Genomic DNA, 457,529 nt, shown 5'->3' on the forward strand with positions numbered 1-457,529 from the left:
TCGCGATGCTGAACGGTGTGATGACCTGGTACCGTGCAGGCGGACGCTTGTCGCTGGACGAAGTAGAGCAGGTTTATTGGGATATGGTCAGACGCGCCGTAACCGCCTGACCAACTTTGTTTAATCAGTGCGCGGCGCGGATGAATGTGCCATTGCGGAGTTCTTTGAACGCCAGTTCCAGTTCGGCACGCGTGTTCATGACAATTGGACCATGCCATGCGACAGGCTCATCAATGGGCGCGCCCGAGATCAACAGAAACCGGACACCTTCCGGACCAGCTTGAACCGTGACCTCATCACCGGTGCCAAACCGAACCAGAGTGCGGTCACCGGACAGATCACGGATGTTAACCTCTTGTCCCGCGACTTCTTTTTCCAAAAGCACGCCGTTAGGTTGTGATGCATCGGCAAAGGCCGCCTGTCCTTGGAACACATAGGCAAACGCCCGGCGGTAGGTGTCGATGCGAAAGGTCTTTCTCACACCGGCCGGAACCTGAATATCCAAGTACTGCGGGTCGGCGGCAATACCGTCTACCGGGCCGGTTTTGCCCCAGAACTCACCAACAATAACGCGCACAGTGGTGCCGTCATCATCAATGACCTCGGGGATCTCTTTGCTTTGGACATCCTGATAGCGGGGGGCTGTCATCTTTTGATCTGACGGCAGATTGCCCCACAGCTGGAAACCGTGCATTTGGCCCGCACCGTTTCCCTTGGGCATTTCCTGATGCAGGATTCCGGACCCAGCGGTCATCCACTGAACGTCGCCTGCGCCCAAAGTGCCGGTGTTGCCCAGCGAATCCGAATGCTCGACCGAGCCGGACAGGACATAAGTTATGGTTTCGATGCCGCGATGCGGATGCCAAGGGAAGCCTGCCTGATAATCCTTGGGGTGATCATTGCGGAAGTCGTCGAACAACAGGAACGGGTCAAGCTCGGACGGGTCCTGAAAGCCAAACGCCCGGTGCAATTTGACGCCTGCGCCTTCCATGGTTGGCATGGCTTTGCGGGTTTCCAATGTTGGTCTAAGGGACATGATGGCCTCCTGAATTTGTGGGGATCATGTATGCTGTTGGCGATATGCGTCAATTTGCGTGCAAACACGGGTGCTGTGCGCAATTCCATAGTCGGCTTCCCTCTGTTTTTCGGCAGACAAAGCGGATAAACCCGGACCGAGCAGAGCAGGGGACGTCAATGCAACAAGAAATTCTGGCCACGGTCCGACCTTCATCATCCAGACGTTGGATAGGGGTGGGGATGCTGTCGACCGTGGGTGTGCTGGTCATCTATGTCGCTTTGACCACGCCACCGGAACCGGCCTGGCTGGTCTTTTTACTTGTCGTTGGTGTGGCGGCGTTCTGGCTGGCCTATCGCATGTGGCAAGCCACCAGTGACTGGATCGAGCTGACCGAGACTGAATTGCGGACCGGTTCAGGGCAAGTGATTGCGCGTGTCGAAGATATCGAGTCGATCGATCAGGGGGTGTTTGCGTTCAAGCCGTCAAATGGATTTTTGTTGAAGACTACGGAAAGCGCAGGAAACAGCTGGGCACCGGGACTGTGGTGGCGATTGGGGCGCCGTGTTGGCATCGGCGGCCTGACCACAGCCGCCGAAACCAAATTTATGCTCCAGGTGCTACACCCACTACATCCTGCTGACAGAACCGATCAGAAACGTTTGCCTTAATTGTCGGTACAAATCGTGGACGCGTGAAAACCACGTTGTCAAACTTATGCGGACTGGCCAACCAATCAGTGTTAATCGGCGGATCATAGTCTTTGGATGTTTCCACAACGATCAAAGTGTCCAAGTCCGCCATCGCTGGCAGGGTGTCAGCCAATGGTTTGACGTTTCCATTGTTCCAAGTACCCGTAAACCCGCAATGTGTCGACCACTCAACAATATGAAGATCGTCTTCGGCGTTGTACCTGACCAGTGACAAACGCATCTTCAGCGGCGTGTTATCGCGCACCATTCGATTGAATATCACATACATGGAGCTCGCGTAGGTGTCGGTAATTTCGTTCTCAGCTTCTCGCGAGATCAAGTCGCTGACCGTGAACGCAGCTTTCAGGTTGGCGGTGCTTTCGCGAAATCCGTCAAAATACCCGTAAGTCATCACTACGGACCATACGAGCATCGGAGCTAACAGAGCCGATTCCACCGTCAGGCTACCACTTTCGCGACGCACAAAAGTCCCGAGAGCGCGTCGGAGGCATGAATAAAGACGCGTCATATCAAGGCTCCTGAACAAAGGTTGTCGTTGACGTAAGTGTGATCAGGCCATCATCGTCTGACAAAGCCCGGCTCATGTCTGTTCCACCCCGTCCTAATGCCGTCGTCGGGAAAAGCGGGTCGACCCTCGCGCAAGCGCGCAAGATCATCAGTGCATTCGCCCCGCCACTTGAAAACTCTCGGACCGGTTTGGCCTCTTCCGCCCTATCCGCACAGTCCGCTTCGACAGGGAGGTTCACCCCCCCATATGGGTCTTGAACAATCATCTCCAACTGCAGGTTTTTGGAGCAATCTTGCATGATGACCATTTCATTGCAGATCGCGTCTTTGATCGTATCGTGCTGCGTGTCCTCCAAGCCGATCCCAAGTCGAATGTTACGCACAACTAGGTCCATGGAACGATCCAGCATCGCCTGCTGAATTGTAACCAGCGAATATTCGATGACGCCCAGAATGAAGAACATGTAGACGGGGAACCAAATGACGAACTCAATGGTCAAGCCACCGTCCTCAGTGCGTTTGAACCGAAGAACTTTTCCCAGAGCTTTGCGGATCATTGCGTCAACCTCAGGCGTTTGATTGCCGTAGCAATTGAGTCAAAGACCTCTGTAATCGTACGTTGGTCATCGCCCAGGCCGCCACTCGCTTTGACTTCGTAAAAGAACCCTGCGCCGCTGGAACAATTTCTAATCGCAGTAACACCTACGTCGGGCGCTTCAAATGCAATGCCATAGACATCAACATTCTTACCCTTGACTTGGGTACAGATATCGCTCAACCGGGTGTCTTTCTTGGTCCGGTAAATCTCGGTGAATGCGTTGTCATACCAAGTTTGATTGTGGTTGGACTGCCAAGCGTAGTTGTACTCGGCGTTCCAGTCCAAAGTGACGCGATTCCACAGTTGCGGGTAGGTCAGGCGCACTGATTGATCTGCCGCTTCACCGCCAAAGGGTTCGGTCTGGCCCTCCAACTCCTGTCTGGTCCAATAGTACGCAGGCGGCTCGTCAGGGGCAGATGTGCGGACGCTATATTCGCCGCCGTACCTGTCGGTTCTACAGCGGAGTTGACCATACCTATTATACCAACAACTTCTGACCTCATGCTCATAATTTGGGTTGTACCAAACATCCGAAGGCCCATCGCGGTATGCCTCGTTCAAAACCCAGTTTTCAGTGTTCTCGCCGTCGGTCATGACGATCAAGATTTTTTTGACGTCTGATTCATACTTCATCGGACGGTTGTCAAACACCGCCGGAACAATCTTCTTAGGATCAAGGCCCGTGGTGACATCCAGACCCGTATCCGGATCTACAGAATCAGGATCGGCGTTTTGTCGGGAAAGCTTGTTAATTACAGGCTGAAATTGAGGGTCCAGCAGCGCGGCCCCCCATTTCACTCCGATATCAATCGAAGTGTTTCCGCCTGGAGTCATCGCCGCGATCTGATCGTGCAATTCGGAAACAACGTTCGTCACTGCTGTAATATCGCTGCCCGCACGGGTGGTGCAAACCGAGCGCGAGATTTGGTGTCTTTCGTCATTGTAATCGTCATAATAGTTTCTGCGGTCGAAATGCGCCGTACGATTGAGACTTTTGTCCGGGTCAATCCAGTGTTCTCTGAAATCGCTATCCACAAAGTCAACGCAGTGCGAATAGTCGTGCTCGGTCGTTACACCGGGCATGTTGCCCAGGATATTTGCACCGGCGTTTACTTGGTTGTTGTACGGTATGATCGAGATCGAAATCTTGTCCGGATTCTCTTTCTGATACATCGTCGTCACAAACTGTGTAGCGGCGTCCTTAAGAGCTTCCATTTTTGTTTTGTTTTCCGTCGCGGAATCCCAGCTCATCGATCCGGAGATATCGAGAACCATCGCGATTTCGATCGAGCCGATAGACTCTTCCGCGACACTTGTGACCGCGGCTGTAAGCGTTCCGTATCCAAAAAACGTCAGGAAGTGTGTTTTAACGTCTACTTCAGCGTTGGCCGTGACCTTCCTTGATCCACCGCGAGGATCATCGACCACCACAGGTTCTCCGGTTAGTTTGCCCCGGACCTCAGACTTCTCGATATAGGATTTAACCACTTCCACCGGTGGGAGTTCCTGTTTGACGTTCGCTGCAGCAAGAACCGCACGATCGAGCGTACCTTGGAGGCTGGCCCTGTCACGCTCAAAGTTCATTATGTCCACACCGATTCCGGCTGTCGCCATGATGAGGATAAATCCGACGGCAACAAAGATCGTAAAGACCCCGCCATCCTCGTCGCGGGAAAAACGATCAGCAGACGCAGCTGCTTTCTTAAAATTCTTGGTGTTGCACTTAAATATGCGCATTTTCATCTGGCCGACCTCGCTGAGCAGACATCCGGCGCTGCTAAGGAAAAGTTAACGTTTGAAAACTAACGGCGAATCGTGGCGTGAATTGGGCGGAAGTGCCGAAGATATGGCAACTTTGGGCGCGAACCGTAGATAATTGAACGGCTTTTTTGCCTCTGTTTTCGGTCAGGCGACAATTCTTCCAAAGTTAAGCGCCGTGCGCGACTCAGCCCGGTCCGAGAGCTTTCGTGACGATTTCGGGTTTTATTGTTGCTTAATTATTGATCGTTTAGGCAATGGGTGCGACAAAACGTCAGAACGCTCGTCGTTCGTCGGCACGGAGGATTACATGACGGCCATTAATGAACCCAGCTTTCGCGAAAGTGTAGATTTGATGTTTAACAGGGCGGCGTCCCTTATGGACCTGCCGCCGGGGTTGGAGGAAAAGATTCGTGTCTGCAACGCCACCTACACTGTTCGGTTCGGCGTCCGCCTGCGCGGCGATATTCATACGTTCACCGGTTACCGCTCGGTTCATTCCGAGCATATGGAGCCTGTAAAGGGCGGTATTCGTTACGCCCTTGCTGTGAACCAGGACGAGGTCGAGGCGCTTGCCGCCCTGATGACTTATAAATGTGCTCTGGTTGAAACGCCCTTTGGCGGATCGAAAGGGGGGTTGTGCATCGATCCCCGAAAATACGAAGAGCACGAGTTGGAGCAGATCACCCGCCGCTTTGCCTATGAGCTGGCCAAGCGCGATCTGATCAACCCGTCGCAAAACGTGCCAGCCCCCGACATGGGAACGGGTGAGCGTGAGATGGCCTGGATGGCGGATCAATACGCCAGGATGAACACGACGGACATCAATGCACGCGCCTGTGTTACAGGAAAGCCGCTGAACGCGGGCGGTATCGCAGGCCGGGTTGAAGCAACAGGTCGCGGCATCCAATACGCCCTGCGTGAATTCTTCCGCCACCCGGAAGACATGCAAAAGGCGGGGCTGACCGGCAAGCTGGATGGAAAACGTGTCATCGTTCAGGGGCTGGGCAATGTGGGTTATCACGCCGCGAAGTTCCTGAGCGAAGAGGATGGATCCAGAATTGTCGGCATCATCGAATGGGATGGTGCGCTTTATAATCCCGACGGCATCGACGTGGAATCCGTACGCCAGTGGATCGTCAAGCATGGCGGTGTCAGTGATTATCCCGATGCGACACACTCGGCCGAGGGTGGGGCAGTTCTTGAAGAAGACTGCGATATCCTAATTCCTGCTGCGCTGGAGGCGGTCATCAACCTGTCTAATGCAGACCGGATCAAGGCACCTTTGATCATTGAGGCCGCGAATGGCCCGGTGACTGCAGGTGCGGATGAGATTCTGCGCAAGAAGGGCACGGTGATCATTCCGGACATGTATGCAAACGCGGGCGGTGTGACCGTTTCCTATTTCGAATGGGTCAAGAACCTGAGCCATATTCGTTTCGGTCGCATGCAGCGCCGTCAGGAAGAGGCGCGGCACGAGCTGATCGTGAGTGAGCTGCAGCGGCTGGATCGTTATCTTGGCGATGCCTGGTCGATGTCTCCGGACTTTAAGGCCAAGTACCTTCGCGGCGCGGACGAGCTGGAACTGGTGCGCTCGGGCCTCGATGACACGATGCGCATTGCCTATCAATCCATGCGCGAAGTCTGGCACAGCCGCGATGATGTCGAGGATCTGCGTACGGCGGCCTATATCGTGGCCATTGACCGCGTCTCGAAAAGCTATCGCGCCAAAGGGCTGTGATGTTTTGAAATCAGGGGCAGCCTGGCTTTGTCAGGCTGCCCCAACGGTAAGGGCTGGCCGACTTAACCACGGTAGACACGCCAAAAACGGCAATGGCAGGCCGTGCCTGCGACAGGTAAGCTGCAGCGACAGAATCGATTACCGGAGTTCCCTATGTTGCGTATCGCCATTACAGCCGCTTTGCTGGCCACCCCATTAGTTGCGGAAGAAACCAAAGAGCAAAGCTGCCAATACCAGGCTGAAGTTGTTGCGGCGATCCAGAAGGCACGGCTGGACCGTGTAAAAGAGCGCAACGTGCCCCAGGCAGTTGCCGAAACCAGCCCGACATGGCCCGAAAATTACAATGCTGCCATCCCGTTGATCGCGCCTTGGGTCTACGAACAAAAGATGCGCGATGTACGCAAAAAGGATCTGGGCGCCGCGTGGCTTGAGCTGTGTTTGCTGCAATAATCCACAGCCCCATCATTTCCCTGTGGACAAACGCGCGTCATACCCTTGGCGCGCGTTCTTGTTTCTGTCAGGTTTGACCCATGTCTCTGCCCCCCGGATTTCTGGATGAACTACGCACCCGCCTGAGCCTGTCTCAGGTTGTCGGGCGTAAAGTGATGTGGGATCCGCGCAAGTCCAACCAAGGCAAGGGGGACATGTGGGCGCCATGCCCGTTTCACCACGAAAAGACCGCGTCCTTCCACGTCGATGACCAAAAGGGGTTCTACTACTGCTTCGGGTGCCATGCCAAAGGCGATGCGATCAGCTTTGTGAAAGAGACTGAGAATGTCTCATTCATCGAAGCGGTTGAAATTTTGGCGCGCGAGGCAGGCATGCCCATGCCAGCACGCGATCCAAAGGCACAGGAAAAACAGGACCGCCGGTCGCAACTGGCCGACGTCATGGAGCAGGCCGCGCAATTCTTCCGCTTGCAACTCAAGACCGGGGCAGGGGGCGCCGCGCGCGATTACCTGATCCGTCGAGGATTGGATGCACAGGCGTTGGACCGGTGGGAGATCGGGTTTGCGCCGGATGGCTGGCAAGGGTTGTGGGATCACCTGCGCGGAAAGAACGTGGCCGAGGACCTGATCCTTGGGGCCGGGCTGGCCAAACCTTCGAACAAGGGCAAAAAGCCTTATGATACGTTCCGCAATCGGATCATGTACCCTATCCGCGATCCGCGCGGGCGGTGCATCGCGTTTGGCGGTCGGGCAATGGACCCCAATGACAATGCGAAATACCTGAACTCGCCCGAAACGGAATTGTTCGACAAGGGGCGCAGTCTTTATAACCACGGTCCTGCACGACAAGCCTCCGGCAAGGGGCAGCCCTTGATTGTAGCCGAAGGGTATATGGATGTAATTGCCCTAGCCGAAGCCGGGTTCGGAGCGTCGGTCGCGCCGCTGGGCACGGCTATTACCGAACACCAGTTGCAGCTCCTGTGGCGCGTCTCGGACGAACCGATCATTGCGCTGGACGGCGACACGGCGGGTTTGCGCGCCGCGATGCGCGCGGTTGATCTGGCCTTGCCGCTGCTGGAGGCGGGTAAATCCCTGCGGTTTGCCCTGATGCCCGAGGGCAAGGATCCCGATGATCTGCTGCGGGCTGAGGGTCCGGCAGCGGTGAAATCAGTGCTTGAAGGCGCGATCCCGATGGTCAAACTGCTGTGGCAGCGTGAGACAGAGGGCAAGGTGTTCGACAGTCCGGAACGCAAAGCTGCGTTGGATAAGTCACTGAGGGACAAGATCAAACTGATCCGCGACGCCTCGATCCGGGCGCATTACGGGCAAGAGATCAAAGACCTGCGCTGGCAACTGTTCCGCCCGCAACGTCAGCCGCAAAATCGCCAATGGCAGCCACGCGGCAAATGGCAACCTCCGAAACAACCAGCAACCCCAGGTGCGCGTTCATCTTTTCTGGCGTCTTCAGAAACCGCGGATATCCAGATGCGCGAGGCTGCAATTCTGGCAATCGCCATCCTGAATCCCACCGTTGTGGTTCAATTCGAACATCAGCTTGAAGAAATGGAGTGCCATGATCCCGATCATGCCGCCTTGCGCGCCGCCATCCTTCGGCATGCGATCGACGACCCAGAGCATCTGAAAGACCACATTTTTGAAACTTTGGGCGGCGAAATCCTTGAAAACCTGCTGGCCCTTCGCCATGTCGCAGTAATCCCTTGTGTGTTCAAACCAGGCGACGTCGAAAAGGCCGAGATGACTCTGGCCGAGGAACTCGCGAAAATCAAAGCGCTCCGGGGATTGGATGCCGAGATTGCCGAAGCTGCAGAGGAACTGTCTGATCTGGCTGATGAAGCGCTGACATACCGGCTGGCCCAGGCCGCCGAAGAGCGTAACCGCACAAGCCGCAGTCAGAACGAGGATAGGGCGGTTTTTGACATCGCCGATAACGGCGCACGAATCAACCGCGACGAGAAAGACGCGTTTCAGGCGATCATGTCTGGCATCAATTTTGAACGGAAACGTCGCTAAAGTGGTGTTTTCGTAAGGCACTGGAAAAGAAAAACGGGTAAACGGGTGGCCGAATCACTTCTACGCGCTAATGATTCGGTACAAACGAATCACCCATCCCTGCAGGAGCATTGAATGGCCGCCAAGGATACAAACGAAGACCGCAAATCCGACGAGCAGGAACAGGAAATCTCGCTGGACATGAGCCAGGCCAACGTCAAGAAAATGATCGCCGAGGCCCGCGAGAAAGGTTACATCACCTACGACCAGCTCAATCAGGTTCTGCCGCCTGATCAGGTCAGCTCGGAACAGATCGAAGACGTTATGTCGATGCTGTCCGAGATGGGCATCAACATCATCGAAGATGAAGAGGCCGAGGAAGAAGAGAACAAAGGCTCGACCGAACTGGTTGCCGCAGAAAGTAACCGAGAGGTTGCGCTGGCAGGTGCTGGTGCTGAAAAGCTGGATCGCACAGATGACCCGGTCCGCATGTATTTGCGTGAGATGGGCAGCGTCGAATTGCTGAGCCGCGAAGGCGAGATTGCCATCGCCAAGCGGATCGAAGCCGGGCGCAACACCATGATTGCCGGTCTGTGCGAAAGCCCGCTGACCTTCCAGGCGATCACCATCTGGCACGACGAATTGTTGTCCGAAGACATTCTGTTGCGCGACGTCATCGATCTGGAGGCCACGTTTGGCAACCAGTTAGACGAAGACGGGGATGTAGAAGAGCCGGTTGTCGATACTTCTGCGGTTCCGGCGGCAAAACCCGCCAAGGACACCGGCCCCGAGCTGGACGCCGACGGCAACCCGCTGAACAATGATGACGACGACGACGACGACGAGCAGGCCAACATGTCGTTGGCCGCGATGGAAGCCGCGCTGAAAGATCAGGTTCTGACCACGCTGGAACGGATCTCGACCGACTTCTCGATGCTGTCGGAAATGCAGGATAGCCGGATCTCGGCGACCCTGAACGAAGACGACACCTTCTCGGAAAAACAAGAGGCGACCTATCAACAGCTGCGGTCTGAGATCGTAGAACTGGTGAACGGTCTGCATCTGCACAACAACCGTATTGAAGCGCTTATTGACCAGCTGTACGGCATCAACCGTCGTATCATGTCGTTGGACAGCTCGATGGTGAAACTGGCGGATCAGGCGCGCATCAACCGTCGCGAATTCATCGACGCGTACCGCGGGCGCGAACTGGACCCGAACTGGCTGACCGAGATGGCAGAAAAACCGGGCCGGGGTTGGCAGATGTTCATCGAACGCTCGACCGCCAAGGTCGAGGAACTGCGCAACGATATGGCTCAGGTCGGTCAGTATGTCGGTCTCGACATCCCCGAATTCCGCCGCATCGTGCAGCAGGTCCAGAAGGGTGAAAAAGAGGCGCGTCAGGCCAAGAAGGAAATGGTCGAAGCCAACCTGCGCCTGGTGATCTCGATTGCCAAAAAGTACACGAACCGTGGCCTGCAATTCCTTGATCTTATTCAGGAAGGCAACATCGGCCTGATGAAGGCGGTCGACAAGTTTGAATACCGTCGCGGGTACAAGTTCTCGACCTATGCGACCTGGTGGATCCGTCAGGCGATCACGCGGTCAATCGCGGATCAGGCCCGTACGATCCGTATTCCGGTGCACATGATCGAAACGATCAACAAATTGGTCCGGACCGGTCGCCAGATGCTGCATGAAATCGGCCGCGAGCCGACGCCGGAAGAACTGGCCGAAAAGCTGCAGATGCCGCTTGAGAAGGTTCGCAAGGTGATGAAAATCGCCAAGGAGCCGATCAGCCTCGAAACACCAATTGGCGACGAGGAAGACAGCCAACTGGGCGATTTCATCGAGGACAAGAATGCCGTGCTGCCTTTGGACAGCGCCATTCAGGAAAACCTCAAGGAAACGACCACACGGGTTCTGGCCTCGCTCACACCGCGTGAGGAACGTGTTCTGCGGATGCGTTTTGGCATCGGCATGAACACCGACCATACGCTGGAAGAAGTAGGCCAGCAGTTCAGCGTGACCCGCGAACGTATTCGTCAGATCGAGGCGAAAGCACTGCGGAAACTGAAGCATCCCAGCCGATCGCGCAAATTGCGGTCTTTCCTGGATCAGTAATCAAAAAGGCGCCTCAAACGAGGCGCCTTTTTCTTATCCGTTCACGCGGTGATCACGGTGACCGGTTCAAACCTCAAATTGGCGAGAACTCACAAGGCAAGCGACGTTGCGGCCCCTATTTCTGCCTTGTCCACTCATGGGACAGGCCGGGGCGAGGCTGTGCCGCTGACGACCCCCGGCCACCCTTTCCGTGTTACGGTTCCAACCGAGTGCGGAATGTGCTGGGTGCCTGACCGGTCCAGCGTTTGAAAGCCGTAGAAAACGCAGGTTGATCCGCATAACCCAGCGAATAGGCGATTTCCGATAAGGGCATCCCGTTGGTGATAAAGGTCTGCGCCAGATCGCACCTCAAGTCTTCGACAATCTCACGATAGCTTGTGCCTTCATTGTTCAGCCGTCTGGCAAACGTGCGCGGGCTCATCCCAAGGTTCGAGGCTGCGTCGTCCGCCTGAATGATCGCGCCGGGCATCGACCGGGTGATCAGCCCCTCGACTTGCGCCCTGAGTTTTTGCGCGGGCTGGTCACTTTCGGCCTGAACCCTGTCGCCATATGACAGAAGATGCTCGCGCAGGGAGGGGTCATATGTCGGCACCGGCAGATCCAATGAAGACAGCGTCAGTATTATTTCCAACCGTTCTGCACCAAAGGACACAGGAAAGCCCGCTAGTTTCTGAAACTCTTTTCCGGCTTCGCCGACCTCGTGCTGAAAGCGGATTTCGATAGGAAAAAAACTTGTCTGCGTTAACGAGCGTATGCGGGCGAGTGCCGCGAAAATCAAAAATTCGGTACGACGGTGATATCGGGCAAAACTGGCATCCTTCCAGTCGGCTTCGATTGAAGCAAAATTTCCGGAAACGCGCAGACTGAAGAATAACGCCGGGTCTATCATCCCGTGAAACCGCGACGAGTTTTCGATCACCTGCTTCAGATCACGCGAGTATTTACTGATATACGCCGTCAGGCTGGAGGACGACATGAAGCCAAGCCCAGCACTGGCCGAAAAGGTGATGTCATTGAGCGCGTCGCAGGCGTAGCGGACAAACAACGCCTCTTTGTGCGCGCTATAGGCTGTTGCAGGTGGCGCAATGTCGCTGCGGCTCAGACCGGATTTGGCCAGCACGCGATCACCAATCGAAGGATCTTCTGCCCTTTGATCTAGTGTTTTGGACAACACTTGAATGCGGGCAATATCGACGTCCATGTTCAAACCCGAGTTAGCAGCGTATTTCAATTCGCGGCATTTGTTCCGGCCGCTGTCATCTATTCAAATAACAATGGCAGAATTTCGCAAGACTACATTGGGTGTCATACGTATTTTCCGCGTGCTGTCGGGTTAAGCCTTGTGGGGATGAGGTCAGAGCCCAGGAAACTTGTCGCGCAGATGACCCGAGGCTCCCCGACACATATCAATTCGCAAAAATGGCCCAGTGTCGCATTGCCCGGAATGCGCAGTGATGCGAATGTGCGTCAAAACGGGTTAACGAGCGTAACTGGCATGACCAGACTGGCAACAGATGCGGCGGATGGTCAGGATTTCATCGTCTTTGACGGCGAATGCGTTCTATGTTCTGGGTTTTTTCGTTTCATGGCCGCCCGGGACAAGGCGCAGCGGTTCAAATTTGCCACCGCGCAGTCGCCATTGGGGCAAAGGCTGTATTCTCACCTCGGACTACCGACGCGGGACTTTGAAACCAATCTCGTCGTTACCGATGGCGTGGTTCATCAACGGTTGGATGCTTTCGCAGCAGCGATGCGCAAGTTGCCGGGGTTTTGGTGGGTTCTTTCGGTCTGCAGGTTTCTTCCTCGCACCATCAAAGACCCGCTGTACTATGTAATCGCCAGAAACCGGTATGCAATCTTCGGACGTTCGCCGACCTGCATGATCCCGGACAAAACGCTGCAAGCTCGCTTTCTGCCAGAGGGGTTCTGAGTGCACCCTGATCCCTTTTTGCAAGCCTTGCCCGTGGGCACGAACCTGCCCAAGGCGCTGCAGGCCTTGCACAGCACGGGCGGATTTTATTCCGGGCGATGCTCGGTCACGCCGGGCAAGAGGTGGCTGGCCAAACTCGCGTTGCGCTTTGCCGGCATGCCGTCCGGGGGTGACGACATCCCGGTGGGTCTCAGGGTCGAGCAAGAGGGGAACGCTTGGATATGGACGCGCGATTTCGATGGTCACATCACCCGATCGCGGCTGACTTTGGACCAGGACCAGAGATGCGTCTGCGAGCAGTTTGGGCAGGTCTCCGTATGGTTAAAGCCGGTATTTGTACCCGAGAGGTTAGAGATCCAGATCAAGCGCCTCAGCTTGTTGCGAGTTCCTTTCCCGAAGGTGCTTCTGCCGCAATCAAAGACCGAGGAATGGCAGGATGATGAAGGACGGTTCCGGTTTGACGTGTCGGCCCGGATGCCGCTTGTTGGGGCTTTAATCCGGTATCAGGGCTGGCTAACGTTCGATCACGCGGGGACCCGCTTTGCCTGAATTGATTGTGAACCAGCTTTGCCCGGTAAGAATGTATACTATTTGAGAAATTACCTCGAAATGAATGAGAGTATGATTATGAAACAGGTTATGACATTGGCGGTTTCTGCCGCGATCTTGCTGTCTGTGCCCCTATCGTCGGCCTCGGCTGCGCGAAACGGATTTCAGACGGTTGCCGTCAACAGCAATATGTTCGAAGTGATCCCGCGGGCCCGTCAGGACGTGGACGGGTATTGGTGCGCGGCTGCAGACTTTGCGCGCCGGACTTTGGGTGCAGGTTGGCAGCAACGTATTTATGTGGTGCGCGGCTATGGTCCCAGCGAAGCAACGGGTCGCCGCACGGCCGTTCAATTCTCGCTGCAGCAACCTACAAACGTTGCCCAGCAAAGCAGTTCGATCTCAGTCGGTTTCAAGGCTGGCGAAAGCATGTCGGTTCAGGGGGCAAACGGACGTTGCAACATCCGCCCATTCCGCGACTGATCGAGGACTGATCGCCATATGCAGACCGAGTTTATTATTTCGACGAACGGACCAGGGTTGTACGAATTCACCCGGGACGTGCGCAACTGGCTTAACTCGGTCTCAGGCGATGGTTTGCTGACATTGTTCGTGCGGCATACGTCGTGTTCGCTGACCATTCAGGAAAACGCTGATCCTGAGGTGCAAACAGATCTGCACGCCTTTTTTGAACGTTTGGTGCCGCCGTCTGATAACCCAGTTATGGCCTATCTGCGCCATACGTACGAAGGCCCCGACGACATGCCCGCCCATATCAAGGCGGCACTTTTACCTGTATCGCTTTCTGTTCCCGTGTCTGCGGGGCAAACGGTGCTGGGAACATGGCAGGGTATTTACCTGTTTGAACACCGCACCGCAGCGCATGTGCGAAAGGTCGCGGCGCATTTCGCCTGACCCCTTTATCTTGCGGTGGAAATTTCCGACTACCCAAATCCTAGCGGCTACCCTATAGTTGTGGATAAGTAAGTCATAGTGCTTACAAAAAGAGGCGGAACCAGGGACGAGGAGACGGTGGATGCGCTGCCCGTTTTGCGGAAATATCGATACTCAAGTCAAAGATTCACGCCCGGCAGAGGACCATGCGGCCATTCGTCGGCGTCGGTTCTGTCCCGCGTGTGGGGGGCGGTTTACGACCTACGAACGTGTCCAGTTGCGCGATCTGGTGGTAATCAAAACCAACGGCAAACGCGAAGATTTTGATCGGGACAAGTTGGAGCGTTCGATCCGCATTTCGATGCAGAAACGCCCGATTGATCCGGAACGTATTGACCAGATGATTTCTGGTATCGTGCGTCGCCTGGAAAGCATGGGCGAGACCGACATCCCGTCCAGCAAAATTGGCGAGATCGTCATGGAAGCTCTGGCGCGGATCGACACCGTCGCTTATGTTCGCTTTGCGAGCGTATACAAGAATTTCCAGGCGGCCGATGACTTCGAGGAGTTTGTCCACGAACTGCGCCCGCCGCAGCCTTCGACGGACGAGTGAGCGAACCAGATAAGCGATACATGGCGCTTGCCCTGTCTTTGGGGCGGCGCGGTCAAGGGACGTGCTGGCCGAACCCAGCCGTCGGTTGCGTGATTGTGCGTGATGGGCGCATTGTGGGACGCGGCTGGACCCAGCCGGGTGGCCGCCCGCACGCCGAACCCCAAGCGCTGGCTCAAGCCGGAGACGCGGCGCGGGGTGCCACGGTCTATGTCACGCTTGAACCCTGCGCCCATCACGGTAAAACACCCCCATGCGCCGAGGGCCTGATCGCGGCGGGTGTGGCCCGCGTTGTCGCGGCTATCGAAGACAGCGATCCGCGTGTTGCAGGGCAGGGCTTTGCCATGCTGCGCGAGGCGGGGATCGAAGTTGTCACCGGTGTTCTGGCCGACCAAGCAGCCCAGGATCTTGCGGGGTTCTTCCTGAAAACCGAACAGGGGCGTCCTTTCGTAACCCTGAAACTGGCCAGCAGTTTTGATGGGCGCATCGCCACCGCCTCGGGGCATAGCCAATGGATCACTGGCCCAAAAGCGCGGCGTGCGGTGCATGCCATGCGTGCGCGTCATGATGCGGTGATGGTCGGGGCGGGCACCGCGCGCGCCGATGACCCATCCCTGACCGTTCGGGATATAGGGGTCGACGCTCAGCCTGTGCGAATTGTGGTCTCGCGCCATTTGGACATTCCCTTGTTGGGGCAGCTGGCGCGCACGGCTGCTGAGATACCCGTATGGCTATGTCACGGCCCATCCCCGGATGCCGAGCGAGCCCGCGCGTGGGACGGGCTTGGGGCGCAACTGCTGCCTTGTGCGCTGGACGATCACCAGATCGATGCAGCGGACTTGTTGCAGCAGTTGGGTAAAGCAGGTCTGACCCGCGTATTCTGCGAGGGCGGGGCGGCATTGGCGGCGTCGCTGCTTGCTGCGGATTTGGTCGATGAATTGGTCGGGTTCACCGCCGGGCTTGCGATCGGTGCCGAAGGGTTGTCAGCCATCGGCACGCTTGGGCTGGACAAGTTGGACAATGCCCCGCGTTTTGAATTGATCGAGACCCAGGTCATCGGGCCGGACATCCTGCACCGTTGGGCGCGGGCGCTGCGTTAACGACGCCAGATATGTGCATGGGTCGCGAATGCGCCTTGTAGTTTTGACAAAACTCGAAGCAGTGGACCGCCTGCGGGCGCCGCACCTTGTGACAGCCGTTCAACCGCAACTTCTACGGGGCAGGGCTCACCTGTCACAGGGTCCATATACCGGGGATAATCGATCAGCGTCGCGTGAACCAAACCTAAGACCGTTGGTCGTGCGCCCCTGCGGACTGGGACGGTTCCCAAATCGTTCGTCAGCCCCCAACCCGCATAAAAAGGCGCGCCCAGGGTGGTCACACTGACACCGCGCATCAAAGCCTCGAACCCTAGCAATGAGGTCATGGTCCAGACCTCCTGGACCTGCGACAGCAGAGCTGCCGGGTCGCAATGGGTGGCGATGACATCGGCGAGGTCTGCGGCCTCTACTGCCCCATCGCGCAAGCCCGCTTCGACATCGGGGTGCGGTTTGTAGATCAGGATGGCGTTTGGGTTTGCCTCGCGCACGGCGTGCAAAAGATCGGTATTTGTGCGAACAGTACTGGTGCCCAACTGGATTGAAGCATCGTCTTCGACCTGACCGGGGACGAGTATGCGATGCCCCTCAGGCAAATCCGGTGCGCCGACCCCTGTGTTGTACTTGGTGATTTGGGCGGACACGATTTGAGCGATCAGCCTTTCGGCACGCAATTCCTGATCTGGCCGCAGAGTTTCCCGTGCGGCAATAAACCCTTCCAGTTGGCTGGGATGCGTCGGGTCGTAATAGATCCCCTGATTGTCCGTTGCCAATGACAGGGGCGGTACAAGTTTTGCGCCCAGCCCGCGCGAGCGTAGAAAGCCATCCTCGACCCGGACGGCACTTTCCGTGCCCTTGGCTTTACTTGCCCAGACCATGTGAGGGCGATCTGACTGCGCTGGTTGATCGTCGGTGAAGCGGACCGTTTTCTCACGCCCAAACATCCGTTGCAGATGTTTGCGTTTCCACAGGCGCATACCCGAGGCGGTCCATCCCTTGTGATCCTGACGCCAGGCGCGGGTTCTCGCCTCAAGCGTGTCCAGAACAGTTTCCAACTCGCACAGCTGGTCCCGGTATGGATCGTACCAGGTTGGATAGAGGATCATCGCTGCAGCGAACAATTGCGCGCGCGTCAGGTTGCGTTGGCGGCGTGGCAGGTGTGCTTCATCCTGCGTCAGTCCCCAACCTGCATAGAAGGGCTGGCCAAAAACACGCGGCTTATGTCCGGCCAAAATCGCCTCGAACCCCATCTGTGAGGACAGGGTGTAAACGCCAACCGCACCTTCCAACAAAGCCCACGGACTAACCGGTGTGCTGATGACCGAGACGCGATCGGTTTGGTCAGCGGTGGTGAAATAGCCTGAACGATGCCCGGCGATGGTTTCGGGATGTGTCTTGATCAGAACTTTGGCGCCAGGATTCTCTTCCTGCGCCATGACCAGCATTTCGCGAAACCGGGCCTCATCCCCGGCGCTGGCCGTCACAGCCGCATCGTCGCGGACCTGATCCACCACCAGTACATAGCCGGGGTCAGGGGGCGGAGCGGTCAGATCAAAGGCCGAGTATTTGCTAAGATGCAGGTCGCGCATCCGTTCAATCCCGCCCCGTGCGCGGTTCAGCAGGGCGGTGTCGTCCAAGGGATCGGTGGCCAACAGCGTTTCCAGATCGGACGCCTGAGCCGCATCGAAATGTAAGCCGGATCGATCAAGCAACAGGCCAAGAGGCGGCTCTCCGCTGCGGCCATGATGCAAAGACCGAAGAAAGGCATCTTCGACGCGCAGCACTGGGGCATTATGCCGAGCCGCAACAGCAAGGCCGCGATGGGCCGTCGGGCTGTTGCCCCAAACTCCGACGGCATCACCGTCTTTGTGCAAGCCAATCCGGATGTCGTAACCGGACAGGGACAATATTCGGCGAATTCGGTGGGATGTCAGGAAACCACCATTGTAGACAAGCAGCCGGGTACGTTCAGACCCGGCTGTTGTTTCAGGCGACATCAGTTGCCTGTCAGCGTGGCGACATTGGCCAGGGGGGTAAGGCCACCGGAGATCAGGGAAATAGACTTGGTCCACTGCGCATATGGTGCTTCGGTCACGTAAATAGTGTCATCATCGCGAATGACGAAATCCCGTGCAATGAACAGACCGTTTGGTGCCGTCAGGTTTAGCAGGTAAATCATACGCTGATCGCCCTGCAGGTCCGGACGGCCCATCACCGAGCGTGCGATATCCTGACGTTCGTCACGCAAGATAAATATCCCCGTTGGATCGGAAGACAGCGACAGCAGGCCACCGACTTGCGCCAAAGCCTCAAGCGCCGAAAGGTCCTGCGTGTCAAACGCCACGCGCGACTGGCCGCCAGTTGCACCAAGGGCAATGTACGACCGGCTGTCCGCTTCGACCAGAATGCGGTCACCGCCGCGAAGGGCCACATCCAGCTTGGAATTGCTGAACAGGTCATCGTACCAGATGGTCCCTTTTTGGTTTCCGCGGATCAATGTCACGAGCGAAATGTCAGTACCACCTGATGCACCTACACCAGTTGATACACCTCCGGCCTCTGACAGCATGCCGGTCAACGTGCGGGTCGGGAGTTCGATTGGATAAATTCCCGGCGCCGCGACGCTTCCAGACACCGCGACAGTTGCGCCATCCCCGGCGGACCGGCGGACCTCGACCTGAGGGTCTGGCGTTTGATCCTGTAGTTTTGCAGTGATCACCTGACGCAGCTGCTCGGGTGTGTTTCCAGACGCACGCACACGTCCGGCATATGGCACAAAGATAAATCCGTCGGCGTCTACCTGAACTTCACTCAGCGTGGTCGAGGATCCGACTTCACCTGAAAGCAGGCCATCATCGACGTTTTCCCAGATCGTCAATCCCAACACGTCGCCAGGGCGAACGGTATCCGCCGTCAGGCTCTGCGCGCTGGTGAAGGAAGACGAAAAACCGAATTGGGGGATTTTGGATGTCGCTCGTGCGACCCTGTCATCCACCTCGACGACAAAGGCATTGCCACCATTTTCAACTGAACCCGCCAAAATCTCGGACTTGTTGGGGCCAGATTTAGGGAGCTGGCACGCGGCCAGCACGCCACATACAGCCACAAGGGCGGCCCCTCGCACCCAGCGAATTGGAAAGCACTGCACTGCCGATTATCCTCAGTCGTCTTTTGTTTGCGTCAACTTAGCTTGTTCGGGGTTCAACATCCAGCACCAACCAACCCAGCTTATTCGACGAGTTTCAACTGTGGCGTCGACGCCTCGTTGTCGGACAAAACGGACTGGTAGGGATCATGCGACTGCAACAGCATGTCGGCGGCGCGGCGCAGCAGTTGCCGTCGCCCACGCAGTGAATAAAAGCCGCCGGGTAACTGACTGGTTTTCAATAGAAATTGCCGGTAAGCCCGATAGGCCTCGTAGTCCGGTACGTCCGGATCGGTAAAGAACTGGGCAATGGGTTGCTGTGAAACAAACTCAGGTTTGTCGTAGACGGATTTTCCAAAACTGCGCAACGGGATTCCGCGCCACAGAACTTGTTGACCAGCCGTAGAGTTGATCGTCACTGCTGTGTTCGCGTCATCCAGCAATCCAGCCAGTTTGCCGCCGGGAACGTAGTGTACGCGATCCGCCACTTGGTGCGCGCGAGCTATTTCGCGCGCCCTGCGGCGCAGTGGCTCGCGATGGTTTTCCAGCGGATGTTCCTTCAGAACCAGAAGGTGATGGGCCGGAGCGCCTTTGGCAAAACCCGATATTACATGCTCCAGAAAATCCGACATGCAGGTATAATCTGAATGGGCCTGCACCGAGCTGTCATGACCCAGTTGCAACAAGGCCAGGTGATAGGGTGCGCCGTTTTGACGAACGCGCATGGTGGCCCAGCGACGCCTAATTCTGTGGAAAGGCATCAGCGCAAGCCGTTTGAAGTACAGGCGAAACTCTGTTGATACCGGCAATTCCCGGTGCGTCTTGAAGTTGGAGTACCTCCGGTTCAGGAACAGGACAAACCAGTGGTAAAGCGCACCGTAGAATATGTGTTGCCGCATATCGCCCCAATGGGACGGTGGCGGTGGAACTGGTGCCTCGGACTGGTCAAGCGCATCTTGCATCTGGGCGACGTCCAAAGACATCAACCGTGAGTGTCCATTTGATCCGTTCCGTTCGTAAGTGACCCACCACGGGCGCAGATACCCCTCTTCGAAGACATGGACAGTCACACCCACTTCGCGCGTAACATCCGCAGCTTTGGCATGAACCGGGCGGGTGTCGCCGTATAGAACGATATCTGTGACCGATCGTGACCGGATCAGTTCCCTAAGGGTTTCGGGCCATTGCTCGGAATTGTCCAAAAACGGGATGTAGGTGCTGCGATCAAACCAGAACGCTTCATCGCCCGCGTTAAACCCCACGCGCAAAACATCAGCCCCGGCGGCGCGCAAAGCGCGTGCCAGTGCGCTAAAGAAAGGGCCATGCGGTCCCTGCAAAAACAGGAATACACGGCGATGCGAGCGCGAGGCGAGTGGATGCATCCGGGACTGCTCTTTATCGTTTGGTACCAAAATTATGCCTGTATACATCAATCCAGGCAAGGCAGGGCTTGCCCGCAGCGTTTCTTGGGCTTACCTCGACGGTTACACATATGCACAGGTTATAAGCTAAGGGTGAAAGCAATGTTCACAGGGATCGTCACCGATATCGGAATTGTTACCGAGTTGGACCAGCAAGGGGATCTGCGTGCTCGGATCAAAACCGGCTATGACACTGCGGGTATTGATATTGGCGCATCCATCGCCAGTGACGGTGTCTGTCTGACTGTGATTGCCCTTGGGGATGATTGGTACGATGTGCAGATCAGCGCCGAGACGGTGTCGAAAACCAATCTGAACACATGGCAAGTTGGCAAACGCGTGAACCTTGAACGCGCCCTCAAGGTTGGGGACGAACTGGGTGGGCACATCGTTTCCGGCCATATCGACGGCGTGGCCGAGGTTGTTGCCCTGCAGGACGAAGGCGACAGCACCCGAGTAACGTTGCGCGCGCCCAAGGAATTGGCCCGCTTTGTCGCACCCAAGGGATCAGTTGCGCTGAACGGAACCTCGCTGACGGTCAATGACGTGGACGGTTGCGATTTCGGGATCAATTTCATCCCCCACACCAAAGAAGTGACAACCTGGGGCGATGTCTCGGTCGGTGATCAGGTGAACCTCGAGATTGACACGTTGGCGCGGTACGTCGCCCGTTTGGCCGAGATGTCCTGACCCAACGGTTTCGACGCCGCGTTTTGACGATCCGTGGCCGCAAGCGCTCTGGTATTTGAGCGCTTGGTGGTCTATCCAGCCGTCCAGACACGCTCTTGTGAAAGGCTGCCCCATGAGCTTTGAAACCCCCGGTCCCGTCGAGGCCCAGCTGCGCGACGCGATCAGTCCGATCGAAGATATCATCGAAGAGGCGCGCAAGGGCCGGATGTATATCCTAGTCGATCATGAAGATCGCGAGAACGAGGGTGATCTGGTCATCGCGGCCGAGTTTGCGGATGCTGAGGCGATCAACTTTATGGCCACCCATGGGCGCGGGTTGATCTGCCTGCCGATGACGGCAGAGCGCGTCGACGCCCTTGGCCTGCCGATGATGGCCGTGAACAACTCATCCCGTCACGAAACCGCTTTCACCGTGTCCATTGAGGCGCGCGAAGGCGTGTCAACCGGCATCTCGGCAGCAGATCGCGCGCTGACCGTTGAAACGGCGATCAACGAACAGAACACGATGGCGCACATCGCGACACCGGGTCATATCTTTCCGCTGCGCGCCAAGCGGGGCGGGGTGCTGGTGCGCGCCGGTCATACAGAGGCGGCGGTCGATATCTCTCGGCTTGCCGGGTTGAACCCCTCAGGGGTGATTTGCGAGATCATGAAGCCCGACGGCACCATGGCGCGCCTGCCTGATCTGGTCGCGTTCGCCAAAGAACATGACATGAAGATCGGCACGATCAGCGACCTGATCACGTATCGCTCGCGCAACGACAATCTGGTCGTCGAAACCTCGCGCAGGACTGTGACGTCAGAATACGGCGGCGAATGGGAAATGCGTCTGTTCACGGATCAGACACATGGCATCGAACATGTCGTCATGATCAAGGGTGACATCACCACGCCCGAGCCGGTTTTGACCCGAACCCATGCACTGCATGAAGCGCCTGATGTTCTGGGCCTGGGTCCAAAATCGCCGCAGGAACTGCCGCGTGCTATGGAAAAGATCGCCGCCGAGGGGCGTGGCGTGGTTTGCCTGTTTCGTGAACCGCGCAACGCGCTGTACGCAACCGATGACGAAGGCCCGCGCACCATCAAGCAAACCGGTCTTGGGGCGCAGATCCTGTCCAAGCTGGGCATCCAGGAACTGGTGTTGCTGACCGATACACCGGAAACGAAATATCTGGGTCTCGACGCGTTTGGAATCTCCATCGTCGGAACCCGTTCCATTCTCAAGGATGATTGATCGTGGCTGAACAAGACAAACATGGCGTACTGCCAACGCCGACATTCGACAAGCCTGTGAAACTATTGATCGTGGTGGCCCCGTTCTATCGCGCCATTGCCGACAATCTGGTTACTGGTGCCATGGCCGAGATCGAAGCCGCTGGCGGTACCTGCGAAGTTGTTGAGGTTCCGGGCGCGCTTGAAATCCCGACTGCCATCGCCATGGCAGATCGCCAGTGCAACTATGATGGCTACGTGGCGCTGGGCTGTGTCATTCGTGGCGAGACCACGCACTATGAAACGGTGTGCAACGACTCGAGCCGGGCGATCCAGTTGATGGGTCTGCAGGGTCTTCTTATTGGGAATGGTATCCTGACGGTCGAAAATGACGATCAGGCCGAAGTCCGCGCAAATCCTAAAAAGATGAATAAAGGTGGCGGCGCTGCAGCTGCGGCCTTGCATCTGATTGCACTCAGCCGTAAGTGGGGCTCTTCCAAAAAGGGCGTCGGGTTCAAGCCGCCGTCCGAGTCCATCCTTGTGGCGGGCGACAACAACGGACCCACGACAGCATGACCCAGACAGACGCGCCGAAACCGGCCAACCAGAAACGCCTGATGAAATCCGCCGCCCGGCTTTATGCCGTGCAGGCGCTGTTCCAGATGGAGCAATCGGGCCAAACGACGGAAGCAGTCGTGAACGAGTTTTTGGATCATCGGTTTGGCGCTGTCTATGAGGGTGAGGAAATGCTGGACGGCGATATCCGCGTGTTCCGCAAGTTGGTTGAAGACGCAGTGAATTTTCAGGCATCGATTGACCAGATGACCGACCGCGCTTTGGTCGCCAAATGGCCCATCGCGCGCATTGACCCGACCCTGCGCGCCACCTTCCGTGCAGCCGGGGCCGAACTGACCCAAGGCGATACGCCACCAAAGGTCGTCATCACCGAGTTCGTTGATGTGGCGCGCGCGTTCTTCCCGGAAGGTAAAGAACCGAAATTCGTCAACGCAGTTTTGGATCACATGGCCCGCGAAGCACAGCCAGAGGCGTTTTGAGTTAAGCCTTAGTCCAGATGAATAAGGCGCAGCCACACAAAGCGCTGCGCCTGAAATCTAACAATACGCTTGTTCAAACAAGTCTTCGGCCTCCACCACTCACAGTTTTTCCCAACGACACCAACATTTTACCGGAACGTAGCCGGCGTGCCACCTATCGATTCCGATAGCCCGACGGATTGATCAGGCCAAGTTGCATCGCACGGACCAGTGCGGATTCTCGGGTCGGGGCTCTCAATTTTTCGCGCGCATTCTTCAAATGGGTTCGTACCGTTATTTCCGAAAGGTTCAACAGTTCGGCGATTCTGTCGTTCCGGTGCCCAAGAGCCAAAAGGTTCAGGACCTGCAGCTCTCGTGGCGTCAGGTCCGGAGCGGTTGGAGCAATGCTGGCGATGTCGTACACACGACCGTGATTGCTGGGGATATCCGATCCCAGATTGGTGGCCAAGACGGTTGCCAGGACACGCATTTCGCGCTGCCGTTCAGTCATCTGAACCTGGGCGTCCGCTCTGTCCGATGACAGAACCACGAGCTTGGCCTCGTTGTCGGGGCAGGGAACCACCAGAGAGTAAAGGTGGATATATCCGGCCTTTTCCAGATCGTGATTCAGACCCAGCGCCTTGATGGAATGGCCGTCCGCGGGCCGGAGGCTTGCGGCCTGCACGTAGAGGCTTTCCTTGCCATTTTGAACCTGCGCCAGCATCGGATCTGCTTCGGCGTAACCTTGGCTGTCATAGCGGTTCAGCCAACCTTTGGACATTGAACTTCGAACCCAATGAATTGCGCCAGTCTCGGGTGTAAAACAAAGCATGTTCAGGGCGTTAAACCCGATCTCATTCAGACGGTCTAACGTGAACTCCCAACGTTCCTGATCATCATGGCGCAATGACAGCTCTTCGAGAAGATCAAGCGTGAACAGGCTGAGGGCATTCATAGAGACTCCGAATATAGTGTCGCACCCGTTGAGGCTGCAGTTTACTCAGCACGACCATGCGCTATCATCACGGTATCAGACAAGGAGCTTTGTCGTGCCCAAACTGATCCGCCTTTACATCACGCAAGTTGCATGGGGATTTGTCATCTCAGCCCTGTTTGTCGGGGTGCTGCTGGCGCTGAACGTGGCCAACTTGCGCGGCCTGATTTTCGGATCCGAGATCGGGTTAATCGCTCTGGCAATGATCTGGTTCATGAATGGCATTGTTTTCGCCGGTGTTCAGTTCGCTTACGCGATCATGAGTATGGCGGAAAAGCCGCAGGGCCCTAGACGCGGTACACCTATTGCGGCCAAATTCGAACCCGCCCGCGTGGCGGTGGACAAGGGCTAAGCCGACCTATTTCGGAAAATGAAGACTCTCCCAGACCGGGCGAGGGATAAGTTCATGTGGCGGGACCGCCAGTCAACCGTGCGGTGTGATTCCCGAGGACCTGTATGTACAGGTGGGCGCCAGGTAATCAGGCCAGGACCTGAACAGAGCCAGCCCCCTCGGAATTGCTTAAGGCCACCAGAATGCTACCAATCACAAGAAGGGCAGAACCCGCCACGGGCCTAAGTAGGGGTTGCGGCGGGTTTGCACAAGGGGTCAGGCGTCAACAGTTTCGTGCAGCGCATTGCGCATCTTGCCCAAATGTTCGTCCCAACCGTCATCGAGTGCAAGGATCAGGCCAAATGCCTCTGCGCCTTGCGGCAGCCCTTCGTGAACCAAACCCAGCCGGGTACCGCCCGGTACCGGGTCCAGCGTCCATTTTACGACACTAACAGCGTCTCCCATGGGTTTGATGGTAAATGTATATTCGAGATATTCGGGCGGACGGGCAGCGCGTACCTCACCCCAGATCAGAAGATCGCCACTGGATGTACCGAACATCTCAAGCTTCTGACCGGCGGCCAACGGACGCTCTGGTTTGTGAAACCACTCTGCCAAGCGGGCGGGTTCGGTCAAATAGGCCCATACGGTTTCCGGCGTGGCCCTCAGGAAAATCTGTTTTTGCAGAACTGCATTCGTCATTTTTTATTCCTTTCAATAGCTTCCTTCAGACTATTCAGGCGATCATCCCAGAACTGGTCAAAATAGCTGAACCAGTCGAGGATGGGGGCCAATCCGTTCGGCTCCAGCCGGTTAATGCGCTCGCGTCCACGCGCCTCGACGGTGATGAGGCCACCGTCGGAAAGAACGTTCAGGTGCTTTTTGACCGCTGCACGGGTCATATCGAACTGATCGGTCAGCTGAGCGATCGTCATGTCGCCAGAGGCAAGGATTTGGACAATCTCCCGTCGGGTTGGGTCCGCAAGGGCGCGGAACGCGTTTTGAATTTGCGTCTGCATTGGTCACCTCAATAGTGATACCATTTGGTATTGCAATTTATGAGATACCATATGGTATCATGTCAAGGGTCTTTCAGGCGCTTGATTTTTGTTCACCAATTGTTCACATTTCAGGAATGACACTGGATTTACAGCCCGGACAAAAACTGGCCCGTGGGGTTTCGCGCCACTTGTTGGCGCATGGCTTTGTATCTGTTGAGGAATTTGTCCCCACCCGCGGTTTGCGCGTCGACGTCATGGGATTGGGCCCCAAGGGGGAACTGTGGGTGATCGAGTGCAAATCTAGCCGCGCAGATTATCTGACGGATTCCAAATGGCAGGGGTATCTGGATTGGTGTGATCGCTTTTTCTGGGCCGTCGATACCGATTTCCCAACCGATCTGTTGCCCGAGGAAACCGGGCTGATCATCGCAGATGCATATGACGCCGAAATTATCCGAATGGCACCGGAAGATAAGCTGGCACCTGCGCGGCGCAAGAAGATGATTCAGAAGTTTGCAACAGATACAGCCCGCAGATTGCAGGCATTGCGTGATCCAAGAATTTGAACTGTCAGTCTTTTACGATCCGGGCAGCTTGCACAGCGGCGAGGATTTCGTCCGCGATTTCTTCCGCTTCTTCAGGTTCGAAATCCATCGGAATTTCGACGCCGTCGGCCTCGATGAACAGGCGCACCATGCCGTGGTCGGTCGGGCCGATCTGAAGGTTTGCCTGAATGTCACGTTCGGTGTTGATGCCCATTTGCGCCTCCGGGACTGAGCGTTCCTGCTAGCGCGCAAAGGGTTGAGAATCAAGCCGCCTTTGAGGTCAGGTAAGGTATGAATGATATTCTGATCAGACCATTTCGGCCAGATGATGCGCCCTGGTTGGTCGAACAGCACGGTCGCCTCTATCAGCTAGACGAGGGGTTTGATGACACTTTCGCGCCCCTCGTTGAACGGATTCTGGCGGAATTCGTTGACGCGCACGATCCGACACGAGAGCGGGGCTGGATCGCGGAGCAGGGTGGCGCGCGCCTTGGCAGTATCTTTTGTGTCGCGCTGAACGACCACACCGCAAAATTGAGGTTGTTTCTGTTGATGCCAGAGGCCCGTGGACAGGGCTTGGGTAAACGCATGCTCAACACATGCACGGGGTTCGCCCGCGATTCTGGTTATCGTGATATGGCCTTATGGACCCATGAAAGCCATCGGGCAGCTTGTGCACTTTACAGGGCTTCCGGATGGCAATTAACCGGCAGCAAAAAGGTTCATTCCTTTGGCTGTGATCTTGTCGAACAAAGCTGGGAAATTCGTCTTTAATTCTCTTGCATTCCCTGCGCGTGTTCGGTACATCGCCCCTCACGAGTGCCGCCTTAGCTCAGTTGGTTAGAGCGCTGGATTGTGGATCCAGAGGTCGCCGGTTCGAATCCAGCAGGCGGTACCATTTTCCCTTATTCATAACGCTTTCTCAGTACTTTCCTGAGATTCGCGGCAAGAAAAAACCGGGCCAAAAACAAGCCCGGCTGCCGAATTGTGTGGTTGCCTGACTTAGCGCGCCAGGTTCAGACGGAACCTCATCTTGGCCTTTCTGGCCGCTGGCAAGTGGCGGTTCAGTCGTTTGTTGATCAGCCCGAACACCCCGACCACCACCAGCGTCAGCAGGATGAAGTAGAAGGCCAAGATCGGGTAGGGGATGAACGGATTGAACGTCTTGTCGGCGAAATAGCTGGCGTAGTACAGCGCGTCGCCACGTTGCTGCCAGGCGGGGAAGGCCGAGAAGAAGACCAGCGTGGTGGCGTGAAACAGGAAGATTGCTTCGTTCGTATAGGCAGGCCAGGCCAGACGCAGCATGGTGGGCCAAATGATCCGGCGGAATCGCGACCAACCGGACATGCCATAGGCATCAGCGGCCTCGATATCACCCTTGGGGATCGAGCGAAGCGCGCCATAGAAGATCTCGCCGGTATAGGCGGCGGTGTTCAGGAACAGAACGATCAACGCCCCCAGCCATGCCGATGTCAGGGCGTCGAACATCGGGTAAGATTTCTTCAGCGACAGGAAGAAGAAGTAGGCAAAGAAGAACTGGATGAACAGCGGCGAGCCGCGGAAGATAAAGATGAACCACTCGGACGGCTTGCGCAGCCATTTGTTGGTGGATGCTTTGCCCATTGCCACGGCGGTTGCCAGAAAGAACCCGGTGACCAGTGCCATGATGCCGAAATAGATATTCCAGATCATGCCTGAACCAATCAGGGTGAATTGCTCGCACAGGGTAAAGTCGTTGCGCGGCAGTAGCCGCTCACCAAGGCCCAGGGAACGCAGGCCATAATCCTGAATTGTCTGGATGCAGCTCATGCGGTGGTCTCCTTGCGCAGAAGCTCTCCACCTGATGTGGCCTGTCCATGGGACAGGCGGCGCATCAGCTTTTCAAGCCCGATTTCCGAGACGCGGGTCATGCCGAGGTAGAAGATCAGCAGAGCCAGGAAGTACCACATGCGCCAGTCGCCATGGGGGTATTGGGTGAATTTCGTGGTTTTCGTGCCGCCCAATTCGCGGGCCCAATAGACGATGTCTTCGATGCCCAGCAGGAACAGCAGTGGCGTGGCTTTGATCAGCACCATCCACAGGTTCGACAGACCGGGCAGGGCGTAAACCCACATTTGCGGCACGAGGATGCGCCAGAATGTCTGGCCGGGGGACAGGCCATATGCGGCTGCTGTTTCCAGCTGGGCATGGGGAACCGCCCGCATGCCGCCGAACAACACGTTGGCCGCAAAAGCGCCGAAAACGATCGAGAATGTGATGACTGCGAGGAAGAAACCATAGGTCTCATGCACAAATTCCGGCGCGGTGCTGAGCGGAAGTTTTGCCGACTGGCAAACGATGAAGTCGTTGCCCTGGCGGATCGGGTCCGGCCAATCGGGGCAAAGGATCTTATGGCGCGTCCATTCAAAAGCCTGATCCAGCGCGATCACAAAGAACATGAAGAAGGCGATGTCCGGCACACCCCGTACAATCGCGATATAGCCTTTGCCCAGCCAGCTGACGGGGGGGATATGCGAGCGGGCGGCCATGGCACCAACGAACCCGAAACTCAACGCCACGGGCGCCGTGACGGCCAGCAACAGCAGAACCTTCAGGAACGAAAGGTAGAACGACCAGTGTACGCCGTTGGTGAGGTAGCAGGAAAACCAGCGGAACGTGCCCAGCGTATCGGGATCAGTGCAAAACGAGAAAATGGCGGGCCTCTTGAGGTGCTAAGGCTCAGGGGCGGCGCGCCCCGGTATTGGGGCGCGCAACCTGATTCAGATCAGAAGGTCGAGGACACTTCCCATTTGGTGATCAGCTCGTTCAGGCTGCCGTCGTCCTTCATGGACTGGATGGCAGTGTTGAGCTTCTCTTTCAGATCACCGTCCGACTCGCGCACACCGATGCCGACACCACCGCCCAGCGGGACATCTTCGGCGACAAAGCGCAGGTCCGCGTCTTCATCTGCAATCGGCGCAAGGAAAGACTTATCGGCCAGAACGGCGTCAGCTTCGCCATTGCGCACGGCTGCGATGGTTTCTTCGGGGCTGGCGAACTCGACCAGAGTTGCACCGGATTCAGCAATGTAACCGGCCTGAATGGTGCCGGTCTGTGCCGCAACAACGCCGTTCGCGACATCTACGTCGTCGGAGGTTGCAACATAAGCCGACGGATCTGGCGGCGTGTAGTTCTGAGTGAAATCAATCACTTCGTCGCGCTCGTCAGTGATCGACATGCCCGCGATGATGACGTCATAGTTGCCCGACACCAGGTTCGGAATGATCGAATCCCAGTCGTTCTTGACCCATTCGCATTCCAGGTTTGCGCGCTTGCACAGCTCGTCACCCAGCTCACGCTCAAAACCGTCGATCTCGCCGGCGTCATTGATGAAGTTCCACGGAGGGTAGGCGCCCTCGGTGCCCATGCGGACCGTATCGGCCATGGCCATACCGGCGCTCAGCGCCAGTGCTGCTGTGGTCAGAATCAGGTTTTTCATTGTTACTCCCCTTTTTGGTTCTGTCCTGAATTTATGCCGCCATGGTGGCGGAGAGAAAACCCTGAAGTCGCGTGGATTCAGGGGTCGTAAAGATGTCTTCCGGCAGGCCTTCTTCTTCGATGAGGCCTTGATGCAAAAACACCACATGGCTTGAGATATCGGCAGCCATTTTCATATCGTGTGTCACGATGATCATGGTGCGGCCCTCGGCGGCCAGATCCTTGATCACTTTGATTACTTCCTGTTCCAGTTCGGGGTCCAGCGCCGAAGTCGGTTCGTCGAACAGCAGGGCCTGAGGCTCCATGCACAGGCCGCGCGCAATCGCGGCGCGTTGCTGCTGACCGCCTGACAGTTGCGCGGGATACGCGTCGCATTTGTCGCCGATGCCGACCTTTTCCAGATACCTACGGGCGCTGTCTTCAGCCTCGGCCTTGTCGCGGCCCATGACGGTCACGGGGGCCTCCATCACGTTTTGCAGGATGGTCATATGGGCCCACAGATTGAACTGCTGAAACACCATCGACAGGTTTGTGCGAATACGCAGGACCTGTTTGGGATCGGCCGGACGGCGGTTATGTGCGTTACCAGTCCAGCGGACAGGTTCGCCCTTGAACAGAATCTCGCCCTCTTGGCTGTCTTCCAACAGGTTGCAGCAGCGCAGAAGCGTCGATTTGCCAGAACCGGACGAACCGATGAGTGAGACGACATCACCGCGTCTGGCGGTGATATCCACCCCTTTCAATACCTCAAGATTGCCAAAGCTCTTGTGTAGGTTCTTGATCTCGATGACCGGAGTGGAATCTGTCACGGGTGGTCCAGCTGCTATTGGTGTTGGTGCGGTACTAGGGCTGAAATTTCAGAGCAATGCAATGCGCAAATGACACGGAACGGGCCACAAACTGTCAAAATGACCAGACGTTCTGACCAAAGTGGTCACGGATCGATCAATTTGGCAGCCTCAGGGGTCGGGTCGGGAACGGCAAGGTAATGCTCGGCTGGAATGTCGATCAGACCACGCAAGTGCAGCATCTTTTGGTCGGCAGGGGAAAGATCGTTGATGGCTGCACGAACCGCCTTTGCAATCTGGGGCGCATCCTGACTATTGGCCGTGATGTAGGGCAGGGCGGGCGAAGGTTCCGTTGCTGCGACCTCGCGAAGCTCAGTCCCCAAATTCGAGTGTTCCTTGAGTAATTCCCACGTAAGCGCATCCAGCGCGGCATAATCCGCGCGGCCTTCCGCAACAGCGGCTGCCGAAAGCGCATGACCGCCGGTTTCCAACACTGAACTTGGAAGGCGGCTGTGACGTGACAGATGAACCATGGGCGCAGCCCAACCGGACTGAGAAAGCGATTCATTGTAAGCAAAGGTGCCGTCGGCAAGCTGGTCCAGATCGCGGGTATCGTCTCTTCGGGCCACGATAACAGACCGGTAGTACCCGGGCGGACAGCCTGCCAGACCGTAGTCCGGCGTGCCGACAAGCTGAACCATCCCATACAATCGGGTGCGGTAAGGCATGCCACACGTCTGAGAAAAAACTAGGTCGGGGCTATGCCAGACATCCCAAACGTCAGCGCCACGTGTCAGATGCGCGGGGCCAAATCCAAGATGCGCCCGAATCGACGACCAGAACCGATCATTGGCTGGTTGCAGCGCGGGCATGTCATACATGCCCAGCATTGCAATCACGATTTGGCTGCCTTTTGCCGGGCCAGGGCAGAATCGACATCGCTGACACCCATCAGGCTGACTACGAGACGCAGCAGCGAATCTTCTTCGCCGGTCCGATGCCCATCGGCCAGTGCGACCGACCACATCGCCTGAACCACGGCCAATCGGTCATCATAAGCGACAGCCTCTTTGATCGCGCGGGTAAAGCGGACGGTATCGGGGGCTTCGGCTTCTAGATCTTCGGCGCTGGCGCGAAGGGCTGCGGCCTCAAAAGGGGACAGGCCATAGCGTTCCGCCGATATCCGGTCGATTCGTGCCATTTCCGTGTCGGCATAGTCGTTGTCGGATCTGGCGATGCGTACCAGAAGGGCCGTAAGGGCCAAACGGGCGTCGTTATCGGCAAGTGGGTCGGGCTGCGGCTGCGTGAGCCGGGACAGAAAATCGCTGAACATGAATTGGTTATAGAAGCGGACTACTTCTGTTCCAAGCGCGTTTGTACCCGTTCATGCGCTTCTTGGCTGTCTTTAAAGCTCAGGCCCATGGCGATGCGGGCTTCTTCGACGATCTTCATTTCGCCTTCGTCCGAATTGCCATCGGCCAGAACGACCTCCCACAAAGCGTCCAGCGCGGCCAGACGTTCCTGCAGGTCGGTTGTTTCGCGGATCAACTTGCCGAATGTATCGGTGTCTGGCGCGGCGGCGTGCAATTTTTCGCAGGTGGCGCGGACTTTGGCGGCCTCGATCGCGTTGTGCTGATAGAGCCGCGCAAGAATACGGTCGATCAGGCTGATTTCTTCCAGCTTGTAATCCCGATCCGCCTGCGCCACGCGCACCATCAAAGCACCCAAGGCCAGTTCGGCGTCAGGATCGGGCAAATGGTCGTGCTGTGGCGGGCGAAACGCCTGAAGGAATTTTTTCAACATGTCGCGAGGTTATTCCATATTTTGTGGCCCGCCAAGCGCTGACTACCCGTCATAGCCGTGAATGGTCACAACTTTGCCGGTATCCGCTTGTATCGGTATCTACCCGCTGGCTAGGCGCCTGACTGCAGCGCCTGTTTCGCTTGTTCCTGCAGCCAGCCCAGCATCTTCCGGTACGGCACAGGCCCATAACTGATCCGGGCGACGCCCAGTGACGCAAGTGTCGCGGTATCCGGCGTCCCGGGCAGGGCAATGATATTCACAGGTAGATCAGTCGATTCGCAAAGCCGGGCGATCATGTCCTCATCCTTGAGGCCGGGTGCAAAGAATCCGTTGGCACCCGCGTCGGCATAGGCTTTGGCGCGTGCCATCGCATCGTCGAGCATCGCCTCGTCATGCGTTTCCGGAGCAGCCTTCAGGAAGATGTCCGTTCTGGCGTTGATAAAAGCAGGGACGCCAGCGACGTCGCACCCTTCGCGCATCGCACCAACGCGAGCCGCCTGGGTTTCGATGTCGTACAGGTCTTTGGTGCCGACAATCTGGTCTTCGAAGTTGAAGCCGACGACACCTGTTTCAAGTGCACTTTGGACATTGGCGATGATTCCCACCGCGTCCTCGGCATAGGCCCCCTCGAAATCCAAAGAAACAGGAAGGTCTACGGCGCTGACGATTCGGCCGGCGTTGTCCAAAGCGACATCCAGCGGGATGTTCTGGCCGTCGCCAAACCCCTGCGCCATTGCAACGGGTGCGCTGCCGGTCGCCAATGCCATGGCGCCTGCATCCCGCACGGCACCGGCGCTGCCAGCGTCCCAGATGTTAAAAAGGATGACCGGATCGCCCTTTTTGTGCAGGGCCGCAAAGGTTTCCGCGTTTTGGATTTGATCGGTCATTTGGGCCTCTCCTGTCATCATTTACCCAACAGTAACCACGTGGAACTGTGCCCGAGTAGTGTTTTTTGGCCGCACACCGTCACTTTGCGGTGACGAAAGAAAATGGGCCAACATTTGTTGGCCCGAATTCTGCGACATGGTGAGATCAGTTGAAGATGATTTAGTCTTGGCCGGCAGTGCCAGATACGTATCTGGCGCTGAACGCCGACTCGCCTAGCCGCTTGAGAAGTGACAACTCGGTCTCCAGCCATGCTTTGTGGCCTTCTTCCTCCAGCAAAATTCGTTCAAACAATGTTCGGGTTCCAACGTCGCCAGCCTCGGCCGCTTGTGCTGCGGCTTGGGTGTAGAAATCGATGGCTTCCATTTCATCCTTCAGGTCTGCGGTAAACATCTCTTCCAGGTCGTCCGCCGCCTTTGGGTTTTTCTGAAGCTCAAGCTCTGGCTTTGCGCCCAGGAAAAGAATGCGTTCGATATAGGCATCAGAATGCCCCAGTTCTTCCTGCATCTCGCCGCGCATCTTCTCGGCCAGGATGTCCAAGCCCCAGTCATTCAGCACATGCGCATGCAACTGGTACTGATGCGCTGCTGTCATTTCCATGTGAAGCGCTTGTTGGAGGTTTGTGATCGTTGTCGAATTGCTCATCGGAATACTCCTGAATCTTTGAACTGCATCAAATTACGCGGCACGCGGGCATGCTTGTTCAAATAGTTAGGAGGTTACACCCCACAAAACAATGCGGGGTGACAGTCCGACACAGATAGCTCTTAAACGAGGCGAGAGGTGTCTTTCGCTGCGCGCACAAAGTCGCGGAACAGTGGATGCGGTTCAAATGGTTTGGATTTCAGTTCCGGATGGTACTGGACGCCGATGAACCAAGGGTGGTCCGACCATTCGACGATTTCGGGCAGACGGCCATCGGGCGACATGCCCGAGAAGTTCAGACCAGCCTTTTCCAGCTTGTCGCGATACTTGATATCCACCTCATAGCGGTGGCGGTGGCGCTCTTCGATATTGGTGCCGCCGTATACCTCTGCCACTTTCGAGCCATCGGCCAGTACCGCGTCATAGGCGCCCAAACGCATGGTACCGCCTTTATCGTCACCGACCTTGCGTTCGACCTTGTGGTTGCCCTGCACCCATTCTTTCAGGTGGTAAACAACAGGCTCAAAACGTTTTTTGCCCGCTTCGTGGTCAAACTCTTCTGAGCCCGCCTCTGTAATGCCAGCGGCATTGCGGGCTGCTTCGATCACAGCCATCTGCATACCAAGGCAGATTCCCAGGTAGGGCACTTTGTGTTCGCGTGCGTATTGCGCGGCTTTGATCTTGCCTTCAGTGCCGCGTTCGCCAAATCCACCGGGAACGAGGATCGCGTGGAATCCTTCCAGATGCGGGGCTGCGTCTTCGGTATCAAACACCTCGGCATCGACCCATTCGACTTTTACGCGAACCCGGTTGGCCATACCGCCATGGGTCAGGGCCTCGGCAATCGATTTATAGGCGTCTTCAAGCTGCGTGTATTTGCCGACGATGGCGACTTTGACTTCGCCTTCAGCATTGTGGATGCGGTCGCTGACATCTTCCCATTTTGTGAGATCAGGCTTGGGGGCAGGGCTGATCTGGAACGCATCCAGAACCGCCTGATCAAGACCTTCGCGGTGATAGGCCAGCGGGGCGTCATAAATGGTCGACAGATCCTGTGCCGCGATCACGCTGTCCGGGCGTACGTTGCAGAACAACGCCAGCTTTTCGCGCTCTTTGACCGGGATGGGACCCTCGGAGCGACAGACTAGAATGTCAGGCGCCAGACCGATCGAGCGCAGCTCTTTCACCGAGTGCTGGGTCGGCTTGGTTTTCAATTCGCCCGAGGCTTTGATGTAGGGCAGCAGTGTCAGGTGCATGAACAGGCATTGGCCGCGCGGCTTGTCCTGGCTGAACTGACGGATAGCTTCAAAGAAGGGCAGGCCTTCGATATCGCCGACGGTGCCTCCAATCTCGCACAGCATAAAATCGACCTCATCCTCACCGATCGAGATAAAGTCTTTGATCTCGTTGGTGACGTGCGGAATCACCTGAATGGTCTTGCCCAGGTAGTCACCGCGGCGCTCTTTCTCGAGCACGTTGGAGTAAATCCGGCCCGAGCTGACCGAGTCGGTCTTGCGTGCGGCCACGCCCGTAAACCGCTCATAGTGGCCAAGGTCCAGATCGGTCTCGGCCCCGTCATCGGTCACGAACACTTCGCCATGTTCAAATGGCGACATGGTGCCGGGGTCGACGTTCAGATAGGGGTCCAGCTTGCGCAGACGCACCGAATATCCTCGGGCCTGCAACAGCGCGCCCAAAGCCGCCGAAGCCAGTCCTTTACCCAAAGACGAAACCACACCACCAGTGATGAAAATAAAACGCGCCATGTTTTCGGCTGCTCCCGTGAGACGTCAAAATCAGCTGCCCGACGGTTCCGAAAAACCGCTGCACCACGGGACTTCACATATAAAGGATTCGCGCCAATAGCGCAAGAGAACCGCAAGATGCTGTTGCAGTTCTCTTTCAGGTTTCTAGGTTTTGTGGATCAGTTGGCTTGTGGGATCAGCGGCGCGTTGTCGCCATCTGCCGGAGGCAGCAGATCGTCAGCCGACGGAACCGCAGGTGTGCTTTCCTCGGTCGGTGCCGGGGCCGGAACGCCCAAACGGTCGATCACCGAACTGCCCGAGGATTTCTGAGCGGCCAGAATTGTCAGCGTGATTGATGTCACGATGAAACAAGCGGCCAGAATCCACGTCACTTTGCCCAAAGCAGTCGCTGCGGCGCGTCCGGTCATGGCGCCGCCACCCCCGCCGCCCATGCCAAGGCCACCGCCTTCGGACCGCTGCATCAGAACGACGGCGATCAGGCCCAGAGCCAAGAGGAGGTGGATAATGAGAACGACGTTTTCCATGGTGTTCCTGTACAGCGTGGCGTGTATCGCGTGGTACTTATGCAAGTTTTCCAGCGGGGGCAAGGGAGGAGTTGGGATCAAGAACGGTGATGTTTCAGATCACGGCAAAGGGACTGGACAGCATGGCCGCACCTCGCGCAGGCTGCGGCCATGCCACATGATGATCACGACCACCCGCACACCCTTTTGCCACCTGATCCTGCGCTGCGGGTAAAGGCGCTGGAAACGATTCTGACTCGCAAGGGCCTGATCGATCCGGCGGCGCTGGATGAAATTATTGATACCTATCAGAACAAGATCGGCCCGCAGAACGGCGCGCGGGTCGTCGCCAAAGCCTGGACTGACCCGGACTTCAAAGCCGCGTTGCTGAAAGATGCCACATCGGTTGTCGCCGATCTGGGTTACTACGGGCGTCAGGGCGAACACATGGTTGTCGTCGCAAACACACCTGAACAGCACAACATGGTCGTGTGCACCCTGTGCAGTTGTTACCCGTGGCCGCTGCTTGGTATTCCGCCGGGTTGGTACAAATCCGATGCCTATCGGGCGCGGGCTGTGCGTGAGCCGCGCAAGGTTTTGGCTGAGTTCGGGGTGACCCTGCCCGAGACGTCCTCGGTTCGCGTTTGGGATTCGACGGCCGAGGTGCGGTACCTTGTGCTTCCGATGCGGCCAGAAGACACGGATGGCTTAACCGAAGACGAGTTGGCGGCACTTGTCACACGCGACAGCATGATCGGAACCGGCCTGCCAAAGGTGCCGTCATGACCAGAGTTCACGATATGGGGGGGCGGTTCGGCGATGGACCTGTGCACCCCGAACCCGATGATGCCCCGGTTTTTGCTGAAGACTGGCATGCGCGGGCATTGGCAGTCACGCTGGCTGCTGGATCGCTAGGCCAATGGAATATTGATATCTCACGTCACGCCCGCGAGAGGCTCTCACCCAAGGATTACACGAGATTTTCTTATTATGAGAAATGGATTTCAGCCCTGACGGACCTGCTGGTCGAAAGCGGCGTGCTGACCGAAGAAGACCTACGTGGCGAGGCAGACAAAGAAGAACACCCGCTGGCGGGCCGCAAGATGAAGGCCGAAGCGGTTGCTGGTGTGCTGGCCAGCGGCGGTCCTGCGGATCGGCCCTCGAGCGTGCCGGCGGAATATGCGGTAGGGCAGGAGGTCGTAACAACACGTCCAACTGCCAACCGCTTGGTCGACGGCGGTCATACTCGGTTGCCCCACTATGCCGCCGGAGCGAAGGGGCGCATTCTAATGATGCACGGGACGCACGTGCTGCCGGATTCCAGCGCTCACAGATTGGGAGACGCGCCTGAGCCACTATATGCTGTTGTATTCCCGGCATCCGAACTTTGGACCAACCCGGAACATCCCAATGACGAGGTGGTTTTGGATCTTTGGCAAAGCTATCTGGGCCCGGCATGAGCAATTGCGTTGCCCATTCCGCCCCTGAGCCTGTTTTTGCTGAACCCTGGCATGCGCAGGTGTTTGCCGTGACGGTCGCACTGAATGAGACGGGCCGGTTTGATTGGCCCGATTGGGCTGCGCGGTTCTCGGACACCCTGAAGCGCCATGGGCTGGATCGGGAACTGAACGGCGGGAACGACTACTTTTTCGCGTGGCTGGAAACGCTTGAGGCATTGTTGACCGAGCAAGGCACAGCCATGCCCGACGACGTAAACCGGCTGCGCGACGCCTGGGAAGACGCGTATCTGACAACCCCACACGGCGATCCGGTGCAGCTAACGGACAAGTAGTCCCCGGAACTGCTCAACTGCGTCGAATTACCGGTTTCCCTGTCGCGTTACCCCCGTTATACGAGCCGAGTTTGATATCTCAGCGCAAAAGGACCGGATATGGCCAATGTGGTTGTTGTCGGCGCCCAGTGGGGTGACGAAGGAAAAGGCAAGATCGTCGACTGGCTCAGCGAGCGTGCAGACGTAATTGCACGCTTTCAGGGCGGACATAACGCCGGTCACACGCTGGTCATCGATGGTGAAGTCTACAAGCTGCATGCGCTGCCGTCCGGTGTTGTTCGCGGCGGAAAACTGAGTGTCATCGGAAACGGTGTTGTGCTGGATCCTTGGCACCTGATCAAAGAGATAGGAACCATTCAGGCTCAGGGCGTCGAAATCACCCCTGAAAATCTAATGATTGCTGAAAATACGCCGTTGATCCTGCCGTTCCATGGTGAACTGGATCGGGCGCGTGAAAGTCAAAACTCCGTTGCGAAAATCGGGACAACCGGCCGCGGCATAGGTCCTTGCTACGAAGACAAGGTTGGCCGACGTGTGATCCGAGTGGCTGATCTTGCAGACGATGCAACGCTGGCATTGCGAGTTGATCGCGCCTTGGTTCACCACAACGCGCTGAGAAACGGCCTTGGGCTGGAGCCGATTGATCGTAATGCTCTGATCGCTCAGCTTAAAGAGATCGCGCCGCAAATTCTGCCGTTTGCTGCACCCGTCTGGAAAGTGTTGAACGAAAAGCGCAAGGCCGGCAAGCGTATCCTGTTCGAAGGCGCGCAAGGTGCGCTTCTGGATATTGATTTCGGAACTTACCCGTTTGTGACGTCGTCCAATGTTATCGCCGGTCAAGCTTCCACAGGCGTAGGAATCGGTCCGGGTTCTATCGATTTCGTTCTGGGCATCGTCAAAGCCTACACAACCCGTGTAGGCGAGGGGCCGTTCCCAACCGAGCTGGACGACGACGATGGTCAGCGGCTTGGTGAGCGTGGGCACGAGTTCGGGACGACCACAGGCCGCAAACGTCGTTGTGGTTGGTTCGATGCCTGCCTGGTGCGCCAAACATGCGCGACCAGCGGTGTGAACGGTATATCGCTGACCAAGCTGGACGTTCTGGACGGATTCGAAACCCTGAAAATCTGCGTTGGCTATGAGCTGGACGGAGAACGTCTGGATTATCTTCCGACCGCCGCCGACCAACAGGCGCGCTGCAAGCCGATTTATGAAGAGATGCCGGGTTGGAGCGAATCCACCGAAGGGGCGCGCAGCTGGGCGGATCTGCCGGCCAATGCCATCAAATATGTGCGCCGGGTCGAAGAGCTGATCGATTGTCCCGTCGCCCTTTTGTCCACCAGCCCGGAGCGGGATGACACCATTCTGGTGACAGACCCGTTTGCAGACTGATGGCAGAGGAACAGAAACAAGGCCTCAGCTATAAGGCGCGCCGCCGCTGGTCTCTGGCGCTTTTGCTGATTGGATTGCCGCTTTATATCGTGGCTGTGGTGACGGTTGTGAACTGGCTTGATCGCCCGCCGATCTGGCTTGAACTGCTGGTCTATGTCGGTCTGGGCATCGTGTGGGCCTTGCCCTTCAAGTTCGTGTTCAAAGGCGTTGGGCAAGCAGACCCGGATCAGTCGGAAGATTGAGAGAGCACTTCTTTTACCTTACAAAAAAGGGGCCGATGATTGCATCGGCCCCTTTTTCTTTTGATTATTTAAGTTCAGCCTGCGGCGCGCTCATCGTCAGGACGGAACCCGATCTGCGTTGATGCAGCGAAGCGACCTCCACCGGCTTTTTCGATCTTGCCGTCCCGAAGCAATTGACCGAACGAGCGCAGGCTTTCTTCACGGTTGAAGTCATCCTGCTTGAGCGAACGAATCTTGTTCATCAACTGCGGGCGCGAGAATTGTTCCTGACCTTCGATGAACGACAAGTAGGCGGCTGCAGCTTCCAACAGGTCGGGCAGCGATTGTGCGCCTTGTTCCTGTGCAAACAGGGCAAAACCACCTTCTTCGTTGGAGTCGCCTGCTTCGTCTTCTGACTTGGACGTAACGCGGCGCGGGGTCACCGGACCGGAGTCCTGTTCCCTTGCGTCGACACGCTGTTCCGCAACCAGTTTCAGCGGCGACGAGGTGTCCGACTGAGGGCGCATGCTGGTGACTTGAATCTCGGGGCGGCGCGGGCTGACGACCGAGGTCAGATCGCCGCGATATCCGCTTTCCTCGGACTCTTCTTGCTGGGGCCGGTCCTCGCGCTCAGCTTCGGTTGCGGCGACGGCCGTGCGCAGATGCGAATAGGTTTCGCGCTGCGTGCTGGTCGCCGGGTCATCCATCTGGCTGTCGGCCTTGTCCATCAGGCGGGACAAATCCTGATCCAGGGCAGTTTCGTTCGATGATTGACCGTCCATTGCGGCCTCGACCTTCGAAATCTCGCTTAGAACATTGGCCTCATCCTCGGCGGTCAGATAACCCTCTTGGGTCTCTGCGACCTCTTCGATCTGATCCTCTTCGGTCTCTTCACTCAGGATATTGCCGGGCTCATCGGTTTCGGCCGTTTCTTCAAGATCGGTGAACAGTGCCGATGGCGTGGGCGCCTCTTCCTCGTCTTCATAGTCGGCGTCCTGCTGCATAGAGAACGGCTGTACGGGTTCTACCGGTTCTTCCGTTGTTTCGGCTTCTGCCACTGGCTCTGCCACGGCAGGGGTGTCCTCGATTTCTTCTGCCTCAAAAGCTGGTGCCATAGGTTCAGCGGCTGCTTCGGGCTTGTCCGATTCCGAAAGGTCCGACGCCTCGAGCGAACCCGCCTCAAACGCGGCGGCGACCGCATCCTTCGGGGCAGCTGGCTGATTACCCAGACTTGTGTCTTCGTCTTCCGTATAAATCACCGAGTTTTCTTCGGAATGCGAAACGACGGCGCGGATGCGCTGCAGTTTTGCGGCAATGCTGTCGGCAGCTGGGGCAGGCGCGCTTTCAACCGGCTCGGCATCAGCAAAGAACGACTCGGCCCCTTGTGCAGGGGGGGTGGCACTGGGGCTCATTACTTGGGGGTCTGCTTGCGCCGCGGTTGGAACCACAGCTGGGGCTGGCTTTGCAGCCTGCTGGGTCGCGCGCAGCAACAGGCCGGAATCGCTCTGGCTGGCTTCTACATGTTTTGCGGCGTCACGCTGTGCGATCCGGGTCAGCATTTCTGCGTCAGGCTGTGGGGGTTCAGAACCAAAATACCGATCGTCGGCAGAAAGATCACGGAAGTATTCTGCGATTGCCTTCATCGTTTCGAATGAATCGTCGAATCCTTCCAAAGTGCAGGAGAAGGTTCCATAAGAAACGGTCAATACCTTGTTGTTCTGTACCATCAGACGCACGTCCTCTACAAACTACGAGAGCCAACCACCTTATGCAGGCACACCTATTGGCTCGGAACTCTCTGCATGAACCTATCATTTTGTGGTCTCAATGTGTCCAAATCCGGGAAAAATGATCAATCTAAGTAAAAAACGCCCAATTGTACGGTCATTTGAGCCAATTGCACTGGTCGGAGGTGGGGAAATCGGCCCTTACGACCTGGAGGTGATGCTGATTCGCGCCAATACGGTCGTGGCGGCCGATGGTGGTGCCGCCCCATTGGTAGAATCGGGTCGCCTCCCTGATGCCGTGATTGGTGATTTCGATTCGCTGGACAGCCGACACAAAGACCAAATTCCAGTGGACCGGTTGTATCCCATACGGGAACAAAACAGCACGGATTTTGACAAGGCCCTGCGCAGCATCGACGCGCCTGTTGTGTTGGGGGCAGGGTTCTTGGGCGGGAGGTTGGACCATCAGCTTGCTGTTCTTAACACGTTGGTTCAGAGACAGGATCGCCCCTGTGTCCTGTTGGGCGAGACCGAGGTCGTCTTCCACGCGCCTCCACAGATTTCCCTGTGTATCACCGTTGGCGATGTCGTTTCATTTTTTCCGTTTCAGCGGGTAACCGGTACCAGCAGAGGGCTGGAGTGGCCCATCGACGATTTGGTGATGGAACCAGGCGGGCAGGTAGGCACATCCAACCGCGCGCTGGCGGATGTTGAACTGACGGTGGATGCGCCGGGATTGCTGGTGATGGTGCCGCGATACGCTCTGGATCAGGTTATGCAGGCGTTTCTGTCGGGGCAGACCGGGCGCTGGCCCGCTCGCGCAGAATGACATACAGGCCTGCGGCGACGGTGATACCAATGCCGACAGCGGCCATGCCATCCGGAAGGTCATGGAAGATCAACCAGCCAAAGAACGTCGCCACCGGGATCTCAAGATACTGCATGGGGGCCAGCGTGGCGGACGGCGCATAGCGCAACGACCACGTCATGAATAGATGCGCGACAGTGCCCAGGACACCGATTCCGATCAGCAGCAGGTGACTTTCACGCTCGGGAACAATGAAAGACAGCTCCCAAACATTGCCGAGTGTTCCCAGCGCCAGAACCGGCAGCAGCAGAACCGTCGCCATCACTCCGGATACGGCCTGCAAGGCTATTGGGTCGGTTTCCTTGGCAATCTGTCGTGTCACCAACATGAAAAGGGAAAAGACAATCGCAACGACCAAGGGTAACAGAGCGGCGGCACCGACCTGAACAAAGCTGGGCTGGATGACCAGCAGAGTGCCCACGAACCCGACAACACAGGCGATCAGGCGGCGCATACCGACCTCTTCACCCAGCACGTACTTGCCCAGCAACAACATTATGAAGGGCATGACAAAGGCGATGGCGACTGCATCCGCCAGCGGCAAGTATTGCAGTGCGCTGAACATTGCCGCGATAGCGACGATATGCAGAACCGTTCGGATGAACGCCAGCCACACAAGACGTCCACGCATGCGCCAGTGCCGCCTGGTCAGGGCCACCAAAGGTATCAGGATCAACGCCTGAACGGCAAAGCGAATAAACACCAGAACGCCGACCGGTGTCGTCTCACCCAGCAGCTTGGCGATGGAATCGCCCATCGGTGCAAGCACGCAAAAACACAGCATCAAGAAGATGCCAAAGACGGGACGATCCTGGGTCATGCGGCGACGCTACGGGTTTTGGCACCCGGTTGAAAGCTTCTATGAAATCGGCTGCACCTTCGTGTAGTCGGGTCCGATGCAGACGGGCAGGTCGTCGTCCAGTTTCAGCCAATCCAGCCGTTCTTCATGGGCCACGTGCAGCGTGGGCTGCAATTGGTTGGGATCCTCTAATGTGGCGACATACAGATGCAGCACGTCCGACATGGCTTGGGATCGAAACGAGATCGGCGTGCCGCAATTGGGACAAAAGCTGCGCTCGACACCGGGCGAGGAGTTAAAGTTTTTCGGAGACTCGCCAATCCAGCGCCATTGCCCGTCGCGCACGCCAAAATAGGTCGTCATCGGGGCCGCACATTGCCTGCGGCAACTATCGCAATGGCAGCTCACGCAGGACAGGACCGGAGGAACAACCTCGTACCGAATCGTTCCGCACAGGCAATGTCCTTGCATCGTTGACCTCCATTGCTGTCACTGTCAGCAGTTTGGCACGTTTACGGCCAACCCGCCCAGAGACGTTTCCTTGTACTTCTCGTGCATATCATGCCCGGTTTGGCGCATGGTTTCGATCACTGAATCCAGCGGCACGAAGTGTTTCCCATCGCCACGCAGCGCAAGTGAAGCAGCCGAGACGGCTTTGATGGCCGCCAACCCGTTGCGTTCGATGCAAGGAACTTGCACCAGACCAGCGACCGGGTCGCAGGTCATGCCTAGATGATGCTCCAATGCAATTTCGGCGGCGTTTTCGACCTGCTCGGGCGTACCACCCATCACGGCGCAGAGGCCCGCTGCAGCCATTGCCGAGGCGCTTCCAACTTCAGCCTGACAACCGGCTTCTGCACCCGAGATCGAGGCGTTGTATTTGACCAGCCCGCCAATGGCCGCTGCCGTAAGGAGGAAGTCCTCGATATGGCTTTCCGAGGCACCGGGAACGTGGTCGAGGTAATAGCGCAGTACGGCAGGCATCGTACCAGCTGCCCCGTTAGTGGGCGCAGTGACGACTTGCCCGCCAGCCGCGTTTTCCTCGTTTATCGCCATCGCATAGACGCTCATCCAGTCATTTATGGTGTGCGGTGCGTTTAGGTTCATGCCTCGCTCGGCCAGCAGTGCGTCGTAAATGCCCTTGGCGCGGCGGCGCACTTTCAGGCCGCCGGGTAGAATGCCATCCGTCTTCAGTCCACGTTCGATACAGTTGTTCATGACTTCCCAAAGGCGCGCGGTGCCTTTGGCGAAACTGTCCGCACAGCCCCGCGCGATTTCGTTCTCGCGCTTCATCTGGGCGATGCTTTTGCCGCTAGCGTTTGCCATCTCAAGCATTTCGGCCGCCGAGTGAAACGGGAAAGGCACGGCAGGGCCGTCATTGGTGGCTTTGCCATCGGCCAGTTCTTCCTCGGTCAGGACAAAACCGCCGCCTACGGAATAATAGACCTGCCGCAGGATCACGTCGCCTTGCGCGTCTGTCGCCATCAAGATCATGCCGTTGGCATGACCGGGTAGGTTGTGGTCGTAGTCAAAGATCAGATCGGCCTTTGGATCGAATTGCAGGGTCGGCAACCCCTCGGGCGTGACTGAGTGCGTTTCAGCAATAGCGGCCAACGCGGCCTCGGCCTTGTCGTTGTCATAGGTGTCAGGAACAAACCCGGCCAGTCCAAGGATCGTAGCTCGGTCTGTTGCGTGACCTACGCCAGTAAAAGCCAGCGATCCGTGCAGCGATCCGCGAAGACCGGCGAATTCAAACGGCGAGGCGCGCATCAGGTCCAGAAACCGTGCGGCGGCAACCATCGGCCCCATTGTGTGTGACGAGGACGGGCCGATGCCCACTTTGAACATATCAAAAACAGACAAGAACATATCAGGTAGCAGAGCCTTCTGGAGGGTGAGCATAAGATGGACTGGTGAAGGGGGTAACCCCCAACCCCTCGGCCGCGATGGCAGCCCGGGTTGCGGGACGGCTTTCCAGGCGCATCAGAATGGATTGTAGGTAAGGCGTATCCGCCAATTGATACCAACTGCGATCAGCGCGCTCCGGGTAAAGGGACATCCACCGCATCTGGCAGGCAAGGTAGTATGTAAGGACCGAGGGTTGATCGGCGTGCAACCAACTGGGCGCAGTTTTAGCAACGTCATCCAGAACCCGAAGATGTTGGCGTAGGCGCGGGCGGATACCGTTGCGCAAGGTTTCGGCCTGTGCCGCGTCGGTGTATTTTTCGGCATAGAACAGGATGCGCAGATCGGCATGTAAAGTGTTCGATGCGAAAAAGAGCCATTTCAGGAACGCAGCCCGATCCGGGTTGTCAGAGGCGGGAGCCAGTTGCGCATGTGTATCTGCCAGCCACAAAAGGATGGCGGCTGTTTCAAAGATCGGACCTTGTGGCGTTTCAAGAACCGGGATCAGGCCGTTCGGATTCAACCCTCTGTAAGCCGCGCCATCCTGTGCGTTTTGCCGTCGATCCACCAAAGCCGTCTCATAAGGCAGGCCCATCTCTTCCAGCACCAGTCTGATCACCAGAGAGGCATTGTCGGGGGCAAAGTGCAATCTATAGGGCGCGTTCATAGGCTGTATTTATACACCAGCAGGGATGTCGAACGTCTCGATTGCGACGTTTCCAATAGGAAACGCGTAGTTTCGCGACAAGTTGGCCTGTTGGATCGGCCAATTGGCGCTCGCAGTTGCGTCGGACATTCCGTATAAATTCCGCAATACCAAGGGGGAATGCAACAATGACCGGAGATTTGTCACCCATAGACAAAGCCAAATATGCCGCGGCGCTTCGGGCCGCTGACATGGTTCAGGACGGGATGCGCGTTGGGCTGGGCACCGGATCAACGGCCGCCTGGATGGTCCGCCGTCTGGGGGAGCGGGTGCAGGAGGAAGGTTTGCGGATCAAGGCTGTTCCGACCTCAACCCGCACCGCGCAACTGGCCCGTGAGTTGGGGATCGAGGTCGTCTCGCTGGATCAGGCGGGTTGGCTGGATCTGACCATCGACGGCGCGGATGAATTTGACGGCGATCTGAACCTAATCAAAGGCGGCGGCGGCGCGCATCTGCAGGAAAAGATCGTTGCCACGGCAAGCGATCAGATGATCGTTATTGCAGATGCCGGTAAAGAGGTCGAAACGCTAGGCGCGTTCCCGTTACCGGTCGAGGTTATCCCTTTTGGCTGGCAGACAACGCGAACGCTGATCCAAGAGGCGCTGGATACGATGGACGTTCTGGGCACTTCTGCCGCGCTGCGCATGAACGGAGAGGCGCCGTTTGTCACGGATGAGGGCAATCACATTCTGGACCTCCACCTTCAGCGCATCGGAAATGCCAGGCAACTGGCGCTGGTGCTTAATCAGGTCCCGGGTGTGGTCGAGAATGGTTTGTTCATCGACATCTGTGACAAAGTTGTGATCGGCCACGGCGATGGTCGGGTCGAGCTGCGCGATATCAACGATGGAACGATCGAACTTGATCAGGCGGTGGAGGCAGGCGAGAACTTGTTCTCGGATCTGGCGGATTAAGCGGAGCAGACACAGATCGCTTTTCTTCACTCGTTTTATTCGGACGCTACATTGCTTTGAGTGAAGTCGTGACCGCGAACGATTTGGGACACGTACAATTTGGCACTTGGTTTGACCAATCCAAGACGCGGAGGCCGCCGTTGAATAAAACAAATGCAACCATATCTGGGCGTTTGTTCACAACGCTGCAGCGGTTCCCTGCGCAAGTTCGAGCAACCGAAGAGGCCGGAGCCCCGGCGATCACTCTGGACAGCAGCGCGAGATAGAGTACACCCCATGCAAGGCCTGCGGGCGCTTGCGGAAATTTGGAAGAGGCAGGACAAATGAGCTTTGACTATGATCTGTTCGTTATCGGCGGAGGCTCAGGTGGGGTCCGGGCCGCACGTGTGGCAGCTGGTGAGAACGGTGCCAAAGTGGGGCTGGCCGAAGAAGACCGCTACGGCGGCACCTGTGTCATCCGAGGCTGTGTGCCCAAGAAGCTGATGGTCTTCGCCAGCGAATTCTCGGGTATGGTCGGTGATGCGCAAGCCTATGGCTGGGACATTCAGGCCGGTGCTTTGAACTGGGATACTTTTCACGGCAAGCTGGTGACTGAACTGGACCGGCTTGAAGGCATCTACCGCAATATCCTGAAAAACAACGGCGTTGAAAGTTTTGACCAGCGGGCGACCGTTGTGGATCCACATACGGTCGAATTGGCGGATGGGACACGCAAGACAGCCAAGCACATCCTGATCGCTACAGGCGGTCGTCCGGTCGTGCCCGAGTTCCCGGGATCGGACCTGGCGATCACGTCGAACGAGATCTTCCACCTTGAGAAGCTGCCCCAAAGCATTCTGATTGTCGGTGGCGGCTACATCGCCAGCGAGTTTGCCGGAATCATGAACGGGATGGGCGTCAAAACCACTCAATTCTATCGCGGTGCGCAAATTCTGCGAGGATTCGACGAAGAAGCACGTGGCCTGATCTGCGAAGAGATGCGCCAGAACGGCATCGATGTTCGTTTGGGCACCAATGTGCTGGAAATGACCAAAGAAGGCGACAAGATCCGCGTCAAGGCCACCGATGGCACCGAGGATCAGTTCGACGTGGTCATGTACGCCACCGGGCGTGCCCCGAATGCGGATAATCTGGGCCTCGAGGCGCTGGGCGTGGAAAGTGGCCGCAAAGGTGAGATCGTGGTGGATGAGTACAGCCAGACTGGCGTACCCTCGATCTATGCCATCGGCGACGTGACCGACCGCGTGAACCTGACACCCGTCGCGATCCGCGAGGGGATGGCCTTTGTCGAAACCGTGTTCAAAGGCAACCCGACGCCTGTGGATCATGAACTGATCCCGACCGCGATCTTCACCCAACCAGAATTCGGCACCGTGGGCCTGAGCGAAGAAGAAGGCGCGGCACAGGAACCGATTGAGGTTTACGCGACATCGTTCAAGCCAATGCAAAAAGCCTTTGCCGGTGGAACGCAGCGCGTGTTGATGAAGCTGATCGTCAGCCAGGCGACTCGTAAAGTTTTGGGCTGCCACATCGTCGCGCCGGGCGCGGGTGAGATGATCCAGCTGGCTGGCATTGCCGTCAAAATGGGCGCAACCAAGGAAGATTTCGACCGCACGGTTGCCGTTCATCCGGTGATGGCAGAGGAATTGGTAACAATGCGGCAACCTGTGCGCACTGCTTGATTTGCAACCGCGCGCACACAAGTTACAAGGGAACCCGTGATCACACGGTCCAACACAAGGGAATAGATACATATGGCGGGCAATAGCGGCGGCCCCTGGGGGGGCGGAGGCTCCTCGGGCGGCGGAGGAAATCGGGGTGACAACGGTGATGGGCGCAAGCCCCCCGAAGGCGATGGTCCGCAGATCCCCGAGATTGATGAGCTGATGAAGAAAGGCCAGGAACAGCTGCGCGTCCTTATGGGCGGCCGCGGCGGTTCAGGCCGAGGTGGCAACGGTCAGGGCTCTGGCGGCGGTGGCCCCATCTTCACAAAAGGTACGGTTCTTATTGGTGTCGTCGTCGCGGCGGTATTGTGGGGGGCGGCCAGTTTTTACACGGTCAAGCCCGAAGAACAGTCGGTTGAGTTGTTCCTCGGCGAATTCTCGGCCGTCGGAAATCCGGGTCTAAACTTTGCGCCCTGGCCTTTCGTTACCGCCGAAGTCATCCCGGTCACCCGTGAACAGAACGAAGATATGGGCGGCGCGCGCGGCAGCGATGATGGCTTGATGCTGACCGGCGACGAAAACGTGGTCGATATCGACTATCAAGTCGTCTGGAACATCAATGACCCTGCGAAGTTCCTGTTCAACTTGCGGGATCCGCGCCAAACGATCCGGGCGGTATCGGAATCAGCGATGCGCGAGATTATCGCTCAAAGCGAGCTTGCACCGATTCTGAACCGGGATCGTGGTGTCATCGCGGATCGCTTGCAGGAACTGATCCAATCCACGATGGACAGTTACGATTCAGGGATCAATATCGTCCGCGTCAACTTTGACAAAGCCGACCCGCCGCAGGACGTGATCGCCGCCTTCCGCGACGTTCAGGCTGCTGCGCAGGAACGGGACCGGTTGCAGAACGTAGCCGATGCCTATGCGAACAAGGTGTTGGCAGAAGCGCGCGGCGAAGCTGCGCAGGTTCTGGAAGAGGCCGAAGGATATCGTGCCCAACAGATCAACAGTGCGCGGGGTGAAGCCAGCCGCTTTAGCGCAGTTCTGGAAGAATATTCCAAAGCACCCGATGTGACGCGGAAACGTCTGTATCTGGAACGTATGGAGCAGATTTTGGGCGACGTTGACAAAATCATTCTGGACCAGAATTCATCCGGGCAAGGGCAGGGTGTTGTGCCCTATCTGCCGCTGAACGAGCTGCGTCGTAGCCCAGCCGGGGAGAGCAACTGATGCGTAAATCACCCATTATCCTCATTCTAGTCGTGATCCTTGGTGTCGTTGGCCTGTCTTCGATCTTTATCGTGGATGAACGTGAACGCGCGCTGGTCTTGCAATTTGGTCGTGTCGTCGCGGTCAAGGAAGACCCCGGTTTGGCGTTCAAAATCCCGGTGATTCAAGAAGTTGTCCGCTATGACGACCGTATCCTGTCGATTGACGTACAGCCCCTTGAGGTGACCCCTCTGGACGATCGGCGTCTGGTTGTCGATGCATTCGCACGTTACCGGATTTCAGATTTGAATCAGTTCCGTCAGGCCGTTGGTGTCGGTGGTATCCCGGTTGCCGAGGATCGCCTGGATCGTATTTTGCGGGCCGAAACCCGCGAAGTGCTGGGTTCGGTTTCGTCCCGTGACATCCTGAGCTCGGACCGTGCGGCGCTGATGCTGCGCATCCGAAACAGCGCGATTGCCGAAGCACAGGCGCTGGGCGTGACTGTAATCGACGTGCGATTGAAGGCGACCGACTTGCCGCAGGCCAACCTTGAGGCGACCTTCGACCGTATGAAGGCCGAGCGGGAACGTGAAGCAACAGACGAACGTGCCCGTGGTAACGAGGCGGCGCAGCGTGTGCGTGCGCAAGCTGACCGGACCGTGGTCGAACTGGTGTCAGATGCCCGTCGTGAGGCGGAAATTACCCGTGGTGTAGCGGACGCCGAACGTAACGCGATCTTTGCCGAAGCTTACGGCGCGGACCCGGAGTTCTTTGAATTCTACCGTTCGCTGACTGCGTATGAGAACGCGTTGCAGGGCGGCAATAGCTCGTTGGTTCTGAGCCCGGATTCCGAGTTCTTCAACTACCTCGCTTCGCCGACCGGACGACCAGCTCCGGCTGCTGCGGCCTCCGAATAATGGGACTGATCCTTCTGGCTTTCGGGCTGGTATTGATTGTAGAGGGGCTGGCCTATGCGCTAGCCCCTTCGCTTATTGAGCGCATGTTAGAGGCATTGCGGTCACTGCCCGAGCAGGCGCGGCGGCTGGCCGGTCTGCTGAGCGTAGTTAGTGGGTTTGTCCTGCTATGGGGGGCTTATCAGGTTGGGTTTTGATGCGGTGACCTCACTTGCAGGTGATTTCCCCGCGATCCCGAGTTGCGGGCAAGGACAAACCGACTACATTGGTTCCTGAGAAGATTTGCCCGAGGGCAGTTTTACAAGACTTGTTGACAAGGAGTTCCCAAGTGCAGGCACAAGCACGCAGTATTTCAGTCCGGCAGGACGAGGGTGTTGGTTTCATGCGGCTGATGTGGCTGGCCATTGCGGGGATGATTCTTGTTCTGGCCCAAACCGTCGCAGCACAGGCGCGGAGCGAAAGCCTGGCGCCGCTGGCAGAAAAGATCAGCCCGGCCGTGGTCAACATTACCACCTCAACGTTGATTGAAGGCCAGACCGGCCCGCAGGGCATTGTGCCCGAAGGGTCGCCCTTCGAGGATTTCTTCCGCGATTTTCAGGACCGGAACGGTGATGATGAAAATCGCCCGCGCCGCAGCAACGCGCTGGGTTCGGGGTTCGTGATTTCCGAGGACGGCTACATCGTCACAAACAATCACGTGATTGCCGAGGCTGATGAAATCCTGGTGGAATTCTTCCCCGGTGATGGACAGCCACCGGAGGAACTGCCTGCCAAGGTGATCGGCACGGACGAGAAAACCGATATTGCGCTGCTGAAGGTCGAGGCCCCGGGACCGCTACAATACGTGCAGTTTGGCGACAGTGACGTCGCTCGTGTCGGTGATTGGGTTATTGCCATGGGCAACCCGTTGGGGCAGGGCTTCTCGGTTTCGGCCGGGATCGTTTCGGCCCGCAACAGGGCGCTGAGCGGTTCGTATGACGACTACATCCAGACCGACGCTGCGATCAACCGGGGTAACTCGGGCGGCCCGCTGTTCAACATGAATGGCGAAGTAATTGGTGTGAACACAGCGATTTTGTCGCCCAACGGCGGTTCGATCGGGATCGGCTTTTCAATGGCGTCCAACGTCGTGGTCAAGGTGGTCGATCAACTGCGCGAATTCGGTGAAACCCGCCGCGGTTGGCTAGGCGTTCGCATTCAGGATGTTACCGAGGACATGGCCGAGGCAATGGGGTTAGCCAAGCCGGGCGGTGCGCTGATCAGCGATGTTCCGGATGGGCCGGCCAAGGATGCCGGACTGCTGGCTGGTGACGTGATCCTCAGCTTTGATGGGGTCGAGGTCGAAGATACACGCGGTCTTGTGCGTCAGGTCGGTGAGACGACCGTAGGCAAAGCCGTGCGTGTTGTCGTGCATCGCGATGGCGGCACACAGACCGTCCTGGTTACTCTGGGACGTCGTGAGGATGCCGAACGGGCCGAGCAGGGCGATGAGGAAACGTCTGAGGCTCCAACGGAAGAGAACGCTGCTATTCTGGGCCTGACCATTTCGCCACTGACGGACACGCTACGTACGGATCTTGGTCTTGAAGAGGACGCCGAGGGACTGGTTGTAACCGAAGTGGATGAGGCCTCTGAGGCGTTTTCCAAAGGGTTGCGCGCCGGTGATCTGATCACCGAGGCTGGACAGCAAAAGGTAACGTCGATTGGAGATTTGGAAGCACGCATGGAAGAGGCGCGTGAGGCCGGGCGTAAATCGCTGTTGTTGCTTGTACGTCGCGGTGGCGACCCCCGCTTTGTGGCGCTGAGCCTGGGCGAGTAACGCAATACACCAAACTTTGTGACAAGGCCGGGGCAATGCCTCGGCCTTTTCCGTTCCACGTGGCGCTGAAAGTAAGTGAGCCACACGCCGGGGAGGCGCATGGCTCTGGTACAGGGAGAGGCCAGTGGACAGATATCGGGGATGATTCTCTGGCCCCCTACGGTAACAACTAAGACATTAGCTATTTTGGCATGTGCCGTATGTGAAGGAGGTCACAAGGTCAGATTAAGTCGGATTCGGCCAGTTCTTTCAGGGCGTTGAAGTCCTGGATCATCAGTCCGCCGCGGGATGCCTCGACGACATTGTCGCGTTTCCAGGTGGAAATCGTCTTGGATACAGCCTCGCGCGTGGCACCGACGAACTCGGCCAATTCGCTTTGGGACAGGGTGATGCGCATTGCGGGGTCGTCCTGAAGGGCAGACAGATGCAGCAATTTGCGCGCCAGACGAATGGGCATCGGCAAGAACACTTGTTCGTTTAGCTGTGACCCCATCCAGCGCATGCGCAGCCCCGCCAGACGGATCATGTCGACGGCAAGATCGGGATGCTGGCGGATCTGGTCCATGACGTCGCTGCGGCGCACGCGCAGCACACTCGATGGCTCGGCCGCTGCGATTGTGGCGGTACGCGGCCCGCTGTCAAACAACGCGATTTCGCCAAACACTTCGCCCGGCTTCATAAGTGTCAAAGACAGCTTGCGCCCGCTCATCGCAAGGAATGAAACCTCAAGCGTACCTTCAGAAATCACATACAGCGCATCGCCTTCGTCCCCCTGCTCAAACAGCACCTGGCCCTGATCCAAGGAAATCTCGGTCGCGAGTGCCGAAAGCATAGCCCTGAGTCGGTCTGATGCCTCGGACAGGAATCCGCTGTTTGGGAGTGCCTTCATGTGGTTGAGGGGTCTCCGGCTGCTGGTATTGAGTGGTGCCCCAATGTTCCACAGCCGGGCTATTATTCCAAGGTTTTTATTGGTTTGCCTGATTGCGCGCTGTGTGACGGCTCAATATGAAAGCAAACGCATAAGCTGCGCACCGATTATCAGTGTTCGCCTATTGGTGGTCTGGATCATCCATGTAGCGTTGCAACAGACTGAACTGAAGCATCAGGAACGCCATCAGCGCGATCGGAAAGGCGAAAGTTTCAATTTTGACCCACAGGTCCGTCGACATGGTTCGCCAGACAAATTCATTGGCAGCGGCCAGAACCGCAAAGCAGCCGCACAACCGGCGGGTCAGGATCATCCAGCCCTCGTGGCGCATCGGCAGCATATCTTCGAGGACATAGGCCAGGTAGGATTTCCCTTGCAGAAGGCCAATTCCAAGGATGACCGAGAAAAAACCGTAAACCAGCGTGGTTTTCATCTTGAAGAACCGCTCATCATTGAACCAAGCGGTCAGGCCCCCAAAGAAGATGACCATGAAGGCGGTGAATATCTGCATCCGGCTCAGTTTGCCGGTCAGGACCCAGAGGATGCCCATGGCGGCCAGCATCAGCGGGACGAAGATGATCGTCGCAATGATAAAGCCTGAATATTCAATGCCTCCGATCAGAAAACTGTCGTCACGCAGGCGTAGGTAGATGAAGAAAAAGGCCAGTGGCGGCCCAAGCTCTAACGCTTGTTTCAGAAATGGATTGATTTCTTTTTTGCCTGGCATGTCGGTTTCCTGATTTTTACCCGCCCATTTCAACTATTACGGCGCCCAATGCAATCAATGCCATCAGCGCGACCCGTCTTGGCCCCACAGTTTCTTTTAACACCAGCCACCCGATCAGCGCCGCGAAGACTGTCGAGGTTTCTCGCAGAACGGCAGCTTCGCCGACCTTGTCCAGACGGGTCGCCAGCATGATTGCTCCGAAGGACATAGGGGCGATGATGCCTCCGGCCAAGCCCCGCAACATTAGTGGGCCAACGGCAGGGCGGTTGATCATGGCGCGCCATCTGAAGAAGGCGTAAATCGGCATCGCAAAACCGTCGATCATGAAAAACCACGCCAGAAAGGTGAACGGGTCGGCGGTGGCCCGGATACCATAGGCGTCATAAGTGGTGTAGAGCGCGACGAACAGGCCGGTTGCGATGGCCAGTACCAGCGCTATGCCCAGCGTTTCCCGGTTGGTTTCCAGAAAACGCAAATTATAGGCGGCCAGGCCGAAGATACCGGCCAGCAGAACCAAAACGCCAAACCATTGAATCCCGGTAAAGGTCTCGCCGAAGAGAAGGTAGGCGCCAATGACCGTGACAAGGGGGCCAGTGCCGCGTACGACCGGGTAGACGACAGTGTATGAACCCTTTGTATATGCCATCGCCTGAAGGACCTTGTAGGCGATGTGGATCACCCAGACCACGGCGAAGATGGACCACATGTAGGGTTCAGGCCACGGCACCACGAAAAAGGCAAAAGGGGCGGCCATCAGGCAATAGCAGGCGTCGATTGCCCCACGGGACAGCCAGGGATCGTGGCGGCCCTTCTGCAGCGCGCCAAATACAGCATGCAGGAAGGCGGCCATCAGAGCGAGGCCAAGAGCCAGCTGATGACCCGCTTCGGTGCCTTCGAGAGAAATCAGCCAGTCGCTCAAATGTCAGTCTTTTCGCTGGGTGGAGAGGCCGGGGGTTTTCCACCCTCAGACCCCCGGAGGATATTTAGGGCCAGATGAATGGGGGATCAGGTTCGGTCCAGGCCAGTGAGGGCGGCGGCGAACTCTTCAGGGTCGAAGGGGGCGAGGTCGTCGATCTGTTCTCCAACGCCGATGGCATGGATTGGCAGGCCGAATTTGTCGGCCAGTGCAACCAATACGCCACCTTTGGCGGTGCCGTCGAGTTTGGTCATCACCAGGCCTGACACGTCAGCGAGATCGCGGAATGTCCGGACCTGGCTCAGCGCGTTCTGGCCCGTGGTGGCATCCAGCACCAGCAGCGTGTTGTGCGGGGCGGTCTCGTCGATTTTGCGGATTACGCGGACGATCTTGGCCAGTTCCTCCATCAGGTCCGCACGGTTTTGCAGGCGACCGGCCGTGTCGATCATCAGCAGGTCTGCGCCGTCTTGCTGCGCGCGGGTCAGGGCGTCGAAAGCCAAGGAGGCCGGGTCTGACCCCTCTGGTGCGGTCAGCACCGGCACGCCGGCGCGGTCGCCCCAGACCTGGAGCTGTTCGACGGCGGCAGCGCGGAATGTGTCCCCGGCGGCGATAACGACCTTTTTGCCCGCAGCTTTGAACTGGCTAGCGAGCTTGCCGATGGTCGTGGTTTTGCCGGACCCGTTGACGCCAACGACCAGCACGACCTGCGGACGCTTGGGGTAGATGGGCAGAGGCTTGGCAACCGGTTCCATCACACGGGCGACTTCCTGGGCGAGCAATTGCTTGATCTCTTGCGTGGAGAGTTTCCGGCCCAATCGCCCCTCGGCCATGTTGGATGTGACCCGCAAAGCGGTGTCGACGCCCATATCCGAGGCGATCAGCAGTTCCTCTAGCTGCTCAAGCATATCGTCGTCCAACGTACGACGGATGACGGCCTTGGCTTCGTTCCGGCCAAACAGGCGTCCCAACACCCCTTTGGATGGCGCGGCCTCAGGCGGGGGCGGAGCAGGGGTTGGGTCGACCGGCGCGGGTTCAGGTGTTTCGACCGGCTGTGGCACAGGGGCGGGTTCAGGTGTCTCTGGCACGGGCTGCGGAATTTCGGGAACCGGTTCCGGCTGCGGCTCAGGCTCGGGGATAACTGGATCGGGGGCGGTCGTTTCCTCGCCACCGTCTTCGACGATGGCATCCAGCCCCTGTTCGAGGCGGGACGAGGATTTGAACAGCTTGTCCTTGAGCTTTGAGAAAAACGCCATTTTTAGTCTCCGCAGGTGTTCCTCTCACCTAATGCGGATTTGCGGCAGTTGCAAAGGGTCACAAAAGCGCAATCAACAGCCCCGCTTGCGCGCCCCAGTAGAGGATCCAGATCATATAGGGCGTGATGCGTAGCGCCGGATGGCCGTCAGGCAGCAGAAACTTTTCAGTCGCCAGAATCAGGTCCGACGCGATGAAGGCCAGTGCGGCGGGCAGGGCCCAGCGTAACGCGCCCGCCTCGGGCAAGGCGAGGACCGTAATGCCCATGCCAAGGATGATCGGGATATAGCCCAGAACCGGTATCTTGAGGTCACCGGCACGGGGGGCGAGCAGGGTTGCAGCAACGATCCCGAGGATGATCAGCGACCAAAAGATGCCGGGCTTGTCGAAGATCAGAGCGGTGTCGCTGGATGGGTGGCTGAGGAACAGAGCGATATAGGCCAGGTGGCCTGCTGCAAATGCACCAATCCCTGCCATGAAGGTCGAGTCCGTCTCGCGTGATAACAGCGCGTCGCCCAAGGCGCACAGGACTAGCGCAAGGGTCAGTAGCATGGGGGCGCCACTTAAGACAGCAACCAGCGCCAGTAGCGCGACAGAGGCCGTCTTGAAGAGGGATCGCAGGGGGCTGGCCGGGCGCGGTGACATCGGCAAATAGGCCAGCGCGCTGGCGGCAGCGATCCAGAAAAAAGCGGTTGTCATCAAATGTCCCCCATTTGGCTTTTTTGGCAGCATCACCGGGATCGCCATTACAACTCAAGCGGTGACGTTAAGGCAGCCGGTTTTAGGGGATTGTCTGTTGGCGATGCTGACCGGCATCTGTCAGAATGTTCCCATGCTCAGGCGTATTGCGATTCTTCTGACACTTTCTGCGCAGACGGCAGCGGCTCAGTCAGCTTTGTCTGGGGCTGAATTCGACAGTTATACGCGCGGAAAAACCATGTTCTATGGGTTTCAGGGAACGGTTTACGGCGTCGAACGCTATTTGCCCAATCGCCGCGTGATCTGGTCTTTTCTGGACGGCAATTGCAAAGAGGGTGTCTGGTACGAACAAGCGGGCCAGATCTGCTTTGTCTACGAAGACCGGATTGACCCGCAATGCTGGGTCTTTACCAAGTCTGACGGGGGCCTGATCGCCTTGTTCGAGGGCAACTCGGACGCCACCGAACTGTACGAGGCCGAGGACATCAATGAAGAAATGGTTTGTCTCGGCCCTGAAGTCGGGGTCTGAAGGCGCATTCGGCTAGAACAGCGAGCCCTGGTCCGGTGCATCTTTCTTTGCTGACTTCTTAGGGGCCGCCGGTGAAGTCGTGGGCTGGCCCGTATTCAGCAGACCATCTGCGAATTCGATCTCGAATGCGCTGTGTTTTGACGCCTGTTTCTTGGTTGTCAGAACCTCGCCTTCAGCTCGGACCACAGCGTAGCCACGCTGTAACGTCGCCTTGTAGCTAAGTGTTTCACGCAAGCGATCAGCGGCGTCCAGCTGTTGCCGCATCCGATCCAGGCGCGTGGCCTGTGCCGCGTTCATACGGTCGGCCAACCTGTTGATATTCTGCTTTTGTTGTTCGATCTCTCTGTGGATTGGGCGCAGAGACAGACGGGATGACAGGTTGCGTAAGGCCTCGTTTCTGGTCGAAACGAGATTGCGCAACGTCGAAGGGCGCAGATGTGCAGACAGCTCGACAACTTGCAGACGTCGGTTCTGCACGCCGCGATTTAGTGCGGGTGCCAGCCGATCCGCAATTAAGTCAAGGCGTTGGCGTGGGGTGTTCAACAAGCTATCCGGGCGCGGCAACGCGCGTGACAGGTCGCGAAGCCGTTGAGAGCGTCTTTGAACCGCGTCCGTCGCTGCACGAGAAAGGCGTGCACCTTGCTCACCCGTCCAGGCCAGAAGTTCCATCCGAACCGGCACGGCAAGTTCAGCCGCGGCGGTCGGGGTTGGCGCGCGTCGATCCGAGACGAAGTCGATCAGCGTTGTATCCGTTTCGTGACCCACGGCAGAAATCAGCGGAATGTCCGACGCGGCAATCGCGCGTGCAACGATTTCTTCGTTGAACCCCCAAAGGTCTTCGATCGATCCGCCACCCCGGGCGACAATGATCAGGTCGGGCCGGGGCAGCGAGCCGCCCGGCGTCAGTTTGTTGAAGCCGTCGATGGCCCGCGCAACCTCGGGTGCGCAGTTGGAACCTTGTACAGCGACAGGCCAGATCAGCACCTTGCGCGGGAAGCGATCCCGCAGGCGGTGCAGGATGTCCCGGATCACAGCGCCAGATGGTGAGGTCACCACGCCAATGATCTGCGGCAGGTACGGCAGAGGCTTTTTCCGTTCGGGCGCAAACAGACCTTCAGCCTCGAGCTGTTTCTTGCGCTTTTCCAGCAAGGCCATAAGTGCGCCTTGCCCGGCGACCGCGACCTCATCGACGTTCAGGTTGTATTTCGATTGCGCGCCAAAGGCCGTCAGACGACCGGTGACGACAACCTCAAGACCTTCTTCCGGCACCACGGATAGGCCCGAAACCTGACCTTTCCAGGTGGTGCAGGCCAAAACGTTCCGGTCGTCCTTGATGTCATAGTACAGATGCCCCGAACGCGCCGTAAACACGCGTCCGACTTCACCGCGCACACGGATTCGCCCAAACGTGCCTTCGAGCGTGCGTTTCACCTCACCCGAGATGTCCGAAACGGTATATTCTGGTGTGTTTTGGCCCGGGATCGGGTCATCAAGCAGGTCGGACATTTCAGCGCCTTGTGTCAAATGCCCGGCCAGCTTAGAACGCCCGGAAGGCGAGGCCAAGCAGATCGGAGACCTTAATGAACATCCTTATTCTCGGCAGCGGCGGGCGCGAACACAGCCTAGCCTGGGCGGTGATGCAGAATCCCAAATGTGACCGACTGATCGTGGCACCGGGAAATGCCGGGATTGCCCAAATCGCTGAGTGCGCGGCACTGGATGTCGAAAACGGCGGTGCGGTTGTCAGCTTTGCCGAAGAGAATGCGATTGATTTCGTGATTGTCGGCCCCGAGGCGCCCCTTGCCGCTGGCGTCGCGGATCGTCTGCGTGAAGCGGGTGTGCTGGTCTTTGGCCCGTCGGCAGATGCGGCGCAGCTGGAGGCCTCAAAGAGTTTCACCAAGGAAATCTGTGACGCATCTAACGCACCGACTGCGGCCTATGCGCGGTTTACCGAGGCCGAGCCTGCCAAGGCTTACGTCCGCAAACAGGGCACGCCGATCGTGGTCAAAGCCGATGGTTTGGCGGCAGGCAAGGGTGTGATCGTCGCCATGGACGACCAAACCGCGCTGGAGGGCATCGACGACATGTTCGGCGGCGCTTTTGGCGGCGCGGGGGCCGAGGTGGTGATCGAAGAGTTCATGGAGGGCGAAGAGGCCTCTCTCTTCGTCTTGTGTGATGGCGAGGACATTCTGTCCATTGGCACGGCTCAGGACCACAAGCGCGTGGGAGAAGGTGATACGGGCCTGAATACCGGCGGTATGGGGGCGTATTCCCCAGCACCGGTCCTGAGCGCCGAGATCGAGGCGCGCGCGATGGAAGAGATCGTGCGCCCGACCATGGCCGAGATGAAGCGCCGGGGCATGCCGTTTCAGGGCATTTTGTACGCGGGACTGATGATAAAGGACGGCCAACCGAGGTTGGTCGAATACAACGTCCGCTTTGGTGACCCGGAATGCCAGGTTCTGATGATGCGGCTTGGTGCCCAGGTTCTGGACCTGCTTCATGCCGCAGCCGAAGGTCGTTTGAGCGAGACGCAGGTGAACTGGGCCGACGATCATGCGATCACCGTTGTGATGGCGGCACAGGGGTATCCGGGTTCCTACGTAAAAGGATCTGCGATCAAGGGCTTGGATGCGCTACCAGAAGACAGCAGCAACATGATCTTTCACGCCGGCACCAAGGCTGTTGATGGGCAGGTTCAAGCCGCAGGCGGGCGCGTTCTGAATGTGACTGCGCGTGGGGATACATTGCAAGAGGCGCGCGACCGGGCATATGCGATGGTTGAAGGTGTGGATTGGCCCGAAGGCTTTTACCGCCGCGATATCGGCTGGCGAGCTCTTTGAGTGGTTGGTAGGACAGGGGGCTTTGCCCCCTCGGCCTGCGGCCTCACCCCCAGGATATTTTTGGCCAGATGAAGAGGCGGATCAGCACTTGAGTGCGTTGTTCAGGCTTTTGTGGCCGGTAAACGCGCCGAGGTCGCGGGTGGTCCAGTCGTTTTCGTAAGTGACGCTGATGACGCGTGTCCAGTTGCCGTTGGCGAGGATCAGTTCCGGAGTGCCGCCGCAATCGCGTAGACCGCCGGAGATGAAATCTTCTCCAATGCGGTGATTGGTGAGATTGGGCAGCGATGCGATTTCGGTCAGTTTGCCGTCTGCAAACCGCCAGATGCGCAGGGTTTTGGCCAAGTGAGGGCGATCGACATAGGCGATCTCGACGTTGCCATCGCCATCCATGTCGGCCGCTCCGACCGGAGCGAGCCAGCGAAAGCGGGTTCCGATGTAGGGCGTAGCGGCGATCAGGCCGCCGCCATTGTAGATTGCAAGCCGTGCACCTTTATCACGATGGCTTTCAACCACCAGAGCTTCGCGACGCCCATCGTTGTCAAAATCAATCAGGCGCGGTCGGATATCTTCGAAAACGCGATCTTTTGGCAGCCGGATTGTGTATTTCGCCCATTCCGGCGCGTATTGCAGGATCAGAGCGCCGTATTCGATCTGATCACCAAGTACCCCGTGCGGGTATCGCGCAGTGGGTTCCGAGTACTCCGCCGAACCCAACGGTTCATACTGCCATGGCTGCTGAGATCTTGTCTGGCTCGGACAGATTCCAATTGCGATCGCGGCAGCCGCGATCGCTTTGAAAAGCATCAGATCTGCTTTTCGGGCATTTGAACAACCAGCCCGTCCAACTCATCAGTGACCTTGATCTGGCAGGTCAGGCGCGAGCGGGCCGGGTCGGGTTCAAAGGCGAAATCCAGCATGTCCTCTTCCATGTCGTCCTTGGCCGGAACCTTCTCGACCCAGTCGGGGTGGATATAGACATGGCAGGTCGAACAGGCGCAGGCGCCGCCGCAATCGGCCTCGATGCCGGGGATATTGTTGTCACGGGCCCCTTCCATGACGGTCAGGCCGCTGGCGACTTCGACTGTATGTTCGGTACCGCCGTGCTCGACATAGGTAATCTTTGCCATTGCGTGCGTCTTCCTCTTTCGCTTGTCGAATTCTTCCATAGTGAAGGCATTTAGGTCTTTCCAGCCTCATTTGCGACTCGTCACGCCGCCTATGGACTTTCCTTGCGTTTGTTCTATTTTTGTTCTCATGATTGCGTTACCTACCCGCCCTGTGTCTTCGGACCGGAACTGGCCGCGCCCGCCCGCGTGTCTGCCCGCCAACCGGTTGAACGACCCGCCCGAGGGCGCGCTGGTGGCGGTCGCGGGGCTGGTGATCCTGCGGCAGAGGCCCGGGACGGCCAAGGGGGTGATCTTTGTCACGCTCGAGGATGAGACCGGTATCGTGAACGTGGTGGTCTGGCGCAAAATTTACGAAACCTTCCGCCGGGCGGTGATCTCGGGGCGGCTGCTGCGGGTCACGGGCCGGATGCAGCGGGCGCATTCGGTGACCCATGTGATCGCGGAAGAGGTTGAGGATATCTCGGGCATGCTGGATGTGCTGGTGCGGGGGGAGGGATAGGTCCGCTATGCGGGACATGGCAGCCACTTGGTTTTCGAAATCAAATGGCCGCTATGATCTCACCTATGCAGCTGCGGTTGCTTCTATCTCAAACAGCAATCCGGGGATAGCGAGGCGTGTGACACCCAGCAAGGTCATGGGCGGGGCGACCCGATGCGGGCCAAAGCGCATCCCCAGCAGATCGAAGTTCTTCAATGCCTCATCCACATCAGTGGCATAGACGCCCAGCTTGATGACATTACTCAGATCCATGCCAGCTTCTTTGATTAAGGCTTCCAGATTGTCCAGGGCCAAATTGATCTGCGCACGCATATCGCTAGGGTGCTGGGGCGCGCCGTTCTCGTCCACCGCTGTCTGCCCTGCGCAAATGACCAGACGTGTCGTGCCTTTGATCACCTCGGCCTGATTGTAGCCAAGTTTGAGCGACCACTCCCAGGGATTCACTGCTGTCCGTTCCATGTCGAATTCTCCATTTTTTGCTTTTCTGGAAACGGTTTAAATCAAAACAGTGACAAAAGTTGTCACCGTTTGTGCTATCGTGTCAGAATGAATGTTCGACTCAGACATGAAAAGATTGTGCGGACCCTCCGCCGAAACGGTACATCCACTATTGATGCCCTTGCTGATGAGGTGGGCGTGTCCCGCCGCACTGTCCTTCGTGATATCAGCGCGCTTCGGGATGAAGGCTATGTGATCCATTCCGACGTGGGGCGGGGTGGCGGCTTGCAGCTTGATCCGCAATCCATGCAGACAACTGCCAAGTTATCGGTGCCAGAGGTCTTTGCACTGCTCATCAGCGTGGCAGCCATGCGGGCGGCGGGAAACCTTCCTTTCTCGGAGCTGGCAGATGCCGGACTAGCCAAGATCGAAAAGGCCCTGCCCGCAGACAAAGTGCGCGACCTGCGCGCTTTCTTGGACTGCTTACACATTGGTCAATTGTCCCCGCTGCAAGACCTTTCGGATTTGGATAAAATGGATGCTGAGTTGCTTCCCGCCGTTGAAGCGGCATTCTTTGGACGCAGGCTCATCTCGTTTGAGTATCGCGATGCAAAAGGACGGCGGACCCGCCGCAAAGTGGAGCCACAGGCAATGCTGATCCTGCCCCCTTTATGGTACCTCGTGGGCTGGGACCCGGTAAGGGAGGATTTTCGGCATTTCAGGATGGATAGGATCAGTCTTCCAGCAGCCGTGGAAGGTACTAGCTTTCGCCGCCGCTATGTTCCATTTGAAGAAGACGTCTGCCCTTACAGTGAGCTGCAAAATGACCGGCAAAGCAGTCATCCATCGAACGCGCAGTATTGATTAAAATGGGCTCGGACCAGACGTTCTAAGTCAACAATAAGGAGAATTGACTTGTTTGTTGAAGTGTTGAAATGGGCCGTGGTGATATTCGGCGGATTCTCAGCCTTCAACTGGTATACCGCCTCTTACCATCTACCTAAGCAGGTGACGAACCGTGAAGAGGTGATCAGTGGCCGGGGTAAGCTTGCAGCGGCATTTGCGTTCTTAGCAGTTGGGTCACAAGCCCTCCTGAATTTTTTGAGCTAGTTCACAATGTGGAGGCGTAGGGCTTTGAAATGGTTGGCTTTGGTTTTTGTTCTTTCATATCTGGGACTCGTATTTTTCGGTAACTTTTTTGAAAAGACGGATGAGCTATCGGCAATAACTTGGGTGTTTATCTGTGCCCAGACAATATCGTTATTTTTGCTGTTTGTGGGAACGCTCCTCCGCGTGGTCCATTGGTTTAGTTCACAATAAGGAGGGTGGAGGCGTTATGATTAATCAAAAGGTCGCCCTGAAGGTTTGCTATATTCTCAGCGCAGTAGCTTACCTAGTAGCGGTCAGGTACACGTTACCAATAGAGTTCTTCGGCATTGAAATCCCCGACGTCGACTTCCTCCCAAAGCCATACGCCTCCCACGAGAAACCAGTATTTTACGTGGCCTTGATCCTGGTTGCTGCCTTCTTACTGATGCGTAACAAGTTTTTAGCCGACATCAAGAACTCAAAAACTGGGTAGGAGTGCTGATGAAACGGTTGTTTTGTCGGATATTTGGTTACAAGTGACGTGCACGTTGGATTACTGACGCTCCTTTTCTTAAATGTCAGCGTTGCGGAGTCGGTGGGGATACTTAAGGCAACGAAGTTCACAATAAGGAGCAGTCATGAATAGGCGATCGATCGAGTTCGCGGTTTTGTGCGTGATGGTTGCGGCCATGGTTGTAGTCAGGTTGGCAACTGGTGCTTCTTATCTCGGTGTCGACTTAGCTTTTTCATTGGTGTTCATAGCTTTGGCTTACCTCTACTACTTCAGAACAAATGGTGGGACGTAGAGAGCGATAGAAACCCATGGACAGTTTACAATAAGGAGCGCCGATGTTTGCTGTGCGGACTAAGCGGACCTTGGTCGGTTTAACATCAACACCCCCTGGGTTCGCTTCACAACACCCCTAAGACTTGACCAGCGCCTTCCGCGTCACTGGGTTATGATTTCCGGTCCCATGAACGAATTGGGCAGGAATGTAGATAGGAACGGAACATAGGTAACGATGATCAGGAACACGAACAGCACGGCCAGGAGCGGCAGGGCTGCTTTGACCACGCTCATCATCGGCATTCCGGCAACGCCCGAGGTGACGAAGAGGTTCAGGCCGACCGGCGGGGTGATCATGCCGATCTCCATGTTGACCACCATGATGATACCCAGATGGATCGGGTCGATGCCTAACTCGATGGCAATCGGTAACACCAGAGGCGCCACGATGACCAAGAGGCCCGAGGGTTCCATGAACTGACCACCGATAAGCAGGACGATGTTTACGACGACCAGGAACATCACAGGCCCAAAGCCCGCCGACAGCATCGCATTGGCGACCTGTTGCGGGATTTGCTCATCCATCAACACGTGTTTCAGGATCAGCGCGTTGGCGATCACAAACAGCGGTGTGATCGTCAGTTTGCCGGCATCAAACAAGGTCTTTTGAGTGTCCGGATGCACAATCGCGGTGAAAACTGCCCAAGGCTTGCTCTTCAGGGGAATGCGTGGGCCAGCAGGCGCGTCTTCGATCACAGCGGCAGCGAACAGGCTACGGGTTTTGGGGGCGGCGAGCGGCCCCATTTCTTTGTAGACAAAGGTGGCGATGAAGAAGGCATAGATTGCGGCCACAGCGGCGGCTTCGGTGGGGTGAAACGTGTTTACCAGAAACCCATGTGGTGAAGCGAATTTGCTTATTGCGACCTGGCGAGTTTGGGTCGTTCGTCAAGTTTGGTTTGGATTTCCCATCCGGTCACGAATAACAGTAATCCGGGGACTTTTGCCTTTCGTGCGCACTGCAGTCTAAAGAAAAAGGGGTCAAAACGGCCCGATGCCGCACAGACGAAAAAGAACCGTTCCGGATTGGCTAACGGCGGAGTGAGCGCGCGCCGTAAGAACCGTTCCAAACCTGATCCAGGTGGGGCAGTCGAAATGATGCCGCGATTGCTCCCACATCAGCATCGAGCCCAGACTTTTTGATGCTGCGGCATACGCGAGTGGCCGGGCAAGGTATCAAAGCGGATCCACGTGCGCAGATATTTTCCCGTACTCGATTGCGAAGATCGGGAGGCACCATTGGATGCCTCCCGAGTATTGTTTTTTTACTGTGACATCCCGCCTTCGGTCGAGATTTGTTCTTCCACGTGAGTTTGATTGGTTATGTCCGATCCCCGCGGAGGATAGTCCTTGAACGTAGACAGGTGGTTCTGAACGATCTTAGCTGCAGGACCGAAGGCCCACATTTTGTTGCCCATCCACCGGGTATACATCCCCGACTCCTCGGCCGCCTTTTCATAAGGATCACGGCGCAAGTTGAATAGAAGCGGAGCATTCAGTTCCTCTTTGGGTCCAGCCCACCCTTCGGTTTGAATTGTGAAATGCGCTTTCCAGTCACCGTGACGTACGGCCTGCAGGTCCGGCCCCTCGTAGTAGACGATTTCTTCGCGACTGCTGTCGCTTGCGCCGGTCAAGAACGACAACTGATTGTAACCATCAAGATGCACCTGATAGCCTTCGTGACCCTCTAACAAAGCACCCGGCAAGTCATCCGGCCCACCTGCAGCCGCGACCAGGGTTGGCATCCAGTCGAGACCGGCAAAGATGCCATTACTCACGGTTCCGGCGGGAACTTTCCCGGGCCAGCGAATAATGGCAGGCACGCGGAAACCGCCTTCCCAGGTCGTGCCCTTTTCGCCGTGGAACGGCGTTGTTCCCCCGTCGGGCCAAGTCATGGTTTCGGGGCCGTTGTCGGACGTGAATACAACAATCGTATTGTCGGAAACGCCCAGTTCTTCCAGCCGAGCCATGACTTTTCCAACGTTGTCGTCAAGTTCCTTCATCACCACATCTTGCAATCCACGCCCATCGCCGAGCATGTCTTCGTATTCAGGGCTCAGGTGTGTCCAGACATGCGCACGCGCTGGTGCCATCCAGACAAAGAACGGAGTGTTACTTTCAACCGCGCGGTTGATGAAGCCCAGTGTATGGGCCGTCACTTCGTCATCCAGCGTCTTTTGCCGTTCAGGCGGAGCGGGGCCATCGTCGATGATGCGTTGCTTGCCGACCAGACCCCAGCGCGGGTCTACCGTTTCATCAACCGTATCTGTCGCATAGGCGTGGATGATATTCCGAGGACCAAAAGTGTCGTTGAATTTCTGATCTTTGGGCCAGTCCGGATCAGACGTGTATTCCATCGCGTTCAAGTGATAGAGCCAACCCCAATATTCGTCAAAGCCTTTCACTGTTGGCAGAAACTTGTTCATATCGCCCAAATGGTTCTTACCGAATTGGCCGGTCGTGTAACCCAAGGATTTCAGCATGTTGGCCAAGGTGGGATCGTCATCACTCAGACCCTTTTCGGGGTCTCCGGGTAGGCCGACGGTATGCATCCCGGTACGAACCGGCAACTGCCCGGTGATAAAAGCCGAACGCCCCGCCGTGCAGCTTGGCTGAGCATAATAATCCGTCAGGCGCATGCCATCCGCTGCCAGTTGATCGAGATTGGGGGTTTTGATGCTTTTAACCCCCTGATGATAGCTGCCAAGACTGGCCCAACCCACGTCGTCGGCCATGATGACAAGGATATTGGGTTGGTCGGTTTCGGCTAAAACAGGCGTAGCACAGACCGAAGCTGTGGCCACCGTTGCCGAAAACGCAATGGATCGAAGGTTGAACATTTTGACCTCTGTGGAAGTGGAAGGCGATACCGATGCTGGGAATATCGGAAGGTTCATCAGGGATAACGGTCGAAACTTTAATGCTGCAACATAGCTTTACTAGGATTTCACATTATGAAAGTTAAAAACCGATAACTGAGATGATATTGACCGCACGATGAATGAAAACGCATTAACTGCCTTTCTTACTTTGGCTGAAACTGGCAGCTTCCAACACGCGGCCCGCGTGATGGGTGTCTCCAACGCGTCGTTTTCCCGCTATATCGGGCAAGCCGAGGACCATGCCGGGCTCGTGCTGTTTCATCGAAGGCGCAACAGCAGTACGCTGACGCGGGCGGGGCAGGAGTTTTTGCCTATCGCTAAGGCTCTGCGGCAAGACCTGGATCGCTATGCGACGCGTGTCGCCAGTTTGCGTGACGCCGGACCTGGCACTTTTCTGATCGGTTGCGGGCCTCTGACCACAAGATCTCTGATCGTGCCCGTCCTGCGATCTGTGCGGCAGGTAATGCCCGACCTTCGATTCAGAATACTGGTGAGCGCCTACGCGCGTCCGCTCGACTTGTTGCAAGCGGGGCAGTTCGATGTGTTTCTGGGCGATCTGACCTACACACCGGATGCCGACAATGTCGAAATCATGGTGATGGAAAAACGGCAAATTCAGTTTGTTGCGCACCCCGATCATGAAATTCACCAACGCGGCCCACAAACAATGGCAGGTGTTTTCGACTTTCCCTTTGCATCACCGCATCTTCATAAACACTGGAGAGCGACCCTGATAAAGTCACTTGGCGGCAACACCGAGGCGGTCAATAAGGTCAATGCCCAGCCGAATATTGAATGCGACGACTACAACTTTTTGACCGGATTATTGGCAGAGCCAGACTATATCGTAGGAGGGATGCCAGACACTTTTTCAGAACTGATCAGCACAAAGAAAGTCAAACCTGTTTCGATGAAGCAGAGCCTTTCATGGAACATCTGCGCGGCGCGCAAGTCCCAAAACACGTCGACTGCTCTTGAACTGTGTTGGAGTGAACTGGCCAAACACCGGGCGTGACCAGTGATGTGAAGAACAATAAAAGACGCCCAACTGGGACGTATCGTGGTTCGACTAAGACGTTTTCGCGAGCTCAGCTAGCTTGCCAAAGTTTCGCATTACACCGCAGAGCGGCTTTTGATTGAAAATGGCCAATGGCGGCATTGCTGCGTACTGCGCGAATTCGCAGTCCTACAATCGCTGCAGGCCGACCGAACGGCTGACTTCTCCGCCGCATGGCGGGACCAGGAACTACACAGTTGCAGAATATTTGATGCGGCCTGCGCTCACAGCATAAAATCGAATGAACACATTGATCTCAAACCAGCCATTGAAGCCAATCGCCAATATCTGACTTTCTATTGATTGGACCCGCCCATTGCCCCATAGAGGTGGGGCGCAGGGTGCTTGTCGGGCCACGCGCTCAAAGGGCAGGCAGCGAAAGCCAAGCGAAGGGTCCTAGTGAACTTCCCCCGGCAGACAGCATGCGCAACGGGGACCCATGTCACTCCAACCTCCGAACTTACGGGCCGCTCCAGCGGCCACAGACCAGGCAGGCCTGCGCGCCATAAAGCGCGCCGCGTTGTTCCTGATGGGTCCCTTCTATTTCTTCTTCATCGCCTTTGTTCCCCTGCTTTGCGGTAAACGGCGAGGCTTTCGCGGTTGGTACTGGCGGCAAGTCAAACGCGCATGTTCGCGACTCTTATGGCTGTTGAGCATCCGGACAGACATTACAGAGGCCGACAGGGCCACGCTGGCCGTCGACACCGGCAGCATCATCGTGATCAATCACCGCAGCCACCTAGATGGCTTTGTTCTGATGGACGTGGTGCCCGACGCCAAGTGGATCACCTTCGCTGCCAAAAAGGAACTGTGCGACGCAGCCCTCCTGCGCCGAGGATTTAAAGGCGCGGGCCTGGTGGAGATTGACCGCAAAAGCGGCACGGTGGCGCTCGAAACACTCACGGCTGCCGTGCACGCAATGCCCGCGCGCTGCTCAGTCGTGCTTTTCCCTGAGGGCACGCGCACTAAGTCTGAAAGTCTTGGGGCGTTTAAGGCGGGTGCGGTGATGGCTGCGCGCGCTACTGGCCGTACAATACGGCCCATCGTCATCCACGCCTCGGACCGCCTGCTGCCCCGCGGCAAACACTTACCCAAAAGCGGAACGATCCGCGTCGAGGTCTTGCCCTCATTCGAATGCGATCTTTCCGCATCAGTGGACGAGGATGTCGCACGCCTGAGAAGCGACATGATGGCAGTTTTTGATGATTGGGTAGGTCGGTAGTTCTTGAAGGCTCATTTTGCGCAGCGCCAGACGAAGGACTGGAATGATACTGCTCATTGTCAGCTTTGCGCGCATACTAGTCACCCTGACGCATTGTAGCATTTGGAAAAACGGGCTCTGAGAGGACCTCGGAGCAATCGCGGCATCCTGTGATATTGGACCGCGTCAAAGTCGGGTTGTCGTTGTGGTTGGGCATGGCGGATCGGAGGATCAGTCACGGGAACACCAATCTTACCTGTCATTCGGGCACTTCACCCAGCCTGGAACGAAGGCCGTATCGTTGGTCAAAAGCACCCGCTCAAACCAAAACACGCCTGGGCAATCCGAATTCGCCTCGAGCTTGTCGGCAACAATCGCGATCTTGCACTCTTCAACATGGCAATCGACAGCAAGATTCGCGGCAGTGATCTGGTGAAGATGGTCGATGTTATGTCATCGGGGCAGATCAAGGCACGCACTTTCGTACTGCAAAGCAAGACGCAGAAACCTGTGCGCTTTGAGATGCCGAGGGCACCCGTGCCTCTGTCCAGAAATGGATGGAAGATGAACTCATGGCCGATTCAGAATACCTTTGGCCTGGCGGATTCCACGAAAGATCACACATCTCGACGCGTCAAATATGCGCGGATTGTTCGAGGAAAGTTTACATCGATCGGCCTGGAAGCAAGCGCAAACGGAACCCATTCAATGAGGCGCAAGAAAGTCACCCAAATCTAGGAGAAAACCGGCAACCTCAAAGCGGTCCAGCTCTTGCTAGGCCATACCAAGATGAACGGTACAGTCCGGTCTCCCTTGTCCCAAGAAGTTACTGCAATTGCATTTCTTAGTCTGGTCGTCATTTTGTGGATCAGTGTCGGAATTAGTGAACTCTCTCCTCGTACTTCCCAAGTAGCATAACTTTGACAGCAAACGTCGTCAGTCACAGAAGGCGGCAAACGGGCCCGACCCGGGGCTATGTGTGGTTACCGAAGGGAGTTGATCATGGCGAAACTACTTGATCCGTTTCAGCTCAAGCACCTGACGCTGCGCAACCGCATCGTCAGTACATCTCATGCACCCAACTATGTCGAAGACGGTCACCCTCGAGACCGATACAGGCTGTATCACGAAGAGAAGGCTAAGGGGGGTGTAGCCCTGACCATGATCGGCGGGTCAACCAATATTGCCCCCGACAGCCCTTCGGTTTTTGGCCAGCTCTATGCTGGCAATGACAGTATCATTCCGTGGTTCCGGAAGCTTACGGATGGCGTTCACACGCACGGGGCCGCGGTCATGTGCCAGATCACCCATATGGGGCGTCGAACCGCTTGGGATGACGGTCATTGGCTGCCGGTTTTGGCGCCATCCGGCGTGCGCGAGCGCGCGCACCGTGCCTTTCCCAAAGCAATGGAACAAGAGGACATTGAACGAGTGGTCTGCGATTTTGCCGCTGCGGCGCGACGTTGTCAGCAGGGCGGGTTCGACGGAATCGAGCTTCTGTCCCATTCGCATTTGCTGGGCCAGTTTCTTTCTCCGCTTACCAACCAACGCGACGATGCCTTTGGTGGAACGTTGAAAAACCGCATGCGCCTGACCCTGCAGGTTTTGGATGCGGTGCGCGCAGAGGTTGGTCCAAAGTTCATACTGTCCATGCGTATCACCGGCGATGAGTTGATAGAGGGCGGGCTTAGCGCGGCGGATTGCGTTGCCGCCGCCCGGATGCTGGAAGACAGTGGCCATGTCGACCTGCTCAACATCCTGGTCGGGGCGCCCTACGATGACCTTGGTCTTGCTGAATGGGTGCGCCCAATGGGTCTGCCAGCTGCCCCGCATATTACTGTGGCCGGGCGCATCCGCGAAGCCGTCAACTTGCCGATCCTGCATGCAGGCGGCATCGCGGACATTGCAACGGCCCGACACGCGGTTACCGGCGGTCATGTCGATCTTGTGGGCATGACGCGCGCCCAAATGGCTGATCCTTATCTGGTCGCAAAACTGGCGCGCGGGGAAGAGAAACGTATCCGCACCTGTGTTGGTCTCGGGTATTGCGTAGACCGCGTCAATCAGGGCAAGCCTGCCGTGTGCGGACACAATGCCGCCACCGGGCGGGAGCAAACTTTACCCCATGTTATTCCTGCCAGCCGCACCCGAAAGAAGGTGGTTGTCGTCGGTGGCGGGCCTGGTGGGCTGGAGGCGGCGCGGGTCAGTGCCTTGCGCGGTCACGATGTGGTTTTGTTCGAGGCATCAGATCGACTGGGCGGGCAGCTTGTTTTGGCAGCCAAGGGGGGGACACGTAGGCAGGTATGGGGTGTTGCCGATTGGTTGATTTCCGAGGTGACCGCCCTCAATGTTGATCTCCGCATGAATACCTATGTCGAGGCCAGTGACGTGCTAAGAGAACTCCCGGAGTTGGTCATAGTTGCTACCGGCGGATGGCCCGAGCCATTATCCATTCCGGGCGGCGATCTGGCGCTCTCCAGCTGGGAGGTTCTGTCCGGAGAAGCACGTGTCTCGGGCGAAGTTCTGTTGTTCGACGAGGTTGGAGACCATCCCGCGGCAGTCACGGCCGACACGTTGGCAAGGGCCGGCCACAGCGTCGAACTTGTGACCCCCGACCGTGCGCTTCTGCATGACCTTGGCCCAACAACCTCCGCCGTTGCTTTGCGCGATCTGGCAGCAAACGGGGTGACCTTTACCTGCCTCCACGAACTCGGTGCTCTAAGCCAAGAGGGAAACCGGGTGTGCGCCAGCCTGCGCAATATCTTGACCGGTGATATCACCAAGCGTCTTGTCGACCACGTGGTTGTCGAACATGGTCTAATCCCGACGGACGCGCTCTATCACGATCTAAAGCCAGGTTCGCGAAACCTTGGGCAGGTCGATCACAAGGCGCTGATCAATGGCTCATTCCCGTTCAGTGACGAAGAGCCGGATGGCCAGTTCTATCTGGCTCGAATTGGTGACGCGATCGCAGGCCGCAATATGCACGCCGCGATTCTAGACGCTTTGCGTATTTGCTGTTTAGCCTGAACTGCGCTCGGAGTATCTTTCATCAGTTGCTGCGAAAGCGGACGTTCAGACGGAACGCAGCGAATTTCCGCTCTCGGCTGGTGGTGTTTTTTTCAGCGGCTGCGAAGAGCAAATAGTTGACCTAAGTGCCAGAAGATCGAAGGGCGGATTCATCCGCATAGCGGACTTTGCATCGCTCCTTAAGGGCTCAACGCAGCCGTTCTCTGCGGTGAGACATAACAGGTCCTATAAGCCCAAAGCAGACCTATTATTCCGCGGCATTATCCAACATACCGGTTGCGAAACTGTTAGTCCCTGCCTCTACAAAATCTACCATTGAGTGGATAGGGCGATCCATATGCCCGCAAACATCAGCGCTCCGCCAATATTCACCCATGTGTGCCAAACAGCATACCGATAAGGCATAGTTTTTTGGGCGTAAAAAACCGTTCCAATGACGTAGGCGGAGGACCCAGCCAAAATGCACCACAATGTTGTGATGGGTACATTCGTGAGGTCTGGAAGGGCGCTCAACCCAATTGCGCCCAGTCCAAGGTAGGATGCAGTTGACCATCGTGACTTGACCGCTTCGTTCGTGATCTTGTTCCAGATGGCCACGGCTGTCAGCCCCCAACAAATCCACAGCAAGGCCATCGTCCATGTCGTGCCTGCCAAGACGAAAAACGGTGTGAAGGTGCCCGAGATGCTGGGGTAGATCGCTGCGTGATCAATGCGCCGCATCAGCTTGCGCCCGTGGTGCCACGTGGAAAAGTGATAGGCGACGGATGCTAAGTTGGATGACAGCGCACAAAGAACGTAAACCACAACCGCGAGAACCAGTTTAGGTTCGAGGCCGAGGATTGATTTTGAAAGAAGTACTCCCCCGGCCGTCAGGATCGCTACCAGCCCGAACGCATGGACGGCAATGTCGGCATGGCGGTGCGATCGGATAGGGCTAGGATATGTCGTTTCCGTCATTTTGGTTCCGGGCAAAGGTTTGTCTCGCGCTACATCCAGACGCGTGGAGTGTCTATGCTTCCGGCGCGTCAGTTCTCGGCTCTACGACAGATGACTGCCCCGTCCTCTATCTCGCCTTTGTTCTTCAATATGTCCAACGTCCAGTTTGTGTTGTTCGCGAGTGCTGCACGAGCCAAGTAAAAAGCATCGGTCAAGGTCGGCGCTGGGCTCATAGAGGACATTGGAACAACGTGCCTTAACGCTTAAACAACACTCCCTGCGCCTGCTTGTCCCTGTGATCGCCGCGCAGCTCGGCGTGTAACGCGCGCCCGGATTGAACGCCCGGACGGGCACTTACTGTCTCAAGCCACCGGGCAAAGTGCGGTTTGTCCTCCAACACCTGTTGTTGCCCTTCCCACAGGCTTGCCCAGCCCCAGATCGACATATCCGCGATGGAATAGAAATCGCCCGCGACATATTCGTTTTCGGCCAACCGCCGGTCCAATACTCCGTACAGCCGCCCGACTTCGGCGCGGTAGCGGTCCTTGGCATAGGGCAGGTCCTGCGGTGGCTCGAGGTTTGGCGCGTATTTCAGGAAGTGATGCGCCTGACCTGCCATTGGACCGACGCCGCCCATTTGCCACATCAGCCATTCCTCGACCGCGATCCGGTCACGTTCGGTTTTGCCATAAAAGCGCCCTGTCTTGCGGGCGAGATACATCAGGATCGCGCCGCTTTCGAACACCGAGATAGGTGCGCCATCCGGGCCGTCCGGGTCAACGATGGCAGGCATCCGGTTGTTGGGCGCAATTTTCAGGAACTCGGGGTCGAACTGATCACCCTTGCCGATATTGATCAGGTGAGTGGTGTAGGGAAGGTCCATCTCTTCCAAAGCGATGGACGCCTTCCAGCCATTCGGCGTGGGCCAGAAATACAGATCGATCATGGTGCCTCCTCAGGTTGAGGCGATCATGCGGTATTCTGCGCAATCGGCAAGAGGCGGTTACGAAAGCGTGACACAGGGCAACCGGGCTTGACGGCCATGTACACGCGGCGTATTTGCATCGCAGAAGCTACGTGGCGATTTGTTACCGGATTGCGGGCCACGCTAAACAACACCGCTAAAAGGTCAGGATGAAAGGCCCCTTTCGCTTGACCGCGTCTGGGGTTTTTTTGATGCCCTTGCCAGACAAGGGTCGAGAGGAATGAGATGAGCGAGAGCTGGAACAAACGCACCCAAGCCGTCCATGGCGGCATCCGTCGCAGCCAATACAACGAAGTCAGCGAAGCAATTTTTCTGACACAGGGCTTTGTCTATGAGACAGCCGAACAAGCCGAGGCGCGGTTCATCGAATCCGGCCCGGATGAGTTCATCTATGCCCGCTATGGCAACCCGACCGTTTCGATGTTCGAACAGCGCATCGCGGCGCTGGAAGGTGGCGAGGACGCATTTGCCACAGCATCCGGCATGGCTGCGGTGAACGCGGCGCTGACCTCGATGCTACAGGCGGGCGACCATGTGGTGTCGGCCAAGGCATTGTTCGGGTCCTGTCTGTATATCCTCGAAAACATCCTTTCCCGTTATGGTGTGAACGTCACCTTTGTTGACGGCACCGATCTGGACGCTTGGAAAGCGGCGATCCGCCCTGAGACCAAGGCGGTTTTCTTCGAATCCATGTCAAACCCGACGCTTGAGGTCATTGATATCGAGGCGGTTGCCAAACTGGCCCATGCGGTTGGCGCGCTTGTCATCGTGGATAACGTCTTTTCCACGCCCGTCTTCTCGCGCGCGATCGAACAGGGGGCGGATGTCGTGGTCTATTCCGCGACCAAACATATCGACGGGCAGGGGCGTGCTTTGGGCGGCGTCATCATTGGCACCAAGGATTTCATCCGGGGTACGGTTGAGCCCTATCTGAAACACACCGGTGGTGCGCTGAGCCCGTTCAACGCTTGGGTCATGCTGAAAGGTCTGGAAACGATGGCGCTGCGCGTTAACGCTCAGGCAGAGACGGCACAGACCATTGCCGAAGCGCTTGAGGGGCATCCGGTGCTGGAACGGACGCTTTATCCGGGTCTGAAAACCCATGCGCAAAATGCATTGGTCCAAGCCCAATTGGGCGGCAAAGGCGGAACAGTTCTGTCGCTGGACATCAAGGGCGGCAAGGACGCGGCGTTTGCGTTCCTGAACGCGCTGACGATCCCTGTCATCTCGAACAATCTGGGCGATGCCAAGTCAATCGCAACACACCCCGCAACGACGACGCACCAGCGTTTGAGCGACGATCAGAAGGACGAATTGGGCATTACACCGGGCCTGATCCGCTTTTCCGTAGGATTGGAGGATGCGGGCGATCTGCTTGCAGACATCAAGCATGCGCTGGACGTGTCGCAACGTTAACTAACGGCAGCGGTTTACTGACAACCGGGTCGAAACTAGGTGAAAATGACGTAAGTCGTGCGATTTTCGCCGAATTTCGATCCGGGCTGTGTTTTTCAGCGTATAAAGCTACACTGGAAAGCAAGCCGAATACAAACAAGGTTCGGCGACCAACCGAGGAACCCGATCGATGAACGTGCACCCCCGCGACATTGAGGACACGCCCGACAATGACGAAGCCGCAGCCGCGCTGAAGACGCTGCGCAAATGGGCCGAGTCCGCAACCGAGGCCGAGATCAGCCAGCTCGACCCGGCGATTGCGCGCCTTGTGCCTGGTCTGGTGCCCGTGAATTATCCGTCCCTGTCGCGCGAATATCCTGATGGGTTCACGGTCGACAGCGCGTATCGCGCGACCTTGCCGGATCTGCAGAATGGCCCGTCCAGTCTGATCCGGGGTGCAAAACAGCAAATCCAGCATGTTGGTATCTCGAACTTTCGCCTGCCGATCCGCTTTCATCGCAAGCGCGGCGATGACCTGACGCTGGAGACCTCGGTGACCGGGACTGTCAGTCTGGAAGCCGAAAAGAAGGGCATCAACATGTCCCGGATCATGCGCTCGTTTTACAAACACGCCGAGCGTACGTTCAGCTTTGAAGTCATGGAGGCCGCGCTGGATGACTATATGACCGATCTGGACAGCTTTGACGCCCGTATCCAGATGCGGTTTTCCTATCCCGACCGTGTGCAAAGCCTGCGGTCCGGTTTGGAAGGGTACCAGTATTACGACATCGCACTTGAGCTGGTTGAACAGGGCGGAGTGCGCCAGAAGATCATGCATCTGGACTATGTCTATTCCTCAACATGTCCCTGTTCGCTGGAACTTAGCGAGCACGCACGCGCAACACGTGGACAGCTGGCCACACCGCATTCGCAACGTTCAGTGGCGCGGATATCTGTTGTGGTCGACTGCGACACGGATTGCCTGTGGTTCGAGGATCTGATTGCCTTGTGCCGCCGTGCCGTTCCGACAGAAACGCAGGTGATGGTCAAACGCGAGGATGAACAGGCATTTGCCGAGCTTAACGCGGCCAATCCGATCTTTGTCGAAGACGCTGCCCGTTTGTTCTGTGCCGAATTGCTGGCCGATCACCATATCGGCGATTTCCGCGTGGTCGCAAGCCACCAGGAAAGCCTGCACAGCCACGATGCGGTGTCGGTTCTGACCGAAGGTCCGACCTTTGTGTCACCCAGCCTGGACCCGCGGCTGTTCACCACCCTGTTCCACGTCGGGTGACGGGGCAGGGTGGATCAATAAAGTATCATTTTTAGACTAAGAGCGGTTTTCCGCCGCAGCGCGGCAATTCATGCTGCATTTGCACGGTCGTTCAAGTAACACTGGTGTGGAATGCAGCCGTGGCAGGCGAATTCCTGTTCGTACGTCTGCCACTCTGAAAGGAAGCTGAGACGTGCGACGCTCAGGACTTCGTGACTGCTTGATCCGCCCGAAAAATCGGGACGGGCAGCTCAATTCACTCTTTTGCAGGCTGCATCGCTTTCAGAGGAGAACTAAAGTATGAATCCAATTTCCCAACCGCTGGAATTTCAGGCTGCGGCCATCCGAATGGCCGGCTATGCGGTTAGCAACCAAATGAAAATTATGCAGATTTTGACCCGTTCGGCGATGGAGCTGCCGTTTGTGTCGGTTAGTGCCTTGCACGCGTCGGCTGCTGCTCCGGCCCCGGCTGCACCCTCGGCAAAACCCGCGCCCAAGGCCAAACCGGTCGCCAAGGCAAAACCTGCGTTGGTGGCCAAGCCCAAGCCTGTTGCCCGCAAGAAAGCCGCCGCAAAACCCAAGGTCGAATCACCCAAGCCGACCGCGCCCAAAACGGTGGCTGCTGTAACCAAACCCACTCTGGTTGCAGCCAAATCGACCGAAGTTGCAGAAAAGCCTACCGCCAATCCTGCCGTCGCCAAAGGGCAGCCAGCGGCCAAACCCGCAGCGGCAGCCAAATCAAAGCCTGCCGTTGCTAGAAAAACACCTGCGCCAAAACCGGCAGCGGTTGCCAAGCCGAAACCTGTGGCAGTAAACACCACTGCGCCGAAGACCCCGGCCAAACCGGCCGCACCCAAGCCGGTCGCGGCGAAACCAGCACCCGGCAAGCCGGTCGCGGCGCAGCCGGCGCCTGCAAAAGCCGTTGCCGCAAAGCCCGAGGTGGCACAGGCAACTCCGGCGCGTCGCCCGCGCGCCCCGTCTAATCCGCCCGCGATGCCAACAACGGCACGCAAAACGGACGGGTAAAACCCGACACCGGCTTGACACAGTCGTGCAGGCGCGCCAACGCTGCGCCTCATGACGGATATGCGCCCGGTTGGATATGTGATTGGCCTATTGGTCGCCATTCTTGGGGCGACCATGCTGTTGCCTATGCTTGCGGACTTCATCGAAGGCCGAGGCGAGTGGCACGTTTTTCTCGAAAGCGGCGTCATCACGATTCTGACCGGCGTCGTTCTGGCGATGAGTTGCTCGAACGGAGTCGGCGAAGGTCTGACGATCCGTCAGACCTTTTTACTGACCACAGGGGTCTGGGTCGCATTGCCATTTTTTGGCGCCATTCCGTTTCTTTTGGGCGAGACCGAACTGCGCTTTGTCGATGCGTATTTCGAGGCGATGTCGGGCCTGACGACGACAGGCTCGACTGTGATTTCCGGCCTCGATAACCTGCCACAGGGGTTGCTGCTTTGGCGTGGCCTGTTGCAATGGCTGGGCGGCATCGGCATCATCGTCGTGGCCATGGTGTTCCTGCCCGAGCTTCGCGTCGGGGGCATGCAAATCTTCCGCTCGGAAGGGTTTGAAACTATGGGGAAAATTCTTCCGCGGGCGCAAGAGATCGCGGGCCAGATTTCCCTGATCTATGTCTTTCTGACGATTGTTTGCGCGTTGGTCTATGCAGGTCTGGGGATGGGCTTTTTTGATGCCGTGGTGCACGCCCTGACGACGATCTCAACGGGCGGGTTTTCAAATTATGACGCGTCCTTTGGCACGTTTTCCGGCCCAGCAGAATATGCGGCCGCTGTCTTCATGATCCTCGCTGCACTGCCTTTCGTGCGCTACGTCCAATTCGCCAATGGCAATACGAGGTCCATTTTCCGCGACAGCCAGATACGGACCTTTCTGGCGACCATTCTGGTGCTAGTGGTCATTATGGCGGTCTTTCTGACCTCCGTTTTCCCGCATCACTGGGAACAGGCTGTTCGGGAATCCCTGTTCAACATCACCTCGATCATTTCGGGTACCGGATATGCCAGCGTCGATTACATGGGCTGGGGCAGTTTCCCGATCATGATGTTCTTCCTGATCGGTCTGATTGGCGGCTGCGCGGGTTCAACCGCCTGTTCCATCAAGATCTTCCGGTATCAATTACTGTTTGCTTCGATCAAGACCCAGATCCGCCGCATCCGCTCACCTCATGGTGTTTTCAAGCCGCAATATGATGGCCGTTCGATTGGTCCAGACGTCCTGACCTCGGTTATGAGCTTCTTCATGTTTTTTGTGCTCTCGTTGGGCGTGCTGGCCTGGGCGCTGGCACTGACAGGATTGGATTTCATAACTGCCGTCTCCGGGGCAGCCACAGCGCTGGCCAATGTAGGTCCGGGGTTGGGGGATCAAATCGGACCGGCTGGCAACTTTGCAGGGCTCAGCGACACCGCGAAATGGTTGCTTTCAATCGGAATGCTGGTAGGGCGGCTTGAGCTTTTGGCCGTTTATGCACTCTTCACTGTCCAGTTCTGGAGGAATTGATGAAAAGACCCCTTGGTGCGCAGATTTCGCATATGCTGCGGGATCGCGGAGTGGATGTGATCTTTGGTATTCCCGGCGTGCACAATCAGGAAATGTATCGCGGGATCGAAGAGGCCGGAATCACCCATGTGCTGGCCCGGCACGAGCAGGGGGCAGGGTTCATGGCCGACGGCTATGCCCGTGCGACCGGCAAGCCGGGTGTTGCATATGTCATCACCGGACCGGGGTTGTGCAATATCATGACACCGATGGGGCAGGCCTATACGGATTCTGTCCCGATGCTGGTGATGTCCTCGTGCCTTGATGAAACGCAAGGCGTGCACGGGCAGTTGCACCAGATGAAAAACCAACGCGCTGCGGCTGAAACCGTGACTGACTGGTCGCATCAGGCGAATACGGCGCAGGCAGCCTACAATCTGGTCGAGCGTGCTTTTGAGGAGTTCGAACTCAACCGTCCACGTCCAAAGCACATTCAGGTGCCGATTGCACAGCTTGAGGCCGATGCTGATCCCGCACTGTTTCCCAACCAACCTGGTTTGCGCTCAAAAGTTCTGCCGCCGGACTTGGCTCCGGTAATGTCCATGCTGAACATCGCACGGCGCCCGTTGTTTATTCTGGGTGGTGGTGCGCGGTCGAATCTGTGGCGGCAAATCCTGACGCAGTTGGGTGCGGCCTGTTTTACCACGTATGCCGGGCGCGGAATGGCGGGGTTGGGCTATGCCTTGGACTACGGAGCCATGTTGCCACGACCGGGCAGCGCCGATGTTATCGCTTCCGCCGACCTTGTGGTCGTCGTGGGCGCGGAATTGGGCGAGGTCGACCTGTGGCGAAATGCATTGGGCCACACGGGCAATCTGGTGCGTATAGATGTGGACCCGAAGGTTCTGTCCGATCACCATCGCGCCGCAGTGAAATTACAGGCTGACGGGGAAAGCTTTGCCCATGCACTTTGGGCGGCTATAGACCATGTTAAACCTTCGACGGGCTGGACAGCGGAGGAAGTCGCTGACACGCGCCGCCGTTGGCGGGCCGAAGTGGATGCGGAACGACCGGGTATCGTCCCGGTGCTGGATGCCCTTCGCGCGGCGATGCCCGGCGACACCATGATCTATTCTGACATGACCCAGTTCGCTTATGTCGCCAAAGAGGTTTGGGATATGGGCTATCCCTATCACTGGCACCATCCGACCGGATTCGGCACGCTTGGCTATGCGCTGCCGGCCGGAATTGGCGGGGCTGTGGCGCGCCGAGGTAAGCCTACAGCGGTGATCGCCGGGGACTACGGTTTTCACTATACGATGCAAGAGCTTGGTGCAGCAGTCGAACTGGGCCTGTCTCTGCCGATTATCCTTTGGGACAACGGAAAGCTCAAAGAGATCGAGGACAGCATGGTCCGAGGTCAGATCGCCCCAAATGCGGTTGTCGCGCGGAACCCGGATTTCTGCAAACTCGCCGAGGCCTTTGGCGCGTTGTCGTCTGCGCCATCAAGTTTGCCAGAGATGCAAGAGGCGGTTCGGTCGGCCTTTGCCGCACCCGTTCCGACGCTGATACGCATCACGCCGGATATCCTTTAGCCAACAAAAAAGCGCCGCTCAGACGAGCGGCGCTTTGTGCGATTTGGCGCAGAGATCAATCCCAGCAATGAACCAATACGGTCATTCCGGTCGCCCGGCGGCTGAGTTCATTGGGCGAGATTTGCGCCGTCGGCTGACCCGATTGACCGGACACACCCGCCTTGGCCAGAACTTCGTTCAGACTGGTGGCCGTTGCAGCAAGGCTGACGGACGCGGGCAGGGTGCGTCCTTCGGTCGGGGTCGGCAGCAGCATGCCAACAACCTGGCCATTGCCGTCAAAAACCGGTCCGCCCGCATCGCCGGGCTGGGCCGCCAATGCCAGACGTTTCACGCCGTCTTCCCCGTTCAGGCCGCGCACATCAGCGATCTGACCAAAGGTGAGTGTCGGTGCGCCCAAGGCGCCTTCATACGAGAAGCCCGACACCGCGATCTGAGATTGAATACGCGGCGCATCTGCGCTGAATTCTGCCACGTTGACCGGAACCAGATTGCGGCTGGGGCGCAGAACCGCCACGCCCAGATCTGCATCTGACAAGGCGACCTGGAACTCCTGATCGTCATCAAGCGTGATGCGTGTGCAGCTGTCCGCTGCCTCAAATACGGTCAGGACCGTGCCGCTGGTATCAGCAAAGAAGCCCGAACGGGACAGGCGCGGTGTGCGTACCTGCAGTCCGGACACCAGATCAATCCGCTGCTCGGCATTGGCACCCGCTGCGGCGTCCAGCACGGTGCCAGTTGCGGTAAAGCTGGCCGTCATTGCGGCCAGCACTCTGGCGCGCCGGGCATCGTCACCCTCGGGCCAAACCAGTGCAAAGCCTTTGATCTGGCCATCGTCCAGCCGTGCTTCGCTATAGGTCACGATCCCCTTACCGCGCCCTTCCAGCGTAAAGCTGTCGCCGCGCAGCTGCCGTGGGCCATCGAGCGGAACGATTTCCAGCGATTGCAGCACCTCATAAAGGGCGCGCAGCGTGGCTTTGTCGCCTTTCTGACTGATCAACAGGGCCTTGGCGTCCAGATCGGTTGTGCTTTTGAAGTGAACAAACGGGGCCTCATAACGGTCGAATGCGATGACACCCAGCGGCAGATCCAAATCGATACCGGCCTGCGGGTCGGAGTAACGCTCCATCCCAACGCTCAGAAGGGGGGCGTTAAAGTCGTCAATCAACGCCTTGCGCTGTGCGGTCGTCAGAACGCCGGTTGCTTCAAAGCCGTTGAACCGTTGCCAGTCGCCCATGGAGCGCCGCGTGCCTTGGCCAAATGCGCCATCGATCGTTGAATTGTAAAAACCTGCGGCCTGCAGGGCGGTTTGCAAATTCATGCGTTCCTGCGTGCTTAAAAGGCGCTCGCTTTGCAGCGCTTGTGAACGTGTCTCGTCCGAGGCCTGCGGTGTTACGCCAACAACCGGCTGTTCCGGCTGAGGTTCAACTGGTGGCGTCACGACACCCCGGTCCAATATGTTCTCTCCGACCGGCCAGAATTGCTGACCCAGTGCACTAGAAAACGCGATATAGCTGTCCGCAGGGATTTGCCCCTCGGCGCGGTAAACGCTTAGAACCTGTTCCGCGTCGTTGCGCAAATAAGGCCCGATAACAATGGCATACCAGCCAGAGTTCAATCGAAACCCGTTTACGTCCGGCAGGGTGCCGGCATAGGCCCGCGCACGTTCCTGCGCTTCGCGCAGCGAGGGCTGCGCTTCGACCTGCACCCAGACGCCTGCGTCCTGCTGTGCAAAAACAGCGCGCGCGCCGATGAGAAAAAGAAACAAAATTGCCGTAAATATGCGAGTCATTGTCTGCCCGTGTCTGCAGTGTTTTATCTTTGCCGGACCCTACGCGAAACAACGTACCGAAAGCCATGCCCGGAATACGGGGAATTTCCAGTGTGGCTGCGCAGTGACAGCATAGGCTTTGCCGCCCGTTGACGCCCAACGGCCCCTTGCATAGGAAGGACAAAACCCAACGGAACCGGGCGCAGTGGCGTCCAAAGGGAATGTCATGACCGACCAGTCCAGCGCACCACGTTCTTTTCAAGAGATTATCTTGCGGCTTCAGACCTATTGGGCCTCAAAAGGCTGCGCCATTCTGCAGCCCTATGACATGGAGGTTGGTGCAGGTACATTCCACCCGGCGACCACCTTGCGCGCGCTAGGGTCGAAAACCTGGGCCGCAGCTTATGTGCAGCCTTCGCGCCGCCCGACGGATGGGCGCTATGGTGAGAACCCCAACCGGTTGCAGCATTATTATCAGTATCAAGTGCTGATCAAACCCAGCCCGCCGGATTTGCAGGACCTGTATCTGGGCTCGCTTGAGGCGATTGGCATCGACATGAACCTGCATGACATCCGGTTTGTCGAGGATGATTGGGAAAGCCCCACCCTTGGCGCATGGGGTCTGGGTTGGGAAGTTTGGTGCGACGGCATGGAAGTCAGCCAGTTCACTTATTTCCAGCAGGTCGGCGGCCATGATTGCGCACCGGTCTCGGGCGAGCTGACCTATGGTCTGGAACGTCTGGCGATGTATGTATTGGGCATCGACCACGTGATGGACATGCCGTTCAACGATCCGCAGTCACCAAGCCCGCTTTCCTATGGCGATATCTTCAAGCAGACCGAAGAAGAATACGCCCGCTGGAACTTTGACGTGGCCAACACCGAAGTGTTGTTGCGCCACTTCGAAGAAGCCGAGGCTGAGTGCGCCGCCATTCTGGCACAAGAGCATGACGACCCGAAAACCGGCAAGCGCATCATCATGGCCCACCCGGCCTATGATCAGTGCATCAAGGCCAGTCACGTGTTCAACCTGCTGGACGCGCGGGGCGTGATCTCGGTAACCGAGCGTCAGGCCTATATCGGCCGCGTGCGGGCTTTGGCGAAGCAATGCGCAGACGCATTCCTGCTGACCGAGGCCGCCGGGTTCCTGGCCTAATGCGCCGCTCAGGCCAGTCCGGGCAGCAAGACCTTAAGGCCAGCCGCGATCATGCTGATTGCGATGGCCGACAGGATCATGCCCATGAACCGGCTCATGATAACACGAGCATTGTCAGACAGACGTTTGGCAATGGCTGCGGCGTTCCAGAATGTCACGAACAGCAACAGCAAGACGGCCAGGAAAACGCCAGCGTAAACAATGGCATCTACCGGTTTATGGATGTGACTTGCATACAGGATCAACGTGGTAATTGTGCCCGGTCCGACAAGGATCGGAAAGGCCAGCGGATAAAAGGCAACCGTATCAGGTTCAGGATAGGATTGCCGTTCCCCCTCGGTTCCGTGATGCGACGTGCTGGGCTTTCCGTTCAGCATATTCAGGCCAATCATCAGAACAACCAGACCACCCGCGACGCGCAGGTCATCGACGCTGATGCCGAACAGGCTGAGCGTTTGACTTCCCACAGCCGCAAACGATGCGCCGAGGATCAGGCAGTAGAGCGCCGTCTTTGTAGCCACTTTGCGTTGCTCAGCCGGGGCAAGGCCGTCGGTGACGCTAAGAAACACTGGCAGGTTCGTGATTGGATTCATGATCGCAAAAAGCGCTCCGAAGAATCCTACGGCAAGGGTGCTGTCCATTTCAAAAGTCTCTTTTCGGCCTGTAATCAATTGGAACCTGTCCTATTTTTACCGATCGTGAAAGAGGCATCGTGAGCAAAAGGAAAAGACAATGACAGGAAAAGTGCTTGCGATCATAGTGCTGATCTCGGCGGCAGTAGCCGGTTTTGGGATGTATTACCTGCAGATCTACGGATTTTATTATGACGTGGAATCCAAGCCCGGGCAGGATGTCATGTTGATGACGGAAGGGGCCGAGGCGCCCACGCCTATATCCTACAGTGCGTTTCAGGCGATTGACGCGGACAGCTCACCCATCCGCTACCGTGCCTGTTTCGAAACGGATATGACGCTTGCGCAGATTGAGGAAAACTATGTCGCGGTCGAGAATGCAGAGCCGCTGACCGCGCCCGGATGGTTCGATTGCTTTGACGCCGTGGCGGTGGCGGATGCCCTGAAATCAGGCGAGGCCAAAGCCTTTCTGGGCGCAAAAAACATCCACTTTGGCGTTGACCGAATTGTTGCCGTTACAAATGGCGGCAAAGGCTATGTCTGGCACGCGCTGAACAATTGCGGCGAAAAGGCCTATGACGGCACCGTGATTGGCGAAGAATGCCCGGACCGGCCACAGAATTGAGGATAAGATGACCGCCGAGACCCTGCAGATACCTGATTTCCTGACCGCTACGTTGGGTTTTGCGGTGTATCTTTTGGGGGTAGAGATCAATGCGCGCGTCGCCGCATTGCGCCAGTTTAACATTCCCGAACCTGTCACGGGTGGCCTGCTGGCCTCACTGGTCGTGCTGATATTGTATCTGGCCTTCGATCTTGAGCTATCCTTTGACCTTGCCACACGGGATTTTCTGTTAGTGGTGTTCTTTGCGGGCATCGGGTTAAACGCGCGACTCTCTGACCTGATATCAGGCGGCAAGCCTCTGTTTTTACTTCTGATCCTGACTTTGGCGATGATTGTTGCGCAAAACGGGATCGGGGCAATTGGGGCGTCTATGTTCGGGTATCCGGCGCAGGCTGGGGTTCTGTTCGGCTCGGCATCTCTGATCGGCGGGCACGGAACTGCGATTGCCTGGGCCCCCGAGGTTGCCGAGGCCACCGGCCTGGACGGCGCAACTGAGCTAGGCGTTGCCGTTGCAACACTTGGGCTTGTTCTGGCTGCTTTGGTTGGTGGACCGATAGCGCGGCTTCTGGTCGAAGGGCGCAACCTCAGCCCTGCACGCCCCGACGAGGATCACACAGTGGGGCTTCCCACTGACGGCGATGACGTGTCCAGCAAAATCGATCATCTGTCGATCATGCGCGTTCTCCTGTTCCTCAACCTGGCGATCATTGCGGGGTATTCGCTGGGCGAGGCGATCAGCGCTGCCGGTTTGAAGCTGCCGCTGTTCGTGCCTTGTCTCATCATGGGCATCGTCATCGCGAACCTGCGCGCATGGCTTGCACCCAGCCGCCCACCAATTGAACGCACCCCCTCGCTGGCGTTGATTTCGGAATTCTCGCTGGGTGCGTTTTTGGCCATGTCATTAATGAGCCTGCAGCTTTGGACCATCGCGGAACTCGGCCTTGCCATTGTGGTCATCATGTCGGCCCAGACCTTGTTCGCAGTGGCATTTGTGATCTGGGTTCTGTTTCCTGTCATGGGCAGCAATTACCGCGCCGCCGTTCTGGCCGCCGGTTTCGGAGGCTTTGCCCTAGGGGCCACCCCGACTGCTATTGCAAATATGACCGCTGTCACCAAACGATATGGCCCATCGCCTATTGCTTTTATCGTATTGCCCCTTGTATCCGCATTCTTTGTGGATATCGCTAATGCCATCGTCATTCAGACGATCGTTAATTTCTAAGGACCGAATATGCCCGACCTGCTGATCGAATTGTTTTCCGAGGAAATCCCCGCGCGCATGCAGACCCGTGCCGGCGAAGACCTGAAAAAGCGGATCACCGATGGTTTGGTCGAGGCCGGTTTGACCTACGCATCTGCTGCTACGCTGACAACGCCGCGCCGCCTGACGCTGGCGGTCGAAGGGTTGCTTTCGGAAAGCCCCATGATCCGCGAGGAACGCAAGGGTCCGAAAGTCGGCGCGCCGGACAAAGCCATCGAAGGTTTCCTGCGGGGCGCAGGTCTGACCCGCGATCAACTGGAAGAGCGTGAAACGCCCAAAGGCGCGGTTTATTTCGCCACCGTCGAAAAACCGGGCCGTCCCGCTGCCGAGATCATCGCCGAGGTACTCGAGGCGACGATCCGCAACTTCCCCTGGCCGAAATCCATGCGATGGGGCAATGGCGGTCTGCGCTGGGTGCGTCCGTTGCACTCGATCCTGTGTATTCTGACCGATGAGGCTGGCGCGCAGGTCGTTCCGATGGAGATCGAAGGCATCAAGTCCGGCGATACCACGGAGGGTCATCGTTTCATGGCCCCGGGTCGGTTCGCCGTGTCGTCCTTTGAGGATTACGCTGCCAAGCTGAAACGCGCGTTTGTGGTGCTGTCGCCTGCGGAACGCGCAGAGCACATCTGGAACGACGCCCAGAACCTTGCCTTTGCGGCGGGTCTGGAAGTAGTCGATGACAAAGGCCTGCTGGCCGAGGTCGCGGGTCTGGTCGAATGGCCAGTTGTTCTGATGGGGCAGATCGACGATGAGTTTCTGGAACTGCCTCCCGAGGTTCTGCAGACCTCGATGAAAGAGCATCAGAAATTCTTTTCCGTGAAGAACCCCAAAACGGGCCGGATTGAGCGGTTCATCACTGTTGCGAACCGTGAAACCACCGACAATGGCGCGACCATTCTGGCAGGGAACCAAAAGGTTCTGTCGGCTCGTCTGGCGGATGCCAAGTTCTTTTGGGAGAACGATCTGCGCGTTGCCAAATCGGACATCGCCCAATGGACCCGCGCGCTGGAGAATGTGACCTTCCACAACAAGCTGGGAACTCAAGTCGAGCGGATCGACCGCATCGCGGCGCTTGCCCGCGAATTGGCCCCGGTGACGGGCGCGGATGCCGATCAGGCCGAGAAAGCCGCTCGTCTGGCCAAGGCCGATTTAAGCTCCGAGATGGTCTATGAATTCCCGGAACTTCAGGGGCTTATGGGTCGTTATTACGTCGAAGCCGCCGGCGAGGACGCCGCCGTGGCCGCCGTGGCGCAGGAACATTACTCGCCGTTGGGGCCGTCGGATGATGTGCCCACCGCGCCGTTGTCAGTAACTGTGGCGCTGGCCGACAAGTTGGACACGCTGACCGGGTTCTGGGCGATTGAGGAAAAGCCCACGGGATCGAAAGACCCGTTTGCCCTACGCCGCGCGGCGTTGGGCGTGACGCGATTGATACTCGAAAACGATTTGCGTCTAAGATTGGATCGGTTCTTTGATAGCCAGTTGGTTCGGGCAGAGGGTGCCATCAATGACGCGTTGCCGAAATCAGATGTCGAGGACCTGCTGGAAGAAATCGCGGATCACGGCGTCTTCGGTGCAGCCTTCAAAGCGGTCAAAGACAATCTCGGCGACAAGCCGACCGCTGAATTTCTGGGGTTGGAGAAGAAAGTCCCGGACGCGTCCGACGATCTCCTCTCCTTCTTCCACGACCGACTCAAAACCTTCCTCCGCGACGAGGGCATTCGCCACGACATCATCGACGCCTGCATCGCGATGGACGGCAATGATGACCTCAACCTGCTGGTCAAGCGCGCCCGCGCGCTGAATGCCGTGATCGCGACCGAGGATGGCGAAAACCTCGTGCAGGGGTTCAAGCGCGCCAACAATATTCTGACCCAGGCCGAGGAAAAAGACGGGGTCGAGTATTCCTATGGCGCTGATATCAAATTTGCGGAGACTGACAGTGAAAAGGCTCTGTTCGGCGCGTTAGAAGCTGCACAGGCCAAGATCGACCCGGCGCTGAAAGCCGAGGATTTCCCAAGTGCGATGTCGGCCATGGCCGACCTGCGCGGCCCGGTGGATGCGTTTTTTGAGGATGTTCAGGTCAATACCGACAATGACATCCTGCGCCGTAACCGCCTGAACCTGCTAAGCCAGATCCGTCAGGTCTGCTCCAGTGTTGCTGATCTGAGCCGCATCGAAGGCTGATCCAGAACGCCCTTGCGCCATTGGTGCAGGGGCTTATGCTGCGGTGAAATCAAAAGGTGCCGCAGTGCAGAATAATCCGCATACTACGCTTATCACGTCCGAAGCGCCCGTTGCCGCCAACACGCATGGCGGGCGGGCGAAATGTCTGCAACGTCTGGTTCGTCTGGAACTGCCGGTTCCACGAACGGTCGCGTTGTCGTTTGATGCGGTGCATCAGATATCGGATGGGCAGGTGCCGGATTTGGCCGCTGTTCTTGAGCAGTTTGAACAGACCGCGCTGCTGTGTGTCCGGCCCAGTTCCGAAGATCCCGATTGGGGCGGCCCGGGTGCCATCCTGAACATCGGCATGAATGACGCGCGCTATGTTGACCTGTCGGATTCGATGGGGGTCGAGGCCGCGGCTGCGCTGTATCTGCGCTTTGTCCAAAGCTACGCGGTTCATGTTGCGCGGCTGGACCCGGATGTGTTTGACGAGATCGATGCAGATGGCCGTGAAGGGCTGCAGGAATCTCTGCGGGCTTACGAAGACGAGACGGACGAAGCCTTTCCACAGGATCGCGGAGAGCAGCTGATTGCCGTGCTGCGTTCGATGGCACGCGCATGGGAGGGCACCTCAGCCCGATTGTTGCGTCAGGCCAAGGGTGCGCCAGCGGATGCCGGTCTGGGGCTGGTGATCCAAGAGATGATCCCCGGCGTCGGGCAAGGGGAATGCGGATCGGGCGTGCTGCAACTGATTGATCCGACCACTGGATTGCCTCAGATAACCGGCCGGTATCTGAGCCAAAGTCAGGGGCGGGATGCGCTGGGGGAAGGCGTCGCGGCGCTGTACCTGGAAAAGGATCCGCGCGGAAAGTCCCTGGAGGAGGTCGCGCCCAAGGCATTTGCGGACCTCAAAACCCATGCGGCGCTGATGCGGGTCAAGCTGCGCGAGGAAATGCAGGTCGAGTTCGTGATTGAAAATGGCCACGTTCACATTTTGGATGGTGTCCGGGTTCAACGCAGCGCACGCGCGGCGATGCGGATCGCTGTGCGCCTGGCCGAAGACGGGATCATTCCGCCGCAAGAGGCTGTAATGCGGGTTGATCCACATTCCCTGAACGAGCTGTTGCACCGGCAGGTTCACCCTGATGCGGAACGCGACACCCTGACCACCGGAATTGCCGCCAGTCCGGGTGCTGCGACCGGCAAGATCGTTTTCACCTCGGCGGAGGCTCAGGCAAGCGCCGCGCGGGGAGAGCCGTGCATTTTGGTGCGCCGCGAAACCTCCCCGGAAGATGTGCGCGGTATGCATGCCGCCGTGGCGGTCCTGACGGAAAAGGGCGGCATGACCAGCCACGCGGCCGTGATTGGCCGGGGTTTGGGCTTGCCGTGCATCGTCGGCGCGTCCGAGATGCGGTTTCAGACAAAGAAAAAACAGCTGATGGCTCCCGACGGGCGGGTTTTCAAAACAGGCGACACATTGACCATCGACGGTAGCTCGGGTCAGGTGTTGGCGGGTAGGCCGACGATGCTCGAGGCCGCGCTGGATGATTGTTTTCAGACCCTGATGGGTTGGGCGGACGCAGAGCGAGACATTGCAATTCGCGCCAACGCCGACACACCCGCAGACGCACAAACAGCGCGGAACTTCATGGCGCAAGGGATCGGGTTGTGTCGGACTGAGCACATGTTCTTTGACCCCGGTCGTCTGATCGTAATGCGCGAAATGATCTTTGCGCAGACCTCATCCGGTCGCGAAGCGGTGTTGGAACGCTTGTTGCCGATGCAGCGCGATGACTTCGCGCAGCTTTTCAGGATCATGGAGGGACAGCCTGTCTGTATCCGTCTGTTCGATCCACCGTTGCACGAGTTTCTTCCGACGACGCGCACCGGCCAACGCGAACTTGCCGAAGCGCTGGACCTGCCAGTCTCGGATGTCGAACGCAGGGTCGACGCCATGACCGAATATAACCCGATGCTGGGCCTGCGCGGCGTACGTCTGGGTGTGACGGTTCCCGAAATCTACGACATGCAGGCGCGTGCGATTTTCGAGGCGACGCTTGAAGCCAGCAAAGACGGCGCACCGGTGGTGCCCGAGGTGATGATCCCGCTGGTATCCGCCAAGCGCGAGGTCGAACTGGTCAAGGCGCGCATCGATTCTGTGGCAGCAGCCGTCGCCGGTGAACGCGGGCAGGAATTTGAGTATCGGCTAGGCGTGATGGTCGAAACCCCTCGGGCCTGTTTACGGGCAGCCGAGATCGCGCCGCAAACCGCGTTTTTAAGTTTCGGAACCAACGACCTGACGCAGATGACCTATGGCCTGTCCCGCGATGACGCTGGTCGGTTCATGTCGGCCTACGTCCGGCAGGGTGTCTTTGTCGAAGATCCGTTTCATGTGTTGGATGCGGACGGAGTTGGAGAATTGCTTAAACTGGGGGCTGAACGCGGCAGGCAAGCACAGCCAGAAGTGACATTGTCAGTCTGCGGCGAACATGGCGGTAACCCCGAATCAATCGCCATTTGCCGGGAATTGGGCTTTGACTATGTGTCCTGTTCGCCGTTCCGGGTGCCCGTCGCTCGGCTGGCTGCCGCTCAACTGGCGATTTCGTCCAGACTTGGGGGTTGACAGAAGGGCGGCACTCTAGAATTAGTAGGTAACAGAAAGCGCCGTCGTCAAATATTGTTGACGAAACGGCGATTTTCCACTTGCTTTTCCGTCAGAACTGGACGTCGCCGTTTGAATTCGGTAAGAGCCTCATCGCGCCCGCCGGGGGAGGGTCTGGCGCTGAATGTGCCTGTGCGAGGTTATCTGATGCTACGATACATATTGGCTGTTGCCACATTGGCAGCAACCGTGCTGCCGAGTGTTTCCATCGCCGAGAGGGAAGCCACCGAATCTGCCAAACGCGAACTTGTGACCCGAAGCGAATTGCCCGGGCAAAAGTTCCGCGATTATTTGGGCCTGTTCAAGCCGCGTAAATCGCCTGTGCTTGAAAAAGTATCCTATTCAAAGAATTGGCTAGACCAATTGCCAACCGCCACTGGGGACGAGAACTTCAAATGTCTGGCCGAGGCGCTGTACTTTGAAGCGCGCGGCGAAAGCGTTCGCGGTCAGTTCGCCGTGGCCGAGGTGATCCTGAATCGGGTCAAAAGTAGCCGCTTTCCAAGTTCGCTGTGCGGGGTGATCAAGCAGGGAACCGGTAAGAAGTACCAATGCCAGTTCACCTACACCTGCGATGGTCAGAAAGAAGTTATCCGCGAGAAAAGAGCCTATGAGCGTGTGTCCAAGGTTGCCCGCGCGGCAATCGACGGCGTTGGCGTCGGGCTGACCGAAGGGGCGACCCACTACCACACCAAAGCGGTGCGCCCGTCATGGTCACGTGTCTACAAAGAAACGGCCCGGATCGGCGTTCACATTTTCTACCGCCACAACTATCGGACCGCGAGCAACTGATTGACGCACCCGCGCTGGAACCTTGATTGCGCGGGGCGTTTTCTGCCTTATGTAGCGGGCCAGGAGGTCCGCCATGATGTTATCCCGCAGACGGTTTCTGCAAACTTCGACCGCGCTTGCTCTGCTGCCAAAGGTAGCACATGCGGTCAGCTCTGATCTGGTCGCGCAAGAAGCGGTGCAACAGATTGCGCCTGACGGATATCCAGCTACGCCGGTTTGGACCTATGGCGGCCGCGTTCCCGGAGTCGACATCCGATTGCCTCAGGGCGGGCGCGTCAGTCGCAAGCTGATAAACAACCTGTCTCAACCGACGGCAGTGCATTGGCACGGAATTCGGATCGACAACGCAATGGATGGCGTGCCCGGGTTGACGCAGGACGCGGTCGAGATGGACCAATCCTTCGACTATGACTTTGTTGCGCCAGATGCAGGAACCTATTGGTATCACTCGCATAACCGGTCTACCGAACAGGTTGCCCGAGGTCTCTATGGATCCCTGATCGTTGAAGAATCTAACCCGCCGGATGTTGATCAGGATCTGACGCTGATGTTGGATGATTGGCGGCTGGACCCTGAAAGCGCGCATATCGTGGATGATTTTGACAATGGACACGACCTTAGCCATGCGGGGCGGCTGGGTAATCTGGTGTCCGTCAATGGCGGCTTTGATCCGGCTTATCCTGTTGGATCGGGGGAACGATTGCGATTGCGTCTGATCAATGCATCGAACGCTCGGATATTTGATTTGGCGTTGGACGGGCTGGCGGGTTGGATCGTGGCACTGGATGGCATGCCGCTGGCAGTTCCATTGCCTGTAGAGGACAGCTTTCCACTTGCGCCCGCACAACGGGCGGACCTTGTCGTGGATGTGACGTCCGCGTCCGGGGATGTCGCGGGTCTTGCCAGTATCGAGCGGGATGGCGGCTATGGCTTGGTACGCTTTCAAGTTTCCGAAGCGTCCACATCGCAAAGGCAGGGTATTGAACCATTGCCTGCGAACAATATGCCTGAATTTCAGTATGATCAGGCACCGCTGCATCGTATGTCCCTGCAGGGCGGTGCGATGCGATGGCTGGAAGGGGCCAAGCTTGGCGATCAGGACCTGACAGGCCGTGAGCTGGCTCAACTGGGCCGGTTCTGGGCGTTGAACGGATACGCGGAACGACCCAAGGATCCGTTTCTGGATGCGCGTCTGGGTCAGGTGCACCGGATCGAGTTTGTGAACGAAACCGCTTTCCCTCATGCCATGCACCTGCATGGTCACCACTTCCGGCTCATCCTGCCGGATGGCAGTTTGGGGCCTTGGCGCGACACCGTGCTGGTGGACCGGGGCCAGACCCGTCAGATCGCGTTGGTCGCGGACAATCCGGGAGACTGGCTGCTGCATTGCCATATGCTGGGACACGCTGCTTCGGGTATGATGAGCTGGTTCCGCGTAACCTGACGCCGCATTCGATGGCTGGAAAGACGCATGTTGCGGTGTTATACGCCCGCGCATCGTTTATTTTGGGCAAACACGTCCACAAAGCCCGAAAAGGTCCGCCTGTATGAGCTCTGAAATCCGTCTTGCCTTTGCGCACCCGTCCGAGCGGTCCGAAGCGACCGCTGCCCGGGGGCCGTTGGATCGTATTTCTCTGCGTGATCATATCGTCGAGGTTGAAATCGGCGCGTTTCAGGCCGAGCGTGGAACGACCCAGCGGATTTGCTTTAACATCGTGGTCGAGGTTCGCCCCTTGAGTGATCCCATCGACGATGACGTGGATCGCATCCTGTCTTATGACCGGGTGACTGAGGCGATCGCGTATGAGCTTGCGGCGGAACGTCTTAACCTGCTTGAGACTTTGGCAGACCGGGTGGCCGAGCGAATTTTACTTGAACCGCAGGCCGTAAGAGCTTTTGTCAGAATAGAAAAACTGGATCGTGGTCCTGGCGCTTTGGGTGTCGAGATCGTGCGCGGAAAAGACAAGACTCACCACGACGTCGTCGAAGAGGAACGCCCGCATCCCCGTCTGGCTTTCCTGTCGAATGAGGCCATTGCCTCGCCCAATCTGACCGGGTGGATCGATCAGCTGGAAAATCGTGAACGCCCGTTGATCCTATGTGTCGGCGCGGCGGATATGCCTGTTTCACAGACTGGCCACGCGATGACACAACGCCGAATTGATCTGTTGGCGATTGAACAGAATGCCTGGGTTTTAGCTGCCCGCGATCACCGCTGTGTCGTCGTTTCAACGCGGACTGAGCTGGATTGGGCCATGAAAAATGGTCAGATTTGCGTCTGGGCGCCCTCGAAAATCGTGCTGGATGCTGTTGACGGCCAATCGGCGGCACCTTCGGATGCGGTCGCGCTGGCGGCATGGTTTGCTGCCACTTTTGAGGCGAGTGAGATGATGGTGATCGGCGGCGCGCTGCCCGACGCCCCTGAAACCCCTTTGCGTGCGATCTCGGTGGATCAGGCACAACTGTGACCGCTTATTTTCGACCTCTGGTTCAGCATGGTCCGAACCGTCCGCCGGGTTCAGTGCCGCTAGCTGGCCAGCCGCTTTGGTTTACCCATGTTGAACGGTTAAGCCGAAAAGAACGTCCAATGATCATTGCCGTGCAGGATGTACCAGGTGATGCGCTGGACCGACTGACGCGTCCGCGTGCCGATGTTGCGGGCCTTGCCATGGATCGCCCGCACATTATGGGCATTCTGAATGCGACCCCAGATAGTTTCTCGGATGGCGGTGTGCACAATTCGGTCAGCGCGGCCCAATCTGCGGCTGAACAGATGGTTTCACAAGACGCAACCATTCTGGATATCGGCGGCGAATCGACCCGACCCGGCGCAACCTTCGTGCCCGAAGATGAAGAGATCGCCCGGACCCGCCCCCTGATCGAAGCCATCAAATCCCGCACTGATGCGTTGATATCCATCGATACGCGCAAATTCGCCGTCGCCAAAGCCGCGTGGGAGGCCGGAGCAGGGCTGATCAACGATGTAACAGGATTTACCTTCGACCCACAGCTTGGGCCGTTTTGCGCGCAAGTTGGCGCTCCGGTCTGTGTGATGCACATGCAGGGCGATCCGGGCACGATGCAAGACAATCCGACCTATGACGACGTTCTGCTGGACGTCTACGATTTCCTTGAAGGTCAGGTGGATCGTCTCGAAAACCTCGGGTTGGATCGGGATCAGATTATCATTGATCCGGGCATAGGGTTTGGCAAGACCGAGGCACATAACCTGGCCTTGCTGCAGGGGATCAGCCTGTTTCATGGTTTAGGTTGTCCGATCCTGTTGGGCGTGTCCCGCAAAGGTATTATCGGACAAATAGGCAAAGAGCCGCGCAAGGACGCCCGCGCGCCGGGATCAATCGCCGTCGGGCTGGCTGGATTGTCACAAGGCGTTCAAATTTTGCGCGTGCACGATGTTGCTGAAACCGCTCAGGCCTTGCGCCTTTGGGTCGCCGTCCGGTAAGGCGGAGGCAGGCAAGAAATGACGGAGTGACATTATGCGCAAGCTGTTCGGAACCGATGGGGTGCGGGGTACCGCCAATACCCATCCAATCACGGCCGAAATGGCATTGCGCATCGGGGCCGCCGCTGGCCGTTACTTTCGCCGTGACCAATCAGACGTTCACCGTGTGGTGATCGGTAAGGATACGCGCCTGTCCGGTTATATGGTGGAAAACGCCCTGACGGCCGGATTGACCTCGACCGGGATGAACGTGTTGCTGCTTGGGCCGGTTCCGACGCCCGCTGTCGGTCTGATGACACGGTCGATGCGCGCAGATCTGGGGGTCATGATTTCGGCCAGCCATAACCCGGCCGAAGATAATGGTATCAAGTTCTTTGGCCCTGACGGATACAAGCTGTCTGATCAGGCGGAGCTCGAGATTGAAAGGCTGATCGAAGAAGGTGTCAAACCTGCGCAGGCCCAGAATATCGGCCGTGCCAGACGGGTGGATGATGCGCGGTTCCGATATGGTGAACGCGTCAAATCTTCGCTGTCGCGTGACTTGCGTTTGGATGGGCTAAAAGTTGTAGTCGATTGCGCCAATGGGGCCGCGCACCGCACGGCGCCCGAGGTTTTGTGGGAACTGGGTGCCGAGGTGATCCCGGTCGGCATCACGCCGAATGGTAAGAATATCAACCTCAACTGTGGCTCGACCAAACCGCAGCTGGCTGCCGAAACCGTCGTGGCCCATGGTGCAGATGTCGGGATTTGTTTGGATGGTGACGCCGATCGCGTCGTCATGATCGACGAGAATGGTCAGGTCGCGGATGGCGATCAGTTGATGGCGCTTTTGGCGACCAGTTGGGCCGAGGCAGACCGCCTGAAAGGCGGTGCGTTGGTTGCAACGGTGATGTCGAACCTAGGTCTGGAACGTCATCTTGAAAACCATGGTCTGCGTCTGGAGCGCACCGGCGTCGGGGACCGCTATGTCGTTGAACGTATGCGCGAAGGCGGGTTCAATCTGGGCGGCGAACAATCAGGCCACATCGTCATGAGCGATTACGCGACCACAGGTGACGGCCTGATGGCGGGCCTCCATTTCCTGGCGGAGATGGTTCATACGGGTCGCAAAGCATCGGAATTGGCGGTGCAGTTCGAAACCGTACCGCAAATGCTGAAGAACGTGCGCTATGGCGAAGGACAAGCCCCACTTGAGGCCGCCAGTGTGCAGGCTGCAATTTCTGACGCCGAGGCGCGGCTGAACGGGCAGGGGCGGTTGCTGATCCGCAAATCGGGTACGGAACCTCTGATCCGCGTCATGGCGGAATGTGAAGATGATGCGCTGCTGACCCAGGTTGTCGACGGCATCGTTGCCGAAGTCGAGGCCGTCACAGGCTAGCGCCCGGTCAGCATCTTTCGCAGGCTGAACCACTGACTGATGGCCAGCCCGGTCAGGATCATAGCCAGCGCCACGAAAAAGCGCACCGGCAACGCCTCGGACAGAACCCATGCGCCGAACACCATCGACCAGATTGGCACTTGGTAGTTAACGAGTGTCATGAACACCGATCCTGCGCTGCGAATGACGGATACGCGCAGCAGTGTTGCGAATGCCGTAGGGACCAACCCCAAAACGATGATGGCAATGCTTGGGCGGGTACCTTCCCATGTCGGGACGCCTTCAGTCACGAACATGATCGGCAGCAGGATTACTGCGCCGACCAGCAGGGTCAGGGCGGCCAGAACCACAGGATCAATGGGCGGACATTGACGGGTGAAGATCGACGCCAGAGAATAACACAAGGCGGCCCCGATGCAGGCTAGCTGCGCCAAAGGTTCCGACCCGTGGCCGAGTTGCGCCAAACCGGGGCCAATCAGCACCAACGCACCGCAGAATCCAAGGGTCACGCCCACCAGTTTTCTCAGGTTCAAAGGCTCGTCTGAAAAGAAATGTGCCAGCGGCAGAACCATCAGCGGAATCGCGGCCATCGACAGGCCGGCAAAGGCCGAAGGCACATATTGCTGCCCCCAGCTTAGCAAAACAAAGGGCAGGGCAGACGACAAGATACCGATCACAATGACCGAGGTCCAAAGGGCGGCGGATCCGGAAGGTAGCTTGCGGTTTGTGACCGCCATCAACCCCAGCAACATCATGGCACCCAACGTAGTGCGCGCGGTGGCGACGGTGATAGGTCCGTACCCTTCTAGTGCCATGGCAACGACCATGAACGTCCCGCCCCAGATCAGGCCAAGGGTGATAACACCGCTCCAATCGCGGGATGTGGGGTGCTGGACCATCTTCGTTTCGCTTAGAGGCTTGGACAAAAAAGGGCGGCCAGATGGGCCGCCCCTTCGCATTCGCTTGGCAGGATCAGTTCTTTTCCTGATCGACCAGCTTGCCGGCGGAAATCCACGGCATCATGTCGCGCAGTTTCTTACCAACCTGCTCGATCTGATGCTCATCGTTGTGACGGCGTGCTGCTTTGATGGTCGGCTGACCAACAGCGTTTTCCAGCATGAAGTCACGCACGAATTTGCCGGTTTGGATGTCCGACAGCGTCTCTTTCATCGCTTTCTTGGTCTGCTCATAGGGCAGAATGCGCGGGCCGGTGACGTATTGGCCGTACTCGGCAGTGTTCGAGATCGAATAATCCATGTTCGCGATGCCGCCTTCATAGATCAGGTCAACGATCAGCTTGGTCTCGTGTAGACACTCGAAATAGGCCATTTCGGGTGCATAACCTGCCTCAACCAGAGTTTCGAAACCACAACGGATCAGTTCGACGATACCGCCGCACAGAACGGCCTGCTCACCGAACAGGTCGGTTTCGCATTCTTCGCGGAAGTTGGTTTCGATGATGCCCGAGCGGCCGCCACCGATGGCCGAGCAGTAGGACAGACCGATTTCCAGCGCCTTGCCGGTTGCGTCGCTATCGACCGCAACAAGGCAGGGCACGCCGCCGCCTTTGACGTATTCGCCGCGCACGGTGTGGCCGGGGCCTTTTGGGGCCATCATGATGACGTCGATGCCTTCTTTCGGCTCAATCAGACCAAAGTGGACATTCAGGCCATGGGCAAAAGCAATGGCCGAGCCGGGCTTGATGTTGTCATGCACGTATTTCTTGTAGGTCTCGGCCTGCAGTTCGTCGGGCATGGTGAACATGATGACGTCGCACCAGGCTGCCGCTTCGGCGATGCCCATGACTTCCAGGCCTTCGGCTTCAGCTTTCTTGGCCGATGCGGAGCCTTCGCGCAGAGCGACGACAAGGTTCTTCGCGCCCGAGTCGCGCAGGTTCAGTGCGTGGGCGTGGCCTTGCGAGCCGTAGCCCAGGATCGCCACTTTCTTGTCTTTGATCAGGTTGATGTCGCAATCGCGATCGTAATAGACGCGCATGTCGCCGGTCCTTTCTGGTTAGATTGCCGAGGGTTTTACCTGCCGGATGTTGTATTGGCGATAGGGTTGCACTTGAGTATTTGTGAAAAAGATGAAGAATAATTCGTGTAACACCAGAAATGCGAAAAATTCATGCTTGATGACATAGACCGCCGAATCCTGCGCCACTTTCAGGCCGATCCCAGCCTGACTGCTGCGGAACTGGCCGAGCGTTGCCGTATCAGCCAGGGTGTCTGCTGGCGCCGGGTCGAAAAGATGCAGGCCGCCGGGATCATTCAGGGGCACGAGGCCGTGATCGACTGGGCAGCGCTTGGGTATGCAGTCGAGGTTTCTCTGCGCGTAACGCTGGACAAGACTCAATCGCGCGCGTTTGACGAATTTACTGCCGCCGCCCGGCAAGTGCCCGAGGTGATCGAATTGCAAACATTTCTGGGCAGGGTGGATGTGCGGCTGTCCGTGATTGCCAGAGACATGTCACACTACCAACAACTCTACCGTGACCGCATTCTGACCCTGCCGCATATCGCGGATATTGAGGCCTTGATGCATATCGCGAGGGTCAAGAGCGAAGAGGTCTTGCCGGTATGACCGAATTGGATGAGCTGGACCGAAAAATACTGTGTGCGTTGGCTCAGGACGCCTCCCAGAGCGCCGGGGCGTTGGGGCGTAAGCTGGGTCTGTCACAACCGGCGACATGGCGCCGCATCCGCCGGCTGGAAACCTCGGGCGTTATCAAAGGTCGCCGGCTGCGCCTGAATGCCGAGGCGTTGGGATTTGGCGTGACGGTATTCCTTGGCGTGAAACTGGCGCGCAAGGGGCAGGTCAGTCTGGAGGATTTTGAGCGTGCCGTCAGTGCTATTCCAGAAGTTCAGACCGTCGAGCATGTGCTGGGTCTGTACGATTATCGCCTGCGAGTGGTTGCCCGCGACCTGTCCGATTTTGAGCGGGTCCTGCGCCGGCGGATCATGACCTTACCCGGCGCAGGGGATGTCGAAGCTAACGTCCTGCTAAGTGAGGAACGTTTGCCGGGACCGATCGGATAAGCCCGTTCAGTACCGCGTGCGGATGCAATATCCGGGATGGTGCGTCATCCGGGCAAATGCCATCGGATTTCCGTTCTTCCAGGTCGTGCGCTCTAGCTGGATCATCGACGTTCCGGGGGTTGTTCCCATGAATTCCGCCAATCGTCCGTCCGCGGATATCGCGCAAAAGGAGACCTCAGCCTCGGTAAACGGAGAGGCGTTCAGTAGCCATTCATGAGGGCCGTGGTTGGTCAGATCGGCATGTTCGATTTCGGGCACCGCATCTATGTTGATCCAGCGTTCTTCCAATTGGAAGGGACGGTTATCTGCATAGTGCATACAGATGACTTGCAGGACGCGAATGTCCGCCGATACACCGATCTGTGAAGCCAGCCAACCGGGGCTTGCGACCACGTTGCGTTCGACCAGCGAGTACCGATAGGTTGCATTTTGGTTTTCAACCGTTTGACGAGCCAAAGAAAATTCCAGCTTGGCATGCTTGCTGGGTTCCTTTTTGACCCGGGTCCCGCTTTTGCGTTTGCGCTCGACAAAGCCCTGATCGGACAGTTCGCGCAGGGCACGGTTCACTGTAGCGCGTGCGCAATTGAATTCCTCGGCAAGTTGCGTTTCGGTTGGCAGAAGCGATCCCTGCGGCCAAATGCGGCTTTCAATCCGCCGTTTGACTTCGTCCCTTACAACTTGAAAACTGATCCGCTTATGCGCATTCACCTGTCGAAATACCTTTCTTCTGTAAAGTGAGTGCATCTGGTCAGAAACACGTCAGAGTGTAAAGGGCAGCTGACACTAATTGGCGTCATTTCTTGCCAAATTCGACCAACAAAATATCATTTGAGTGTTTTGTTTTTAGTTCCCTTAGGTCAGATATTCGGGTTCAGTACGGGTCTCGGCAAATTAACCCGGGTCGCGAGGCCGCTGACGACAATTTGAAAGGACAAACCATGCCAGCGCTATTGGACACCGTCGATCCCTCTGGGCTCGAAGAGTTCTCGGTCGTGTTTACGGATAGGTCGCTGAACCACATGTCGGTTCAGTTTCAGCAGGTGATGCGCGACATCTCGGGCTTGCTGAAGGATGTGTATAATGCGGATGGTGTGGCGATTATCCCTGGTGGTGGCACCTATGGCATGGAGGCCGTCGCCCGGCAATTTGCGCGCAACGCCAATGTATTGGTCGTTCGGAATGGGTGGTTTTCCTACCGCTGGAGCCAGATTATCGAATCCGGTGATCTGACGGCGTCAGCGACGGTTCTCAAAGCCCGTGAAACCGGCAATTCCAGCCCGTCTCCCTTTGCCCCCGCACCGATTGACGAGGTTGTTTCAACAATCCGTGAACAGCGTCCGGATGTTGTATTTGCCCCACATGTAGAGACCTCGGCCGGTGTCATTCTGCCCGATGATTACGTGACCGCCATGGCCGCCGCGGCGCACGAGGTGGGGGCCTTAATGGTGCTGGACTGCATCGCGTCGGGTTGTGCCTGGGTCGATATGAAGGCCACCGGTGTGGACGTCCTGATCTCGGCGCCCCAGAAAGGGTGGAGTGCATCGCCCTGCGCTGGCCTTGTCATGCTATCTGAGCGTGCCGAAGCGCGGTTGGAGGAGACGACGTCCGACAGTTTTGCCGTTGATCTGAAAAAATGGCGACAGATCATGCAAGCCTATGAAAATGGTGGGCATGCGTATCACGCGACCATGCCAACGGATGCGTTGAAGGCGTTCCGCGATACGATGGTCGAGACCCGCGATTATGGGTTCGACAAGCTGCGGGACGCCCAATGGGCGTTGGGCGATGGAGTGCGGGCGATGCTGCGGGACAAGGGCATCGTCTCGGTAGCAGCGGACGGATTTGGCGCGCCGGGTGTCGTGGTCAGCTATACCTCGGACCCGGATGTTCAGAATGGTAAGAAGTTTGCGACGTTGGGCATGCAGATCGCAGCAGGTGTGCCGCTGCAATGTGATGAGCCTGAAGGGTTCAGCACCTTCCGCCTTGGTCTGTTTGGTCTGGACAAACTGTACGACGTCGACGGCACCATCGGGCGGCTCAAGCGCGTGCTGGATCAGGTTCTGTGAAACCATTCGGGCCTTAGCGTACGCCGAGGCCCATTTGCATCAAGGTCTTGCGAACAGCCGGTAGAGAATAGAGCGCATTTAGCCCCATTGCCCGGACGTCCCTTAACGGTCGCGCCTCGATCATCGAGGCGCGGTTTAACAGATCAATTCCTTTGACCCGCATCTCGATCTCGGTGTGGCGGGCTTTGTGATAGGCATCGAGCATCTGCGCGTCGCCCAGACCTTCGGGGCGGGCCTTAGCCAGTTCCAGCAGACTGCTCAGATCGCCCAGCGACATGTTCAATCCCTGTGCACCAATTGGTGGCACCACATGGGCGGCCTCGGCCATTAGTGCAACTCGCTCGCCTGATAAACGTTCTGCTGACTGGCTGATGATCGGCCAGATGGTCCGGCGCGAAGCCAGTTTTAACGGTCCGAACAACCCACAGGACCGTTCGGTCATCAACGCTTCAAACGCCTCGGGCTCGGTGTTGAGCAACTCAACCGCGCGGGGTCCGCGCTCCATCCACACAATCGCCGAAGACGGTTGCCCCTGCCAATCGGGCAGGGGGACCAGGGTGAACGGCCCGCCCGAGCGGTGAATTTCGGTCGAAACATTGTCGTGCGGGATGGGATGTGTGACTGCAAAGGCCAATGCTTTCTGGCCATAGCGCGTGGTATGGACGTTGATCCCAGCCGCCTCGCGCATGGGAGAGTTGCGCCCGTCAGCGGCGACCACCAGTTTGCAACGAATGCGGCTGCCGTCACTCAGGCCGACACGCGCTTCGGCAGTGCGGGTGAACAGACTGACAGTGCCAGTACCGGGGCGGAAATCGACGTTGGGCAGTTCGGCCAGTCGTGCCACCATCTCGCGTCGCAACAGCCAGTTGGGCAGGTTCCAGCCGAAGGGCAGATCCGAAATATCTGCGGCGTTGAAATCGCGTACCACGCGGGGTTCAGGAACATCTCCACCTGCGTCCACAATCCGCATGATCTGCAAGGGGGCCGCGTGTGCGTCCAGCCGTTGCCACAACCCACATTGCTCTAACAAGCCGTGCGCCGGTTGCAAAAAGGCGGTGGTCCGCAAATCAGAGCCGTCCACGTCGCGCTCGGTTATCGGGAGCGTCGGGTCGACACAAATAACGTCGAACCCGGCGGTTCCAAAGGCTGCCGCAGCGGTCAGACCGGCGATTCCGCCGCCTGAAATCAGGATGTCACAGCTGTCTTTCATGACCTTGGCCTCCGAGTGTTGGGCAGAACCTAGTTCGGTTCTGCATCGGGTGCCAAGTGACATCCTGTCCCGCGTGTCAGCCGCGTGAAATCAGGATGAGGATCAGGAACATCACCGGCACCATCATCACGGCTGGGATGTATAGGCCCGGCAGACCGAACAACAGGGCAGAACAGCCCCACATGCTGAAAATCGCGGCCGCTGTATAACCCCACTCTTCGCCCTTTGCATGAGCGGCATCTTTGACTAACCAGCCAAACAGGGGAACTGCAAATAACAGGCGCTGCCAGATGGGCAGGCGTCCGGGCATCTCGATCGCGCTCATGGGGTCTCCGATTCTGTTCGTCGCTGAGGCGCATATAGGGTCGATCATGCACCTGCAGAATGTGCAGATCGTCGCAGTGTGACAGCCTATCGCAGGCGGGACAGAAACGCAGTCAGGTCGTCGGTGTGATGGTGGATATGATCGGCCTTATGCGGCTCGGGCGCGACGTGAACTGTGCGCATTCCCATCGCGTGCGGAGCAGCCAGATTGCGCGGATCATCTTCAAACATGGCCGCCTTGTCGGCGTCGATGCCATCCTGTGCAAAGATCGCCTCGAACGCGGCCTGTTTAGGTTTTGGAAGATAGCCCGCGTGTTCTACGCCATAAACCGCATCGAACAAACCGCTGAGACCGCGTGCTTTTAGCACACGTTCGGCATAAGGCGCGCTGCCGTTGGTGTAAACGATGCGACGGCCAGGCAGGCACCGGATGTTGTCGGCCAACTCGGCGTCGGGGTCCATGTGGCTCATGTCCACCTGATGCACGGCGTACAGATAGGGTTCGGGGTCCAGGTCATGCTCGGCCATCAAGCCGGCCAGCGTGGTGCCGTATTCCCGCCAATAGTGCGAGCGCAGACGATCCGCCTCGGCTCGGTCGACGCCAATGGCCTGCACCACGTAGTCCGTCATCAGAACCTCGATCTGGTCGAATAGTTGCATATGAGGCGGGTACAGCGTGTTGTCGAGGTCGAACACCCATTGGGTGACGTGCGAAAAAGAAGGTTTGACCATGAGTTGGGTTTAGGCCGCCATGCACAGGTTTTCAATGCTACACTTGATTGCACGGGCCTGAGGCGGATAGACATGTCCGAACGAGGAGAAAAAACACCCCATGCCGCAATCCCGTCAGCCCAACAAAGACGCCTATAGCCTTATTCTCGAAGCGATTGATGTGGGCGTTTACAAGCCCGGCGACCGATTGGTCGAAAGTGAGCTGGCAGAACGATTTGGCGTGTCTCGTACACCTATCCGCGAAGCGTTGCAGCGACTTGAGACGCAGTCCCTGCTAGAGCGTGACGGACGATCACTGATCGTGGCCTCATTGGATCACAACCAAATGGCCGAACTTTATGTGGTTCGGCGCGAATTGGAAGGGTTGGCCGCAAAGCTGGCCGCGAAACACGCCACCGAAGAAGAGATCAAAGTGCTACAGGACATGGTCGCCGCTGACGATGCGCTGGTGAATGATCCAACGGCACTGTCGCGGGCCAACCGGCGGTTTCATGAACAGATCCATCTGGCTTCGCACAACCGGTATCTGGTGCAGCAGTTGAATCTTGTGCACCGCACAATGGCTCTGATGGCTACGACCTCGCTTGCCGTTCAGGGCCGTGGCGAGATTGCGCAAAGTGAGCATAAGGGCATTGTCGAGGCGATCACCGCCCGTGATGAAGAGGCGGCAGAGCGCGCGCTGAAAGAACATATCTCGGTGGCCTTCATGACCCGGCTGAAACAGGATGCGGTGTTGCGCGAGAAATGACCGTCAGTGCGGCTGTACTTCTTCGCGGGCCTGCCCATGCTGAGTTTTGTCCCAGAAGAACGGGTTGCTGGCTAGCTCCCACAGGGCTTTGTAGGCGGCTAATACGCCTAGCGGAAAATACAGCGGCATTGTCGGAACCCACGGCATAAGGAATCGTCTTTCCTGTGCTGCTACGGCCAGCATTCCAACGATCAGATTGGTAATTTCGGCCACCAGAAACAGGCTGATGAGTGCGTAGAAGGCCCAATCAGACAAAAGCGGATCGAACGGGCCAGGCAAGCCCAATGTCGCCAACCAGAACAGCCATAGGACTGGTGCCAGTAGAAACTGGCCAATAGTCCCCAAGAAGAACGCCTGAACACCAAGAAATCGCTTGAGCCCGATGTCGCTTATCAGACGCCGCGGCGCACGCATGTGCACCAAATAGGTCACCATGAACCCCTTCAGCCAGCGCGAGCGCTGCTTGACCCACGGCCAGGCACGAAAGTTTGCCTCTTCATAGGTGGTGGTATCGACCATCTCGGTTCGATACCCCGCACGGCTGAGGCGCACGCCCAGATCTGCATCCTCGGTTACGTTGTGGGCATCCCAGCCGCCAAGCTCCAGCAATTTATCCCTGCGAAAATAGAATGTTGTGCCCCCAAGGGGGACGACCAGACCCAGATTCGCAATGCCTTGCAGGATGATCCGAAACCAGCTGTTGTATTCGATGGTAAAGCAGCGTGACCGCCAATTTGTGCGCGGGTTGTAATAATCCAGAACACCTTGCAGGCAGACGACATCTTCGCCAGCCCGCGCAAAATGCCGGACCACGCGTTCGATCTGATCCGGTTGCGGGGCGTCCTCGGCATCCCACACACCCAGAATGTCCCCACGACAAAAATCCAGCGCGTAGTTCATCGCTCGGGGCTTTGTCGTCAGTCCGTTCAGTTCCGGGACTTCCACCGTTCTGATCCAGCTAGGCAGATCCACTCGGCTTAATGTGGTGCGCGTGACCTCATCTGAGGCTTCCAGTACCAGAATGACGTCCAACAACGCTTTTGGGTAGGTCAGGCGTTGCAGCCGCCTTATCAAAGCGCCTGCAATCTCTCGTTCTTTGTAAAGGGGCACCATCATCGATACGCGCGGCAATCGCAGTGGAACAGGCTCGGGGGTTGGGCACACTTGGCGGCATCTCATAAGGTATGAGACCAAGCCCACAATGCGCAAAACCATGAACAAGAGCAGTGAAACGGTGGCCGTGGTCAAAAGAGCAGCCAGACCAACCAGAGGAAAGGCTGTAAAAAAGAAAAGAAGTCCCGCAAGGGCCGCGATGGGACCCGCGCGCTTTGTCGGCGTCCATGATCGACAGCTCTGATCCTTGTCGACCCGGGTTTCCGCGCCTTTTGCCAAAGTGTCGGAAAACGCGCTGGCAATTGCATGATCAATCTGACTGACCGATGCAAGTACCGGGGCAATCGTGTGTTCAGTGTCGAACAGGGCGGCGCGGACCGCGGCAAAGCGGTTCGGATCAGCGGTCGCGATCAGCAGGATCGGGCCGATGCGTTGCCATGGGATCACATTATGCTTCAGCCAGAACTCGACCGGTTTGATGTCACATAAGCTCGGGGAAGGGGGCGTGTCTTTCAGATCGGCGATTTGCAGGTTGGTTTGCTCGGACAGGGCATCCATGACCTCCTGACGGCTGATCCAACCCTCACCTACAAGGATCTCGCCCAGTGGGGCCTGTTGTCTGGACTGCAGATGCAGAGCCATTTCCAGTTGCGCGGTGGTGATACATCCACGTTCGACCAAACAGGTGCCTAGGGGTTTCCGCGACCGATTGGAAATCGGCGCGGCGCGCGCGAATTGCTGCAGGCTATGTTCAACCATAAAAAAACCCTGACACGGTGACCCGCGTCAGGGTTGCTCAATCAAGGTTAACAGCGCGTTAACACTAAACGATGAAGTGGTTAAGCCTGTTCTTTCTTGTCTGCCATAGCTTCGGCAAAGCGTTCAAACAGATAGTAGCTGTCCTGTGGGCCAGGCGAGGCCTCGGGGTGGTGCTGCACTGAATAGACAGGGCGATCGGTCATGCGGATGCCGCAGTTGGACCCGTCAAACAACGAGCGGTGGGTTTCCACAACGCCGTCGGGCAGGGACTGGGCGTCCACCGCGAAGCCATGGTTCATCGAGGTGATCTCGACCTTGCCGGTATCCAGGTCTTTGACCGGGTGGTTGGCCCCGTGGTGGCCGTGGTTCATTTTGACGGTATGGCCGCCCAAAGCCAGCGCCAGCATCTGATGTCCCAGACAGATGCCAAAGACGGGCAGGTCGGTGGTGCCCAAAACGTCTTTGATCATCGGCACGGCGTATTCACCGGTGGCTGCCGGGTCTCCGGGGCCGTTCGACAGGAACACGCCATCGGGATTATGGGCCAGCACCTCGGCGGCCGTCGCTGTTGCAGGCAGAACCGTGACGTCGCATCCGGCCGAGGCGAGGCAGCGCAGGATATTGCGCTTTGCGCCAAAGTCCACGGCGACAACTTTATGAACCGGAGCTTCCTGACGTTTGTACCCGTCTGGCCAGGCCCACCGCATTTCATCCCAGCGATAGCTTTGGGCGCAGGTGACCTCTTTGGCCAGATCCATACCTTCCAGACCGGCAAAGCCACGCGCGGCAGCAACCAGGGCCTCGATATCAAAGTTTCCGTCGGGATCATGTGACAACGCGACATGTGGTGCGCCTTGCTGACGGATGGCACGGGTCAGGCGACGCGTGTCCACACCACCGATGGCGATGCGGCCACGGCGGGCCAGCCAGGTTTTCAATTCTTCGGCCGAGCGCCAGTTCGAGGGCTCGGTCGGGTCCCATTTGACCACCATCCCGGCGGCAACCGGATCGCCGGTCTCGTCATCCTCGGGGTTCACGCCGACATTGCCGATATGAGGGAAGGTGAAGGTCACGATCTGTCCCGCATAAGAGGGGTCAGTCATGATTTCCTGATATCCGGTCATGGCGGTGTTAAAGCACAGTTCAGCCACGGTTTGGCCGGTGGCGCCGAAGCCCATACCGTAGAACAATGTACCGTCGGCCAATGCCAGACATGCGGTGGGCTTGGACGGGGCGTTCTGGGCCATGGCGCGACTCTCCTGCAAGGTAAACCGGCGCATACCTAAGGGGGTTGTACGCTCGGGTCAAGTCTGTTCAATTTTTGGGCTATTGTTTAAAATCAACAAGTTAACCATATGCACCCCCTGTTGTATCGCGCTTTTTGTTTCGATATGGTCGGGGTTCCTTTGCCATGGGGATGGACAGAACATATGGATATGCGATCACGGGTGAACACTGCCCTGAAGCAAGCAATGAAAGACAAGGATGCCGAGCGCTTGTCGACGCTGCGCCTGATTAATGCTGCGATCAAGGACCGTGACATCGCCTCGCGCGCGTCTGACAACGAAGAAGCCAAAGGCTGCGGCGACACAGAGGTGCTTGAAATTCTTGGTAAAATGACCAAGCAGCGCAAGGAAAGCGCCCGCGCTTATGAAGAGGGCAGCCGATTGGATCTGGCCGAACGGGAACTGCGCGAGGTCGAGGTCATCGAGGAATTCTTGCCCAAGCAATTGGACGATGACGAGGTGAGCAAGGCCATTCAGACCGCAATCACGGCCACCGGCGCCGGGTCGATCCGCGACATGGGCAAAGTGATGGGTGAGCTGAAAACCCGCTACACCGGCCAGATGGATTTCGGCAAGGTTGGCCCGATGGTCAAAGATCAGCTCTGCGCTGCGCCAGGCGGCAGCTGCTAAGCAATATTGTTTGCGAAGATGCTAAAGCTGCGCGACAGGCTCGCGCAGTTTTTTTGTGAGCTCATCAAACAGCGAAATCCGCTCTTCCTCAGACAGAAACGCGCCGATTTCAACTTCGCGGCCGTCACCGGTCAGTGTGACATAATTCGGGACCGGGCCGCCGCGCTCATGCATTTCGGGACGCGCCCAATAGCGGTTGCAGGACCACTCCTGCTGCCCCCGTTGGGGGTGATGCTGTACCAGACGGGCTTGCGTGCGGGTCAGGGTCAACACCTCAAATACGCTGCGTGCACGGTAATTGGACTGGATCGCGAACCACAGTCCCAGAACGGTCAACAGCATGAATGGCAGCAAACCCCACAGCAAAACCGACCCAAGAACAGCCATCAGGGGAATCAAGCCAAACAGGAAGACCGCCAACACCACACGCATCGCCCAGCGTGGGGGCAGAGAGTTGTGCGGCCACAGGCGCAACTCTTGCTCGGAACTTGAGGTTTGATTCCATCGATACGGCATGGTGCAAAAATAGCGCAACACCTGCCGGTGTCTAACAGGAAAGATCAGATGACGTGCCCAACTCTGGCCCACGACAACGCGTCGTCCAGCCGGTCATCGCCCCAGAAAACCTCGCCGCGAACGACCAGGCTGGGGGCGCCAAAAACGCCCAGTTTTGTGGCCTGTTCTGTTTCGGTTTCAAGCGCCGAGATCGTGTCCGGGCTGCGGGCGCGTGCAAGGGTCAGGCGCGGGTCCTGCTGACACCGGTGCAGTGCTTCTGACAGCGCTGTTTCGCTGCCCGCCTCAATCCCTTCTTCGAACCAGATGCGGTACAGGTTTTGGGTAAAGGACTTGCCCCAGCCATCCGACATACCCAGCACAGCGACCTGATTGGCCAGCGCAAGATCCGAGATCGGGTAGGGTGCAGGAAGCGTTGCGTGCAGGTGGTACTTTGCGGCGCGCCGCTCGATATCACGCCACATATATGCGGATTTGGCCGGTTTGCCCGCAAAGGGAATGTTCTGTTGTTCGGACATTATGGTGCGCACGTTGAACGGGCGCCAATTGACGGTCGCGTCATGCTCATCACACCAATCATCCAGGCGCATGATTGTCAGGAAGCTGTATGTGCTGCCGATGGAAAACCAAAAGTCAATTTCGGGCATCTGATGGCTCCGATCCCAGGGTTTCTGGATACATGATACCCTAATTTGGGCAGATTATCGAACGCACCCTGAAATGGCGTTGCGCACGCGCCAACTCGGGTCGCTCTAAAACAGAACTTTTTCGATGGGTTGCGCGGGTTGAGGCGCAACCCCGCAGTCGGTCATCTGCCGCAAGTCAATCTCGATGCTGCGACAAAGGGCCGAGATCGGAACATCGGTCACATCCCCTTCGAACGGATCCTCCATCGAGGCGCTGACGCGTTCGGTGACAAAGAAGATCCAGCAGACCAGCGCCCCAACCGGCGCAAATGTCAGCCAGTCGAAGATAACAAGCTGCAATACGGAGATATCTGTTTCGGGGATGATCGATCGCTCGTCGTTGAACGCCAGCGGCAGCATGAAGATGAAGATCCAACTGAAGACGCGACCGACTTCGGCAACCTGTCTTGGGAACGGTGTGTTTTTGATGCGCTCACATTGCCCCTGCGTCGTCGTAAACCGCGCGAGGCGGTCCATCAGGGCGACGTGCCAATAGGGGTCAATGCCACGGCTGCGCGCCAACTCAGCAAGCTTTTCGCCCTGAAGAAACATCAGATAGGCGGCGCGATTGCTCTTGCCTTCAAGCCTGGGCAAGTCGCTTTCCAATTGGCGTTCACGCCAGCATTCGGGCTTTTGATGCAGCTCGGTGCGGTCTGAAATAGGTTTGTGTCCAAACATCCATGGACGTCGGCTGCGTCCTGTTGGTGAGGGTTGGCGCAGCTGAAAGGCAAGCATATTGAGCCATGCGATGTGACGTTCGATGAGTTCGTCGCGCAGCGCGGGATCAATCGGTGTGCCGTCGGGCAGTACCAGATTGCTAATAGTGTTGCCCCAGTCCCTGCTGGCATTGACGATCTCGCCCCAGATGCTGCGCGCTTCGGACCAGCGCGCAAAGGCCGATGTGTTTTTGAAGCCCAGAAAGAATGCCACTGCCAGCCCGAGCATGGTGACGGGCGGGCTGGGGTTCGAGATCAGCTCGATTGTCGTGAGTTCATCCGCCAGTACAACCAGCAGCGTCCATGTCAGCACGATGCAGATAAAGCCAAAGGAGCCTTTGACCATCTGTCGTACAGTTATTCCGTCGTGAAGGATCATGACCGACCGGATCCTGCGCAATTGGCGATTGCAGATCAGTCTAACGGCTTATTCTCGGGCAAGTCTATGCCAGCGTTGTTTAATTCTCGAGGTCTGAAAAATGAAAAGCCCCGCATCTGCGGGGCTTTGTCAGTCTTTCTTGCCGGGATTAGTGGGCGTGGCCTTTATCCCAGTCTTCCTGCTTTGGCAGCTGCTCGAACGTGTGCTCGGGCGGCGGGGTCGGCAGGGTCCATTCCAGCGTATCCGCGTATTCGTTCCAGGGGTTCGGCCGGGTCTCACGCTTGCCACGCAGCAGGGCGTAGATCACGATGCCGAAGAACAGCAGGAACGAGGCGAACGAGATGAACGCGCCAATCGACGATACATAGTTCCACTGGGCGAATGCCTCAGGGTAGTCGATGTAGCGGCGCGGCATGCCCTGACGGCCCAGGAAGTGCTGCGGGAAGAAGGTCAGGTTGGCGCCAATGAAGAACATCCAGAAGTGAACCTTGCCCCAGAATTCCGAGTACTGGCGACCTGTCATCTTGGAGAAGTAGAAGTACATTCCCGCAAAGATCGCAAACACGGCACCCAAGCTCATCACGTAGTGGAAGTGCGCAACCACGTAATAGGTGTCGTGATACGCACGGTCCACACCGGCCTGCGACAGAACCACACCGGTCACACCGCCAACGGTGAACAGGAACAGGAAGCCGAAGGCGAACAGCATCGGTGTCTTGAACTCGATCGAACCGCCCCACATGGTCGCGATCCACGAGAAGACCTTAACCCCGGTCGGCACCGCAATTACCATCGTGGCCAGCATGAAGTACGCCTGCTGACGCAGTGACAGGCCAACGGTGTACATGTGGTGCGCCCACACGACAAAGCCCAGCACACCAATCGCGATGATCGCCCAGACCATCGGCAGGTAACCGAAGACCGGCTTGCGCGAGAAGGTCGCGATGACGTGGCTGATGATGCCGAACCCAGGCAGGATCACGATGTACACTTCCGGGTGGCCAAAGAACCACAGGATGTGCTGGTACAGGATCGGATCGCCGCCACCGGCGGGATCAAAGAAGGTGAAGCCAAAGTTGCGATCCATCAGCAACATGGTGATCGCACCTGCCAGAACCGGCAGGGACAACAGAATCAGCCACGAGGTGACAAAGATCGACCAGCTGAACAGCGGCACCTTGAACAGGGTCATGCCCGGGGCACGCATGTTCAGGAAGGTGGTGATCATGTTGATCGCGCCGAGGATCGAGGAGGCGCCCGATACGTGCACGGCAAAGATCGCAAGGTCCATGGACATGCCGCCTTCGGTTGTCGATAGCGGCGGGTACAGAACCCAGCCTACACCCGAACCGAGCTGATCGTTACCACCGGGGCTCAGCAATGAGGCCACACCCAGCGACGTACCAGCGACATAAAGCCAGAAAGACAGGTTGTTCATCCGCGGGAAGGCCATGTCCGGTGCACCGATCTGCAACGGCATGAAATAGTTGCCAAATCCGCCGAAAAGCGCAGGGATGACCACGAAGAACATCATCAGAACACCGTGGTAGGTGATCATAACGTTCCACAGGTGTCCGTTAGGGGTGCAGAGCTCGGCTCCGCTACCGAACAGTCGGAAGCCTTCCAGGCACATATGCTGCACCCCGGGTTCCATCAATTCGATCCGCATGACAACAGTCATCAGAACTGAAATCAGACCGGCAAGTGCCGAGACGACCAGGTATAGAATCCCGATGTCCTTGTGGTTGGTCGACATGAACCAGCGCTGGAAAAATGTGCGCTGGTCTTCATGGTCGTGACCATGAATGGCTGCGTCTGCCATTATAGGTGCCTCCTGTTGCAACTGCACCGCGCAGTTGGACCTCTCCAACGCGCGGGATTCCTGCTGGTTTTAGATTGCGGGGGGACGACCTTCAATGGTCGAGTTTGATCTGGATCAAGATTAATTGTCGCGGGCAGGAGGGCGACCCGCGAAATTTTCACCAAATTCCGCATTCATCTGGGTATCAGCGCCCCGAATTCAAGGGGGCGGCTGGGAATTGCGTTCCCCGCTTGACCCGGGGCGGGGTGCGCCGCAGAACTGTCGGCAACGCGTCAATCGGAGAATTGAAATGACCGCCTATGATCCCGAGAATATTTTCGCCAAGATTTTGCGCGCAGAGATCCCTTCGAGCCGAGTATACGAAGATGACGATACGGTGGCCTTCATGGATATCATGCCGCGCGCGGACGGGCATCTGCTGGTGATCCCCAAAACCCCTTGCCGCAACATTCTGGATGCAACGCCTGCACAACTGGCGGCTGTGACCGCAACGGTCCAGAAAATGGCCAAGGCTGTCGTCGCAGCGTTCGATGCGGACGGGGTCACGATTCAGCAATTCAACGAGGCCGCCGGAGGGCAGGAGGTGTTCCACCTGCATTTCCATATTCTGCCGCGCCATGATGGTGTTGCTGTGCGGGCACCCGGAACGATGGGCGATTTCGACCTGATCGCGCAGCATGCCGAAAAGATCAAAGCTGCGCTGAGCTGACTGGGAGGCAGTTACTTCAAGTGCGTGTGTGGCCCCGCGCACTCACTATGATCGCCAAATGCGTGAAGCACGGCGCAGACATGGTCGTGCTTGCCATCGCAGGCTTTGGAAATTCGAGACAGTTCCGCCTCGAGGCTGCGCAGGCGGGAAATACGGTCCCGTAGGTCGGCCAGTTGTCTTTCGGCAATTTCATGCGCTTGGTTAAGGTCGCCGCCAGATGCGCCTTCCAGAGACAGCAAACCTTCGATGTCGGTCAGCGGTAAACCCAGATCGCGGCAATGGCGAACAAAAAGCAGTCGTTTTAAGGCAGTGTCGTCGTACCGGCGCTGATTACCCGCTGTTCGATCCGGGCGCGGCAACAGCCCCTTGTCTTCGTAAAACCGGATGGTCGGAATCTTGACCTGCGTGTGACGCGACAGATACCCAATTGAATACATCTTTTTTCCTCAGGGCTCTTGAACCTCTAGTCACTAGAGGAATTACATGCAATGTGCAGCCGTAACAAGGGACACACATTTTAGATGGCACATGATCACTCTCATAAGGGGCACAGCCACGCGCACCACCACATAGACCCGGAGGCAGGGGACGCGCGCGTTGCTTGGGCCATTGCCGTCAACATGTTCTTGACGCTGGCACAGGTCATTGGGGGCATTTTTTCAGGGTCGCTGGCGTTGATCGCCGACGCCCTGCATAATTTCTCTGACGCCATCGCGCTGGTCATCGCGTTTTTCGCCCGCAAAATCGCCCGCCGACCTGCCGATCCACGCATGAGCTTCGGCTATGGCCGGGCCGAGGTCGTCGCAGCGCTGGTCAACTACACCACTCTGGTCGTGCTGTCGGTGTACTTGTTCTACGAAGGCGTGATGCGGTTTTTTGAGCCTGAGCCGGTTAACGGCTGGATGGTCGTCTGGATCGCGGCACTGGCTTTGATTGTGGACCTTGTCACGGCTGCGCTAACTTACTCGATGGCCAAGGACAGCATGAACATCCGGGCGGCCTTTCTGCACAACGTGGCGGACGCCTTGGGATCGGTGGCCGTTATCATTGCCGGCACCGCGGTGATCCTGTTCAACTGGACATGGGTAGACCCCGCCGTCACGATCCTGATTTCGGTCTACATACTGTGGCATGTCAAAAGTGAAATTGGCGAAACGATCCGCGTTCTGATGATGGCAGCGCCCCCAGAACTGGAACCGGAAGAGGTCGCCTCGGCCATCGAGGACGTACCGGGTGTGTCCGAGGTTCACCATGTCCACCTGTGGAGCATGCAGGAGCGAGAGCCAGCGTTAACGGCCCATCTGGTCGTGGACGCGGCGGCCTGGGCCGATGCGGAAGGGGTGAGGGCTAGCGTCAGACAATCGCTCCGTGACCGGTTTGCCATTGGTCACGCCACGCTTGAGCTTGAGCAGATCGACCGCGCGTGTGTCGGGTCGTCTCGTTTTGGGCATACAGAAGAGAAACTATAGAGTGGGATGTGAATTGCCGCTCCGATTTGGGGTCGGAACGGCAGACTCGTTAACAAAAAATTTTCCGATTACTCAGGATGACCCAAGATCACCGGTTAACACACCACTCACTCTAAGAACGGTAAATCTATACTACCCGCAAACACGCGGGATGTATCCATTTGAGTGAGTTTTTCACCCATTTGCCCTATTTGTACTGTAGCCATTGGGAAATTTTGGCTCAGTATGGAAACAGCGGGGTTAAAAATTGCGGGATTGTTAACAGCGCATTGATTCTGAACGATTCGCAGGTATCGATTTAGCCCCCATTGGGGGCAAAAACCTCTGAGAAGGTTTTCCGTAGGGCGGTGTCCACGTCCACCAAAGTGACCGGCAACCCCAGATCGACAAGCGACGTAACCCCATGTTCGGTGATGCCGCAGGGGACGATGCCAGAAAAATGTTCGAGGTCAGGCTCGACATTGATCGAGATGCCGTGGAAGCTGACCCATTTGCGCAGGCGCAATCCGATCGCCGCCACTTTATCCTCGGCAGGTTGGCCTGAAGCGGTCAGTGGTTTGTCATTGCGCCGCACCCAAACACCAACGCGACCGTCACGGATTTCACCATGCACGTTGAACTCGGCAAGCGCTGCAATCACCCATTCTTCCAGTTGCTTGACGAAACGACGCACATCCTTGCCGCGTTTGTTCAGGTCCAGCATCACATAGGCCACGCGCTGGCCGGGGCCATGATAAGTGTATTCACCGCCGCGCTTGGCCTCAAAGACCGGAAAGCGATCCGGGTCGGTCAGGTCTTCGATCCGGGCCGAGGTGCCGGCGGTGTAAAGCGGCGGATGCTCCAGCAGCCACACACATTCATCTGCTTCACCGGCCGCAATTGCGGCCACGCGCGCCTCCATGAAGGCGACGGCGTCGTTGTAATCGGTCAGCCCGTCAGTGATCTTCCATTCCATGGGGGCTCCTTACCGCCGGGGCGGGGCGAAGAAAAGAGGTCACGCAGCCTCGGTCAGGCACCGCTGCAACAGGTCCGAATAGGTTTCGGCCCCTTGCGCACCGGTCACCAGGTACTTGCCAGCGAACACCATCGACGGGACACCTGAAACAGCACGGCTGGTCCAGAACTGTTGCTTTTCGCGAACCGGCGCACTGTGATCGCCCGAAGTCAGAGCCGCATGGGCAGCGTCCCGGTCCAGACCCGCCACTTGGGCCGCATCAAGCAGGACCTCGGATTGGGATACGTCCTGTTGATTGGTAAAGTAAGCCTCGAACAGGGCCATCTTCAACGGATGCTGGCGGCCTTGCGTTTCGGCCCAGTTCAGCAGTTGATGTGCTGCAAAAGTATTCACCATCCTGCTGTCGTCATTGAAGTTGAACGTAAAGCCAAGCTCGGCGCCGATCTGGGTCAGCCGATCGCGAGCCTGCTGGCTCTGCTCAACCGTAGAGCCATACTTCTCCATAATATGTTCGCGCAGGTTCTGGCCCTCTGGCGGCATATTGGGGTTCAGCTCAAAAGGATGCCATCTGAGATTAGCCAGCACGTTTTGTTCTTTCAAAGCCAGGTCCAGCTGGCGAAACCCCACGATGCACCAGGGGCACACAATGTCTGAGACGATATCAATCTGGACAATTGGGCGGGGATCTTGCGCGGTCATTGGCGGGCTCCGGGGAAGGGGGAAATAAACTCTGTCTGCAGTACAGATAAGGATGGCAACACGGAATTCAAATCGGCTTGTTTTTTGCCTCTTCACATCCTGTTCGCCACCGTCTATACGCCCCTCTACCAAGTCATTGGCAGTGCGGTCGTGGCGGAATTGGTAGACGCGCAGCGTTGAGGTCGCTGTGGGGTAACACCCGTGGAAGTTCGAGTCTTCTCGACCGCACCAGCATTTCAACTATGAAAATAAAGAGCTTAGTGAAAATAGGGCGTTAGCCTTGCAAAACGTCACATTGATCGTCACATTTTATAATGTGACGATTGAAGGATTGGCGGATGAAAAAGGTTGCTGACACTATTCAGTTGCGTGGGCGGTATCATGTGAAAATCGCGATACCCGAGTCGATTAGGGGGCATTGGGCTGGAAAAGATGTTTATCAAAAATCCACCAGATCGACGGACCCGGTTGCTGCCGCAAAGGAGGCGCGGCGCATTCGTGCAATCATGGATGCGCAGCTTGAACAGGCCAAGGCCGAAGAGGGTTGGCGGGCATTGGCCCGACACTTGCCGCCAGATCAAAGGGCGCTGCTGGACAAGGCGGGTGGATTGTCCGGGCTTTTGGATGAGTTCGAGCGAAGCAAGAAAGCACTGGCTTTCTTAGAGGCCGGTAAGCCTGCTGACGCGGGCACTTTCGACGTCGAGGTCGGTCGAAGAGGCGCGCCCACTAAGGTGCTAGTTGGCGAGTTGGCCGACCCAGAAGAGCTACAGGTACAGCAAGCAGAGCACAGCGCCGCCTTAGCGGCTATTTGCGCCCAGACAAACGCGCGGGGCAGGGTGTTGCGCCAGATCGGGCAAGACGTCGATCTTGTCGGTGACGTGTTCAGCTTGCGCGATCTGGTCGAAGATTGGGCACCGTCCGTTGATGCACATACCGCAGAAAACGGGCGTACATACGTCAGACGGTTCACTGAACAGCATGGCGAGATTGGACTACAAGACATTACTGGTGCTCACCTGCGAAAGTTTACCGACGCGCTTAAAGGGCTTCCTAAGGTCCAGAGTGGTAAACGCCGCGATATGACCATTCAGCAGCTTGTCGCGGATGCCAAGAAGACCGGGGCAGATACCATCGGCTATGCCACCCAGAAGAAATACTTCGACATGCTAAAGGGTCTCATGTCTCACGCTGTAGGGCGTCGGTTTGTCGAGGCCGACCCTTGGGCAGGCATGAAGCTGGTTAAGCCCAAGGTAAAGCACAGCGCCGAAAAAGCCCGCCGCGCCTTCACTGGTGAGGAAGTCGCTAAGATATTGGAGTTCGTCAAAGGATCGAACGCGGACCAATATGGAAATACGACAGTGGACCGCTGGGCACCATGGATTGCCGCCTACCACGGGTTAAGACTTCAAGAGGCCTGTCAGCTTCGGACAAATGACTTCGAGGAAATCGGCGGCGTTTGGTCAATGAAAATCACCGATGAAGGCGAAGACCAAAAAACCAAAAATGCGGCGTCCGTTCGTTGGGTGCCCATCCACCCCGCTCTGATTGCAGCCGGTTTGCGGGGCGTGGTTGAAGCCCGACCGGCTGACGCCTTCGCATTCAACCAGTTTGGGCGCTATGCAAAGAAGCTTGAAGAGATGACGCCCGACACTCGTGGGCGCGTCAGCGCCGACTATGGCAAGCGGTTCTCATACCTTCTGCGTTCCAAGCTGGGCATCAAGGACCCCAAGGCGGTCTTTCACAGCTTCCGACATCGCTTTCAGGACGCCTGCGACAATGCCAATATTTCTGACGCGCACCGCCGCTACCTGACGGGTCGCGCCAATAGGGATGCTGTTGAGGGTGGTTATGGTGACGGTGCAGGTATGCAGTACTTGTATCACAGCTTGAAGCAGGTTGATCCACTTGCGGGTTAGGCTGGTTCAGCGCAGAGATGATTTTGCCCGGTTTGTTCTGGGCACGTTTCAGGACAGGGGCATCTGAGGAACTACAAGACACGTTTTAACGATGCGCCCGAAGGTTTGTCGATCCTTCGGGAAGCAATGGATACTGTGGAGTATTGGTAGTGCCCTCGTTAGCGGGTTAACTGGTCACCGGCTTATATTGATAATAGTCGAGTTGCTCTCGTCGAATACCGGGATTTCGGCAGAATACCCTGAAGCGCGAGCCATCTCTTCGAGAAGCTTCATCATGAACAAGTAATGACGTCGGACAACAATAAGCAGTTCATGCTTCTTGCCCCCGTCACCAACCAAACACTGCTCATACAGATGCACTGACAGATTTTCACCGCCATGCGCATTTACCAATCGCCCCCATTGCTCATCCTCGAACGAACCGTATGGTTTTCCGTGAACCATCCGCTTACGGAACAATCGGATTTCATCTAGAATACCATCTGCAACCCATGCGTCACGGACCTGCTTTAGGTGATTTCCTGCAAAGAGAACGCCCATCATTCGGTCTGAAAAAGGTCGCTGCTCTTTGAATCCAGCCATCAATTTAGTGAAGTCATTCACTTTCTTAGACATGTCATTTCGCGCCGCGATGAGCGCGGCCAAATAATCTCGAAGCGAACCGACTGACGAATAAAAGTCGTGCACGCTGGCTGATATCTCAAGGCTGGGCCCCATCGAGAAGCGATGCCCCACAGTCTTTCCGCTAGTGATCGCTCCAAGAAGTTGCATGCTGTAGAAGCTTGATATTCTCCCCATGTGCACTTCAACACTGCGTATCCCAAGCGCAATGTGACGGGCAAGTTCGATCTCTTTTCCGTTTTCGGCATTCATGTTTTTTACTATGGACGACCAAAGATCACCGGCACTTTGTTCCCTTGTGAGCAGTTCGGTAGACCAAGGACGAAAGAACCGGTGGTTTACGCCATTACTAAAACCTTGCTGCTCATAACAGATCGGCTTCACGCCAAGGTTTTTGATCACAGTTTTGATCTGTTGATCGGAGAAAAAACCGATAATGTGTGGTTTTCCCTCAATCGGAACCGGCTCTAAAGCCCAACCCTTGGTTGTTCGGCGCGTGGTTACTCCGCCAGTGTGGTGCAAAGTGAAGGTGTGGTGATCCTCTGGAGGGACCAATTCCTCTTTTAGTTCCAAGTTAATGATCATCCATGTGACTCTGTTTTCATTTCTTTCAACATCGTTGAATTTCTGCCTTCAGCGATCTACCAAAAGATGCATTGAGAAATCGAAATACTCCATGGGGTTTAGGCATGATGTTTACGAAACTTGGTCGAATTCTGGCCGTTCTTTCTATCGCGTTTGGCATCTTGCGTATCGTAATGGCTATCACTGTTCTGTCTTCGGAAGACCCCAGCAGTGCTGCGCGCTATCTCGGCTCCAAGACCACTGGACAGGCAATTGACCAAGGCCTCTACACAATCGTATTCGGTATCTTGGTGGGTGTGTTGACTGACATCAGCAGATCAGTTGCGAAACTGCGGTCTAGCCCATCTGGTAAAGCTGCCGACTAACAGCGCTTTCAACTAGCTGAGTTGTTCGAAGGCCCGCGTCAGCGGGCCTTTTCTTTGCCCCCAATTCGTGACCCGTTTTTTTGCGGTAACTTTGACAAAACGGCAAAAATCGAGTACAAATTTAATACAAAGGCAAAAATGCCAGAAGAAAATAATTCTTATATGTGAGTAGGTTAAAAAGTGCTGGCTGTATGTCAATCCGACGTGGTCAATGCGCTCGGGCGGTCTCAAAACACTATCACTACCCGAGTGCGTGGACTCGAATATTCCAACGGACAAAATGGTGCGCGTCGTTATCGGCTGGCGGACGTTTTTGCCGACAATCAAACCAAAGGAACGGCAACACGTTCCAGCCCTCTTTGAGTTGGCTCACGACGACAGTGAACAGCTTTGGACTGGAGATATTGCCGTACCACGCGCACGCCGCCTCGAAGGCTGGTTGAGAGGTGAACAGGTTGAACGCCTGTTTGGCGCGCGTGTGGCGTTCACCAATGCTCTGGCGGCGTCTGTGCAGTCTTCAGTGCTCTTTGAGCACCTTGAGGCTTTGCGCTTGAAATTGATCCTGACGGACCCGGTTTTGAGATGGACCGTACTGGGTGACGCGGACGCGTTGCCGCCCTTCGAACACTGGGCTGTTCCGTATGCAATTACGAATGCCCGACATGAAAATCTGTATAAAAAAGAGGCAGCATAATGGATAACGGCGAGCAGTTCCGGAACATCGTGTCCGGAGATGAAAAATTGAAAGCGCGTTGGGAAGCAGTCAGCGACAAGATAATGTCAGATGCGTCGCGCCTGTTGGGCGTTGAACTGTCACGTGAGGAAATCGTTGCTATGCCATCGGCGCGACTGGCGGTGCTCACCGATGAAGGACTGTCCGCGCGCTACTTGGATGAGATCAAGCAGCTTGAGGCTGTTCAGGAACAAGTCCGCAAGAACGAGCAACGGGAAGCTGTGGAGGCTGGTGAAGAAGAGGCCCTTGCCAAGTTGAGCCAACTCTCCCCCACGGAAAAAATGACGCGTGCCCGTGAGTTGGGGCTGACTGGTGCAGCACCTGCAGCAGAACCTTCCAGCGTAGCGGATGAAGCGACGTTGCTCCGCAGGGTGCTCACCCTCAACCCGTCGGAGAGGTTGGCAAAGGCCCGTGCTTGGGGCCTGGCATGACCGAATTCGAAAACACCATAAACGCAGTTCGCAAAGCTGGAGGGGCAGTTGCCTCGCATTTCGTGAAAGTGGGCAGCAACTATTACTGCCATCTCAGTGGCGCAACGATCAGCTCAGCGCAGTACAACAGTTTGGTGGCCTGCTTGTCAGCAAGTGGTCATAGCCAGCCGTTGAGCGAAAAAGAACGATCAAGGCGACGCCTTTTGGCCGCAGTAGATCGTGCAGAAGAGCGCGCCGAGAAGAGGCGGGGACGATGATCCCGCTGAACGACAGCGCGTTTCGTAGAGCACGCGCGCGCTACTTTAGACGTCTGGCCCTCTGGAACGCTGCGCGTTTGGCCTGTCACTCATACGAACAGTTTCGAGCAAACACTAGTTCAATCGAACGGGCGATTAGCGTTCAACTCGAAACCGAGTTTCCCCGAGGCACGTAGCCGCTCCTAGCTACGTGCACGTTGCCCCCGCCGTGATCGGGACGGCGGGGGCACAAATAGCCCCACACAAAAAGAGACACCAAAATGAAATATGTCGAGCGTACAAAGTTTCGGCGTGAATGCAGCCGCCTCATCCGAGCATTCACACATGCGCAGGATCACGACGAAGGTCGTTCAGTCTACAAAATACCGTCGGCCATTGCGAAACGGATCGAGTCTATTGTCGGTGCGGACTTTTCTGAGATTATGCAGGACGCGGGGTTTTACCGCCCGCCCGGAAAGCGGCAATGGGCGACGGGTGGACGGACGGAGCATGGCGGTGAAGCAGTCGCATACCTTCGGCTCAACAATAGATTTTGGACTCTCCTGACTGCCATTCTGGCGACCTACGGGGCAGGTAATTCTAACATGGTTCCAGCTTAACTGGCGGTCGCGCATCTTTATTGTTCCTGAAGCGGAAAATGACCGTTTCGAAATCTAAGTGTAATAACCCAAAAAACTCGTTCAATCTTAAACTTGAAGTAGGATTTGTCCCCCGTCGCAGGGGTCGAAGTTTCACTTGAAGTCAATATTTCTGACCGTGAGGGGTGAAATATAACTTGAAGTAACATTTTGAAAATAAACAATAAAATTGAGAATCGTTTCTGACTGTGTTACATATTCATCGTGCCAGTTTGGCGCGCCATGCAATCAGAAAAGGAACGATATGAACGAAACAGAAGACAAGCTTGTGAACGTGACGGATCAAATCGCGCAAGTTGGTCTGATGTCTCTCACACAAGGCAACCGGTCGACGCTGGTCCGTTTGCGCGACGAGCTGACTGAAATTCTGCAACAGGCAGAGCAGTAAATTTGGCAGGCCCGCGTTAGCGGGCCAGACCAACGGCAACTGAATAGGAGTTACAGGCAACATGAAAGATAGTCTGTCCGCTAAGGACAATATGAACGACAGCAACCCGTTTTGTGTTGCCGGTCTGGCCGAAGATGAATTTGAGCAAACACTGCAAGAATACTCGGAAGACCTTGGATGCACCGATAAGGTAGTTTCGATCAAGTCGAGGCTTGGCGGAAAGCCATTCGACCGTTTGCCCGCCAAGGGCGTTTTCAATCAGCCTCCTTCAAAGAGCCTTTATCACACCAAACGAGCGGAGGCCGCGCGTCAGCGTGCGCAGGACGAAGTGCCGGAAGAGCTTGTAGAAGCTAGTCAAACGCTGTTCGACGCCGGGTTGAAGCGCTCCAATTCCGACTATGCAGATGTAGCAGACCACAACGCAATGACGCTCGCATATGCGCTTCGATACCAGACCTGCGGCCTGCACATGGTTGATAGCCACGCCATTGATCCCGGAACCGGCGAAGGTACTGGTTTGCAGGATGGAAAGCAGACGGCGAAGATTCCGCGCGGGGCAGGTTGGCAACTCCGCGCAAGCAATGACCGCGAAAAGATTGTTCAGTTTTGGACGGGCGACGGTCAGTACCCACCGAACAAGAAGGGCAAGATTTACCCCTACGCGCGTGTGAACGCTCCGAGAAATGTTTCGATCACCTTTCCCGAAGGGTGTGGTCTCTTTGTTCTCGACATCGACGGTGAAGAAGGTAAGGCCGCGCTAGCTGCACTTGAGGCTGAACACGGTGAATTGCCGCGTACTGCGAAGAGCGTTAGCGGTTCCGGTGGCTGGCATTTTATCTTCAAGACTGAGCGCCCCATTTTCAACACGGCGTCAGCGATTAGCACTGGTGTTGATATTCGTGGAGAGGGTGGGCAAATCATCGCCGCGCCATCGATCCACAAGAGCGGCAACATCTACCAGTGGGAAGTAACCCCGTGGGATTGCATCGCGGACGCGCCGGAATGGCTCGATAAGCTGGCATTCAATGCAACCAAGTCGCGTCACGATAGTTCGAAAGACAAAGCCGCTGCCAAGACCAAGTCAGAACGGGATAGAACGCAGCCCAAATCCCGCGTCATCGGTAATAGCGCTGTCACCGGGTTCGAAAACATTCTTGATACTATCGGTGATCATGAGGGTGGAGGGGGGTTTGACTCTCCGATCTATTGCGCGGCTTGTTCGTGGTTCGCCGCTCATGGGCCTGACGGTGATTCTTCAGAACTGTTCGATACACTGCGCACCCAGATTGAAGACGCGGAGCGTAACCCCGAACGTGACCGGGCTAAGTACGACACTGACGATTACCTTAGACGTCGAATTGAACAGGCTCGCCAGTTTATCGCCGAACAAAACGTTGGGGAGGACCTCGCTGACGCGAGCCAGGACTTCGAAGCTCAGGCCGGAAAACTTGGAATGAAGGCTACAGACCGGCAGGTAAAAAAGTTGTTCGCTGATGCCATCAGCGCGGGAGTCGACAAGTCGTCGCGCGCGCGCATCACGAAATCAGTTGTAGCGAATACGTCTCTGGGGAAACGCGACCTGAATAAGTTCTGGGACGATCTGGAAAAGTCGCAGGCGCGGAACGAACGTGAGAGAAACAGGAAAGAGCGCCAGTCGATCTGCATTGACGCAGATGAACCAAAGCAGACGAGTTATGCCAAGGATTGTGTGAAAACGGCTAACGCGCGCGATCCGTTCTTGTTCCACTACCTGGAAGAGGCCGCAATCGTTCGGAATGGACGGTTGAAGGTGCTGAACTTCGATGGTCGCAAACACGAACTGGGTAAGGTAACCGTGTTCGAGAGGCCGAAGGGTGAAATGGACTTTCAGCACATCTTTCCACCCGGTGGTGTGGTCAGTGACTTGTTCGCCCAAGACTTGTCTGAGTTTTTGCTGCCGCTTCGTGGTGTGGTGGATACACCTTTCTTTGCGGCAGATGGAACGCTGGTGACTGAGAACGGGTATCATGCCGGTTCAGAGATGTACTTGGATAGCGATTTGGTATTGGACCGCGTTAGCGGTGTCCCGACTGAGGAAGAGGTGAAGAACGCTGCTAAGTTCATCATTGAAGAAGTGCTTGCTGACTTTCCGTTGGGGGGGCTGACCCGCAAGGAGATCATGGAAAAGGCTTTCTCCGATGAGGGTGTTCCTGCCGTCGCAAATGCGTTGGCAATGATCCTGATGCCCTTTGCCCGGAACATGATCCACGGCCCCACGCCGGGGCATATCGTCAACAAGCCTGCGCCGGGTACTGGTGCCGGTTTTTTGGTTGATGTGTGCACCACCATCGCAAGCGGTGCGCCAGCACCTGCGCTTGCTATGCCAAAGGATAAAGCCGAACTGAGCAAGACACTTTCTTCCGCTCTTCTGGATGGTGAACTGGCCATATTCTTCGACAACATCAACCATGAGATGGACTCGGGCGATTTGGCATCAGCGATGACCGCGCCTGAAACGGGGTTCAAATTCCGTATTCTTGGTAAGACGCAGACGGTCATTGTGCATATCCGCAACACGTGGATATTCGCGGCCAATACTCTGACCATGAGTTCTGAACTTCTGCGCCGGTGCATCTTGATTGATCTTGATCGTAAGGACTCAGAACCGGAGAGTTGGACGCCTGCGGATGGATGGCGTCATGCAGATGTGCGAGCGTGGACACGAGAGAACCGGAACGGTCTCGTGCATGCCTGCCTGACTATCATTCAGAAATGGGTCGCAGAGGGCATGAACAAGAGTGATGCCACGCTTGCCAGTTTTGAAAACTGGGCGGGGGTCATGGGTGGAATCCTCAAGTCGTGCGGTGTCGCTGGCCTCATGAGAAATCAATCTGAATTGAAGGGGCTGTCGGACGGTACCGACGATGAACTTGCGGGCGTTGTTCGAGCTATTGCCAAGGCTATGCACGGCGCAAAAGATGCGCGACTCTATGTCGGATCAAAGACCGCAGATGAAGTAAGACAGGGCAAATTCGGCTTGTTCGATATTCTGCACGCGATGCCGGACATTCCACGTCTGGATGGCTGGGGATACCGGGAAGTGCCTACCGGCGACGATCTGGACGTTCAGTATCACAACACCCGCAAGGCAGGTACGCGCTTCAAAGCAGCAGCGAATAGAACCTATCGCGTCACACTCGACGGTAAGGAATATGATGCCCGGTTTGAACGCGAAACCGATACCTCTACCAATTCGAACTGCTACGCATTGGCGCTTGTACCCCGCTAACGCGGGCGAATCCGATATCTGCCGGGAGTTGAAAAATCTCCCGGTCGGATTCCGGGAAGCACCCGGCAACAAAATATTTAATAAATCAATGTGTTGAGGATAACTCACGGGAGACCGGGAGTTCCGGGGGGGGGCGGCGCTCTCGCCCTTTTATTTTGTTTTTTCTTTCATTGCGAAGTTTGTGGTGGCTGCTTCAAAAAAGATTCTACCAGACCTTAAGATAAGAAAAAACTCCCGGACTCCCGTAGAATTTACGTAAGTATCGGTAAAATATAGTAAAAACTGGTCCGGGGGGGGTGATTTCAACTCCCGGCAACTCCCGGAACTCCCGGTGGTTCGTTTCTAGTGCCCCACGTTAGACTATTGAGGCCTTGCGCAACAACTTCCTTCGTCGAGCGCGTTCGCCGGGTTGCTTTAGGTATTCCAAATCCCGTCTGCACTCCTCTTCATGCCATTCGTCACCCATGCTTCTTTGTGGCTCCCTTCCTCCGATATCATGGATAATCCCTCTATACTCAGGACCGTGGACGGATGCCCATTCAGCTTTGAATTTCTGCATTGATAGCCATTCACGATCTTCTCGCCCTTGATCTTTGTAACCTCGCTGCCACGGCTTATGCCCATAGGCACCAAAAGCATCACTTCTGCCTCCATCATACCCAATGATTACTTCACCCCCTCCGTGAACATGGCGAGGATCAGGCATCAACAAATAGCCGTCTCCAAGCTTTCTCCAATGGGTCGAAGTGAGATGCCGTTCCGGATAAAGCCAGTCCTTTTCTGAGGCGGCAATATATCGAAATGCGCGTTTCTTTGTGATGTAGTTGATTTCAATAACTTCTTCTTCCGTGAGGAAGCGCTCCAATTGAATGTCAGTCGCTTTGAAAATGGTGTCACGAAAGAACTCTGGGTTTGGTCTGGTTTTCAGAGGGTTTTGGAACGGATCACGTACCCATGACAGATTTGTTAAGATCAAAACCTTGTCGGGCGACAGGGGAAAATACGTATGCGAAGCTGCGTATCGGATGTCTGGATCGTTATGACCGCGACAGTGCCTCGAAGCCGGAAAACACTCACGGTTATAGACTGTGACAGGGTGATCAGAAATGATCAGCTTAGTGGAAGATTTTGACGCATCGGCAATCTGCCATACACACTCCGTCCAGATCGCACAGAAGATGTTTTGGATTTCCTGCAATCTGATTAGTGTTTCGTTCTCAGTGTGCCCCCCCGTCACTTGACGCAGCCAGCCCAATCCTTTTGGTGTGCGTAGCTTTTGGATGCTCATGTAGGTCATAAGCGACTGAAGTGCGTCCTGCATACCCTCGCGGATACTGAAGTCAGCAAAGTACTCCACTGCCTTTTTGCCATCTAAGTCGACCTTGCCAAAAAAGAAACGCTCGATGTCTCTTATTTCAAGACCGCCCCATTTAATCGTGTACAAATCGTCCTGAGCAAAACAGCGTTTTGGCCCCCATCTTAGGAGGTCTCGTCGGGTATAGGTGCGACCGCTTTGCGTGTGTGTTTCTGGTGAAAGGTCTAAGTAGAAGTGCTGGCTCTGCCCTTCAGGCAAAAATCGTTTCTGATACCATTCGGGGACATAGTGGTTGTGCTTATACTTGGACATGTGTGGAAATATGGTGGGTCAAGCGACTTCCATCAAGTGAGAATTTAGACCAATAATGTCCCCAAATAGAAAGCGAAGTCACAGCAGTATGGCGTCAAGTAAACCGCTTAAAGGAGAATGCATGCCACCCAATTACAGAGCAAGGGCACGAGGTCTACTGCAATCGGCTAGGGCGCTGCTTGACTCAGATGACGAGAAAGACTTGTTACTTGCCTGCTTGTATTTGCGGATGTGTATGGAAGGCGTCACATACGAAAGGGCTCAGCCCTTTGCTGATGACCTTGGGCCAGATGCTATGAAAACTTGGCAGCCAAGACGACTGATGGAACGAATGTTGGAAGTAGACCCGCAAGCGGACAGCACGTCGGACATCAGTTTTGCAAAAAATGGACCAGACGCTGAACCTTCAGAGCCCATGCGGTATCTGGGCACTGACAATGTATTGAATTTGGCCACCTTGAAGAAGCATTACGATGCTTTGGGTTCATTTCTACATATGCCAACACAAAAACAGATCGAAGCAGGTAAGGAGCCAAACAGAGAGAAGATATTTGCGCGTTGTGAGGTGATCTACACTGCTTTGAAGGTAGTTTTGGATTCGTCGCTCTGGAACTTCAACATGACCCAAAAGGGTACGCTAGACTGTTTGAATTGCGGGAAGGAAATTAGTCGTCGGATCGCATCGGATGCAGCAGTGAGGTCGGTAAAGTGTTGGAATTGTGGCGTCACATACGACATGAAATCTATGGATAATAACCAAGTAAATATAGAGCCAAGGCAAATCGGCGTGGAGTGTCCAAATGACGGTTGCAATACAATGACATGGCTTTGGGAAAAAGACGCACACGCCGGTACAAGCTGGTCGTGCCGGGATTGTGGAACCAACCTTCAATTAGCTCTAGGTGTAGCCATACTCCCTCCCAAGGAACCGTGAAGGAATTGATTTGCTTGATCAGTCGCCGCTGACGCGGCTCTGTACAACTCGCGAGTGTTGCATAGTTAATGTATATACATATCTAACGTGATCGGCGCGTTTCCCACCGCCGCTAAACGGACATACCAAGCCAACAACGAGAATCCACGAATTTAGCAAAAGTTTAGCAATTACAGCGAGTTACGGGAGGCTTGGCTGGGTAATAATATTGCGCGGAATCCGAGGAACTCGGCGAAGAATCGCGCTCTAGATTTTATTTAACAAATACAGATGCTTACATAATGTATCGCAAAGTATGAATTTAACATAATGGCTGTTATGGTGCGTTAATACTCGCGCTATGTAAGGCTAGCATAGCTTGGTCAGCAGGGGGCAATACAAACCCGCTAACGCGGGTCATGCCTACATGCAGAATCTCCACCAAATCAAGTCGGAATCCACCCAATACGACCACCTCGAGGGCCTTGAATGGTAAACTTAATGTCTCGTCTGACGATGCGACATAGAGATCGTCCTCGTCAGCGGTAGTTTAATGTAATAAATACAAGTAAAAACAGTTACTTAAAAGGTTCCTGCGGGGGTATGGGTTACCCCCTTCAGATCGGGCCCGTACCTGTTCACAAGTCGGAGTGCAACTTCGTTAAGTCCATTTCATGCAACCTCATAACGATTAGAGACTCATACCCGGAAAAGACCCCCCCCACCTTCAGTTTTGCAATGCGCGACTTTTGAGTCACAAATTTCTTAGAATTGGGTTGCAGTGCCCGCAGCATCACCTGCTTTCAAGACCGCACAGCGTGCCGTTTGCGATCTAGACCGAGACACCAGCGGTGCGCCTCCGACCTTCGCTGCACACGCTTATTCTGTTTGCAATCGGCCACCCAGCTGCCCTTCGATGTACGGGCAGCTCCGAAAGCGACGCGCAGCGGCCATGCACAAGGAACGGACCTCGTTAAGTCGGTGGCATACCTTACGTCCGTTCGGTGCAGTTGGTTCTAATGCTACCCTTGGAAGCAGTAACTGCAGATTGTGCCCATTTTGCGAAAAAAAGCGATCGTGACTACTCCCGATAAAGAACCATAGCCCTTCTCGCTCGCTCTGAATTGATCCGGGACGAGTCCCGGATTCGACTTAATTTGTCGGTGGCGCTTGCTCAACGACTCACGCTAAAGATGTGTTTCCCAACAAATAGATCAGTGGCGGAGAAACTCATGTTAGACGCGTCAAAGCACTGTTGCCCGCAGTTTTTGAACCACTTAAGAACGAGGGAAGCTGACCGCAGACGAAATGCTCGTTGTCTATCGCTCTGCGATCAGCCTAGTTAGGTTAGAATCGAATAGGTAGACTAAACCATGTTCTGGTTAAACAGTCATTAACCCCCAGCACGCCAAGGTCGAAATGAATAAAAATTTGAACGACATCTGCCAAAATCTGATTGATGGGAGTGCGAACGAAGCTCAAACCCGCCACGAAGTCATTGACCATATTCTTCATGATATATTTGCTTGGCCAAGGGCCATAACTAAAGTCGAAGAATATATCGCGCCCGGCTTCGCGGACTACGTTCTGACAAAGCAGAATGGTGATTTTCTATTCTTCATCGAGGCGAAGAAAATCGGCAAGTCATTCACTCTCCCTTTCCCCCACAAGAAAGACGAGACTCATTGCTATATCGACATCAAGACTCTCCTTACAGACGAAAACATAAACCCCGCGATGAAACAGGTTCGTGAGTACTGTATGGACACAGGTTGCGAGTACGGAGCGATCACCAATGGAGTCGAATGGGTAGCTTTCAAGTGCTTTGAGAAGGGCAAGCGCTGGGATCAACTTAAGGCCTTTGTAATCAGAGGGCCGGAGTTTTTTACTAACGATGAGATCAAGGCGAAGAACATTTTTTCCTACCTCGCAATCACTGAACACTCCTCTCTTCCAGGTGCATTGTCCAGCGCCCCACCAAAGGACAGACAAGTGTTTGTTGCGAAGGATAGAATTGCCGCATACTCCCATCCCATCTCAGCAAACCGCCTAGCTACTGCTCTGCGTCCGATCGCAAACAGACACTTCGGTGTGATCAACGATGACCAAATAGAGCTCATGGATCGATGCTATGTTGCCGATCGAGGGTTTGCTCAAGTCCTAAAAGGTATGCGCTCCCTAATTAAAGACTCACTTACTCCCTATTTCGAGGAGTATGGCGTCGAGCAGTTAGAAGATACTGGAAAAGGAGGCGCGATTGGGGGGCGTATAACAAAGAACATCAAGAACTCTAGAGGGGGTGAGGTACTTGTTCTATTCGGAGGTAAAGGAGCGGGAAAATCTACTTTCATAAGACGGCTTTTAAAGCACAACCCTCCTAGATGGTTGAAGGAGAATTCGGTCTCTGCTGTAGTCGATATGTTGGATGTGCCCGAAGACAAGGAGAAAGTACATTCTGAAATATGGCGGCGTCTTGTTTCCGACCTCGATGCCGATAATATTCTTTCCTCACCTAGGGATGTCCTGCTGGATGAGTTGTTCTATGAGAAGTTTTCCATTGCTTCGAAGCAAGAACTCGCGGGCCTCCCAAAGGGAGGAGAGCTTTACAATGACCGCCTTAACAAGCTGGTTGCCGATTGGAAGAATGATCTAGAGTACTGTGCAAAATGCTTGGCAAACCGATGCAGCGCAAATAGCAAAGGCGTCGTCGTAGTTATTGACAACACAGACCAATACAGCGGGCCGATTCAGGATTATTGTTTTACTACAGCTCAAGAAATTTCCCGAAGCCTTTCGTGCGTCACGTTAATATCAATGCGCGAGGAAAGGTTTCACAACTCCAAAATTCACGGTGTTCTCGATGCATTTCAAAATTCTGGCTTCCATTTGAGTTCACCTAAGCCATCGACGGTGTTTTTGAAAAGGCTTGAATACACAATAGAGATGCTACGTGATGCAAATCGTAGAAGTGAAATTACTTATGTCAAGAATGACAACCTCATTCATGATATATGCACATATTTGGAAATTGTAGCAGACGGAATTCGCGCGGCAGACTCTCCCTTGAATAACTTCCTGACTGCATGTGGGCACGGTGACATACGTCTCACTTTAGATCTTTTTAGATCTTTTCTACTGTCCGGTTACACCAATGTTCAAGAAATGCTGGACGTAGGTCGTTGGTATTTTCAGATCCACCAAGTACTCAAGCCTGTCATGGTTCCTACAAGGTATTTCTATGATGAGCAATTGAGTGATATTCCAAATATTTTTCAGGCAAGAGATAGTCGTTTATCGTCCCATTTTACTAGCCTTCGTATCTTGCGAAAACTGTCCAAGAATATTGGTTCGGGATCCTCCGAATATGTCCCTCTAGCTGAGTTGAGGGCATATTTTTCGGAGAGGTTTCGAATGGTTCCTGATTTTAATCTTTGTGTTGATGTGTTGCTTCGCCACGGGTTTATTGAGGCGAACAACAGGCTTGACTACTTTGATGACTCCGTAGATCGAATTAGAATTACAAACTATGGGGTGTATATGCTGACTGATCTTGCGTTTACGTTCACGTACCTTGATCTTATTTGCACCGATTGCAACTATTTCGATGAGCAATCCTGTAACAGCATTACTGAGCTCGCAAATGAGGAGTACAGGCTTTTCTCAGCGCGTAAAAGAACCGACAGAGTAAAGGTGAGATTAGATCGAACCGAAGCATTTTTAAATTACCTTACCAATGAGGAACAGAGAGAGATTGAAATTTTCAATCTGGATATTCCTCACGGTGAAAGCTTTAGTGAGAAACTCTCGACTGCGTTTGAAGCGGAAAAGCTTCGTGTGTTAGCAAGCGCTGAGAGGCAGCAATATAACCGCCGAAGTTAAAGAACTTGTTATGAGCTGCAAGGTTGGTCGATCTATGAGTCAGTCATAACCACGGTCGGCTTTACAGCTCTCCCTGTTAGAAGGCTGGAAAAAGAACGCAGATCGGACGCGTCCGATCTGGGTTGCGAACTGCCGAATGTATCCGCAGCATCCAGTTGATACGGCAATGACGGCTCTGGGTTCATAGCAGCCACAGACAGGCATTCTTACATTCGGGCTCTTAGCTTTGAATGCACCGACGAAGGCTGGAAATTGCGTCTGCCAAAGCCGAATTTTAACAGCCGCTGACGCAAGCGCTTTATATCAACGGGCAATTCAGAAACTCCACTAAGTAAGAAGCTAACATGACCTACGTACCAAAAACGGCACCGCCGCACCCGGTGGGATTCCACAAGCCTCTGACTGACGAAATCCGCAGGCGGCGGGGATTGGATGAAGATGGAAGGCTAATAAATTGCAGCACCAATGAAGAGCAAGTGGAAGAAAATCGACTAAGATTAACGTCACACGGGAATGAACGATTGGCCGTGTGACGGTTGATAAAAAACCTTTATTTATCAATGGTTACGAAAAAATTTCGAGTATCGAGTCTTCTCGACCGCACCATATCTTGTAAGTTATTGAAAATAAAAGATAAAAACAATACCTTTCGGAGTGAAGCTCAAAAAAAATCACTGTAATTTCAACTGTTTCGTAGACCTTTACGCAATATTTTCGCATCGATTACGCATAAATTGAACGGCATCGTTTGCTTACGTACAGGCGGCAACCTGAGGTTGCCACTAGATCTGCCACTCAGAAGTTCATCGACGCCCAGCAACTTGCAAAGCATTAAATGGCGGGTGTTCAAGGGTTGGACCCCGACGATAGCTGGACCCGTCGGCTAGTGGGGGAAAGCCTAGAAGCCCGTGGAGTGGCCCGCGAAGTTGTAGCCGCTATCCTGAACCTTGATCAGGAACCCCCGAAGCCGATGTTGTTCGACATGCTGGATATTTACGCGCGGGACAACGAGTGAATTAGTTCAAATTGAGAGTGCCGAATCGATGAATAAGCTGAAAAACGTTAACAGTTTGGTGGCCATTGGCTTCTTTGTTTCCAGTTCCTATCATTTGGAACAGCGGAAACGAACAAAACACGAGAAATTCTCAGTGCTTGGATACTTCATACCTTAATATAATTCTTGTGATATCGCGGCCTGCAAGTAGGAGGCCTTTTTGCCGAAAGTTGTGAATCTATCGCATCTTAGGAAATGTACTTAGTAACGAGTTTGCTGTTCCGATCGCATGATCGGAACAGCATTTTCTTTTTGGGGTTGCATTGGCATTACGCAGACTCCCTCTTTTCACCACAGGCGGTTTCGAGTGTGCCACGAGGTCTTATGATTTTAGGGTTAACTATACCACGGAAAATCCGCTCTGGAACCATGGGATTGCTTCGAAGTAGTACGGTGATGTGCCATCGAAATTGCTCAGTAGGATTCCGCTAATGTTGCTTGGATTGCATGGCGCAGGGTAGTGAGGTCTGCTCGTCTCCGGCGGCACCTACTTCATGCCCGCTTATGGCGGGAAGCATAATAAAAAACTCTGTGCCTTCACCAAGTTCGCTTCTGTAGTCTATTTCTCCTCCAAAATGCTCCACAATTTCCTTTGAAATGTGCATCCCGAGCCCTGTACCGCCTGCGTGACGTTCATCGGAAGAGTCAATCTGTGAAAAGCGATCGAAGACTTTGTCCTGGCACCCCTCGGGTATCCCTATGCCGTGGTCTTTGACGAAGAGGCGAATCTTCCCACGGACTTTTTCGCATCCGACGGTTATCTCGCCTCCATCAAGGGAAAATTTGGCTGCGTTGGAGATCATGTTGGCCAACACTTGAAGCAGGCGGGACGCATCACCTTTAACGAACAGATCTTTGTTTCCCCTTATGTCCTCCACAATTCCTACGTTGTGAGCACTGGTGTACCCGGTGTTAACGGAAATCGCTTCCTGAACCAGCGTATGTACATCAATAGTTCCTTCACGGTAGTTCATTTCACCGGCCTCCATTTTTTGTATGTCCAGCACATCATTGATAAGTGATGCTAGCCGTTCGCTGTTTTTGCACGCTAAGTGTATGAGGCTTTGCATTGAATCTGGAACTTCACCCAATGCGCCTGTGTTGATTAGGTCAAGTGACCCCTTGATCGATGTAAGAGGCGTACGCAGCTCATGGCTGACTGTCGATATGAACTGAGTCTTTGCAATGTAGGCCGCTTTTGTTCTTTCGTGCTCTGCTTTGAGCTTTTCGAGTTGCTCCAAATTCCTGCGGTAGAGCTTCAGAAACACCATCGAACAGTCGATCAGAAAATACATTACAAAGATAACGGTGAAGAAGTGCAGCCAGAGTTCAGAAGAAAGCTCGGGGCGTTCGATCCAGATATCCTTGACGACAATCAACATGAACGAAACGCCGTACATGGCCAAACGGACAATCATCGCCCACAGAAACTGATGGTTGTTCATTGCTGCAAACAACGCCGCAGCAAACAAGAAGAACATTGGCGTAAAGTGACCACCGGCGGGCTGTGCGAAAGCAACTGAAACTGCGTACAGGCAGATTGCGGCTGAGCTCAGGACCGTGTTCAACAGAATCCAAACAACCATCATACCTATTGCTTTGTGCTGGTCTGGCTTTAAGCGCGGTACGCGTTTGGCCAGCAATAAATCTTGCACTTCACAAATGAGGATCGTCCCATAGAACAGCATGGCGTTAAAGGGATCGAAGAAGAACGCAGTCAAAATGGTCGTGGCCAGATAAATAGCCTGCCGCTGCCACAGAAGCGCAAAGCTCATGGCAGTATAATCTATGATGTTTTGCAGAAGCCGGTTTTCCGTTTCACCGGAATCCCGGTCCGGCAGATTAGCGTCGGTGGCTGTCATCCAAATGTCTTCGTTTTTCGCGCTTGGAAAGTACCAATACCGGCATAATGAGGACTTAGTTGGTCCAAATTGGGTTCACAGTTTGGCGCCAATCCTTTGAAGCCTACCGCGATTGTTGGGCGATTCACGCAAGTTTTTGGTATAGGAGGCCGCAAATTTTTTGCACAATTGCAGAGCAGGGTACCCAAAATCGAGGATCTCGTTGCTAAGTGGGAATTTTTTCACCTTAATGTGTCCGAAAGAAGGAATAATTCTAAAAGGGTTGGGGCTTGACTGCAGTTGAAATTACGAAGTTGAGGCAGGGTACTGTCGCTCCTGTTACCGCTAGGCTTGCGACAAAGCCGGTGACACTGCTTCAGTTTGCAAGGTCAGCTGGCCGCAACATGTTTGAAGTCATCCCGGCAGAAACTCTGCGTGAAACTTATGTTCGTGGACCTTTGAACATACACTATATCTGCGATCCTGAAATGGTAACCGAATTACTCGTCGGCCAGGGCCGTTCGTTTCCCAAAGCCAAGTTCACCAAAGACATTATTGGATCGGCTGTAGGCAACGGTTTAATACTCTCAGAAGGGGAAAAATGGCGTCAGCAGAGGCGAAGGTATTCTCCATTGTTCGCCGCCAGAAACCTCCCGGTTCTGGCTCGGCATTTTGCAGAGACTGGTGTCGAGATTGCAGACTCATTGGCGGATCACGAAGGCCCAGTGGATATTGCACAAATTGCGCCTGCATCAACATTGACGAATATTTCTAGAGTGATTTTTTCAGGTAATAAGGAAGTCAGTTCAGAGCAGGTACGAGTGGGGCTGATCAAGTATTTCGAGTACATTTCTGATCTGTCCCTTTTCGATTTAATGGGTTTGCCAAAGTGGTTGCCGCGGAAAAATTGGCTACGCAGCTTGGCCCCGGTTACCAATATGCGAGACCTCGCCAGACGGGTAATAGATCAGCGTCGGGCCGAAGGCCGTAGCGAGCCATTGGACTTCCTCGATTTCATGATTGAGGCGTTGAAAACCGATTTCGAAGATGAAGCGACAACTGTTGACAACCTTTTGACCTTTGTCGTCGCTGGTCATGAAACTTCCGCTAACGCATTGGCCTGGGGATATTATCTGCTTGCCTTGCACCAAGATATGCAAGCAAGAGTTAGACAAGAAATTCGATCTGTTCGCCCGGAAGGCCTATTGGAATTCTCGGACCTGGAGGCAATGCCACTCTTGCGCGCGCATGTTAAAGAGACGCTGCGGCTTTATCCCTCCGCCGCGTTTTTTGCCAGAGACGCAGCTGCGGACCTTGAAATTAAAGGGGTAAAGATTGAAAATGGCGATGCTTTGTTTTTTCCAGTTTACTCTTTGCACAGAAATGAAAAATTATGGGATGCTCCCAACAACTATCGGCCGGAACGGTTCCTGGGATCTACACTGCCTCGAGGTCAATACATTCCCTTCGGAGATGGTCCCAGAATCTGCATTGGCGCTCAGTACGCTGAAACTGAGATCATGGTGCTTATGGCTTCGGTGCTCCGTAGAATAAATTTTTCGACTACTGAGTCAGAAATACCGGAACCAGTTTTGACGTTCACCATGCGTACCAGTGGCCCACTCATCCTCAATGCCGAACGGGTTCGCGACTAAAGTTAATATCTAAACCCTAGTGCTCGACTTCTGTTCGAGGTCGACGTTTGCCAAAGACAAAGCTTGCTACCGGCGAGTGAGGTAAGTGTCATCGCCGTACATTTCACGCAGGACGGTATCAAACAATCTATTGTTGGCCATTTCTTTTCGATGCGGCGTGTGCTTTGAAATCGAGGGGCAGGTCGCAACAAGGCCCTTTCTGAGATTGGTCTCACGAAGATTCACCATTTTAACAGCCGTGTCCAAAGATGCGAATGCTCCAACCTTTGTAATTGAACGAAGCGACACCGGTGTACTCTTCACCACCTTAAGATGGACAGAGGCGCATCGGTTACTGAGAACGGTCCTTAGTTCCTGGTTTAGAAAAGCTTCGGTTGGAATATTCAGGGTGCGTTCCCGTCCATGTGTAATAACGAGAAAAACGCCACTCCCTCGATAGGAATAGATTCCTCCGGCGGCCTGTGTTGTCTTTTGAATGCAAAATCCAATGTCGGAAACAGCGCGCCGAAAATCTCCAAATTCCCTCAGATCAAAGTGGTACCCCGCATCGCGAAATTTGATTGCTGTAACCCAGGAGTCAAATCGGCGCCCCCGTGAAAGCTGCTCCACATAGTTGTCGAACTCGACATACCCCAAGCATTGTTCCTGCTCGTCGATAGACAGGGGGTCTTCAAAACTGAATTTCTGATTAAAATCCAGTTCACTACGAAGACTTTCTATCGACGCTGAAGAGGATTGTGTTTTCTTTCTCTCCATCATTAGAAGATGGGCGGCGTTCATACGGCTGCGCAATTCGAAGAAGTCGAAGGGCTTAGTTATGTAATCAAATGCGCCTTCTAAAAATGCCCTCTCGATGTTCTGCCTGTCATCTAGAGCAGTTAACATTATAACAGGTGTTTCCAGATTGTCCGGCAAGTTTCGGATTTGCGAAAGCAACTCTATCCCAGAGGTTCCGGGCATCTGAATGTCAACAAGCAGACAGTCGAATGGGGATTCCGCTGCTTCTATCTGCCGAAGCGCTTCATCAGCTGAACTGGCGGCAACCACTTTGCAGTTTTCGAGTTCAGGAAGTGCTGATTGGAGCAATTTCAGAATGTCAGGATCATCATCAACCGCCAGAACAGCAAGCGCGGTCTTTCTTTGTGCTCGAAGCTCCAACTTTTTTTGGAACCGATCACTTACGAATGTGGAATGTCTCATAACTGGTGAACCACCGATATCCTCATAACGGGTTAAACTTATGAGGCGAGTGGGTCGAAACAGCGGCAAAAATGGAGAAAATCGTCGTAGAAAGGGGTTTTTTCTTGACCTTTATTTGGCGCCAGCGGCTTCAACGACGAGTTGCCAGTTATTGTTGTGAACTACCGTCGCATTCTCTTAACATTTTTTTTTGGCAATGTGTTCGTGCCTAAGAGCAGTCTAAGATCGCAAAACTACGGAATTGAACAACGGTTGGAAGTCCAAACATCAATTCTGGAAACCCCACTAACATGCAAAACAGCCGCGGTTTCCCAATAGTCTGAAAATCAATCATAGTTGCTAAGAAATCTGCGCCGAGCGTCCAAGAGTACAAAAGACGCTCTAGTGGCTGAGTGGTTCCATTTACTTATGGATGTTGAACAAAACTGACTGACTGACGGTGCCATCGATGGAAAACTTTGCGCCGACAGGCGAGGCATTGATGCCCAGTCGCCGTGACCACCGTGCCCAGACTGAGGGGACGATGCCCAGTATGCTGGTCGCACCACCTTCCATCGCGACAGTAGTCATCTGGTGAAACAACTCCTGTTGAACCAGCAGCCTGCGTGACGATGCAACATCCTTTGCCACGAAGAAACGGGATGCTTCCCAAACAGAGTGCTTTACCGGGGCGTCCATAAATAAAACGTCAGATGGTATTCCTTTAAGGATACCTCTTTGCGCGTCGCGCAGCATATAACTATATACGCCGCATTCTGCAGTCGTGGGTAGAAGTCGCACACCTCCTAAAACTTCACCGAATTCATGCAACACAATCCATCGACAGGCTGGCGTGTCGTATTGGTCGAATTCCATCCCGTCAGCTTCACCGACTTGCCACTTTAACTGGTCAATGAAAATTGACTTTCTGGTTTCAAGGTATTTTGCCAGCAGGGTGCCATACTCGTAAATATTGCGAAAATTAAGTGTAGTCGCGCGAATATTGCCAATGTCACCACGTGACGTTGGCGGAATGTTTTTGACAGCAAAAATTTCTAGTCGCGCTAAAGCATTTGGTGCGCCTGAAGTCCCGTTAGCGGGTGTCAGTTCCGGAAACCCCTCCGGGAGCGGGTATGTCTGCTTATACCTGAGTGGTCTGTCCATATTTTACTCATATTTTTGACACACTTATGGCAAGATTCAGCTCAGCAAGTCCACAACCCTATGCGGTAGTTGTCCGAATAGATGGATAGGTGTGTCTAAATCTCCTCCCTCCCTTTGGTTGAGTTTACTGACTGACCAAAAACTTTAGATAGTTCTTGGCTGTTATTTTCTCCCGCAGGCTTCATTTATTCCCTCGCGTCTGGCAACATTTTGAAAAAAGACAGCTTCTTTTGCGTATTCCTTTCGAATTCACGATGGATCAGGCGCCGTCTCGCTTTCCGATAATGTTTCGAGGTAGCCGTGACGGCTGATAGGAGTAAAATCAAAATGGCATCAAGAATTGGAGGGATTTACTTTTCAATATGCGCACTTGCGCGGAAAATATTGTGCAAATTAAAAAAAATGCGCAGACATAAGGAAGCCCGCCTTATGTCACCGTTTTGCCGCCTTCGTAAGAGAGGATGAAGAAACCCTGAGTGTTTTATGCGCCAGCCAAACGTTGCCTTAAGTCTGCAATGCCCAACGTTTGGTGAGGTGCAAAAGGTTGGTGAAAAGTTATGCGTATACTTGCTGTAGACGACGATCCGAGCATCCTGGAGTTGCTAGATAAAGTTCTGGACGCGTTCGGTTATAAAGATGTCGTCACCGCCAGAAGTGGGCGGGAGGCCATTGAAATACTGTCGAGACCTAACGAAGCGTTCGACTGCTTGCTACTGGATGTGCAGATGCCGCAAATGAACGGCATTACTCTTTGCGAAGAAGTGCGAAAACTACCGGAACACACGTACACGCCCATTATCATGGTGACCGCCATGGTACAAAAAGAGTACATCGACGAGGCATTCGGAGTTGGGGCCACAGACTACGTTACAAAGCCTTTTGAGTTCTCTGATCTGAAGCAGAGGTTGTCCGACGCGTATAGGATGGCAGCGGAACGCAGAGCCGCAATCGAGGTGCTCGAAGCTGAAGCGGATTTTGAGTTGTGTTTTGACAATAGTCCGGACGTTCGCTTAAGTGATCCGCAATGTTTCGGAGAATTGCCCGGATTCATTGGGTTAGCTGAATTTGAGAACTACGTAATTCAGCTTTCAACGATGCACTCCATGGCTGCAAAACTTGTGGCGGTTAAATGCACAGGCGCTGAACAAATCTATAAGACGAGCACGGTCAGTGAATTCCGTAATGCCATGACTTTAGCTGGCACAGCAGTTCTGTCAGCTAATCAGGAAGGGCGTAAAGTGGCGACCTATTGGGGGAATGGCGTGTTCTTGGTGATCTACGACAATCAAATTGACTTGAGAGTGGACCAGTTGGGTGCTCCGCTTCCGGAAGCATTGAAAGATATTTCCGGTGATGCCACTTCAGGCCGGCCAATTGGCTTCCAGGTGAGCGAAGAAGTTATGCTAAAAGCCAAAACCAAGATGGAGGCGTTGTTCTTGATAGACAAGGCCGTCGAAATGGCTGAAATGTCGGAAGGTCGAGCGGCGAATATCGGTTGAAAAACTGCACACATGGATGGTGATTATGACCAGATACTGGTGGAAAGAGCACGTTAAAACGCCCTAAGTTTTTTGGGGGGGGAAGTAAAGCTACGCGCTCATTCATAGGGCGGTCAAACTGTGTGCATTTGCCCTACTTTGTTCGATCCTAGCGCCCATCCGGCGGCAACAATTCGGAGAAAGAACCCGTCAGCCTTTTCTCGGGGTCCGACTTGATGCGAGATCTGGTATCCCCGCCTTTCTTTCATTCCCTGAATAGTAAACTCTTATCTTTCTATGGCTTCACACCCAAGATGCGCTCATTTGTTTCTGCGCCTTGCTCTGTAAACCCAAGCGAAGTGGGTTGGGCCGCTGACGGCAATTCCTCCAATTTGGTCCTTCGGTTTGCCGCGTGACCACTACCAATATTTGGGCCCCCCTCAGGTTCTCAAATAATCCCAAGAGTTCTGCGGAATTTTCGAACTCTCCAACTTCTTGGCACAGTTTTGTATGAGGGTTCAGTTTTGAGTGCAGCAGTTAAGGTATTGAAAAATAGGAAATTAGTAAACGGCATTGGTATAGTAATTGCCCTGTTGATCGGGTCAGTATTTTTGGCTGTCGTATCGCCTGAGTTAGGTTTCGTCACGGGCTTATTGCTGTTGCTTGTGCCGGGGTTTGCGCTGATCAAGCTGCTGCCTAAGCTCAAGCTGGGCCATAGAGGTTTTAGCTTCGCTGTATTGTCCTTCGTCGGGATGCCAGCCACGTTCAGGTCACTTAGCATGGTAAACAAACAAGAGGAAGTTGAACCAGCGTTACTTAAACAAGACAACCCAGAGGCATACCTTCCCTCGCTAAAAGACAAGGACCAAGAACTCTGGATTTCCGAAATGGCGGATATCGGCCCGGAACGGTATGCTGCCGAATTAGTTCGAATTGATAAAGAGCAGGAACTTCGCCATGCGGAGGCAGCGGCACGGCGTGAAGCAGAAAACCCTCTGCATGCGCAAAGCGTGTGCCATAACTATCTGGACGAAAAAACCGGAGCCGATTGACAGCCTCCACAACACACAATACCTCCTTGCACAGCACACATTTGGGGAAACCTGATGGCTAAAGAACGGCGTTTTGCTCATAAAAATATTGGGTCTGAGAAGCTAGTTCGAAATCGCCAGATGCTTCTCGACCGCACCAACTTTTCGAGAAAAAGCATAATATATACAATTTGTTGTATCTGTAATGATTTTTGTGGCCCACCGTCGCGAGCTTCATTGGAACCTTCTAAGAGTTGGTCGACTTAGTTGAACTTTTTTGGAAGCTTCTTCATTCCGGTACCGTGCGATAGTTGATCATCGAAATATGAGATGTACCAATTGTGTATCGAAGACACTTAAGGCGTTAGAGCGCCTGCATGCCCAAAGAAGAAAAGCCGGAACCCTTAGGCTGGTTCCGGCTTTCTGCTTTTTTTCAGTCAGCACTTGCCTGAGTTGGCCCTAGAAAGACCACCTCAGGCCGGCCTGGAAGAAAGGTCCCTGAGCGTCGTCGCCGACTTCCTGTTCCGCAGTAACTTCCAGATGGATACCATTATGCAGTTCATGCTCGTACCCCACCAAAACACTTGCGCCGGTGAAATCTGTCGAGGCGAAAACAAGATCTTGCGTCGACGAGAACACTGTGACTGTTGCATCGTTATCGCCCAGGTCCCGGCGAAGAACACCGCTCAATTGACCGATCAACAAACCACCATTGGCAAGCGACATTTCTGCCTCGGCACCCAATCGGGTCTCGATCACTTCGGTAGTAGTGTCACCTACAGTGGCATTAGCGGTTGAACCAGTTTCAGTGTAGCTGTCGTTGTCCTGCCGGGTGTAACGGACATCGGCAAACCCTAGTACATCGACTGTGTCACTGACCTCAAACCGACGGTCGACACCCACATAGGCGGTCAACAAAGTGCTGTCATAGTCAGCCTGTGCGTTTGAGCTTCCGGTGATCTCGCGCGTGCTGTCCGTGTTCAACCAGCCATAACCTAGGCCTGCTTCGAGCGTATAGGCTCCGAATTGACGGCCAACCGCGGCATCCAGATAGAAGCCGGTGGTGTCAAAATCGGCATCATTGCTGCCGTCAGCGTCGAACACGCCCATTCCAACCGCAATAGCCAGGCCACTCTCGGTCTGTCCCGAGAAGCCTGCACTGCCGTTGAATATGGTGACATCCGTTGTGAAATTCGGGTCGGCATCAAACCGTCGAGACGCTGCATCGACCTGAACGAACGGGCGGAACGCTCCGAAGGTGATACCGCGTCCGGCATCAAAAGTTCCTGACCGGGTCACTTCATCTTGAAGATTGAAGTTGAGCGATCCACCGGAACCGCCAACGATATTGCCGTAGAATGCGACAAGGTCTCCGGTGGCGGCAAGTTGGTCGCTGACGACAGCCGCATAGACAGGAGCCTCTCCGCCTTCATCCTTTACAAACCAAGCTGAATTTGGAGCGGAAACCGTGGTGGTGAATGCACCAGCATTCGGCGCTGCATCCTCAAAGCTGAACACAGCGCTGTCGCCTTGCGCATCCAGGTTCACGTTGTGATCCTGAACCCTGATCAGGCCGGTCACCTGATCCTCGGTATCCACATTCAGTGTCCCAGAGCCAGTGCCCAGATAGATTGCATAGGCTTCACCGCCGGACGACGAGGCGGAAACCTCACCGACATCCGTGATTACGCCGTCAAAGTTTTCGAACCGGACACCGTAGGCATTGGCTTCGGCACCGCCAGACGCAGAAGCAGAAATCACACCGGTGTTCGAAAAGTCACCTTGCATATCAACTGCCCAGACACCCGCTGCGTTGGCCGAGGCGCTCGCGGTACCATTTGCAATGACCGCCGAACCCGTCAAAGTCCCTGTGTTGGAAATATCCGCGGTGGTTACCCCGCTGGTGTAGATGCCATACGCTTCCGCGTCTGTTGCTCCGGTCGCAGAGGCCGAAATCTCAGCCGAGTTCGCAACGGTACCTTCCATACCGTCGCGCAGGTAAAGGCCGCGGGCGTCCGCTTCCTCCGTATCGGAGAAGGCGGTTGCCGAAATCACCCCCGAATTCGTCAGCTCACCGTCAAATCCGCGGGTGGTGTAGACCCCGTAAGCGGTCGCGTCGGCGCTGGTGCCACCATCAGATTTTATTGTGATAGAGCCACTGTTTGACAAGTTGCCGGTCAAACCACTGCTGACATACACACCGAAAGCTTCGGCCGAACTGGTGTTGTCGATGGCGTCCACGGTGATAGAGCCGGAGTTCGCAAGATCACCCGTCAGGCCACCGGAGATGTAGATACCGGCCACGGTCGCTTCTGAGTACCCGTCACCCGAGGCCGAGATGGTCCCGGTGTTCAAGACGTTACCCATCATTCCACCACGGACGTAAAGCCCATAAGCTTCGGCCTCTTCGGTCTGATCGGTTGCGACTGCAGAGATCGAGCCGGAGTTCTGGAAATCACCCGTTAGGCCGCCGGAGATGTAGAAGCCGGCTACCGTCGCCGAGGAATACCCGTCCCCACGCGCGGAAACAGTCCCGGTGTTTGTAATATTTCCGGTGAGGCCTCTCCGAACATAAAGACCATACGCCTCAGCCTCTTCTGTTTGGTCGGTTGCAACAGCTGAAATTGAACCGGAGTTCTGGAAGTCACCCGTTAGGCCGCCAGAGATGTAGAATCCGGCTACCGTCGCCGAGGAATACCCGTCCCCACGCGCAGAAACGGTTCCGGTGTTTGTAACGTTGCCGGTCATCCTACCGCTAGAGTATAGGCCATAGGCATATGCTTCATCGGTTTGGTCCGTCGCCACAGCCGTGATGGTACCAGAATTGTGGAAGTCGCCTGTTAGTCCGCCGGTAATGTAGAAACCTGCCGCGGTTGCCGACGAATAACCGTCGCCGCGCACGTCGATTACCCCTGTGTTGATAATGTTGCCGTTCATATCATTTCTGACATACAGGCCAAGTGCTTCCACCTCATCATCAGCATTCGCGCTGGCGTGAGCGGATATCGTTCCAGTATTTACGAAATTCCCTTCCAGACCATCACGGATCTCGAACGCGACTGCGTCAGCAGATGAGGCCGCGTTTGCAGCTATACTTATGGTCCCCGAATTGACCACATCACCCGTTACATGACCGTCAACATACAAGCCAAGGGCGCTGGCATCGTCGCCGCTTGACGAAGCTGTGACGTCAATCGAACCAGAATTTACAAAATCGCCAGATAAATCTCCTTCGATGTAAATCGACGCAGCTTCAACCTCTTCCGAGGTGTTGTTGGAATTGGCCGAGACTATTACTGTCCCCGACGTTGCGACGCCTCCGGTCACGGTTCCATCAACATGAAGGCCAATTGCATCTGGTGTATCGCTCGCAAACGGCGGTCGCGGAGGGCGAGGCGGGCCGACGGGCGCAGAAGCCGAAGTCGTTACAGTGGTGCTAATTGTAATGTTGCCCGTATTCAACAATTGCCCGTCGAGATTTCCGTTAATCTCAAGTCCACGTGCTTCTGCGGTGTCTTCCGCCACTGCAGTGGCCGAAATCGTTCCGGTGTTGACCACATTGCTGGACATGGAATTTCCAGAGTAAAAGCCAGCCACAGTTGCGTCACTATCAGTCGAAGTCGCCTGGACGGCAATTGTGCCGGTATTTTGGAAAGAACCTGTCACACCTCCTGAAGCGTAGATACCATAAGCATACGCGGATGACTCGCGCGCAAATCCTTGCGCCGTGATAGTGCCGCTGTTTTGCACATTGCCATCCAGCGTGCTTGAAACATAAAGGCCGTATGCCTCAGCCGTATCTGTTTCATCCGTCGCAACGGCCGTAATCGAACCTGAGTTGACAAAATTACCGGTCAGACCGCTGCTGACATAGAAACCGGCCACCGTGGCCGAGGAATACCCTTCACCTCGAACGTTGACAGTGCCCGAGTTGACGATGTTCCCTGTCATCCCACTGCTGACGTAAAAGCCATAGGCTTCGGCCTCACTGTCGGTGGTGCTACGAGCATCGACGGTGATTGATCCGGTATTCGTGAAATTGCCAGTCAAACCGCGGCTAATGTAGAAGCCGGCTGCGGTGACAGAAGAAGCAACTTCTGCCTTAACGTTGACTGCGCCTGAATTGACAATGTCCCCCGTCATACCGCGGCTGACATAGACGCCGTAGGCTTCAGCATCGTCATTGGCCGAAGACGCGGTCACGTCGATTGTACCAGAGTTGTTGACGTCGCCTGTCAGACCACCGCTGATGTAGAAACCCGCTGCAGTTGCACTTGCATCACCAAAGCTTGTTGTCGTTGCGGTGGCGCTGACGGTTCCAGAGTTCGTTAGATTCCCTGTCATACCGTTTTGGACATAGAGCCCCGCGGCATCCGCAAAAGAGGACTCGGCTTTCGCTGTGGCAGTCAGCGTTCCACTGTTGGTAAAGTTGCCGTTAAGACCACCCTCAAGGTGATAAGCCCAGGCTGCCGCCGAGGTGTATGCGTTCGCATTGACGGTCACAGAACCAGAATTGTTCACGTTTCCCGTCATCAACCCTTGGACACTAACGCCGATCGCATCGGCCGAAGTTCCGTTCTCGGTGGCAGTGGCCTGCAGCGTGCCCGAGTTATTGACGTCTCCGTTCAATTGCCCCTGTACCAAAACCCCAAGGGCAGAGACTAGTGTTCCATTCTTTGCTACGGCCCGGATCGTTCCACTATTTAGAATATTAGTGTTAACGTCGGAACTGAATACAACGCCAGCTGCCGCCGCCAGGGTCGAAGACAAATCTTCCGCCGAGGCCGAGATCGTGCCCGAATTTTGCACGGTTGCGGTGGCTTCAACGGTGTCTGTAAATAAGATTCCTGCGGCCGCTGCCGTACTGCCCGCAAGCGAGGCCGTGTTTACGGTGATCGTGCCCGTATTCTGGACGGTTCCAGCGACGCTGCCATCAAGGATCACGCCGGCGCCAAAAGCGCTAGTGGAAGCATTAACATCGATTGCGATCGTGTTGTTGTTGATGATCTGTCCGGTTTCCTCCAGGTCCCCATCTACGAGAAGACCGATACCGGGCGCGCTGGTCGGGGCTGGTCCGCTGATGGAACCATTATTCGTGAACGTGCTGGAATAGTCGGTTCCGACAATAACACTGGGCCCGCTACCGGTTGTATAGTCCACCGCCCCCGTTTCGGTTATCGTATGATCCACGTCATCGGATAACACGGCTTGGGTATTCTGCGGTGTGGAGATGACATCAGCTGATGCGCTCCCTACTGAAATTGCCGCAATCGACACCGAAGCAAGGAACACCGACGGCGCAATACTCGCGACCTGTCCTTTGAACTTAACAACCCGACCGCCACGCGACACACTGGACAGTGTGCGCTTTGTTGCGCATCCACTCATTTTCCGAAGACCCCCCTGCGGACATTTCTTTTGTTTTTTCAAAACTCGTAGCTAGGAGTGAAATTGGGCGCAAATGTGAATTTTAGTTAAATACACCAAATATAGTGATCTATTGCTTAAAAAGCACAGCATATATCTCTTTGAGACTTCATGATCCGCTTGTTTCAAAGGATAGACTGCGCTCTCGTAATGCACTACGAAATGCACAATTGTTGGCAACAGCAATCGCCAAAGATTTAGAAATTCTAAACTCGTGATGGGTAGAACGAATGGTCAAGCAGCAGCAGATGTCGGTGCAGGACGCCTTTGCCCAAGGCATGGCCCACTACGAAAATGGTCGCCTAAAACAGGCTGCTGGGTTGTTTTCGCGGATCATCCAAGCTGCGCCAAAATTTGCCCCGGCGCATCATGTGCTCGGTTTAATCGCCTTTCAGACCGGACAATTGGAGCCGGCAGTAAATGCCGTGTCACAAGCAGTGCGACTGCAACCTGAGAATGCAAATTTCCTGACTAATTTCACGGAAGTTTTGCGGAGCGCAGGGCAGTTGGACCAAGCCCGCAAAGCAGGTGAACGAGCCGTTCGTCTGGCCCCCGGCCATGCTGCCGCGCACTCAAATCTGGGGCTCGTGTACTACGACGTGAAAGAGTTGGACCTGGCGCAAGCCGCGCAGGAACGAGCCTTGGCCCTAGCGCCGGATTTCGATCGCGCGCTGAATAACCTGGGCAGTATCGCGCGGGACAACTCGAACCGCGACCTTGCGATCAAGTTTTATCAAAAGGCGCTGCGCATAAACCCGGTGTCGTTGGAAACGGCCAACAATCTGATTTCAGTCTTAATCGAAGCCGAAAAGGTGGACGAAGCCCACCGCGCCGCTGAAATGCATCTTAAACATGCTCCCAAGGATGCCGAGTTGCACCGGAACTTTGGACGGATTTTCTTGTTGCAAAACGATTTGGATAAGGCGGAAAACGCCTGCCGAAATGCCATCGCTCTCAACCCGCAAAAGGCCGAAAGCTACGTCGGGTTGTCACAGGTGCTGTTTGAGAAAAATCACCCCAAACTGGCTTTGGTTGAAGCCGATCAAGCCTTGCGTTTAGACCCTGAAAGCGCTGCGGCGTGCCATCAGACCGCCATCGTCAAAGCACATCTTGGCGATGTCGAGACAGCCAAGGCACTTTACGTGAAAGCGATGGAACTGAAGCCCGATTTGGCTGCAAGCCGTCTTGCCCTAGGTCATTTAGCTTTGGAGCAGGGTGACTTCGACAAAGCACGCGGTCATTTTGAAACCGCCGCGGAGTCGTCTGATGATGCGCTTAGCGCGCATATTGCACTGGCCCGATTGGAAAAAATCACCGAAGACAGCCCGGTTTTTCAAACGCTTGAGGCCGCATTACCGGACGTGCAGTCCATGCTGCCTCAAAAGGCCACGGCTTTTCACTACGCTCTGGGCGATTGCTACGAAAAACTCAAACGCTACGACGCGGCGTTTGCTCAGTTTGATGCTGGCGCGCGGATCAAAAGGTCGATGGTGTCCTATGATGCTGCAGATACCGACCGTTTGACGGACGATCTGATTGCGACCTTTGACGCTGAAATGATCGCGAGGCTGCGCGACGCCTCTGTGTCCAGCCGGAAGCCGATCTTTGTGCTCGGCATGCCACGGTCGGGCACTACATTGACCGAGTCAATTCTGGACGCACATCCAGAAATTACCGGTGCCGGAGAACTCAACGATCTGCAGAACCTGTTCGGCCGTCTCGAGGACGGGCGGTCGAATGTTCCTCTTTCTGTTCAGTCGGTTTCAAACGACATTCTGACGCGGCGTGCGGAAGATTATCTGCGTATTTTAGATGACCATGCACCGGGCGATATACGCGTTGTTGACAAGATGCCCGCGAATTTTCAGCTGATTGGATTGATCCACGGCCTGATGTCAAACGCGCGGATCATTCATATCTCACGCGATCCGTTAGATATCTGTTTGTCCTGCTATACCCGTTTGTTTGAGCGCAGTCAGTTGCACAGCTATGATCAGATTGAACTGGGGCGGTACTATAATAATTATGTAAGGCTCATGACCTATTGGCACACGGCCTTGCCTCCTGGATCATTTCACAGCATTCGGTACGAAGACTTGGTGGACGATATCGAATCCGTGGCCCGCGGAATGATCGACTATTGTGGATTGGAGTGGAACCCGAGCTGTCTGGAGTTTCACTCTGGCCAACGGCGGGTCCGAACCGCCAGTGTTCAACAAGTGCGCCAACCTCTATACAAGACATCGAAGAAAAAGTGGCGCAGGTTCGAACAACATTTGCAGCCGTTAATTGAGACGATTGGCGATAACCGCATCACTTTCTGATTAAGAACCTTTTACGTGGTCAGCCGGATTTTCCGACTGTTATCCTTCATAAGTTCGTTTCTTTCTTTCGTTCCTTCACGGAAGGTGTCGGACCAATGATCGTTGGGCGTTTCGATTATAAAAATAAGGGGTGATAGGCGCTAGTTTGATTATTCTAGATGCTTCTAGACCGCACCATTATACTCCCGAAGCACACGAATTTCAGCGCCGTTGTCGTGTAGAGTTGCACCAGTTTACGTTGGAATGACCCCTTCACTATTTCCTGTCTCGCCCACGCGGATCGGGATGTGTATGAGTGGGCAAGACTTTTTGGGAAGGATAATATGTCTCAGTCCATCACCGTGTTCACAACGATGAAGAACGAAGGCCCGTATATGTTGGAATGGGTTGCGTTCCACAAAACACTGGGCGTCGACCATTTTGTGATTTTCACCAACGACTGTGATGACGGAACGGACAAAATTGCTGCAAGGTTGCAAGAGCTTGGCCTGGCCACGCATGTCAGCAATGAAGTGAAAGAAGGAGGCAATCCCCAGCACCAGATGCTGCGCCGCGCGCGCCGCCAACCCAAGGTCAAAGAGGCCGACTGGCTGCTGTGTCTGGATGTAGATGAGTTTTGGAATATCCGCTGCGGCGACAACGGATTTCATGACCTTATTGCCGAGGTCGAGCAAAAAGCAGGGCAGCCGGTCGATGCGATATCTTTTGCGTGGAAGTTGTTTGGAAGTTCGGGAAACATCAGTTTCGAAGACAGACCGGTGACCGAGGTTTTCTCGATGGGGGATCAAGAGTTCTCCTATCATTCAAGCCGCGCTTTTGGGCTGAAAACGCTGTTCCGAAATAATGGCAAATTCACCCGGTTTGGCCCGCATCGCCCAAAGGGCTTTGACGAGGAAGTAGCGCCTGACATCGCTTGGTCAGATGCTGGCGGAAAGCTGTTTCCAGCCGATAAAGTCGGTTGGCGGGCGTGGCGCGGGTTCGACCATTCCTTGGGACGCATCCACCACTATTCAGTCCGGTCCATGGACGGGTTTCTGGTCAAGCGCGACCGGGGGCGCACAAACCACATCAAGGTGGATCAGGGACAAGCCTATTGGCAGGACATGAATGCCAACAAAGAGGCCGACCAATCCATCTTGCCTGCCGCGCGCCGCGCCGCACCTCTGCTCGCCGAGCTGAAGGCGGATGAAGAGTTGAACGAATTGCACGTGCAGGCCTGCGACTGGCACCGAGCCAAAGTGTCCGAAATCAAGATGCGCCCGGAATGGGTAGAGTTTCGCGTCTGGCTCGCCGATAACCTGATTTGATCACTATGGCCGAAGACCTATCGAAAGAGCAGCTGAAACCGGAACACCCTGATCGCAAGACAGGGTATGAGCGTATCCTGACGGATCCCGCTCCGCCTTGGTTTGTCGAGCTGTACCCCGGCGGCGACGGCACTGGGTACTTTCAAAAGCTGGAACGCCACTCGATCCTGTTCCATCAGCGCTACCCGAAGCGTCTGGTAGTCAGCTTCGACAATATCGCCAACGCCAATGACCTGTCCTTCGCGCGCGAGCCGTGGGGCTGGAAATTCTTTCGCGACGAAGGGTGGTCCCACATGGGCGTCTTCGCGCGCACCAAGGCATGGTATCGCGACCCCGAGATCATTTCCTATTTTGAAAACAAGGTCGCCGAGGGGTTCTTTGACCGGTTCGATCAGGTGGTTTTTGCAGGCGCATCGATGGGCGGCTTTGGGGCACTGACCTTTTCGGCGCATGTACCCGGCGCGCATGTGATCGCGTTCAACCCTCAGACAACATTGGATGAACGGCTGGTGCCTTGGGAAACCCGCTATAGGTTCGGCCGCGTACAGGATTGGGATTTGCCGATGAGCGATGCGGCTCAAACTGTTCAGACAGCTGGTAAGGCCTACGTCTTTTACGACCCATTCTTTGATTTGGACCGGCAGCAGGTTCAGCGTCTGCAGGGCGACAACGTGATGTTGCTCAAGACCTGGTTTTCAAACCATTTCGCGGCGCCCATGCTGCGCAAGCTGGATATCCTCAAGCCCGTGATGCTGGGGGCGATGGACGGCTCACTGGATACGGTTGGGTATTACAAGATGATGCGCGCCCGACGTCGCCTGCCTATGTATATTCGGGGGATTGAGGCAATAGGCGCCGAGCGGCACCCTGACTTGGCGGCAAAAGCCCGGCAGCGGTTCCGCCGACTGCGCCGGCAGGCCATGGCCGAGAAGGAAAGGGACGCCTCGTGAGCGCCGCCAAAGGTGTGTTTGTCGGTCAGCGCAAGGACCGCATGGGCGCGCGGTTGCTGATGATGCTGACTTGCATCCGGCTGGCCGAAGATTTCGGCACGACCTACCGGGTGAATTGGTTCCCGCAGGGCGCGGACGCACCCGAGCTTGACCACCCACAAGAGTTGTTCGCGCAGGACTGGATGGATGAACATTTCCTTAGTCCTAAGGAGTTCGGAGCTCTTTCGCAGAATGCCTTGCCGATCTGGTCCTTCCAAAGCGACACCTCGTCCGACCGCCTGATTGCGCATCTCAACGCCGGACGGTCGGTGTTGGTCGAGGAAGGTTTCGAGGTGCTGGCCTTCCCGTGGGAGGACGTCGAGACCATCCGGCCAAGGTATCGCGACTTCATCCACCGGGTCGGGTTCACGGAAGAAATACGCGAAATTATGGATTGCGCGGATGCCAGACTGTCAGGGCAGGGTGTATCTGCCTATCACATCCGCCGTGGTGATATTTTGAATGGGTTGCCGTGGAAGCACACGACCTGGCCCGCAAAGATCGAACCCGAAGAACTGTATGAGGCACATCTGGCGAAGAACACCGATAAAGGGGCCATTATGTTCTCGGACCAGCCGGAACTGATTGCCCGGTTTCAGAAACAGTTTCCGCATCTATTGCAGATGTCAGACATTGCTGATGTCTCAGGCATGACGCGAGCAAAGCGGGATTTTCTTGAACTCTACACAATGTCGCGGGCGGATCTGGTAATTGCGCCTGCAGTTTCGGCATTTTCGATGGCGGCCTCACGGATTGCAGGACATCAAAGCAAGATGTTTCGGGACGTTCTCTCAGAAGACGAACTCAATGCCGCTAACGAGAAAGTCGTTCAGAGACTGTCCAAAGGAGATACGGGGTTTCTAAATCCGTCCGAAGCTGCACACATTTACGCAAAAGCGACGTTTCATCTGTTTGATTTTCGCGCTGAGGATCGCACTGCATTGGCAACGGAGATTGGAAACCAGATCCTTGAGGCCGGAGCGGACAATGCGTTCCTGCCAGTGTTACAGGCAATTAACTTTTTCTATTTGCGGCGAGGCGACGAAGCATTGCAGATGGCCGATCGGGCGTTGGGAGATATTAACCTCTGGCCCGAGGACCACGCGGTAGCGCGCGCGTTGAGGGCTGCGGTTCTGGGCTCTCAGAAAAAAAGGTGGATGGCGGCACGAGAATTCAGCTTGGCGTTTTGGGCCAAACCTCTGCGGCCGGATGTTACAATTTTTGGGTCGCGCCTGTTGTTCCGTGATCAACTTGCTTTCAGGGCACTGCCACCAATCGACTGGGCTGTTCAGAAATCAATTCGTAGATCTTGGTTCAATTTCAATGCACATGTTGCGCAACGGAAGGTTATTGCCCGCCGTCCGTGTAACTTTGATCTCATTCTTCTGGATTGGTCCGTTCTGTCTCTGGATGAACGCGCGCGGCGTTTGAAAGGCAACAGAGAACGTCTTTTGGCGCTGCAAGATGGTCTTAAGACCATGAAGAACTTGTCACCAGATGCCCAGTTTTCCGAGGATAGCCCCGAGCACAAAAGTTTGACATCCGTGCTGCAGGTTCGTCTGGGCCGGATGCCAAATGAAAAGGCCATTGATGTTGCGCAATGGGTTTGTACACAACGTCCGGACAATCCTCTTTATCAGAAACGTCTGTCAGAACTATATGAAGCGGAAGGCGACAATTCGCGGGCGCGTTTGGCGATGGCGGATGCATTGGCCTGTGATCCCGGTAATCCGTTTCTGATTTTCGCGATGGGGTGTTTTCTGGACCGGATTGGCGCAGAAGAGCAGGCACATCAACAAATTATGGAAGCAGCCGACATCGATGACAACACAGCGGCAATACAGGGTGCTGCAGGGCAATTATTGCTTCGACAGGGAGAAAAGGCCAAAGCCCGAAAATACCTGTCCCGGGCGCGTGACCTTTGCCCCAAACTCAAGCGGTTCTCGAACCAACTTAAACGGGCAGGTGGGTAATTGACCGGATTTCCCCTTGGTAGTTCCACTAATTCAACGTAATTTACCGGCAAATTCAGAATGATCCCGATTAGTTCCGGGCAAAAACAACGAACAGGGCAGTCAATCATGACCGATCAGGACCCTCGATATATCAGTGTCACTCCGATGAAGAACGAAGGCCCGTTCGTGCTAGAGTGGGTGGCCCATAACCGTGCGATTGGTATCGACCAGATGGTCGTGATGACCAATGACTGCACCGATGGTACCGATGCCTTGCTGCAACGGTTGGATGAAAAGGGCATTCTGATCCACGTCGACAACAACTCGCGTCGCAAGACCAGTCCTCAAAAACGGGCCTATAGGACTTTTCTGAAGATGGAAGTCGCACGCCCGCAGGATTGGGTCGTGGTGATCGACGCCGACGAACATATCAACGTAAAGACCGGTGATCATACGCTGCGGGCTTTGTCCGATGCCATTCCGGACGCCAAGACGATCTCAATGACGTGGCGGTTGTTCGGAAACGCAGGCGTTGTGCGGTATGAAGACCGGTTTTTGTCGGATCAGTTCCGACAGGCTGCCCGTGAACAGACTTACCGGCCGCCGCAGGCATGGGGCTTCAAGACCATGTTTCAGCGGGAGATTTGGGATGGGTTGGGTGTTCACCGCCCCAAAAAGCCGACCGTTGAAACCATCGAAGAATGTCATTGGTACAACGGATCAGGCCAACTGATGCCTGAACGATACTATGAAAAAAGCTGGCGATCGGCCCGTGACTCGGTCGGGTATGAGTTCGTGCAGGTCAACCATTACGCACTGAAGTCCTGTGAAAGCTATCTGGTCAAAAAGATGCGCGGTCGGGCCCACCATTTGGGGGAAAGCCTTGGTCTGGAATACTGGAACATGATGAACCAGAACGCCGAGACGAATACCTCGATAGACGTGGTTTTGGATCGCAAACGTGGTTTCTATTACGAAATGCTCTCTGACCCCGAGGTTGCGCGTCTTCATCATGCGTCTTGCGATCTTCACCGCCAACAGATCGCGCAATTGCGTGACCTGCCCGAGATGCAGGACCTCATGCAGCAGATGACCGCAGGTTTCACGGCCAATCAGCAGGCGTAATACGAAACGGTTCGGGGACAGGAGCTGAGAAATGCTTTGGCTGCATATGGGGATGCCCAAAACGGGCACAACTGCCTTGCAGGGGTTTTTGCGCCGAAACCATGCGGTGATGGACGAAATCGACCTGCACTATATGGAAACAGGCCGGCGCAGGCTGGAAGGTAGTAGTCGGCTCGCCATAAGTCACAACATTGTCGCCTTTCACATCAACCAAAGCGCTGATCCGATGGATCCGTTTCGGTCCGCGATGACCACCGAATATGACACCCATGCGGATAAGACCTGTGTTGTCTCTTCCGAGATGTTCTATGGCTGCAATCTGAATCGGCTGGCCGAGGTTTTTGCTGATATCCCCTCGCGTGCGTTGACGATCACTTATTATTGCCGCCGGTATTCCGATTTCTTCGAGGCTGATTACAAACAGCGGGCCAAGGCAGGGCGGCTTTCCAACGGCGGGACAGAGTACATCCGCCAGCAACTTGATCTTATCCGCAATCACCCGGAACGGTTGAGCTTTTCTGCCAAGCTGGCCGAAATCCGCGCTGCCTTTCCCGGCGTCACCGTTGCTCCGCTTTTATACGAACGCGCGGGCATGGTGCGGGGGAATGTCGTCGATGACTTCCTGTCTCGGATCGGTACGCCATTGGCTGAGGAAGTTTCAGCAGGAGCCGTGTCCAACCCGTCGCAATCCCGCGCGGCGAGCGAAGCTTTTGGTGTCATCTCCCGTGCGCTGGGGCGTAAGAAGAGCCGCCAGTTACGCCGGATATTTGTCGATGATCCTGTCATGGTGCGCCGGAATGATGTGCTGGAACCCGATGAGCGCGCTTGGCTAGACGAATTCGTGGCCAAGCAGGATACCGCCTTTCAGCAAGAGTTCTTTCCCGACCGGCCCGAACTGTTCACCCCGACAAAACTAAGCGATGAGGACAAGATGTTTCGCCGGGATACGCCCGAAGAGTATGAGGCTTTGCGTAGAGCCTCTGAGATTGTGTTTCGGTTGGCTTTGGACGTCTGATCGTTATTCCTGAACGGCGATTTCCTGACGCTGTTTTCCGGTCGTCTTGTCAAAAATTAGGATGCGGTTGTCATCGGTCACGACCGCGTACCAGTTGCTGCCGATGGTCACGGCCTGAGCTTTGGCCCCGTCCGGCAGTTCGATTTGATCGGGCAGGGTAGGGGTTCTGTCCGATAGTCGGATGACAATCAGTGCGAATGTCACTAGAACCCCGCCAATCATCACCGCGGTCAGCAGCATGACCATGCGCCGCAGCAAGCGAAGCTGCGGTGTTTCCTGCGGTTCTTGGGGTTCGGAAGGGACAGTCATGGGCACCCGCCAGATTGAATTTCAGATCGCGGCCGATCCGCCGCCACGCCTTGATAAGGCGCTTTCACGGGATGTACCAGCGGATGAAAACCTGTCGCGCACCCGCCTGACCCGTCTGATCGAAAACGGCGAGGTGACCATTGACGGTGTCGAAGTTCGGGACCCAAAGGCCAAGGTGGCCGAAGGTGCCTCCGTGTCAATCTCCGTCGCCGAAGCCGAAGAAAGCCACATCGGTCCAGAAGATATCCCGCTGAACGTCGTCTATGAGGACGCGGACCTGATCGTCATCAACAAACCGGCAGGCATGGTCGTTCACCCTGCGCCGGGCTCGCCCAACGGAACGCTGGTCAATGCGTTGCTGCATCATTGTGGCGAGGACCTGTCAGGTGTGGGGGGCGTCAAACGCCCTGGCATCGTGCACCGCATCGACAAAGAAACCAGTGGCTTGCTGGTGGTCGCCAAGTCTGACGCGGCCCATCACGGTCTGGCGGCGCAGTTCGAGGCGCATAGCGTCGAACGCTATTACCGCGCGATTTGCTACGGCGTACCGGATGCGAATGACCCACGTTTGCGCGGCATCAAGGGTGTCAGCTTTGAACCGGGCAATATCATGCGCCTGACCACGCAATTGGCGCGGCACAAAACCGACCGGCAGAAACAAGCGGTTCTTTTCCACGGTGGTCGGCATGCAGTGACGCGGGCGCGGTTGGTCGAGACATTTGGCAACCCGGCAGGCATCGCGCTGATTGAATGTTGGCTGGAAACCGGCCGAACGCACCAGATCCGTGTCCATATGGCCCATGCCGGGCATGGGCTGGTTGGCGATCCGGTGTATGGGGGTAAACGCAAGCTTGCGGCGAAAGCCTTCAACCCGGCCGCTGCCGAGGCCGTGCGCGGTTTTTCGCGACAGGCGCTGCATGCAGCAGTTTTAGGCTTTGAGCACCCTGTGACAGGCGAAAACCTTCGGTTTGAGGCCGATTTGCCAAATGATATGGAATTTCTGATTGAACAACTGCGCGCGCCGCTGACATAATACGCAAACATACGTGAGTAACGCGTTCTTAGCTTTCCTTTATCAATCGTTAATTTCAAACTGTTAACGGTACCTCTTGAATGGATCGGGACTTATTCCCATATCCCATGTTAACGAAGTAAACATTTGTCGGAGGGACATGAATCATGGCAAATTACGCAAATCTCCCCGCGCCGACGCCCGAGGGCGGCCTGAACCGCTATATGCAGGAAATTCGCAAATTTCCGCTGCTTGAGCCGGAAGAAGAGTACATGCTCGCCAAGCGTTGGGTCGAAGAGCAAGACACTGAAGCTGCACATAAGATGGTCACGTCGCACCTGCGATTGGCGGCCAAGATCGCTATGGGCTATCGCGGCTATGGCCTGCCACAGGCCGAGGTGATTTCCGAGGCCAATGTGGGCCTGATGCAGGCGGTCAAAAAGTTTGATCCGGAAAAAGGTTTCCGTCTGGCGACCTATGCAATGTGGTGGATTCGTGCCTCGATCCAGGAATACGTTCTGCGGTCGTGGTCGATGGTCAAGCTGGGCACGACATCGGCACAGAAAAAGCTGTTCTTTAACCTTCGCAAAGCCAAAGCCCGTATCGGTGCACTGGAAGAAGGCGACCTGCGTCCTGAAAACGTCAAGCGGATCGCTACTGATCTGGGCGTGACCGAAGCTGAAGTCATCAGCATGAACCGCCGGATGTCTGGTGGTGATGCCTCGCTGAACGCGACCGTCGGGTCCGAAGGCGAAGGCACCATGCAATGGCAGGACTGGCTTGAGGACGAAGATGCAGATCAGGCCGGCGATTACGAAGCTCGCGACGAGCTTGACGCCCGCCGCGAGCTTCTGGCGGCTGCGCTGGATGTCCTGAATGACCGGGAAAAGGACATCCTGACTCAGCGCCGTCTGATGGATCAGCCCGTCACGCTGGAAGAGCTCAGCACGCAGTATAATGTCAGCCGCGAGCGTATTCGTCAGATCGAGGTTCGTGCCTTCGAGAAGCTGCAGAAAAAGATGCGCGAGTTGGCCCGTGAAAAGGGCATGCTGGGTACTGTCTGACCCCATTGGTTCAGCCCGCCACAACGGCGGGCTGATTTTCTTTAGGCGAAAATAAAGCTGTCTTCGGTCAGGTGTCCGGCTCCAACGCCCGTAAGGACAATACTGTCCCCGTCCCCTAGTTCGATGGTGGTCTGGAAGAAGCCACCGGAGATATCATCCTCGATATCTTCAAATCCGGCGATGCCTTCGTAGCCGGACAAGTCAATCTTGTCCTTTCCGACACGGAAGTCGACGATCCAATCATCGCCATCCCCGTTTTCAATGACAAACATGTCTTTGCCACGTCCGCCGAACATGATGTCATCATCGGCTCCACCGTCTATCACATCGGCCCCTCTGCCGCCGAATATCGTATCTTCGCCTTCATCACCGCGCAGAATGTCTTTGCCACGACCGCCAAAGATCACGTCGTGTCCAGCGCCTCCAAGCGCGACATCATTGCCTCGGCCAGTATTGATGACATCATTTCCGCCACCACCATGAACGAAGTCCTGACCGCGCCCGGTAAAGTAGAACTCGTCCGAGTCGTCGCCGAGGATGAAATCGGTGTTCTTCTGACCCAGAATGTCCGTAACCGATACAGGCAGAAGGACTCCGTTTAGGGCGTGAATGATCCCGTTTGTGGCTTCAATATCGGTTTGGATGATACCCGGATCGGCGATGCCGTCATCCGCATCGCCCAGACTTGGTGGGGCGCTTTGAAGGTTCAATTCAACTGACGAACCCTGCAACGTTTCGATCTGCGCGCCGTCGCCCAGGCCGGCAACGGCAGCCAGGTCGAATTCCCCGTTCACCACGTGGTATTTCAGAACCTCTGTCAGCAGGGGGATAGGATCCCCTCCGCCCAACAGAGTCAGCGCCTTGACGATGTGCCCCAACGCGCCTGCTTCGTCCGAACCTGCATAGCCCAATGCCTGGGCAAGTCCGATAAAGGCGGCGTCGGTCGGGGCGAATACCGTAAGGCTGGCCTCGGGGTCATCCAGTACCCCAGCAAGGCCGGCGGCAACAACGGCCTCGCGCAGGATGTCAAAATCTCCGTTGTTGTCATCGAACGAGCCGACGGCTCCGCTCATCAACACGGTTCCGGTAATTGTCTCTGTCGGTGTTGGCATGTCTGGCAATCTCCCACCCAGTTGGTCACAACATCAATCCCGGGTGCTTTGAACGGACAATGCCGACTACCCGGTGACATAGTTGCTACGGCGCAGACAATGAAACGGATCAAGAAATTCTCAGGTTTGCGTGCGTTAATGGGCGGAAAACACCACGAACCCCCTGACTTTAAAGCGATTCCCTGATAGAGACGGCACAAGCTAACAAAGGATGAGGCGGCGGTATGCAGCAACCTGTTCAATGGGGCGTTCTGGGCGCCGCAAAATTCGCACGACAGTTCATGTCGCCGGCAATTCACGCGGCGGACGGGGCCCGGTTGGCAGGTCTTGCCACGTCGGACGCAGCCAAGGCTGAGCCGTTCCAGCAGTACTGCCCTGATCTGACGGTTTATGGCAGCTATGACGCCCTTTTGGCGGATCCCAAAATCGACGCGGTCTATATCCCGCTGCCCAACCACCTGCATGTCGAATGGAGCCTCAAGGCACTGGATGCCGGCAAGCATGTTCTGTGTGAAAAGCCCATGGCCATGTCCGCGCCCGAGTTTGAAGCGCTGATCGAAAAGAGGGATCAGACCGGTTTGCTGGCGGCCGAAGCGTACATGATCGTGCACCACCCGCAGTGGCAATTCGTACGGCAACTGATCGCGGATGGGGCGATCGGAAAGCTTGTGCATGTGACCGGCGCGTTCAGTTTTGACAATCGGGCGGACACCGGCAACATCCGAAACCGGGCCGAAACCGGCGGCGGTGGGCTGCGTGACATCGGCGTCTACGTGATTGGAAGCGCCCGGTTCGCCACTGGGCAAGAACCAGTTTCGGTGCAATCCGCGATCCGCTGGGAAGATGGCATTGATGCCTTCACCGAGATACGCGCGCAATTCCCCGATTTTACCTATTCAAGCTACGTCTCGATCCGGATGCACCCGCATCAGGAAATGGTGTTCCATGGCGAGGGTGGCGTGATCCGCCTGACCGCGCCTTTCAATGCGCGTGTTTTTGGTGAGGCACGGGTGGAACTGCATCGTCCGGGTCTTGAGGTTCAGGTCACGCGGTTCCCGGGCGACGATCACTACAAGCTTCAGGTCGAGGCGTTTTGCCAATCAGTCCGCGACGGGTCTGATTACCCATGCCCGTTGGAATTCTCGCGCGGAACGCAGGCAATGATTGACAGGGTGTTTGAGGGCGCGGTCGCCCTCTGACTTGCCACGCAGCGCTCGGCTGGACTAATCTGGCTGTCACCTGATCAGGAGGGAGACCATGGCAGGCGGTTGGGCGCGTGATGGCGCGGTGAGCGAACAGATTGAAGCGTCCATTACGGACGAACTGGCCCGGATGCAGGCGCAAAAGCGGCCTGTCGGGGAAAGCCGGACCCATTGCGCCGAATGTGAAGAGCCGATTCCAGAAAAGCGGCGAGCTGCCATTCCCGGTGTTAAACTCTGCCTGGATTGCCAGCAGGATCGGGACGGGGCCTTCAAGGGCCGTTCCGGCATCAATCGGCGCGGTTCTAAAGACAGTCAGTTGAAGTAAGCGGGGCACAAGGATGCCCGACACCAAAGAGAAGCAGCCACTCTTGCAAAACGGGCTGGTTCTTGGGTTTCTTGCGGCTTTCCTGTGGGGCACGCACAGCGTCATAGTCCGCTACCTGACCAGCGATCTGGGAGGGCTGCAAATTGCGGTAACGCGCCTGTTCATCGCAGCCATCGCCATCTATTGCATGCTGCGCGTGATGCGGGTCGCTGTTTCAATCCGGTTGAATGACTGGAACTTTCGGCTGGCCGTTCTGTCCACTGTGGTCAACTACATCCTGTTCCACATCGGGCTTGAACATACCGGTGCAGCCAATGCCATGGTTCTTGAGAACACGGCGCCGTTCTTTGTGCTGATCTTCTTGTATTTCTTTGCCGACACGCCCGTTACGCGCACAGACATACTTGCTACGGGGTTGGCGATTTTCGGCGTCTTCCTAACGGTTTATCAGGATTTCCAAGGCGGTGGAGAGCCCCTGTTCGGGGACTTGCTTGAAATCGGCGCAGGGCTAAGCTGGGCGGTTTTCCTAATCTCGAGCAGCCGGGCGATGCGAAATTCTGAAACGACCGGAGAACGTCTGAACTTCCTATTTGGGATATTCTTGTGCTCGGGTGTGCTTTTGGTCCCGCTGGCGGCATTTTCACTGCAGATACCTGCAGCCAACGATGTCGTGTTCCTGATTTTGTTGGGGGTGCTGCCGACCGCTTTGGCCTACTACCTGTGGTACGAGGCCGCCGCGCGGGTCTCGACGTTGACCGCGACCTTGATGTTCGCCGCATCCGTGGTGTTCACGTTCATCAACTCAGCCCTGTTTCTGGGGGCCGCAATCACGCCGGTCGCGGCCCTAGGGGCTGTGTTGATTGTGGTCGCCATTTTCCTGACGACCAAAAGCCAGAAGTGACTAGTTTTCCATCGCTTCCAGCTCGTCGATAAAGCCGGAAATCATCGACAGACCCTTGTCCCAGAATTTGGGATCGCTTGCATCCAATCCGAACGGGGCCAACAGTTCCTTGTGGTGTTTGGACCCGCCTGCACGCAGCATTTCGAAATACTTGTCCTCGAACCCGTCCGCACCGCTTTCGTAGACCGAGTATAGCGCGTTCACCAAACCGTCACCGAACGCATAGGCGTAGACGTAGAACGGTGAATGGACGAAGTGCGGGATATAAGCCCAGAAGGTCTCGTACCCATCCATGAATTCAAATGCGGGCCCAAGGCTTTCGGCCTGAACGCTCATCCACAAAGCGTTGATGTCATCCGGGGTCAGCTCGCCCTCGCGACGGGCGGCGTGCAGTTTGCATTCAAAATCGTAAAAGGCGATCTGACGTACGACCGTGTTAATCATATCCTCGACCTTGCCGGCCAGCAGCACCTTGCGCTGTTCCGGAGTTTCGGCCTTGTCCAACATCTTGCGGAAGGTCAGCATTTCACCAAAGACCGAAGCCGTTTCTGCCAACGTCAGTGGGGTAGAAGACAGCATCTCGCCCTGATCGGCCGCCAGTACCTGATGGACGCCGTGCCCCAACTCATGCGCCAGTGTCATCACGTCGCGCGGTTTGCCCAGATAATTGAGCATCACGTATGGATGAACCTCGGTGACGGTCGGATGCGCAAACGCGCCCGGAGCCTTCCCGGGTTTAACCGCAGCGTCGATCCAACCCTTCGAGAAAAACGGAGCCGCGATTTCACCCATGCGGGGATCGAAGGCAGTATAGGCGTCCATCACTGTCTTTTCGGCTTCATCCCAATCAACGATGCGGGTGTCTTCCATCGGCAGCGGAGCGTTACGATCCCAGACCTGCATGACATCCAGACCCAGCCATTTGCGTTTCAGCTCATAATAGCGATGGCTGAGCTTGGGGTAGGCGGCCACGACCGCCTCACGCAGAGCCTCAACGACCTCGGGTTCCACGTCGTTGGACAGGTGGCGACCGGTTTGCGCGGTCGGCATGTTGCGCCAGCGGTCGACAATTTCCTTTTCTTTGGCCTGTGTGTTGTGGACACGGGCGAAGGTTTTGACGTTGTCCTGAAACACAGCGGCCAACTCGCGCGCGGCTGCTTCGCGTTTGGCACGGTCCTGCTCTGTCAAAAAGTTCAGGGTGCCTTCAATGTTCAGTTCTTCGCCATCAACAGTGAAGGTCAACCCGGCAATGGTTTCGTCAAAAAGACGCTCCCACGCGTCGCCAACAACGCCGAGGTCGTGCAGGAATTTCTCAAGCTCGTCAGACAGTTGGTAGGGTTTCATCGCGCGGATGCGGCGGAAGACCGGTTCGTACCGCGCCAGATCGGCATTCACATCGAAATGCGCCTTCAGGACATCATCGTCGATGCGGTTGATCTCAAGCGTGAAGAACACCAGCGGGGTGGTGAAGATGGTGATCTTTTCCTGCATGTCGGACAGGAACTTGGCACGCTCGGCATCTGTGGTCAGCTGATAGTAGCGCAGGCCGGCAAACGACATGATGCGCCCGGCGATTGAATTGATCTTCTCATTGCGCTCGACGCAGGTCAGCAGACCCGCAGCATCCAGATCAGCCAGCTTACCCTCGTAGTCTTCGGCAAACGAGGCGCATTCCTTTTCCAACCAGTCCAGATCGCGGGACAGTTCGGGCGCGTCCTCTGAGGTGTAGAGATCGGTCAGATCCCATTCCGGCAGGTTGCCCAGATTGCCGGCACCTCCGGCAGCATTTGCGTCTCGGACGGGAAAGGGAAGGTCGCGCATGGATCACCTCGATAATAGCTTTCGCCAACATCTAGGCGCGCGAGACGGGGATCACAAGCGGTGCGTGATCAGACTTCGGAAGACAGAACCGGTTCCGGCACCGCGTCAGTTTGCGCGGCTTTGAAATGAGCGGTCAACTGGTCAAAGACCGGCCCGCGCACGTCGGGCGCTTCCATCAGAACTTCGTGCTCGCCATCCGGGATTTCGACCAAAGTGCCACTCGGCCAGTTCGCCATGCGGGCGCGGATAGCCTTGCGATCGACAATCTGTTCATGGCTGCCCAGAAAGGTAAGACACGGCGTATCCGGTGCGGTCTGGTCCATCAACCATACGCATTCATCCAACGCTTCGCGCAGCCAGATTGTCGAAGGCGCGCCAAGCGCCAGCTCGGGCTGTGCAGCCAGTTGATCTTTCATCATCTGGAACATGTCCGGATCGCGGGTCAGTACATTACCCTCGAACGGTTGGGAGGCCACATAGCTTTCCAAGGATGTGGTCGGTGGTGTTTTTTCCCCCAACCCGATCCTAGGCCCCCAATAGGCTGTCAGACGGCTGAGCGGTTTCATGATCGGGGTAAAGAAAATGCCCCACATCGGCCCGGTAAAGGCACAGGCGGCAAAGCAGTTCTTTTCCAAAGCCGCGCGCATACCAATAGCCCCGCCCATGGAATGTCCGATCACGAACCAAGGCTTCGGCAGGTTCAGTTCGGTTGCCAGGTCCAGCGTGGCCTGAACGTCCTGTTGATAGTCCGTGAACTGCTCGACATGCCCGACGCGCGGGTCATCCAGTAACCGGTCGGCCAGGCCCTGACCGCGCCAGTCGACAGCCAAAAACGCAAAGCCGCGATCCGTAAACTCGGCCGCGCAATTGCCGTACTTTTCGATATATTCGGTGCGGCCGGGAAACATCATCACCGTGCCGCTGGTATCGCCTTCGGGCAGCCAGTGGCCCACCCGAATGCGTGTGTTGTCCGCTGTGTTCAGCCAATGAGCCTGACCACCGGCGGGGACGCCGGCCATGTCTGCAAAGAAAGGGGCCGGCGACAGGTCCATCAGGCCAGTGCCGATGCCAGTTGCATGGCAACGCCCATGTCACCGTCCACGGTCAGCTTGCCTGACATGAACGCGCCGGTGGGGTTCAATTCACCGCTGAGTATTTGTTCGAACGTATCCGCATCGGCGTTCATGGTGACGTCTGTTTCCTCGTCACTGACGCGCGCGCCGCTTGCGTCCAGAACGATTGAGCCCAGATCTGCGATGGCAAATTTTGCCGACGCGGTAAAATCGCCGCCAGACAGTTTTTCGTTCAACGCGGCTGCCGCTTTTTCCAGAGTGTCGCTCATGATTCTCCTCACTATGTTTGTGCGCCGGGAATGGACATCCGCGGGCGCAGCGCTACACTGAACGTTGTTATGAGCATTGCAAGCACCAATCTCAAAGGTATCGTCGCGGCAACAGCGCTTCTAGTCACGTTTTCCATTCCTTCTTTCGCCCAAACGGCGGATTCCAAGGATGAGGAACAACTATTGCTGCAACTGTCGGAGGCAACGCCCGAACAGGCGATGAACATAGATCGTCAGCTCAAGGCGCTGTGGGCACAGTCTGGCTCGGCCTCGGCGGATCTGTTGCTTGAGCGCGGGCGCGAGGCGCTGGAGGACGGCGACTCGCTGGCCGCGATCCAGCATCTGACTGCGCTGACTGATCACGCGCCGCAATTCGCCGAAGCCTGGCACGTGCGGGCATCGGCCTTTTTCGGGATCGAACGTTTCGGTATGGCTGCGGCTGATCTGGAATACGCCCTGACGCTGAACCCGAACAACTATGAGGCCATCTACGGATTGGGACTGATTCTTGAGATCGTCGATCGACCCGACAAAGCGCTGGACGCTTATGAGCGTGCTTTAGCTATACATCCCCATCACGAAGAAGTAACCAATGCCGTGAATCGACTGAAGCCCCGGGTCGAGGGCTCGGCCCTCTAACAAGCTGGGGCAGGGGGCAAAGGTGAGCGGGTCATCCCGAATCGTGGCCGTACTGGGCCCGACCAACACAGGCAAAACCCATTACGCGATTGAGCGGATGCTGGGGCACCGGACAGGTGTGATCGGCTTGCCGCTGCGTCTGCTGGCGCGCGAGGTCTATGACAAGATCGTCGCGATCCGCGGGCCGTCGGTCGTTGCCCTTGTAACGGGTGAAGAGCGGATCGTTCCGCCGCGTGCTAAATACTGGGTCTGCACTGTTGAGGCGATGCCGGAAGGCATGGGCGCAGATTTCGTAGCCATCGACGAAATCCAGCTGTGTGCAGATCCCGAGCGTGGACATGTTTTCACCGACCGTCTGCTGCGTTCGCGCGGAACGAGTGAGACGTTGTTTCTGGGCTCTGACACTTTGCGCGGTCCGATTGCGGCGCTGGTGCCCGAAGTGCAGTTCATTCGCCGTGAACGAATGTCTCAGCTGGTTTATTCCGGCTCGAAAAAGATAAGCCGCATGCCCGCACGTAGTGCCATTGTCGGGTTTTCGATCGATAACGTCTACGCCATTGCCGAGCTGCTGCGCCGCCAAAAGGGCGGTGCCGCCGTCGTTATGGGCGCGCTCAGCCCGCGCACCCGGAATGCGCAGGTCGAGCTGTATCAGAACGGTGAGGTGGACTACCTCGTTGCAACTGACGCCATCGGGATGGGTTTGAATCTTGATGTGAACCACGTGGCGTTTTCGTCGCTGACCAAATTCGACGGTCGTAGGATGCGCCACCTGGCCCCCAATGAACTGGCCCAGATCGCAGGTCGGGCAGGGCGCGGGATGTCTGATGGTACGTTTGGCGTGACGGGTGAGGCCCCACCGCTGGACGACGGGGTCGCGCAGGCGATCATGGACAGCCGGTTCACGCCGATGAAAAAGCTGAATTGGCGGAATGCCGCTTTGCGGTTTGGCTCGGTTGAGGCCCTCATCGACTCGTTGGAAGTCAGCCCGGACAGCGAACATCTGATCAAGGCCCGACCCGCAGACGACCTGAACGCTCTGAAATCGCTGTCTCAGGAGGCCGAGGTCATCGCCCGCGCCAGCGATGGGCCGTCCGTCCGACTGCTGTGGGATGTGTGTCGAATCCCCGATTTTCGCGGTATCAGCCACGCAGAACACGCCAGCCTGCTTGAGGTGATCTATGGTCATCTGCATGAACGCGGCGCTATCCCTGACGAGTTCATGGCGCGGCAAATCCGCCGCATCGACAAAACGGACGGGGATATTGATGCACTGTCCAAAAGGTTGGCATATATTCGCACCTGGACATATGTTGCGCAACGAAACGGATGGGTGCGTGACGAATCACATTGGCGCGCGGAAACGCGCATTGTAGAAGACAGGCTGTCGGACGCTCTGCATGATCGTTTGACTCAGAGATTTGTGGACCGGCGCACGTCAGTGTTGTTGCGCCGGCTCAAACAGAAGGAGGCCCTTTTGGCCGAAGTAAATGACAAGGGTGAAGTGACCGTCGAAGGAGAATTCGTCGGTCGTCTGGAAGGGTTCCGGTTTACCCCGGACAAAAGCGCACAGGGAACCGAGGCGAAAGCTTTGAAATCGGCCTCTCTGCAAGCACTCGCACCGCAATTCCATCTGCGTGCAGACCGCTTCTATAACGCGCCCGATACCGAAATTGATTTTACCGATCAGGGTGGCCTGATGTGGGGTGAATATGCTGTGGGCAAGCTTGTTGCCGGGGCAGAGCCTCTCAAGCCGATGGTCGAGGTTTTTGTGGATGAGGCCGCAGGCCCGGATGTCGAACAGAAAGTGCAGCGCCGTTTGCAGCACTTCATAGACCGCAAGGTTGCGGCGTTGTTCGAGCCGTTGCTGAACCTGTCGCGCGACGAAGAGTTGTCAGGTCTGGCCAAAGGGTTCGCCTTCCGCATGGTTGAAGGGCTGGGCGTTCTGCCCCGCGCAGGTGTTGCGCAAGAGGTCAAAGATCTGGATCAGGACGCCCGTGGAGCCCTGCGCAAGCACGGTATCCGGTTTGGTCAGTTCACAATCTTCATGCCGCTTCTGCTGAAACCCGCGCCTACGCGTCTGCGTCTGGTTCTTTGGGCGCTGGCCGGTGGATTGCAGGAATTCCCTGACGCGCCGCCTCCGGGTCTGGTCACTGTTCCGGTCGCCAAAGGTGCGCCCGAGGGCTACGATACCATGTGCGGTTACCGCGATGCCGGCGAGCGTTCGATCCGCATCGACATGCTGGAACGTCTGGCAGACATGCTGCGTGCCGAAGACAGCCGAGGTGGTTTCGAGGCCAAGCCCGATATGTTGTCGATCACCGGCATGACGCTTGAGCAGTTCGCGGATCTGATGCAAGGGCTGGGCTATAAGGCCGAGCGCGGTGAGCGTGAAAAGGTGAAAGCTGCACCAGTCGAGGCCGAAAAGCCTGCGACTGATGTGACGGAACAACCCGCCGCCGAAGAAACCCCGGCGCCCGAGGCAGAAGCCGAAGCCACCGAAAGCACCGAGGCGGTAGCCGAGGCTCCAGCAAGCGAACCCGCCTCAGACGAGACCGAAGTTGAGGTGTTCTACACTTTCACCTGGGGTCGTCAGCGTCCAGCCAATCGCGCTCCGCGTCGTGAACAGCGGCAAGGGCCGGGGCCGGGCAAAGGCAAGCCGCGCGGCAAACCGCAGGATGGTCGCGGCAAGCCGCAAGGCAAGAAGGGTGGCAAACCGCAAGGTGGCAAGACCTTCTCGTCGCGTCCGCCCAAGAAGGAAAAGGCGATCGATCCGGATAACCCGTTTGCAGCAGCGCTTATGGGTTTGAAGGACGGCAACTGATCTGCGATGGCCGAGGCCAAGCTGCGGATCGACAAGTGGTTGTGGCAGGCGCGGTTCTTCAAGACCCGCAGCCTGGCCGCCAAACAGGTCAGCGGCGGTCATGTCCGATTGAACGGAAACCGGGTTCTGAAGCCGGCACAGTCCATTGGGCCCGGTGACGTTCTGACCTTCCCCCAAGGCCGTATCGTGCGCGTAGTACGCGTCGAAGCACTGGGGGAACGGCGTGGCCCGGCGACCGAGGCACAAACGTTATACTTCGATATGACGGAAAAGAAGGACGTGCCTCCTAAGAATCCGGGATTTGAGGGAAAGGGTCGCCCAACAAAGAAAGATAGGCGCGCGCTTGATCTTTCTCGCCCCCGGGATGGTTGATCCTACCTTGAAGAGAAGGCCAGACTGAATTAGCTAGACGCCCAAACCGAGAATGGGAATCCCACAATGACCTATGTCGTCACCGAAAACTGCATTGGCTGCAAATACACCGACTGCGTCGAAGTGTGTCCGGTGGATTGTTTTTACGAAGGTGAGAACACATTGGTCATTCACCCCGACGAATGCATCGACTGTGGTGTGTGTGAACCCGAATGCCCCGCAGACGCCATTCGTCCCGACACTGAGCCTGGAATGGAACAGTGGGTCGAGTTCAACCGGAAATTCTCGGAGCAGTGGCCCGTTATCGTGACCAAGAAAGACCCCTTGCCTGAAGCGGAAGAGCGTGACGGCGAAGAGGGCAAAATGGAGAAGTATTTCTCCGAAGCACCCGGCGAAGGCGGTTAAGCGATTCGGTAATTGAACCAGGTAGTTTGAATAGCGGTCTTCTGTTGTATCGCTTTGAAAAGTCAGGGGTTTCTTCACCAATGTGGGGGGCGGACTTTCGGGTGTCGCAATTTTGTGATATACTCAGAAACTGAATGATGAAAGAGATGGGGATGACTCCGTAAGTATGTACGCTTTGGAGTTCTGATTTTTTGACAAACTTACCGCCTGACTGGGCCAGATGTTGGCACGGTTTGGGGTCTTTTGTTGTCTCTGCCTCTCTCTCGTAACCAAGGATGAACCTGTATGTCTAAGTCGAAAAAGCTTGAGTTCCGCCCGAACGATTATGTTGTCTACCCCGCCCATGGTGTGGGCCAGATCATCTCGATCGAAGAGCAGGAAGTCGCGGGATACTCGCTCGAGCTGTTCGTCATTTCTTTTGAAAAAGACAAGATGACCCTGCGGGTGCCGACCAACAAGGTTACCGAATCCGGCTTGCGGTCCCTTAGCTCTCCTGACGTTATAAGCCAGGCGATGAGAACGCTGAAGGGTAAGGCCAAGGTGAAACGCGCAATGTGGTCGCGCCGGGCGCAAGAATATGAACAAAAGATCAATTCCGGTGATCTGATCTCGATCGCTGAAGTTGTGCGCGATCTGCACCGCACTGACGACCAGCGCGAACAGAGCTATTCGGAACGTCAGCTGTACGAAGCCGCGCTGGAACGCCTGACCCGCGAAGTCGCGGCTGTGTCCGGCGCAGGTGAAGTATCGGCGGCCAAGCAGATTGATGAGGTTCTGACCTCGCGCGCGGCCGCGGCTGCCTGATCGCTTCTCCAGTCAATTTTCTGGCCGCTCCCGAAAGGGGGCGGCTTTTTCGTGTTGATGGCTTGGTGAAAGCGCCGTTTACGGCTAATTTTCCAGCAAGAAGAGGCGCGTAGACAGTGAACCTAAAACAGACAGTCAAATATCTATATATCGGCCACGACCCCATTTCCGTCTGGTTTCGCTATGGCTTGATCCTGTTTGACGCGATCACCATCGTTTTCTTTGTCGCTACGGCAAATGGCGAACACGGCACGGGATTCACCGTTGCCAGCCTGATCATTGGGTTCTTCATTGTGCTGGATTTCTCGGCGCGGATGTGGATTTCGAAGGATCGTTGGAAACTACTGCGCCAAGTCTACACGATGGCCGACATTGTTGTGATCGTTTCGCTGTTTCTTGATCTGTTTCTACCGTGGAATCTGGCGTTCCTGCGTATCTTACGAGCGCTACGCCTGATCCATTCCTATCACCTGCTAAGGGATCTGCGGCGGGACAGCGATTTTTTCCGGACGCATGAGGATGCAGTTATCGCGGCGATCAACCTGTTGGTGTTCGTGTTCGCCACGTCCACCGCTGTTCTGGTGTTCTTCATCCCAGAAAACAGCCCGCACGCCTATATCGATGCGCTTTACTTCACCATGGCAACCCTGACGACCACCGGGTTCGGAGACATCACGCTGGCGACGCCGGGGGGCAAATTGTTTTCGGTCTTCATCATGATCGTCGGCGTGGCGTTGTTCGTCCGGTTGGCGCAGGCGATTTTCATGCCGCAGAAAGTACGCCACAAATGCTCAAACTGTGGCCTTTACCGTCACGATCCAGACGCGGTTCACTGCAAGCATTGTGGCGAAACCCTGAGGATCGAAACAGGCGGGACGACTTAGAGCGTTGCAACCAATGCCAAAAGGAACGCAAGCTCTGCCAGTTGCTGCGAGGCACCAAGGACGTCCCCCGTTTGTCCATTGATTTTGGTATTGGCGACGAGTGCCAGGATTACAACAATCAGCGCGGAAAATACCGTTGCCATCAGTGTGCTTGGTCCAATCAGCAGCAGCGATAAGATGACTGCAAGGCCAAAGCCTGTCGCCGCAGTCTCGGCCTTTGGGCCGCCGACCGAATGGCTCAACCCGCTGTTTCTGGCGTTGGGTAAGGCTGCCATGAGGATAGGCATGACTGCGCGTGAGACGATGCAGGCCGCCAGAATACCCGCAAATGCGTTGGCCGACAGAAGCGCCGCGATCAGCGCGACGCGCAGCAGTTGGGTAAAGATCAGAGTTAGAACGCCGTAAGCACCAATATGGCTGTCCTTCATGATTTCCAGGCGGCGTTCGGTGGTGAACCCGCCCCAGAACCCGTCGACCGTATCCGCAAGCCCGTCTTCGTGCATCGCGCCTGTGGCGATCACTAGCACCGCCGCAAGTATTACGGCGCTGGCGAATGCAGGTAGGCCGAATGCACCGGCCGTCCAACCGACGGCACAGGCAAACGCCCCGACGACCAGCCCCACCAAGGGAAAAGCCCAGGCCGCATTGGCCTGCCGCGCAAACAGGTATTCCGGCAGGCGCGGCATCGGCAGACGCGTCAACAGGACCAGCGACAGCGGAAAATCCCACGCGGAAAACAGTTTGGTGTCGTTTTTGTTCACTCCCGCGCCTTTCGGGGTCTTGTTGGATCGGACGCTTCGGTTAAACACACAGGACCACTCTGATGCAACGAGGCTTTGGATGCTGCCGGAATTAAAAGACCTGAATACCCTTCGCGAGGCCCTGAGTAACGCTCCGGGACCGGATGGCAATGCGCTGCAAGGTGCTGCTGAGCGTAACGGACAACTGACTAAACCTCCCGGCGCATTGGGCCGGCTTGAGGACTTGGCAATTTGGTATGCGAGCTGGCGTGGGGATGCCCGGCCGCAGATCTCTGCCCCTCAGGTCATCGTATTTGCGGGCAATCATGGCGTCACAGCGCAAGGCGTGTCGGCCTTTCCGCCCGAGGTGACCGTTCAGATGGTCATGAACTTTGAACATGGCGGCGCGGCGATCAATCAGCTGGCCAAAGCGGCGGGCGCGACGATGAATGTGCACGCGCTGGATCTGGATCGACCGACCGCGGATTTCACCGCTGGTCCCGCGATGTCCGAAGAAGAATTGCTTGAGGCCCTGCGCGTGGGCTGGACCGCCGTGGACCACAATGCCGATTTGCTTGTGGTTGGAGAGATGGGTATCGGGAACACGACCCCGGCGGCTGCCATCGCATGCGCTTTGTTCGGTGGCGACGCCGCAGACTGGACTGGGCGTGGCACTGGGGTAGACGATGCCGGTTTGGCCAACAAAACGCGCGTCGTGGCCGAAGGCATCGCCTTGCATGGCGGGTCGGGTGACGGGCTGGAAATCCTGCGCCGTCTGGGCGGGCGTGAAATCGCGGCCATGGCCGGGGCCATCGCCGCTGCGCGTGCCTTGCGTATCCCGGTTATTCTTGACGGCTTTATCTGCTCGGCGGCTGCGGCCTGTCTGGCAAACATGTCCGAGGGCGCATTGGATCACACGATTGCAGGCCACCAAAGTGCAGAAGGCGCGCACGCAGCGGTATTGGCCAAGTTAGGCAAAGAGCCATTGTTGAGCCTTGGATTGCGTTTGGGCGAAGGCTCGGGCGGGGCGCTGGCGATCAACATACTTAGATGCGCGGTCGCGTGTCATTCCGGCATGGCGACATTTGCCGAAGCGGGTGTTTCGGACGGCTGATCAAACCGCCTGATCCGGCAGGGCCGGGTCAGGCTGACTTCTTTGCGTGTTTCTCGGCCAGTTCCAGCAGTTCGGTTTCCAGGTCTTTCTCAAGCTGCCGCGCCCGTTCGATGTATTTCTTGTTGTCACCGGTAGGCATACCGGGGATCCACAATTCTGCCAGATCACGCACAGAGGCCCTGTCGTGATGATAGAACGTCTGTTCGGCCTGAGCCGCCTCGTATTCGCTCAGACCAACGTTTTCCAGGACATAGCGACCCGCCCGCAGCGATCCGTCAAACATCTCTCGGACAATGTCGTTCGCCCCGGCCTGATACAATTGGTAGACATGGGTGCGATCACGTGCGCGGGCCACAATGTGCAAATCCGGGCGTTGACGCCGGGCAAAGCCGACCAAACGTGTGACTTGCTTGGGGTCATCCATCGCAGCCACAAGCACGGTTGCCTTTTCAAGCCCCGCAGCGCGCAGCAATTCTGGCCGCGTGGGATCACCCAGAAATCCTTTGACGCCAAAACGACGCATCAACTGGATTGTCTCAATATCGTGGTCCAGTACGACAGTCTTGAACCCGCTCGCGCGGACCAACCGGTTCACGATCTGACCAAAACGCCCAATTCCAGCGATGATGACCGGGCCTTTTTCGTCGATCTCATCGGGCTCGGCCTCGGGGACGCCATCACCCATACGGCGCGACAGCAGATCGAAGATGATGAACAGCAGCGGGGTGATCAGCATTGTCAGGGCGATGATCATCAGCAGTTTTTGCGACAAATCCGGTGGGATGACGTTTTGCTGCGTTGAAAAGGCCAACAGCACAAAGCCGAATTCGCCTGCCTGCGCCAAACCCAATGTGAACAACCAGTGATCCCGACCGCGTAGCCTGAACGCGCGACCGACCAGATACAGGATGATGCCCTTCGCCAGTATAACCAGTAGTGCCAGACCGATCAGGTCCAGTGGGTCGTTGAAGAAATAGCCAACGTCAATTCCAGCGCCGACCGTGATAAAGAACAGCCCCAGGAACAGTCCCTTGAACGGTTCAAGGTCGCTTTCCATTTCGTGCCGGAATTCTGAGCTTGCCAGAACAACACCCGCCAGAAACGCGCCCAGAGCAGGGGAGAGTCCGACTAGTGTCATCAGGAAGGAAATGCCCACGACGATCATCAGCGCCAGCGCCGTATACATTTCGCGCAGCCTAGTGGCGTGGATGAACCTGAACAGTGGACGCGTCAAGTAGATGCCAGCCAGAATGACGAAGGCAACTGCGCCGATAGTGACCAGCGTAACGGCCCAGCCGGGCAGGCCCTCGACAAGTGACAAGCTATGATGTCCGGCCTCATGGAGCGCATCCGCGCCACGGTCGATTGAGCCGTCGCTTTCGATATGAGGCATTGCAGGCAACGCCAAAAGCGGCAGCATCGCCAAAATGGGAATGACCGCGATGTCCTGCGTCAGCAGCACTGAGAACGTCGCCCGACCTCCATTTGTCTGCATCAGGCCCTTTTCCGACAACGTTTGCAGCACAATCGCTGTGGATGACAGAGATAAGGTTAACCCGACGGCTAGTGCGACCGACCAAGGGTGATTTGCATATATGGCAACTGCCGCGATGACTGCGGTGGACAGCAACACCTGCAGACCGCCTAGTCCCAGAAGCCTGTCGCGCATGTCCCACAAGGCGCGCGGCTCAAGCTCGAGCCCGATCAGAAACAGCATCATGACCACGCCGAATTCGGCCACGTGCTGCAGGCTTTCGGTCTCGGCCCCCACAAGCCCGAAGACTGGGCCAATGACAATGCCAGCGGCCAGATAACCAAGAACTGAACCCAACCCCAGACGTGCCGACAAGGGCACTGCTATCACGGCGGCAGCCAGATAGATTGAAGCCTGGTAAAGGAAATCGTCCATGTTTGTCCTCTCGGTCCGGTCAGGTGGGCAATGGCGCGTCGCGTTTGAGTTGGTCCATCACGATCTGGCTGTGCACCCGTGCCACTGCAGGATGCGGCAGTATCACCTGGTGAAGCAAGCGGTTGAGCGCGGAAAGATCGTCGCAATAGACGTGCAGCAGGTAATCTGCCTCTCCGGTCATCGTCCAGGCGCTGGTGATTTCGGGGCGGGTGTCGACCATGCGGGCAAAACTCGCGGATTGTTCCGGGCCATGTGTGCCCAAATGCACCTGAATGAACCCTTGGACCTGCAGGCCAAGTTTTAGGGGATCCAGCCGTGCCGCATATCCGGTGATATAGCCTTCGGCCTCAAGCCGCTGACGGCGGCGCCCGGCCTGGCTTGGTGACAGGTTCAGCATTTCACCCAATTGATGCGCGGTCAGATGTGCGTCCTTTTGCAGGGCAGACAACAGCCGCGTATCGGTAGAATCCAGCATATGCGGAGTTTCTCCAAATTTACCCGTATTCACGCGTGATTTACGCATATGTTCATAGTTTACACGAAAACTATGCGCAGAAACAGCGCTTGGTAAGGCGTATTTTGGAATCAGCAAAGAAATTCCTGTTTTTACGGAGACGCGCCATGGGTCCTTTCCCGCACAACGCCCCGAAATCTGTCATCAGCCCTGAAAATCCAGCCGGAACCGATGGGTTTGAATTTGTCGAATTCGCCCACCCCGAGCCGCAGGAACTGCGCGACCTTTTCGCCAAAATGGGGTTCGAGTTGGTCGGACACCACACGGACAAGCCTATGGTTGAGCTGTGGCAGCAAGGGGACGTGACCTACATCCTGAATGCTGATCCAGAAAGCTTTGCCGCTAAGTTCGTGGCAGAACACGGCCCCTGTGCCCCTGCGATGGGATGGCGTGTCGTGGACGCGCAGAAAGCCTATGAACACGCGGTGTCAAAAGGCGCTGAACCTTATGACGCGGCGGACAAGACCATGAATGCTCCGGCGATCAAGGGCATTGGCGGTTCGCTGATCTATTTCATCGATCAGTATTATGAGACATCGCCTTACAATCAGGAATTCATCTGGGACAAACAGTCCAAACCGCGCGGCGATGGGTTCTATTACCTCGATCACCTGACGCACAACGTCTACAAGGGCAACATGGACAAGTGGTTCAAATTCTACGAGAGCCTGTTCAACTTCCGCGAAATCCGCTTTTTTGACATTCAGGGTAAGTTCACTGGCCTGTTTAGCCGCGCGCTGACATCGCCCTGTGGTCGTATCCGTATTCCGATCAACGAAGACCGGGGCGAAACCGGGCAGATTGTATCATACCTTAAGAAGTACAAGGGTGAAGGTATTCAGCATATCGCGGTGGGTAGTGAGGACATCTATGCCTCTACCGATGCGATTGCGGAAAAGGGCCTGAAGTTTATGCCGGGTCCGAACCAGGCCTATTACGACATGTCTAAGGAACGTGTCGTGGATCATGATGAACCTCTGGACCGGATGATCAAGCACGGTATCCTGATTGACGGCGAGGGTGTGCTGGATGGTGGCGAGACCCGGATCTTGCTGCAAATCTTCTCGAAAACCGTGATCGGCCCGATCTTTTTTGAGTTCATTCAGCGCAAGGGCGATGATGGGTTTGGTGAAGGGAACTTTAAGGCCCTGTTCGAATCCATCGAACGCGAACAGATCGAAAGTGGCGAAATTTCAGCTGCTTAACGGCGTAAGTTATGTCACCAAAGGGCGGTCGGGGATATCCCTCGGCCGCCTTTGTTTTTTGAACCGTCAGCTCCGCGGCATTTTCAACGTCAGGTTTCTTCCGCGCTTTTGGTATCGCAATTCGCTGTCGCCAATGGCGATAACATTGCCGCCGTCCAGCCTGTCTCCGACTTTCAGTTTTTTGTACCGACCGCTGGGCAGCCGGACCAGCGCGCGCCGGTTGGCCGGGGTCCCGTAAACCCCAATCAGGTTCAGCTTGCGCAAGTTAAGCGCATTGTCGATGGTCGCCTGTCGCGCCACCGAGGCGGTCGACGGGATTTTCGGTGCCACGGCCTTTGGTTGGAAAGAACCTGCTTCGTCCGAGCTTTGATCGACCGCTGCAGTCGATCCAAGATTGGCGGTGCTTGTGTTTATACTGGCCGGGCGGGCAAGTCCGGCTGGCCGCGTTTTGGGGCGCGGAACGCGAACGACTGCCAATGCCGTTGGCGTTTCGTCAATCTGGGGGCCGCTTTGTAAGGACTTAGGCCGCAGTTTAGGACGCAGAACCGCCAGTTCTTCGCGTGTGCGTCCGCCAAGTTGTTGCCGTTCAAAGCTTTCCAGCAAATTAGCGGGGCGGGGATTCGGGCGTTTCTGCGCTAAGCGGGCTGTAGGATCTTCCTCAATTGGCTCTTGTTCAAACCGAACTGGAACTGCCGGGGGAACCTTGGCGGGCCGGCCAAGGTAAACGATCACCCCGTCGGGGTTCAGGGTCCCTTCGGCTGAAGGCGTGACGAGGCCGCGTTCGTCCAGATCAAACTGGACTCCGGCCTGAGCGGGCAGGGCGTTTTGTTCAAACGGCAGGTCAGTTTCAAAGCTGCTGACGGGCGGCAGCGCCACCGCGTCCTGCGACAAATCAGTGCTGTCCAGGGATGCCAGATACAGGTCCTCCGGCAACTCCAGAACCGGATCGGGCAAAGGTTCGGGGGCGAAGATCTCGATGCCTGCTTGTGACGAGATTTCCGCTGGTGCAGGCTCTTGTCCCACCGGTTCGACCTGGGTCGGTGCCACGTTCAGCGCTTCGAGGATTGCAGCATCGGTCGCGCTGAGATCAGCGGCGGTTTCTTCGACAGGTTCGGTTTGCGGTTCTTCCTCTGGCGCGGTTGCGACCGCCTCGGGTTCGAATTCAAGCTCCGGATCGCCGTCAACCTCCCGTGTCTCGGCGATCTGCTCGTCAGATGCGAGGTTTGGCACAGTTTCTTCAATCGAAACCGCCTCAGCCACTGAGGATTCGGTGTCGTCAGATCCAGTCAACGACCACACGGTCAGAGCAATACCAGCAACAAGAGCCGCCGCCGCGGCTGGAACGGCGTAGCGGTTGATCGGGGGTGTGGCTTTCGTTTTGCCAGCAATATTCGCGTGGGGCGCTGAACGAAACTCCGTCGGGGTCTCAGTATCAGCGATCGCGTGAATGGTAGGGCCATCATCTTCGTTGGCAGGTTCTTCACCCTCAGCAGGTTCCTCTGCTGCGGTCGCATCGGGCGCGGAAGGAAACTCCGTTTGGTCCTCGGTTTCAGCGATCGTCCGATCGGCAGCAGCTTCATTTTCTTTTGCGGATTCTTCTACCTCAACCGTTTCTAATGCGCCGGTCGTGTCGGGGGCTGAAGGAAACTCTGTCGGGGTCTCGGAATCTGCAATCGTATCTGCGATAGGTCCTTCATCAGTTTTGGAAGAATCCTCAACCTCGAACGGTTCGGCAGCAATGACCGTGTCTGGGGTATCGATTTCGAACCGAGGTTCAGCCGGGTATTCCTGACCCTCGATCGGGGTTGAGTACTGGACTGGAACAAACCCGTGCTCGGCGGCAAATGTCCGGGCCTCATCCAGGGTTTGCCTGGCGACAGCAGCAATATGGGTTGTCGGACCGACGATTGCGGTATCAAAGGCGAGCTCATCCAGCGCATAGGGAGTTGCCTCGGTCAGTTCCGTTCGCACTTTTTCAGCGCTTTCCTCGGGGCTTAGGCCCTCTGTTGATACGGACAAAAACCGCACCTGATCCGCTGGTATCACCAGCTTGCAGTTCAGGTCGTTTTCAAGGGCAAAGCCCTGATCCCGCAATGCGATGACCTGCGTATTCAGGTCGGGCGCATCCAGAGCAACCTCGCCAATGCAGAACCAGTCACCATCCGAATGGTGGTGCAAGGATATTCCGGTCGAAGAAAAAGACAGCGCAAAGGCGGGTTTCATAATCCGGAAAAACCATAGTTGTCAGCATCTGTGCAAACGATCATTCGTCCGCAGAGTGACATTAAAGCAGGATCCCGCCGAGGGAAAGAAAAAGCCGGCCTTTCCCCTTGTTCGGCAGACCCCCGCCACCCCATGTTGGAAGAAAGAAAATTGGAGGGAAGACCTTGAATAAAATCGCTTTTCTAGCTGCAGTTCTGACGATGTCAGTTGCGGGCATGACCCATGCGGAAGAACGTCGCATCACCGTTGACGCGGCGGGAACCGTGCAGGCCGCGCCTGATATGGCGACTATTACTCTGGGCGTGACCAATGAAGACGCGCAGGCCTCGAACGCGATGAAGGCCACTTCGGAATCGGTGTCTCAGGTCCTGAGCCGGTTGCAGGAGCTTGGCATCGAAACGCGTGATGTGCAGACCCGCGACGTGTCTTTGTCGCCGGTCTGGAACAATCGTAACAGCGCAAGCGGCGACCGGCCCGAAATTTCGGGATTTGTCGCCTCGAACCGAGTGGTGGTGCGTGTGCGTGACCTGACACAGCTTGGTACAATCATGGACGCAGTCATCCAGGACGGGGCCAATGACTTTGGCGGGCTAAGCTTTGGCGTACAGGATCCGAAACCGCTGCAAGCGCAGGCGCGCGCAAACGCCGTAGCCGAAGCGACCGCCAAGGCCGAGCAGTTGGCACAGGCGGCTAACGTGACACTCGGACCAGTTCAAGAGATCAGCGAACAGGTCGGTGGCGCGCGCCCCGTGGCCATGATGCGGGAATTCAGCGCTGCGGATGCAGGTGGTGTACCGGTCGCAGGTGGCGAGGTGTCCGTTTCGGTCACCGTCACAATGGAATTCGAAATCTCTGAGTAACCTCAGACGCTTGCGCGGGCCTTCAAAGGTTGCCTTTGTTGGCCCGTCTGGTCAAAGTTGTCCGGCGATAGCCAATCCTCAAAGGCGCTGCGGATGCGGGGCCATTCGCTGTCGAGGATGGAATACCACGCCGTATCCCGGTTGCGACCTTTGTAATGGGTGGCCTGTCGGAAAATACCTTCAAAGGTAAAGCCCAAACGCTCGGCCGCGCGACAGGACGGCGCGTTTAGCGCGTCGCACTTCCATTCGTAACGGCGATAGCCCAACTCATCGAACACGCGCCGCATCATCAGGAACATAGTCTCGGTCGATTGCGGGCTACGCTGCAACAAGGGTGAGAAGTGGATGTGTCCCACCTCGATCGCACCCGCCGCCGGGTCAATCCGCAGGAATGAAGCCATACCCACGGGCGTATCGTTGCTGTCCAGTACCGTGTGGAACATCGGATCGGAATCCATGCAGGTCTCACGGGTCCAATCCTCAAACTCGCGCTCGCCGTCGAACGGCCCATAGGGAAGGTACGTCCAGTTGTGGCCATCCGTGTCGTTGGCAAACGCCCGGAATAACCCGGGCGCATGCCTATTCACATCAAGCGGGACAACGGAACAATATCGGCCCTCCATCGGCGTGTAAGGTGGTGTCGGGCGAGGGAAATCGCCCGTTACCGGCAATCCGATGGGGTGGCCCAGATCATTGGTGTTGTGCCCGCTCATGGATTAGGCCGACGCTTTGGCCAGCGCCTGATCAAGATCGGCGATCAGGTCATCTGCGTCTTCGATACCAATGGACACCCGCACAACGCCGGGGCCAGCGCCTGCGGCCTCTTGCTGTTCTGGGGTCAGCTGCCGGTGCGTGGTCGAAGCCGAGTGAATGATTAGCGACCGTGCATCACCCAGGTTGGCCACGTGGCTGAAAATCTCTAGCGCGTTGACCAGTTTGATACAGGCGTCATAGCCACCTTTGACCGCGAAGGTGAACAGGGCACCCGCGCCCTTCTTGTAGTGCGCTTTGACCCTGTCACTGTAGGGCGAAGACGGCAGCCCGGCATAAGTGACGTATTCCACGCGGTCATCTGCCTCGAGCCATGCGGCGATCTTTTGAGCGTTTTCGACGTGACGCTCCATCCGCAGGGACAGGGTCTCGATCCCCATCAGCGTGTAATGCGCCGCCTGCGGGTTCATGGTCATGCCCAGATCACGCAGGCCAATGGCGATGCCGTGGAAGGTGAAGGCCAACGGGCCAAACGTCTCATGGAATTTAAGGCCGTGATACGCCTGCTCCGGCTCACTGAGAGAGGGGAACTTATCATTTGCCGACCAGTCAAATTTGCCCGAATCCACGATGCAGCCGCCGGTGACAGTGCCGTTGCCGGTCAGGTATTTGGTAGTCGAGTGCACGACCAGCGTCGCGCCGTGTTCGATCGGGCGGCACAGGTATGGCGTGGCCGAGGTGTTGTCGACGATCAGCGGAATACCCGCAGCGTCAGACACATCCGCCAGAGCGCGGATGTCGGTGACATAGCCGCCGGGGTTGGCAATGGATTCGCAGAACACTGCCCGTGTGTTTTCGTCGATTGCGTCTTTCACGGCGTCCAGATCGTCGGTGTCGACAAACTTGGCAGACCAGCCAAAGCGTTTGATGGTCTGGCTGAACTGCGTGACCGTGCCGCCATAGAGGCGCGTCGAGGCGACCACATTGCAGCCCGGACCCATCAGCGGGAACAGCGCCATTATCTGTGCTGCGTGACCTGACGAGCAGCAAACCGCGCCGACGCCGCCTTCCAGCGTGGCGACACGTTCCTGCAGAACGGCCACGGTGGGGTTGGTCAGGCGGGAATAAATGAAACCAACCTCTTGCAGGTTGAACAGGGCGGCTGCGTGATCTGCGTCGCGGAACACATAGGCTGTCGTCTGATAAATCGGTGTCTGACGCGCGCCAGTTGCGGGATCGGGCCGCGCGCCCGCGTGAATTTGAAGCGTATCAAAACCGTAGGTGGGGCCGTCAGACATCTTGGAAATCTCCTGTTGGAAAGTGCGTTGCTGAATCTCTAGGCGATTGGGCGCGCGCAGACAACATTCCTGTCAGCGCATCCAAAGACCATTCTTGCGTATCGTGTTGCGAATAACCTGCTCGCGTTTGGGAAGGTTCTCGCGGTCGAACATATCCCTGATTTTGTGGCCCTTCCGTTGCAGAACCAGCTTCTTGATCGGGTCATATCCCTTGAGGACCTTCTTGACCCGGTTTGGCGCAACCACGGTTTCCAGCACCTCTACAGCGTGATCGCTTTCACGGGCGTAGAGTAGGGGGAACAGGCGGTAATGACAGCTGACCGATCCGTCCAGAAGGCCCGCAGGCAGGGCATCGCGACCGCCGCCGAACGAATGGATAACCAGCGGCAGTGCAGCCTGATCCAGCCAGGGGTCAAAATTCTGTCCAGCCATCTCGGGGATCTCGCCGTCGCGGATCGTGCGGGCATAGTCCAGAAAGCGCTTTCCGAAGGTGTGAGGGCAGGAATGAAAGAAAAACCCGGCATTGAAGTACAGATAGCGCCGCCAGTAATCCACAGGTTGGCTGGTATCCAGCGACCTGTCGAAATCCAGTCCGAACCTTTGATAAAGCGCCTTCCAGATCCCATCCAGTCCAGGACCATACAAGGTTGGTTTGGGCCAGGTTCCTTCGACCCTTAGCGATGCGCCGGGGCGGTTAAAGTCGAAGGGGACGCTGGTCAGATCGCCGGTGATCAGTGTGTCACTGTCGAAAAACACAAAGGGCTCACCCTCGGGCATGGCCAGCAAAGCTTCGATCTTGTTGCCATAAGGGTAGCTGGCGCCAAATACACTGTTTTCGAACGGCAGGATCTCGGCATCCAACTGACGGAGTGCTTTCAGCAGATCCTCGTCCTGGATGGTAGGGTCCTGCGGCCAGCGTGGACCGGGTTGCGGAACAGCCACGAACAGTCGACCGGAAAAATCAGGGCTGCTGTGCCGCAACGAGGCGGCAAACAAAAGGGCTTCGTATTGCAGACGGTTGTTTTGCCCGATGATAACGATGTTGAATTTCGGGGCGCTGGCCTGCATCCGGTGACTTTCAGTACTTGTGGGTGCCGTGGTCCGGCGCTGCTCGGGTTTCTTGTCGGACGTACAGTATGCAGGCGCGCCCGTCAAAACCAGATGCGATGCGTGCAATTTGAAAAATGTCGGCGCAATCCCATGTTAGGGACACGTCCCCGTTCAGGAGTGCCCCCATGAGGATCAACGCAGATTTCACCAAACGTGTTGCAGTTCATTTCGACCAGAATGAATGGATCGCGTCCCCCGCCGCCGGTGTCGAACGCAAGATGCTGGATCGCATCGGCGAGGAGGTTGCCCGCGCAACGACAATCGTCCGTTTTGCTCCGGGCAGCGCATTTTCGGCCCACACCCATGACGGGGGAGAAGAATATTTGGTTTTGGACGGCGTTTTTCAGGACGAAACCGGAGATTTCCCGGTCGGCAGTTATGTGAGAAACCCTCCGACCTCGTCGCACACACCTTCGGCAAAACAGGGGGCGACGATCTTGGTGAAGCTGCATCAGTTTGACCCGGATGATCGGACAGAGGTACGACGCTCGATCAATGGTCAGGGGAATACTCAACTGTTCAAAGACGCGCATGAAGATGTCCGCGTGTTCAATCTTGCGGCGGGCGAGGCGTTGGATCTGGACGCGTCGCACGGAATGGAGCTGTTTGTGATCGAAGGCTCGCTGAGGGAATCTGACGAGGATTTCACGACCTGGGACTGGCTGAGGTTGCCTCCGGGCGCGCGATCTACCGCCGTGGCGGGTGCTTCGGGAGCGCGTGTTTGGACGAAAACAGGGCATTTGGCTCAGATGGTCTGATACGTTCGCTGCAAGAAAAACAGGCAGAAACAAAGGAAAACCGGGTCGATTGGTCCGGTTTTTTCATTTTTTGACCATTTGGCAAATTTTACCATTTGATAAAAAATTACTTTGTGGCAAGCTGAGGCCACAACAAACATATCTACAGGGAGTAGAGTGATGGCACAGGGCCAGATTGCCCCCGGCATTGTCTCCGGGCGGCTGTCCAGCGATGAGCTGACCTCGAATTTCACGGATTTGCATCCGCCACTGGCCCCTCATGAGGCCGCCGTGGCAGCGGATCGGTGCTATTTTTGTTACGACGCACCATGCGTCACAGCCTGTCCGACAGACATCGACATTCCGCTGTTCATGCGCCAGATTCAGGCTGGTCAGCCCGAAGCGGCGGGTGAGACCATTTTGGCGCAGAACATTCTGGGCGGCATGTGCGCCCGCGTTTGCCCGACTGAAACGCTGTGCGAAGAAGTCTGCGTGCGCGAAACCGCCGAAGGTTCACCGGTCGAAATCGGTCGTCTTCAGCGCTACGCAACAGACAGTGTGATGGTTGGCGGAAGTCATCCGTTCCAACGGGCCGCACCAACCGGCAAAACGGTTGCCGTAATCGGGGCAGGGCCTGCGGGTTTGGCCTGTGCGCACCGGCTGGCCATGTTTGGGCATGACGTGGTGATCCACGAAAGCCGCCCCAAACCGGGTGGGCTGAACGAATACGGGATCGCAGCGTATAAATCGACCAACGATTTTGCTCAGACCGAAGTCGACTGGCTGCTGAAAATCGGCGGAATCTCGATTGAGACCGGTTCAGTTCTGGGCGAGGGGATCTCGCTGAAAGGGCTAGCCGAGAACTATGATGCAGTGTTTCTGTCTATTGGTCTTGCCGGGGTGAATGCCTTGCGCGCCGACGGGGTGGAAAAAGATGGTGTTCGCTTCGCAGTGGATTTCATTTCGGACGTGCGTCAGGCCTCTGATCTGGTTGATTTGCCCGTGGGTCGCAACGTGGTCGTCATCGGCGGCGGCATGACTGCAGTGGACGCTGCGGTGAAGTCGAAACTGTTGGGTGCCGAACATGTCACCATTGCCTATCGCCGTGGACGCGACGCAATGGGGGCCAGCCGGTACGAACAGGACCTCGCAGCCTCGCACGGCGTCAAGATCATGACCAATGTGCAACCTGTGGCCATCCATGGAAACGGGGTCGCGGTCGAGATCGAGTTGGAGTATACTGCCAGCAACGATGGGCAACTGACCGGCACCGGGGAAATGATCCGCTTGCCTGCAGATCAGGTACTCAAGGCCATTGGCCAAAAGCTGGACGGCGCGCCGGAAGGGCTGAAGCTCGACGGCAACAAGATTGCTGTGTCTGGTGCCGGGCGTACCTCGCTGGCGGGTGTCTGGGCTGGGGGCGACTGTGCGGCGGGAGGCGAAGACCTGACCGTGACCGCAGTGGCCGAAGGCCGTGATGCCGCGATGGACATCCACGCAACTCTGGTTTCGTGATAGGGTGGGGTATTCACCCCATTCCTTTCGCTGCTGAGGTATTCCCATGTCCCAGATCGAACAAGCCGTTGCCCAACACTATACCACCGGAGCCTTGACTGACCGCGTTCGCGCGGCGCTTGCGGCCAGTGGGATTGACCCGGACGCGGCCACTGTGGCCGATCTGAAGGCGGGGGATGAGTTCCACACCGGCGGCGTTCTGGCGACAGACAACCTGTTTGCGCAATTGTCACCGACCCACGCGACCCGTGTGCTGGATGTCGGCTGCGGCATCGGTGGGACGTCGCGGTACATCGTGGATCGCTATGACTCGACCGTGACCGGGGTCGACCTGACGCCAGAATTCGTTGAAACAGCTACCGCCCTCAGCGATCTGGTCGGGCATTCCGACAAGGCCAGTTTTCACGTCGGAAGTGCTTTGGACATGCCGGTGCCGGATGCAGGGTTTGATCTTGCCGTCATGTTGCATGTGGGCATGAACATCGAAGATAAGGCCGGGCTGTTCGCAGAAGTTTCGCGCGCGCTGGCCACGGGCGGGACATTTGCCCTGTTCGATGTGATGGGCGGGGATGTGGACGAACCGCTGTCCTTCCCGCTGCCATGGTCAACGGTGTCCGAAACCTCGTTTGTACATGCGCCGCAGGTCTACAAGGACGCCGCGGGTGCCGCCGGTCTGGAACTGGCCGCCGAAACCGACCGCACAGAGTTCGCGCTGAAGTTTTTCGAGGATGTCTTCGCGCGCATTGCCGAAAGCGGCCCGCCGCCCTTGGGCATCCACCTGATGATGGGCGAGACGGCGCCTGAAAAATTCCAAAACTACGTCAAAAACCTCAAGGCCGGGCGCATTCGTCCGACCGAAATGATATTCAAGAAAACCGGCTGAGCCGGGAAGGGAGAAGCCATGGCCGATCTGACAACAAACTTTTTGGGCATTTCCAGCCCCAATCCTTACTGGCTCGCCTCGGCGCCGCCGACAGACAAGGAATACAACGTGCGCCGCGCATTCGAGGCCGGGTGGGGCGGTGTCGTCTGGAAAACACTTGGGTCCGAAGGGCCGCCGGTTGTGAACGTAAACGGGCCGCGCTACGGCGCGATCTATGGTGCGGATCGTCGGTTGCTGGGGCTGAACAACATCGAACTGATCACCGACCGACCGCTTGAAGTGAACCTTGAAGAAATGGCGCGGGTCAAAGCCGACTACCCGGATCGCGCGCTGATCGCCTCGATCATGGTGCCCTGCGAAGAAGAGGCCTGGAAAGCCATCCTGCCGCGTGTCGAAGAAACCGGCGCGGATGGGATCGAACTGAACTTTGGCTGCCCGCACGGGATGAGCGAACGCGGAATGGGCGCAGCCGTAGGGCAGGTGCCGGAATATATCGAGATGGTCACCCGCTGGTGTAAGAAATACTATGACCGGCCCGTGATCGTGAAGCTGACGCCAAACATCACCGATGTTCGGAAGCCTGCTGAGGCGGCAAAAAACGGCGGCGCGGATGCAGTGTCACTGATCAACACGATCAATTCAATCACCAGCGTCGATCTGGACACGTTCAGTCCGGAACCGTCGATTGATGGCAAAGGCAGCCACGGCGGGTATTGTGGCCCGGCGGTCAAGCCAATTGCCCTGTCGATGGTGTCCGAGATCGCGCGCGCCGAAGCCACCCATGGCCTGCCGATTTCCGGCATTGGGGGCGTGACCACATGGCGGGATGCGGCAGAGTTCATTTCGCTGGGCTGTGGTAACGTTCAGGTGTGCACGGCTGCTATGACCTACGGCTTTAAGATCATCGACGAACTGACCGCAGGTCTGTCCAAGTGGATGGATGAAAAAGGGTACACAAACGTGTCCGAGATTGTCGGTCGTGCGGTTCCAAACGTGACCGATTGGCAATACCTGAACCTGAACTACGTGGCCAAGGCCAAGATCGATCAGGACGAGTGCATCAAATGCGGTCGCTGCTATGCCGCGTGCGAAGACACCAGCCACCAGGCGATTTCCATGTCCGATGATCGGGTTTTCGAGGTCATGGATGACGAATGCGTCGCCTGTAATCTGTGCGTGGATGTTTGCCCGGTCGACGGCTGCATCTCAATGGTGCCAATGACGGCCGGAGAGGTCGATCCGCGGACCGGTCTGGAAGTTCAGCGTGATTATGCCAACTGGACGACGCATCCAAACAATCCGATGGCCAAAGCTGCCGAGTAACTCGGGTACTGAAAACATGAAGGGGCCCGAAAGCACGGGCCTCTTAACAGATGCAGACCGGCCAATACGGGGCATTCAAAGCCGCGTGACGGCAACTGTTATGCTAGATCAAGTAGGTCGACAGGCTTGGGACATAGCTTAGCAGGATCAAGACGGCGGCCACCGCAATCAGGAACGGCCAAAGTGATTTCAGAATTGCTCCGGGGGTCGTGCCGCTCATGGATGAGGCGATATAGAGGCCAATGCCGACGGGTGGCGTAAGCAGGCCAAGAACAAGGTTCAGGCATACGACAACTCCGAACTGGTAGGGGCTGATGTCGTAGGACCCAGTGGCAATTGGCAACAAAATGGGCGTGATCAGGATGATGGCGGCGATCCCGTCGATCACCATCCCCACCAAAAGAAGCGCGGCATTTACGATCAGCAGAAACATGAACGGATTGGATGTGATCGACGTGATAAGCCCCGCCAGCTGCTGTGGTATTTCTTCGTAAATGATCACCCACCCAAAAACGCTGGCCGCCGCAATCATGAACAGGATCATCGATGCGTTTGCGGCTGTTCGCTTGAACATCTCGCCCAGATGTTGCGGCTTTAGCTCTCCGTAAATGAGCCACCCGACCAGAAATGCGATCAGCGAAGCGATGGCTGCGGATTCTGTCGGCGTAGCGATGCCAAACAGAATACCACCGATGATCGAAACCGGGATCAGCATCGCAGGAAGGGCGGCGATCAGGGCCTGCAGAGCATCGCGGCGGGACATCCAGACGCCCTTTGGGAATTGCTGAACCCAACCGACAAGCGTGATCACCAAAGCAAAGGCTCCTGCCAGCAGCAAGCCGGGTATGATCCCGGCGATGAACATTTCGCCGATGGGAATCTGCGCCAAAACGCCAAAGATAACGAACATCATTGACGGCGGGATGACCGGTGCCAACAGGCCCCCGGCTGCTGTCGTGGCGGCGGCGAAGCCCTTGCTATAACCCTCTTCCTCCATCGCGGGGACCATGGCGCGGGACATCACAGCGATCTGTGCGGTTGCCGAGCCGATGATGGCGGCCATGAACATATTGGCCAGCAGGTTGATATAGGCGAGCCCGCCCCGGAATCCGCCCACGAATACACGCGCCAAAGCGACCAGGCGGCGTGTCATGCCGCCTTCATTCATCAGTTCTCCGGTCAGCATGAACAGCGGGATTGCCAGCAGGCCGTAGTTTTCCAACCCGCCAAACATTTTCTGCGCGAAACTGTCGTACAGAACCGTGTTCCCGCTTTCCCAGATGTACCAGATTGCAGTGATCGCCAACACGATGGCAACGGGCACCGACAACAGCAGGGTGGCTAGAAAGACAATCGGGCTCATGCCGGTGACCCTTGTCCGGGACGCGTCAGAAGATGCATCGTAGAATGTAGCGTTGCCCCCAAAGCAAACAGCCACATCACGAGCCAAAACAGAAACTTCGGAAGCCCGAGGGTTGAGGTCGGTTCGGCATAGATGAAGTTGAACGTATTGCCTTGAAAAACCACGACATCGAACCCTGTACGAGCGATGTCCAGTGGCAAAAACCACCGCCAGCAGAACCACAGCATCGCGATTGCAAACGCGAAGACAACGATGTCGACTGCTTTTCGGATTATTGCCCGGATATGAGGTGGAACCAGATCGGCAAGGATCGTGATCGAGACCGAATTGCGGTGGTGCAACGCGGCTGACGCGCCAAGGAATGTCATCCAAACCATGGCATAGATCGCCAATTCATCCACCCAGAACAAGGCGTTACCCGCCGTGCGTGTCACGACATTCAACAAGATCAATAGGGTGACGCAAACGGCCAGTGCTGCGGCACACCATAACTCAACCCACGCCCACGCTGCAGACAGCCGGTATAACATAGCCGATCCCCTATGAAAAAGGGCGCAGGATTGACCTGCGCCCTTTCCCTGAAACGTTCAACTTTATTTGGTTTCTGCCGCAGTCTCGCGCAGCGCGTCAAGGGACGAGGTTTTTTCAGACCAGATGCCGTTCCATTCCTCAATCGCATCGCCAAAGAATGAGGCATCGACTTTCTTGTAGGCCTTGCCGGTTCCCTCTATCTGTTCCAGCCACTTCGCTTCGTTGGCAACATAGGCATCGATGGTGCTGTCGACATGCTTGGCCATCAGTTCACCGATCATCGCGCGGTCTTCTTCGGACAGTCCCGCCCAGACTTTGGCCGAGACCAGCCCGACCATCGGGAACATCATGTGGTCGGATTGAACGATCGTGTCGGCGTGATCATAGTATTTCAGCACCCAGATCAGTTCTGCATCCATATCAATGGCATCGACCTGCCCATTGGCCAGCGCGTCATAGACAGCAGGCAGCGGCATTGGTGTTGGTGCAGCTCCGACCGCGTTGTAGAAATCCAAAATCGGCGTGAACGGCGTGATCCGCAGTTTCAGACCAGACAGGTCCTCTGCCGAAGACACATCGCCCCGGCTGACGATCTGGCGCAGCCCGGCCATACCGTAACCTAAGCCTACAACGCCAACCTGACCAGGCAGGGGTTCCAGCATCGATTTTGCGGTATCCGAACGTAGGATGCGCCCCGCGTGGCCGATATCATCCGCGAGATACGGTGCATAAAACGCACCCAGATCAGGTGCGCGGTTCGACACTTCGGCCACGGTCATGAATGCCATATCCAGCGCGCCAGTCTGCAATTGTTGCAGCATCTCTGCCTCGTTGCCCAACTGACGGGCGGGGAATACAGATACGGTATGGGCACCACCGCTGGCTTCGTTCAGCTCGGCCCCAAAGGACTCGGCCGCTTTGGTCCAGATATGCGGAGGTGGCGTGATCAGGCCCAGACGGAATTCATCTGCATGGGCAGCTAGCGATGTCACAGCAAGCGCTGCAGCCGAAGCGGCGATCTTAGCAAAATGTTTCATGTTCTTCCCTGTTGTTTGTTCATCTCAGAGTGTGACCCAGCCCTCTGGCGGCTCTTTTCCCGGATGCACGGTCTGGCAGTTCGGGCATGTTCTGTCTTCTTCTGATGAATAGAATTTTTCGTAGACCGGCGGCAAGTCCTTGACGATAGACTGCAATTGCATCTCGGCCCGATGAACGCGGGTGCCGCATTCAAAGCAATACCATTCGATCGCGTCCAGCTCGCCTGTCTGCCGTTTGGGTTCGATCACCAATCCGATTGAGCCTTCCTGCGGTCTTTGTGGTGAATGGCGCACATGCGGCGGCAGCAAGAAGATCTCACCTTCGCGGATCGGAACGTCATAGAATTCCTCTCCGTCATACAGCTTCAGCACCATGTCGCCTTCCAGCTGATAGAAGAACTCTTCAACTGGATCGTCGTGATAGTCGGTTCGCTTGTTCGGCCCGCCGACGACGGTGACCATCAGGTCGGCATCCTCCCACACCTGTTGATTGCCGACTGGAGGTTTCAGCAGGTGACGGTGTTCGTCGATCCATTTCTGAAAGTTGAATGCACTTAACTTCGACATGTCCCACTCCTCATTGGTAGAAGTTTGGCCGGTTTTTTCATAACCGCAAAGAAATTATCCGCATCTAGATATCCGATTTGCTTATATCGATGAGGCTATGGCTTCAGGCCGCATTCCGCGAACCCTTTGCGGATGATCTCTTTTTCCGCCTCGGTCAGTTCCAGCATTGGGGCCCGCACACGCCCTCCGACCTGTCCCAGCAACTCTTGCCAGTATTTTCCAAAAGCGGTGGGTTTGCCTGCAGGTTTGGTTCGCTTCATCGCGTCCCGCACCGGGTTCAGGCTGTCAAACACCTTGCGCGCCTCATCTGCTTTGCCGGCAAAAGCCAGCCGCGTGTATTCGTTCATGCGCTGATCATTCTTGGTCTGTAATTGGTAAGGCGGCGACGAACACAGATACAGTTTCCAATCCAGTTCCAGAATATTGTCCAGCCATTCATGTTCAGCCGATGTCGAGACATGAATTTTGTCGCCCACCATATGCGTCAGTTTAACATACATCTCACGCGGGACGGAGTACTTGATGGCCACGATGTTAGGCAAATCAGCAATCCGTGCGCATTCTTCAGGCTGCATCAGGTATCCGCTGTCTGGGTGGCTCCACATCGCGATCCCGATATCCAGCTCATCGCAGAACCGCTTGTAGTACTGGTACAAAACCTCTCCACGATCTTGGACAAAGCTTAGAACAGGGGCATGCAAGACGATGTAATCGGCCCCACAATTCTGCGCATGGCGGGCCAGTTCCAGCGCTGTATCCATGTTCTGATCCGAGACCGAGACAATCACACCGGCTTTGCCCGCGCATTCGTCAACCGCAATCTCAAAGTTGCGCTTGCGCTCATCAAGGCTCATCGAAAAGAACTCGCCCTGTTTGCCTGCCACGAACAGTCCCTGGATATCCAGATCGTCAATCCAGTGGCGAATGTTTGACCGCAGCCCGGCCTCATCCAGTGACAAATCATCGTTGAAGGGGTTCAGGGCTGCGGCCCAGATGCCGGTCATGTTCTCGCGCGCATAGGCTTTGGCGTCGCGCTTGGAGTAGTTCATTTTAACGGGCCTTCCGATTAACGCGCAATTCTGGCGTCGCCATCAAAGCCTGATCACCCCACTTGATCCAATGCGAAAGCCGGGAATTGGGTATCTGAAATTAGAATACCCAAAGAATACCAATTTAGAATTCTTTGGCGCTGGTTTAGGTTTGCCACATGAAAATAGGATTGATCGGTAAAGGCGCGATTGCGCAGCATGTCATGGGCGCGGTTCAGGCGCGAGGCCATATGGTACATGCGGTTCTGGTGCGACCAGGCAGCATTTCACAAAACCCGAACCTGTTTGTGGGTTCGGTGCCAGAGCTCATCGCAGAGGCGGATCTAGTGATCGAATGCGCCGGCCATCAGGCACTGGCGGCCTATGGCCCTCAGGTTCTGGGGCAGGGTACGGACATGATCACGGTGTCCGTCGGTGCATTGGCGGATCAAACGATTGCAGACGAGATGGAAAGCGCGGCCAGCGTGGGGCAGGCGAAACTGCACCTGGCCAGCGGCGCAATCGGTGCCCTTGATTGCCTGAGCGCTGCGGCGACCGGCAAATTAGACAAGGTTATCTATGTCGGGCGCAAGCCGCCGCTAGGTTGGAAAGGCTCTGCCGCAGAGGACAGGCTGGATCTTGAGGGGCTGACACAGGTTGAAACGCACTTCACTGGGACCGCCCGAGAGGCGGCGTTGGCCTATCCCAAAAACGCAAATGTTGCGGCAGCCGTAGCCTTGGCTGGGATTGGATTTGATGAGACGCAGGTTAAACTCATCGCTGATCCGTCGATTGCGCAAAACATTCATGAGGTTGAGGCCGAAGGGGAATTCGGGCAGTTCCATTTCCGGATAAGCGGCAATTCCCTGCCGGACAATCCACGCAGCTCGGCCTTGGCCGCGATGAGCGTGGTGGCCAAGCTCGAACAGCTGTCAAAGCCAATTGTGATGTGACCATGGTAGGACGTCATTCACGTATCGTCGACCGCGCCCTGACCCGGCTGAAGCTACGCCAACTGCGTTTGCTGGTAGCGGTGGGAGCCCACGGTAACATCCAGAACGCCGCACGCGAGCTGGGCATCTCGCAACCGGCAGCAACCAAGATGATTCAGGATCTGGAACTGGATTTTGAGGTCAAGCTGTTTAGCCGGACCAATCGGGGTGTGATTCCGACCGTGTTCGGAGAAACTTTGATACGTCACGGCAAGCTAATCTTTGCCCAGGTCTCGAACGCTGCGCAGGAACTGGATGACCTGAACGAAGGCAATGCAGGCCGCGTGGTGGTGGGCACTTTGTTGGCGGCCTCAACCAGCCTGCTGCCGGCCGCCATTGAAATCCTTTTGGCTGACCGCCCGAATGTGGCGATCAAGATCAACGAGGGCACGAACGAAGTCCTAATGCCGAGGTTGCTTTCGGGCGAAATCGACATGGTAGTCGGGCGGCTTCCCTCTCATAGGCACCGTGACAAGATCAGGCAGGAAAAGCTGTTTGAAGACCGCATTCTGGCGATCGTCGGCAATCAGCATCCTCTTGCGGGTCGCCCGGATGTTTCCTTCGCTCAGACCAAACCCTTTGGCTGGATCGTCCCGCCGCTGGAAACCACATTGCGGCGTCAGCTGGATCATTTCTTTGTTGGCCAGCAGCAATACGTTCCGCCCGTGACGATCGAATCCGTATCCTACCTGACCAATCGTGCTTTGCTGCAGTCGCGCGATTTGATCGGGCTTATGCCGGCCGAGGTCGTGTCGCAGGACATCGCCCACGGCTACCTGTCGCCATTGGATTGGGATGTCCCATTTGGGCAGGGGCCGATTGGTGTATCATTCCGGGCGGATGCCGATCTTTCCCCCGCTGGTCGCGCCTTTAAATCGGCGCTGCATCAGGCGGTGAAACAGAAATGAGGTCAGGTATTCGTCAAATTGATATCAGTATTCACCCAATTCACTTGAAGTAATGCCAGCCATTGCGTGATTTGAAATAGTCAAAGTCGGAGGCACCGGTTTCATGTATCCTGAGCTTAAGCTGTTCATCGCGGGCAAGTGGCGCACAGCCAACCGGAACATACCGGTCGTAAATCCAGCGACCGAGGGCGAAATCGGGCGTCTTCCCTGCGTGTCGAAGCAGGATCTGGATGACGCTCTGGAGGCCGCAGTCCGTGGCTTTCGCGTATGGAGTCGCACCTCACCGCGCGAACGTTCCGACACAATCTTGCGCGCTGCCGCGCTGATGCGGGAACGTCAGGAAGAGATTGCCCATGCCATCACCATGGAACACGGCAAGCCGCTGAAGCAGGCCAGGCTTGAGGTTATCCGAGGGGCAGAGTTCTTTGAATGGGACGCGGGCGAGGCGATGCGGACCTATGGGCGGGTCATCCCTGCGGCTCCGGGTCACAAGTTTTCCGTTCATCACCAGCCAATCGGTGTCGTCGCAGCCTTTTCACCCTGGAATTTCCCGATGAGCCAACCAGCGCGCAAAATCGCTGGCGCGTTGGCTTCGGGCTGCTCGATCATCCTGAAGGCGGCAGAAGAAACACCCGCGGGGGCAATGTACATTGCAAAAGCCTTTGAAGATGCGGGTCTTCCTGCTGGCGTCCTGAACCTGGTGTTCGGAGAGCCGGCAGAAATCTCAGGCCACCTCATCCCGCAGGATCCGGTCAGGCTCGTGGCTTTCACCGGCTCAACCGCTGTGGGGCGGCATCTGACTACCTTGGCCTCAGAACATATGACTTCGGTGCTGATGGAACTTGGTGGCCACGCGCCAGTAATTGTCTGCGAAGACACAGATGTGAAAGCGGCCGGGATCTCAAGCGCAGTTCGAAAAATGCGCAATGCCGGGCAGGTGTGCACATCGCCTACAAGGTTTTTTGCGCATGAGAGCATCTTTGACGATTACGCCACAACTTTCGTTGAACGCGCTGCGGCAACTATTGTCGGAAACGGAATGGACCAAAATGTGGAAATGGGGCCTCTGGCAAATGACCGGCGGGCGCCTGCACTGACCGAATTGGTGGAAGACGCCCGTGAAAAGGGTGCGACGGTTGCCACGGGTGGCGCCAAACATGGCGACAAAGGGTATTTTTTTCAGCCCACCGTCCTGCTGAACGTGCCCGACAACGCCCGGATCATGCAGGAGGAACCTTTTGGTCCGGTGGCTGTGATCAATCCAGTGTCCTCACTGGATGACGCAATCGGCAAGGCAAACTCGGTGCCCTATGGGCTGGCCGGTTATGCATTTACAAATCGCGCAGACTATATTGATCGATTGATTGACGAGGTCGAGGTCGGCAACCTGTCTATCAACACGCTTGAGGCATCCATGCCTGAAACACCCTTTGGCGGCGTGAAATCCAGCGGATATGGTCGCGAAGGCGGCACCGAGGGGCTGGACAACTACATGATCGTAAAAAACGTATGGCATTCCGCCGACATCACCTGAGTAAAGGCGCGTCAGATAAAGTCGCGCCGATTACGGCGTCAGAAGTTTCCGGTAGAGCGTGTCGATAAACGGCTCGGCCCCTTCAAATGGGTCTTCGTCGCCCAGAATTGCGCGGACCTGAACGTCGAAGTCGGCGTAGTGCTGTGTCAGCGCCCAGATTGAAAATATCAGGTGATAGGGGTGCAGGCGCGCGATTTTGCCCTGATCCATCCACTGCGTCAGTATTGCCGTTTTCTCATCCACCAGAGATTTGAGGTCATGCGACAGAGATTCGTGGATACGCGGAGCGCCCTGAACCAGCTCGTTCGCAAACAAACGGCTTTCGCGCGGCAGGTCTCGGCTCATTTCCAGCTTGCGGCGGATATAGGCGAGGATTTCTTCCATCGGGTCGCCATCCGCGTCCAGATCATGCAGAGGGGCCAGCCAGATCTCTAACAGACCGGACAGCAATGCGGTGTGGATCGCCTCTTTCGACGGGAAATAATACAACAGGTTCGGTTTGCTCAGCCCGGCCTCGGTGGCGATTTGATCTACGGTCGCCCCACGGAAACCATGCGCCGAAAACACGTTCAGTGCGGCTTCGAGAATCGCGGCGCGGTTCTTTTTCTGAATTCGGGTCGGGGCGCGGTCTTTGGGCATGTTTCCTGACTGTCTCTTTTTCCGCCAAGCGGGCACCAAATATGCCGAATTTTCCGGCGGCACCATGCAATTTCTTGACTGATGTCGAACCCGTGATAGCGTGAGTTTGACCAGATGGTCAAATCAAGACACCAAAAGCGAGCCAAATCGCAAGCAACAGGGAAGAACAAGATGGCAGCTCCGGCGCAAAACCTCAGGATCAATGGCGACAGACTTTGGGACAGCCTGATGGAGATGGCCAAGATCGGCCCCGGTGTTGCGGGCGGCAACAACCGCCAAACCCTGACGGATGAAGACGCAGAAGGGCGCGCTTTGTTTCAAAAGTGGTGCGAAGACGCCGGTTGCACCATGGGCTTGGATCAGATGGGCAATATGTTTGCCCGTCGCGAAGGGACTGATCCGGAAGCGTTGCCGGTCTATGTCGGCTCGCATCTGGACACCCAACCAACCGGCGGCAAGTATGACGGCGTGTTGGGCGTATTGGGTGGGCTGGAGATTATCCGCACGCTCAACGATTTGGGCATCAAGACCAAACACCCGATCGTTGCGACCAACTGGACCAACGAAGAGGGCACACGTTATGCACCAGCGATGCTTTCTTCAGGGGTGTTCGCCGGGATGCACACGCAAGACTGGGCCTATGACCGCGAGGATGCCGAGGGCAAGACGTTCGGCGATGAGCTAAAGCGCATTGGCTGGCGGGGAGACGAAGAAGTCGGTGCCCGCAAAATGCATGCCTTCTTTGAACTGCACATCGAACAGGGGCCGATCCTTGAGGCCGAGGGCAAGGATATCGGCGTTGTGACGCACGGGCAGGGGCTGAGCTGGACGCAGATCACCGTGACAGGCAAAGACGCACATACTGGATCTACTCCGATGCCGATGCGCAAAAACGCGGGTCTGGCGATGGGGCGTATCCTTCAGAAAGTGGATGAGATCGCGTGGTCTCATGCGCCCCATGCCGTTGGTGCTGTAGGGCATATTGACGTGTTCCCGAATTCTCGCAACGTGATTCCCGGCAAGGCGGTGTTCACGGTCGATTTCCGCTCGCCGGATTTGGCGGTCATCACAGATATGGAAAACCGTTTGCGCGTTGCGGCCGAAGATATCGTGGAAGAGATGGGCCTGCAGATCGAATTCGAGAAAGTTGGTGGGTTTGATCCAGTGAAGTTCGATGACAGCTGTGTCGCGGCTGTACGGGACGCAGCAGAGCGGCTGGGATATTCGCACACCGATATCATCTCAGGGGCGGGGCACGATGCCTGTTGGATCAACCGGGTGGCCCCGACGGCCATGGTCATGTGCCCTTGCGTTGACGGGTTGAGCCACAACGAGGCGGAAGAGATCAGCAAGGATTGGGCCGCAGCCGGGGCGGATGTTCTGTTTCATGCGGTCGTCGAAACGGCCGAGATTGTGGAATAAGGGGCGCTGCCCCCGTCGCCTGATGGGCGACTCCCACGGGATATATTGGCCAGATCAAGCAAGCGGCGCAGACCGCGTCAGGGAGATTAGAATGAGCACTGTTATCAAGAACGGAACCGTTGTGACCGCCGACTTGTCTTACAAGGCGGATGTCATGGTCGAAGATGGCGTCATCACAGAGATCGGGATGGATCTGAAGGGTGACAAGGAATTGGACGCCACGGGATGTTACGTCATGCCGGGTGGGATTGATCCACATACCCATCTGGAGATGCCGTTTATGGGCACTTATTCCAGCGATGATTTCGAAAGCGGTACGCGGGCTGCGCTGGCAGGCGGCACCACCATGGTGGTTGATTTTGCACTACCAAACCCCGGGGAAAGCCTTTTGGATGCGTTGAAACGCTGGGACAACAAATCCACCCGTGCGAATTGCGATTACTCGTTCCACATGGCCGTGACCTGGTGGGGCGAGCAGGTGTTCGATGACATCAAAACGGTGATTGAAACGCGGGGGATCAACACGTTCAAGCATTTCATGGCCTACAAGGGCGCATTGATGGTGAATGATGATGAGTTGTTCTCTTCGTTCAAGCGTCTGGCAGAGTTGGGCGGCATCGCGATGGTTCACGCCGAAAACGGTGATGTGGTGGCGGAACTCAGTGCCAAACTACTGGCCGAGGGCAATAACGGCCCTGAGGCGCATGCTTATTCCCGTCCGCCGCAGGTTGAAGGCGAGGCGACCAATCGCGCCATTATGATTGCCGACATGGCAGGCGTGCCGCTTTATGTTGTGCATACCTCTTGTGAAGAGGCGCATGAAGCAATCCGCCGGGCCAAGATGCAGGGTAAGCGCGTTTGGGGCGAACCTTTGATCCAGCACCTGACATTGGATGAAAGCGAGTATTTTCATCACGATTGGGATCACGCGGCACGTCGGGTCATGAGCCCTCCGTTCCGGAACAAGCAACATCAGGATAGTCTGTGGAATGGTCTACACTCGGGCACGCTGAGTGTTGTAGCGACAGACCATTGCGCCTTTACGACCGAGCAAAAGCGGTACGGTGTCGGCGACTTTACCAAAATCCCGAACGGCACGGGCGGCTTGGAAGACCGGATGCCTATGCTGTGGACCTATGGGGTGAATACAGGCCGTTTGACGATGAATGAATTCGTCGCGGTGACGTCAACAAACATCGCCAAGATAATGAACTGCTATCCAAAAAAGGGTGCGATCCTTGTTGGGGCAGATGCGGATATCGTTGTGTGGGACCCTGAGAAATCCAAGACGATCAGCGCGGGTACTCAGCAATCCTCGATTGATTACAACGTGTTTGAGGGGAAAGAGGTCAAAGGCCTGCCGCGCTTTACTCTGACGCGGGGGCATGTGGCTGTGCATGACGGCGAGGTTCGCACGCAGGAAGGTCACGGTGATTTTGTCGCACGCGAACCTAATGGCCATGTGAACAAGGCGTTGAGCACGTGGAAAGAGCTGACCGCGCCTCGACCGATCGAGCGATCGGGCATCCCGGCGACGGGCGTATGATGCGTGTGGGCCGTCTTTGTGGCGGCCCAAAATCAAATCTTTTCAAGGCTATGGAATGAATACTGAAAGCACTACCCAGCCCGTGATCGAGGCAAGGCAGCTTGACCTGACCTTCCAAACCAATGACGGGCCAATTCACGCGCTGAAAGACGTAAATCTGACGGTCGACAAGGGTGACTTCGTCAGCTTCATCGGTCCCTCAGGCTGCGGGAAAACCACCTTTTTGCGATGTATCGCTGCGCTTGAAACACCGACCGGAGGAACCCTGACGGTCAATGGCATGACCCCGGATGAGGCGCGGCGGAGCCGGGCCTATGGCTATGTGTTTCAGGCGGCGGGCCTGTATCCTTGGCGCACTATCGCTAAGAACATCAAGCTACCGCTGGAGATCATGGGGTATTCGGCCGCTGAGCAAGATGAACGTGTGAGAAACGTTCTTGAACTTGTTGATCTTGAAGGGTTTGGCGGCAAATTTCCGTGGCAACTGTCCGGCGGTATGCAGCAACGCGCCAGCATTGCGCGTGCGCTGGCATTTGACGCTGATATCCTGCTAATGGACGAACCCTTTGGGGCGCTGGACGAGATCGTGCGCGATCACCTGAACGAACAGCTTTTGGCGCTATGGGCGCGCACAGAAAAAACCATCGGTTTCGTCACGCACTCGATCCCCGAGGCAGTGTATCTGAGCACCAAAATCGTGGTGATGAGCCCGCGACCGGGGCGGATAACGGATGTGATCGACAGCCCGTTGCCGAAGGAACGTCCATTGGATATCCGCGACACGCCTGAGTTCATCGAAGTGGCTCATCGTGTGCGCGAGGGTCTACGGGCGGGGCATGCGGACGATGAATGATGGGTTCAAAGCTTTCTGGGCAGTTCTGACCGTTCTCGCGGTGATCGTCGTCTTTTGGTATGCGGCCTGCATTCCAATGAACATCAAAGGTGTTTTGACGGAACAGGAGCGTGCAGGGGCCGAAGTTCAGCCACCTTCGGCTAAAGATCGTCGGGATATGTCCGAATTCGGACTGGTGTTGAATAACAGCTTTGCCATCCCCGCCACGTGGGAGCAGGACCGGCCCCGCCTGCCGGCGCCGCACCAGGTCGCCGTCGAGATGTGGGAGACCACTGTACAGAAAAAAATCACCTCGAAACGGTCACTTATCTATCATGGCTGGGTCACGCTGAGCGCAACGATGCTGGGCTTTGTGATCGGTACTGGATTGGGCATTCTGCTGGCTGTCGGGATCGTGCACAGCCGCGTCATGGACTTGTCGGTGATGCCATGGGCCATTGTCAGCCAGACGATTCCCATCATCGCTTTGGCGCCAATGATTATCGTGGTGCTGTACTCGGTGGGCATTCAGGGGATCATCCCCAAGGCGGTAATCTCGGCCTATTTGAGTTTCTTCCCTGTGGTTGTCGGTATGGTCAAAGGGCTTCGCAGCCCGGATGCAATGCAACTGGACCTGCTGCGCACTTACAGCGCCAGCCGGTCGCAGGGGTTCTGGAAGCTGCGCTTGCCCGCATCGATGCCGTATCTGTTTACGTCGCTGAAGATCGGCATTGCGGCTTCGCTTGTCGGTGCCATCGTTGGTGAATTGCCAACAGGGGCGGTGGCCGGTTTGGGTGCGCGTCTGCTGGCAGGCAGCTACTATGGGCAAACCGTGCAGATTTGGTCTGCCTTGTTTGCAGCGGCCATTCTGGCGGCTTGCCTGGTCGGGTTGCTGGGGCTTGTAGAACGGAAAGTCCTGAAAAGAATGGGGATGGCGCAATGATACTAGTGCTGTTTGCAGTCGTCGTTTGGGTCCTGGGTTGGTGGCTGAATAGTCGTCTGGCCAGCGGGCCTTATGCGGACACACGCATGGTGCGATTTCTGGCTCCGTTCATATTTGGCGTAACGATCATTGTCATATGGGAGCTGCTGGTCAGAGGCCTAGACGTGTCTTTGGTCATACTGCCGGCGCCATCCGTAATTGCGGTGCGCTTTGCCAACAGCCTGCCGATCCTGTGGGAGGATTTCGTTCAAACCATCATCAAAGGCGCGTTCAGCGGGTACATCATTGGGTGCTTCGCCGCATTCCTGATGGCAATTGCGGTGGATCGCTGGGATTTCCTCCGACTTGGGTTGCTGCCCGTTGGGAACTTTGTCGCAGCGCTGCCAATTGTCGGGACCGCACCCATTCTTGTGATGTGGTTTGGGTTCGACTGGCACTCCAAAGCCGCCGTTGTCGTGGTGATGGTGTTCTTCCCAATGCTGGTCAACACCGTGGCTGGTCTGCGTGAGGCCACGGCCATGCAGCGTGACCTGATGGAGACCTATGCGGCCACCTATTGGCAGAGCTTCCTGAAGCTGCGATTGCCCGCCGCGATGCCCTTTATCTTCAACGGCTTAAAGATTTCTACCACCCTGGCGTTGATCGGCGCTATCGTGGCAGAGTTCTTTGGCTCGCCCACGCTTGGCATGGGCTTTCGGATATCCACCAGCGTGGGGCAATTGTCGCTGGATATGGTCTGGGCCGAGATTGTGGTGGCCGCTTTGGCCGGAACCGCATTTTATGGTCTTGTCGCAATGATCGAAAAGGCGGTGACCTTCTGGCACCCGTCGCAACGTGGATAAAACAATAATTCAACAGACCCCAAAAGGGGCACCAACAGCAACTAGGAGATATGAAGATGAATAAGCTACTCAGCGGGGCGATAGCCGCCTTTAGTCTGGCCGCCAGTTCGGCTTTCGCTGCGGATGAGGTGACATTGCAACTGAAGTGGGTCACGCAGGCTCAGTTCGCGGGCTACTATGTTGCCAAGGACAAGGGGTTCTACGAGGAAGAGGGGCTGGACGTCACTATTCTGCCCGGCGGACCAGACATTGCACCGACGCAGGTGATCGCAGGTGGCGGCGCTGACGTGACCGTCGAATGGATGCCCGCCGCGCTGGCTGCACGCGAAAAGGGTTTGCCTCTGGTCAATATCGCGCAGCCGTTCAAAAGCTCGGGTATGATGCTGACCTGCTGGAAAGATGCCGGGATCGAGGCACCCGAAGACCTTAAGAACCGCACGCTGGGCGTTTGGTTTTTTGGCAACGAATTCCCATTCATGAGCTGGATGAGCCAACTGGGTATCGACACGGGTGGCAAAAGCGAAAGCGGTGTGGAAGTTCTGAAGCAAGGCTTCAACGTCGACCCGCTGCTGCAGCGTCAGGCCGATTGCATCAGCACCATGACCTATAACGAATATTGGCAGGTCATCGATTCCGGCGTCAACCCGGATGAGCTGGTGACCTTCAAGTACGAAGATCAGGGTGTCGCGACATTGGAGGACGGCCTGTATGTTCTGGAAGAGAACCTTGGGGACGCAGCGTTTGTCGACAAGATGGAACGCTTCGTTCGCGCCTCGATGAAGGGTTGGAAATACGCCGAAGAACACCCGGATGAGGCAGCCGATATCGTGCTGGAAAACGATGAGACCGGCGCCCAGACCGAAGAGCATCAGAAACGCATGATGGGCGAGATCGCGAAGCTGACCTCAGGTTCGAACGGTTCGCTGGACCCTGCCGATTTTGAGCGTACCGTTGCCACCCTGTTGGCGGGCGGTTCCGATCCTGTGATCACCAAGCAGCCAGACGGCGCTTGGACGCACCAGATCACGGATGCGGCTCTGAACTGATCCGCTTCGCACTGACTGAAAAGGCGCGGTCCCAAACGGGGCCGCGTTTCCTGTTTCTTATGTCGGAAATGTGTCTGTACTTGAGATCGAAATGGCGTAGAATTCTATGAATAACAGCGCATTTCATACGAAACTGGCGATAGTCCGAAGAAAATGCAGGGATTTGCATCAGAATTCAATACAGCGTTCATTCTGATCCTGAATGGGGATCCAGAGCTTTGGGCGATTGTGCTGCTTTCCCTGAAAGTTTCCGTTTTTGCCGTCCTGATTTCTGCACTGATTGGCATGCCTGTTGGCGCTGCGCTGGCCGTTGCACGCTTTCCGGGGCGGCGGGTTTTGATCATTCTTATGAACGCGCTGATGGGGTTCCCGCCGGTGGTCGTAGGCTTGCTGGTTTATCTGATGTTGTCGCGATCCGGGCCTTTGGGCGTCCTTGAACTGCTCTACACACCGACCGCGATGATCATTGCGCAGGTTGTTTTGGTGACGCCCATCGTCGCTGCGTTGACGCGGCAGGTGGTCGAGATGCTGGCCGAGGAATACTCGGAACAGCTCCGATCCTTGGGCGTGTCGCGGCTGGCGTCTGTGCCAGTACTTCTGTGGGATGCGCGTTTGGCGCTGGTCACGGCCTTGCTGGCCGGATTTGGCCGCGCCATTGCCGAGGTTGGGGCGGTCATAATCGTTGGCGGAAACATCAATCACGTGACGCGGGTGATGACGACGACCATCGCGCTGGAAACGTCCAAGGGAAATCTTGCGCTGGCCCTGGCGCTCGGCGCGATCCTGATCGGTATTGCCATAGCGGTGAACGCCATGGTCAGCACGCTTAGCCTGCGGGCTGAGAGAGAAGGGTTGCGCCATGCGTGATCTGGTCTCGGAAATGGCGCGGCGTATCACCGTTAACGGATTGCAGATTGCGCGTAATGGCACCGCATTGCTGGACGTTCCGCACCTGACATTGAGCGGGCCGGGGCCGACCTTAATCCTTGGACCGAACGGCGCGGGCAAAAGCCTGTTGCTGCGGTGCCTGCATGGGCTGATTGCGCCGGACAAAGGGTACGTGGAGCAAGATGGAGTTCCTTTGAATGCTGATCACAAGGCCCGGCAGGCGATGGTGTTTCAGCAACCCGTCTTGCTGCGCCGGTCCGTTGCAGCCAATCTGGATTTTGTCCTGAAACGGCAGGGCCTGCAGCGCGTTGCTCGCAAGACGCGTATTGCTGATTTGCTGGCCCAAGGCGGGCTTGAAGGCAAAGCACGGCAAGCGGCCAGATCGCTGTCGGGAGGTGAGGCGCAGCGGCTGGCCATCCTGCGCGCGCTGGCGCTGGACCCGGATACCTTGTTTCTGGACGAACCGACCAGCGCGCTGGACCCCGGCGCCACTCAGGTGATTGAGCGGATGATCCTGCGCGCATCAGAAGGGGGGGTGCGCATTGTTATGGTGACCCATGACATCGGTCAGGCGCGCCGGCTGGCATCGGATGTCGTCATGATGCAGGGCGGTCATGTGGTTGAACATGGCGATGCGCGTCAGGTATTGGACGATCCCAAAAGTGATGCCTCGCGCAGGTATCTTGCAGGCGGATTGGTGACATAACAAAAAATCTGGAGTTTAGAATGATCCGGAATTTCATTCGGGCAGCATTGGTTTCACTTGGCTTGTTTACAGGTCCGGCCTTGGCCGAAGAACCATTTATCGTGGTACAATCAACGACCTCGACCCAAAATTCGGGACTGTTGGATTACATCCTTCCATGGTTCGAGGCGGAAACCGGGATCGACGTGCGCGTTGTTGCTGTGGGCACCGGGCAGGCGATCCGTAACGCAATCAATGGGGATGGTGACGTTCTGTTGGTCCATGCAAAGGCCGACGAGGAGCAGTTTGTCGAAGACGGCTGGGGCGTTGAACGATTTGACGTGATGTATAATGACTTCGTTCTTGTCGGTCCGAAATCAGACCCGGCCAAGGTGAAGGGCGGATCGGATATCGTGGCCGCTTTGACCGCGGTATCTGAGGCCGAAGTTCCCTTTGCATCACGCGGGGACGACAGCGGAACGCATAAGGCCGAAATGCGCCACTGGAACGACGCCGGAGTAGATCCGGCTGCGGAATCGGGTACGTGGTACAGGGAAACCGGTTCAGGCATGGGCGCGACGTTGAACGTGGCCAGTGGCATGGATGCTTATACCCTGACGGATCGTGCGACGTGGGAGTCCTTCGGCAACCGTGGAAACCTTGAAGTGTTGGTCGAAGGTGACTCGCGCTTGTTCAACCAATACGGCGTTATTCTGGTGAACCCCGAAAAACACGCGGGTGTACGGGCGGCGGCAGGGCAGCGGTTTGTTGATTGGCTAATCGGCCCGGACGGGCAGGCAGCCATCGAGGCCTTTGAGTTGAATGGTCAGCAGCTGTTCTTTCCGAACGCGAAATAGGGGATCACCCGCTGGCGCCATTGTGGTGGATCGTTCCCAGACCGGACAGGTCATACCCACCAAACTCATCGGCGCGGGTCAGGAACCGGTCGGACTGCACAAAGCTGAGCAATTTCAGCATCGGGTCATCGAAATAGGCCCGACGCCAAATCGCCAGGTCCAGGCGTTCGGTATGCGTGGGAACAAATCCCAGATCGTACAGCCCAGCCAATGCGCCTAGTCCGAACCCGACCTCGGCCTTGTTGTCATGCAGGGCAATGGCCAACTCTTCTTCTGTGCGGGCGCAGGTGGGCAGGGTTTCCAGATCGTTGCGGGTTATTTCGTGGGCCTCAAGCTGTGCGTCGAACAACCGCTGGCTGGCCGCGCTGTCCTGACGCAGGATGACACGTCGGCCTTTTAGCTGCGCAAAACCCTGAATTTCCGATGCGCCCGGTGCCAGCAGCAAACCACGCTGGCGCTGCGCGACTTCGAACAGAACAACCGGAGCCTCACCCAAAGCGTCTTTCAGGGTCTGGGTGTTGAACCCGCCATCCTCATGAATGTGCAGCGCTGCCGCCTGCGCGTTGCGGTCTTTCAGGCGGGTTAGGCCGTCGAATGAGCCATCATAATATGTCGCCAGACCCGAGCCGCTTTCGCGCAGCGCCCAGTCCAGCAGCGGATCGTGACTGCCAGCGACAATCGGGGGCAGGGGCGGTTCGGCCACTTCCGGGCCGGATCGCGAGGCGTTCAGCCATGCAATCACCTCGGCCCGCGGGAACAGCAGTTTGCCCATGGCGCGCACGCAAGGCACCTCACCCGATGAGGCAAGATCATAGGCCTTCCGCTCGCCAATGCGCAGCAGATCGGCCAGTTCCTTGGTGGTCAGATATTCGGACATTCAGTCGAGACGCACAGCCGAGCTTGTGCCGGCATCCGCAGCACTGAAACCGATCTGTTGCAGTGCAAAGGGCGCAGCAACTGTGATCACCACCATGGCAGCGACAGCGGCAAGAAAGGCTTTCATAGTCTCCTCCAGCTCAGTTTTCCGGTGCCGTGGCGCGGCGTAGAAAGGCGATAAGGTCGTCCCTGTCCCTGGGTTCGGTGATCCGCTGCATCGGCATCTTCGACCCCGGAATGTAGTGGTCCGGCCCTTCGTCAAACAGAGCGTTTATCGTTTCTTCATTCCAAATGATATCAGAGTCTTGCAGCGTGTCCGAATAAAAATATCCGGTAAGCGTACCCGCCTTGCGCCCGAACACACCATGCAGCGACGGACCCGCGCGGCGTTGATCATCCGGTGTAAGGCTGTGGCAGATCGAGCATTTGCGGGCAAACTGGCGTTCTCCGTTCTCCATTTCCTCAGGGTTTTTGAGAAAGCTGGGTTCTGTCGCGGCCATCTGTTCCTGGTCGCCAAGCGAGGCGACTGGCCAGCTATACATGGCTTCGTCAATGCCGCCCGCGTGTAGGTTCTGCCCATCAGGCGAAAAGGCCAGCGCCCAGACCGGGCCGCGTAAGGTGGCCCTGAAATCCTGCGCGATGCGCCATTCGAGCGTGTCGATCACCATGATATAGCCTTCGCCATCTCCGACGGCCAGCATGCTGCGATCCGGGCTGAGCGCCAATGCAAGGATTGGTCGGCGTTCCAAAGTGAAATCACGCTCGTCGCCGGTTGTCAGGTCGAGGATGCGGGTGACGCCATCAACCGCGCCGTACGCAATCCAGTTGTCCTGTTCGTTAAGTGCCAGTTCATTGATGCCAAATCCGTGTTCCACGAACCGGTTCGTTTCCTGTCCGCTGGCAACGTCCCATATGCGCAGTGAACCATCGATACCTGCGGAATACAGTTCCGAACCGTCTGCAGAGAATTCGACGGCATTCACACCGCTTCCAGTCGGCCCGAGCATCGACGGCGCCGAGCCATCGACCGGCCACAGCCCGATTGTCCCATCCCAACTGGCCGTTGCCACATGGGTTTTCGACGCGGCGACGCCTACAATCTTGCCTTTGTGCTGACCAACAACCTGACCGCCGGGCCATTTGCGCAGGGTAAAATCATCCCCAGCCGAATAGATCGCGGTACCGTTGAATACGACGGAATTGACTGCGGCCTCGTGGCCTTCCAGCCATTTCGGCGATTGCCCGGTCCATATGCCAACCGAGTTGTCAAAACTTGCTGTTGCGATCCGACCGTCTGGCGCGGTGGCGATCCCCATGATGGGCCCGCCGTGGCCTTTGAGAGTGAAGAACTCGGCCATCGCGGGCAGGGGCAGCAGCACCAGTGCCAGAACCAGCTTGCGCATTTATTCGGCGGGCGAGGCCGCTCCTTCGCTGGCCTCTTTTGCCTGCACCTCTTCAAGCCACAGCGAGTGATGCTCGCGCGCCCATTGCTCTTCCACCTCTCCGGTTCCCATAGCGTCAAACGCACCTTCCATGCCGACCGAGCCCAGATAGATGTGGGCCAGAATGATCGCGATGAATGCATAGGCGACCATGACGTGCCAGATCTGGGCGTATTGCATCTCTTCCTGCGGGGACATCTGCACGGGCAGGTTCAGCCCAAGCATCTGCGGAATACCGGTCGAATTCGCGATCGAAAAGGTCTTGGCAAACAGTGGCATTTCAAATGGGAACAGCAACGACAGACCGGACAGGCTGATCGAGACGCCCAGCAGAATGCAAAGCCAGAATATGATCTTTTGCCCGGCGTTAAATTTTTTGGCGGGCGGGTGGCTGCCTTTGGTGAATAACCCCCCACCGGCAGCGAGCCATTTCAGGTCGGTGCGGTTCGGGATGTTGTGAGAAATCCAGTTCACGGTCACGATAATCAGCCCAAGCATAAAGGCCCAAGCCAGGTTGTTGTGCAGCCATTTGCAACCCTGAGCGATCGTCGCGAACCCCTCTTTGCCGAAAACGGGGATCAGGAAATCACGACCGTACAAAGTTAACAGGCCGGTGACGCCTAGTATCAGGAAGGACCCGGCAAACAACCAGTGCCCGAACCGCTCGATCCCGTTGAAACGCAGAATCTTCCGCCCGGTCTTTTCACCATCAATCCTGATCTTTCCGCGGATCAGGAAAAACAGCAGCAACAGAACAAGCATACCGCCGATGATGTAAGATCCGTATTCACGCAAAGGACCGGTGCGAAAATTTAGCCACCACATGCCGCCGTCCTGGATCAGTACAGTTGCGGCCGGTCCATGAGATGACACGGTCACATCCGCCGAACCGTAGCGAAGTGCGCGATAGACATCGCTGTCCGAGGCAATTCCGCGCGTGCCCAACTGGCCAAGCAGGCCTTCGGCGTTACTTTGGCCGGTATTGTCCGAGCGATAGCTGTCATCCACCTTTTCGCCGCGCTGGCGCGCCATGATATCCTCAAGCGTAGTCGCACCACCAGTCGCCGTCCTGTCGGCTGGTGCGGCGGCTTCGGTTTCACTTGATTGGGCGATGGCGGTTTGGGCCATCGAAAATGTCAGCAGCAATATGGCGAGTAAGCGGAACATCTGAACCTCGGTCAAAACCCTGTTCAGACGACCCACGGATGCGGGTCGTCTGTTTGGTTCATGAAGGCGGGTTTACCCGTCCTTCTGGTCGTAGGCGGTGCCCCAACCCCATGCGCCCGATCCAAATCCGCGCGCGACGACGCGCTCGCGGTAGATGGCCGAGACCACATCGCCGTCACCGGCGAGCAGGGCCTTGGTGGAACACATCTCGGCGCAGATGGGCAGTTTGCCCTCGGCGATCCGGTTGCGACCATACTTTGCGAACTCTGCGGTCGAGTTGTTTTCTTCGGGACCACCGGCGCAGAAGGTACATTTGTCCATCTTGCCACGTGATCCGAAGTTGCCAGCCTGTGGGTATTGTGGCGCGCCGAAGGGGCACGCATAGAAACAATAGCCGCAACCGATGCACAGGTCCTTGGAGTGCAGGACGACGCCTTCTTCGTTCTGATAGAAGCAGTCGACCGGGCACACCGCCATGCAAGGCGCATCCGAGCAATGCATACAGGCCACCGAAATCGAGCGTTCGCCCGGGTTGCCGTCATTGATCGTCACCACCCTGCGGCGGTTGATACCCCAAGGCACTTCGTGCTCGTTTTTACACGCGGTTACGCAGGCGTTGCACTCGATGCAGCGTTCAGCGTCGCAGAGAAACTTTGCTCTAGCCATTATCGTTCTCCTTACGCTGCCGAGATCTTGCAGAGAGTACACTTGGTCTCTTGCATCTGGGTCACTGAATCATAGCCATAGGTCTGGGCGGTGTTGGTACTTTCACCCAAGACATAAGGGTCTGCACCGGCGGGGTATTTGTGCCGCTGGTCTTCGCCCTGGAAATGGCCGCCAAAGTGGAACGGCATGAAGGCCACGCCGGCACCGACCCTGTTGGTCAGCATCGCCATCACCTTGACCTTGCCGCCCTCGGGACCTTCGACCCAGACCTGTGCCCCGTCACGAATGCCCAGATTGTTGGCATCGCGCGGGTTGATCTCGACGAACATGTCCTGTTGCAGTTCAGCCAGCCACGGGTTTGACCGTGACTCATCACCGCCGCCCTCATACTCGACCAGGCGACCCGACGTCAGGATTATCGGATAATCCTTTGAAAAGTCGTTCTTTTGGATCGATGCATAAAGCGTCGGCAGGCGATAGGCCTGACGGTCCTCGTAGGTCGGATAGTCCTCTACCAGATCGCGACGCGGCGTATAAAGCGGCTCACGATGGATTGGGATCGGATCCGGGAAGGTCCAGACAACCGCGCGGGCTTTGGCGTTCCCGAAGGGCGCACAGCCATGCTCGATCGCGACCCGCTGGATGCCGCCGGAAAGGTCGGTCTTCCAGTTGGTCTCTGGTCCCGCAACGGCGTCGATGGCCGCGCGTTCCTCGGCCGTCAGATCGCCATCCCAGCCAAGGTCCATCAGCATCTGCATCGTGAATTCAGGGTATCCGTCCTGAATTTCCGACCCGACACTATAGACCCCTTCGGCCAGCAGGTTGTCACCGTCGCGTTCCACGCCAAAGCGGGCGCGGAAGGTCAGGCCGCCTTCGGCCACCGGTTTGGACATGTCATAGAGGTTTGGTGTCCCCGTATGACCCATCTCAGCCGTTCCCCAGCAAGGCCAAGGTAGACCGTAATACTCACCGTCGTTGGGTCCACCAATGGCCTGCAGCGTGGTTCTGTCGAACGTGTGCTGGTTGGCCATGTGGCTTTTCAAACGTTCCGGTGACTGACCGGTGTAACCGATAGTCCAGAGGCCCGAGTTGAACTCACGCGTGATGCTTTCAACATTCGGGGTTTCCGGGTCTTCCATTTCGATGTTTCGGAACAGACGGTCCGCCCAGCCGAACTTGTTGGCGAACTTGGCCATGATGACCTCGTCCGGCAGACTTTCGAACAGCGGTTCCACAACCTTGTCACGCCACTGCAGCGAGCGGTTCGATGCCGTGACTGAGCCACGGGTTTCGAACTGCGTACAGGCGGGCAACAGGTAGACGCCATCAGTGCGATCATGCAGAACGGCCGAGACGGTGGGATACGGGTCGATCACGACCAGCATGTCCAGCTTCTCCATCGCCGTCTTCATTTCCGTCATCCGGGTCTGCGAGTTGGGCGCGTGGCCCCACAGCACCATGGCACGGACGTTGTTGTCCTGATCCATGTTTGCCGGGTCTTCCAGAACACCATCGATCCAGCGGGAGACCGGGATGCCGCGCTCGTTCTGAAGCGGTTTGTCCTTGCCTTCCTTGTCCTTGATCGTGGCGAACTGGCCCGCCAGCCATTCGGGTTCTTCACCCCAGACACGTGCCCAGTGACCCCATGCACCTTTTGACAGGCCATAATAGCCGGGCAGGGTGTGGGACAGAACACCAAGGTCCGTTGCGCCTTGAACATTGTCATGGCCGCGGAAGATATTGGTGCCACCACCCGAGGTGCCCATGTTGCCAAGCGCAAGCTGTAGCACGCAGTAGGCGCGGGTGTTGTTGTTGCCGTTGGTATGCTGCGTACCACCCATACACCAGATCACCGTACCAGGACGGTTGTTGGCCATGGTGCGCGCAACGCGGCGTAGTTGCGAACCGGGGGTGCCGGTGACGCGCTCAACCTCTTCCGGGTTCCACTTGGCAACCTCTTCACGGATCTGATCCATGCCCCAGACACGGGTGCGGATGAACTCTTTGTCTTCCCATCCGTTGTCGAAGATGTGCCACAGAATACCCCAGACCAGAGCAACGTCTGTGCCGGGGCGGAAGCGGACATATTCATCCGCATGGGCCGCGGTGCGCGTAAAGCGCGGGTCGCAGACAATCAGCGGTGCGTTGTTCTGCTCTTTCGCGCGCAGAACATGCAACAGCGAGACAGGGTGTGCCTCGGCCGGATTGCCGCCAATGATGAAGATGGCGCGAGAGTTATGGATGTCGTTGTACGAATTGGTCATGGCGCCGTAGCCCCATGTGTTCGCAACACCCGCAACCGTGGTTGAGTGGCAGATACGCGCCTGATGGTCCACGTTGTTCGTGCCCCAATAGGCGGCGAACTTGCGGAACAGATAGGCCTGTTCGTTGTTATGCTTGGCCGAGCCCAGCCAGTACACGCTGTCCGGCCCGGATTCTTCGCGGATGCTCATCATGCCGTCGCCGATCTCGTTGATCGCCTCTTCCCAGCTGATGCGCTTCCACTCTCCGCCTTCCTTCTTCATCGGATACTTGAGGCGACGCTCGCCATGGGCGTGCTCGCGCACTGCGGCCCCCTTGGCGCAATGTCCACCCAGATTGAACGGGCTATCCCAACCGGGCTCTTGCCCGATCCAGACGCCGTTCTGCACTTCGGCGACGACGGTACAGCCGACCGAGCAGTGGGTGCATATGGACTTGATGTTTTCCACGGCCTGATTGGCCGCTGTCTGGGCACTGGCTGGCGTCACGGTTCCACCCGTGGCGCTGATCGCGGCAAGGCCGCCGATCGTCAGGCCCGAGCCACGCAGGAATGCGCGGCGATCGACGGTTTTCTCGCCGACCTGGGACAGGATACTTGTCCGCTGGGGGCGTCTCGCAACCCCGTTGGTCTTTTTCCTAAGCATTTCTTTCCTCCCTTGCGCGCCGTGTGAGCCACGGCTGGCTTGGTACTGCTGGTGCCGACGTCAGGGCCAATCGCAACCGTCAGTCGGGTGTGACCTCGTCCGGGTTTGAACCGGGCGCTGTCGTCGCGCTAGAAGCGTGCGCTTTTCAAGTATGCGCGCGTGTGCGCGGTATCCTGAATGCGGTTCTCATCCGTAGGCAGCTCGGCTGCCTCGGCTTTTCCGCTCAGGCTGGCGGCGGCAACGGCAGCGGGCGCTGCGGTTCCGGCCAGTTTGAGGAAGTCGCGGCGCGTTGCGCCTTCTTCCTTGGTCTTGCTCATGGGTTTCTCCTCTCCCATTTGCGAATTAGCACCCCTTGGGGCGCTGGCGAGTGACAGCGGTTCACGCTGCCGTCATTCGGAAGGCTTCGCGCTCGATCTCCATGAACACCCGACCGGCTGTGCCGATCGAGGCATAGAGAACCGAGTTCTCGGCGCCTTCCAAATCCGAATAAAAATGCATGGCCCAAGGGCCGATATGTTTGTTCCAGAATGCCCTTTGGTCTTCCAAAGATGCAGCTGCGCCGAAGCGACCAACGATCATGCCCGCCATCATCTCCATCAATGAGGCGATGTTGTCTTCCGGTTCAAAAACATTCCGGGCTCGGGTAATGCCACGTATTGCCATGTCGTTGCGCAGTTGCGCCAGCGGCTTCTCATTCAGGAATCCAGTAAGGTAGAAACTGGCGTAGGGCAGCAGCTCGCCGCGTCCCAACCCGATGAACAGCGCGTTGAATTCGCGTTCCGCTGCGGCGGGCTTGGTCACTTTGGCGACGCGGGCCATGGACTGAATAGCCTGTCCAAGATTGGTCTCATCGCCAGTCAGACCGGATACTTGATCCAGCAGCATCTGATCGGGCGGCGCAGAAAGAAGCAGCCCCAGAAAGTTGTAGAAATCCGCGCGCATACGATCCTCTGCCGAGACAGTCATCTGTTGCGCTTCACTTGCGGTCATAAGGTTATCCTTCGAATTCAAATTTCATGCGGCGTGGGGCAGGGGTGACCTCTGCATCCTCTGACGCGCCCGGTGTTATTTCAGCCTTAACCATCACAATAGGCTCTGGCGCGGGTTCTGAGGGTGCCACGGGTTCTTCCTGTGGTTCATCCAGTTCAGATGCCTCGTCCGCTTCGCTGTCTTCGACCTCAGCCGCCAGCGCCTCGACATGTGCAAGCATACCCTTGCCAACCTGATATGCGGTCTGAATGTTTTCGATCACGCAGGCGGCGTCGGTATAATCCTCGCCGTAGTCCACAAGGCCATCGACATTGGCCAGAACCGGGTTCAGCCGCCACAGCCGTCGCAAGGCACGACGGCGCAGACGGTCAGGCACCGCCTTGGCCATAAAGCCCGAGACGTCATCACCCGCCTGCAATTCGTCAGGGTCGGGCAGATCAAACTCGGCCAGTATCTCGGCATCGGATTTTTCCTGCAGTTCGGCGTGTCGTGCGGCAATGGCCTGTTCTTCAACCGCGATGACCTCGGCCTCGGCTTCCGCCTGTACTGCCGCTTTGCGGCGGGACCAGAAATCGCGGGCTTGGGTCACTGCACGATCCTCCGCGGGGCGCGGTACACGTCTGACTCTTGCCGTATGCGTGCGTCGCCCTTGCCGTCTTCGACCAAATCGATACGCTTTTTGTCCCGACGGCGTTTCACAAAGACTTCGTCGTTATGATGTTCCAGAGCGAAGTCGCGCACCCAGGCGATCAACCCATCGGTCATCGGAATTTTCTCAACGATCTCTTCACCGGTATCGGCATAGTCCTGACCTTCGAAGGGCGACGCCGTTACCAGCACCGCATCCATCGGCCTTTCGCCGTCCAGCGCATCACGAAGGACAAGGTAGATCGACGGCTGGCCGTCCGACAGGTTCACCATATAGGCCTCGGTTTCGTCCGCCCAAAGCGTCAGGGGCAGGGTCGCTGCGTGGTACTCAATGGCCTCGCCTTCACGTCGCATTTCGTGCCAGTCCGCAGGTCCGGCACCGGGCAACACGGCAATGGCGCGCCAATTCCATTTCGCCCAGCGAGTTACACCGGGTGTCTTGCGCACGACGACGCCGATTGGCATTTCAATCTGGCTTGCGGCCTTGGCCACTGGCTCCTCCCCGGAAGGCTCTCTCATGCCTTCCCATAGGTCCACTATGGTACACAAAGCGCTCAGGTGCCAAGCCCGGGTCGTACGACCTTAGTCGTAATGGCTGGTAGCAAAATAGTGATCCCCGCAAACGGACGCCTTTGTTTATTGTAAAGAAAGGGGTTTCCGTGGCCAAATGGCCCGCTGTCCCAAAGGGTTTACATTCCAGCAACGGGGATACAGCCTGCGATGCGAAGAGGTAGAGAAGTATCCGGGGGAGGATCATGGGCACCAAACTACTGTTATGCGACTGCGCCGGGTCTCAACCTCTGAATTCCGACAAGATCGGTTCGGCCTGCGAGATGGAATGTTCCAAGGTATTCACAGCGCTTTGCACGCGAGAGTTGGAAGCGGCGGCCGCGGAGATACAACAGGGGGACACCATTATTGCCTGCGGACAAGAGCAGGAAGTATTTCAGGCCCTGGCCGAAGAACTGAATGTGGACGCCCCGGGCTTTGTTGATCTTCGTGACAGGGCCGGGTGGTCTGATGAGGGCGCGGATGCGGCCCCCAAGATGGCCGCCCTGGCCGCCGAAGCCTTGTTGCCGCAGCCGGTAACGCCCAGCGTAGACGTCTATAGCGAAGGCACATGCCTGATCATCGGTCCTGGCGATGTTGCATTTGCACTTGCTGAAAAACTGGCCGTTACGCTTGCAGTTACAGTACTGGTCACGGATGAGGCTGCGCCGTTTACGCGTGCGTTTGACGTGGTGCGTGGGCGCATCAAATCGCTCGATGGGGCGTTGGGCGGATTTACGATGCGGCTCGACGCGTTTCAGCAGCTTGAACCCGGCGGACGCGGAGCTTTTATTTGGACCGACGCCCGCGACAGGGCGCAATCTGGCTGCGATATCGTTCTGGACCTGACTGGCGACACACCCTTGGTTCATGCCCCGGCCAAGCGCGAAGGCTATCTGCGGGCTGATCCCAAAGATCCATTGTCCGTCGAACGGCTGGCGTTTGAGGCGGCCCAATTGGTCGGCACCTTCGAAAAGCCACTTTACGTGCGGATGGAAGAAACGCTGTGTGCCCATTCACGGGCAGAACAGGTCGCTTGCACGAACTGTCTGGATATCTGCCCGACTGGAGCGATCAAACCTGCCGGTGAGCATGTTGAGATCGACCCGATGATTTGCGCTGGCTGTGGGGAATGCGCCGCAGTTTGCCCCTCAACAGCAATCACCTACGAGGATCCGCCGATATCCGCGTTGCTGTCGCGGATGCATATTTTAGCGCGCACCTATCGGCGGGCCGGCGGAGCCGCGCCGCGCTTGTTGGTGCATAATGCCCACGGGGCCGAGATGATCCGAATGGCCGCCCGTTTTGGACGTGGTTTGCCTGCCGATGTGATCCCACTGGAGTTGAGTGTGATCTCAGGCTTTGGCCATGCCGAGATGCTGGCTGCTTTGGCGCATGGTTTTGCACGTGTGGACGTCTTGCTATCCCCAACGACCGAGCGCGATGCGTTGGACCGTGAACTGGCCTTGGCGCAGGCAATAGCGGGGGCGAATGCCCTGGGGTTGTTGGATGAGGCCGACCCGGATGCGCTGTCTGATGTCCTTTATGCGCAAGATGTCACTCAGCCTTTGGCCGACCCGGTGCTGCCATTGGGCAACCGCCGCCAGATCGCCCGTTTGGCTGCGCAGGCACTGAACCCCAAAGCTGAAGCGCCGCTGGCCTTGCCGGAAAACGCGCCCTATGGGGCGATCGCTGTCAACACGGATGCCTGTACCTTGTGCCTCAGCTGTGTGTCGCTGTGCCCGTCGGGTGCTTTGATCGATAACCCGGACAAGCCGCAATTGAACTTCCAGCAGGATGCCTGTTTGCAATGCGGGTTGTGCAAAGGCATCTGCCCGGAGGACGCGATTGCTCTTGTCCCACAGCTTGACCTGAGCGATGCAGCCCTGTCCCAGCAGGTGCTGAATGAAGAGGAGCCGTTTGCTTGTGTAGAATGCGGGGCACTGTTCGGAGTTAAGTCCACCGTGGAACGGATCATGGAGAAGCTTGCGGGTACACATCCAATGTTTGCCTCCTCGGACAAGGCGCGGATGATCCAGATGTGTGACAATTGCCGCGTGAACGCACAGTTCAAGCAAGAGGACAACCCGTTCCAATCTAACCCGAAACCTCGTGTCGTAACGACCGAGGATTATTTCTCAAAACGAAAGGATCACTGAAGCTGTAAGGGCGCACCCAAGTCCGCTGCAGTTATGACCGAGACAAAGGCAAGGATGGCTTCCAGATCATCCAGTGTCATCTCGACGGGATAGATGGGCGATGGACGCTGTGGATCAAACGGAGGTGTCAGCCCGTCGATTTGTGTGAACGAGGGGTGCGGGTTGAGGGCGAAGAACGCCTCGAACCGTTCTGACCAGTCTGGCATGGCGCGCAGCACCGCGAAAGAGGGGGTCGAACCCAGACCATTCATCCGGTTCTTGGGCCCGATCACATGGCACCGGCCGCAATGGGTCATCGACAATTCCTCGCCGCGCAGCGTATCGCCGTCGATCACTGTTTCGGTTTCCACGGCCGCGATATCGAAACTGGCCGAGAAAGGCGTGCCTTGCTCTGGCGCATAGCTTTCTACCGTCCGTTTTCCGATATCGGACAGCAGCCAGTCGCGGAATCGCTCATGTTTGGCGTCCTCTTCGATCCGAAGGTGATAGATCACACCGTCGCGCGCGAACACAGGATCACCCGGAGGGGCGGTTTCCAGCACCAAAACGCCGGCATCATCTGCAATAACCCGGATCCCGGTCTTGAGAGAAAAGCGAGGAAGGATATGTTGCAGCAGACCAGAGCTAGCAACCTCGTCCGGCGCGGCAAGACCAATCGCCTCTTGCGACCAAGAGGGGGTGGCAGAGAGCGTCAGGCTCAGGCACAAGAGGACAAAGCGCATGCCACAGCCTAACGGCACGGCACCAAATGCGTCAAATGAACTGAATGAGACGGAGACACGTGCAATGAACGGCAACCACAGCTTGTCGATACGCAGAGCCCTGGCCACCGGGTTCCAAAAGGAGAATGACGCATGAGTGTTCGTGACGCAGTTCTTGCAAACCTGAGAAAGATCACCGACCCCGTCTCTGGACAGGACATCGTCAGCGCTGGAGTTGTTCGCGCGCTGAACGTCGAAGGGGACACTGTGCGCTTTGTGCTTGAGATCGACCCCAAGCAGGCCGAGCAGATGGAACCCGTCCGTGCCGCAGCCGAACAGGCCGCAAAGTTGGTCGACGGTGTTTCCACGGTCTCGGCCATGCTGACCGCACATTCCGAAAAGGCACCGCCAGATCTGAAGCCGAAACCGAAACCCTCGCAGACTGGTCCGCAAGCCGTGCCGGGTGTGGACAGAATTATCGCTGTGGCTTCGGGCAAGGGCGGCGTTGGCAAGTCCACGGTTTCTGCCAACCTGGCTTGTGCCTTGGCGGCCGAAGGGCGACGCGTGGGGCTGTTGGACGCAGATGTCTATGGACCGTCGCAACCGCGGATGCTGGGTGTTTCGGGCCGTCCGGCCAGTCCTGACGGCAAAACGATCCTGCCATTGCGCAACCACGGCGTCACCATGATGTCGATGGGTCTGATGACCAATGAAGGGCAGGCCGTTGTCTGGCGTGGCCCGATGCTGATGGGCGCGCTGCAACAGATGATGGGTCAGGTGCAATGGGGGGCGCTGGATGTTCTAATCGTCGACCTGCCGCCCGGCACCGGTGACGTGCAGTTGACGTTGAGCCAGAAGTTCAACGTGGACGGTGCCATTGTTGTCTCGACCCCTCAGGACGTGGCTCTGATCGATGCCCGCAAGGGGATCGACATGTTCAACCAGCTCAAGACGCCCATCCTTGGGATGATTGAGAATATGTCGACGCATATCTGTTCGAACTGCGGGCATGAAGAACACTTGTTCGGCCATGGCGGCGTAAAGTCCGAGGCCGAGGCGCTGGGCGTTCCTTTGCTGGGTGAAATCCCGCTGCATCTGGATATCCGGGTTGCCGCTGATGGCGGTGCACCGATCGTGGTCAGCAAGCCCGACAGTCCGCAAGCCGAAGCGTTTCGCCAAATTGCGCGCGGCATGATTGCCAAGGGCACCGCATGAACGAGCCGGTCTTTCCCCCTTTGCTGACGGGCCACCCGGTGCAGGGTGGGGAAGACCCGTTCGAGCGCGCGCAGGCCATGGCTGCGCTGGGCTGTGATGGCGGTACCGTGGTTTATAACATTCAGGCCGATCGTCTGCGTGTGGCCATCGTTTTTGCCCCCGAGGTTGTCTTGCGCGATGCGATGGCAATGGTGCCGCTTTGCGCTGTTGGGTTCCAGAACGCGCTGGGCGCGCTAGCTCCGCCTGAGGTCGCGGTTCATCTGGGGTGGGACGGGCTGATATGTGTGAATGGGGCCAAATGCGGAATGTTCCGTGTGGCAGCTTCGGATGCAGATCCAGAAGCAGAACCGGATTGGCTGATCGTCGGTTGGGATTTGGCGCTGCTGCAAACTAGTCAGGCACCGGGCGAAAACCCGGATGTCACCGCACTTTACGACGAGGGCTGCGCGGATGTCTCGGCAACGCAGCTTGTCGAAAGCTGGTCGCGGCACATGATGACATGGCTGAACCGCTGGCAAGAGGACGGCAACGCGCCTGTGCACGGAGAATGGATAGGCTTGCTGCGCGGAGTAGGAGAGCCCTTCGGTGAAACGGGCGTGTTTCTGGGGACGGATGAACGGTTCGGCATGCTGATCCGGCATGGTTCAGATACACAGCTTCGCCCGCTGACGGAATTGTTGGAGAACGGATGATGAAACTAGCGCGCGCAATCCATTTCGACGAAAGCGACATGAATGTGTTCCACTCCCCGGCGCGAACCGGGGAATGGTGCATTTCGGGCGGATTCGAGTTCTCAAATTGGGGCGAAGGCGATCTTGAAGGCAAAGCGCGTCAGGCTTTTGCGAATGGTTGGTTGGGTGTGGAAACCTTTGGGCGGGTGACATTCGTCGCGGTCACGCAGGTGGAACAGGCCGAGCTGGATCAGATCGCGCAGAGCCTTGCTGAACACTTTGTACAGCTTTACGGGGCACCGTCGGTCGAAGCCGCCATGGACGTCGCCCGGGTCGAGATCGCCCACATGTCCGAGCTGTGTGATGAGCATAACCCAAACACGCTGCTGACCGTCTCGCGTGAGCTTTCAGACGCCGGAGTGCGTGAGGCTTTCCGTGTGATCACGCCGCAAGAGACTCAGCTAGAGGCTCTGGCCGTACATGGGTCGTTGGACGAATAAGCGTCAGATCAGATCCGCAAAGCCACCAAATTGACCGCGCTTAAAGATCAAACCTTTGCCGGTGCGGTACATGACCTTTTGAACCTCACCAACAATGATCAGGTGATCCCCGGCATCGTGTTGGGCGTGCACCTGACAATCGAACCGCGCCAGGCAACCGGATAATTGGGGCCGGCGCGCTGGGTCGTGGGCCCATTCCGCGTGCGAGAAGTCCTTACCGTCGCGGGCAAAGCGCAGGGCCTGTTCCTGTTGATCCTGTCCCATCACGTGGATCGAATAATGTCGGCTGGTGTTGAAATCGTCGAACCGGTTGGAGTCTTTGGCCAAGCACCACAAAACAAGTGGCGGGTCCAGCGATACCGACGCGAACGAGTTGACCGTAATGGCTCGAGGGCCCTGATCGGTGTTCGTGGTGATCACCGTCACACCGGTTCCGAAACACCCCAACGCTTCGCGAAAAGCGGTGCTTTGATCCGGGGTTGGAGTGAATTGTTTTTCCGTCATTGCGCGCTCATCCCGTGGCCGTGCCTCAGGTGCCACGACGCGCGGGGTTTGTCCATGAAAAGCTGCGTCCGGTATGCGTGTTTTCCGAACTAGTTCAGGTCTTCCAACAGACGACCATGTTGGCGCGTTGCCTCAACGACCAGGCCAAAGGTTGTCATGCCGCGCGCCTGCAGCATCGGTAGCATTCTGACCAGCGCTTCGGCGGTAGCAACCGCATCACCCAGGGCAGTATGGCGCAGTTGTTCGGGGATAGTGATTTCCAACCGTTCGCACAGAGCATCCAGCGTGTGTTTATCACTTGCCCCGAACAGCACGGCAGACAATAGAACCGTATCCAGAATGGGGTGATCCCAATCGACATCCATGCGTTTTGCATGTCGCCGCAAAAAGGCCATGTCGAATGGCGCGTTATGGGCCACGATCACTGCATCGCGGGCAAACTGATGCAGCGCGCGCCCGGCATCGGCGATGCCCGGCGCACCCTGAACCATGCGATCGCTGATCTTGTGCACCTTGGTCGAGGCCGGAGGGATCGGGATGCCAGGATCAACCAGCATGTCCAGCTGCTCTCCGTCCACGATGCGCCCGTTGACAACCCGCACAGCTCCGATTTGAACGATTTCGTCCTTGTGTGGCAGTAGTCCGGTGGTTTCGGTGTCAAACACGACGAAACACAAATCCTGCAGAGCTAGGTTTTCGACGGTCTCGTCCGTCGACGTGTTCAGCAAGTCGAAGTCATACACCAAAGGCCGTGCGGCTTCGGGTGCGATGTTCGCGGCACTGTCCTCGAAGATCAGCATGTATCCGGGTGCGCCGCCAAGGGGCTTCATGCGCGCGCGGTAACTCTGCGTACCATCGACGCTGGTTAGCGTGCAGGCGACCTCCAGCCCGGTTTTCACCAGTTTGGCATGAGCCTCCTCCAGCGGATTAGATTGCAGGTATTCAAACAACGAGGCATTCAGCCGGGGATGCGCAACCTGTGCCAGAACCTCGGCCGCCTGACCATCGTACAAAACGATCTTATGTGTTGGGCTCGCCAACAGCATCGCAACTGGAATTTCGGTCAGTAAGGCCGTCAGACGGTGTTTTTCTGCCGCCAGATGTGCCGTCTCTTCGGCCACGGCCTGTGCTACGTCCATGGTTTTACCGGACAATTGGTCGGCCAGTCCGGCCGCGGCTGGTGCCAGATCACCCAGATATCGCGCGGCCTGTGTGTCCAATTCGGTGCTAACTCCGGCATGCGCGCGGGCCCTAAGTTGGGCGGATATCCGTTCGATTGGCTTGGCGACATTGTCGTCGAATAATAACCAAACCGCCGCAGTCAAAGCCAGAAAGCCAAAACCCATCAGGATTTCGGCAAAGATGAATGAATCAAGCAGATCAGGATCAGCAACGCGTCGATAGCTGATCCACAGCGCCAGAGAGCTGACGGTCAGAGCGCCAAAGGCCAACAGGCAGAAGAACAGGAAAATGCGCAGACGCAGGCTTAACCGGTTCAGCATGTCACACTCCGCAGGTTGCCTCGACGATTGGGTCACTGGCGGTGACGTCGATCCAGTCGGCGTTCAGCAGCCGCCCGTCATCCGCGAATTCTGCCCCATCCGCAAGATTGGCGCGGCTGAACTCTTTGCAGTTGACCACGACCGGCAGTTTTGAGACCGGGGCCCAGCGACCAAAGAAATACAGTTCCACCAACCGTTGTTCGGGAACCTGTTCATTTGTGCGAACGGAACCGGCATCAATGGCGGCAAAGCGGTCTACGAAGGGCACAGCATAGGTCCAGGGGCGATAGAAGGCGCGGCTTTCAACCTCTTGAATGACGGTCATACCTTCGGGAAGGGTATCGCGTGTGTGGTCGTACCAGGAATATTCACTGGTAATCGTCATGCCGATCATGCCGAGACCTGCGGCAACGGGCGTCATCCAGCGGGGCAGGCGGCCACCCGTCACTTTGTTTAGAACCATTACGATGCCGGCAAAGGCAAAGCCTGCAAATATGGTGCCAATCAGTTCCAGAAACATGTGACTCTCCGTATGTCTGGCGTATTCGCCAATCGTTATTGCTGCTTTAGCCCAGCATTCCCTTGCCGTGACCTACTGCCGATTGCATGGTTTTTACCACAACGAACGCATCCCGAAGATGACTTCGCTCAAAATCCGACAGGTCTGAGGGCGGCAGGAAATTGTCCGGCTTTTGACCGCTCTTCACAAGCCTGACCTGATGCTCAAGGCGGGTTTCTGCGATCAGATCATAGGCATCGAGCAAATCCCGCGCGCCCGAGGGACTGAGGATACCGCCTGATGCGGCTGCTTTCAGACGCGCCTGAGTATTGGCTTCGGTCAATTGACCCTGAAGGCTGTAGATCCGCGCAAGATCGACGACGGGGACCACACCGTTATGTTTGAGGTCCAGCGTATTGCGATGTTCACCAGACCGAATGGTCGCAAACCCGCGCAACAGACCCAACGGAGGCGTATGTTTTAGCGAGTTCGAGATCATGTGCGCCACAAAGATCGAGTTTGCGTTGGCCGCTGCCAGTGTCTCGGCCTGCAGATCGTCGAACAGGTGAAAGGCCCCTCCGATAGGGCGCAGGTCGAACATGACTGAGGCCAGCATCTGCGCCTCGGGGTTCGGTTTGGCGATCCACCCGTTGAAGTAGTCGCGCCAAACTCGGACAGGCTGACACCATCGTGGGTTGGTCGCCATCATGTCGCCCGGGCAATAGAAATATCCGCAGGTGTTTAGGCCATCCGAGACGTATTTGGCAAGCTCGGCGAAGTACTTCCTATCGGCATCGGTCACGCTGTTGTCCAGCATCAGGCAATTGTCCTGATCGGATACTCCGGTTTGTTCTTGCCTCCCTTGCGACCCACAGGCCAACCACAGATAGGGAACGGGTGCTGGGCCCAGCTTGTCCTCGGCCAAGGCCAACAACCGGCGGGTTGCCGTGTCTGCAATGTCCGTTATCAGCCGTGTCACGATCTCGTGCCGGTTTCCGGCAGCCACAAGTTGCACCAGAAGCTGCGGGATTTCAGCCGTTACCATCGCCATTTGTTCTGCCGAGTCCGCTTGAGCGATCCGGCGGACAAGCTCTGCCGAATTCACCGCCTGATAATGGGTCAGGTCCGTCTGGGTCACAATTCCAACAAGGCGCCCGCCTTCGCTGATCGGGATATGACCTATCCCGCGTTCCATCATCACGTGCAGAACGTCCGATCCAATGTCAGATGGCGACAGGGTGATTGGGTTCGCTGTCATGATCGCTGACACCGGCGTCTCTGCGGGCATGCCATTGGCTACGTATTTGCCCGAGATGTCGCGCAAGGTGGCGATGCCCAGCAGGTTATCCGTTTCGGTGACGCACAAGGATGAAATGTGCTTGTCACGCATGATCCGGGCGGCTTCTTGAACTGATGTGTCCGGTGGGCAGGTTGCAGGGTTATGCGCCATAAGAACGTCAATCGCGCTGGTGGCCAGGCTTTGCGGGCCGGACCGGTTCGAACGGGTCCGGTTGAAGAATTTCGAAACGACGTCATGCCCATCGATCAACTCGCGCACCAGATCTGGCGGCAGGACCAGCAAAACGGATGGCGTATGCGCGCGCGCCTTGGTTGCGGCTTTCCCGTCTTTCAGTAGCCCACGCTCACCAAACGAATTGCGCAGACCAAGATGAGACACCACGGCGTCATTCTCATCGGTGATTTCAACGTGCCCTTCATAGATCACGAAAACACCGGGCAGGGTGTGCCCAAGTTCGTACACGGGAAAGTCTTCCTCGACCTCCCAAACCTCGACCTGATTGGCGATCTGATCCAGTGTTTCTGCGGGCAAGGCATCATAGGGGTGAACGGATTTCAGGAACCGGGTGATTTCGTCATGAGACAGGGGCATCGTACAGTCCTGTGATTCCGGTTTTGAAAAATCCCGCCCGGTGGAGTGCCGGGCGGGAACAGTCGGTCGAAAGACGCGGCACATGGAAGTTAACCATATGCCGCATCATGCTCACTTGTTCTGAGCTGCGCCAGCGCCACGGGGAATGCGGACGCTTTCGACCAATTCAACGATCTCCGGCGGAGTCTCTTTGGTCATTCCGGCGACGACGTAAGCGACGCCGAAGTTGATCATTGCACCGATGGCGCCGAACGAGGTCGACTTGATCGGACCCAGAAGCGGATCAGCATCAGTGAACGAGTTGGTGCCTGGAATGAACAGCCAGCCCTTGTGCAGGAAGATGTAGACCAGAGTTACGGTCAGACCAGCCAGCATACCTGCGACAGCACCGGTGTTGTTGATGCGGGTCGAGAAGATCCCCATCATCAGCGCCGGGAAGATCGAGGCAGCCGCCAGACCAAACGCCAGGGCCACGGTTTGCGCCGCAAAGCCCGGTGGGTTCAGACCCAGATAGGTTGCGACAACGATGGCCACGGCCATGGCGATACGAGCAGCCAGCAGTTCTCCTTTTTCAGAGATTTGCGGGTTGATCGCACCTTTGACAAGGTCGTGGGATACCGCCGACGAGATCGCCAGCAACAGACCCGCAGCGGTCGACAGAGCAGCCGCAAGACCACCGGCAGCGACCAGACCGATCACCCAACCCGGCAGGTTGGCAATCTCGGGGTTGGCCAGAACCAGGATGTCGCGGTTGAACTTGGTCAGCTCGTTTCCAACCCAGCCTTTTTCTTCGGCAAGTGCCTGCATGTCGGCGTTCTTGTCGTTGTAGTACTGGATTTTGCCGTCGCCGTTCTTGTCTTCCCAGTCCAACAGACCGGTTTTCTGCCACGTCTGCATCCAGTCATAGCGCGGATCATTGTCGATATCCTCGACCGAGACAGCGCCACCTTCGATGCCACCATTGGGCCACATCATGTCGGTGATGTTCAGACGCGCCATTGCGCCAACCGCAGGGGCGGTCAGATACAGCAGAGCGATGAAGACCAGCGTCCAGCCAGCGGACCAGCGGGCGTCAGACACCTTCGGCACGGTGAAGAAGCGCATGATCACGTGGGGCAGACCGGCGGTGCCGATCATCAGCGACAGCGTGAACAGAACCATGTTCAGTGTGTTCGAGTGGTGGGCAGTGTATTCGTTAAAGCCCAGCTCGGTCACGATCGCATCCAGCTTGGTCAGCAGAGGCTCACCGCTTGCGGTGTCGCTGAACAGACCCAGCGCCGGAACCGGCGTACCGGTCAGCTGCAGCGAGATAAAGATCGCCGGGATTGTGTAGGCGGTGATCAGTACGCAGTACTGAGCGACCTGAGTGTAGGTCACGCCTTTCATCCCACCGAACACTGCGTAAGCAAACACGACACAGGCACCGATCAGCAGACCGGAGGTGTTCGATACTTCGAGGAAACGGCCAAAGGCCACGCCCACACCGGTCATCTGACCAATAACATAAGTCACCGAAGCAACGATCAGACAGATCACAGCAACGATACGTGCAGTCTGGCTGTAGAAACGGTCGCCGATAAACTCCGACACGGTGTATTTGCCAAACTTACGCAGATAGGGCGCAAGTAGCAGTGCCAGCAGCACGTAACCGCCGGTCCAACCCATCAGGAAGGTCGAATTGTCATAGCCGGTGAAGGCGATCAGGCCCGCCATCGAGATGAACGAGGCTGCAGACATCCAGTCTGCCGCTGTCGCCATACCGTTGGTGACCGGGTGAATGCCGCGACCGGCGGCGTAGAATTCCGATGTGGAACCCGCGCGGGCCCAAATCGCAATGCCGATGTACAGCGCAAAACTCGCGCCGACAAAGAGCAGGTTAATGGTAAACTGGTCCATTCCGCTTACTCCTCATCCACGCCGTATTCGGCGTCCAGCTTGTTCATGCGCCAGGCGTAGTTGAAGATCAGCACCAAAAAGACCAGGATCGATCCCTGCTGAGCGAACCAAAAGCCCAGATCGGTGCCGCCAACGGCGATGCCAGACAGCAGCGGACGCAGCAGAATGCCGAATCCAAAAGACACCAGCGCCCAGATCACGAGGCTGATGTAGATGAGACGCAGGTTCGCCTGCCAATAGCCTTTGTCGGCCTCGGCAGTCTGCGCGGAGTTTGTTGATTGATCCGCCATTGCGGGTTCCTCCTTCGCTTCTTCCATAGGCGACCCGTTGTCCTAAACCTCCAACGCGCGGGGCCGCTTTTCGATATGCCGAATGCCAGGGTGGCATCGGGCAAGACTCCTCCGGTCCGCCAAGGCGGGTCCCTTGAAGTTTTCCTTTAGGAATTGAGCCCTTGTTCAGGGCGGGCCGTCTTCCCTTAGTTCATCGCATCGCTGACGATCCTTTCCAGATTGCCTGCGATGTCGTCGATATTGCCCATGGCGTTCAGACCTTTCAGAACACCGTGGTCTTGGTAATAGGTAATCAGCGGCGCGGTTTGCGCGTGATAGGCCGCGAGGCGCGAGGCAACGGTTTCGGCGTTGTCATCGGCACGGCGCTTGAACTCGGTGCTGCCGCACTTGTCACACTTGCCTTTAACAACAGGGACCTTGAACGTGTCATGGAACCCTTCGCCACATCCGGCGCAGGTGTAACGGCCCGAGATACGGATCACCATTTCACCATCTTCGACTTCAAGGCTGATGGCGGCGTTGATCTTCTGCCCGGTTTCCGAAAGTAGCCCATCCAACGCCTCGGCCTGAACCGTGGTGCGAGGAAATCCGTCCAGAATGACGCCCTTGGCGCAGTCCGGTTCACCTAGGCGATCACGAAGGATCGCAATGACGATGTCGTCGCTGACCAGATCACCAGCCTCCATCACGGCCTTTGCGGCTTTGCCAGCATCGGTTTCCGCTGCGACAGCGGCGCGCAGCAGGTCGCCGGTGCTGAGCTGAACCAACCCGAACTTATCCTCGAGCATACGGGCCTGTGTTCCCTTCCCGGCACCCGGAGGGCCGAGAAGGATCAGAACAGCGGGTGTGGTGATCGTGGCAGCGTCCATCACATCCTCACTTGTTCGCACGGTTTTCGATCAGGTCTTCGACCACCGACGGATCAGCCAATGTCGAAGTATCGCCCAATGCGCCAAAGTCGTTCTCGGCAATTTTGCGCAGGATACGGCGCATGATCTTGCCGGAACGGGTCTTGGGCAGACCGGGTGCCCACTGGATCACGTCGGGCGACGCAATCGGGCCGATCTCGGTCCGGACCCAGGTGCGCAGCTCTTTCAGCAGCTCATCCGACGGCTCGCGGTCATTCATCAGAGTGACATAGCAATAGATGCCTTGCCCTTTGATCTCATGGGGGTATCCGACCACGGCGGCCTCGGCCACGGCGGCATGCGCTACAAGCGCGCTTTCAACTTCGGCGGTCCCCATACGGTGGCCCGAGACGTTGATCACATCGTCAACGCGACCGGTGATCCAGTAATCACCATCCTCGTCACGACGGCAGCCGTCACCGGTGAAGTAGTAACCTTTGTAGTCCGAGAAATAGGTCTTTTCGAACCGTTCATGATCACCCCAGACGGTGCGCATTTGGCCGGGCCAGCTGTCCTTGATACACAGAACACCTTCGACGCCGTTGCCGTTGATCTCGATGCCTGATTGCGGGTCCAGCACGACCGGCTGAATGCCGAAGAATGGTTTCATCGCAGCGCCCGGCTTCATCGCGTGAGCGCCGGGCAGGGGGGTCATCAGATGACCACCGGTCTCAGTCTGCCACCATGTATCCACGATGGGGCAATTGCCTTTGCCGACTACCTCATTGTACCAGTTCCAGGCTTCGGGGTTGATCGGTTCGCCCACGGTGCCCAGTAGTTTCAGGTCGCTCAGATCATGCTTCTCGACCCACTCGTTGCCTTGCCCCATCAACGCGCGGATCGCGGTTGGTGCGGTATAGAACTGGTTGACCTTGTGCTTGGCGCATACCTCCCAGAACCGGCCCGCGTCGGGGTAGGTAGGGACACCTTCGAACATCAGTGTAGTTGCGCCGTTGGCCAGCGGGCCGTAGACGATATAGCTGTGGCCTGTGACCCAGCCCACGTCAGCAGTGCACCAATACACATCGCCCTCGTGGTAATCGAAGGTGATCTCATGGGTCAGCGATGCGAAAACCAGATAGCCGCCAGTGGTATGTACCACACCCTTGGGTTGTCCGGTCGAGCCGGAGGTGTAGAGGATGAACAGCGGGTCTTCGGCGCTCATCTCAGCAGGGGCGCAGTAGTCATCGGCCTCAAGCGCCATTTCATTGTAATCATAGTCGCGGCCGTCGATCCATGTGGTCTGACCACCAGTGCGCTTGACCACCAGGCATTTCACTGTGTCTTTGCAATGCAGAAGAGCAGCATCCGCATTGGATTTCAGCGCAGTCTTGCGGCCGCCTCGCGGGGCCTCGTCGGCGGTGATGACAACCTTTGCGTCGCAGCCATTGACGCGCGCCGCCAGAGCGTCGGGTGAGAATCCCGCAAAGACGATCGAATGGATCGCGCCAATACGCGCGCAGGCCAGCATGGCATAAGCGGCCTCGGGGATCATCGGCATATAGATCACGACGCGGTCGCCCTTACGCACGCCCAGCGATTCCAGAATGTTTGCCATCCGGCAGGTCCGGCGGTGCAACTCAGCATAGGTGATGTGCTGCGCTTCGTCTTTTGGATCATCCGGCTCCCAGATGATCGCCGTCTGATCGCCGCGGGTTTTCAGGTGACGGTCCAAACAGTTGGCCGAAACGTTCAGCGTGCCGTCTGCGTACCAGTTGATTCCGACCGAGCCGAAATCATAGTTTACATCTTTGACTTGTGTGTAGGGCTTGATCCAGTCGATCCGCTTGCCTTGTTCGTCCCAGAACGCAACGGGATCGTTGATCGAAGCCGCATACATCTCAGTGTATTTTTCAGCGTTAACATGCGTGCGGGCCACGGTTTCGGCGGACGGCGGAAAGGTATTGGCTTCTGCCTGGGCAGCGGTTGTCATTCTGAGGCTCCTCCCTCTGGATCATATTGAATCAGACCGATTTTGCCTGCTGAACTGGCGATGTCGATCTGTTTCCTCCTTATGCGCAATAATACGGAGAGCTGAAAACAAGGAAATAAATTACCGATTTATCACGATTAGTTTGTAAATTATTTTTTTGGCCCGAAGTGGTTTTGTAAAGAAAGAGATCATCGTTGGGAATAGTGGTGTTTTTACATGGCTTTGGCTGTAATGAAAAATTGTGTAGAAATAAACCGCCCGATTACAACTAAATTGCATCTGAGACTCACCTTTCGGTTGTTAGCGCTCAACGGTGCCATTCCTTACTGGCCATGAATGCTGACCGGGGGTTGGCACATTCCGATGTTGGCGCTAGCTTTGACCGCAAGCGCCTCGGTAAGGGGGTGCAGCAAAGGGAGAAATCAGTATGAAAAAGATTTTGAGCGGCTCTGCTGTGGCCGCCTTGTGTGTTGCGTTCGTGTCCGAGGCAGCCGCAACTGAATGGAATGCTTCGGTCTGGGGCAAACGTCGTGCGTTCACCGAGCATGTTGAGAAACTGTCTGAGTTGGTCAGCGAAAAGACAAACGGCGATTTCACCATCAATGTCAGCTATGGCGGCCTGTCCAAGCCGCGCGAAAATCTGGATGGAATCGAAATTGGCGCGTTTGAGATGGCTCAGTTCTGTGCCGGATATCATCGCGACAAAAACCGCGCGATCACCGTTCTGGAACTGCCGTTCCTGGGCGTGAACAATCTGGATGAGGAAGTTGCCGTCAGCCACGCGGTTTACGATCACCCTGCCGTTAAGGATGAGATGGCGCAGTGGAATGCGCGTATCATCATGACCTCGCCCATGCCGCAGTACAACATCGTCGGAACCGGCGACCCGCGTGACGAACTTGCCGAGTTCGAAGGCATGCGTGTCCGCGCCACAGGTGGTCTGGGCAAGGCATTCGAAGCGGTCGGCGGTGTTCCGACCTCGGTTCCTGCAACCGAGGCCTTTAACGCAATGGAGTCCGGTGTCGTTGACACGGTTGCCTTTGCTCAGCACGCGCACCTGTCTTTTGGCACGATCAACGAAGCGGATTGGTGGACGGCCAACCTGAACCCCGGCACTGTGAATTGCCCGGTTGTGGTCAATATCGATGCCTATGAGGCACTGCCAGCTGAGCATCGCGAGGCACTGGACAGTTCGATCGACGAAGCGATTGATCACTATCTGGCCAATTATGGATCGCTGCTGGATCAGTGGGACAGTGTTTTGGACGAAAAGGGCGTCGCAAAGGTACAGATCGATGATGCGGTAATCGCAGAGTTCCGCACCAAAGCTGCCGATCCCATCCGGGCACAGTGGATTGAGGATATGTCCGCTCAGGGTATTCCTGCGCAGGACCTGTATGATCTAGTCCAGTCCACGCTGGAACAGCAACGCAGCGGTAACTAAGCACAAAATCCGGGTGCCCATCGGGGCATCCGGACACCAATAAAAATACAGGGGAACACCGCAATGGCAGGACAGGCCACGGTGCTTGAAGACAACAGCCTCCTGAGTTCTTTGGACCGTAAGTTGTTGAGGTTAGAGCGGTTTCTGGCTCTGATCAGCGGCCTTGCCGTGTTCAGTCTTATGGTTCTGGCGGTGGTCTCGGTCAGCGGACGCAATGCGATTAACGCACCTTTGCCGGGATATGTCGACTGGATCGAACAGGCGATGCCGCTGATTGCATTTCTGGGCATTTCATATGTTCAGCGCGATGGCGGTCATATACGGATGGACATTGTCATCTCACGCCTGCACGGCCGGGCGCTGTGGCTGTTCGAGCTTATTTCGGTTCTTCTGATCCTGGTGCTGATGCTGGCCTTGGTTTGGGGTAGCTGGTCCCATTTTGACCGCTCGTTCGATTTTGGCGCGCCGATGTGGAGCCGAGACAGTTCAATCGATATCGGTATCCCGCTGTGGCCGGCCAAACTGCTGGCACCTGTGGCGTTCTCGGTGCTTTGCCTACGGCTGTTACTTCAGGTTTGGGGATATGGTCGCGCGCTGATCGTAGGGGCCGAAAGCCCCGTAGCCGTTCCACTGATACAGGATGCGGCTGCTCAGGCCGCTGCCGAAGCCGAACAATTCGAAGGGCAGGACTAGCGCATGGACTCGATAGAGATTGGCCTGTGGGTCACGGGTGGCTTGCTGGTTCTGGTTGTGACCGGAATGCGCGTGGCCTTCGCGGCGGCTCTTGCAGGGCTGGTCGGGTTGGTTTGGATTTTCTGGGCCAAGTTTGGATACGATCCTGATCGCTTCGGCAAAGCACTAACCGTCGCGGTCAAGACGGCGGGGCAGGTGCCCCATTCCAAGGTTGCGGCCCATACACTCAGCCTGATCCCCACCTTTATCTTGATCGGTTATCTGGCCTATTACGCAGGGCTGACGCGCGCGTTGTTCGAGGCCGCTAAACGTTGGGTTGCGTGGGTGCCCGGAGGGCTCGCGGTTTCGACTGTGTTCGCCACAGCCGGGTTCGCGGCCGTTTCCGGTGCTTCGGTGGCAACGTCTGCCGTGTTCGCTCGGATTGCTATCCCCGAGATGTTGAAGGTCGGCTACAACAAGCAATTCGCCGCCGGAGTGGTCGCAGCGGGCGGTACACTTGCATCCCTTATCCCGCCATCCGCGATCCTTGTGATCTATGCCATCATCGTGGAACAGGATGTGGGCAAACTGCTGCTTGCCGGGTTTATCCCCGGTGCATTTTCGGCCGTTGTGTACGGTCTGCTTATCGTCGGCATCGCGGTTGTATTCAAAAACGTTGGTCCACCGGTAACAGGTTTCACCTGGAAGCAGCGTTTTGCGTCGCTGCCGGGCGCGTTTCCGATTGTCGCCGTAATCCTGATCATCATTTGCTTTGTCTATAACCCGTTTGGAGAAAAGGCTTGGGGCACTCCAACCGAAGGCGGAGCAATCGGTGCCTTCATCGTCTTCTGTTTCGCCCTTTTCCACGGAATGCGGTGGCCCGAACTGAAGTCGGCGCTGCTGGAAACTGCCAAACTAACCGCGATGATCTTCACGATCATCTGGGGGGTGCTGATCTACGTACGGTTTCTGGGGTTTGCCGATCTTCCGGGCGCGTTTTCGGACTGGATCACTTCGTTGGAAATGTCGCCGATGCTGATTCTGATCTGTATCCTGCTCGCCTATGCGGTCTTGGGCATGTTCATGGACGCCATTGGGATGCTGTTGCTGACGCTGCCAGTGGTTTACCCGGCGGTAATGGCCCTGAACGGGGGTGAGACTGTCAGCGCAGCAGAAAGCGCCTTTGGCATGTCAGGTCCGATGTGTGCGATCTGGTTTGGTATTCTGGTGGTGAAAATGGCCGAGTTTTGCCTGATCACGCCTCCTATTGGCCTAAATTGTTTCGTGGTTGCCGGGGTGCGTCCGGATCTGAGCGTTCAGGACGTGTTCAAGGGCGTAACCCCGTTCTTCATCGCCGATGGCGTGACGATCGCGCTGCTCGTGGCGTTTCCCGGTATCGTACTCTACCTGCCGTCATTGGCCGGATAGAAAAAGCCCCCGGTGGTGAACCGGGGGCCAGTCGACGTGAAGTGCGGGTTCTTCAGCTCGCCCGCATCAGCATTCCATACAGATCCCGCGGATCATCCGGATCTGCCAACATGTCCAAAGGTTCAAAGAAATCAGTGCCTTTGATGGCGGACTGGACGTAGCACAAGGCTGAGAAATCCTCGATCGCGAAGCCAACGCTATCAAAAAGAGTGATCTGTCGGTCGTCGCGCCGGCCCTTGGCCTGACCGGTCATGACCTGCCACAATTCGGTCACTGGGTGATCCTCGGCCAAGGCCTGGATCTCGCCCTCGATGCGTGTTTGTTCGGGATATTCGACAAAGATCTCAGACCGCAGAAGGATGTCTCGGTGCAACTCGGTCTTGCCGGGACAGTCTCCGCCAATGGCGTTGATATGCACGCCCGGTCCAACCATGTTGTCGGTCAGGATCGTGGCATATTTCTTATCCGCTGTGCAGGTGGTGATGATCTGCGCGCCCTCGATGGCGTCCTCGGGTGTTTTGCAAAGCACGACCGTCAGACCGGAATCCTTGAGGTTTGACGCGCATTTTTCGGTGGCCGCATGATCGGTATCGTAAAGGCGCACAGTGTCGATCCCGCACATGGCCTTGAACGCCAGGCATTGGAATTCGGACTGAGCGCCATTCCCAATCATCGCCATAACACGAGATGACTTGGGTGCCAGATAACTGCCGACAAGGGCCGAGGTTGCCGCCGTGCGGAGGGCGGTTAGCATCGTCATCTCGGTCAAAAGCGTAGGGTAGCCGGTATAGACGTCGGCCAGAAGGCCAAAGGCTGTCACGGTCTGCAGGCCCTCGGACGTGTTCTTGGGGTGCCCGTTGACGTATTTAAACCCGTAGGCCTCACCATCCGAGGTTGGCATCAGTTCGATTACGCCATGGGGAGAATGCGCCGGAATGCGAGGGGTCTTGTCAAAGCTCTCCCAGCGTTTGAAGTCGGATTCAATCTGAGCCGCGATCTGAGTGATCATCTTTTCAAGCCCGATATGGTGCACCAACCGCATCATGTTGTCGACGGATACAAAGGGCACAAGCGCCTTGTCAGAAGGTTGCATCATGGTCTCCTATCGGCGGGAAAGGTGGATACCGGCGATCATGCAACGTACTGATCCTCCGGCTGTTTCAATGGTTGGAACCGACAACGGCAGCAGAGTGGCGCTGTCTTCGATAATGTCGGTCTGTTGGGGCGTCAGCGCATCTTTGGCGCGGCTGGAAAGAGCTAGCACGAGCCCATCACGACCACTAAGCTCGATGGTGTTTCCAGCAAAGTTTGCGATCTGGTCATGGGACAGATCGATGACGGTGCGACCGGATTCTTCCAATCGCGCCTGCACGGTCGCGCGGCGTTCGGCGTCGATAATCATGTCGAGGCAGATCAGTGCATAATGTGTGCCGATCCCCATCAGGACATTGGTGTGATAAACGTCTCGGCCTGCGTCGTCCCTAGCTTCGAACGCGATGGGTTCGTAGTTGAAGTTCGTGCAGAACCGCTCCAACAAAACGGGATCAGCGCGGTTTGACTTGACCGTGTAAGCAATGCGGCCGACGTGATCGAGAACCATTGCTCCGGTACCTTCCAGTGCGAGATCGTCCTGTTCCAGCCCCGAATAATCGATCACGTCCTGAACGCGGTATTCCTGTTTCAACAACTCGATAACATCTGTGCGGCGTTCGCGTCGACGCGACGGAACAAACATCGGATAGATTGCTACGTGCCCGCCGGGATGCGTCGAGAACCAGTTGTTGGGAAAGACACTGTCCGGCGTGTTTTGTTGGCCGTGATCATCAAATACATGAACTGTGACGCCTGCATCGCGCAGTTGTTCGACTGCGCGATCATGTTCATCGCGCGCAGCTGCTGAAGTCGCTTCGGCGGATCGGTGTGCCAGTGTCTGAAACGCATTGTCATGGCGAGTCTCTGGGTTCGACACAAACTCATGCGGTCGAACCATGACAACAGCGGAAGGAGATTGAAGGGAATTCATCAGAAACTCCGGGTCGGGCGGTCGAAGATGCGGCGGCCCAACAGGGACGCGGCCAGATCGACCATCAGTTTTGCGGTTCGTCCACGTTCATCCAGGAACGGGTTCAGTTCGACCAAATCCAGCGAGCAGACGAGGCCGCTTTCGTGCAGCAGTTCCATCGCCAGATGGGCTTCGCGTTCGGTCGCGCCGCCAGGAACAGTGGTGCCAACGGCGGGCGCAATTGAAGGGTCCAGAAAGTCGACGTCCAGCGAGACGTGCAGGATACCGTTTGCTGCGCGTACTCGGTCGAGGAACGCGATCAAAGGTGCCTTGATGCCGTGCTCATCAATGCTGCGCATGTCTGCCAGCATGGCCTGATCCTGTTCCAATCGTGCACGTTCAGCCGGATCCACGGAACGCAAACCAATCATGCCTACTCGATCCGTTGGAATCGGTGCAGCCAGCGGAGGGAATGCGTCAAACCCGGGTTGCCCGGTGAAATAGGCAACCGGTGTGCCGTGCAGGTTGCCGCTGCCGGTGCTGTCAGGTGTATGAAAGTCGCTGTGCGCGTCCAGCCAAAGCACGAACAGGGGGCGACCCATCCTGTCTGCATGTGTTGCCATCCCGGCAACTGTGCCCATGGACAAAGCGTGATCGCCGCCCATAAAAATCGGCAGTCCGTTCGGCGCGGTTTCCTGTGCGGCGCGGCTCAGGGCGCTGGTCCAGCCGATGCACTCGGGCAGCGTGACAAGGTGTGGATGCTCCGGTACATCTGACGGATCGGCGTTGACATTTCCGATATCCGACACTTGGTGCCCGAGGTCAGTCAGAGCTTGTTCCAGACCGGCCACCCGGTAGGCGTCCGGGCCCATGCGGCACCCCTGACGACGCTTACCTGCGTCCATTGGTGCGCCAACCAATATTACATTTTGCGTATCCATATGACTATCTAGACCCTCGTGATGGCTTGCGAAAAGACAGCAAAATGTTCAAAATGGCATTCGGATAAACGAAATGAGAAGCAGTCATGGACGATTTGGATAGCAGGCTGCTCAGCGCCTTGCACCGGGATGCACGGGCGTCCCTGTCCGAACTCGCCGAAACGCTGGGTGTTACGCGCACTACGGTTCGCAGCCGCCTGCAGCGCCTCAAACAGTCCGGTGAAATTGTTGGGTTCACGGTACTCACCCGTCAGGACGTGGCGCAAAGCCCGGTGCGCGGCTTGATGATGCTGGAAATCGAAGGCCGCGGAACCGAGCGCACGATGGCCCGAATTGCCGCCATGCGTCAGGTGCGTGCTGTTCACTCCACAAACGGAAGCTGGGATCTGATCGCCGAAATCTGGACCGAAACACTGGCCGAGCTGGACGAGGTGCTGTTCCAGATTCGCCGTATGGAGGGGATCACTAAGTCCGAGACCAACCTGCTGCTGTCCACCCGCAAAGGTCGGTTGTGACCCCCGTAGTGCTTTGAGCCTGAACGAAAATGTGCAAAAGTCGGCTTGCGCGTTTCGATCGTGCAGAGTGTGATCGAGCCTGAGAGCAGGGACAAAGCATGGCAACTCATGAAAATGTCGAAGAACTCTGGGCTGTACGCCTGGCCGAACGGGTTACGGGGTTTCTTGAAAAGCCCCTTGTCCGGATCGCGATACCGATTCTGGTCACGCTTATTGCCCTGACCGTCCTGCACGAGCTGTCTTCGCACGTCAAATGGGCTGATGTAAAAACCGACGTCGCGAATACATCGTGGAAATTGATGTTTTTCGCCCTGTGTTGGACGGCTGTTAGCTTTTTATCTCTCTCACTTTACGATGTGTTTGCCGTGCAAAGTGTGGCGGATGGCGAGGTCCCTTTGCCTGTCGCAGGCATGGCTGGGGCCTGTGGCTACGCCGTGTCGAATTGCCTTGGGTTTTCTTACATTACTGGCACGGCGATCCGGTATCGGATCTATGCGTCCCTGGGTCTTGATCTGGGTCGGGTTGCGGGAGTGATTGCTACATCGTGGATCGCATTTTGGTCAGGTTTCATTCTGCTACTGGGCGGGTTGCTGACCTTTCACCCAGACGGGGTGTCCAAGGTTCTGCCCATAAGTGACACGGTCGAAACCGTGATAGGGCTGTGCCTGCTTGTTGGTTTTGCAGCCTTGTTCATTTGGCTCTCCAAGGGCGGACGCAGGCTGGCCACCGGCGGTTTGGGCTTCAATTTGCCGGGCGGCAAGTTGCCAGGATTGCTGACGCTGGCGGCTGTGGGTGACCTGTTTGGGGCGTCAATGACACTGTACGTGTTGATGCCGGATGATCTGGGGGTCGGGTTTCCGTTCTTCTTCACCGTTTACATTGGCGCGATCGCGGTCGGAATTCTCAGCCATGCTCCGGGCGGGATCGGCGCGTTTGAGGCAACTTTAATCGCCGGGCTAGGGGCCTCGGGTCGGTCTGATGTGATCGCCGCCCTTTTGCTGTACCGGTTGATTTATACCTTCTTGCCGTTCGCCATCGCGACGCTGTCCATCGCGGTGGCTTCGGCCCTGACGAACCGACATCACATCAGCGGAGCCGCCACGTGGGTTTACCGCGTGATCCGTCCGATTGTGCCGATGGTCGCGGCCGGTGTCGCAGCTGTGGCGGGTGTCATTCTGCTGGTGTCCGGGGCGTTGCCTGCAGGCAGCGAGAAGCTTAGCGCATTGCGGGACTTTCTGCCTTTGTCCTTCGTTGAAGCTTCGCATCTTGCCGGAAGCGCTGTCGGAGTTCTACTGATCCTTGTTTCACGCGGCCTGTTCCGCAAGCTGTACCGCGCATGGATAGTGGCCATGCTGCTGATGGTTGCCGGGTTCGTCGCATCGCTGACCAAGGGTCTCGATACGCACGAAGCGATCAGCATGTTGGGCACAATCGCCTTACTGGCCACGTTTCGCGGGGCGTTTTACCGCGTCAGCGGGGCATCGATATTCCGCCTGAACATCCCGTGGCTGGTCAGCGTGGTCGCCTTGCTTTTGGTCGTCTTTTGGGTCGGGCTGTTTTCCTATTCGCATGTCGAATATCAGAACGCTTTGTGGTGGGAGTTCGCGTGGAACGGTGACGCCTCACGCTTTTTGCGATCCAGTCTTGTGGTGGCGGTTATTCTTGGCGTCGTGGCCGTGAATTCTTTGTTCGGGCGCGAGGTTCCGGAACCGGTCCGGACGGAGATTCCCGAGGTTGTTGAACGTCTGGTCATGGAAAGCGAAGACACCGAGTCGCAGATTTCACTGACCGGCGACAAGCAATTCCTGATTTCACCGGACGATGACGCATTTCTGGCCTATGCCGACACAGGCAATGCACTGATCACCAAGGGGGAGCCGGTTGGGGATGAAACAGCCGGAAAGCAACTGATCTGGCAATTGCGCGAAATGGCGGACCGTGAGGGCAAGTTGTGCGCTTTCTACAGCGTATCAACTAAGTACCTGCCGACGTTTCTGGATCTGGGCCTGTCTATTCTGAAGATCGGAGAGGTCGCGCGCGTGCCGTTGAAAGATTTCTCGCTGGACGGCAAATCTCGCAAGCGGTTCCGTCAGGCCAAGAACCGGGCCGAACGCGAAGGTTACGTATTCGAGATCATACCGAAGGACAAAGTGGGTCCTGTGTTGCCCGAATTGCGCAAGATTTCAGACGATTGGCTGGAGCATAAGGCTGGTGAGGAGAAGGGGTTCGCCTTGGGCGGGTTTGACGATGAATACCTGTCCTATTTCGATTTCGCGGTGCTGAAGAAGGCAGATACGGGAAAGATCGTCGCCTTCGCCAACCTCTTCCAAGGCGGGAACAAGTCCGAATTGTCGTTGGACCTGATGCGGTATGAGCCGGACGGGTCGAACTTTATCATGGACGCCTTGTTTGCCGAGATGATGACCTGGGGGGCAGAGCAGGGGTTCCATTGGTTCTCGCTAGGAGCGGCACCGTTTTCGGGAATTGAGAACCGGCAACTGGCGTCTTTCTGGAACCGCGTCGGAGGGTTCGTTTATGAGCACGGCGAGCAGTTCTATCACTTCGAAGGGCTGCGATCCTTCAAGCAGAAGTTCGATCCGGAATGGAGCCCGAATTACCTCGCCAGCCCCGGTGGATTGGCAGCGCCGCGTATTCTGTACGAGGTGAACATCCTGATTTCAGGCGGTTTGCGCGGGCTGACGAAGTAACTATCACTCAGTTCAGACTGGCGCGGGTCGGGGTTTTCTCCAGAAGATCGCCCCAATCCGTGCGATATGCCATTTCGGCCAGAACGGTTTCTGGTAGGAATTCTTGGTTCTGCCGGATCTGCCAGCCGCCACCCAATCCCTTGTAAACCGCAACCAGATTGCTGGAAACCTGCTGGCGGGCCTGAATCAAATTGGCCTGAGATCGCAGCAGCGCTGTTTGCGTGTTCAGGATACGCGAATAGCTGGCGATACCGTCCCGATACTGGTCGATGGCGATATCAGCCGCTTTGCGCGAAGCCGCGACGCTTTTTTCATAAAAGCCAACTTGCTTGCGTGACTGGGCATAAGCCACCATCGCGCTTTCAACCTCGGAATAGGCGGTCAGGACAGTGTTCTGGTAATTGGCGATCAACGCCTGATAGGCCGCATCCTGCGCGCGGACGTTGTTTTTGATCCGGCCATAGTTGAGCACGTTCCAGACTACTCCGGCATTCGCGAGCCCGGTGTTGCTGCCCGCTGAAAACAGATCCTGCCCGCCCGAGGCCTGCAGGCCAATTGCACCTGACAGGATAAATTGCGGATAAAGGTCGGCCAAAGCGATCCCGACCTGCGCCGATTGCGTGGCCGCTGCCAGCTCGGCTGCGCGAACGTCTGGGCGGCGGCGCAGCAATTCGGCCGGGACACCGACAGACACATTCGTACGCGCAGAGGGGATCCGCCCGGAATTGCCTTGTAGGCTGGTCATGCGGGACGGTGTGGTTCCCAGCAGCACGGCCAGAGCATTTTTGGCCTGTTGAAGATCACTTTCAATCTCTGGCACCAAGGCCTTGGTATTGTTCAACAGGGCCGTGGATTCCTGCACGTCCAGCTCGGTTGTTACGCCATTGTCAAACCGCAGTTGGGTCAGATCAGCAGATTCCTGTTGCAACTGGATGTTGTCGCGCGCCACGGCCAGCGACTCCTGCAAGGCACGAATGTTGACATAAAGCGCCGCGACATCGCCGGTCAGCGTGACGAGCGCGTCGTCATAATTGGCCACTTGCAGCGCCAGATTGGATCGCGCGGCCTGAACGCCACGACGTTGCTGGCCCCACACGTCCAGCTCCCATTGGGCATCAAAGCCGACTTGCGAGGTCGAAAACTCGGTGTCCAACGGAATGATCCGGCGGATATCGGAAATCGGTCCGAGGTTGTCGCTGACCTGACGGCGTTCGATGGATGCGCCGATGGCCTGTGATTGCGGATACAGCTCGCCAAACGCAATGCCCAACTGCGCGCGTGCCTGCAGAACGCGCGCACCGGCAACCTGCAGATCAAGGTTCTGGGCATAGGCTTCGGCTATCAGTTTGTTGAGAGTGGGGTCATTGAAGGTCTGCCACCATTTCACCACCGGAGCGCTGCGCGAGGTCAGACCGCTTTGACCAGTGCTTGGGCTATTGACCTCGATCCATTGCTTCACGACCGGAGAGCTTGGGCGCACGAAGTCCGGGCCAACTGGCGCACAACCGACCAGAAGGGCGGCGCATAGGGCTGTACCCATCAGTCGGCGGTATAATCTGGCCCGGGTCATCATATGCGTCCTTAGATATCCAGTGGTCGAATGAAGTTGGCGAAGGAATAGAGGCGAATGTTGATCCGCCGCAGAAACTCAAAGCTTTTGCCTTGGCCGGTATAAATCGCCACAGCCGCGTGACCACCGGCAGGGAAGGTGTGCCCGTCCGGGATATCGACCGAGATTTGCACGGCAATGCGTCCGGGAAGTTTTGGCAGTTCAAACCCCGGCAATCGGCCAGACGGCAAGTACTGACCTTGTCGGGTTGCCCACCAGATTGCCTCGACCTTACCGGTCAGGATTTCACCCGGATACAGATCAAGAGCAACTTCAACGGGTTGGCCAACCTCGACAAATTTCAGGTTCTGCTGTCGGTAGGTCGCAAGAATATAGGGGTTATCCTTGGTGACAAAACTGGCAATAGCGCCCAGACGGATATCGCCGACGACCAGACCGGGACGCGCCTGTTGAGACACGATCATCCCGTCTTCGGGGGCGTAGATTGTTGTGTTGTCCAGAAAATACTGGGCCTTGTCCAATTGCGCCTGCGCCTGAAGGATGCCGGTGTTCACGCCGTCAATCTGGGAATCTAGCGCAAGCTGAGCCTTTTCCAGATTTGCCGTGGCCTCTTTGACCTGAGCCTGATCCTCAGTCACCTGTTCGTTCCAGCGATCTAGCTCGTCCTGCCGCGCACCACCTGCGGGTACGAGGTTTTCGTATCGGGCTTGCTGCGTCTGTGCGTAGGCAAGTTGAGCGTTGGCACGCTCAATGGCTTCCCCTGCGGCAATGACGTCCTGTTCAAGGATCTTGGCGTTCTGCTCGGCCGCGACCAGTTGTGCCGTGGCTTCCTCAACCTCCAGCGCAAACACGGTGTCATCAAACCGGTACAACGGATCACCCTTCTTGACCTCAGCATTGGGTTCAACCAGCACCTCGGTCAGGATGGTTGGTTCCGTCAGACGGGGCACGATCTGGATCGTTGAGCGGACCACGTGGCTGTCGATGGAGAACGGCTGAAAAAACCGAAGAGCGACAAGAAAGATCAATAGCAGGTGCGCACCGACCCAGAAGGATACGATGCCCCACATGATGTTGAACTTCAGCCACTGGAACTTGAAGAAGATAAGCCAGACAAAAATGATGTAGAAAAGCGTAATGCCGAGGGCGACAAACATATTTTGTAGTTTCCTTTGGCGTTAGCTCTTTTGCGTCTCTTCCGGATCCAGCGGGTCGCGGTATTCTTCCGTCAACTCACCACCCAAGCGCTTGATTTCTTTGCGAACCGCCTCACGCTCATCATCGGGCATGCGGCGGATATCGACCACCGTTCCATCGTGGAACGCCCAAATGAATGCATGGACCCAAGGCACGATGGCGAGAAACCCCATCCAGCCCATGATCTTTATAGCCTCGGCATGGGGGTGATTGCGTTTGATCGCGATGCGGCCCGGTAGTCCCATCACGAATAGAAACAGCGCCATGACGGCGGCCAGTAGCAAAATCAACGCAACAAATGTCAGGTAGTCGTAATAGCCCAGTGGCTGCCCAAGTAACCCCATGTTTGTGCCTCTGTTCGGGAAGGTTATCCCATCCTCAGTTGTTGGAGCCCAGTTCGTCAATCACTTTGTAGCTGGTTGGCGGGTCAGCGCAAATGCCGGGACCACATTCAAGCAGCGTAGAACCGGCATTCAGAACAGCCAGACCAAGCATGATGAAGAAGGCAGTTTTGGCCAAGGTGCTTCCACCGAAACGAGGCTGATCCGATGTGTCGTCAGCGTATTGGCGATCAAACAGCAGCATAACCGCGGTGCCCAACAGGATCAGGAAAAAGCAAATGGCGGCCCAAGTGTAGTAGTGCAACCCCAACACGGGCGAGCCGTAGTGACCCGTGCCGGGAACGATATGCAGAAGGATCTGGCGCACCGATACGCTGCCGCCATAAAGCGCTGCGATTAACATCAACGCATAGTGCTGCGGCCGCGCGCCGTATAGCAGGTTCAACCCCAGCCCGACGCCCACGGCGACAAAGCCAACGCGCTGCAGCAGGCAAAGCGGGCAGGGCAGTTCGTATAGCGTCAGTTGGTAAACAAAGGCCAAAAGCAGCACTAGACTGACGGCCAGCATGCCTATGGCGTTAAGGGTTCGGGACAGTTCTGGTGTCATCATCGCCCCCTACAACTGGATTGTCAGTTGGCTGGTGGCGTGGAATTTCAGCCAGTACACACTCAACGCCAGCGTGAAGAAAAACAGCGCATTGGCTGCCGTTGTTTGTCGAAAATAATTCAGCCCCATGGTGGCTGTAAGTAACGCAAATAAAAGCGCTATCATGGCCCGGTTCTCCCCTTCCGTGCAACGAACGCAATGCGGCGATACTGTCAGGCGCAGGGAGGTCTGGCAAGAAGACTCTTGCCAAGTTCACCTTTTAGGAGAACTACTTAGGGGGTTATTGGCACACGCGCAGATCGGTCTTCCACGCCTGACACCTCTTGTTTAGGCGGTCCGTCAGAGGCCGGTCGGTGTAGAACGTGTCGATCTCAGCCAATGAGGTGATACGCGCGGGGGCTGCACGCTGAAACTTTGAATGATCGGCAACAAGAAAGGTGCGCCGTGTCTGGGCCAGGATCGTCTGGCTGACCTGGACCTCTTGAAAGTCGAAATCCAGTAGGTCGCCATCTTCATCAAGTGCTGAGCAGCCGATGACCGCATAGTCGAACTTGAAGTGCCGGATGGTCGCGACTGTCAGATTACCCACCAAACCGCCATCCGATCTGCGCAGGACACCACCCGCGACGACGATTTCGCAATCGGTGTTCTCGGCCAGAATATTGGCGACATTCATGTTGTTGGTGACGACCATCAGGTTCTTGTGGTTCACCAATTGGCGCGCAACCGCCTCGGTCGAAGTGCCGATGTTCATGAAAACCGACGCGCCGTCCGGGATGTCTCGGGCGCAGGCCGAGGCAATACGCGCTTTGGCCTCATCGTTCAGGGCGCGGCGATCCTCATAGCCAATATTGGAAACGCCCGAGCGAATGACGGCCCCGCCATGAACCCGGTCCAGTTTCCCCAGATCCGCCAGCTCAGACAGATCGCGGCGAATGGTCTGAACCGTGACCCCGAACTGAGCGGCCAAGTCATCCACCATCACACGGCCATCCTGTCTGGCGATGTTCAGGATGTCTGACTGGCGAAAGGAAAGGGACATGGTCGGCTCCGAAACGGTGTGGGTTCGTTTTTGTTCTAATTTCGAAGGGTTTCCCAGAGATATATTTAACCACACTTTTGAAACACTTCGATTTGTGGTGATAAAACGAAAAAAACCGAAAGTAAACATTGACGAAACGCGCGTTCATCGGGTTAATGAGCCCGGTTTTTCCAACAAAGAGAATCATCCGGACATGGAACGGCACACGGACAGGGTCACGGACCTTTTCATCATTGGTGGTGGGATTAACGGGTGCGGAATAGCGCGCGATGCGGCCGGGCGCGGATTGTCCGTGACATTGGCCGAGATGAACGATCTTGCTTCGGCGACGTCATCGGCCTCGACCAAGCTGTTTCATGGCGGCTTGCGGTATCTGGAGTATTTCGAATTCCGTCTGGTGCGCGAGGCGTTGATTGAGCGTGAAACACTACTGCGGGCGATGCCGCATATCAGCTGGCCGATGCGGTTTGTATTGCCGTATCACAAGGATATGCGGTTTGATTCTGAAACGCCGACCTCGCGACTTCTCAGCACAGTAATGCCTTGGATGAAGGGACGGCGCCCGGCGTGGCTGATCCGTCTGGGCCTGTTTATGTATGACCATCTGGGGGGGCGCAAAATCCTGCCGGGGACAAGCTCACTGGATTTGCAAAGCGCGCCGGAAGGCGGGCCGTTGCAGAACAAGTTTCACACAGCCTACGAATATTCCGACTGCTGGATTGAGGATTCACGGCTGGTTGTGCTGAATGCCCGCGATGCCGAGGCACGCGGGGCGAATATCCTGGTGCGGACCGAAGTTCTGGCGGCCAAACGCGTCGATGATCTGTGGAAAATCACCATCCGCGATAAGCAGAGCGGCGAAACGCGTGTGGTGCATGCCAAAATGCTGATCAACGCAGGTGGACCTTGGGTTGGGGACATCATCCAGAGCAAGATCCACGTTGACTCTCGCGAAGGCGTGCGCCTTGTACGCGGCAGCCATATTGTGACGCCCAAGCTTTATGATCACGACAAATGCTATTTCTTTCAGGGTGAAGACGGGCGCATCATTTTCTCCATTCCGTATGAGCGCGATTTTACGCTGATCGGCACAACGGACCAGGATCATCCAGACCCGGCAGAGCTCCCGATCTGTACGGAGACCGAGCAGGACTATCTGTGCGCGTTTGCCTCGAAGTACTTCCAAAAACCGGTTACGCGCGATGACATCGTGTGGACCTATTCTGGTGTGCGTCCGTTGTATGACGACGGGGCCAGCAGCGCCACTGCGGCGACGCGGGATTATACGCTGAAAGTTGACGCGCAGGGTGGGGCGCCAGTGCTGAATGTCTTTGGTGGCAAGATCACCACCTATCGGCGCCTCGCCGAGAGTGCGATGGACAAAGTGTCCGAGCATTTCCCCGATCTTCCCGGCCCTTGGACTGCGGGCGTTTCGCTTCCGGGCGGCGATTTTCCAGTTGGTGGCGTACCGGATTTGGTCGAGGCACTGTTGGCCGACTACCCGTTTCTGGACCGTGTCTGGGCGCAACGTCTGGTTCGCGCTTATGGCACTGAGGTCAAGACAATTTTGGGCGACGCCAAGTCCGTATCGGATCTGGGCGATGACTTCGGTGCAACGCTAACCGCGCGGGAACTGGCGTGGCTGATGGATAAGGAATATGCGTGCACGGCCGAAGATGTTGTCTGGCGCAGAAACAAGATGGGTCTGCGGTTAAGTGCCGAGCAGATCACTGGTATTCAAGGCTGGATGGATAGCAAAACCAAACCCGTCGCAGTGAACGCCTGACCAAAAAGGTAAAAAGCCCCGCCAGTTTGGCGGGGCTGTTGTTTTGGATCACGCGGCCTCTTCTGATGGGCCCGGATCATCTTTGGTTCCCTTGATCCATTCCCGCATCCCCTGCAGCAGGGCGTATAGGACCGGCACTAGGATCACGCCGACCAGAGTAGCTGCCAGCATCCCGCCGAACACGGCGACACCGATGGCTTTCTGGCTGGCGGCACCCGCGCCGCTGGCCGCCAGAAGCGGCACAACTCCCAGCAGGAAGGACAGGGCGGTCATCATCACCGCGCGGAAACGCTGAAAGGCGGCCTCGGCTGCGGCGTCTTTGACCGACAATCCCTTGGCGCGTTGTTCCATCGCGAATTCAACGATCAGAATACCGTTCTTCGAGGCCAACCCCACAAGCATGATCATCCCGATCTGCGTATAGAGGTTGATGTCGCTGCCCACGATAGCCACGGCCGCCACCGCCCCGAACAAGGCGACGATCACCGATAACAGGATCGACACGGGCAAGGTCCAACTCTCGTATTGCCCTACAAGGAAGAGGTATCCGAACAGGATCGCCAGACCGAGGATGATCACTACCAGACCACCGGTCGCCAATTGCTGCTGCGCGGTCCCGGTCCATTCAAAGGCATAGCCCGGGGGCAGGGCAGTCGTGGACTCCTCGGTCATGACATTGATCGCGTCACCAGTGGATAACCCAGGCGCCGGAACCGCCGTTACTGTCGCCGAACGGAACAGGTTGTGACGTTTCAGCAGGACCGGACCCAGTACGTTTTCGACATCAATGAGCGTACCCAGAGGCACCATCTCACCCTTTGTCGAGCGCACATACAGGTTCGAGATATCGTCGACATTATCACGATATGAACCGTCGGCCTGGATCATCACGCGATACACGCGCCCGAACAGGTTGAAGTCGTTCACATAGTATGACCCCAACTGCGCCTGCATCGTCTGGAACACCTCAGCCACCGAGACTTGCAGCGTCTTGGCCTTTTCTCGATCCAGATCCACGAACAACTGAGGAACGTTGGCCCGGAATGTGGTGTAGGCCTGCCCGATTTCCGGTCGTTGGTTGGCCGAATAGACGAAAGAGCCGACTGCAGACGCCAAGTCCTGAGGCGTGCCGCCTCCGGTCTGCTGCACCTCCATCTCCACACCTGCCGAGTTGCCCAGACCCTGAATGGGGGGTGGGTTGAACGCGATTATCGATGCGGCAGTTTCACCATAGGCAATCGCCAGAACTTTCTGCAGGATTGCATCAGCGCTCAGGTCATCCTCTTTCCGTTCATCCCAGTTGTCGAGGTTCACAAAAATCGCGGCACCGTTTGTTGTCGTACCGTTCAGGATCGAGAACCCGTTGATCAGAACTGTGCTGGCGACGCCGGGGATCTGTTGGATCTGTGTGTCGACACGTGCAGTGACCGTTTCGGTCCGTTCCAACGTTGCGGCGTCTGGCAGTTGCACATCCACGAACAGATATCCGTTGTCTTCCAGCGGAAGGAAACCACTCGAAGTGTTGGACATGATCGTGCCTGTACCCATGGCCAGCGCAACGATGATGCCCAAACCGATGATCGGCAGGATCAGCAATTTGCGTACGATGGCGACATAGCCACTGCGAACGCTACCGATGAAGTTTTCAAACACCGCCAACAACCCTTTTGGCGGGCCGGACCGTGCCTTCAACACCAGACCGCACAACGCAGGAGACAGTGTCAACGCGTTGATTGACGAGATCACCACAGCGGTCGAGATTGTCACAGCAAACTGCGAATAAAGCCGTCCCGAGATGCCGGGCATAAAGGTGACTGGTACGAACACCGCCAACAGAACCAACGTGGTTGCAATCACCGGACCGGTGATCTGCCCCATCGCCTTGCGCGTTGCCTCAGCCGGTGGAAGCCCTTCGTCGGCGATGATCCGTTCGACGTTTTCGACCACAACGATCGCGTCATCCACAACGATCCCGATGGCCAGCACCAGCGCGAACAAAGAGATCGTGTTCAGCGACATACCGAAAAGCAGCAAGAACGCGAATGTCCCGATCAACGACACGGGGATCGCAACCGCCGGAATGATCGTCGCGCGCCAGCTTCCAAGGAAGACAAACACCACCGAGATCACAAGGATGAAGGTCAGGATCAGGGTCGAGACCACGTCATTCAGCGACTGTTTGACAAAGTCTGTGGTGTTGAAAGGTACGGCGTATTCTACATCCGTCGGGAAGGTTCGGGACAATCGCTCAAGCTCGGCCTCGACACGGTCCGACACGGCCAGCGCATTCGCGCCAGGGGCCTGATAAATGCCGATTACCGTGGCCGGGACACTGTCGAAATAGCCCGAAGCCGCATAATATTCTGCACCCAGCTCGACCCGCGCGATGTCCTTGACCCGTACGATTGAACCGGCATCCCCGGTTCGGATGACAATGTCGCCGAACTCTGCGGCCGAGGTCAGGCGGCCCTTGGTTTTGATCGTGTATTGAAAGGTCTGCCCTTCCGGGACCGGAGGAGCGCCGATGGAACCGGCCGAAACTTCGACGTTTTGTTCCTGAATTGCATTGATCACGTCACCGGGTGTGATGGACAAAGCAGCCATCTGATCCGGGTCCATCCAGATCCGCATGGCGTATTCCAGATTGGTTAGAACGTCGGCTTTACCCACACCCTGAACACGCGCCAGCGCGTCTTTCAGGTTGATCGAAGCATAGTTGGACAGAAAGACACTGTCATAAGTCTCATTCGGCGAGGTCAGCGTCACCAGCAACAGCATGTTGGTGGATGCTTTTTGAGTAACCACGCCAGATGAGGTCACTTCGGCAGGCAGGGACGACATGGCCTGAGCCACGCGGTTCTGCACGTTGACTGAGGCGATGTCCGGGTCGGTGCCCACTTCGAATGTGACGTTGAGCGAATAGGATCCGTTATCTGCCGAGGTCGACGTCATGTAGATCATGTCGTCCACACCGTTGACCTGCGCCTCGATCGGTGCGGCGACGGTGTTTTCCACGGTTTCGGCGTTGGCGCCGGTATAGGTGGTCGTCACGCTGACCACCGGTGGCGTAATGTCCGGGAACTGAGCGACCGGCAGAACCAAATAGCCGATGCCGCCCATGATCGTAAGGACAAGCGAAATAACTAGGGCCAGCTTGGGCCGGCTAATGAACAGGGCTGAGAACATCCGTTATTCTCCCGGTTGTTCAGAGGCGACGACGGCATCTACCGCAACGCCCGGGCGGACCCGCTGCAGGCCCTCAACGATCACGCTTTCACCTTCGCGCAGACCATCCGTCACAATAATCGCCGTCCCAACCACGTCGCCCGTCGTGATATAGCGCTGTTCCACCATTTGCTTGTCATTCACCACCAGCACGAACTCACCGCGCTGATCGCGTTGCAATGCGGCCTGAGGGACCAGCACCTGAAGGGTCGGTTCCAATGCCTCGATTTGAACACTCAGGAATTGGCCGTCGATGATAAACCGATCGGTGTTAGGGAACTCAGCGCGGACGGTGATCGCACCCGTCAGAGGGTCGATGCGGTTGTCCACAAAAACAATCTCACCTGTTTCGTCGAGCTTGGTTCCGTTGGGCAGGGTCAGGTGTACATTCGGGCTTTTGTTGCTTTCAGCAAGTGAAGCTGCGCTCTCTCCAACCTGTTCGAGGACCGAGGTAAATTGTTTTTCGTTTAAAGAGAAATTTACATAAATCGGAGCTTCGCTTACCAGGTTGACGAGCGGAGGATTTGTCGGCCCTACAACGTCGCCTACGCTGGTTTCCACACGTCCAATCCGCCCGTCAAACGGCGCGTGGATCTCGGTGTAACTCAGGTCCAACTCGGCTTGTTGGATGGCAGCGTGAGCGGCCTTGACCTCGGCCTCGGCGACCAGTTCATTGGCGCGGGCGATGTCACGCTCGGACTCCGGGGTGGCATCGCGTTTGTACAGCTCTTCCTTTCGGGCCAGATCGACCTTGGCAAGCTCCAGATTGGCCTCCGCCCGGTCCAGATCGGCTTTCCGGGCCTCCAGGGTCGCCTCATAAAGATCGGGTTCGATGGTGAACAACAGGTCGTCTTTTTTGATAAGCGCACCGTCTTCCACATCCTGAGTTTCAAGAAAGCCGTTCACGCGGGCAACAATATCCACCTTGTTAATGGCCTCGGCTCGCCCGATGAACACGGCCTCATCGGTAATTTCTTCGGTATAGGCCGCTGCAATAGACACTTTCGGCGGCGGCGCGTCGCTTTGATCCTGGGCCAGCGCCGTGAACGAGACGCCCAAACTAGTCAGGGCCGCGATGGCTAAGACCGGACCTCTGTGTCGGAAGAAAGAATTCTTTAATGCAAGGGACATGGCGGGCGCCTCATTAGACCTAAGGATATTGCGCCGGGGCGGCTCTGTTGCCTCGACGAGTCGTGCTGATTTCTTGGCAGGATGGCCGTTTTGGAACTTTATCTCAAGCTTCTTGAATGCGTAAGCCGGGTGGTGCGCTCGGAAATTATTCCGGTTTCAAGCGGACTTACGCCAAGATCCTATGGAGTTTTGGCACCCAAACCCGGTTTTTGCCCCATTTCAAATGAAAACGGAGGCCAAATGGCCTCCGTAACTATGGTGTTGTGATCCAAAATATCAGTCGCGCTGTCCAGCGAATCTGGATTGCCAGTCTTCGCGCTGTTCGTCCGTGATCTTGGCGAACAGAACGTCCGGCACCGTGAACGCGTGACCGGCGGGCAGGGCGTCCAGCGCGGCAGCAACATCGTCAGGCCAGCTGGTGTCCAAAGTGTTCATTGCGCTCAGCATCTTGGCCGAGGCTTCAGGGATGAACGGTGCGCTGAGTACGGCGTAGAGGCGGATCAGATTCAGGCCCAGACGCACCTGAGCGGCGGCCTGTTCAGGGTCTTCCTTGAAGGTCGACCACGGGGCGGCAGCCTGCAGGTATTCGTTGCCCGCAACCCAGATCGCTCGCAATTCCTGCGCGGATTTGCGAACCTCCATCGCCTCCATATGCGCTTCATACGCGCGGACTCGTTTGGACAGCTCATCAATCAGCGCTTGCTCGCGGTCGCCATAAGCGCCACCTTCAGGAACTGCCTCACCAAACTTAGAGCGGCAAAACTTTGTAATGCGGCTGGCAAAGTTACCCAGAACATCCGCGAGGTCCTTGTTCACCGACTGCTGGAAGTTCTCCCACGTGAATTCGCTGTCGCTGCTTTCGGGCGCATGGCTCAGCAACCACCAGCGCCAGTAATCGGCCGGCAGGATTTCCAGCGCCTGATCCATGAACACACCACGGCCCTGACTGGTCGAGAACTGACCACCATCGTAGTTCAGGTAGTTGAACGACTTGATGTAGTCGACAAGCTTCCAACGTTCGGATGACCCAGATTCTTCGTTGTATGTGTTGGTGCCCAAAATCGTCGCCGGGAAGGAAAGGGTGTGGAAGGGCACGTTGTCCTTGCCCATGAACTGGACATAACGAACATCATCCGCACCTTTGTCGGTGCGCCACCAGCGCTCCCAGTCGGCCTCGGTCCTGCCGTTGGCATTCGCCCATTCTTTCGCGCAGGCGATGTATTCGATCGGCGCGTCGAACCAGACATAAAAGACCTTGCCTTCCATCCCCGGCCAGTCCTGATCGCCTTTTTTGACAGGTACACCCCAGTCCAGATCGCGGGTGATGCCGCGATCCTGAAGACCGTCGCCGTCATGCAGCCATTTCTTAGCAATCGAGGTTGTCAGGATTGGCCAATCGTTCTTGCTGTCGATCCATGCATCCAATTGGTCCTTCATCGCTGATTGACGCAGGTACAGGTGTTTGGTCTCGCGCACCTCCAGATCAGTTGAACCGGAAATGGCCGAGCGCGGCTCGATCAAATCGGTCGGATCCAACTGTTTGGTGCAATTTTCACACTGGTCGCCTCGCGCGCGCTCATAACCGCAGTTGGGGCAGGTACCTTCAATGTAGCGGTCAGGAAGAAAGCGGCCATCGGCGTTGGAATAGACCTGTTTTTCGCTGACTTCGCGGATCAGCCCTGCATCGTCCAGCTTCCCGGCAAAATGCTGGGTCAGCGTCTTGTTCTGCTCACTGGACGAACGGCCAAAATGATCAAAGCTCATACCAAAACGCTTGGCGATGTCGGCCTGAACCTCGTACATATCTGCGCAATATTCAGCCACTGGCTTGCCCGCTTTCGCTGCGGCCAGCTCGGCAGGTGTGCCGTGTTCGTCCGTGGCGCAAAGGAACATGACCTCGTTCCCCCGGCCACGCAGGTAGCGTGCATACAGATCAGCCGGCAATTGCGAGCCGATCAGGTTACCGAGGTGCTTGATCCCGTTGATGTAAGGGATCGCTGAGGTGATGAGAATCCGAGCCATGTTCCGTTTCCGCGTAACTGTCTGCGCGCCCGTCTACATTATGTAACCGGCCAGCAAAACCCCGGCTTTGGTTCGGACGTCATTTTCGGCACGGGTCGCCGGGAAAATCGGCCTGGCTTGCTGCCTAGGATTGCGCCGCCTTCACCGCATGCAATACCTCAGAGTTGTAAATTAGAATCACAAACTCTTGAATTTCCGCAATGACTTCCCATCTATCATGTATACCACAGTATACAATAACGAGGGCAAACAACTGATGTTCGACTTTCTGCTTGAGGGTGCATTTGTACCCTTCACTTTGGCGCTTGCGCTTCTGTTCGGCCTGCTTGTGCTGGAACTGATCGCATTGGTCCTGGGTGGAAGCCTTATGGCGGGCGAGGGCGATGTCGATCTGGATGTTGTGGATGCCCCCGATCTGGATGTTGGTGATTTCGGTCTGGAAATTGATGCCGACATGGATCTGGGCGATTTCGAATTGGCCGAGATCGAGGCAGACGCGCCGGGCGCGGTCTCTGCGGGACCTTTGGCGTGGTTGGGGATCGGCAAAGTGCCGTTCATGATCTGGTTGGTGGTTCTGCTGGCAGGCTTCGGCTTGTCCGGTATGGGCCTGCAACTGACGCTGCGCGACCTGCTGGGCTTTGACCTTCCACCTTGGATGGCTGCGATTCCCGCCGGTGCCTTTGGCCTGTGGTTTGCACGTGGCTTTGGCGGCATCTTTGCTCGTCTGCTGCCCAAGACCGAGACCGAGGCGATGTCGGAGCGCCTGCTTGCCCGTCGCCGTGGCGTGATCACCCAAGGCACCGCTTCGCGCGGACGCCCCGCCGAGGTGCGCGTCATGGATCGGTTTGGCAATACCCACTACCTGCGCGCCGAGCCGTTGCAGGACAAAGACACGCTTGAGCAGGGCACCGATGTGCTTGTGCTGCGCGACCGACGGCGCGACCGGTTCGTTCTGGTCGGCATGTCTGAATAACCAAAATTTCTAACCCCATCACGGAGGATTTTGCATGGAACTTGAATTCCTAGCCGTCACAGTTGTGACCATTCTGGCAGTAGTTTTGTTTATCGGCCTTGTGCTTGGCCGTCTTTACCGCCGCGCGACCCGAGAGATCAGCCTGGTGAAAACCGGTGCTGGCGGTAAGAAAGTCATCATGGATGGTGGCGTCATCGTCGTGCCGTTGCTGCACGAAGTCAGCCCCGTCAACATGAAAACCCTGCGCCTTGAGGTTCAGCGCAGCGGTGAGGCCGCTCTGATCACCAAGGACCGGATGCGCGTGGACGTGGGCGTCGAGTTCTACGTTTCGGTCATGGCGACAGAAGAGGGCATCGCACGTGCTGCGCAAACCCTTGGCGACCGTACATTCGACGTCGAACAGCTACGGGAAATGATCGAAGGCAAGTTGATCGACGGTCTGCGCGCTGTTGCGGCCCAGATGACGATGGACGGTCTGCACGAAAACCGCGCTGACTTTGTGCAAGAAGTGCAGAATGCGGTCTCCGAGGATCTGTTGAAGAACGGACTGTCCTTGGAATCCGTTTCGTTGACCGCGTTGGACCAGACGCCGTTTGAGGCTCTGGACGAAAACAACGCCTTTAACGCTGTGGGTATGCGCAAGCTGGCCGAGGTGATTGCGACCTCAAAGAAAGAGCGCGCGCAGATTGATGCGGATGCTGAGGTCGAAGTGCGCCGTGCCGCAATGGAAGCTCAGCGTCAGAAGCTGTTGATCGAAAAGGACGAAGAGCAGGCGCGCATCGAGCAAACGCAGCAGATCGAAACGCTGCGCGTGGCGCAAGAGGCCGAGGTTGCAGCCCGGACCGAAGACTCGGTACGTGAAACCGAACGGGCACGGATCGGCCGTGAAGAAGCCATTCGCGCTGCAGACATCGAGCGTGAGCGTAAAATCCGCGAAGCCGAGATCTCGAAAGAGCGTGAACTGGAAGTCGCCGAGCAAGAGCGCCAGATCATCATCGCGCAGAAATCCGAAGAGGAAAGCCGCGCTCGTGCATCTGCCGATCTTGCCCGTGCCGAGGCAACCAAAGCGACCGAAGCCGTGGCGACCGCGCAGAAGGTGGCCGAGGCCGAGCGTATCAAGCAGATCGCACTGATCGAAGCCACACGCGAGGCCGAGCGTCAGGCAACCGCGATCCGACTGGCTGCGCAAGCTGACAAAGAGGCCGCTGCTGACCGCGCCGAAGCCCGCCGTGAAGAGGCGCAGGCCGAAGCGGACGCTCTGAACATTCGGGCTGAGGCCAAGAAGAACGACATGCTGGCCGAAGCCGAAGGTAAGCGTGCGATCGTCGAAGCAGACAACGTTCTGTCAGTGGATCAGATCCGCATGAAGGTTGATCTTGCGCGGATCGAAACCATGCCGTCGATCATCGCGGAAATGGTCAAACCGGCTGAGAAGATCGACTCGATCAAGATCCATCAGGTTGGCGGTATCGGTGGCACCAATGGCGGCGGCGCATCGAACGGTGACAAGCCGGTCGTCAATCAGGCTCTGGACTCGATTATGGGTATGGCCGTGCAGATGCCGGCGCTTAAGAAGCTGGGTGAAGAACTGGGCCTGTCGATGGAAAACGGTGTCGGGGGTGTCGTCAACGGTGCGCTTGAATCGACGGTTGAACCTGCCGAAGAAGGCGGCGTGATCGAAGAAGGATCGCGGACAGAACACTAATCGAAAGGGGCCGGGGTTTTCCCGGCCCTTTTTTATTGCCTTTCACGCGACCGTTTCAGCAAACGACCAATCGTGAACGACGTGCGTGGCGCGTAGACATAGTTGGTCCGCTCTTCCGGTGTCGGGCGTGAGCGCATTCGGGCCAGGCCAAAGATGATCAGGAAAACATGGCCGACCGCTACAAATGCAAACAGGGCTCCGGGTCCGAACTGCTGAATCAATGTCGAAGAGATATAGGGTGAGGCTATCGCACCCAAAGCGAACCAGAACATCAGCGCCGCGGATAGCTCGACCCGTTCTTCTGCCGTTGCGAAGTCGTTCGCATGGGCAGAAGAGACTGAGAAGATCGGGAAGGTTGTCAGGCCAAAGAAAACAGCGGCCAGCATTACGCCCACCGTTCCCGTTCCGCTGGCCGCCATTGTGACACCGCTGCTGACGACCGCAGCAACGGACAGCCAGATCAGCACCCAACGCCTGTCATATTTGTCGGCCAGCCAGCCAACTGGGTACTGCGCCAGTGCGCCACCCAATACGAATGACGCCAGGAAGAATGCGATTTGGTCAACGTCCAACCCGACTTCCTGACCGTAAACTGGGCCGACCATTCGGAAGGATGCAGAGCTGAGCGCAGCGACGATTACCCCTGCAACGGCCAGAGGCGAACTGCGCCAGGCCAATTTGGGTCTCAACCGAGGGGCGTCGGGTGTTTTTGGCTGACTGGCCCGTGTCAACGTCAACGGTAACAGGGACGCGCAGCACAGGATCGCCAGCAAGTTGTAGGACACGTATGAAGCAGGCGGCAAAACCGCGATGATCAACTGCGCACACAAAGACGCGCCCATATCCGCAATGCGATAGGTCCCCATGGCGCGGCCGCGCGTTTCGTTTGTGACTTTGGCGTTCAGCCATGCTTCGATCACCGTATAGGCCCCGGCGACACAGGTTCCAGACGCGACCCGAAGGGCTGCCCAGATGTACGGGTTTTCGGTCAACGTATGCCCAATAAGACCCATAGCGCCCAAGGCCGTACAGACTGCGAAGGCCCGCGAATGACCGACGCTGCCCATTAGGCGGGGGGCCCACCAGCAGCCAATGAAGAAGCCAAGAAAGTGCGCCGAACCCAACATACCGATTTGTCCGGTTGAGAACCCAAGCGTGATACCCGAGATCGCATCCAAAGGACCAACGCCGCCCGTTGAGAGCTGCAGAAGAATGACGGAAAGAAACAGGGCGGCAAAAGAAATGATCGTGCGCATAGTGCGCCCAGCATTACCCCATCAGCGAGCGTTGCGCGTGATAATTCGACCTCTGCGCGTCGTTTTTTGTCCTTTGGGTGTCAGGCCTTGCGGGTCAACTCGGCCCGGATGTTCAAAGACACGGTATCGGCGACCAGATCGGGATAACCAGAGGCGCCGAACTCGTGGCGGTTCAACGCGCCCGACAGTCGAATTGACAAAGCGTTCAGGTCATCAGCCTCAGTTCCGGGTTCGCGGTACAGATTGGCTTGCAGGGTCACAGGGCGCGTGACCCCACGCACCGTCAGGTCTCCGGTGATAGTTGCGCCTTCGGAAATGCGGCCGGTGGGGCCAAGCTGTATCCGGGTGGATTTGAACGCAATGCTCGGAAATTCCTGCGCGTTTAGCACGCTTTTGCTTAGCATCGGGCCGCGGGCAAAGGGCAGCCGGGTGCGCGCCGCGGCTACATTCAGCACGACGGTGACACGGCTGTTTTGCAACTGATCCGTGTCGACTCGAATATCTGCCGATTGGATCGGCATCGTGCCTGACTGCGCAACCCCCGAGAGCATGAATGAAAAACCGACGGACGTCCCGGCTCGAGACAATTCATATTGGACCAACGCAGCATAAGTTGGCCGTACCAACGGAATGCTTGCCAGACCCGCAATCAGAAAGCGCCGCGTCAATGATCTCATGCCAAAACCTCTTGTCTGTGGGCGCGCGAGCGGCTGAGCAGAAACAGCAGAATTCCGATGTTCAGGCCGTTCCATAGAATGCCGTTTACGAAAGCCAGTTGGTAATTGCCGGTCACGTCGTAAATCCAGCCGGACATCCATCCCCCCAGCGCCATGCCCATGATCGTCATCATCATGACAAACCCCACGCGCGCGCCGGCCTCTCGCGGGGGCATATATTCGCGCACGACAAGGGCATAGCCGGGAACGATGCCGCCTTGTGACAGGCCAAAAAGCAGGCTGATCAGGTAGAGTGAGACCATCCCGTCATAGGGAAGGAACAGAAACAACGCGAGGCATTGCAGGACCGAGCCGATCAGAACCGTCAGGACGCCGCCAAGTTGATCGGCGACCATGCCTGATATTACTCGGCTGATCACACCTCCGAACAGCATTAGGGACAACATCTCAGCGCCGACTGTGGGTCCGTAACCCAGCCCGACGCAATAGGACACGATATGCACCTGAGGCATCGACATCGCGACGCAGCACGAAATACCGGCCAGACCGAGGATGTATTGAAGTGCCCGGGGGGAAATGCCAACGCTGCGCGCCTTGATTTGTGCGGCCGACGCGGCGGTGCTGTGCGCCTCGGCCGGGACCTGTCGGCGCAACAATAGGGACAGGGGGATAACGACCAGCAGCGTTATGACGGCCAGCGTCAGGTAGACCTGCTGCCAGCCGTCGCGCGCAAGTATTCCAGACAGCAATGTCGGCCAGATAGCCCCGGACAGGTAGTTTCCGCTTGCCACCAGACCCACAGCGATCCCGCGGCGTTTCATGAACCAGTGCGAGATGTCGGCGATCAATGGTCCAAAGCCGATGGATGCCCCGAGGCCCAACAGAAGATGTGCGACGGACAACATCACAATGTTTGGCGCCAGTGTCGCCAGAAGATAGCTGGTCGCGCTGAGGATTGCGGCCCCGATCAGGGCTTTGGTCACGCCCAGCCGATCCACCAATTGCCCCATCCAAAAATTGCCAAGGGCGAACCCGATCATGGCCAATGTGTAAGGCATCGCGGCCTCGGCGCGTCCGGCGTTGAATTGGGTTTCGATGGCGGGCATCACAACGATGACGGCCCACATTCCCACATTGGCCACGGTTGCGATGATCAAAGTGATCGCAAGTCGCAGCCAGGAGTATCGGCTATCGTGGATCGCGTGGCTCATCCTGAAACGCTAGGGCTCGGCCTGTGCTTTGGCCAGTCACAAACCCTGTGAGGGGCGCGTGATCACACGGGTGTGTCTTCTGTAGCGATCTGTTGCAGGTGCAAACCGGCGCGCGGTTTGGTCTGCGTGGCATGCCAGCTGACCGGGGGCAGGGCGCGGGCACGGCGGCGGGTCAGGGTCCAGCGCCGGGCCTCTGCCTGATGGTTTGCGGCCATGTGCCAGCGCGTCTCTACCCCCTGTGCGCCGCCGTCGCCGGGGGTCAGCAGCATCCCCAGCGGGGCACGCCCCATCGCACCACCCTGTTCCGCAGCCAGATGCATGCGCCGCACCGGGGTCAGCCCTGGCGCGCCGGGCAGATCACCGACAACCAGAGGCATAGCCGCGCTGCGCAGGGCCTCTTCTACGCACCACAGCAGATCTTCGGACCGGGTCGGGCGCACAAAGATGAACCGGGCGGGATCGGCAAAGGCCATCATGCCATCGGGGTTAAGCTGGCCGGGCTCCCATGCGGGCGCGATCCACAGCACCGGCCCCTGCATCTGCCCCGCCAGCCACATGGCAAAGCTGCGCCGGGCGGGGCCGCAGGCCTCGTGCACGCGGGCCAGTTGCAGTCTGATCTGCGGATGAAGATCTATCCCCGGCACCTCACGTGCGGGTTTGCGGCCAAGAAGATGTGTAGACATGCTGTCAGGCTAGCATGTTCTTTTTTTGTTCTCAATTGTGGAGTTGCGGCAATGGATGCCTTAGCGAGACAAAAGCAGGCGGCCATTGGCAAACTGGATATTCGAGAACCGATGCAGGTAATCCATACCCAGCAAGGATTTGTCCAATTCCCCTTCGTTTACCCAGGCCGAGATATTCTGGTCCGTGATTGGCCCCAATGCCAGCGTGTCCAGGCGCACTGGCGCGGTCCGCACAACGCCATTGGCCGTGTTTGCCCGGCCGAAATAATTCAACTGATCGGGATCAATGCCAACACGTTCGGCGTCCCGCGAGCTTAAGACAATCTGGCTTGCGCCGGTGTCCACCAGAAAGGTGATCGGTTCTCCGTTCACATCAATGGGCAGATAATAGTGCCCGTCGGAGGCGCGCGGAACCTCTATGGTCTGGCCGGTGACAGTCATTTGCGGGGCAGGGCCAACAGTGGTGCGGATGTCTTCCCACAGGCCGACAACGGCAATGACACCGATAAAGATAAAGACCCACGCCAAAGCCTGCTGCAGCGTTTTGTTCAGAGACTGGCGGTTTTGTGCGACAAACCACGCCACAACGGCCGTACCAAGCACGGCCAGATATACCAAACGTCCAATGTTGTCGCCGTCCATAGCGCTCCTCACCATATTCTCTGAAAGATATATGGGGTTTTACGACGCAAAACCAAAGGCCTTGAGGCCGTCCAGGATGAATTGAACCGACAACGCCGCCAGCAGCATCCCCAACAGCCGCGTCAATACGTTCAGGCCGGTTTTGCCCAGCAAACGCGCAATCAAGCCGCCGGACAGGAAGAAGGTCAAAACCACAGCCATGACGGCCAGCATGACGATACAGGCCTCGACAATGCCAAGAATGCCCGGGTGCTGTCCGGCCAGCAGGATAATCGTCGCAATTGATCCGGGACCGGCGACCAGCGGAATGGCCAGCGGGAACACGGACGGGTCGTGGTGTTCCTCTTCTTCCTCGACCCGGTCTTCACGGCGTTTGGTGCGTCGTTCGAACAGCATGTCCAATGCTGTAAGGAACAACAACGCGCCCCCGGCGACCTTGAAGGCCTCCATCGAGATACCGACAAAACCCAGCACCGCTTCGCCAAAGGCGGCAAAGGCAATGAGTATGCCAGAGGCCACGGCACAGGTGCGATAGGCCGTCCGGCGACGGGCGCGGGCGTCCATGTCCTGAGTTAAAGCCACAAAAATCGGCGCGGTGCCAAAGGGGTCAATCACCACGAACAGGGTGGTGAAGGCAGTGATGAAAAAGGCGAGGTCGATCATTTGCCGGCACCTTGTTGGAGGTCTAACAGAACGGCCACAGCTTTTTCCGCCAGATTGCTTGGAACATAGACGTGGTCGTGGTGATACCCCGCGACCATGTTTGCCGGAATGTCACTTTGTGCAAGAGCATCGGACACAGCGGCAGTCAAGCCAACGCCTTCTAGTGAGGAATGAACCCGCAGGGTGATGCACTTCATACTGATGGCGCCAGCGGGTGCCGCCTCGATGGGCACGATGAGGGACAGACCTTCGGCCTCCATGCAACTGGCCCGCGTTCCTTCGGGCCAAGCTTTGTCATGCGGCCATACAACAAAGGCAAATTCTGTGTCCTGAAGTTCAGGGCGCATGCCTGCGATCATGGCAGTCGTTTCGATTACGGGTTTCGTCATGTCGCTTCGGCCTTTTCCAGGCGTTCGGCTGCGACGACCCAAAGCGCCTCGGCCTTTTGCATGGCTTCGACCACTTCGGCAAATTTCCGGTTCCACGTTGCAAGATCGTTTTTCCTGTCGTCCTCGTAAAGCGCAGGATCTGCCAGTTTGGCCGACAGTTTATCATGCATATCCGTTAACTTCTCGATCCGGTCCTCGCATTTGCGAAGGTCCGCCCGCAGGTTCAGCACTGCCTCGCGCGAGGGGCGCTTGGGCTTGATCACTTGCGGTTTCTCTTTGGCCGGTTTGTCGCGTCCCAGCAGCATGGTGCGATAGGTCTCGAGATCTCCCTCGAAGGGTTTGACCGTTCCGTCCGAGACCAGCCACAGATGGTCCGCGACCAGCGACAATAGGTGCATATCGTGGCTGACCAGAACCACCGCACCGGAATAGGCGGTCAACGCTTCGACCAGCGCCTCACGGCTTTCGATATCCAGGTGGTTGGTCGGCTCGTCCAGGATCAACATATGCGGCGCGTCGATGGTGGCGATCAGCAGCGACAGGCGTGCCTTCTGGCCGCCCGATAGACGACCAACCTTGGTTTCAGCCTGATCCGCGTTCAGCCCGAACCCCGCCAGACGCGACCGCCACTTGCCCGGCGCCTCGCTCGGGCGCAGGCGTCGCAGATGGTCCAGCGGCGTTTCGTCCACATAAAGCTCATCCACCTGATGCTGCGCAAAATAACCAATCCGCAGCTTGTTGCTGCGGGTCATCTTGCCCGCCATCAAAGGCAGGCGGTCGGACAGCAGCTTGGACAGGGTCGACTTGCCCTGACCGTTCTTGCCCAGCAGCGCGATCCGGTCATCCTGGTCAATACGCAGGTTCAAGCGGCGCAGCACCTCGGTTTCACCATAGCCCGTCACGCCGCCTTCAATCTGAATGATCGGCGGGGACAGCTCTTCTGGCTCTGGGAAGGAGAATGCGCGCAGTGCGGCCTCTTGAGGGGTTGAAACCAGTTGAATGCGCTCGATCATTTTCAAGCGTGACTGGGCCTGAACCGCCTTGGATGCCTTGTAGCGGAAGCGATCCACGAAACTCTGCAGATGGGCGATCCGGGCCTTGGCTTTCACGTTCTCGGATTCTGCCTGTGCCAGCCGTTCAGCGCGGCGTTCGGCGAATTTGTCATAAGGAACCGCGTAATAGGTCAGTTTGCGGTCTTCCAAATGCAGAATCGACCCCACCGCGCGGTTTAGCAACCCGCGGTCGTGACTGATGATGATGACGGTGTGCGGATATTTGGCCAAATAGCTTTCCAGCCACAGCGCACCTTCGAGGTCCAGGTAGTTCGTCGGTTCGTCCAGCAACAGCAGATCGGGCTGAGAAAACAGCACCGCCGCCAACGCCACGCGCATCCGCCAGCCGCCCGAGAAGTCGGAGCAGGGACGCAACTGGTCGTCATCATCAAACCCAAGACCTTTGAGGATCGAGGCGGCGCGTGCTTCGGCGGACCAGGCGTCGATATCTACCAGGCGGGTCTGGATTTCGGCGATACGTGTGGGATCGGTCGCGGTGTCGGCCTCGTCCATCAGCGCGCTGCGCTCGGTATCGGCGGCCAGAACCGTGTTGATCAGCGACACATCCGAGGAGGGCACCTCTTGCGCCACTCCGCCAATCCGGGCGCGCTTTGGGACATTGATATTGCCTGACTCCAGCGCCAATTCGCCCCGGATCAGTCGGAACAGGGTTGTCTTCCCCGTGCCGTTCCGTCCCACAAGGCCAACCTTGTGCCCATCGGGAATGGTTGCACTGGCCCCATCGAATAGGGGGCGGCCTTCAACCGCGTAGGTTATGTCTTGAATCCGTAGCATGACGCGCTCTTAGCAGAGGCTTGTTGCCGCCGCCAGCAGCTTGATATGTTCAATATCCAGGCAATGTGTTAGCGCTGATCCGGTTGGCATTACTCGACGGTTTTCATCATGCGCGCGGCTCAGACGCCTCCTTCTTTGGTCACTTTGATCTTCGCTACGGCGTTGTCGGTGCTGTCGTTGAACATGTTCCTGCCGTCGCTTGCGAGGATGGCCGAGGGCTTTCAGGTCGACTACGGACTGATTAACTTGTCAGTCGCCGGGTATCTGGCGGTGTCCGCCGTGTTGCAATTGATCATGGGGCCGTTGTCCGACCGATATGGTCGCAGACCGATCCTGTTGATTTGTATGGTATTTTTCACAGTGGCCTCCGTTGGCTGCGTATTGGCCGAGTCGATCTGGATATTCCTCGGTTTCCGTCTGCTTCAAGCAGCGGTGGTGGCCGGACCCGTGCTGTCCAGCGCCTCAATCCGGGATCTCTATGCCCCGAACGAGGCCGCCAGCAAACTGGGCTATGTTGCGATGGCAATGGCTTTAGCACCGATGCTTGGCCCAATGCTGGGCGGCGCACTGGATATGCTGTTCGGTTGGCGAGCCGGGTTCATATTGTACTCGGTCCTGGGGGCGGGGATGCTGGTGCTCTTGTGGGCGGACATGGGTGAGACAAATGCAAACCGATCCGCAACATTCTCGGCTCAGTTAAAGGAATACCCACACCTGTTTCGCGCGCGTCGGTTCTGGGGTTACGCGCTGTGCGCGGCATTCTCGATCGGCGGGTTCTTCAGCTTTATCACCGGTGCGCCACTGGTCGCCGCGGTCTGGTTCGACCTGAGCCCTGCCATGCTGGGTCTGGGGATCGGAATTATTACCGGCGGCTTCATGGTGGGCAATTTCATCACCGGGCGTATCGCAGCACACACGAAGCTGACGACGATGATCCTGATCGGTCGGGTCGTTGCCTCTATTGGGCCTTTCTGCGGGTTGCTGTTGTTCACAGCAGGTCTGGGTTCAGTCTGGGTATTCTTCGGCTCGGCCATTTGCGTGGGCTTCGGTAACGGGCTGACGAATGCCAACGCCTCGGCCGGCGTAATGTCCGTGAGACCCAATCTGGCAGGCAGCGCCGCGGGGCTTTCCGGGGCACTAATCGTGGCGTTGGGCGCAGTTCTGACCTTGATGACCGGCGCGTTTGTTAGCCCTGAAAATGGGCCCTTTCTGGTGTTGGGCATGATGTTCGCCAGCAGCTTTGTCGGATTGCTCGCGGTGCTTTACGTTCGCCGGATCGACGCGTCAGAGCCCTTGCCGGACACAATCTGATCGCCAAGACCCACTGGCGCAATCATTCCACTTTTCATGAGGCACATACCGTGTTAGGCGGCGCGCGATGGATTTCGGCGCGTACCTCGCGCCATATAGTAAGGAGAGGCCGATATGGCACTGGAACGCACATTCTCGATCATCAAACCTGATGCAACCCGTCGCAACCTGACTGGCAAGATCAACGCCAAGTTCGAAGACGCTGGCCTGCGCATCGTTGCGCAAAAGCGCATTCACATGACCAAAGCTCAAGCTGGCAAGTTCTACGACGTACACGCCGAGCGTCCGTTCTATGACGAACTGTGCGAATTCATGTCCTCCGAGCCGGTTATCGTTCAGGTTCTGGAAGGCGAAGGCGCCATTGCCAAGAACCGCGAAGTCATGGGCGCAACCAACCCCGCAGACGCAGCACCCGGCACCATCCGCGCGGAGTTCGCTGAATCGGTTGGCGAAAACTCGGTCCACGGTTCGGACGCGCCTGAAACTGCTGCGGTTGAAATCGCATACTTCTTCTCGGGCATCGAACTGGTCGGCTAATCCGCCGTCAGACGAAGTTCAGGGCCGTATCCCATTGGGGGTGCGGCCTTTTTCGTTTCAGACCTCTTTAAGATCTTTCGGTGCAACGCGTATGCCAATTGCATCCAGATCAGAAATCATCTGGGTTTCCGGGGCGGTACTAACGCTGGATTTTATTGCGTCGAACTTTACGCGCAGCGCCTTCTTTTCCTCGCCCTTGCAGTCGTTCCAGGGGCGCCCCTGCAATCCCATCACCAGCACGTAGTATCCGATGAAATGCGGCCGGGTGCCCGCCTGTAATAGCCGTGCATAGGCTTCGTCCGGCCCCAAATCGCGCAATTCCTGCGCAGAATGAATGCCTGCGCGTGCGCAGGATTGCTCAAAAGCCGGGCCGAGATTGCGGATTGATGAAACAGGATCAGACATACCCCCGTCTTAGCCAAATGCCTGGACAGAGTCATTCGGTTGTTCGAGCAAAATCAGATGTTTTGGTCATTGCTGTTGATCAACAGAGTTAGTCGTTGATCGGATCGCAGGAATATGAATTCATGATCACGTACTGGATCCTCGGTGAAAGGGACGCTCTTAATGGCTCGGGTCAAAAACTGTTTTGTTATCCCGGGCACATTCGATGAGGCGGGTTTTACTAAATCTTTGAAAGAATTGGCGTTGCGGTTCGAGGCCACTGAACCTGCTGGAAATTTTGATATTCTGGATTGTCATGACCAATCCCTCAGGTCATCTGCCAAGGTTTTGATCCAAACCGATGGGTCATTGTTTTTGTTGCGCGGCGGTAGAGCCGAAACCCAGCGGTGCAAGGGAAAGGGGAAGTTCGTGCAGGATTTGCCTGACGGACCCGTCAAGGCGGGTCTAGCGGGCTTTCCCAAGTTGCGCGCGTTGATGAGCGTCGGAGCGGGCAGAGCCAAGCACCGATCATTTGCCATTCTGGGTGACCTGCAAAAGACACAAGTGCGTGGCACGATGATGTTGATGTCCTCGGATCAGGGGCAGGTAACAGTTGTAACCGTTCAACACATGCGCGGATATGACCGGGCGTATAAGACTGTTTGTGAAAAGCTGACGAAATTGGAGGGTGGCAAAAGCAAGGCTAAGCCATTGTTCGACTGGTTGTTTCCCGACGCGACCATATACAAGGCCAAGCCCGAAATCCGCGTTAGTAAACAAGAGCCATCAATCGAGGTCGCCACCGACATCATTCGCACCTATCTGGCGGTCGCGCGCCAGAATGAAGCGGGCGTGATCGATGATATCGATACTGAATTTTTGCATGACTACCGCGTTTCCCTGCGCCGCGTGCGATCTGTGATCAGCCTGTTCAAGGGGGTTCTCTCGCCTGAACAAACCGCTGCATTAAAGCGCGAGTTTTCCGGTCTGATGGAACCCACTGGCCGAGCGCGGGATTTGGACGTCTATCTGTTGGAAAAAGACAGTTACTTCAATCTGATACCGCCGAACCTTCATGAAGGTGCCGTGGCCATGTTTGCGCAATTCGAAAAGGAACGCAGCCAGGCACTTGGACGTATGTCTCGGCGCTTTCGGACGCAGAGCTATGACAATCAGATGAAAAAGTTGACCGAGCTTTTCGCTGATCCGGCCAACCTGCAGCCTGGCCCAAATGCAGATCGGCCTGCTTATGAATACGCGCGCGCCCTGATCTGGAAGCGATATCGCAAAACCTGCAAACTGGCGCGCGGCATTACGCCAAACACGCCTGACGAAGCTGTGCATAATCTGCGGATCGACTGCAAAAAACTGCGTTATCTTATGGAGTTCTTTGCGCCTTTGTTCGACGCAAAGGCATTCAAAACGATCATCAAGCCATTGAAAAAGCTGCAGGATAATCTGGGCCTGTTCAATGATTTCTCAGTCCAACAAGAGGCGCTTCTGAATTTTGTGAAACAGCACACCAATAAGCAAGGCCGCGCTGATGCGCAGTTGGCCTTGTCCGTGGGCGGGGTGATTTCTGTTCTAGATCAGCGCCAAATGGCGGAACGTGACCGTGTCATCGCAAGTTTCAAGCATTTCGACAGCCCGGACATCCGGCACTTGTTCCGCGGTTTGTTTCATCAAAAGGAGGGCTGAGGAGTGAAGATCATTGCCTGTTACAGTAACAAGGGCGGTGTGGGTAAAACCGCGACCTCGGTAAATCTGGCCCGTGCCCATGCAGCAGCGGGGCACAAAGTTCTGCTGTGCGATCTGGATCCGCAAGGGGCGTCTGGGTTTTATCTGCGCGTCAAACCATCCAAAAAACTGACAGATGCAAGGTTCTTTGAGGATGTCGCGCGGTTTACCAAGTCCATTCGCGCCAGTGACTTCGAGGGGCTGGACGTGCTGCCAGCAAACATGACCTTTCGGGATTTTGACGTCTTCCTGTCACGGATGCGGAACAAGCGGTCGCGGCTGAAAAAAGCGCTGATCTCGGCGGGCAGCGATTATGAGGTGATCATTCTGGATTGCCCGCCCAACTTTTCGACCCTGTCGGAAAACATCTTCAAAGCGGCCGATCAGATTGTGGTTCCGGTCATCCCGACGACCCTGTCTGAACGGTCTTTCGATCAGTTGGTCGGGTTTTTTGATACCAACAAGTTGTCGAAGAAAAAGCTGACGGCATTCTTCTCCATGGTGCAACAGCGCAAGACCCTGCACCTTGAGACTATGGATGCGATGCGAAAGCTCTATCGCAAACGGTTCCTGCGCAGCTCAATCCCGTTTGCGGCGGATATCGAACGGATGGGGCAGAACCGTGCGCCGGTCAGTGAATTCGCCCCGCGCAGCACCGCCAGCTTGGCATATCAAAAGCTGTACGATGAGATGGAAAACGGAGTGGTTTCAAAGCGATGAGCACCGAAATTGAACGCAAATTTCTGGTGGCGGAACTGCCCGACCTTAGCGGCGCGGATAAGGCCGTCGTTCGTCAAGGTTATCTGACTGCACCGGACGATTCCACGGAATTGCGTCTGCGGCAGAAGAATGACGGGTACTTTTTGACGCTCAAAGGGGCGGGATCCTTGGTGCGGGTGGAACGCGAGGCCGAGATCACGGCCGAGCAATTCGAAACCTTCTGGCCGGAAACAGAAGGACGTCGGGTTGAGAAAGAGCGCTATACCGGAAAAATGCCAGACGGTCGGGTGTTTGAGCTGGACATCTTTCTGGGAAACCTCGCGCCGCTGCGGCTGGTCGAGGTGGAGTTCGACACAGAGGCCGAGGCGCAGGCATACACGCCGCCCGACTGGTTCGGAACAGATGTGACGGCAGATAAACGTTATAAAAACAAGATGATGGCGATTAATGGTGTGCCGATCTAGGGCTTACGCGCCAGTTTGATTGTTGCCTCAAGGCCCGGGTCGCAATTGCGGGCCTCGAATGCGCCCTGGTGCATGTGTGAAATCGCTGCGACCAGCGCCAGACCCAACCCTGAGTTGCGCTCGGTCCTTGCGGGATCGAGCGTCACAAACGGCACCTGCAGGCGTGGCAAATCCTCTTCAGGGACACCCGGGCCCCGGTCACGCACGCTCAGGCAGGTGTAGGGGCCGCCTTCTGACAGGGTGATCGTGATCGCCGTCTTTTCCGGGGCATAACGCATGGCATTTTCCAGAAGATTCGACAGTGCTTGAGACAGAAGCGGGCGGTGCCCCTGAACAGTGTGGGCGGTGCCGACGACCTCCAGCGAGATGCCCTGATCGGCGGCAACTGGTTCGTACAGCTCGACGACGTCGCCAATCAGTTGCTGCAGATCCACGGGTTCGAATTGTTCACGCCCGACACCGGCTTCGGCGCGTGAGATTTCAGTCAATTGCCCCAGAACACGCAGCACGTGGTCGATCTCGGCCGTAGCGCGGGCCACGTCGACCTCGCGGTCCAGATCACTTTTGGACGGGTCAGACAGCGACTCGACCCTTTGACGCAAGCGGGACAGGGGGGATCGCAGGTCATGGGCGATTGAATTCGAGGTTGTGCGCAGATTGCTGATCAGTTCCTCAATCCGGTCCAACATGCTGTTCAGGGTTCCGGCCACTTGATCCAGCTCATCCCCGGTTCCGCGCAAGGGCATGCGGCGGGACAGATCACCTGACACGATGTTTTCTGCCGTGCCCGCAAATTCCGACAGGCGAGTGAACACCAACCGGGTGAAAAGCCAACCGGTCAAAAGGCTTAGCGCCAGTGCAATGGCTAGGGCCAAGCCAACCGCGCGCAACAGTGCACGGTCGAATTGCTGCCGTGCAAGGGCATCCCGACCTACCAACAGGCGTTCGCCACCGGGCAGGCGAACTGAGGCGGCCGAGATCGGCACCAACTGGTCGTTATCGGCGCGGCGAAGATCCAGATCGACCCAACCGCTGCCTGCTGTAACATCCGCAGGCCAGTGCTTGAGGTTCCCGGCCAGCTTTACACCGAACCGGTCAGTCAAAAGATACAAAGCATCCCGTTCGGACGCGGTTGGAATCCTGCGTTCAATGGCCTGCAACAGCCCAAACAGGCCGCGCCGTTCATATTCATCAGCCAGACCGGTTAATTCGGCGGATACCACTGAACGGGTCTCGCCCTCGATACTGCGATTGGCGGTGAAGTATACAAGCCCCAGCACGATTGCGGTCAGCAATGTGCTGAGGACCATGCTGGCAAGGACGAGGCGGGTACGGGAATTATTGAACGAAAGTCGCAAGTTATCCATCGGATATCATGTAACCCGCACCTCGAACCGTTTCAATCAATGGCGGCCTGTCGCCTTCATCCAGCTGGCGGCGCAGCTTTGATATATGGACGTCGACCACGTTGGTATTCGGGTCGAAATGATAATCCCAGACACCTTCCAGCAGCATTGTGCGCGATACAACGCGGTTCTTGCGGCGCAGAAAGAACTCAAGGATCTGGAACTCACGCGGGGTCAGGGAAATCTCTTGTCCGTCGCGAGTGACTTTACGAGTCAGCAAGTCCATCTCAAGATCGCGGCAGGTCAGCGTCGCGGTTTCCTCAGATTCCTGCGGGCGTCGCAACAGGGCTTCGATCCGCGCATGCAGTTCTTGGAACGAAAACGGTTTGACCAGATAGTCATCCGCACCCGAACGTAAGCCCTTGACCCGTTCGTCAACCGCACTCATCGCGGTCAGCATCAGGGTAGGGGTCTTGACCCCGGCCGCCCGCAAAGATCGGATTAGCGAAAGGCCATCAAGACCTGGAAGCATCCGGTCCAGCACAATGGCGTCAAACCCACCATCCGTGGCGTGGTACAAACCCTCGCGCCCGTCTGCGGCCTGCTCGACCACATAACCTTCCTCGCCAAAGCCCTTGGCGATGAACTCACGAGTGTCCTCGTCATCTTCGACGATCAGCAGGCGACGGCTCATATTTTGCGTTCCTTTCTAGCGGGATTTAAACACAGAAATCCGGCAAAGCACATGATTTGCTTAAATTACGTGCCGGGTGCGTTGCAGCGCACCCGGCAGTCCCGGCGGAATGCGGACAATTCAATCCGCCAGGGAGGCGCACGCCAGAAATCCCCATCAAATGGCGTACGCGGACTTCGGGTCAGGCGATTTCCACCGCCACGAAGATCTGGTTTCCGCCTCGGTTGATCAGCACCAGTGCAGGGTCCGTCTTTTCGCTGTCCAGCGCGGCTTTTAGCGCGTCAGGTGATGCGGTTTCCTGGCTGCCCAGTTTCACGATCACGTCGCCGCGTAGCAGGCCGGCCTTGGCAGCAGGGCTGTCTGGCTTCAGATCAGTGACGACCACGCCGTCGACATTCTCAGCAACGCCCATCTGAGCACGGTTGCTGTCGGTCAGCGGTGCGACGGTCACGCCCAATGCAGTGCCCGAGATACCTTCGTCCACGGATTTGTCGATCTCAGCCGAGGCGCTTTGATGCTGACCGATTGTCAGTTCAATCTGCTGTTCCTTGCCATCGCGCAGAACGGTCATGACACTGTCGGTACCAACTTTGGTTGTGCCCACAAGGATCGGCAATTCACTGCTGGAGTCGACGGCTTCGTCGTTGAAGGTCAGGATAACGTCGCCCTGTTCCAACACGCCCTCGGCCGGGCTGCCTGCGACGACATCCGACACCAGCGCGCCGGTTGAGGTGTCGATACCCATCGCTGCTGCGATCTCGGGGCTGACATTCTGGATCGAAACACCCAGCCAGCCGCGGCTGACCTGGCCGTCATCGCGCAGATCGGCCGCGATATGTTCAACGATGTTCGAGGTCACGGCGAAGCCAAGACCAACCGAACCGCCGGTAGGAGAGTAAATGGCCGAGTTAACGCCAATCACTTCGCCTTCCATGTTGAACAGCGGACCGCCCGAATTGCCTTTGTTGATGGCTGCATCGGTTTGAATGAATTCAGCGTAAGGTCCGGCCGAGATGTTGCGGCCCTTGGCCGAAACGATGCCCGTGGTCACGGTCGAATGCAGGCCAAACGGATTGCCGATCGCCACGACATCTTCACCCACGCGGATAACGTCGCTGTCACCGATCTCGACGGCCTGCAACGCTTCGCCAGCGTCGATCTTCAGAACGGCGATATCGGTCAGCGGGTCGGTGCCCACGATCTCGGCCTCGAAACTACGATCGTCGCTCAGACGGACGGTCACGGTCGAGGCATTGTCGACAACATGGTGGTTGGTGATGATGTACCCGGCTTCGTCGAGTACAAACCCCGATCCCAAGCCTTGCGATGGTCCACGCTGCGGTGCCTGAAAGCCCTCAGGCGCGCCGAAGCGCTTGAAGAACTCACCAAAGGGGTGGTCTTCTAAATCAAAATTCTGGCCTTGTCCCGGCGCTTGTACGGGTACGATGTCCTGTTCAGCGATGATGGTCACCACCGACGGCGACACGCCTTCGACCAGATCGGCCAGGGCTTCGTCGGCCAGTGAGGGCAGGGCTGTCGTGGCCAACAGCGCTGCACCAAGGGCGGATGCGCCAACCAAGCCAGTAGCGCGTGGCAAAAGCAGTGAGGATTTACGGATGCTCATTTTAGTCTCCTGTTTATATCGCGCGATTGCAGGCGCGCGTTAACCGAGGAGATGAGGCATCAGTCTGTGAGTTTCCTGTGCTCAGGATTAAGATATCTTAATTTAGCCACAAACAGGTCGTTGTATATCGACGGTCCGCAGGGAAGCGTAGCGAATCGCTAGTCGCGAATCAGCAATTGTTGCCAATTTGAAAGTCAAATCCTGAATAATCCTGAATTGATTCAGTTTTGGTAACAAAGGATCACTGAAGGGCCTTGGCGAAAAATCGCTCATCTCTTGGTTGTGGCTCGTTTTTGCAACCTGAACAGATCAAAAGCGTATGCTACCGATAAGCTGTATATATGCTCAATAAAGAATATACATAACGTCCGCTGTGACCTAAGGCGTGCAGTTGATTGATCGTCTATAGGTAGATCCCGCTTCGGCGGGATGTTGCGCAAAAACCATTCCGAGACGCCAAAAATTAACCGTTCTTTCCAATTTTACATTGTTTGGGCGCACCGTTTGGGTGACGATGAACTTGCCCAAGCGAAGGGGGAGCCGAAGGCACTAGGGGGTGCCAACGGCTTGTCACAGTCACTGGAAACGCTGAGCGGCATGTTAACGAGGGGGTCTTGTTTAGGTTCAGCGGCGGAATAGCCAGGGTGCCATAGGCATTTTTGGCAGCGTTTTCAGGATTGGTGAAAAGTGGTAGTCCTGTTTTGGGCAAGCGGCCTGGTCGGTATCGACCGGGCCGTTTCTATATTGGCAGGCCGGTTATGTGGCCTTCCCGGCCCGCCAGCGTGCCCAATCCTCGGGAGTGTCCAGATCCAACAGGGCGTTTTGACCGGGTAGTGGTTGAAGATGCACTGCATTCTTATGCGCCTGCACAACGGACTGCGCGCCCTCATCGCCTGTAAGTTGCCTGAGCTCTTTGAACAGCGGACGAGCAAACACAACCGGATGGCCGGGCTTTCCTGTGGCTGTCGCCCCACGCCAGATCAAGCAATTTGGATATTCTTGGACAGAATCTGCGACCTGCTTCAGGTCACCAACTGTGATTTCCGGCAAATCTGCCAGTAAAACCATGACAGCCCCGGCATCGGCGGGCACATGCGCAAGAGCACCGCGCAAACTGGCGTTCATGCCCTCATCAGCGTCGGGTATTTCAACTGCAACAACATCCATACCTTTCAAGGCGTCCTGGCGAGGATGCGGAGCAGGCGGAAGCGCAACTATCACCGGGCCTACCTGCAACGCTGTTTGTGCGGATCGCCGTAGCAGTGGCATGCCATCGACGCTTTGCATCAGCTTGTCCGTGCCAGCCATGCGGCGGGATTGTCCGGCGGCCAGAAGGATAATGGGAATGTCTGTCATACCTTCACATAGCCGCCGTAGCCGTCTTTTGTCATCCCCGCATACGTTCACCGTCCGCGTCGAACAGTGGGGTTGAGATCACGCGCGCCTTGCGCATCTGGCCTAGTATCTCAATCTCGACCTCCAAACCGTCACGTATGCGGTCCGAGGGCAGGAAACCTATTGCGATGGATTTGCCGGCATAATGGGAATACCCGCCCGAGGTGCAGAATCCGACGACCGCACCATCCAGCCAGATCGGCTCATAGGCATTCACGTCAGCGTCGTCTGCATCCACTTCGAACGAGACCAGCTTGCGCGCGATCCCCTCGGACCGTTCAAGCTCGGCTGTGGCGCGACCGATAAAGTCGGTGTTCTTCGTGAAGGCAATAAAGCGATCCAGCCCGGTTTCAGCTGCGGTGTAATCGGGGGAAAACTCGCGCATCCACGAGCCAAAGAACTTGTCCAACCGCAGGCTCATCATCGCGCGCATGCCAAAGGGCACCATGCCGTGGGGCTGGCCAGCCTGCCAAAGGGTCCACCACAATTGCCGTTGGGCCATCGGATCACAGTAGATTTCGTACCCCAGATCGCCCGTGTAGCTGACCCTTTGAACGGTGCAGTCGGTCATACCGATGGTCATGCGGCGAACATCAAGGAACCTGAGGTTCGAGATGTTCGTGCGGGTACAGGCCGCCAAAACCGTGGCCGCCTTTGGTCCGGCGATCTGAAAGCCGTTCAGACGGTCGCTGATGTTTTCAATTGCAATACCATCGTCCTGATGCTGCAGGAACCACCGCATATGGAAGGCCTGGCTGCCGTATGACGCGGTCAGTTGGAATTCGGTCTCAGCCAGACAGGAAACGGTGAAATCCCCGATCAGCTTGCCTTTGCGCGACAGCATTGGTGTCAGCGACAGGCGCCCAGGCTTTGGAATGCGGCCAGCCATGATGCGGTCCAGCCAGTCGCGCGCACCTGGGCCGGTGATGCGATACTTGCCGAAATTGTGGACCTCGTTGATGCCGACACCATTGCGCACAGCACGGACCTCGCGCCCGGTCGCCTCGAACGCATCCGAGCGGCGGAATGAGGGCGTCTCAAAGCCCGGCTCATCACCCTGCGCAAAATAGTTCGCAACCTCCAGCCCGTATTGCTGACCCCAAACCGCGCCTAGGTCGCTGAAGATATCGTACATCGGGGTGGTCCGGTTCGGACGCGCGGCAGGCAGTTCTTCGTTGGGGTAGGCGACACTAAAGCGTTTCTGATAGTTCTCGATCACCTTCGGGCGCGTATAGCCGGGGCCGATCCAGTCGCCAAAGCGGGCGACATCCATGGCGAACACATCGCGTTCGGGCTCACCTTCGATCATCCATTGCGCCAACGTCAGGCCAACCCCGCCGCCCTGACTGAACCCGGCCATCACGCCACAGGCGGACCAATAGTTGCGCATGCCTGGCACCGGCCCGACCAGCGGGTTTCCGTCCGGCGCAAAGGTAAACGGTCCGTGGATCACCGATTTGACGCCCGCCTCGGCCAAAACGGGGAAGCGTTTATATGCGAATTCGATACTGTCGGTGATCTTGTCATAATCGTCGGGCAGCAGTTCGTGGCCAAACTCCCACGGTGTGCCATCGACAGCCCAGAGTTTGCAGGGCTGTTCATAGAACCCAATACACAGCCCGCGCCCTTCCTGCCGCAGATAGCTTTCTCCGGCGGGATCCATCACATGTGGATGCTCGCCTCCAGCGTCGATGATCGCCTCGATCTGAGGGATCGAGTCTGTCACCAGATACTGGTGTTCCATCGGGTGTAGGGGGAAATAGACGCCCGCCATCGCGCCAACCTCGCGCGCCCAAAGGCCTCCGGCATTGACGATGTGTTCGGCATGGATCGTACCCTTGTCGGTGACGACATCCCATGTCCCGTCGGGGCGCTGGATGGTTTCGCGTACCATGCAGTGCGTTTCGATGGTTGCACCGCCCATCCGGGCCGCTTTGGCATAGGCATGGGTGGTCCCCGACGGATCCAGATGACCGTCCAGCGGATCATAAAGCGCGCCGATGATCCCGTCGGTGTTGGTGATAGGAGCGATTTTTTTGATCTCATCCGGACCAACGATTTCCGTCTCCAACCCCATGAACCGATGCTTGGCGCGTTCTGCCAGCAACATGTCGAACCGATCCTGATTATCTGCCAGCGTCACGCCGCCCACATGATGCAGACCGCAGGACATGCCGGTAATCTCTTCCAGCTCTTTATACAGCCGGATCGTATATCCCTGCAGCGCCGCCATGTTGGTGTCGCCGTTCAGGGTGTGAAACCCACCCGCTGCGTGCCAGGTCGACCCGCTGGTCAGCTCGGACCGTTCCAACAGCATCACGTCCGTCCACCCCAGCTTGGTCAGGTGATAGAGTACGGAACATCCAACGACTCCGCCGCCGATAACTGCAACTTGGGTTGTGAGTTTCATGCACGTCTCCTGATGCCTATGCCGTCAGTCTCAATAGGAAAGCTGCCTTTGCAATAGCTTCAGCGACAGAAAGTGTCGCGGAAGGCGATCCGGGTTCAGCACCTGCTGGCGACCCCAAACAGGAAGGATATGGTGGTTGTCTAAAAGAAAACCGGCGCTCGGATCAGAGCGCCGGTGGGTTCTTGCAGTTTTTTGGGTTGTTCTCAGAGAGGTCGAACTTTCAGTTCGGTGATCCGGTTGCCTTGACGTTTTGTCACCTCAAAGCGGAAGCCGTGAAAGGAAAAGACCTGACCGACGGTTGGGATCATCTGCGCTTCGTGAATGACCAGACCGGCAATGGTATTTGCCTCATCGTCGGGCAGGGACCAATCCATCGCGCGGTTGGCGTCGCGGATCGTGGTGGCTCCTTCGACCAGAAACTGCCCATCTTCGGTTCGGGTTACAGAAACGTCTTCGTCTATGTCGAACTCATCCGCGATCTCGCCCACGATTTCCTCGAGGATATCCTCAAGCGTGATCAGCCCGCGCAGCGAACCGTATTCATCCACCACCAGTGCAAAGTGGCTGTGCATCCGCAGGAATTCGCGCATCTGATCGTCCAGAGTGGTGGTTTCCGGAACAAAATAGGGGTCGTTCGCGACCTTGAGGATGTCGAATTCTTTCAGTCGGTTATCAGCGTTCTCACTGCCGCCGGCATGGGCGTACATCGCGCGGAACAGGTCCTTGGCGTGCACGACACCCACGATGTTTTCCTGTTCGTCGCGAAACACGGGCAGGCGGGTGTGGCTGCTTTTCAGACATTGCTGAAGGATGGCCTCGGGCGAGGCGTCTGCATCGATCATCTCAATATTCGAGCGATGCAGCATGATCTCTTCAACTGTACGATCGCCCAAATCCAGCGCGCCAAGGATACGGTCGCGGTCTTCCTTTTCGACCACGCCTTCGGAATGTCCAAGCTGCAACGCACCGGCGATTTCCTCGCGCACGGCCAGAATGTTGCTGTCCGGGTCGATCTGGACACCAAACAGGCGCAGAACACCACGCACCAGCAAACGCACGGCCGCAACGACCGGCGAAAACACTGTCACGACGACGCTGATGATTGGTGCCACGGCCGCAGCCGCCTTTTCAGAATTGGTAATCGCGTAAGTCTTGGGCAAAACCTCGGCAAAGATCAGGACCAGAAGGGTCATCACCAGCGTTGCCAGCGCAACGCCGCTTTCGCCGAACAGCCGTGTGAAAAGGGCGGTCGCAAGCGATGCGGCAAGGATGTTGACTAGGTTGTTGCCCAACAGGACCGAACCGATCAGCCGTTCGTTGTCGTCGGTGATGTCCAGGGCCTTTTGCGCGCCGCGCGACCCTTTGTCGGCCTGTGCACGCAGTTTTCCGCGCGACGAGGCGGTCAATGCCGTTTCAGAACCCGAGAAAAAGCCCGATAGGACAAGCAAAAGTAGAATGGCGCCTGTGGTAAACCAGAATGCGCCGTCGATCAGAGAAGCAGAAGAGGGTTCCATCGGTCCTTGGTTGTTCGTGATACTGCATCCGTTATGGGGGTGCGCATGCTTTGGATCAAGGGGTTAGCCGTCGTCATCGCCGTCTTTCGCCAGCGGGTGATGCTGCAACACAAGCTCTGACAAACGTTCGTCCAGGACATGGGTGTAGATTTCCGTGGTCGCCACGTCGGCATGGCCCAGCAGGGTCTGGATCGACCTCAAATCAGCGCCATTGGCAAGAAGATGCGTGGCAAAGGCATGGCGCAGGGTGTGTGGTGTCACTTTTTCGGGCGAAACGCCGCCTTCTACGGCCAGTTCCTTGACCAGCAGGAAAAACCTGTGCCGGGTCAGATAGCCGGATTTACCGCGAGACGGAAACAGGAACTTGGAACGCTGAGCGCCGTCTGCAACCTGCTTGTCCTCGGCCTCGTCCCTGACAAGCAACCACGCCGCCAACGCATCGCGCGCCGGAGGCGACAGTGGTACCATCCGTTCCTTGCCACCTTTGCCCAGCACTAGCAGCATCCGGGGGTCACCTCGGGCCGAGGAAACCGGCAGCGAAACCAATTCGGTCACCCGCATTCCGGTGGCGTACAGAACCTCCATCAGGCAGGTGTTGCGCACCCGGTCTGCATCCTTGCGACCGGTGCGGCGCGCGGCCTCAAGTAAACGATCGACTTCGGCGACATCCAGTGTTTTGGGCAGTCGTTTTTGTCGACCAGGGCCTTTGATTTGAATGGCGGGGTTAGCTTCAAGCCAGCCTTCTTCGAAGGCGAACCGGAACAGTTGCTTGATCGCGGACAACCGACGTGCGCGCGTGGAACGGGACAGGCCCTGTGCGTCGCAGTCAATCAGGTATTGCTCAATCTGTTCCCTCTGTGTGTCAGGAAAACCCGTCTTTCGACGTTCCAACCAGGCCGAGAATTCTTTCAGATCGCGACCGTATGCCAGCAGCGTATTGGTCGCGGCCCCCAATTCGGCGGCCTGAGCTTGCAAAAAGGTGGAAATCCACAAGTCCTGCGTCGCTGGGGCCGCCACGATCAGCGGTCCTGCAGGATCAGCAAGTTCAGTGCGGCGCGGCGGGCAGTGTCCTCAAGACCCACACGGCGCAGCGTCGCAATGGCTGCTGTCAGATCGACTAGGTTGCCGCGTGCCCCGTGTGCAAACCGCTGCATGGTCTCCAAGATCGCTTCCCCCAGCTGATCATTGTTTAGCATCGTTTCGATATTCGACGGGACCGGAGCAGCCCATGCAAACCCTTGCGCAACCGCATCCGCCAGAGGCGAAGGAGAGCGCGCGCGCCCCGGATCGCCTTGCGCTAACGCCGCCAGAAAGTGATTTTCGTCGGATTGACCGGGCACAGAAAGGGCCGCTGTTTCATACAGTTCGGACAACAGGAGGATACGCCAGCGCAGCTGTTCCGCCGACGGATCCGTCAGCTCTATCTGCGACAGGCGTTCTGCGAACAATTCTGCAAAGGGTACCTCTAATCTGATCAGGCGCATTTGCGTCCACACAGTATTTAAAGCCCGGGCGATTTTGTCGGGATTGCGCGAATCCAGTGCAGACTCGAACCGTTGCACGGACGAGACCCTGTCCCAAACTGCGCCGGACGCGGCCGGAGAGCGCTCGGTATACAGCCCCAGCAACTGGTTGGGGGTCAGCGCGCCGATGCGGGTCAGTCGCTCAGCCGCTTCGATCTGCGCTTTCCACCCCGCTACGTCCCGCAGGTCGGCATTCGCAAAGGCACGGGGCAGAGGGGCCGATGGCAGGCGTTCCCCGATCGCCTCAAACAGGCGAAAGGTCAGTGGGCTGGGATCATCTGGTTGCGGAAGGTATTCGGCTTCTTCAAACAACTCGGGGCTGAGAAAGCGATCCAGCACATCCAGTTCTTCTGGTGGCAGTATTTGCAATGCATGTGCAGCTTCCAGCGTTAGAGCGGCTGATGGCCAGTCTCCGCGTCGGGCCTTGCAGAAAATCTGTGCGGCGTAGTCCTGCGACAGGTGTGGCTTCGCTATCAGCGATGTACAGCTGCGATCCTCGTCCCCGGTGAGCAGGGTGGCGTCAAACCAGCGCTGGAACCTTTGGCGTGTGTCGGTCGGACCGGCCAATTGGACCAGCGATTGCGCCGGGTCGGCTGCGCCAAGTTGCATCAATCGGTCGATGCGGGCGAGCAGCAGGGTTTCTTCAGCACCCGAACCAGCTGGCGCGCGAGCCTCTGACAGGATCAGAGTAAACAGTAATCGCTGCATCGCGGGGTTATAGCGAACCGGCACGTCGGTGATCAGCTCGGCCAGCCGGTCGGCATCACTATTCTGCCAAAGATGCACCGGCAGGCCAGTCACAGACGACGACACAAGCCCCAACGGCTGTGACAGCGCCTCAAGCGGAGAGACTTGGATATCCGGCTGAATGCCCGTTTCCGTGACCGGTGGTTCCAACAGGACAGTCCCTGGCAGGTTTTCCGGAGGGTCCGTCAGCCAATCGATGACAGAAAGAGGAGCCTGCTGCGCCTGCGCTGATCCAGCCAGCAATAAGGCAGCCAGTGCGGCTTTATTCAACATTCAGGATTACCGGCTCTCGGATCTCGTCTTGCGGGGCCGAGAAATCCACCCCGAATATCGGACCCAAATACGCATATCCCACCAGCCCGACAAAACACAGGCAAACAATATATATCAGGAACTTGATCAGACGGCCCATTGCTCAACGCTGCCCCAATTTTGTCTTTTGCCATAGTTATAGCTGGCATTTTTCGTAAGATCACGTCATTCACGTTGAAATGAGCGAAATTAAGCATAACACCCACACAGAAGGGACTGATGCGGTCTTTGAACTGCACAAAACCGTCGTTCTTGTTGGCATGATGGGGGCCGGAAAGACGGCTGTGGGTCGTGCTTTGGCCGCAAGGCTGGGTGTTCCCTTCCTCGACAGCGACGCCGAGATCGAATCGGCTGCCAATATGACCATCCCCGAGATATTTGAGCGTGATGGTGAACCGTTCTTTCGCGCCAAGGAAAGTCAGGTCATCGGACGTCTGCTGGACGAGGAAAAAGGCATCCTGTCCACCGGCGGGGGCGCTTTTCTTTCCGATCAGAACCGCCAGATGATCACTGAACGCGGGGTTTCGGTCTGGCTGCGGGCTGACTTGAAGGTGTTGTGGAACAGGGTCAAACATAAGGACACACGGCCTTTGCTGCGCACGGCTGACCCTTATGCGACCTTGCGCGCCTTGTATGAAGCCCGCGTCCCGGTTTATGCGCAGTCAGGTCTGACGGTTGAGTCCGATGGCGAAACCTCGATTGAAAATATGGTGGACCGGGTGGTGGAGTCGATGTTGACGCGGCCCGACGTATTGGAACGGAAGTAAATGCACCAAACCGTACATGTAGAGCTGGGCGAACGCTCGTATGACGTGGAAATCGGGCCTGACCTGCTGGTGCAATCCGGCACGATGATTGCGCCCTTGCTACATCGGCCCAAGGTCGCTGTTCTGACGGATGAGAACGTGGCCAGGTTGCACCTGAATGCGTTGCGGGATGGTCTGGCAACAGCTGGTATCGAGATGACCTCGCTGGCCTTGCCTGCAGGAGAAGCCACCAAAAGCTGGCCGCATTTCGAGCGCGCGGTTGAATGGCTTTTGTCGGAAAAGGTAGAACGCCGCGATGTGGTGATCGCCTTGGGTGGCGGGGTCATTGGTGATCTTGCGGGATTTGCTGCGGCCGTTTTGCGGCGCGGAGTCCGTTTCGTCCAGATACCGACCTCGTTGCTGGCACAGGTGGACAGTTCTGTTGGCGGAAAAACCGGCATCAACGCTCCACAGGGCAAAAACCTGATTGGGGCATTCCATCAGCCTTCTCTGGTTCTGGCGGACACCTCGGTTCTGGGCACCATGACCCAACGGGATTTCCTGTCGGGCTATGGCGAGGTGGTCAAGTACGGCCTGCTGGGCGATGCAGAGTTCTTTGAATGGCTCGAAAGAAACGGTCCCGACGTTTCGGGTGGCGATATGGCCGCGCGCGTGCGGGCGGTGACACGCTCGGTTCAGATGAAGGCCGACATCGTCGCCCGCGACGAGACTGAGCAAGGCGACCGTGCGCTGCTGAACCTTGGGCACACTTTCTGTCACGCGCTTGAAGCGGCCACCGGCTATTCTGATCGCCTGTTGCACGGCGAGGGTGTCGCTATCGGCTGTGCACTGGCGTTTGAGCTGTCCTCTCGTCTTGGGCTGTGCTCACAGGAGGAACCGAGCCGTGTTCGGGCGCACCTACGTGCAATGGGAATGAAAACCGATCTGGCCGACATTCCCGGAGATCTGCCGGGTGCCGAGGCACTGGTTGACCTGATGGCGCAGGATAAAAAGGTCATCGACGGGCAGTTGCGGTTTATTCTTGCCCGCGGGATCGGCCAGGCTTTTGTCACTTCGGATGTCCCGCGCGACGCTGTGCTGACAGTTCTGGAAGACGCCTTGGCAACGGTCTGATCAGCGTCCGCGGATCACCATCAATTCACCGATGTTTTCGCGGGTGATGTAGCCAACCATTGTCCCGGCCTGCGTGCAAACTGCGACGGCGGGAGCACCCTTGTGTAGTTTCCCTAGCACGGTTTCCAGGCCGGTGGTCAATTCAACGCGCGGGATCTCGGTTTCCATGATCGAAGTTGCCAGATCTGACCGAGGTGCCTCTTGCGCCAAGGCAGTGAACAGCGTGCCGCGTGCTATAAAGCCCAGCAGGTCTCCATTCGGACCCAACACGGGGAATTCGTGTTGCGTGGTGTGAATGACGGCCTGTGCGGCGGTTGCAAGCGTGTCGGTGGGCGATAGGGCGTGAAACTCGGTAATCATCGCGTCGCGGGCCAGCACCCGCCGCGCGACTGAGCGCATGGCCACATCGTGGCTTTCCGCATTGGCAGCGACGAACACGAAGACGGCGATCAAAACCAGCAGGGGGTTACCAGTGTTCAACCCAAGAAAGCCAAACGCCACCGCCACGACCTGACCCGCAAGGGCGGCGATACGTGTGGCTTTTACCCGGTCCATCTTCAGACACAAAAGCGCGCGGAATACCCGGCCGCCATCCATGGGGAAGGCCGGTATCATGTTAAATACGGCCAGCAACAAATTCACATAGGCCAGCCGGTTCAACAGTCCGGCACTGGTCGAATCGATCCGGGTTAGAGAGTCCAGCGTCATTCCAGCCCCCATGGCCATCAAAACGATCCAGATTACAATATTCACCGCCGGCCCGGCCAGAGCGACCCAGACTTCCTCCATAGGCTTCTCGGGCATCCGTTCGAGCCGGGCGAGCCCGCCGATGGGCAGCAAGGTGATGTCAGGAGTTTTGATGCCGTAGCGCCGCGCCATCAGCGCGTGGCCGAACTCATGCGCGACGACGCAGGCAAACAGGGCCAGAACAAAGATCAAGTTGTCGATCGCGGCGGGCACCCCGCCTTTGGAATAAGCCGCAAAGGCGACCCAGCCCAGTAGTAGGAAAAAGGTGACATGGACCCTCAGTTCCGACCCCAGTACCCGGCCGAGAGTGAAGGACCATGTCATGTTTCGTCTCCGTGTGCCTTAGAACGGAATCTCGTCGTCGTCGATTCCGCCGGATGCAGGTGCAGGGGCAGGGGCGCTGGACTGTCCGCCATAGGGGTCGCCATAGCCGCCGCCCGCCTGACCGCCGCCATAGCTGCCTGACTGTCCGCCGCCATAACCGCCTCCGCCGCCGCCTTCGCCGCGTGCATCAAGCATCACAAGGGTCGAGCCGAACCCCTGAAGAACAACCTCAGTCGAATAACGGTCCTGCCCAGATTGGTCCTGCCATTTGCGGGTCTGCAATTGCCCTTCGAGATAGACCTTCGAGCCTTTGCGCAGATATTGCTCCGCCACGCGGACTAGCCCTTCATTGAAGATCGCGACCGAGTGCCACTCGGTGCGCTCACGACGCTCGCCAGTATTGCGGTCTTTCCAGTTTTCGGATGTGGCGATGCGCAGGTTGCATACTTTGCCCCCGTTTTGGAAATTCCTAACTTCAGGATCGCGGCCAAGATTTCCGACCAGAATGACCTTGTTGACTGAACCTGCCATATATTTCCCCGTTCTTGTCTGTGTCGAGCGCGCCCGAATCTGACGCGAAGTTTCTACGCGACCCTATACGGCCTACGTCGTGGTTAAAACACAGTTGATCTGTGCAACGGTCGGCAAGAAATCCCGAAGGTTCTATTTACCATGCTTTCATTTTTGCCTGAAATACCTATACTCGTTAGGGTTCGAGAGCGAGCGGGATTGGCATAAATGCGTTTTTTAGTTGGTTGTTTTTCTGTTCTGTGCCTTGCGCTGGTTTCGGTTCCGGCTGCGGCGGAAACCCTGTCCACCAAAAACCGTAAGGATATTTTCCTCAAACAATCCAAGATTTTAGACTCGCGCGCTGCCACCCAGTACCGCGGCTCTGAACGGTTGAAGCCAAAAACAGCGCAGCCAACTCAAGTCATCAAGCGATATAATGGTAAATATCGCGGCCAATACCTGGCGCTGGCGCGGCAAGCAGCCCGGAAACACAGTGTCCCGGAAGAGTTGTTCTTGCGACTGGTGCAACAGGAAAGCGGATGGAACCCGCACGCGGTGTCTCACAAAGGGGCACTGGGTTTGGCACAGCTGATGCCTGGAACCGCGCGTCTTTTGGGTGTGAACCCGCATGATCCGAAGCAAAATCTGGAAGGCGGGGCCCGTTATTTGTCGTGGCAGTATCGCAAGTTCAAATCCTGGCGGCTGGCGCTGGCGGCTTATAACGCCGGTCCGAAAGCCGTGGAAAAGCACGGCGGCGTGCCACCTTACAAAGAAACCCAGAACTATGTGAAAGTGATCTGGGGCGGCTGATAAACTACCGACCCAAGTCAGAAAAGAACCGGCGCTGTGGCCGGTTCTTTGCGTTTGGGCCGTTACTCGGCCGCGATTTTGATGACCGGCTCCATGCGGGCCAGAACTTCTTCGGACAGATGGCATTTGACCTGGTGTCCGTCCGCCAGGGTTTTTACCGGCGGCACATCTTTCTCGCACAGCCCACCCGGCACTTCGGATTTCCAGCGACAGCGCGTCTGGAAAGGGCACCCCGGGGGCGGGTTCATGGCCGAGGGGATATCACCGTCCAGAACGATATGCGCTTTTTCAACCGACGTATCCGCAATGGGAACAGCGCTCAGCAACGCTTCGGTATAGGGGTGATAGGGCGGCGAAAACACCTGGTCGGTGGTCCCCAGCTCGACCACATGGCCCAGATACATCACCATCACCCGGTCGCTGAGATAGCGCACAATCGACAGGTCGTGACTGATGAACAGCAAGGTGGTCTTGTGTTCGCGCTGAATCTCCATCAACAGGTCGGTCACCGCCGCCTGTACAGACACATCCAAAGCCGACACAGGTTCGTCCGCAACAACGATCCGCGCATCGCCGGCAAAGGCGCGCGCAATACCGACGCGCTGTTTCTGTCCACCGGACAACTGACGCGGCATCCGATCGGCAAAGGCGCGCGGTAGCTTCACCAGGTCCAACAATTCCAGCATGCGTTGTTTTCGTTCAGCCTCGGAATTGCCGATGCCAAAAATTTCCAGCGCGCGGATGATCTGCCGCCCAACGGTCATCGAGGGGTTCAGAGTGTCAAACGGGTTCTGGAACACCATTTGAACTTCGCCCACGGTTTTGGCGTCACGTTCTTCGATGGGCACATCTTCGATGTTGCGGTTGTCTAGCAGGATTTGTCCATCCGTGGCCGTTTCAAGCCCCATTAGAACTTTGGCAAAGGTGGATTTACCGCAACCGGATTCGCCCACAATCGCCAGCGTCTCAGATTCATGTGCCTCAAAGCTAAGTGTTTCGTTGGCCTTGACCACCTTCTTCTCACCGCCCCCGAACAACGCATTGGCGGCTACTTCATAGTATTTCTTGAGGTTGTCCATTTTCAGGACAACGCGGCCGATTTCACCTTTTTCTTTCTTGTCGGCCAAAGTGATCGGGGCGTTCCAGTCAATCTCCTTGTACTTCAAGCAGCGTGTGTGGTGCCGGTCATTGCCGGGTACAGGCTCCATCAGAATATTCTGCGCGTCGCAGCGGCCTTCTTCGAAATAGTCGCAGCGTGGGCCAAAGTTACAGCCTGACGGGCGTTCGTGGGGCAGGGGAAAGTTCCCGGGAATGGCCACTAGTGGGCGGGCGTTCTTGTCTGCCCCCGGCAACGGGATCGAGCGGAACAGCGCCTGCGTATAGGGGTGCTGCATCTCGTCGAATACATCGTGTATCGAGCCGCGCTCGACTGCCTCACCCGAATACATCACACAAAGCCGGTCACAAGTTTCCAGAACCAGACCAAGGTTGTGCGAGATGAACAGCATCGAGGTGCCGTATTTCTTACCCAAATCCCTGACCAGCTCGACTACGGCGGCCTCAACCGTCACATCCAGTGCGGTTGTCGGTTCATCCAGAATCAACAGCGCCGGCTTCGACATCAGCGCCATCGCGATCACGATACGCTGCTGCTGCCCCCCTGACAGCTGATGGGGGAACGAATTCAGCATCCGCTCGGGGTCGGGCAGGCGTACGTCCGTTACCACTTCCAATGCGCGGGCATAGGCCTCTTCCTTGCCGACTCCCTCGTGGATCATCGGCACTTCCATCAATTGCTTGCCGATCTTCATCGCCGGGTTCAGCGAGGCCATCGGTTCCTGATAGATCATCGCGATCTCATTGCCGCGAATATCGCGCAATTCATCCGCGCTCATCTCGGCCAGATCGCGCCCTTTGAACTTGATCGAACCGCCGACAACCCGCCCGTTCTTGCCAAGGTCCTGCATGACCCCAAGTGCCACAGTGGACTTTCCGCAACCGGATTCTCCGACCAGTCCAACAGCCTCGCCGGGCTGTACGCTGACCGAAAAATCCATCACGGCGGGAATTTCCCGAAGGCGGGTGAAGAAAGAAATCGAAAGTTTGTCGATCTCAAGAATTGGGCCGTCATATTCCGCCAATTTGTTCATCTTGTATCTCCTCGCGAGAGTCCGGGGATCCCCTTCATCTGGCTAAAAATATCCTGGGGGTCCGGGGGCAAAGCCCTCGGTCGCTCTCACATCAGTCCTTCAGGCTTTCTTCGCGCAGGCCATCTGCCAGCAGGTTCAGACCAAGAACCAGCGACAGCAAGGCAAAGGCAGGCGGAAGGGCGGGGTGCAGGTAGATAGAAAGTAGCTTGCGCCCCTCGTTGATCGTAGAGCCCCAATCCGGGCTTTCCGGCGGCAGTCCCAATCCGAAGAAACCCAAGGTTCCCAACAGGATCGTGGTATAGCCGATACGCAGACAGAAATCGACGATCAGCGGACCTCGTGCATTGGGCAGGATCTCCCACAGCATGATGTACCAGGGGCCTTCGCCACGGGTCTGTGCCGCAGCCACGTAATCCCGTGTTTTGATGTCCAGCGCGAGACCGCGCACGATGCGGAACACGGTGGGTGAGTTCACGAAGACAACCGAAACAAACACCACGAGGATACCGCCAGGGATATCGAACAGGTCCAGATAAGTCGGCAAGCCCCAAATGCCGTAATCATCGGTGTTGATGATGTAGCCATCGGTCGAAATCAGCGACAGATACAGCCACAGCGCGATACCCAGAACCCCGATCAACAGCGGAGTGCGGAAATTCGGGCGGGTGTAATACCGCGAGTTCAGCAGAACGCCGATGAACAAGATCGGGAATATGAACAAAACGGCCGCCATATAGTTCGGCACGCCTGTCGCCACGATTTCGGGTGTGACCAGCAGGTAGAACAACAGGATTACCGGGAAAGCCAGGATCAGGTTGGCAAGGAAGGACAGGAACGTGTCCAGACGTCCTCCGTAGTACCCTGCTGGAAGACCCAGAGTGATCCCGACCATAAATGCGAACATGGTCGCAAGCGGTGCGATCTGCACCACGATCCATGCGCCTTTGACCATGCGACTAAAGACGTCGCGGGCAAGGTTGTCGCCGCCCAGAAGGTACCAGGCATACTCGCCGTCTTCAGGGTTTTGCAGGGGCGTTCCGGGCACTTTGTTCTTCATGCCAGAGACCTGACTCAGCGGGTCATGTGTGATGATCAGATCCAGCGCACCGAAGATCCCGGTAAAGACCCAGAACATCACAAGACCAAAGCCGATCATGCCGATGGGGCTGTCGAACAGTTTTCCGTACAGCCCGAGGCGTCGTTTGAAGGCGATCGACATTGCAAACAGGATGATCAGCGACAACCACACAGGCAGAAATTGCTGTGAGATCGCGCCGACGATCCCGGCACTGGTACCCATGAGGATGCCAAGAACGATATACGCCAGCGCAAGGACGACACAGGCGAAAAAGCTGTATCTCAAGGCTGATTGGGTCAATCCCCGCAGTCCTGTGCCTGAGCTGAGCGTGCCGTCCGCATTCAAGCTCAACGGGGCTTCGGGTAGGACGATGCTGCCGATGATCCAGACGACGATAGATACGACCAACGCAGCCAGCGCGATCATCAGGATAGGGTTTAGAATGGCGATAGAGCCGGTCCAGCTAAGAGGTTCCATGATCTATCTCCCTTACGAAATACGGATGCGCGGGTTGAGGTAGACATAGCCGATATCGGATATCAGCTGCGTCACCAGCACCACAAAGACCGACACGACCGAAATCGCCAGCAAGAGCTGAATGTCGTTGTTGCCCGCCGCCTGTACCAGTGCCCAGCCGAAACCCTTGTAGTTGAATAGGGTTTCAACAATTACCACGCCATTCAGCAGCCATGGGAACTGCAGCATGATGACAGTAAAGGGGGCGATCAGAGCGTTGCGCAGCGCGTGCTTCATAACGATGTTGCCAAAGGAAACACCCTTGAGACGCGCGGTACGGATGTATTGTGCGGTCATCACCTCGGTCATCGAAGCGCGGGTCATCCGGGCGATATAGCCCATCCCGTAAAGCGCAATGGTCAGAACCGGCAGAAAGAAGTTCTCAAAGGTCGGATTGTCCATCGCTTGCGTTGCAGTGCCCTTGAACCATTTCAGGCCCACGGTGGACGAGGTGAAGATCGCGATGAAGATCACGCCTGATACGTATTCCGGCGTCGCCGTCGTGATGATCGAGAAGGTGGAGAGGGACCGGTCAAGCGCTGATCCTTCGCGCATCCCGGCCAATACTCCGACCAGTAGCGCGGATGGCACCATCAGGACCAAAACCCAAAACATCAGATAGCCGGTGTTGCCCAGGCGTTTGCCAACAATGGTGCCGACCTCGTCTTTGAACACGCTGGAATAGCCCCAGTCGCCTTGCAAAACACCGCAATATCTGGAGGTCGTTTCCTCGGTCGACCCCGGTCTGGTACACGTTCCAAGGAACGTGCCGTCATCAAGTGTCTTGGTATAGCCTGGCAAAACCCCCAGCCATTGACCGTATTTGACCAGCGTTGGTTGCAGATAACCGCGATTGTCCAACCAGGTCTCAACCTGTTCGTCGGACATCCGCTGGTTGCCCTGCGTTTTCGCAAGCTTTTCCAGGTTCGGGTAGAGGTTGGTCAGAAAGAAGACCACGAAAGTCAGGCACAATGCAGTAAGAAGCATGACGCCGAACCGTCGGAGGATGAATAGTCCCATGATGGCCCCTGTTGTTCGGGTGTTCCGCAGATCATTGGACCATTGTCTGGCCTCGGACATCCGACCCCGTGTCGGCCTGTCTGCGGCTGGAAAGGGGCGCCCTGTTCAGGCGCCCCCATTAACGTCTGGCAGGTTTTAGGCCGCCCAACCCCACTTATAGTGGTGGTGCTCGAAGGACACGTGCATGTCGGTGCCGACAAGACCGTCCTTCATGTGGCGATACAGCGAACGCCAGTAAGGCTGAATGGTGACGCCTTCTTCCTGGATCATCGCCTCGCCCTTGGCGACCACTTCACGGCGCTTGTCGGCATCCGCGATGGCCAGCGCTTCGGTCAGAAGCGCGTCAAACTCGGCATTTGCCCAGCCGAATTCGTTCCAGGCTTCACCGGTACGATAGGCCAGAGCCCAGATTTGCACGCCCAGTGGACGGTGGTTCCAGTTGGTCGAGCTGTAGGGGTATTTCGCCCAGTCGTTCCAGAACGTGTTGCCCGGCAGAACGGTCCGCTTGACCTTGATACCCGCGTCACGCAGCTGCGCTGCAACCGCGTCGGTGGTGTTCCGGCGCCAGTCATCGTCGATCGAGATCAGCTCGTGCTCGAAATCGATCATTCCGGCTTCTTCCATCAGCGCGCGCGCGCCTTCCGGGTCAACCTTCTGTGGCGGCAGTTCGTAATAGTCCGGGTGGATTGGACCAACATGGTGGTTTTCCGCAGGCGAACCGCGACCGCCGTAACCCAATTCCAGACAGATCGAGTTATCAACCGCCATTTGCAGAGCCTGACGCACACGCTTGTCTTCGTAAGGCTTCTTGCCGTCAATCTCGGCCAACTGGTTCGGGCGAACGACGATGGTGTTCATGGTTACAACTTCGGACTTCACATAGCCGAGGCTGTCCATCACGTCGATGAATTCACCAACCGATTCATACAACATGTCGACTTCATCGGATTCCAGCGCGGCCAGCCATGCGGACGGGTCGGTGCCATAGTCAATGTAGACGATGCTGTCCAGCGCCGGGCGACCAAAGATCTCTTCGCCCCACCAGGTGTGGTTCTCGTTGCGAACGAGGGTGGCTTTCACGCCGACTTCCAATTCCTGCACCAGATATGCGCCGGTGCCCACATTGTTAAGCAGATCGGTTTCACTGAACGAGCTGTGTACGATAGCTGCCGGATAGTCCGCCATGCCTGCGATCAGCGAGATATCAGAGGCCGGCAGGTTCAGTTTGACGGTGTTGGCATCGACAACTTCGATTGCGCCGTCAATGGCCTGACCAGATTCAGGATCGATCAGTGTCGCAAAGCGACCCGCCATCGAGTTGGTTTCCGAGCTCTTGTCACACCAGCGCCCGATGTTGCGGGCCACATCTTCCGCGGTGAAGTCGTCACCGTTGTTCCATTTGACGCCCGGGCGGACTTTCAGAGTGTAAACGGTTGCGTCGTCGTTGACTTCCCAGCCCTCCAGCAACATGCCGCGGAACGTACCGTCCGAGTTGTACTCGACCAGATACTCGAGCGTGCCGCGGGTGACGTTCGCGATCTGCGACCAGTCATAGGTGCGTGGGTCCTTCAGGGCGCGCACTTCCTGCTGAACGCGAAGGGTGCCGCCTTCTTTCTTTGCATCTTCTCCGGCCGCACGCGCTGGGGCGGCCAGTCCGATCATGCCATAGGCTGCGGCGGCGGTGACCCCAAGACCCGTGGTGCGGGTCAAAAACTCGCGTCGGTTCAGTTTGCCGTCCCGATATTCCTGTGCGTGCATTTCTGCCGCCCAGTGCATCGGTGCTCCGGTCATCGTTTGATTATTCATTAACGTTACTCCCTGTGAGACAGTATTTTTTTGGATGAAGTGGCGAACCGCTCAGGCCGGAATGCTCCGGCCGGCAGGTTCATTAGTCTTCTGATCTCGGATTTCGGACATCCCCATGACCGACATTCGGCACCAGAATTTTGGTGAGGTCAATGTTCGAAATCGTCATTCGAGGTACAAAAACGACATTGACGGGCGGTGTTTACCGCTATCAGCTTTTTTTGCCCCAGGGGAATCCCTTGGCAGGTTCAGTTTCGCGGCAGTGGATTCGCCGCGAATTCTCTGCATGTGTGTTCGCGATCAGTGCGACTTCAACCGCATCAGGTATCACTTTGATAAGTCGACCCGATTCCAACTTTTCATGCGGGCGCGAAACCAGGTGCGCTGTCGTTTGGCGAATTGGCGGGTCGAGATCGTGGCCCGTTCGCGGGCTTCATCCAACGTCATGGTGCCGTCGATATAGGCCATCAACTCGGGTACTCCGATGGCCTTGAATGCCGGAAGCGACGGATCATAGCGGTCCCGCATCCTTTCAACCTCGTTCAATGCACCGGTGTCCAACATCAGGTCAAAGCGGCGCGTGATGCGGTCCAAAAGCCATTGTTTATCCACGTCCAAAACGATGGGCACTGTGTTCTTCACGTCCAAAACCGGGGGTGGTGTGGTGTCTTGCCAGTCACTGAGGTTTCGACCGGTGGCATTGTACACTTCCCATGCCCGCTGAACACGGGCGCGGTTTTGTGTGTCGATCCGGGCCAGCGTCTGCGCATCCACACCCGCGATCAGAGTCTGCAAGGTTAGGCTGTCTGCCTCGGCCCGGATTTCGGACGGTGTAGGTGGAATATCGGCCATACCTTCGGTCAGCGCAGAAAAATATAGGCCGGTGCCCCCTACAATAATGGGGCGTGCGCCGCCGGTCAGCAATGGTTTCACCTCGCGCAACCAATGGCCGGTGGAGTAGTCCTGATTATATGAGATATGTCCGTACAGAAGATGCGGCGCGCGGGCTTCTTCTTCAGCAGACGGGCGGGCGGAAATCACGCGCCAGCAATCGTAGACCTGGCTGGCATCGGCATTCACGATGACGCCACCGAACTGCTCGGCGATCAACAGGGCAAGGGCGGACTTTCCAGAGGCGGTAGGGCCTGCAATCAGCACAGGTTTCCCATCAGGAATGGGGGGCAGGCGGTCCAATATCTGCGATCTTGCGGGTTCGGTCATCTCGGACTGCCTCATTCCTTACCAATCGCATTGAACCTGCGGCGGTTTTGCTTCATTTTGCGCCTGAAAATAAACCCGTGCCAGCCCGGAGCGCAACATGACCATTTCCCCGACCACCGACACCGCCGAAATCACAAAGGCAAGGTATGATCGCGTAATGCTGAAAATCTCGGGCGAGGCGCTTATGGGCGATCAGGGGTTCGGCCTGCATCCGCCCACAGTTCAGCGCATCGCGCAAGAGATCAAATCGGTGCACGATCTGGGCGTCGAGATCTGCATGGTGATTGGCGGCGGTAATATCTTCCGCGGTCTCAGCGGATCGGCACAGGGGATGGAACGGACTACGGCTGATTACATGGGCATGCTGGCAACGGTCATGAACGCGTTGGGGATGCAGTCCGCGTTGGAAGAAATCGGCGTTTTCACCCGGGTAATCTCAGCCATCCGCATGGACGAGGTGTGCGAGCCCTACATTCGCCGCCGTGCCGTGCGCCACCTTGAGAAAAAGCGGGTCTGCATCTTTGCCGCCGGAACCGGAAACCCGTATTTTACCACCGACACTGCCGCGACCCTGCGCGCCAATGAAATGGCATGTCAGGCGATCTTCATGGGTAAGAACGGCGTCGATGGTGTTTATGATAAGGACCCCAAGGAACACGCGGATGCCGTGCGGTACGACACCGTCAGCTATGATGATGTTCTTGCCAAACGCCTGCGGGTCATGGACGCGTCGGCCATTGCACTGGCGCGCGACAACAATCTGCCGTTGATTGTCTTCGGGCTGGACGAACCGGGCGGGTTCCGGGGCATTTTGGCCGGTGAGGGGACCTACACCAAAGTTCAGGGCTAAACCGCTTTACAGTTTGCTTAAAAGCCGGGTTTGGATGCCCGGCTTTTTTGTGCGCGTTTAGCAAACCTGAACGCTTGACGAACCATCTCAGTCCTTGCAATTTGAGCGCGTTCCCGCGCCGGACCGGTAGCGGGGGCTGTCAGCGCCTATCGCGCGGACTGGGCTGGAAGACCTGCCATGATTTCTGAGGGTTTCGAAATCATGCTCGGACACCTCTTGAATGAACGCGCATGATCAAGGGGAGACGTGTCATGAGCACTCTGGATATCAATTTTGTCCGGTCACAGTTTCCGGCCTTTTCCGAGCCCAGCCTGCAAGGCCAGGCATTCTTCGAAAATGCTGGTGGGTCATACACTTGCAAGCCGGTTCTCGACCGCCTGACGCGGTATTATAACCAGCGCAAAGTGCAACCCTATGCACCCTATGAGGCCAGCCGTCTTGCCGGTGAGGAAATGGACGAAGCCCGGGCACGCATGGCCGCCATATTGGGCGTTGAGACGGATGAGCTGAGCTTTGGCCCTTCGACTACGCAGAACACCTATGTCCTAGCGCAAGCTTTCCGCCAATGGATGCAACCGGGTGAGGCCATCATTGTCACCAATCAGGATCATGAGGCAAATTCAGGTCCGTGGCGGCGGCTAGCGGACGAGGGGATCGAAATCCGCGAATGGCAGATTGATCCCGAAACCGGGTCTTTGAATCCGATGGACTTGGAAAACCTGTTGGACGAAAACGTGCGTCTGGTGTGCTTTCCCCATTGCTCGAACGTGATCGGAGAGATCAACCCGGTTACCGAGATCACCGCGATTGCCCATGCGGCGGGGGCATTTGTATGCGTTGACGGCGTATCCTATGCACCACACGGGTTTCCGAATGTTGGTGATCTGGGGCCGGATATCTATCTGTTTTCGGCCTACAAAACATATGGGCCGCATCAGGGTTGTATGGTCATCCGGCGTACGCTGGGGGAGATGCTGCCGAACCAGGGGCACTATTTCAACGGCGACGTGCTGTACCAACGGTTTACTCCGGCGGGACCGGACCATGCCCAGATTGCGGCCAGCGCGGGCATGGCGGATTATATTGATCTGCTGTGCGACCAACATAGCGGGCCAACCGGCGAAGCGGCCGAGCGTGGTTCATTCGCCCATGATCTGATGCGCTCGCACGAGGTCGCATTGCTGCAACCGGTTCTGGATGCGGTCAAAGACCGCAACGCCGTTCGCCTGATCGGAACATCAGATGCCAGCCGCCGCGCGCCGACTGTGGCCCTGGCGTTGAACCGCAATGCCGAAGCGGTTGCCGCCGATCTGACTGGATATGGAATCATGGCCGGCGGAGGTGATTTCTATGCCGTGCGCCCGTTGACGGCTATGGGCGTCGATCCGGATCAGGGCGTGCTGCGGGTCAGTTTCACGCACTATACGTCTCAACAGGAAATTGATCAGCTTTTGAATGCACTAGACGACGTTTTGTGATCCAATTCCCCCTCTGCTTCGTAACCGAAGAAAGAAGAAAAGAGCAGGGCGGACATGGAACAGCAGCGGTCACCGATCATAATGTGGTTCCGACGGGATTTGCGCCTGTCGGATCACCCTGCACTGAGCGCCGCGCTTGAGAGCGGGCGACCGATCATACCAGTTTTCATTCTGGACCACACGGTCCAGGCTTTGGGCGCAGCGCCGAAATGGCGTCTTGGATTGGGCCTAAAGGCTTTTGCCCAGGCGCTAGAACAGGCTGGCAGCCGCCTGATCCTGCGGCATGGGGATGCGCTGACCGTATTGCAGCAGCTCGTCGTCGAAACTGGTGCAAGCGATGTGTTTTGGACTCGCGCATATGACCCTGACGCCATTGCCAGAGATACGAAAATCAAGACGGCTCTGACCGACCAGAGTGTCACGGTAAAATCCTTCGCCGGCCATCTTTTGTTCGAACCTTGGACAGTGGCGACGAAAACAGGACAGCCGTTCCGTGTGTTCACTCCAATGTGGCGTTCAGTGCGCAGCCGGGATGTTCCGGCCCCAAACAACGCTGTGTCTCATCTCAAACCGCCCGCGATGTGGCCCGTTTCTGAAAATCTTGAGGATTGGCATCTGGGCGCGCAGATGCGCCGCGGAGCATCCGTGGTCACACCCCATGTCCGACCGGGCGAAACCGCAGCTTTTGAGTCTTTGCATCATTTTCTGGACCGCATCGCCAACTATTCAGATCACCGGGATCGTATGGACTTGGACGGAACATCTAACCTGTCCGAGTATCTGTCTTTAGGTGAAATAGGCCCTCGCAGTGTCTGGCACGCAGTTCAGCGGGCCGGGATGACGGGCGTTCAGGGGGGTGAACCCTATTTGCGCCAATTGGTCTGGCGCGAGTTTGCTTATCACCTGATGTATCACACTCCATCCTTGCTCAGCGGTAATTGGAAGCCGGAGTGGGATAGATTTCCCTGGAATACTGATGCGGACCAACCCGAAGTTCTCGCCTGGAAGCAGGCAAAAACCGGCGTCCCGGCAGTCGATGCGGGGTTACGGCAGATGTATGTGACCGGGCGAATGCACAATCGGGCCCGGATGATTGCGGCGAGTTATCTGACCAAGCATCTAATGACCCATTGGAAAATTGGCATGGATTGGTTCGCGGATTGTTTGGTCGACTGGGATCCGGCGGCAAACGCGATGGGCTGGCAATGGGTTGCAGGGTCGGGGCCGGATGCCTCGCCATTTTTTCGCATCTTCAATCCGCAAACACAGCAGGAAAAGTTCGATCCGCAATCGGACTTCGTTCAGCAGTGGATTGCCGAAGGGCAGAGCAATCCACCGGCAACAGCACTGGCGTATTTTGATGCGGTTCCGAAGTCATGGAACCTCAGCCCACAGGACCCATACCCGCAACCCGTTGTCACTTTGGCAGCCGGTCGGGCGCGTGCATTGGCGGCCTATGAGGGCCGAAAAAACCAGTAACGAATTGAAAACTTGCCACAAACACAAACTCGGCCTAGCCTGTTTGCGCGGCCGCACAGAGGAGAGCGGATGACTTTGATGACCACCGAGGGGCAGAAAGACCTGCCCAGGTACTTTGCGCAAGTATTCAAAATGGTTAGCCGGATGCAGTCTGGCCGATTGGACATCGGACTGCCGGATGGTCGTGTCTTCCGAACCGAGGGCACCAAACCCGGGCCGGTTGCGCGTGTGGATATCCACAATCCAGACGTTTTTGCCCGCCTGGTCCGCGAAGGTGAACTTGGTTTTTCCGACGCATATCTGGAAGGTGACTGGAGCACGCCGGACCTGCGATCCTTTATGGACCTCGTGCATATGGGTAATGAAACGGTCTACGACGATTTCACCGGCAAAGTCCTTGTGCAGATGTATGAGCGGCTGCGGTTCTGGTTGCACCGCAATAACCGGACACAGGCCAAAAAGAACATCTCGTACCATTATGATCTGGGCAATGATTTCTATCGTTTGTGGCTTGATGACACGATGACCTATTCCAGCGCACTGTTCGAAACTGGGCAGGAAAGTCTGGAAAAGGCGCAAACCGCAAAATATGCCAGCATGGTCGATGAAATGGGTGCAAAACCCGGAGATCATATTCTTGAGATTGGCTGTGGCTGGGGTGGGTTCGCTGAATACGCAGCGAAAGAGCGTGGCCTGCGGGTCACAGGTCTGACGATCAGTCAAGAGCAGTTGAAGTTTGCAAGGCAGCGTATTGAAAATGCTGGTCTTTCAGATTTGGTTGAATTCAAATTGCAAGATTACCGGGATGAACGTGGCCAGTATGACGGAATCGCATCGATCGAGATGTTCGAAGCGGTAGGTCAAAAGTACTGGCCTGTGTATTTCGACACTGTGCGTGAGCGATTAAAACCCGGGGCGCAAGCGACGTTGCAAATTATCACTGTCGCGGATCATCGATGGGATGTTTATCGTAACGGCATTGATTTCATTCAGAAATATATTTTCCCGGGCGGCATGCTTCCGGCGCCTTCCATTTTGAAGGAACAAGTTGCTCTGGCGGGTTTGAAAGTCGTCAAATCGAAAGAATTCGGTAAAAGCTATGACCTGACCCTGCGCCGCTGGTATGACACGTTCAACGGCAAGTGGGACGAAATCTCGGAAATGGGCTTTGATGAGCGTTTTCGCCGCATGTGGAATTATTATTTGACCGCCTGCGGAGCAGCCTTTGACACCGGTAATTGCGATGTGACACAGATCACTATAGCGAAACCGAGTTAAGGAACGGACTTCAGAAATGCCCACTGCACCCAAGCTTGTTTCTGGCTTATGCCTTTTGATCGTGGCGTTCTTGGTTTCGAGTATGGTCATCGAAAACGGTGATGAAGGTAAGAACTACGGTATGTTCACCTACGTAAACATGGCTTTGGGCGTGATTTGCGGTTGGTGGATCATGGGCAAGCGTGCTGGCCGGGGCTGGACTGCCGCAATCAACAACGGCTTGACCGGAATGGCGGCGCTGGTGTTCTGGGGCCTTTTTGTTCAGGGTGTCAACGAAATGCTCCGCTTGGCAATGCGCCATCGGTATGACGGCCCGTTCGAGGCGCTGATCTCCATCTTTAAAATCGGTGTTGAATATGGTCAGCAACTTGTGGTGCCCGAAATCTTGTGGACTTTGATCATTGGGGCTCTGATCACTGGGCTGGTCACCGAGGAAGCAGCCCGCCGGTGGCGGTGAGCTAACAACTTAAAGTACGAAAGAACCCAACAGTGTCAGATCTGTTCTTTTATGGCACGCTGCGGCACTTGCCATTGCTGGAGCTTGTCTTGGGACGTCCAGCGTCCAAACTTGAATTTGCCCAAGCCACACTGAAAGATCATGCAGTCCATAGCGTGCAGGATCAGGCCTTTCCCATGATTGTTCATGAGGAAGGCAGTTTTGCCAAAGGGTTATTGCTCCGGGGATTGAGTGAGGAAGATCAGAACCGTTTGGTCTTCTACGAGGGTGGCTTTGATTACGACCTGCGGGAGCAGACAGTTGATTTGGCCGACGGGTCGATATCGCAAGCCCTTGTGTTCTACCCTGAGCCGGAGCTTTGGAGCCGCGGCGGTCTCTGGTCGCTGCAGGGCTGGTTGGATGAGTGGGGCGCGATGACGATGCTCGCCGCGCAAGAGGTTATGGGTTTTTACGGCAAGGTTGATGCGGAACAAATTGCGCGAAGCTTTCCGTCGATCCGCACGCGAGCATGGGCAAAGCTGGCTGCCCGTCAACGTGCGACAGGTGATGCACGAGACACTGCCAAAGACGTCATCGTGCACGGTCGTAAACCGGCCTATGTCAATTATTTCGGGATGGAAGAAGTCGCATTGCAGCATCGCCAATACGATGGCTCGATGGGCAAAGTGCTGAACCGCAGCAGCCTGATGCAGGGCAGCGCCGTGATCGTCCTGCCATATGATCCCGTGCGCGACACGGTTTTGTTAGTTGAACAATTCAGGGCACCGATCTTTCTGGCTGAGGATCCTGAACCCTGGATGTGGGAGCCGGTCGCCGGGATGATCGACCCAGGCGAAACGCCGGAACAGGCGGCCCTGCGCGAGGCCGAAGAAGAAGCCCAGATTGCGCTGAACCGGCTGGAATATGCAGGCGGCGCGTATTCCTCCAGCGGGTCATCGACTGAATATCTATACCTTTATGTCGGGCTGGCTGATCTGACCAAGACCATCGAAGATGGTGGGTTGGCAACGGAAGGTGAGGATATCCGAACCCAGATTCTGCCTTTCAGTGATTTCATGGACAGGGTCGACAGTCATGGGTTTAAGGATTTGCCGCTTTTGGCGGTGGCCCATTGGCTTGCACGTCACCGTGAGCGCCTGCGCGGATGATTTTCGCCGCTTGTGGTCGTCGCGCACCACAGGTAAATCTGCGTTGATCCGAAATGAAATGAGGGCGCCATGCGCATTGCACGAGACCTTGCCGACGCAGTCGGAAAAACCCCGCTGATCCGGCTGCGTCGCATCAGCGAAGAGACCGGGTGCGAGATTCTCGGCAAGGCCGAATTCATGAACCCCGGCCAGTCGGTCAAGGATCGTGCGGCGCTCTACATCATCCGCGATGCCATTGCGCGTGGTGACCTGAAACCGGGCGGCACCATTGTCGAAGGTACGGCGGGTAACACCGGGATCGGTTTGGCGCTTGTTGGTGCGTCGATGGGGTTCAAGACCGTCATTGTCATCCCGGAAACGCAGTCCGAAGAGAAAAAGGACATGCTGCGACTAGCTGGCGCTCAGCTGGTTCAGGTTCCGGCCGCACCGTATCGCAACCCCAACAATTTCGTACACTATTCCCGTCGTTTGGCCGAAGAACTGGCGCAGACCGAGCCCAACGGCGCGATCTGGGCCAACCAGTTCGACAATGTTGCGAACCGTCAGGCGCATGTGGAAACGACCGGTCCCGAAATCTGGGAACAGACCGATGGCAAAGTTGACGGGTTCGTCTGTGCCGTGGGCTCGGGCGGTACATTGGCGGGCGTAGCGGACGCGTTGCAGCCCAAAGGCGTCAAGATCGGTCTGGTCGATCCGATGGGGGCTGGGCTGTATTCGTATTACACCACCGGCGAAATCGCGATGGAGGGCGGCTCGATCGCCGAAGGCATCGGTCAGGTGCGTATCACCAAGAACCTTGAGGGGTTCAAACCTGACTTTGCGTATCAGATGACGGACAACGAGGCGCTGCCTTACATCTTTGATCTGCTGCGCGATGAAGGCCTGGTCATGGGCGGTTCAACCGCCATTAACATGGCTGGTGCGGTACGTCTGGCCAAAGATCTGGGACCAGGCCACACCATCGTGACCATCCTGTGTGACTACGGAACTCGCTATCAGTCCAAGCTGTTCAACCCGGACTTTCTGCGTGAAAAGGAATTGCCTGTCCCGGGCTGGATGACTGAAGCTCCACGCAGTATCCCCGGCGTTTTTGAGGACGTGTGATGCTGCGGCGTGTTCGCCTGTTCCTGACCCTTGTTGCGGTTTGTTTTGCGATAGTTTGCGGCCCCGCTGCCGCGCAGCTTACAGATCGTCAAAGCGAATACTATCAAGGCTGGGTCAAAACGGCGGACCGTGCCGAGACTGTAATCGAGGCCGATCGTGCGTCGAACGCTTCGCTCGAAAACCTGCGCTCAGAGATCAACGGCTATAGAGATGATTTCAATCGGGCACGCGGTGCAAACACCGAACGCATCCAGACGCTTGAAAATCAGATCAAGGCTCTTGGTGCTGCGCCCGAAGGCGACGCCACCGAACCGGAAGACATTGCCACACTACGAAAGCACCTAAACGAGCAGCTGAATAGTTTGCGCGTCCCGCAGATCATCTCAGAAGAGGCATTCAGCCGGGCCAATGGTCTGATATCCGAGATAGATAAACTTTTGCGGGACCGTCAGGCGAAAGAACTTTTAGAGCGCGGACCGTCGCCCCTGAACCCCTCCTACTGGCGACCGGCTTGGGTTGATGTGAACGAAGCTGCGCAAGCGTTGTTCAACGAAGCGCGTCGGAACCTGAAAACTGACGTGGTGCATGAACGATTGCGGTCCCGTGGGCTGGGAATTCTGGCCTTGGTTTTCGTCGCCGGCGTGCTGCTGTTTTACGGTAAGCGCTGGTCGGAAGCCGCTGGTGCGCGTCTGCGAGCACTTGGGGGGCAGGGAAGTGGCGTATGGACGTTCCTGACCTCGTTGCTGCGTATTATCCTCCCCTGGTTCGGCGTCTGGCTTCTGGTTCAGGCGGTTGTGATGACAGGTGTCCTGGGGCTGCGCGGGACGCTGTTGATGGAAAACGTGCCCTATTGGGCGGCGATCATCCTTTATTATGACTGGATTGGCCGACAGGTTTACGTGCTGCAAGCGGCGCAGGGGTTCAAAAAACTGTCCCGCCAGAAAGTCACTGAGTTACGCGTCTACCTCGATTTTCTTGCCGGGCTCCTGATCCTGCATGAACTGGTGAACCTGTTCGATCAGATCGAAAATATCTCGGATGCGACGCGCGCCGTCGTCGCCTTTCCGGTCATCGTCGCAACAGCTTTGCTTCTTCTTCGCGTCCGTCGCGTCCGCAGTGTTGATGTCCCGGTCGATGCAGGTGAGCCGTCCGAAACGGCCCGCGCTGCCGGGTTCAGCCAACTGGTCGAGTTCATTCGACGCGCTTTGTTCTTCCTGGGGATCGCCAGCCCGATTTTAGCGATGCTGGGGTATACGAATGCGGCTGAGGCAATCGTTTTCCCGGCCGTGCGTTCATTGGTTCTTATTGCAGCGCTGGTCATCGTCCAACGCTTCCTGACGTCTGTTTACGGCTGGCTTGGCGGGCAGGGCGATAAGGCCAAGGACTCGCTGTTTTCGGTTCTCATCGGCTTTGCAATGGCCATTGTGGCTATGCCCGTGCTCGCGCTGTATTGGGGTGCGCGTCAAACCGACCTGCAGGAAGTCTGGTCGCGCCTGCTGCAGGGGTTTGACATTGGCGGGGTAACCATCTCGCCCAGCAACTTCTTTACGTTCCTTGTCATATTTGCCATCGGCTATGGCCTGACGCGGATGCTGCAAAGCGGGCTGCGCAATTCTCTGTTGCCAAAGACCAGCATTGATCCAGGCGGGCAAAACGCGATTGTTTCGGGCACCGGGTATGTCGGTATTTTCCTGGCCGCGCTGGTTGCGATAACGATTGCCGGTTTCAACCTGTCATCGCTGGCTATTGTTGCCGGTGCGTTGTCAGTCGGGATCGGCTTTGGTCTGCAAACCATCGTGTCGAACTTTGTGTCGGGCATTATCCTGTTGGTCGAACGCCCAATCTCGAAAGGGGATTGGATCGACGTGAATGGGATGATGGGGTACGTCCGTGATATTTCCGTCCGGTCCACGCGGATCGAGACGTTTGACCGAACGGATGTGATCGTTCCGAACTCGGATCTGATCAGCGGCGTTGTCACGAACTATACACGCGGCAATACGATCGGGCGGGTGATTGTACCGGTCGGGGTCGCCTATGGGACTGATACCCGGTTGGTGGAAAAAATCCTGGGTGAGATTGCGAATGCGCATCCGATGGTTTTGGCGAATCCAGCACCCAGTGTGGTGTTCCAGGGGTTTGGTGCAGATTCGCTGGACTTTGAAATCCGGGCCATCCTGCGCGATGTGAACTGGGTGTTGTCGGTCAAATCCGACATGAACCACGAGATCAACCGGCGCTTCGTCGACGAGGGGATCGAAATCCCGTTTGCACAGCGCGATCTCTGGTTGCGTAATCCCGAGGTGTTGCAGGGCAGCGAAGCCCAACCCAGCAAGAACACCGGCGAAATACCGTCCGCAAAGCCATCCACAAATCCCGTCGAGATGACCGAGGGCGATTTGGCTGATGGTGACGGCGACGAGATTTAAACGCCTTTGCAAGGCTTTCGATTTCAGGTGAAATTTCACCTCAATGGGGCCTTGCAAATCCCTCGGCGATAGTTCAAATAACGCCGGCACGGAGAGGTGGCCGAGTGGTCGAAGGCGCACGCCTGGAAAGTGTGTAGGCGGGAGACCGTCTCCAGGGTTCGAATCCCTGTCTCTCCGCCACAATCCCCTATCAACATTCATCCAGCCGCGTTTGGACGTGAATCCGTCAATCCCTGGATTTCGACCAGCGCAGAAGTAGGTTGGCCGCGATTGGCGCGCCGATGATCACGACGACAATGCGCGCCAGGTGGTGTGTGACCACATACCCCAGATCCGCCCCCGATACGATGGCCAGCACCGTCATCTCTGCCTGGCCGCCCGGTGCAAAAGCTAGAAAGGCTTCGACCGGACGGCCCAGCCCCAGCGTGGTGACCACTGCCGTGAAAGCAGCGGCCAGAATGGCCAGCAAGATCACATAGGTGAACCCAGCCGCCACGACGCGTGTGAGTTCCGACCACGTAACGCCGACGAATTTGACGCCGATCCCACAGCCGATGAAGAACTGGGCGAACAGGATCGCCTCGCGCGGGGGGCGGGTATGGATGAAATCCCCAAGCGACAAGGCCGCTGTCAGGATTAATGGTCCAAGAATCGAGGCACCGAAAAGCCCGATCTTCTCTCCACCTTTCCAGCCGACAAAAGCTGCGACCGCCATGAGTATCAGCTCATGCAAGGGTAGGGCCGAAGCAGGTTCGCCCAGTGGGTTGGTCAGTTCGGCACCGTAAAACAAAGTCAGGAACAAAGGGGCAAGGGTGACGATAATCAATACGCGTGTCCCGTGGATCAGCGACAGGGTTCGCGGATTGGCACCGGCCTCGGCTCCAAAGATAACCATGTCCTGAAACCCGCCCGGCATGGCCGCAAAAAACGCAGTTTTGTCGTCAAAACCCCAGAATTTGCGAAAGAACGGCACGCCAACCATTGCAATCAGCAGGATAAATACTGGTATCAGCAGAAGGGACGCAGCCATCTTTGGAAGTTCGGCGAACAGGTTGGGTGTGATCGACGCCCCGACCGCGACGCCAAGAATGGTTCTGGACCCGACCGAGATTTGCCCGAAATCCCGCATGGGTGCGTGTGCCAAAGCTGCAATCAAACACGCTGACATCGGCCCGAACAGAAAGGGCAGCGGCAGGTTCAACACCCAAAAAACTGCAGTTCCCAACATAGCCAATATCAGCGTGACTGACCGTTGCATCAGCGGCGACAAATGAAGGCTTGAGGCGGTCAAGGATAGTGTCCGATTTCGTTGACTAAGACATGTATCCAAGTGTATACAAAGAAATCCAATATGCAAGATTGAGAACGATGAAAACTCAAGAAGATCCTAATCAGGCCAGCCCGCAGGGGAATTCCGCTTATCAGCGCTTGCTGGATGAAATTCGCGAGGGTGTTTTGTTACCTGGTGAACGGCTGAGAGAGATCGAGCTGTCCGAAAGACTGGGTGTCAGCCGAACGCCTGTGCGCGAAGCGATACGGCAACTCGAAGCGGATGGGTTGGTGACGCATGTCCCTAGGCTGGGCGCAACGGTTCGCAACCTGAGCTATTCGGAAGTTATGGAGCTGTATGAAATGCGCGCCGTACTTGAAGGAACAGCGGCACGGTTGGCGGCACGCGCGGCTTCGGATGTGGAACTGGACGAACTTAATGTCCTGAACAATCGCCTTGCCGAGGCTGGCACCGGTCCAGTGGCCGCTCAGTTGAACCGTATTTTCCATGCCACGCTGTTGGATGCCGCCAAAAACCGCTTTCTCACAAAGTCGATGTTATCGCTGCAAAAGGCGTTGTTGATATTGGGCCCGTCCCAAATGCTGGACGGTCAGCGCGCAGACGATGCTGCGGGTGAGCATCGCCGTGTGATGGAAGCCTTGAAGGCCCGCGACGGCGACGCAGCCGAGCTGGCGATGCGCGCCCATGTTCATGCGGCCCAGCGGATGCGTATCCGCGCGTTGCAGAAACGGGACCGCGCAATTGATCAGGCCTGACCTGAGGAGCTGATTGTCCTAACTCTCGGTCTTTGGTTCCTTCACCAAACCACTCCTCCTATCCGCAGAAGTCGACGAAAAACCCGACCATCGTGGAGGTCGTTGTTTAGGCTCTTCCGGTACAAACACTCAGCTGACCACTTTCAAAGGGTTGGCGCCTTCAACCTCGCGGCTAATCTCTTGTACCAGCGCCATCGCGGCAGGGTTTCGGCGCTTAACATGCATACGCGCGACAAAAACGATGGCCGGGGGATCGGGGAACACGCCTTTGATCACCTCTATGTCCGGTGTGACATGCATTCCATTCAACAGGGCGACGCCCAAACCGGACCGCACGGCCAACTGAATGCCAGTGGCGCTTGGGCATTCTAATACGTTGTCGAAGCGGTGCCCTTGCAGCTGCCCATCTCCGAAGCCCCATTTGCGATAGAAACATTGGCTGTCGAAGGACAGAAAGGGAACAGGTGCTGTCGTATCCAGTTGGAAATCCGGTGATTTTACCCAGTGCAGAGTGTCCTCGAACAAGATCAGGTCATCTGGCCGCGTATCGTGCCGAAAGATTTGCATGACGGCGACATCCAACTCTCCGGCCTTCAACCACTCTTGCACGTTCAGACTTTGACTGGTGCGTGTTCGGACCTGAACGTCCGGGTAAAGCCGTGTGAAACGACCCAATATGCGGGCGATGTCGCTGGTTGCCGTGTCTTCGGTCATGCCCAGCCGGAGTGCGCCGGCCAAGGGTTTCTTGCCCAAACTGGCAAGCGCCTCATCGTGCAGGGCACATATTCGGCGGGCATAGTCGCACAGGCGAAAACCTGTTTCTGTGAACAGAGGGCCACCGGGTCGGCGCGCCAGCAGATCGCAGTCCAGGGCTTGCTCTAACCGTCTGATTTTGTGGCTGACTGCTGATTGCGACAGCGCCAGATGCTCGGCCGCGCGCGTCACGCCGCCATGGGTTGCGATAGCCAGAAGGGCGCGCAGGGCGTCAATTTCCAATCGGTCGGTCATTTGTGAAGCCATGACATATTTTAATTGAGTCATGAATATCATTCATTTGTGTCACGCGCCAGTATTGAACTACTGGTCAGGAAATCCAAAGCTCAGGAGCATTCGCATGCCGCATCTCGTCCCGGATCACACAGTGATCAAAACCCCGCGGATGGTCCCCGGAACCCATGGGGAAGACGATCCGGTGGTTTTGATCCACAGCACATTTTCTTACATCCGGCGCGACGTGCTGCCTGTACGGGCTGCGGCGGGCAAGAGGGTACGCTTATTCGATCTGGCGCGTCTTGGTCAGTCTGAACGACCTTGGGATCCGGCGCTTAATGGGTCGGTTACCGATCAAGTTCCCGTCGTTCACAAGTTGCCGAAAAACTGCGGTCAATCCCCGATAAATGATCAGCCCAAACAGACACCCGCGCCGCTGATCAATCTCCTGAAGCGAAAGGGCTGAGCTATGACGGATCAAATCAAAACCCGTGACCGGCGCGGTCTGACGACGGTATTCGAAATCACTGGATCGGTTCTGGCCATGGCCTATGCCTTGTTGATCGCGTCTAATACAGGGGCCGAGCTGTTCGGGTTTGCCCTGTTGTTACTGTCCTCGGGCCTGTTTGCGGCCTGGGCCGTGATTGATCGCCGCTGGACGTTCCTGTTGTTGCAGGGGTTCTATGCGGCCTCGGCGATCATCGGCTTGATCCGGTGGGCATGAACTTCGCATAGGGCAGTTGTGGAAATCTTGCTAGAACAGCCTTATGCGAAACGAAGACAGAATCAAAATCGGCTTTTTGCTGTTTGACGGCTTTCCCATGGCCTGCCTGACCTCGGTGATCGAGCCGTTGCGGGCGGCCAATGAAATCGCCGGGCAAGAGGCGTTCTGTTGGTCGCTGCTGTCCGAGCGTCAACAGAAAGTAAAATCCAGCGCAGGTGTACGGTTCGAGGCTGAGAAGTCTCTGGCCGACTGCAAGGATATCGACATTTTGTTCCTTCTCAGCAGCCCAACGTCCGGCTTTGACAACACAACCGTTGGCAACGGTGCTCTGCGCAGTCTCGGACGGCATGGCACCGTTTTGGGCGGGATTAGCGGTGGGGTTTTCCCTTTGGTCCGGTCCGGGGTGATGGGGGGGCAACCTGTTTCCGTCCATTGGTGCTATGAGGCCGCATTTCTGGCTGAGTTTCCCGAAGTCGACTCGCGTAGCGAGGTGATAGTGAAAACGGCCACGCGCTACACCGCAGCCGGTGCTGCTGCCGGGTTCGATCTGGCCCTGCATCTGATCGAGGATCGGCTGGGCGGCGACGTCGCGCATGAGGTCGCCTGCTGGTTTCAACATCCGATGATGCGCGGGGCAGGTGTGCGGCAACAGGTTCCCACCACGACTGCGCCGGAAACTGGCGACAGCCTTCCGCCGTTGGTGTCGCGCTGCGTCGACCTGTTCGCCGGTCATATGAGCGATCCGATTTCCATCGCAGAGGCCGCACAGCAAATCGGGGTCACGCCACGCCAGGTGGAACGCGCCTTTAAGCAGGCGACAGGCCAAAGCCCCAGCCATTACTATCGCGCAATGCGCATGAAGGCGGCACGGCAGATGGTGGTCTATACCAAAGACCCAATCGCAGATATCGCGGCTGCGATCGGGTATGGTTCAGTGGCGCCGCTTGTGACACATTACCGGTCGGCCTTTGGGCTAAGCCCCAGCGAAGATCGCCGTAGGATCAACCGCTTCCGCGTTGAAGGTAATGCGCCGCTGCCGTCAGTCTGACACTGCTTTACAGCGCCGAACGCATTGCAGTGACGATGGCATGGTGCAACGATCCGGCGGATGAACGAGGGCCATAAATGCTGAACGCCTCGTCTGACCGACAGAGAACAAAGCAGCCAATGTGGTGAATTGAGCAACGGGCGACGCTGCCCGCGTCCATTTTACGGAGATCCAGCATGCACAACAGCTCCAGCACTGCTGGTATTTGACCCCCATTCAGGTCGAACCGTGTCCAACCGTCGGTCTGTTCTGTCACCGACGCGGTATCGCCCAAAGCGGACTTCACTTGATCAGTAAGCTCTTCGTGCGTGTCAAAAGGCGCCTCGATCATCCACTGATCCGGACCGGCCCAAAAGGCAGTGACAGTGTCACCGGCATGTTGGCCGATGCCAGGTGCAGGGGCACCGATCAGTTTTGCCAGGGCTTTGCTGGCTTTGGATTCCTGTCCCATCCGCGCGGCGACGGATGCCAGCGCGACGCCCGGAACTTCCCGGCACGTAACCCCGCCAACAGTGTCGACCTGCGGTTCGGACCCGCCCAATGCGGTTATTGCAACTAGATCATGCACGCAGACGCTCTCCTTCGGGGTCAACGAAATGGGCCGATACGATTTCGACCTCGACGGTCAGATCGGTCAATGGGGACACGAGGCGCATTTTCTCGCCCATCCGGTTTGCGCCATCCTTCAAAAGACCCAGCCCGATATTGCTGTTCAGAATAGGCGAATACGCAGCCGAAGTGACATAGCCCTGATCGTGCGCGGCATCCACCGGGCCGGTCGTGTTCATCAAATGGCCACCAGCGGTGACTTTCTCTTCGGGCGATACCGGTTTGATCCCGACCAGCCGCAGGACATCCGGTTCTACCAAGGCCTCTCGTTCGGACAGGGTCGATCCGATGCTGTCTTTCTTTTTCGACACCATCTTACCCAATCCAAGATTCAATGCCGTTGTGGTGCCGTTCAGCTCGTTGCCGGCCGCGTGGCCCTTTTCGATCCGCATGACGCCCAGCGCTTCGGTGCCGTAAGGGACAACCTCAAATTCTTCACCCTCGGTCATCAGACGCCGCATCAGCGCATCGCCATAGCGTGAGGGTACCGCGATTTCGAACGCCAACTCTCCCGAGAATGAGATCCGGAACAGCCGCGCGCGCAACCCGCCGCAGACCGTAATGTTGCCACAGCCCATGAACGGAAATGCCTCGTTTGAAATGTCGAATTCAGGGTCGACGATCTTTTGCAGCAGCTTGCGCGAATTGGGACCAGCGACAGCATATTGCGCCCAGGATTCGGTGGTCGAGATCAGCTGCACATCCATATCCGGGAACAGGCATTGGCGCACAAATTCCATGTGACGATAGACATTTACCGCGTTGGCCGTGGTCGTTGTGACGACAAAATGATCCTCGGCCAGACGCGCGGCTGTGCCATCATCCATCACCATGCCGTCTTCGCGAAGCATCAGGCCATAGCGGGTTTTTCCCACGGGAAGCTTGGCGAAACCGTTCGCGTAGACGCGGTTCAGGAAATCAGCCGCGTCCGCGCCCTGCACGTCGATTTTTCCAAGTGTCGTACAGTCGCACACCCCGACGGACGCGCGGGTCTGGCGCACTTCACGGTCCACTGATTCACGCCAATGAGTCTCACCCGGAAGGGGGAACCATTGCGCGCGCAGCCAGTTGCCGACCTCGACAAACACAGCGCCCTTCTCCTTGGCCCAATAATGCGAGGGCGTCAGGCGCGTGGGGTGGAATTCTTGTCCCTTCATCCGACCGGCGAAGGTGCTGATCGGAACAGGCGTGTAAGGCGGGCGGAAAATGGTTGTCCCTGTTTCGGGGATCGTCTTTCCGGCCACCTCGGCCATGATCGCCAAAGCGCTGATGTTCGATGTCTTGCCCTGATCGGTCGCCATGCCAAGCGTGGTATAGCGTTTCAGGTGTTCAACTGACCGGAACCCTTCCTGATAGCTGAGTTTGACGTCCTTGACGGTCACGTCGTTTTGCTGGTCTAGCCATGCGCGTTTGCAGCCTTCGACATACCAGAACGGTTTCTGCGCGATCGGAGTATCCTCGGCCTCGGGCAAGACAGGCTGAGCAACGCTCAGCTCCAGCGCTGCCGCGGCAGCCTCGGCACCGGATTGCAATGCACCTTGCGTAGACATCACTCCGTTCGCTGCGCCCGCGACAGTCAATCCGACGGGCAGATTTGAACCGGGCACAAAGGCGGCCAGATCGTTGTTCCAGACCGGACGCCCGCGCTGATGGCAGGTCAGGTGCACATTCGGATTCCAACCCCCCGAAACGCCCAGCGCGCCGCAATCCAGCGTGCGGGTCGAGCCGTCGGGCAAGGCAACTTCGACAAAGGTCAGACCGAGACGCCCCTTGGTATTCACAACCTGAGCGCCGCTCAGGACTTCGTAATCGTAGTTGACCGGAGCATCCTCACGCACATCGATAACGGCGCAAATGTGAACGCCCTTGGCATGCAGGTCGACAGCGGTGCGGTGACCGTCGTCGTTGTTGGTAAAGATCGCCACGCGCTGAGAGGCAGTGGCCGCGAACCGATTGGCATAGGTTCGCAACGCGCTGGCCATCATGATGCCAGGGCGATCGTTGTTTTCGAACGCGATGGGCCGTTCAGTCGACCCCGCACACAGCAAGGCTTTCTTGGTGTAGATACGCCACAGGATCTGGCGCGGTTTACCGGCGGGCAGGGTGGCCACATGATCCCCGGTGCGTTCAACAGCGCCATAGATGCCGTGGTCGAAGGCGCCGATGACAGTGGTTCTGGCCATCAGCCGGACGTTGGGCATGGAGGACAGTTCTGCCACAGCCTGCGCGGCCCAATCGCCGCTGCCTAGATCGCCAACCGAAAATGTCTCGCTGTTCAGACGTCCGCCGAACCGAAAATCCTCATCAGCCAGAATAACGTCCGCACCCGCGCGTCCTGCAGTCAGGGCTGCCATCAAGCCCGATGGACCCGCGCCGATGATCAGCAGGTCGCAGTGGCGGAACCCTTTGTCATATTCGTCGGGATCAGCCTCCATCGACAAAGAGCCAAGGCCAGCGGCGCGGCGAATGATCGGCTCATAGATTTTTTCCCAAAAAGCGGCCGGCCACATGAAGGTCTTGTAGTAGAACCCGGCGGACAGGAAATTCGAGAACAGGTCGTTTACGCCAAGCGCATCGAATTTCAGGCTGGGCCAACGGTTCTGCGATTGCGCCTCAAGCCCGTCAAACATCTCCGTCGTGGTGGCACGTGTGTTGGGTTCCTGCCGGTTGCCAGAGCGCAGCTCGACAATGCCGTTGGGCTCCTCGGATCCGGCGGTCAGCAGGCCGCGCGGGCGGTGATACTTGAACGAGCGTCCGATCAACCGCACGTCATTGGCCAGCAAAGCCGAAGCCAGCGTATCGCCGGGATGGGCGGTATAGTTGCGGTTGTCGAACCGAAAGTTCACTGTGGTGTTGCGGTCGATCTGGCCACCGCTCAGCCTGTTGGATTGCGTCATTTGGATCGCCCCCGCGCGCGGGCCACATCGCGGGCCAGTTCTACCTTGGAAATTTCATGAGTGGTGGTGTCGCGGGTCACGACCAGCCACGACCGGTCGCCAGCCTCATGATACCACAGTTCTTGATGCTCGCCTGCGGGATTGTCGCGCAGATACCCGTATTCATAGAACGCTTCCGCCGCGTCTTCGGCCTGCCAGTCCGGGCGGTTGATCAGTGACGCGTCACCCAGATAGGTGAACTCAGATGCGTCGCGCGGGCCCAGAAGGGGATGGTTGATAATCATTGTTGTGCTCCCCTCAATGCAGGTTGGGCTGGTTGCCCACGCCTTTTTCGTCGATCATCCGGCCTGTGCGGAACCGGTCGAAGCGATAGGCCGTGGCGGTAGAGTGCGGTTCGTCCTGCGCCAACAGATGCGCAAAACAGTAACCGGACGCCGGGGTCGCCTTGAACCCGCCATAGCACCAGCCACCATTGAAATAGAGACCCTCAACCGGAGTGCGGTCGATGATGGGTGAACCATCCATAGACATGTCCATAACACCGCCCCACATACGCAGCAGACGTGAGCGGCCGATCATCGGCATCAACGAGACGCCGCCCTCGCAGACATCCTCGACCACGGGTAGATTTCCACGTTGGGCGTAGGTGTTATAGCCGTCGATATCACCGCCAAAGACGAGCCCGCCTTTGTCGGACTGGCTGACATAGAAATGTCCGGCCCCATAGGTGATGACGCTGGGCAGAACCGGCTTCAGACCCTCGGACACAAACGCCTGCAACACGTGGCTTTCGATCGGTAGGCGCATGCCCGCCATGCCCATCACCCGGCCCGAGTTTCCGGCAACAGCGCAGCCGACTTTGTTAGCCCCGATAAAGCCCTTTGAGGTCTCGACGCCCAGGCATTTGCCGTTCTCGATACGCAGACCAGTGACTTCGCAATTCTGGATGATGTCGACACCGTGGCTGTCCGCGGATCGGGCAAAGCCCCAGGCCACCGCATCATGGCGCGCGGTGCCGCCCCGCCGCTGGGCCAAACCGCCTTTGATCGGGAAACGCGCGTCGTCGAAATTCAGATAGGGGTGTTCTTTGCGTACCTGATCGGCATCCAGCAATTCGGCATCTGCACCGTGCAGGATCATCGCATTGCCGCGCCGCGTATAAGCGTCGCGCTGACCATCCGTGTGGAACAGGTTGAGTATTCCGCGCTGGCTCATCATGGCGTTGTAGTTCAGGTCTTGTTCAAGCCCTTCCCACAGTTTCATCGAGAATTCATAGAACGGCTCATTCCCGTCCAGCATGTAGTTCGAGCGAACGATTGTCGTGTTCCGCCCGACATTGCCGCCGCCGATCCAGCCCTTTTCGACAACCGCGACATTGCGATGACCGTAGACCTTGGACAGATAATGGGCCGTCGCCAGCCCATGACCACCACCGCCTATGACGATAATGTCGTAATGAACTTTGGGTTCGGGGTCACGCCAGACCGGTTTCCACCCTTTGTGGCCGGTAAGCGCCTCTTTGATGACTCGAAAGCCTGAATATCGCATGAATCGGACCTTTTTTGCCAGAATTCACTATTTTCCTGCTCAGCGATATCCTCAGATGCGACATTGGTGTGTCTGAATCAGACCCTTTGGTGTGACGAGCCGGGAACCAATTGTGAAAACCATGATACAAAGGCGTCAACCTCGGGTGATGCGCGCTGCACGGCCAGAAAGTACCCTTCGGCCGCTGGAGCAGTCTCATCGAAAGCACGCGCGACCTGTCCGGTCTGCAGAGCGTGATCGGCGATAAGTGCATTCACCAAGGCCACGCCGTTCCCGGAAGCCGCCAATTGCAAGGCGAGCCCGTAAGAATCGACATAATAGGCCGGGGTATGGATTTTATGACCGGTGACTTCCGCCCATGTGGACCAGTTGTCTGACGTTCCCACGGCCTCGATCAGGGGCAAGTCCTGAAAAGCGCCAACCAAGCCAGGTGCTTTTACCGCGATCAGGTCATTCGGCAGTAACGGTTTTGCATCCCGCCCGACTTGTTTTTCTGACCCGAACCGGATTTCAACATCGGCGCGCAGGGCCGAGTATTCATCCGGCCAGATCGTGCTGACAAAGCGAATGGACGTATCTGGGTTTTGGTCGCGAAACTGGGGCAGGGCAGGGGAAATCAACCATTCGATGATGCTGATCGACGCCGCCACAGTGACGTGTCTGGCCCGTTCCTCTGCCAAATACGGAGAGGCGGCGGATTGCAGCAATTGCAGTGCGGCTTCGACCTGCGGCAGCAGCTTTCGGCCTTCATCCGTCAAGGAAAGACCGCGCGGATGCCGATGAAACAGTACGACGCCCAGCCGAGATTCCAGCGACCTGATTTGCTGGCTTACGGCGGATTGGGTCAATCCGATTTCATCCGCCGCAGCTGTTGAGCTCAACCTTCGGGCCGCGGCCTCGAAAGACCTGAACCATGTAAGGGGGGGCAGTGTTTTGGGCATGTGCAACCGACCTAGTAGCTTTGTTAATACCTAAGACCCAACTTCTTTCGTTTGTCAAAGTGCCGGCCAATCAAAGATATTTCTCGTACTCAAGATTGGGGGATAACGTGCAGCCGGAAATTCGTAAAATAGTGACCTTCGACGAAGAAGTTCTGATCGAAGGATATCGCAAAGCCGAACGGCCGTGGCGCATGTTTGCTGTAGCAGCGGTTGTTACCAACCCTTGGGCTGGACGTTTCGTCGAAGATCTACGGCCGGAAATTTTGGCCTATGGCCCAATCCTGGGTCAAGAACTGACCGACAGGATGATCGCGCTGGCCGGAAGCGGTGAGGCGATTGAGGCTTATGGCAAGGCTGCGGTTGTGGGGCTGGACGGAGAGGTCGAGCATGCCTCGGGCCTGATCCACACTCTGCATTTCGGGAACATCTTCCGGCAGGCGGTTGACGCCAAGTCCTATCTTTCATTCACCAACACTCGGGGCCCGGCAAACTCGCCGATCATGGTGCCACTGATGGACAAGAATGATGCGGGCCGCCGGTCACACTATCTGACGCTGCAATTCGCCATCCCCGACGCGCCCCGTGCGGATGAGATCGTCGTGGTTTTGGGCGGAGCAACCTCGGGCCGTCCGCATCATCGCATCGGCGACCGTTATCAGGACTTGAAGGATCTGGGCCATGACGTGGACAACCCGGCCTCGGTCTGACATCGGCGGGCTCGCCGCGATAGACGAAGGCGAAGGCCCGCTTGTGGTTCTGCTCCATGGCGTTGGCTTGCGGGCCGAAGCCTGGGGCGCGCAAATCGATGCGCTGTCTGCCGCCGGGTATCGTGTTCTGTGTCCGGATATGCCCGGGCACGGAAAAACCCAGTTTCAAGGTGCTATGGGGCTGGATGGGTACGCCAACCCGATCGCGGCCCGATTGACCGAGCCTGCCGTTCTGATTGGGCATTCCATGGGAGCTTTGATCGCTTTGGACATTGCGGCATCGGGGCATGATCAGGTGAGAGGCGTTGCCGCGTTGAACGCAATTTACCGCCGAACCCCCGAAGCGCGTGCGGCTGTCACGACCCGCGCGGTGGAACTGGATGCTGCGGCCATGAACGATCCTACCGTGACCTTGCAGCGTTGGTTCGGCGATCAGGTTTCCGAAGAATGCGAAGCCTGTTCGCGTTGGCTGAAAGATGTCCACCCGGGCGCATACAAAGCGGCCTATACCGTCTTCGCCGAAAGCGATGGGCCGACTGACGCACAACTGGGGCAAATCAAATGCCCCACACTGTTTATGACGGGCGGGGATGAGCCGAATTCTACACCAGGTATGTCACAGGGCATGGCGCAGAAGGTGACAAATGGGCGTGTCGAAATTGTTCCGAACGCCGCCCACATGATGCCCATGACGCACCCGGCTGCTGTTAACGCCAAATTGCTTGAGTTCATTCGGAGGTGCCTGCCATGACCGAGGTTGATACCCGCGCCCTGCGTGATGCATTCGGCAACTTCATGACTGGCGTGACGGTTGTGACTACCCGGGATTTTTCCGGCAATCCGGTCGGGTTCACGGCGAATTCCTTCACGTCCGTGTCGCTTGATCCACCTTTGCTGTTGGTGTGTCCCGGCAAGTTTCTGTCCAGCCACGATACCTTTGCCGGATGCACACATTTTGCGGTCAATGTTCTAGCAGATGGGCAGCAGGGCGTCTCCAACACTTTCGCAAGTTTCAAGGGCGACCGATTTGGTCGGGTGGCGCATCGCGACGGAGCCAATGGCTTGCCGCTGATCGACGGGGCGCTGGCACAGTTCAGTTGTGAAACGCATCAGGCGCTGCCCGCAGGCGACCACACGGTTCTGATTGGTCGTGTCACAGACTTCACCCATATCGGTGGAAACGGTCTGGGTTATGTGAACGGGTCGTATTTCAGTCTTGGGCTCGAGCGTCAGATGGACGCGCAGGTTCCGACAATCTGCGGCGCGATCGTTGCGGCAAATGGCAAAGTTCTTCTGGAGCGCTACGAAGGCGCATTTCGCCCGGTTCAAATCGCCGGTGCAGAACCCGGGGGGCAACGCAACAGGTTGGCACAGGGCCTTTCTGATCGGGGCATTCAGGCGCAGATCGAACAGGTCTATTCTTCGTTCAACGATGCCGAAACGAACCTGCACTATACGTTCTTTCTAGCGTCCTGCGGTCAGACCACCCAGACGGACAATGCCGAATGGGTAGACATCGGCGATCTGGCCGATCTGACCTATGCCAGCAAAAGTTTGCACCACATGATGACCCGCTACGCCCTTGAAGCCCGCGAAGGCGTTTTCGGGCTGTATCTCGGTGACGCCGAGCGCGGCGAAATTCACAGTTTCGGTAAAGGAGCCATTTGATGGAGTTTTCACTGTTTGCCCACGTGGAACGTCTGACCCCGGATCAGCCTCACGATGTTCTGTATGATGAATTCGTGAGCCTGGTGAAGATGGCTGATGACGGGGGGATGCGGGCAGTTTGGACCGGTGAACATCACGGGATGGAGTTCACCATTGCCCCCAATCCGTTTCTGTCGCTGGTCGATCTGGCGCATCACACGCGCAATGTGCGGTTGGGGACCGGAACGGTAATTGCGCCGTTCTGGCATCCCATCAAACTGGCAGGTGAGGCCGCCGCGGCGGATCAGATGACGAAAGGTCGTATCGAGTTGGGGATCGCGCGCGGTGCGTATTCCTATGAATACGAACGTCTGATGCCAGGAATGGACGCTTGGGAGGCAGGGCAGCGCATGCGCGAGTCCACTCCGCTGTTGCCTCAGATCTGGAAGGGCGATTGTGCCCATGAAGGCGAGTTCTATGCGTTTCCGGCCGCAACTTCGGCACCGAAGCCATATCAGGAGGACGGCCCGCCAATCTGGATCGCCGCGCGGGATCCTAACAGCCACGAATTCGGCGTTCACAACGGATTCAATATTCAGGTCACCCCGCTGTGGCAGGGTATGGAAGAGATCGAGACCCTGATGGGGCGGTTCAACGATGCCTGTGACAGCTACGCGGGGCCGCGCCCCAAGATCATGTTGTTACACCACACCTATGTCGGCAAGGATGACGACGATGTTGCGCGGGGCGTGCAAAATCTGCGCCGGTACTACAATTACTTTGGTGCATGGTTCATGAACAAACGGCCGGTTGAACAGGGCTTGATCAAGCCGATTACCGAAGCCGAGATGGACGCGAACCCGATGTATACCAAAGAAAATTTGGGCCGTGATCTGACAGTTGGGACCGCCCAACAGGTGATCGACCGGATCAAGCGCTATGAAGATCTGGGTTATGACGAGTTTTCGTTCTGGGTCGACAGCGGCATGACCAACGAACGTAAGCGTGCCTCTTTGGCGCGATTCATCGACGACGTGATGCCGGCATTTCAGTGAGGACCACAATGGGAAACCTACCGCATTTTCAGCTGTTCATTGACGGCGTCTGGACCGAAGGATCAGCCTCGCAGGTGATGACGTCACAGAACCCGGCCACGGGCCAGGGGTGGGCCACATTCGCGTGCGCCGCGCCCAGTGATGTTGAACTCGCCATCGCCGCCGCCAAACGGGTTCTGGATGACCCGGAATGGCGGGATATGACACAGACGCAGCGGGGCAAGCTGCTGTATCGTCTTGCCGATCTGGTGGCAGAAAACGCCAAGCGCCTGGGTGAGTTGGAGACGACCGACAGCGGAAAGTTGTTGGCTGAAACCTCGGCACAGACCGGGTATGTCGCGGACTACTACCGTTACTTTGCGGGGCTGGCAGACAAGATCGAAGGCACGGTCCTGCCCATCGACAAGCCCGACATGCACGTCTTTACCACACGCGAAGCGATCGGCGTCGTGGCCGCGATCGTGCCGTGGAATGCGCAAATGTTCCTGACCGCGACCAAGCTAGGCCCGGCGTTGGCTGCCGGGTGTTCCGTGGTGCTGAAAGCATCGGAAATCGCGCCCGCACCCATGCTGGAATTCGCCAAGCTGATTGAACAGGCTGGGTTCCCGTCCGGCGTTGTGTCGGTTATCACCGGTGACGCCGAAAACTGCGCGATCCCACTGACCCGGCACCCGGATGTCGACCGAATTGCCTTTACGGGTGGGCCTGAAACCGCCCGCCATGTGGTGCGAAACTCGGCTGAGAACTTTGCGGTCACGTCATTGGAGCTGGGTGGAAAGTCGCCGATCCTCGTGTTTGAGGACGCCGATTTGGACGGTGCAGCAAACGGCCTGATCGCGGGTAACTTCGGCGCATCCGGTCAGAGTTGTGTGGCGGGCACGCGCGGACTGGTGCAACGGTCGATCCTGGGGCCTCTGGTTGAACGGATCGCCGAAAAGGCCAGCGCCATCCGGTTGGGTGATCCCCTGCAGCCGGAGACGCATGTCGGCCCGCTGTGCACGGCAGCGCAGGTGCGCAAGATCGAAGAGACTTTAGGCAAAGCGCAGGGGCAGGGCGCGACGATCCATTTCGGCGGAGAAACTGCAGACCGTCCCGGAAATTACATGAATCCCACTTTGGTCGAATGCGTGTCACCAGAGACCGAAACCTTGAAGATCGAAATGTTCGGACCTGTCATGTCCTTGCTGCCGTTCGATACCGAAGAAGAGGCTATCGCGCTGGCAAACAGCACCCCTTACGGGTTGGGCTCGGGCGTGTTCACGCAGAACCTTGCGCGTGCACACCGTGTTTCGAAACGGATCAGGGCCGGTATCTGCTGGGTGAACACCTATCGCGCGATCTCACCCATTGCGCCGTTCGGCGGGTTCAATCAGTCGGGATATGGTCGCGAGGCGGGTGTTGAGGCAATACTGGATTACACCAGAACCAAGACAACCTGGATCAGCACCGCGCAAGAGCCGATGGCGAACCCCTTCATAATGCGCTAAGGATTCGGAAAGGCAGAGATTTCTGCAGGGAAGTGAGGGGCGCATGAAACTGACAAAACCGAACTTCCCACCACCGGCCGATGGCGCCGAGCGCAAGGCCATTGCCCCTGTAATATGCTATCCGCCGGATGCGCTGAAGCAGCCTGATCTGAACGGTTTGAGCAAGCTTCGCGAGGATGCGGTAAAGGTGGCTGAGGTCACTGCGGCACCACGCGATGCGGCATGCATTGGTGTTCCGGCTGGCGCTTTCGTCAGGGTGGTTTCGGTCGACGGCCCGCAGGTTGGCGACCTGAACATGTGGAATAAGCATGACCTGACTGAGCGGTTCTATTCCGGCAAAACCCGCGCGCTGCACGGCACGCACCTGTCGACCGGAGACCGGATGTGGTCGAGCTTTCCCAACATGCGACCGATGGCTACGATCGTTGCCGATACGCTGGATTGGTACGGGTTCGATGCCTTTGGCGGCTCGGTCCATGATGTGATCGGCACGCGGTGTGACCCGTATACCGGGCGTTTGCTTTCGGGGGACGACTATCACTATTGCTGCCACTCGAACCTGACCCGCGCGCTGGCCAGCCATTGCGACCTGCCGCTGCATGAGGCCGAGATGCTGGTGCATGACGTTCTGAACGTGTTCATGTGCACTGGATTTACCCGCGATACCGGCCAGTATTTTATGAAAGCCAGCCCGGTTCGCCCTGGCGATTACCTTGAGTTCTACGCTGAAATCGATCTGATCGTCGGCCTGTCTGCGTGCCCCGGAGGGGATTGTTCCTCGGAACACTCGTCAGACGCGGCGGCCTGCTATCCGTTGCTGATGGAAGTTTACGATCCCGGCGAAGAAGCGCGGGCTGCACATGTGCAACCGGGTCGGTCAAGATACGACCGCACGCACGGTACCGGTTAACGGGTCAGGCGCTGACCCAATCGGGTCAGCATTCTGCAGCACAGGTCCAGCTGTTCGATTTCAAGGAACTCGTCTGCCTTGTGGGCCTGTGCGATTGAACCCGGCCCGCAGACAATTGCGTGAACGCCCAGTTTCTGGAACAGCCCGGCCTCGGTCGCAAAGGCGACAACGCCACTGCCATTCGCGCCGGTCAGTTCGGCCACCAGATCACGAGCCGCGTTTTCTTCCATGGGTTCAAGACCTTCGACCTCGGCGATAGCCTCTTGCGTGATACTCGAGTCGCTGTGGACCGCTTGCATCTCCGGCAGCAAAGAATGCTCTACGTAGTCCGAAAGGGTCTTTTTGACGAGGTCGGCGTCACTTGCCTGCACTGGGCGCATCTCCCACAAGACCTCGGCCTTGCTGGCTATGACGTTGTGGGCAACGCCGCCCGAAATTTGGCCGATATTGACCGTCGTCCAAGGCGGCTCGAACCGGCTGTCGGCGGGTGCGCGGGACTTGAGGATATGGCGCAACTCCAGCAGTTTGCCGATATAGCGCGCGGCATATTCCGCAGCATTCACCCCGTCATCGGGGGCAGAGCTGTGTCCCTCTAGACCCGAGAAGCGGGTGGTATATTCAAAGCAGCCCTTGTGCCCCTCTATCACGCGCATTTCGGTCGGCTCGCCGATGATGGCGATGTCCGGAACGATGCCACGTTCAGACAGGTCATCGACCAGAGTTTGCGCACCAAGGCAGCCGACTTCCTCGTCGTAAGTAAAGGCAAAGTGCAGCGGCTGGGTCAGCTTGTCCACATCCAGCGTTTCGCCGAAAGCCACCGCCGCTGCGATGAAGCCCTTCATGTCGCATGTGCCGCGACCGTGGAGTTTGCCGTCACTTTCCGCCAACTTAAACGGATCTGTCGTCCAGTCCTGATCGGCCACCGGCACCACATCCGTATGGCCGGACAGAAGGATACCACCGGGTTGATCGGGGCCGATCGTGGCAAACACATTGGCCTTGGTGCCAGTCTTGTCCCGCGTGACGATACATCGCGCGCCCAGTGCCTCGAGCCGTTCGGTCAGATAGCTGATCATTTCCAGATTCGAGTCCGCTGACACCGTCTCAAAAGCGATCAGGTCGGCTAGTATTTCCATGGTTCTGGGTAAAGTCATGGCTTCACAAACAGCTTTCTGGGGCGGTTGCAGAAACATTCGGCAGGTCCGGAATCTGTGATGAGGATCGGCTCAGTGATCTCCAACCCCCAATCATCCATCCAGAGGCCGGGCATGAAGTGAAAGGTCATGCCCGGTTCCAATACGGTCTCATCCTCGGGGCGGAGAGAGATCGTGCGTTCGCCCCAATCGGGTGGATAGCTGAGGCCAATCGGATAACCGCATCGCGCGCCGCGCTCGATACCCGCCCGTTCCAGCGGGGCAGCCAGAGCCAACGCGATATCACGCGCCTGATTGCCGGCCCGCGCGGCCTCTAGTCCCGCTTCAAGACCCTCTACCAGCGCGGCTTCAGCACGAAGCAAATAGTCGGGTGGCTTACCCAAAAAGACCGAGCGGCAGAAGGGCGCGTGGTAGCGGCGATAGCAGCCCGACAGTTCGAAAAATGTACACTCTCCGGATTTGAACGGCTCACCATCCCAAGTCAGGTGTGGTGCGGCGGCATCCGGGCCGGACGGGAGCAGCGGCACAATGGCCGCGTAATCGCCCCAATCCTCGCCAACTCCGGTGACTGCGTCATGGTAGATTTGCGCGACGAGGTCGTTCTTGCGCATACCCGGTTCGATGCGCTCCAATACGCCGTCGGTCACATGCTCGGATATCCGGGCAGCTTTTCGCATTAGCGCAATTTCCTCATCGGATTTCACGACACGCTGCCAGTTCACCAATGTGTTTGCGTCGACCAGCTCTGCGTCGGGCAACTCCGCCAGCAAAGTCAGGTGCGCTTTGGCTGAATAATAATAATTGTCCAACTCGACACCGATCCGCCCCTTCGCGATACCAGTATCCGCAATCAGCGCTGCCAGATCCTGCATGGGGTGACGCACGGTGGATTGTACGTATTCGTCCGCATAGCCGTGGATCCGGTCATTGGACATCCAAACAGTTTTACGCGCGCCGTTGGCATCCTGATTTCGGCCCCACCAGATCGGGTCGGCATCCTGAAGCACAAGTACCCCTTGATGCACATAGAACGACCAGCCCTCATAGCCCGTCAGCCATGCCATGTTTGAAGGATCTTCGACAAACATAGCATCCAACCCGGCGGCTGCCATGGCGGCGCGGGTCTTTGCCAATCTGCGGTCGTACTCGGCGCGGCTGAAGGCCGGATCTGAATGGGGCATTTTAGGCTCCTGCCTTGGGCGAGTTTTGTTGACAGAACTTGACGAATGCGATCACGTCAATGGGCATCACGGGAAAGACACCAAATTGAGAATCTCACCTACCCCCCATCGCGGCGGCCAAAAGCTGATCAATGGCACTTGCTTGAGAATTGACGCAGACGCGCAGGTTATCCGCTTTTTCTCTGAGGTCACGGAATGAGGGGGTTTGACACATCTGAGTTCGCAGCACGAACGGAACGCGCGCAAAACAAGATGCAAGCCTCTGGTCTGTCGGCCCTGTTGCTGACGACGGAACCTGAGGTCCGATATTTTACCGGCTACCTGACGCGGTTTTGGGAAAGCCCAACACGGCCCTGGTTTCTGATTGTACCTGCCAGTGGCAAGCCGATTGCGGTGATCCCTTCGATCGGGGCCGCGCTTATGGCCGAGACATGGCTCGACGATATCCGAACCTGGGCTGCGCCGGATCTGGCCGACGATGGCATTAGCCTTTTGGCTGATACACTTCGCGAGGTGACGCCCGACGACGCAAAGATCGGACTACCAGATGGGCATGAAACGCATGTCAGGATGCCGTTGGCAGACCTTCGACGTCTGCAACAGACAGTCGGTCAGCGAGACCTTTGCGGCGATGAAGGGATCGTACGCGCGCTGCGGATGGTGAAATCATCAGCGGAGATTGCAAAGATTGAAACGGCATGCGCCATCGCTGGGCGTGCCTTTCAGCGGGTGCCCGAAATCGCCAAAGAAGGCGTGGCGCTGGATGCTGTGTTCCGCGGGTTTCAAATGCTGTGCCTGGACGAGGGGGCCGATTGGGTTCCATACCTCGCGGGCGGTGCGGAACAGGGTGGCTACACCGATGTGATTTCCCCGGCATCTGATACGCTGCTGCAGCAAGGCGATGTCTTGATGCTGGACACCGGCCTGGTTTGGGATGGGTATTTCAGTGATTACGACCGCAACTGGTCAATAGGGTCCGCGAGCCAGCAGGTTAAGTCGGCCTACAGTGCTTTGATTGAAGCATCGGATTCGGCATTCGAGATTGCGCGTCCGGGCGCCACGGCGGCGGACTTGTTTCAGGCGATGAACTCTGTGCTGTCGCGCCACGATGCCGATACAGGGGCAGGGCGTTTGGGGCACGGATTGGGGATGTCTTTGACAGAATGGCCATCTCTCATTCCAACCGACCACACAGTTTTGGAACCAGGCATGGTCCTGACGCTTGAACCGGGCATTGCCGTGGGTGGAAAGATCCTTGTCCACGAAGAAAACATCGTCATAACCGAAGAAGAGCCCCGCTTTCTTAGCCCTCGCGCTGGTATGGAGTTGCCCGAGATATGACGCGATTACCCTATACAGTTGATGCAGATGATCCCGCCACGCCCCCAATGGGTCTGATCGTCTTGCAGACAGACGAGACCCTTGAGCCGGAATTCAACGCGTATTTTTCTGATCGTAGCTGTCCGATTTATGTCTCCAGAATTCCCAGCGGCAAAGAGGTGACGACAGATACTCTGGCGGAAATGGAAACCGCGTTACCTGCCGCTGCCGATCTGTTGCCCAAGACCCGACCATATCGTGTGGTTGGTTATGGCTGCACCTCTGCCAGCTCGGTTATCGGCTCGGATCAGGTCGAACAAATGGTTCAAAAAACTTGCGAGGCAGAGGTTGTTACAAACCCATTGCGCGCGGCCTCGGCCTGCGCCCAAGAACTTGGTGTAGCAAAGTTCGCACTTTTGTCGCCATATATCGAAGAAGTGAACGATCCCTTACGCCATGCATTTGCCCAAAATGGCATTTCGATGGATGTTTTTGGCACATTCGGCGAAGCTGAGGAGGCCAAAGTCGCGCGGATTTCACGGAAGTCTCTGATTGAGGCTGCAGTGAGTCTTGGGCAGGATGATTCAGTTGAAGCTGTTTTTCTAAGCTGCACGAATCTAAGAACTTTTGACGTAATCCCGATTGTACAGGAACGCCTAAAAAAACCGGTGCTTTCCAGCAATCAAAGCCTCGCGTGGCACATGCGCAAGTTGAATTCCGCCTGAAAACTCGGCTGCTTCCTTTCTAATAGTTACCCACGTGTCATATTTTGGTTGCGTGCCGCACCCTGCATGTCCTTAAATGGCCTCGACAGGTCTTTGAGATCCGGATGAACCGGGCAGGCAAGGACTGCACAGGGGAGACTAATCGGTAAATGTCTAATGACGCAGCGTTCGTCGAGTTTCAGCATGTCCAAAAATCTTATGATGGCGAGATCCTTGTTGTAAAAGACCTTAACCTTTCCATGCCGAAGGGTGAGTTTCTTACAATGCTTGGGCCCTCGGGTTCTGGCAAGACAACTTGCCTGATGATGCTGGCAGGGTTTGAAACAGCCACTCATGGCGAGATTATGTTGGACGGTCGACCGATCAACAACATCCCACCGCATAAGCGCGGTATCGGCATGGTTTTCCAGAATTACGCTCTTTTTCCGCATATGACGGTGGCAGAAAATCTGTCGTTCCCTCTGGAAGTGCGGAAAATTGGCAAGGACGCAAGAGAAGAAAAAGTCCGCCGGGCGCTTGATATGGTCCAGATGGGGGCCTTTGGCAGCCGTCGACCGGCGCAATTGTCCGGGGGCCAGCAGCAGCGGATCGCCCTTGCACGCGCGCTGGTGTTCGAGCCCGAGCTGGTTCTGATGGATGAACCGCTGGGCGCGCTCGACAAACAGCTGCGCGAGCATATGCAGTTTGAAATCACGCGTCTGGCCCATGAACTTGGGATTACGACCGTCTACGTGACCCACGACCAGACCGAAGCCCTGACAATGTCAGATCGCGTTGCGGTATTCGACGATGGGCGCATTCAACAGCTTGCGCCGCCGGATCTTCTGTACGAAGAGCCTGAAAACAGTTTTGTTGCCCAGTTCATTGGTGAAAACAACACATTGGAAGGCGTTATTAAATCAATCAACGGCGACGAATGTGTTGTGGCGCTGGATGACGGATCTGAAATTGACGCCAAGCCGGTCAATGTCCACGCGGCAGGTGATCGGACCAAAGTGTCAATCCGGCCTGAGCGGGTGGAATTCAACAAGGATCGCCTGCACGCCGATGCGCATACTCTGAAAGCAACGGTGAAAGAGTTCATCTACATGGGCGATGTTTTCCGCTTCCGTCTGTCGGTTGCCGGGAATGACGACTTCATCATCAAGACGCGAAACGCCCCGGACGCTATCAGACTGTCGCCGGGCCAGGAAGTCGAAATCGGCTGGCTTGCGCGCGACTGCCGGGCATTGGACGCCTGATCAGGGAACAGCCCGTTCACGACACGAAAGTGCGCGGGGAAAGGCATGGGTGGGTTACCCCGTGGCCCAACCAAAAAGATCAAAATTAACGGGAATAACAGGGAGTTAACGATGAAAGTAACAAAAACCACTATTATGGCAGGTGCTATTGCGGCAGTTGCCGGCGCTGCATCCGCAGAGGAAATGACTATTGTCTCTTGGGGCGGAGCTTACTCCAAGTCGCAGCTGAAAGCATACCATGAGCCCTATTCCGAGAAGAGCGGCGTCACGATCCTGAACGACGACAGCTCGGCCGAGGCGGTTGCTAAACTGCGTGCGATGAACGAAGCAGGCAACATTACCTGGGACGTGGTCGACGTTGTGGCGGCAGACGCAATTCGTCTGTGTGACGAAGGTTTAGCGCTGGAAATCGATCCGGACACCATGTTGGCACCGGCACCCGACGGAACCTCGGCTGCTGATGATTTCGGTGACTTGCTTGTCAGCGAGTGTTTCATTCCGCAAATCGTTTACTCGACTACATTCGGGTATCGTACGGATCTGGTGGGTGACACACCGCCGTCGGATGTTTGCGCGGTCTTCGATCTGGAAGCCTATCCAGGCAAGCGTTCACTTGAAAAGCGTGCCATCAACAACATGGAATGGGCTCTGATTTGTGACGGCGTGGCAAAAGACGACGTCTATGACGTGCTGGCGACTCCTGAAGGGCAGGATCAGGCCCTGGCCAAGCTTGGCACCATCAAAGACAACGTTGTCTGGTGGTCTGCAGGCGCTGACACGCCGCAGTTGCTGGCGGACGGCGAGATCATCATGGGTTCGACCTATAACGGTCGCCTGTTCAGCGTGATCGAAGAGCAGAAGCAACCCGTTGCAATGCTGTGGGATGCTCAGATATTTGATCTGGACGGCTGGATTATTCCTGCTGGTCTGAGCGAAGAGCGTCAGAAGCGCGCGCTGGACTACATCATGTTCGCAACCGATACGCAGCGCCTGGCGGATCAGGCTAAGTACATCTCGTACGGTCCGGCCCGCGCATCTTCGGCGCCGCTGGTGGGTCAGCACGCGGACCTGGGCATTGACATGGCACCTCACATGCCGACCGATCCCGAGAACGCCAAGAACACGTTCCTGTACAACTACGAGTTCTGGGCTGACTATCGTGATGATATCGAAGCAAAGTTCCAGGCTTGGCTGGCGAAGTAATCGCTGATTGAACCAAAAAAACCAGTCGGGGCCAAGTTAGGCCCCGGCGTCAAAAAATCAGGGAACGCAGATGAGCGACGCAACTCAATCAGGTCCGATGTTGGCGGCAGATGGTACGCCGCTGAAGAAATCACTGGCGCGCTCATTGCGTCGGCGTAAATTGCGGGCGTTGGCTCTGGTTGCGCCACTTTTGCTATTTGTACTGCTATCATTCGTCATACCTATCATTTCCATGCTATTCCGATCGGTCGAAAACGGGATTGTCTCAGAGACACTTCCTTTGACAGTCGTTGAGTTACAGCAATGGGACGCCGAGAGCGGGGAATTGCCGGACGAAGCTTTGTATGAAGCATTTATTCGCGACATGGTTGTTGCCGTTGACGCCAAGCAACACACAAGACTGGGTACCCGCTTGAACTATGAGCAGACGGGTATGTCGTCGATGTTCCGAAAATCTGGACGCCAGATCAAGCGGTTGGATCCGGAAGCTGACGCTCCGTTCAAGGAGAAACTGATCGAAATTCACGAAGGCTGGGGTGATGTAGACACCTGGCGCGTGATCAAGACGCACGCGGTGCCGATCACCAATGGTTACTTTCTAAACGCTGTTGATATGCAGCGCACACCCGAAGGGGCGCAAGCGCAACCCGAAGATAAGCGCATCCTCATCAAGCTGTTCGGCCGGACATTGTTCATGTCGCTGATCATTACCGGGTCCTGTATTCTGCTGGCCTATCCAGTTTCTTACCTGCTGGCCAATCTGCCGATGCGGGCTTCAAACATGCTGATGATTTTGGTGCTGCTGCCATTCTGGACCTCGCTGCTTGTGCGCACCTCCGCCTGGAAAGTGATGTTGCAGCAGCAGGGTGTGATCAACGAAACGCTGGTCTGGCTGGGCTTTGTTGCCGATGATGCGAGGCTGGTGATCATCAACAATCAATTCGGCACGATCATTGCGATGACGCATATCCTGCTGCCGTTCATGATTCTGCCGATGTATTCGGTCATGCAGACGATTCCGCCGTACTATACCCGTGCGGCCAAATCCATGGGCGCCACCAACTGGACGACCTTCTGGAGGATTTACTTTCCGCAATCGATACCGGGTATCGGCGCGGGCTCGATCCTCGTATTCATTCTTGCCATCGGGTACTACATCACGCCCGAGATCGTTGGCGGCACCAAAGGTGTCTTCATTTCGAACCGGATTGCGTACCACATCTCATCCTCTCTGAACTGGGGACTGGCTGCGGCGCTGGGGACGATCCTGCTGGCGGTCGTTCTTCTACTCTACTGGTGCTACGACAAGATCGTCGGCATTGATAACGTCAAGCTGGGATAAAGAATATGGCTGCACTTACACCAATATCCCGCAAACCGTTGTCGGTGGTTCTGCCGGCTGTCGCAATCGCCGGAGGATTTCTGGGCATGTTCGTCGGAGCCGGGCAGGACAACGTTCTGCTGGGCATCCTGATCGGCGCTGCTTTGATGGCAGGTCTGGCATGGCTGTATATCAACGTGCTGGACAACGAACGCGTTGCGCGCTGGATTACGATACTCGGTCTTGCTGCAATTGGATTTTTCTTCGCAGGCATTACAGGCTTGATCGTCGGGCTGCTGGCGGGGTGGTTCTTTGCCTTCTTCATCTTCTGGCTCTACGAGGGGCGTTATCGGCAAAAATTGCTTCCTTACATGACGGCTGGTCAGGTGTTGTGGCATTTCACTTTCCGGGTGATCTGCGGGGCAATCTTCGTTTTCCTGATCACGCCGATCCTTGTGGTACTACCGCTGTCTTTCAATGCGCAGGACTTTTTCACCTTTACGCCCGAAATGCTGCGTCTGGACCCTGAAGGGTATTCGCTGAAGCATTACCGCGATTTCTTCACCAACAATGAATGGCAGCGTAGCTTCAAGAACTCGCTGATCATCGCACCAATTGCGACCATCATTTCGGTATCGCTGGGCACTCTGGCGGCGATAGGTCTCAGCCAGTCGCATGTTCCGGGGCGTCGGGCCATTATGGGCATTCTGATCTCGCCAATGATCGTTCCGCTGATCATCTCGGCCACGGGTATGTTCTTTTTCTACAGCGACATCGGCCGCTTTTTGGAAGGTACGCTGGGCATGAACAAGAACTTCGTCGGCTATGTGAAAGTCGTGCTGGCCCACGCGGTTCTGGGGATTCCCTTCGTCATCATCACGGTGACCGCAACGCTGGTCGGGTTTGACCAATCCCTGACGCGGGCTGCTGCGAATATGGGTGCAGGTCCGGTGCGGACGTTCTTCAAGATCCAGATGCCGCTGATTTTGCCGGGTGTAATCTCGGGCGGATTGTTTGCCTTCATCACTTCGTTTGACGAAGTTGTGGTGGTTCTCTTTGTCGGATCAGCCAGCCAAAAGACATTGCCTTGGCAGATGTTCACAGGCCTGCGTGAACAGATCAGCCCGACCATTCTGGCCGTTGCGACCATCCTTGTCGTGATCTCGATCGCGCTGCTGACCACGGTCGAACTGCTGCGGCGGCGGTCTGAACGCCTGCGGGGTCTCACCCCGGCTTGACGCGACTCAAAAGCTGATTTAGCGATTTCACCATGTACCCCGGTCACGATGGCGTCGTGACGCAACGCGGGGTGCATGGCTCTCGGATCCCGAGGCCGCTCGTCCTGAACGCCGGGACTTGTGGCCGGGCGATGCCAGTCCGGCGTTGAGGAGAGTCAAAGATGAAAGATCTGAACAATCGCCCCGAGTTTTTCACCTGCCACAACGGTGACAAAGCGCCGTTGCCATTCAGCCGGGCGGAATACGATCGTCGCCTTGCCAGCCTACGCGCGACCATGGCGGCACGGGACATTCCCGCAGTTCTGCTGACGTCGATGCAGAACATCGCTTACTACTCGGGCTTCCTGTACTGCTCGTTTGGTCGCCCCTATGGCTGTGTTGTAACGCAGGATGCCTGTACCACGGTTTCGGCCAATATCGATGCCGGGCAGCCCTGGCGCCGGTCGGTCGAAGAGAACGTGATCTACACCGATTGGAAGCGGAACAATTACTGGCGCGCTGTAGCCAGCCTGATCGGCTCTGCCCGCCGGGTCGGTATCGAGGGTGACCACATGACCCTGGCAATGCGCGACACTGCGCTGGATATGCTGGGGGCACCGGAACTGGTCGAAATCGCGCCTGATACGATGGCTGCACGGATGGTGAAATCAGCCGAAGAGATCGAACTGATCAAAGGTGGCGCGCGTACTGCGGATGTTGGTGGCGCAGCCATCCACGCCGCGATCCGTGAAGGCGCGACCGAGATCGAGATCGCCATGGCCGGGCGTGACGCGATGGAGGTCGAGATTGCCCGCGCCTATCCGGATGCCGAATACCGCGACACATGGGTTTGGTTTCAGTCAGGCCTGAACACGGATGGCGCACATAACCCGGTCACCAAGCGCGCGTTGGAAAAGGGTGATATCCTATCCCTGAACACTTTCCCGATGATTTCAGGTTATTACACAGCGCTGGAGCGCACTCTGTTCCTAGGCGAACCCGACGCCGATAGCCTGCGCATCTGGAAAGCCAACGTTGCCGCGCATGAGCTGGGTCTGAGCCTGATTAAACCCGGCGCGACCTGCTCGGGGATCTGCGAAGAAATCAACCGCTTCTTCGCTGACGAAGGCCTGCTGCAGTACCGGTCCTTCGGGTACGGGCACTCTTTCGGTATCCTTAGCCATTACTATGGGCGCGAGGCGGGGCTGGAACTGCGCGAGGATATCGATACGGTTCTGGAACCGGGCATGGTCGTTTCAATTGAGCCGATGCTGTGGATTCCAGAAGGTCAGAAGGGTGCAGGCGGATACCGGGAACACGACATTCTGGTGGTCGAGGAAACCGGTGCCGAAAACATTACCGGCTTCCCCTATGGCCCTGAACACAACACGATCAGTGCATAATTGATTTGGCAGGAAGGGCGATCAGCCCTTCTTGCCACGTTCGTGAAAGATGAACCCGATGAAGTTCAGCAGAACCTGAGCCGCCAATATCTGCGTGCTTTCGGTCGGGTCATAATTCGGAGCCACTTCGACAAGGTCGATCCCGACTACGTCTCCGCGTTTCGCAAGCCCCTGAATTATCTCCAAGACATCATAGTACTGGAACCCGCCGTGGCTGGGCGTGCCGGTGCCAGAGGCGATGGACGGGCAGAATGCGTCGATATCAATCGTGACATAATACCGGGCGCCTTCCGGGATGCGCGCCAACACGCCATCCGTACCGAGCTTGCGCACCTGCCGAACAGACAAAATGTCCGACCCGCGGGCGCGGGCGTCCTCATATCCTTCTTTGGCGGTTGACGACACGTTCCGGATGCCCAATTGTGTCATGCCCGAAACATACGATTTTTCAATTGCACGTCGCATGGGGTTGCCGTGCCCGGCGGTCACGCCATGGCGTTCGTCCACGAAGTCCAGATGTGCGTCGATTTGCACGACGTGGATAGGCCCGTTTTTCTCGCAATCGTTTTCGAAGGCGTTGATGCACGGGATGTTGACCGAGTGATCGCCGCCGATGGTGACGGGCAGGGCGCCTGCATTCAGCATCTTTTCAACACCGAACTGGATGTTGGCGTGGCTTTCTTCGGTCTTTGTGTGGATGATATCCGCGTCGCCGATATCGACCATCCGGACCGAGCCATCCAAGTAAGTGGCATCATCCTCGTGGTCATATGCGCCGGCATGGCCGAAGCTGAACAGAGTTGACGCTTCGCGCACCGCACGCGGTCCAAACCGAGCGCCGGATCGCCACTGAGTTCCGAAATCAAAAGGCGCACCCATGACGGCGACGTCAGCATCGATTTGATCCCAATCCGCGACATACGGAGCTTTGCCAAAGGTCGATATACCCACAAACGGCAGGTTCAGGCGACCGCCGGAATATCCATGAGACGTCATTGCAAGAATCCTGTTTATTGTTTTCTCAGCGCAGCTTAATCGGGACTTCTAAATCAGGATAGGCGAAACCGGATACATATTGCTCAAGCGCAGACTTGATTGTCCACCTTGCCGGTGTGTATCTGGCGTAACTACTTGAAAGGAAACACCGTGGGACGTTACGAACTGCCACCAGAGACGGGTGCCTTTTTTATCAACCTGGATCGCGTTCCAGTGCGTCGCGCATTCATGGAAGCGCAGTTCGATCATGCAGGTTTGGTAGGTGCCACGCGCTACAGTGCGACAGATGCACAAGTACCCGGTGTCCTGGATGTCAACGGCTACGTTCCGGGATCGGGTAGTCGCTGGGGTTTGACGCAAAGCGAAATCGCCTGTTTCGAAAGCCATCGCGCGGTTTGGCAGGCTGCGATGGATCAAAACCTTAATGCGGTGGCCATTTTCGAAGATGACGTCGAAATGTCTGTTCAGGCAGGATCGATAATCGCGGCCTTGCTGGAGGTCCCGGATGCCTTTGACATGGTCAAGCTGGACTACTCCCCCAAGCCCCTTCGTTTTGGGCCTGAGACGCGCATTGCGGGAGTTGACGTCCGGCCCATGCTGGAAATGGCCCCGAGCGCGGCCGCCTATGTGCTTTCTCAGCGGGCCTGCCAGAAACTGCTGAATTGGTCCGAAAAGTATTCGGATCACCTGGACGATTTCGTCTCCATCCCACGGTCGGATTGGCGGATGTATCAGTGCTTTCCGGCTGTTGGGGTGCAGATGATCTGGTCGAAACAGCAAGATCACACGGTCGAAGAGGTGAAGGTCAGCGAACGATCACAAGACCAGAAAACCAACAGCGGGCTGGATAAGGGGCCGCTTTGGTTCCGCCTTCGGCGGGAATTGGTCGCGGCGCGGCGCAAGCTGTATTGGCGCGTGGGGGGCCAGACGCGATTGCTGGAACAGGGGGGATACGTCGGGTTCATCCCCTGCGCCGACGATCTGAGCGTGTGAATTCATGTCTCAACACGCCACGTAAATGGTCGCCCCGCCGTGCATCCGCGTCATAAGCGTTAACAAAACTGTCAATATGATATAACCTCGTGACGTTAGTGGTGAATAACGTTTGGGTTATGTGTCGTGGGGCAGACAATTTACGAAAGATACGGTGGCTTCAAAACGATCTCGCGGATCGTGATGACCTTTTACGAAATGGCGTTGGAGTCCGATCAGATCGGCGGTCATTTCGAAGACATTGATATGCCCCGGTTGATTGATCATCAGACCAAGTTTGTTTCGTCCCTGGTTGGTGGACCTGCATCCTTTAGCGATGACAGGATCGAGGCGGTTCATCGCCACCTGAACATCTCTCACGCAGATTTTGACGAGATGGCCGCGCTTTTCAGCGATGCCCTGTCGATGCATGGAATGGAAGACGCGCATATAAAAATTGCCCTTGATGCCATCGAGTCAAAACGAGCCATCATCGTGGCACGCGACGCCGCATGAGTATTCTGGCCATAAACGAACAGCTGCTCCGCGCGATCGGTGTCGGCGTCGCTGTTGTGCGGGCTTCGGATTTGGGTTTCGTGTTTCACAACGGCCCATTTACCGAGTGGTTTGGGGCACCGACTGAAGGTCAGACCCTCTTGGATTACTTCCCCGACCTTGATCCAAAAGAGCTTGAAGACGTCAAGCAATCCGGCCTGCGCTATTCGGCCGAGCTGCAGGTCAAGCCCAAGCGCCGGACGCTGATATTCGCAGTCGCAGTGTCCTTGGCCAACGGCCTTTCCGAACAGGTGCTGGTGGTCGAATTTCAGAACATCACCCGCATTCGCGAGCTTGAGAGCATGATCGACAGTTATTCGACCATGGTCGAGCGTAATACGCGCGAATTGGAACGCGAGAAAGAGCGGGTCGAACGGCTGCTGTTGAACCTCATGCCACGCGCTGTGTACGAAGAGTTCAAGACCTTTGGTGTCGTTACGCCGCAGCTTTACGATCAGGTCTCGGTCGTGATGCTGGATTTTGTGGGCTTTACGGATTTTGCGGCAAAGACCGACCCGACTGTGACACTCAGCGAGTTGAACGATGTTTTCACGGCCTTCGACAGGATCGTCGAACAATATGGGTGCGAACGGATCAAGACTATCGGGGACGCTTATCTGGCGGTTTCCGGTATGCCGGACGCAACGCCGGATCATGCGACGGCCGTGGCCCATTGTGCGGTCCGGTTCTTGCGATATCTCGAACGGCGCAACGAAAGCCATCCGCATAAATGGCAGGCTCGAATCGGTCTGGGAATGGGGCCGGCTGTCGGCTCGGTCGTGGGTATTCAGAAATACGTCTACGACGTGTTTGGTCCGGCCGTGAACATTGCTTCACGCCTGCAAGTTTTTGCAAACCCAATGAATATTGTCGCCCCGGAAGAGATGAAGTACGCGTTGATTGACGAGTTCCAGGTCTCGGATATTGGACCGGTGGATATCAAGGGCATGGGGCAGATGGATCTGATTAACGTCACCTCGGGCCTTAGTGTTCCGGCACCAAGACCCAGGTTCTAGCTCGAACCTCAATCGTCCTGCGGAACCAGACCTAAACCCCGCAAATATATTCCAATGCCACTTTCCAACAGATCCTCTGGCGGGAATGGAGAGCTGGCACCTGTGTTTCGGGCATAAAGCTCAACAACGCCATGGCTCATCGCCCAGATATGGGCACTGAACATCGACGCAGGTGGCCGTTTCTCTGGCGGGATGTGTTGCGAAAGGTCTGCGGCTGCTTTTTCCAGGACGCTCTTGGCCCGGTTCGCGGCCAGCGCCAATTCAGGCGTTCGGTTTACGGATATCCCGCTTTCGAACATGGCGATGTAGTGACCAGGGTGCTTGCGGGCAAAAGCCAGATAAGCCCGACCAGTAGCCTCAAACGCAGCAAGGGCCGAGGGTTGGCCCGTGTCGTAGGCGTACTGCATCAAGTCGGCAAACATTTCGAAACCCTGCCGGGCGGCCTCGGCAATCAGGTCCTCGCGTCCCTGAAAGTGCCTGTATACAGCTGCAGGCGTTACACCCGCGGTCTTTGCGGCCTCGGAAAGGGTAAAGCCTGTCGGACCTTTTTCTTCGATCAGCGAAAGAGCGGCCTCGATCAGGGCTTGCTTGAGGTTGCCGTGGTGATACCCGCGTTTCGCCATGTCTGTGTCACGAGCCTTTTTGTTTAAGTTCCGGGGAACCAAGACATAATCCACGCCTGCCGGTTCGTCCAACCCTTGGCAGCATTGGAGCGCGAAAATGTCATCACGCGTCCAACACCTCGGGTCCGCCGCAAATCAGTGGATCGATCTTGCCAATAGCCTTCTTGTCTTTTTCATCATAGTCCAACGCGTGCAAAACAGTTCGTATTGCCGCGATGCGGGCGCGTTTTTTGTCGTCTGAGCGAATGATGGTCCAAGGGCAAAGGTCTGAGTGACTGCGGGTCAGAGTTTCCGAGATCGATTGCGTGTACTCGTCCCATTTACCAAGCCCCGCAATGTCGATTGGGCTGAGTTTCCATTGCTTTAGCGGATCTGCCTCACGTGCCAGAAAGCGGTTCAGTTGCTCCGCGCGCCCGACGTTAAGCCAGAATTTGAACAGTTTGATCCCGTCATTCACCAGTCCGGTTTCAAGCGGCAGAACTTGCCTGAAAAAACGTTCGCGTTCTTCGGGTTCGCAAAAACCAAAGACGTTTTCGACCACACCGCGATTGTACCAGCTGCGGTCAAAGAACACGATTTCGCCTGCCGCAGGCAGGTGTTGAACGTATCGTTGGAAGTACCATTGGCTGCGTTCGGTATCAGAGGGTTTGCTGAGCGCCACGTTGCGGGCGCCGCGCGGATTTAGGTTCTCGCGAAAGCGTTTGATCGTACCACCTTTTCCGGCGGCATCGCGGCCTTCGAAAATGATAGCAACGCGATTGTCTGTTTCCCTGACCCAGGATTGCATTTTGACCAGTTCGATCTGCAGCAAATCCATCTCTTTGTCGTAATCCTTACGCTTCATGCGTTCTTCGTAAGGATATGTCGGGTTTAGAATGTCGTCTTTCTTTGCGTTTTCAATGGCTGATCGCACCTCTTTCGGGGCGTCCTTGCGGAAATACTTTTCAATGGAACCTTTTTCCGAACGGGCCATTAGCTACCTCGCCATAAAATCCATATCCTACTATGGATTAGCTGGCGGTTTAACGCAAACCCGCTCGCTCGGCCGCGCGGTCGATTGCTGAGGCAACCTCGGGGGCGGCCACAACCTGCGGCATGTGACCAATACCCGGAAGCTCGATCAGTTCCGCGTCGGGGATTTGGTCGACCAGTTGTTCTGCATGCCAGGCAAACTTGACAGTGGTGTCAGCCGTTCCGTGAACAACTTCGGTCGGTACGGAAATTTCCCCATAGCGGGGTTGCAGGGCGCGAACTTCGTCCAGCAGGTTGGCCCGTTGCTTGGCATTCGCATTCATCGAGGCGCGTCGCATCGTCAGGCCGGGGCCGAAATGCTGAGCATACCCTGCGGGTGCCTTCTGCGGGGCAAAGACTTTGTCCAGCGCTTGTTCCACGTACCATTCAGGGACAAACGCGGTGATCAGGGGCAGGGCCAGCGTATTGCCCGCCTCAGTCGACGCCAGCTTGTTGAAACCGTCCAGTGGCGTCTCCCACGGGATTGCAGCCGGTGCGATCAAAACAAGGGCAGAAATGTTGTCGGGCCGGGTGACCGCCCAAGCCAGCGATACGGACCCGCCATAGCTTTGCCCCGCAACAATAGGTTTTTCGGCTCCTAATTGGGCTGCAGCCTTTTGCAGGATTAACGCTTGTTCTTCAATGGTTTCGCCGTCCGAATTGAAGCTGTCGCTATAGCCCAGACCGGGTCGGTCGAATACGATCACACGGAAGTTCTCGGCCAAGATCGGTGCAAGAGAAAAAGTCATGTCACGGGTGTTACCGCTGGACCCGTGGATCAGAACCACATTGGGGCCGTCGCCCATGACCACCGCATGGACGGCGATACCGTCGACCATCACCATTTCACCCTCAGGAGGGAAAAGAGCCTCAGCCGCAGCTTCGTTCTGTGCTGCGCGCCAGACGGTCAGCAGGATCAGACCCGATAGAACGAGGCCAAGGAATATCAAAACTTTAATGACCAACGTCTTCCATGTTGAACGGTGTGGACTGGTAAATCTCATTGATCCAGTTGCCGTACAGCAGATGCGCATGGCTGCGCCATCGGTTTTGCGGCGGTTGTGATGGATCGTCGTCTGGATAGTAGTTCATCGGCACGTTGATGGGGGTCCCGTTCGAGACATCGCGATCATATTCCTGCTTCAACGTATCACTGTCATATTCGAAATGGTTAAAGATATAGATCGCACGATGCGAGGGGTCCTCGACCAGACAGGGGCCGACCTCATCGCTGCCCAACAATGTCGCCAGGCCAGGCGCGCTGTTGATCTCAGATTGGTTCATTGTGGTCCAGCGGCTGACAGGGATCACGCAATCATCAGAAAAACCGCGTAAAAACGGGGAAGAAGGAGCCAGATTCTGGTGCCGATAGCAACCAAACGCCTTGGCATCGAGCGCCTGTTTGTCGATGCCGTGGAAATGGTTGATCATCGCCATTCCACCCCAGCAAACGCCAAAGGTGGAATGGACGTTCGTCTGAGTCCATTCGAATACTTCGGTCATCTCGTCCCAATAGGTGACGTCATCGAACTCCAGATGCTCGATCGGCGCGCCCGTGATGATCAGGCCGTCGAATTTCTGATCCTTTACCTCTTGGAACGGTTGGTAGAACTCGGCCATGTGATCGGCGGCGGTGTTCCTGGTGCGATGTTCGGTCATGCGGATCAGCGACAGGTCGATCTGCAGAGGCGTGGCACCAATCAGACGCGCGAACTGGTTTTCGGTCTGAATCTTCTTGGGCATCAGATTCAGCAATCCGATCCGCAAGGGGCGGATGTCCTGACGCATTGCCTGATCCGCAGCCATGACCATGACGCCCTCTTTGGTGAGAACGTCGTAAGCGGGCAGGTCGGAAGGGATCTTGATCGGCATTAGGTGCAAGCCTTTGGAGTTACTGTGTAGAGGCGGTAATTAAGCCCGGTTTGTCCGGGTCTCAAGGGTGCGTTCGATCAACTCATCGAAATCACCCGCATCGCGGACCTTGTGCATGTCATCAGCGGTGACTGTGACACCCCAATTGTCCGCCATGGCCTGATAGCGCGGTTGGCGGTGGGCCAAGGCACGGGCATAGGTCCAGCGGATAAAGGCGTCCGGGTCGACGTCCTCGGGTGCGTAACCATGTTCGGTGAGGTATTCGTCCCAGACCCGGGTCAGAAACTCTGCCTGATAGGACATCGGCTTGGGGGCCTTATCGAAACGGCGGATCAGTTCTGCAGTGTGATCCTCATCGCCCTTAATCCAGATCATCAAGGTTTGGCGGGACAGCTCGGACAAGACATGATCAGCCGGGTCCTCAGGATCGACCCATTCGCAAATTGACCCGCCGGTATCACAGATGAAGTTCGGGTATTGATACAAACGCTTGGCGCGGTCGATGAAATACTCGGTGTCCAACAGGGCGTGGATCTCAGCAAGGCGGAACTGTTCCTGCCTACGACGATATTCAGTAAGCTCAAGCCCGCCGTGCGCCGGGTTGCCCGGTTTGCCCAGATAGGTCGCAACCGGTGTCAGGTTTTCGAACGAGATATTTGAGCCGATATAGATCGAATCCGACAGCAACAGGTCGCGCAGGAATGGAACTTTCATCGCCTCGGCCTTGGCGTTGTCGATGATGTATTCGCCCATGTACCGGGTGCCGATGCGATAGTCGATCGAGTAGTGGAACCAGTCCCCGGAATCGCGCAGCACGTTCGACACATAGGTCTTACCCAGCCCAGACATGCCGAAGAACAGCACTTTTTTCCGGGCCGCTTCGCGCCAGTCCTTTGCCGAGCTGTAGATCATTGTCCGCTGTCCCTTTTTCTGACCTAGCTAAAACGGGCAGGGGGCGGCGTCAATCACGTGAGCGGGACCAGTTCAGAATCAACAACCCGATCGCCAACACGGCAAAGCCCAAAAAGGCCTGCGGCGGTAAGGTTTCGTCGCGCACCAGTGTGCCTAAAACGATGGCGACTGGCGGTATGACAAGCGTTACTAACATCAGGTTTCCGGCCCCGGCCATGGCAAGAACGCGGTAGTACAGCAAGTACGCTCCGGCTGTTGCGATCAGGGCGTAATAGGCAATGGCCGCCCACGTGATCGCCGGCAAGTTCAAAACGGGAAGCCCGTCGACCACGAGGGAAACAGGCAAAATCAGAATGGTTGAGCCGGTCAGCATGCCAGCTGCGGCAACTATGGGAGACAAGCCAGACAACTTGATTCTGGCCCAGGCGCTGGCCAACGCGTAAGAAACTGTTCCTGCGATGATTGCCAGTTGGGCAACGCTTTGAAGGTTGAAAGTCGCGAAATTCTTGAGGCCAATTGCAATTGCTACACCCAGAAACCCCAGACCGACGCCCACACCACGAGCAAGGGTCAACCTCTCGTCCTTGAAAAACATAGCGGCGATCAGGACGCCGAAGACGGCGGTTGCTGCATTCAGGATCGAGGTCAGGCCAGTTTCGATGTAAAGCTGCCCCCAAGCCATAAGCGAGAATGGTATGGCATTGTTCAACAACCCCATCATCAAGAATGCGCCCCAGATACGCGGACTGGTGGGAACGCTCAGCTTTTTGACCCAGACAACGATCCACAGCGCCAGCATCGCCCAGAAAACGCGGTGCAGAACCGAGGTCATGACCGGGATCGTGTCCAATGCGACGCGGATCGCGATAAAGGATGCGCCCCAGATCACGCCCAGAAGTAAAAGTTCGGCCCAAGCCCTTGGAGAAAGGTGTTTTTGAGGTTCCATAGCCCGTTCTTGCATTCCCCAAGGCGATGTTCGACCCGAAACTTGCGCAAAGAAAAACCCCGCCGAATGTGGCGGGGTTGTTTGTAGTTGGTTCGGTAGGCGGGATCAGTTCAGCGTGTAAGTGAGCTGCAGGCCGACGCTCCATGCCGAGTTACCCGAGAATTCGCCACCTGTTGTGGTGGTCGCATCGCCGATATCGGTATAGCGGATGCCGCCAGAAATCTGCGCCTGCTCGAAAGTGTATGTACCACCTACGCCAAGGCTCCAGAAACCGTCGGTGGGGCCGAGGTTCGAAACAGTGGAACCCGAGGACGTTTCATAGCCCGCAGAGATCGCGCCGGAAAACTCTTCGGTGAACTTGTAGCCAAGACCCAGTGTGTAGGTGAATGTGTCGTCCGCGTAATCAACCAGGTTCTGTTGCGCAGCGGCGGTATAAACCGGCGGTGCCAGAACTGTCTGCGGCCAGTCAACCCAGCGGATCGAGCCGAACAGCAGCGTTTTAGGTGCCACACCGGTCTGGAAGTCCAGATTTACCGATTGAGGCGTCACAACTTCGGTTTCGGTCTGTGCGGTCACAAGCGGTGCGGGGACGGGCGGTGGTCTCCGGTTGATGGACTCTGTCGAGTCGAAATCGTGTGTGATTTTCGAGTTGTAGGTCAGTGCGACACGTGCCGCGATCTCGGGACGTTCCCATGCGACGCCTATGACGTAACCGAAGTCAACCTCAGAGCCGGATTCAAATTCGTAACCGGCAACAACCGGGACAGCAACGGTTGCCTTGGCTCGCTGCGCGCGAATCCCGCCGATTGCGCTGAAGCCGCCATCGAACTTGTAACGCACCAGGGCAGTAATCGCATCAACATCCGCTTTAGCGCGCAAAACGTCGGTGCGACCACCAAAAGCGGCCAAGGGGTTCTGCGACAAAGGATAGTTCGACGGGTACTCGACATCGGCACCGTACGGTTCATCATAGATGAGAGCAAAGTCCAACTGATCGGTAAACGAATGCTTGTATGCTAGGTGTGGTGTCCAGAAGCTTTTGGCGATGTTTCCGGAATCAACACCGTTCTGCTCACCGCTCACGTCGGGGTTTGCATAACCCAAACGGAACTGCACGACAGAACCTTCCTCAAACAGAATGTTGACGCCCTGGCCGCTGCGATCAAGACCGCCTGCGTAAGCACCGGTTGCGCCAACGCATACCGCACACGCCTGTAGAAGCGCTTTTTTCATTAGTTCCTCCCTCTAGGTCTCCTGGAGGTCAGCGCCTGTTGATATGTGGTGCGGACTGACCTGCATTGTGGTGCTCGTTATTTTCTTGAGCTTTACCTTATCGTCAACTGGTGACCGTGCGTTACTTGTGTTGAGTGTCGCGTAGAGGTGTTGCCAAACTGTTACGATTCTCGGCGTGAACGTTCAGGAAAATACCTACGAAAATTACCGCAGCGCCTAATAGGGTCCAGTGATCCAGCGGTTCGTGATACAGAACCATACCTATGACCGCGATTGTGGGCAGGCGCGCAAAGTCAAACGGCACCACAACGGTTGCCGGGGCAATCGCCAGCGCATTTGTGATGCAGTAATGCGCCAGCAGCCCGGCCAGTCCCACCAGTAACAAAAACGGAGCTGTGCTTGCCGAGGGCAGGGTGATTTGTCCGTCGATACCCGATGCGATCAGCCCCAGCACGGCTTGCATTACTGTCAGCCAGAACATGATGCATCCGATGCTGGCAAAACGAGTGAGGGACTTTGTTGATATCGTTGTTAAGGCAAAGAAAATAGCGGACATAGCAGCGGTCATCACACCTGCACTGAGAGGCACGGAGCCCGGCCGGGCGACCAGTAGAATTCCGGCAAATCCGATCAGCGCCGATAGCATGCGCACGGTCGTCAGGCGCTCTTTCAACAAAAGCGGAGACAGCAGGATGACCCAAATGGGTTGCGTGAATTCCAGCGCAAAAACCTGTGCCAGAGGAATGACACCGACTGCGTAGAACCACAGGTTCTGCCCGGTGAAATGCAGCACGTTGCGAACCCCATGCAATCCGATCCGTTCGGTCGAGACTTGTTGCCATTTGCGTGTCAGGGTCAGAATCAGGGCGACCACGCAAATTCCGACGAGGCTGCGGTAGAACATGATCTCGAACGTGTCATGGGTCACGCTCAGTTCACGGCCAGCGATTGCCATAGCTGAAAATGAGGCAATTGCCCCTGTCATCCAAAGTGCGGCTTTGACTAGATGACTCGGTGAGCGCGTCAAAACGGTAATACCTGAACACAACCGGGCGTGATGGCCAGACGCCGGCTCCGGTCGGGCAAATTCCGCGTTAGACGTAAGAGCATGGATTGAGCCTATCGGTTGTTGCGGAAAAGATAGTCCTGCTGGTTCAGGGCGGTTTCCAATTTGTAGCCAACGGAGCCCAGAAATCCCTGCAGTCGATCCAGGTCCCGGCACTCGATCAACATAAAATCAAAGCGAAACCGGTCATGATCAATCCCCTTCAGAACATTCAGTTCCGCCCCTTCGACATCCAGAGACAGCAGGTTTATTCTGCTGGGGGCTTCAGCCTCGATGAGAATTTCGTTGAGCGGGCGCGCGACCGCGCCGAAAGAGAAACTGACCTCGGTTTCTTTCATATGTAGCTGGGCATTCTTTAAATGCTCGCTTCGATCCGCAAGGGCTAATTCCTGTCCGACACTGACGCTCATCAGGTTTGCGTAAACCATCTCGATCAGACGATCGGGAAATCCGAATTCGACGCAGGCATTGCAAAAAACCTTGCTCCGACTTCCGCGTAGAGAGAAACATTTAAGGAAGTTATGCGGTGCCGGTTCGATCAGGACACCCTGCCATCCCCGCTCTTTCTCGAAATAGTAGGTGTTGGATTGCGTGACGCCGTCATTGGCCCCGAGTTCCACAAAGGAACCGTTGTCGAAATCCAGATAGGGCTCAAGCTTCTGATCCAGAGCGTTCAGCCCATAATATCTGGTATTTTGTGGGTTGAGATGCTTTGAAACCGAATTTCTGATCTTGTTGAGTATTTTCACAACGCCCATCCTATCGTGTGTCGGCGGCATCGCATCCGCAGCGTCCTAGCTGTCGTCGGCGCTCAGAATGCCCAGCCCACCTATAGGGGCCAAAGGTTTCTTTCTCGGCAGTTGCCGCGATGGATTGAGATAGGCCGATGTGGTCCATGTATAGGAATTTATCGGGCCGAAGCCGTTAAAATCGCATCTGTTCCAGCCTGTGGCCTCGTCCAGCAAGGCGATGCAGTCCGGGTGCCTGTCCGAATTGTCGAACACAATCATTGTCGGATCTATCCGTTTCTGCTGGAACTGTTCCCGAACAAATCTGGCGCAGGCGTTGCGATAGCGCCCATCGATGACGACGATATCGGCATTTCGTATTTCATCGCGTTCAACATATTGCGCTTCTTCCCGCTCGAAGAAATAGGTGAAATGCGGTTTGTCGGCGAGAGAAGCAGAAATCTTGTCAAACCAGCCTTTGTCGTTTTCGACCGACGTTACCTCTGCACCTGCATTCAGATAGTAGATCGAAGAGTTCCCGCTGCCATATTCCAGAACGCGAACGCCGTTCAGATCGAAGCTGTCCAGGTATTCGATGGCCGGATATGTGTACCACGGGATTTCACGGCCCTCACCATCGCGGCAGTCCCAGTTTTCTATGGAATTGTATTGGCCATAAGTTTCACCCAGAATCCGGTAGGTTTTGACCTGTTCCAGTGACGCTTTCGACGCACGTTTCAGGACCTTTCGCAATATCCAGAAATGGGTGTTCGTCATGAAGGCCCCTCGCTGATGAAAGTGGATTAAGTGTTCTCACCGCGCACAATTGACACAAACTGGCGTCTATTCCCACTCAATCGTGCCCGGAGGTTTCGAGGTGATGTCATAGGTACAGCGATTGATGCCCTTGACTTCGTTGATGATCCGCGTAGCCGTTTCGCCTAGGAATTCGTGGCTGAATGGATAATAGTCAGCCGTCATACCATCCACCGATGTCACCGCACGCAGGGCGCAAGCGTAGTCATAAGTGCGCCCGTCGCCCATGACGCCAACGGTGCGAACCGGTAGAATCGCGACAAAGGCTTGCCAGATTTCGTCATAAAGGCCGTGCTTGCGAATCTGGTCGATATAGACCGCATCCGCTTCGCGCAGGATGTCCAGCTTTTCGCGGGTGATCTCACCGGGGCAGCGAATCGCCAGACCGGGCCCGGGGAAGGGGTGACGACCGATAAAGCTCTGCGGCAGGCCCAACTCGCGACCCAGCGCGCGGACCTCGTCCTTGAACAGCTCGCGCAGCGGCTCGACCAGTTTCAGGCCCATCTTTTCGGGCAGGCCACCAACGTTGTGGTGCGATTTGATCGTGACCGAGGGGCCGCCCGAGAAGGACACCGATTCAATAACGTCTGGATACAGCGTGCCTTGCGCCAGAAACTCTGCACCATCGATGGTGTCAGCGTGTTTCTGGAACACGTCGATGAACAGCTTGCCTATGATCTTGCGCTTGGTCTCGGGGTCGCTTTGACCTTCGAGTTCACCAAGGAACAGATCGCTTTCGTTCGCGTGGATCAGTTGGATGTTGTAATTATCGCGGAACATGCCGACGACTTCTTCGGCCTCGTTCTTGCGAAGCAAGCCATGGTCCACGAATACACAGGTCAGCTGATCGCCGATTGCCTCGTGGATCAGGATCGCCGCGACCGAGCTGTCGACACCACCGGACAGACCGCAAATGACCTTTTTGTCGCCGACCTGCTCGCGGATCTTTTCGATCATTTGTTCGCGATAGGCACCCATGGTCCAATCGCCCTTGAACCCGGCAAGTTTGACGAAATTCTCATACAGTTTTGCACCCTTGGGTGTGTGGTGCACTTCGGGGTGGAACTGAACCGCATAGAAGTGACGGTTGCTGTCCGCTGTAATCGCGAAAGGTGCGTTGGGGGAGGTGCCGTAAACGGTGAAACCGGGCGCGATTTCGCTGACATGGTCGCCGTGGCTCATCCAGACTTGTTCATCGCCATCGGTGAACCAGCCGTCCAGAATATCCAGCTTTTGGTTGGGGGTCACAAACGCACGCCCAAACTCGGCCGTGCCATGTCCGCTTTCAACCTTACCGCCCAGCTGGTGCATCATCACCTGCTGGCCGTAGCAGATGCCAAGGATTGGAACGCCGTAATCAAAGATCTCTTGCGGTACACGGGGCGAACCCTCACGTGTCACACTGTCAGGACCACCCGAGAATATCACGGCCTTAGGGGCCATTTCCCGCACAAAGTCCATTGTGACTTTTTGATAAGGGTGGATTTCGCAATAGACATTCAGCTCGCGCAGGCGGCGCGCAATGAGCTGCGTAACCTGGCTGCCGAAGTCGATGATCAGAAGGCGGTCATGGGTGTCTTGGGTCATGGTTGGCTATTAGGTCGCAAGCCTTGCATGTGCAAGCGCTATGACGTCATTTGTGCAATTGTGCCTCAGGTTAATACAGAAAGAGCGCGAGATGCCCGAGATCATACTACGCAGCGCAAGTGCCGCTGATACCGAAGCCGTCACAACCTGTATTGCAGCGGCCTATGCGGATGCACTTCGCGATATTCCTGATCTGCCCGATGTCACGGACGGCGTTGGCGACGACATCGTCGCGCATCAGGCTTGGGTTGCCACGCAGGATGAAGACATCGTCGGGTTTATTGTTTTTGACCAGGTCGATTCTGCGGTGATGATCTTTAACCTTGCCGTATCGCCAAAGGCACAAGGGGCAGGGTTGGCGAGGCGGTTGATCGTATTAGCTGAACAAGAAGCCAAGGGAACCGGCACCGCTAAGCTCAGGTTGCGAACGCATAAATTGATGCGAGCGACAGTCTCCATGTACCACTACTTGGGCTGGCACGAGAAAGAGGTGAGCGGCAAGACCATCCTGATGGAGAAGGAACTTGAGTGATCAGAGCAAGTGCCTGACGGTTTTGGTTTATGCAGATGTCGCTTTTCCCCCTATAGCGCCGTAAATTAGATGCATTGCCCCAAATGCTTGCTGTAACAAACTGATCAAACCAACCAATAGACGGGATCTTCTCATGGCAGAGGCAAACACCCGGCGTCGGGCAAGAGGTGGCGGTGGCGCCGCCCGCCGGGCCGAACGTACCGCGGTTCGCATCGAAACGGCGAAATACATCGAACGGAATATTCCGAACTTCGAGGTTCTCAACGAAGAAGCGTTGGAAATCATCGAAACCAATGCGGAAACCATTCTGGCCGAAGTCGGCGTGAACTTTGTCGACAACCCAGCCGCGTTGCAGCGCTGGAAAGATGTTGGCGCCGATGTCGATGGTGAACGCGTCCGCATTCCGCGCGGTTTGGCGCGTCAGCTGATCAAAACCGCGCCCAGCGAATTCACGCAGCATGCCCGTAACCCCGAGAAATCGGTTGTCATCGGTGGCCGCAATCTGGTTCTGGCCCCGGTGTACGGCCCGCCCTTTGTGCGGGACGCGCAAGGTGGCCGTCGCTATGCAAACATGGAAGATTTCAACAAGTTCGTGAAACTGGCGTATATGTCCAAGTGGTTGCACCATTCGGGCGGGACCGTGTGCGAGCCGACAGATATTCCGGTGAACAAGCGTCACCTGGACATGCTGATGGCGCACATGACCTTGTCGGACAAGCCGTTCATGGGCTCGGTCACCGATCCCAGCCGCGCGCAGGATTCGGTTGAGATGTGTGAGATTCTGTTCGGCAAAGAGTTCGTTCAGGAAAACACAGTGATGACCTCGCTGACCAACATCAACTCGCCGATGACCTTCGACGACGTGATGATGGGCGCGCTGGAAGTTTATGCGAAGAACAATCAGGCCTGCATCATCTCGCCCTTTATCGTGGGTGGTGCGATGGCGCCGGTTTCGATTGCAGGGACATTAACGCAGGTTCTGGCCGAAGTTCTGGCTGGTGTCGCGTATAGCCAGATCATCCGTCCGGGTGCGCCAGCGATTTTCGGTGCCTTTGTGTCATCGATCGATATGAACTCTGGCGCGCCGACATTTGGTACGCCCGAGGCTTCGATGGTTACCTACGGTGCGGGCCAGCTGGCGCGACGTCTGAACCTGCCGTTCCGCTCGGCCGGGTCGTTCTGCGGCTCGAAATTGCCTGATGCACAGGCGGCTTATGAGACCGCAAACTCGTTGAACATGGGGCTGATGGCTGGCGTGAACTTCATGCTGCATTCCTGCGGCTGGCTTGAAGGCGGTCTTGTTGCAGACTTCGAAAAGTTCGTCATGGATGCCGACCAGTTGGGCGTTCTGCACGGTCTGGCCAAGGGCGTGGCCTATGATGAAAACGCGCAGGCGATGGATGCGATCCGCGAAGTTGGCCCGGGCGGTCACTATCTGGGCTGTGCCCATACGCAGGCGAATTTTAAAGAAGCGTTCTGGAAGTCCGAGGTCCTGGATTACAAACCCTTTGAGACCTGGGAAGACGAAGGCGGGCGCGACACACGCCAATTGGCCACGTCGCGGGTCGAGCATCTGCTGGCCAATTACCAGCAACCGCAACTCGACCCCGCCGTCAACGAAGCATTGAACGCATACGTGGCGGAAAAGAAAGCATCCATGCCGGATGCCTTCACCTGATCATTGATATTGCGCGGCGCGACTGGCTTTGAACAGTTGCGCCTCGCCCAACAGCGCGATCAGCAGGTCCAAGTGGCGGACCAGCGAATAGGCGGCGTCTTCGGCCAGTCTTTGGGCGTTTACCTCTCGTTCCAATTCCAACAGACGAACCAATGCAGACCCTGTGCCGGGCAGTGATCCGTATCCCAGAACACGTTGAAGATGCCGGTCCCGATCATACTCCTGCGCCCCAATTTTTGCGGCCCGAGCCAACAGGCGTGGGCGGCGGAGCGTTGTAATCATGGTCATCAGGTCCTGCATTTCGTTGATCCCTTGGTTGAACAGAAGATAGCCATTTGTCACACAACTTAAGCGAGTGTTGCCTTGTGTGGGTTCCCTCCGAACTCTGACTTCATGAGTGTTTATGATTTTGAATCAAATCTGGTTGTTGTCTGTCCCGGTTAACGAACGAGTAACGAAAGCGGCTCTAGTTAGAATTGGTTAACACATTCACCGGGGGCGATTGAGAACCGATTGTTTTGTCGACGAGGGCAAGTAACTATGCAAGAAAACATGGCTTTCACCATTCCGGCGTGGGTGCCTGAAGGGGCGCAGAGATACCTGGCGCATACCGAAACCGGTCAATCGATCCGCGACATCGCGCGATCCGTGGGGTGCCATGCGTCAACCATACTCAGACAGATCCGACGTATTGAAATGCGCCGGGACGATCCATTGGTGGATGCTGCTCTGCAAGCGCTGGCAGAGGACCATTTCACGGATCAACAGGGGCGTGCTGGGTCCCTGAACGAGCCTTTGGGGATTCAGGCCAACGATGCAGCAAGCAAGGACGATGAGTTTAACCGCGAAGCTCTTAGAATACTGCGACGCCTTTGCGAAACCGGCGCGGTTCTGGCTGTGGCGGAAGAGATGGACAAGGCTGTGGTCGTTCGGGACACCGGCGACAGCGGGACCGCAAGAACTGCGGTCGTCGATTGCACGATTGCGCAAGCGCTGGCTCTGAATGATTGGATATCCTGCGATAATCCCGGACGTATTTCCCGGTATCGCATCTCTTCCGCTGGGCGGTCGGCCTTAAGCCAACTGATCGCCGAGGCCGAGAACAAAGCCCGCGCCAGAAACGAGTTCGGCATGGCCGAGGCGCAATCGCCGTTTCAACCGCATGGCGAACAAAGACAGGACAGGTCCCCGCACAGTGCCAGACGTATTCGGTACAGTGCCGCCGAAAGCCCGCTGATCGCGTTGGCGCGCAGGCGGGACAAGGACGGGAAGCCCTTTCTCGACGAAACTCTGGTCGGCGCTGGCGAACGGCTGCGCGAAGACTTTGAACTGTCGCAGATCGGCCCGCAGGTTGCCCAGAACTGGGATCACTTTCTAACGGCCGGGGGGCGGGGAAGTTTCGCAAATGGAACGTATGCAGGCCAGGGATCGACAGACGCGCGCGCTCGGGTTGAACGTGCCCTGTCGGATCTGGGGCCGGGGCTAAGCGACGTGGCACTGCGGTGCTGTTGCTATCTTGAGGGGCTCGAATTAGCCGAAAAACGCATGGGGTGGTCGGCGCGTTCCGGGAAGATCGTGTTGCGCATCGCCCTGCAACGTCTAAAGCGCCATTACGAAGATCAAGCAGAGAAAACTCGCCTGATTGGGTAGAAATTCCATAATTCGCAGTTGAGGTTTCAGGGGGTAGTGATAGGAATTGCCTATGAATTTTACCCTCAGACAGCTTCAGTATTTCAATGCGGTGGCAGATCAGCGCAATTTTGGTCGTGCGGCGCAGGTCTGCCATGTCTCACAACCCGCGCTGTCGGTTCAAATCAAAGCGTTAGAAGAGACCTTGGGCGGGCCGCTGTTCGAACGTCAGGCCCGCGACATACTGCTGACGCCGTTGGGGCGCGACGTGCTGGACTACGCCCGTCAGGTGCTAGGCGCGGCAGACAGGCTGGACCAGTTCGCAAAGGATCATTCCGTTGGGCATCGGTCTTTGGCGATTGGAATCATCCCGACAATTGCGCCTTATCTTTTGCCTGGAGTGCTTGCCGGGCTGCGCACAGCCGATGTCTCCTTGCGAGTGCAGATCCGCGAGGCACGGACCGAGCGCTTGCTGGCCATGCTGCGGGCCGGGGAAATCGATGCCGGTGTGATGGCCTTGCCGGCCGGTGGAAGCGAATTGTTCGAATTGCCGCTTTTCGAGGATCGCTTTCTGCTTGCCGGAAGCGCGGGGCGGCTTGGGACAGTACACTCAGACCCGGATGCCTTGCGCCCGGTGGATCTGCAGACTGCGCAGTTGATGTTGCTGGATGACGGGCATTGCCTGACGGATCAGGCGCTTGAGGTCTGTGGTCAGGACAGGAGCAGCGGTTTGATCAATATGGGGGCGTCCTCATTGGCGACTCTGTCGCGACTGGTTGCCGAAGGGTTTGGTCTGACACTCATGCCTGAACTCGCGGCGCGCTCGGAAACCGAAGCTGTTCCGGGGCTCAAGCTCATGCGGTTCGGGGCACCGCAGCCTGCGCGGACGGTGGGGTTGGTCCGGCGCCTTTCGACGGGACATGAAGACTGGTTCGACAGTCTTGCGGAAGTCATCCGGCGTGTTGGCGATGATATCGTAACCGCGACCCGCCATTAAAAAAGGCCCGCCAGAGGCGAGCCTTTGATACGTCAGCCTGACAATTGTTATGCCAGTGCCGGTTCTTTGGCTTCTTCCAGGTGCTTCATCAGGGTTTCCGGGGACGAAACGCCATAGGGATCTTCCGGGCAGTTGTCCATCAGGCCAGGCTCTTCGAACCAAGCTTCGACCACGCCATCGGTTACGATGGCAGCGTAGCGCCACGAACGCATGCCAAAGCCCAAGTTTTCCTTGTCGACCAGCATGCCCATTTTGCGGGTAAATTCGCCCGAACCATCAGGGATGACCTTGACGTTTTTCAGGCCCTGATCCTGTGCCCATTTGTTCATGACAAAGCTGTCATTCACGGACATGCAGTAGATTTCATCGATGCCCTTGGCAGTGAAATCGGCATACCCGTTTTCGAAACCGGGCAGTTGAAAGGTAGAGCATGTGGGTGTGAACGCACCGGGCAGGGAAAACAGGATGACGCGCTTGCCTGCGAAGTAATCCGCGGTTGTTTTGTCTTCCCAACGGAACGGGTTGGATCCTTCGATTGCCTCGTCGCGGACGCGGGTATGGAAGGTAACGGAAGGCAGTTTTGCGCCGGTTTTCATCTACGGGCTCCTGTGATTCACATTAGAATTAATGGTGACTTAAAACAGTTCTAAACCGCCTTCAACGCCAGAAATGCTGCAATTGCGATATATCTTTAGGTGGCTGTAAACGAAAGTTAATCTGCCTAGAGTGTTTGAAGTGTCGGGCTTTTTTCTGCGAGTGCAAACGTACCGTGCATGGCGGGTATGCCCGGGTGGCATAGTCTGCGTGGGCGTATTATGTTAGGGCAAAGAAAATTGACCCAAAGTCAGGAAAGCCAGCCGTGCGTGATCTGAAGATCCCAGAACAACGTCATCCCGAAAAAGCGCATCGTCCAGACAATGCGCAGCCCAAAAAGCCCAAGTGGATACGCGTCAAAGCACCCGGCGGTAAGGGTTATGCCGAGACGCACAAGATCATGCGTGAGAATAATCTGGTCACTGTCTGTGAAGAGGCCGGATGCCCGAATGTCGGCGAATGCTGGAGCCAGGGTCACGCCACGATGATGATCATGGGCGAGATCTGCACGCGCGGCTGTACCTTCTGTAACATTGCAACGGGTCGTCCTGACTCGTTGGATGCATTTGAACCAGGGCGCGTGGCACATGCGGTCGAAAAGCTGGGTTTGAACCACGTCGTGATCACATCTGTTGACCGCGATGATCTGAAGGACGGCGGTGCCGATCATTTCGCGCAGACGATACGCGCGGTGCGGCACCGGTCGCCTAAGACGACGATTGAAATCCTGACACCAGATTTCCTGAAATGTGATTCTTCCGTTCTTGAGACTGTCGTCGAGGCCAAGCCGGATGTGTTCAACCACAATCTGGAAACCGTACCCGGCCTGTACCTCGAAGTGCGTCCCGGTGCGCGTTATTTCCACTCGTTGCGGCTGTTGCAGCGTGTCAAAGAGCTGGACCCGTCTATTTTCACCAAATCGGGAATCATGGTTGGATTGGGTGAGAATGAGCAAGAAGTTCGGCAGGTCATGGATGACATGCGCGCCGCCGATATCGACTTTCTAACCATCGGTCAGTATCTGCAGCCCACGCCCAAACACCATGGTGTGGATCGGTTCGTGACGCCGGAAGAATTCGCATCATATGAAAAGGCAGCTTATGGAAAAGGGTTCCTGATGGTGTCCGCGACGCCTCTGACCCGGTCGTCTTACCACGCGGGGGATGACTTTTCCCGGTTGCGTGAGGCTCGCCAGAAAAAGCTGGAACAGGGGTGACACCCGAAGCGCACGCGCGGCTGACACGCCTGCGCCACGACCTGCATCAATATCCCGAACTTTCCGGGGACGAGCGTGAGACTGCTGCCCGTATGACAGAGCTTTTGCGGGGATTCGGTGCGGACCGTGTGCTTACCGGATTGGGGGGGCATGGCGTTGCCGCGGTTTTTGACAGTGGGCAGGCTGGGCCAACCGTAGGTATCCGGTGCGAATTGGATGGGCTGCCGATTCAAGAACTTGGCACGCACCCCTATGTGTCGAAGGTTCCGGGCAAAGGGCATCTGTGTGGCCATGATGGGCACATGGCGATGGTGCTTGGCGTTGCCGAAGACTTGGCACGCCACCGCCCCCAAAAGGGTCGGGTGGTATTGATCTTTCAACCGGCTGAGGAAACCGGGCAGGGCGCTATCGCCTTTCGCGCGGACCCTCAATTCGCGAAGATCGCGCCGGACTACGTGTTCTCTCTGCACAACCTGCCGGGATTGGAACTCGGCGCCGTTGAGTTGTGTCAGGGTTCGGCTAACTGCGCCTCGCGCGGGATGAAGATCATCCTGACCGGCAAGACATCCCATGCGGCTGCGCCTCAGGATGGGGTTTCCCCAGCTCGGGCAATGTCTGAATTGATGTTGCAACTGGCAGGTTTGGGCGCGGGCGGCGCGTTGGATGCCGATTTTGCGCTGACAACTGTGACGCATGCCCGTTTGGGAGAGCCGACTTTCGGCGTCGCTCCGGGGCAGGCCGAGATCTGGGTAACCTTGCGCACCGTTTCAGATGCCCGGATGCAGACGCTGATGACCGAGGCCGAGGCGCTGGCGCGCCGCGCCGCATCCGCCGACAGTCTGGAGTTTGAGATCACCTATGACGATGTCTTCGAGGCCTGCGTCAATCACCGCGACGCGGTGAGCATCATCGCAACGGCCTGCGCCGAGCGTGGAGTAGCGTGCCATTCAACAGAGACGCCGCAAAAGTTCTCAGAAGATTTCGGGCAATTTGGGAAAGGCGCGAAAACGGCTATGTTCTGGCTGGGGTCGGGGCAGGATCATCCGCAATTGCATAACCCTGACTATGATTTCCCAGACGCACTTATCCCGGTAGGAGTAGACGTATTTGTTGCCGCAATTCGATCACTTAATGGCTGAAACTTCAGTTTACGAGATCGCTCACTATTCCAACGGCATCAATGACTGTCTTAGTGTCATCTGATATCGACAGGATTTCGTCATCCACGCGAATATATCGCTGACCGGCGGGTAGGGGCTTCAACTTCCAGCCGTCCAGGTCATCAAGATAATCAAAATTCAGATCGTTAGGGAGTTTCTGACCTCGCGTATAACGCTTGATCTGTCCGGGCGGTACACCAACGCCATTATTGGTCTTTATCGACTTTTCGATTTTCGACTTGTCTGGGCCTTTCCCTTTGCCCTTGTTGTCTTTTGCGTCCGCAAGACCAACCGTTGCGGCGACGGCGCAAGTCGCCAGAAGCCCAATAGACATTACTTTCATAAGCAGAATCCTCCCAAGATGGTCGGAGGGTAATCTGTTGTTGAGGGCGTTGTCCAATGGTATTCAATTAAGTGAATGAAAGGGTGCGCAGCTACTATGACTATTGGAATCTGGGTTTGTTTTTGCCCCTCTCAGTCTTCGACAAAACGAACCTTACCAATAAACGGCAGGTTGCGATTGCGCTGCGCGTAGTCGATCCCGTAACCCACAACGAATTCGTCTGGAATTTCAAAGCCGATCCAATCGGAACGGAAATCGACCTCGCGCCGGCTGGGTTTGTCCAGCAAGGCAATGGACTTAAGTCGGCTTGGCTTGCGGCTGCGCAACAGTTTTGTGACGTGGTTCAGCGTGTGGCCGGTGTCGACAATATCCTCAACAGCCAAAACATCGCGCCCTTCAATCGCGCCACGTAAGTCTTTAAGAATACGTACTTCCCGGCTGCTTTCCATCGCGTCTCCATACGAGGATACTTCGAGGAAATCGACTTCGATCGGCAGGTCCAGCTCGCGCACCAGATCCGCGATGAAGACGAAACTGCCGCGCAGTAGGCCGACCACGATCAGCTTGTCGGTATCTCCGAATTCTGCCGTGATTTCGCGGCATAATTCCTCGATTCGGGCTGCAATCGCCTTGGCCGAGATCATCGTATCTATCACATATGCGCGGTCGCTCATCGCTGCCCCCTTGATCTTTGGCGCGCAACATACGACATGACGCGCCATTGTCACCTGAAAAACCGGACGCCATGCCTACTCATTCGGAAACACGTCACCTTCCTTACACTGCTCAGCAGATGTACGAGCTGGTCGCGGACGTGGCAAAGTATCCCGAGTTTCTGCCGTGGTGCGCAGCCGCCCGCATTCGTCGGACCTATGCGGCGGGTGAGGCGCAGGTCATGGAAGCGGATCTGGTGATCTCGTTCAAAGTGTTCCGCGAACGGTTTGGTAGCCGGGTGACATTGTTTGCCGATCAGAGAAGAATCGACACCGAATATCTGGACGGCCCATTCAAATACATGAAATCCGACTGGCAGTTCGCTGACGCCGATGATGGCGGATGCAACATCACTTTCCACGTGGATTTCGAATTCAAGAACGCCATTCTGCAAGGGATCATCGGTGTGGTCTTCAACGAGGCCATGCATCGGATCGTTCAGGCCTTTGAGACCCGTGCGAAGGACTTATACAGCTAGGTCTTTACCCCGGGTTGGCGGTCGTTAGACTGCGCCCATGACCGAATTTACCACTTCACTGGCAGCCTTCGCGGCGGGGCCCATCACGACGACTTTGCAGACGCGGGTCGTTACGTCTCTTTCTGTTTTGGACTGGATTGCTGTCGGGCGTGCCGGAGTTGATGAGCCTGTTTCCCGGACAGTGCGCGACCTTGTGCTTGGCGAGGGGGGGGCGGAACAAGCGCGCCTTTTTGGTGGAGGAGGGGCGCCCCTGCGCGGTGCTGCATGGGTAAATGGTACCGTGTCGCATGCCCTGGATTATGACGACACGCATTTCGCCCATATCGGGCATCCATCGGTTGCCGTCCTTCCGGCGGCGCTGGCCATAAGCGAGTGGGACGACCGTATTCTGGTCGATTTCCTTGAGGCCGCGCTGGTTGGGATGGAGACGTCCATTCGGATCGGCCTCTGGCTGGGGCGCGATCACTATCAGGCGGGCTTTCACCAGACAGCAACGTCTGGCGCGTTTGGTGCAGCTGTCGCTGCAGGGCGCATACTGGGATTCGACGTCGAACAGATGCGAAAAGTTCTGGGCCTGACGGCGACTCGGGCGGCCGGTCTAAAGGCGCAATTCGGAACGATGGGTAAGCCTTATAACGCGGGTCTGGCGGCCTCTGCCGGGGTTGAGGCAGCTTTGTTGGTGGCATCGGGATTCGATCCCAATTCAGACGCGCTGGAAGGGTCTTATGGATTTGGCGCGACACATAAAGGACAATCAGACATTGCAGCCTCATTGGATGGGCTGGGTGCGGAATGGCTTTTTGAAAGCGTCAGTCACAAGTTTCATGCCTGTTGCCACGGATTGCACGCCGCGCTTGAGGCTGCACGCGACCTGGATATCGCCGAACCGGAAGTCGCCGAGATCAAGATCAAGACGCATCCAAGGTGGATGAGTGTCTGCAACCAGACTTCCCCGACAACTGGCCTTGGTGCCAAGTTCTCATATCGGACGGTGCTTGCGATGCAGGCTCTTGGCTATGATACGGCCCTGCCGGGCAGCTATTCGGACAAGACATGCGCCGACCCGCGACTGGTATCCTTGCGGGACCGAGTCTCTGTCGAAGCGGATGACAGTTTGTCAGAAACGCAGGCGCAGCTGACCTTGTTGCGCCGGGATGGGGCAAGGCGCGAGGCCACGCATGACCTGTTGGCCCCGATGACCCTGTCGGACCGTGAGGACCGCGTGCGCGGCAAAGCCAACAAGCTGATTGGAGCAGAGGACGCGGACGCGATCTGGTCGATGCTTCGCACCGGAGGCCGCGTCCGCGATTTGTCTGCTTTGCTGGCGGGTTAAGTCACGCGCCAGTGTAGCGGGAAACCCGGTTCAAACACTGTGACCGGACCATCTTCGCAGTCGATCTTGTCCGGGTATTCCACCGGTTCGCCTTTGGTCAGGGTGATGGTTTCCTCATTCACCGGAAGGCGATAGAAGGCCGGGCCGTTCAGAGACACAAAGCCTTCCAGCTTATCCAAAGCGCCCTCGCGGTCAAACATCTCGGCCACAAGTGACATTGTATTGGTCGCCGTGAAACATCCCGCACACCCGCAGGCCATTTCCTTGTTGGCGTCGGTGTGGGGTGCGCTGTCAGTACCCAGGAAATACCGCGCATCGCCCGAGGTTGCAGCCGCCAGCAGAGCCAGTCGATGTTCTTCACGCTTGGCGACAGGCAGGCAATAGTAATGCGGCTTGATTCCACCAACGAGGATATGGTTGCGGTTGATAATCAGGTGGTGTGCCGTGATCGTTGCACCCAGATCCTTGTTATTGGATTTGACGTAATCGACACCGTTTGCGGTCGTGATGTGCTCCATCACCACACGCAGTCCGGGAGTGGCCTTGCGGATCGGATCCAGAACACGGTCGATGAATACAGCTTCGCGGTCAAAAATGTCGATCTCGGCGTCGGTGACCTCACCATGTACGCACAAGGGCAGGCCAATCTCGGCCATCTTCTCCAGCACCGGACGCACTTTGTCGAAATCCTGCACGCCTGAGGCAGAGTTGGTCGTTGCGCCCGCCGGGTACAGTTTGACCGCTTTGACCAGACCGCTGGCATTGGCTGCTGCCATATCATCGGGGTCCGTATCCTCGGTCAGGTACAGGGTCATCAACGGCTCGAACGTCATGCCTTCAGGCAGCGCGGCCAATATGCGGTCGCGATAGGCGGCGGCCTGATCGCCGCGCACGACGGGCGGCACAAGGTTCGGCATGATGATCGCGCGGGCAAAATGACGCGCGGTTTCGGGCAGGACGGCCTGCAACATCGCGCCATCGCGCAGGTGCAGATGCCAGTCGTCGGGGCGGCGGATCGTGAGGGTATCGGTCATGGCCTTCCGCTAGCACAGCGGACCCGGCGGTGAAAGACCTTCAATTCGGTCCCAGACCTTGTCAACTTGTCCGATCGTCGTAAGTCCCGGAAAGAACACGGCCTTGACGCGCGCTAGCGCCCATGACCTGTTGTGCCAAGGGAGAGATCGAAACATGACACAGCCAGATTCCATCGACGCCGTTCAATCCATGTTGGGTTCACAGGGCTATGTCTGCGGGCGCGCGCTGGCGACGGTGGTGTTCCTGTCCCTGAAACTGGGCCGACCACTGTTTCTGGAAGGTGAGGCCGGGGTGGGCAAGACCGAGATCGCCAAGGCCCTTGCCTCCGGTCTGAACCGGCGCCTGATCAGGTTGCAATGCTACGAAGGACTGGATGCCTCTTCCGCCGTTTATGAATGGAACTTTCCGGCGCAGATGGTGGCGATCCGCACGGCCGAAGCCTCGGGCGGGGCGGATCGGGGGACATTGCAGACCGAGCTGTTCTCGGACGAGTACCTGATTGAACGCCCGCTGCTGCAGGCGATGCGTCCGGATGAAAACGGCGCGCCGGTTCTGTTGATCGACGAGCTTGATCGCACAGACGAACCCTTCGAGGCGTTCCTGCTTGAAGCGCTTAGCGATTTTCAGGTCACGATTCCTGAACTGGGCACGGTCAAAGCACCGGAGCCGCCCATCGTTATCGTCACCTCGAACCGCACACGTGAGGTGCATGATGCACTAAAACGACGCTGCCTTTATCATTGGGTCGACTACCCCGATTTCGACCGAGAGATCGAAATCCTGCACGCGCGCGCCCCGGAAGCTGCCGAAGCGCTTAGTCGTGAGGTCGTGGCCTTTGTTCAGCATCTACGCACCGAAGACCTGTTCAAGAAACCGGGTGTGGCAGAGACGATAGATTGGGCCAAATGCCTGCTTGCGCTGGACGTCATCAACCTCAGCCCCGAAGTGATCGGAGACACCCTGGGTGCGATCTTGAAATACCAGGACGACATCCAGAAATTGCAGGGGTCCGAGGCCAAACGAATACTGGATCAAGCCAAAGCGTCTCTGGAACCAGCTTGATGGCTGAACAGCTTCCGATCGACATCCCCGACAGCCCCAAGCTGGCGCAAAACATCACCCATTTCGCTCGCGCCTTGCGTAAGGCCGGGCTACCGATTGGGACGGGTCGAGTGGTGGATGCCATTCGCGCGGTGCAGGCGGCGGGGTTCACGGAAAAACAGGATTTCTACTGGACATTGCACGCCTGTTTCGTGAACCGCCCGGAGCACCGCACTGTATTTGCGCAGGTCTTTCGCCTCTATTGGCGTGACCCCCGATATCTTGAGCACATGATGTCCATGATGCTGCCGGCCATTCGCGGCGTACAGGAAGAACGCAAGGCTGACGCGGCCGAAAAGCGCGCGGCCGAGGCGTTGTTGGACGGGGTTGAACGTGATCTGCCCGAGGTGGCTGAGCAGGAAGAGGAGACTGAGTTAGAGATCGACGCCTCTCAAACGGCGTCCTCCGAGGAACGCCTGCGGAGTCTGGACTTTGAGCAGATGAGTACCGCCGAGATCGCGCAAGCCAAGCGCATGCTGTCGCGGCTTGCTCTGCCGGTGAAGCCGATAGAATCCAGACGTGGTCAGTCCAGCCATCTGGGCCATCGTATCGATCGGGCGCGAACGCTGCGCGCGGCGATGCGGCAGGGGGGAGAGTTGCACGGCATTGCCAAGCTCAAGCCCAAGCCGCGATGGCCCAACCTTGTTGTGCTCTGCGATATTTCGGGTTCAATGAGCCAATACAGTCGGGTCGTCCTGCATTTCCTTCATGCCGTTTCGAATGCCAAAGGGGCAGGCTGGGCCAAGGTTCATGCGTTTACGTTCGGGACACGCCTGACCAACATAACACGCCATCTGCAGCAACGAGATGTAGATGCCGCGCTGGCCTCTGCCGGGGCCGAGGCGCAGGATTGGGAAGGGGGGACGCGGATTGGCGAATGCCTTCATGCGTTCAACCGCGACTGGTCGCGGCGGGTCATGGGGCAGGGTGCTGTGGTCCTAATGATCTCGGACGGGCTGGATCGCGGAGACCCGGAGGCACTGAGGAAAGAGACAGAGCGATTGCACCTGTCCGCGCGACGCCTGATCTGGTTGAACCCATTGCTGCGGTGGGATGGGTTCGCGCCCAAAGCGCAAGGCGTCGCAGCAATGCTGCCGCATGTGGACAGCTTCCGTGCTGGTCACTCGATCGCGTCGTTGGAAGATCTGGCCAATGTCATCTCAAAACCCGATGACGTGGGTGAGAAAGCGCGGTTGTTGTCCGCGCTTTCCGACTGAGTATCAGCTCAGCTGTTCTTCGTTACACTTGCGGGCCATTTCCATGGCTTTGTAAGTACCGGTCAGATCAACGGTGAAGGCAAATTCCTTTTCCGGGAATACAACCATGACCTTTTGCTTGGCGAGGTCATCGGCGAATTGGGGATCGTCAGACAGGACGTAACCACCAGAGTAACCCTTGGTGATGTTGCCCTTCATACCGGTTGCTTCACCAACATAGATGTTGTCGCCCAGCAGGACCGCGACAGCTTCTTTTTCACCGCGCTTGATATCGGTCTTGGCTTTGGTGAAGACGCCGACATATCCGACACTGCGGTCTTCAGTCAGGCCCATCTGAACGACGTTTTCAGCGTCATCAACAGCTTCGATTAGGCAGGATTTCTTGTCCTCGTCGATGAAGACTTTCCAACCTTCAACTTCGCCGTAACGCAGGAAAGTGTCCGCGGATGCAACGCTTGCGGTGAACAGGCCAAATGCCATTCCGAGTGTAATAATGCGTTTCAACTCTCTGTCTCCGTTGTGAAAAATTAATATGCGCATACTGGAATGCAGCAGCTATGCATGTAGGCTAGAATCTGGTTCAGGTGCAATCAATGATTAGTCGTTGACGTGCTGATCTGGGCTTGTATACGCCGATTCAGGTCGTTGCGTAGGTGAGTGGGGAACATTCGATATTGGTCTTAAGGCTTACTTTTCATTGCGCCAAACCTGCCTATGTTGGATCAGAACAGGCCGGGAGGGTGCAATGGACAGATTCGACAACAGCCCAGAGACGGCTCTTAAATGGCATGACGAAGGTCATCCAACCGCACTGGCCACGGTGGTTGAAACCTGGGGCAGCGCGCCGCGTCGCGTCGGCGCACAGTTGGTGATTGCCGCAGATGGTCGCATCGAAGGCTCGGTGTCCGGTGGCTGTGTCGAAGGAGCGGTCATCGTCGAAGCGCTTGAAGCGATGGACGAGGGTGAGGCACGTCTGCTAGAATTTGGCGTCAGCGACGAAGATGCTTTTGCCGTGGGTCTGGCCTGTGGCGGAACGATCCGTGTTTTAGTGGAACCTATCGGTTCGGTCCTGCCAGAATCCATGTTGCGAGATCTGGTCAAAGCCCGCGCTCAGCGGGAACCGGTGGCCTATGAAGTTAATACCGAAACCGGTCATCGGGCTTTGCGCCGCAAGGCCTATTCAGACCGAATGCGCATGGACCGATCAGGTTTTGAGGAGGACGGACAGACATTTGTTGCGGTCCACAACCCTCCGCTGCGTTTGATAATTGTGGGGGCAGTGCATATTGCGCAGGCGCTGGTTCCGATGGCCCGGATCGCCGGATATGATCCGGCCATCATCGACCCGCGCGATGCCTTTGCGTCTGGTGCCCGATTCCCGGGCGAAACCATCTTGACTGATTGGCCGGACGAGGCGGTCGCCAAGCTGGGCATGGATACGCGAACCGCTGTTGTCTTGCTGACGCATGACCCCAAATTGGACGACCCGGCTTTGGAGTCTGCCTTGAAGGCGGGCGTGTTTTATATCGGCGCTCTGGGGTCCACGCGTACGCATGCCAAGCGGGTTGCTCGCATGAAAGAGGCGGGTTTTACGGACGAACAGATTGCCCAGATCCACGGACCGATTGGATTGGACATCGGCGCGGCGGGTCCGTCCGAGATCGCGGTGGCCATCCTCGCCCAGATGACGGCCGTGCTGCGGGGCAAGGCGTGAAATTCGGTCCCGTTCCTGTCGCCGAGGCCACCGGCGCGATCCTTGCACACTCCGTCCAGGTTCAGGATGCCAAGTTGCGCAAAGGATTGCTGCTGACTGCCGAACATGCGGCTCATCTGGGTGCAGCTGGATATGATGAGGTCACAGTTGCGCAGCTTGAGCCCGGCGATTGCCACGAAGACGAGGCTGCTGAAATGTTGGCCGCAGCGCTTGCGCCTGATCCAGACGCTGCCGGTTTACGGGTAACGCAGCCGTTTACCGGGCGCGTGAACTTGCTGGCCGACGGGCCGGGTGTTGTCGAATTGGACGTTGCGGCCCTGCAGAAGTTCAACTGCGTTAATCCTATGATCACAGTAGCGACGGTGCCGCAATATCAACAGATGGGCCCGGATGGGATGGTCGCCACGATCAAGGTGATATCCTACGCCGTTCCAAAGGGTGACGTCGTGCAGGCCGCTGGTCTGGCTAGGGCCTCGATTCGTCTGGTGGCACCGGTACATAAAACGGCAGGGCTGATCGTAACGGATATTCCCGGAGGTCCCCCCAACGAAAAGGGGATCGCAGCCATTCGCGGCCGGGTAGAAACCCTTGGCATGGACCTCAGCGATGTACGGATCGTTCCACACAAAGCCGAACCGCTGTCGCAGGCTATTTCAGAGGCTGCCGGTGACATTGTGATGATCCTGACCGGCTCTGCGACATCTGATGTTTTTGATGTTGCACCTCAGGCCGTGCGGGCGGCTGGCGGTCAGGTGGATAGGTTCGGAATGCCTGTCGATCCCGGCAATCTGCTGTTTCTTGGATCACTCGGCCCAAGGCCAGTAATCGGATTGCCCGGATGCGCCCGTTCGCCTGCATTGAACGGCGCGGATTGGGTCCTGTCGCGGGTTGCTTGCGGCATCGAAACAACCGGCGCGGACATTGCTGGGATGGGGGTTGGCGGGCTGTTGAAAGAAATCCCGACGCGGCCGCAACCGAGATCTGCGCGTAAACGGTGATGAGGCGCAAAATAGCTTTTCTTCTTAGGCGGCTATGAAAGAAAAGACGACCCCTACGAACGTCGGATATTGGCGCTAAATATTTTTGTTCTCAAACAAATTTTCCCGTGTTTAACTCGGCGACAGCGATAAAAGCCAAAAGGGGAGGATCTTATGACCAAGGTCTCAATGACCGTGAACGGTAAGACCGTGAGCGGTGAGGTTGAAGGTCGGACGTTGTTGTCCGGTTTTCTACGCGAGAATCTCAATCTGACTGGCACTCATGTGGGTTGCGATACAGCGCAATGCGGCGCGTGTGTTGTTCATGTGAACGGCGAGGCCGTGAAGTCCTGCAATATGCTGGCGCTTGAGGCAGACGGGGCTGATGTGGGCACGATCGAAGGCCAGGCTAACCAGGATGGCTCGCTGAACGTGATTCAGCAGGCATTTCAGGACCATCACGGCCTGCAATGCGGTTTCTGCACACCGGGAATGGTCATGAGTGCAGCAGCACTGCTGAAAGAAAACCCGCGCCCGACCGAAGCCGAGGTGCGCAAGTATCTGGAAGGCAACCTGTGCCGTTGCACCGGCTACCACAACATTGTCAAGGCGATCATGGCCGCATCTGGTCAGGACGTCAGCAGCATCGCTGCCGAATGATGCCGCTGCGGGCGTCCGATGAAGCGCCCGTGAGAAGACATAGGATGCACAGCATCCGTTTATGGGAGGAGAACAAGCAATGCCCAAAGACAGTGGCATCGGAGCCAGTTCCAAGCGGCGCGAAGACGTACGCTTTCTGACGGGAGCGGGCAATTATACCGACGACATCAACGTACATGGCCAGGCCTATGTACATTTCCTACGGTCCGACATCGCGCATGGACGGATCAAGAGTATCGACACCTCAGCCGCCGAAGCTATGCCGGGCGTGGTCAAGGTTTTCACCGGCAAAGATTTCGAAGGTGTGGGCGGGATGCCCTGCGGTTGGGAAGTGACCGACAAACACGGCGCGCCTATGCAGGAGCCGCCGCACCCCATTTTGGCACAAGGCAAGGTGCGCCATGTGGGCGACCCGATTGCTGCCGTTGTGGCCGACAGTCTCGAACAGGCCCGTGATGCGGCCGAGGCGATCGATCTGGATATCGAAGAACTGCCGGCTGTCATGAACATGAAAGCTGCTGCTCAGGATGGGTCGACGCTGGTTCATGACGATCTGAAGAACAACATCTGCTATGACTGGCAATTGGGTGAGACGGACGACGCCAAGGTCGATGAGGTCTTTGCCAATGCAGCCCACGTAACGACGCTGGATCTGGTCAACAACCGTCTCGTCGCCAACCCGATGGAGCCGCGCGTGGCGGTGGGTGAGTACAAGCGTGGTACGGGCGACTACACGCTCTTTACCACTTCGCAGAACCCGCATGTAATCCGACTACTGATGTGCGCTTTTGTTCTGGGCCTGCCCGAACATAAAGTGCGCGTGGTGGCCCCGGATGTGGGCGGCGGTTTTGGAACCAAGATTTTCCACTATGCGGAAGAGGCGTTCTGCACCTTTGCCGCCAAGGCTTGCAATCGTCCGGTCAAGTGGACCTCAAGCAGGTCCGAGGCGTTCATGTCCGATGCCCATGGCCGCGACCATGTCAGCAAGATCGAGCTGGCGCTGGATGCAGACAACAACTTCATCGGCCTGCGCACCAACACCTATGCGAACCTTGGTGCGTATCTGTCGACCTTCTCAAGCTCGGTTCCGACCTGGCTGCACGGCACGCTGATGGCAGGCAACTACAAGACGCCGGTCATTCAGGTGAATGTGAAGGCGATGTTCACCAACACGGTGCCGGTGGACGCCTATCGCGGTGCTGGACGCCCCGAGGCGACCTACCAGCTGGAGCGTGTCGTTGACAAAGCTGCACGCGAGTTGGGTGTTGATCCGATAGCCCTGCGCCGTCAGAACTTTATCACTCAGTTCCCCTATGACACTCCGGTCGCACTTACCTATGACACCGGGGATTACAACGGGACGATGGACAAGCTTGAGGTCGCTGCCGATCTGGCGGGTTTCGCCGCGCGTCGGGCCGAAAGCGAAGCCAACGGCAAGCTGCGTGGTCTGGGCATCAACTGCTATATTGAGGCCTGCGGTATCGCGCCTTCGAACATCGTCGGCATGCTGGGGGCCCGCGCGGGTCTGTATGATGCCGCAACTGTTCGGGTGAACGCCACGGGTTCGATCAGCGTCATGGTGGGCGCACATAGCCACGGGCAGGGGCATGAGACAGCCTTCCCGCAGGTTGTGGCTGACATGATCGGAATCGACGAATCGATGGTCGAGATCGTGCATGGCGACACCTCAAAGATCCCGTTTGGCATGGGCACCTATGGCTCGCGCTCGCTGGCGGTTTGTGGTTCGGCCATGGTCAAAGCGACCGAGAAGGTAATCGAGAAGGCCAAGAAGATCGCCGCCCACCTGCTGGAAGCGTCCGAGGCGGATATTGAACTGAAAGACGGTCAGTTTAGCGTCGCGGGTACCGACAAGTCGGTGGCCTGGGGTGATGTAACCCTGACGGCTTATGTACCACACAATTATCCGCTGGAAGTTGAACCCGGGTTGGAGGAGACCGCGTTTTACGACCCGGCCAACTTCACTTACCCGGCCGGTGCATATGCGTGCGAGGTCGAGGTTGATCCAGAGACCGGTCAGGTGACCGTCGAGGCTTTCAACGCCGCAGATGACTTTGGCAACATCGTCAATCCTATGATCGTCGACGGTCAGGTTCATGGCGGCATTGGTCAGGGCATAGGTCAGGCTTTGCTGGAGAATTGTGCCTATGATGAGAACGGTCAGTTGCTGAGCGCGTCCTTCATGGACTACGCGATGCCGCGAGCGGATGACGTGCCATTCTATGGTGTCGATCATTCCAGCCAGACGCCCTGTACGCATAACCCATTGGGTGTGAAGGGCTGCGGTGAAGCCGGTGCAATTGGCTCGCCGCCGGCGGTGGTCAATGCGGTGTTGGATGCGCTGAACTCGGGAGGCAAGGCGGTCGATCACATCGATATGCCGGTGAGCCCGTCACGTGTCTGGGCGGCGATGAACAGCTGATTGGTCGGGTGGCCTGGGGGCTCTGCCCCCAGACCCTCGGGATATTTTTAGCCAGATGAAGGGCGGATCCGCGCCTTTCGGAAAGGAAAGCGAAATGTACAATTTCGAGTTTGAAAAGCCCTCGACCGTTGCTGACGCCGTTTCGGCGCTGGGAGGCGAGGATGCACAGGCGTTGGGGGGCGGCCAGACGCTGATCCCAACGCTGAAACAGCGATTGGCAGCACCGTCTACGCTGGTGTCGCTGGGTGGGATTCCCGACATGCAGGGGGTCTGCATCGAGGATGACGGGTCGGTGGCCATTGGTGGCGCAACAACCCACGCAACGGTGGCGTCAGAGGCCGCCGGCAGCTATCCGGCGCTGGCCGCACTGGCTGGGCAGATCGGCGATCCAGCGGTGCGCAATCGAGGAACAATCGGTGGCTCACTGGCCAACAATGATCCGGCAGCGTGCTATCCGGCGGGCGCTTTGGGATCAGGTGCGACGATCATCACCAATACGCGCCAAATCGCGGCGGATGATTTCTTCGAGGGTTTGTTCAGTACAGCCCTGGAGGAAGGTGAGATCATCACCACGGTCAATTTCCCGGTGCCACAAGCGGCCAGCTATCAGAAATTCCTGCAACCCGCATCGCGCTTTGCGCTGGTCGGAGTGTATCTGGCACGTTTCGCCGACGGTGTTCGCGTTGCGGTGACAGGGGCCAGTGAGGATGGTGTGTTCCGCTGGTCCGAGGCAGAAGAAGCCCTGAACAAGGAGTTTCGGCAGGATGCCTTGACCGGGCTGAGCATCAATCCCGCGAATATGATTGCCGATTTGCACGGCAGCAAGGCGTACCGCGCGCATCTGGTCGGTGTCATGACCAAGCGGGCCATTGAAGCTTGCATGTAAGCTTAAAACTGTCAAAAAAGCCCCGGTCCTTATGGCCGGGGCTTTTTTTATGTCCGCCTTATTCTGGGCGGCTGGGATGGTTGCCAGTATGCGCCTGTGTCTTCTCGGGACTTTTGGTAATTGTCCACGCGATCGCGCGCGACGTCTCCGCCCGATTGAAACAGGTGACCCAGTAGGCATTCCAGAACCACCATGGCCCCGGCATAGTTTGAGAAGTGGTGCAGAGATCGCGTGCTGATGGGGAAAACCACGTCAGGCTCGATCCCGGGTGCGATCACTTCGCTGTCGGCAATCAGGATGAGCGGCACATTTATGCGTCGCGCCAATCGCATTGATTGGATGGTGTCGGCGGAATAGGGATGGACGGTGATTGCAATCAGGCAATCGTTGGGGCTTGCGTCCAACAGATCATCTGCCGCGGACCCCATGTGGCGCGGAACAAGTTGCAGACCTGGGTGTGCCATGCGTCCGGCATAGGAAAAATAGTATGACAGGGCATAGCTGGCGCGCGTGGCGGTGACAAAGCACCTGTCAGAAGACGTCATAATTTCAATGGCGCGCTTGACGCGTTCAGGGTTCATTAACCGCAGGGATCGCATGACGACGTTCTGTGCATTCTGGGCAAATTTTGCCTGGGCGGCGCTGAATGAATCACCGTCTTGCATGTCAGCAAGCCAACTTTGGCTCAGATGATCCTCACCATCTGTGACCAACGCATCGCGGAACGGAGCGCGCAGGCCGTCGAAGCGGTCATATCCCATCCGATCCGCCAGTCGGACCAGAACGTTTGAGCTGACGCCGATCTTTGCTGCGGTTTCTCGAATTGAGTCCAGCCCGAAATCTCCGGGATGGTCGAGGATGTATTTTGCCGCCATCTGCAATCCGGGAGGCAACTGGTCAATCTGCTGTCGCAGAGCATCGGTAAGCTGGCTCAAAGACTTGGTCATCCGTGAAAGAAAACAAATGTTATGAAAGATGTAAATTGAAAACGCGCCTAAGGTCCTAAACTGGGTTAAAAGTTGAAAAGGGTGCTCTTATGTCCAAAACACTGCCGCAATCGCATACGCCCTATGTTCTGGTGGCGCCGAACGGTGCCCGGAGGGGGCATGCGGATCACGTTCAGCTTCCGGTGTCGGTGCAGGAGATCATATCGACTGCACAAAGCTGTTTTCGGGCCGGTGCAGATGGGATTCACCTGCATGTGCGCGATGATCAGGGGCAGCATTCTCTGGATGCCGGGCGTTATCTTGAGACGATGGCAGAGTTGCGTCGTGCCGTGCCAGAGATGGATGTCCAGATCACGACCGAGGCGGCGGGTATCTTTGATGTCCCGGCCCAATTGCACTGTTTGCAGAATGTAAAGCCGAAATGGGCTTCGATCTCGGTCCGGGAAATCGCGCGCGCGCCGGACCTCGCGGATAATGTTTACAGTCTGTGTGCCGAGCAGGGAACGCGCGTTCAGCATATTCTCTATGACGATGCAGATGCTGCGCTTCTGGCAGACTGGCAGGCCCGCGGGATCGTCCGCGACGGGCAATCTGATCGACTGTTGGTTCTAGGGCGTTACACCTCGGGGCAGGAATCTGCACCGGAAGACCTTGATCACTTTCCGCAAACCCACTCCAGTTGGATGGTCTGTGCATTCGGAAAACAGGAACACGCTTGCCTGAAAACGGCTGCGGACCGTGGCGGGGATGTGCGGGTTGGATTTGAAAACAGTGTGACCGACCAGGACGGAAGTGCCTGGGCGAACAACGCAGCGTCGGTTTCGGCGCTGGTAGCGGTTTTGAAAGGAACTCAGCAATGAGCCACGTTTTTCCTCGTCATACCAAATCGAACTTGCCAGTCGCCGTTGGTGGCGACGGGTGCTACCTGATCGACGATCAGGGGCAACGTTATCTGGATTGTGGTGACGCTGCGGTGTCGTGCCTTGGGCATTCGAACCCGGCGGTTATCGAGGCCGTGCAGCGGCAAGTCGAACAGATCGCTTTTGCACATACCGGTTTCATGACATCCGAACCTGCAGAGGCGTTGGCTGATCTGTTGGTGGAACACGCGCCGGGCGACCTGGATCGTGTTTATTTTGTCTCGGGGGGGTCCGAGGCGACAGAAGCGGCTATGAAGCTTGCCCGGCAATATTTTCTTGAAATAGGCCAGCCCGAGCGTCGCCGGGTGATCGCACGGCGGCAGAGCTATCACGGCAACACGCTGGGTGCGTTGTCGGCCGGGGGCAATGAATGGCGGCGGGCGCAGTTTGCTCCGATGCTGATTGAGATGACGCATATCGCGCCCTGTTTCGAATACGCTGAAAAACCGGATACTGAGAGCAGTTTTGACTACGGCCAGCGCGTCGCGAATGAGTTGGAGGCCGAGATCCTTCGCTTGGGTCCTGAAACGGTTATGGCGTTCATGGCGGAACCCGTTGTGGGCGCAACGCTGGGCGCGGTTCCTGCTGTTGAGAGGTATTTCCAGCGTATTCGCCAGATCTGTGACCAATATGGCGTTCTGTTGATTCTTGATGAAGTCATGTGTGGCATGGGGCGGACCGGGCATTTGTTTGCCTGCGATCATGATGGAATTGCACCGGACATTCTGTGCATCGCCAAAGGGTTGGGTGCTGGATACCAACCGACAGGTGCGATGATGTGCACCGGGAAAATCTATGATGCAATCCGCGACGGGTCCGGGTTCTTTCAGCATGGTCACACCTATATCGGTCACCCGGTTGCGACGGCAGCGGCCCTGGCTGTTGTCACCGAGCTTACTACGCGCGCGTTGCCCGCGCGCGCAGGCGTCATGGGCGACAAGCTGCAAAGGGCGTTGCAGGCTGAATTCGGACAGCATCCGAATGTCGGTGATATCCGCGGCAGGGGGCTGTTTCGAGGGCTGGAGCTGGTGGCTGATCGCGAAACAAAAACACCGTTTGATCCGGCTCATGGCGTTGCGGGCAAAATCAAGAAAATCGCTTTGGCCGAAGGACTGATCTGCTATCCCATGTCCGGTACACGGGATGGGCGGGTTGGGGATCACGTCCTGCTGGCTCCGCCGTTCATCATAGAAGACGCGCAGATAGACGAGCTTGTGGGCAAACTTAGTCGGGCGATCTCCACCTCGATCCCCGGCTGAAGCGCCGCTTGGCCTGTACCATAGAACCAACAAAAAAACCCTGTCAGAGCGGATCTGACAGGGTTTCGAATTCGATATGCACAGGGGCTTATTTCTGTGGCAGCGGACCGATCAGCATGATCATCTGACGGCCTTCCATCTTCGGCATGTTTTCGACCTTGCCGATGTCTTTGGTGTCGGCCGCAACACGTTCCAAAAGTTCACGACCCAGATTTTGGTGAGCCATTTCACGGCCGCGGAAACGCAGGGTCACTTTGACCTTGTCCCCGTTTTCAAGAAACTTGAATACGTTCCGCATTTTTACGTCGTAATCATGAGTGTCAGTGTTCGGTCGGAATTTGACCTCTTTGATCTCAATGATCTTCTGTTTTTTGCGGGCTTCAGCTTCGCGTTTCTGCGTCTCGTATTTGAACTTGCCAAAGTCCATGATCTTGCAGACCGGTGGGTTTGCGTTGGGCGAAATTTCGACCAGATCAAGACCGGCATCAACTGCCATCTGCATGGCTTTGGCGGGATGAACCACCCCGACATTTTCACCTTCAGCGCCAATCAGACGGATTTCGGGGGCACGGATCTTATCATTGACGCGGGGGCCGGTGTCTCTTTGCGGCGGCGCGTTGTGAGGTCTGCGGGCTATGGGTTCATTCCTTTGATGATTGCAGAAATTCAAGGCCGGAATTTAGACTGGCCTGCACGCCGATTCAAGCGGCATAAGTACAGGCCAGCCCGAAAAATCGGGGTTTGTCAGAGGTTTTTCGCCAGTCCGGGGCCAAATGCCCCGGATCCGGTGCATCGGGTTAACCAACAAAGGCTTTTTCGATGACAAATTCTTTGGGTTCGGAATTGGCACCTTCGCGCAGGTCGAACTCTTCCAGAATCTTTTTGATGTCCAGGTTGAAGGCCAAAGACCCGCAGACCATCGCACGGTCGGTTTCCGGTTTGATACCGCCTTCGATGCCCAGATCAGCAAAAACCGTGCCGTTTTTCAGCAATTCGGTGATGCGGCCCATCTTGGGGCTCTCTTCCCGTGTAGTGGTTGGATAATAGCGGATTTTGTCGGCAAAGCCTTCGCCCATCAGCTCGGCCAGCATCTCATCCTGGCGGATGCTTTCGATCAGCTGACGGCCATATTCCAATTCACCCACTTCGCGGCAGGTATGGGTGATGATGACCTCGTCGTAATCCTCATAGGTCTGCGGTTCGCGCAGCAAGGACGCGAAGGGCGCAAAACCTGTTCCAGTGGCAAAGAACCACAGGCGCTTACCTGGCAGCAGCGCGTCATGCACCAGCGTACCAACAGGCTTGGGGCGCAGGATGATCTGATCGCCCGGTTTGATGTGCTGCAGCTTCGAGGTCAGCGGACCGTCCTGCACCTTGATCGAGTAGAACTCCAACTCTTCGTCCCACGAAGGCGAGGCGATGGAATAGGCGCGCAGCAACGGCTTGCCGTTGTCGCCCAGCAGGCCGATCATCACGAACTCGCCCGAACGGAACCGCAGCGAGGCGGGACGCGACACCTTGAAGGAAAACAGGCTGTCGGTCCAATGTTTGACGTCTGTTACGGTCTGTGCGTCCGGAAGGACGGGGGCCTTGACGGCGGTTACTTCGGTCACGGGTTTCATCTCTGTCATCGTTTCACTATCGGCTGGGTAAACCGACATCTCCGTTTAATCTTTGATCCAAGTCAGGAAAAGGGGCTAAATGCCCCTTTGAAGTCACAAGCTGGCGATTGGCTATCTTAGCCGCGCAGGCGGGCCTGATAGTTGTGGTCTTTCCAATCGGCGCGGGCCAGCCACTGATCTTCGGGCTGGCGGTTGGCAAGCGCGTCGTCGATTTCGACCTCATCGAATCCGCTGCGGCGCGCCATGGCATATTGGTCAGCCAGAACATGGCCTCTGGCCCGCAAACGACCGGTGTAGCCTTTTAGGCGCAACACGCGGGCGATGGTAAAGCCGCGACCATCCGCCGAAGACGGGAAGTCCACACGGACCATCCGGGCGCTGCCCAGGCGGTCGACAAGCTCATCGGGGTCAGTATCCGACGCCACGTCGAGCGCAACCACATCATTGGCTGCGTCCTCAAGCGTGACAAAGCCATCTGTCCAGTCCTCGGGGGCGAACCCCTCATCCGTTACGATTACGTTCATGTTTTCTCTCCAGCGCGCACCATCTTGCCGTCGACAAAATGGATGCCGCATTCTTCTTTGTTCTGATCGCGCCAGCGTCCGGCACGGGGGTCTTCGCCTTCTTTGACCGGCGAGGTGCAGGGCGCACAACCGATCGAGGGGTAACCTTTGGCCACCAGCGGATGCCGGGGCAGGTTGTTTTCATCCATATAGGCGCGCACGTCTTCGGGCGCCCAATGGGCCAGCGGGTTTACCTTGATCCGGCCGGTGCCGTCCTCGACCTCAAAGAAGTCAAGCGCGGCGCGTGTGCCAGACTGGAACCGCTTCCGACCCGAGATCCAGCCGTCGTAGCCCGCCAAAGCACGCTGCAGCGGGAAGGTTTTGCGCAGGTTGCAGCAGGCATCCGTGTCGCTCAGGCGCAAGGCGCCGTATGGGTCTTCGCGCTGAACATCCTCATCATCTGCGCGGATGATGTGGACGTTCTTCAGGCCAAGCCGATCTGAAACGTCCTGCTGATATTCCAGCGTTTCGGTGAACAACATCTGCGTGTCCACAAACAGGACCGGCGTGGCTTTGTCGACCACGGCTGCCATGTGCAACAACACCACCGATTCCGCCCCAAAGCTGGAGACCAAAGCAAGCTCTTCGATTGCCTCCAACGCGCCATGCATGACGTCATGGGCACTGTGGTGGCGGAACTGGGTGTTCAGCTCTTCGACCTTTTCGGTCAGCTCAGCGCGGTCGGCCCCCAGTTCCGTCTGGATCAGGTCAAGCGGCATTGGCCTGCGCCTCGGGGTAAAGCGCCGCTTTAAACGGTGCCATGCCGACGCGGCGATAGGTTTCCAGGAACGTTTCTTCGGCGCTGTCACGCTGTTCCAGATAAGTGTCTACGATGCGCTCAACGGCTGGCACGATCTCATCATAGGCAAAGCCCGGTCCGGTGCGGTCGCCAACGGCCGCAGTTTCGGTCGCGTCGCCACCCAGAGTGATCTGGTAGTTCTCGACGCCTGCGCGATCCAGACCCAGGATGCCGATGTGACCCACGTGGTGGTGACCACATGCGTTGATGCAGCCCGAGATCTTGATCTTCAGGTGGCCAATATCATGCTCCAGCTTCAGATCATCGAAACGGGTCGCGATTTCCTGTGCGACCGGGATCGAACGCGCCGTTGCCAGCGCGCAGTAATCCATGCCGGGGCAGGCGATGATGTCGCTGATCAGGCCGATATTGGCGGTGGCCAACTCATGCTCTTTCAGACGAGCGTGGATCGCGGGCAGGTCCGACTTGTGGACATGCGGCAGGATCACGTTCTGCTCGTGGCTGATACGTAGCTCGTCATAAGCGAACTCTTCGGCCAGATCGGCCATCACGCGCATCTGCTCAGCAGTCGCATCACCCGGTGTCTGGCCGTGCTTTTTGATCGAGATCGTGACGATTGCATGGTCCGCGTTCTTGTGCGGCGCGATGTTGGTGTCGACCCACGACCGGAAGACCGGATCGTTGGTGTAGGCGCTTTCGAACGACGCGACCGAGGCTTCGCGGAAGGTTGGCGGGGCAAAGTGGCCCTTGATCTCTTCCAGCAGGTTCATGTCCGCGCCTTTGAACTGCGGGCGGACCTGCAGGAAACGCTCGTTGACCTTGGCGCGGATGGCGTCGATGCCATGCTCATGCATGGTGATCTTGATGCGGGCTTTGTACTTGTTGTCACGGCGCCCGATCTGGTTCCAGACCGAAACGGTGGCTTCAAGATAGGCTAGCAGGTCGTCAAAAGCGACGAATTCGGACAGTTCTTTACCAATCATCGGCGTACGGCCCAGGCCACCACCCACGATAACGCGGGCACCCAGAACGCCGTCACGCTCAACCAGTTGCAAGCCAATGTCATGCGCCTTGATCACGGCGCGGTCGTTTTCCGAACCGGTGATGGCGATCTTGAACTTACGCGGCATGAACTGGAATTCCGGGTGGTCGGTCGACCACTGGCGCAACAGTTCGGCATAGGGGCGCGGGTCGGCGACCTCATCCGCGGCGGCACCAGCGAAATGGTCGGCGGTCACGTTGCGGATGGTATTGCCCGAGGTCTGAATGGCGTGCATGCCAACCTCAGCCAGCGCGTCCAGCATATCCGGCACATCATTCAGTTTCGGCCAGTTGTACTGGATATTCTGACGGGTGGTGAAATGGCCGTAGCCTTTGTCCCACTTTTCAGCCAGCAGGGCCAGTTGACGCATCTGCGCGCTGGACAGCGTGCCATATGGGATGGCGACCCGCAGCATATAGGCGTGCAGCTGCAGATACAGGCCGTTCATCAGGCGCAGCGGTTTGAATTCATCTTCGGTCAACGAGCCGTCAATACGGCGCTCGACCTGCGCGCGGAACTGCGCGTTACGTTCTGCCAAAAATGCTGTGTCGAACTCGGAGTAGCGATACATGATTAGCTGTCCTTAGTTGCAGCCCCGAACCTTGGGGCCTTGAGAAGGGGAGAGAGAAGGGCCAGAGGTCAGGCCCGGGGCTGCGGGGAGGATTCCTGTTTGCCGTGGGCATAGTTGGACGGACCAGTGCGGCGGAAGTCTTCCCGGAAATGGGTGGGCTCGGGGCCGTTATCGCCGGCGACGGCATCGGCAAGATAAGCACCAACGATTTTGCTGGCCTGACTAGAGGCATCCAGCAAGCGCACCTGCGCGTGCGCTTCATCGGTGATCAGCTCGGCCTCGGACAACTCCCGAGACCACTGGTCGTCTTCAGTCAGATAAATAACGTCACCTTCCAACAGGTCGTTGGCGGTCACTACTTTGGGGGTAAAAGCGCGGGCCATCAGGCGTGCTCCTTCTTAAATTCGGTCAGGGCCGCGGTCGCTTGGCGCGGGGCGAGGCCAAAAAAGGTCAGGGTAGGGCCATCCATTTCGGCGGCGTTCAAATCGGTGGGCAACTGGTCCAGCGTTGTTTCCAGAATGCGCTGATCGGGGCGTGTAGCGTTTTCGATCAACGTCACCGGCGTCTGGCGATCTGCACCGTGCATAATCAGGCGACCCTGAATGAAACGAGCGGACTTTTTGCCCATGTAAATCGCGGCAACCGAACCGGCGCGTGCCAAGACAGTCCAGTCGTGATCCGCAAACCCTTTCATGTCGTGGCCGGTCAGAAATCGGACCGAAGAATTGCGGCCACGCCGTGTAAGGCTTTGACCAATCCCCGCAACCGCCGCCGACGCGGCAGTGATGCCTGGTACGATCCGCCACGAGATGCCAGCAGCCTCGACAGCCTCGATCTCTTCATCCAGACGACCAAATACGGTCGGGTCGCCGGACTTCAGGCGCACGACGCGCTGACCTTTCAGGGCGTGTTCAACTAGCAGGGCGTCAATGTCTTCTTGTTTCCAAGACGGGCCGAAACCAGCCTTGCCGACATCGACCAGAACACCGGTCTTTCCGGCCAAGGCCAGGACCTCATCACTGATCAGACGGTCATGCAGAACAACGTCCGCGCGCTCGAAGGCGTTCAGTGCCTTGAGCGTCAGCAATTCCGGATCGCCCGGACCCGCGCCGACAAAGTCGACATGTCCTGTGCCATCATATGATTGCGTAAGCTGCATTTCGTGTCCCGAGTGTGGTTTGACTTGTGTTGCAATATAGGAAATATTCCCGCCAATACGCCATATAGGCGAACAAATAAGGACAAATGTTCCACGCCAACGGCAAAACGGGACATTGGTTTCGAAACGAAGGGAAATTTAGAATGTCGGTGCGGATTGATGATACGGATCGGAAAATTTTGGTCGAGCTGCAGCGGGACGCCAGTCAATCGCTGGACGAAATAGCCGCTCGTGTCGGCAGTTCCAAGACCCCGGTCTGGAATCGGATACGCAAGCTAAAAGGGGCCGGTGTGATCGGGCAGCAGACCGTATTATTGGACGCCGAAGCGCTGGGATTTGAAGCTACGTTTTTTGTTCTGATCCGCACCTCAGAGCACGAGGCTGACTGGCAGCACAAATTCCTCAAGGCCCTGCGCGACAGGCCAGAAGTGCAAGAGGCGCATCGGCTGGCCGGGGACATCGACTATATCCTGAAGGTGCGGGTCAAGAACGCGCGTGCCTATGATGAATTCTATCAGGCGCTGATTTCAGAAGTGCGCGTGCACAACGTGACCGCCTTGCTGTCGATGGAAGAGATCAAGTCCACCACCATGTTGCCTCTGAAAGCGCTGATCGAAAGCTAGGTCTGCACCATCAGTTTGGTCAGCCCGTGGAAATGGTACGTGTTCGAAAACTCGGGCTCGGTGCTCAGGCGCAGGTTCGGATAACTGTCGAACAGCGCGGACAGTGCGATGCGCATTTCCATCCGTGCCAGAGGGGCGCCAACGCAAAAGTGCAGGCCGCCACCGAAACTGGTGTTCGTGACGATGGCGCGGGTGGGATCAAACCTGTCCGGGTCGCTCCAGACGGCAGGATCCCGGTTCGCAGCGCCCAGTAGTAGCGCGACCTCATCACCACGTTTGAAACTGTGCCCAAATGCGTCGATGTCTTCATAGGCATAGCGGGTGAACATGTGCAGCGGCGGGTCAAAGCGCAGAATCTCTTCTACCGTGCGATCGATGCTGTCCGGCGCAAAGTGTTGCGGTCCGATGCTATTTTGCAAAACGGTCTTCACGCCGTTTCCAAGTGAATGCACGGTCGCTTCGTGCCCGGCATTCAAAAGCAGGATGCAGGTGGCGACCAGCTCCTCGCGTGAGAGCTTTTCGCCATCTTCTTCGGCCACGATCAACCGTGTGATCAGATCGTCCTTCGGATCGCAGCGGCGCTGCTCGATGTAGTCGATCAGAAAGTCGGTGAATGCGTGGGATGTGGCTGCGGCAGCGGTCTCAGTCTCGGGCGTTCGGCTGGCTTGATACATTGCCACCATATCGTGTGACCAGCGGAGTAGGCTGGGTGACATATCCTCGGGCACGCCCAAGAGGCGACAGATCGTGATGACCGGAACTTGGGTGCAAAAGGTAGAGAGCAAATCGAACGGTTGGTCGGAAAATGCGTCAATCAAAGAATGGGTTAGGTCGTGGATCGAAGGTTCCAGTGCTGCAATGGCACGTGACGTGAATGCCCGCATCACCAATGCGCGCAAACGTGTGTGTCTTGGCGGTTCGGCTTCCAGCAACGAATGCGCCTCGACCGCCAGCCAAGGGGCAAGATGCGCCGGACCTGGGGTTCGCATTTCTTCGGGTACTTCCCGACCAAAGCGGCGGTCTTTCAAAAGCGCCGAGACCGCCCGGTGTGATACAGCCGCAATTTTCCCATAGTCCTCCCAATAGACCAGATCACCGCACGCGCGGGCCTGATCATAGAACGGGTAGGGGTTCTGCACGAATTCCGGATCGACCGGAGATTGAAATACCGTCTTCATGCGGCGCAGACTTGCCATGCGGCGCGGCGAATGCAAGACCCTATATCATGCAACGCGTTTGGGTCATTCTGGGATTTTTGTTTGCTGTCGGCCTGTTGACCGCAGGGGTCTGGTCCTATGGCTACCGTCAAGCGCTGTCGCAGCTCAGCGAAAAGGCCGAGGCTGACCTTGAACTGGCTGCCGACCGGCTCAGCACTCAGATGCAGGTCTATCAGGAACTGGCCGTGCTGATGGCCACGCATCCGGTCCTGCGCGCCCTAGAGACGCCGGTGCAACAACGGGCAGCGCGCGCGATATTGCTGGACGTCGCCGACAAAACCTCGGCCGTCAACATGATGTATCTTGACCGAAGCGGGCAGGTGCTGGCCTCGGCGCAGCCGGTTGTGTGGCCAAACATGGCGGACCACCCCGCGTTTCGGCGCGCATTGCAGGGCGCAATGGGCAGCGCGCATGGGGTTGTGGAAAGCAGCGGAGATCGCACCTATTCCTACGCCGCCCCGGCCTTTGGCGATGCTGGTCAGGTCGAGGGTGTATTAATCGTTGTGGCCGATGTGCAGGATGTGGAACAGACCTGGCGCGGCAGTACCGAGGCGGTGTTCTTCACCGACGGGGACGGTGTCGTGTTTATCTCAAACCGATCGGATTTGTTGTTTTGGCACCGGGATGAGGGTCAATTGGGCCTGACACCTCCAGACGGCGGGGTGGTCGATTTTGCCTCGGTTCTGGTCGGTCCGCACGAGGTCTGGGAACTGAATTGGGGGCGGTATCTGCCTAGTCGTGCTTTACACCTGATGCTGGACTTGCCGGTGATCGACATGACGGCTGAAGTTCTGGTCGATGTGGCCCCCGCGCAGCGTTTGGCGGGGTTGCAGGGGGCGACCGTTGCTGCAATCTGTCTGGCCTTCGGCGCGCTGTTGTATCTGGCGACCGAACGCAGGCGCACATTGGCCGAGGCCAACACGATTCTGGAAAGCCGGGTCGCGCAACGGACGCATGCGTTGACAGCTGCAAACACGGCACTGCGCCACGAAGTGCGTGAACGTGAAGACGCAGAAGCGGCGCTGAAACACGCTCAGGAAGAGCTGATCCAGGCCGGTAAACTCAGCGCGTTGGGCCAGATGTCGGCGGGTATCAGTCACGAACTGAACCAACCGCTGATGGCGATTCAGCAATTCGCAGATAATGGCGCGGCTTTTCTATCCCAGGGCCGGGATGAGAAAGCGTCGGAGAACCTGACGCGTATCTCTGCTATGGCGGCGCGCATGGCGCGTATCATCAAGAACCTGCGCGCCTTTTCGCGCAACGAAAGTGAACCGATGGGCAAGGTTAACCTGGTTCAGGTGATCGATACGGCGGTAGAGTTGACCGAGGCGCGGTTGCGGACCGAGGATGTCCGTATGGATTGGGCCCCGCCCAATAACCCGGTTTACGCATGGGGCGGCGAGGTGCGGTTGGTTCAGGTGTTCGTCAACTTGATTAACAATGCCGCCGACGCGATGAGTGGGCAAGACGACCGCCTCATCCGCATTGCGATCGACCGCGGCGACAAGCTGGCCGTGACTGTCCGCGATATCGGCCCGGGCATCGAAAACTCGGAAAAACTGTTCGAACCGTTCTATACGACCAAGGCTGTCGGAACCTCTGAGGGGATGGGGCTTGGGCTTTCGATCTCGTATGGTCTGGTGCAAAGCTTTGGGGGTAACATCCGGGGTGCAAATCTGGACACCGGGGCGCTGTTTACCGTCGAGCTTGAACCTTTCACGGAGCACGAGGTCGCATGACGCGGAAAATTCTACTGGTTGATGACGACGCTGCCGTCCGCGAAGCTTTGGCGCAAACACTTGAGTTGGCAGATTATGATCCGGTTACTGCGGGATCCTTTGTGGCAGCAAAAGACCATATTCGCGCCGACTTTCTGGGCGTGATCGTTTCGGACATCCGTATGCCGGGCCGGGATGGTTTTCATCTGCTGAACTACGCGCGTGAGGTTGATCCAGACTTGCCCGTTGTCCTGTTGACCGGTGAGGGCGACATCCCGATGGCGGTGCAGGCCATGGGACAGGGAGCTTTTGATTTTCTGGAAAAGCCATGTGCGGCGACGGACCTGCTGCCCGTGTTGGAACGTGCCTTTGACGCGCGCGCGCAGGTGATCGAACAGCGTGCCCTCAAATCAGAGCTTGAGCGCGGCGATCCAGCAGCGCGGCTTTTGTTCGGCCTGTCCGCACAGGCCGAGGCCCTGCGTGAACGAGTCCGATCCGTCGCCCCCACCGGGGCAGAAGTTCTGGTAACCGGGCCACCGGGCAGCGGGATATCGAAGGTGGCCGAAGTCGTTCATCTGATGTCGCCGGTCGGGCAGGGGCCGTTCGTCAAGCGCCCGGCCTCAGGGCTGACGCCCGAGGGGTTGGTACGCGTGTGCGAGGATGCGGCCGGTGGGTCGTTGTTCTTGGATGAGGTTTCGGCCATGCCAGACGCCACGCAATACGCCGCGCTTGAAATGATAGAGCAGGGCACCGGTTCACGGATTGTCGCGGGAACAACCGCAGATCTGGCGGTGCTGTCAGAGCAGGGCCAATTCAATGCCGACCTGTTTTATCGCCTGGATGTCATGCGTGTGCGCATCCCGTCGCTGGCGGAACGACCCGAAGATATTCCAGTGATCTTTCGCCATTATGTCGCGCAAGCGGCAGAACAGGCGGGCATTGCCGAACCCGAGATTACCTCGGAGCAACTTGCTTCCTTGATGGCCAGCGATTGGCCGGGTAACGCAAGATCGCTGATGTCGGCGGCGATGCGGTTCGTGTTAGGGATGCCGGAAGAGGTTGCACGTGCCGCTGATCTGGGGCTGAACGAGCAAATGGCGCGCGTAGAGCGGTCGTTGTTGATTGCGGCGCTGGGTCGGCACAATGGCAAAGCCTCGGATGCGGCAAGTGCGTTGAAACTGCCGCGCAAGACTTTTTACGACAAACTGGCGCGCTATCAGATTCGCCCAGAAGACTATCGGCGCTAACGGGGGCACCCGCCGCCTTTGACTGCATTATCATGTATTTAAAGGCGTTGGGCCGGGCAGCCTGCATTCGCAGGCTGCGGGTGGTCACCAGAGAATCAGGGGGTGAGTCGTTCGATCTGATTCGAAGTGCGTGCGGAAATCCGCACAGCTGGGGAAATAAATGTGCGGATTTTCGCACAACGGGTAGTGTCACTGCCTTTTGATGGCGGGGAAGTTCCTTCTAAAACTATGAAGTAAAATAAAAATATTTGAACTTTCCGAATTTCGAACAAAAAGTTGAGCGGTGCCCCTTGATTCGCTTCACTGCGCCACATGAGACGCCGATCTGGCGTTGACTGAAGGTTTCATGGAAGTCTGGGAGGAAAAGACAGATGAAATTCCTGACAACTGCCGCGACCGCGCTGGCGTTGAGTGTTACAGCAACCGCCGGTATGGCCGCGTGTGATGACGGCGAGATTGTCGTCAAGTTCGCGCATGTGACGAACACGGACAAACACCCCAAGGGCATCGCGGCATCGCTGTTGGAGCAGCGCGTCAATGACGAGATGAATGGCGTGATGTGCGTTGAGGTCTATCCGAACTCGACGCTCTATAATGATGACAAGGTGCTTGAAGCAATGCTTCAAGGCGACGTCCAGCTGGCCGCGCCGTCGCTGTCGAAGTTTGAGAAGTTCACCAAACAGTTCCGTCTGTTCGACCTGCCGTTCATGTTCAAGAACATTGACGCCGTGGATGCGTTCCAGGCCTCGGCGGATGGTCAGGCGATGAAAGACAGCATGCAGCGCCGCGGCCTGCAAGGGCTGGCGTTCTGGCACAATGGCATGAAACAGATGTCGGCTAATAAACCGCTTGAGGCTCCGTCGGATGCCGAGGGCCTGAAATTCCGTGTTCAATCCTCGGACGTTCTAGTTGCCCAAATGGAAGCCATTGGCGGCAGCCCGCAGAAGATGGCGTTCTCGGAAGTTTACGGTGCGCTGCAGCAGGGCGTTGTGGACGGCCAAGAAAACACCTGGTCGAACATCTATGGCAAGAAGTTCTTCGAAGTGCAGGACGGTATCACCGAGACCAACCATGGCATCATCGACTATCTGGTCGTGACATCGGTTGACTGGTTGGACAGCCTTGATCCCGAGGTGCGCGATCAGTTCCTGACCATTCTGGGCGAAGTGACCGAGACACGGAACAAGGAAGCCTTCTCGGTGAACGAAGCAGCCAAGGCCTCGATCACTGATGCCGGCGGAATCATCCGCGAACTGAACCCCGAACAGCGCCAGGCCTGGGTCGATGCGATGAAGCCCGTTTGGGACCAGTTTTCCGACGACGTAGGTCAGGATAAGATCGACGCCGCTCAGGCCATCAACGCCGGGTTCTGATCCCGGTTGAGGCCGCGTGTCCAAAGACTCGGGAGTGGCGGACACGCAGGCTGGGCGGGCTGTAATTTGGCCCGCCACACCTAACTCTCATCACCAATAATGTGGGGACAGAAAAATGTCTGGTTCGAAACCCGGCCAAGGCGGGCTGGTCGACCATATCGAAGAGACCATGATTGCCGCTCTGTTGGGCGTGATGACGGTCGTAACCTTCGCCAACGTGATCGCACGCTTTGTGTTCAATTCCAATATCTTATGGGCGCTTGAGCTGACGGTTTTCACCTTTGGCTGGCTGGTTTTGCTGGGGGCTTCTTATGCGGTCAAGAAACACGCGCATCTGGGTGTTGATGCAATCCTGAACATGCTGGCCCCGGCGCCGCGCCGCATTCTGGCGCTGATATCGGTGGCGTGCTGTCTGGTGTTCTCGCTTCTGCTTCTGAAAGGGTCGTATGACTACTGGGCCGTGTTTGCGGACCTGCCGCCAACATCGGGCCGCTGGTTCCCGACCGGGTTCAATTTCGACGCACGCAGCCAGAGTTTCTATGAAGTGGACGATATACCGATGGTCGCGCCACTGCGCTTCCTCGAGGATCTGATCAACTACGGCGAGGGGTATGAAAAATTGCCCAAGGTGGTGCCGTATCTGGTGTTGCCGGTGTCGATGCTGCTTCTAGTGATCCGCTTCGCTCAGGTCGCAGTACAAATCTGGCGTGGAGAGACCGACCGTCTTGTTGCCAGTCACGAAGTCGAGGACGAGATCGAAGAAGTCCGGGCTCAGCAAGGAGAGCATGACTAATGGACGTCGTACTTCTATTCTCTATGGTCATCGGCCTGTTGCTGATCGGTGTGCCGATTGCGGTGGCCCTGGGTCTTAGCTCGACCCTGTTTCTGCTGATTTATTCCGACAGTTCGTTGGCTTCGGTCGCGGGAACCCTGTTCGAAGCCTTTGAAGGCCACTTCACTCTGTTGGCGATCCCGTTCTTCATTCTTGCATCGTCCTTCATGACGACCGGTGGAGTGGCGCGGCGGATCATCCGCTTTTCCATCGCCTGTGTCGGGCACTTGCCGGGCGGTCTGGCGATTGCGGGTGTCTTTGCCTGTATGCTGTTTGCCGCGCTGTCGGGGTCGTCTCCGGCGACTGTTGTAGCCATCGGTTCTATCGTCATCGCCGGTATGCGGCAGGTTGGCTATTCCAAGGAATTCGCTGCGGGAGTGATCTGTAACGCGGGTACCCTGGGCATTCTGATCCCGCCATCCATTGTCATGGTGGTCTATGCCGCCGCCGTTGAGGTCTCGGTCGGGCGGATGTTCCTTGCGGGCGTCATTCCGGGCCTGATGGCGGGTCTGATGCTGATGGTCACGATCTACGTGATGGCCAAAGTCAAAAACCTGCCCAAAGGTGAATGGAAAGGTTGGGGCGAGATATTTATCTCGGCCCGCGAAGCCGGTTGGGGTCTGTTCCTGATTGTCATCATTCTGGGTGGTATTTATGGCGGTATCTTCACACCGACCGAAGCCGCTGCTGTCGCTGCCGTCTATGCCTTCTTTATTGCCAGCTTTGTCTACAAGGACATGGGTCCGCTTAGCACCAATGGGGATGGGCAGAACATTCCGCTGTTGAAAAAGCCCTATGCTTTGGTCACGGCGTTCTTTCACCCCGACACCAAGCACACGCTGTTTGAGGCCGGTAAGTTGACGGTGACGTTGCTGTTCGTCATCGCCAACGCGCTGATCCTCAAGCACGTGCTGACAGATGAACAGGTGCCTCAGCACATCGCAAGTGCAATGCTATCGGCGGGATTGGGACCAGTCACCTTCCTGATTGTGGTCAACGTGATCCTGCTGATTGGTGGTCAGTTCATGGAACCTTCGGGATTGTTGGTCATCGTGGCACCTCTGGTGTTTCCAATCGCCATCGAGTTGGGCATCGACCCGATCCATTTGGGCATCATCATGGTGGTGAACATGGAGATTGGGATGATTACGCCCCCGGTTGGTTTGAACCTGTTCGTGACCTCGGGCGTGGCCGGTATGCCGATGATGAGCGTTGTGAAGGCGGCGCTGCCGTTCCTGGCCGTATTGTTCGTCTTCCTGATCATGGTGACGTACATACCGTGGATTTCGACCTTCCTGCCCAATACCTTCATGGGGCCAGAGATCATTACGAACTAGCGGTTTCTTTGACAGAACAGGGGGCCGGGTCTTTCGTCAGACCCGGCCTTTTTTGCGTGCGGAATCGATCCAGATAATCGGTAACCCATTGGATACCACCCTAAACGCGAACCCATCAGTTTCGTATCACCGGTTGAATTGCCGCATTTAGAGTTTCATCTCGTCAATCAGGCGACGATCGTTTGCCCGCCCGGGTGTCCCTAGTTGCTCAATAAAGAATCCAACCTCTTGAACCCCGGTTCAGTGGGTATATCTTTCAACCGAGGACGACCTCGCCGATTTGGCTGATCATTCGGGACGACCCGAAGAGATATGAGGTGTCCAAATGCCTTGGATATTATTGCTATTCGCTGGCCTGCTGGAAATTGTCTGGGCCGTCGCCATGAAGCAATCCGCCGGTTTCACGCGTTTATGGCCCACGGCTTTGATGGGCGTGTCGATGATCGGATCGTTCGGGTTGCTTGCCCTAGCGATGCGGGATTTGCCTTTGGGCACGGCCTATACGATCTGGACCGGCATCGGTGCTGGCGGGGCCTTTATGGTCGGCGCAATGTTTCTGGGTGAGGCGCTGACCGCGCCCCGCCTGATCGCGGCGGCCCTGATTGTGGCCGGGCTGGTGACGATGAAATTGGCTTGACCTCAGGCCTTTTGCAGGGCGTCGATAATGCCTGAAAAGTCCTCGGCTTTCAGGCTTGCGCCGCCCACCAGTGCCCCGTCCACGTTGGAGACGGCAAAGATTTCGGCTGCGTTGCCCGGCTTGACCGAACCGCCATAAAGCAACCGGACCGAGCGGCCGACACCTTCGCCAAATCGACGTTCCAGCCGGGCGCGGATGAAGTCGTGCACTTCTCCGATCTCGTCCAGGGTGGGAACCTTGCCGGTGCCAATAGCCCAGATTGGCTCATAAGCGACGATCAGGTTTTCGCCGGTTGACTGGTCTGGGATCGAACCGGACAACTGTCCGCCGATTATGTCCAGCGTGTTCGCGGCCTCACGTTGCTCCAGGCTTTCGCCGACGCAAATGATGGCTTTCAGGCCCGTGTCCATCGCAGCGCGGGCTTTGGCGCGAACATCGTCGTTTTGCTCACCATGATCCTCGCGCCGTTCGGAATGGCCAAGAATGACCGCGCTTGCCCCTGCATCAATCATCATCTGGGCGCTGACATCGCCTGTATGCGCGCCGGATTCGGCCGCGTGGCAGTCCTGTCCACCGACCGAAATTCCGGTGTCTTTTACCGTTTCTGCCGCCCGGTGCAGCAAGGTCGCGGGGAGGCAAATCAGAACATCCACTGATGCGTCAGGAAACGACCCGGCTAGCGACTGAAGCTCGGGCAATGCAGCCGCAGTTCCGTTCATTTTCCAGTTTCCAGCTGCCAGCTTGCGCCGCATAACGCGTACCCCCAAATAAGTCGTTGTTTGCTCATCGGATAGCACCACCAGCCGAGCCTGACAATTCCGGTTGCAAAGGTCCGACCACAACGGCAGGTTCCGCGTCATTGTGGAGGACGGCATGATCGACGATCTGGATCTGAGAAAACTGGATGAACGCGAGGCTTCAGAGATGGCAAAGCTGCTGCATGCTATTGGAGAAGTTGGGTTTTTAACGGTGTCGAACACCGGGTTGAACGCCGATCAAGTCCGAAACGTGATCGAGGCGTATCGCGACTTCTTCCATTTGCCGGACGTCCAGAAAAAAACCGTTGATATGGCGATGACGGGTTCAAACCGAGGGTGGGGCGCGCCGCGATCAGAACAGGTCGACCCCAAGGCCAATCCGGATTTCAAGGAAGTGTTCGACTGTGGTTTCGAATTGCCTGCGGGAAATTCTTATGCCGGAAAAGGGCTCAGTGTGTATGCTCCGAACCTGTGGCCGAATTATCCTTTAGAATTTCGAGGTATTATCAGAGCTTACTACATTGACGCTTGCAATGTGGCGATGCGTGTTCTTCGGGCCATTGCGGTTGCTTTGGGCCGGGATACACTCAGTTTTGATCGCGCCTTTGACACGCCAATGGCTCTATTGCGCGGGAACTACTATCCAGAACGCCCGGTGTGGGCAGGTGATCTGGATTTTGGCATCGGGGCGCATACTGACTATGGGTGTCTGACATTGCTGGCCACGGACGGGGTCTCAGGGCTTGAGGTCCGCATGCCGGATAACAGCTGGCAACCTGTCTCTGCGGAGCCTGGTACATTCATCATCAACTTTGGAGAGATGCTGGAATTCTGGACCGCGGGAAAAGTCAAAGCCACCGAACACCGCGTCATAGGCGGGACGCAGGAACGCATTTCGGTCCCACTGTTCTTTAACCCGTCCTACGACACCAACGTTGCTCCGCCAAGCTCAGGCAAAACGATCAGCGCAGGTGACCATCTTACACGGCGCTACAACGAAACCTATCTGCACCTGCAGGCGACTTAGTTTTGTGTGGAAAGCGTCTCGTCAAATTTGATGGATTCGCCGCAACCGCAAGCGTCCACAACATTCGGGTTGCGGAACTTGAACCCGGCTTCCAGAAGCGAGACCTCATAGTCGATTTCAGTTCCGAACAAGAACATCTGCGCCATTGGCGCGATCATGATGCGGGCACCGTCCTGTTCGACCACTTCGTCGTTGGTATCGGCTTCATCCACGTAGTCCATGGTGTATTCCATGCCAGCGCAGCCGCCTTTCTTGACGCCAATGCGCAACCCGGCATGACCGCCGGACGCCATCAGGCGTGCGATCTGCTCAGCCGCTTTGGTCGTCATTGTCACGGCTTGTTTGCCGGGAATGCCAAACATGGTGGTCTCCGTTGCGCTACGTCATCCCTAATCTAGGGCCGAGAGGCGTCAGGCTCAAGACATAGCAGACCTGCTGACCTAAGTTTTACCGACGGTGACGTTGCCAAACGACCAATTGCCACAGCAAACTTGCGTCCCTCACGGTCTTCGCCTTAGCCTGACGGTTGTAACAGGATATTTGAGCGAAGGGCGAATGAAGATGGTGAAGATCGGGCATTTCCGCAAAAAAATCATTACGATGCAAGCTGTAGCCGCAGTCATTTTGACCGTAGGTCTAGGGCATGCAGCAACGGATGGCGCACGGCATCCGGTAAATTGCGCTACCGCCGAGGGGGATCTTCGGGCCATCGCCGCAGAAAAGAAGCACGCAGAAGACCAGCAGGCAGAAAGTATCATTGCGATCACTCCTGCCGGTGCATTGCTGGGACTGGTCACGGGAACCGAGCAAAAAAGGCTCAGCATGTTGAATGGCGATTACGTCAAAGAGCTGGATCAACGCGCGGCCGAGATAAAATCGACCTGCGGCGTGGAATAGGCTGCTCGGGCCCTTTGATGCAAAAAGGGCTGCCCCGGTTCATGGACAGCCCTTTTTGTTATCTTTCAATGCTTTACTCGGTAAAGCTAAGCGAAATTCTACATGAATCCCAGTTCAAGACGTGCTTCGTCTGACATCATCTCCATGCCCCAGGGGGGCTCCCATGTCAGCTCGACGTCAACCTCTTTGACGCCAGCGACCGGTTCGATTGCCTCGACAATCCAGCCTGGCATTTCACCGGCGACCGGGCATCCGGGCGCGGTCAGTGTCATGATGACCTTCACCGCGTTTTCCTTGGTAATATCGATCGTATAGATCAGACCCAGATCGTAGATATTCACCGGAATCTCGGGATCGAAGACGGATCTGCAAGCCTCGACCACGGAATCGTAGAGTGGATGATCGATGGTCGAAGGCGCGATCAGCGGCGTACCTTCGAACTGTTCACTTGGATGGGTCATTCGTGCCTCGGGGCTGTTACCTGAGAAATTATATAGGGAAAGGCTGGGGCAGCGTCCAGTGGTGCCGTGTGGCCCCCGGGACGCTGCGTCGATTTGGATCAATCGTTGATATCGTGGCGGAAGGTTTTCACCTGGCCATGGGGCAGGGCGAACATGCGCCGCAGGATCAGCCAGGCCACAAGCGAAAGACCCGCAAAGATCAAAAGCAAGACCGCCAGGCTCGGGGCAAAACCGGGGATCACAAGCAAAAGCCCTGTGACCGCCGCTCCAATCGCAAAGCCAAGAAAGATGAACCCCGGCAAGACGATCTCAAGTATGCCCAGAGCTAGCGCTCCGGCCAGCCAGAGCCACCATGTCAGCCAGAAGGGATCAGCCATTACTTTCCTCCTTTCAACATCTTGAAGGCATCGCCAAAGGCCTCAAGCGCATTGGCGGGAACCACGATGGTCTGCGACCCGGTGCCGTTACCCAGCGCGTTCAGGGATTCGACCTGCTTCAACGCGACCTGATACTGGGCAGCCTCGATACCATTGTCCTGAATGGCCTTGGCGACCACGCCGGTTGCATAAGCTTCGGCCTCGGCCTGAATACGGCGGGCTTTTGCGGTCTGCTCGGCCGCATAAAGTTCCGCGTCGGCATTCAATTCGACCGAACGTTTCTGACCTTCAGCCTCGGTCACCTGCGCGCGGCGGGCGCGTTCGGCGTTCAACTGCTGCAACATCGCATCGCGTGTGGCCTGATCCAGGTTTACGTCCAGAATCTCGGCGCGGGTGACTTCGATCCCCCAGTCGTCAACGGCAGTTTCGACGCTTTCCTGAATGCGTTCAATCAGTTGCGCGCGATTGGACTGCACCTCATCCAGATCCATTTTACCGATTTCGGCACGGACGATACCTGCAACGGTTGTTGCAATCGCTCCGTCGACGTCACGGATACGGTACACGGTCTTTTCCGGTTCAAGAATGCGGTAGAACACCGAGGTATCGATCTGAACCAGAACGTTGTCCTTGGTGATCGCGTCCTGCGTCGCATTCGGTAGCTGGCGTTCAAGAATGGATATCTTGTGACGCGCAACATCAAGAAAAGGAACGATAAAGTTGATTCCGGGGCCAAGCACCGAGTGCAGGCGGCCAAAGCGTTCAACCACGTATTTTTCGGACTGAGGCACAATTTTGATGCCTTTGAAAATAACGACGACAATCAGAACTGCCGCAAGCAGGTAAATGATGTTCGATGTTAGCAACCCAATGATCTGTTCTTCGGTCATATCTGTCCTCTGTATTATTGTGTACTATGGTATACACTTGGGGATTGACTCGCCCATTTTCAACTCTGGTATGGCGGGAATGGGGATAGATGCAAATCTCTGAAAACCACAATGTAGCGTGGAATATTTTGAATGTGGCTGCTTTGCATCCGGTTGTGATTGCGCTATCGGGCGGGGATGAAACTGATAATTGACACAGATCCGGGCATCGACGATGCGATGGCCATTGCCTATGCCGCCGCTGCACCAGAAATAGACCTGATCGGCCTGACCACGGTTTTCGGCAACACGCATGTGCACCAATCCAGCCGCAACGCGCGGTTCTTGCTCCATAAACTGGGACTGGACGCGCCAGTGGCTGAGGGGGCGCCGCTTCCAGTTGGTGCGACCACATACGACCCGTCCGAGCACGTGCACGGCCCCGAAGGATTCGGTGATTTGACTGACATCCCGCAGATTGGGGAAAATCACCCCCTGACGGCGGCCGAATTCCTTGTCGAGCAGGCGCGGGAACACAAGGGTGAGCTGGTCGTCTGCGCCATTGGTCCGTTGACCAATGTCGCCGATGCCATGCGGTTGGACCCAGAGTTTGCAGGCAACATCAAGCGACTGGTGATCATGGGCGGTGCCGTGTTTTGCCCCGGGAACATCACAGAGCATGCTGAGGCCAACATCTATCACGATGCGCAGGCCGCGGATGCAGTGTTCGCGTCTCCGCCAGATACCGTTCTGGTCGGCTTGGATGTCACGCTAAAAACTCTGTACGAGACTGCGGATTTTGATGCATTGGCGGCGCGTTCCGCTGACATGGGCGGTTTCCTGCGCGACATCTCGAAATTTTATCTGAAATTCTACAAGGATATCGGCGGATTGGAGGGGTGCGGCCTGCACGACTCGACGGCTGTGATTGCCTGCACCCACGAACCCATGTTCGAGATAGTCGAAACCGGGCTTCAGGTTGAGGTAGATGGTCCGCAAATCGGGGCAACCCGACCGGATGCCAACAGACCAATGGTGCGCGTATGCCGGGATGTGGATGGGGCAGGGGTTGTCAGCCTGTTCACTGACCGCGTTGCGTCATTGCCCTGACGGCTTGCAATACCAGCGGAGATCGGGCAATTGCTGCCCGGTTCAGCGACCCTGAGGCATTCACATGACAGACCGTTTCTCATTTGACCTGAAAGCCACGGATGGCAAAGCACGCACCGGGGTAATCCATACTCCACGCGGTGAGGTGCGCACGCCGGCCTTTATGCCGGTTGGCACCGCGGCGACGGTCAAAGCGATGATGCCGGAAAGCGTACGCGCCACAGGGGCGGACATCCTGCTGGGCAACACCTATCACCTGATGCTGCGCCCGACCGCTGAACGGATCGACCGTCTGGGCGGGTTGCACAAGTTCATGAATTGGGAACGGCCGATCCTAACGGATTCCGGTGGGTTCCAAGTCATGTCGCTGGCCGGGTTGCGCAAGCTGACCGAAAAAGGCGTGACCTTCAAATCGCATATCGATGGCTCGCGCCACGAATTGACGCCTGAACGGTCGATGGAGATTCAGCGCCTGTTGGGGTCCGACATCGTTATGTGTTTCGACGAATGCCCAGCGTTGCCCGCTGACCGGGATCGCATTGCCGAATCGATGCGCCTGTCGATGCGGTGGGCTGAGCGGTCGCGTGACGCTTTCGGGGATCGCCCGGGTCATGCCTTGTTCGGCATTCAGCAGGGCGGACTAGAGCAGGATTTCCGCGAGGAATCGGCCGAGGCGCTGAAAGAGATCGGTTTTGAGGGCTACGCCGTCGGTGGACTTGCCGTGGGTGAAGGCCAAGAGGCGATGTTCGACGTGCTGGACTTTGCGCCGGATATGCTGCCGGTCGATAAACCACGTTATCTGATGGGCGTTGGAAAACCGGATGATATCGTCGGCGCCGTTGCGCGTGGCATTGACATGATGGATTGTGTGCTGCCGTCCCGCTCGGGGCGCACAGGGCAGGTATTTACGCGCTATGGCGTGGTGAACATCAAGAATGCCCGCCATTCAGATGACCCGCGCCCGTTGGATGAACACTGCACGTGTCCTGCCTGTACAAACTACTCCCGCGCTTATCTGCACCACGTGTTCCGTTCGAATGAAATGATTTCTGGCATGCTGCTGACCTGGCACAACCTGCATTATTTCCAAGAGATCATGCAGGGGATGCGTGACGCCATCGCTGCCGGAACATTCGATGCGTGGCAGGTCGAGTTCCATGCGCAGCGCGCGCAAGGCGATATTGAGCCTGTTTGATAGGCGCTTGGCGTTTTGGTGATCAAAATCACCGAATAGTCCATCAGGTGCCTTGCAGTCCCGAACACCTCAGGTCATTCTCACCATGAGAGATGGCGGTAAGGTTGAAATAGGGCGGTAACTGCCCCACCTTTATCGTCCAAGACAGGAGACGGCCGGGCGTTGCCTCGATGAGGGACCAGAGCCGTCTTGCCAATGATAAGGATAGAGCATGCAAGAGCCCCTGAACTCCTCATACCCAGTGCTGCCGCTGCGCGATATCGTGGTTTTCCCGCATATGATCGTGCCGCTGTTCGTCGGTCGGGAAAAATCCGTCCGAGCGCTGGAAGAAGTGATGCAGGACGACAAGCAGATTCTGTTGTCCAGCCAGATCGACCCGAGCGACGATGACCCAACCGAGGACGGCATCTACCGGTCCGGTGTGCTGGCCAATGTACTGCAATTGCTGAAATTGCCGGACGGCACCGTGAAGGTGCTGGTCGAGGGCCAAGCCCGTGTGATGATCACGGAATTCCTTGAAAACGAAGAATTTTTTGAGGCGCGCGCCGAGTATCTGACCGAGATTCCTGGCGACGTTACGACAACCGAAGCACTGCAGCGCACTGTTGCGGATGAATTCGAGCGTTACGCAAAAGTGCGCAAAAACATCCCCGAAGAAGCGTTGACCGCAGTTGGAGAATCCACCGAACCGGCAAAGCTGGCTGACCTTGTGTCGGGTCATTTGGGGATTGAAGTCGAACAAAAGCAAGACCTGCTGGAAACCCTAAGCGTCAGCGAGCGGCTTGAGAAGGTCTATGGCCTGATGCAGGGCGAAATGTCGGTTCTACAGGTCGAGAAAAAGATCAAGACTCGCGTCAAAACCCAGATGGAGAAGACGCAGCGCGAGTACTATCTGAATGAGCAGATGAAGGCCATTCAGAAGGAACTTGGCGATGGCGAAGACGGCAGCAATGAAGTTGCTGAACTGGAAGCCAAGATCGAAGAGACCAAGCTGTCGAAAGAGGCCCGTGAAAAGGCCGAAGGCGAGCTGAAGAAGCTGCGTAACATGAGCCCGATGTCGGCTGAGGCCACCGTCGTACGCAACTATCTGGACTGGATTCTGGCCTTGCCGTGGGGCACGAAATCCCGCGTCAAAAAGGATCTGGGCCGCGCGCAGGACATTCTGGATGCCGACCACTATGGCCTTGAGAAGGTCAAGGAACGGATCGTCGAATATCTGGCTGTTCAGCAGCGGTCGAAAAAGCTGAAGGGCCCGATCATGTGCCTTGTTGGCCCTCCGGGTGTGGGTAAAACCTCGCTTGGTAAGTCGGTTGCACGTGCGACGGGGCGTGAGTTCATCCGCATCTCGCTGGGTGGTGTGCGCGACGAATCCGAGATCAGGGGACACCGTCGAACCTATATCGGTTCGATGCCTGGTAAGATCATCCAGGCGCTGAAAAAGGCGAAGACCACAAACCCGCTCATCCTGCTCGACGAGATCGACAAGATGGGGCAGGACTTCCGTGGTGACCCGGCTTCGGCGATGCTCGAGGTGTTGGACCCGGAGCAGAACAGCACATTCATGGACCACTACCTTGAGGTCGAATACGACCTGTCCAACGTGATGTTCCTGACCACATCCAACAGCTACAACATGCCTGGGCCTTTGCTGGACCGGATGGAGATCATTCCGCTGGCCGGTTACACCGAGGACGAAAAAAGTGAGATCGCCAAACAGCATCTGATCAGCAAGCAGGTGAAGAACCACGGCCTGAAGGCCAAGGAGTTCGAACTGACCGATGACGCGCTGCATTCGATCATCCGCACTTACACGCGGGAAGCTGGCGTTCGGAACTTAGAACGTGAAATCGCCAAGGTGGCGCGGAAGTCGCTGACCAAGATCATCAAGAAAGAGGCTGAATCTGTAACGGTGACGCCAGACAATCTGGATGAGTTCCTGGGCGTGCCCAAGTTCCGCTATGGCCTGGCCGAACAGGACGATCAGGTTGGTGTTGTCACCGGTCTGGCGTGGACATCGGTCGGTGGTGATCTGTTGCATATCGAGGCGCTGAAACTGCCGGGCAAGGGTCGGATGAAGACCACCGGCAAGCTGGGCGATGTGATGAAGGAATCCATCGATGCGGCGTCGTCCTATGTGCGGTCAATTTCGCCTCAGATTGGGGTGAAGCCACCCAAGTTCGACAAGATAGACATCCACGTGCACGTGCCGGATGGTGCGACTCCGAAAGACGGGCCTTCGGCTGGTCTGGCCATGGTGACCTCGATCGTATCCGTGCTGACCGGTATTCCGGTTCGTAAGGACATCGCGATGACGGGTGAGGTTTCGTTGCGTGGCAACGCGATGCCGATTGGTGGTTTGAAAGAGAAACTGCTGGCGGCCCTGCGCGGTGGCATCAAGACTGTTCTGATCCCGGAAGAGAACGAAAAGGACCTGGCCGAGATCCCGGACAACGTGAAAGAAGGTCTGAAGATCATTCCGGTAGAGCACGTGTCCGAAGTTCTCAAGCTGGCACTGGTACGTGAGCCGGAAGCGATTGAGTGGGATGAGGCCGCCGAAGAGGCTGCCGCAGCCGCTGCGAAGGCCACTGAAAGCGCAAGCCCGTCTGCCACGACGCACTAAGCGATAGGCAGTAGACAAAGAAAAGGCGGGGTTTCCCCCGCCTTTTTCCTTTTCAGAAGCCGATAACGGGTTTCTTCGGGTCCAGAACCTCTTCCTCGGCGATGTAAGTCTGAAACTTTTTGGCGGACAGGGAGGATCGGACCGCCAGGCCAAAAATGACGATTGAAAACAGAACACACAGCAAAATATCCCAACCAAAGGGGATTTGCTTAAGCGCACCTTCCCCGAACTGTCCCAGGAACGAGATCAGGCCGATCCCTCCGAAATAGGGAACCAGCCACAGGGCCTCGGTCACGTCCATTTCGTCCAGCCGACTATGAAACCGTGCCAGAAGAAGAACAAACCCGACGATCAACGCGATGCCAAGCCGCCAAACGGTGTCCCATCCGCTCCAATAGACGATGAGCGTGGCGACAGCGAAGGCTGTGATGGCCACCACTTTGACAAAGGGAATGCGAATGGACCGCGGGTGGTCCGGCATCAGGCGTCGCAAGCACACAACGGCGATTGGCCCAACCGCAAAAGATACGACTATGGCCGCGCCATTCAGGGCAATAACGGTGGTGAACGGGACCGTAAGAAGGAACAGAATTCCAATCAGAAAGTTCAGCGCCAAGGCCCACAAGGGCACCCCAAATGAGGACAGTATTTGCAAACGCTTTGGCAGGAACCCGTTCTGTGACAAGGCCATCGCGATACGCGCGTTCGAGCCGGTGGACACCAAACCGTTGCCAAAGGGTCCAATGACCGAGCCGATATTCAAAACGCTCAGGAACCAGACGATCCCAACCGATAGGATGACCCCGTCCAATGGCCCCTGACCGCTAAAATTCAGGCTTGCCCAGCCGTTCTTCAGCATCTCCGGGTCAAGTGCGCCGATAAACGCGATCTGTAATCCGACATAGATGGCCGCACACAGAATGATGGACAGCACCAACGCCGCAGGAATCGCCACTTTGGGGTTTCGAACCTCACCAGCCATATCGACCACATGGCGGAAACCGATGAAGGAAAAGATGACGCCTCCGGTTGAAACAGCCGCCATGATGCCCTGCAAGCCGTACGGCGCAAAACCACCCGGTTGGGTGAAGTTCCCGGTGTCAAATCGACTTGCGATCAGCAGAATCGACAGAACGATAGGAATGGCAATTTTGGCCCATGTCAGCGTCGCGTTGACTTGCGTGAAGAATTTTACCCCCAACGCATTAATGACAACGAACAACAACATGAAAAACAACGCCACGGCGATACCCGCGCCGGTCAAATCGCCCGTATCGGCTGTGTGCAGCCAGGGAGCATAAGGCCCGAGGTATTTAAGCATCGCCTCGACCTCAATCGGGGCGGTGGTGTTGTACCCAATCCAGGCGGTCCACCCCATTGCCATCGAAACGATATTCCCGTGCGAAAACTGGGGGACGCGGGCGATCCCTCCGGGAATGGGCAGCATGGCCGAGATCTCGGCGAAGGTTATCGCAAGAACGAACATGGCCACCGCGCCAATGATCCACGAAAGGATAGCGGCAGGACCTGCGTGTTGAACTGCGAGGAGGGGGCCGAACAACCAGCCGGAACCGATAATTCCACCGACCGAAATGAAGGTCAGGCCGACAAGGCCAATGTCCCGTTTCAATTTGGCCATGCGAAACCCCGTGCTTCAGCGCCGGTTGATCACACGGCAGATGCAAGAACGATACGCAGTTGAAATGCAAGCTGGCAAGCATTGTAATTTCAAGGCCTTAGAAGGCGTTGATTCTGAGGAAGTGGAATGGTGGGTGATAAGAGATTTGAACTCCTGACATCTTCGATGTGAACGAAGCGCTCTACCACTGAGCTAATCACCCGTAGGCGCTGCTGTTACAGCGACTCGGATTGGTTGGCAAGATGGCCGGTGGTGAATTCGATCCAGCTCATGAAATGCTGGTTTTCCGGCCTCGGGGGTGGGTGGCTCAATCGGAAAAAATCAGGTTCTTCGAAAAAACTTCAAAACGCCGCTTGACGATGTCGGGGCGTAGCCATAATACACCCAAACGTTCAGCGATGAACAGACAGCGGGCGGTTGTAGCTCAGATGGTTAGAGTACCGGCCTGTCACGCCGGGGGTCGCGGGTTCGAGCCCCGTCAACCGCGCCACTGCTGTCAGCCTGGATCCGGGTTAAGGGATCACGAAAATAGATGCGCGGTTGTAGCTCAGTTGGTTAGAGTACCGGCCTGTCACGCCGGGGGTCGCGGGTTCGAGCCCCGTCAACCGCGCCATTTTCCCTAAAGTCAGCGGTAAATTCGTAATTTGTGCCACGCTTCTGCGTGTCAAATGCGATGCTGCTTTGTCGGATCGGCGAATAGATGACAGTTCTTGCTTTGTTCTAATTTTTCTGTTGGAGTTCCAGCGTCGTTCACCTATTTCTAAGACACTTGTGTGTTGGGGGCCAAAAATGGCTGAGCTGAAGAATATCGAAGTGCGCGGAGCGCGCGAACATAACCTCAAAGGTATCGACGTGGACATCCCACGTGATCAGCTTGTGGTGATCACCGGGCTGTCGGGGTCCGGTAAGTCGTCTTTGGCTTTCGACACGATCTATGCCGAGGGCCAGCGGCGTTACGTTGAAAGCCTGTCAGCCTATGCGCGCCAGTTTCTGGACATGATGGAAAAGCCGGATGTGGACCACATCAGCGGCCTTTCACCGGCCATCTCGATTGAACAGAAGACTACATCCAAAAACCCGCGTTCGACCGTCGGAACGGTCACCGAGATCTATGACTATATGCGCTTGTTATTCGCCCGGTCCGGAACGCCGTACAGCCCGGCCACTGGGCAGCCGATTGAGGCGCAGCAGGTTCAGGACATGGTCGACCGCATCATGACGATGGAGGAGGGGACGCGAGGATACCTGCTCGCCCCCATCGTGCGCGACCGCAAAGGCGAATACAAAAAAGAATTCCTTGAGCTGCGCAAGCAGGGTTTTCAGCGCGTTAAGGTCGACGGAGAATTCTACGAACTGGATGAACCGCCCACGCTGGACAAGAAATATCGCCACGACATTGATGTCGTTGTCGACCGCCTTGTCGTGCGCGAAGGGATGGAGACCCGGCTGGCCGACAGTTTGCGTACTGCTTTGGACTTGGCCGACGGTATCGCCGTTCTCGAAACCGCGCCGCGTGAGGGCGATCCGGAACGGATCACGTTTAGCGAGAACTTTGCTTGCCCGGTCAGCGGCTTCACCATTTCTGAAATCGAACCCCGTTTGTTTTCGTTCAACGCTCCGTTCGGGGCGTGTCCGGATTGTGATGGTCTTGGTGTCGAGCTGTTCTTTGACGAACGCCTTGTGGTGCCGGACCAGACCCTGAAACTGTACGACGGGGCGTTGGCGCCCTGGCGCAAGGGAAAGTCGCCGTACTTCCTGCAGACCATTGAAGCGATTGCCCGACACTATGAGTTCGACAAGAACACGCCGTGGAAGGACCTGCCGCCAAAGGTGCAGCAAGTGTTTCTGCGCGGTTCCGGCGACGAAGAAATCCAATTCCGCTATGATGAAGGCGGGCGGGTCTATCAGGTCACCCGCAGCTTTGAGGGCGTGATCCCGAATATGCAGCGCCGCTATCGCGAGACCGACAGCGCATGGATCCGTGAAGAGTTTGAGCGGTATCAGAACAACCGACCCTGTGGTGCCTGTGAAGGCTATCGCCTACGGCCTGAGGCGCTGGCGGTTAAGATCGCAGGCGCGCATGTTGGGCAGGTTGTGCAGATGTCGATCCGCGAGGCCCTGGCCTGGATCGAAGATGCACCGAACCATCTAAGTGTCCAGAAGAACGAAATCGCACGCGCCATTCTCAAGGAAATCCGCGAGCGGCTGGGATTTCTGAATAACGTTGGTTTGGAATACCTTACGCTGTCCCGCTCAAGTGGTACCTTGTCTGGTGGTGAAAGCCAGCGCATTCGTCTGGCCAGCCAGATCGGATCTGGTTTGACAGGAGTTTTGTACGTTCTGGATGAACCGTCCATTGGTCTGCACCAGCGGGACAATGATCGCTTGCTTGGGACGCTAAAGAACCTGCGTGACCAGGGTAACACAGTGATTGTCGTCGAGCATGACGAGGAAGCAATCCGCGAGGCGGATTATGTTTTTGACATCGGGCCGGGGGCTGGAGTGCATGGTGGTCAGGTTGTCAGCAAGGGCACACCTGATCAAATCGCGGCTGATGCGGCCTCGATGACCGGGCAATACTTGTCGGGAACCCGCGAGATCTCGGTCCCGGCTGAGCGACGCAAAGGGAACAAAAAGAAGGTGACGGTTGTCAAAGCGACCGGGAACAATCTGAAGAACGTGACGGCGGAGTTTCCGCTCGGCAAGTTTGTCTGCGTCACCGGCGTTTCCGGAGGCGGAAAATCGACGCTTACGATTGAGACGCTATTTAAAACTGCCTCCATGCGTTTGAACGGCGCACGGCAAACGCCGGCGCCCTGCGAAACCATCAAAGGGTTGGAGCATCTGGACAAGGTCATCGACATTGACCAGCGCCCCATCGGGCGAACTCCGCGTTCGAACCCAGCGACTTACACCGGGGCCTTCACGCCGATCCGCGATTGGTTTGCCGGTCTGCCCGAGGCAAAGGCGCGCGGCTATAAGCCCGGACGTTTCAGCTTTAACGTCAAAGGTGGTCGTTGCGAGGCATGTCAGGGTGACGGCGTCATCAAGATTGAGATGCACTTCCTGCCTGATGTCTACGTCACCTGCGAAACCTGCAAGGGCGCGCGGTACAACCGTGAAACGCTGGAGATCAAGTTCAAAGGCAAGTCTATCGCCGATGTCCTTGATATGACCGTCGAAGACGCGCAGGAGTTCTTTAAGGCCGTGCCGTCGATCCGCGATAAAATGGACGCACTGGCGCGGGTCGGGCTTGGTTATATTAAGGTTGGGCAGCAGGCGACCACACTTTCGGGTGGCGAGGCGCAGCGCGTGAAGCTTTCAAAAGAATTGTCCAAACGCTCGACCGGGCGGACTCTGTATATTCTGGATGAACCAACCACTGGCCTACATTTCGAAGACGTGCGCAAGTTGTTGGAAGTGCTGCATGAACTGGTCGATCAGGGCAATACTGTCGTTGTGATTGAACACAATCTGGATGTCGTCAAAACCGCCGACCACATCATTGATATCGGCCCGGAAGGCGGCGATGGCGGTGGCGAAATCGTGGCAACCGGGACGCCCGAGAATGTGGCCGAGGTCGACCGCAGCCATACCGGCAGGTACCTCAAACCGATGTTGGACGGTGCGCGCGTTGCTGCGGAATAGTGCAGTTCTTTAGTAAAGAATATCAGCCACTGCGCCGATCAGGTTCAGCACCTTTTGCGTTTCGGGGTCGACACGATAAACGTAATCGCCCGCGCGAATGTAGGATCCGCCGCGATTCAGACCATAACGGTAGGGATCATTGATCCAGCGGTAGTCGCGCGTGATATAGTCGCCCTTTTTGTACTGGTTTTTTACCTGACCCGGCGGAACACAGGGCACTGCTTTTTTTGCCAAGCCTGGCGGGCAATGACCCGCCTTACTCTTTCCGTTCCCTGCAATTGCTGTAGCCGGACTCAATGAAAGCGCGACAATGGTCAAAGTAACAGACAGAATTCGCGACATCATGTTTCCTTTCGCGTTAAAGCGCGGTTAGGAAACAGATGGCCGCTGTTTGTCTGCCGGTCAACCCGATGGGCAGGAAGTCGCCACCCTGTGGCGACTAGCCCCTGGTACGGTTTTCAAAACGTGGCAGCATGGCGGAAAAATCCTTGCCCAGCCCGTCTTCGGATTCGACGAATTTCTCATAAAGCGCCGTTGCAACCTGTCCCATGGGCGTGTCTGCGTCCGAACTTTCAGCAGCTTGCTGGCTGAGGCGAAGATCTTTCAGCATCAGTTCAGCCGCGAAACCGGGCTGATAGTCGTTGTCCGCGGGGCTTGCAGGGCCGACACCTGGGGCAGGGCAATAGGCGTTCATCGTCCAGCTATAGCCCGAAGACGTGCTGACCACATCGAACATCTTTTGCCGGTCCAACCCAAGCTTGTCGGCCAGCGCAAAGGCTTCGCAGGTGGCGATCATGGTTATGCCCAGGATCATGTTGTTGCAAATCTTGGCCGCTTGACCAGCACCGGATTCGCCGCAATGCACGGCTTTCTGACCCATAATGTCGAACAGCGGCGATGCCTTTTCAAACGCCGCGTCGCTACCGCCGGCCATGAAAGTCAGCGTACCCGCTGCCGCACCGCCGATGCCGCCCGACACCGGGGCGTCGACTGCGAGAACGTCCGCTTCCTTGGCTTGCTCGGCGACGGCGCGGGCGCTGTCTACATCGACAGTCGAACAGTCGATCCAGACCGCTCCGGGCGCCATGGCGGGAATGATCTCATTTGCCACCGCCCGCAGGATCTGTCCGTTCGGCAGCATGGTCACGACGATGTCGGCATCGGTCGCGGCTTCAGGGCCGGAGCTGGCCATAGTGACACCCGGCACGGTGACATCCGCCATATCAAAGCCGCTGACATCATGCCCTGCTTTGGCAAGGTTGGCCGCCATCGGATTGCCCATGTTGCCCAGACCGATAAACCCGATTTTCATTCCTTAATCCTCCTCAAAAGTCAGCGTGTCCGCGCCCAAAGGTTGTAGCATCTTTGAAACAGCGACAGCCGGTACGTCTTGGTTCTGATGGCGCCAGCTCGGGTTGCGATCCTTGTCGATGATCTGCGCCCGAATACCTTCCAGAAAATCCCCGTGTTCCATCGCGCGATAGGTGAAGCGATACTCCAGCTCCAACGCCTTGCGTATGGTCAGGTTTGGAGTGCGTAGACGGTGCAGTATCTCGATCGTGCAGGCCATGGAGAGTGGTGAATTACGCCCGATCAACTTCAGCGCGTCAGCGGCGGCGTCATTGTTTGAGTTGCGCAGGCTGTTCTGTATATCTCCAAGAGTTTCGCCCCCGAAATCCGTCTCAATTGCATCTTGCATTGCGACCAACGAACCTTCGGGCGGCGTGTCGGAATGGCTTTCAAGAATGCTGGCGTCGCCGGATGCTTCAAGCATGTCGATCAGATCAGACCATTGCTGGATCGGAATGTGACGATCTGCGAAACCGGCCAGAATGGCATCGGCTGGCCCCATGCGATGCCCGGTTGTGCCGAGGTATTCACCTAACCGTCCGGGTGCGAGTGCCAGCATCAGCGTGCTGCCGACATCCGGAACCAAACCGATCGAGCATTCGGGCAGAGCGATTTGCGACGTTTCACCAACGATGCGATGGCTGCCATGGCACCCGATGCCGACGCCTCCACCCATCGTGAAACCCTGTAGGAAGCTGACTACCGGTTTTGGGTATTCGAAGATCAGAGCATTCAAGCGGTACTCATCGCGCCAGAACTTTCGGCCGTATTCAAAATCGCCCATGGTGCCGGTCTCATAAAGCTCGGCAATGTCACCGCCCGCGCAAAAGGCCTTGTCGCCCTCGGCATCCAGAATGACCAGATCGACCGCGTCATCCTCACGCCAGTCGCGCAAAGCGGTGTCGATGGCCAGGCACATATCATAGCTGAGCGCATTTAGCGCCTTGGTCCGGGTCAGGGTGATACGACCGGCACGGCCTGCTGTGCGAATATAGATGTCTGACATAAAGTCCTCAGCGCTGAGAGAGCATCTGGCGGGCAACGATGACCCTCATGATCTCGTTCGTGCCTTCCAATATCTGATGCACGCGCAGATCGCGCACAAGTTTTTCGATGCCATAGTCGGCCAGATAACCATAGCCGCCGTGCAATTGCAGGCATTGATCCACCACTTTCGATCCCGTTTCGGTCACGAATTTCTTGGCCATAGCGCAGAACTTTGTTGCATCCGGCGCGCCTTGATCCAGTTTCCACGCCGCCTGACGCAGGAATGTCCGGGCGGCCTGCAATTCGATCTCCATATCTGCCAGACGGAACTGAAGGGCCTGAAACTGGTCGATGGATTGCCCGAAAGCCTTCCGCTCGGACATGTATTGCAGTGTCATGTTCAACCCGGTTTGTGCGGCACCTAGAGAACAGGACGCGATGTTCAGACGCCCGCCATCCAACCCCTTCATCGCGTATTTGAAACCGTCGCCCTCGACACCTACAAGGTTGTCGGAAGGGATCTTGCAATCGTCGAACTGCACCTGCGCCGTAGGCTGGCTTTTCCACCCCATCTTTTGTTCAAGCGCGCCAAAGCTAAGGCCGGAGGTGCCATCTTCGACATAAACTGTCGAAATGCCCTTGGGCCCATCCTGACCGGTGCGCACCATGCAGACATAGGCATCCGAATACCCGCCACCCGAGATGAAAGCCTTGGTGCCGTTCAGGGTATAGCCTTCGTTCGTGCGTTCAGCACGGGTTTTCAAAGCGGCTGCGTCAGAACCTGAGCCGGGCTCGGTCAGGCAATAGCTGAGCACGGTGTTCAAGCTTAGAACATTGGGCATGATGCGGGATTTCAGCTCGTCACTCCCAAAGCTGTCCAGCATCTTGGCACACATGTTGTGGATCGACAGAAAGGCCGCGACAGAGGGGCAGGCCATCGACAAAGCTTCGAACACAAGCGTGGCGTCCAAACGAGACAGGCCAGAACCGCCGCTGTCCTCAGAAACATAAAGGCCGCCGAAACCCAGCTCACCAATGCGCGGCCAAAGGTCTTTGGGGATGGTGCCTTCGGCTTCCCACTGGCGGGCAAATGGGGCGATGTTTTCCTGCCCGAAATCATGGGCCATGTCGAAGATTGCGTTCTGCTCTTCGGTTGTTGCGAAATCCATGGATTGCCTCCCACGCTGCCCGTTGAATTGAACGAGTGTTTATTTCCCAATCCTTACAGAAATTTTGCACGGCCATCAATCACGGGCACATTCTTGTGCGGGAAAACGTGCCAACGTTCAGAGGTCTTGATGGAATTCGTCAATCAAGTGTTGAACCACAGCCTTGCCGGGGTCATCACCTTTTGCCGCTGCCTCGGCATGTACCCGGCGCTGGCGGGTGGCCGAGGTGCCGTTCTGGGCAATCTGCTGCAGCTTTGCCAACTCAGTCATGGTGCCCAGAGCTTCGGCGTCTTCGGCCAGCAGACCCATCAATTCGCCCATAAGTTCCGGCATGGGTTTGATTGAGCGATCTCCGAAGTCAATCATCCCTTCGCCAACGCCATAGCGCTGCGCACGCCAGCGGTTTTCGCCAATGAGAAAGCGATCGTATTGTCGCCACCTGAGATTTCGGTCTTTCAAGCGACATAGCATGCGCGTTAACGCCTGCACCATTGCGGCCAGTGAAAGTGCATGCTCCATGCGGGGCTGCACGTCCATGATCCGGGTTTCCAGCGTTGGATATTGGTGCGACGGTCGCAAATCCCACCAGATTTTCGTGGTGTCTTCGATCACGCCCAGTTCGACCAGAACGCCCGTAGTACGCTCATATTCGGACCAGCCGGAAAAGATCGGCGGGAGTCCGGTCCGTGGCAAGTTGTCGAACACCGTTAACCTGTACGAAGACAGGCCTGTGTCCTCACCGTTCCAATAGGGCGATGACGTCGACAAGGCCAAGAGATGCGGCAGAAAGTAGGACAGCTGCGGAATCAGGTCGGCGCGCAAGGCTGAATCGGCTACCCCGATATGGACATGCATGCCACAGATCAGCATACGCCGCGCCACTCCGCCCAACGCGTGTTGTAGCGCGTCATATCGGTCTTTGCGCGTGTGTTGCTGTTTTTTCCAGTCAGCAAAGGGGTGGCAGGAAACAGCGATTGGGGCAAGGTTGTGCTCGGCGGCGCGTTTCGAAACACAGGACCGCAAGCGTTTCAGATCCTCGCGCGCAGAGCTGATGGTCACATGCGGTCGCGTACCGACCTCGATCTGGCATTGCAGGAATTCGGGGCTGACCTGTCCTTCAAAATCGGCCTGGCAGGCTTCCATTAACGCGGCAGGCGCTTCGGCGAGTTCCAGACTGTCTCGATCAACCAGCAGATACTCTTCTTCGATGCCCAGCGTAAATTCCTGCTGCATTCCGGCCCTCGCAACTATGTTCCAACCAGTGAATACGGAAATTGTCTTTTTGCCAAGTGTTTGCCAGCTGGGTTCTTGCGAAGCCCCCATGCGCACAGGTAAGGAGGCGTCTAGACTGTCACCAAACCCGGAGCCCCCCCGTGAAACCAAGGAAATTCCCCCGGCTGAACGCCGTGCTTGACCGGTTTGGTGTGAAACTGATCGACAAAGTGACCGAACGGGACGAGCGCGCGCGCCTTGAGGCGTTTGAACGGGCAGGGGGTCTGACCCGACCTGCCTATGCTATGTCTCCGGGGATGGATGGGTTCGACATCACTCAATTGGTGTCGGAATACCAAGAACACTCTGTTTCTCTGGAAGCTCTGAAAGACCCGGCGCGCAACAAGACCGGTTATCGTATCAACAATGGGTACTACGACAGCCCGGACGCGGATGCGCTGTATCTGATGATACGCAGGTTCAAACCCAAACGGGTGATCGAGGTGGGTTGCGGCAACTCGACCCGTGTGACTCGGCAGGCGATTATCGACGGCGGGTTGCAGACCAACGTCACCGCAATCGATCCGTATCCACGGGCAGATATCGCGCATGTGGTGGATGAGTTCGAACAAAAACGTCTGGAAGAAGTCGATCCGGCACTGTTCGAGAAACTCGAATCCGGTGACGTATTGTTCATCGATTCCAGTCACGTTGTTCGCATGAGCAATGACGTCGCGCACCTGTTCTGCCGTATCATTCCGGCGCTCAAACCCGGTGTGATCATTCATGTGCACGATGTTTTTCTGCCTTATGAATATCCCAAACGGTTCTTCTATGATTGCCCGGGCTGGGGTGAGCAGTACATGCTGCATGCACTCCTGCAATCTGGTGCATATTCAATGCTTTGGCCCGGATACTACCTTCAACAGGATCGCCCCGATGCGGTCGAATCCTTGCCATTTTTGAAAGACGGTCGCGCCCAAAGCATATGGGTTCAGGTCAAAGAAAATTGATCTGTTAGTGATCCGGCGCGACTAAGCGCCCGTACCCCTTTCCATAACTAGCTGGAGAGGAGATGACAGCCATGTTTCGTCGTACGTTTATGGGCGCCGCCGCCGCAATTGCACTGACACTGCCTGTAAAAGCACAGGCTGCAGATATCGTGGATACCGCAGTATCGGCCGGGTCCTTCAACACATTGGTCGCCGCCGTTCAGGCTGCGGGGCTTGTCGACACGTTGAAAAGTGACGGACCGTTCACAGTGTTCGCACCGACTGATGACGCTTTTGCGGCACTGCCCGAAGGTACGGTGGAAACACTGCTGTTGCCGGAGAACAAAGACCAACTGGTCGAAATTCTGACCTATCACGTGGTTCCCGCCAAGGTGATGTCCGGTGACATCGCTGGCAAGCGCGCAAAGGTTCTGACCGTGCAAGGCGATCGCCTGAGTGTAAATGCAAAGAACGGCGTGAAAGTGAACGGTGCCGAAGTCATTCAGGCTGATATTGAGACCAGCAATGGCGTGATCCACGTTGTCGACGCTGTGATCCTGCCGGAATAAGATACTTTGATTTCATGAAAAAGCCCCGGTCCTTATGGCCGGGGCTTTGTCGTCAGACCAGTCTGACCTGGGTTCCGACCTGGACAAGAGGAAACAATTCCTCGACATGTTGATTGTACAGGCCGATGCACCCGGACGAGCTTTGGCGCCCGATTTTTCGCGTATCGTGGGTGCCGTGCACAAGATAGGCTGGCCAGCCCAGATACATTGCACGCGTGCCCAACGGGTTGCCTGGTTCACCACCTTCCATACGCACTGGCAAAAGCGGATCACGCTCGCGCATTGATGCGGTCGGTGTCCAGCTTGGGTTCTCGGCTTTGCGCACAACCTTGGTATAACCGCGCTTCGTCAGCTCTTCGCTCATCGGTACCGAACTGGGGTACAGTTTGTAGGTGCCATCGGGCCCCCAATAGTGCACCGCGCGGCTTGTGATATCGGCCAGCAAAGCCCCTGCGCCCAGCTGGTCAAAATGGTCCTGCCAATTCTGTTGCGAGAAGGACGAGACATTGCGGCGCACCGGCAATTGCGTGCTGATCGCCTCTTCTGTTGTTGGGAAAGCATCTGAGCTTTGGGCGCGCAGAAGCGTCGGCGTCGCTAAGACGGACGCAGCACCCAGCAAGGCGGTACGACGATTAATACGGGAACTGGACACGGATGCCTCCTGAAGGAATGCTCTATGGTTTCCGGCAATTTAGTAACTGCTTTCCCTCAGGGCCAGATGCTTGGCTTAAATTTTCCGTGAGATTTACACATTTGACGCAGTTTATTGCCTGTCCGGACGGGGGAATACTCGGTGTCCGGACAGGTTTTTGCTGTTTGCGGGACACGGCTTGGGGTATTTTTTCGGGCATGTCTGCTCCAATTCCAGGGGCCAGGCCCACAGATGTTCGGAGACCGCACGATATGACCAAGAAATCGGAAACCTTGGAAATTCGCGTATCTTATGAGTTGAAAAGCAAGTTGGCAGATCTAAGCGAACAGCGCGGATCGTCGATGAGCGAACTCGTGCGTGGTGTGATCGACCGCGAGCTGGCAGGGCCTTCACCAGACACAGTTGGAGAAGATGAAATGCCCATTCGAACGCTCAGCCGTTTTGCCCCTAAGACGCTCTATCTGCTGCCGGTCTTGTTACTGGCTGGTCTTTATTGGGGGTCTGCCCAAACACCTGCACAAGCAACGCCGATGGCGCGGATCTTCTTTGCCGAGTTGGATCGCGACGGGGACGGGGTGATTACTGAACCGGAATTGTACCAATTCCTGACGGAAGAAGAGGGCCTCATCGTCGGGGATGATTGTGATGTGACAGAAGAATCCTGCACACCAGAGGCAATTGCAGCAGAGGAGATCAATCGGGCGGATTCCAACGCAGACGGTCACGTCGAATATTCTGAATTCGAAATCTTCTATCTAGCAGAGCGGGCGGTGGAGTTTCTCGAATATGATGCCGACGAAAATGGCGTGGTGTCCCCGGATGAATTTGTGGCCATGGAAGTGCGGGATCTCATCGAGTTCCCCGATCCGGAAATGGATGAGCCGCTGTCGGCCGAATGCTTGACCATGGTTGAAAGCGACAAGATCGAAGGCATCGCCAAAGCATGTATCCCCGCGCACGAACTGCGGATGGTCATGGCCGAGTTTGACGCGGATTTTGATGGCAGAGTCACATTGCGCGAATTTCTACAGAACTGACCCCTCGCCGCCCAACGAAAAAGGCCGCCCAACGGGGCGGCCTTTTGAATTTGTTTGGGCGGGAAATCAGTCCATCGCTTTGAAGTTGAACTCGCCACCTTCTTTGATTCCCGACGGCCAGCGCGCCGTGACAGTTTTGGTGCGTGTGTAGAATTTGAAGCTGTCCGGACCGTGCTGGTTCAGGTCACCGAACATGGATTTCTTCCAGCCGCCAAAGGTGTGGTAGGCCAGCGGAACAGGGATCGGAACGTTGATCCCGACCATGCCGATATTCACACGGCTGGCAAAGTCGCGGGCGGTGTCACCATCGCGCGTGAAGATTGCAGTGCCGTTGCCGTACTCGTGATCCATCGCCAGTTTCAGCGCTTCTTCATAAGAGCCTGCGCGCACGGTCGACAGAACCGGGCCAAAGATCTCTTGCTTGTAGATGTCCATCTCAGGCGTCACGTTATCGAACAGGTGTGGGCCGACAAAGAAGCCGTCCTCATAGCCCTGCAAGCTGAAGTCGCGGTTATCAACAACCAGCTTCGCGCCTTGTTCTACGCCCGAGTTGATCAGACCAAGAATACGCTCTTTGGCAGCACCGGTTACAACTGGGCCCATGTCGACGTCATCGCCGGCGGTGTAGGGGCCGACCTTCAGCTTTTCAACGCGTGGAATCAGCTTTTCGATCAGTGCGTCGGCTGTTTCTTCGCCAACGGGCACAGCAACCGAGATGGCCATGCAGCGTTCGCCCGCCGCGCCAAACCCGGCACCGACCAAAGCGTCGGCAGCCTGATCCAGATCCGCGTCAGGCATGACGATCATGTGGTTCTTGGCGCCGCCGAAACACTGCGCGCGCTTACCGTTCGCAGTCGCGCGGGAATAGATGTATTGCGCGATCGGGGTCGAGCCAACAAAGGACACGCCCTGAATGGTATCGCTGTCCAGCAGAGTGTCCACGGCCTCTTTGTCGCCATTGACGACCTGGAAGACGCCCTTGGGCAGGCCGGCTTCGACAAACAGCTCTGCTAGCATCAGGGGAACGGAGGGATCACGCTCGGACGGTTTCAGAACCACTGCGTTGCCGCAGGCCAGGGCAGGGCCTACGTGCCAAAGCGGCATCATGGCTGGGAAGTTGAACGGCATAATGGATGCAACAACACCCAGCGGCTGCCGCATGGAATACATGTCGATGCCAGGGCCTGCGCTGTCTGTGAACTCACCCTTCAGCATCTGCGGTGCGGCGATGCAGTATTCGATCACTTCCAGACCGCGCTGCAAGTCGCCCTTGGCGTCTGGGATGGTTTTGCCATGCTCGCGGCTGAGCGCCTCGGCCAGTTTGTCCATGTCGCGGTTCATCAGGTGAACCATGGCCATCATGACACGTGCGCGTTTCTGTGGATTGGTTGCACCCCAGGCAATTTGCGCGGCGGCTGCGCTTTCGATTGCCGCCGTGGTTTCGGCAGCACTTGCCATCGGGCACTTGTACTGAACCTCGCCAGTGGCGGGGTTAAAGACGTCGTCAAATCGTCCTGAGGTTCCGGCGACATTCTCGCCGTTGATGAAATGGGACAGCTCGGTCATTGCAGATCTCCTCCGATGCGTTTGTGCGCACAATAGGCTTGCATAAATTGCTTGAACAGAGGAAATGTTCCAAAGATGTTTTGCAAAAATGCAAAGGGCAGGGCGTGACACCAAACTGGGATGATATGCGGGTCTTTCTGGCCGTCGCGCGCGAAGAAAGCCTTTCGGCTGCCGGGCGTCAGCTCAAGATAGACCCAGCCACCGTCGGGCGGCGGATTGCTCGGCTGGAAGCCTCATTGGAAGCCCCCCTGTTTACCAAGTCGCAACAAGGCTACCTTTTGACCGCTGCGGGCGAACGCCTGATGGAACACGGGCTGAAAGCCGAAGAGGCGATGCGCGCGGCGGCTGGCGCGATGGCGGGAACGTCGAAAACGCTCAGCGGACAAATACGGATTGGCGCGCCGGACGGGTCGGCCAACTATCTTTTGCCGCAGGTCTGCGCGAAAATCAGCGATGCAAACCCCGATCTGGATATTCAGATCCTGGCCCTACCGCGCGTGATCAACCTGTCCCGGCGCGAGGCTGATATGGCGGTGACCGTCAGTGCACCAACGGCGGGGAGCCTTCTGGTCCAGAAAATCACCGATTACAAACTGCACCTTGTTGCGACGCGCGACTATCTGGCCTCTTACCCGGCAATCCGTTCGATCCAGGACCTGAGTGGCCATCGCATGATTGGCTACATTCCGGATATGATCTTTGACCGCGAGCTGGATTATCTAGTGGATATCGGTGTTGACCGTGTCGCGCTTGCATCGAATTCGGTGTCGGTTCAGCTGCGGCAGGCCACGCTTGGAACGGGGGTTTGTGTGGCGCATGACTTCACCTTGCCGTTTCATCCCAACCTGCAGAAAATCCTGACGGATCAGGTGAGTTTGACCCGGAGTTTTCACCTGGTGCGACATCAGGGCGATCAGCGGAATGAAAGATTGAACCGGTTTGCGCAGGCCTTGACGCAGGGTATTCGGGAAGAGGTTGAGCGGCTTGAGGCTCAAGTGTCACCTTGACAGGTTTAAGCATTCCGGCAACGCTTTGGAAAACAGGACATTATTTCGGAGGTTACGCTTATGCTCGTTCAGGCCATTCTGAAATCCAAGGCCACCGGAGGGGTCGAGACAGTCAGCCCGACAATCACTGTGGCTGACGCCTCGAAAATCCTGGCCGAAAAACGGATCGGGACGGTTGTTGTATCAGAAGATGGCGGCGAAACGGCATCAGGCATCCTTTCCGAGCGGGACATCGTAAGGGAGCTGGCCGCAAGCGGCAGTGGTTGCCTGGCGCAGCCAGTCAGCGCCTATATGACCCGTAACCTTGTGACAGCCACTCAGCAGGACACGGTTCAGGATATCATGACCCGCATGACCGAAGGGCGCTTTCGCCACATGCCCGTTGTCGAAGATGGCAAGCTGGTGGGGATCGTCACACTGGGCGACGTGGTAAAGGCGCAGCTGGCAGAACTGGCTATGGAAAAAGACGCGCTGCAAGGCATGATCATGGGGCATTGAGGCCCTTGAACCCCAAAGCTGCCTCTTGCACCTGCGGCGAAGTTATGTTTGCTTGCGCAGAAATTTTATTGCGCAGGAGGCCGCGATGAGGGTTGGATTATATCCCGGAACATTCGATCCAATCACCTTGGGTCATATCGATATCATTCGCCGTGCGGCTGCTTTGGTGGACAAGCTCGTCATTGGCGTCGCGATCAACCGCGATAAGGGGCCTTTGTTCTCGCTCGAGGAACGCGTTGCGATGATCGAGGCGGAATGTGCTCATCTGACCGAGCAAACGGGAACCGAAATCGTTGCGCATCCCTTTGAAAACCTGCTGATCGACTGCGCCCGTGATGTTGGGGCGCAGATCATTGTCCGCGGGCTGCGGGCTGTTGCGGATTTTGAATATGAATTCCAGATGGTCGGAATGAACCGGGCGTTGGACGACACGGTCGAGACGGTCTTCCTGATGGCCGAGGCGCGGCATCAGGCCATTGCCTCCAAATTGGTTAAGGAAATCGCCCGGTTGGACGGGGACGTGTCGAAATTCGTCACGCCCCGTGTTAATGCCGCGCTACGTGACCGTTTAGGCTAGGGCACCCATCGCTGCGGCGGTATCCAGCATCCGGTTCGAGAAACCCCATTCGTTATCATACCATGCCAGCACACGCACCAGTGTGCCGTCGGTCACCTTGGTTTCCGGCAGCGAAACGGTCGAGCTGTGTGGGTCGTGGTTGAAATCCACCGAGATCAGTGGGCGGTTCTCTGCTGCCAAAACTCCGGGAATTCTGGCTGCGGCTTCGGTAAACAGCGCGTTGACTTCGTCCTCGGTCGTCGGGCGAGAGACTTCAGCGACCAGATCAACCACGGACACGTTCGGTGTTGGGACACGAATGGCCTGACCTGTCAGCTTGCCGGCCAGTTGCGGCAGGACGAGGCCAACGGCAGAGGCCGCGCCTGTCGTGGTCGGGATCATCGACAATGCTGCCGCGCGTGACAGGTAAGGGTCTTTGCCGGCGGTGTCGTGGACGGGTTGGCTTGCCGTGTAGGCGTGAACCGTGGTCATGTTGCCGTGTACAATGCCAAGCCCTGCGTCCAGTGCTGCGGCCACCGGTGACAGGCAGTTGGTGGTACATGACGCATTGGACACCACGTTATCTTCAGCCGTCAGCTCGTGATCGTTGACGCCGAACACGATCGTTTTTACCGCGCCATCGCCGCGGGCAGGGGCCGAGATCAAGACCTTCTTCGATCCGTTCGCGAAATGGCGCGATGCGGCCTCGCGTGTCCGGAATACGCCAGTACATTCCAGAACGACGTCCACATCGGACCAATCCAGTTTTTCCGGCTCGCGTTCGCTGCTCAGGCGGATTGGACCGTTTCCAACGTCCAGGCCTGCCTCGGTCAAAATGACCGGTTTGCCGTACCGGCCATGGACGCTGTCAAATTCGAACAGATGCGCGTTCATTTCCGGCTTCGCCAAGTCGTTTATAGCAACGATTTCAACGTCAGTGCGCTCGGATTCCATGACCGCCCGCAGCACGCCGCGTCCGATCCGTCCAAATCCGTTGATTGCCAGCTTGAGTGTCATGTCCTGCTCCGTCCGAAATGCGGCTAATGTGAAGTTAGCGCTAACAAAGCCAGTTCAGAGGAAAAGTCAAGCAAAACCTCTGTCACCGCCAGAAGGCGAGCCAGTCCAGAAAGGTGTAGAGTTTCTTGCCAAGGAACACGAATTGTTCGGTTCCAAAGAGGGCATAGCTGATAACGAACAAGCTCAGAATGAGCAGGGCAAGCCAGATGGCGATTTGATTTGTCATGCTTGCCCCGGACGAAAACGCCCGCCCAGTTAACCTGAGCGGGCGAAAAGGTTCAAGATTTCAAAGCAACCTTAGTTAAGGCGACCCATGGCAACTGCGACGTCTGCCATGCGGACCGAGAACGCCCATTCGTTGTCGTACCAAGCCAGAACGCGAACCATGCGGTCGCCGACAACGCGGGTTTGGTCGGGTGCGAAGATCGAGCTTTCCTCGGTGTTGTTGAAATCGGTCGAAACAAGCGGTGCGGGTTCATAGCCTAGAACACGCTGCATCGAACCCAGTGAGGCTTCGCGTACGATAGCGTTCACTTCTTCTACCGTTACATCACGAGCAGCGCGGAATGTCAGATCAACCGCAGAAACATTCGGGGTCGGAACACGGATGGCCGAACCATCCAGGCGACCTTTCAGATTGGGCAGAACCTCGCCCAAGGCTTTCGCGGCACCTGTCGATGTCGGAATCATCGACATCGCGGCAGCACGGGCGCGGTAAAGATCACTATGGCGGCGGTCAAGGGTCGGCTGGTCGCCGGTATAGGCGTGGATCGTGGTCATGATGCCGTTCTCGATGCCGATACCCTCGTCCAGTACCTTGGCAAGCGGAGCAAGGCAGTTCGTGGTGCACGAGCCGTTCGAGACCATTTTGTCGTCGGCCACAAGGCTGTTGTGGTTTACACCATAGACGATGGTCTTATCGACGTTTTTGCCCGGGGCAGACAGCAGGACCCTTTGTGCACCGCGATCCAGGTGTGTTTTGGCTTTCAGACCGTCATTGAATTTACCGGTGCATTCCAGAACGACATCGCAGCCATCCCAGTCCAGTTCGTTCATGTCATAGGTCGAGAACATCTCCATCGGGCCGCGGCCCAGATCCATGGTTTTGCCATCGATTGCGACATCGCGGGGGAAACGTCCGTGGACACTGTCATACTTTAGCAGGTGCGCTGTGGTTTCCAGCGGGCCGGTTGCGTTGACCTTGATCACTTCGATGTCGTTGCGGGCGGATGCCGCGATATGCGACAACGTGCAGCGGCCAATGCGGCCAAAACCATTGATACCGACCTTGATGGTCATGTGCTGTCTCCAAATGCGCTTGCGTTGGACGCCATATAGCTGTCAAAGCGCTTTCTCAAAAGACCAAAAGTGACATATTTTTAACGTGTTAGCGCAAACCTGCGCCGGTTGCGCTAACGCTTGCGCTAGCCGTCGGATCGGGTAGGCTCCGGTTGCGGCAGGTGAAGTGAAAGGAAACACCATGAGCGGTCTGTTGGCCCTGTTGGATGACGTAGCAGGTATTGCGAAGGTTGCGGCCTCGTCCGTGGACGATGTGGTCGCGGCGGCCGGAAAGGCGGGCGCAAAGACCGCTGGTGTGATCATTGACGATGCCGCAGTGACCCCGAAATACGTTCAAGGATTCGCCCCGGCGCGCGAGTTGCCCATCATTTGGCGCATCGCGCGTGGTTCCATATTCAACAAGATTATCCTGCTGCTGCCGGTTGCTTTGCTATTGGCGAATTTTGCTCCTTGGTTGATCACGCCTTTGCTGATGATCGGCGGCTCTTACTTGTGTTTCGAAGGGGCCGAGAAGATATTTCATGTCTTATTCCCTCATGGCAGTCACGTTATCGACGAAGACATGGCCATTCGCGACCACGGCCACCTGGAAGAGCAGAAGGTCAAAGGCGCGATCAAGACGGATTTTATCCTTTCGGCTGAAATCATGACGATTGCGCTGGCCGCGATTGAGGCCCCAAACCTGTGGATGCAGGCCGCGACCTTGGCGGTTGTGGGGATCGGTGTCACCGTGGCGGTCTACGGGTCAGTTGCCCTGATCGTGAAGATGGACGATGTCGGGCTGTACCTCGCGCAAAACGCACCGACACCGATTGGGCGAGGGCTTGGGCGCGGGTTGGTCAAAGCCATGCCGGTTGTCATGAAAATCCTGTCCATAGTCGGCACAGCCGCGATGTTGTGGGTCGGCGGTTCCATCATCATTCACGGGATGGAGGTTCTGGGCTTTGGGTGGCTGGGACACCACATCCACGACTGGGCCTATGCCATTGGTCATTCCGTGTCTGAGCAGTGGACCGGTGTTGTTGAATGGGTATCCAAGGCGACGATGGACGGTGTGTTCGGTCTGGCATGGGGGTTTGTTCTGATCCCGGTGGCGACAAAGGTGGTCGGGCCGATGATCGGGATGTTTTCAAAGAAGACTGATGCCCATTGAATTGAGAATCCTGAAATGAGTGACCTGAGCCATTTGCCGGCTTATCGACCGGTTCAGAGTTGGGTCCGCATACAATTGAAGGGGCGCGCAGCCAAACGCAAAACGGCGGCCTTGTCGGCCATGAAACTTGGCGCGGAACAAATGCCGTTTGAACCGCTCAGGCTTTACCAGGTACTGCATTTCCGGATCGACACGGCGGAGACTGCGGCCCGACGCGCCAAGTGGGCAGGGGGGCGATTGTTTAACCTGCTCAGCGGCCAGTCGGCGCAATTCATTCCGGTATATGGAACGCATGTTAGGCAGGTTTTGTCTGCTGCAGGGCAGAACGTGCCCGATGGGATTGTGCCAGCAGAACGGTATGAGTTGCGATTGGATTATGCGAAACGGGCCTATACGGCGTTGAAGGCCGAGCTAAAGCAGCCAAAATAGGAAAGGGCGGCCAAAGCCGCCCTTTTAGTATCTGGCTGATGAGCAGAGCGTTTACTGCCCCAGCAGTTCCTTGACCTTGGCCACGGTTGCCTCGGCGGTGATGCCGAAATGCTTGTACAGCTCACCGGCGGGGGCCGACGCACCGAAGCTGGACATGCCGATGAATCCGGCTTTGGCTTCGCGACCACGTTCACCCAGCAACCAGCGGTCCCAGCCACCGGCGCGAACGGCGGCCTCGATACCGACGCGGACAGGGCCGCCCGGCAGGACGCGCTTGCGATAGGCTTCATCCTGCTGCGCAAACAGCTCCATCGACGGCATGGAGACGACGCGGGTGCCGATGCCTTCAGCCTCGAGCATCGCTTTGGCTTCCATCGCCAGCGACACTTCGGACCCGGTGGCGATCAGAATGGCCTGACGCTTGCCATCGGCATCGGCCAGAACATATGCGCCTTGCGCGGTCAGGTTCTTGGCCTTGTGTTCTTTACGCACCGTCGGCACGCCCTGACGGGTCAGCGACAGAACCGAAGGGCTGTCCTTGAACGTCAGCGCCAGTTCCCATGCCTCAGCCGTCTCAACCACATCGGCGGGACGGAACACATAAGTGTTCGGCGTCGCGCGCGAGATGGCCAGATGCTCAACCGGCTGGTGGGTCGGGCCGTCTTCGCCCAGACCAATCGAGTCGTGGGTCATCACGAAGACCGTAGGCACCTTCATCAAGGCGGCCAAACGCATCGAGGGGCGGGCATAGTCGGTGAACGCCATGAACGTGCCGCCATAGGGGCGGATACCGCCGTGCAGCGCCATACCGTTCATCGCTGCGGCCATGCCGTGTTCGCGGATTCCGTAGTGGATATAGCGACCCTTGCGGTTTTCCGGCAGGAACACGCCCATATCCGTAGATTTGGTGTTGTTCGACCCGGTCAGGTCGGCGGAACCGCCAACGGTCTCGGGCATGATCGGGTTCACTACGTTCAGAACCTTTTCCGAAGACGCGCGGGTGGCGAGTTTCGGCTGATCTTCCGACATCTGCTTTTTGAACGAACGGATCGCACCGGCCAGTTTCTTGGGTGCATCAAACGCATAGGCGCGGTTGAATTCGGCCTGTTTGCGTTCGGAAATCTGCGCGAAACGCTCTTCCCATTCGGCGCGTTCAGCCGCGCCACGGGCCCCGATGGCCTCCCAAGCCGATTTGACGTCAGCAGGGACCACAAAGGCGTCATGGGGCCAGCCATAGCCGTCTTTGGCGGCTTTCAGCTGATCCTGATCGGTCAATGCGCCGTGACCTTTGGAGGTATCCTGCGCGGCGTGACCCAGCGCGATATGGCTTTCGCAGGCGATCATTGATGGTTTGTTCGATGATTTGGCTTGTACAATGGCCGCATCAATCGCGATCGGATCATGGCCATCGATTTCAATCACGTTCCAGCCCGAAGCCTTGAAACGGCGCACTTGATCGGTGCGATCGGCAATATCCACAGTGCCGTCGATGGTGATGTTGTTGTTGTCCCAGAAAACAATCAGTTTGCTGAGCTCATGACGGCCAGCCAGAGTGATGGCCTCCTGGCTGACGCCTTCCATCAGGCAGCCGTCACCCGCGATCACGTAAGTATAGTGGTCGACGACTTTTTTGCCGTAATGCGCGCGCTGAATTTCTTCGGCCATGGCAAAACCCACGGCGTTCGAGATACCTTGTCCCAGCGGGCCGGTCGTGGTTTCAATCCCGTCCACCAGGAAGTTTTCCGGGTGGCCTGCAGTTTTTGCACCCAGCTGGCGGAAGTTCTTGATCTCGTCCAGCGTCACGTCCGCATGACCGGTGAGATACAGCAGAGAATAGACCAGCATCGAACCGTGACCTGCAGACAGGATGAACCGGTCACGATCGGGCCAGTTCGGGGCCGAGGCGTCGAATTTCAGATGCTTTTCAAACAGCACGGTCGCAACGTCGGCCATGCCCATCGGCATACCGGAATGGCCGGAATTGGCGGCAGCGACGGCGTCAAGGGTCAGGGTGCGGATAGCCGCAGCCTTGTTCCAGTGTTCAGGATTGGCATTGCGCAGCGCAGTCAGGTCCACGGGCGTTGTTCCTTTGGATTACAGGCAGATGAGGCGCTCAATACCATCCACCCCCCAAAGTGCAAGTGGAACCGGGGGTTGCGTCGCGTTCGTGGTTCAAGAATGCTGCCCAAGTGATTGAAAGCAAACAGTGGGTATTTTCCGTTTCATTCGGTTAGACTAGGCCAATACCCGGCCTGTATTGATTCGCACGGGCCGCGAAAAAGTGAACCTTGGTAAAGAGGTGGCAGGGGCATGAGCCAGATCGAAGAATTACAGCGCCGTATCGTTGCCGCGATGGAGAGGATTGGAACCGGTGTCGACGCCCTGCGTGACACGGTGCCCGCAAGTGGCGGTGATGACACCGCTTTGCACACGGCATTGGAAGACGAGCGCGTCGCCAATGCGCAGTTGGAAGAGCGTCTGAAATCCCTCAAGGAACGGCACGAGAAGGAAGTCGACGCGATGCGCGCCGACATGGATGCGCTAAAAGCAACGCCAGCCGAAGATCCTGAAAACGGCGCGTTGCGTCAGCAGCTGTCAGAGGCCACCGCCAAATTGGCGGCGGTCGAAGCGGCCAGGGCCGAGTTGGCAGAGGCTAAAGCTGCATTGGAAAACCAGGACGAACTGGTTGTTCTCAAGACAGAAAACGATGAACTTAAAGCGGTTGTGAGCAAAACGCAGTCGCTTGAAGATGAGAATAGAAAGTTGCGGTCCGAATTGGCCGACAGCGAGCGTGTTGCGGAGTTAAGCGCAGAGCTTGAGATGTTGCGTGCGGAACGTGCCAGCCACGGCGCGGCCATGTCGCGTTTGGATGATGATCTTCAACGTATGCGCAAGGCGAACGAACAACTGCGCAACTCGGTGGATGAGTTGCGGGCGGCCAGCAAGGACGGCTTGGCCGATGCCGAGCTGTTGAACCGCGCGACCGTGGCCGAGCTTGAGGCGACAAAGGCTGCGCAGGCGACAGACGCTGCCGAAGCTCAGGCGGTACTGGCCCGACTGGAACCGTTGCTGTCGAAGGCAAAGCTGGCTGAGGGGGAGGTAGAGTAATGCCTGAATTGACCATTCATATCGGTGGCCGCGGTTTTGATGTTTCTTGCCAGGACGGTGAAGAGCCATTCCTGCAATCTGCCGCGAAAATGCTGGATGACGAGGCGCAGGTTTTGTCTGATCAGATTGGTCGGATGCCTGAGGCGCGCATGCTGTTGATGGCCGGGCTGATGCTGGCCGACAAGACCGCCGCTACAGATGACAAGCTCAAACGGGCAGAGTCCAAGCTGGCCGAAGTTGAAGCCGAATTGCAAAGCCTGCGCAACCGGCCTGAGCCCGAGCCTGAAAGGATTGAAGTGGCCGTCGTCCCGCCTTCGGTCACGGACACTCTGGCCGAACTGGCCGCACGCGCCGAAGCCCTGGCCTCGGTGGTTGAGGAGAAAACGGCAAAATGAATGCGTTGAAAACGGTAGCGTTGGCCGGATTGTTCGGTCTACCAGGGGGCTTGGCCTGGGCGGACATGGATATCCTGCCGGTTAGCTTCACCTGCCAGAATGGCATTGAGTTGCAGGTTGCGTATTTCAATGCGTCCGACGGCTCCGGTGCGGCGGCGATGATGGTAGACAACCAATTGGTTGCCTTGCAGCAAGTGCCCAGCGGATCAGGTATTCGCTATGAATCCAAAGGAGAGACCGGGTCGTATATCCTTCGGTCAAAGGGGTGGGATGCGACCGTCAGCTTTCTGGCGGCCAGTGGGGCCACCAGTGAGCAGGTTGTTCTGGAGAATTGCAGCAGTCGCTGATCAGGCGTTTGCTTCGCGAATTTTGTCAGCCGCTTCTTTGTTGAATTCGACACCATTTTCGTCAAACAGCGTGTCCAATTCGCCCGACAGGGTCATCTCGGTGATGATGTCGCAACCGCCGACGAATTCACCTTTGACGTACAGCTGTGGCACGGTCGGCCAGTCAGAATAATCCTTGATGCCCTGACGAACGTCTTCGTTGGCCAGAACATTCACATCGGCATATTCAACGCCCATGTAGTTCAGCACGCCGGCCACGCGGGACGAGAAACCACATTGGGGCATCTCTTTGGTGCCTTTCATGTAGAGCACCACATCGTTGGCTTTGACGGTTTCGTCGATCTGAGTCTTAACGTCGGTCATCTTGCTTGTCCTTTTCACCCGCGTCGGGGGCGGTCGTTTCATCCTTTGACGGGTCCGGGACCCATCCTTCTTCCTCTAGTCGCCGATGCTCGGCCTGTGCCAGGGCCAGCGGATCCAGCCCGTATCTTTCAATGCCGCCGACCTTGCTGATCTTGTCCGGGTCCGGGCGCATGTCGGCCAGCTTACGCTTTCTGTTGCGCTTCACATAGGCTTCGATCAGAGCGGCGGCAACAATCAACGTTGCGATTACTGATATCCAGAACAGCCAACTACTCATTTTTTGCCATCCAGCTTTGGCGAAGGTTGTAGTCGCGGCGCCTCATTATCCTGGTAACACGCCAATATCTGGGTCCGTATTTCAGTAGCTTTGGCAGATCACAAAACAAGATCGCTACGAAGTTGGCAATATCAAAGACCAGAAAGGTCAGCCTTAGCAGAATCCATCCAATCGGCTCATTCACTATTCAGGCACTTTTGTGGTCAACGCCAGCGCATGCAACTCTCCGTCCGCGCCGTCCATCTTGCCCTTCAGGGCCGCATAGACTGCGCGTTGCTGCTGCACCCGGTTTTTCCCCCGAAAGCTCTCGTCCACGACCATTGCGGACATATGCACGCCATCATTGCCGCCAACCTGAATTTCCGCATCCGGAAAGGTTTCGCGCAGTAGGGCTTCGATTTCGTGGGCGCTCATCGGCATGTAGGTTTCTCCTGAAGGTCTTTCTCAAGATGTAGAGCTCCCAGACGGGGCGTGCAAGGGGAGGATAGGGGCCCTGAAACGACAAAACCTGCGCCGGGACAGGCGCAGGTTTCATTTTGCAAAGATTGCTTCGGTGTTATGCGACGGCCTCAGCAAAGCTGGTGCGGAACGTGGTAGCCAAATCCTCTAACGCGGCCTCAGAGTTGCCAACCCGAATGCTGTCGCCAGTGAACCGTCCTACGGACACCAGAGGGACGCCTGCCTGACCAGCAGCGATCATCAATGCCTCGGCCTGATCAAAGTTGCACGCGACCAGATAGCGGGCCTGGTCTTCGCCGAACAGGAACTCGGTCGTGGCTTCATCGAGGTGAACGCCGACGCCTGCGGATTCCGCCAGCTCAAATGCTGCCAGCGCCAGACCACCGTCACCCAGATCGGTGCAGGCCTTGATCATCTCACGGTTGGCACGGATAAACTCGCCATTGCGTTTTTCGGCATCCAGATCGACATGCGGCGCGTCGCCGTCTTCGCGGTTGAACACTTCAGCAAGCAGAGCGGACTGCCCAAGATGGCCGTTGGTTTCGCCGATCACCAGAGCAACATGGCCCTCTCGGACCTCATTGCCGATGATCTCGTCCGTGTGAGTCAGCAAGCCTACGGCGCCAATGGTCGGGGTCGGCAGGATCGCCTGTCCATCGGTTTCGTTATACAACGAGACGTTGCCTGATACGATAGGCATATCCAGCGCGGCTACGGCTTCGCCGATGCCCTGGATCGCGCCGACGAACTGGCCCATGATCTCGGGCTTTTCGGGGTTGCCGAAGTTCAGGTTATCGGTGGTCGCCAATGGATTGGCTCCAACGGCGGTCAGGTTGCGGTAGGCCTCGGCCACAGCCTGCTTGCCGCCCTCAACAGGGTTGGCGCGGACATAGCGTGGGGTTACGTCGCTGGTGAAGGCAAGTGCCTTGTTAGTGCCGTGCACGCGGACCATGCCTGCGCCCAGACCCGGCGTGCGGGCGGTGTCGGCCATGACCATGGTGTCGTACTGCTCATAAACCCACTGCTTGCCTGCATAGTTCGGCGAAGCGAGCAAGGCGCGCAGACCGTCGATCGGGTCGATTTGCGGGACTTCAGCCAGTTCTTCGGCTTCTGGCGTGGCTTCCCAAGGGCGGTCGTATTCCGGTGCCGTCGAGGACAGCTTGGACAGGACCAGATCGGCTTTGACTTCGCCGTTGTGAAGGATCAGGAAGCGGTCTTCGGCGATGGTTTCGCCGACGATGGCGAAGTCCAGGTCCCATTTTTCGAAGACGGCGCGGGCTTCGGCTTCAAGCTCGGGCTTGAGGACCATCAGCATGCGTTCTTGTGATTCAGACAGCATCATCTCATAGGCTGTCATATCTTCTTCGCGCTGAGGAACGTTTTCCAGATCCAGACGCACACCCAGACCACCCTTGTCGCCCATTTCAACGGCGGAACAGGTCAGACCCGCTGCACCCATATCCTGGATCGAAATCACGGCACCGGTCTGCATCAGCTCCAGCGTCGCCTCCATCAGGCGCTTCTCGGTGAACGGGTCACCGACCTGAACGGTCGGGCGCTTTTCTTCGATTGTGTCGTCAAACTCGGCCGAGGCCATGGTTGCGCCGCCAACACCGTCACGTCCGGTTTTTGCACCCAGATACACGACGGGCATGCCGACGCCAGAGGCCGCCGAATAGAAAATCTTGTCGCTGTCGGCCAGACCTGCAGCAAAGGCGTTCACAAGGCAGTTGCCGTTGTAGGCGGGATGGAACCGAACTTCGCCACCCACGCAAGGGACACCAAAGCAGTTGCCGTAACCGCCAATGCCTTCGACCACACCGTTGACCAGCTGGCGGGTCTTGTGGTGGCCGGGCTCGCCAAATGACAGCGCGTTCATCGATGCGATGGGGCGCGCACCCATGGTGAAGACGTCGCGCAGAATGCCGCCAACACCTGTGGCCGCACCTTGATAGGGTTCGATATAAGAGGGATGGTTGTGGCTTTCCATCTTGAACACCACCGCCTGACCGTCGCCGATATCCACAACGCCGGCGTTTTCACCTGGCCCGCAGATCACCTGAGGCCCAGAGGTGGGAAGGGTGCGCAGCCATTTCTTGGACGATTTGTAGGAACAATGTTCGTTCCACATGGCCGAGAAGATGCCGAGTTCGGTAAAAGTCGGCTCGCGCCCGATGATCTCAAGGATCATATCGTATTCTTCGGGCTTAAGCCCGTGTGCGGCAATCAGATCCGGGGTGATGGCGGGCTCTTGCATCGTATGTCCTTGTCCAGGTTGGCCGGGATTGCGGGCCTTTTAGGGCAAGGTGCCGCTTGTGGAAAGGGTCAAGTCAGCGCAGGCCAATTGTGAAAGTAAAAAACGGAACCGCCAATTGGGCCGGTTCCGTCTGTTGTTTGTAACGTGCGGGTGTCACCCGCTGACGCGTCAGCGGATGATCCATTATCGTTAAGCTGGGTTCTGCGCCTTTCTGGACGCATCTGCAGCCGCAGCGCCAACTGCTGCTTTTTGTTCTTCGGTCAGGTTTTCAGCTTCGTCCAGTCCCGGGATGGCGACACGAACTTCGCGACGGGCAAAGTCGATGCCGTTTTCCTTGAAGGCAGCCTTGACCCGGTTGAAGATCTCTTTGCGCAGAGTGAACTGCTTACCCGGTTTGGCCATGAACTTGCCGCGGATGATCATGCCGACATCGTCAAAGTCGAATACGCCCTGAGATTTGAAGGGCTGCAGGAAGCCGTCCTTGTGAACTTCGTCCTCCATCATCTCGGCACCGATCTTCTTGAAGATTTTCTTCACCTTGTTGGGATCTGTATCAAAGGGCACGGTGAATTTCAGCTTCATGATGACCCAGTCACGGCTGAAGTTGGTGATCTTCTGAATCTCACCATAGGGGATGGTGTGAACCAGACCGCGGTGGTGGCGCAATTGCATGGAGCGGATCGAGATCTTTTCGACCGTTCCCATGGTGCCGCCGATATCAACATATTCACCAACCCGGAACGCATCGTCGATCAGGAAGAAGATTCCGCCGACAATGTCCGAAACAAGCTTTTGCGCACCAAAGCCGATGGCCAGGCCAAGAATACCGGCACCAGCAAGCAGCGGCGTGATATCCAGACCCAGCGCGCCAAGCGCGAGCAGGACAAAGATCACCGCAATCGCGACCTGAGCGGTCACACGTAGCAGGGGCAGAACCGTCGCCAGACGTGATCCACCGGAACCGCCGCCTTCGCCCGCTTCTTGATCGGCACTTTGTTCAACCGCAGTTTGCTCTTTCGCAAGCCGACGGTTGATCCAAAGCGAAACGACCTCGTTCAGGATGTAGCCAACAGCAATGATGATGAAGAACTGGATGACCTTGCTACCGGATTCATCCCCACCACCCGCGATTTCACTGAGGTCGAGATCCCAAGCCCGGGCAATCATCAGGATGACAAGAATGCCGGCCAAGACCCGGCCAATCCGGATATAGCTGCGTTTGGTGGACTTGTATGCGCGCTCGGCCACCGGGCCTTCGCCAAGCATCGGTGGTTGCAGATGGCGAACCAGCCCACGTATCAGTGTATCCAAGGCAGGTGCGAGTAGCAGCCATGACATGGTGGTGAAATGCGCCCCCTTGACCAGCAACGCCAAGGACGAAGGATTGCGTTGCGCTACGATAAACTCGACCAGCAGCCAGATTACCGCCGACACGCCGATTGCGAAGTAGGGGTAGTAGTGGGCGACTTCCTCATCAAATTTGGAGTGATCAGGGTCGGTACCCAACATCATCTGAGACAGGCCTTCGCGCGCGGTCCAGGCGATGACGCCGATATAGATATGGATCGCTGCGTTCAGCCAGAAACCAATGCGTGTTTCGCCGCCGGTAATGCCGTTCAGCCTGTTGAAATGAAGCAGGAACAGCGTGAAACCGACCAAAATAAGCAGACCGATCAGGTTGCGGTGTAGGTATTTCGCCCAGTGATCATCAATGTTTACCAGCCGGTAGTGTGGTTTGCTTGGTGCAAGTACGAACCGCGAGGCCGCTGCGCCCAAGCGCGGAATCCAGATCAGGTAGAAAACGAACGGTGCCGCGTAGGTGATTTGTTCCGGAGTCAGAAGCCCGCGCCCGACCGCGCGGATGACGACATAGAACACGACCAATCCTGCGATCTCGCGGCAAAAACGGCGAAACAGGTACCTGACGGCGCCCCAAAGGTCATTTTCATCCCCAACTTCAGCATGTTCGTGCCACCGCCGAGTAAGGAATTCGAACAGCTTTTCCGCGAGGAAGCCGACGACAAGTACGCTGAGGATCAGGCCCAACAGGGTAAACGCGCCGGTTGTACCAAAGGTTGCCGAAAAGTTCTTGAAAGCGTCGGCTTGCGCACTGAAGATGTTCGGGACCGTGACGATAACCTGTGTCCACGACGCCACCATTTCGGCCCAGATCTCATTGATTTCCGTGATTGGGTCTTCGCGTTCTTCCGCTTCGGCAGCGTTTTTTTCCGCAACCGCGTCCAGACGCTCCAGCAAAATCGCGCGGACCTGGTCGTCGGACATACGTGCGACCATGTCATCGACTTGTTCGGGCGTCAGATCCTCGGGGATTGTGACGGTAGTCGGTGCACTAGAGGTACTAGTGACCTGGGCAAGTGCTGGCCCAGATAATAGCGCAATGGAGAAGAACGCCATTAACAGGCGAGTGAGGTGAAACATCGAATCTGTCCTCGACCATAAGTCTTGATGATTTTTTCGTGATCATAGGCTTAAGTGCAGGATTTTCCCAGATGTTTCACCCATTTCAGATATGAATTTAGTGTTGCGGGCAAAAAAAAGGCCGAGCACTAAGCTCGGCCGTAGTCCAACAGGGAGGTGAAGATGATGAGCGTTACAGCATCACCGCCTTCGATTGCTCATTTAGGGGGCGGTTTGTGTACTATCAAGGTTTTATAGACTGATCGCAGATCATTGCCGCTATGCTACTGGTGCATAGCTACAGTTTTCCCATCTGCTTCAACTGCTTGCGCTGCGCAATGATCTCATCCTGAACAAAGTCGCGGAATGCCGCGACGCGTTTGGAATGGCGCAGTTCCTCGGGGTAGGCGAGATAAACCGGGACATCGGCGGTTTCGATATCCGACAGGATCGACTGCAGATGCGGAAAGTCATGGGTCACGTAATCCGGCAACACACCGATGCCGAGGTTGTGCAAAACACCCTGTAAAACGCCAAAATAGTTGTTCACCGTCAACAGCGAGGTCGGATTGTAGGTCATCAGGTGCCGGACCATCATTGCGCTTGCGCCGACCTGCGGAGCCGAGGGTGTCTGGCAAATCAACCTGTGTTTCGAGATGTCTTCGGGACTTTCCGGGCTGCCGCGTTCTTCCAGGTATTCCGGCGTAGCATAAAGCTGCATCTGCACGGTCATCAGGCGTTTTCGCACCAGATCGGCCTGGCTGGGCTCTTTCATGCGGATGGCTACATCAGCCTCGCGCATCGGCAGGTCGAGAACACGCTCCTCCAGCATCAGGTCAATGTTCAGATCGGGGTATTGCTCGTATAGTTTCGGGAGGCGTGGCGCCAGCCACAGTGTACCGAAGCCAAACGTGGTGGTGACGCGCAGAACTCCGAACACTTCTTCTTCGCTGTCGCGAATGCGGGCAGCGGCAGCATCTAGGCGTTTCGACATGGCCGATGTCGCGTCGAACAGCAGCTCACCCTGTTCGGTTAGAATCAGTCCCCGGGCGTGGCGGTGAAAAAGTGTCGAATCAAGCGATTCTTCAAGCGCGCGGATCTGCCGGCTGACCGCGGATTGGGACAGATTCAGCTTGTCTCCCGCATGAGTCAGGCTGCCCGCATCCGCAACCGCGTGAAATATCCTTAACTTGTCCCAATCCATCGCCGCAACTTTCGTTATCCTTCCGAAGCCCTATATGAAATAGGTAACAAGTTCTACATTCAAACTGTTGAAACGTTACAATAACAGACTGGTAGGTCCTATACAGGTCAGCTTTTTTGACCTAAAATGCGTATGAATGAAGCACACTGATCTGACGAGGGGAGGCGTCCGATGAGTCAGCCACAAATATCGCTAAACGACCGGTTCGATCTTGAGAAAAACCCCGTTCTTTTGAACGGCACACAGGCGCTGGTGCGTCTTATGCTGATGCAGAAGGCACGGGACAATGAGGCGGGTCTGAATACCGCAGGTCTTGTGACCGGATACCGCGGCTCGCCCCTTGGGGCTGTAGATCAACAGATGATACGAGCCCAGAAACATCTGGCTGAAAGCGATGTGACCTTTCAGTTCGGGCTGAACGAAGATCTGGCGGCCACGGCATTGTGGGGCAGTCAGCAGGCCGGCCTGCGCGGCGACGGCAAGTTCGACGGCGTTTTTGGTCTTTGGTACGGCAAGGGGCCGGGCGTGGACCGATCCGGCGACGTGATGCGTCACGCGAACATGGCCGGAACCGCCAAACATGGCGGCGTTCTGATGGCGATGGGCGATGACCATACCGGCGAAAGCTCGACCGTGTTGCATCAGTCTGAATGGTCTTTGGTCGACATGTACATGCCTGTGGTTAGCCCCGCTGGTGTGCAGGAAATCTTGGACTATGGCATCTACGGGTTCGCACTCAGCCGGTTTGCAGGCGTCTGGGTCGGCCTGAAGACGATGAAAGACACGATCGAGGTTACTTCGGTTGTGGATGGCAGCCCGGATCGCATGAATGTTGTGGTTCCCGAATTCGACATGCCTGAAGGCGGTTTGAACATTCGGTTGGGTGATACACCGCACCTGCAGGAAGCACGGGTCATCGACTATAAGCGCTTCGCGGCCGAGACGTTCTCGCGTGCCAACAAGATGGACAAGCGTGTCTGGGGCAAGCCGGGTGCGAAAATCGGGTTTGTAGCGGCCGGCAAGAACTGGCTGGACCTGACGCACGCCATGTCACTGCTGAATATCGACGAGGCCGAGGCCGAGCGCCTGGGCATTACGACTTACAAGATTGGTCAGACATTCCCGCTGGATATGGCAGGCTTCCATGACTGGGCCGAGGGCTTGGACCTTATTGTAATCGTTGAAGAAAAACGAAAGCTGATCGAGGTTCAGGTTAAAGAGGCCATCTTTGACGACCGCCGCGGACGCCGTGTTTACGGTTGGTACAAGGGCGGAGCCGGGACCTTGCATCGGGAAGAGCTGTTCCCGACACGTGGCGCACTGGACCCGATCATGATCGCCGAAAAACTGGGCGATATCCTGATCGAAGAAGGGCGCGATACAGACGGGGTGCGCGCCGGGATGGCCAAGCTTTCCGAGGCGCGCCGGGCGGATAATGCAGAAGAGATTGCAACGCGTTTGCCGTATTTCTGTTCAGGCTGCCCGCATAACAGTTCGACCAAACTGCCCGATGGCAGCCGGGCCTATGCGGGGATAGGCTGTCACTACATGGTGCAGTGGATGGATCGGGAAACCACCGGGTTCACCCAGATGGGCGGAGAGGGTGCGAACTGGATCGGCGAAGCGCCGTTCTCGACGACCGATCACGTGTTTCAGAACCTGGGCGACGGAACATACAACCACTCGGGCGTTCAATCGATCCGAGCGGCGCTGTCGGCTGGAACCAACATTACCTTCAAAATCCTGTTCAATGATGCCGTCGCCATGACGGGCGGGCAGGATAACGAAGGTGATCTGAGCGCAGAGCGGATCGTGGCCGAGGTCAAGGCGATGGGCGTTCAGCATGTGGCCGTGGTTTACGACGAAAAAGAAGATGTGAACTTCAAGGCGATGCCGTCCGGCGTGGAAACCTTTGAGCGCGCTGAACTGATGAACGTGCAGAAGAAATTCCGCGAGATCGAAGGCGTTTCGGTCATTGTCTATGTTCAGACCTGTGCGGCAGAAAAGCGTCGCCGACGCAAGCGGGGTACGTTCCCGGATCCAGACAAGCGCGTGTTCATCAACTCGGACATTTGCGAAGGATGCGGCGATTGCGGGGTTCAGTCGAACTGCGTCTCGATCGTTCCGAAAGAGACTGAACTTGGGCGCAAGCGCGCTATCGACCAATCTAGCTGCAACAAGGATTTCTCTTGTCTGAAAGGGTTTTGCCCGTCTTTCGTGACTTTGGAAGGGGCAAAGATCCGCAAAGAAGCCACGACCGAGATCGATTTGCCGGACTTGCCGATGCCCGTTCTGCCGACGATCAACGGTACACATAACGTGGTCATTACCGGTATTGGCGGGACCGGAGTGGTCACTCTGGGCGCTGTGATGGCGCAAGCGGCTCAGATCGACGGCAAGGGCGCCGGGATGATGGAGATGGCGGGTCTGGCCCAAAAAGGTGGCGCAGTGCACATCCACTGCCGTCTGGCCAACCGACCCGAAGATATCAGCGCCATTCGTGTGGCTACCGGCGAGGCGCATGCGCTGATCGGGGGCGACCTTGTTGTGTCCGCTGGGGCCAAAACCCTGGGTCTGACCCGCACGGGTCAAACCGGTGCCGTGGTTAACAGCCATGAAACCGTCACGGGCGACTTTACCCGCGACACAAACTTTCAGATCCCCGGTGATCGACTAGAGCTTGCGCTGCAAGCACGGCTGAAAGAGGGCCTGTCGCTATTTGACGCCACTGATCTGGCGCGCGCGGTTATGGGCGACTCGATCTATTCGAACATGATGGTCCTGGGTGCCGCCTGGCAACGTGGTCTGCTACCGATCAGCCATGAAGCGATGTTACAGGCGATCGAGTTGAACGGGACCGCGGTTGAGCGCAACAAACGCGCCTTTGATATCGGCCGTTGGGCCGTTCTGCATCCGCAGGACGTCACCGCGATTTTGAGCCCTCAGGTGACTGAGCTGCCAAAAACTTTAGAACAGCTGATTGATTTCCGTGCGCAGCACCTGACCGACTACCAAGGCGCCCGTCTGGCAAAACGTTATCGTAAGCTTGTCGATAGCTTCGAGGATGAATCCGTCAAAGAGGCCGTCGCAAGAGGGTATCATAAGCTGTTGTCCTACAAGGACGAATACGAAGTTGCGCGTCTGTTGCTGCGTAGTCGGGAACAGGCTGCGGCCGAGTTTGACGGCGACTTCAAAATGACCCTGCACCTTGCGCCACCGATTTTGGGTGGCAAGGACGCAGAGGGTCGGCCACGCAAGCGGACATTCGGAGAGTGGATGTTGGGTCCGTTGAAGCTGCTTTCCAGGTTGAAAGGCCTGCGTGGTACTCCATTGGACATCTTTGGCTACAGCACCGAGCGACGGATGGAGCGTGCCTTGATCCGGCAATATGAACACGATCTCAAAGAGATAGCGCCCTTGGTTACACCACAAACTCACGATGCGGTTGTCGCTTTGGCCAAGCTTCCGCTTGAGATTAAGGGCTTTGGCCCGGTTCTACTTGAAAACGAGGCTAAGGCCGCAAAAAGGCGCGAAGAACTGTTGGCGACCATTCGAAATGGCGGTCCTGAAATGCAAGCCGCCGCTGAATAATCCGTCACAAGCCTGTCACGATAGCTAGGCAAAATTGTTACTTGGCACTATCTAGCAGGTGCCAAGTATCGGAGTTCGAAATGCCCTCGCGCCGCCACGTTGCTCGTGACATCTCTTATGCCTATTCCGCTGAAACCAAAAGCGGGCGTATGGTCATTAAGTTGATGGAGAATACAACGGGTCGCATGCGCCTGATTAAGCGTGCAGACGGGTATGAAAAAGAAGTTGCCGACGGGCGTGATTTCTGGGCGGTCATGGTTGAGAGGTACGGGCTTTCGCTGGACGTGGTCGGCGGGTCGTTGTCGAACATCCCCCGAACCGGGCCACTGATCCTGATTGCCAACCATCCCTATGGCATTTTGGACGGAATGATGATGGGTCACATTTTGTCCGAAACGCGGGGCGATTTTCGCATTCTGGCAAACCATGTGTTTCGGAAAGCCGAAGACTTGGACAACATTGTCTTGCCGATATCGTTTGAAGAAACGAAAGAGGCGATGAAGCAGAATATTGAAACGCGCAAAACCGCGCTGAACTATCTTGGTGATGGCGGTGCCATTGGGATATTCCCGGGTGGAACGGTCAGCACTGGCCTGAAACCGTTCTCTCATCCGATGGATCCGGGCTGGCGCGGGTTTACCGCAAGGATGGTGGCCAAATCTAACGCGACTGTCGTGCCGGTTTTCTTTGACGGTCACACATCGTGCCTATTCCAGATCGCCAGCCATCTGCACAACACATTGCGCATGGGTTTGCTGATCAAAGAGTTCAAAAAGCGCGTCGATACGCCGGTAAAAGTGGTCATCGGTGAGCCAATTTCCCGAGACGTTCTGGACCCGCTGGCAACGGATAAACGCAAGATGATGGATTTCTTACGCAAAGCCACGTATGAGCTGTCCCCGAAGCCGCTGAAGTCTTATGACTATGGCTATGAATTTGAGGAACGGCATCGCGCCTGAAGGGGCAAATGGCAGTAGGCATCTTTGATTCCGGGTTGGGCGGCTTGACCGTCCTGAACGCCGCGCAGAAACGTCTGCCGGACGTGGATTTTCTGTATTTCGCGGACAGCGAACACGCGCCCTACGGCGTGCGGGACGCTGAAAACATTTACGACCTGACACGCAGGGCGGTGAACGATCTGTGGAACCGGGGCTGTGACCTGGTGATTCTGGCCTGCAATACCGCTAGTGCTGCGGCGTTACGCCGGATGCAGGAAGAGGGGGTGCCCGAAGGCAAGCGCGTGCTTGGCGTGTTTGTTCCGCTGATCGAAGCGCTGACGGAACGGCAGTGGGGCGACAACAGTCCTCCGCGTGAGGTTGCAGTGAAGCACGTGGCCCTGTTTGCAACGCCTGCCACAGTGTCCAGTCGGGCCTTTCAGCGGGAACTGGCATTTCGGGCCATCGGCGTGGATGTTGAAGCGCAGGCCTGTGGAGGCGTCGTAGACGCGATTGAAGACGGCGACATGATCCTGGCAGAAGCGCTGGTTCGGTCCCATGTGGACGCGCTAAGGCGCAAGATGCCGGAACCGCAAGCCGCGATTCTAGGCTGTACCCACTATCCTTTGATGGCTGAGACCTTCCAAAAGGCACTGGGGTCGGACGTTCAGGTGTACAGTCAGGGTGATTTGGTTGCCGAAAGCCTTGCGGACTACCTGCAACGGCACCCGAAAATGCAAGGAAACGGCGAGGGTGGATTTTTAACCACCGGCAAGCCCGCGTTTGTCAGCGACAGGGCGACACAATTCCTCCGACGACAAATCACCTTCGAGGCTGCCTGACTTAGGTCAAGGACGCAGCCTGTTTGATCCCGTAGTTCAACGACCGTCACACCGGCGATCGTATCCTGTGACACACTGAAACAAGAGGTCTCACATGACCCATAGAATCGCAATATTGGGCGCATCTGGTTATACCGGCGCTGAACTGGTGCGGCTGATCGCTGAGCACCCGAATATAGACATCGTCGCGCTGGCAGCCGAGCGTAAGGCTGGTCAGTCGATGGCGCAGGTCTTTCCGCATCTGCGGCACATGGACTTGCCGGATCTGTGCAAAATCTCCGAGATCGACTTTTCGCAAGTCGACCTGTGTTTTTGCGCGCTGCCGCATAAAACCAGTCAAGAGGTCATTCGGGACTTGCCCAAGACCCTGAAGATCGTCGATCTGTCTGCGGATTTCAGGCTGCGCGACCCCGAAGAGTACGAGAAGTGGTACGGAAACCCGCATGTGGCAATGGAGCAGCAGGAAGAGGCGGTCTATGGCCTGACCGAGTTCTACCGGGATGAGATCCGCAATGCGCGCCTTGTGGCCGGAACCGGCTGCAATGCGGCGACTGGTCAGTACGTGCTGCGCCCGCTGATTTCGGCCGGCGTCATTGATCTGGACGATATCGTTTTGGATCTGAAATGCGCTGTGTCCGGGGCAGGGCGGTCGCTGAAGGAAAACCTGCTGCATGCAGAGCTTAGCGAAGGCTACAACGCCTATGCGGTTGGCGGCACGCATCGACATCTGGGTGAGTTTGATCAGGAATTCTCGGCTCTGGCCGGGCGGACCGTTCACGTGCAATTCACACCACACCTGATCCCGGCCAACCGGGGTATTCTGGCAACGACTTATGTCAAGGGTGATCCGAGCAGCGTATATGAGGCGCTGGCAAAGGCTTACGTAGACGAACCCTTTATCCAGATGCTGCCCTTTGGCGAGGCACCCTCGACCCACCATGTGCGGGGATCGAACTTCTGCCATATCGGTGTGGTGGCAGATCGGATAGAACGCCGGGCCATTGTGATTGGCGCGTTGGATAACCTGACAAAAGGTAGCAGTGGGCAAGCCTTGCAGAACGCTAACCTGATGTTAGGTGAGGATGAAACCCGGGGCCTGATGATGGCCCCCTTGTTCCCGTGAGGACGGTATGAAAACGCTCAAGAAACGTCGTCGAATTCAGGTTATTGTGCTGGCAGCTGTCGCTTTGGCGCTGTCGACGGCGTTGATTGGGTATGCCATGCGGGACGGCATCAATTTCTTCCGTTCACCCAGCCAGGTGATCGCCGAGCCCCCCAAGCCGACCGAAGTATTTCGGATTGGCGGACTGGTCGAAGAAGGCTCGATCGTGCGGGGGCAGGGCAAGACGGTACGCTTCGTCGTGACCGATGGCGGCGATAGTGTTCCCGTAGCCTTTACCGGCGTTCTGCCGGACCTGTTCACAGAAAATCAGGGAATGATCGGCACCGGATCTTACGTAAATGGCGTTTTCGAAGCCACTGAAATTCTTGCCAAACACGATGAAACCTACATGCCGAAAGAGGTCGTAGATGCCTTGAAGGAACAGGGTGTCTATAAGGAGGTCGACGGAGGCTGATCCAGGACCGAATTCTAGTTTGAAAACAAGGGCGTTGCGTGCACATGACACTCAGCGCCCTTTTTGATTGCCACGTGTTAACGAATTTACCCGAGCCTTTGCGCAATCACGGGCGGAGGGTGCGATGCAGACGGTTCGGCAAATTGCGACTGAGATCGTGGGGCGAGAGGGCGGGTTCGTAGATGACCCGGATGATCCGGGCGGCGCAACGAACTATGGTGTGACCGTTCATACCATGCGGCGTCTGGGTCTGGATTTGTCTAGTGATGGGGTGGTGGACCAAACGGATGTGCGAAGACTCAGCAAAGCGCAGGCCGTTGATATTTTCGTCCGACATTATTTTGAGCTTCCACGCCTGAGGCTGTTGCCCAAGATGGTCCAACCCTCGGTGTTTGACATGTACGTCAATGCAGGTGCGCAGGCAGTCCGCATTCTGCAGCGATTGTTGCGCGAAATGGGATTCGACGTAGTCGTTGACGGTGTTGTCGGGCCACAGACAGCTCGGGCATGCCAAAGCGCGGCCAAGTCCGACCCGGTAACGTTCGCAGATGCCTATGGGGTCGCGCGCCGCAACTATTATTTCCGTCTCGCGGACCGAAGGCCCGCGTCCCGCAAATACGCGCGTAGCAGGGCGGGCGGTAAAGGGGGCTGGATCCGACGAGCGGAAGAGTTTGTTTCGCCCTCCTATCATCTGACGGACACAGAGTTTCAAAAGAGGATTTCACGATGGGATTGATCTCGGGTATTTTGGCTTTTCTGTTTGGAAACGAGCGCAACATCATACGCGAAACTGTCGAAGTCTTTCGGGAAAATGCCGAAAGCGGCGCCGAGAGGGGTTTGCAGGTTCGACAGCAGGCCGTCAGTCAGTTCGCGGCAGAATTCCATGGCGCTGGAAAAGCTCCGTTTGATCGGTTTATCGACGGGCTTAACCGCCTGCCCAGGCCCGCGATGGCACTGGGAACGCTTGGTCTTTTCGTGGCAGCCATGGTCGATCCGGTCTGGTTTTCGGCGCGTATGCAGGGGATCGCCCTAGTACCCGAGCCGTTGTGGTGGTTGCTGGGGGTGATTGTGTCCTTTTATTTCGGCGCGCGGCATCAGGCCAAGGTGCAAGAATTGCAACGCGAAATTTCCGCCACTATGATGCGCACTCCGCAAGTGGTTGGGAACCTAAAGGCGCTGGCGGCGATGCGTAGCGACAGCGTGGGTGTGGCCAAACCCGGCCCGGACGCGGCACTGACAGCAGACACAATAAAATCCGACGAAAACCCTGCGTTAGAGACATGGCGGCGCAAAAGGGCCGGCTGACCCGCGACACTATGTTCGCGGCAAGAGGGCGAAAGTGATTGGTGCTTGTCACGCAACAGGATTATATCCGGGGCATGATTACAGAACTTGGCCATTTCGCCCTGATCCTCGCCTTCCTCGTCGCAATCGTGCAGTCGATCGTCCCCTTGATCGGCGCAGCCAAACGCTGGGTCGGCTGGATGGGGGTCGCGGAACCCGCGGCAATCGTCCAGTTCTTGCTGGTTTCTTTCTCGTTCGGAGCCTTGGTCTGGGCGTTCGTGACTTCGGACTTTTCCCTGCGTGTGGTCGTCGAGAACAGCCATTCGGCCAAGCCGATGCTGTACAAGATCAGCGGGACGTGGGGAAACCACGAGGGCTCGATGCTGTTGTGGGTTCTTATCGTGTCATTGTTCGGAGCGATGGCTGCGTTTTTCGGAGGTGGCTTGCCACCGACATTGAAAGCGCGGGTTCTGTCGGTTCAATCGATGATTGCGGTGGCGTTTTTTGCGTTCATCCTGTTCACCTCGAACCCCTTTGATCGGCTGATCGTCGCCCCGTTTGACGGTCGCGACCTGAACCCGTTGTTGCAGGATCCCGGCTTGGCCTTCCATCCGCCGTTCCTGTATCTGGGTTATGTGGGGCTTAGCATGGCATTCAGTTTTGCTGTGGCCGCCCTGATCGAAGGGCGTGTTGATGCCGCATGGGGCCGCTGGGTGCGTCCGTGGACCCTGGCCGCGTGGATATTCCTGACCATTGGCATCGCTCTGGGATCATGGTGGGCCTATTACGAGCTGGGTTGGGGTGGTTTCTGGTTCTGGGACCCGGTGGAAAACGCCTCGTTCATGCCATGGCTTTTGGCCGCTGCCCTGTTGCATTCCGCCATCGTCGTGGAAAAACGCGAAGCGTTGAAAAGTTGGACCATCCTTTTGGCCATCATCGCATTCGGCTTTTCGCTGATCGGGACATTCATCGTACGGTCGGGCTTGCTGACTTCTGTGCATGCCTTTGCAAATGACCCGGAACGCGGCGTCTTTATCTTGATCATTCTGGTGCTCTTCATCGGTGGCGCACTGACCCTGTTCGCGGCCCGCGCACAAGCGATGGAGGCAAAGGGTGTGTTCAGCGTTGTCAGCCGCGAAAGCGCGTTGATTCTAAATAACATCCTGCTGGCAGTCAGCTGTTTCGTGGTATTCTTCGGAACGATGTGGCCGATGGTGGCCGAGATGGCGTTTGACCGTAAGCTCTCGGTCGGGGCGCCATTCTTCAACGCGGCCTTCACGCCCTTCATGGTGGCCTTGGGAATTGCTTTGCCGATAGGGTCCATGTTGCCATGGAAACGGGGCAAATTGGGCAAGACGGCCTATTCCCTGCGCTATGTGTTCATCTTGTCGGTCGCGTTGGCCCTGTTGGTCTGGGTTATGCAGACCGGGCGCAGCGCCCTTGGGCCAATCGGACTGTTTCTTGGGGCCTGGATCACTTTAGGTGCGGCTGTGGACTTGTGGAGCCGCACCGGTCGCAAGGGCAGTATCCAACGTCTGTTCCGCTTACCTGGCGCGGACTGGGGTAAAGCTGTGGCTCATACCGGGCTTGGCGTGACCATCTTTGCCATTGCCGGTCTGACCGCGTGGGAGGTTGAAGATATCCGCGTTGCGCAGCCCGGTCAGCCGTTTGAAGTTGGGCAGTTCACACTGACGCTTGGAAACGTCCGCGAAGTTAAGGGACCGAACTATTTCTCAACCACTGCGGATGTTCAGGTTGAAAAGAGCGGTCGGTCTATGGGCACGCTGCATCCCGAGAAACGCAATTACCCCGTTGCCCGGATGCCTACTACCGAGGCGGCGATCGACTATCGCTTTTGGGGCGACCTCTATGTCGTGATAGGGGACCAGCAAGCCGATGGTGGTTGGGTCATGCGGACTTACATCAAACCTCTGGCCAACTGGATCTGGGGCGGATGTATCCTGATGGCATTGGGCGGGCTTCTGAGCTTGACTGACCGCAGGTTCCGGGTGGCAGCGGGGGCGCGCAAAGCACCCTCGGGTGGAGTACCGGCGGAATGAAGCGTCTGATCCTGATTTTCGCCCTGATCGCATCGCCCTTGTTTGCGGTGCAGCCAGACGAGGTACTGGAGGACCCGGTCCTGGAGCAACGCGCGCGTGACCTGAGCACCGGCCTGCGCTGCCTTGTCTGCCGCAACGAAAGCATCGACGAAAGCAATGCCGAACTTGCCCGCGATCTACGTTTGTTGCTGCGCGAACGGCTGGTCGCGGGCGATACCGATGAGGAAGCGGTCGATTTTATAGTGGATCGTTACGGTGAATACGTTCTGTTAAAGCCTACGGTTACGGGGGCGAACCTGATGCTTTGGCTGGCCGGTCCGATCATGCTGTTGATCGCCGCCGTGATAGGCTGGAGTTTTTTACGCAACCGATCTCAGGCGGTGGGCACTGAAGTCAAGGATGGCCTCAGCGAAGCTGAGAAAGAACGCCTGCGCCAGATTCTTGACGACTGACCCACCGTATTTCTTTCCCTTCGTCTTGAATTGAGTCAGGGTTCCCTAATGCCGTGAGCATGGGGAGAGGACTACATGGACTATGAGGCTATACTGCTGGATATCACTGACAATCTGGCAGAGGTAACCCTGAACCGGCCCGACAAGATGAACGCGCTGACCGCACAGATGCGGGCCGAGGTCACCCATGCGATGACACATGCGGCCCGGCATGCGCGGGCAATCGTGCTGACAGGGGCAGGGGGCGCCTTCTGCTCGGGTCAGGACCTGGGCGATTCTTCCAGCACAGGCCGGATTGATCTGGAACGCACACTGCGCGACGAATACGATCCCATGCTGGAATCCATCTACAACTGTCCGGTCCCAACCATCGCAGCCGTCAACGGACCAGCTGCCGGGGCCGGGGCGAACATTGCGCTCAGCGCCGATGTGGTGATTGCGACTGAAAGCGCGTATTTCCTGCAGGCGTTTTCCCGTATCGGCTTGATGCCGGATGCGGGCGGCACATGGTTCCTGCCACGCCAGATGGGGTTCGCCAAGGCCATGGGCGCTGCGCTGTTTGCCGACAAGGTCAGTGCCAGACAGGCGGACGAATGGGGAATGATCTGGGAAGCGGTGGCTGACGACGATTTCGACGCGCATTGGCGCAAGCGAGCTGCCTATCTGGCAAACGGACCGACCACCGCGTTTGGCGCGATCAAACAGGCAATCCGCGGAACTTACGACAACACTCTGCCGCAGCAACTGGAGATGGAGGCGCATTTGCAGGGCGACTGTGGCCGTTCGCGCGACTTTTCCGAGGGCGTTGTCGCCTTCATGGAAAAACGCCCCCCGAAATTCGAGGGGCGCTGAAAGATTTAAGCGCGACGGCGACGGCGATTGCGCCGTTCAGGAACCACTGCATCGGCTTCGGTGCCGTCCGAGGCCGATGAGAACGGGCCCAGCGCATCTGTGATCTGATCCAGCGTCGGACGTGTCCCGCGGCTGGTGGTGTCGAGCGCCTCGCGCATTTTGCGCAGGTGATCCGGCATGGTTCCGCAGCATCCACCGATGATCGTGGCACCTGAATCCCGTGCCATTTGGGCGTATCGGCCCATTAATTCAGGCGTACCGTCATAGTGAATGTGGCCATCGACATATTTCGGGATACCCGCGTTGCCTTTGGAAATCACCGGACGTTCCGTTCCCTGAGCCGCAAATCCAAGAACCGTGCGCAGGATGTCCGACGCGCCCGTGCCGCAGTTGGCCCCAAATGCGATTGGCGGATTGGGCAGGGTTTCGACCAATTGAGCCAGATCTGCGGAGGTTACGCCCATCATGGTACGTCCGGCAGTGTCAAAACTCATGGTGCCACACCAGGGCATGTCGGCCAGCGCAAAAGCTTCTGCTGCCGCTCTGAATTCTTCGGGTGCGCTGATGGTTTCGACCCATAGAACGTCCGCGCCACCTTCTTTCAGCGCTTCGGCTTGCTCGTGAAACATCTCAACAGCGCCGGCATGGGACAGGCTGCCAATAGGTTCCATGATCTCACCGGTCGGACCAACAGAGCCTGCGACAACAACGGTGCGACCAGATTTGTCCGCCACTTCACGGCCCAGTTCGGCACCGATCCTGTTCAACTCACCAACCCGGTTCTGGGCGTCGTGCAATTTCAGGCGCGCGGATGTGCCGCCGAAGGTGTTGGTCAGAAACAAGTCGCTGCCGGCATCAACCGAACCTTGGTACAAAGCGCGGATTTTATCCGGTGCTTCGACATTCCACAGCTCGGGCGCGTCACCTGATTGCAGGCCCATATTGAACAAGTTCGTGCCCGTGGCACCATCGGCCAGCAAAGCATCATTTGTTTCCAGAAGTTTATTGAGCGCATTTGTCATGGGGGTATTCCCAAATAGCCGAATGGGGCCGTTAAAAATAGAGACGCCCCGTGTCTCATGACCGGGGCATCAAATCAAATTCATAAAACTCATGAAGATCATGAGCCGAGTGTTTTTTTATTCGGTTTCGCTCAGGACCTGCGCTTTGGCTTGGGGCAAAAGCTCGGCCATTTTTGCGCGGATTTCCTCATCGGACGACAGCGCGCCCAAATCACCGGCGACTTTGCGCACGACATCTTCGTGCCCGGCCTCTTCGAAATCGGCGATTACTACGGTTTTGGCATAGGCTTCGGCGTCCTCGCCGGACTTGCCCATCTTTTCTGCGGCCCAGAGGCCCAGCAATCTGTTGCAGCGCGCCTGTGCTTTGAACTGCATTTCTTCGTCATGAGCGAATTTTGCTTCAAAAGCGTTTTCGCGTTCGTCAAAAGTGGTCATTGTTTGTGGACCTCATAGCTTACATCTTCTTAATTGATGATATGACTATAGCTGAGCGCCTGTGCAAGGGAATTGCGCTGCGTCAAAGCCTCTCGGTCCGCTGAACTTGCGGGAAAGGGGGGCTTGGACTATGAGGGCGCCAACGCGAAGGGACTCATTCCCTCGCCCCGGACTGGAAAGGTCGCTCATGGCGCGTCGCAAAAAGATCTACGAAGGTAAGGCCAAAATTCTGTATGAAGGCCCAGAGCCTGGCACCATTGTGCAGTACTTCAAGGATGATGCCACCGCGTTTAATGCGGAAAAGAAAGATGTCATCGACGGTAAGGGCGTGCTGAACAACCGCCTGAGCGAGTTCTTCATGAACGGTCTCAACCAGATTGGTGTTCCGACCCACTTCATCCGTCGCCTGAACATGCGTGAGCAATTGGTGCGCAATTGCGAGATTGTTCCGCTTGAAATCATAGTTCGCAACTATGCCGCGGGAACAATGTCGAAACGTTTGGGCATTGCCGAAGGTACGCAACTGCCGCGCCCAATTGTCGAATATTGCTATAAAGACGACGCTTTGGGTGATCCGCTGGTTACTGAGGAACACATCGCTGCCTTTGGCTGGGCCAGCCAACAGGACATGGACGATATCCTGAGCCTCGCGCTGCGCGTCAATGATTTTATGAGCGGCATGATGCTGGCTGTCGGCATTCGTCTGGTCGATTTCAAGATCGAGATTGGCCGTGTTTATGATGGGGATTTCCAGCGTTTGATCGTGGCCGATGAAATCAGCCCCGACAGTTGCCGTCTGTGGGATATCGAAACCGGTCAAAAACTGGACAAAGACGTATTCCGCCGCGATCTGGGCAGTCTGACGGACGCCTATTCCGAAGTCGCACGCCGGCTGGGCGTTTTGCCGAAAAGTAACGTCGCTAAGCCTACGCTGATCAACTGATCACACAGGCGAACCGCATATTGTTAAAAGCACCGCTTTACCCAAAGCGGTGCTTTTTTCTTTGTATCTAGCGGTTTGACAGGGTTACCGGTTGTCCGGCATTGTCGGGCAAATACGAAAACGAGGGTGGCGCTATACATGGCCGAATTGTTTGATCAGGCAGTTTTTCTAAAATTCCTTGCAGCCCTTCTGGCTATTTTCAACCCGCTCTACGGAATCCCGATTTTTCTTAGCATGACGAAAGGATATTCGGCCCCCGAACGCCGGCGGGTAGCGTTTATCGTGACGGGGACAGTGATCATAGTCGGCCTGATAGCGGTTGTGATCGGAGAAGAGATCCTGGCTGTGTTCGGGATCGACATACCTTCGTTCCGTATTGCCGGGGGGCTAATCATCTTCGGAATTGGTATGTCGATGCTGAACGCTTCGGACAGGTCACAAGGGGATCAGCAAGCTGTAGAGGATGGGCATAGGAAAAAAGAAAACATCGCCGTTGTACCGCTTGCTATTCCGTTGACTATCGGGCCTGGCACTATTGCGATAACAATCGTTTACTCTCATACGCTTAGCGATGGTGCCGAAGTAGTAACCCTTGGAACGGCAATCGTGATCGCCTGTTTGATCGTTGGCCTTGGCTTGTTGTTCGCCGATCCGATCTCGCGCCTATTGGGTATGACGATGATTAATGTCATCACCCGGGTCATGGCTCTCATACTTGTGGCGGTCGCAATCGAGATGGTTTTGACAGGCACGTTCAATGCAATCGACGCGCACTATCCCGGATTGAATTCCGGTGGTGGCGGGTAGCGGGTGTAAGTGCGGTCATCTGCCCACCTCAAGAAGGGTTGTCGAACGCCTTCCAGCGCGTTATCCCCCGCGCAACGGAACGGGCCGACAACATCGGCCCTCAGCTGGAGTTGCGCGAATGAAAGCACGTGTGCATGTAATGCTCAAGAACGGGGTCCTCGACCCGCAGGGTGAGGCGGTGCGTCACGCATTGGGTGCCATGGGCTTTGATCAGGTCGAAGGTGTGCGGCAGGGCAAGGTGATCGACCTTGAGCTGGCCGAAGGCGCGACCGAGGCGGACATCACCGAGATGTGCGAAAAGCTGTTGGCCAACACGGTCATCGAACGCTACGAAGTCGAACTGGTCTGAACCTTATCCCCGGAGGCCCCGCCATGCGCGCAGCTGTCATCGTATTCCCAGGGTCCAATTGTGATCGGGATCTTGCCGTCGCTTTCGAACAGGCTGGTTTTCAGGTCGATATGGTCTGGCACAAGGACGCCGCGCTGCCCGAAGGTGTGGATATCGTCGGTGTTCCGGGTGGCTTTTCCTACGGCGACTACCTGCGCTGCGGTGCCATCGCCGCACAGTCGCCGATCTGCAAGGCCGTGGTCGATCATACCAAACGTGGCGGTTATGCCGTTGGTGTTTGCAATGGGTTTCAGATCCTGACAGAAACCGGCATCCTGCCGGGTGCGTTGCTGCGAAATGCCGGTCTGAAATACATCTGCCGCACGGTTGGCCTGAAGGTGGAAACCAGCGACAGTGCCTTCACCGAAGGTTACAATGCGGGCGATGTGATCGGTATTCCGATCGCGCACCATGATGGTAACTATTTTGCGGATGACGCCACACTGGCCAAACTGCAGGATCAGGATCGGGTCGCGTTCACCTATACCGAGAATCCGAACGGCTCGGTCGGAGATATTGCCGGTATCCTGTCTGAAAACCGTCGGGTGCTGGGAATGATGCCACACCCTGAACGTGCGGCAGACGACGGCCATGGCGGAACGGACGGAACGGCATTGTTCCGCGCATTGTCTGGCGTTCTTGCTCCGGCGTGACTTGAGCTTACGATCCAGCCCGCGTAACTTTCCGGGATGAGTTCCGAAGTTCGCTCTGGCTGGTCCTTTCTGACAAAACCGTTTCGTGGTGCGCCATTGGGTTGGCGGCTGCGCTTGGCGGTTATCTTTCTTTTGATCGCAACGGTTACCACGGTTTATGTAACCAACCGTCTACTGACGGACCGGTTTACCGAATCCACACGAAACCGGGCCGAAGTGCGACTGGCGCTGTATTCAGGCAACTTGCTGAGCGAACTGCGCCGAAATGCAATTGTTCCGCAGCTTTTAGCGCGCGACCCCACATTGATTTCCGCGCTGCAGTCCAGTGATTATTCGCTGTCCACCCAGCGTTTGATCTCGTTTGTTGAAGAGATCGGCGCGGCCTCGCTGATGTTGCTGGACGGTGATGGCCGTACTGTTGCGGCCACTGATCGCGCGCGTTTGGGAGAGCCACACCGGAGTTCGCCGTATTTCATTGATGCGGTGCGGGCGAATTCGACAATATTCACGGTAATTGAAAAAGATTCGGGCGGCTACAGCTTTGTCTATTCAAGACGAATGGAGGCGAACGCCGAGGTTCTTGGCGTTATCGTGGTCGAAGTTGACCTGCAGAAATTCGAGCGCGCCTGGGCAGGTATTTCCGACGCTGTGATGGTGACGGACAGCACCGGGACGATCATTCTGTCGACTGAACCGCAATGGCGCGGGCTTGAAGAAAACGCCGCATTGCTGCGCCAGCCGGCGCAAGGTGCTATCCAGCGTGCAATTCGTGCCACGACCGACTGGACCGCCTTGCCGCCAGACGCCTACCTACAGGGCGAGGCAGTGATGCGGATGGAAACGCGCATCCCGTTTCGCGGTTGGAAAATGACCTCGTTCACCACCTACGAGTCGATTCGGGAAAAAGTGAACAGTGTTATCGCACTTGAGATCATGGGATTTGCGATTCTTCTGGCCTTGGCCTTCTACGCGCTTAGCCGTCGAGCCACGTTCCGCATGGCGTTGTTCCAGCGCGAGTCGGCAGAGCTTCGCGCATTGAACTCAAGGCTAAAGCGGGAAATTGCTGAGCGGGAACGGGTTGAAAAAACACTGGAAGTTGCCGAACAGACGCTGGCGCAAAGCTCGAAACTGGCCGCTTTGGGCGAGATGTCGGCGGCCGTGAGCCATGAGCTAAATCAACCTCTGGCTGCAATGAAGACCTACCTGGCTGGCGCGCGTCTTTTGCTGCGTCGGAACCGGCCGGAAGAGGCGCTGGCAAGCTTTGGTCGGATCGATGGTTTGATCGAGAGGATGGGGGCGATTACCCGTCAGCTCAAATCCTATGCGCGGAAGGGTGCAGATACGTTTTCCCCAGTAAATCTTAGTGAAGCGCTGGCAGCGTCTCTCTCCATGATGGAGCCGCAACTGCGCCAGCGTCACGTCAAGATCACCCAGATACTGCCCGATGAACCGGTGTCTGTGATGGGGGACCGGATGCGGATCGAGCAGGTGATGGTGAACCTCTTGCGCAATGCTCTGGACGCCACCAAATCAGTATCCGAACCGGATGTCGAAATCATACTGGCAGCGGGCGATACGGCGGTGCTGACAGTGCGCGACAACGGCTATGGAATCGAGAACATCGAAAACCTGTTCGAACCGTTCTATACTACGAAACAGCCTGGCGACGGGGTCGGTCTGGGGCTTGCCATCTCATCCGGGATCGTAAACGACCATGGTGGACGGCTGACAGCACGAAACAGCCCGCAAGGCGGGGCCGTGTTCGAGATGCAGTTGCCGATACTGGGAAGCGACGGCCTTGAGGCCGCGGAATAACGAGGAATGACTATGGCACAGGCCATGAAGATCGCCATTGTGGATGACGAACAGGACATGCGCCAGTCGATCAGCCAATGGCTGGCACTGTCGGGATATGACACGGAAACCTTCGCCAGCGCCGAGGACGCGCTGAAAGTGTTGGGACCGGAATATCCGGGTATCGTGATCTCGGATATCAAAATGCCGGGCATGGACGGCATTCAACTCCTTAAAAAGTTGATGGGGGCTGACAGCACGTTGCCGGTCATCATGATCACTGGCCATGGCGATGTGCCAATGGCCGTGGAAGCGATGCGCGTAGGGGCGTTTGATTTCCTTGAAAAGCCTTTTAACCCTGATCGCATGTCGGAACTGGCCAAACGCGCCAGCAACGCGCGCCGACTGACCTTGGACAACCGTGCCCTGCGGCGCGAACTGTCAGGTGGAACCCAGATCATGAACAAACTGATCGGGGCCAGCCCGGTCATGGAGCGTCTGCGCGAAGATATCCTCGATCTGGGCCAGGCCGATGGCCATGTACTGATCGATGGTGAGACCGGCACTGGCAAGACACTTGTGGCCCATGCGCTGCACGCGGTTGGCAGCCGCGCTGGCAAGAAGTTTGTACTGGTGTCCTGTGCAGCGCTTGAGGAAGAGGCGCTGTCGAAACGCCTGTTTGGCCCAATGATGCCGGAAGATGCGCAGTTGCCTGCGATCGAAGAGGCGCGGGGCGGTACACTTGTGCTGGAAGACGTGGAAGCACTGAGCGATACGCTGCAGGCCCGCCTGTTGAGCGTGATGAATGACCAGGGCACCCCGGCTGAAACGCGGATCATTGCGATTTCCAACCTTCAGGAAGCAGGAAAGACCAGCGAAGACGTTCTGCGCCCGGACTTGTTCTATCGCCTTGCGGCACTGCGGATCACGATGCCGCCATTGCGTCAGCGTGGCGAGGACATCCTGACGCTGTTCACCCGACTGAGCGAGCAGTTTTCTGAAGAATACGGCTGCGAAGCGCCGCAGGTGAGCGCTCAAGAGGCGGCTCAGTTGTTGCAAGCTCCATGGCCGGGAAATGTACGGCAGTTGATCAACATCGCGGAACGGGCTGTTCTTCAATCGCGACGTGGATCGGGGACGATTGCGTCGCTGTTGATGTCCGATCACGAAGAAATGCAGCCGGTCATGACGACCGAAGGCAAACCGCTTAAGGAGTATGTTGAGGCGTTCGAACGGATGTTGATCGACAATACAATGCGGCGGCACAAGGGATCGATTGCGTCTGTGATGGACGAACTTTGCCTGCCACGCCGGACCTTGAATGAGAAAATGGCGAAATACGGGCTGCAGCGCTCGGACTATTTGTGAGAAAGAGAGGGGGGCAGCCCCCTCTTGAGCCTGCGGCTCAAATTACCCCCGGGATATTTCTGGCAAGATGAAGTGATCCCGGGGCTTTGTATTGTTCTTCTCGCAGTTTGCCCATTGTGTTTTCCACAGGACTGCTTTTATTGTATCTGGACGGGCAGGGCTAATTTGCGCCCAAAAGTCCCGAATCTTTGAGTTTCGCTGCTCTGCCGTTGATGGTGATCAATCCCGCAAGGCAAAGCAGACCGATTATGCCCCATAGGGGCAGATGAACGCCTGAGCCCGCATCAGCGGGCGAAAGGAATAAATGGGCAGGCGGCGGTTAGATCTGCGCCTGTCGGAGAAGAACCGCGATGACGCGCGCGCAACGATTGAGTATACGGGCAGGGGGCCACAGCGCCAGACCCTGCCGCGCGCCGTCCGAAATCGCCCTGACAAGACACCACCCCAAAAGCGCCTGTCCCCCCGGACGGGTAAGGACAACGCGTTTGGCGCGGTGCACCAAGGACACATGGCTAAGAAAATGCTTATCGATGCCACCCACGCGGAGGAAACCCGCGTCGTGGTGGTTGACGGAAACAAGGTCGAGGAATTCGATTTTGAATCCGAAAACAAACGCCAGCTTGCTGGCAACATCTATCTTGCAAAAGTAACCCGGGTCGAACCGTCGCTACAGGCGGCTTTTGTTGATTATGGCGGGAACCGGCATGGTTTCCTGGCGTTTTCGGAGATCCATCCGGATTACTATCAGATCCCGGTTGCCGACCGAGAAGCGCTGATGGAAGAAGAGCGCGCTTATGCTGAGGCAATGAAAGCGCGCGACGAAGCCGAAGAGACCAAGCCGAAGAAACGCCGGTCGCGGTCGCGGACGAAGGCTGCGGACGTGAAATCCGACGATGCGGTCGAGTCGATTGACGTGTCGAATGAACCCACCGGTATGGAAACCATTGATCTGGACGAAAGCGAAGACGGCGCTGATAGCCCGGACCTTGAGGGGACATCCCCGGCAGATCGCGTTGCTGAAACACCGGTAGAAGAGCCTGGTGATGATGAGGGGACACCTGAAGCAGAAGCTGAAGGTGCTTTGTCCGAAGACGGTAGCGAGGCAGCTGATAGCTCTGATGCGCCTGCAATTGAGGCGACAGAAGCGAAAGATGAAGAAGCTGCCGACAAGTCCGATGACGCGGTTGGCGAAACTGGGGCACAGGACGCACCCGAAGCTTCGGAGGACGCGACTGAAGAAAACGAGGGCAAGTCTGAAGAAGAAACGCGGCCCGATGCCACCGCGAAGGACGATTCAATTGAATCCGTCGCCGACGAGGATGACAGCGAAGACATTCGCCCGGTTCGCAAGCCGCGGCCACGTCGCTATAAGATTCAAGAGGTTATCAAAGTCCGTCAGGTCTTGCTGGTGCAAGTCGTCAAAGAAGAACGTGGCAACAAGGGCGCTGCCCTGACCACCTACTTGTCTCTGGCAGGTCGATACTGCGTTTTGATGCCGAACACGGCTCGTGGCGGCGGGATCAGCCGCAAAATCACCAATGCGCCGGACCGAAAAAAGCTCAAGGAAATTGCTGCGGAAATTGACGTTCCAACCGGTGCGGGTCTGATTATCCGGACAGCCGGAGCTAAGCGGACGAAATCCGAGATCAAGCGAGACTATGAATACCTGCAACGCATGTGGGAGCAGATCCGCGAGCTGACGCTGAAATCCATTGCGCCGGCGAAAATCTATGAAGAAGGCGATCTAATCAAACGGTCGATTCGCGATCTCTATAATCGCGAAATTGATGAGGTTCTGGTCGAAGGTGAAGGCGGTTATCGCATCGCCAAAGACTTCATGAAGATGATCATGCCGTCACACGCGAAGAACGTGAAACGGTATGAGGATGCGCTGCCGCTGTTTGCACGCTATCAGGTCGAAAGCTATCTGGCGGGGATGTTCAACCCGACCGTTCAGCTGAAATCGGGTGGTTACATCGTGATCGGTGTGACCGAAGCGCTCGTCGCGATTGACGTGAACTCGGGTCGGGCGACCAAGGAGGGCTCGATCGAGGAAACCGCGCTCAAGACCAACCTTGAGGCCGCGGAAGAGGTGGCCCGCCAGCTGCGTTTGCGCGACTTGGCCGGTCTGATCGTCATCGACTTTATCGACATGGACGAGCGCAAGAACAACCTCGCTGTCGAAAAGCGTATGAAAGAACGGCTGAAAACAGACCGTGCGCGCATACAGGTCGGTCGTATATCGGGCTTTGGCCTTATGGAGATGAGCCGCCAGCGTCTGCGTCCCGGAATGTTGGAGGCCACGACTCAGCCATGCCCGGCTTGCCACGGAACAGGTCTGATCCGGTCGGACGACAACATGGCGCTGTCGATCCTGCGGCAGATCGAGGAAGAGGGTACACGCCGCCGCTCACGCGAGGTGCTTGTTCGTTGCCCTGTTAGCATCGCAAACTTCCTGATGAACCAGAAACGCGAGCATATCGCACAGATTGAGGCCCGTTATGGCCTGTCTGTACGTGTTGAAGGCGACGTACATCTGGTCAGCCCGGATTTCTCGATGGAGAAATTCAAGACGGCAAGCCGGATCGTTCCCGAAGCCAGCGCGCCCGTTGTTTCCGTGGATGCGTCCCTGATGGATCTTGTCGACGCCAGCGAGGATGAGCCGGCCGAAGAGGAAACCACCGTTCAGGCCGAAGAGGAGGCCAAGCCCAAGCGCAAGCGTCGTCGCCGCCGTCGGAAAAAGAGCAATGGTTCTGACGAAACTCCTGAGGTGAATGCTGAAGAGGGTGACGTGGCGGCGGCCGAGGAATCGGATGAAGCCAAAACCGAGGCGGCAGATGACGCAAAACCCGAGGGTGAAGCATCTGAGCCTGCCGAAGAGGAAAAAGCGGCCAAGCCCAAGCGTCGCCGTGCACCGCGCCGCAAGAAGAAGGACGCGGAACCTGTTGAAGCTACGGAAGAAGTCGCCGCTGAAGCTGTTGTGAGCAAGGATGCTCAGGCCGCAAGCCCTGAAGCACCGGCCGAGGAAACTGGTGCGACAGACGAACCTGTTGAAGCTCCTGTCGAAACCGCCGAAAAGGCTGAACAGGCCGAAGCGGTGGCAGAACTGCCCACGCCCGAAGCGGAAAGCGTCGTTGAAGAAAAGGTTGAACCTGCAGAGGCCGAACAACCCGAACCTGTGGCTGAAGTGGCCGCAGAAGACCCGCAAGAACCAGCGGACGTAATGGTTGAAGAAGCCCCTGAGCCGGTTCTGGAGGTCGTGGCCGAAGAGCCGGAGCAGCCCGCCAAACCCAAACGGCGTGGTTGGTGGTCACTGGGTCAGTAACAAGAAAAGGCGGGCCAGGTGCCCGCCTTTTTCTTTTTGGCCGATCTTAGTGAGATTTCTGGATCAAATAGATCTGATGGCCGTCTGCGTCTTCCTGCGACAGCAATTGGTGCCCGCTCTCAGAGCAGAAATGCGGGACATCAATTATGGCGGCAGGATCATCTGCCAGCACGCGCAAAACGGCTCCCGCAGGCATGGATTTCAAACGCTTGCGCGCTTTGAGGACGGGCAGAGGGCACAACAGACCCAGCGCATCGAGTGTTTCTGATGGATTTGACATAAGGTTCAGATATTTCCACTTTGGCGGGGTGTCCAGCGTGCAACCACGAGGATGTGACCGATTGGCCCCGTGACGTTCGCCGCCTCATACCATATGTGCTTGAACATGTTCGGAATAGATATCATCGACGCGGGCCTGCTGCCTGCCATGTTCATCGCGATGCTGGGCGGGCTGATCAGCTTTCTGTCGCCCTGCGTTCTGCCCATCGTTCCGCCGTACCTGGCGTATATGAGCGGCGTGACGATCAACGAAATGCAGGATGAGGCGAAAGCACGCCGCAAGGCAACCTTGGCCGCTCTGTTCTTTGTTCTGGGCCTGTCTACGGTGTTTTTGTTGCTGGGCTTCACCGCTTCTGCCTTTGGGGTGTTTGTCCTGCAAAACCAGGTGTTGTTCGCAAAGATCTCTGGCGCAGTGGTCATCGTCTTTGGCCTGCATTTTCTGAACGTCTTCCGTATTCCGTTTCTGGACCGTGAGGCCCGGATTGAGACTGGTGATTCTGGTGGATCAGTGTTTGGCGCTTATATCCTTGGTCTGGCCTTTGCGTTTGGCTGGACACCGTGCATTGGGCCGCAGCTGGGCGCAATCCTGTCGCTGGCCGCGTCCGAGGCCTCGGTCGCGCGGGGAACCCTATTGTTGGGCGTCTATGCTGCGGGCTTGGGTATTCCATTTCTGCTTGCTGCAATGTTCCTGAACCGGTCTATGTCGGTGATGAACCGGATCAAGCCTTACATGGGCACGATCGAAAAGGTGATGGGGGGCTTGTTGCTCTTCGTGGGCATCATGCTGATCACAGGGCTGTTCACTGAATTCAGCTGGTGGCTGTTAGAGACATTCCCGGCGCTGGCGAATTTCGGATGATCTGCTGATCTGACTTACCTTGACGCTTAGCCTGCGTTAACCTGCGCTGCAGAAGGTAAGGCCATGAGCAGTCAGAATAATCAACCTCGGGTGTGTAAACGCCGGGTATTCTATATTCCCGGCTATGACCCGATACCGCCGCGGCGGTATCGTGAGCTTTATCGTACCGAAGGCTCGCTGCAGGCGGAGATATCCGGTTATGAGATTTCGGTGTCCGCCAAGTCAGACGATGGACCATATGGATGGCACGTCACTTCCCGGCAGGATGATGATGAAGTTCAGGCCGATGTGAGTGTTTTGGTCTGGTCGGATCTGGTGCGTGACAGCATGTCCAACTCAATCCCGGCGACCTATCTGCAATTGGTGCAGACCGCATGGACCTATATGTCCTCAGGAACGCTGTGGCGCCTGATGCAGCTGCGCAAAGGACCGGTGATTGCTGCACTGTACCCGGTTGGAATGTTGGTGGCTCAAATGCTGTTGGCGATCCTGCTAGCCGGGGCCATGACATGGGTTTTGACGCCGTTTATCGATTGGTTGGGCGTAATACTTGCAGTTGGTGCCGGCTACGGTCTGATGCGCTGGTTTCGCCAGCAAGACGGCCAACTTTTTGCCTATTACCTGATGCATGATTATGCCTATTCCGCGAAACTCAAAGGGGCGACGCCAGTTGAATTACGCAATCGCCTGCGTGCATTCAGTGCGTTGATCCAAGAGGCGCTGAATTCAGACGCAGACGAGGTGCTGGTCGTCGGCCATAGCTCAGGGGCCCATCTGGGTGTCAGTGTTCTGGCCGATGTTATCCGAGAAAGCAGGCAGCGCGACAATAGCCCCGCGTTTTCGTTCCTGACATTGGGGCAGGTCGTGCCCATGGTGTCATTTCTACCCGAGGCGCAGGGTTTGAGGGCGGATTTGCAATTCTTGTCCACGCAGGAAGGCCTGACCTGGGTCGACGTCTCGGCCCCCGGCGATGGTTGTTCTTTTGCGCTGTGCGATCCGGTTTCTGTCAGCGGTGTCGCCACCGCCGAAAAGAAATGGCCGCTGGTTCTGTCTGCGGCCTTTACACAGACCCTGTCCCCCGAACGCTGGAAGAACTTGCGATGGAAATTCTTCCGCCTGCATTTCCAGTATCTCTGCGCCTTCGACAAGCCCGATCGGTATGACTATTTTCGCATCACTGCCGGGCCTCAAACCTTAGGTCAGAGGTTTGAGGGGCGGGCACCGTCGAAATCGCGGATGGATAAGCCGGTCTCAAAATACATCTCGGTGAAGGCATGACGCCGCCCAAGCCAACTTCGCGCCCTGATAAAGTATCGCTTTGGCGGTATCTGAGGTTGTTTCGCAAGGACATTCTGTCAGCCCAACCCCATAGGCTGTACCGCGCCTGGATGGCCGAATTTCGCACGCCGTTCTTTCGATCATATTTGGTAAATCAGCCAGAATTGATCGACACAGTTCTGAAAAAACGCCCTGATGATTTTCCCAAATCAAACCGCATAAGTGAAGGGCTGCGTCCGTTGCTGGGGGACTCTGTCTTCCTGACCAATGGGGACACCTGGAAGAGGCAGCGCAGGATCATTGATCCCGCGTTCGAAGGCGGCCGTTTGAAAGATACCTTTCCGGCGATGCACGCGGCTGGTCAAGCAGCGGTGGATCGGTTGCGTCCGCAGTCAGGTGGTGTCGTTGAGTTTGAAGAGGTCACCAGCCATATCGCGGCGGATGTCATTTTTCGCACCTTGTATTCGGTGCCCATCGAACACGAAATTGCCGCTCGGGTTTTTGACAAGTTTCGCAGCTATCAGCGCGAACAACCCATTCTGAACATTGCGGCCTTTGTCCCTCTACCAAAATGGTTGCCGCGATTGCATTCGAGACGCACCAAGAAGAATGCAAAGGATATCAGGTCGCTAATCCAGAGACTTACGGCGGATCGGGCTGAACTGATCGCTCGTGGTGGCGCTCCGAATGATCTGGCAACCAAGATCATGACCACGCGTGATCCCGAAACCGGGCGTGGGTTTGACACGCAGGAAATGGTCGATCAGGTGGCGATCTTCTTTCTTGCCGGGCACGAAACCAGCGCGTCCGCACTGGCGTGGACGTTGTACCTGATGGCCATGTATCCCGTATGGCAGGACAGGCTGGCCGAGGAATCTGTGGCGCTCGACACGCCCGATTTTTCTGTAATGTCGCGGCTAAAGCTTAGCCGGGATGTGTTCCGCGAAGCGCTGCGGCTTTATCCGCCCGTGCCGATGATGGTTCGAGAAGCGAAATGCCCCGAACGTTTCCGCAATAGGGCTGTCGCCGAAGGGTCGCAAATCGTGATCAGCCCGTGGCATCTGCATCGGCAGGAAAGGCTCTGGGAACGTCCCGACGAATTTGATCCGACCCGGTGGGGAACTGAGAATGGAAAGACCTGTCAGCGCAACGCGTACATTCCATTCTCGACAGGATCCCGCGTATGTCCCGGTGCCGGGTTCGCCATGATCGAGGGGCCGCTTCTGTTATCCATGCTGTTGCGACACTACCGGTTCGAGTTGGTCGCGGGACAAACGCCGGTTCCGGTCGCGCATTTGACCGTCCGATCGAAAGACGGAATTTGGTTGCGCTTGGTTGAGCGCTAACAAACTACCATCCTATCACGCCTTGCTGTATGCGGTTTGAAATCGCGGAATCATATTGAACGGGAAAGTCTTATGTCATCAGCAGAACAGCGCACACAAATGTCCGACGGCGCAGGATTCATCGCAGCATTGGATCAAAGCGGTGGCTCGACCCCCAAGGCGCTGGCGCTTTATGGCGTGGACGCATCTGAATACAGCTCGGACGAAGAGATGTTCGGTGAAATCCAGAAAATGCGTGCGCGGATCATTCTGGCGGATGATTTCACCAAGGACAAAGTGATCGGCGCGATCTTGTTCGAACGCACTCTGGGCGAGCAAATTGATGGTCAGAAGGTCGCCGACTATTTGTGGTCAGTGAAAGGCATTGTACCTTTCCTCAAGATTGACAAAGGTTTGGAAGACGAAGCGAATGGCGTTCAGATGATGAAACCCATCCCGGGTCTGGCCGCAACATTGGCCAAAGCCGATGGTGTTTTCGGAACCAAGGAGCGCTCGGTCATTCATGAGGCAAACGCCGAAGGCATCGCGGCGGTTGTTGCACAGCAGTTCGACGTTGCGCGTGAAGTCGTGGCTTCCGGAATGGTTCCGATTGTTGAGCCCGAGGTGAACATCAACTCCGCCACCAAAGCCGAAGCCGAAGACATCCTGAAGGCTGAAATCCTGAAAAACCTTGATCAGTTGGCTGACGGGCAGGACATCATGCTCAAGCTGACGATCCCTAACCAAGCTAACCTCTATGACGAATTGGCCGATCATCCGCGTGTTCTGCGCGTGGTTGCGCTGTCGGGTGGTTATTCGACGGAACAGGCCTGCGATCTGCTGGGCCAGAACGGTAAGATGATCGCGTCCTTCTCGCGCGCGTTGACCGAAGGATTGTCAAAAAAGCAATCGGATGCCGAGTTCAACGCGGCCTTGGGCGGAAACATCGACAAGATTTTCCGCGCGTCAATCTAAACACTATTGGGGTTTGGTGAATTCGCGGCGCAACTGCGCCGCTCTTTCACGCATGACGCAACCTTCGGCGTGATCATTCACCATCCCCATTGCCTGCATAAAGGCAAACACGGTCGTCGGCCCGACAAACTTCCAGCCCCGTTTCTTCAGGTCTTTCGACAACGCCACAGATTCCGGCGACGTTGAAGCGGTTTGCGGGGCAGGCGGTGTATCCGCCTCGTACCGCCACACATATGCGGCCAGAGACCCTTCGGCAGCGATTAACTCTTGCGCGCGGCGTGCGTTGTTAATCACGGCCTCGATCTTTCCACGATGTCGCACAATTCCTGCATCTTGTAACAAGCGCTTTGTATCTGAATCATCAAACGCGGCTACTGCGTTGATATCAAAAGCTTTGAAAGCTTTCCGAAAGTTCTCGCGCTTGGACAAAATCGTGCGCCAGCTTAGACCGGATTGAAAGCTTTCGAGGCATAGCTTTTCGAACAGACGTTGGTCGTCACCAACCGGATACCCCCATTCCTGATCATGGTAGTCAAAGAATTCGGGCGCGGCCTGACACCACGTGCAGCGTGGTTTTCCGTCTGGACCTAGAACTGTATCAACCACCGCTTCGTACTCCTTTTGTTCCATTTATTGTAAGCGGTTTCAGGATGTCAGAGCAAGACTGATCTACTTGGATTGATACCAGTTTAGAATGAAAACCCTTATGGCCGATGCAAGTCCGATGTTCGGGTCACGCTCGACATCAATTTCGGCCGCCAGAGCGTTGATCGGTAGGTTTTTTTCCTTGGCAATGGTCCGGAACGCCTGCCAGAATTCATCTTCCAGCGATACGGATGTCCGATGGCCTTTCAGCGTCAGGGATCGTTTGACCGGGCGTCCGCTCATTTGTCCAACTTACGGCCTTCGTGGCTTTGGTTCAGCTTGTGTTGCTGCTTTTTTGCCAGATCCTTTTCGGCCTTGGTGCGGCCAAAGGCAACGGCATTTTGATCAGCGCGGGCCTTGTTTTCGGTCCGCGCTTTTTCTTTTCGAAATTTGTTCAGATTGACCGGTTCCGTCATTGCGCATGTCTCACTTTGGTCAGACTGTCGAACAATTCCGCACGGCTGTGATCTGAAAGGCATTCGACATTCACGGTGTCCAGAAAATCAGCCTGCGACGAAGTTGAGACCGGTGGTTGATCCGACAATGTGTCAAGGATTTGCCCGCCCAAATCCAACAAAGCGGGGCGCACCTCGGTCGTCAGATCCGCATAGCTTTCGGGAACAGAGGTTTGGTCTTCGGTCCACCGTTCAATCCAACAGGATTGAATCTCTTTCGCGGCTTCGATCTGTGCTTCGAAGAACAGCTGCGCGCTGTCCGGGTCAACGCCTGAAAGCGCCGCCTGTTCCAAAGTCTTGTCAATCACGACTTTTTCACGCTCAAGGTCTTCGACCGGGCGGTCATTGGCGTGTTTGAACGCAGCAACGTCCTGCATCCATTCCAGCCGAGAGTCGATCAGGTCGAACAGGTCAGCCTGAGCTGAGGTCGCTGTGCCCGCAATAAGCAGGCACAGGCAGGCAGGCTGACGCCACCCGGTCACTTGGGGCCGATCATGTGCTCGGGCCGCACGACCGCATCGAATGTCTCCTCATCAACAAAGCCCAGCGCAATGGCTTCTTCCTTGAGGGTCGTGCCGTTCTTATGCGCCGTTTTGGCGACAGTAGTGGCGTTGTCGTAACCGATGGTCGGGGCCAGCGCCGTGACCAGCATTAGGGATTCCTTCATCAGCTTATCGATGCGTGGTTCATTGGCCTTGATGCCCAGCAGCATACGCTCGGTAAAGCTGTCGGTGGCATCACCCAGCAGCTGAATGGATTGCAGCAGGTTGTACGACATCATCGGATTGTAGACGTTCAACTGGAAATGACCCTGCGAGCCAGCGAACTTCATCGCCGCATCGTTGCCTATTACATGCGCGGCCACTTGTGTCAGCGCCTCGGCCTGTGTTGGGTTCACCTTGCCGGGCATGATCGACGAACCCGGCTCATTCTCCGGCAGGATCAACTCACCCAAGCCAGACCGCGGGCCAGAGCCCAGGAACCGGATATCGTTGGCGATTTTGTAGCAAGAGCCAGCTATGGTTGCCAGCGCGCCGGACAGGAAGACCATGGCATCATGGGCGGCGAGCGCTTCGAACTTGTTGGGCGCGGTAACGAAGGGCAGGCGGGTGATGTCAGCCATATTCTTTGCGACGGCCTCATCCCAGCCATCATGCGTGTTCAGACCGGTGCCAACAGCTGTACCGCCTTGTGCCAGTTCATAGATGCCGGGCATCGCGGCTTCGACCCGGGCGATACCCTGACGGATCTGGTGCGCATAGCCGCCGAATTCCTGTTCCAAGGTCAAAGGGGTCGCATCCTGAGTGTGTGTGCGGCCGATTTTGATGATTCCTGCGAACTCTTTCGCTTTGGCTTCCAGTGCCGACGCAAATTTCTCAAGCCCGGGCAGCAATACGTCGCGCACGCTCATGGCGGTGGCGATGTGCATTGCCGTCGGGAAAGTGTCGTTTGACGACTGACCCATATTGCAGTGATCGTTCGGGTGCACAGGCTCTTTCGAGCCGATCACACCGCCCATGATTTCAATCGCGCGATTGGCGATCACTTCGTTCGAGTTCATGTTCGACTGAGTACCCGAACCGGTTTGCCACACGACCAGCGGGAAGTTGTCGTCAAACTTACCCTCAATCACTTCACCCGCGGCCTGGATAACGGCGTCTGCGATCTTGGCATCCAGCTTGCCGATGGCTTTGTTCTCCATCGCACAGGCCTTTTTGATGACGCCCAGCGCACGCACGATAGCGACAGGTTGCTTTTCCCAGCCGATCGGAAAGTTCATGATCGAGCGTTGAGTCTGTGCACCCCAATATTTGTCGGCGGGAACTTCCAACGGGCCAAAGCTGTCGGATTCGGTGCGGGTCTGGGACATCGGTCACTCCGTCTAGTATGCAGTCGTATGCCGTTTACCCGTGACGGCGTCATCGCGCAATCGGCCAGTTGCGCGCACCATAAGCGTAAGCCGACCAAAGGTATAGGCGTTGGGGTGGCGCATTTTTCTTTGATACACAGGTACTAGGACCATTGTGTGCGCCTGTGACTGGGGTAGAATGGCAAGATCAAAACGCTGGAGGGTCAGGTGCTGCAATTTAACCGGGTTAATCCGCTGCGGCTTATCGCATTCGCGGTGGGTGCCGTATTCTGGCTTGTCTTTGCCAATCTTCAGGCCCAGGCCGGGGACATCACGCCCTTTATCGGGGATTACGTCGGTTCAGCCAATTTAGTTGATGATGATGGTACCGAAACCCCACGCGATATGAGCGTTTCGATCCATGAAACGAAAGAAGGGTTCAACGTCAGTTGGAAGACCACGACCTATAAGCCGGATGGCCGGGTCAAAGATCAATCCTTCTCGATCGATTTCAAGCAATCTGACAGGTCAGACGTGTATTCAGCGGCGATGAAGCGCAATGTGTTTGGTCACGAGGTGCCCCTGGACCCGATGCAGGGTGAACCGTTCGTCTGGGGCCGGATCGAGGGCGAGACTCTGACGGTGTTTTCGTTGTTCATTGATGAAAACGGTGGCTATGAATTGCAGCAGTTCGATCGCACACTGGCCGACGGTGGGCTTAACCTGTCTTTTTCGCGGTTCCGTAGCGGGGTTAAATCCCGCTCGGTCGATACGTTCCTCGAAAAACAGTAAACCCCGCGAGAGGCGGGGTTTGTAAGTCTGAGCCTACTTTCTGAAGCTGTCCAGTGAAACGACATCCGCGTCTTGCTGGACCGGCGTTTCCTCAACCTCAATCGATTCTTCGACGATATGGGTCGCAACCTCTTCTTCGTCTTCCGGACTTTCGAAACGCAGTCCGAATTCAACCGACGGATCCACGAAGGTTTTGATCGCATCATACGGAATATAAAGCGGTTCTGGAGCGTCACCGAAATTCAGCGTGATCGCGAAACCGTTGTCGCCGACATCAAGGTTTTCGAACCAGTGCTGCATGACGACCGTCATTTCTTCGGGGTAGCGTTCGCGCAGCCAGTCGGCCAGTTCAACTCCGTCCTGCCGTGTGTCGAAGGTGATGAAGAAATGATGCGCCCCAGGCAGACCGTTTTCAGAAACGTTGGTCAGAACCTTCTGAATGAGGCCGCGCATGGCGGTGTGCATCAGGGTTCCATAGTCAATGTCCTGCGACATGTTTCATCCTCAAAAGTGGTTATCTCAAGCATAGGGGATTCGTTCGGAAACGAAAGACCGGGAGTTGGTGGATTGTTCAAAGAAAATGAAATCCTACTCCGGCCATGGCCATCAGGGCCAAGGTCATTCCCATGCCGAATTTTAGCTTGAATATCAACACCCCGGCCATGAATGTTAAAAGCAGCGCTTTTATGTTGAGTGTTGCAAGTTCGGGCCATGGGATGGTTAGGGGTCCCCATGCCAATTCCGGGATTGTTCCGAAAAGAACGTTAAGAGCAAACCACACGGAAAGGTTGAGAATCACACCGACAACCGCCGCCGTTATCCCGTGCAGGGCTGCGGACAGCCGTGGACGGGCGGCCAGTTGGTCCAGATAAGGTGCGGCAAGGAAGATCCACAGGAAACACGGAACAAACGTGGCCCATAGGGCCACCGCACCAGCGGCAAGTGCTAAAGGGATCCCGCCTGAGATCTGCCCTGTCAGCATTGCCACAAACTGTGTGACCAGGATCAGAGGACCGGGTGTCGTCTCCGCCAGCCCCAGCGCATCAATCATCTGATCCGTGCTGATCCACTGATATTTGTCCACGACGGTTTGGGTCATATATGCCAGAACCGCATAGGCGCCGCCGAACGTAACAACTGCCAGGCGGGCGAAAAACCACCCGAGATCGCTCAGCAATTTCTGACCAGTAACGCTCAGCAACACCAATGGGCCAAGCCATAGGGTCAGCCAGATTGCACAGGTGCGCAGCGGGCGCGTCGCACTTGGGGCAGGGGGCGTTTGGGCGGTGTTGGCCTCACCCTTGAAGCTCAGATACCCCCAAAGCGCTGCAGCCAGAATGATCAAGGGAAAAGGCAGGTTAAAGGCAAAGATTGCGACAAAGCCCAATCCGGCGATTGCCCGGTGCTCCACGTCGGTCAGGGCTTTGCGTGACAGGTTTCTAAGCGCCTGAAGAACAATGATAATGACCGTTGCCTTCACCCCAAGGAAAGCGGCCTGAACCAGAGGCAGGTCCCCAAAAGCTGCGTAAAGCCCGACTAAAACGGCGATGATCAACGCGCCGGGAATGACGAACAGGCCGCCAGCGATCAACCCTCCGGTCACGCCGCGCAGCCGCCAGCCGGCATATGTGGCAAGTTGCATGGCCTCGGGACCAGGCAATAGCATGCAAAGAGACAGCGCCCGCAGATACGATTGTTCGTCCAGCCACGGACGTTTTTCCACCAATTCCTGATGCATCAGTGAGATTTGCGCCGCAGGCCCCCCAAAGGACAAAAGCCCGATGCGACCAAAGATACGGACCAGCTCCGATAGGGTCGGGGTCATGATTTGCGATCCATTGGCCAGTCGTGTTGTTCTTCAAACCCGTCGCGCGCCCAGCGATACAACGCATCGTACAGATACATTCCTGCATCAAGGTTTTCGTGATCGTCACGGTATTGCCGGGACAACCCGACAGAGACTGCAAGCAACCCGGCGGCTTCTGGTGCGAGTTCATGGCGATTGGTGTCTGCGGCCCTAACGATCGTTGCAAGCCGATCCAGCGCGGGCGTGTGCAGTGCGAATTCGTCCAGCATGGTGTCAAAGGTGCATTTGTCTTGCCGGTGGCTCCAATGAGCGCCTTCGATGTCAAAAGGGGTCGCGTCAAATATTGCAGCGGTGGCGTCGACTTCCGACGGGGCAACAAACAGGAACCGGGCTTTTGGGTCCACAAACCGCCGGATCAGCCAAGGGCAGGCGATGCGATCGATCTTTGGTCGGTGCCGGGTCACCCAAAGGGAACCTTTGGGCTGCATCGAGAACGCTTTCGCAGGCACACGCGGAGCGTCCGGTATGTCTCGCCACGCAAACATGCCGCCCTCCAGATACTCGGCCTGCACACCTTCGCCCCGCAACAAAGAAACGACGGCTTGGCTGAGCTTTTTGCCTTTCTGGCAAATTACGACTGCAGGTCGGTCACCGATCAGGTTGACCAGCCCTTCGATATCCTTCGCAGGATGGCGTATAGAGCCTGGGATAAGATAGGGGTCAGCCTCAAAATCCGCATCCATACAGATGTCAATCAGTATGGGGGATTGCGGCGTGCCGATCAGTCTTAACAATTGCTTTGGGGTGATCGAGTTTGGTGCGGGCACAGCATGTCTCCTGGTTTTGTCGGATACATGCGAAACTTGGGCTGACGCCTCACGGGGTGTTCGCAATCTTACCCCATGGCACTTGCTACCGCGTAAGCGCTGAGGGGGTCAAGATTGCTTATATCGTCAAGCCCAATCCAGCCTTTGACCGGTCATACACACAGGCAATGTGTCCTGCGGGAACTGGCCGAGCTGTTCGAAGAGTGAGATGAAATCGAACTGGTTATACGCTTCAACCATGCGCCCGTTTTTAATCCGCCCCATGACGCTGCCCGTGGCTTGAAGCGGGGCACCATTATCGGCGCGCGTTGTGCGCAGGTGAATGATGGCGGATACCCAATCGCCGTTTTCGATGATTTTGGGCATATCGACCTGAATGTCCCCAAGGACATGGCGAAAGGCCATGACCAGATCCCGGAAATCATCCGCACCGACCTGCATTTCCGGAATAAGCCCTTCAGCCATGGCTTCGGGGGCGAAATATTGGTCAATCGCGTCGGTATTGCCGTTTTCCCAAACCTCGGAATACCACTCTCTGAGTAGATCTGCGTGCGACATCCCAGCTCTCCTTATTCTGCTGGGGTAAGCATGAGACCAAATAGTGAAAAAACTCTGAACATGAACATGCTCAGCGAAAAACTCAGACTTTAAGTGGAAGGTGCAGGTTTCTGTTGCCAGGTACCTGCGAACCCCGCCTTACGCGGCTAGGCGCAAGGGCTTAAGTTTCGGTCTTGCTACTGCTTACGCAGCAACTGCAACCGGAGCACGATTGTCATTTGCAATTGTACTTTTCGGGCCGATACGGTGGCACCCCGCCGAGACAAAGCTAACCCCTTTAGACGTTCGTCGATCCTATTTCGGCCCCATGATCCCCAAATGAAGGATGTTGGTGGAGCCGCCGGGTACCGCCCCCGGGTCCGATCCGCTTATTACGAGCGCGTTTATGTCCATAGTCCCGAAGGACATACCCTATATAGGTGAGCCAGCAGCCGGATGCAAACCGGGAATCTTGCCGGGCGTTGGAAATAATTACAGTGGGTTAGGCGGCCCTATTGATGTTGGCCAGTATCAGCCAAAGTGCAAGAACCAGTTCGATTCCACCAAAAGTAGCCGCCTTGACCAGTGGTGGGTTGTCCAGAAAAACCGAAACAAACCGGCCCAATGCCGCGCCCGCGTAGACAACCCCCAGCATGGTGTAGGCCATCGGGTTGTTGAGGAATAAAACAGCCACGCCAGTGACGACGAAAAGCCCGCCGACCGAAGCACGCATCTCGCTCAGACCCATGTTGCTGTTGGTGGTGCTTAGATCTAGCGCACCCAAGGTAAAGCTGGGCGCGAGAAACCCGAACAGGCCGAACCCAATGGTCATAAGGGCTGCAATCACGTTCAAAGCGGTGGTCATTTCAATTTCCTTACGCCGGATTACGTCTTTGCTGCGCCACGTCTTGCGCCAATTGTCTTGTGTAGCTCTCAAGCTCAACTAGCGTCGCGTCCACTTTGGTCGAGTCGCGATCTTCCAGCGCGTCGGCGATCTGATTGTGGAAGGCAATAATTGCTTCCCGGGACCGCGCTGTGAAAGTGATCATGTTCATCAGCGGCTGCATGGCTTCGACCGCGCCGGCCAGTTGATAAGACAGTACGGGATTGCCGGCACCATCAACCAGCGCCCGGTGAAACGCCACGTCCGAGGCGCAGAATGCCTCATCCGTCAGGCCGGGTTGGGATTGGCGGTGAACTTCGGCTCGCATGGTGGCCAACTGATCCGCTGTACGGCGCTGTGCGGACAAGGCGGCGCAGGCGCGTTCGAGCGCGAAGCGCGCTTCGCAGGCGGTGTCGAAACTGACTGCATTCATCGACAGTAGCAGGGTCGAGGTCGTGATCTGTTGGGAATACGCGCCCTCGAAACTTAACCGGTTCACAAATGCACCACCGCTTGCACCACGTTGCGTGCGGATCAGGGATTGCGCTGCAAGACGCTTCAAAGCCTCCCGCACGGTTGGGCGAGATACCTGGAATTGCTCGGACAATTCCGCCTCGGAGGGCAAACGTTCATCCACGATCAATTCGCCCGAGATGATCGCGTCACGAATGGCCTGAGCGATCTGCGCAGACAGATCAGCAGGCTTCTTGGGGTCAATTTTCATATTCAGGGGACCGTTGGTGAATTTTTATTTGTCTGACATTTAAAAGTCTGACATTTGAAAAGCAAGGACTGAGTCGGGAGGAGCGCGTGAGTCGCACAGTTCTACGCACCGCATTTTGGCTGGGGTTTTATGCCCTGATCCTGTCCGCGTGGTGGGTCATGTTCACCATGAGCCGCGACATGGATCTGGATTGGATCGGTCGTCCTGGTCCAATGGGACAGGCCATGGCCGCGATGGATCCGCGGATGGACATGTATATGCCCATGGCCGAGTTTGGCCCGCTGTTCTGGATGTGGGCTATCATGATGGCGGCGATGATGCTGCCGACGCTCGTGCCGACGTTGCGCAGCTATGACGATCTGATCCGCAGCGCCAATGGCTCGCGCGCAGGTTGGTTGGGTGTTCTGTCCGGGTATTTGGTCGTCTGGGTTGGCTTTGCAGCTTTGATCACCGGTGTTCAGTTGGCGCTATTGTTTGGTGGGGTCGTTGACATGCTGGGCATTGGTAAATCCGGGTATTTCGCGGGCGGCCTAATGATCACCGTCGGCGCATT

The 457,529-nt window shown here is 56.8% G+C and carries 432 protein-coding genes, 6 tRNA genes, 1 other RNA gene, 3 pseudogenes and 1 riboswitch (2 of these 443 running past the window's edge); of the genes and pseudogenes, 229 read left to right on the top strand and 213 right to left on the bottom strand.

The window, feature by feature from the left end; genetic code table 11:
• Positions 1-110: the end of a TetR/AcrR family transcriptional regulator gene (locus tag AC2FD9_RS00795; protein ID WP_496834912.1), read on the top strand. The gene continues 478 nt to the left of window position 1, outside the view; 110 of the gene's 588 nt are visible here — the last part of the coding sequence; its start codon lies beyond the left edge, outside the window; the stop codon is at positions 108-110.
• A 14-nt stretch (positions 111-124) separates the two neighbouring features.
• Here AC2FD9_RS00795 and AC2FD9_RS00800 read toward each other — a convergent pair whose 3' ends face one another.
• On the bottom strand, positions 125-1,036 hold the full coding sequence (locus AC2FD9_RS00800) for a pirin family protein (RefSeq protein ID WP_496834914.1): 912 nt from the start codon (positions 1,034-1,036) through the stop codon (positions 125-127).
• Positions 1,037-1,194: 158 nt separating this feature from the next.
• Between AC2FD9_RS00800 and AC2FD9_RS00805 the strand changes: the two genes are divergently transcribed.
• Positions 1,195-1,686 (top strand): hypothetical protein, encoded by a 492-nt coding sequence (locus tag AC2FD9_RS00805; protein WP_282168607.1) that lies wholly within the window; start codon positions 1,195-1,197, stop codon positions 1,684-1,686.
• Here the strand turns inward: AC2FD9_RS00805 and AC2FD9_RS00810 are convergent.
• The 3 genes from AC2FD9_RS00810 to AC2FD9_RS00820 are packed head-to-tail and all read right to left on the bottom strand — an operon-like array spanning position 1,622 to position 4,576.
• A complete protein-coding gene (locus AC2FD9_RS00810; protein ID WP_282118797.1) occupies positions 1,622-2,236 on the bottom strand; it encodes a TadE/TadG family type IV pilus assembly protein in 615 nt (204 codons plus the stop codon). The two genes, AC2FD9_RS00805 and AC2FD9_RS00810, sit on opposite strands and share 65 nt — an antisense overlap.
• A gap of 1 nt (position 2,237) precedes the next feature.
• Positions 2,238-2,792: a TadE/TadG family type IV pilus assembly protein gene (locus AC2FD9_RS00815; protein WP_282118796.1), complete on the bottom strand. Its 555-nt coding sequence runs from the start codon at positions 2,790-2,792 to the stop codon at positions 2,238-2,240.
• Positions 2,789-4,576, bottom strand: a complete 1,788-nt coding sequence (locus tag AC2FD9_RS00820) for a TadE/TadG family type IV pilus assembly protein (protein WP_282168606.1) — start codon at positions 4,574-4,576, stop codon at positions 2,789-2,791. Before AC2FD9_RS00820 ends, AC2FD9_RS00815 begins: the two co-directional genes overlap by 4 nt.
• 325 nt (positions 4,577-4,901) lie before the next feature.
• On the opposite strand from AC2FD9_RS00820, the gene AC2FD9_RS00825 reads away from it, so the two are divergent.
• The 4 genes from AC2FD9_RS00825 (at position 4,902) to rpoD (ending at position 10,915) form a co-directional block, all read left to right on the top strand.
• Positions 4,902-6,332, top strand: a complete 1,431-nt coding sequence (locus AC2FD9_RS00825; RefSeq protein ID WP_108859115.1) for a Glu/Leu/Phe/Val family dehydrogenase — start codon at positions 4,902-4,904, stop codon at positions 6,330-6,332.
• A 153-nt stretch (positions 6,333-6,485) separates the two neighbouring features.
• Positions 6,486-6,782, top strand: a complete 297-nt coding sequence (locus tag AC2FD9_RS00830; protein ID WP_496834916.1) for a hypothetical protein — start codon at positions 6,486-6,488, stop codon at positions 6,780-6,782.
• A gap of 80 nt (positions 6,783-6,862) precedes the next feature.
• Complete coding sequence (gene dnaG, locus AC2FD9_RS00835; RefSeq protein WP_496834918.1) at positions 6,863-8,812, top strand: DNA primase; 1,950 nt, start codon at positions 6,863-6,865, stop codon at positions 8,810-8,812.
• A 114-nt stretch (positions 8,813-8,926) separates the two neighbouring features.
• The gene (gene rpoD, locus AC2FD9_RS00840; protein ID WP_496834920.1) at positions 8,927-10,915 is read left to right on the top strand and encodes an RNA polymerase sigma factor RpoD; all 1,989 of its coding nucleotides are present in this window, start codon (positions 8,927-8,929) and stop codon (positions 10,913-10,915) included.
• A 193-nt stretch (positions 10,916-11,108) separates the two neighbouring features.
• Here rpoD and AC2FD9_RS00845 read toward each other — a convergent pair whose 3' ends face one another.
• On the bottom strand, positions 11,109-12,116 hold the full coding sequence (locus AC2FD9_RS00845; RefSeq protein WP_496834922.1) for a helix-turn-helix domain-containing protein: 1,008 nt from the start codon (positions 12,114-12,116) through the stop codon (positions 11,109-11,111).
• Between the two features lie 180 nt (positions 12,117-12,296).
• On the opposite strand from AC2FD9_RS00845, the gene AC2FD9_RS00850 reads away from it, so the two are divergent.
• The 6 genes from AC2FD9_RS00850 (at position 12,297) to ribD (ending at position 15,995) form a co-directional block, all read left to right on the top strand.
• Positions 12,297-12,845, top strand: a complete 549-nt coding sequence (locus AC2FD9_RS00850; RefSeq protein ID WP_496834923.1) for a thiol-disulfide oxidoreductase DCC family protein — start codon at positions 12,297-12,299, stop codon at positions 12,843-12,845.
• Complete coding sequence (locus AC2FD9_RS00855) at positions 12,846-13,394, top strand: DUF4166 domain-containing protein (RefSeq protein WP_496834924.1); 549 nt, start codon at positions 12,846-12,848, stop codon at positions 13,392-13,394.
• Positions 13,395-13,472: 78 nt separating this feature from the next.
• Positions 13,473-13,874, top strand: a complete 402-nt coding sequence (locus tag AC2FD9_RS00860) for a hypothetical protein (RefSeq protein WP_282118790.1) — start codon at positions 13,473-13,475, stop codon at positions 13,872-13,874.
• Between the two features lie 18 nt (positions 13,875-13,892).
• The gene (locus tag AC2FD9_RS00865) at positions 13,893-14,306 is read left to right on the top strand and encodes a secondary thiamine-phosphate synthase enzyme YjbQ (protein WP_282118789.1); all 414 of its coding nucleotides are present in this window, start codon (positions 13,893-13,895) and stop codon (positions 14,304-14,306) included.
• A 121-nt stretch (positions 14,307-14,427) separates the two neighbouring features.
• Positions 14,428-14,898, top strand: coding sequence for a transcriptional regulator NrdR (nrdR, locus tag AC2FD9_RS00870; protein WP_058274803.1), 471 nt, complete (start codon positions 14,428-14,430; stop codon positions 14,896-14,898).
• Entirely contained in the window at positions 14,895-15,995 is a 1,101-nt protein-coding gene (ribD, locus tag AC2FD9_RS00875; RefSeq protein WP_496834926.1) for a bifunctional diaminohydroxyphosphoribosylaminopyrimidine deaminase/5-amino-6-(5-phosphoribosylamino)uracil reductase RibD, read from the top strand. The genes nrdR and ribD overlap by 4 nt, the downstream gene beginning before the upstream one ends.
• On the opposite strand, the gene AC2FD9_RS00880 is transcribed toward ribD, so the two are convergent.
• From AC2FD9_RS00880 to AC2FD9_RS00890, 3 genes are all read right to left on the bottom strand, one after another.
• Positions 15,992-17,989, bottom strand: a complete 1,998-nt coding sequence (locus tag AC2FD9_RS00880) for a capsule polysaccharide biogenesis protein (RefSeq protein WP_496834928.1) — start codon at positions 17,987-17,989, stop codon at positions 15,992-15,994. The genes ribD and AC2FD9_RS00880 overlap by 4 nt on opposite strands.
• Complete coding sequence (locus tag AC2FD9_RS00885) at positions 17,989-19,140, bottom strand: polysaccharide biosynthesis/export family protein (RefSeq protein WP_282118786.1); 1,152 nt, start codon at positions 19,138-19,140, stop codon at positions 17,989-17,991. The genes AC2FD9_RS00880 and AC2FD9_RS00885 overlap by 1 nt, the downstream gene beginning before the upstream one ends.
• An 80-nt stretch (positions 19,141-19,220) precedes the next feature.
• Entirely contained in the window at positions 19,221-20,519 is a 1,299-nt protein-coding gene (locus AC2FD9_RS00890) for a capsule polysaccharide biogenesis protein (protein ID WP_496834930.1), read from the bottom strand.
• A gap of 141 nt (positions 20,520-20,660) precedes the next feature.
• On the opposite strand from AC2FD9_RS00890, the gene AC2FD9_RS00895 reads away from it, so the two are divergent.
• The 4 genes from AC2FD9_RS00895 (at position 20,661) to nusB (ending at position 23,515) form a co-directional block, all read left to right on the top strand.
• A complete protein-coding gene (locus AC2FD9_RS00895; RefSeq protein ID WP_496753568.1) occupies positions 20,661-21,248 on the top strand; it encodes a riboflavin synthase in 588 nt (195 codons plus the stop codon).
• A gap of 112 nt (positions 21,249-21,360) precedes the next feature.
• Positions 21,361-22,482 carry a 3,4-dihydroxy-2-butanone-4-phosphate synthase gene (ribB, locus tag AC2FD9_RS00900; protein ID WP_282118783.1) on the top strand — a complete coding sequence of 374 codons (1,122 nt, stop codon included), beginning with the start codon at positions 21,361-21,363 and terminating at the stop codon, positions 22,480-22,482.
• Between the two features lie 2 nt (positions 22,483-22,484).
• Positions 22,485-23,036: a 6,7-dimethyl-8-ribityllumazine synthase gene (locus AC2FD9_RS00905; protein ID WP_058277314.1), complete on the top strand. Its 552-nt coding sequence runs from the start codon at positions 22,485-22,487 to the stop codon at positions 23,034-23,036.
• The gene (nusB, locus tag AC2FD9_RS00910) at positions 23,033-23,515 is read left to right on the top strand and encodes a transcription antitermination factor NusB (RefSeq protein WP_496834934.1); all 483 of its coding nucleotides are present in this window, start codon (positions 23,033-23,035) and stop codon (positions 23,513-23,515) included. The genes AC2FD9_RS00905 and nusB overlap by 4 nt, the downstream gene beginning before the upstream one ends.
• 154 nt (positions 23,516-23,669) lie before the next feature.
• Here nusB and AC2FD9_RS00915 read toward each other — a convergent pair whose 3' ends face one another.
• Complete coding sequence (locus tag AC2FD9_RS00915) at positions 23,670-24,449, bottom strand: response regulator transcription factor (protein WP_496834936.1); 780 nt, start codon at positions 24,447-24,449, stop codon at positions 23,670-23,672.
• A gap of 94 nt (positions 24,450-24,543) precedes the next feature.
• On the opposite strand from AC2FD9_RS00915, the gene AC2FD9_RS00920 reads away from it, so the two are divergent.
• Positions 24,544-24,840 (top strand): hypothetical protein, encoded by a 297-nt coding sequence (locus AC2FD9_RS00920; protein ID WP_282168594.1) that lies wholly within the window; start codon positions 24,544-24,546, stop codon positions 24,838-24,840.
• Between the two features lie 255 nt (positions 24,841-25,095).
• Here the strand turns inward: AC2FD9_RS00920 and AC2FD9_RS00925 are convergent, their stop codons facing one another.
• Both AC2FD9_RS00925 and AC2FD9_RS00930 read right to left on the bottom strand, forming a co-directional pair.
• Positions 25,096-25,521 carry an SRPBCC family protein gene (locus AC2FD9_RS00925; RefSeq protein ID WP_058277311.1) on the bottom strand — a complete coding sequence of 142 codons (426 nt, stop codon included), beginning with the start codon at positions 25,519-25,521 and terminating at the stop codon, positions 25,096-25,098.
• The gene (locus AC2FD9_RS00930) at positions 25,518-25,838 is read right to left on the bottom strand and encodes an ArsR/SmtB family transcription factor (protein WP_496834939.1); all 321 of its coding nucleotides are present in this window, start codon (positions 25,836-25,838) and stop codon (positions 25,518-25,520) included. The genes AC2FD9_RS00925 and AC2FD9_RS00930 overlap by 4 nt, the downstream gene beginning before the upstream one ends.
• 116 nt (positions 25,839-25,954) lie before the next feature.
• Here AC2FD9_RS00930 and AC2FD9_RS00935 point away from each other — a divergent pair, with 116 nt between their 5' ends.
• Positions 25,955-26,386: an MmcB family DNA repair protein gene (locus tag AC2FD9_RS00935; protein ID WP_058274815.1), complete on the top strand. Its 432-nt coding sequence runs from the start codon at positions 25,955-25,957 to the stop codon at positions 26,384-26,386.
• Between the two features lie 4 nt (positions 26,387-26,390).
• Here AC2FD9_RS00935 and AC2FD9_RS00940 read toward each other — a convergent pair whose 3' ends face one another.
• Positions 26,391-26,579, bottom strand: a complete 189-nt coding sequence (locus AC2FD9_RS00940) for a DUF6324 family protein (RefSeq protein ID WP_058274816.1) — start codon at positions 26,577-26,579, stop codon at positions 26,391-26,393.
• A 77-nt stretch (positions 26,580-26,656) separates the two neighbouring features.
• Here AC2FD9_RS00940 and AC2FD9_RS00945 point away from each other — a divergent pair, with 77 nt between their 5' ends.
• Both AC2FD9_RS00945 and AC2FD9_RS00950 read left to right on the top strand, forming a co-directional pair.
• Positions 26,657-27,139: a GNAT family N-acetyltransferase gene (locus AC2FD9_RS00945; protein WP_496694983.1), complete on the top strand. Its 483-nt coding sequence runs from the start codon at positions 26,657-26,659 to the stop codon at positions 27,137-27,139.
• Between the two features lie 47 nt (positions 27,140-27,186).
• A tRNA-His gene (locus AC2FD9_RS00950) sits at positions 27,187-27,263 on the top strand.
• Positions 27,264-27,367: 104 nt separating this feature from the next.
• On the opposite strand, the gene AC2FD9_RS00955 is transcribed toward AC2FD9_RS00950, so the two are convergent.
• The 11 genes from AC2FD9_RS00955 to secG form a co-directional block, all read right to left on the bottom strand.
• The gene (locus AC2FD9_RS00955; protein ID WP_282118774.1) at positions 27,368-28,174 is read right to left on the bottom strand and encodes an ABC transporter permease; all 807 of its coding nucleotides are present in this window, start codon (positions 28,172-28,174) and stop codon (positions 27,368-27,370) included.
• Positions 28,171-29,058, bottom strand: a complete 888-nt coding sequence (locus AC2FD9_RS00960; RefSeq protein WP_496835496.1) for an ABC transporter permease — start codon at positions 29,056-29,058, stop codon at positions 28,171-28,173. The genes AC2FD9_RS00955 and AC2FD9_RS00960 overlap by 4 nt, the downstream gene beginning before the upstream one ends.
• 71 nt (positions 29,059-29,129) lie before the next feature.
• Positions 29,130-29,843: a transporter substrate-binding domain-containing protein gene (locus AC2FD9_RS00965; protein WP_058276110.1), complete on the bottom strand. Its 714-nt coding sequence runs from the start codon at positions 29,841-29,843 to the stop codon at positions 29,130-29,132.
• 31 nt (positions 29,844-29,874) lie between these two features.
• Complete coding sequence (locus AC2FD9_RS00970; protein WP_058274821.1) at positions 29,875-30,651, bottom strand: ABC transporter ATP-binding protein; 777 nt, start codon at positions 30,649-30,651, stop codon at positions 29,875-29,877.
• A gap of 125 nt (positions 30,652-30,776) precedes the next feature.
• Entirely contained in the window at positions 30,777-31,529 is a 753-nt protein-coding gene (locus tag AC2FD9_RS00975; protein WP_496834942.1) for a phosphate/phosphite/phosphonate ABC transporter substrate-binding protein, read from the bottom strand.
• Positions 31,526-31,963, bottom strand: a complete 438-nt coding sequence (locus AC2FD9_RS00980; protein ID WP_282168589.1) for a tellurite resistance TerB family protein — start codon at positions 31,961-31,963, stop codon at positions 31,526-31,528. Before AC2FD9_RS00980 ends, AC2FD9_RS00975 begins: the two co-directional genes overlap by 4 nt.
• Before the next feature lie 20 nt (positions 31,964-31,983).
• A complete protein-coding gene (locus AC2FD9_RS00985; RefSeq protein ID WP_058276107.1) occupies positions 31,984-32,433 on the bottom strand; it encodes a tellurite resistance TerB family protein in 450 nt (149 codons plus the stop codon).
• Between the two features lie 110 nt (positions 32,434-32,543).
• Positions 32,544-33,320: an isocitrate lyase/PEP mutase family protein gene (locus tag AC2FD9_RS00990; protein ID WP_058276116.1), complete on the bottom strand. Its 777-nt coding sequence runs from the start codon at positions 33,318-33,320 to the stop codon at positions 32,544-32,546.
• Positions 33,321-33,480: 160 nt separating this feature from the next.
• On the bottom strand, positions 33,481-33,963 hold the full coding sequence (locus AC2FD9_RS00995; protein ID WP_058276106.1) for a bacterioferritin: 483 nt from the start codon (positions 33,961-33,963) through the stop codon (positions 33,481-33,483).
• A gap of 122 nt (positions 33,964-34,085) precedes the next feature.
• Positions 34,086-35,729, bottom strand: a complete 1,644-nt coding sequence (gene pyrG, locus AC2FD9_RS01000; protein WP_058276105.1) for a CTP synthase — start codon at positions 35,727-35,729, stop codon at positions 34,086-34,088.
• A gap of 158 nt (positions 35,730-35,887) precedes the next feature.
• Entirely contained in the window at positions 35,888-36,253 is a 366-nt protein-coding gene (gene secG / locus AC2FD9_RS01005) for a preprotein translocase subunit SecG (protein ID WP_058276104.1), read from the bottom strand.
• 150 nt (positions 36,254-36,403) lie between these two features.
• Between secG and nthA the strand changes: the two genes are divergently transcribed.
• From nthA to AC2FD9_RS01030, 5 genes are all read left to right on the top strand, one after another.
• On the top strand, positions 36,404-37,018 hold the full coding sequence (nthA, locus tag AC2FD9_RS01010) for a nitrile hydratase subunit alpha (RefSeq protein WP_058276103.1): 615 nt from the start codon (positions 36,404-36,406) through the stop codon (positions 37,016-37,018).
• The gene (gene nthB, locus AC2FD9_RS01015; RefSeq protein ID WP_496834943.1) at positions 37,015-37,692 is read left to right on the top strand and encodes a nitrile hydratase subunit beta; all 678 of its coding nucleotides are present in this window, start codon (positions 37,015-37,017) and stop codon (positions 37,690-37,692) included. Before nthA ends, nthB begins: the two co-directional genes overlap by 4 nt.
• On the top strand, positions 37,689-38,024 hold the full coding sequence (locus AC2FD9_RS01020; RefSeq protein WP_496834945.1) for a nitrile hydratase accessory protein: 336 nt from the start codon (positions 37,689-37,691) through the stop codon (positions 38,022-38,024). The genes nthB and AC2FD9_RS01020 overlap by 4 nt, the downstream gene beginning before the upstream one ends.
• A 99-nt stretch (positions 38,025-38,123) precedes the next feature.
• The gene (locus AC2FD9_RS01025; RefSeq protein WP_058276100.1) at positions 38,124-39,416 is read left to right on the top strand and encodes an adenylosuccinate synthase; all 1,293 of its coding nucleotides are present in this window, start codon (positions 38,124-38,126) and stop codon (positions 39,414-39,416) included.
• Positions 39,416-39,658 carry a DUF2842 domain-containing protein gene (locus AC2FD9_RS01030; RefSeq protein ID WP_109311720.1) on the top strand — a complete coding sequence of 81 codons (243 nt, stop codon included), beginning with the start codon at positions 39,416-39,418 and terminating at the stop codon, positions 39,656-39,658. Before AC2FD9_RS01025 ends, AC2FD9_RS01030 begins: the two co-directional genes overlap by 1 nt.
• 74 nt (positions 39,659-39,732) lie before the next feature.
• Here AC2FD9_RS01030 and AC2FD9_RS01035 read toward each other — a convergent pair whose 3' ends face one another.
• Positions 39,733-41,364, bottom strand: a complete 1,632-nt coding sequence (locus AC2FD9_RS01035; RefSeq protein WP_496834948.1) for a hypothetical protein — start codon at positions 41,362-41,364, stop codon at positions 39,733-39,735.
• A gap of 121 nt (positions 41,365-41,485) precedes the next feature.
• On the opposite strand from AC2FD9_RS01035, the gene AC2FD9_RS01040 reads away from it, so the two are divergent.
• Entirely contained in the window at positions 41,486-42,193 is a 708-nt protein-coding gene (locus tag AC2FD9_RS01040; RefSeq protein WP_496834949.1) for a thiamine diphosphokinase, read from the top strand.
• Here AC2FD9_RS01040 and AC2FD9_RS01045 read toward each other — a convergent pair.
• Genes AC2FD9_RS01045 through AC2FD9_RS01060 form a run of 4 tightly spaced genes read right to left on the bottom strand, consistent with a single transcriptional unit; the run spans position 42,138 to position 45,603 of the window.
• Positions 42,138-43,052 (bottom strand): DMT family transporter, encoded by a 915-nt coding sequence (locus AC2FD9_RS01045; RefSeq protein ID WP_472723490.1) that lies wholly within the window; start codon positions 43,050-43,052, stop codon positions 42,138-42,140. The genes AC2FD9_RS01040 and AC2FD9_RS01045 overlap by 56 nt on opposite strands.
• A gap of 39 nt (positions 43,053-43,091) precedes the next feature.
• Positions 43,092-43,502: a GFA family protein gene (locus AC2FD9_RS01050; protein ID WP_496834951.1), complete on the bottom strand. Its 411-nt coding sequence runs from the start codon at positions 43,500-43,502 to the stop codon at positions 43,092-43,094.
• A 24-nt stretch (positions 43,503-43,526) separates the two neighbouring features.
• Positions 43,527-44,900 (bottom strand): L-serine ammonia-lyase, encoded by a 1,374-nt coding sequence (locus tag AC2FD9_RS01055; RefSeq protein WP_496835498.1) that lies wholly within the window; start codon positions 44,898-44,900, stop codon positions 43,527-43,529.
• 1 nt (position 44,901) lies between these two features.
• Positions 44,902-45,603 (bottom strand): glutathione S-transferase family protein, encoded by a 702-nt coding sequence (locus AC2FD9_RS01060; RefSeq protein WP_496834953.1) that lies wholly within the window; start codon positions 45,601-45,603, stop codon positions 44,902-44,904.
• Between the two features lie 167 nt (positions 45,604-45,770).
• Between AC2FD9_RS01060 and rpiA the strand changes: the two genes are divergently transcribed.
• From rpiA to AC2FD9_RS01090, 6 genes are all read left to right on the top strand, one after another.
• Positions 45,771-46,556 (top strand): ribose-5-phosphate isomerase RpiA, encoded by a 786-nt coding sequence (gene rpiA, locus AC2FD9_RS01065; RefSeq protein ID WP_496753592.1) that lies wholly within the window; start codon positions 45,771-45,773, stop codon positions 46,554-46,556.
• 323 nt (positions 46,557-46,879) lie between these two features.
• Entirely contained in the window at positions 46,880-48,238 is a 1,359-nt protein-coding gene (gene gor / locus AC2FD9_RS01070; protein ID WP_496834955.1) for a glutathione-disulfide reductase, read from the top strand.
• A 72-nt stretch (positions 48,239-48,310) separates the two neighbouring features.
• Positions 48,311-49,456, top strand: a complete 1,146-nt coding sequence (gene hflK, locus AC2FD9_RS01075; protein ID WP_108858948.1) for an FtsH protease activity modulator HflK — start codon at positions 48,311-48,313, stop codon at positions 49,454-49,456.
• Entirely contained in the window at positions 49,456-50,352 is an 897-nt protein-coding gene (gene hflC, locus AC2FD9_RS01080) for a protease modulator HflC (RefSeq protein WP_108858947.1), read from the top strand. Before hflK ends, hflC begins: the two co-directional genes overlap by 1 nt.
• Positions 50,352-50,546, top strand: a complete 195-nt coding sequence (locus AC2FD9_RS01085; protein ID WP_282118760.1) for a DUF2065 domain-containing protein — start codon at positions 50,352-50,354, stop codon at positions 50,544-50,546. Before hflC ends, AC2FD9_RS01085 begins: the two co-directional genes overlap by 1 nt.
• A 185-nt stretch (positions 50,547-50,731) precedes the next feature.
• The gene (locus AC2FD9_RS01090) at positions 50,732-52,168 is read left to right on the top strand and encodes a Do family serine endopeptidase (RefSeq protein WP_496738834.1); all 1,437 of its coding nucleotides are present in this window, start codon (positions 50,732-50,734) and stop codon (positions 52,166-52,168) included.
• A gap of 220 nt (positions 52,169-52,388) precedes the next feature.
• On the opposite strand, the gene AC2FD9_RS01095 is transcribed toward AC2FD9_RS01090, so the two are convergent.
• The 5 genes from AC2FD9_RS01095 to AC2FD9_RS01115 all read right to left on the bottom strand — a co-directional run bounded on the left by AC2FD9_RS01095 (position 52,389) and on the right by AC2FD9_RS01115 (position 56,689).
• Positions 52,389-53,057: a Crp/Fnr family transcriptional regulator gene (locus AC2FD9_RS01095; protein ID WP_058274845.1), complete on the bottom strand. Its 669-nt coding sequence runs from the start codon at positions 53,055-53,057 to the stop codon at positions 52,389-52,391.
• Between the two features lie 160 nt (positions 53,058-53,217).
• On the bottom strand, positions 53,218-53,823 hold the full coding sequence (locus tag AC2FD9_RS01100) for an inner membrane-spanning protein YciB (protein WP_496834957.1): 606 nt from the start codon (positions 53,821-53,823) through the stop codon (positions 53,218-53,220).
• 16 nt (positions 53,824-53,839) lie between these two features.
• Positions 53,840-54,742: a DMT family transporter gene (locus AC2FD9_RS01105; RefSeq protein WP_496834959.1), complete on the bottom strand. Its 903-nt coding sequence runs from the start codon at positions 54,740-54,742 to the stop codon at positions 53,840-53,842.
• An 86-nt stretch (positions 54,743-54,828) separates the two neighbouring features.
• Positions 54,829-55,992, bottom strand: coding sequence for a signal recognition particle-docking protein FtsY (gene ftsY, locus AC2FD9_RS01110; protein WP_282118757.1), 1,164 nt, complete (start codon positions 55,990-55,992; stop codon positions 54,829-54,831).
• Between the two features lie 58 nt (positions 55,993-56,050).
• The gene (locus AC2FD9_RS01115; RefSeq protein ID WP_496834961.1) at positions 56,051-56,689 is read right to left on the bottom strand and encodes a lysoplasmalogenase family protein; all 639 of its coding nucleotides are present in this window, start codon (positions 56,687-56,689) and stop codon (positions 56,051-56,053) included.
• A gap of 103 nt (positions 56,690-56,792) precedes the next feature.
• Between AC2FD9_RS01115 and AC2FD9_RS01120 the strand changes: the two genes are divergently transcribed.
• Positions 56,793-57,218, top strand: a complete 426-nt coding sequence (locus AC2FD9_RS01120; protein ID WP_282118867.1) for a hypothetical protein — start codon at positions 56,793-56,795, stop codon at positions 57,216-57,218.
• Positions 57,219-57,230: 12 nt separating this feature from the next.
• On the opposite strand, the gene xseA is transcribed toward AC2FD9_RS01120, so the two are convergent.
• Positions 57,231-58,724 carry an exodeoxyribonuclease VII large subunit gene (gene xseA / locus AC2FD9_RS01125; protein WP_496834963.1) on the bottom strand — a complete coding sequence of 498 codons (1,494 nt, stop codon included), beginning with the start codon at positions 58,722-58,724 and terminating at the stop codon, positions 57,231-57,233.
• A 74-nt stretch (positions 58,725-58,798) separates the two neighbouring features.
• Here xseA and purD point away from each other — a divergent pair, with 74 nt between their 5' ends.
• Positions 58,799-60,061 carry a phosphoribosylamine--glycine ligase gene (purD, locus tag AC2FD9_RS01130; protein ID WP_496834965.1) on the top strand — a complete coding sequence of 421 codons (1,263 nt, stop codon included), beginning with the start codon at positions 58,799-58,801 and terminating at the stop codon, positions 60,059-60,061.
• 81 nt (positions 60,062-60,142) lie between these two features.
• Here purD and AC2FD9_RS01135 read toward each other — a convergent pair whose 3' ends face one another.
• Positions 60,143-60,865, bottom strand: coding sequence for an FG-GAP repeat domain-containing protein (locus tag AC2FD9_RS01135; RefSeq protein WP_496834967.1), 723 nt, complete (start codon positions 60,863-60,865; stop codon positions 60,143-60,145).
• A complete protein-coding gene (locus AC2FD9_RS01140) occupies positions 60,865-61,188 on the bottom strand; it encodes a 2Fe-2S iron-sulfur cluster-binding protein (protein WP_058273927.1) in 324 nt (107 codons plus the stop codon). The genes AC2FD9_RS01135 and AC2FD9_RS01140 overlap by 1 nt, the downstream gene beginning before the upstream one ends.
• Before the next feature lie 127 nt (positions 61,189-61,315).
• On the opposite strand from AC2FD9_RS01140, the gene AC2FD9_RS01145 reads away from it, so the two are divergent.
• Positions 61,316-61,687, top strand: a complete 372-nt coding sequence (locus AC2FD9_RS01145) for an OB-fold nucleic acid binding domain-containing protein (protein ID WP_496695016.1) — start codon at positions 61,316-61,318, stop codon at positions 61,685-61,687.
• Between the two features lie 63 nt (positions 61,688-61,750).
• Here the strand turns inward: AC2FD9_RS01145 and AC2FD9_RS01150 are convergent, their stop codons facing one another.
• The gene (locus AC2FD9_RS01150) at positions 61,751-62,146 is read right to left on the bottom strand and encodes a RidA family protein (protein WP_282168572.1); all 396 of its coding nucleotides are present in this window, start codon (positions 62,144-62,146) and stop codon (positions 61,751-61,753) included.
• An 87-nt stretch (positions 62,147-62,233) separates the two neighbouring features.
• Between AC2FD9_RS01150 and AC2FD9_RS01155 the strand changes: the two genes are divergently transcribed.
• The 3 genes from AC2FD9_RS01155 (at position 62,234) to AC2FD9_RS01165 (ending at position 64,020) form a co-directional block, all read left to right on the top strand.
• The gene (locus AC2FD9_RS01155; protein WP_496834969.1) at positions 62,234-62,989 is read left to right on the top strand and encodes a helix-turn-helix transcriptional regulator; all 756 of its coding nucleotides are present in this window, start codon (positions 62,234-62,236) and stop codon (positions 62,987-62,989) included.
• A 51-nt stretch (positions 62,990-63,040) separates the two neighbouring features.
• Entirely contained in the window at positions 63,041-63,235 is a 195-nt protein-coding gene (locus AC2FD9_RS01160; RefSeq protein WP_496834971.1) for a hypothetical protein, read from the top strand.
• A 617-nt stretch (positions 63,236-63,852) separates the two neighbouring features.
• Positions 63,853-64,020: a hypothetical protein gene (locus AC2FD9_RS01165; RefSeq protein WP_496834973.1), complete on the top strand. Its 168-nt coding sequence runs from the start codon at positions 63,853-63,855 to the stop codon at positions 64,018-64,020.
• A 143-nt stretch (positions 64,021-64,163) separates the two neighbouring features.
• Here AC2FD9_RS01165 and AC2FD9_RS01170 read toward each other — a convergent pair.
• Both AC2FD9_RS01170 and AC2FD9_RS01175 read right to left on the bottom strand, forming a co-directional pair.
• Positions 64,164-64,877 (bottom strand): annotated as a pseudogene (locus AC2FD9_RS01170) (TRAP transporter large permease subunit); the annotation flags it as partial.
• A gap of 446 nt (positions 64,878-65,323) precedes the next feature.
• Entirely contained in the window at positions 65,324-66,898 is a 1,575-nt protein-coding gene (locus tag AC2FD9_RS01175) for an arylsulfatase (protein WP_496834974.1), read from the bottom strand.
• A 157-nt stretch (positions 66,899-67,055) separates the two neighbouring features.
• Here AC2FD9_RS01175 and AC2FD9_RS01180 point away from each other — a divergent pair, with 157 nt between their 5' ends.
• The 4 genes and pseudogenes from AC2FD9_RS01180 (at position 67,056) to AC2FD9_RS01195 (ending at position 72,228) form a co-directional block, all read left to right on the top strand.
• Entirely contained in the window at positions 67,056-67,955 is a 900-nt protein-coding gene (locus tag AC2FD9_RS01180) for a LysR family transcriptional regulator (RefSeq protein WP_282168569.1), read from the top strand.
• Between the two features lie 481 nt (positions 67,956-68,436).
• Positions 68,437-69,219: a lysophospholipid acyltransferase family protein gene (locus AC2FD9_RS01185; protein WP_496834976.1), complete on the top strand. Its 783-nt coding sequence runs from the start codon at positions 68,437-68,439 to the stop codon at positions 69,217-69,219.
• Between the two features lie 201 nt (positions 69,220-69,420).
• Positions 69,421-70,116, top strand: a pseudogene (locus tag AC2FD9_RS01190) (tyrosine-type recombinase/integrase).
• An 84-nt stretch (positions 70,117-70,200) separates the two neighbouring features.
• Positions 70,201-72,228 (top strand): oxidoreductase, encoded by a 2,028-nt coding sequence (locus AC2FD9_RS01195; RefSeq protein ID WP_496760622.1) that lies wholly within the window; start codon positions 70,201-70,203, stop codon positions 72,226-72,228.
• A gap of 309 nt (positions 72,229-72,537) precedes the next feature.
• Here the strand turns inward: AC2FD9_RS01195 and trhA are convergent, their stop codons facing one another.
• Positions 72,538-73,185, bottom strand: coding sequence for a PAQR family membrane homeostasis protein TrhA (gene trhA / locus AC2FD9_RS01200; RefSeq protein ID WP_496834978.1), 648 nt, complete (start codon positions 73,183-73,185; stop codon positions 72,538-72,540).
• A gap of 235 nt (positions 73,186-73,420) precedes the next feature.
• On the bottom strand, positions 73,421-74,110 hold the full coding sequence (locus tag AC2FD9_RS01205; protein WP_282168565.1) for a glutathione S-transferase N-terminal domain-containing protein: 690 nt from the start codon (positions 74,108-74,110) through the stop codon (positions 73,421-73,423).
• A 121-nt stretch (positions 74,111-74,231) separates the two neighbouring features.
• Positions 74,232-74,309, top strand: a riboswitch (SAM riboswitch).
• A 65-nt stretch (positions 74,310-74,374) separates the two neighbouring features.
• Here AC2FD9_RS01205 and metZ point away from each other — a divergent pair.
• The 5 genes from metZ to AC2FD9_RS01230 all read left to right on the top strand — a co-directional run bounded on the left by metZ (position 74,375) and on the right by AC2FD9_RS01230 (position 80,917).
• Positions 74,375-75,565 carry an O-succinylhomoserine sulfhydrylase gene (gene metZ, locus AC2FD9_RS01210; protein WP_496834980.1) on the top strand — a complete coding sequence of 397 codons (1,191 nt, stop codon included), beginning with the start codon at positions 74,375-74,377 and terminating at the stop codon, positions 75,563-75,565.
• Positions 75,566-75,734: 169 nt separating this feature from the next.
• Positions 75,735-76,838 (top strand): GTP cyclohydrolase FolE2, encoded by a 1,104-nt coding sequence (gene folE2 / locus AC2FD9_RS01215; RefSeq protein WP_496834982.1) that lies wholly within the window; start codon positions 75,735-75,737, stop codon positions 76,836-76,838.
• A 279-nt stretch (positions 76,839-77,117) separates the two neighbouring features.
• Positions 77,118-77,843: a hypothetical protein gene (locus tag AC2FD9_RS01220; protein WP_496834983.1), complete on the top strand. Its 726-nt coding sequence runs from the start codon at positions 77,118-77,120 to the stop codon at positions 77,841-77,843.
• A gap of 51 nt (positions 77,844-77,894) precedes the next feature.
• On the top strand, positions 77,895-79,343 hold the full coding sequence (locus tag AC2FD9_RS01225) for a TrkH family potassium uptake protein (protein WP_109312003.1): 1,449 nt from the start codon (positions 77,895-77,897) through the stop codon (positions 79,341-79,343).
• Positions 79,343-80,917, top strand: coding sequence for a thiamine pyrophosphate-binding protein (locus AC2FD9_RS01230; protein WP_496834984.1), 1,575 nt, complete (start codon positions 79,343-79,345; stop codon positions 80,915-80,917). The genes AC2FD9_RS01225 and AC2FD9_RS01230 overlap by 1 nt, the downstream gene beginning before the upstream one ends.
• A gap of 55 nt (positions 80,918-80,972) precedes the next feature.
• Here AC2FD9_RS01230 and AC2FD9_RS01235 read toward each other — a convergent pair whose 3' ends face one another.
• Positions 80,973-82,706 carry a serine protease gene (locus AC2FD9_RS01235; protein WP_496834986.1) on the bottom strand — a complete coding sequence of 578 codons (1,734 nt, stop codon included), beginning with the start codon at positions 82,704-82,706 and terminating at the stop codon, positions 80,973-80,975.
• A 205-nt stretch (positions 82,707-82,911) separates the two neighbouring features.
• On the opposite strand from AC2FD9_RS01235, the gene AC2FD9_RS01240 reads away from it, so the two are divergent.
• Positions 82,912-83,841 carry a glycine--tRNA ligase subunit alpha gene (locus AC2FD9_RS01240; protein ID WP_496834988.1) on the top strand — a complete coding sequence of 310 codons (930 nt, stop codon included), beginning with the start codon at positions 82,912-82,914 and terminating at the stop codon, positions 83,839-83,841.
• A gap of 8 nt (positions 83,842-83,849) precedes the next feature.
• On the opposite strand, the gene AC2FD9_RS01245 is transcribed toward AC2FD9_RS01240, so the two are convergent.
• A complete protein-coding gene (locus AC2FD9_RS01245) occupies positions 83,850-84,482 on the bottom strand; it encodes a MarC family protein (RefSeq protein WP_058277621.1) in 633 nt (210 codons plus the stop codon).
• Between the two features lie 91 nt (positions 84,483-84,573).
• Between AC2FD9_RS01245 and AC2FD9_RS01250 the strand changes: the two genes are divergently transcribed.
• The 9 genes from AC2FD9_RS01250 (at position 84,574) to glmM (ending at position 96,823) form a co-directional block, all read left to right on the top strand.
• Positions 84,574-85,098, top strand: a complete 525-nt coding sequence (locus AC2FD9_RS01250) for a DUF6446 family protein (RefSeq protein WP_109312008.1) — start codon at positions 84,574-84,576, stop codon at positions 85,096-85,098.
• 7 nt (positions 85,099-85,105) lie between these two features.
• Positions 85,106-86,320: a sodium/glutamate symporter gene (gene gltS / locus AC2FD9_RS01255; protein WP_496834991.1), complete on the top strand. Its 1,215-nt coding sequence runs from the start codon at positions 85,106-85,108 to the stop codon at positions 86,318-86,320.
• A gap of 9 nt (positions 86,321-86,329) precedes the next feature.
• On the top strand, positions 86,330-88,549 hold the full coding sequence (glyS, locus tag AC2FD9_RS01260; RefSeq protein ID WP_496834993.1) for a glycine--tRNA ligase subunit beta: 2,220 nt from the start codon (positions 86,330-86,332) through the stop codon (positions 88,547-88,549).
• 43 nt (positions 88,550-88,592) lie between these two features.
• Positions 88,593-91,154, top strand: coding sequence for a putative PEP-binding protein (locus tag AC2FD9_RS01265; protein WP_496695050.1), 2,562 nt, complete (start codon positions 88,593-88,595; stop codon positions 91,152-91,154).
• Positions 91,155-91,340: 186 nt separating this feature from the next.
• Entirely contained in the window at positions 91,341-91,982 is a 642-nt protein-coding gene (locus AC2FD9_RS01270; protein ID WP_145975887.1) for a cell wall hydrolase, read from the top strand.
• A 73-nt stretch (positions 91,983-92,055) separates the two neighbouring features.
• Positions 92,056-93,426 (top strand): multicopper oxidase family protein, encoded by a 1,371-nt coding sequence (locus AC2FD9_RS01275; protein WP_496834995.1) that lies wholly within the window; start codon positions 92,056-92,058, stop codon positions 93,424-93,426.
• Between the two features lie 103 nt (positions 93,427-93,529).
• Positions 93,530-94,450 carry a dihydroneopterin aldolase gene (locus AC2FD9_RS01280; RefSeq protein ID WP_496781420.1) on the top strand — a complete coding sequence of 307 codons (921 nt, stop codon included), beginning with the start codon at positions 93,530-93,532 and terminating at the stop codon, positions 94,448-94,450.
• A complete protein-coding gene (folP, locus tag AC2FD9_RS01285; protein ID WP_496781419.1) occupies positions 94,447-95,445 on the top strand; it encodes a dihydropteroate synthase in 999 nt (332 codons plus the stop codon). Before AC2FD9_RS01280 ends, folP begins: the two co-directional genes overlap by 4 nt.
• 34 nt (positions 95,446-95,479) lie before the next feature.
• Entirely contained in the window at positions 95,480-96,823 is a 1,344-nt protein-coding gene (glmM, locus tag AC2FD9_RS01290) for a phosphoglucosamine mutase (protein WP_058273913.1), read from the top strand.
• Here the strand turns inward: glmM and AC2FD9_RS01295 are convergent.
• Positions 96,820-97,722, bottom strand: coding sequence for a DMT family transporter (locus AC2FD9_RS01295; protein WP_496834998.1), 903 nt, complete (start codon positions 97,720-97,722; stop codon positions 96,820-96,822). The genes glmM and AC2FD9_RS01295 overlap by 4 nt on opposite strands.
• Before the next feature lie 73 nt (positions 97,723-97,795).
• On the bottom strand, positions 97,796-98,818 hold the full coding sequence (ilvC, locus tag AC2FD9_RS01300) for a ketol-acid reductoisomerase (protein WP_058273912.1): 1,023 nt from the start codon (positions 98,816-98,818) through the stop codon (positions 97,796-97,798).
• Positions 98,819-98,950: 132 nt separating this feature from the next.
• Here ilvC and AC2FD9_RS01305 point away from each other — a divergent pair, with 132 nt between their 5' ends.
• The gene (locus AC2FD9_RS01305; RefSeq protein WP_496835001.1) at positions 98,951-99,406 is read left to right on the top strand and encodes an Lrp/AsnC family transcriptional regulator; all 456 of its coding nucleotides are present in this window, start codon (positions 98,951-98,953) and stop codon (positions 99,404-99,406) included.
• Entirely contained in the window at positions 99,403-99,861 is a 459-nt protein-coding gene (locus AC2FD9_RS01310; RefSeq protein WP_113789069.1) for an Lrp/AsnC family transcriptional regulator, read from the top strand. The genes AC2FD9_RS01305 and AC2FD9_RS01310 overlap by 4 nt, the downstream gene beginning before the upstream one ends.
• Positions 99,862-99,867: 6 nt before the next feature.
• Here the strand turns inward: AC2FD9_RS01310 and hutC are convergent, their stop codons facing one another.
• Positions 99,868-100,605 (bottom strand): histidine utilization transcriptional repressor HutC, encoded by a 738-nt coding sequence (gene hutC / locus AC2FD9_RS01315; RefSeq protein ID WP_496835002.1) that lies wholly within the window; start codon positions 100,603-100,605, stop codon positions 99,868-99,870.
• Between the two features lie 194 nt (positions 100,606-100,799).
• Here hutC and AC2FD9_RS01320 point away from each other — a divergent pair, with 194 nt between their 5' ends.
• Positions 100,800-101,927 (top strand): aminotransferase class V-fold PLP-dependent enzyme, encoded by a 1,128-nt coding sequence (locus tag AC2FD9_RS01320; RefSeq protein ID WP_496835004.1) that lies wholly within the window; start codon positions 100,800-100,802, stop codon positions 101,925-101,927.
• Between the two features lie 13 nt (positions 101,928-101,940).
• Here the strand turns inward: AC2FD9_RS01320 and AC2FD9_RS01325 are convergent, their stop codons facing one another.
• From AC2FD9_RS01325 to AC2FD9_RS01335, 3 genes are all read right to left on the bottom strand, one after another.
• Positions 101,941-103,137, bottom strand: a complete 1,197-nt coding sequence (locus AC2FD9_RS01325; RefSeq protein ID WP_496835005.1) for a UbiH/UbiF family hydroxylase — start codon at positions 103,135-103,137, stop codon at positions 101,941-101,943.
• Positions 103,138-103,213: 76 nt separating this feature from the next.
• The gene (locus AC2FD9_RS01330; RefSeq protein WP_282118726.1) at positions 103,214-103,462 is read right to left on the bottom strand and encodes a hypothetical protein; all 249 of its coding nucleotides are present in this window, start codon (positions 103,460-103,462) and stop codon (positions 103,214-103,216) included.
• An 86-nt stretch (positions 103,463-103,548) separates the two neighbouring features.
• Positions 103,549-104,193, bottom strand: coding sequence for a pyrimidine 5'-nucleotidase (locus AC2FD9_RS01335; protein WP_282118725.1), 645 nt, complete (start codon positions 104,191-104,193; stop codon positions 103,549-103,551).
• 100 nt (positions 104,194-104,293) lie between these two features.
• Between AC2FD9_RS01335 and AC2FD9_RS01340 the strand changes: the two genes are divergently transcribed.
• Positions 104,294-104,941 carry a GntR family transcriptional regulator gene (locus AC2FD9_RS01340; RefSeq protein WP_058273905.1) on the top strand — a complete coding sequence of 216 codons (648 nt, stop codon included), beginning with the start codon at positions 104,294-104,296 and terminating at the stop codon, positions 104,939-104,941.
• Positions 104,942-104,944: 3 nt separating this feature from the next.
• Here AC2FD9_RS01340 and AC2FD9_RS01345 read toward each other — a convergent pair whose 3' ends face one another.
• Positions 104,945-106,813, bottom strand: a complete 1,869-nt coding sequence (locus AC2FD9_RS01345; protein ID WP_496835007.1) for a glycosyltransferase — start codon at positions 106,811-106,813, stop codon at positions 104,945-104,947.
• Positions 106,814-106,893: 80 nt separating this feature from the next.
• Positions 106,894-108,060: a glutamine-hydrolyzing carbamoyl-phosphate synthase small subunit gene (gene carA / locus AC2FD9_RS01350; RefSeq protein WP_496835008.1), complete on the bottom strand. Its 1,167-nt coding sequence runs from the start codon at positions 108,058-108,060 to the stop codon at positions 106,894-106,896.
• 183 nt (positions 108,061-108,243) lie between these two features.
• Between carA and AC2FD9_RS01355 the strand changes: the two genes are divergently transcribed.
• Entirely contained in the window at positions 108,244-108,729 is a 486-nt protein-coding gene (locus tag AC2FD9_RS01355) for a GatB/YqeY domain-containing protein (RefSeq protein ID WP_058274249.1), read from the top strand.
• Positions 108,730-108,750: 21 nt separating this feature from the next.
• On the opposite strand, the gene AC2FD9_RS01360 is transcribed toward AC2FD9_RS01355, so the two are convergent.
• The 4 genes from AC2FD9_RS01360 to ctaD form a co-directional block, all read right to left on the bottom strand.
• Positions 108,751-109,245, bottom strand: coding sequence for a DUF2244 domain-containing protein (locus tag AC2FD9_RS01360; protein WP_496835011.1), 495 nt, complete (start codon positions 109,243-109,245; stop codon positions 108,751-108,753).
• A gap of 44 nt (positions 109,246-109,289) precedes the next feature.
• Positions 109,290-109,889 (bottom strand): 2-hydroxychromene-2-carboxylate isomerase, encoded by a 600-nt coding sequence (locus AC2FD9_RS01365; protein ID WP_282168546.1) that lies wholly within the window; start codon positions 109,887-109,889, stop codon positions 109,290-109,292.
• Positions 109,890-109,994: 105 nt separating this feature from the next.
• Entirely contained in the window at positions 109,995-111,023 is a 1,029-nt protein-coding gene (locus tag AC2FD9_RS01370; RefSeq protein ID WP_496738760.1) for a bestrophin family protein, read from the bottom strand.
• 148 nt (positions 111,024-111,171) lie between these two features.
• The gene (ctaD, locus tag AC2FD9_RS01375) at positions 111,172-112,845 is read right to left on the bottom strand and encodes a cytochrome c oxidase subunit I (RefSeq protein WP_058277640.1); all 1,674 of its coding nucleotides are present in this window, start codon (positions 112,843-112,845) and stop codon (positions 111,172-111,174) included.
• A 289-nt stretch (positions 112,846-113,134) separates the two neighbouring features.
• Here ctaD and AC2FD9_RS01380 point away from each other — a divergent pair, with 289 nt between their 5' ends.
• Positions 113,135-113,554 (top strand): HIT family protein, encoded by a 420-nt coding sequence (locus AC2FD9_RS01380; protein ID WP_282118720.1) that lies wholly within the window; start codon positions 113,135-113,137, stop codon positions 113,552-113,554.
• An 11-nt stretch (positions 113,555-113,565) separates the two neighbouring features.
• Here AC2FD9_RS01380 and AC2FD9_RS01385 read toward each other — a convergent pair whose 3' ends face one another.
• Positions 113,566-113,991, bottom strand: a complete 426-nt coding sequence (locus AC2FD9_RS01385) for a MerR family transcriptional regulator (RefSeq protein ID WP_472723535.1) — start codon at positions 113,989-113,991, stop codon at positions 113,566-113,568.
• 84 nt (positions 113,992-114,075) lie between these two features.
• Here AC2FD9_RS01385 and AC2FD9_RS01390 point away from each other — a divergent pair, with 84 nt between their 5' ends.
• Entirely contained in the window at positions 114,076-115,023 is a 948-nt protein-coding gene (locus tag AC2FD9_RS01390; RefSeq protein ID WP_496835013.1) for a cation diffusion facilitator family transporter, read from the top strand.
• 298 nt (positions 115,024-115,321) lie between these two features.
• On the opposite strand, the gene lipB is transcribed toward AC2FD9_RS01390, so the two are convergent.
• Together lipB and AC2FD9_RS01400 are read right to left on the bottom strand one after the other, a co-directional pair.
• Entirely contained in the window at positions 115,322-115,978 is a 657-nt protein-coding gene (lipB, locus tag AC2FD9_RS01395; protein ID WP_282118717.1) for a lipoyl(octanoyl) transferase LipB, read from the bottom strand.
• 39 nt (positions 115,979-116,017) lie between these two features.
• Positions 116,018-116,677, bottom strand: a complete 660-nt coding sequence (locus AC2FD9_RS01400; protein WP_496719943.1) for a DsbA family oxidoreductase — start codon at positions 116,675-116,677, stop codon at positions 116,018-116,020.
• 144 nt (positions 116,678-116,821) lie between these two features.
• Here AC2FD9_RS01400 and AC2FD9_RS01405 point away from each other — a divergent pair.
• Both AC2FD9_RS01405 and AC2FD9_RS01410 read left to right on the top strand, forming a co-directional pair.
• Positions 116,822-116,908: transfer RNA gene (locus tag AC2FD9_RS01405), tRNA-Leu, on the top strand.
• A 107-nt stretch (positions 116,909-117,015) separates the two neighbouring features.
• Positions 117,016-118,593 (top strand): hypothetical protein, encoded by a 1,578-nt coding sequence (locus AC2FD9_RS01410; RefSeq protein ID WP_496835015.1) that lies wholly within the window; start codon positions 117,016-117,018, stop codon positions 118,591-118,593.
• A gap of 174 nt (positions 118,594-118,767) precedes the next feature.
• On the opposite strand, the gene AC2FD9_RS01415 is transcribed toward AC2FD9_RS01410, so the two are convergent.
• Positions 118,768-119,799, bottom strand: coding sequence for a hypothetical protein (locus AC2FD9_RS01415; protein ID WP_496835016.1), 1,032 nt, complete (start codon positions 119,797-119,799; stop codon positions 118,768-118,770).
• A 104-nt stretch (positions 119,800-119,903) separates the two neighbouring features.
• On the opposite strand from AC2FD9_RS01415, the gene AC2FD9_RS01420 reads away from it, so the two are divergent.
• The 6 genes from AC2FD9_RS01420 (at position 119,904) to AC2FD9_RS01445 (ending at position 125,879) form a co-directional block, all read left to right on the top strand.
• Complete coding sequence (locus AC2FD9_RS01420) at positions 119,904-120,164, top strand: hypothetical protein (protein ID WP_496835018.1); 261 nt, start codon at positions 119,904-119,906, stop codon at positions 120,162-120,164.
• Positions 120,165-120,447: 283 nt separating this feature from the next.
• A complete protein-coding gene (locus AC2FD9_RS01425; protein WP_496835020.1) occupies positions 120,448-120,858 on the top strand; it encodes a hypothetical protein in 411 nt (136 codons plus the stop codon).
• Complete coding sequence (locus AC2FD9_RS01430) at positions 120,858-121,328, top strand: hypothetical protein (protein WP_496835021.1); 471 nt, start codon at positions 120,858-120,860, stop codon at positions 121,326-121,328. The genes AC2FD9_RS01425 and AC2FD9_RS01430 overlap by 1 nt, the downstream gene beginning before the upstream one ends.
• A complete protein-coding gene (locus AC2FD9_RS01435; protein ID WP_496835023.1) occupies positions 121,325-121,585 on the top strand; it encodes a hypothetical protein in 261 nt (86 codons plus the stop codon). The genes AC2FD9_RS01430 and AC2FD9_RS01435 overlap by 4 nt, the downstream gene beginning before the upstream one ends.
• A gap of 882 nt (positions 121,586-122,467) precedes the next feature.
• Complete coding sequence (locus AC2FD9_RS01440; RefSeq protein WP_496835024.1) at positions 122,468-122,611, top strand: hypothetical protein; 144 nt, start codon at positions 122,468-122,470, stop codon at positions 122,609-122,611.
• A 61-nt stretch (positions 122,612-122,672) separates the two neighbouring features.
• Positions 122,673-125,879, top strand: a complete 3,207-nt coding sequence (locus tag AC2FD9_RS01445; protein WP_496835025.1) for a bifunctional DNA primase/polymerase — start codon at positions 122,673-122,675, stop codon at positions 125,877-125,879.
• Between the two features lie 355 nt (positions 125,880-126,234).
• On the opposite strand, the gene AC2FD9_RS01450 is transcribed toward AC2FD9_RS01445, so the two are convergent.
• A complete protein-coding gene (locus tag AC2FD9_RS01450; protein ID WP_496835027.1) occupies positions 126,235-127,506 on the bottom strand; it encodes a DUF4238 domain-containing protein in 1,272 nt (423 codons plus the stop codon).
• 121 nt (positions 127,507-127,627) lie between these two features.
• Between AC2FD9_RS01450 and AC2FD9_RS01455 the strand changes: the two genes are divergently transcribed.
• The 3 genes from AC2FD9_RS01455 to AC2FD9_RS01465 all read left to right on the top strand — a co-directional run bounded on the left by AC2FD9_RS01455 (position 127,628) and on the right by AC2FD9_RS01465 (position 133,313).
• Positions 127,628-128,440, top strand: coding sequence for a hypothetical protein (locus tag AC2FD9_RS01455; protein ID WP_496835029.1), 813 nt, complete (start codon positions 127,628-127,630; stop codon positions 128,438-128,440).
• Between the two features lie 1,398 nt (positions 128,441-129,838).
• Positions 129,839-132,298, top strand: coding sequence for a hypothetical protein (locus AC2FD9_RS01460; RefSeq protein WP_496835031.1), 2,460 nt, complete (start codon positions 129,839-129,841; stop codon positions 132,296-132,298).
• An 835-nt stretch (positions 132,299-133,133) separates the two neighbouring features.
• The gene (locus tag AC2FD9_RS01465; RefSeq protein ID WP_282168539.1) at positions 133,134-133,313 is read left to right on the top strand and encodes a hypothetical protein; all 180 of its coding nucleotides are present in this window, start codon (positions 133,134-133,136) and stop codon (positions 133,311-133,313) included.
• A 467-nt stretch (positions 133,314-133,780) separates the two neighbouring features.
• Here the strand turns inward: AC2FD9_RS01465 and AC2FD9_RS01470 are convergent, their stop codons facing one another.
• The gene (locus AC2FD9_RS01470; RefSeq protein WP_496835033.1) at positions 133,781-135,214 is read right to left on the bottom strand and encodes a sensor histidine kinase; all 1,434 of its coding nucleotides are present in this window, start codon (positions 135,212-135,214) and stop codon (positions 133,781-133,783) included.
• 383 nt (positions 135,215-135,597) lie between these two features.
• Here AC2FD9_RS01470 and AC2FD9_RS01475 point away from each other — a divergent pair, with 383 nt between their 5' ends.
• On the top strand, positions 135,598-136,848 hold the full coding sequence (locus AC2FD9_RS01475) for a cytochrome P450 (protein ID WP_496835035.1): 1,251 nt from the start codon (positions 135,598-135,600) through the stop codon (positions 136,846-136,848).
• 66 nt (positions 136,849-136,914) lie between these two features.
• Here the strand turns inward: AC2FD9_RS01475 and AC2FD9_RS01480 are convergent, their stop codons facing one another.
• Entirely contained in the window at positions 136,915-138,006 is a 1,092-nt protein-coding gene (locus AC2FD9_RS01480) for a response regulator (RefSeq protein WP_496835036.1), read from the bottom strand.
• 444 nt (positions 138,007-138,450) lie between these two features.
• Positions 138,451-139,191: an acyl-homoserine-lactone synthase gene (locus tag AC2FD9_RS01485; RefSeq protein ID WP_282168536.1), complete on the bottom strand. Its 741-nt coding sequence runs from the start codon at positions 139,189-139,191 to the stop codon at positions 138,451-138,453.
• Positions 139,192-139,748: 557 nt separating this feature from the next.
• On the opposite strand from AC2FD9_RS01485, the gene AC2FD9_RS01490 reads away from it, so the two are divergent.
• The gene (locus AC2FD9_RS01490; protein WP_496753651.1) at positions 139,749-140,690 is read left to right on the top strand and encodes a response regulator; all 942 of its coding nucleotides are present in this window, start codon (positions 139,749-139,751) and stop codon (positions 140,688-140,690) included.
• Between the two features lie 503 nt (positions 140,691-141,193).
• A complete protein-coding gene (locus AC2FD9_RS01495; RefSeq protein ID WP_496835038.1) occupies positions 141,194-141,721 on the top strand; it encodes a TMEM134/230 family protein in 528 nt (175 codons plus the stop codon).
• 438 nt (positions 141,722-142,159) lie between these two features.
• On the opposite strand, the gene AC2FD9_RS01500 is transcribed toward AC2FD9_RS01495, so the two are convergent.
• Positions 142,160-147,088, bottom strand: coding sequence for a beta strand repeat-containing protein (locus AC2FD9_RS01500; protein ID WP_496835040.1), 4,929 nt, complete (start codon positions 147,086-147,088; stop codon positions 142,160-142,162).
• Between the two features lie 269 nt (positions 147,089-147,357).
• On the opposite strand from AC2FD9_RS01500, the gene AC2FD9_RS01505 reads away from it, so the two are divergent.
• The 6 genes from AC2FD9_RS01505 to AC2FD9_RS01530 all read left to right on the top strand — a co-directional run bounded on the left by AC2FD9_RS01505 (position 147,358) and on the right by AC2FD9_RS01530 (position 155,842).
• On the top strand, positions 147,358-149,451 hold the full coding sequence (locus AC2FD9_RS01505; RefSeq protein ID WP_496835042.1) for a tetratricopeptide repeat-containing sulfotransferase family protein: 2,094 nt from the start codon (positions 147,358-147,360) through the stop codon (positions 149,449-149,451).
• Between the two features lie 323 nt (positions 149,452-149,774).
• Complete coding sequence (locus AC2FD9_RS01510) at positions 149,775-150,758, top strand: glycosyltransferase family 2 protein (RefSeq protein WP_496835044.1); 984 nt, start codon at positions 149,775-149,777, stop codon at positions 150,756-150,758.
• Positions 150,759-150,763: 5 nt separating this feature from the next.
• A complete protein-coding gene (locus AC2FD9_RS01515) occupies positions 150,764-151,708 on the top strand; it encodes a hypothetical protein (RefSeq protein WP_496695087.1) in 945 nt (314 codons plus the stop codon).
• On the top strand, positions 151,705-153,720 hold the full coding sequence (locus AC2FD9_RS01520; RefSeq protein ID WP_496835046.1) for a hypothetical protein: 2,016 nt from the start codon (positions 151,705-151,707) through the stop codon (positions 153,718-153,720). Before AC2FD9_RS01515 ends, AC2FD9_RS01520 begins: the two co-directional genes overlap by 4 nt.
• 108 nt (positions 153,721-153,828) lie before the next feature.
• Positions 153,829-154,827, top strand: coding sequence for a glycosyltransferase family 2 protein (locus tag AC2FD9_RS01525; RefSeq protein ID WP_496753657.1), 999 nt, complete (start codon positions 153,829-153,831; stop codon positions 154,825-154,827).
• Between the two features lie 31 nt (positions 154,828-154,858).
• A complete protein-coding gene (locus AC2FD9_RS01530) occupies positions 154,859-155,842 on the top strand; it encodes a hypothetical protein (protein WP_496835048.1) in 984 nt (327 codons plus the stop codon).
• Positions 155,843-155,845: 3 nt separating this feature from the next.
• On the opposite strand, the gene AC2FD9_RS01535 is transcribed toward AC2FD9_RS01530, so the two are convergent.
• The gene (locus tag AC2FD9_RS01535) at positions 155,846-156,151 is read right to left on the bottom strand and encodes a DUF6476 family protein (protein ID WP_058277654.1); all 306 of its coding nucleotides are present in this window, start codon (positions 156,149-156,151) and stop codon (positions 155,846-155,848) included.
• Here AC2FD9_RS01535 and AC2FD9_RS01540 point away from each other — a divergent pair.
• Together AC2FD9_RS01540 and rpoH are read left to right on the top strand one after the other, a co-directional pair.
• Positions 156,150-157,184: an RluA family pseudouridine synthase gene (locus AC2FD9_RS01540; RefSeq protein ID WP_496835050.1), complete on the top strand. Its 1,035-nt coding sequence runs from the start codon at positions 156,150-156,152 to the stop codon at positions 157,182-157,184. The two genes, AC2FD9_RS01535 and AC2FD9_RS01540, sit on opposite strands and share 2 nt — an antisense overlap.
• 146 nt (positions 157,185-157,330) lie before the next feature.
• Positions 157,331-158,227 (top strand): RNA polymerase sigma factor RpoH, encoded by an 897-nt coding sequence (rpoH, locus tag AC2FD9_RS01545; protein WP_058273882.1) that lies wholly within the window; start codon positions 157,331-157,333, stop codon positions 158,225-158,227.
• A gap of 41 nt (positions 158,228-158,268) precedes the next feature.
• On the opposite strand, the gene AC2FD9_RS01550 is transcribed toward rpoH, so the two are convergent.
• Complete coding sequence (locus tag AC2FD9_RS01550) at positions 158,269-159,339, bottom strand: fasciclin domain-containing protein (protein WP_108858886.1); 1,071 nt, start codon at positions 159,337-159,339, stop codon at positions 158,269-158,271.
• Positions 159,340-159,563: 224 nt separating this feature from the next.
• On the opposite strand from AC2FD9_RS01550, the gene AC2FD9_RS01555 reads away from it, so the two are divergent.
• The 3 genes from AC2FD9_RS01555 to AC2FD9_RS01565 are packed head-to-tail and all read left to right on the top strand — an operon-like array spanning position 159,564 to position 161,767.
• Positions 159,564-160,538 (top strand): Gfo/Idh/MocA family protein, encoded by a 975-nt coding sequence (locus AC2FD9_RS01555; RefSeq protein WP_108858885.1) that lies wholly within the window; start codon positions 159,564-159,566, stop codon positions 160,536-160,538.
• A 58-nt stretch (positions 160,539-160,596) separates the two neighbouring features.
• Positions 160,597-160,866 carry a DksA/TraR family C4-type zinc finger protein gene (locus AC2FD9_RS01560; RefSeq protein ID WP_108858884.1) on the top strand — a complete coding sequence of 90 codons (270 nt, stop codon included), beginning with the start codon at positions 160,597-160,599 and terminating at the stop codon, positions 160,864-160,866.
• Positions 160,867-160,879: 13 nt separating this feature from the next.
• The gene (locus tag AC2FD9_RS01565) at positions 160,880-161,767 is read left to right on the top strand and encodes a DMT family transporter (protein ID WP_108858883.1); all 888 of its coding nucleotides are present in this window, start codon (positions 160,880-160,882) and stop codon (positions 161,765-161,767) included.
• Here the strand turns inward: AC2FD9_RS01565 and AC2FD9_RS01570 are convergent, their stop codons facing one another.
• The 3 genes from AC2FD9_RS01570 to AC2FD9_RS01580 form a co-directional block, all read right to left on the bottom strand.
• Complete coding sequence (locus tag AC2FD9_RS01570) at positions 161,768-163,588, bottom strand: M3 family oligoendopeptidase (RefSeq protein ID WP_496835052.1); 1,821 nt, start codon at positions 163,586-163,588, stop codon at positions 161,768-161,770.
• A 68-nt stretch (positions 163,589-163,656) separates the two neighbouring features.
• A complete protein-coding gene (locus AC2FD9_RS01575; RefSeq protein WP_496835053.1) occupies positions 163,657-164,640 on the bottom strand; it encodes an alpha/beta fold hydrolase in 984 nt (327 codons plus the stop codon).
• Positions 164,640-164,930, bottom strand: a complete 291-nt coding sequence (locus tag AC2FD9_RS01580) for an SCP2 sterol-binding domain-containing protein (RefSeq protein ID WP_058273875.1) — start codon at positions 164,928-164,930, stop codon at positions 164,640-164,642. The genes AC2FD9_RS01575 and AC2FD9_RS01580 overlap by 1 nt, the downstream gene beginning before the upstream one ends.
• Before the next feature lie 69 nt (positions 164,931-164,999).
• Between AC2FD9_RS01580 and AC2FD9_RS01585 the strand changes: the two genes are divergently transcribed.
• The 6 genes from AC2FD9_RS01585 to AC2FD9_RS01610 all read left to right on the top strand — a co-directional run bounded on the left by AC2FD9_RS01585 (position 165,000) and on the right by AC2FD9_RS01610 (position 170,855).
• Positions 165,000-165,569 carry a tetratricopeptide repeat protein gene (locus AC2FD9_RS01585; protein WP_496835055.1) on the top strand — a complete coding sequence of 190 codons (570 nt, stop codon included), beginning with the start codon at positions 165,000-165,002 and terminating at the stop codon, positions 165,567-165,569.
• 22 nt (positions 165,570-165,591) lie between these two features.
• Entirely contained in the window at positions 165,592-168,390 is a 2,799-nt protein-coding gene (locus AC2FD9_RS01590; RefSeq protein WP_496835057.1) for a helicase-related protein, read from the top strand.
• 6 nt (positions 168,391-168,396) lie between these two features.
• Positions 168,397-168,762 carry an RNA-binding S4 domain-containing protein gene (locus AC2FD9_RS01595; protein WP_496835059.1) on the top strand — a complete coding sequence of 122 codons (366 nt, stop codon included), beginning with the start codon at positions 168,397-168,399 and terminating at the stop codon, positions 168,760-168,762.
• Between the two features lie 66 nt (positions 168,763-168,828).
• Complete coding sequence (gene fdxA, locus AC2FD9_RS01600) at positions 168,829-169,167, top strand: ferredoxin FdxA (protein WP_058273871.1); 339 nt, start codon at positions 168,829-168,831, stop codon at positions 169,165-169,167.
• Between the two features lie 285 nt (positions 169,168-169,452).
• Positions 169,453-169,971, top strand: a complete 519-nt coding sequence (locus AC2FD9_RS01605; RefSeq protein WP_058277666.1) for a CarD family transcriptional regulator — start codon at positions 169,453-169,455, stop codon at positions 169,969-169,971.
• A 116-nt stretch (positions 169,972-170,087) separates the two neighbouring features.
• The gene (locus AC2FD9_RS01610; protein ID WP_058277667.1) at positions 170,088-170,855 is read left to right on the top strand and encodes a potassium channel family protein; all 768 of its coding nucleotides are present in this window, start codon (positions 170,088-170,090) and stop codon (positions 170,853-170,855) included.
• Here AC2FD9_RS01610 and cobS read toward each other — a convergent pair.
• Positions 170,852-171,616, bottom strand: a complete 765-nt coding sequence (gene cobS, locus AC2FD9_RS01615) for an adenosylcobinamide-GDP ribazoletransferase (RefSeq protein WP_496835062.1) — start codon at positions 171,614-171,616, stop codon at positions 170,852-170,854. The two genes, AC2FD9_RS01610 and cobS, sit on opposite strands and share 4 nt — an antisense overlap.
• Before the next feature lie 79 nt (positions 171,617-171,695).
• Between cobS and cobT the strand changes: the two genes are divergently transcribed.
• Positions 171,696-172,709, top strand: a complete 1,014-nt coding sequence (cobT, locus tag AC2FD9_RS01620; RefSeq protein WP_496835063.1) for a nicotinate-nucleotide--dimethylbenzimidazole phosphoribosyltransferase — start codon at positions 171,696-171,698, stop codon at positions 172,707-172,709.
• Positions 172,710-172,737: 28 nt separating this feature from the next.
• Here the strand turns inward: cobT and AC2FD9_RS01625 are convergent, their stop codons facing one another.
• Together AC2FD9_RS01625 and AC2FD9_RS01630 are read right to left on the bottom strand one after the other, a co-directional pair.
• Entirely contained in the window at positions 172,738-174,618 is a 1,881-nt protein-coding gene (locus tag AC2FD9_RS01625; RefSeq protein ID WP_113789023.1) for a monovalent cation:proton antiporter-2 (CPA2) family protein, read from the bottom strand.
• Positions 174,619-174,637: 19 nt separating this feature from the next.
• A complete protein-coding gene (locus tag AC2FD9_RS01630) occupies positions 174,638-175,093 on the bottom strand; it encodes an Lrp/AsnC family transcriptional regulator (protein ID WP_058273865.1) in 456 nt (151 codons plus the stop codon).
• A 146-nt stretch (positions 175,094-175,239) separates the two neighbouring features.
• Here AC2FD9_RS01630 and hppD point away from each other — a divergent pair, with 146 nt between their 5' ends.
• Positions 175,240-176,337: a 4-hydroxyphenylpyruvate dioxygenase gene (gene hppD / locus AC2FD9_RS01635; protein WP_496835064.1), complete on the top strand. Its 1,098-nt coding sequence runs from the start codon at positions 175,240-175,242 to the stop codon at positions 176,335-176,337.
• A gap of 66 nt (positions 176,338-176,403) precedes the next feature.
• On the opposite strand, the gene AC2FD9_RS01640 is transcribed toward hppD, so the two are convergent.
• Positions 176,404-178,560: a hypothetical protein gene (locus AC2FD9_RS01640; RefSeq protein ID WP_496835065.1), complete on the bottom strand. Its 2,157-nt coding sequence runs from the start codon at positions 178,558-178,560 to the stop codon at positions 176,404-176,406.
• A 164-nt stretch (positions 178,561-178,724) separates the two neighbouring features.
• Here AC2FD9_RS01640 and AC2FD9_RS01645 point away from each other — a divergent pair, with 164 nt between their 5' ends.
• A complete protein-coding gene (locus AC2FD9_RS01645; RefSeq protein ID WP_282168515.1) occupies positions 178,725-179,420 on the top strand; it encodes an SIMPL domain-containing protein in 696 nt (231 codons plus the stop codon).
• A gap of 2 nt (positions 179,421-179,422) precedes the next feature.
• Here AC2FD9_RS01645 and AC2FD9_RS01650 read toward each other — a convergent pair whose 3' ends face one another.
• From AC2FD9_RS01650 to AC2FD9_RS01660, 3 genes are all read right to left on the bottom strand, one after another.
• Entirely contained in the window at positions 179,423-180,133 is a 711-nt protein-coding gene (locus AC2FD9_RS01650) for a GNAT family N-acetyltransferase (protein WP_496835067.1), read from the bottom strand.
• Between the two features lie 3 nt (positions 180,134-180,136).
• The gene (locus tag AC2FD9_RS01655; protein WP_282150981.1) at positions 180,137-181,429 is read right to left on the bottom strand and encodes an O-acetylhomoserine aminocarboxypropyltransferase/cysteine synthase family protein; all 1,293 of its coding nucleotides are present in this window, start codon (positions 181,427-181,429) and stop codon (positions 180,137-180,139) included.
• Positions 181,430-181,501: 72 nt separating this feature from the next.
• The gene (locus AC2FD9_RS01660) at positions 181,502-182,497 is read right to left on the bottom strand and encodes a GT-B fold glycosyltransferase domain-containing protein (RefSeq protein WP_496835500.1); all 996 of its coding nucleotides are present in this window, start codon (positions 182,495-182,497) and stop codon (positions 181,502-181,504) included.
• A 167-nt stretch (positions 182,498-182,664) separates the two neighbouring features.
• Here AC2FD9_RS01660 and AC2FD9_RS01665 point away from each other — a divergent pair, with 167 nt between their 5' ends.
• The 4 genes from AC2FD9_RS01665 to preA all read left to right on the top strand — a co-directional run bounded on the left by AC2FD9_RS01665 (position 182,665) and on the right by preA (position 186,997).
• Positions 182,665-183,297, top strand: a complete 633-nt coding sequence (locus AC2FD9_RS01665) for a cupin domain-containing protein (protein ID WP_496835069.1) — start codon at positions 182,665-182,667, stop codon at positions 183,295-183,297.
• 159 nt (positions 183,298-183,456) lie between these two features.
• Entirely contained in the window at positions 183,457-184,791 is a 1,335-nt protein-coding gene (locus AC2FD9_RS01670; RefSeq protein ID WP_496835071.1) for an NAD(P)-dependent oxidoreductase, read from the top strand.
• Positions 184,792-184,837: 46 nt separating this feature from the next.
• Positions 184,838-185,674 (top strand): methyltransferase domain-containing protein, encoded by an 837-nt coding sequence (locus tag AC2FD9_RS01675; RefSeq protein ID WP_496835073.1) that lies wholly within the window; start codon positions 184,838-184,840, stop codon positions 185,672-185,674.
• 18 nt (positions 185,675-185,692) lie between these two features.
• The gene (gene preA, locus AC2FD9_RS01680) at positions 185,693-186,997 is read left to right on the top strand and encodes an NAD-dependent dihydropyrimidine dehydrogenase subunit PreA (protein ID WP_058277679.1); all 1,305 of its coding nucleotides are present in this window, start codon (positions 185,693-185,695) and stop codon (positions 186,995-186,997) included.
• Positions 186,998-187,100: 103 nt separating this feature from the next.
• Here preA and AC2FD9_RS01685 read toward each other — a convergent pair whose 3' ends face one another.
• From AC2FD9_RS01685 to AC2FD9_RS01705, 5 genes are all read right to left on the bottom strand, one after another.
• A complete protein-coding gene (locus tag AC2FD9_RS01685; protein ID WP_496835074.1) occupies positions 187,101-188,360 on the bottom strand; it encodes a TRAP transporter large permease in 1,260 nt (419 codons plus the stop codon).
• Complete coding sequence (locus AC2FD9_RS01690) at positions 188,357-188,890, bottom strand: TRAP transporter small permease (RefSeq protein ID WP_480735846.1); 534 nt, start codon at positions 188,888-188,890, stop codon at positions 188,357-188,359. The genes AC2FD9_RS01685 and AC2FD9_RS01690 overlap by 4 nt, the downstream gene beginning before the upstream one ends.
• Before the next feature lie 63 nt (positions 188,891-188,953).
• Positions 188,954-189,928 carry a TRAP transporter substrate-binding protein gene (locus AC2FD9_RS01695; RefSeq protein WP_496766725.1) on the bottom strand — a complete coding sequence of 325 codons (975 nt, stop codon included), beginning with the start codon at positions 189,926-189,928 and terminating at the stop codon, positions 188,954-188,956.
• Positions 189,929-189,952: 24 nt separating this feature from the next.
• On the bottom strand, positions 189,953-190,495 hold the full coding sequence (locus tag AC2FD9_RS01700) for a 3-hydroxyanthranilate 3,4-dioxygenase (protein ID WP_058273852.1): 543 nt from the start codon (positions 190,493-190,495) through the stop codon (positions 189,953-189,955).
• Between the two features lie 95 nt (positions 190,496-190,590).
• On the bottom strand, positions 190,591-191,544 hold the full coding sequence (locus AC2FD9_RS01705) for a dihydrodipicolinate synthase family protein (protein WP_496835075.1): 954 nt from the start codon (positions 191,542-191,544) through the stop codon (positions 190,591-190,593).
• Between the two features lie 158 nt (positions 191,545-191,702).
• Between AC2FD9_RS01705 and AC2FD9_RS01710 the strand changes: the two genes are divergently transcribed.
• The 3 genes from AC2FD9_RS01710 (at position 191,703) to AC2FD9_RS01720 (ending at position 194,957) form a co-directional block, all read left to right on the top strand.
• Entirely contained in the window at positions 191,703-192,476 is a 774-nt protein-coding gene (locus tag AC2FD9_RS01710) for an aspartate dehydrogenase (RefSeq protein ID WP_496835076.1), read from the top strand.
• Positions 192,477-192,478: 2 nt separating this feature from the next.
• Positions 192,479-193,423: a LysR substrate-binding domain-containing protein gene (locus AC2FD9_RS01715; protein WP_496835078.1), complete on the top strand. Its 945-nt coding sequence runs from the start codon at positions 192,479-192,481 to the stop codon at positions 193,421-193,423.
• A gap of 103 nt (positions 193,424-193,526) precedes the next feature.
• Entirely contained in the window at positions 193,527-194,957 is a 1,431-nt protein-coding gene (locus tag AC2FD9_RS01720) for an NAD-dependent succinate-semialdehyde dehydrogenase (protein ID WP_496835079.1), read from the top strand.
• 30 nt (positions 194,958-194,987) lie between these two features.
• On the opposite strand, the gene AC2FD9_RS01725 is transcribed toward AC2FD9_RS01720, so the two are convergent.
• Entirely contained in the window at positions 194,988-195,596 is a 609-nt protein-coding gene (locus tag AC2FD9_RS01725; RefSeq protein ID WP_282118666.1) for a TetR family transcriptional regulator C-terminal domain-containing protein, read from the bottom strand.
• 171 nt (positions 195,597-195,767) lie between these two features.
• Here AC2FD9_RS01725 and AC2FD9_RS01730 point away from each other — a divergent pair, with 171 nt between their 5' ends.
• The 9 genes from AC2FD9_RS01730 to AC2FD9_RS01770 all read left to right on the top strand — a co-directional run bounded on the left by AC2FD9_RS01730 (position 195,768) and on the right by AC2FD9_RS01770 (position 204,657).
• Positions 195,768-197,018 (top strand): Zn-dependent hydrolase, encoded by a 1,251-nt coding sequence (locus AC2FD9_RS01730; RefSeq protein WP_496835081.1) that lies wholly within the window; start codon positions 195,768-195,770, stop codon positions 197,016-197,018.
• 91 nt (positions 197,019-197,109) lie between these two features.
• Positions 197,110-198,564: a dihydropyrimidinase gene (gene hydA / locus AC2FD9_RS01735; RefSeq protein WP_496835083.1), complete on the top strand. Its 1,455-nt coding sequence runs from the start codon at positions 197,110-197,112 to the stop codon at positions 198,562-198,564.
• 55 nt (positions 198,565-198,619) lie between these two features.
• Positions 198,620-199,417, top strand: a complete 798-nt coding sequence (locus AC2FD9_RS01740) for an ABC transporter ATP-binding protein (protein WP_496835085.1) — start codon at positions 198,620-198,622, stop codon at positions 199,415-199,417.
• Complete coding sequence (locus tag AC2FD9_RS01745; RefSeq protein WP_058277687.1) at positions 199,410-200,339, top strand: ABC transporter permease; 930 nt, start codon at positions 199,410-199,412, stop codon at positions 200,337-200,339. The genes AC2FD9_RS01740 and AC2FD9_RS01745 overlap by 8 nt, the downstream gene beginning before the upstream one ends.
• The gene (locus tag AC2FD9_RS01750) at positions 200,336-201,181 is read left to right on the top strand and encodes an ABC transporter permease (protein ID WP_496835086.1); all 846 of its coding nucleotides are present in this window, start codon (positions 200,336-200,338) and stop codon (positions 201,179-201,181) included. The genes AC2FD9_RS01745 and AC2FD9_RS01750 overlap by 4 nt, the downstream gene beginning before the upstream one ends.
• A 56-nt stretch (positions 201,182-201,237) precedes the next feature.
• Positions 201,238-202,227 (top strand): ABC transporter substrate-binding protein, encoded by a 990-nt coding sequence (locus tag AC2FD9_RS01755; protein ID WP_108859098.1) that lies wholly within the window; start codon positions 201,238-201,240, stop codon positions 202,225-202,227.
• A 153-nt stretch (positions 202,228-202,380) separates the two neighbouring features.
• A complete protein-coding gene (locus AC2FD9_RS01760) occupies positions 202,381-203,094 on the top strand; it encodes an ABC transporter permease (RefSeq protein WP_496835089.1) in 714 nt (237 codons plus the stop codon).
• Entirely contained in the window at positions 203,087-203,821 is a 735-nt protein-coding gene (locus tag AC2FD9_RS01765) for an ATP-binding cassette domain-containing protein (protein WP_282168499.1), read from the top strand. Before AC2FD9_RS01760 ends, AC2FD9_RS01765 begins: the two co-directional genes overlap by 8 nt.
• 20 nt (positions 203,822-203,841) lie before the next feature.
• A complete protein-coding gene (locus AC2FD9_RS01770) occupies positions 203,842-204,657 on the top strand; it encodes an ABC transporter substrate-binding protein (RefSeq protein ID WP_496835091.1) in 816 nt (271 codons plus the stop codon).
• 4 nt (positions 204,658-204,661) lie between these two features.
• Here the strand turns inward: AC2FD9_RS01770 and AC2FD9_RS01775 are convergent, their stop codons facing one another.
• From AC2FD9_RS01775 to AC2FD9_RS01820, 10 genes are all read right to left on the bottom strand, one after another.
• Positions 204,662-205,534, bottom strand: a complete 873-nt coding sequence (locus tag AC2FD9_RS01775; RefSeq protein ID WP_282168497.1) for a substrate-binding domain-containing protein — start codon at positions 205,532-205,534, stop codon at positions 204,662-204,664.
• Positions 205,535-205,660 (bottom strand): hypothetical protein, encoded by a 126-nt coding sequence (locus tag AC2FD9_RS01780; protein ID WP_255414867.1) that lies wholly within the window; start codon positions 205,658-205,660, stop codon positions 205,535-205,537.
• Between the two features lie 13 nt (positions 205,661-205,673).
• Entirely contained in the window at positions 205,674-206,936 is a 1,263-nt protein-coding gene (locus tag AC2FD9_RS01785) for a c-type cytochrome (RefSeq protein ID WP_496835094.1), read from the bottom strand.
• The gene (locus AC2FD9_RS01790) at positions 206,937-208,142 is read right to left on the bottom strand and encodes a formate dehydrogenase subunit gamma (protein WP_282168495.1); all 1,206 of its coding nucleotides are present in this window, start codon (positions 208,140-208,142) and stop codon (positions 206,937-206,939) included.
• A 72-nt stretch (positions 208,143-208,214) separates the two neighbouring features.
• Positions 208,215-208,808 (bottom strand): formate dehydrogenase FDH3 subunit beta, encoded by a 594-nt coding sequence (fdh3B, locus tag AC2FD9_RS01795; RefSeq protein WP_058273836.1) that lies wholly within the window; start codon positions 208,806-208,808, stop codon positions 208,215-208,217.
• Between the two features lie 11 nt (positions 208,809-208,819).
• Positions 208,820-211,714 carry a formate dehydrogenase subunit alpha gene (locus tag AC2FD9_RS01800; RefSeq protein ID WP_496695144.1) on the bottom strand — a complete coding sequence of 965 codons (2,895 nt, stop codon included), beginning with the start codon at positions 211,712-211,714 and terminating at the stop codon, positions 208,820-208,822.
• Positions 211,715-211,842: 128 nt separating this feature from the next.
• Positions 211,843-212,031 carry a ubiquinol-cytochrome c reductase iron-sulfur subunit N-terminal domain-containing protein gene (locus AC2FD9_RS01805; protein ID WP_058273834.1) on the bottom strand — a complete coding sequence of 63 codons (189 nt, stop codon included), beginning with the start codon at positions 212,029-212,031 and terminating at the stop codon, positions 211,843-211,845.
• 61 nt (positions 212,032-212,092) lie between these two features.
• Positions 212,093-212,704, bottom strand: a complete 612-nt coding sequence (locus AC2FD9_RS01810; protein ID WP_496835096.1) for a TorD/DmsD family molecular chaperone — start codon at positions 212,702-212,704, stop codon at positions 212,093-212,095.
• Positions 212,705-212,708: 4 nt separating this feature from the next.
• Positions 212,709-213,293 carry a DUF3306 domain-containing protein gene (locus AC2FD9_RS01815; protein ID WP_496835097.1) on the bottom strand — a complete coding sequence of 195 codons (585 nt, stop codon included), beginning with the start codon at positions 213,291-213,293 and terminating at the stop codon, positions 212,709-212,711.
• Positions 213,290-213,844, bottom strand: a complete 555-nt coding sequence (locus AC2FD9_RS01820) for a DUF3305 domain-containing protein (RefSeq protein WP_082637104.1) — start codon at positions 213,842-213,844, stop codon at positions 213,290-213,292. Before AC2FD9_RS01820 ends, AC2FD9_RS01815 begins: the two co-directional genes overlap by 4 nt.
• Positions 213,845-214,107: 263 nt before the next feature.
• Between AC2FD9_RS01820 and AC2FD9_RS01825 the strand changes: the two genes are divergently transcribed.
• Positions 214,108-216,060, top strand: coding sequence for a 4Fe-4S binding protein (locus AC2FD9_RS01825; RefSeq protein ID WP_496835099.1), 1,953 nt, complete (start codon positions 214,108-214,110; stop codon positions 216,058-216,060).
• Here the strand turns inward: AC2FD9_RS01825 and AC2FD9_RS01830 are convergent.
• Positions 216,054-216,782, bottom strand: coding sequence for a c-type cytochrome (locus AC2FD9_RS01830; RefSeq protein WP_496835101.1), 729 nt, complete (start codon positions 216,780-216,782; stop codon positions 216,054-216,056). The two genes, AC2FD9_RS01825 and AC2FD9_RS01830, sit on opposite strands and share 7 nt — an antisense overlap.
• 132 nt (positions 216,783-216,914) lie before the next feature.
• Here AC2FD9_RS01830 and AC2FD9_RS01835 point away from each other — a divergent pair, with 132 nt between their 5' ends.
• The 3 genes from AC2FD9_RS01835 to AC2FD9_RS01845 are packed head-to-tail and all read left to right on the top strand — an operon-like array spanning position 216,915 to position 219,147.
• On the top strand, positions 216,915-217,976 hold the full coding sequence (locus tag AC2FD9_RS01835; RefSeq protein ID WP_496835103.1) for an Mrp/NBP35 family ATP-binding protein: 1,062 nt from the start codon (positions 216,915-216,917) through the stop codon (positions 217,974-217,976).
• Positions 217,973-218,668 carry a biotin/lipoate--protein ligase family protein gene (locus AC2FD9_RS01840; RefSeq protein WP_282168490.1) on the top strand — a complete coding sequence of 232 codons (696 nt, stop codon included), beginning with the start codon at positions 217,973-217,975 and terminating at the stop codon, positions 218,666-218,668. Before AC2FD9_RS01835 ends, AC2FD9_RS01840 begins: the two co-directional genes overlap by 4 nt.
• On the top strand, positions 218,668-219,147 hold the full coding sequence (locus AC2FD9_RS01845) for a DUF6505 family protein (protein WP_496766671.1): 480 nt from the start codon (positions 218,668-218,670) through the stop codon (positions 219,145-219,147). Before AC2FD9_RS01840 ends, AC2FD9_RS01845 begins: the two co-directional genes overlap by 1 nt.
• 3 nt (positions 219,148-219,150) lie before the next feature.
• On the opposite strand, the gene AC2FD9_RS01850 is transcribed toward AC2FD9_RS01845, so the two are convergent.
• The 8 genes from AC2FD9_RS01850 to acs all read right to left on the bottom strand — a co-directional run bounded on the left by AC2FD9_RS01850 (position 219,151) and on the right by acs (position 228,570).
• A complete protein-coding gene (locus AC2FD9_RS01850) occupies positions 219,151-219,651 on the bottom strand; it encodes a flavin reductase family protein (RefSeq protein WP_058278169.1) in 501 nt (166 codons plus the stop codon).
• Positions 219,652-219,740: 89 nt separating this feature from the next.
• Positions 219,741-221,153, bottom strand: a complete 1,413-nt coding sequence (locus AC2FD9_RS01855; RefSeq protein ID WP_496835106.1) for a 3'-5' exonuclease — start codon at positions 221,151-221,153, stop codon at positions 219,741-219,743.
• Between the two features lies 1 nt (position 221,154).
• On the bottom strand, positions 221,155-221,673 hold the full coding sequence (locus AC2FD9_RS01860) for a hypothetical protein (protein WP_496835108.1): 519 nt from the start codon (positions 221,671-221,673) through the stop codon (positions 221,155-221,157).
• Between the two features lie 46 nt (positions 221,674-221,719).
• Positions 221,720-223,543 (bottom strand): DUF294 nucleotidyltransferase-like domain-containing protein, encoded by a 1,824-nt coding sequence (locus AC2FD9_RS01865; RefSeq protein ID WP_496835109.1) that lies wholly within the window; start codon positions 223,541-223,543, stop codon positions 221,720-221,722.
• A 111-nt stretch (positions 223,544-223,654) separates the two neighbouring features.
• Entirely contained in the window at positions 223,655-225,439 is a 1,785-nt protein-coding gene (locus tag AC2FD9_RS01870) for a sodium:solute symporter family protein (protein ID WP_058273825.1), read from the bottom strand.
• A gap of 5 nt (positions 225,440-225,444) precedes the next feature.
• On the bottom strand, positions 225,445-225,729 hold the full coding sequence (locus AC2FD9_RS01875) for a DUF4212 domain-containing protein (RefSeq protein ID WP_058274238.1): 285 nt from the start codon (positions 225,727-225,729) through the stop codon (positions 225,445-225,447).
• Between the two features lie 185 nt (positions 225,730-225,914).
• Positions 225,915-226,598, bottom strand: coding sequence for an adenylate kinase (locus tag AC2FD9_RS01880; protein ID WP_282118652.1), 684 nt, complete (start codon positions 226,596-226,598; stop codon positions 225,915-225,917).
• A 7-nt stretch (positions 226,599-226,605) separates the two neighbouring features.
• A complete protein-coding gene (gene acs / locus AC2FD9_RS01885) occupies positions 226,606-228,570 on the bottom strand; it encodes an acetate--CoA ligase (RefSeq protein WP_058277706.1) in 1,965 nt (654 codons plus the stop codon).
• 427 nt (positions 228,571-228,997) lie between these two features.
• Between acs and dctP the strand changes: the two genes are divergently transcribed.
• The 3 genes from dctP (at position 228,998) to AC2FD9_RS01900 (ending at position 232,114) form a co-directional block, all read left to right on the top strand.
• Positions 228,998-230,014 (top strand): TRAP transporter substrate-binding protein DctP, encoded by a 1,017-nt coding sequence (gene dctP, locus AC2FD9_RS01890; protein ID WP_058273822.1) that lies wholly within the window; start codon positions 228,998-229,000, stop codon positions 230,012-230,014.
• A gap of 63 nt (positions 230,015-230,077) precedes the next feature.
• The gene (locus tag AC2FD9_RS01895) at positions 230,078-230,707 is read left to right on the top strand and encodes a TRAP transporter small permease (RefSeq protein ID WP_058273821.1); all 630 of its coding nucleotides are present in this window, start codon (positions 230,078-230,080) and stop codon (positions 230,705-230,707) included.
• 3 nt (positions 230,708-230,710) lie between these two features.
• A complete protein-coding gene (locus tag AC2FD9_RS01900) occupies positions 230,711-232,114 on the top strand; it encodes a TRAP transporter large permease (protein ID WP_058273820.1) in 1,404 nt (467 codons plus the stop codon).
• A 52-nt stretch (positions 232,115-232,166) separates the two neighbouring features.
• On the opposite strand, the gene ocd is transcribed toward AC2FD9_RS01900, so the two are convergent.
• The 3 genes from ocd to rocF are packed head-to-tail and all read right to left on the bottom strand — an operon-like array spanning position 232,167 to position 235,057.
• Positions 232,167-233,210, bottom strand: coding sequence for an ornithine cyclodeaminase (gene ocd / locus AC2FD9_RS01905; protein ID WP_496835112.1), 1,044 nt, complete (start codon positions 233,208-233,210; stop codon positions 232,167-232,169).
• A gap of 6 nt (positions 233,211-233,216) precedes the next feature.
• Positions 233,217-234,137 (bottom strand): citrulline utilization hydrolase CtlX, encoded by a 921-nt coding sequence (gene ctlX, locus AC2FD9_RS01910; RefSeq protein ID WP_282168481.1) that lies wholly within the window; start codon positions 234,135-234,137, stop codon positions 233,217-233,219.
• A complete protein-coding gene (gene rocF, locus AC2FD9_RS01915; protein ID WP_496835114.1) occupies positions 234,137-235,057 on the bottom strand; it encodes an arginase in 921 nt (306 codons plus the stop codon). The genes ctlX and rocF overlap by 1 nt, the downstream gene beginning before the upstream one ends.
• 86 nt (positions 235,058-235,143) lie before the next feature.
• Between rocF and AC2FD9_RS01920 the strand changes: the two genes are divergently transcribed.
• Complete coding sequence (locus AC2FD9_RS01920; protein WP_058277712.1) at positions 235,144-235,572, top strand: Lrp/AsnC family transcriptional regulator; 429 nt, start codon at positions 235,144-235,146, stop codon at positions 235,570-235,572.
• 98 nt (positions 235,573-235,670) lie between these two features.
• Positions 235,671-238,280, top strand: a complete 2,610-nt coding sequence (gene mprF, locus AC2FD9_RS01925; protein WP_496835116.1) for a bifunctional lysylphosphatidylglycerol flippase/synthetase MprF — start codon at positions 235,671-235,673, stop codon at positions 238,278-238,280.
• A gap of 7 nt (positions 238,281-238,287) precedes the next feature.
• Here the strand turns inward: mprF and AC2FD9_RS01930 are convergent, their stop codons facing one another.
• From AC2FD9_RS01930 to AC2FD9_RS01955, 6 genes are all read right to left on the bottom strand, one after another.
• Positions 238,288-239,850, bottom strand: a complete 1,563-nt coding sequence (locus AC2FD9_RS01930) for an efflux transporter outer membrane subunit (RefSeq protein WP_496835118.1) — start codon at positions 239,848-239,850, stop codon at positions 238,288-238,290.
• A gap of 11 nt (positions 239,851-239,861) precedes the next feature.
• Complete coding sequence (locus AC2FD9_RS01935) at positions 239,862-241,007, bottom strand: HlyD family secretion protein (protein ID WP_282168478.1); 1,146 nt, start codon at positions 241,005-241,007, stop codon at positions 239,862-239,864.
• 21 nt (positions 241,008-241,028) lie between these two features.
• On the bottom strand, positions 241,029-241,391 hold the full coding sequence (locus AC2FD9_RS01940; RefSeq protein WP_113788976.1) for a DUF3302 domain-containing protein: 363 nt from the start codon (positions 241,389-241,391) through the stop codon (positions 241,029-241,031).
• A gap of 34 nt (positions 241,392-241,425) precedes the next feature.
• Positions 241,426-241,995, bottom strand: a complete 570-nt coding sequence (locus tag AC2FD9_RS01945) for a disulfide bond formation protein B (RefSeq protein ID WP_282118643.1) — start codon at positions 241,993-241,995, stop codon at positions 241,426-241,428.
• A gap of 9 nt (positions 241,996-242,004) precedes the next feature.
• Entirely contained in the window at positions 242,005-242,160 is a 156-nt protein-coding gene (locus AC2FD9_RS01950; protein ID WP_199528470.1) for a DUF5993 family protein, read from the bottom strand.
• Positions 242,161-242,275: 115 nt separating this feature from the next.
• A complete protein-coding gene (locus tag AC2FD9_RS01955) occupies positions 242,276-243,037 on the bottom strand; it encodes a DeoR/GlpR family DNA-binding transcription regulator (RefSeq protein WP_282168477.1) in 762 nt (253 codons plus the stop codon).
• Positions 243,038-243,230: 193 nt separating this feature from the next.
• Here AC2FD9_RS01955 and glpD point away from each other — a divergent pair, with 193 nt between their 5' ends.
• The gene (gene glpD, locus AC2FD9_RS01960; protein WP_496835119.1) at positions 243,231-244,823 is read left to right on the top strand and encodes a glycerol-3-phosphate dehydrogenase; all 1,593 of its coding nucleotides are present in this window, start codon (positions 243,231-243,233) and stop codon (positions 244,821-244,823) included.
• Between the two features lie 48 nt (positions 244,824-244,871).
• Here glpD and AC2FD9_RS01965 read toward each other — a convergent pair whose 3' ends face one another.
• The 3 genes from AC2FD9_RS01965 to metG form a co-directional block, all read right to left on the bottom strand.
• A complete protein-coding gene (locus AC2FD9_RS01965) occupies positions 244,872-248,009 on the bottom strand; it encodes an efflux RND transporter permease subunit (protein ID WP_472723605.1) in 3,138 nt (1,045 codons plus the stop codon).
• A gap of 3 nt (positions 248,010-248,012) precedes the next feature.
• On the bottom strand, positions 248,013-249,179 hold the full coding sequence (locus AC2FD9_RS01970; protein ID WP_496835121.1) for an efflux RND transporter periplasmic adaptor subunit: 1,167 nt from the start codon (positions 249,177-249,179) through the stop codon (positions 248,013-248,015).
• 276 nt (positions 249,180-249,455) lie between these two features.
• Entirely contained in the window at positions 249,456-251,201 is a 1,746-nt protein-coding gene (metG, locus tag AC2FD9_RS01975) for a methionine--tRNA ligase (RefSeq protein ID WP_496835123.1), read from the bottom strand.
• Positions 251,202-251,418: 217 nt separating this feature from the next.
• Between metG and AC2FD9_RS01980 the strand changes: the two genes are divergently transcribed.
• Entirely contained in the window at positions 251,419-252,174 is a 756-nt protein-coding gene (locus tag AC2FD9_RS01980) for an OB-fold-containig protein (protein WP_496835124.1), read from the top strand.
• Positions 252,175-252,208: 34 nt separating this feature from the next.
• Positions 252,209-253,879 (top strand): flotillin family protein, encoded by a 1,671-nt coding sequence (locus tag AC2FD9_RS01985; protein ID WP_496835126.1) that lies wholly within the window; start codon positions 252,209-252,211, stop codon positions 253,877-253,879.
• 32 nt (positions 253,880-253,911) lie between these two features.
• On the opposite strand, the gene AC2FD9_RS01990 is transcribed toward AC2FD9_RS01985, so the two are convergent.
• From AC2FD9_RS01990 to AC2FD9_RS02025, 8 genes are all read right to left on the bottom strand, one after another.
• Positions 253,912-255,135, bottom strand: coding sequence for an MFS transporter (locus AC2FD9_RS01990; protein WP_282151027.1), 1,224 nt, complete (start codon positions 255,133-255,135; stop codon positions 253,912-253,914).
• 80 nt (positions 255,136-255,215) lie between these two features.
• Positions 255,216-255,812, bottom strand: coding sequence for a YceI family protein (locus tag AC2FD9_RS01995; protein ID WP_496835127.1), 597 nt, complete (start codon positions 255,810-255,812; stop codon positions 255,216-255,218).
• Entirely contained in the window at positions 255,809-257,023 is a 1,215-nt protein-coding gene (locus AC2FD9_RS02000; RefSeq protein WP_282118635.1) for an MFS transporter, read from the bottom strand. Before AC2FD9_RS02000 ends, AC2FD9_RS01995 begins: the two co-directional genes overlap by 4 nt.
• A 62-nt stretch (positions 257,024-257,085) precedes the next feature.
• A complete protein-coding gene (locus AC2FD9_RS02005; protein WP_496720082.1) occupies positions 257,086-257,706 on the bottom strand; it encodes an ImuA family protein in 621 nt (206 codons plus the stop codon).
• Positions 257,707-257,766: 60 nt separating this feature from the next.
• Positions 257,767-258,348, bottom strand: coding sequence for a retropepsin-like aspartic protease family protein (locus AC2FD9_RS02010; RefSeq protein WP_058273802.1), 582 nt, complete (start codon positions 258,346-258,348; stop codon positions 257,767-257,769).
• Between the two features lie 39 nt (positions 258,349-258,387).
• Complete coding sequence (locus AC2FD9_RS02015; RefSeq protein WP_058273801.1) at positions 258,388-259,011, bottom strand: MarC family protein; 624 nt, start codon at positions 259,009-259,011, stop codon at positions 258,388-258,390.
• Positions 259,008-259,400, bottom strand: a complete 393-nt coding sequence (locus AC2FD9_RS02020; RefSeq protein ID WP_496835130.1) for an ACT domain-containing protein — start codon at positions 259,398-259,400, stop codon at positions 259,008-259,010. The genes AC2FD9_RS02015 and AC2FD9_RS02020 overlap by 4 nt, the downstream gene beginning before the upstream one ends.
• Entirely contained in the window at positions 259,397-261,247 is a 1,851-nt protein-coding gene (locus tag AC2FD9_RS02025; protein WP_282168466.1) for an ABC-F family ATP-binding cassette domain-containing protein, read from the bottom strand. Before AC2FD9_RS02025 ends, AC2FD9_RS02020 begins: the two co-directional genes overlap by 4 nt.
• Before the next feature lie 108 nt (positions 261,248-261,355).
• On the opposite strand from AC2FD9_RS02025, the gene AC2FD9_RS02030 reads away from it, so the two are divergent.
• Entirely contained in the window at positions 261,356-262,558 is a 1,203-nt protein-coding gene (locus AC2FD9_RS02030) for a multidrug effflux MFS transporter (RefSeq protein WP_496835132.1), read from the top strand.
• A gap of 114 nt (positions 262,559-262,672) precedes the next feature.
• On the top strand, positions 262,673-263,095 hold the full coding sequence (ndk, locus tag AC2FD9_RS02035) for a nucleoside-diphosphate kinase (RefSeq protein ID WP_058273797.1): 423 nt from the start codon (positions 262,673-262,675) through the stop codon (positions 263,093-263,095).
• A gap of 57 nt (positions 263,096-263,152) precedes the next feature.
• On the opposite strand, the gene AC2FD9_RS02040 is transcribed toward ndk, so the two are convergent.
• Positions 263,153-263,500, bottom strand: coding sequence for a TfoX/Sxy family protein (locus AC2FD9_RS02040; RefSeq protein WP_108858818.1), 348 nt, complete (start codon positions 263,498-263,500; stop codon positions 263,153-263,155).
• Between the two features lie 162 nt (positions 263,501-263,662).
• Here AC2FD9_RS02040 and AC2FD9_RS02045 point away from each other — a divergent pair, with 162 nt between their 5' ends.
• From AC2FD9_RS02045 to AC2FD9_RS02055, 3 genes are read left to right on the top strand one after another with little or no spacing between them, the layout of a single operon-like run.
• Positions 263,663-265,177 carry a CHAD domain-containing protein gene (locus tag AC2FD9_RS02045; RefSeq protein WP_496835134.1) on the top strand — a complete coding sequence of 505 codons (1,515 nt, stop codon included), beginning with the start codon at positions 263,663-263,665 and terminating at the stop codon, positions 265,175-265,177.
• Between the two features lie 3 nt (positions 265,178-265,180).
• Positions 265,181-265,936: a ParA family protein gene (locus tag AC2FD9_RS02050; protein WP_496835136.1), complete on the top strand. Its 756-nt coding sequence runs from the start codon at positions 265,181-265,183 to the stop codon at positions 265,934-265,936.
• Entirely contained in the window at positions 265,933-266,400 is a 468-nt protein-coding gene (locus AC2FD9_RS02055) for a CYTH domain-containing protein (protein ID WP_496835137.1), read from the top strand. Before AC2FD9_RS02050 ends, AC2FD9_RS02055 begins: the two co-directional genes overlap by 4 nt.
• Here the strand turns inward: AC2FD9_RS02055 and AC2FD9_RS02060 are convergent.
• From AC2FD9_RS02060 to AC2FD9_RS02100, 9 genes are all read right to left on the bottom strand, one after another.
• Positions 266,397-267,710: a sensor histidine kinase gene (locus AC2FD9_RS02060; protein WP_496835139.1), complete on the bottom strand. Its 1,314-nt coding sequence runs from the start codon at positions 267,708-267,710 to the stop codon at positions 266,397-266,399. The genes AC2FD9_RS02055 and AC2FD9_RS02060 overlap by 4 nt on opposite strands.
• A 49-nt stretch (positions 267,711-267,759) precedes the next feature.
• Complete coding sequence (locus AC2FD9_RS02065; protein WP_058273791.1) at positions 267,760-268,440, bottom strand: response regulator transcription factor; 681 nt, start codon at positions 268,438-268,440, stop codon at positions 267,760-267,762.
• 181 nt (positions 268,441-268,621) lie between these two features.
• Complete coding sequence (locus AC2FD9_RS02070) at positions 268,622-270,064, bottom strand: Do family serine endopeptidase (protein ID WP_282118625.1); 1,443 nt, start codon at positions 270,062-270,064, stop codon at positions 268,622-268,624.
• 756 nt (positions 270,065-270,820) lie between these two features.
• Complete coding sequence (locus AC2FD9_RS02075) at positions 270,821-271,420, bottom strand: nucleotidyltransferase family protein (RefSeq protein WP_496835141.1); 600 nt, start codon at positions 271,418-271,420, stop codon at positions 270,821-270,823.
• Between the two features lie 31 nt (positions 271,421-271,451).
• Positions 271,452-273,869 carry a GcvT family protein gene (locus AC2FD9_RS02080; RefSeq protein ID WP_496835143.1) on the bottom strand — a complete coding sequence of 806 codons (2,418 nt, stop codon included), beginning with the start codon at positions 273,867-273,869 and terminating at the stop codon, positions 271,452-271,454.
• A 203-nt stretch (positions 273,870-274,072) separates the two neighbouring features.
• On the bottom strand, positions 274,073-275,383 hold the full coding sequence (locus tag AC2FD9_RS02085) for an HlyC/CorC family transporter (protein WP_496835145.1): 1,311 nt from the start codon (positions 275,381-275,383) through the stop codon (positions 274,073-274,075).
• Between the two features lie 63 nt (positions 275,384-275,446).
• A complete protein-coding gene (locus AC2FD9_RS02090) occupies positions 275,447-276,400 on the bottom strand; it encodes a site-specific tyrosine recombinase XerD (RefSeq protein ID WP_496835147.1) in 954 nt (317 codons plus the stop codon).
• A gap of 2 nt (positions 276,401-276,402) precedes the next feature.
• Complete coding sequence (locus tag AC2FD9_RS02095) at positions 276,403-277,926, bottom strand: hypothetical protein (protein WP_496835149.1); 1,524 nt, start codon at positions 277,924-277,926, stop codon at positions 276,403-276,405.
• Complete coding sequence (locus AC2FD9_RS02100; protein ID WP_170557697.1) at positions 277,916-278,065, bottom strand: hypothetical protein; 150 nt, start codon at positions 278,063-278,065, stop codon at positions 277,916-277,918. The genes AC2FD9_RS02095 and AC2FD9_RS02100 overlap by 11 nt, the downstream gene beginning before the upstream one ends.
• Positions 278,066-278,144: 79 nt before the next feature.
• Here AC2FD9_RS02100 and AC2FD9_RS02105 point away from each other — a divergent pair, with 79 nt between their 5' ends.
• Together AC2FD9_RS02105 and aroB are read left to right on the top strand one after the other, a co-directional pair.
• Positions 278,145-278,732: a shikimate kinase gene (locus AC2FD9_RS02105; RefSeq protein ID WP_496835150.1), complete on the top strand. Its 588-nt coding sequence runs from the start codon at positions 278,145-278,147 to the stop codon at positions 278,730-278,732.
• The gene (gene aroB / locus AC2FD9_RS02110) at positions 278,733-279,845 is read left to right on the top strand and encodes a 3-dehydroquinate synthase (RefSeq protein WP_496835152.1); all 1,113 of its coding nucleotides are present in this window, start codon (positions 278,733-278,735) and stop codon (positions 279,843-279,845) included.
• Here the strand turns inward: aroB and AC2FD9_RS02115 are convergent, their stop codons facing one another.
• Together AC2FD9_RS02115 and ssb are read right to left on the bottom strand one after the other, a co-directional pair.
• Positions 279,846-280,916: a site-2 protease family protein gene (locus AC2FD9_RS02115; RefSeq protein WP_282168453.1), complete on the bottom strand. Its 1,071-nt coding sequence runs from the start codon at positions 280,914-280,916 to the stop codon at positions 279,846-279,848.
• Between the two features lie 18 nt (positions 280,917-280,934).
• Positions 280,935-281,447 (bottom strand): single-stranded DNA-binding protein, encoded by a 513-nt coding sequence (gene ssb, locus AC2FD9_RS02120; RefSeq protein ID WP_058273781.1) that lies wholly within the window; start codon positions 281,445-281,447, stop codon positions 280,935-280,937.
• 207 nt (positions 281,448-281,654) lie between these two features.
• Here ssb and AC2FD9_RS02125 point away from each other — a divergent pair, with 207 nt between their 5' ends.
• Positions 281,655-282,236, top strand: coding sequence for a lytic transglycosylase domain-containing protein (locus AC2FD9_RS02125; RefSeq protein WP_113788946.1), 582 nt, complete (start codon positions 281,655-281,657; stop codon positions 282,234-282,236).
• Positions 282,237-282,298: 62 nt separating this feature from the next.
• On the opposite strand, the gene AC2FD9_RS02130 is transcribed toward AC2FD9_RS02125, so the two are convergent.
• The 5 genes from AC2FD9_RS02130 to miaA form a co-directional block, all read right to left on the bottom strand.
• Positions 282,299-284,386 (bottom strand): dipeptide ABC transporter ATP-binding protein, encoded by a 2,088-nt coding sequence (locus AC2FD9_RS02130; protein ID WP_496835155.1) that lies wholly within the window; start codon positions 284,384-284,386, stop codon positions 282,299-282,301.
• Positions 284,387-284,477: 91 nt separating this feature from the next.
• Complete coding sequence (locus tag AC2FD9_RS02135; RefSeq protein ID WP_058273779.1) at positions 284,478-285,941, bottom strand: ABC transporter permease; 1,464 nt, start codon at positions 285,939-285,941, stop codon at positions 284,478-284,480.
• A gap of 12 nt (positions 285,942-285,953) precedes the next feature.
• The gene (locus AC2FD9_RS02140; RefSeq protein ID WP_058274233.1) at positions 285,954-287,000 is read right to left on the bottom strand and encodes an ABC transporter permease; all 1,047 of its coding nucleotides are present in this window, start codon (positions 286,998-287,000) and stop codon (positions 285,954-285,956) included.
• A gap of 135 nt (positions 287,001-287,135) precedes the next feature.
• The gene (locus tag AC2FD9_RS02145; protein ID WP_282151047.1) at positions 287,136-288,806 is read right to left on the bottom strand and encodes an ABC transporter substrate-binding protein; all 1,671 of its coding nucleotides are present in this window, start codon (positions 288,804-288,806) and stop codon (positions 287,136-287,138) included.
• A gap of 327 nt (positions 288,807-289,133) precedes the next feature.
• Positions 289,134-290,027, bottom strand: coding sequence for a tRNA (adenosine(37)-N6)-dimethylallyltransferase MiaA (miaA, locus tag AC2FD9_RS02150; protein WP_496835157.1), 894 nt, complete (start codon positions 290,025-290,027; stop codon positions 289,134-289,136).
• 97 nt (positions 290,028-290,124) lie between these two features.
• Between miaA and pyrH the strand changes: the two genes are divergently transcribed.
• The 9 genes from pyrH (at position 290,125) to AC2FD9_RS02195 (ending at position 300,430) form a co-directional block, all read left to right on the top strand.
• Positions 290,125-290,877 (top strand): UMP kinase, encoded by a 753-nt coding sequence (gene pyrH / locus AC2FD9_RS02155; RefSeq protein WP_109312162.1) that lies wholly within the window; start codon positions 290,125-290,127, stop codon positions 290,875-290,877.
• Positions 290,878-291,128: 251 nt separating this feature from the next.
• Entirely contained in the window at positions 291,129-292,355 is a 1,227-nt protein-coding gene (locus AC2FD9_RS02160) for an aminotransferase class V-fold PLP-dependent enzyme (RefSeq protein WP_496835159.1), read from the top strand.
• 54 nt (positions 292,356-292,409) lie between these two features.
• The gene (locus tag AC2FD9_RS02165; RefSeq protein ID WP_496835161.1) at positions 292,410-293,834 is read left to right on the top strand and encodes a cryptochrome/photolyase family protein; all 1,425 of its coding nucleotides are present in this window, start codon (positions 292,410-292,412) and stop codon (positions 293,832-293,834) included.
• A 69-nt stretch (positions 293,835-293,903) separates the two neighbouring features.
• Complete coding sequence (locus AC2FD9_RS02170; protein ID WP_496835163.1) at positions 293,904-295,112, top strand: class I SAM-dependent methyltransferase; 1,209 nt, start codon at positions 293,904-293,906, stop codon at positions 295,110-295,112.
• Positions 295,113-295,128: 16 nt separating this feature from the next.
• Positions 295,129-295,569, top strand: a complete 441-nt coding sequence (locus AC2FD9_RS02175) for a TrgA family protein (protein WP_058273774.1) — start codon at positions 295,129-295,131, stop codon at positions 295,567-295,569.
• Between the two features lie 32 nt (positions 295,570-295,601).
• Positions 295,602-296,717 (top strand): NUDIX domain-containing protein, encoded by a 1,116-nt coding sequence (locus AC2FD9_RS02180; RefSeq protein ID WP_496835165.1) that lies wholly within the window; start codon positions 295,602-295,604, stop codon positions 296,715-296,717.
• A 69-nt stretch (positions 296,718-296,786) separates the two neighbouring features.
• Positions 296,787-297,821, top strand: a complete 1,035-nt coding sequence (locus AC2FD9_RS02185; RefSeq protein ID WP_282168446.1) for a cysteine synthase A — start codon at positions 296,787-296,789, stop codon at positions 297,819-297,821.
• Positions 297,821-300,250, top strand: coding sequence for a DUF3772 domain-containing protein (locus AC2FD9_RS02190; protein WP_496835166.1), 2,430 nt, complete (start codon positions 297,821-297,823; stop codon positions 300,248-300,250). Before AC2FD9_RS02185 ends, AC2FD9_RS02190 begins: the two co-directional genes overlap by 1 nt.
• Positions 300,251-300,340: 90 nt before the next feature.
• A tRNA-Ser gene (locus AC2FD9_RS02195) sits at positions 300,341-300,430 on the top strand.
• A 46-nt stretch (positions 300,431-300,476) separates the two neighbouring features.
• On the opposite strand, the gene AC2FD9_RS02200 is transcribed toward AC2FD9_RS02195, so the two are convergent.
• Positions 300,477-301,508 carry an AbrB family transcriptional regulator gene (locus AC2FD9_RS02200; RefSeq protein WP_496695238.1) on the bottom strand — a complete coding sequence of 344 codons (1,032 nt, stop codon included), beginning with the start codon at positions 301,506-301,508 and terminating at the stop codon, positions 300,477-300,479.
• Between the two features lie 110 nt (positions 301,509-301,618).
• Between AC2FD9_RS02200 and AC2FD9_RS02205 the strand changes: the two genes are divergently transcribed.
• Positions 301,619-302,296 (top strand): GntR family transcriptional regulator, encoded by a 678-nt coding sequence (locus tag AC2FD9_RS02205; RefSeq protein WP_496695240.1) that lies wholly within the window; start codon positions 301,619-301,621, stop codon positions 302,294-302,296.
• Between the two features lie 129 nt (positions 302,297-302,425).
• Here AC2FD9_RS02205 and AC2FD9_RS02210 read toward each other — a convergent pair whose 3' ends face one another.
• Positions 302,426-303,337, bottom strand: a complete 912-nt coding sequence (locus AC2FD9_RS02210) for a LysR family transcriptional regulator (protein ID WP_496835168.1) — start codon at positions 303,335-303,337, stop codon at positions 302,426-302,428.
• Between the two features lie 73 nt (positions 303,338-303,410).
• On the opposite strand from AC2FD9_RS02210, the gene AC2FD9_RS02215 reads away from it, so the two are divergent.
• From AC2FD9_RS02215 to AC2FD9_RS02225, 3 genes are read left to right on the top strand one after another with little or no spacing between them, the layout of a single operon-like run.
• Positions 303,411-303,752 carry a hypothetical protein gene (locus AC2FD9_RS02215; protein ID WP_496835169.1) on the top strand — a complete coding sequence of 114 codons (342 nt, stop codon included), beginning with the start codon at positions 303,411-303,413 and terminating at the stop codon, positions 303,750-303,752.
• Positions 303,753-303,755: 3 nt separating this feature from the next.
• Positions 303,756-304,010 (top strand): hypothetical protein, encoded by a 255-nt coding sequence (locus AC2FD9_RS02220; RefSeq protein WP_108858788.1) that lies wholly within the window; start codon positions 303,756-303,758, stop codon positions 304,008-304,010.
• A 43-nt stretch (positions 304,011-304,053) separates the two neighbouring features.
• Entirely contained in the window at positions 304,054-305,058 is a 1,005-nt protein-coding gene (locus tag AC2FD9_RS02225) for a GlxA family transcriptional regulator (protein WP_108858787.1), read from the top strand.
• A gap of 7 nt (positions 305,059-305,065) precedes the next feature.
• Here the strand turns inward: AC2FD9_RS02225 and AC2FD9_RS02230 are convergent, their stop codons facing one another.
• The 5 genes from AC2FD9_RS02230 to AC2FD9_RS02250 form a co-directional block, all read right to left on the bottom strand.
• Positions 305,066-305,626: a sarcosine oxidase subunit gamma gene (locus AC2FD9_RS02230; RefSeq protein WP_496835172.1), complete on the bottom strand. Its 561-nt coding sequence runs from the start codon at positions 305,624-305,626 to the stop codon at positions 305,066-305,068.
• Entirely contained in the window at positions 305,619-308,564 is a 2,946-nt protein-coding gene (locus AC2FD9_RS02235) for a sarcosine oxidase subunit alpha family protein (protein ID WP_496835174.1), read from the bottom strand. Before AC2FD9_RS02235 ends, AC2FD9_RS02230 begins: the two co-directional genes overlap by 8 nt.
• Positions 308,561-308,848 carry a sarcosine oxidase subunit delta gene (locus AC2FD9_RS02240; RefSeq protein ID WP_108858784.1) on the bottom strand — a complete coding sequence of 96 codons (288 nt, stop codon included), beginning with the start codon at positions 308,846-308,848 and terminating at the stop codon, positions 308,561-308,563. The genes AC2FD9_RS02235 and AC2FD9_RS02240 overlap by 4 nt, the downstream gene beginning before the upstream one ends.
• Before the next feature lie 13 nt (positions 308,849-308,861).
• A complete protein-coding gene (locus AC2FD9_RS02245) occupies positions 308,862-310,112 on the bottom strand; it encodes a sarcosine oxidase subunit beta family protein (RefSeq protein WP_496835176.1) in 1,251 nt (416 codons plus the stop codon).
• A gap of 77 nt (positions 310,113-310,189) precedes the next feature.
• Complete coding sequence (locus AC2FD9_RS02250) at positions 310,190-311,053, bottom strand: LysR family transcriptional regulator (protein ID WP_082649149.1); 864 nt, start codon at positions 311,051-311,053, stop codon at positions 310,190-310,192.
• Positions 311,054-311,160: 107 nt separating this feature from the next.
• Between AC2FD9_RS02250 and AC2FD9_RS02255 the strand changes: the two genes are divergently transcribed.
• From AC2FD9_RS02255 to AC2FD9_RS02280, 6 genes are read left to right on the top strand one after another with little or no spacing between them, the layout of a single operon-like run.
• A complete protein-coding gene (locus AC2FD9_RS02255) occupies positions 311,161-311,760 on the top strand; it encodes an amino acid synthesis family protein (protein ID WP_472723643.1) in 600 nt (199 codons plus the stop codon).
• Positions 311,732-312,511 (top strand): alpha/beta fold hydrolase, encoded by a 780-nt coding sequence (locus tag AC2FD9_RS02260; RefSeq protein ID WP_496835178.1) that lies wholly within the window; start codon positions 311,732-311,734, stop codon positions 312,509-312,511. The genes AC2FD9_RS02255 and AC2FD9_RS02260 overlap by 29 nt, the downstream gene beginning before the upstream one ends.
• Complete coding sequence (locus tag AC2FD9_RS02265; RefSeq protein ID WP_496835180.1) at positions 312,508-313,428, top strand: flavin reductase family protein; 921 nt, start codon at positions 312,508-312,510, stop codon at positions 313,426-313,428. The genes AC2FD9_RS02260 and AC2FD9_RS02265 overlap by 4 nt, the downstream gene beginning before the upstream one ends.
• Positions 313,428-314,462 (top strand): LLM class flavin-dependent oxidoreductase, encoded by a 1,035-nt coding sequence (locus AC2FD9_RS02270; RefSeq protein ID WP_496835181.1) that lies wholly within the window; start codon positions 313,428-313,430, stop codon positions 314,460-314,462. Before AC2FD9_RS02265 ends, AC2FD9_RS02270 begins: the two co-directional genes overlap by 1 nt.
• 8 nt (positions 314,463-314,470) lie before the next feature.
• A complete protein-coding gene (locus AC2FD9_RS02275; RefSeq protein WP_496835183.1) occupies positions 314,471-315,949 on the top strand; it encodes an aldehyde dehydrogenase in 1,479 nt (492 codons plus the stop codon).
• A gap of 43 nt (positions 315,950-315,992) precedes the next feature.
• Positions 315,993-316,859 carry an urea carboxylase-associated family protein gene (locus tag AC2FD9_RS02280; protein WP_496835185.1) on the top strand — a complete coding sequence of 289 codons (867 nt, stop codon included), beginning with the start codon at positions 315,993-315,995 and terminating at the stop codon, positions 316,857-316,859.
• Here the strand turns inward: AC2FD9_RS02280 and argE are convergent.
• Together argE and AC2FD9_RS02290 are read right to left on the bottom strand one after the other, a co-directional pair.
• Positions 316,856-317,995: an acetylornithine deacetylase gene (gene argE / locus AC2FD9_RS02285; RefSeq protein ID WP_496835187.1), complete on the bottom strand. Its 1,140-nt coding sequence runs from the start codon at positions 317,993-317,995 to the stop codon at positions 316,856-316,858. The genes AC2FD9_RS02280 and argE overlap by 4 nt on opposite strands.
• Before the next feature lie 14 nt (positions 317,996-318,009).
• Positions 318,010-319,194, bottom strand: a complete 1,185-nt coding sequence (locus tag AC2FD9_RS02290; protein WP_496835189.1) for a M24 family metallopeptidase — start codon at positions 319,192-319,194, stop codon at positions 318,010-318,012.
• A gap of 195 nt (positions 319,195-319,389) precedes the next feature.
• Here AC2FD9_RS02290 and AC2FD9_RS02295 point away from each other — a divergent pair, with 195 nt between their 5' ends.
• From AC2FD9_RS02295 to AC2FD9_RS02325, 7 genes are all read left to right on the top strand, one after another.
• Positions 319,390-320,535 (top strand): M24 family metallopeptidase, encoded by a 1,146-nt coding sequence (locus AC2FD9_RS02295; protein WP_496835191.1) that lies wholly within the window; start codon positions 319,390-319,392, stop codon positions 320,533-320,535.
• Positions 320,532-321,239: a maleate cis-trans isomerase family protein gene (locus AC2FD9_RS02300; RefSeq protein WP_496835192.1), complete on the top strand. Its 708-nt coding sequence runs from the start codon at positions 320,532-320,534 to the stop codon at positions 321,237-321,239. The genes AC2FD9_RS02295 and AC2FD9_RS02300 overlap by 4 nt, the downstream gene beginning before the upstream one ends.
• A 149-nt stretch (positions 321,240-321,388) precedes the next feature.
• The gene (locus AC2FD9_RS02305) at positions 321,389-322,480 is read left to right on the top strand and encodes an ABC transporter ATP-binding protein (protein ID WP_109311640.1); all 1,092 of its coding nucleotides are present in this window, start codon (positions 321,389-321,391) and stop codon (positions 322,478-322,480) included.
• A gap of 111 nt (positions 322,481-322,591) precedes the next feature.
• Complete coding sequence (locus AC2FD9_RS02310) at positions 322,592-323,683, top strand: extracellular solute-binding protein (RefSeq protein WP_282118588.1); 1,092 nt, start codon at positions 322,592-322,594, stop codon at positions 323,681-323,683.
• Positions 323,684-323,753: 70 nt separating this feature from the next.
• A complete protein-coding gene (locus AC2FD9_RS02315; RefSeq protein ID WP_496835195.1) occupies positions 323,754-325,025 on the top strand; it encodes an ABC transporter permease in 1,272 nt (423 codons plus the stop codon).
• A gap of 5 nt (positions 325,026-325,030) precedes the next feature.
• Positions 325,031-326,242 carry an ABC transporter permease gene (locus tag AC2FD9_RS02320; protein WP_108858770.1) on the top strand — a complete coding sequence of 404 codons (1,212 nt, stop codon included), beginning with the start codon at positions 325,031-325,033 and terminating at the stop codon, positions 326,240-326,242.
• 161 nt (positions 326,243-326,403) lie between these two features.
• On the top strand, positions 326,404-327,624 hold the full coding sequence (locus AC2FD9_RS02325; protein ID WP_496835197.1) for an aminopeptidase P family protein: 1,221 nt from the start codon (positions 326,404-326,406) through the stop codon (positions 327,622-327,624).
• A gap of 21 nt (positions 327,625-327,645) precedes the next feature.
• On the opposite strand, the gene speB is transcribed toward AC2FD9_RS02325, so the two are convergent.
• Entirely contained in the window at positions 327,646-328,620 is a 975-nt protein-coding gene (gene speB / locus AC2FD9_RS02330) for an agmatinase (protein ID WP_496835199.1), read from the bottom strand.
• 150 nt (positions 328,621-328,770) lie between these two features.
• On the opposite strand from speB, the gene AC2FD9_RS02335 reads away from it, so the two are divergent.
• The 3 genes from AC2FD9_RS02335 (at position 328,771) to AC2FD9_RS02345 (ending at position 331,163) form a co-directional block, all read left to right on the top strand.
• The gene (locus AC2FD9_RS02335; protein WP_496835201.1) at positions 328,771-329,613 is read left to right on the top strand and encodes a glycosyltransferase family 25 protein; all 843 of its coding nucleotides are present in this window, start codon (positions 328,771-328,773) and stop codon (positions 329,611-329,613) included.
• 126 nt (positions 329,614-329,739) lie between these two features.
• Positions 329,740-330,108 (top strand): group I truncated hemoglobin, encoded by a 369-nt coding sequence (locus AC2FD9_RS02340; protein WP_282118583.1) that lies wholly within the window; start codon positions 329,740-329,742, stop codon positions 330,106-330,108.
• Positions 330,105-331,163 carry an adenylate/guanylate cyclase domain-containing protein gene (locus tag AC2FD9_RS02345; RefSeq protein ID WP_496753839.1) on the top strand — a complete coding sequence of 353 codons (1,059 nt, stop codon included), beginning with the start codon at positions 330,105-330,107 and terminating at the stop codon, positions 331,161-331,163. Before AC2FD9_RS02340 ends, AC2FD9_RS02345 begins: the two co-directional genes overlap by 4 nt.
• 8 nt (positions 331,164-331,171) lie before the next feature.
• Here the strand turns inward: AC2FD9_RS02345 and AC2FD9_RS02350 are convergent, their stop codons facing one another.
• From AC2FD9_RS02350 to guaA, 11 genes are all read right to left on the bottom strand, one after another.
• Positions 331,172-331,786, bottom strand: coding sequence for a TetR/AcrR family transcriptional regulator (locus AC2FD9_RS02350; protein ID WP_058271885.1), 615 nt, complete (start codon positions 331,784-331,786; stop codon positions 331,172-331,174).
• Between the two features lie 103 nt (positions 331,787-331,889).
• Positions 331,890-332,759, bottom strand: a complete 870-nt coding sequence (gene ppk2 / locus AC2FD9_RS02355; RefSeq protein ID WP_496835204.1) for a polyphosphate kinase 2 — start codon at positions 332,757-332,759, stop codon at positions 331,890-331,892.
• A 49-nt stretch (positions 332,760-332,808) separates the two neighbouring features.
• A complete protein-coding gene (locus tag AC2FD9_RS02360; RefSeq protein ID WP_496835205.1) occupies positions 332,809-333,801 on the bottom strand; it encodes an alpha/beta fold hydrolase in 993 nt (330 codons plus the stop codon).
• Positions 333,752-334,669, bottom strand: a complete 918-nt coding sequence (metA, locus tag AC2FD9_RS02365) for a homoserine O-acetyltransferase MetA (protein WP_496835207.1) — start codon at positions 334,667-334,669, stop codon at positions 333,752-333,754. Before metA ends, AC2FD9_RS02360 begins: the two co-directional genes overlap by 50 nt.
• A 39-nt stretch (positions 334,670-334,708) precedes the next feature.
• Positions 334,709-335,581: an ATPase gene (locus AC2FD9_RS02370; RefSeq protein WP_496722546.1), complete on the bottom strand. Its 873-nt coding sequence runs from the start codon at positions 335,579-335,581 to the stop codon at positions 334,709-334,711.
• A gap of 49 nt (positions 335,582-335,630) precedes the next feature.
• A complete protein-coding gene (locus AC2FD9_RS02375; protein WP_496835209.1) occupies positions 335,631-336,527 on the bottom strand; it encodes a DMT family transporter in 897 nt (298 codons plus the stop codon).
• Between the two features lie 105 nt (positions 336,528-336,632).
• Positions 336,633-337,760, bottom strand: coding sequence for an OmpP1/FadL family transporter (locus AC2FD9_RS02380; protein ID WP_496835211.1), 1,128 nt, complete (start codon positions 337,758-337,760; stop codon positions 336,633-336,635).
• A gap of 121 nt (positions 337,761-337,881) precedes the next feature.
• Entirely contained in the window at positions 337,882-338,787 is a 906-nt protein-coding gene (locus tag AC2FD9_RS02385; RefSeq protein WP_496835213.1) for a DMT family transporter, read from the bottom strand.
• A gap of 92 nt (positions 338,788-338,879) precedes the next feature.
• Positions 338,880-339,575, bottom strand: coding sequence for an FkbM family methyltransferase (locus AC2FD9_RS02390; protein WP_496760552.1), 696 nt, complete (start codon positions 339,573-339,575; stop codon positions 338,880-338,882).
• A 45-nt stretch (positions 339,576-339,620) separates the two neighbouring features.
• The gene (locus tag AC2FD9_RS02395; RefSeq protein WP_496695299.1) at positions 339,621-340,331 is read right to left on the bottom strand and encodes a hypothetical protein; all 711 of its coding nucleotides are present in this window, start codon (positions 340,329-340,331) and stop codon (positions 339,621-339,623) included.
• 66 nt (positions 340,332-340,397) lie between these two features.
• A complete protein-coding gene (guaA, locus tag AC2FD9_RS02400) occupies positions 340,398-341,957 on the bottom strand; it encodes a glutamine-hydrolyzing GMP synthase (protein ID WP_496695301.1) in 1,560 nt (519 codons plus the stop codon).
• A 40-nt stretch (positions 341,958-341,997) separates the two neighbouring features.
• On the opposite strand from guaA, the gene AC2FD9_RS02405 reads away from it, so the two are divergent.
• Complete coding sequence (locus AC2FD9_RS02405) at positions 341,998-342,489, top strand: GNAT family N-acetyltransferase (RefSeq protein WP_496835216.1); 492 nt, start codon at positions 341,998-342,000, stop codon at positions 342,487-342,489.
• A 133-nt stretch (positions 342,490-342,622) separates the two neighbouring features.
• The gene (locus AC2FD9_RS02410; protein ID WP_058271464.1) at positions 342,623-344,167 is read left to right on the top strand and encodes a trimethylamine methyltransferase family protein; all 1,545 of its coding nucleotides are present in this window, start codon (positions 342,623-342,625) and stop codon (positions 344,165-344,167) included.
• Here the strand turns inward: AC2FD9_RS02410 and AC2FD9_RS02415 are convergent, their stop codons facing one another.
• Positions 344,168-344,467 carry a DUF6477 family protein gene (locus AC2FD9_RS02415; protein ID WP_108859085.1) on the bottom strand — a complete coding sequence of 100 codons (300 nt, stop codon included), beginning with the start codon at positions 344,465-344,467 and terminating at the stop codon, positions 344,168-344,170.
• Between the two features lie 240 nt (positions 344,468-344,707).
• Here AC2FD9_RS02415 and AC2FD9_RS02420 point away from each other — a divergent pair, with 240 nt between their 5' ends.
• Together AC2FD9_RS02420 and AC2FD9_RS02425 are read left to right on the top strand one after the other, a co-directional pair.
• Positions 344,708-345,817, top strand: coding sequence for a DUF6456 domain-containing protein (locus AC2FD9_RS02420; protein WP_496753851.1), 1,110 nt, complete (start codon positions 344,708-344,710; stop codon positions 345,815-345,817).
• 52 nt (positions 345,818-345,869) lie between these two features.
• The gene (locus AC2FD9_RS02425) at positions 345,870-346,793 is read left to right on the top strand and encodes a hydrogen peroxide-inducible genes activator (protein ID WP_282168414.1); all 924 of its coding nucleotides are present in this window, start codon (positions 345,870-345,872) and stop codon (positions 346,791-346,793) included.
• A gap of 47 nt (positions 346,794-346,840) precedes the next feature.
• Here the strand turns inward: AC2FD9_RS02425 and AC2FD9_RS02430 are convergent, their stop codons facing one another.
• Positions 346,841-347,389 (bottom strand): peroxiredoxin, encoded by a 549-nt coding sequence (locus AC2FD9_RS02430; protein WP_109311623.1) that lies wholly within the window; start codon positions 347,387-347,389, stop codon positions 346,841-346,843.
• A gap of 263 nt (positions 347,390-347,652) precedes the next feature.
• On the opposite strand from AC2FD9_RS02430, the gene lipA reads away from it, so the two are divergent.
• The gene (gene lipA, locus AC2FD9_RS02435) at positions 347,653-348,603 is read left to right on the top strand and encodes a lipoyl synthase (RefSeq protein WP_282118570.1); all 951 of its coding nucleotides are present in this window, start codon (positions 347,653-347,655) and stop codon (positions 348,601-348,603) included.
• Positions 348,600-349,742, top strand: a complete 1,143-nt coding sequence (locus tag AC2FD9_RS02440) for an amidohydrolase (RefSeq protein ID WP_282118569.1) — start codon at positions 348,600-348,602, stop codon at positions 349,740-349,742. The genes lipA and AC2FD9_RS02440 overlap by 4 nt, the downstream gene beginning before the upstream one ends.
• A gap of 4 nt (positions 349,743-349,746) precedes the next feature.
• Here the strand turns inward: AC2FD9_RS02440 and AC2FD9_RS02445 are convergent, their stop codons facing one another.
• Both AC2FD9_RS02445 and hpt read right to left on the bottom strand, forming a co-directional pair.
• Positions 349,747-350,106 (bottom strand): hypothetical protein, encoded by a 360-nt coding sequence (locus AC2FD9_RS02445; RefSeq protein ID WP_282118568.1) that lies wholly within the window; start codon positions 350,104-350,106, stop codon positions 349,747-349,749.
• A gap of 131 nt (positions 350,107-350,237) precedes the next feature.
• Entirely contained in the window at positions 350,238-350,780 is a 543-nt protein-coding gene (gene hpt, locus AC2FD9_RS02450) for a hypoxanthine phosphoribosyltransferase (RefSeq protein WP_058271886.1), read from the bottom strand.
• Between the two features lie 71 nt (positions 350,781-350,851).
• Here hpt and AC2FD9_RS02455 point away from each other — a divergent pair, with 71 nt between their 5' ends.
• Positions 350,852-351,298 carry a type II toxin-antitoxin system RatA family toxin gene (locus AC2FD9_RS02455; protein WP_282118567.1) on the top strand — a complete coding sequence of 149 codons (447 nt, stop codon included), beginning with the start codon at positions 350,852-350,854 and terminating at the stop codon, positions 351,296-351,298.
• Positions 351,299-351,335: 37 nt separating this feature from the next.
• Complete coding sequence (locus AC2FD9_RS02460) at positions 351,336-352,631, top strand: MmgE/PrpD family protein (protein ID WP_496835222.1); 1,296 nt, start codon at positions 351,336-351,338, stop codon at positions 352,629-352,631.
• Here the strand turns inward: AC2FD9_RS02460 and pyrC are convergent.
• On the bottom strand, positions 352,628-353,665 hold the full coding sequence (pyrC, locus tag AC2FD9_RS02465) for a dihydroorotase (protein WP_496835223.1): 1,038 nt from the start codon (positions 353,663-353,665) through the stop codon (positions 352,628-352,630). The genes AC2FD9_RS02460 and pyrC overlap by 4 nt on opposite strands.
• Before the next feature lie 154 nt (positions 353,666-353,819).
• On the opposite strand from pyrC, the gene AC2FD9_RS02470 reads away from it, so the two are divergent.
• On the top strand, positions 353,820-354,728 hold the full coding sequence (locus tag AC2FD9_RS02470) for an AAA family ATPase (RefSeq protein WP_472723669.1): 909 nt from the start codon (positions 353,820-353,822) through the stop codon (positions 354,726-354,728).
• Positions 354,728-355,984: a vWA domain-containing protein gene (locus tag AC2FD9_RS02475; RefSeq protein ID WP_496835225.1), complete on the top strand. Its 1,257-nt coding sequence runs from the start codon at positions 354,728-354,730 to the stop codon at positions 355,982-355,984. Before AC2FD9_RS02470 ends, AC2FD9_RS02475 begins: the two co-directional genes overlap by 1 nt.
• 3 nt (positions 355,985-355,987) lie before the next feature.
• On the opposite strand, the gene AC2FD9_RS02480 is transcribed toward AC2FD9_RS02475, so the two are convergent.
• Positions 355,988-356,488 carry a hypothetical protein gene (locus AC2FD9_RS02480; RefSeq protein ID WP_254452874.1) on the bottom strand — a complete coding sequence of 167 codons (501 nt, stop codon included), beginning with the start codon at positions 356,486-356,488 and terminating at the stop codon, positions 355,988-355,990.
• 241 nt (positions 356,489-356,729) lie between these two features.
• Here AC2FD9_RS02480 and AC2FD9_RS02485 point away from each other — a divergent pair, with 241 nt between their 5' ends.
• From AC2FD9_RS02485 to AC2FD9_RS02505, 5 genes are all read left to right on the top strand, one after another.
• The gene (locus tag AC2FD9_RS02485) at positions 356,730-357,698 is read left to right on the top strand and encodes an XdhC family protein (RefSeq protein ID WP_496835227.1); all 969 of its coding nucleotides are present in this window, start codon (positions 356,730-356,732) and stop codon (positions 357,696-357,698) included.
• On the top strand, positions 357,695-358,696 hold the full coding sequence (locus AC2FD9_RS02490) for a molybdopterin-binding protein (RefSeq protein WP_496835229.1): 1,002 nt from the start codon (positions 357,695-357,697) through the stop codon (positions 358,694-358,696). Before AC2FD9_RS02485 ends, AC2FD9_RS02490 begins: the two co-directional genes overlap by 4 nt.
• Before the next feature lie 153 nt (positions 358,697-358,849).
• On the top strand, positions 358,850-359,335 hold the full coding sequence (locus AC2FD9_RS02495) for a (2Fe-2S)-binding protein (protein WP_109311614.1): 486 nt from the start codon (positions 358,850-358,852) through the stop codon (positions 359,333-359,335).
• Positions 359,336-359,414: 79 nt separating this feature from the next.
• Positions 359,415-361,775, top strand: coding sequence for a xanthine dehydrogenase family protein molybdopterin-binding subunit (locus tag AC2FD9_RS02500; RefSeq protein WP_496835231.1), 2,361 nt, complete (start codon positions 359,415-359,417; stop codon positions 361,773-361,775).
• Between the two features lie 94 nt (positions 361,776-361,869).
• Complete coding sequence (locus tag AC2FD9_RS02505) at positions 361,870-362,661, top strand: FAD binding domain-containing protein (RefSeq protein WP_496835232.1); 792 nt, start codon at positions 361,870-361,872, stop codon at positions 362,659-362,661.
• Positions 362,662-362,708: 47 nt separating this feature from the next.
• On the opposite strand, the gene AC2FD9_RS02510 is transcribed toward AC2FD9_RS02505, so the two are convergent.
• On the bottom strand, positions 362,709-363,608 hold the full coding sequence (locus AC2FD9_RS02510) for a MurR/RpiR family transcriptional regulator (RefSeq protein WP_496835233.1): 900 nt from the start codon (positions 363,606-363,608) through the stop codon (positions 362,709-362,711).
• Positions 363,609-363,697: 89 nt separating this feature from the next.
• Between AC2FD9_RS02510 and AC2FD9_RS02515 the strand changes: the two genes are divergently transcribed.
• Entirely contained in the window at positions 363,698-364,468 is a 771-nt protein-coding gene (locus tag AC2FD9_RS02515; protein WP_496835235.1) for a beta-keto acid cleavage family enzyme, read from the top strand.
• Positions 364,465-365,787 carry an aspartate aminotransferase family protein gene (locus tag AC2FD9_RS02520; RefSeq protein ID WP_496835237.1) on the top strand — a complete coding sequence of 441 codons (1,323 nt, stop codon included), beginning with the start codon at positions 364,465-364,467 and terminating at the stop codon, positions 365,785-365,787. The genes AC2FD9_RS02515 and AC2FD9_RS02520 overlap by 4 nt, the downstream gene beginning before the upstream one ends.
• Before the next feature lie 88 nt (positions 365,788-365,875).
• Here AC2FD9_RS02520 and infC read toward each other — a convergent pair whose 3' ends face one another.
• The 7 genes and pseudogenes from infC to cobA all read right to left on the bottom strand — a co-directional run.
• Positions 365,876-366,457, bottom strand: a complete 582-nt coding sequence (infC, locus tag AC2FD9_RS02525) for a translation initiation factor IF-3 (RefSeq protein ID WP_496722603.1) — start codon at positions 366,455-366,457, stop codon at positions 365,876-365,878.
• 127 nt (positions 366,458-366,584) lie between these two features.
• Complete coding sequence (locus AC2FD9_RS02530) at positions 366,585-367,418, bottom strand: ferredoxin--NADP reductase (RefSeq protein ID WP_496835239.1); 834 nt, start codon at positions 367,416-367,418, stop codon at positions 366,585-366,587.
• Positions 367,419-367,525: 107 nt separating this feature from the next.
• Positions 367,526-367,933 carry a DUF934 domain-containing protein gene (locus tag AC2FD9_RS02535; RefSeq protein ID WP_496835241.1) on the bottom strand — a complete coding sequence of 136 codons (408 nt, stop codon included), beginning with the start codon at positions 367,931-367,933 and terminating at the stop codon, positions 367,526-367,528.
• Complete coding sequence (locus AC2FD9_RS02540) at positions 367,930-368,691, bottom strand: phosphoadenylyl-sulfate reductase (protein WP_282118555.1); 762 nt, start codon at positions 368,689-368,691, stop codon at positions 367,930-367,932. Before AC2FD9_RS02540 ends, AC2FD9_RS02535 begins: the two co-directional genes overlap by 4 nt.
• Entirely contained in the window at positions 368,681-370,345 is a 1,665-nt protein-coding gene (locus tag AC2FD9_RS02545; RefSeq protein WP_496835244.1) for a nitrite/sulfite reductase, read from the bottom strand. Before AC2FD9_RS02545 ends, AC2FD9_RS02540 begins: the two co-directional genes overlap by 11 nt.
• 68 nt (positions 370,346-370,413) lie before the next feature.
• On the bottom strand, positions 370,414-370,728 hold the full coding sequence (locus AC2FD9_RS02550; RefSeq protein WP_058271487.1) for a DUF2849 domain-containing protein: 315 nt from the start codon (positions 370,726-370,728) through the stop codon (positions 370,414-370,416).
• A pseudogene (gene cobA, locus AC2FD9_RS02555) lies at positions 370,728-371,474 on the bottom strand (uroporphyrinogen-III C-methyltransferase); the annotation flags it as partial. The pseudogene cobA and the gene AC2FD9_RS02550, both read right to left, overlap by 1 nt.
• A 173-nt stretch (positions 371,475-371,647) precedes the next feature.
• Here cobA and AC2FD9_RS02560 point away from each other — a divergent pair.
• Entirely contained in the window at positions 371,648-372,127 is a 480-nt protein-coding gene (locus AC2FD9_RS02560; RefSeq protein ID WP_058271489.1) for an Lrp/AsnC family transcriptional regulator, read from the top strand.
• On the opposite strand, the gene AC2FD9_RS02565 is transcribed toward AC2FD9_RS02560, so the two are convergent.
• Positions 372,124-373,305 carry a cytochrome P450 gene (locus AC2FD9_RS02565; protein ID WP_496835245.1) on the bottom strand — a complete coding sequence of 394 codons (1,182 nt, stop codon included), beginning with the start codon at positions 373,303-373,305 and terminating at the stop codon, positions 372,124-372,126. The genes AC2FD9_RS02560 and AC2FD9_RS02565 overlap by 4 nt on opposite strands.
• 47 nt (positions 373,306-373,352) lie before the next feature.
• Here AC2FD9_RS02565 and AC2FD9_RS02570 point away from each other — a divergent pair, with 47 nt between their 5' ends.
• The 6 genes from AC2FD9_RS02570 to AC2FD9_RS02595 all read left to right on the top strand — a co-directional run bounded on the left by AC2FD9_RS02570 (position 373,353) and on the right by AC2FD9_RS02595 (position 380,491).
• Entirely contained in the window at positions 373,353-375,086 is a 1,734-nt protein-coding gene (locus tag AC2FD9_RS02570; protein WP_496835247.1) for a sensor histidine kinase, read from the top strand.
• Positions 375,083-376,312, top strand: coding sequence for a sigma-54-dependent transcriptional regulator (locus AC2FD9_RS02575; RefSeq protein WP_109311603.1), 1,230 nt, complete (start codon positions 375,083-375,085; stop codon positions 376,310-376,312). Before AC2FD9_RS02570 ends, AC2FD9_RS02575 begins: the two co-directional genes overlap by 4 nt.
• A 371-nt stretch (positions 376,313-376,683) precedes the next feature.
• Positions 376,684-377,685, top strand: a complete 1,002-nt coding sequence (locus AC2FD9_RS02580; RefSeq protein ID WP_109311602.1) for a DctP family TRAP transporter solute-binding subunit — start codon at positions 376,684-376,686, stop codon at positions 377,683-377,685.
• 115 nt (positions 377,686-377,800) lie between these two features.
• Entirely contained in the window at positions 377,801-378,478 is a 678-nt protein-coding gene (locus AC2FD9_RS02585; RefSeq protein WP_058271493.1) for a TRAP transporter small permease, read from the top strand.
• Positions 378,478-379,854, top strand: coding sequence for a TRAP transporter large permease (locus tag AC2FD9_RS02590; protein ID WP_058271494.1), 1,377 nt, complete (start codon positions 378,478-378,480; stop codon positions 379,852-379,854). Before AC2FD9_RS02585 ends, AC2FD9_RS02590 begins: the two co-directional genes overlap by 1 nt.
• Before the next feature lie 325 nt (positions 379,855-380,179).
• Positions 380,180-380,491 (top strand): DMT family transporter, encoded by a 312-nt coding sequence (locus tag AC2FD9_RS02595; RefSeq protein ID WP_496835249.1) that lies wholly within the window; start codon positions 380,180-380,182, stop codon positions 380,489-380,491.
• Positions 380,492-380,493: 2 nt separating this feature from the next.
• Here AC2FD9_RS02595 and tpiA read toward each other — a convergent pair whose 3' ends face one another.
• A complete protein-coding gene (tpiA, locus tag AC2FD9_RS02600; protein WP_496835251.1) occupies positions 380,494-381,243 on the bottom strand; it encodes a triose-phosphate isomerase in 750 nt (249 codons plus the stop codon).
• A gap of 121 nt (positions 381,244-381,364) precedes the next feature.
• Between tpiA and AC2FD9_RS02605 the strand changes: the two genes are divergently transcribed.
• Positions 381,365-382,276: an isopenicillin N synthase family dioxygenase gene (locus AC2FD9_RS02605; protein ID WP_496835253.1), complete on the top strand. Its 912-nt coding sequence runs from the start codon at positions 381,365-381,367 to the stop codon at positions 382,274-382,276.
• Here AC2FD9_RS02605 and AC2FD9_RS02610 read toward each other — a convergent pair.
• Positions 382,273-382,638, bottom strand: a complete 366-nt coding sequence (locus tag AC2FD9_RS02610) for a HesB/IscA family protein (RefSeq protein ID WP_058277823.1) — start codon at positions 382,636-382,638, stop codon at positions 382,273-382,275. The two genes, AC2FD9_RS02605 and AC2FD9_RS02610, sit on opposite strands and share 4 nt — an antisense overlap.
• 193 nt (positions 382,639-382,831) lie before the next feature.
• Between AC2FD9_RS02610 and AC2FD9_RS02615 the strand changes: the two genes are divergently transcribed.
• Positions 382,832-383,173 carry a hypothetical protein gene (locus AC2FD9_RS02615; protein ID WP_496835255.1) on the top strand — a complete coding sequence of 114 codons (342 nt, stop codon included), beginning with the start codon at positions 382,832-382,834 and terminating at the stop codon, positions 383,171-383,173.
• A gap of 98 nt (positions 383,174-383,271) precedes the next feature.
• On the opposite strand, the gene AC2FD9_RS02620 is transcribed toward AC2FD9_RS02615, so the two are convergent.
• The 3 genes from AC2FD9_RS02620 to AC2FD9_RS02630 form a co-directional block, all read right to left on the bottom strand.
• Entirely contained in the window at positions 383,272-383,634 is a 363-nt protein-coding gene (locus AC2FD9_RS02620) for an SUF system Fe-S cluster assembly protein (protein WP_058271500.1), read from the bottom strand.
• A gap of 98 nt (positions 383,635-383,732) precedes the next feature.
• Positions 383,733-384,011 carry an NfeD family protein gene (locus AC2FD9_RS02625; RefSeq protein WP_108858729.1) on the bottom strand — a complete coding sequence of 93 codons (279 nt, stop codon included), beginning with the start codon at positions 384,009-384,011 and terminating at the stop codon, positions 383,733-383,735.
• Positions 384,011-384,901 (bottom strand): SPFH domain-containing protein, encoded by an 891-nt coding sequence (locus AC2FD9_RS02630; protein ID WP_058277825.1) that lies wholly within the window; start codon positions 384,899-384,901, stop codon positions 384,011-384,013. The genes AC2FD9_RS02625 and AC2FD9_RS02630 overlap by 1 nt, the downstream gene beginning before the upstream one ends.
• A 177-nt stretch (positions 384,902-385,078) precedes the next feature.
• Here AC2FD9_RS02630 and AC2FD9_RS02635 point away from each other — a divergent pair, with 177 nt between their 5' ends.
• The 3 genes from AC2FD9_RS02635 (at position 385,079) to lon (ending at position 389,805) form a co-directional block, all read left to right on the top strand.
• Positions 385,079-385,990 (top strand): nucleoside hydrolase, encoded by a 912-nt coding sequence (locus AC2FD9_RS02635; RefSeq protein WP_282118546.1) that lies wholly within the window; start codon positions 385,079-385,081, stop codon positions 385,988-385,990.
• A 64-nt stretch (positions 385,991-386,054) separates the two neighbouring features.
• Positions 386,055-387,185, top strand: coding sequence for a tRNA guanosine(34) transglycosylase Tgt (gene tgt / locus AC2FD9_RS02640; protein WP_496835258.1), 1,131 nt, complete (start codon positions 386,055-386,057; stop codon positions 387,183-387,185).
• 211 nt (positions 387,186-387,396) lie between these two features.
• A complete protein-coding gene (gene lon, locus AC2FD9_RS02645; RefSeq protein ID WP_058277828.1) occupies positions 387,397-389,805 on the top strand; it encodes an endopeptidase La in 2,409 nt (802 codons plus the stop codon).
• A gap of 52 nt (positions 389,806-389,857) precedes the next feature.
• On the opposite strand, the gene AC2FD9_RS02650 is transcribed toward lon, so the two are convergent.
• Both AC2FD9_RS02650 and AC2FD9_RS02655 read right to left on the bottom strand, forming a co-directional pair.
• Complete coding sequence (locus tag AC2FD9_RS02650) at positions 389,858-391,444, bottom strand: APC family permease (RefSeq protein ID WP_496835260.1); 1,587 nt, start codon at positions 391,442-391,444, stop codon at positions 389,858-389,860.
• Between the two features lie 127 nt (positions 391,445-391,571).
• Positions 391,572-391,646, bottom strand: a tRNA-Val gene (locus tag AC2FD9_RS02655).
• A 211-nt stretch (positions 391,647-391,857) separates the two neighbouring features.
• Here AC2FD9_RS02655 and AC2FD9_RS02660 point away from each other — a divergent pair.
• The 3 genes from AC2FD9_RS02660 (at position 391,858) to uvrA (ending at position 395,092) form a co-directional block, all read left to right on the top strand.
• Positions 391,858-391,934 (top strand) — tRNA-Asp (locus AC2FD9_RS02660).
• Between the two features lie 46 nt (positions 391,935-391,980).
• Positions 391,981-392,057, top strand: a tRNA-Asp gene (locus tag AC2FD9_RS02665).
• Between the two features lie 176 nt (positions 392,058-392,233).
• A complete protein-coding gene (gene uvrA / locus AC2FD9_RS02670; RefSeq protein ID WP_496835262.1) occupies positions 392,234-395,092 on the top strand; it encodes an excinuclease ABC subunit UvrA in 2,859 nt (952 codons plus the stop codon).
• A 9-nt stretch (positions 395,093-395,101) separates the two neighbouring features.
• On the opposite strand, the gene AC2FD9_RS02675 is transcribed toward uvrA, so the two are convergent.
• The 5 genes from AC2FD9_RS02675 to AC2FD9_RS02695 all read right to left on the bottom strand — a co-directional run bounded on the left by AC2FD9_RS02675 (position 395,102) and on the right by AC2FD9_RS02695 (position 399,831).
• Positions 395,102-395,326, bottom strand: coding sequence for an excinuclease ABC subunit A (locus tag AC2FD9_RS02675; protein ID WP_496835264.1), 225 nt, complete (start codon positions 395,324-395,326; stop codon positions 395,102-395,104).
• A 205-nt stretch (positions 395,327-395,531) separates the two neighbouring features.
• Entirely contained in the window at positions 395,532-396,404 is an 873-nt protein-coding gene (gene mmsB, locus AC2FD9_RS02680) for a 3-hydroxyisobutyrate dehydrogenase (RefSeq protein ID WP_496835265.1), read from the bottom strand.
• A 3-nt stretch (positions 396,405-396,407) separates the two neighbouring features.
• Positions 396,408-397,448, bottom strand: coding sequence for an enoyl-CoA hydratase/isomerase family protein (locus AC2FD9_RS02685; RefSeq protein ID WP_496835267.1), 1,041 nt, complete (start codon positions 397,446-397,448; stop codon positions 396,408-396,410).
• Positions 397,449-397,455: 7 nt separating this feature from the next.
• Positions 397,456-398,598, bottom strand: a complete 1,143-nt coding sequence (locus AC2FD9_RS02690; RefSeq protein ID WP_496835269.1) for an acyl-CoA dehydrogenase family protein — start codon at positions 398,596-398,598, stop codon at positions 397,456-397,458.
• A 117-nt stretch (positions 398,599-398,715) separates the two neighbouring features.
• Positions 398,716-399,831, bottom strand: a complete 1,116-nt coding sequence (locus tag AC2FD9_RS02695; protein ID WP_282118526.1) for a carboxylate-amine ligase — start codon at positions 399,829-399,831, stop codon at positions 398,716-398,718.
• Between the two features lie 140 nt (positions 399,832-399,971).
• Between AC2FD9_RS02695 and AC2FD9_RS02700 the strand changes: the two genes are divergently transcribed.
• On the top strand, positions 399,972-400,823 hold the full coding sequence (locus tag AC2FD9_RS02700; RefSeq protein WP_496835271.1) for a class I SAM-dependent methyltransferase: 852 nt from the start codon (positions 399,972-399,974) through the stop codon (positions 400,821-400,823).
• A gap of 71 nt (positions 400,824-400,894) precedes the next feature.
• Positions 400,895-401,371: a fasciclin domain-containing protein gene (locus AC2FD9_RS02705; RefSeq protein ID WP_108859083.1), complete on the top strand. Its 477-nt coding sequence runs from the start codon at positions 400,895-400,897 to the stop codon at positions 401,369-401,371.
• A gap of 52 nt (positions 401,372-401,423) precedes the next feature.
• Here AC2FD9_RS02705 and AC2FD9_RS02710 read toward each other — a convergent pair whose 3' ends face one another.
• Complete coding sequence (locus AC2FD9_RS02710) at positions 401,424-402,023, bottom strand: L,D-transpeptidase (RefSeq protein ID WP_108858717.1); 600 nt, start codon at positions 402,021-402,023, stop codon at positions 401,424-401,426.
• Positions 402,024-402,274: 251 nt separating this feature from the next.
• Between AC2FD9_RS02710 and AC2FD9_RS02715 the strand changes: the two genes are divergently transcribed.
• Complete coding sequence (locus AC2FD9_RS02715; protein ID WP_058271512.1) at positions 402,275-403,060, top strand: EF-hand domain-containing protein; 786 nt, start codon at positions 402,275-402,277, stop codon at positions 403,058-403,060.
• Between the two features lie 66 nt (positions 403,061-403,126).
• Here AC2FD9_RS02715 and AC2FD9_RS02720 read toward each other — a convergent pair whose 3' ends face one another.
• On the bottom strand, positions 403,127-404,626 hold the full coding sequence (locus tag AC2FD9_RS02720; RefSeq protein WP_496835273.1) for a CoA-acylating methylmalonate-semialdehyde dehydrogenase: 1,500 nt from the start codon (positions 404,624-404,626) through the stop codon (positions 403,127-403,129).
• Between the two features lie 104 nt (positions 404,627-404,730).
• On the opposite strand from AC2FD9_RS02720, the gene AC2FD9_RS02725 reads away from it, so the two are divergent.
• The 3 genes from AC2FD9_RS02725 to coaD all read left to right on the top strand — a co-directional run bounded on the left by AC2FD9_RS02725 (position 404,731) and on the right by coaD (position 406,708).
• Entirely contained in the window at positions 404,731-405,633 is a 903-nt protein-coding gene (locus AC2FD9_RS02725; protein ID WP_058271896.1) for a LysR family transcriptional regulator, read from the top strand.
• A 60-nt stretch (positions 405,634-405,693) separates the two neighbouring features.
• Positions 405,694-406,131 (top strand): CBS domain-containing protein, encoded by a 438-nt coding sequence (locus AC2FD9_RS02730; RefSeq protein WP_058271514.1) that lies wholly within the window; start codon positions 405,694-405,696, stop codon positions 406,129-406,131.
• 85 nt (positions 406,132-406,216) lie between these two features.
• Complete coding sequence (coaD, locus tag AC2FD9_RS02735; RefSeq protein WP_058271515.1) at positions 406,217-406,708, top strand: pantetheine-phosphate adenylyltransferase; 492 nt, start codon at positions 406,217-406,219, stop codon at positions 406,706-406,708.
• Here the strand turns inward: coaD and gap (AC2FD9_RS02740) are convergent.
• The 3 genes from gap (AC2FD9_RS02740) to gap (AC2FD9_RS02750) form a co-directional block, all read right to left on the bottom strand.
• Complete coding sequence (gene gap / locus AC2FD9_RS02740) at positions 406,700-407,704, bottom strand: type I glyceraldehyde-3-phosphate dehydrogenase (protein ID WP_496835276.1); 1,005 nt, start codon at positions 407,702-407,704, stop codon at positions 406,700-406,702. The genes coaD and gap (AC2FD9_RS02740) overlap by 9 nt on opposite strands.
• An 82-nt stretch (positions 407,705-407,786) precedes the next feature.
• Positions 407,787-407,930, bottom strand: a complete 144-nt coding sequence (locus AC2FD9_RS02745) for a hypothetical protein (protein ID WP_282118521.1) — start codon at positions 407,928-407,930, stop codon at positions 407,787-407,789.
• A gap of 71 nt (positions 407,931-408,001) precedes the next feature.
• The gene (gene gap / locus AC2FD9_RS02750; RefSeq protein ID WP_058277839.1) at positions 408,002-409,003 is read right to left on the bottom strand and encodes a type I glyceraldehyde-3-phosphate dehydrogenase; all 1,002 of its coding nucleotides are present in this window, start codon (positions 409,001-409,003) and stop codon (positions 408,002-408,004) included.
• A gap of 181 nt (positions 409,004-409,184) precedes the next feature.
• Here gap (AC2FD9_RS02750) and AC2FD9_RS02755 point away from each other — a divergent pair, with 181 nt between their 5' ends.
• Both AC2FD9_RS02755 and AC2FD9_RS02760 read left to right on the top strand, forming a co-directional pair.
• Positions 409,185-410,156, top strand: a complete 972-nt coding sequence (locus tag AC2FD9_RS02755; protein WP_496835278.1) for a DUF808 domain-containing protein — start codon at positions 409,185-409,187, stop codon at positions 410,154-410,156.
• Positions 410,157-410,171: 15 nt separating this feature from the next.
• Entirely contained in the window at positions 410,172-410,585 is a 414-nt protein-coding gene (locus AC2FD9_RS02760; RefSeq protein ID WP_496835279.1) for a hypothetical protein, read from the top strand.
• 51 nt (positions 410,586-410,636) lie between these two features.
• Here the strand turns inward: AC2FD9_RS02760 and tkt are convergent, their stop codons facing one another.
• Positions 410,637-412,661, bottom strand: a complete 2,025-nt coding sequence (gene tkt, locus AC2FD9_RS02765; protein WP_496835280.1) for a transketolase — start codon at positions 412,659-412,661, stop codon at positions 410,637-410,639.
• 234 nt (positions 412,662-412,895) lie between these two features.
• Between tkt and AC2FD9_RS02770 the strand changes: the two genes are divergently transcribed.
• The 3 genes from AC2FD9_RS02770 to AC2FD9_RS02780 are packed head-to-tail and all read left to right on the top strand — an operon-like array spanning position 412,896 to position 414,435.
• A complete protein-coding gene (locus AC2FD9_RS02770; RefSeq protein ID WP_496835282.1) occupies positions 412,896-413,693 on the top strand; it encodes a hypothetical protein in 798 nt (265 codons plus the stop codon).
• On the top strand, positions 413,693-414,088 hold the full coding sequence (locus AC2FD9_RS02775) for a cell division protein ZapA (protein WP_496739919.1): 396 nt from the start codon (positions 413,693-413,695) through the stop codon (positions 414,086-414,088). The genes AC2FD9_RS02770 and AC2FD9_RS02775 overlap by 1 nt, the downstream gene beginning before the upstream one ends.
• The gene (locus AC2FD9_RS02780; protein WP_109311584.1) at positions 414,085-414,435 is read left to right on the top strand and encodes an MliC family protein; all 351 of its coding nucleotides are present in this window, start codon (positions 414,085-414,087) and stop codon (positions 414,433-414,435) included. Before AC2FD9_RS02775 ends, AC2FD9_RS02780 begins: the two co-directional genes overlap by 4 nt.
• Here the strand turns inward: AC2FD9_RS02780 and grxD are convergent, their stop codons facing one another.
• From grxD to AC2FD9_RS02810, 6 genes are all read right to left on the bottom strand, one after another.
• Complete coding sequence (gene grxD / locus AC2FD9_RS02785) at positions 414,436-414,798, bottom strand: Grx4 family monothiol glutaredoxin (RefSeq protein WP_058277848.1); 363 nt, start codon at positions 414,796-414,798, stop codon at positions 414,436-414,438.
• Complete coding sequence (locus AC2FD9_RS02790; protein WP_058271526.1) at positions 414,785-415,075, bottom strand: hypothetical protein; 291 nt, start codon at positions 415,073-415,075, stop codon at positions 414,785-414,787. Before AC2FD9_RS02790 ends, grxD begins: the two co-directional genes overlap by 14 nt.
• A 183-nt stretch (positions 415,076-415,258) precedes the next feature.
• Complete coding sequence (locus AC2FD9_RS02795; protein WP_282168374.1) at positions 415,259-415,495, bottom strand: BolA family protein; 237 nt, start codon at positions 415,493-415,495, stop codon at positions 415,259-415,261.
• A gap of 136 nt (positions 415,496-415,631) precedes the next feature.
• Positions 415,632-417,791, bottom strand: coding sequence for a phosphoribosylformylglycinamidine synthase subunit PurL (gene purL / locus AC2FD9_RS02800; RefSeq protein WP_496835284.1), 2,160 nt, complete (start codon positions 417,789-417,791; stop codon positions 415,632-415,634).
• Between the two features lie 189 nt (positions 417,792-417,980).
• Positions 417,981-420,230, bottom strand: coding sequence for a mechanosensitive ion channel family protein (locus tag AC2FD9_RS02805; RefSeq protein WP_496835286.1), 2,250 nt, complete (start codon positions 420,228-420,230; stop codon positions 417,981-417,983).
• 277 nt (positions 420,231-420,507) lie between these two features.
• A complete protein-coding gene (locus AC2FD9_RS02810) occupies positions 420,508-421,413 on the bottom strand; it encodes a LysR family transcriptional regulator (RefSeq protein ID WP_058271530.1) in 906 nt (301 codons plus the stop codon).
• 171 nt (positions 421,414-421,584) lie between these two features.
• Here AC2FD9_RS02810 and AC2FD9_RS02815 point away from each other — a divergent pair, with 171 nt between their 5' ends.
• From AC2FD9_RS02815 to AC2FD9_RS02860, 10 genes are all read left to right on the top strand, one after another.
• Positions 421,585-425,004 (top strand): indolepyruvate ferredoxin oxidoreductase family protein, encoded by a 3,420-nt coding sequence (locus AC2FD9_RS02815; protein ID WP_282118511.1) that lies wholly within the window; start codon positions 421,585-421,587, stop codon positions 425,002-425,004.
• A gap of 80 nt (positions 425,005-425,084) precedes the next feature.
• Positions 425,085-425,963: a lysophospholipid acyltransferase family protein gene (locus AC2FD9_RS02820; protein WP_496835289.1), complete on the top strand. Its 879-nt coding sequence runs from the start codon at positions 425,085-425,087 to the stop codon at positions 425,961-425,963.
• 8 nt (positions 425,964-425,971) lie between these two features.
• The gene (murI, locus tag AC2FD9_RS02825) at positions 425,972-426,781 is read left to right on the top strand and encodes a glutamate racemase (protein WP_472723704.1); all 810 of its coding nucleotides are present in this window, start codon (positions 425,972-425,974) and stop codon (positions 426,779-426,781) included.
• Between the two features lie 94 nt (positions 426,782-426,875).
• Complete coding sequence (gene argC / locus AC2FD9_RS02830) at positions 426,876-427,904, top strand: N-acetyl-gamma-glutamyl-phosphate reductase (RefSeq protein ID WP_496835291.1); 1,029 nt, start codon at positions 426,876-426,878, stop codon at positions 427,902-427,904.
• A 7-nt stretch (positions 427,905-427,911) separates the two neighbouring features.
• Positions 427,912-428,358 (top strand): cytochrome c maturation protein CcmE, encoded by a 447-nt coding sequence (ccmE, locus tag AC2FD9_RS02835; RefSeq protein WP_108858699.1) that lies wholly within the window; start codon positions 427,912-427,914, stop codon positions 428,356-428,358.
• 124 nt (positions 428,359-428,482) lie between these two features.
• Positions 428,483-429,094 carry a holin-associated N-acetylmuramidase gene (locus AC2FD9_RS02840; protein ID WP_496760518.1) on the top strand — a complete coding sequence of 204 codons (612 nt, stop codon included), beginning with the start codon at positions 428,483-428,485 and terminating at the stop codon, positions 429,092-429,094.
• Positions 429,085-429,663 (top strand): holin family protein, encoded by a 579-nt coding sequence (locus tag AC2FD9_RS02845; protein ID WP_496835293.1) that lies wholly within the window; start codon positions 429,085-429,087, stop codon positions 429,661-429,663. The genes AC2FD9_RS02840 and AC2FD9_RS02845 overlap by 10 nt, the downstream gene beginning before the upstream one ends.
• Before the next feature lie 74 nt (positions 429,664-429,737).
• Positions 429,738-431,702 (top strand): heme lyase CcmF/NrfE family subunit, encoded by a 1,965-nt coding sequence (locus tag AC2FD9_RS02850; protein ID WP_496835294.1) that lies wholly within the window; start codon positions 429,738-429,740, stop codon positions 431,700-431,702.
• A complete protein-coding gene (locus AC2FD9_RS02855) occupies positions 431,699-432,154 on the top strand; it encodes a cytochrome c-type biogenesis protein (protein WP_058271538.1) in 456 nt (151 codons plus the stop codon). Before AC2FD9_RS02850 ends, AC2FD9_RS02855 begins: the two co-directional genes overlap by 4 nt.
• A gap of 75 nt (positions 432,155-432,229) precedes the next feature.
• The gene (locus AC2FD9_RS02860; protein WP_496835296.1) at positions 432,230-433,006 is read left to right on the top strand and encodes an enoyl-CoA hydratase-related protein; all 777 of its coding nucleotides are present in this window, start codon (positions 432,230-432,232) and stop codon (positions 433,004-433,006) included.
• A 5-nt stretch (positions 433,007-433,011) separates the two neighbouring features.
• Here the strand turns inward: AC2FD9_RS02860 and bmt are convergent, their stop codons facing one another.
• Entirely contained in the window at positions 433,012-434,028 is a 1,017-nt protein-coding gene (gene bmt, locus AC2FD9_RS02865) for a betaine--homocysteine S-methyltransferase (RefSeq protein WP_496835298.1), read from the bottom strand.
• Between the two features lie 117 nt (positions 434,029-434,145).
• Positions 434,146-434,463, bottom strand: coding sequence for a DUF1476 domain-containing protein (locus AC2FD9_RS02870; RefSeq protein WP_058271541.1), 318 nt, complete (start codon positions 434,461-434,463; stop codon positions 434,146-434,148).
• 187 nt (positions 434,464-434,650) lie between these two features.
• On the opposite strand from AC2FD9_RS02870, the gene purC reads away from it, so the two are divergent.
• The 7 genes from purC to AC2FD9_RS02905 all read left to right on the top strand — a co-directional run bounded on the left by purC (position 434,651) and on the right by AC2FD9_RS02905 (position 443,741).
• A complete protein-coding gene (gene purC, locus AC2FD9_RS02875) occupies positions 434,651-435,406 on the top strand; it encodes a phosphoribosylaminoimidazolesuccinocarboxamide synthase (protein ID WP_108858692.1) in 756 nt (251 codons plus the stop codon).
• Positions 435,407-435,544: 138 nt separating this feature from the next.
• Positions 435,545-436,213, top strand: coding sequence for a MarC family protein (locus AC2FD9_RS02880; protein ID WP_282168365.1), 669 nt, complete (start codon positions 435,545-435,547; stop codon positions 436,211-436,213).
• 118 nt (positions 436,214-436,331) lie between these two features.
• On the top strand, positions 436,332-436,562 hold the full coding sequence (purS, locus tag AC2FD9_RS02885) for a phosphoribosylformylglycinamidine synthase subunit PurS (RefSeq protein ID WP_058271544.1): 231 nt from the start codon (positions 436,332-436,334) through the stop codon (positions 436,560-436,562).
• A 23-nt stretch (positions 436,563-436,585) separates the two neighbouring features.
• On the top strand, positions 436,586-437,254 hold the full coding sequence (gene purQ / locus AC2FD9_RS02890) for a phosphoribosylformylglycinamidine synthase subunit PurQ (RefSeq protein WP_113790693.1): 669 nt from the start codon (positions 436,586-436,588) through the stop codon (positions 437,252-437,254).
• A 36-nt stretch (positions 437,255-437,290) separates the two neighbouring features.
• A complete protein-coding gene (locus AC2FD9_RS02895; protein ID WP_109311570.1) occupies positions 437,291-439,069 on the top strand; it encodes a sensor histidine kinase in 1,779 nt (592 codons plus the stop codon).
• Positions 439,070-439,081: 12 nt separating this feature from the next.
• The gene (locus AC2FD9_RS02900) at positions 439,082-440,416 is read left to right on the top strand and encodes a sigma-54-dependent transcriptional regulator (protein WP_108858689.1); all 1,335 of its coding nucleotides are present in this window, start codon (positions 439,082-439,084) and stop codon (positions 440,414-440,416) included.
• 508 nt (positions 440,417-440,924) lie between these two features.
• A complete protein-coding gene (locus tag AC2FD9_RS02905; RefSeq protein ID WP_496835301.1) occupies positions 440,925-443,741 on the top strand; it encodes an Rne/Rng family ribonuclease in 2,817 nt (938 codons plus the stop codon).
• A 46-nt stretch (positions 443,742-443,787) separates the two neighbouring features.
• Here the strand turns inward: AC2FD9_RS02905 and AC2FD9_RS02910 are convergent, their stop codons facing one another.
• Positions 443,788-444,021: a sulfurtransferase TusA family protein gene (locus AC2FD9_RS02910; protein WP_282118499.1), complete on the bottom strand. Its 234-nt coding sequence runs from the start codon at positions 444,019-444,021 to the stop codon at positions 443,788-443,790.
• Positions 444,022-444,126: 105 nt separating this feature from the next.
• Between AC2FD9_RS02910 and AC2FD9_RS02915 the strand changes: the two genes are divergently transcribed.
• The 4 genes from AC2FD9_RS02915 (at position 444,127) to AC2FD9_RS02930 (ending at position 448,457) form a co-directional block, all read left to right on the top strand.
• Positions 444,127-444,879, top strand: coding sequence for a cytochrome c biogenesis CcdA family protein (locus AC2FD9_RS02915; RefSeq protein ID WP_058271899.1), 753 nt, complete (start codon positions 444,127-444,129; stop codon positions 444,877-444,879).
• A gap of 63 nt (positions 444,880-444,942) precedes the next feature.
• Positions 444,943-446,157, top strand: a complete 1,215-nt coding sequence (locus tag AC2FD9_RS02920) for a hypothetical protein (protein WP_472723713.1) — start codon at positions 444,943-444,945, stop codon at positions 446,155-446,157.
• Positions 446,154-447,503 carry a cytochrome P450 gene (locus tag AC2FD9_RS02925; protein WP_496835304.1) on the top strand — a complete coding sequence of 450 codons (1,350 nt, stop codon included), beginning with the start codon at positions 446,154-446,156 and terminating at the stop codon, positions 447,501-447,503. Before AC2FD9_RS02920 ends, AC2FD9_RS02925 begins: the two co-directional genes overlap by 4 nt.
• A 72-nt stretch (positions 447,504-447,575) precedes the next feature.
• Complete coding sequence (locus AC2FD9_RS02930) at positions 447,576-448,457, top strand: fructose bisphosphate aldolase (protein WP_496835305.1); 882 nt, start codon at positions 447,576-447,578, stop codon at positions 448,455-448,457.
• A 3-nt stretch (positions 448,458-448,460) separates the two neighbouring features.
• Here AC2FD9_RS02930 and AC2FD9_RS02935 read toward each other — a convergent pair whose 3' ends face one another.
• Genes AC2FD9_RS02935 through fumC form a run of 5 tightly spaced genes read right to left on the bottom strand, consistent with a single transcriptional unit; the run spans position 448,461 to position 451,427 of the window.
• Positions 448,461-449,087 carry a DNA-3-methyladenine glycosylase I gene (locus tag AC2FD9_RS02935; RefSeq protein ID WP_496835307.1) on the bottom strand — a complete coding sequence of 209 codons (627 nt, stop codon included), beginning with the start codon at positions 449,085-449,087 and terminating at the stop codon, positions 448,461-448,463.
• A gap of 39 nt (positions 449,088-449,126) precedes the next feature.
• A complete protein-coding gene (locus tag AC2FD9_RS02940) occupies positions 449,127-449,345 on the bottom strand; it encodes a ribbon-helix-helix domain-containing protein (protein ID WP_496835308.1) in 219 nt (72 codons plus the stop codon).
• Positions 449,342-449,518: a DUF4169 family protein gene (locus AC2FD9_RS02945; RefSeq protein WP_496835310.1), complete on the bottom strand. Its 177-nt coding sequence runs from the start codon at positions 449,516-449,518 to the stop codon at positions 449,342-449,344. Before AC2FD9_RS02945 ends, AC2FD9_RS02940 begins: the two co-directional genes overlap by 4 nt.
• Positions 449,515-450,039: a gamma subclass chorismate mutase AroQ gene (gene aroQ, locus AC2FD9_RS02950; protein WP_496835312.1), complete on the bottom strand. Its 525-nt coding sequence runs from the start codon at positions 450,037-450,039 to the stop codon at positions 449,515-449,517. The genes AC2FD9_RS02945 and aroQ overlap by 4 nt, the downstream gene beginning before the upstream one ends.
• Complete coding sequence (gene fumC, locus AC2FD9_RS02955) at positions 450,036-451,427, bottom strand: class II fumarate hydratase (RefSeq protein ID WP_496835314.1); 1,392 nt, start codon at positions 451,425-451,427, stop codon at positions 450,036-450,038. Before fumC ends, aroQ begins: the two co-directional genes overlap by 4 nt.
• A gap of 207 nt (positions 451,428-451,634) precedes the next feature.
• On the opposite strand from fumC, the gene AC2FD9_RS02960 reads away from it, so the two are divergent.
• Positions 451,635-452,198 (top strand): hypothetical protein, encoded by a 564-nt coding sequence (locus AC2FD9_RS02960; RefSeq protein WP_496835316.1) that lies wholly within the window; start codon positions 451,635-451,637, stop codon positions 452,196-452,198.
• Positions 452,199-452,231: 33 nt separating this feature from the next.
• Here AC2FD9_RS02960 and AC2FD9_RS02965 read toward each other — a convergent pair whose 3' ends face one another.
• The 7 genes from AC2FD9_RS02965 to AC2FD9_RS02995 form a co-directional block, all read right to left on the bottom strand.
• On the bottom strand, positions 452,232-452,693 hold the full coding sequence (locus AC2FD9_RS02965) for an SspB family protein (protein WP_058271556.1): 462 nt from the start codon (positions 452,691-452,693) through the stop codon (positions 452,232-452,234).
• A gap of 76 nt (positions 452,694-452,769) precedes the next feature.
• Positions 452,770-454,023 (bottom strand): chromate efflux transporter, encoded by a 1,254-nt coding sequence (chrA, locus tag AC2FD9_RS02970; RefSeq protein ID WP_109311561.1) that lies wholly within the window; start codon positions 454,021-454,023, stop codon positions 452,770-452,772.
• Positions 454,020-454,832, bottom strand: coding sequence for a chromate resistance protein ChrB domain-containing protein (locus tag AC2FD9_RS02975; RefSeq protein ID WP_496835318.1), 813 nt, complete (start codon positions 454,830-454,832; stop codon positions 454,020-454,022). Before AC2FD9_RS02975 ends, chrA begins: the two co-directional genes overlap by 4 nt.
• A 126-nt stretch (positions 454,833-454,958) precedes the next feature.
• Positions 454,959-455,390: an ester cyclase gene (locus AC2FD9_RS02980; protein WP_496835319.1), complete on the bottom strand. Its 432-nt coding sequence runs from the start codon at positions 455,388-455,390 to the stop codon at positions 454,959-454,961.
• 99 nt (positions 455,391-455,489) lie between these two features.
• Positions 455,490-455,835: a transfer-messenger RNA gene (gene ssrA, locus AC2FD9_RS02985) on the bottom strand.
• Between the two features lie 36 nt (positions 455,836-455,871).
• A complete protein-coding gene (locus tag AC2FD9_RS02990) occupies positions 455,872-456,234 on the bottom strand; it encodes a DUF4345 family protein (protein WP_496835320.1) in 363 nt (120 codons plus the stop codon).
• 10 nt (positions 456,235-456,244) lie between these two features.
• Entirely contained in the window at positions 456,245-456,976 is a 732-nt protein-coding gene (locus tag AC2FD9_RS02995) for a FadR/GntR family transcriptional regulator (protein WP_058271561.1), read from the bottom strand.
• An 86-nt stretch (positions 456,977-457,062) separates the two neighbouring features.
• Here AC2FD9_RS02995 and AC2FD9_RS03000 point away from each other — a divergent pair, with 86 nt between their 5' ends.
• A protein-coding gene (locus tag AC2FD9_RS03000) for a DUF2182 domain-containing protein (RefSeq protein ID WP_496835321.1) crosses the window boundary here: on the top strand, positions 457,063-457,529 show its 5' portion. 325 nt of this gene lie beyond the right edge of the window; only the first 467 of its 792 coding nucleotides appear in the window; its start codon is at positions 457,063-457,065; its stop codon lies off the right edge, out of view.

The organism is Ruegeria sp. YTSC230 (assembly GCF_059609665.1).

Bases quoted from the DNA above. Each gene is read 5' to 3' on its own strand.
- grxD (WP_058277848.1), bottom strand. From the start codon at position 414,798: ATGACCGACGTTAAGACTCAGATCGACGAAACCGTCAAAGCCAACGAT.
- AC2FD9_RS02550 (WP_058271487.1), bottom strand. From the start codon at position 370,728: ATGGCCCGCGCTTTTACCCCCAAAGTAGTGACCGCCAACGACCTGTTG.
- coaD (WP_058271515.1), top strand. From the start codon at position 406,217: ATGAGGGTTGGATTATATCCCGGAACATTCGATCCAATCACCTTGGGT.
- murI (WP_472723704.1), top strand. From the start codon at position 425,972: ATGGCAGTAGGCATCTTTGATTCCGGGTTGGGCGGCTTGACCGTCCTG.
- AC2FD9_RS01650 (WP_496835067.1), bottom strand. From the start codon at position 180,133: ATGAGCGGGCACAACACCAATGATCTGGGCCACCCCATCGGATTGCCG.
- AC2FD9_RS02215 (WP_496835169.1), top strand. From the start codon at position 303,411: ATGCCGCATCTCGTCCCGGATCACACAGTGATCAAAACCCCGCGGATG.
- AC2FD9_RS01530 (WP_496835048.1), top strand. From the start codon at position 154,859: ATGCTTTGGCTGCATATGGGGATGCCCAAAACGGGCACAACTGCCTTG.
- rocF (WP_496835114.1), bottom strand. From the start codon at position 235,057: ATGGATACGCAAAATGTAATATTGGTTGGCGCACCAATGGACGCAGGT.
- AC2FD9_RS01120 (WP_282118867.1), top strand. From the start codon at position 56,793: ATGCTGACCGGCATCTGTCAGAATGTTCCCATGCTCAGGCGTATTGCG.
- hflC (WP_108858947.1), top strand. From the start codon at position 49,456: ATGCGTAAATCACCCATTATCCTCATTCTAGTCGTGATCCTTGGTGTC.
- hpt (WP_058271886.1), bottom strand. From the start codon at position 350,780: ATGAGCGACCGCGCATATGTGATAGATACGATGATCTCGGCCAAGGCG.
- AC2FD9_RS02085 (WP_496835145.1), bottom strand. From the start codon at position 275,383: ATGGAACCCTCTTCTGCTTCTCTGATCGACGGCGCATTCTGGTTTACC.
- AC2FD9_RS01505 (WP_496835042.1), top strand. From the start codon at position 147,358: ATGGTCAAGCAGCAGCAGATGTCGGTGCAGGACGCCTTTGCCCAAGGC.
- AC2FD9_RS01965 (WP_472723605.1), bottom strand. From the start codon at position 248,009: ATGTTCTCAGCCCTGTTCATTAGCCGGCCCAAGCTGGCCCTAGTTATT.
- AC2FD9_RS02880 (WP_282168365.1), top strand. From the start codon at position 435,545: ATGGCCGAATTGTTTGATCAGGCAGTTTTTCTAAAATTCCTTGCAGCC.
- trhA (WP_496834978.1), bottom strand. From the start codon at position 73,185: ATGACGGAAACGACATATCCTAGCCCTATCCGATCGCACCGCCATGCC.
- uvrA (WP_496835262.1), top strand. From the start codon at position 392,234: ATGGCTGAGCTGAAGAATATCGAAGTGCGCGGAGCGCGCGAACATAAC.
- AC2FD9_RS01460 (WP_496835031.1), top strand. From the start codon at position 129,839: ATGAATAAAAATTTGAACGACATCTGCCAAAATCTGATTGATGGGAGT.
- AC2FD9_RS02040 (WP_108858818.1), bottom strand. From the start codon at position 263,500: ATGTCTGATCCTGTTTCATCAATCCGCAATCTCGGCCCGGCTTTTGAG.
- AC2FD9_RS02325 (WP_496835197.1), top strand. From the start codon at position 326,404: ATGAAAGATCTGAACAATCGCCCCGAGTTTTTCACCTGCCACAACGGT.
- metG (WP_496835123.1), bottom strand. From the start codon at position 251,201: ATGGCTCGGATTCTCATCACCTCAGCGATCCCTTACATCAACGGGATC.
- AC2FD9_RS00880 (WP_496834928.1), bottom strand. From the start codon at position 17,989: ATGTCGCCTGAAACAACAGCCGGGTCTGAACGTACCCGGCTGCTTGTC.
- AC2FD9_RS02495 (WP_109311614.1), top strand. From the start codon at position 358,850: ATGACCAAGGTCTCAATGACCGTGAACGGTAAGACCGTGAGCGGTGAG.
- AC2FD9_RS02770 (WP_496835282.1), top strand. From the start codon at position 412,896: ATGAGCCAGATCGAAGAATTACAGCGCCGTATCGTTGCCGCGATGGAG.
- dctP (WP_058273822.1), top strand. From the start codon at position 228,998: ATGAAAAAGATTTTGAGCGGCTCTGCTGTGGCCGCCTTGTGTGTTGCG.
- AC2FD9_RS02900 (WP_108858689.1), top strand. From the start codon at position 439,082: ATGGCACAGGCCATGAAGATCGCCATTGTGGATGACGAACAGGACATG.
- AC2FD9_RS02185 (WP_282168446.1), top strand. From the start codon at position 296,787: ATGCGCATTGCACGAGACCTTGCCGACGCAGTCGGAAAAACCCCGCTG.
- AC2FD9_RS02235 (WP_496835174.1), bottom strand. From the start codon at position 308,564: ATGACGCAATCCAACAGGCTGAGCGGTGGCCAGATCGACCGCAACACC.
- AC2FD9_RS01440 (WP_496835024.1), top strand. From the start codon at position 122,468: ATGAACGAAACAGAAGACAAGCTTGTGAACGTGACGGATCAAATCGCG.
- glmM (WP_058273913.1), top strand. From the start codon at position 95,480: ATGCGCAAGCTGTTCGGAACCGATGGGGTGCGGGGTACCGCCAATACC.
- AC2FD9_RS01345 (WP_496835007.1), bottom strand. From the start codon at position 106,813: ATGGTTGAACATAGCCTGCAGCAATTCGCGCGCGCCGCGCCGATTTCC.
- guaA (WP_496695301.1), bottom strand. From the start codon at position 341,957: ATGACCCAAGACACCCATGACCGCCTTCTGATCATCGACTTCGGCAGC.
- rpiA (WP_496753592.1), top strand. From the start codon at position 45,771: ATGACCGGAGATTTGTCACCCATAGACAAAGCCAAATATGCCGCGGCG.
- AC2FD9_RS02420 (WP_496753851.1), top strand. From the start codon at position 344,708: ATGCAAGAAAACATGGCTTTCACCATTCCGGCGTGGGTGCCTGAAGGG.
- pyrG (WP_058276105.1), bottom strand. From the start codon at position 35,729: ATGGCGCGTTTTATTTTCATCACTGGTGGTGTGGTTTCGTCTTTGGGT.
- AC2FD9_RS02475 (WP_496835225.1), top strand. From the start codon at position 354,728: ATGGCTGAACAGCTTCCGATCGACATCCCCGACAGCCCCAAGCTGGCG.
- AC2FD9_RS02270 (WP_496835181.1), top strand. From the start codon at position 313,428: ATGGAGTTTTCACTGTTTGCCCACGTGGAACGTCTGACCCCGGATCAG.
- AC2FD9_RS02405 (WP_496835216.1), top strand. From the start codon at position 341,998: ATGACGTCATTTGTGCAATTGTGCCTCAGGTTAATACAGAAAGAGCGC.
- AC2FD9_RS01325 (WP_496835005.1), bottom strand. From the start codon at position 103,137: ATGAAAGACAGCTGTGACATCCTGATTTCAGGCGGCGGAATCGCCGGT.
- AC2FD9_RS02580 (WP_109311602.1), top strand. From the start codon at position 376,684: ATGAAATTCCTGACAACTGCCGCGACCGCGCTGGCGTTGAGTGTTACA.
- AC2FD9_RS02925 (WP_496835304.1), top strand. From the start codon at position 446,154: ATGACGCCGCCCAAGCCAACTTCGCGCCCTGATAAAGTATCGCTTTGG.
- AC2FD9_RS01560 (WP_108858884.1), top strand. From the start codon at position 160,597: ATGGCAGGCGGTTGGGCGCGTGATGGCGCGGTGAGCGAACAGATTGAA.
- AC2FD9_RS01225 (WP_109312003.1), top strand. From the start codon at position 77,895: ATGACGGATATGCGCCCGGTTGGATATGTGATTGGCCTATTGGTCGCC.
- bmt (WP_496835298.1), bottom strand. From the start codon at position 434,028: ATGACAAATGCGCTCAATAAACTTCTGGAAACAAATGATGCTTTGCTG.
- folE2 (WP_496834982.1), top strand. From the start codon at position 75,735: ATGAACGTGCACCCCCGCGACATTGAGGACACGCCCGACAATGACGAA.
- AC2FD9_RS01475 (WP_496835035.1), top strand. From the start codon at position 135,598: ATGTTTGAAGTCATCCCGGCAGAAACTCTGCGTGAAACTTATGTTCGT.
- AC2FD9_RS01245 (WP_058277621.1), bottom strand. From the start codon at position 84,482: ATGGACAGCACCCTTGCCGTAGGATTCTTCGGAGCGCTTTTTGCGATC.
- AC2FD9_RS01135 (WP_496834967.1), bottom strand. From the start codon at position 60,865: ATGCTTTTCAAAGCGATCGCGGCTGCCGCGATCGCAATTGGAATCTGT.
- hppD (WP_496835064.1), top strand. From the start codon at position 175,240: ATGGGTCCTTTCCCGCACAACGCCCCGAAATCTGTCATCAGCCCTGAA.
- AC2FD9_RS02350 (WP_058271885.1), bottom strand. From the start codon at position 331,786: ATGGCGAAACGCGGGTATCACCACGGCAACCTCAAGCAAGCCCTGATC.
- AC2FD9_RS02940 (WP_496835308.1), bottom strand. From the start codon at position 449,345: ATGAGCGGACGCCCGGTCAAACGATCCCTGACGCTGAAAGGCCATCGG.
- xseA (WP_496834963.1), bottom strand. From the start codon at position 58,724: ATGTCCGACCTGCTTGATGACCCGATCCCGGGCCAAAACACACCAGAA.
- AC2FD9_RS01145 (WP_496695016.1), top strand. From the start codon at position 61,316: ATGATTGCGTTACCTACCCGCCCTGTGTCTTCGGACCGGAACTGGCCG.
- AC2FD9_RS01995 (WP_496835127.1), bottom strand. From the start codon at position 255,812: ATGAGATCATTGACGCGGCGCTTTCTGATTGCGGGTCTGGCAAGCATT.
- dnaG (WP_496834918.1), top strand. From the start codon at position 6,863: ATGTCTCTGCCCCCCGGATTTCTGGATGAACTACGCACCCGCCTGAGC.
- metZ (WP_496834980.1), top strand. From the start codon at position 74,375: ATGAGCGAGAGCTGGAACAAACGCACCCAAGCCGTCCATGGCGGCATC.
- AC2FD9_RS02360 (WP_496835205.1), bottom strand. From the start codon at position 333,801: ATGAGATTTACCAGTCCACACCGTTCAACATGGAAGACGTTGGTCATT.
- AC2FD9_RS01805 (WP_058273834.1), bottom strand. From the start codon at position 212,031: ATGAGCAAGACCAAGGAAGAAGGCGCAACGCGCCGCGACTTCCTCAAA.
- AC2FD9_RS02935 (WP_496835307.1), bottom strand. From the start codon at position 449,087: ATGGAACAAAAGGAGTACGAAGCGGTGGTTGATACAGTTCTAGGTCCA.
- AC2FD9_RS02515 (WP_496835235.1), top strand. From the start codon at position 363,698: ATGTCCAAAACACTGCCGCAATCGCATACGCCCTATGTTCTGGTGGCG.
- preA (WP_058277679.1), top strand. From the start codon at position 185,693: ATGGCCGATCTGACAACAAACTTTTTGGGCATTTCCAGCCCCAATCCT.
- ftsY (WP_282118757.1), bottom strand. From the start codon at position 55,992: ATGGCGTTTTTCTCAAAGCTCAAGGACAAGCTGTTCAAATCCTCGTCC.
- AC2FD9_RS02015 (WP_058273801.1), bottom strand. From the start codon at position 259,011: ATGATCGACCTCGCCTTTTTCATCACTGCCTTCACCACCCTGTTCGTG.
- AC2FD9_RS02345 (WP_496753839.1), top strand. From the start codon at position 330,105: ATGAGTATTCTGGCCATAAACGAACAGCTGCTCCGCGCGATCGGTGTC.
- AC2FD9_RS02380 (WP_496835211.1), bottom strand. From the start codon at position 337,760: ATGAAAAAAGCGCTTCTACAGGCGTGTGCGGTATGCGTTGGCGCAACC.
- AC2FD9_RS01690 (WP_480735846.1), bottom strand. From the start codon at position 188,890: ATGTTATACCGGCTGTCTGCAGCGTGGGCGTGGGTTGAGTTATGGTGT.
- AC2FD9_RS01090 (WP_496738834.1), top strand. From the start codon at position 50,732: ATGCGGCTGATGTGGCTGGCCATTGCGGGGATGATTCTTGTTCTGGCC.
- AC2FD9_RS02395 (WP_496695299.1), bottom strand. From the start codon at position 340,331: ATGACGAACACCCATTTCTGGATATTGCGAAAGGTCCTGAAACGTGCG.
- AC2FD9_RS02430 (WP_109311623.1), bottom strand. From the start codon at position 347,389: ATGAAAACCGGCGCAAAACTGCCTTCCGTTACCTTCCATACCCGCGTC.
- AC2FD9_RS02855 (WP_058271538.1), top strand. From the start codon at position 431,699: ATGAAGCGTCTGATCCTGATTTTCGCCCTGATCGCATCGCCCTTGTTT.
- AC2FD9_RS02810 (WP_058271530.1), bottom strand. From the start codon at position 421,413: ATGGATTGGGACAAGTTAAGGATATTTCACGCGGTTGCGGATGCGGGC.
- AC2FD9_RS01485 (WP_282168536.1), bottom strand. From the start codon at position 139,191: ATGGACAGACCACTCAGGTATAAGCAGACATACCCGCTCCCGGAGGGG.
- AC2FD9_RS02990 (WP_496835320.1), bottom strand. From the start codon at position 456,234: ATGACCACCGCTTTGAACGTGATTGCAGCCCTTATGACCATTGGGTTC.
- ilvC (WP_058273912.1), bottom strand. From the start codon at position 98,818: ATGCGCGTCTATTACGATCGCGATTGCGACATCAACCTGATCAAAGAC.
- AC2FD9_RS02135 (WP_058273779.1), bottom strand. From the start codon at position 285,941: ATGGAACCTCTTAGCTGGACCGGCTCTATCGCCATTCTAAACCCTATC.
- AC2FD9_RS02590 (WP_058271494.1), top strand. From the start codon at position 378,478: ATGGACGTCGTACTTCTATTCTCTATGGTCATCGGCCTGTTGCTGATC.
- AC2FD9_RS01150 (WP_282168572.1), bottom strand. From the start codon at position 62,146: ATGGAACGGACAGCAGTGAATCCCTGGGAGTGGTCGCTCAAACTTGGC.
- AC2FD9_RS01250 (WP_109312008.1), top strand. From the start codon at position 84,574: ATGACAGGAAAAGTGCTTGCGATCATAGTGCTGATCTCGGCGGCAGTA.
- AC2FD9_RS01825 (WP_496835099.1), top strand. From the start codon at position 214,108: ATGGGCACCAAACTACTGTTATGCGACTGCGCCGGGTCTCAACCTCTG.
- AC2FD9_RS02755 (WP_496835278.1), top strand. From the start codon at position 409,185: ATGAGCGGTCTGTTGGCCCTGTTGGATGACGTAGCAGGTATTGCGAAG.
- AC2FD9_RS01580 (WP_058273875.1), bottom strand. From the start codon at position 164,930: ATGAGCGACACTCTGGAAAAAGCGGCAGCCGCGTTGAACGAAAAACTG.
- AC2FD9_RS01585 (WP_496835055.1), top strand. From the start codon at position 165,000: ATGAGCATTGCAAGCACCAATCTCAAAGGTATCGTCGCGGCAACAGCG.
- AC2FD9_RS01500 (WP_496835040.1), bottom strand. From the start codon at position 147,088: ATGAGTGGATGCGCAACAAAGCGCACACTGTCCAGTGTGTCGCGTGGC.
- AC2FD9_RS02820 (WP_496835289.1), top strand. From the start codon at position 425,085: ATGCCCTCGCGCCGCCACGTTGCTCGTGACATCTCTTATGCCTATTCC.
- tgt (WP_496835258.1), top strand. From the start codon at position 386,055: ATGACAGACCGTTTCTCATTTGACCTGAAAGCCACGGATGGCAAAGCA.
- AC2FD9_RS01175 (WP_496834974.1), bottom strand. From the start codon at position 66,898: ATGTTCAACCTTCGATCCATTGCGTTTTCGGCAACGGTGGCCACAGCT.
- AC2FD9_RS02505 (WP_496835232.1), top strand. From the start codon at position 361,870: ATGTACAATTTCGAGTTTGAAAAGCCCTCGACCGTTGCTGACGCCGTT.
- AC2FD9_RS01710 (WP_496835076.1), top strand. From the start codon at position 191,703: ATGAAAATAGGATTGATCGGTAAAGGCGCGATTGCGCAGCATGTCATG.
- AC2FD9_RS02610 (WP_058277823.1), bottom strand. From the start codon at position 382,638: ATGTTTGGCATTCCCGGCAAACAAGCCGTGACAATGACGACCAAAGCG.
- AC2FD9_RS00990 (WP_058276116.1), bottom strand. From the start codon at position 33,320: ATGACCGATCAAATCCAAAACGCGGAAACCTTTGCGGCCCTGCACAAA.
- glpD (WP_496835119.1), top strand. From the start codon at position 243,231: ATGGAACGGCACACGGACAGGGTCACGGACCTTTTCATCATTGGTGGT.
- AC2FD9_RS01980 (WP_496835124.1), top strand. From the start codon at position 251,419: ATGTATACCACAGTATACAATAACGAGGGCAAACAACTGATGTTCGAC.
- AC2FD9_RS02300 (WP_496835192.1), top strand. From the start codon at position 320,532: ATGACGCGATTACCCTATACAGTTGATGCAGATGATCCCGCCACGCCC.
- AC2FD9_RS02205 (WP_496695240.1), top strand. From the start codon at position 301,619: ATGAAAACTCAAGAAGATCCTAATCAGGCCAGCCCGCAGGGGAATTCC.
- AC2FD9_RS02815 (WP_282118511.1), top strand. From the start codon at position 421,585: ATGAGTCAGCCACAAATATCGCTAAACGACCGGTTCGATCTTGAGAAA.
- AC2FD9_RS01730 (WP_496835081.1), top strand. From the start codon at position 195,768: ATGGCAGCTCCGGCGCAAAACCTCAGGATCAATGGCGACAGACTTTGG.
- AC2FD9_RS01100 (WP_496834957.1), bottom strand. From the start codon at position 53,823: ATGCCAGGCAAAAAAGAAATCAATCCATTTCTGAAACAAGCGTTAGAG.
- AC2FD9_RS02520 (WP_496835237.1), top strand. From the start codon at position 364,465: ATGAGCCACGTTTTTCCTCGTCATACCAAATCGAACTTGCCAGTCGCC.
- AC2FD9_RS01055 (WP_496835498.1), bottom strand. From the start codon at position 44,900: ATGTTCTTGTCTGTTTTTGATATGTTCAAAGTGGGCATCGGCCCGTCC.
- AC2FD9_RS02170 (WP_496835163.1), top strand. From the start codon at position 293,904: ATGACTTTGATGACCACCGAGGGGCAGAAAGACCTGCCCAGGTACTTT.
- rpoD (WP_496834920.1), top strand. From the start codon at position 8,927: ATGGCCGCCAAGGATACAAACGAAGACCGCAAATCCGACGAGCAGGAA.
- AC2FD9_RS02540 (WP_282118555.1), bottom strand. From the start codon at position 368,691: ATGCCGCTTGACCTGATCCAGACGGAACTGGGGGCCGACCGCGCTGAG.
- AC2FD9_RS01030 (WP_109311720.1), top strand. From the start codon at position 39,416: ATGGCAGAGGAACAGAAACAAGGCCTCAGCTATAAGGCGCGCCGCCGC.
- chrA (WP_109311561.1), bottom strand. From the start codon at position 454,023: ATGACCCCGACCCTATCGGAGCTGGTCCGTATCTTTGGTCGCATCGGG.
- AC2FD9_RS02295 (WP_496835191.1), top strand. From the start codon at position 319,390: ATGAGGGGGTTTGACACATCTGAGTTCGCAGCACGAACGGAACGCGCG.
- AC2FD9_RS02745 (WP_282118521.1), bottom strand. From the start codon at position 407,930: ATGACAAATCAAATCGCCATCTGGCTTGCCCTGCTCATTCTGAGCTTG.
- AC2FD9_RS02060 (WP_496835139.1), bottom strand. From the start codon at position 267,710: ATGGTCCTCAGCACATTGCTGACCGCAATCGTGCTGGGGCTTGTATAC.
- ribB (WP_282118783.1), top strand. From the start codon at position 21,361: ATGAGCTTTGAAACCCCCGGTCCCGTCGAGGCCCAGCTGCGCGACGCG.
- lon (WP_058277828.1), top strand. From the start codon at position 387,397: ATGCAAGAGCCCCTGAACTCCTCATACCCAGTGCTGCCGCTGCGCGAT.
- purD (WP_496834965.1), top strand. From the start codon at position 58,799: ATGAACATCCTTATTCTCGGCAGCGGCGGGCGCGAACACAGCCTAGCC.
- AC2FD9_RS02140 (WP_058274233.1), bottom strand. From the start codon at position 287,000: ATGGGACTATTCATCCTCCGACGGTTCGGCGTCATGCTTCTTACTGCA.
- AC2FD9_RS01605 (WP_058277666.1), top strand. From the start codon at position 169,453: ATGTCTAAGTCGAAAAAGCTTGAGTTCCGCCCGAACGATTATGTTGTC.
- purS (WP_058271544.1), top strand. From the start codon at position 436,332: ATGAAAGCACGTGTGCATGTAATGCTCAAGAACGGGGTCCTCGACCCG.
- AC2FD9_RS01705 (WP_496835075.1), bottom strand. From the start codon at position 191,544: ATGAACTACTCCAAGCGCGACGCCAAAGCCTATGCGCGCGAGAACATG.
- AC2FD9_RS01235 (WP_496834986.1), bottom strand. From the start codon at position 82,706: ATGACTCGCATATTTACGGCAATTTTGTTTCTTTTTCTCATCGGCGCG.
- AC2FD9_RS01320 (WP_496835004.1), top strand. From the start codon at position 100,800: ATGCCAGCGCTATTGGACACCGTCGATCCCTCTGGGCTCGAAGAGTTC.
- AC2FD9_RS02635 (WP_282118546.1), top strand. From the start codon at position 385,079: ATGAAACTGATAATTGACACAGATCCGGGCATCGACGATGCGATGGCC.
- AC2FD9_RS01550 (WP_108858886.1), bottom strand. From the start codon at position 159,339: ATGCCAACACCGACAGAGACAATTACCGGAACCGTGTTGATGAGCGGA.
- AC2FD9_RS00850 (WP_496834923.1), top strand. From the start codon at position 12,297: ATGACCCGAGGCTCCCCGACACATATCAATTCGCAAAAATGGCCCAGT.
- AC2FD9_RS01310 (WP_113789069.1), top strand. From the start codon at position 99,403: ATGACCGAATTGGATGAGCTGGACCGAAAAATACTGTGTGCGTTGGCT.
- AC2FD9_RS02030 (WP_496835132.1), top strand. From the start codon at position 261,356: ATGCGCGCGGCTCAGACGCCTCCTTCTTTGGTCACTTTGATCTTCGCT.
- AC2FD9_RS01860 (WP_496835108.1), bottom strand. From the start codon at position 221,673: ATGTTTCTGGAACTGATTGGCACCATATTTGCAGGCTTTGCCTTTGCC.
- AC2FD9_RS01935 (WP_282168478.1), bottom strand. From the start codon at position 241,007: ATGTTTGTCGCCCTCGGCATTACGCTTTTCTACATCATTTTTGTCTGG.
- AC2FD9_RS01720 (WP_496835079.1), top strand. From the start codon at position 193,527: ATGTATCCTGAGCTTAAGCTGTTCATCGCGGGCAAGTGGCGCACAGCC.
- AC2FD9_RS00805 (WP_282168607.1), top strand. From the start codon at position 1,195: ATGCAACAAGAAATTCTGGCCACGGTCCGACCTTCATCATCCAGACGT.
- AC2FD9_RS02470 (WP_472723669.1), top strand. From the start codon at position 353,820: ATGACACAGCCAGATTCCATCGACGCCGTTCAATCCATGTTGGGTTCA.
- AC2FD9_RS00820 (WP_282168606.1), bottom strand. From the start codon at position 4,576: ATGAAAATGCGCATATTTAAGTGCAACACCAAGAATTTTAAGAAAGCA.
- AC2FD9_RS01035 (WP_496834948.1), bottom strand. From the start codon at position 41,364: ATGGTACAGAACAACAAGGTATTGACCGTTTCTTATGGAACCTTCTCC.
- AC2FD9_RS02055 (WP_496835137.1), top strand. From the start codon at position 265,933: ATGAGCACCGAAATTGAACGCAAATTTCTGGTGGCGGAACTGCCCGAC.
- AC2FD9_RS01180 (WP_282168569.1), top strand. From the start codon at position 67,056: ATGAATGAAAACGCATTAACTGCCTTTCTTACTTTGGCTGAAACTGGC.
- AC2FD9_RS01465 (WP_282168539.1), top strand. From the start codon at position 133,134: ATGGCGGGTGTTCAAGGGTTGGACCCCGACGATAGCTGGACCCGTCGG.
- AC2FD9_RS02595 (WP_496835249.1), top strand. From the start codon at position 380,180: ATGCCTTGGATATTATTGCTATTCGCTGGCCTGCTGGAAATTGTCTGG.
- AC2FD9_RS02915 (WP_058271899.1), top strand. From the start codon at position 444,127: ATGTTCGGAATAGATATCATCGACGCGGGCCTGCTGCCTGCCATGTTC.
- AC2FD9_RS02245 (WP_496835176.1), bottom strand. From the start codon at position 310,112: ATGCGATATTCAGGCTTTCGAGTCATCAAAGAGGCGCTTACCGGCCAC.
- AC2FD9_RS02275 (WP_496835183.1), top strand. From the start codon at position 314,471: ATGGGAAACCTACCGCATTTTCAGCTGTTCATTGACGGCGTCTGGACC.
- AC2FD9_RS01490 (WP_496753651.1), top strand. From the start codon at position 139,749: ATGCGTATACTTGCTGTAGACGACGATCCGAGCATCCTGGAGTTGCTA.
- AC2FD9_RS02850 (WP_496835294.1), top strand. From the start codon at position 429,738: ATGATTACAGAACTTGGCCATTTCGCCCTGATCCTCGCCTTCCTCGTC.
- AC2FD9_RS01525 (WP_496753657.1), top strand. From the start codon at position 153,829: ATGACCGATCAGGACCCTCGATATATCAGTGTCACTCCGATGAAGAAC.
- AC2FD9_RS01750 (WP_496835086.1), top strand. From the start codon at position 200,336: ATGATACTAGTGCTGTTTGCAGTCGTCGTTTGGGTCCTGGGTTGGTGG.
- AC2FD9_RS01810 (WP_496835096.1), bottom strand. From the start codon at position 212,704: ATGACCGCAAGTGAAGCGCAACAGATGACTGTCTCGGCAGAGGATCGT.
- AC2FD9_RS00865 (WP_282118789.1), top strand. From the start codon at position 13,893: ATGCAGACCGAGTTTATTATTTCGACGAACGGACCAGGGTTGTACGAA.
- AC2FD9_RS01675 (WP_496835073.1), top strand. From the start codon at position 184,838: ATGTCCCAGATCGAACAAGCCGTTGCCCAACACTATACCACCGGAGCC.
- AC2FD9_RS01840 (WP_282168490.1), top strand. From the start codon at position 217,973: ATGAACGAGCCGGTCTTTCCCCCTTTGCTGACGGGCCACCCGGTGCAG.
- AC2FD9_RS00985 (WP_058276107.1), bottom strand. From the start codon at position 32,433: ATGTTGAAAAAATTCCTTCAGGCGTTTCGCCCGCCACAGCACGACCAT.
- AC2FD9_RS02570 (WP_496835247.1), top strand. From the start codon at position 373,353: ATGCAACGCGTTTGGGTCATTCTGGGATTTTTGTTTGCTGTCGGCCTG.
- AC2FD9_RS02125 (WP_113788946.1), top strand. From the start codon at position 281,655: ATGCGTTTTTTAGTTGGTTGTTTTTCTGTTCTGTGCCTTGCGCTGGTT.
- AC2FD9_RS02795 (WP_282168374.1), bottom strand. From the start codon at position 415,495: ATGCCGATGAGCGCCCACGAAATCGAAGCCCTACTGCGCGAAACCTTT.
- AC2FD9_RS02965 (WP_058271556.1), bottom strand. From the start codon at position 452,693: ATGTCGCAGGACATTGACTATGGAACCCTGATGCACACCGCCATGCGC.
- ndk (WP_058273797.1), top strand. From the start codon at position 262,673: ATGGCACTGGAACGCACATTCTCGATCATCAAACCTGATGCAACCCGT.
- AC2FD9_RS01565 (WP_108858883.1), top strand. From the start codon at position 160,880: ATGCCCGACACCAAAGAGAAGCAGCCACTCTTGCAAAACGGGCTGGTT.
- AC2FD9_RS02905 (WP_496835301.1), top strand. From the start codon at position 440,925: ATGGCTAAGAAAATGCTTATCGATGCCACCCACGCGGAGGAAACCCGC.
- AC2FD9_RS00935 (WP_058274815.1), top strand. From the start codon at position 25,955: ATGACACTGGATTTACAGCCCGGACAAAAACTGGCCCGTGGGGTTTCG.
- AC2FD9_RS01050 (WP_496834951.1), bottom strand. From the start codon at position 43,502: ATGCAAGGACATTGCCTGTGCGGAACGATTCGGTACGAGGTTGTTCCT.
- AC2FD9_RS02780 (WP_109311584.1), top strand. From the start codon at position 414,085: ATGAATGCGTTGAAAACGGTAGCGTTGGCCGGATTGTTCGGTCTACCA.
- nthB (WP_496834943.1), top strand. From the start codon at position 37,015: ATGACCAGAGTTCACGATATGGGGGGGCGGTTCGGCGATGGACCTGTG.
- AC2FD9_RS01045 (WP_472723490.1), bottom strand. From the start codon at position 43,052: ATGACCCAGGATCGTCCCGTCTTTGGCATCTTCTTGATGCTGTGTTTT.
- AC2FD9_RS02410 (WP_058271464.1), top strand. From the start codon at position 342,623: ATGGCAGAGGCAAACACCCGGCGTCGGGCAAGAGGTGGCGGTGGCGCC.
- AC2FD9_RS01420 (WP_496835018.1), top strand. From the start codon at position 119,904: ATGATGTTTACGAAACTTGGTCGAATTCTGGCCGTTCTTTCTATCGCG.
- metA (WP_496835207.1), bottom strand. From the start codon at position 334,669: ATGCCGATCAAGATCCCTTCCGACCTGCCCGCTTACGACGTTCTCACC.
- AC2FD9_RS01570 (WP_496835052.1), bottom strand. From the start codon at position 163,588: ATGCGCGACCTTCCCTTTCCCGTCCGAGACGCAAATGCTGCCGGAGGT.
- AC2FD9_RS01790 (WP_282168495.1), bottom strand. From the start codon at position 208,142: ATGTTCCGCTTACTCGCCATATTGCTGCTGACATTTTCGATGGCCCAA.
- AC2FD9_RS01415 (WP_496835016.1), bottom strand. From the start codon at position 119,799: ATGATCATTAACTTGGAACTAAAAGAGGAATTGGTCCCTCCAGAGGAT.
- AC2FD9_RS00810 (WP_282118797.1), bottom strand. From the start codon at position 2,236: ATGACGCGTCTTTATTCATGCCTCCGACGCGCTCTCGGGACTTTTGTG.
- AC2FD9_RS02730 (WP_058271514.1), top strand. From the start codon at position 405,694: ATGCTCGTTCAGGCCATTCTGAAATCCAAGGCCACCGGAGGGGTCGAG.
- mprF (WP_496835116.1), top strand. From the start codon at position 235,671: ATGGCAACTCATGAAAATGTCGAAGAACTCTGGGCTGTACGCCTGGCC.
- nusB (WP_496834934.1), top strand. From the start codon at position 23,033: ATGACCCAGACAGACGCGCCGAAACCGGCCAACCAGAAACGCCTGATG.
- gor (WP_496834955.1), top strand. From the start codon at position 46,880: ATGAGCTTTGACTATGATCTGTTCGTTATCGGCGGAGGCTCAGGTGGG.
- AC2FD9_RS01390 (WP_496835013.1), top strand. From the start codon at position 114,076: ATGGCACATGATCACTCTCATAAGGGGCACAGCCACGCGCACCACCAC.
- pyrC (WP_496835223.1), bottom strand. From the start codon at position 353,665: ATGACCGATACCCTCACGATCCGCCGCCCCGACGACTGGCATCTGCAC.
- AC2FD9_RS00915 (WP_496834936.1), bottom strand. From the start codon at position 24,449: ATGAATGCCCTCAGCCTGTTCACGCTTGATCTTCTCGAAGAGCTGTCA.
- AC2FD9_RS01155 (WP_496834969.1), top strand. From the start codon at position 62,234: ATGAATGTTCGACTCAGACATGAAAAGATTGTGCGGACCCTCCGCCGA.
- AC2FD9_RS00825 (WP_108859115.1), top strand. From the start codon at position 4,902: ATGACGGCCATTAATGAACCCAGCTTTCGCGAAAGTGTAGATTTGATG.
- AC2FD9_RS02415 (WP_108859085.1), bottom strand. From the start codon at position 344,467: ATGCAGGACCTGATGACCATGATTACAACGCTCCGCCGCCCACGCCTG.
- AC2FD9_RS01330 (WP_282118726.1), bottom strand. From the start codon at position 103,462: ATGAGCGCGATCGAGATGCCCGGACGCCTGCCCATCTGGCAGCGCCTG.
- AC2FD9_RS02175 (WP_058273774.1), top strand. From the start codon at position 295,129: ATGCCCACTGCACCCAAGCTTGTTTCTGGCTTATGCCTTTTGATCGTG.
- AC2FD9_RS01985 (WP_496835126.1), top strand. From the start codon at position 252,209: ATGGAACTTGAATTCCTAGCCGTCACAGTTGTGACCATTCTGGCAGTA.
- AC2FD9_RS01510 (WP_496835044.1), top strand. From the start codon at position 149,775: ATGTCTCAGTCCATCACCGTGTTCACAACGATGAAGAACGAAGGCCCG.
- AC2FD9_RS02560 (WP_058271489.1), top strand. From the start codon at position 371,648: ATGTCGGTGCGGATTGATGATACGGATCGGAAAATTTTGGTCGAGCTG.
- AC2FD9_RS01230 (WP_496834984.1), top strand. From the start codon at position 79,343: ATGAAAAGACCCCTTGGTGCGCAGATTTCGCATATGCTGCGGGATCGC.
- ocd (WP_496835112.1), bottom strand. From the start codon at position 233,210: ATGATGCAACCTTCTGACAAGGCGCTTGTGCCCTTTGTATCCGTCGAC.
- AC2FD9_RS01695 (WP_496766725.1), bottom strand. From the start codon at position 189,928: ATGAAACATTTTGCTAAGATCGCCGCTTCGGCTGCAGCGCTTGCTGTG.
- AC2FD9_RS01880 (WP_282118652.1), bottom strand. From the start codon at position 226,598: ATGGACGCTGCCACGATCACCACACCCGCTGTTCTGATCCTTCTCGGC.
- AC2FD9_RS01755 (WP_108859098.1), top strand. From the start codon at position 201,238: ATGAATAAGCTACTCAGCGGGGCGATAGCCGCCTTTAGTCTGGCCGCC.
- AC2FD9_RS02070 (WP_282118625.1), bottom strand. From the start codon at position 270,064: ATGAGCATCCGTAAATCCTCACTGCTTTTGCCACGCGCTACTGGCTTG.
- fdxA (WP_058273871.1), top strand. From the start codon at position 168,829: ATGACCTATGTCGTCACCGAAAACTGCATTGGCTGCAAATACACCGAC.
- fumC (WP_496835314.1), bottom strand. From the start codon at position 451,427: ATGTCCCAGACCCGCACCGAATCCGACAGCTTTGGCCCGTTGGAAGTT.
- AC2FD9_RS02805 (WP_496835286.1), bottom strand. From the start codon at position 420,230: ATGTTTCACCTCACTCGCCTGTTAATGGCGTTCTTCTCCATTGCGCTA.
- AC2FD9_RS02575 (WP_109311603.1), top strand. From the start codon at position 375,083: ATGACGCGGAAAATTCTACTGGTTGATGACGACGCTGCCGTCCGCGAA.
- AC2FD9_RS02980 (WP_496835319.1), bottom strand. From the start codon at position 455,390: ATGTCGCACGCAGATCTACTCAGAGAGTGGTATTCCGAGGTTTGGGAA.
- AC2FD9_RS01385 (WP_472723535.1), bottom strand. From the start codon at position 113,991: ATGTATTCAATTGGGTATCTGTCGCGTCACACGCAGGTCAAGATTCCG.
- AC2FD9_RS02625 (WP_108858729.1), bottom strand. From the start codon at position 384,011: ATGGCTGATCCCTTCTGGCTGACATGGTGGCTCTGGCTGGCCGGAGCG.
- AC2FD9_RS01850 (WP_058278169.1), bottom strand. From the start codon at position 219,651: ATGACGGAAAAACAATTCACTCCAACCCCGGATCAAAGCACCGCTTTT.
- carA (WP_496835008.1), bottom strand. From the start codon at position 108,060: ATGGCCCAGAACGCCCCGTCCAAGCCCACCGCATGTCTGGCATTGGCC.
- AC2FD9_RS02065 (WP_058273791.1), bottom strand. From the start codon at position 268,440: ATGAGCCGTCGCCTGCTGATCGTCGAAGATGACGAGGACACTCGTGAG.
- AC2FD9_RS01380 (WP_282118720.1), top strand. From the start codon at position 113,135: ATGACCGCCTATGATCCCGAGAATATTTTCGCCAAGATTTTGCGCGCA.
- AC2FD9_RS02455 (WP_282118567.1), top strand. From the start codon at position 350,852: ATGCCTACTCATTCGGAAACACGTCACCTTCCTTACACTGCTCAGCAG.
- AC2FD9_RS02240 (WP_108858784.1), bottom strand. From the start codon at position 308,848: ATGATTATCAACCATCCCCTTCTGGGCCCGCGCGACGCATCTGAGTTC.
- AC2FD9_RS02500 (WP_496835231.1), top strand. From the start codon at position 359,415: ATGCCCAAAGACAGTGGCATCGGAGCCAGTTCCAAGCGGCGCGAAGAC.
- gltS (WP_496834991.1), top strand. From the start codon at position 85,106: ATGACCGCCGAGACCCTGCAGATACCTGATTTCCTGACCGCTACGTTG.
- AC2FD9_RS00925 (WP_058277311.1), bottom strand. From the start codon at position 25,521: ATGACGAATGCAGTTCTGCAAAAACAGATTTTCCTGAGGGCCACGCCG.
- AC2FD9_RS02225 (WP_108858787.1), top strand. From the start codon at position 304,054: ATGCGAAACGAAGACAGAATCAAAATCGGCTTTTTGCTGTTTGACGGC.
- AC2FD9_RS01020 (WP_496834945.1), top strand. From the start codon at position 37,689: ATGAGCAATTGCGTTGCCCATTCCGCCCCTGAGCCTGTTTTTGCTGAA.
- AC2FD9_RS01990 (WP_282151027.1), bottom strand. From the start codon at position 255,135: ATGCGCACGATCATTTCTTTTGCCGCCCTGTTTCTTTCCGTCATTCTT.
- AC2FD9_RS02895 (WP_109311570.1), top strand. From the start codon at position 437,291: ATGAGTTCCGAAGTTCGCTCTGGCTGGTCCTTTCTGACAAAACCGTTT.
- gap (WP_496835276.1), bottom strand. From the start codon at position 407,704: ATGACACTCAAGCTGGCAATCAACGGATTTGGACGGATCGGACGCGGC.
- AC2FD9_RS01455 (WP_496835029.1), top strand. From the start codon at position 127,628: ATGCCACCCAATTACAGAGCAAGGGCACGAGGTCTACTGCAATCGGCT.
- AC2FD9_RS01360 (WP_496835011.1), bottom strand. From the start codon at position 109,245: ATGCCGTATCGATGGAATCAAACCTCAAGTTCCGAGCAAGAGTTGCGC.
- AC2FD9_RS01270 (WP_145975887.1), top strand. From the start codon at position 91,341: ATGCTACGATACATATTGGCTGTTGCCACATTGGCAGCAACCGTGCTG.
- nrdR (WP_058274803.1), top strand. From the start codon at position 14,428: ATGCGCTGCCCGTTTTGCGGAAATATCGATACTCAAGTCAAAGATTCA.
- AC2FD9_RS02100 (WP_170557697.1), bottom strand. From the start codon at position 278,065: ATGGGCCGTCTGATCAAGTTCCTGATATATATTGTTTGCCTGTGTTTT.
- argE (WP_496835187.1), bottom strand. From the start codon at position 317,995: ATGGAAATACTAGCCGACCTGATCGCTTTTGAGACGGTGTCAGCGGAC.
- AC2FD9_RS01630 (WP_058273865.1), bottom strand. From the start codon at position 175,093: ATGCTGGATTCTACCGATACGCGGCTGTTGTCTGCCCTGCAAAAGGAC.
- AC2FD9_RS01900 (WP_058273820.1), top strand. From the start codon at position 230,711: ATGGACTCGATAGAGATTGGCCTGTGGGTCACGGGTGGCTTGCTGGTT.
- AC2FD9_RS01060 (WP_496834953.1), bottom strand. From the start codon at position 45,603: ATGAACGCGCCCTATAGATTGCACTTTGCCCCCGACAATGCCTCTCTG.
- AC2FD9_RS01775 (WP_282168497.1), bottom strand. From the start codon at position 205,534: ATGTCCGAATATCTGACCACCAAGGAACTGGCCGATCTGCTGCGCATT.
- AC2FD9_RS01715 (WP_496835078.1), top strand. From the start codon at position 192,479: ATGGTAGGACGTCATTCACGTATCGTCGACCGCGCCCTGACCCGGCTG.
- AC2FD9_RS01785 (WP_496835094.1), bottom strand. From the start codon at position 206,936: ATGCGCAAGCTGGTTCTGGCACTGGTGCTGCTGCCCCTGCCCGCGATG.
- AC2FD9_RS01095 (WP_058274845.1), bottom strand. From the start codon at position 53,057: ATGAAGGCACTCCCAAACAGCGGATTCCTGTCCGAGGCATCAGACCGA.
- AC2FD9_RS02075 (WP_496835141.1), bottom strand. From the start codon at position 271,420: ATGACAGACATTCCCATTATCCTTCTGGCCGCCGGACAATCCCGCCGC.
- AC2FD9_RS02220 (WP_108858788.1), top strand. From the start codon at position 303,756: ATGACGGATCAAATCAAAACCCGTGACCGGCGCGGTCTGACGACGGTA.
- AC2FD9_RS00980 (WP_282168589.1), bottom strand. From the start codon at position 31,963: ATGTTCAGCGATTTTCTGTCCCGGCTCACGCAGCCGCAGCCCGACCCA.
- AC2FD9_RS02945 (WP_496835310.1), bottom strand. From the start codon at position 449,518: ATGACGGAACCGGTCAATCTGAACAAATTTCGAAAAGAAAAAGCGCGG.
- AC2FD9_RS02115 (WP_282168453.1), bottom strand. From the start codon at position 280,916: ATGACATGGTCCTTCACTCTCGGCCGGGTACTGGGGTCGGAACTGAGG.
- AC2FD9_RS00930 (WP_496834939.1), bottom strand. From the start codon at position 25,838: ATGCAGACGCAAATTCAAAACGCGTTCCGCGCCCTTGCGGACCCAACC.
- AC2FD9_RS01855 (WP_496835106.1), bottom strand. From the start codon at position 221,153: ATGCTGAACCGGTTAAGCCTGCGTCTGCGCATTTTCCTGTTCTTCTGC.
- AC2FD9_RS02650 (WP_496835260.1), bottom strand. From the start codon at position 391,444: ATGGCCAAATTGAAACGGGACATTGGCCTTGTCGGCCTGACCTTCATT.
- AC2FD9_RS02845 (WP_496835293.1), top strand. From the start codon at position 429,085: ATGGGATTGATCTCGGGTATTTTGGCTTTTCTGTTTGGAAACGAGCGC.
- glyS (WP_496834993.1), top strand. From the start codon at position 86,330: ATGCCCGACCTGCTGATCGAATTGTTTTCCGAGGAAATCCCCGCGCGC.
- AC2FD9_RS01445 (WP_496835025.1), top strand. From the start codon at position 122,673: ATGAAAGATAGTCTGTCCGCTAAGGACAATATGAACGACAGCAACCCG.
- AC2FD9_RS02870 (WP_058271541.1), bottom strand. From the start codon at position 434,463: ATGACCACTTTTGACGAACGCGAAAACGCTTTTGAAGCAAAATTCGCT.
- AC2FD9_RS01515 (WP_496695087.1), top strand. From the start codon at position 150,764: ATGGCCGAAGACCTATCGAAAGAGCAGCTGAAACCGGAACACCCTGAT.
- AC2FD9_RS01665 (WP_496835069.1), top strand. From the start codon at position 182,665: ATGAGGATCAACGCAGATTTCACCAAACGTGTTGCAGTTCATTTCGAC.
- AC2FD9_RS01800 (WP_496695144.1), bottom strand. From the start codon at position 211,714: ATGCTTAGGAAAAAGACCAACGGGGTTGCGAGACGCCCCCAGCGGACA.
- AC2FD9_RS02080 (WP_496835143.1), bottom strand. From the start codon at position 273,869: ATGAAACTCACAACCCAAGTTGCAGTTATCGGCGGCGGAGTCGTTGGA.
- AC2FD9_RS01220 (WP_496834983.1), top strand. From the start codon at position 77,118: ATGAATCCAATTTCCCAACCGCTGGAATTTCAGGCTGCGGCCATCCGA.
- AC2FD9_RS02045 (WP_496835134.1), top strand. From the start codon at position 263,663: ATGGCTCGGGTCAAAAACTGTTTTGTTATCCCGGGCACATTCGATGAG.
- AC2FD9_RS02760 (WP_496835279.1), top strand. From the start codon at position 410,172: ATGAGTGACCTGAGCCATTTGCCGGCTTATCGACCGGTTCAGAGTTGG.
- AC2FD9_RS02425 (WP_282168414.1), top strand. From the start codon at position 345,870: ATGAATTTTACCCTCAGACAGCTTCAGTATTTCAATGCGGTGGCAGAT.
- AC2FD9_RS02535 (WP_496835241.1), bottom strand. From the start codon at position 367,933: ATGAACGTAATCGTAACGGATGAGGGGTTCGCCCCCGAGGACTGGACA.
- AC2FD9_RS02705 (WP_108859083.1), top strand. From the start codon at position 400,895: ATGTTTCGTCGTACGTTTATGGGCGCCGCCGCCGCAATTGCACTGACA.
- AC2FD9_RS02510 (WP_496835233.1), bottom strand. From the start codon at position 363,608: ATGACCAAGTCTTTGAGCCAGCTTACCGATGCTCTGCGACAGCAGATT.
- AC2FD9_RS01040 (WP_496834949.1), top strand. From the start codon at position 41,486: ATGATCAATCTAAGTAAAAAACGCCCAATTGTACGGTCATTTGAGCCA.
- AC2FD9_RS01335 (WP_282118725.1), bottom strand. From the start codon at position 104,193: ATGGTCAAACCTTCTTTTTCGCACGTCACCCAATGGGTGTTCGACCTC.
- AC2FD9_RS01920 (WP_058277712.1), top strand. From the start codon at position 235,144: ATGGACGATTTGGATAGCAGGCTGCTCAGCGCCTTGCACCGGGATGCA.
- tpiA (WP_496835251.1), bottom strand. From the start codon at position 381,243: ATGCGGCGCAAGCTGGCAGCTGGAAACTGGAAAATGAACGGAACTGCG.
- AC2FD9_RS01305 (WP_496835001.1), top strand. From the start codon at position 98,951: ATGCTTGATGACATAGACCGCCGAATCCTGCGCCACTTTCAGGCCGAT.
- AC2FD9_RS01765 (WP_282168499.1), top strand. From the start codon at position 203,087: ATGCGTGATCTGGTCTCGGAAATGGCGCGGCGTATCACCGTTAACGGA.
- AC2FD9_RS02930 (WP_496835305.1), top strand. From the start codon at position 447,576: ATGTCATCAGCAGAACAGCGCACACAAATGTCCGACGGCGCAGGATTC.
- AC2FD9_RS02545 (WP_496835244.1), bottom strand. From the start codon at position 370,345: ATGTATCGCTACTCCGAGTTCGACACAGCATTTTTGGCAGAACGTAAC.
- AC2FD9_RS01195 (WP_496760622.1), top strand. From the start codon at position 70,201: ATGGCGAAACTACTTGATCCGTTTCAGCTCAAGCACCTGACGCTGCGC.
- AC2FD9_RS02995 (WP_058271561.1), bottom strand. From the start codon at position 456,976: ATGAAAATTGACCCCAAGAAGCCTGCTGATCTGTCTGCGCAGATCGCT.
- AC2FD9_RS00815 (WP_282118796.1), bottom strand. From the start codon at position 2,792: ATGATCCGCAAAGCTCTGGGAAAAGTTCTTCGGTTCAAACGCACTGAG.
- AC2FD9_RS02910 (WP_282118499.1), bottom strand. From the start codon at position 444,021: ATGTCAAATCCATCAGAAACACTCGATGCGCTGGGTCTGTTGTGCCCT.
- AC2FD9_RS00860 (WP_282118790.1), top strand. From the start codon at position 13,473: ATGAAACAGGTTATGACATTGGCGGTTTCTGCCGCGATCTTGCTGTCT.
- ctlX (WP_282168481.1), bottom strand. From the start codon at position 234,137: ATGAATTCCCTTCAATCTCCTTCCGCTGTTGTCATGGTTCGACCGCAT.
- AC2FD9_RS01340 (WP_058273905.1), top strand. From the start codon at position 104,294: ATGCCGCAATCCCGTCAGCCCAACAAAGACGCCTATAGCCTTATTCTC.
- AC2FD9_RS02010 (WP_058273802.1), bottom strand. From the start codon at position 258,348: ATGGACGGCGACAACATTGGACGTTTGGTATATCTGGCCGTGCTTGGT.
- AC2FD9_RS01655 (WP_282150981.1), bottom strand. From the start codon at position 181,429: ATGTCTGACGGCCCCACCTACGGTTTTGATACGCTTCAAATTCACGCG.
- ssb (WP_058273781.1), bottom strand. From the start codon at position 281,447: ATGGCAGGTTCAGTCAACAAGGTCATTCTGGTCGGAAATCTTGGCCGC.
- AC2FD9_RS01945 (WP_282118643.1), bottom strand. From the start codon at position 241,995: ATGACACCAGAACTGTCCCGAACCCTTAACGCCATAGGCATGCTGGCC.
- ctaD (WP_058277640.1), bottom strand. From the start codon at position 112,845: ATGGCAGACGCAGCCATTCATGGTCACGACCATGAAGACCAGCGCACA.
- AC2FD9_RS01950 (WP_199528470.1), bottom strand. From the start codon at position 242,160: ATGATAGCGCTTTTATTTGCGTTACTTACAGCCACCATGGGGCTGAAT.
- AC2FD9_RS01355 (WP_058274249.1), top strand. From the start codon at position 108,244: ATGGATATGCGATCACGGGTGAACACTGCCCTGAAGCAAGCAATGAAA.
- AC2FD9_RS02315 (WP_496835195.1), top strand. From the start codon at position 323,754: ATGAGCGACGCAACTCAATCAGGTCCGATGTTGGCGGCAGATGGTACG.
- AC2FD9_RS01870 (WP_058273825.1), bottom strand. From the start codon at position 225,439: ATGGACCAGTTTACCATTAACCTGCTCTTTGTCGGCGCGAGTTTTGCG.
- AC2FD9_RS02690 (WP_496835269.1), bottom strand. From the start codon at position 398,598: ATGGATTTCGCAACAACCGAAGAGCAGAACGCAATCTTCGACATGGCC.
- AC2FD9_RS02310 (WP_282118588.1), top strand. From the start codon at position 322,592: ATGAAAGTAACAAAAACCACTATTATGGCAGGTGCTATTGCGGCAGTT.
- AC2FD9_RS01780 (WP_255414867.1), bottom strand. From the start codon at position 205,660: ATGAAAGCCTTTCTTGCCGCTGTCGCTGCCATGGTGGTGATCACAGTT.
- AC2FD9_RS00890 (WP_496834930.1), bottom strand. From the start codon at position 20,519: ATGCATCCACTCGCCTCGCGCTCGCATCGCCGTGTATTCCTGTTTTTG.
- AC2FD9_RS01025 (WP_058276100.1), top strand. From the start codon at position 38,124: ATGGCCAATGTGGTTGTTGTCGGCGCCCAGTGGGGTGACGAAGGAAAA.
- AC2FD9_RS01940 (WP_113788976.1), bottom strand. From the start codon at position 241,391: ATGGGGTTACTTGGGCAGCCACTGGGCTATTACGACTACCTGACATTT.
- AC2FD9_RS01365 (WP_282168546.1), bottom strand. From the start codon at position 109,889: ATGCCCGAAATTGACTTTTGGTTTTCCATCGGCAGCACATACAGCTTC.
- AC2FD9_RS00945 (WP_496694983.1), top strand. From the start codon at position 26,657: ATGAATGATATTCTGATCAGACCATTTCGGCCAGATGATGCGCCCTGG.
- AC2FD9_RS00940 (WP_058274816.1), bottom strand. From the start codon at position 26,579: ATGGGCATCAACACCGAACGTGACATTCAGGCAAACCTTCAGATCGGC.
- AC2FD9_RS00830 (WP_496834916.1), top strand. From the start codon at position 6,486: ATGTTGCGTATCGCCATTACAGCCGCTTTGCTGGCCACCCCATTAGTT.
- AC2FD9_RS02615 (WP_496835255.1), top strand. From the start codon at position 382,832: ATGAAGATGGTGAAGATCGGGCATTTCCGCAAAAAAATCATTACGATG.
- cobT (WP_496835063.1), top strand. From the start codon at position 171,696: ATGCTGCCGGAATTAAAAGACCTGAATACCCTTCGCGAGGCCCTGAGT.
- AC2FD9_RS01280 (WP_496781420.1), top strand. From the start codon at position 93,530: ATGAGCTCTGAAATCCGTCTTGCCTTTGCGCACCCGTCCGAGCGGTCC.
- AC2FD9_RS01770 (WP_496835091.1), top strand. From the start codon at position 203,842: ATGATCCGGAATTTCATTCGGGCAGCATTGGTTTCACTTGGCTTGTTT.
- AC2FD9_RS00845 (WP_496834922.1), bottom strand. From the start codon at position 12,116: ATGGACGTCGATATTGCCCGCATTCAAGTGTTGTCCAAAACACTAGAT.
- AC2FD9_RS01640 (WP_496835065.1), bottom strand. From the start codon at position 178,560: ATGAAACCCGCCTTTGCGCTGTCTTTTTCTTCGACCGGAATATCCTTG.
- AC2FD9_RS01085 (WP_282118760.1), top strand. From the start codon at position 50,352: ATGGGACTGATCCTTCTGGCTTTCGGGCTGGTATTGATTGTAGAGGGG.
- AC2FD9_RS02160 (WP_496835159.1), top strand. From the start codon at position 291,129: ATGAGCACTCTGGATATCAATTTTGTCCGGTCACAGTTTCCGGCCTTT.
- AC2FD9_RS02585 (WP_058271493.1), top strand. From the start codon at position 377,801: ATGTCTGGTTCGAAACCCGGCCAAGGCGGGCTGGTCGACCATATCGAA.
- argC (WP_496835291.1), top strand. From the start codon at position 426,876: ATGACCCATAGAATCGCAATATTGGGCGCATCTGGTTATACCGGCGCT.
- acs (WP_058277706.1), bottom strand. From the start codon at position 228,570: ATGACAACCGCTGCCCAGGCAGAAGCCAATACCTTTCCGCCGTCCGCC.
- hydA (WP_496835083.1), top strand. From the start codon at position 197,110: ATGAGCACTGTTATCAAGAACGGAACCGTTGTGACCGCCGACTTGTCT.
- AC2FD9_RS01830 (WP_496835101.1), bottom strand. From the start codon at position 216,782: ATGCGCTTTGTCCTCTTGTGCCTGAGCCTGACGCTCTCTGCCACCCCC.
- AC2FD9_RS02095 (WP_496835149.1), bottom strand. From the start codon at position 277,926: ATGTTGAATAAAGCCGCACTGGCTGCCTTATTGCTGGCTGGATCAGCG.
- mmsB (WP_496835265.1), bottom strand. From the start codon at position 396,404: ATGAAAATCGGGTTTATCGGTCTGGGCAACATGGGCAATCCGATGGCG.
- AC2FD9_RS01435 (WP_496835023.1), top strand. From the start codon at position 121,325: ATGACCGAATTCGAAAACACCATAAACGCAGTTCGCAAAGCTGGAGGG.
- AC2FD9_RS01535 (WP_058277654.1), bottom strand. From the start codon at position 156,151: ATGACTGTCCCTTCCGAACCCCAAGAACCGCAGGAAACACCGCAGCTT.
- AC2FD9_RS01540 (WP_496835050.1), top strand. From the start codon at position 156,150: ATGGGCACCCGCCAGATTGAATTTCAGATCGCGGCCGATCCGCCGCCA.
- AC2FD9_RS02145 (WP_282151047.1), bottom strand. From the start codon at position 288,806: ATGAATAATCAAACGATGACCGGAGCACCGATGCACTGGGCGGCAGAA.
- AC2FD9_RS02020 (WP_496835130.1), bottom strand. From the start codon at position 259,400: ATGACGAAACCCGTAATCGAAACGACTGCCATGATCGCAGGCATGCGC.
- AC2FD9_RS01700 (WP_058273852.1), bottom strand. From the start codon at position 190,495: ATGTCGAAGTTAAGTGCATTCAACTTTCAGAAATGGATCGACGAACAC.
- AC2FD9_RS02840 (WP_496760518.1), top strand. From the start codon at position 428,483: ATGCAGACGGTTCGGCAAATTGCGACTGAGATCGTGGGGCGAGAGGGC.
- AC2FD9_RS02265 (WP_496835180.1), top strand. From the start codon at position 312,508: ATGACCGAGGTTGATACCCGCGCCCTGCGTGATGCATTCGGCAACTTC.
- hutC (WP_496835002.1), bottom strand. From the start codon at position 100,605: ATGCACTCACTTTACAGAAGAAAGGTATTTCGACAGGTGAATGCGCAT.
- pyrH (WP_109312162.1), top strand. From the start codon at position 290,125: ATGACCATTTCCCCGACCACCGACACCGCCGAAATCACAAAGGCAAGG.
- AC2FD9_RS02130 (WP_496835155.1), bottom strand. From the start codon at position 284,386: ATGAACAAATTGGCGGAATATGACGGCCCAATTCTTGAGATCGACAAA.
- AC2FD9_RS02685 (WP_496835267.1), bottom strand. From the start codon at position 397,448: ATGTCAGACATCTATATTCGCACAGCAGGCCGTGCCGGTCGTATCACC.
- AC2FD9_RS01845 (WP_496766671.1), top strand. From the start codon at position 218,668: ATGAAACTAGCGCGCGCAATCCATTTCGACGAAAGCGACATGAATGTG.
- AC2FD9_RS02860 (WP_496835296.1), top strand. From the start codon at position 432,230: ATGGACTATGAGGCTATACTGCTGGATATCACTGACAATCTGGCAGAG.
- AC2FD9_RS02530 (WP_496835239.1), bottom strand. From the start codon at position 367,418: ATGACAGAGATGAAACCCGTGACCGAAGTAACCGCCGTCAAGGCCCCC.
- AC2FD9_RS01745 (WP_058277687.1), top strand. From the start codon at position 199,410: ATGAATGATGGGTTCAAAGCTTTCTGGGCAGTTCTGACCGTTCTCGCG.
- AC2FD9_RS01140 (WP_058273927.1), bottom strand. From the start codon at position 61,188: ATGGCAAAGATTACCTATGTCGAGCACGGCGGTACCGAACATACAGTC.
- AC2FD9_RS01970 (WP_496835121.1), bottom strand. From the start codon at position 249,179: ATGTCCCTTGCATTAAAGAATTCTTTCTTCCGACACAGAGGTCCGGTC.
- purQ (WP_113790693.1), top strand. From the start codon at position 436,586: ATGCGCGCAGCTGTCATCGTATTCCCAGGGTCCAATTGTGATCGGGAT.
- AC2FD9_RS00800 (WP_496834914.1), bottom strand. From the start codon at position 1,036: ATGTCCCTTAGACCAACATTGGAAACCCGCAAAGCCATGCCAACCATG.
- AC2FD9_RS02445 (WP_282118568.1), bottom strand. From the start codon at position 350,106: ATGAAAGTAATGTCTATTGGGCTTCTGGCGACTTGCGCCGTCGCCGCA.
- AC2FD9_RS01275 (WP_496834995.1), top strand. From the start codon at position 92,056: ATGATGTTATCCCGCAGACGGTTTCTGCAAACTTCGACCGCGCTTGCT.
- AC2FD9_RS01295 (WP_496834998.1), bottom strand. From the start codon at position 97,722: ATGGTCCAGCACCCCACATCCCGCGATTGGAGCGGTGTTATCACCCTT.
- AC2FD9_RS01835 (WP_496835103.1), top strand. From the start codon at position 216,915: ATGAGTGTTCGTGACGCAGTTCTTGCAAACCTGAGAAAGATCACCGAC.
- AC2FD9_RS01955 (WP_282168477.1), bottom strand. From the start codon at position 243,037: ATGTCCCTTTCCTTTCGCCAGTCAGACATCCTGAACATCGCCAGACAG.
- AC2FD9_RS01410 (WP_496835015.1), top strand. From the start codon at position 117,016: ATGAAAAAGGTTGCTGACACTATTCAGTTGCGTGGGCGGTATCATGTG.
- AC2FD9_RS02485 (WP_496835227.1), top strand. From the start codon at position 356,730: ATGGACAGATTCGACAACAGCCCAGAGACGGCTCTTAAATGGCATGAC.
- AC2FD9_RS01660 (WP_496835500.1), bottom strand. From the start codon at position 182,497: ATGCAGGCCAGCGCCCCGAAATTCAACATCGTTATCATCGGGCAAAAC.
- AC2FD9_RS01930 (WP_496835118.1), bottom strand. From the start codon at position 239,850: ATGACCCGGGCCAGATTATACCGCCGACTGATGGGTACAGCCCTATGC.
- AC2FD9_RS02000 (WP_282118635.1), bottom strand. From the start codon at position 257,023: ATGAGCCACGCGATCCACGATAGCCGATACTCCTGGCTGCGACTTGCG.
- lipB (WP_282118717.1), bottom strand. From the start codon at position 115,978: ATGGAATGGAAGATCACTGACGGGCTGACCGATTACAACGACGCCGTC.
- AC2FD9_RS02305 (WP_109311640.1), top strand. From the start codon at position 321,389: ATGTCTAATGACGCAGCGTTCGTCGAGTTTCAGCATGTCCAAAAATCT.
- fdh3B (WP_058273836.1), bottom strand. From the start codon at position 208,808: ATGGCTAGAGCAAAGTTTCTCTGCGACGCTGAACGCTGCATCGAGTGC.
- AC2FD9_RS01400 (WP_496719943.1), bottom strand. From the start codon at position 116,677: ATGACCGCGCAAGATCCCCGCCCAATTGTCCAGATTGATATCGTCTCA.
- AC2FD9_RS02375 (WP_496835209.1), bottom strand. From the start codon at position 336,527: ATGGAACCTCAAAAACACCTTTCTCCAAGGGCTTGGGCCGAACTTTTA.
- AC2FD9_RS01625 (WP_113789023.1), bottom strand. From the start codon at position 174,618: ATGGACGATTTCCTTTACCAGGCTTCAATCTATCTGGCTGCCGCCGTG.
- AC2FD9_RS02005 (WP_496720082.1), bottom strand. From the start codon at position 257,706: ATGTCTACACATCTTCTTGGCCGCAAACCCGCACGTGAGGTGCCGGGG.
- nthA (WP_058276103.1), top strand. From the start codon at position 36,404: ATGCCACATGATGATCACGACCACCCGCACACCCTTTTGCCACCTGAT.
- rpoH (WP_058273882.1), top strand. From the start codon at position 157,331: ATGGCAAATTACGCAAATCTCCCCGCGCCGACGCCCGAGGGCGGCCTG.
- AC2FD9_RS02190 (WP_496835166.1), top strand. From the start codon at position 297,821: ATGCTGCGGCGTGTTCGCCTGTTCCTGACCCTTGTTGCGGTTTGTTTT.
- speB (WP_496835199.1), bottom strand. From the start codon at position 328,620: ATGACGTCTCATGGATATTCCGGCGGTCGCCTGAACCTGCCGTTTGTG.
- AC2FD9_RS01670 (WP_496835071.1), top strand. From the start codon at position 183,457: ATGGCACAGGGCCAGATTGCCCCCGGCATTGTCTCCGGGCGGCTGTCC.
- AC2FD9_RS01555 (WP_108858885.1), top strand. From the start codon at position 159,564: ATGCAGCAACCTGTTCAATGGGGCGTTCTGGGCGCCGCAAAATTCGCA.
- AC2FD9_RS02280 (WP_496835185.1), top strand. From the start codon at position 315,993: ATGAAACTGACAAAACCGAACTTCCCACCACCGGCCGATGGCGCCGAG.
- AC2FD9_RS02250 (WP_082649149.1), bottom strand. From the start codon at position 311,053: ATGCCCAAAACACTGCCCCCCCTTACATGGTTCAGGTCTTTCGAGGCC.
- ppk2 (WP_496835204.1), bottom strand. From the start codon at position 332,759: ATGGCCCGTTCGGAAAAAGGTTCCATTGAAAAGTATTTCCGCAAGGAC.
- secG (WP_058276104.1), bottom strand. From the start codon at position 36,253: ATGGAAAACGTCGTTCTCATTATCCACCTCCTCTTGGCTCTGGGCCTG.
- AC2FD9_RS02210 (WP_496835168.1), bottom strand. From the start codon at position 303,337: ATGACTCAATTAAAATATGTCATGGCTTCACAAATGACCGACCGATTG.
- AC2FD9_RS01865 (WP_496835109.1), bottom strand. From the start codon at position 223,543: ATGCCCCTGTCTCATGACGAAATCACCCGGTTCCTGAAATCCGTTCAC.
- AC2FD9_RS01115 (WP_496834961.1), bottom strand. From the start codon at position 56,689: ATGACAACCGCTTTTTTCTGGATCGCTGCCGCCAGCGCGCTGGCCTAT.
- AC2FD9_RS00895 (WP_496753568.1), top strand. From the start codon at position 20,661: ATGTTCACAGGGATCGTCACCGATATCGGAATTGTTACCGAGTTGGAC.
- gap (WP_058277839.1), bottom strand. From the start codon at position 409,003: ATGACCATCAAGGTCGGTATCAATGGTTTTGGCCGCATTGGCCGCTGC.
- AC2FD9_RS02200 (WP_496695238.1), bottom strand. From the start codon at position 301,508: ATGCAACGGTCAGTCACGCTGATATTGGCTATGTTGGGAACTGCAGTT.
- AC2FD9_RS02565 (WP_496835245.1), bottom strand. From the start codon at position 373,305: ATGAAGACGGTATTTCAATCTCCGGTCGATCCGGAATTCGTGCAGAAC.
- AC2FD9_RS01895 (WP_058273821.1), top strand. From the start codon at position 230,078: ATGGCAGGACAGGCCACGGTGCTTGAAGACAACAGCCTCCTGAGTTCT.
- AC2FD9_RS00965 (WP_058276110.1), bottom strand. From the start codon at position 29,843: ATGAAAAACCTGATTCTGACCACAGCAGCACTGGCGCTGAGCGCCGGT.
- AC2FD9_RS02715 (WP_058271512.1), top strand. From the start codon at position 402,275: ATGACCAAGAAATCGGAAACCTTGGAAATTCGCGTATCTTATGAGTTG.
- AC2FD9_RS02790 (WP_058271526.1), bottom strand. From the start codon at position 415,075: ATGAGTAGTTGGCTGTTCTGGATATCAGTAATCGCAACGTTGATTGTT.
- AC2FD9_RS02720 (WP_496835273.1), bottom strand. From the start codon at position 404,626: ATGACCGAGCTGTCCCATTTCATCAACGGCGAGAATGTCGCCGGAACC.
- AC2FD9_RS01450 (WP_496835027.1), bottom strand. From the start codon at position 127,506: ATGTCCAAGTATAAGCACAACCACTATGTCCCCGAATGGTATCAGAAA.
- AC2FD9_RS02290 (WP_496835189.1), bottom strand. From the start codon at position 319,194: ATGCCCCATTCAGATCCGGCCTTCAGCCGCGCCGAGTACGACCGCAGA.
- AC2FD9_RS02695 (WP_282118526.1), bottom strand. From the start codon at position 399,831: ATGCAGCAGGAATTTACGCTGGGCATCGAAGAAGAGTATCTGCTGGTT.
- AC2FD9_RS02775 (WP_496739919.1), top strand. From the start codon at position 413,693: ATGCCTGAATTGACCATTCATATCGGTGGCCGCGGTTTTGATGTTTCT.
- AC2FD9_RS01595 (WP_496835059.1), top strand. From the start codon at position 168,397: ATGGCCGAGGCCAAGCTGCGGATCGACAAGTGGTTGTGGCAGGCGCGG.
- AC2FD9_RS01575 (WP_496835053.1), bottom strand. From the start codon at position 164,640: ATGGACCTGTCGCCGGCCCCTTTCTTTGCAGACATGGCCGGCGTCCCC.
- AC2FD9_RS02460 (WP_496835222.1), top strand. From the start codon at position 351,336: ATGACCGAATTTACCACTTCACTGGCAGCCTTCGCGGCGGGGCCCATC.
- AC2FD9_RS02920 (WP_472723713.1), top strand. From the start codon at position 444,943: ATGAGCAGTCAGAATAATCAACCTCGGGTGTGTAAACGCCGGGTATTC.
- AC2FD9_RS01430 (WP_496835021.1), top strand. From the start codon at position 120,858: ATGGATAACGGCGAGCAGTTCCGGAACATCGTGTCCGGAGATGAAAAA.
- purC (WP_108858692.1), top strand. From the start codon at position 434,651: ATGGCGCGTCGCAAAAAGATCTACGAAGGTAAGGCCAAAATTCTGTAT.
- AC2FD9_RS01165 (WP_496834973.1), top strand. From the start codon at position 63,853: ATGAATAGGCGATCGATCGAGTTCGCGGTTTTGTGCGTGATGGTTGCG.
- AC2FD9_RS02605 (WP_496835253.1), top strand. From the start codon at position 381,365: ATGATCGACGATCTGGATCTGAGAAAACTGGATGAACGCGAGGCTTCA.
- AC2FD9_RS02165 (WP_496835161.1), top strand. From the start codon at position 292,410: ATGGAACAGCAGCGGTCACCGATCATAATGTGGTTCCGACGGGATTTG.
- purL (WP_496835284.1), bottom strand. From the start codon at position 417,791: ATGCAAGAGCCCGCCATCACCCCGGATCTGATTGCCGCACACGGGCTT.
- AC2FD9_RS02320 (WP_108858770.1), top strand. From the start codon at position 325,031: ATGGCTGCACTTACACCAATATCCCGCAAACCGTTGTCGGTGGTTCTG.
- AC2FD9_RS02630 (WP_058277825.1), bottom strand. From the start codon at position 384,901: ATGACCGAAGAACAGATCATTGGGTTGCTAACATCGAACATCATTTAC.
- AC2FD9_RS01185 (WP_496834976.1), top strand. From the start codon at position 68,437: ATGTCACTCCAACCTCCGAACTTACGGGCCGCTCCAGCGGCCACAGAC.
- ccmE (WP_108858699.1), top strand. From the start codon at position 427,912: ATGAAAACGCTCAAGAAACGTCGTCGAATTCAGGTTATTGTGCTGGCA.
- miaA (WP_496835157.1), bottom strand. From the start codon at position 290,027: ATGACCGAACCCGCAAGATCGCAGATATTGGACCGCCTGCCCCCCATT.
- AC2FD9_RS01685 (WP_496835074.1), bottom strand. From the start codon at position 188,360: ATGAGCCCGATTGTCTTTCTAGCCACCCTGCTGTTGTCGGTGCCCGTT.
- AC2FD9_RS01740 (WP_496835085.1), top strand. From the start codon at position 198,620: ATGAATACTGAAAGCACTACCCAGCCCGTGATCGAGGCAAGGCAGCTT.
- AC2FD9_RS01240 (WP_496834988.1), top strand. From the start codon at position 82,912: ATGACCGACCAGTCCAGCGCACCACGTTCTTTTCAAGAGATTATCTTG.
- AC2FD9_RS01725 (WP_282118666.1), bottom strand. From the start codon at position 195,596: ATGCCCAAAGACCGCGCCCCGACCCGAATTCAGAAAAAGAACCGCGCC.
- AC2FD9_RS00995 (WP_058276106.1), bottom strand. From the start codon at position 33,963: ATGAGCAATTCGACAACGATCACAAACCTCCAACAAGCGCTTCACATG.
- AC2FD9_RS01760 (WP_496835089.1), top strand. From the start codon at position 202,381: ATGCAGGGATTTGCATCAGAATTCAATACAGCGTTCATTCTGATCCTG.
- aroB (WP_496835152.1), top strand. From the start codon at position 278,733: ATGCACCAAACCGTACATGTAGAGCTGGGCGAACGCTCGTATGACGTG.
- AC2FD9_RS01205 (WP_282168565.1), bottom strand. From the start codon at position 74,110: ATGATCGATCTGTATTTCTGGCCCACGCCGAATGGCTGGAAGGCGTCC.
- AC2FD9_RS01875 (WP_058274238.1), bottom strand. From the start codon at position 225,729: ATGGCGGATCAATCAACAAACTCCGCGCAGACTGCCGAGGCCGACAAA.
- AC2FD9_RS02105 (WP_496835150.1), top strand. From the start codon at position 278,145: ATGAGCGAAATTAAGCATAACACCCACACAGAAGGGACTGATGCGGTC.
- AC2FD9_RS01470 (WP_496835033.1), bottom strand. From the start codon at position 135,214: ATGACAGCCACCGACGCTAATCTGCCGGACCGGGATTCCGGTGAAACG.
- hflK (WP_108858948.1), top strand. From the start codon at position 48,311: ATGGCGGGCAATAGCGGCGGCCCCTGGGGGGGCGGAGGCTCCTCGGGC.
- AC2FD9_RS02370 (WP_496722546.1), bottom strand. From the start codon at position 335,581: ATGATCTACAGCTCGGCAAAGGACTGGCGCGAAGCGGCCCGGAAAAAA.
- AC2FD9_RS01370 (WP_496738760.1), bottom strand. From the start codon at position 111,023: ATGATCCTTCACGACGGAATAACTGTACGACAGATGGTCAAAGGCTCC.
- AC2FD9_RS00955 (WP_282118774.1), bottom strand. From the start codon at position 28,174: ATGAGCTGCATCCAGACAATTCAGGATTATGGCCTGCGTTCCCTGGGC.
- AC2FD9_RS02620 (WP_058271500.1), bottom strand. From the start codon at position 383,634: ATGACCCATCCAAGTGAACAGTTCGAAGGTACGCCGCTGATCGCGCCT.
- AC2FD9_RS02260 (WP_496835178.1), top strand. From the start codon at position 311,732: ATGACGTGGACAACCCGGCCTCGGTCTGACATCGGCGGGCTCGCCGCG.
- AC2FD9_RS02025 (WP_282168466.1), bottom strand. From the start codon at position 261,247: ATGCTACGGATTCAAGACATAACCTACGCGGTTGAAGGCCGCCCCCTA.